The sequence below is a fragment of the Curtobacterium sp. NPDC092190 genome (genome assembly GCF_044755625.1).
GTDB lineage: Bacteria > Actinomycetota > Actinomycetes > Actinomycetales > Microbacteriaceae > Curtobacterium.
Map to the genome: position 1 here is coordinate 381,704 of NZ_JBIVRJ010000001.1, position 461,373 is coordinate 843,076.

410 protein-coding genes, 8 tRNA genes, 1 other RNA gene and 4 pseudogenes (2 of these 423 only partly in view) are annotated in these 461,373 nt (G+C 72.3%); 160 read left to right on the forward strand and 263 right to left on the reverse strand.

Annotated elements, in window-relative coordinates:
- A protein-coding gene (locus ACIQFY_RS01795; protein WP_209682743.1) for a carbohydrate ABC transporter permease crosses the window boundary here: on the forward strand, positions 1–872 show its 3' portion. It extends 85 nt beyond the left edge of the window; 872 of the gene's 957 nt are visible here — the last part of the coding sequence; the start codon falls outside the window, past its left edge; the stop codon is at positions 870–872.
- A complete protein-coding gene (locus ACIQFY_RS01800) occupies positions 872–1,744 on the forward strand; it encodes a carbohydrate ABC transporter permease (protein WP_400338050.1) in 873 nt (290 codons plus the stop codon). Before ACIQFY_RS01795 ends, ACIQFY_RS01800 begins: the two co-directional genes overlap by 1 nt.
- Positions 1,745–1,810: 66 nt before the next feature.
- Here ACIQFY_RS01800 and ACIQFY_RS01805 read toward each other — a convergent pair whose 3' ends face one another.
- Positions 1,811–3,376, reverse strand: a complete 1,566-nt coding sequence (locus ACIQFY_RS01805; protein WP_400338052.1) for a family 20 glycosylhydrolase — start codon at positions 3,374–3,376, stop codon at positions 1,811–1,813.
- Between the two features lie 514 nt (positions 3,377–3,890).
- Here ACIQFY_RS01805 and ACIQFY_RS01810 point away from each other — a divergent pair.
- The 4 genes from ACIQFY_RS01810 to ACIQFY_RS01825 all read left to right on the forward strand — a co-directional run bounded on the left by ACIQFY_RS01810 (position 3,891) and on the right by ACIQFY_RS01825 (position 9,826).
- Positions 3,891–5,249: a glycosyltransferase gene (locus tag ACIQFY_RS01810; RefSeq protein WP_209682738.1), complete on the forward strand. Its 1,359-nt coding sequence runs from the start codon at positions 3,891–3,893 to the stop codon at positions 5,247–5,249.
- Positions 5,246–7,159, forward strand: a complete 1,914-nt coding sequence (locus ACIQFY_RS01815) for a right-handed parallel beta-helix repeat-containing protein (RefSeq protein WP_066654144.1) — start codon at positions 5,246–5,248, stop codon at positions 7,157–7,159. Before ACIQFY_RS01810 ends, ACIQFY_RS01815 begins: the two co-directional genes overlap by 4 nt.
- 3 nt (positions 7,160–7,162) lie before the next feature.
- Positions 7,163–8,332, forward strand: a complete 1,170-nt coding sequence (locus ACIQFY_RS01820) for a right-handed parallel beta-helix repeat-containing protein (RefSeq protein WP_066654146.1) — start codon at positions 7,163–7,165, stop codon at positions 8,330–8,332.
- A 63-nt stretch (positions 8,333–8,395) separates the two neighbouring features.
- Entirely contained in the window at positions 8,396–9,826 is a 1,431-nt protein-coding gene (locus tag ACIQFY_RS01825) for a UDP-glucose/GDP-mannose dehydrogenase family protein (protein ID WP_209682735.1), read from the forward strand.
- Between the two features lie 117 nt (positions 9,827–9,943).
- Here ACIQFY_RS01825 and ACIQFY_RS01830 read toward each other — a convergent pair whose 3' ends face one another.
- A complete protein-coding gene (locus ACIQFY_RS01830; RefSeq protein ID WP_066654151.1) occupies positions 9,944–10,693 on the reverse strand; it encodes an inositol monophosphatase family protein in 750 nt (249 codons plus the stop codon).
- A gap of 140 nt (positions 10,694–10,833) precedes the next feature.
- Between ACIQFY_RS01830 and ACIQFY_RS01835 the strand changes: the two genes are divergently transcribed.
- Positions 10,834–11,403 (forward strand): DUF6611 family protein, encoded by a 570-nt coding sequence (locus tag ACIQFY_RS01835; RefSeq protein WP_066654152.1) that lies wholly within the window; start codon positions 10,834–10,836, stop codon positions 11,401–11,403.
- Positions 11,404–11,595: 192 nt separating this feature from the next.
- Here ACIQFY_RS01835 and ACIQFY_RS01840 read toward each other — a convergent pair whose 3' ends face one another.
- The 3 genes from ACIQFY_RS01840 to ACIQFY_RS01850 all read right to left on the reverse strand — a co-directional run bounded on the left by ACIQFY_RS01840 (position 11,596) and on the right by ACIQFY_RS01850 (position 15,041).
- Positions 11,596–12,528 carry an acetamidase/formamidase family protein gene (locus ACIQFY_RS01840; protein WP_400338055.1) on the reverse strand — a complete coding sequence of 311 codons (933 nt, stop codon included), beginning with the start codon at positions 12,526–12,528 and terminating at the stop codon, positions 11,596–11,598.
- Positions 12,525–13,973 carry an APC family permease gene (locus ACIQFY_RS01845; RefSeq protein WP_245171083.1) on the reverse strand — a complete coding sequence of 483 codons (1,449 nt, stop codon included), beginning with the start codon at positions 13,971–13,973 and terminating at the stop codon, positions 12,525–12,527. The genes ACIQFY_RS01840 and ACIQFY_RS01845 overlap by 4 nt, the downstream gene beginning before the upstream one ends.
- Before the next feature lie 153 nt (positions 13,974–14,126).
- A complete protein-coding gene (locus ACIQFY_RS01850; protein ID WP_400338058.1) occupies positions 14,127–15,041 on the reverse strand; it encodes a proline iminopeptidase-family hydrolase in 915 nt (304 codons plus the stop codon).
- Between the two features lie 84 nt (positions 15,042–15,125).
- Here ACIQFY_RS01850 and ACIQFY_RS01855 point away from each other — a divergent pair, with 84 nt between their 5' ends.
- Positions 15,126–15,857 (forward strand): FadR/GntR family transcriptional regulator, encoded by a 732-nt coding sequence (locus ACIQFY_RS01855; protein ID WP_400338059.1) that lies wholly within the window; start codon positions 15,126–15,128, stop codon positions 15,855–15,857.
- 205 nt (positions 15,858–16,062) lie between these two features.
- Positions 16,063–17,160 carry a type I restriction endonuclease gene (locus ACIQFY_RS01860; protein ID WP_400338061.1) on the forward strand — a complete coding sequence of 366 codons (1,098 nt, stop codon included), beginning with the start codon at positions 16,063–16,065 and terminating at the stop codon, positions 17,158–17,160.
- 45 nt (positions 17,161–17,205) lie between these two features.
- Here ACIQFY_RS01860 and ACIQFY_RS01865 read toward each other — a convergent pair whose 3' ends face one another.
- On the reverse strand, positions 17,206–18,786 hold the full coding sequence (locus ACIQFY_RS01865; RefSeq protein WP_251155448.1) for a Na+/H+ antiporter: 1,581 nt from the start codon (positions 18,784–18,786) through the stop codon (positions 17,206–17,208).
- Between the two features lie 296 nt (positions 18,787–19,082).
- On the opposite strand from ACIQFY_RS01865, the gene ACIQFY_RS01870 reads away from it, so the two are divergent.
- Together ACIQFY_RS01870 and ACIQFY_RS01875 are read left to right on the forward strand one after the other, a co-directional pair.
- Positions 19,083–20,846, forward strand: coding sequence for a hypothetical protein (locus tag ACIQFY_RS01870; RefSeq protein ID WP_400338063.1), 1,764 nt, complete (start codon positions 19,083–19,085; stop codon positions 20,844–20,846).
- Positions 20,837–21,571 carry a hypothetical protein gene (locus tag ACIQFY_RS01875; protein ID WP_066654178.1) on the forward strand — a complete coding sequence of 245 codons (735 nt, stop codon included), beginning with the start codon at positions 20,837–20,839 and terminating at the stop codon, positions 21,569–21,571. Before ACIQFY_RS01870 ends, ACIQFY_RS01875 begins: the two co-directional genes overlap by 10 nt.
- 31 nt (positions 21,572–21,602) lie before the next feature.
- Here ACIQFY_RS01875 and ACIQFY_RS01880 read toward each other — a convergent pair whose 3' ends face one another.
- The 3 genes from ACIQFY_RS01880 to ACIQFY_RS01890 form a co-directional block, all read right to left on the reverse strand.
- Positions 21,603–22,724: a DUF475 domain-containing protein gene (locus ACIQFY_RS01880; RefSeq protein ID WP_400338065.1), complete on the reverse strand. Its 1,122-nt coding sequence runs from the start codon at positions 22,722–22,724 to the stop codon at positions 21,603–21,605.
- Between the two features lie 163 nt (positions 22,725–22,887).
- Positions 22,888–24,465 (reverse strand): UDP-N-acetylglucosamine 1-carboxyvinyltransferase, encoded by a 1,578-nt coding sequence (locus ACIQFY_RS01885; RefSeq protein ID WP_235426588.1) that lies wholly within the window; start codon positions 24,463–24,465, stop codon positions 22,888–22,890.
- A 92-nt stretch (positions 24,466–24,557) separates the two neighbouring features.
- On the reverse strand, positions 24,558–25,772 hold the full coding sequence (locus ACIQFY_RS01890) for a hypothetical protein (protein WP_400338068.1): 1,215 nt from the start codon (positions 25,770–25,772) through the stop codon (positions 24,558–24,560).
- A gap of 115 nt (positions 25,773–25,887) precedes the next feature.
- Between ACIQFY_RS01890 and ACIQFY_RS01895 the strand changes: the two genes are divergently transcribed.
- The 13 genes from ACIQFY_RS01895 (at position 25,888) to csrA (ending at position 36,631) form a co-directional block, all read left to right on the forward strand.
- Positions 25,888–26,190 carry a flagellar FlbD family protein gene (locus tag ACIQFY_RS01895; protein WP_066654183.1) on the forward strand — a complete coding sequence of 101 codons (303 nt, stop codon included), beginning with the start codon at positions 25,888–25,890 and terminating at the stop codon, positions 26,188–26,190.
- Between the two features lie 2 nt (positions 26,191–26,192).
- Positions 26,193–27,008 (forward strand): motility protein A, encoded by an 816-nt coding sequence (locus ACIQFY_RS01900; RefSeq protein ID WP_066654185.1) that lies wholly within the window; start codon positions 26,193–26,195, stop codon positions 27,006–27,008.
- 2 nt (positions 27,009–27,010) lie between these two features.
- Positions 27,011–27,943, forward strand: a complete 933-nt coding sequence (locus tag ACIQFY_RS01905) for a flagellar motor protein MotB (RefSeq protein ID WP_400338070.1) — start codon at positions 27,011–27,013, stop codon at positions 27,941–27,943.
- Positions 27,944–28,096: 153 nt separating this feature from the next.
- Entirely contained in the window at positions 28,097–28,978 is an 882-nt protein-coding gene (locus ACIQFY_RS01910) for a flagellar motor switch protein FliM (protein ID WP_251155453.1), read from the forward strand.
- Positions 28,975–29,682: a flagellar motor switch protein FliN gene (gene fliN / locus ACIQFY_RS01915; RefSeq protein ID WP_066654190.1), complete on the forward strand. Its 708-nt coding sequence runs from the start codon at positions 28,975–28,977 to the stop codon at positions 29,680–29,682. The genes ACIQFY_RS01910 and fliN overlap by 4 nt, the downstream gene beginning before the upstream one ends.
- Positions 29,683–29,685: 3 nt before the next feature.
- The gene (locus ACIQFY_RS01920; protein ID WP_400338073.1) at positions 29,686–30,282 is read left to right on the forward strand and encodes a flagellar biosynthetic protein FliO; all 597 of its coding nucleotides are present in this window, start codon (positions 29,686–29,688) and stop codon (positions 30,280–30,282) included.
- Positions 30,279–31,103 (forward strand): flagellar type III secretion system pore protein FliP, encoded by an 825-nt coding sequence (fliP, locus tag ACIQFY_RS01925; RefSeq protein ID WP_326496579.1) that lies wholly within the window; start codon positions 30,279–30,281, stop codon positions 31,101–31,103. Before ACIQFY_RS01920 ends, fliP begins: the two co-directional genes overlap by 4 nt.
- A complete protein-coding gene (locus ACIQFY_RS01930; protein WP_066654192.1) occupies positions 31,103–31,375 on the forward strand; it encodes a flagellar biosynthetic protein FliQ in 273 nt (90 codons plus the stop codon). Before fliP ends, ACIQFY_RS01930 begins: the two co-directional genes overlap by 1 nt.
- Positions 31,376–31,377: 2 nt before the next feature.
- The gene (locus ACIQFY_RS01935; RefSeq protein WP_307810345.1) at positions 31,378–32,154 is read left to right on the forward strand and encodes a flagellar biosynthetic protein FliR; all 777 of its coding nucleotides are present in this window, start codon (positions 31,378–31,380) and stop codon (positions 32,152–32,154) included.
- Between the two features lie 6 nt (positions 32,155–32,160).
- On the forward strand, positions 32,161–33,351 hold the full coding sequence (locus tag ACIQFY_RS01940) for a flagellar biosynthesis protein FlhB (protein WP_066654196.1): 1,191 nt from the start codon (positions 32,161–32,163) through the stop codon (positions 33,349–33,351).
- Entirely contained in the window at positions 33,348–35,402 is a 2,055-nt protein-coding gene (locus ACIQFY_RS01945; RefSeq protein ID WP_209682704.1) for a flagellar biosynthesis protein FlhA, read from the forward strand. Before ACIQFY_RS01940 ends, ACIQFY_RS01945 begins: the two co-directional genes overlap by 4 nt.
- On the forward strand, positions 35,377–36,351 hold the full coding sequence (locus ACIQFY_RS01950; RefSeq protein WP_209682701.1) for a hypothetical protein: 975 nt from the start codon (positions 35,377–35,379) through the stop codon (positions 36,349–36,351). The genes ACIQFY_RS01945 and ACIQFY_RS01950 overlap by 26 nt, the downstream gene beginning before the upstream one ends.
- A gap of 4 nt (positions 36,352–36,355) precedes the next feature.
- A complete protein-coding gene (csrA, locus tag ACIQFY_RS01955; RefSeq protein WP_066654202.1) occupies positions 36,356–36,631 on the forward strand; it encodes a carbon storage regulator CsrA in 276 nt (91 codons plus the stop codon).
- Positions 36,632–36,762: 131 nt separating this feature from the next.
- Here csrA and ACIQFY_RS01960 read toward each other — a convergent pair whose 3' ends face one another.
- The 3 genes from ACIQFY_RS01960 to ACIQFY_RS01970 all read right to left on the reverse strand — a co-directional run bounded on the left by ACIQFY_RS01960 (position 36,763) and on the right by ACIQFY_RS01970 (position 40,085).
- Entirely contained in the window at positions 36,763–37,326 is a 564-nt protein-coding gene (locus tag ACIQFY_RS01960) for a hypothetical protein (RefSeq protein WP_066654204.1), read from the reverse strand.
- The gene (locus ACIQFY_RS01965) at positions 37,323–37,901 is read right to left on the reverse strand and encodes a DNA-binding protein (RefSeq protein ID WP_400338076.1); all 579 of its coding nucleotides are present in this window, start codon (positions 37,899–37,901) and stop codon (positions 37,323–37,325) included. The genes ACIQFY_RS01960 and ACIQFY_RS01965 overlap by 4 nt, the downstream gene beginning before the upstream one ends.
- 84 nt (positions 37,902–37,985) lie before the next feature.
- On the reverse strand, positions 37,986–40,085 hold the full coding sequence (locus ACIQFY_RS01970) for an acyl-CoA dehydrogenase (RefSeq protein ID WP_400338078.1): 2,100 nt from the start codon (positions 40,083–40,085) through the stop codon (positions 37,986–37,988).
- Between the two features lie 209 nt (positions 40,086–40,294).
- On the opposite strand from ACIQFY_RS01970, the gene ACIQFY_RS01975 reads away from it, so the two are divergent.
- Positions 40,295–41,758 (forward strand): peptide MFS transporter, encoded by a 1,464-nt coding sequence (locus ACIQFY_RS01975; RefSeq protein ID WP_209682692.1) that lies wholly within the window; start codon positions 40,295–40,297, stop codon positions 41,756–41,758.
- A gap of 182 nt (positions 41,759–41,940) precedes the next feature.
- Here the strand turns inward: ACIQFY_RS01975 and ACIQFY_RS01980 are convergent, their stop codons facing one another.
- The 5 genes from ACIQFY_RS01980 to ACIQFY_RS02000 form a co-directional block, all read right to left on the reverse strand.
- Entirely contained in the window at positions 41,941–42,249 is a 309-nt protein-coding gene (locus ACIQFY_RS01980; RefSeq protein ID WP_251155457.1) for a hypothetical protein, read from the reverse strand.
- Between the two features lie 589 nt (positions 42,250–42,838).
- Positions 42,839–46,204 carry an ATP-binding protein gene (locus ACIQFY_RS01985; RefSeq protein WP_400338080.1) on the reverse strand — a complete coding sequence of 1,122 codons (3,366 nt, stop codon included), beginning with the start codon at positions 46,202–46,204 and terminating at the stop codon, positions 42,839–42,841.
- A complete protein-coding gene (locus ACIQFY_RS01990) occupies positions 46,201–46,971 on the reverse strand; it encodes a DUF4194 domain-containing protein (RefSeq protein WP_400338082.1) in 771 nt (256 codons plus the stop codon). Before ACIQFY_RS01990 ends, ACIQFY_RS01985 begins: the two co-directional genes overlap by 4 nt.
- Positions 46,968–48,482, reverse strand: coding sequence for a DUF3375 family protein (locus tag ACIQFY_RS01995; protein WP_066654214.1), 1,515 nt, complete (start codon positions 48,480–48,482; stop codon positions 46,968–46,970). The genes ACIQFY_RS01990 and ACIQFY_RS01995 overlap by 4 nt, the downstream gene beginning before the upstream one ends.
- A gap of 110 nt (positions 48,483–48,592) precedes the next feature.
- A tRNA-Val gene (locus tag ACIQFY_RS02000) sits at positions 48,593–48,665 on the reverse strand.
- 449 nt (positions 48,666–49,114) lie between these two features.
- Here ACIQFY_RS02000 and ACIQFY_RS02005 point away from each other — a divergent pair.
- The 6 genes from ACIQFY_RS02005 (at position 49,115) to ACIQFY_RS02030 (ending at position 51,081) form a co-directional block, all read left to right on the forward strand.
- Positions 49,115–49,186: transfer RNA gene (locus ACIQFY_RS02005), tRNA-Gly, on the forward strand.
- 82 nt (positions 49,187–49,268) lie between these two features.
- Positions 49,269–49,342 (forward strand) — tRNA-Cys (locus ACIQFY_RS02010).
- Between the two features lie 45 nt (positions 49,343–49,387).
- Positions 49,388–49,462: transfer RNA gene (locus ACIQFY_RS02015), tRNA-Val, on the forward strand.
- A gap of 316 nt (positions 49,463–49,778) precedes the next feature.
- Positions 49,779–50,261 carry a hypothetical protein gene (locus ACIQFY_RS02020; RefSeq protein WP_400338083.1) on the forward strand — a complete coding sequence of 161 codons (483 nt, stop codon included), beginning with the start codon at positions 49,779–49,781 and terminating at the stop codon, positions 50,259–50,261.
- On the forward strand, positions 50,258–50,749 hold the full coding sequence (locus ACIQFY_RS02025; protein WP_400338085.1) for a hypothetical protein: 492 nt from the start codon (positions 50,258–50,260) through the stop codon (positions 50,747–50,749). Before ACIQFY_RS02020 ends, ACIQFY_RS02025 begins: the two co-directional genes overlap by 4 nt.
- A complete protein-coding gene (locus ACIQFY_RS02030; RefSeq protein WP_400338086.1) occupies positions 50,746–51,081 on the forward strand; it encodes a hypothetical protein in 336 nt (111 codons plus the stop codon). Before ACIQFY_RS02025 ends, ACIQFY_RS02030 begins: the two co-directional genes overlap by 4 nt.
- Positions 51,082–51,139: 58 nt before the next feature.
- On the opposite strand, the gene ACIQFY_RS02035 is transcribed toward ACIQFY_RS02030, so the two are convergent.
- Positions 51,140–51,346, reverse strand: a complete 207-nt coding sequence (locus ACIQFY_RS02035; protein ID WP_066654223.1) for a hypothetical protein — start codon at positions 51,344–51,346, stop codon at positions 51,140–51,142.
- Between the two features lie 290 nt (positions 51,347–51,636).
- Here ACIQFY_RS02035 and ACIQFY_RS02040 point away from each other — a divergent pair.
- Positions 51,637–51,708: transfer RNA gene (locus ACIQFY_RS02040), tRNA-Gly, on the forward strand.
- An 84-nt stretch (positions 51,709–51,792) separates the two neighbouring features.
- Here the strand turns inward: ACIQFY_RS02040 and ACIQFY_RS02045 are convergent.
- Positions 51,793–52,590 carry an FAD-binding oxidoreductase gene (locus ACIQFY_RS02045; RefSeq protein WP_271826142.1) on the reverse strand — a complete coding sequence of 266 codons (798 nt, stop codon included), beginning with the start codon at positions 52,588–52,590 and terminating at the stop codon, positions 51,793–51,795.
- Positions 52,587–53,180: a molybdopterin-dependent oxidoreductase gene (locus ACIQFY_RS02050; RefSeq protein WP_066654225.1), complete on the reverse strand. Its 594-nt coding sequence runs from the start codon at positions 53,178–53,180 to the stop codon at positions 52,587–52,589. Before ACIQFY_RS02050 ends, ACIQFY_RS02045 begins: the two co-directional genes overlap by 4 nt.
- 249 nt (positions 53,181–53,429) lie before the next feature.
- Here ACIQFY_RS02050 and ACIQFY_RS02055 point away from each other — a divergent pair, with 249 nt between their 5' ends.
- Genes ACIQFY_RS02055 through ACIQFY_RS02080 form a run of 6 tightly spaced genes read left to right on the forward strand, consistent with a single transcriptional unit; the run spans position 53,430 to position 61,428 of the window.
- Positions 53,430–55,031, forward strand: coding sequence for an ABC transporter substrate-binding protein (locus tag ACIQFY_RS02055; RefSeq protein WP_400338088.1), 1,602 nt, complete (start codon positions 53,430–53,432; stop codon positions 55,029–55,031).
- Entirely contained in the window at positions 55,028–56,029 is a 1,002-nt protein-coding gene (locus ACIQFY_RS02060; RefSeq protein WP_066654229.1) for an ABC transporter permease, read from the forward strand. The genes ACIQFY_RS02055 and ACIQFY_RS02060 overlap by 4 nt, the downstream gene beginning before the upstream one ends.
- Positions 56,026–56,904, forward strand: coding sequence for an ABC transporter permease (locus tag ACIQFY_RS02065; RefSeq protein ID WP_066654231.1), 879 nt, complete (start codon positions 56,026–56,028; stop codon positions 56,902–56,904). Before ACIQFY_RS02060 ends, ACIQFY_RS02065 begins: the two co-directional genes overlap by 4 nt.
- Complete coding sequence (locus ACIQFY_RS02070) at positions 56,901–58,733, forward strand: ABC transporter ATP-binding protein (protein WP_066654233.1); 1,833 nt, start codon at positions 56,901–56,903, stop codon at positions 58,731–58,733. The genes ACIQFY_RS02065 and ACIQFY_RS02070 overlap by 4 nt, the downstream gene beginning before the upstream one ends.
- On the forward strand, positions 58,730–60,775 hold the full coding sequence (locus tag ACIQFY_RS02075) for a CocE/NonD family hydrolase (protein ID WP_251160231.1): 2,046 nt from the start codon (positions 58,730–58,732) through the stop codon (positions 60,773–60,775). The genes ACIQFY_RS02070 and ACIQFY_RS02075 overlap by 4 nt, the downstream gene beginning before the upstream one ends.
- Positions 60,772–61,428: a TetR/AcrR family transcriptional regulator gene (locus ACIQFY_RS02080; protein ID WP_251160230.1), complete on the forward strand. Its 657-nt coding sequence runs from the start codon at positions 60,772–60,774 to the stop codon at positions 61,426–61,428. Before ACIQFY_RS02075 ends, ACIQFY_RS02080 begins: the two co-directional genes overlap by 4 nt.
- 46 nt (positions 61,429–61,474) lie before the next feature.
- Here the strand turns inward: ACIQFY_RS02080 and ACIQFY_RS02085 are convergent, their stop codons facing one another.
- From ACIQFY_RS02085 to ACIQFY_RS02095, 3 genes are read right to left on the reverse strand one after another with little or no spacing between them, the layout of a single operon-like run.
- Positions 61,475–62,365: a glycosyltransferase family 2 protein gene (locus ACIQFY_RS02085; protein ID WP_066654242.1), complete on the reverse strand. Its 891-nt coding sequence runs from the start codon at positions 62,363–62,365 to the stop codon at positions 61,475–61,477.
- On the reverse strand, positions 62,362–63,915 hold the full coding sequence (gene rfaE2, locus ACIQFY_RS02090) for a D-glycero-beta-D-manno-heptose 1-phosphate adenylyltransferase (protein WP_209682645.1): 1,554 nt from the start codon (positions 63,913–63,915) through the stop codon (positions 62,362–62,364). The genes ACIQFY_RS02085 and rfaE2 overlap by 4 nt, the downstream gene beginning before the upstream one ends.
- Positions 63,912–65,333, reverse strand: coding sequence for an aldehyde dehydrogenase (locus tag ACIQFY_RS02095; protein WP_209682643.1), 1,422 nt, complete (start codon positions 65,331–65,333; stop codon positions 63,912–63,914). The genes rfaE2 and ACIQFY_RS02095 overlap by 4 nt, the downstream gene beginning before the upstream one ends.
- A 156-nt stretch (positions 65,334–65,489) precedes the next feature.
- On the opposite strand from ACIQFY_RS02095, the gene ACIQFY_RS02100 reads away from it, so the two are divergent.
- The gene (locus ACIQFY_RS02100; protein WP_209682640.1) at positions 65,490–66,611 is read left to right on the forward strand and encodes a glycosyltransferase family 9 protein; all 1,122 of its coding nucleotides are present in this window, start codon (positions 65,490–65,492) and stop codon (positions 66,609–66,611) included.
- Between the two features lie 272 nt (positions 66,612–66,883).
- On the opposite strand, the gene ACIQFY_RS02105 is transcribed toward ACIQFY_RS02100, so the two are convergent.
- The 7 genes from ACIQFY_RS02105 to ACIQFY_RS02135 all read right to left on the reverse strand — a co-directional run bounded on the left by ACIQFY_RS02105 (position 66,884) and on the right by ACIQFY_RS02135 (position 74,024).
- The gene (locus ACIQFY_RS02105; protein ID WP_066654246.1) at positions 66,884–67,588 is read right to left on the reverse strand and encodes an SDR family oxidoreductase; all 705 of its coding nucleotides are present in this window, start codon (positions 67,586–67,588) and stop codon (positions 66,884–66,886) included.
- 137 nt (positions 67,589–67,725) lie between these two features.
- The gene (locus tag ACIQFY_RS02110; RefSeq protein ID WP_209682638.1) at positions 67,726–69,177 is read right to left on the reverse strand and encodes a PfkB family carbohydrate kinase; all 1,452 of its coding nucleotides are present in this window, start codon (positions 69,175–69,177) and stop codon (positions 67,726–67,728) included.
- Positions 69,174–69,800, reverse strand: coding sequence for an SIS domain-containing protein (locus ACIQFY_RS02115; RefSeq protein ID WP_066654250.1), 627 nt, complete (start codon positions 69,798–69,800; stop codon positions 69,174–69,176). Before ACIQFY_RS02115 ends, ACIQFY_RS02110 begins: the two co-directional genes overlap by 4 nt.
- Positions 69,797–71,203, reverse strand: a complete 1,407-nt coding sequence (locus ACIQFY_RS02120; RefSeq protein WP_400338093.1) for a glycosyltransferase — start codon at positions 71,201–71,203, stop codon at positions 69,797–69,799. The genes ACIQFY_RS02115 and ACIQFY_RS02120 overlap by 4 nt, the downstream gene beginning before the upstream one ends.
- The gene (locus tag ACIQFY_RS02125; protein WP_066654252.1) at positions 71,200–72,201 is read right to left on the reverse strand and encodes a glycosyltransferase; all 1,002 of its coding nucleotides are present in this window, start codon (positions 72,199–72,201) and stop codon (positions 71,200–71,202) included. Before ACIQFY_RS02125 ends, ACIQFY_RS02120 begins: the two co-directional genes overlap by 4 nt.
- Before the next feature lie 147 nt (positions 72,202–72,348).
- Complete coding sequence (locus ACIQFY_RS02130; RefSeq protein ID WP_400338391.1) at positions 72,349–73,401, reverse strand: glycosyltransferase family 9 protein; 1,053 nt, start codon at positions 73,399–73,401, stop codon at positions 72,349–72,351.
- Positions 73,402–73,472: 71 nt separating this feature from the next.
- Complete coding sequence (locus ACIQFY_RS02135; RefSeq protein WP_066654254.1) at positions 73,473–74,024, reverse strand: HAD-IIIA family hydrolase; 552 nt, start codon at positions 74,022–74,024, stop codon at positions 73,473–73,475.
- A 61-nt stretch (positions 74,025–74,085) separates the two neighbouring features.
- Between ACIQFY_RS02135 and ACIQFY_RS02140 the strand changes: the two genes are divergently transcribed.
- The 5 genes from ACIQFY_RS02140 to ACIQFY_RS02160 all read left to right on the forward strand — a co-directional run bounded on the left by ACIQFY_RS02140 (position 74,086) and on the right by ACIQFY_RS02160 (position 79,517).
- Positions 74,086–75,063: a glycosyltransferase family 9 protein gene (locus tag ACIQFY_RS02140; RefSeq protein ID WP_400338095.1), complete on the forward strand. Its 978-nt coding sequence runs from the start codon at positions 74,086–74,088 to the stop codon at positions 75,061–75,063.
- Between the two features lie 61 nt (positions 75,064–75,124).
- Entirely contained in the window at positions 75,125–75,481 is a 357-nt protein-coding gene (locus ACIQFY_RS02145) for a PRC-barrel domain-containing protein (protein ID WP_209682631.1), read from the forward strand.
- Positions 75,482–75,591: 110 nt separating this feature from the next.
- Positions 75,592–76,629, forward strand: coding sequence for an SGNH/GDSL hydrolase family protein (locus ACIQFY_RS02150; RefSeq protein ID WP_066654256.1), 1,038 nt, complete (start codon positions 75,592–75,594; stop codon positions 76,627–76,629).
- 33 nt (positions 76,630–76,662) lie between these two features.
- On the forward strand, positions 76,663–77,133 hold the full coding sequence (locus ACIQFY_RS02155; protein WP_066654258.1) for an NUDIX domain-containing protein: 471 nt from the start codon (positions 76,663–76,665) through the stop codon (positions 77,131–77,133).
- 95 nt (positions 77,134–77,228) lie between these two features.
- Positions 77,229–79,517: a carboxypeptidase-like regulatory domain-containing protein gene (locus ACIQFY_RS02160; RefSeq protein ID WP_311205392.1), complete on the forward strand. Its 2,289-nt coding sequence runs from the start codon at positions 77,229–77,231 to the stop codon at positions 79,515–79,517.
- Between the two features lie 133 nt (positions 79,518–79,650).
- Here ACIQFY_RS02160 and ACIQFY_RS02165 read toward each other — a convergent pair whose 3' ends face one another.
- A complete protein-coding gene (locus ACIQFY_RS02165; RefSeq protein WP_400338098.1) occupies positions 79,651–81,033 on the reverse strand; it encodes an MFS transporter in 1,383 nt (460 codons plus the stop codon).
- Between the two features lie 233 nt (positions 81,034–81,266).
- The gene (locus ACIQFY_RS02170) at positions 81,267–82,175 is read right to left on the reverse strand and encodes a hypothetical protein (RefSeq protein WP_251160226.1); all 909 of its coding nucleotides are present in this window, start codon (positions 82,173–82,175) and stop codon (positions 81,267–81,269) included.
- A gap of 111 nt (positions 82,176–82,286) precedes the next feature.
- On the opposite strand from ACIQFY_RS02170, the gene ACIQFY_RS02175 reads away from it, so the two are divergent.
- Positions 82,287–82,532 (forward strand): hypothetical protein, encoded by a 246-nt coding sequence (locus ACIQFY_RS02175; protein ID WP_251160225.1) that lies wholly within the window; start codon positions 82,287–82,289, stop codon positions 82,530–82,532.
- A 31-nt stretch (positions 82,533–82,563) separates the two neighbouring features.
- Here ACIQFY_RS02175 and ACIQFY_RS02180 read toward each other — a convergent pair whose 3' ends face one another.
- Together ACIQFY_RS02180 and ACIQFY_RS02185 are read right to left on the reverse strand one after the other, a co-directional pair.
- Positions 82,564–83,301: a membrane protein insertase YidC gene (locus ACIQFY_RS02180; protein ID WP_251160224.1), complete on the reverse strand. Its 738-nt coding sequence runs from the start codon at positions 83,299–83,301 to the stop codon at positions 82,564–82,566.
- A 57-nt stretch (positions 83,302–83,358) separates the two neighbouring features.
- Positions 83,359–83,661, reverse strand: coding sequence for a hypothetical protein (locus ACIQFY_RS02185; protein ID WP_400338100.1), 303 nt, complete (start codon positions 83,659–83,661; stop codon positions 83,359–83,361).
- A 67-nt stretch (positions 83,662–83,728) separates the two neighbouring features.
- Here ACIQFY_RS02185 and ybaK point away from each other — a divergent pair, with 67 nt between their 5' ends.
- From ybaK to ACIQFY_RS02200, 3 genes are all read left to right on the forward strand, one after another.
- On the forward strand, positions 83,729–84,214 hold the full coding sequence (ybaK, locus tag ACIQFY_RS02190) for a Cys-tRNA(Pro) deacylase (protein ID WP_066654277.1): 486 nt from the start codon (positions 83,729–83,731) through the stop codon (positions 84,212–84,214).
- A 95-nt stretch (positions 84,215–84,309) separates the two neighbouring features.
- Entirely contained in the window at positions 84,310–86,913 is a 2,604-nt protein-coding gene (locus ACIQFY_RS02195; RefSeq protein ID WP_400338102.1) for an ATP-dependent Clp protease ATP-binding subunit, read from the forward strand.
- Between the two features lie 697 nt (positions 86,914–87,610).
- Positions 87,611–87,844, forward strand: a complete 234-nt coding sequence (locus tag ACIQFY_RS02200) for a hypothetical protein (protein ID WP_209682613.1) — start codon at positions 87,611–87,613, stop codon at positions 87,842–87,844.
- Between the two features lie 250 nt (positions 87,845–88,094).
- Here ACIQFY_RS02200 and ACIQFY_RS02205 read toward each other — a convergent pair whose 3' ends face one another.
- Complete coding sequence (locus tag ACIQFY_RS02205; protein ID WP_209682611.1) at positions 88,095–89,105, reverse strand: glycoside hydrolase family 6 protein; 1,011 nt, start codon at positions 89,103–89,105, stop codon at positions 88,095–88,097.
- A gap of 166 nt (positions 89,106–89,271) precedes the next feature.
- On the opposite strand from ACIQFY_RS02205, the gene ACIQFY_RS02210 reads away from it, so the two are divergent.
- The 14 genes from ACIQFY_RS02210 to ACIQFY_RS02275 all read left to right on the forward strand — a co-directional run bounded on the left by ACIQFY_RS02210 (position 89,272) and on the right by ACIQFY_RS02275 (position 103,648).
- Entirely contained in the window at positions 89,272–89,814 is a 543-nt protein-coding gene (locus ACIQFY_RS02210; protein WP_066654284.1) for an adenine phosphoribosyltransferase, read from the forward strand.
- Positions 89,815–90,007: 193 nt separating this feature from the next.
- Positions 90,008–91,996: a threonine--tRNA ligase gene (gene thrS, locus ACIQFY_RS02215; protein WP_066658210.1), complete on the forward strand. Its 1,989-nt coding sequence runs from the start codon at positions 90,008–90,010 to the stop codon at positions 91,994–91,996.
- 176 nt (positions 91,997–92,172) lie between these two features.
- Positions 92,173–92,721: an HIT domain-containing protein gene (locus tag ACIQFY_RS02220; protein ID WP_251155514.1), complete on the forward strand. Its 549-nt coding sequence runs from the start codon at positions 92,173–92,175 to the stop codon at positions 92,719–92,721.
- Between the two features lie 12 nt (positions 92,722–92,733).
- The gene (gene pdxS, locus ACIQFY_RS02225) at positions 92,734–93,654 is read left to right on the forward strand and encodes a pyridoxal 5'-phosphate synthase lyase subunit PdxS (protein ID WP_066654286.1); all 921 of its coding nucleotides are present in this window, start codon (positions 92,734–92,736) and stop codon (positions 93,652–93,654) included.
- Positions 93,651–94,244, forward strand: coding sequence for a pyridoxal 5'-phosphate synthase glutaminase subunit PdxT (pdxT, locus tag ACIQFY_RS02230; RefSeq protein ID WP_311205397.1), 594 nt, complete (start codon positions 93,651–93,653; stop codon positions 94,242–94,244). The genes pdxS and pdxT overlap by 4 nt, the downstream gene beginning before the upstream one ends.
- A 163-nt stretch (positions 94,245–94,407) precedes the next feature.
- Positions 94,408–95,172 (forward strand): YebC/PmpR family DNA-binding transcriptional regulator, encoded by a 765-nt coding sequence (locus ACIQFY_RS02235; protein ID WP_066654289.1) that lies wholly within the window; start codon positions 94,408–94,410, stop codon positions 95,170–95,172.
- Positions 95,173–95,176: 4 nt separating this feature from the next.
- Positions 95,177–95,818, forward strand: coding sequence for a crossover junction endodeoxyribonuclease RuvC (gene ruvC, locus ACIQFY_RS02240; RefSeq protein WP_235426326.1), 642 nt, complete (start codon positions 95,177–95,179; stop codon positions 95,816–95,818).
- 10 nt (positions 95,819–95,828) lie between these two features.
- Positions 95,829–96,449 (forward strand): Holliday junction branch migration protein RuvA, encoded by a 621-nt coding sequence (gene ruvA / locus ACIQFY_RS02245; RefSeq protein ID WP_400338105.1) that lies wholly within the window; start codon positions 95,829–95,831, stop codon positions 96,447–96,449.
- The gene (gene ruvB / locus ACIQFY_RS02250; protein ID WP_066654292.1) at positions 96,446–97,474 is read left to right on the forward strand and encodes a Holliday junction branch migration DNA helicase RuvB; all 1,029 of its coding nucleotides are present in this window, start codon (positions 96,446–96,448) and stop codon (positions 97,472–97,474) included. Before ruvA ends, ruvB begins: the two co-directional genes overlap by 4 nt.
- 168 nt (positions 97,475–97,642) lie before the next feature.
- Entirely contained in the window at positions 97,643–98,038 is a 396-nt protein-coding gene (gene yajC, locus ACIQFY_RS02255) for a preprotein translocase subunit YajC (protein WP_271826993.1), read from the forward strand.
- Between the two features lie 92 nt (positions 98,039–98,130).
- Complete coding sequence (gene secD / locus ACIQFY_RS02260; RefSeq protein WP_066654296.1) at positions 98,131–99,882, forward strand: protein translocase subunit SecD; 1,752 nt, start codon at positions 98,131–98,133, stop codon at positions 99,880–99,882.
- Positions 99,882–100,886, forward strand: a complete 1,005-nt coding sequence (gene secF, locus ACIQFY_RS02265; RefSeq protein ID WP_066654302.1) for a protein translocase subunit SecF — start codon at positions 99,882–99,884, stop codon at positions 100,884–100,886. Before secD ends, secF begins: the two co-directional genes overlap by 1 nt.
- Entirely contained in the window at positions 100,886–101,248 is a 363-nt protein-coding gene (locus ACIQFY_RS02270; protein ID WP_400338108.1) for a rhodanese-like domain-containing protein, read from the forward strand. Before secF ends, ACIQFY_RS02270 begins: the two co-directional genes overlap by 1 nt.
- Before the next feature lie 57 nt (positions 101,249–101,305).
- On the forward strand, positions 101,306–103,648 hold the full coding sequence (locus ACIQFY_RS02275; protein WP_245171075.1) for a bifunctional (p)ppGpp synthetase/guanosine-3',5'-bis(diphosphate) 3'-pyrophosphohydrolase: 2,343 nt from the start codon (positions 101,306–101,308) through the stop codon (positions 103,646–103,648).
- Here ACIQFY_RS02275 and ACIQFY_RS02280 read toward each other — a convergent pair.
- The 3 genes from ACIQFY_RS02280 to deoC all read right to left on the reverse strand — a co-directional run bounded on the left by ACIQFY_RS02280 (position 103,635) and on the right by deoC (position 106,300).
- Positions 103,635–104,213 carry a type IV toxin-antitoxin system AbiEi family antitoxin gene (locus ACIQFY_RS02280; RefSeq protein WP_400338110.1) on the reverse strand — a complete coding sequence of 193 codons (579 nt, stop codon included), beginning with the start codon at positions 104,211–104,213 and terminating at the stop codon, positions 103,635–103,637. The genes ACIQFY_RS02275 and ACIQFY_RS02280 overlap by 14 nt on opposite strands.
- A gap of 166 nt (positions 104,214–104,379) precedes the next feature.
- Positions 104,380–105,339: an ROK family protein gene (locus tag ACIQFY_RS02285; RefSeq protein ID WP_066654306.1), complete on the reverse strand. Its 960-nt coding sequence runs from the start codon at positions 105,337–105,339 to the stop codon at positions 104,380–104,382.
- Positions 105,340–105,538: 199 nt separating this feature from the next.
- Entirely contained in the window at positions 105,539–106,300 is a 762-nt protein-coding gene (deoC, locus tag ACIQFY_RS02290) for a deoxyribose-phosphate aldolase (protein ID WP_400338111.1), read from the reverse strand.
- Between the two features lie 42 nt (positions 106,301–106,342).
- Between deoC and ACIQFY_RS02295 the strand changes: the two genes are divergently transcribed.
- From ACIQFY_RS02295 to ACIQFY_RS02310, 4 genes are all read left to right on the forward strand, one after another.
- Positions 106,343–107,875 carry an SDR family oxidoreductase gene (locus tag ACIQFY_RS02295; RefSeq protein WP_400338113.1) on the forward strand — a complete coding sequence of 511 codons (1,533 nt, stop codon included), beginning with the start codon at positions 106,343–106,345 and terminating at the stop codon, positions 107,873–107,875.
- Positions 107,872–108,456 (forward strand): GDSL-type esterase/lipase family protein, encoded by a 585-nt coding sequence (locus tag ACIQFY_RS02300; RefSeq protein WP_209682587.1) that lies wholly within the window; start codon positions 107,872–107,874, stop codon positions 108,454–108,456. The genes ACIQFY_RS02295 and ACIQFY_RS02300 overlap by 4 nt, the downstream gene beginning before the upstream one ends.
- A gap of 44 nt (positions 108,457–108,500) precedes the next feature.
- On the forward strand, positions 108,501–108,899 hold the full coding sequence (locus tag ACIQFY_RS02305) for a DUF6804 family protein (RefSeq protein ID WP_400338115.1): 399 nt from the start codon (positions 108,501–108,503) through the stop codon (positions 108,897–108,899).
- A gap of 86 nt (positions 108,900–108,985) precedes the next feature.
- On the forward strand, positions 108,986–110,539 hold the full coding sequence (locus ACIQFY_RS02310; RefSeq protein WP_081984855.1) for a stealth conserved region 3 domain-containing protein: 1,554 nt from the start codon (positions 108,986–108,988) through the stop codon (positions 110,537–110,539).
- Positions 110,540–110,931: 392 nt separating this feature from the next.
- On the opposite strand, the gene ACIQFY_RS02315 is transcribed toward ACIQFY_RS02310, so the two are convergent.
- From ACIQFY_RS02315 to ACIQFY_RS02335, 5 genes are all read right to left on the reverse strand, one after another.
- The gene (locus ACIQFY_RS02315; RefSeq protein WP_251155485.1) at positions 110,932–111,891 is read right to left on the reverse strand and encodes a phosphodiesterase; all 960 of its coding nucleotides are present in this window, start codon (positions 111,889–111,891) and stop codon (positions 110,932–110,934) included.
- 183 nt (positions 111,892–112,074) lie between these two features.
- On the reverse strand, positions 112,075–113,769 hold the full coding sequence (locus tag ACIQFY_RS02320; protein ID WP_066654312.1) for a ubiquinol-cytochrome c reductase cytochrome b subunit: 1,695 nt from the start codon (positions 113,767–113,769) through the stop codon (positions 112,075–112,077).
- On the reverse strand, positions 113,769–114,836 hold the full coding sequence (locus ACIQFY_RS02325; protein WP_066654314.1) for a ubiquinol-cytochrome c reductase iron-sulfur subunit: 1,068 nt from the start codon (positions 114,834–114,836) through the stop codon (positions 113,769–113,771). Before ACIQFY_RS02325 ends, ACIQFY_RS02320 begins: the two co-directional genes overlap by 1 nt.
- Before the next feature lie 33 nt (positions 114,837–114,869).
- On the reverse strand, positions 114,870–115,673 hold the full coding sequence (locus tag ACIQFY_RS02330; protein WP_251155487.1) for a cytochrome c: 804 nt from the start codon (positions 115,671–115,673) through the stop codon (positions 114,870–114,872).
- Positions 115,674–115,694: 21 nt separating this feature from the next.
- A complete protein-coding gene (locus ACIQFY_RS02335; protein ID WP_058727853.1) occupies positions 115,695–116,333 on the reverse strand; it encodes a heme-copper oxidase subunit III in 639 nt (212 codons plus the stop codon).
- Positions 116,334–116,403: 70 nt separating this feature from the next.
- On the opposite strand from ACIQFY_RS02335, the gene trpD reads away from it, so the two are divergent.
- On the forward strand, positions 116,404–117,459 hold the full coding sequence (trpD, locus tag ACIQFY_RS02340) for an anthranilate phosphoribosyltransferase (protein ID WP_209682579.1): 1,056 nt from the start codon (positions 116,404–116,406) through the stop codon (positions 117,457–117,459).
- A gap of 215 nt (positions 117,460–117,674) precedes the next feature.
- On the opposite strand, the gene glpK is transcribed toward trpD, so the two are convergent.
- Positions 117,675–119,186, reverse strand: coding sequence for a glycerol kinase GlpK (glpK, locus tag ACIQFY_RS02345; protein ID WP_400338118.1), 1,512 nt, complete (start codon positions 119,184–119,186; stop codon positions 117,675–117,677).
- 43 nt (positions 119,187–119,229) lie between these two features.
- Positions 119,230–119,955, reverse strand: coding sequence for an MIP/aquaporin family protein (locus ACIQFY_RS02350; RefSeq protein WP_251155489.1), 726 nt, complete (start codon positions 119,953–119,955; stop codon positions 119,230–119,232).
- A 312-nt stretch (positions 119,956–120,267) separates the two neighbouring features.
- Here ACIQFY_RS02350 and dhaK point away from each other — a divergent pair, with 312 nt between their 5' ends.
- From dhaK to dhaM, 3 genes are read left to right on the forward strand one after another with little or no spacing between them, the layout of a single operon-like run.
- Entirely contained in the window at positions 120,268–121,269 is a 1,002-nt protein-coding gene (gene dhaK, locus ACIQFY_RS02355; RefSeq protein ID WP_066654323.1) for a dihydroxyacetone kinase subunit DhaK, read from the forward strand.
- Positions 121,270–121,300: 31 nt separating this feature from the next.
- A complete protein-coding gene (gene dhaL / locus ACIQFY_RS02360) occupies positions 121,301–121,927 on the forward strand; it encodes a dihydroxyacetone kinase subunit DhaL (RefSeq protein ID WP_251160217.1) in 627 nt (208 codons plus the stop codon).
- Positions 121,924–122,643: a dihydroxyacetone kinase phosphoryl donor subunit DhaM gene (gene dhaM / locus ACIQFY_RS02365; RefSeq protein ID WP_251160216.1), complete on the forward strand. Its 720-nt coding sequence runs from the start codon at positions 121,924–121,926 to the stop codon at positions 122,641–122,643. Before dhaL ends, dhaM begins: the two co-directional genes overlap by 4 nt.
- Before the next feature lie 45 nt (positions 122,644–122,688).
- Here dhaM and ACIQFY_RS02370 read toward each other — a convergent pair whose 3' ends face one another.
- A complete protein-coding gene (locus tag ACIQFY_RS02370) occupies positions 122,689–123,528 on the reverse strand; it encodes a helix-turn-helix transcriptional regulator (RefSeq protein WP_251160215.1) in 840 nt (279 codons plus the stop codon).
- A 102-nt stretch (positions 123,529–123,630) separates the two neighbouring features.
- Between ACIQFY_RS02370 and ACIQFY_RS02375 the strand changes: the two genes are divergently transcribed.
- From ACIQFY_RS02375 to ACIQFY_RS02385, 3 genes are all read left to right on the forward strand, one after another.
- Positions 123,631–124,311: an SDR family NAD(P)-dependent oxidoreductase gene (locus ACIQFY_RS02375; protein ID WP_271827047.1), complete on the forward strand. Its 681-nt coding sequence runs from the start codon at positions 123,631–123,633 to the stop codon at positions 124,309–124,311.
- Between the two features lie 73 nt (positions 124,312–124,384).
- Positions 124,385–125,416 (forward strand): alcohol dehydrogenase catalytic domain-containing protein, encoded by a 1,032-nt coding sequence (locus ACIQFY_RS02380; protein ID WP_209682564.1) that lies wholly within the window; start codon positions 124,385–124,387, stop codon positions 125,414–125,416.
- Positions 125,417–125,481: 65 nt separating this feature from the next.
- Positions 125,482–125,850: a cupin domain-containing protein gene (locus ACIQFY_RS02385; RefSeq protein ID WP_400338121.1), complete on the forward strand. Its 369-nt coding sequence runs from the start codon at positions 125,482–125,484 to the stop codon at positions 125,848–125,850.
- Between the two features lie 314 nt (positions 125,851–126,164).
- Here ACIQFY_RS02385 and ACIQFY_RS02390 read toward each other — a convergent pair whose 3' ends face one another.
- The 4 genes from ACIQFY_RS02390 to ACIQFY_RS02405 all read right to left on the reverse strand — a co-directional run bounded on the left by ACIQFY_RS02390 (position 126,165) and on the right by ACIQFY_RS02405 (position 128,132).
- Positions 126,165–126,329, reverse strand: coding sequence for a hypothetical protein (locus ACIQFY_RS02390; protein WP_158407754.1), 165 nt, complete (start codon positions 126,327–126,329; stop codon positions 126,165–126,167).
- Positions 126,330–126,448: 119 nt separating this feature from the next.
- Positions 126,449–126,760, reverse strand: a complete 312-nt coding sequence (locus ACIQFY_RS02395) for a DUF4190 domain-containing protein (RefSeq protein ID WP_066654336.1) — start codon at positions 126,758–126,760, stop codon at positions 126,449–126,451.
- An 82-nt stretch (positions 126,761–126,842) separates the two neighbouring features.
- Entirely contained in the window at positions 126,843–127,331 is a 489-nt protein-coding gene (locus tag ACIQFY_RS02400; RefSeq protein ID WP_400338123.1) for an NUDIX hydrolase, read from the reverse strand.
- Positions 127,332–127,370: 39 nt separating this feature from the next.
- Positions 127,371–128,132: an SDR family oxidoreductase gene (locus tag ACIQFY_RS02405; protein WP_251155494.1), complete on the reverse strand. Its 762-nt coding sequence runs from the start codon at positions 128,130–128,132 to the stop codon at positions 127,371–127,373.
- A 188-nt stretch (positions 128,133–128,320) separates the two neighbouring features.
- On the opposite strand from ACIQFY_RS02405, the gene ACIQFY_RS02410 reads away from it, so the two are divergent.
- Together ACIQFY_RS02410 and ACIQFY_RS02415 are read left to right on the forward strand one after the other, a co-directional pair.
- Entirely contained in the window at positions 128,321–128,791 is a 471-nt protein-coding gene (locus ACIQFY_RS02410) for an NfeD family protein (protein ID WP_400338124.1), read from the forward strand.
- Positions 128,788–129,942 (forward strand): SPFH domain-containing protein, encoded by a 1,155-nt coding sequence (locus tag ACIQFY_RS02415; protein WP_400338126.1) that lies wholly within the window; start codon positions 128,788–128,790, stop codon positions 129,940–129,942. Before ACIQFY_RS02410 ends, ACIQFY_RS02415 begins: the two co-directional genes overlap by 4 nt.
- 68 nt (positions 129,943–130,010) lie before the next feature.
- Here the strand turns inward: ACIQFY_RS02415 and ACIQFY_RS02420 are convergent, their stop codons facing one another.
- The 9 genes from ACIQFY_RS02420 to ACIQFY_RS02460 form a co-directional block, all read right to left on the reverse strand.
- Positions 130,011–130,361: an RNA polymerase-binding protein RbpA gene (locus ACIQFY_RS02420; RefSeq protein ID WP_058727838.1), complete on the reverse strand. Its 351-nt coding sequence runs from the start codon at positions 130,359–130,361 to the stop codon at positions 130,011–130,013.
- A 104-nt stretch (positions 130,362–130,465) separates the two neighbouring features.
- Entirely contained in the window at positions 130,466–132,142 is a 1,677-nt protein-coding gene (gene lnt / locus ACIQFY_RS02425) for an apolipoprotein N-acyltransferase (protein ID WP_400338129.1), read from the reverse strand.
- An 11-nt stretch (positions 132,143–132,153) separates the two neighbouring features.
- A complete protein-coding gene (locus tag ACIQFY_RS02430) occupies positions 132,154–134,595 on the reverse strand; it encodes an RNA helicase (RefSeq protein WP_066654346.1) in 2,442 nt (813 codons plus the stop codon).
- Positions 134,595–135,347, reverse strand: a complete 753-nt coding sequence (gene tatC / locus ACIQFY_RS02435; protein ID WP_066654351.1) for a twin-arginine translocase subunit TatC — start codon at positions 135,345–135,347, stop codon at positions 134,595–134,597. Before tatC ends, ACIQFY_RS02430 begins: the two co-directional genes overlap by 1 nt.
- Before the next feature lie 208 nt (positions 135,348–135,555).
- The gene (locus ACIQFY_RS02440; RefSeq protein WP_066654356.1) at positions 135,556–136,527 is read right to left on the reverse strand and encodes a YafY family protein; all 972 of its coding nucleotides are present in this window, start codon (positions 136,525–136,527) and stop codon (positions 135,556–135,558) included.
- Entirely contained in the window at positions 136,520–137,608 is a 1,089-nt protein-coding gene (locus ACIQFY_RS02445; protein ID WP_066654358.1) for a YafY family protein, read from the reverse strand. The genes ACIQFY_RS02440 and ACIQFY_RS02445 overlap by 8 nt, the downstream gene beginning before the upstream one ends.
- 72 nt (positions 137,609–137,680) lie before the next feature.
- Positions 137,681–138,607 carry an FKBP-type peptidyl-prolyl cis-trans isomerase gene (locus ACIQFY_RS02450; protein WP_400338131.1) on the reverse strand — a complete coding sequence of 309 codons (927 nt, stop codon included), beginning with the start codon at positions 138,605–138,607 and terminating at the stop codon, positions 137,681–137,683.
- Between the two features lie 40 nt (positions 138,608–138,647).
- Positions 138,648–139,778 carry a tRNA (adenine-N1)-methyltransferase gene (locus tag ACIQFY_RS02455; protein WP_066654362.1) on the reverse strand — a complete coding sequence of 377 codons (1,131 nt, stop codon included), beginning with the start codon at positions 139,776–139,778 and terminating at the stop codon, positions 138,648–138,650.
- Entirely contained in the window at positions 139,775–140,485 is a 711-nt protein-coding gene (locus ACIQFY_RS02460; protein WP_271827136.1) for an HAD family phosphatase, read from the reverse strand. The genes ACIQFY_RS02455 and ACIQFY_RS02460 overlap by 4 nt, the downstream gene beginning before the upstream one ends.
- Before the next feature lie 159 nt (positions 140,486–140,644).
- On the opposite strand from ACIQFY_RS02460, the gene ACIQFY_RS02465 reads away from it, so the two are divergent.
- Positions 140,645–141,580 (forward strand): proteasome assembly chaperone family protein, encoded by a 936-nt coding sequence (locus ACIQFY_RS02465; RefSeq protein WP_066654364.1) that lies wholly within the window; start codon positions 140,645–140,647, stop codon positions 141,578–141,580.
- A gap of 190 nt (positions 141,581–141,770) precedes the next feature.
- Here the strand turns inward: ACIQFY_RS02465 and mshC are convergent, their stop codons facing one another.
- The 3 genes from mshC to ACIQFY_RS02480 all read right to left on the reverse strand — a co-directional run bounded on the left by mshC (position 141,771) and on the right by ACIQFY_RS02480 (position 145,220).
- Positions 141,771–143,015, reverse strand: coding sequence for a cysteine--1-D-myo-inosityl 2-amino-2-deoxy-alpha-D-glucopyranoside ligase (mshC, locus tag ACIQFY_RS02470; RefSeq protein WP_400338133.1), 1,245 nt, complete (start codon positions 143,013–143,015; stop codon positions 141,771–141,773).
- Complete coding sequence (locus ACIQFY_RS02475; RefSeq protein WP_066654368.1) at positions 143,012–143,842, reverse strand: undecaprenyl-diphosphate phosphatase; 831 nt, start codon at positions 143,840–143,842, stop codon at positions 143,012–143,014. The genes mshC and ACIQFY_RS02475 overlap by 4 nt, the downstream gene beginning before the upstream one ends.
- Before the next feature lie 61 nt (positions 143,843–143,903).
- Positions 143,904–145,220, reverse strand: a complete 1,317-nt coding sequence (locus tag ACIQFY_RS02480) for a M20/M25/M40 family metallo-hydrolase (protein ID WP_251160207.1) — start codon at positions 145,218–145,220, stop codon at positions 143,904–143,906.
- A 187-nt stretch (positions 145,221–145,407) separates the two neighbouring features.
- Between ACIQFY_RS02480 and ACIQFY_RS02485 the strand changes: the two genes are divergently transcribed.
- Positions 145,408–145,493 (forward strand) — tRNA-Leu (locus tag ACIQFY_RS02485).
- A 176-nt stretch (positions 145,494–145,669) separates the two neighbouring features.
- Here ACIQFY_RS02485 and ACIQFY_RS02490 read toward each other — a convergent pair.
- From ACIQFY_RS02490 to ACIQFY_RS02520, 7 genes and pseudogenes are all read right to left on the reverse strand, one after another.
- Positions 145,670–146,251 carry a hypothetical protein gene (locus tag ACIQFY_RS02490; RefSeq protein ID WP_326496294.1) on the reverse strand — a complete coding sequence of 194 codons (582 nt, stop codon included), beginning with the start codon at positions 146,249–146,251 and terminating at the stop codon, positions 145,670–145,672.
- A gap of 11 nt (positions 146,252–146,262) precedes the next feature.
- A pseudogene (locus ACIQFY_RS02495) lies at positions 146,263–147,402 on the reverse strand (zinc-dependent alcohol dehydrogenase).
- A gap of 182 nt (positions 147,403–147,584) precedes the next feature.
- Positions 147,585–148,913, reverse strand: a complete 1,329-nt coding sequence (locus ACIQFY_RS02500) for an NAD(P)/FAD-dependent oxidoreductase (RefSeq protein ID WP_400338135.1) — start codon at positions 148,911–148,913, stop codon at positions 147,585–147,587.
- An 87-nt stretch (positions 148,914–149,000) separates the two neighbouring features.
- Complete coding sequence (locus ACIQFY_RS02505) at positions 149,001–149,210, reverse strand: hypothetical protein (protein ID WP_066654373.1); 210 nt, start codon at positions 149,208–149,210, stop codon at positions 149,001–149,003.
- Positions 149,207–151,006, reverse strand: coding sequence for a DEAD/DEAH box helicase (locus tag ACIQFY_RS02510; protein ID WP_066658243.1), 1,800 nt, complete (start codon positions 151,004–151,006; stop codon positions 149,207–149,209). The genes ACIQFY_RS02505 and ACIQFY_RS02510 overlap by 4 nt, the downstream gene beginning before the upstream one ends.
- 164 nt (positions 151,007–151,170) lie before the next feature.
- A complete protein-coding gene (gene dinB, locus ACIQFY_RS02515; protein ID WP_066654375.1) occupies positions 151,171–152,421 on the reverse strand; it encodes a DNA polymerase IV in 1,251 nt (416 codons plus the stop codon).
- Positions 152,422–152,466: 45 nt separating this feature from the next.
- Positions 152,467–153,624, reverse strand: coding sequence for an acyl-CoA dehydrogenase family protein (locus ACIQFY_RS02520; RefSeq protein ID WP_400338137.1), 1,158 nt, complete (start codon positions 153,622–153,624; stop codon positions 152,467–152,469).
- 23 nt (positions 153,625–153,647) lie between these two features.
- On the opposite strand from ACIQFY_RS02520, the gene ACIQFY_RS02525 reads away from it, so the two are divergent.
- Positions 153,648–154,439, forward strand: coding sequence for an SGNH/GDSL hydrolase family protein (locus ACIQFY_RS02525; protein ID WP_066654378.1), 792 nt, complete (start codon positions 153,648–153,650; stop codon positions 154,437–154,439).
- A gap of 73 nt (positions 154,440–154,512) precedes the next feature.
- On the opposite strand, the gene ACIQFY_RS02530 is transcribed toward ACIQFY_RS02525, so the two are convergent.
- The gene (locus ACIQFY_RS02530) at positions 154,513–155,910 is read right to left on the reverse strand and encodes a serine hydrolase domain-containing protein (protein ID WP_400338139.1); all 1,398 of its coding nucleotides are present in this window, start codon (positions 155,908–155,910) and stop codon (positions 154,513–154,515) included.
- Between the two features lie 10 nt (positions 155,911–155,920).
- Complete coding sequence (locus ACIQFY_RS02535; RefSeq protein WP_209682524.1) at positions 155,921–157,252, reverse strand: D-alanyl-D-alanine carboxypeptidase family protein; 1,332 nt, start codon at positions 157,250–157,252, stop codon at positions 155,921–155,923.
- A 140-nt stretch (positions 157,253–157,392) separates the two neighbouring features.
- On the opposite strand from ACIQFY_RS02535, the gene ACIQFY_RS02540 reads away from it, so the two are divergent.
- Both ACIQFY_RS02540 and ACIQFY_RS02545 read left to right on the forward strand, forming a co-directional pair.
- The gene (locus tag ACIQFY_RS02540; RefSeq protein ID WP_400338142.1) at positions 157,393–158,649 is read left to right on the forward strand and encodes an acetamidase/formamidase family protein; all 1,257 of its coding nucleotides are present in this window, start codon (positions 157,393–157,395) and stop codon (positions 158,647–158,649) included.
- Positions 158,646–160,220: an AtzH-like domain-containing protein gene (locus ACIQFY_RS02545; protein WP_400338144.1), complete on the forward strand. Its 1,575-nt coding sequence runs from the start codon at positions 158,646–158,648 to the stop codon at positions 160,218–160,220. Before ACIQFY_RS02540 ends, ACIQFY_RS02545 begins: the two co-directional genes overlap by 4 nt.
- A gap of 36 nt (positions 160,221–160,256) precedes the next feature.
- Here the strand turns inward: ACIQFY_RS02545 and ACIQFY_RS02550 are convergent, their stop codons facing one another.
- On the reverse strand, positions 160,257–161,084 hold the full coding sequence (locus tag ACIQFY_RS02550; protein ID WP_066654382.1) for an RNA methyltransferase: 828 nt from the start codon (positions 161,082–161,084) through the stop codon (positions 160,257–160,259).
- A 74-nt stretch (positions 161,085–161,158) separates the two neighbouring features.
- Between ACIQFY_RS02550 and ACIQFY_RS02555 the strand changes: the two are divergent.
- The 3 genes and pseudogenes from ACIQFY_RS02555 to ACIQFY_RS02565 form a co-directional block, all read left to right on the forward strand.
- Positions 161,159–161,965 (forward strand): annotated as a pseudogene (locus ACIQFY_RS02555) (Sir2 family NAD-dependent protein deacetylase); the annotation flags it as partial.
- A 173-nt stretch (positions 161,966–162,138) separates the two neighbouring features.
- A complete protein-coding gene (locus ACIQFY_RS02560; protein WP_400338146.1) occupies positions 162,139–162,774 on the forward strand; it encodes a histidine phosphatase family protein in 636 nt (211 codons plus the stop codon).
- A 168-nt stretch (positions 162,775–162,942) separates the two neighbouring features.
- Entirely contained in the window at positions 162,943–163,668 is a 726-nt protein-coding gene (locus ACIQFY_RS02565) for a hypothetical protein (RefSeq protein WP_066654388.1), read from the forward strand.
- A gap of 47 nt (positions 163,669–163,715) precedes the next feature.
- Here ACIQFY_RS02565 and ACIQFY_RS02570 read toward each other — a convergent pair whose 3' ends face one another.
- The gene (locus ACIQFY_RS02570; RefSeq protein WP_066658246.1) at positions 163,716–164,789 is read right to left on the reverse strand and encodes a glycosyltransferase family 1 protein; all 1,074 of its coding nucleotides are present in this window, start codon (positions 164,787–164,789) and stop codon (positions 163,716–163,718) included.
- Positions 164,790–164,794: 5 nt separating this feature from the next.
- Positions 164,795–165,808 (reverse strand): alpha/beta fold hydrolase, encoded by a 1,014-nt coding sequence (locus ACIQFY_RS02575; RefSeq protein WP_209682516.1) that lies wholly within the window; start codon positions 165,806–165,808, stop codon positions 164,795–164,797.
- Between the two features lie 215 nt (positions 165,809–166,023).
- Between ACIQFY_RS02575 and treS the strand changes: the two genes are divergently transcribed.
- Together treS and ACIQFY_RS02585 are read left to right on the forward strand one after the other, a co-directional pair.
- Positions 166,024–167,736 carry a maltose alpha-D-glucosyltransferase gene (gene treS, locus ACIQFY_RS02580; protein ID WP_251155510.1) on the forward strand — a complete coding sequence of 571 codons (1,713 nt, stop codon included), beginning with the start codon at positions 166,024–166,026 and terminating at the stop codon, positions 167,734–167,736.
- Positions 167,737–168,118: 382 nt separating this feature from the next.
- Positions 168,119–168,817 carry a 3'-5' exonuclease gene (locus ACIQFY_RS02585; protein ID WP_066658248.1) on the forward strand — a complete coding sequence of 233 codons (699 nt, stop codon included), beginning with the start codon at positions 168,119–168,121 and terminating at the stop codon, positions 168,815–168,817.
- Between the two features lie 913 nt (positions 168,818–169,730).
- Here ACIQFY_RS02585 and ACIQFY_RS02590 read toward each other — a convergent pair.
- From ACIQFY_RS02590 to glgA, 3 genes are all read right to left on the reverse strand, one after another.
- Positions 169,731–169,979, reverse strand: a complete 249-nt coding sequence (locus tag ACIQFY_RS02590) for a type B 50S ribosomal protein L31 (RefSeq protein WP_022905175.1) — start codon at positions 169,977–169,979, stop codon at positions 169,731–169,733.
- A gap of 136 nt (positions 169,980–170,115) precedes the next feature.
- The gene (locus ACIQFY_RS02595; protein ID WP_066654391.1) at positions 170,116–170,898 is read right to left on the reverse strand and encodes an ABC transporter ATP-binding protein; all 783 of its coding nucleotides are present in this window, start codon (positions 170,896–170,898) and stop codon (positions 170,116–170,118) included.
- A 9-nt stretch (positions 170,899–170,907) separates the two neighbouring features.
- A complete protein-coding gene (gene glgA / locus ACIQFY_RS02600) occupies positions 170,908–172,107 on the reverse strand; it encodes a glycogen synthase (protein WP_066654393.1) in 1,200 nt (399 codons plus the stop codon).
- Between the two features lie 47 nt (positions 172,108–172,154).
- Between glgA and glgC the strand changes: the two genes are divergently transcribed.
- Positions 172,155–173,396 carry a glucose-1-phosphate adenylyltransferase gene (glgC, locus tag ACIQFY_RS02605; RefSeq protein ID WP_066654395.1) on the forward strand — a complete coding sequence of 414 codons (1,242 nt, stop codon included), beginning with the start codon at positions 172,155–172,157 and terminating at the stop codon, positions 173,394–173,396.
- Between the two features lie 145 nt (positions 173,397–173,541).
- Entirely contained in the window at positions 173,542–174,180 is a 639-nt protein-coding gene (serB, locus tag ACIQFY_RS02610) for a phosphoserine phosphatase SerB (protein WP_251155006.1), read from the forward strand.
- A 124-nt stretch (positions 174,181–174,304) separates the two neighbouring features.
- On the opposite strand, the gene fabG is transcribed toward serB, so the two are convergent.
- Positions 174,305–175,018: a 3-oxoacyl-ACP reductase FabG gene (gene fabG, locus ACIQFY_RS02615; RefSeq protein ID WP_066654398.1), complete on the reverse strand. Its 714-nt coding sequence runs from the start codon at positions 175,016–175,018 to the stop codon at positions 174,305–174,307.
- Positions 175,019–175,197: 179 nt separating this feature from the next.
- Between fabG and ACIQFY_RS02620 the strand changes: the two genes are divergently transcribed.
- Genes ACIQFY_RS02620 through ACIQFY_RS02630 form a run of 3 tightly spaced genes read left to right on the forward strand, consistent with a single transcriptional unit; the run spans position 175,198 to position 176,938 of the window.
- Positions 175,198–175,674 carry a DUF3099 domain-containing protein gene (locus tag ACIQFY_RS02620; RefSeq protein ID WP_251155007.1) on the forward strand — a complete coding sequence of 159 codons (477 nt, stop codon included), beginning with the start codon at positions 175,198–175,200 and terminating at the stop codon, positions 175,672–175,674.
- The gene (locus ACIQFY_RS02625; protein WP_081985298.1) at positions 175,674–175,982 is read left to right on the forward strand and encodes a hypothetical protein; all 309 of its coding nucleotides are present in this window, start codon (positions 175,674–175,676) and stop codon (positions 175,980–175,982) included. Before ACIQFY_RS02620 ends, ACIQFY_RS02625 begins: the two co-directional genes overlap by 1 nt.
- Positions 175,979–176,938, forward strand: coding sequence for an SURF1 family protein (locus ACIQFY_RS02630; RefSeq protein ID WP_400338150.1), 960 nt, complete (start codon positions 175,979–175,981; stop codon positions 176,936–176,938). Before ACIQFY_RS02625 ends, ACIQFY_RS02630 begins: the two co-directional genes overlap by 4 nt.
- Before the next feature lie 134 nt (positions 176,939–177,072).
- On the opposite strand, the gene ACIQFY_RS02635 is transcribed toward ACIQFY_RS02630, so the two are convergent.
- Positions 177,073–178,671: an ABC-F family ATP-binding cassette domain-containing protein gene (locus ACIQFY_RS02635; protein ID WP_066654400.1), complete on the reverse strand. Its 1,599-nt coding sequence runs from the start codon at positions 178,669–178,671 to the stop codon at positions 177,073–177,075.
- A 74-nt stretch (positions 178,672–178,745) separates the two neighbouring features.
- On the opposite strand from ACIQFY_RS02635, the gene ACIQFY_RS02640 reads away from it, so the two are divergent.
- Positions 178,746–179,387, forward strand: coding sequence for a biotin transporter BioY (locus ACIQFY_RS02640; RefSeq protein WP_400338152.1), 642 nt, complete (start codon positions 178,746–178,748; stop codon positions 179,385–179,387).
- Positions 179,388–179,639: 252 nt separating this feature from the next.
- Here ACIQFY_RS02640 and ACIQFY_RS02645 read toward each other — a convergent pair whose 3' ends face one another.
- From ACIQFY_RS02645 to sufB, 5 genes are all read right to left on the reverse strand, one after another.
- Entirely contained in the window at positions 179,640–179,969 is a 330-nt protein-coding gene (locus ACIQFY_RS02645) for a metal-sulfur cluster assembly factor (protein WP_022902786.1), read from the reverse strand.
- Positions 179,969–180,736: a Fe-S cluster assembly ATPase SufC gene (gene sufC / locus ACIQFY_RS02650; protein WP_066654406.1), complete on the reverse strand. Its 768-nt coding sequence runs from the start codon at positions 180,734–180,736 to the stop codon at positions 179,969–179,971. The genes ACIQFY_RS02645 and sufC overlap by 1 nt, the downstream gene beginning before the upstream one ends.
- Positions 180,737–180,798: 62 nt before the next feature.
- Positions 180,799–181,125: a non-heme iron oxygenase ferredoxin subunit gene (locus tag ACIQFY_RS02655; protein WP_081984870.1), complete on the reverse strand. Its 327-nt coding sequence runs from the start codon at positions 181,123–181,125 to the stop codon at positions 180,799–180,801.
- A complete protein-coding gene (gene sufD, locus ACIQFY_RS02660) occupies positions 181,125–182,459 on the reverse strand; it encodes a Fe-S cluster assembly protein SufD (RefSeq protein ID WP_081984872.1) in 1,335 nt (444 codons plus the stop codon). The genes ACIQFY_RS02655 and sufD overlap by 1 nt, the downstream gene beginning before the upstream one ends.
- Entirely contained in the window at positions 182,460–183,878 is a 1,419-nt protein-coding gene (gene sufB, locus ACIQFY_RS02665) for a Fe-S cluster assembly protein SufB (RefSeq protein ID WP_066654410.1), read from the reverse strand.
- A 250-nt stretch (positions 183,879–184,128) separates the two neighbouring features.
- On the opposite strand from sufB, the gene ACIQFY_RS02670 reads away from it, so the two are divergent.
- Positions 184,129–185,115: a heme A synthase gene (locus tag ACIQFY_RS02670; protein WP_400338156.1), complete on the forward strand. Its 987-nt coding sequence runs from the start codon at positions 184,129–184,131 to the stop codon at positions 185,113–185,115.
- A 611-nt stretch (positions 185,116–185,726) separates the two neighbouring features.
- Here ACIQFY_RS02670 and ACIQFY_RS02675 read toward each other — a convergent pair.
- The gene (locus ACIQFY_RS02675; RefSeq protein ID WP_066654411.1) at positions 185,727–186,671 is read right to left on the reverse strand and encodes a heme o synthase; all 945 of its coding nucleotides are present in this window, start codon (positions 186,669–186,671) and stop codon (positions 185,727–185,729) included.
- Between the two features lie 373 nt (positions 186,672–187,044).
- Here ACIQFY_RS02675 and tkt point away from each other — a divergent pair, with 373 nt between their 5' ends.
- The 5 genes from tkt to pgl all read left to right on the forward strand — a co-directional run bounded on the left by tkt (position 187,045) and on the right by pgl (position 193,955).
- Positions 187,045–189,138, forward strand: a complete 2,094-nt coding sequence (gene tkt / locus ACIQFY_RS02680) for a transketolase (protein WP_209682499.1) — start codon at positions 187,045–187,047, stop codon at positions 189,136–189,138.
- A 156-nt stretch (positions 189,139–189,294) separates the two neighbouring features.
- Positions 189,295–190,407, forward strand: coding sequence for a transaldolase (gene tal, locus ACIQFY_RS02685; RefSeq protein ID WP_066654417.1), 1,113 nt, complete (start codon positions 189,295–189,297; stop codon positions 190,405–190,407).
- A 191-nt stretch (positions 190,408–190,598) separates the two neighbouring features.
- Complete coding sequence (gene zwf / locus ACIQFY_RS02690; RefSeq protein ID WP_271825696.1) at positions 190,599–192,137, forward strand: glucose-6-phosphate dehydrogenase; 1,539 nt, start codon at positions 190,599–190,601, stop codon at positions 192,135–192,137.
- Positions 192,134–193,078, forward strand: coding sequence for a glucose-6-phosphate dehydrogenase assembly protein OpcA (locus ACIQFY_RS02695; RefSeq protein WP_066654421.1), 945 nt, complete (start codon positions 192,134–192,136; stop codon positions 193,076–193,078). Before zwf ends, ACIQFY_RS02695 begins: the two co-directional genes overlap by 4 nt.
- A 106-nt stretch (positions 193,079–193,184) precedes the next feature.
- On the forward strand, positions 193,185–193,955 hold the full coding sequence (gene pgl, locus ACIQFY_RS02700; protein WP_271825699.1) for a 6-phosphogluconolactonase: 771 nt from the start codon (positions 193,185–193,187) through the stop codon (positions 193,953–193,955).
- Between the two features lie 294 nt (positions 193,956–194,249).
- On the opposite strand, the gene ACIQFY_RS02705 is transcribed toward pgl, so the two are convergent.
- From ACIQFY_RS02705 to polA, 15 genes are all read right to left on the reverse strand, one after another.
- Positions 194,250–194,609: an RNA polymerase-binding protein RbpA gene (locus ACIQFY_RS02705; protein WP_066654425.1), complete on the reverse strand. Its 360-nt coding sequence runs from the start codon at positions 194,607–194,609 to the stop codon at positions 194,250–194,252.
- 3 nt (positions 194,610–194,612) lie between these two features.
- Complete coding sequence (secG, locus tag ACIQFY_RS02710; RefSeq protein ID WP_058727797.1) at positions 194,613–194,864, reverse strand: preprotein translocase subunit SecG; 252 nt, start codon at positions 194,862–194,864, stop codon at positions 194,613–194,615.
- 120 nt (positions 194,865–194,984) lie between these two features.
- The gene (tpiA, locus tag ACIQFY_RS02715) at positions 194,985–195,764 is read right to left on the reverse strand and encodes a triose-phosphate isomerase (RefSeq protein WP_251159781.1); all 780 of its coding nucleotides are present in this window, start codon (positions 195,762–195,764) and stop codon (positions 194,985–194,987) included.
- Positions 195,761–196,978 carry a phosphoglycerate kinase gene (locus ACIQFY_RS02720; protein WP_066654427.1) on the reverse strand — a complete coding sequence of 406 codons (1,218 nt, stop codon included), beginning with the start codon at positions 196,976–196,978 and terminating at the stop codon, positions 195,761–195,763. The genes tpiA and ACIQFY_RS02720 overlap by 4 nt, the downstream gene beginning before the upstream one ends.
- Positions 196,975–197,985: a type I glyceraldehyde-3-phosphate dehydrogenase gene (gene gap, locus ACIQFY_RS02725; RefSeq protein ID WP_058749583.1), complete on the reverse strand. Its 1,011-nt coding sequence runs from the start codon at positions 197,983–197,985 to the stop codon at positions 196,975–196,977. Before gap ends, ACIQFY_RS02720 begins: the two co-directional genes overlap by 4 nt.
- Positions 197,986–198,241: 256 nt before the next feature.
- Positions 198,242–199,222 carry a DNA-binding protein WhiA gene (whiA, locus tag ACIQFY_RS02730; protein WP_209682494.1) on the reverse strand — a complete coding sequence of 327 codons (981 nt, stop codon included), beginning with the start codon at positions 199,220–199,222 and terminating at the stop codon, positions 198,242–198,244.
- Positions 199,223–199,298: 76 nt separating this feature from the next.
- The gene (gene rapZ, locus ACIQFY_RS02735) at positions 199,299–200,210 is read right to left on the reverse strand and encodes an RNase adapter RapZ (protein WP_066654437.1); all 912 of its coding nucleotides are present in this window, start codon (positions 200,208–200,210) and stop codon (positions 199,299–199,301) included.
- A 108-nt stretch (positions 200,211–200,318) separates the two neighbouring features.
- Positions 200,319–202,487: an excinuclease ABC subunit UvrC gene (gene uvrC / locus ACIQFY_RS02740; protein ID WP_400338161.1), complete on the reverse strand. Its 2,169-nt coding sequence runs from the start codon at positions 202,485–202,487 to the stop codon at positions 200,319–200,321.
- On the reverse strand, positions 202,488–205,523 hold the full coding sequence (gene uvrA / locus ACIQFY_RS02745; protein WP_245171061.1) for an excinuclease ABC subunit UvrA: 3,036 nt from the start codon (positions 205,521–205,523) through the stop codon (positions 202,488–202,490).
- 49 nt (positions 205,524–205,572) lie between these two features.
- Complete coding sequence (locus ACIQFY_RS02750; RefSeq protein WP_400338163.1) at positions 205,573–206,496, reverse strand: SDR family NAD(P)-dependent oxidoreductase; 924 nt, start codon at positions 206,494–206,496, stop codon at positions 205,573–205,575.
- The gene (gene uvrB, locus ACIQFY_RS02755) at positions 206,486–208,558 is read right to left on the reverse strand and encodes an excinuclease ABC subunit UvrB (RefSeq protein ID WP_066658265.1); all 2,073 of its coding nucleotides are present in this window, start codon (positions 208,556–208,558) and stop codon (positions 206,486–206,488) included. Before uvrB ends, ACIQFY_RS02750 begins: the two co-directional genes overlap by 11 nt.
- Before the next feature lie 96 nt (positions 208,559–208,654).
- Positions 208,655–209,257 carry a dephospho-CoA kinase gene (gene coaE, locus ACIQFY_RS02760; protein ID WP_400338165.1) on the reverse strand — a complete coding sequence of 201 codons (603 nt, stop codon included), beginning with the start codon at positions 209,255–209,257 and terminating at the stop codon, positions 208,655–208,657.
- A gap of 89 nt (positions 209,258–209,346) precedes the next feature.
- Entirely contained in the window at positions 209,347–210,822 is a 1,476-nt protein-coding gene (rpsA, locus tag ACIQFY_RS02765) for a 30S ribosomal protein S1 (protein ID WP_066654468.1), read from the reverse strand.
- Between the two features lie 249 nt (positions 210,823–211,071).
- On the reverse strand, positions 211,072–212,751 hold the full coding sequence (locus ACIQFY_RS02770) for a DUF885 domain-containing protein (protein ID WP_400338167.1): 1,680 nt from the start codon (positions 212,749–212,751) through the stop codon (positions 211,072–211,074).
- Positions 212,752–212,998: 247 nt separating this feature from the next.
- Positions 212,999–215,671: a DNA polymerase I gene (gene polA, locus ACIQFY_RS02775; RefSeq protein ID WP_400338168.1), complete on the reverse strand. Its 2,673-nt coding sequence runs from the start codon at positions 215,669–215,671 to the stop codon at positions 212,999–213,001.
- A 43-nt stretch (positions 215,672–215,714) separates the two neighbouring features.
- On the opposite strand from polA, the gene ACIQFY_RS02780 reads away from it, so the two are divergent.
- Entirely contained in the window at positions 215,715–216,152 is a 438-nt protein-coding gene (locus tag ACIQFY_RS02780) for a hotdog fold thioesterase (protein ID WP_081984876.1), read from the forward strand.
- A 4-nt stretch (positions 216,153–216,156) separates the two neighbouring features.
- Here the strand turns inward: ACIQFY_RS02780 and ACIQFY_RS02785 are convergent, their stop codons facing one another.
- From ACIQFY_RS02785 to ACIQFY_RS02810, 6 genes are all read right to left on the reverse strand, one after another.
- Positions 216,157–216,627 carry a GNAT family N-acetyltransferase gene (locus ACIQFY_RS02785; protein WP_066654475.1) on the reverse strand — a complete coding sequence of 157 codons (471 nt, stop codon included), beginning with the start codon at positions 216,625–216,627 and terminating at the stop codon, positions 216,157–216,159.
- 298 nt (positions 216,628–216,925) lie between these two features.
- Positions 216,926–217,531, reverse strand: coding sequence for an ANTAR domain-containing response regulator (locus tag ACIQFY_RS02790; RefSeq protein ID WP_022903868.1), 606 nt, complete (start codon positions 217,529–217,531; stop codon positions 216,926–216,928).
- A gap of 285 nt (positions 217,532–217,816) precedes the next feature.
- Positions 217,817–217,897 (reverse strand) — tRNA-Leu (locus tag ACIQFY_RS02795).
- A 40-nt stretch (positions 217,898–217,937) separates the two neighbouring features.
- Positions 217,938–218,495 (reverse strand): MOSC domain-containing protein, encoded by a 558-nt coding sequence (locus ACIQFY_RS02800; protein ID WP_066654478.1) that lies wholly within the window; start codon positions 218,493–218,495, stop codon positions 217,938–217,940.
- Complete coding sequence (locus tag ACIQFY_RS02805; RefSeq protein ID WP_400338171.1) at positions 218,492–220,087, reverse strand: ATP-binding protein; 1,596 nt, start codon at positions 220,085–220,087, stop codon at positions 218,492–218,494. The genes ACIQFY_RS02800 and ACIQFY_RS02805 overlap by 4 nt, the downstream gene beginning before the upstream one ends.
- Complete coding sequence (locus ACIQFY_RS02810) at positions 220,084–220,767, reverse strand: response regulator transcription factor (RefSeq protein ID WP_235426333.1); 684 nt, start codon at positions 220,765–220,767, stop codon at positions 220,084–220,086. The genes ACIQFY_RS02805 and ACIQFY_RS02810 overlap by 4 nt, the downstream gene beginning before the upstream one ends.
- A 149-nt stretch (positions 220,768–220,916) precedes the next feature.
- On the opposite strand from ACIQFY_RS02810, the gene ACIQFY_RS02815 reads away from it, so the two are divergent.
- Positions 220,917–221,465 (forward strand): hypothetical protein, encoded by a 549-nt coding sequence (locus tag ACIQFY_RS02815; protein WP_400338173.1) that lies wholly within the window; start codon positions 220,917–220,919, stop codon positions 221,463–221,465.
- An 84-nt stretch (positions 221,466–221,549) separates the two neighbouring features.
- On the opposite strand, the gene ACIQFY_RS02820 is transcribed toward ACIQFY_RS02815, so the two are convergent.
- From ACIQFY_RS02820 to ACIQFY_RS02830, 3 genes are read right to left on the reverse strand one after another with little or no spacing between them, the layout of a single operon-like run.
- The gene (locus ACIQFY_RS02820; protein ID WP_251159772.1) at positions 221,550–222,758 is read right to left on the reverse strand and encodes a GAF domain-containing protein; all 1,209 of its coding nucleotides are present in this window, start codon (positions 222,756–222,758) and stop codon (positions 221,550–221,552) included.
- A gap of 54 nt (positions 222,759–222,812) precedes the next feature.
- Entirely contained in the window at positions 222,813–223,226 is a 414-nt protein-coding gene (locus ACIQFY_RS02825; protein WP_400338175.1) for a DUF779 domain-containing protein, read from the reverse strand.
- Positions 223,226–224,767 carry an aldehyde dehydrogenase family protein gene (locus ACIQFY_RS02830; protein WP_400338177.1) on the reverse strand — a complete coding sequence of 514 codons (1,542 nt, stop codon included), beginning with the start codon at positions 224,765–224,767 and terminating at the stop codon, positions 223,226–223,228. The genes ACIQFY_RS02825 and ACIQFY_RS02830 overlap by 1 nt, the downstream gene beginning before the upstream one ends.
- A gap of 223 nt (positions 224,768–224,990) precedes the next feature.
- Between ACIQFY_RS02830 and ACIQFY_RS02835 the strand changes: the two genes are divergently transcribed.
- The gene (locus tag ACIQFY_RS02835; protein WP_158407755.1) at positions 224,991–225,563 is read left to right on the forward strand and encodes an HdeD family acid-resistance protein; all 573 of its coding nucleotides are present in this window, start codon (positions 224,991–224,993) and stop codon (positions 225,561–225,563) included.
- An 88-nt stretch (positions 225,564–225,651) separates the two neighbouring features.
- Here ACIQFY_RS02835 and ACIQFY_RS02840 read toward each other — a convergent pair whose 3' ends face one another.
- The 19 genes from ACIQFY_RS02840 to ACIQFY_RS02930 form a co-directional block, all read right to left on the reverse strand.
- Positions 225,652–226,728, reverse strand: coding sequence for a VIT1/CCC1 transporter family protein (locus ACIQFY_RS02840; protein ID WP_251155024.1), 1,077 nt, complete (start codon positions 226,726–226,728; stop codon positions 225,652–225,654).
- Positions 226,729–227,034: 306 nt separating this feature from the next.
- Complete coding sequence (gene pyk / locus ACIQFY_RS02845; RefSeq protein ID WP_066654495.1) at positions 227,035–228,480, reverse strand: pyruvate kinase; 1,446 nt, start codon at positions 228,478–228,480, stop codon at positions 227,035–227,037.
- A 139-nt stretch (positions 228,481–228,619) separates the two neighbouring features.
- Positions 228,620–230,077: a glutamate synthase subunit beta gene (locus ACIQFY_RS02850; RefSeq protein WP_066654496.1), complete on the reverse strand. Its 1,458-nt coding sequence runs from the start codon at positions 230,075–230,077 to the stop codon at positions 228,620–228,622.
- A 95-nt stretch (positions 230,078–230,172) separates the two neighbouring features.
- The gene (gltB, locus tag ACIQFY_RS02855; protein ID WP_400338393.1) at positions 230,173–234,648 is read right to left on the reverse strand and encodes a glutamate synthase large subunit; all 4,476 of its coding nucleotides are present in this window, start codon (positions 234,646–234,648) and stop codon (positions 230,173–230,175) included.
- Between the two features lie 347 nt (positions 234,649–234,995).
- Positions 234,996–235,991 carry a prolipoprotein diacylglyceryl transferase gene (lgt, locus tag ACIQFY_RS02860; protein WP_400338180.1) on the reverse strand — a complete coding sequence of 332 codons (996 nt, stop codon included), beginning with the start codon at positions 235,989–235,991 and terminating at the stop codon, positions 234,996–234,998.
- Positions 235,992–236,193: 202 nt separating this feature from the next.
- Positions 236,194–236,997, reverse strand: coding sequence for a tryptophan synthase subunit alpha (trpA, locus tag ACIQFY_RS02865; RefSeq protein ID WP_066654497.1), 804 nt, complete (start codon positions 236,995–236,997; stop codon positions 236,194–236,196).
- A complete protein-coding gene (gene trpB / locus ACIQFY_RS02870) occupies positions 236,994–238,208 on the reverse strand; it encodes a tryptophan synthase subunit beta (protein ID WP_066654498.1) in 1,215 nt (404 codons plus the stop codon). Before trpB ends, trpA begins: the two co-directional genes overlap by 4 nt.
- A gap of 62 nt (positions 238,209–238,270) precedes the next feature.
- Complete coding sequence (trpC, locus tag ACIQFY_RS02875) at positions 238,271–239,071, reverse strand: indole-3-glycerol phosphate synthase TrpC (RefSeq protein WP_400338395.1); 801 nt, start codon at positions 239,069–239,071, stop codon at positions 238,271–238,273.
- A gap of 13 nt (positions 239,072–239,084) precedes the next feature.
- A complete protein-coding gene (locus ACIQFY_RS02880) occupies positions 239,085–239,324 on the reverse strand; it encodes a DUF6704 family protein (RefSeq protein ID WP_066654504.1) in 240 nt (79 codons plus the stop codon).
- Positions 239,321–240,025 (reverse strand): Trp biosynthesis-associated membrane protein, encoded by a 705-nt coding sequence (locus tag ACIQFY_RS02885; protein ID WP_271825735.1) that lies wholly within the window; start codon positions 240,023–240,025, stop codon positions 239,321–239,323. The genes ACIQFY_RS02880 and ACIQFY_RS02885 overlap by 4 nt, the downstream gene beginning before the upstream one ends.
- On the reverse strand, positions 240,022–241,566 hold the full coding sequence (locus ACIQFY_RS02890) for an anthranilate synthase component I (protein ID WP_251155025.1): 1,545 nt from the start codon (positions 241,564–241,566) through the stop codon (positions 240,022–240,024). Before ACIQFY_RS02890 ends, ACIQFY_RS02885 begins: the two co-directional genes overlap by 4 nt.
- On the reverse strand, positions 241,563–241,997 hold the full coding sequence (gene hisI, locus ACIQFY_RS02895) for a phosphoribosyl-AMP cyclohydrolase (protein WP_400338183.1): 435 nt from the start codon (positions 241,995–241,997) through the stop codon (positions 241,563–241,565). The genes ACIQFY_RS02890 and hisI overlap by 4 nt, the downstream gene beginning before the upstream one ends.
- A gap of 40 nt (positions 241,998–242,037) precedes the next feature.
- Positions 242,038–242,835: an imidazole glycerol phosphate synthase subunit HisF gene (hisF, locus tag ACIQFY_RS02900; RefSeq protein ID WP_251155027.1), complete on the reverse strand. Its 798-nt coding sequence runs from the start codon at positions 242,833–242,835 to the stop codon at positions 242,038–242,040.
- Between the two features lie 20 nt (positions 242,836–242,855).
- On the reverse strand, positions 242,856–243,695 hold the full coding sequence (hisG, locus tag ACIQFY_RS02905; RefSeq protein WP_251159793.1) for an ATP phosphoribosyltransferase: 840 nt from the start codon (positions 243,693–243,695) through the stop codon (positions 242,856–242,858).
- Positions 243,696–243,770: 75 nt separating this feature from the next.
- Positions 243,771–244,034 carry a phosphoribosyl-ATP diphosphatase gene (locus ACIQFY_RS02910; RefSeq protein ID WP_058726551.1) on the reverse strand — a complete coding sequence of 88 codons (264 nt, stop codon included), beginning with the start codon at positions 244,032–244,034 and terminating at the stop codon, positions 243,771–243,773.
- Positions 244,035–244,126: 92 nt separating this feature from the next.
- Positions 244,127–244,786, reverse strand: a complete 660-nt coding sequence (gene rpe, locus ACIQFY_RS02915; protein WP_400338186.1) for a ribulose-phosphate 3-epimerase — start codon at positions 244,784–244,786, stop codon at positions 244,127–244,129.
- Between the two features lie 9 nt (positions 244,787–244,795).
- Entirely contained in the window at positions 244,796–245,671 is an 876-nt protein-coding gene (locus tag ACIQFY_RS02920; RefSeq protein ID WP_307810340.1) for an Abi family protein, read from the reverse strand.
- A 183-nt stretch (positions 245,672–245,854) separates the two neighbouring features.
- On the reverse strand, positions 245,855–247,438 hold the full coding sequence (locus tag ACIQFY_RS02925) for an RsmB/NOP family class I SAM-dependent RNA methyltransferase (protein ID WP_400338188.1): 1,584 nt from the start codon (positions 247,436–247,438) through the stop codon (positions 245,855–245,857).
- Positions 247,435–248,370 (reverse strand): methionyl-tRNA formyltransferase, encoded by a 936-nt coding sequence (locus ACIQFY_RS02930; protein ID WP_400338190.1) that lies wholly within the window; start codon positions 248,368–248,370, stop codon positions 247,435–247,437. Before ACIQFY_RS02930 ends, ACIQFY_RS02925 begins: the two co-directional genes overlap by 4 nt.
- 93 nt (positions 248,371–248,463) lie before the next feature.
- Between ACIQFY_RS02930 and ACIQFY_RS02935 the strand changes: the two genes are divergently transcribed.
- Positions 248,464–248,919, forward strand: a complete 456-nt coding sequence (locus tag ACIQFY_RS02935; RefSeq protein WP_174234689.1) for a DUF4383 domain-containing protein — start codon at positions 248,464–248,466, stop codon at positions 248,917–248,919.
- Between the two features lie 94 nt (positions 248,920–249,013).
- Here the strand turns inward: ACIQFY_RS02935 and ACIQFY_RS02940 are convergent, their stop codons facing one another.
- The 16 genes from ACIQFY_RS02940 to ACIQFY_RS03015 all read right to left on the reverse strand — a co-directional run bounded on the left by ACIQFY_RS02940 (position 249,014) and on the right by ACIQFY_RS03015 (position 267,793).
- Entirely contained in the window at positions 249,014–250,195 is a 1,182-nt protein-coding gene (locus ACIQFY_RS02940; RefSeq protein WP_066654521.1) for a glycine C-acetyltransferase, read from the reverse strand.
- Complete coding sequence (gene tdh, locus ACIQFY_RS02945; RefSeq protein WP_400338192.1) at positions 250,195–251,247, reverse strand: L-threonine 3-dehydrogenase; 1,053 nt, start codon at positions 251,245–251,247, stop codon at positions 250,195–250,197. The genes ACIQFY_RS02940 and tdh overlap by 1 nt, the downstream gene beginning before the upstream one ends.
- 156 nt (positions 251,248–251,403) lie before the next feature.
- Positions 251,404–253,386, reverse strand: a complete 1,983-nt coding sequence (locus ACIQFY_RS02950) for a primosomal protein N' (protein ID WP_400338194.1) — start codon at positions 253,384–253,386, stop codon at positions 251,404–251,406.
- Between the two features lie 7 nt (positions 253,387–253,393).
- Complete coding sequence (gene metK, locus ACIQFY_RS02955) at positions 253,394–254,608, reverse strand: methionine adenosyltransferase (protein WP_400338196.1); 1,215 nt, start codon at positions 254,606–254,608, stop codon at positions 253,394–253,396.
- 5 nt (positions 254,609–254,613) lie between these two features.
- Positions 254,614–254,877, reverse strand: a complete 264-nt coding sequence (rpoZ, locus tag ACIQFY_RS02960; RefSeq protein ID WP_022906709.1) for a DNA-directed RNA polymerase subunit omega — start codon at positions 254,875–254,877, stop codon at positions 254,614–254,616.
- A 115-nt stretch (positions 254,878–254,992) separates the two neighbouring features.
- The gene (gene gmk / locus ACIQFY_RS02965) at positions 254,993–255,886 is read right to left on the reverse strand and encodes a guanylate kinase (protein ID WP_400338397.1); all 894 of its coding nucleotides are present in this window, start codon (positions 255,884–255,886) and stop codon (positions 254,993–254,995) included.
- 56 nt (positions 255,887–255,942) lie between these two features.
- On the reverse strand, positions 255,943–256,827 hold the full coding sequence (gene pyrF / locus ACIQFY_RS02970; RefSeq protein ID WP_400338198.1) for an orotidine-5'-phosphate decarboxylase: 885 nt from the start codon (positions 256,825–256,827) through the stop codon (positions 255,943–255,945).
- Positions 256,824–260,102 carry a carbamoyl-phosphate synthase large subunit gene (gene carB, locus ACIQFY_RS02975; RefSeq protein ID WP_311205454.1) on the reverse strand — a complete coding sequence of 1,093 codons (3,279 nt, stop codon included), beginning with the start codon at positions 260,100–260,102 and terminating at the stop codon, positions 256,824–256,826. Before carB ends, pyrF begins: the two co-directional genes overlap by 4 nt.
- Positions 260,102–261,331: a glutamine-hydrolyzing carbamoyl-phosphate synthase small subunit gene (gene carA / locus ACIQFY_RS02980; protein ID WP_400338200.1), complete on the reverse strand. Its 1,230-nt coding sequence runs from the start codon at positions 261,329–261,331 to the stop codon at positions 260,102–260,104. Before carA ends, carB begins: the two co-directional genes overlap by 1 nt.
- Positions 261,331–261,873, reverse strand: a complete 543-nt coding sequence (locus ACIQFY_RS02985) for a hypothetical protein (RefSeq protein WP_066654534.1) — start codon at positions 261,871–261,873, stop codon at positions 261,331–261,333. The genes carA and ACIQFY_RS02985 overlap by 1 nt, the downstream gene beginning before the upstream one ends.
- 16 nt (positions 261,874–261,889) lie before the next feature.
- The gene (locus tag ACIQFY_RS02990; RefSeq protein ID WP_311205456.1) at positions 261,890–263,263 is read right to left on the reverse strand and encodes a dihydroorotase; all 1,374 of its coding nucleotides are present in this window, start codon (positions 263,261–263,263) and stop codon (positions 261,890–261,892) included.
- Positions 263,260–264,222 carry an aspartate carbamoyltransferase catalytic subunit gene (locus ACIQFY_RS02995; RefSeq protein WP_066654539.1) on the reverse strand — a complete coding sequence of 321 codons (963 nt, stop codon included), beginning with the start codon at positions 264,220–264,222 and terminating at the stop codon, positions 263,260–263,262. Before ACIQFY_RS02995 ends, ACIQFY_RS02990 begins: the two co-directional genes overlap by 4 nt.
- Positions 264,219–264,815, reverse strand: coding sequence for a bifunctional pyr operon transcriptional regulator/uracil phosphoribosyltransferase PyrR (pyrR, locus tag ACIQFY_RS03000; RefSeq protein WP_209682451.1), 597 nt, complete (start codon positions 264,813–264,815; stop codon positions 264,219–264,221). The genes ACIQFY_RS02995 and pyrR overlap by 4 nt, the downstream gene beginning before the upstream one ends.
- A 57-nt stretch (positions 264,816–264,872) precedes the next feature.
- Positions 264,873–265,358, reverse strand: a complete 486-nt coding sequence (gene nusB, locus ACIQFY_RS03005; RefSeq protein ID WP_209682449.1) for a transcription antitermination factor NusB — start codon at positions 265,356–265,358, stop codon at positions 264,873–264,875.
- An 11-nt stretch (positions 265,359–265,369) separates the two neighbouring features.
- Positions 265,370–265,933 (reverse strand): elongation factor P, encoded by a 564-nt coding sequence (gene efp, locus ACIQFY_RS03010; protein ID WP_058729119.1) that lies wholly within the window; start codon positions 265,931–265,933, stop codon positions 265,370–265,372.
- A 171-nt stretch (positions 265,934–266,104) separates the two neighbouring features.
- Positions 266,105–267,793 carry an ABC1 kinase family protein gene (locus ACIQFY_RS03015; protein ID WP_400338203.1) on the reverse strand — a complete coding sequence of 563 codons (1,689 nt, stop codon included), beginning with the start codon at positions 267,791–267,793 and terminating at the stop codon, positions 266,105–266,107.
- A gap of 126 nt (positions 267,794–267,919) precedes the next feature.
- Between ACIQFY_RS03015 and ACIQFY_RS03020 the strand changes: the two genes are divergently transcribed.
- Positions 267,920–268,264, forward strand: coding sequence for a hypothetical protein (locus ACIQFY_RS03020; RefSeq protein WP_400338205.1), 345 nt, complete (start codon positions 267,920–267,922; stop codon positions 268,262–268,264).
- A gap of 177 nt (positions 268,265–268,441) precedes the next feature.
- Here the strand turns inward: ACIQFY_RS03020 and aroB are convergent, their stop codons facing one another.
- From aroB to ACIQFY_RS03065, 9 genes are all read right to left on the reverse strand, one after another.
- Entirely contained in the window at positions 268,442–269,539 is a 1,098-nt protein-coding gene (gene aroB, locus ACIQFY_RS03025; RefSeq protein ID WP_200884091.1) for a 3-dehydroquinate synthase, read from the reverse strand.
- Positions 269,536–270,180 (reverse strand): shikimate kinase, encoded by a 645-nt coding sequence (locus ACIQFY_RS03030; protein WP_400338207.1) that lies wholly within the window; start codon positions 270,178–270,180, stop codon positions 269,536–269,538. Before ACIQFY_RS03030 ends, aroB begins: the two co-directional genes overlap by 4 nt.
- Entirely contained in the window at positions 270,177–271,412 is a 1,236-nt protein-coding gene (gene aroC, locus ACIQFY_RS03035; protein ID WP_400338208.1) for a chorismate synthase, read from the reverse strand. Before aroC ends, ACIQFY_RS03030 begins: the two co-directional genes overlap by 4 nt.
- 55 nt (positions 271,413–271,467) lie before the next feature.
- Positions 271,468–273,057, reverse strand: a complete 1,590-nt coding sequence (mltG, locus tag ACIQFY_RS03040) for an endolytic transglycosylase MltG (RefSeq protein WP_400338210.1) — start codon at positions 273,055–273,057, stop codon at positions 271,468–271,470.
- 89 nt (positions 273,058–273,146) lie between these two features.
- Positions 273,147–273,590, reverse strand: coding sequence for a Holliday junction resolvase RuvX (gene ruvX / locus ACIQFY_RS03045; RefSeq protein ID WP_066658313.1), 444 nt, complete (start codon positions 273,588–273,590; stop codon positions 273,147–273,149).
- An 8-nt stretch (positions 273,591–273,598) separates the two neighbouring features.
- Complete coding sequence (gene alaS / locus ACIQFY_RS03050; RefSeq protein ID WP_209682437.1) at positions 273,599–276,256, reverse strand: alanine--tRNA ligase; 2,658 nt, start codon at positions 276,254–276,256, stop codon at positions 273,599–273,601.
- Positions 276,257–276,312: 56 nt separating this feature from the next.
- Entirely contained in the window at positions 276,313–276,495 is a 183-nt protein-coding gene (locus tag ACIQFY_RS03055) for a hypothetical protein (RefSeq protein ID WP_066654557.1), read from the reverse strand.
- A 136-nt stretch (positions 276,496–276,631) separates the two neighbouring features.
- Entirely contained in the window at positions 276,632–277,261 is a 630-nt protein-coding gene (gene rpsD / locus ACIQFY_RS03060; protein ID WP_066654559.1) for a 30S ribosomal protein S4, read from the reverse strand.
- 236 nt (positions 277,262–277,497) lie between these two features.
- Positions 277,498–278,910 (reverse strand): replication-associated recombination protein A, encoded by a 1,413-nt coding sequence (locus ACIQFY_RS03065; RefSeq protein WP_081984889.1) that lies wholly within the window; start codon positions 278,908–278,910, stop codon positions 277,498–277,500.
- 129 nt (positions 278,911–279,039) lie between these two features.
- On the opposite strand from ACIQFY_RS03065, the gene ACIQFY_RS03070 reads away from it, so the two are divergent.
- Both ACIQFY_RS03070 and ACIQFY_RS03075 read left to right on the forward strand, forming a co-directional pair.
- Positions 279,040–279,852, forward strand: coding sequence for a peptidylprolyl isomerase (locus tag ACIQFY_RS03070; protein ID WP_400338213.1), 813 nt, complete (start codon positions 279,040–279,042; stop codon positions 279,850–279,852).
- Between the two features lie 149 nt (positions 279,853–280,001).
- Positions 280,002–281,234, forward strand: a complete 1,233-nt coding sequence (locus ACIQFY_RS03075; protein ID WP_200884092.1) for a DUF349 domain-containing protein — start codon at positions 280,002–280,004, stop codon at positions 281,232–281,234.
- A 232-nt stretch (positions 281,235–281,466) separates the two neighbouring features.
- Here ACIQFY_RS03075 and ACIQFY_RS03080 read toward each other — a convergent pair whose 3' ends face one another.
- The 5 genes from ACIQFY_RS03080 to ACIQFY_RS03100 all read right to left on the reverse strand — a co-directional run bounded on the left by ACIQFY_RS03080 (position 281,467) and on the right by ACIQFY_RS03100 (position 284,763).
- Entirely contained in the window at positions 281,467–282,429 is a 963-nt protein-coding gene (locus ACIQFY_RS03080; RefSeq protein WP_066654563.1) for a bifunctional riboflavin kinase/FAD synthetase, read from the reverse strand.
- Between the two features lie 8 nt (positions 282,430–282,437).
- Entirely contained in the window at positions 282,438–282,878 is a 441-nt protein-coding gene (locus ACIQFY_RS03085; RefSeq protein ID WP_066654565.1) for a hypothetical protein, read from the reverse strand.
- A 65-nt stretch (positions 282,879–282,943) separates the two neighbouring features.
- Entirely contained in the window at positions 282,944–283,309 is a 366-nt protein-coding gene (locus ACIQFY_RS03090; RefSeq protein ID WP_209682430.1) for a hypothetical protein, read from the reverse strand.
- Positions 283,306–284,268 (reverse strand): tRNA pseudouridine(55) synthase TruB, encoded by a 963-nt coding sequence (gene truB, locus ACIQFY_RS03095; protein WP_400338216.1) that lies wholly within the window; start codon positions 284,266–284,268, stop codon positions 283,306–283,308. Before truB ends, ACIQFY_RS03090 begins: the two co-directional genes overlap by 4 nt.
- A 48-nt stretch (positions 284,269–284,316) precedes the next feature.
- Entirely contained in the window at positions 284,317–284,763 is a 447-nt protein-coding gene (locus tag ACIQFY_RS03100) for a hypothetical protein (protein ID WP_144411305.1), read from the reverse strand.
- Positions 284,764–284,815: 52 nt separating this feature from the next.
- Between ACIQFY_RS03100 and ACIQFY_RS03105 the strand changes: the two genes are divergently transcribed.
- Positions 284,816–285,715, forward strand: coding sequence for an A/G-specific adenine glycosylase (locus tag ACIQFY_RS03105; RefSeq protein WP_396137149.1), 900 nt, complete (start codon positions 284,816–284,818; stop codon positions 285,713–285,715).
- Positions 285,716–285,831: 116 nt separating this feature from the next.
- On the opposite strand, the gene rbfA is transcribed toward ACIQFY_RS03105, so the two are convergent.
- The 12 genes from rbfA to ACIQFY_RS03165 all read right to left on the reverse strand — a co-directional run bounded on the left by rbfA (position 285,832) and on the right by ACIQFY_RS03165 (position 299,932).
- Positions 285,832–286,281: a 30S ribosome-binding factor RbfA gene (gene rbfA / locus ACIQFY_RS03110; RefSeq protein ID WP_209682424.1), complete on the reverse strand. Its 450-nt coding sequence runs from the start codon at positions 286,279–286,281 to the stop codon at positions 285,832–285,834.
- A gap of 89 nt (positions 286,282–286,370) precedes the next feature.
- Complete coding sequence (infB, locus tag ACIQFY_RS03115; RefSeq protein WP_400338219.1) at positions 286,371–289,232, reverse strand: translation initiation factor IF-2; 2,862 nt, start codon at positions 289,230–289,232, stop codon at positions 286,371–286,373.
- 75 nt (positions 289,233–289,307) lie between these two features.
- A complete protein-coding gene (locus ACIQFY_RS03120; protein WP_082687788.1) occupies positions 289,308–289,625 on the reverse strand; it encodes a YlxR family protein in 318 nt (105 codons plus the stop codon).
- Between the two features lie 99 nt (positions 289,626–289,724).
- The gene (gene nusA, locus ACIQFY_RS03125) at positions 289,725–290,720 is read right to left on the reverse strand and encodes a transcription termination factor NusA (protein ID WP_066654582.1); all 996 of its coding nucleotides are present in this window, start codon (positions 290,718–290,720) and stop codon (positions 289,725–289,727) included.
- 143 nt (positions 290,721–290,863) lie between these two features.
- On the reverse strand, positions 290,864–292,618 hold the full coding sequence (locus ACIQFY_RS03130) for a proline--tRNA ligase (protein ID WP_400338221.1): 1,755 nt from the start codon (positions 292,616–292,618) through the stop codon (positions 290,864–290,866).
- A 38-nt stretch (positions 292,619–292,656) separates the two neighbouring features.
- Positions 292,657–293,790, reverse strand: coding sequence for a flavodoxin-dependent (E)-4-hydroxy-3-methylbut-2-enyl-diphosphate synthase (gene ispG, locus ACIQFY_RS03135; protein WP_066658317.1), 1,134 nt, complete (start codon positions 293,788–293,790; stop codon positions 292,657–292,659).
- Between the two features lie 50 nt (positions 293,791–293,840).
- A complete protein-coding gene (locus tag ACIQFY_RS03140; protein ID WP_209682417.1) occupies positions 293,841–294,416 on the reverse strand; it encodes a cysteine hydrolase family protein in 576 nt (191 codons plus the stop codon).
- Entirely contained in the window at positions 294,413–295,861 is a 1,449-nt protein-coding gene (locus tag ACIQFY_RS03145) for a purine-cytosine permease family protein (protein WP_400338223.1), read from the reverse strand. The genes ACIQFY_RS03140 and ACIQFY_RS03145 overlap by 4 nt, the downstream gene beginning before the upstream one ends.
- A 47-nt stretch (positions 295,862–295,908) precedes the next feature.
- Complete coding sequence (locus ACIQFY_RS03150) at positions 295,909–297,243, reverse strand: M50 family metallopeptidase (protein WP_400338224.1); 1,335 nt, start codon at positions 297,241–297,243, stop codon at positions 295,909–295,911.
- A gap of 145 nt (positions 297,244–297,388) precedes the next feature.
- Positions 297,389–298,474, reverse strand: coding sequence for a 1-deoxy-D-xylulose-5-phosphate reductoisomerase (gene dxr, locus ACIQFY_RS03155; RefSeq protein ID WP_400338226.1), 1,086 nt, complete (start codon positions 298,472–298,474; stop codon positions 297,389–297,391).
- 3 nt (positions 298,475–298,477) lie between these two features.
- Positions 298,478–299,449, reverse strand: a complete 972-nt coding sequence (locus tag ACIQFY_RS03160; RefSeq protein WP_400338227.1) for an FKBP-type peptidyl-prolyl cis-trans isomerase — start codon at positions 299,447–299,449, stop codon at positions 298,478–298,480.
- A gap of 6 nt (positions 299,450–299,455) precedes the next feature.
- Complete coding sequence (locus ACIQFY_RS03165; RefSeq protein WP_400338229.1) at positions 299,456–299,932, reverse strand: OsmC family protein; 477 nt, start codon at positions 299,930–299,932, stop codon at positions 299,456–299,458.
- Positions 299,933–300,002: 70 nt separating this feature from the next.
- Here ACIQFY_RS03165 and ACIQFY_RS03170 point away from each other — a divergent pair, with 70 nt between their 5' ends.
- On the forward strand, positions 300,003–300,995 hold the full coding sequence (locus ACIQFY_RS03170; RefSeq protein WP_400338231.1) for an asparaginase: 993 nt from the start codon (positions 300,003–300,005) through the stop codon (positions 300,993–300,995).
- 25 nt (positions 300,996–301,020) lie between these two features.
- Here the strand turns inward: ACIQFY_RS03170 and ACIQFY_RS03175 are convergent, their stop codons facing one another.
- The 22 genes from ACIQFY_RS03175 to ACIQFY_RS03280 all read right to left on the reverse strand — a co-directional run bounded on the left by ACIQFY_RS03175 (position 301,021) and on the right by ACIQFY_RS03280 (position 328,739).
- Positions 301,021–301,884, reverse strand: coding sequence for a hypothetical protein (locus tag ACIQFY_RS03175; RefSeq protein WP_400338233.1), 864 nt, complete (start codon positions 301,882–301,884; stop codon positions 301,021–301,023).
- A gap of 109 nt (positions 301,885–301,993) precedes the next feature.
- Positions 301,994–303,907, reverse strand: coding sequence for a zinc-ribbon domain-containing protein (locus tag ACIQFY_RS03180; RefSeq protein WP_400338234.1), 1,914 nt, complete (start codon positions 303,905–303,907; stop codon positions 301,994–301,996).
- Positions 303,904–306,417, reverse strand: a complete 2,514-nt coding sequence (locus ACIQFY_RS03185; RefSeq protein ID WP_400338235.1) for a transglutaminaseTgpA domain-containing protein — start codon at positions 306,415–306,417, stop codon at positions 303,904–303,906. Before ACIQFY_RS03185 ends, ACIQFY_RS03180 begins: the two co-directional genes overlap by 4 nt.
- Positions 306,414–307,826 (reverse strand): DUF58 domain-containing protein, encoded by a 1,413-nt coding sequence (locus tag ACIQFY_RS03190; protein ID WP_400338237.1) that lies wholly within the window; start codon positions 307,824–307,826, stop codon positions 306,414–306,416. Before ACIQFY_RS03190 ends, ACIQFY_RS03185 begins: the two co-directional genes overlap by 4 nt.
- Positions 307,823–308,794 carry a MoxR family ATPase gene (locus ACIQFY_RS03195; protein WP_066654604.1) on the reverse strand — a complete coding sequence of 324 codons (972 nt, stop codon included), beginning with the start codon at positions 308,792–308,794 and terminating at the stop codon, positions 307,823–307,825. The genes ACIQFY_RS03190 and ACIQFY_RS03195 overlap by 4 nt, the downstream gene beginning before the upstream one ends.
- A gap of 48 nt (positions 308,795–308,842) precedes the next feature.
- Positions 308,843–314,686: an Ig-like domain-containing protein gene (locus ACIQFY_RS03200; RefSeq protein ID WP_400338239.1), complete on the reverse strand. Its 5,844-nt coding sequence runs from the start codon at positions 314,684–314,686 to the stop codon at positions 308,843–308,845.
- Complete coding sequence (locus ACIQFY_RS03205) at positions 314,683–316,092, reverse strand: serine/threonine-protein kinase (protein WP_251155054.1); 1,410 nt, start codon at positions 316,090–316,092, stop codon at positions 314,683–314,685. The genes ACIQFY_RS03200 and ACIQFY_RS03205 overlap by 4 nt, the downstream gene beginning before the upstream one ends.
- A 152-nt stretch (positions 316,093–316,244) precedes the next feature.
- Positions 316,245–317,066 (reverse strand): protein phosphatase 2C domain-containing protein, encoded by an 822-nt coding sequence (locus tag ACIQFY_RS03210; RefSeq protein WP_251159746.1) that lies wholly within the window; start codon positions 317,064–317,066, stop codon positions 316,245–316,247.
- 52 nt (positions 317,067–317,118) lie between these two features.
- On the reverse strand, positions 317,119–317,850 hold the full coding sequence (locus ACIQFY_RS03215) for an FHA domain-containing protein (RefSeq protein WP_400338242.1): 732 nt from the start codon (positions 317,848–317,850) through the stop codon (positions 317,119–317,121).
- On the reverse strand, positions 317,847–318,458 hold the full coding sequence (locus ACIQFY_RS03220) for a hypothetical protein (RefSeq protein WP_400338244.1): 612 nt from the start codon (positions 318,456–318,458) through the stop codon (positions 317,847–317,849). Before ACIQFY_RS03220 ends, ACIQFY_RS03215 begins: the two co-directional genes overlap by 4 nt.
- Positions 318,459–318,566: 108 nt before the next feature.
- Complete coding sequence (locus ACIQFY_RS03225) at positions 318,567–319,337, reverse strand: YaaA family protein (protein WP_400338400.1); 771 nt, start codon at positions 319,335–319,337, stop codon at positions 318,567–318,569.
- Positions 319,334–319,597, reverse strand: coding sequence for a F0F1 ATP synthase subunit epsilon (locus ACIQFY_RS03230; RefSeq protein ID WP_058729238.1), 264 nt, complete (start codon positions 319,595–319,597; stop codon positions 319,334–319,336). Before ACIQFY_RS03230 ends, ACIQFY_RS03225 begins: the two co-directional genes overlap by 4 nt.
- 1 nt (position 319,598) lies before the next feature.
- The gene (atpD, locus tag ACIQFY_RS03235) at positions 319,599–321,053 is read right to left on the reverse strand and encodes a F0F1 ATP synthase subunit beta (protein WP_066654617.1); all 1,455 of its coding nucleotides are present in this window, start codon (positions 321,051–321,053) and stop codon (positions 319,599–319,601) included.
- Positions 321,054–321,099: 46 nt separating this feature from the next.
- A complete protein-coding gene (locus tag ACIQFY_RS03240) occupies positions 321,100–322,002 on the reverse strand; it encodes a F0F1 ATP synthase subunit gamma (RefSeq protein ID WP_066654619.1) in 903 nt (300 codons plus the stop codon).
- Complete coding sequence (gene atpA, locus ACIQFY_RS03245; protein WP_066654625.1) at positions 322,003–323,631, reverse strand: F0F1 ATP synthase subunit alpha; 1,629 nt, start codon at positions 323,629–323,631, stop codon at positions 322,003–322,005.
- 109 nt (positions 323,632–323,740) lie between these two features.
- A complete protein-coding gene (locus ACIQFY_RS03250; RefSeq protein ID WP_066654626.1) occupies positions 323,741–324,535 on the reverse strand; it encodes a F0F1 ATP synthase subunit delta in 795 nt (264 codons plus the stop codon).
- Between the two features lie 2 nt (positions 324,536–324,537).
- Positions 324,538–325,092 (reverse strand): F0F1 ATP synthase subunit B, encoded by a 555-nt coding sequence (locus ACIQFY_RS03255; RefSeq protein WP_066654628.1) that lies wholly within the window; start codon positions 325,090–325,092, stop codon positions 324,538–324,540.
- A 9-nt stretch (positions 325,093–325,101) separates the two neighbouring features.
- Positions 325,102–325,338: an ATP synthase F0 subunit C gene (atpE, locus tag ACIQFY_RS03260; protein WP_027465781.1), complete on the reverse strand. Its 237-nt coding sequence runs from the start codon at positions 325,336–325,338 to the stop codon at positions 325,102–325,104.
- A gap of 62 nt (positions 325,339–325,400) precedes the next feature.
- Positions 325,401–326,186: a F0F1 ATP synthase subunit A gene (atpB, locus tag ACIQFY_RS03265; RefSeq protein WP_144411309.1), complete on the reverse strand. Its 786-nt coding sequence runs from the start codon at positions 326,184–326,186 to the stop codon at positions 325,401–325,403.
- Between the two features lie 179 nt (positions 326,187–326,365).
- Positions 326,366–326,845: a hypothetical protein gene (locus ACIQFY_RS03270; protein ID WP_081984896.1), complete on the reverse strand. Its 480-nt coding sequence runs from the start codon at positions 326,843–326,845 to the stop codon at positions 326,366–326,368.
- A complete protein-coding gene (locus tag ACIQFY_RS03275; protein ID WP_066654629.1) occupies positions 326,842–328,068 on the reverse strand; it encodes an MraY family glycosyltransferase in 1,227 nt (408 codons plus the stop codon). The genes ACIQFY_RS03270 and ACIQFY_RS03275 overlap by 4 nt, the downstream gene beginning before the upstream one ends.
- Entirely contained in the window at positions 328,065–328,739 is a 675-nt protein-coding gene (locus ACIQFY_RS03280; RefSeq protein WP_066654631.1) for an L-threonylcarbamoyladenylate synthase, read from the reverse strand. The genes ACIQFY_RS03275 and ACIQFY_RS03280 overlap by 4 nt, the downstream gene beginning before the upstream one ends.
- Before the next feature lie 25 nt (positions 328,740–328,764).
- Between ACIQFY_RS03280 and ACIQFY_RS03285 the strand changes: the two genes are divergently transcribed.
- On the forward strand, positions 328,765–329,424 hold the full coding sequence (locus ACIQFY_RS03285) for an HAD family hydrolase (RefSeq protein WP_400338246.1): 660 nt from the start codon (positions 328,765–328,767) through the stop codon (positions 329,422–329,424).
- Positions 329,425–329,547: 123 nt separating this feature from the next.
- Here ACIQFY_RS03285 and prmC read toward each other — a convergent pair whose 3' ends face one another.
- The 9 genes from prmC to argS form a co-directional block, all read right to left on the reverse strand.
- Positions 329,548–330,423 carry a peptide chain release factor N(5)-glutamine methyltransferase gene (gene prmC, locus ACIQFY_RS03290; protein WP_400338402.1) on the reverse strand — a complete coding sequence of 292 codons (876 nt, stop codon included), beginning with the start codon at positions 330,421–330,423 and terminating at the stop codon, positions 329,548–329,550.
- Between the two features lie 19 nt (positions 330,424–330,442).
- Positions 330,443–331,525 carry a peptide chain release factor 1 gene (prfA, locus tag ACIQFY_RS03295; RefSeq protein WP_066654635.1) on the reverse strand — a complete coding sequence of 361 codons (1,083 nt, stop codon included), beginning with the start codon at positions 331,523–331,525 and terminating at the stop codon, positions 330,443–330,445.
- Positions 331,526–331,528: 3 nt separating this feature from the next.
- Complete coding sequence (gene rho / locus ACIQFY_RS03300; protein ID WP_400338251.1) at positions 331,529–333,739, reverse strand: transcription termination factor Rho; 2,211 nt, start codon at positions 333,737–333,739, stop codon at positions 331,529–331,531.
- Positions 333,740–333,916: 177 nt separating this feature from the next.
- Positions 333,917–334,873, reverse strand: a complete 957-nt coding sequence (gene thrB, locus ACIQFY_RS03305; RefSeq protein WP_251155148.1) for a homoserine kinase — start codon at positions 334,871–334,873, stop codon at positions 333,917–333,919.
- 32 nt (positions 334,874–334,905) lie between these two features.
- Positions 334,906–335,985 (reverse strand): threonine synthase, encoded by a 1,080-nt coding sequence (gene thrC / locus ACIQFY_RS03310; RefSeq protein WP_066654638.1) that lies wholly within the window; start codon positions 335,983–335,985, stop codon positions 334,906–334,908.
- 50 nt (positions 335,986–336,035) lie between these two features.
- Complete coding sequence (locus ACIQFY_RS03315; protein WP_209682380.1) at positions 336,036–337,355, reverse strand: homoserine dehydrogenase; 1,320 nt, start codon at positions 337,353–337,355, stop codon at positions 336,036–336,038.
- 56 nt (positions 337,356–337,411) lie between these two features.
- A complete protein-coding gene (gene lysA / locus ACIQFY_RS03320; RefSeq protein WP_400338253.1) occupies positions 337,412–338,812 on the reverse strand; it encodes a diaminopimelate decarboxylase in 1,401 nt (466 codons plus the stop codon).
- 87 nt (positions 338,813–338,899) lie between these two features.
- Positions 338,900–339,655, reverse strand: coding sequence for an LmeA family phospholipid-binding protein (locus ACIQFY_RS03325; protein ID WP_400338255.1), 756 nt, complete (start codon positions 339,653–339,655; stop codon positions 338,900–338,902).
- A gap of 310 nt (positions 339,656–339,965) precedes the next feature.
- Positions 339,966–341,636: an arginine--tRNA ligase gene (gene argS, locus ACIQFY_RS03330; RefSeq protein WP_400338257.1), complete on the reverse strand. Its 1,671-nt coding sequence runs from the start codon at positions 341,634–341,636 to the stop codon at positions 339,966–339,968.
- A gap of 72 nt (positions 341,637–341,708) precedes the next feature.
- Between argS and ACIQFY_RS03335 the strand changes: the two genes are divergently transcribed.
- Together ACIQFY_RS03335 and ACIQFY_RS03340 are read left to right on the forward strand one after the other, a co-directional pair.
- Positions 341,709–342,281, forward strand: a complete 573-nt coding sequence (locus tag ACIQFY_RS03335; RefSeq protein WP_400338259.1) for a hypothetical protein — start codon at positions 341,709–341,711, stop codon at positions 342,279–342,281.
- Between the two features lie 134 nt (positions 342,282–342,415).
- Positions 342,416–342,487, forward strand: a tRNA-Arg gene (locus ACIQFY_RS03340).
- A 16-nt stretch (positions 342,488–342,503) separates the two neighbouring features.
- On the opposite strand, the gene ACIQFY_RS03345 is transcribed toward ACIQFY_RS03340, so the two are convergent.
- Complete coding sequence (locus ACIQFY_RS03345) at positions 342,504–342,809, reverse strand: helix-turn-helix domain-containing protein (protein ID WP_209682366.1); 306 nt, start codon at positions 342,807–342,809, stop codon at positions 342,504–342,506.
- Positions 342,810–342,856: 47 nt separating this feature from the next.
- On the opposite strand from ACIQFY_RS03345, the gene map (ACIQFY_RS03350) reads away from it, so the two are divergent.
- On the forward strand, positions 342,857–343,627 hold the full coding sequence (gene map / locus ACIQFY_RS03350) for a type I methionyl aminopeptidase (RefSeq protein WP_400338262.1): 771 nt from the start codon (positions 342,857–342,859) through the stop codon (positions 343,625–343,627).
- 95 nt (positions 343,628–343,722) lie between these two features.
- On the opposite strand, the gene ACIQFY_RS03355 is transcribed toward map (ACIQFY_RS03350), so the two are convergent.
- On the reverse strand, positions 343,723–343,926 hold the full coding sequence (locus ACIQFY_RS03355; RefSeq protein ID WP_058729997.1) for a hypothetical protein: 204 nt from the start codon (positions 343,924–343,926) through the stop codon (positions 343,723–343,725).
- Positions 343,927–344,251: 325 nt separating this feature from the next.
- On the opposite strand from ACIQFY_RS03355, the gene ACIQFY_RS03360 reads away from it, so the two are divergent.
- The 5 genes from ACIQFY_RS03360 (at position 344,252) to ACIQFY_RS03380 (ending at position 349,714) form a co-directional block, all read left to right on the forward strand.
- Complete coding sequence (locus tag ACIQFY_RS03360; protein ID WP_400338264.1) at positions 344,252–346,201, forward strand: TPM domain-containing protein; 1,950 nt, start codon at positions 344,252–344,254, stop codon at positions 346,199–346,201.
- A 79-nt stretch (positions 346,202–346,280) separates the two neighbouring features.
- Complete coding sequence (locus ACIQFY_RS03365) at positions 346,281–347,006, forward strand: PspA/IM30 family protein (RefSeq protein WP_066654658.1); 726 nt, start codon at positions 346,281–346,283, stop codon at positions 347,004–347,006.
- Positions 347,007–347,051: 45 nt separating this feature from the next.
- Complete coding sequence (locus ACIQFY_RS03370; protein WP_400338267.1) at positions 347,052–347,873, forward strand: arginase family protein; 822 nt, start codon at positions 347,052–347,054, stop codon at positions 347,871–347,873.
- A 78-nt stretch (positions 347,874–347,951) separates the two neighbouring features.
- Positions 347,952–349,355 carry a dihydrolipoyl dehydrogenase family protein gene (locus ACIQFY_RS03375; protein WP_400338269.1) on the forward strand — a complete coding sequence of 468 codons (1,404 nt, stop codon included), beginning with the start codon at positions 347,952–347,954 and terminating at the stop codon, positions 349,353–349,355.
- Positions 349,316–349,714 carry a Fe-S oxidoreductase gene (locus tag ACIQFY_RS03380; protein ID WP_400338271.1) on the forward strand — a complete coding sequence of 133 codons (399 nt, stop codon included), beginning with the start codon at positions 349,316–349,318 and terminating at the stop codon, positions 349,712–349,714. The genes ACIQFY_RS03375 and ACIQFY_RS03380 overlap by 40 nt, the downstream gene beginning before the upstream one ends.
- 204 nt (positions 349,715–349,918) lie before the next feature.
- Here the strand turns inward: ACIQFY_RS03380 and ACIQFY_RS03385 are convergent, their stop codons facing one another.
- Positions 349,919–350,692, reverse strand: coding sequence for an ABC transporter ATP-binding protein (locus tag ACIQFY_RS03385; protein WP_326496426.1), 774 nt, complete (start codon positions 350,690–350,692; stop codon positions 349,919–349,921).
- Positions 350,693–350,754: 62 nt separating this feature from the next.
- On the reverse strand, positions 350,755–351,684 hold the full coding sequence (locus tag ACIQFY_RS03390) for a siderophore-interacting protein (RefSeq protein WP_400338273.1): 930 nt from the start codon (positions 351,682–351,684) through the stop codon (positions 350,755–350,757).
- Positions 351,685–351,744: 60 nt separating this feature from the next.
- On the opposite strand from ACIQFY_RS03390, the gene ACIQFY_RS03395 reads away from it, so the two are divergent.
- From ACIQFY_RS03395 to ACIQFY_RS03420, 6 genes are all read left to right on the forward strand, one after another.
- Entirely contained in the window at positions 351,745–352,689 is a 945-nt protein-coding gene (locus ACIQFY_RS03395; RefSeq protein WP_326496381.1) for an alpha/beta fold hydrolase, read from the forward strand.
- 60 nt (positions 352,690–352,749) lie between these two features.
- A complete protein-coding gene (locus ACIQFY_RS03400; RefSeq protein ID WP_326496382.1) occupies positions 352,750–354,270 on the forward strand; it encodes an ABC transporter substrate-binding protein in 1,521 nt (506 codons plus the stop codon).
- 79 nt (positions 354,271–354,349) lie between these two features.
- Complete coding sequence (locus tag ACIQFY_RS03405) at positions 354,350–355,303, forward strand: ABC transporter permease (RefSeq protein WP_326496383.1); 954 nt, start codon at positions 354,350–354,352, stop codon at positions 355,301–355,303.
- The gene (locus ACIQFY_RS03410) at positions 355,300–356,250 is read left to right on the forward strand and encodes an ABC transporter permease (RefSeq protein WP_326496384.1); all 951 of its coding nucleotides are present in this window, start codon (positions 355,300–355,302) and stop codon (positions 356,248–356,250) included. The genes ACIQFY_RS03405 and ACIQFY_RS03410 overlap by 4 nt, the downstream gene beginning before the upstream one ends.
- On the forward strand, positions 356,247–357,059 hold the full coding sequence (locus ACIQFY_RS03415) for an ABC transporter ATP-binding protein (protein WP_326496385.1): 813 nt from the start codon (positions 356,247–356,249) through the stop codon (positions 357,057–357,059). Before ACIQFY_RS03410 ends, ACIQFY_RS03415 begins: the two co-directional genes overlap by 4 nt.
- Positions 357,056–357,838, forward strand: a complete 783-nt coding sequence (locus tag ACIQFY_RS03420; protein ID WP_326496386.1) for an ABC transporter ATP-binding protein — start codon at positions 357,056–357,058, stop codon at positions 357,836–357,838. The genes ACIQFY_RS03415 and ACIQFY_RS03420 overlap by 4 nt, the downstream gene beginning before the upstream one ends.
- A gap of 301 nt (positions 357,839–358,139) precedes the next feature.
- On the opposite strand, the gene ACIQFY_RS03425 is transcribed toward ACIQFY_RS03420, so the two are convergent.
- Positions 358,140–359,579, reverse strand: coding sequence for an amidase (locus ACIQFY_RS03425; protein ID WP_251155070.1), 1,440 nt, complete (start codon positions 359,577–359,579; stop codon positions 358,140–358,142).
- 11 nt (positions 359,580–359,590) lie between these two features.
- Positions 359,591–360,505: an NmrA family NAD(P)-binding protein gene (locus ACIQFY_RS03430; protein ID WP_400338277.1), complete on the reverse strand. Its 915-nt coding sequence runs from the start codon at positions 360,503–360,505 to the stop codon at positions 359,591–359,593.
- Positions 360,506–360,626: 121 nt separating this feature from the next.
- On the opposite strand from ACIQFY_RS03430, the gene ACIQFY_RS03435 reads away from it, so the two are divergent.
- The 3 genes from ACIQFY_RS03435 to ACIQFY_RS03445 are packed head-to-tail and all read left to right on the forward strand — an operon-like array spanning position 360,627 to position 363,638.
- Positions 360,627–361,598 carry a type II CAAX prenyl endopeptidase Rce1 family protein gene (locus ACIQFY_RS03435; protein ID WP_400338279.1) on the forward strand — a complete coding sequence of 324 codons (972 nt, stop codon included), beginning with the start codon at positions 360,627–360,629 and terminating at the stop codon, positions 361,596–361,598.
- Positions 361,585–362,973, forward strand: coding sequence for a sensor histidine kinase (locus tag ACIQFY_RS03440; RefSeq protein WP_400338281.1), 1,389 nt, complete (start codon positions 361,585–361,587; stop codon positions 362,971–362,973). Before ACIQFY_RS03435 ends, ACIQFY_RS03440 begins: the two co-directional genes overlap by 14 nt.
- The gene (locus tag ACIQFY_RS03445) at positions 362,970–363,638 is read left to right on the forward strand and encodes a response regulator (RefSeq protein ID WP_251155074.1); all 669 of its coding nucleotides are present in this window, start codon (positions 362,970–362,972) and stop codon (positions 363,636–363,638) included. Before ACIQFY_RS03440 ends, ACIQFY_RS03445 begins: the two co-directional genes overlap by 4 nt.
- On the opposite strand, the gene ACIQFY_RS03450 is transcribed toward ACIQFY_RS03445, so the two are convergent.
- The 4 genes from ACIQFY_RS03450 to ACIQFY_RS03465 form a co-directional block, all read right to left on the reverse strand.
- Positions 363,635–364,456: an ornithine carbamoyltransferase gene (locus tag ACIQFY_RS03450; protein WP_326496390.1), complete on the reverse strand. Its 822-nt coding sequence runs from the start codon at positions 364,454–364,456 to the stop codon at positions 363,635–363,637. The genes ACIQFY_RS03445 and ACIQFY_RS03450 overlap by 4 nt on opposite strands.
- A gap of 9 nt (positions 364,457–364,465) precedes the next feature.
- Entirely contained in the window at positions 364,466–365,176 is a 711-nt protein-coding gene (locus ACIQFY_RS03455) for an HAD family hydrolase (RefSeq protein ID WP_400338284.1), read from the reverse strand.
- Entirely contained in the window at positions 365,173–365,769 is a 597-nt protein-coding gene (locus tag ACIQFY_RS03460) for an NAD(P)H-dependent oxidoreductase (RefSeq protein WP_400338286.1), read from the reverse strand. Before ACIQFY_RS03460 ends, ACIQFY_RS03455 begins: the two co-directional genes overlap by 4 nt.
- Positions 365,770–365,868: 99 nt before the next feature.
- Entirely contained in the window at positions 365,869–366,732 is an 864-nt protein-coding gene (locus ACIQFY_RS03465) for a 3-hydroxyacyl-CoA dehydrogenase family protein (RefSeq protein WP_326496393.1), read from the reverse strand.
- A gap of 76 nt (positions 366,733–366,808) precedes the next feature.
- On the opposite strand from ACIQFY_RS03465, the gene ACIQFY_RS03470 reads away from it, so the two are divergent.
- Genes ACIQFY_RS03470 through ACIQFY_RS03480 form a run of 3 tightly spaced genes read left to right on the forward strand, consistent with a single transcriptional unit; the run spans position 366,809 to position 369,877 of the window.
- Positions 366,809–367,561 carry an acetoacetate decarboxylase gene (locus ACIQFY_RS03470; RefSeq protein ID WP_400338288.1) on the forward strand — a complete coding sequence of 251 codons (753 nt, stop codon included), beginning with the start codon at positions 366,809–366,811 and terminating at the stop codon, positions 367,559–367,561.
- 9 nt (positions 367,562–367,570) lie between these two features.
- Complete coding sequence (locus tag ACIQFY_RS03475) at positions 367,571–368,182, forward strand: TetR/AcrR family transcriptional regulator (protein WP_326496395.1); 612 nt, start codon at positions 367,571–367,573, stop codon at positions 368,180–368,182.
- 30 nt (positions 368,183–368,212) lie between these two features.
- Positions 368,213–369,877: an ABC-F family ATP-binding cassette domain-containing protein gene (locus tag ACIQFY_RS03480; RefSeq protein WP_400338290.1), complete on the forward strand. Its 1,665-nt coding sequence runs from the start codon at positions 368,213–368,215 to the stop codon at positions 369,875–369,877.
- A gap of 83 nt (positions 369,878–369,960) precedes the next feature.
- Here the strand turns inward: ACIQFY_RS03480 and ACIQFY_RS03485 are convergent, their stop codons facing one another.
- A complete protein-coding gene (locus ACIQFY_RS03485; RefSeq protein ID WP_326496397.1) occupies positions 369,961–371,277 on the reverse strand; it encodes a cytochrome P450 in 1,317 nt (438 codons plus the stop codon).
- Positions 371,278–371,352: 75 nt separating this feature from the next.
- Here ACIQFY_RS03485 and ACIQFY_RS03490 point away from each other — a divergent pair, with 75 nt between their 5' ends.
- Entirely contained in the window at positions 371,353–372,276 is a 924-nt protein-coding gene (locus tag ACIQFY_RS03490) for a L,D-transpeptidase (protein WP_326496398.1), read from the forward strand.
- 6 nt (positions 372,277–372,282) lie between these two features.
- Here ACIQFY_RS03490 and ACIQFY_RS03495 read toward each other — a convergent pair whose 3' ends face one another.
- Both ACIQFY_RS03495 and ACIQFY_RS03500 read right to left on the reverse strand, forming a co-directional pair.
- Complete coding sequence (locus tag ACIQFY_RS03495) at positions 372,283–372,831, reverse strand: gluconokinase (protein WP_326496399.1); 549 nt, start codon at positions 372,829–372,831, stop codon at positions 372,283–372,285.
- Positions 372,831–374,396: a GntP family permease gene (locus ACIQFY_RS03500; RefSeq protein WP_400338292.1), complete on the reverse strand. Its 1,566-nt coding sequence runs from the start codon at positions 374,394–374,396 to the stop codon at positions 372,831–372,833. Before ACIQFY_RS03500 ends, ACIQFY_RS03495 begins: the two co-directional genes overlap by 1 nt.
- Before the next feature lie 255 nt (positions 374,397–374,651).
- Between ACIQFY_RS03500 and ACIQFY_RS03505 the strand changes: the two genes are divergently transcribed.
- Positions 374,652–375,428, forward strand: a complete 777-nt coding sequence (locus ACIQFY_RS03505; protein ID WP_326496401.1) for an FCD domain-containing protein — start codon at positions 374,652–374,654, stop codon at positions 375,426–375,428.
- Between the two features lie 371 nt (positions 375,429–375,799).
- Here ACIQFY_RS03505 and ACIQFY_RS03510 read toward each other — a convergent pair whose 3' ends face one another.
- From ACIQFY_RS03510 to ACIQFY_RS03530, 5 genes are all read right to left on the reverse strand, one after another.
- The gene (locus ACIQFY_RS03510; RefSeq protein WP_326496402.1) at positions 375,800–376,408 is read right to left on the reverse strand and encodes a GNAT family N-acetyltransferase; all 609 of its coding nucleotides are present in this window, start codon (positions 376,406–376,408) and stop codon (positions 375,800–375,802) included.
- Between the two features lie 51 nt (positions 376,409–376,459).
- Positions 376,460–377,140 carry a uracil-DNA glycosylase gene (locus ACIQFY_RS03515; protein WP_400338294.1) on the reverse strand — a complete coding sequence of 227 codons (681 nt, stop codon included), beginning with the start codon at positions 377,138–377,140 and terminating at the stop codon, positions 376,460–376,462.
- A 5-nt stretch (positions 377,141–377,145) separates the two neighbouring features.
- Complete coding sequence (locus ACIQFY_RS03520) at positions 377,146–377,865, reverse strand: Type 1 glutamine amidotransferase-like domain-containing protein (RefSeq protein ID WP_326496404.1); 720 nt, start codon at positions 377,863–377,865, stop codon at positions 377,146–377,148.
- Positions 377,862–378,395 (reverse strand): phosphoribosyltransferase, encoded by a 534-nt coding sequence (locus ACIQFY_RS03525; protein ID WP_235426338.1) that lies wholly within the window; start codon positions 378,393–378,395, stop codon positions 377,862–377,864. The genes ACIQFY_RS03520 and ACIQFY_RS03525 overlap by 4 nt, the downstream gene beginning before the upstream one ends.
- Positions 378,396–378,489: 94 nt before the next feature.
- Entirely contained in the window at positions 378,490–379,299 is an 810-nt protein-coding gene (locus ACIQFY_RS03530; RefSeq protein WP_209682304.1) for an SDR family oxidoreductase, read from the reverse strand.
- Between the two features lie 71 nt (positions 379,300–379,370).
- On the opposite strand from ACIQFY_RS03530, the gene ACIQFY_RS03535 reads away from it, so the two are divergent.
- Positions 379,371–380,468 carry an acyltransferase family protein gene (locus ACIQFY_RS03535; protein WP_400338297.1) on the forward strand — a complete coding sequence of 366 codons (1,098 nt, stop codon included), beginning with the start codon at positions 379,371–379,373 and terminating at the stop codon, positions 380,466–380,468.
- A gap of 13 nt (positions 380,469–380,481) precedes the next feature.
- Here the strand turns inward: ACIQFY_RS03535 and ACIQFY_RS03540 are convergent.
- Positions 380,482–380,625 (reverse strand): annotated as a pseudogene (locus ACIQFY_RS03540) (DivIVA domain-containing protein); the annotation flags it as partial.
- A 45-nt stretch (positions 380,626–380,670) separates the two neighbouring features.
- A pseudogene (locus ACIQFY_RS03545) lies at positions 380,671–381,006 on the reverse strand (DivIVA domain-containing protein); the annotation flags it as partial.
- Positions 381,007–381,033: 27 nt separating this feature from the next.
- On the opposite strand from ACIQFY_RS03545, the gene ACIQFY_RS03550 reads away from it, so the two are divergent.
- The 5 genes from ACIQFY_RS03550 (at position 381,034) to ACIQFY_RS03570 (ending at position 387,100) form a co-directional block, all read left to right on the forward strand.
- The gene (locus ACIQFY_RS03550; protein WP_066654715.1) at positions 381,034–382,365 is read left to right on the forward strand and encodes a bifunctional o-acetylhomoserine/o-acetylserine sulfhydrylase; all 1,332 of its coding nucleotides are present in this window, start codon (positions 381,034–381,036) and stop codon (positions 382,363–382,365) included.
- Positions 382,366–382,469: 104 nt separating this feature from the next.
- Positions 382,470–383,669, forward strand: coding sequence for a homoserine O-acetyltransferase (locus ACIQFY_RS03555; RefSeq protein ID WP_251159716.1), 1,200 nt, complete (start codon positions 382,470–382,472; stop codon positions 383,667–383,669).
- Between the two features lie 186 nt (positions 383,670–383,855).
- Positions 383,856–385,013 carry a sensor histidine kinase gene (locus ACIQFY_RS03560; RefSeq protein ID WP_066654721.1) on the forward strand — a complete coding sequence of 386 codons (1,158 nt, stop codon included), beginning with the start codon at positions 383,856–383,858 and terminating at the stop codon, positions 385,011–385,013.
- Positions 385,010–386,332 carry a hypothetical protein gene (locus ACIQFY_RS03565; protein WP_066654722.1) on the forward strand — a complete coding sequence of 441 codons (1,323 nt, stop codon included), beginning with the start codon at positions 385,010–385,012 and terminating at the stop codon, positions 386,330–386,332. The genes ACIQFY_RS03560 and ACIQFY_RS03565 overlap by 4 nt, the downstream gene beginning before the upstream one ends.
- A 96-nt stretch (positions 386,333–386,428) precedes the next feature.
- Positions 386,429–387,100 (forward strand): response regulator transcription factor, encoded by a 672-nt coding sequence (locus ACIQFY_RS03570; RefSeq protein ID WP_066654724.1) that lies wholly within the window; start codon positions 386,429–386,431, stop codon positions 387,098–387,100.
- Between the two features lie 80 nt (positions 387,101–387,180).
- On the opposite strand, the gene ACIQFY_RS03575 is transcribed toward ACIQFY_RS03570, so the two are convergent.
- Both ACIQFY_RS03575 and ACIQFY_RS03580 read right to left on the reverse strand, forming a co-directional pair.
- Positions 387,181–388,446 (reverse strand): MFS transporter, encoded by a 1,266-nt coding sequence (locus ACIQFY_RS03575; protein WP_066654725.1) that lies wholly within the window; start codon positions 388,444–388,446, stop codon positions 387,181–387,183.
- 360 nt (positions 388,447–388,806) lie between these two features.
- Positions 388,807–389,022 carry a hypothetical protein gene (locus ACIQFY_RS03580; protein WP_066654728.1) on the reverse strand — a complete coding sequence of 72 codons (216 nt, stop codon included), beginning with the start codon at positions 389,020–389,022 and terminating at the stop codon, positions 388,807–388,809.
- Between the two features lie 98 nt (positions 389,023–389,120).
- Here ACIQFY_RS03580 and ACIQFY_RS03585 point away from each other — a divergent pair, with 98 nt between their 5' ends.
- A complete protein-coding gene (locus ACIQFY_RS03585) occupies positions 389,121–389,300 on the forward strand; it encodes a hypothetical protein (protein WP_066654730.1) in 180 nt (59 codons plus the stop codon).
- 2 nt (positions 389,301–389,302) lie between these two features.
- On the forward strand, positions 389,303–389,743 hold the full coding sequence (locus tag ACIQFY_RS03590) for a hypothetical protein (RefSeq protein ID WP_271826030.1): 441 nt from the start codon (positions 389,303–389,305) through the stop codon (positions 389,741–389,743).
- 45 nt (positions 389,744–389,788) lie between these two features.
- On the opposite strand, the gene ACIQFY_RS03595 is transcribed toward ACIQFY_RS03590, so the two are convergent.
- Together ACIQFY_RS03595 and ACIQFY_RS03600 are read right to left on the reverse strand one after the other, a co-directional pair.
- Entirely contained in the window at positions 389,789–390,097 is a 309-nt protein-coding gene (locus ACIQFY_RS03595) for a thiamine-binding protein (RefSeq protein ID WP_066654734.1), read from the reverse strand.
- Complete coding sequence (locus ACIQFY_RS03600) at positions 390,094–391,374, reverse strand: hypothetical protein (RefSeq protein WP_400338302.1); 1,281 nt, start codon at positions 391,372–391,374, stop codon at positions 390,094–390,096. Before ACIQFY_RS03600 ends, ACIQFY_RS03595 begins: the two co-directional genes overlap by 4 nt.
- Positions 391,375–391,435: 61 nt before the next feature.
- Between ACIQFY_RS03600 and ACIQFY_RS03605 the strand changes: the two genes are divergently transcribed.
- Positions 391,436–392,152, forward strand: coding sequence for a YceI family protein (locus ACIQFY_RS03605; RefSeq protein ID WP_400338304.1), 717 nt, complete (start codon positions 391,436–391,438; stop codon positions 392,150–392,152).
- A 292-nt stretch (positions 392,153–392,444) separates the two neighbouring features.
- On the opposite strand, the gene ACIQFY_RS03610 is transcribed toward ACIQFY_RS03605, so the two are convergent.
- On the reverse strand, positions 392,445–393,305 hold the full coding sequence (locus ACIQFY_RS03610; protein ID WP_251155092.1) for an ADP/ATP-dependent (S)-NAD(P)H-hydrate dehydratase: 861 nt from the start codon (positions 393,303–393,305) through the stop codon (positions 392,445–392,447).
- 24 nt (positions 393,306–393,329) lie between these two features.
- Here ACIQFY_RS03610 and ACIQFY_RS03615 point away from each other — a divergent pair, with 24 nt between their 5' ends.
- The 4 genes from ACIQFY_RS03615 to ACIQFY_RS03630 all read left to right on the forward strand — a co-directional run bounded on the left by ACIQFY_RS03615 (position 393,330) and on the right by ACIQFY_RS03630 (position 397,765).
- A complete protein-coding gene (locus tag ACIQFY_RS03615) occupies positions 393,330–393,968 on the forward strand; it encodes an HAD family phosphatase (protein ID WP_066654754.1) in 639 nt (212 codons plus the stop codon).
- Complete coding sequence (locus ACIQFY_RS03620; RefSeq protein WP_311205506.1) at positions 393,965–395,047, forward strand: NADH:flavin oxidoreductase/NADH oxidase; 1,083 nt, start codon at positions 393,965–393,967, stop codon at positions 395,045–395,047. The genes ACIQFY_RS03615 and ACIQFY_RS03620 overlap by 4 nt, the downstream gene beginning before the upstream one ends.
- Positions 395,048–395,282: 235 nt before the next feature.
- Positions 395,283–396,671 (forward strand): hemolysin family protein, encoded by a 1,389-nt coding sequence (locus tag ACIQFY_RS03625; protein WP_066654758.1) that lies wholly within the window; start codon positions 395,283–395,285, stop codon positions 396,669–396,671.
- Between the two features lie 23 nt (positions 396,672–396,694).
- Positions 396,695–397,765: a hemolysin family protein gene (locus ACIQFY_RS03630; RefSeq protein ID WP_066658342.1), complete on the forward strand. Its 1,071-nt coding sequence runs from the start codon at positions 396,695–396,697 to the stop codon at positions 397,763–397,765.
- Between the two features lie 181 nt (positions 397,766–397,946).
- Here the strand turns inward: ACIQFY_RS03630 and ACIQFY_RS03635 are convergent, their stop codons facing one another.
- Entirely contained in the window at positions 397,947–399,386 is a 1,440-nt protein-coding gene (locus ACIQFY_RS03635) for a GuaB1 family IMP dehydrogenase-related protein (protein WP_251159708.1), read from the reverse strand.
- 288 nt (positions 399,387–399,674) lie between these two features.
- Between ACIQFY_RS03635 and ACIQFY_RS03640 the strand changes: the two genes are divergently transcribed.
- The gene (locus tag ACIQFY_RS03640) at positions 399,675–403,421 is read left to right on the forward strand and encodes a multifunctional oxoglutarate decarboxylase/oxoglutarate dehydrogenase thiamine pyrophosphate-binding subunit/dihydrolipoyllysine-residue succinyltransferase subunit (protein WP_326496722.1); all 3,747 of its coding nucleotides are present in this window, start codon (positions 399,675–399,677) and stop codon (positions 403,419–403,421) included.
- Positions 403,422–403,592: 171 nt separating this feature from the next.
- Here the strand turns inward: ACIQFY_RS03640 and ACIQFY_RS03645 are convergent, their stop codons facing one another.
- The 3 genes from ACIQFY_RS03645 to ACIQFY_RS03655 are packed head-to-tail and all read right to left on the reverse strand — an operon-like array spanning position 403,593 to position 405,101.
- Entirely contained in the window at positions 403,593–404,033 is a 441-nt protein-coding gene (locus tag ACIQFY_RS03645; RefSeq protein WP_326496723.1) for a GNAT family N-acetyltransferase, read from the reverse strand.
- A gap of 52 nt (positions 404,034–404,085) precedes the next feature.
- Positions 404,086–404,328: a zf-HC2 domain-containing protein gene (locus tag ACIQFY_RS03650; RefSeq protein ID WP_066654764.1), complete on the reverse strand. Its 243-nt coding sequence runs from the start codon at positions 404,326–404,328 to the stop codon at positions 404,086–404,088.
- Positions 404,325–405,101, reverse strand: a complete 777-nt coding sequence (locus ACIQFY_RS03655; protein ID WP_066658348.1) for a sigma-70 family RNA polymerase sigma factor — start codon at positions 405,099–405,101, stop codon at positions 404,325–404,327. The genes ACIQFY_RS03650 and ACIQFY_RS03655 overlap by 4 nt, the downstream gene beginning before the upstream one ends.
- A 135-nt stretch (positions 405,102–405,236) precedes the next feature.
- On the opposite strand from ACIQFY_RS03655, the gene aroA reads away from it, so the two are divergent.
- The 10 genes from aroA (at position 405,237) to ACIQFY_RS03705 (ending at position 419,674) form a co-directional block, all read left to right on the forward strand.
- Positions 405,237–406,625 (forward strand): 3-phosphoshikimate 1-carboxyvinyltransferase, encoded by a 1,389-nt coding sequence (gene aroA, locus ACIQFY_RS03660; RefSeq protein ID WP_400338309.1) that lies wholly within the window; start codon positions 405,237–405,239, stop codon positions 406,623–406,625.
- Positions 406,622–407,680, forward strand: a complete 1,059-nt coding sequence (rsgA, locus tag ACIQFY_RS03665; RefSeq protein WP_271826037.1) for a ribosome small subunit-dependent GTPase A — start codon at positions 406,622–406,624, stop codon at positions 407,678–407,680. Before aroA ends, rsgA begins: the two co-directional genes overlap by 4 nt.
- Positions 407,681–407,764: 84 nt before the next feature.
- The gene (locus ACIQFY_RS03670) at positions 407,765–408,907 is read left to right on the forward strand and encodes a hypothetical protein (RefSeq protein ID WP_209682273.1); all 1,143 of its coding nucleotides are present in this window, start codon (positions 407,765–407,767) and stop codon (positions 408,905–408,907) included.
- A gap of 18 nt (positions 408,908–408,925) precedes the next feature.
- Positions 408,926–409,711, forward strand: a complete 786-nt coding sequence (locus ACIQFY_RS03675) for an inositol monophosphatase family protein (RefSeq protein WP_209682271.1) — start codon at positions 408,926–408,928, stop codon at positions 409,709–409,711.
- A 526-nt stretch (positions 409,712–410,237) separates the two neighbouring features.
- Positions 410,238–412,958 (forward strand): AAA family ATPase, encoded by a 2,721-nt coding sequence (locus tag ACIQFY_RS03680; protein WP_400338312.1) that lies wholly within the window; start codon positions 410,238–410,240, stop codon positions 412,956–412,958.
- 418 nt (positions 412,959–413,376) lie between these two features.
- Positions 413,377–415,215, forward strand: coding sequence for a glutamine--fructose-6-phosphate transaminase (isomerizing) (gene glmS, locus ACIQFY_RS03685; RefSeq protein ID WP_066654776.1), 1,839 nt, complete (start codon positions 413,377–413,379; stop codon positions 415,213–415,215).
- A gap of 167 nt (positions 415,216–415,382) precedes the next feature.
- Complete coding sequence (locus ACIQFY_RS03690) at positions 415,383–416,096, forward strand: M50 family metallopeptidase (protein WP_209682263.1); 714 nt, start codon at positions 415,383–415,385, stop codon at positions 416,094–416,096.
- Between the two features lie 195 nt (positions 416,097–416,291).
- Entirely contained in the window at positions 416,292–416,888 is a 597-nt protein-coding gene (locus ACIQFY_RS03695) for an NUDIX hydrolase (protein WP_209682260.1), read from the forward strand.
- A 75-nt stretch (positions 416,889–416,963) separates the two neighbouring features.
- Positions 416,964–418,367: an O-acetylhomoserine aminocarboxypropyltransferase/cysteine synthase family protein gene (locus ACIQFY_RS03700; protein WP_400338315.1), complete on the forward strand. Its 1,404-nt coding sequence runs from the start codon at positions 416,964–416,966 to the stop codon at positions 418,365–418,367.
- Between the two features lie 2 nt (positions 418,368–418,369).
- Positions 418,370–419,674, forward strand: coding sequence for an LLM class flavin-dependent oxidoreductase (locus tag ACIQFY_RS03705; RefSeq protein ID WP_400338317.1), 1,305 nt, complete (start codon positions 418,370–418,372; stop codon positions 419,672–419,674).
- 20 nt (positions 419,675–419,694) lie between these two features.
- On the opposite strand, the gene ACIQFY_RS03710 is transcribed toward ACIQFY_RS03705, so the two are convergent.
- The 7 genes from ACIQFY_RS03710 to ACIQFY_RS03740 all read right to left on the reverse strand — a co-directional run bounded on the left by ACIQFY_RS03710 (position 419,695) and on the right by ACIQFY_RS03740 (position 425,981).
- Positions 419,695–420,483: a hypothetical protein gene (locus ACIQFY_RS03710; protein WP_400338319.1), complete on the reverse strand. Its 789-nt coding sequence runs from the start codon at positions 420,481–420,483 to the stop codon at positions 419,695–419,697.
- Between the two features lie 174 nt (positions 420,484–420,657).
- Positions 420,658–421,035: a transfer-messenger RNA gene (ssrA, locus tag ACIQFY_RS03715) on the reverse strand.
- Positions 421,036–421,167: 132 nt separating this feature from the next.
- The gene (smpB, locus tag ACIQFY_RS03720) at positions 421,168–421,644 is read right to left on the reverse strand and encodes an SsrA-binding protein SmpB (RefSeq protein WP_066654782.1); all 477 of its coding nucleotides are present in this window, start codon (positions 421,642–421,644) and stop codon (positions 421,168–421,170) included.
- Positions 421,645–421,857: 213 nt separating this feature from the next.
- On the reverse strand, positions 421,858–422,772 hold the full coding sequence (ftsX, locus tag ACIQFY_RS03725; protein WP_209682249.1) for a permease-like cell division protein FtsX: 915 nt from the start codon (positions 422,770–422,772) through the stop codon (positions 421,858–421,860).
- A complete protein-coding gene (ftsE, locus tag ACIQFY_RS03730; RefSeq protein ID WP_066654786.1) occupies positions 422,769–423,527 on the reverse strand; it encodes a cell division ATP-binding protein FtsE in 759 nt (252 codons plus the stop codon). The genes ftsX and ftsE overlap by 4 nt, the downstream gene beginning before the upstream one ends.
- A 72-nt stretch (positions 423,528–423,599) precedes the next feature.
- Entirely contained in the window at positions 423,600–424,709 is a 1,110-nt protein-coding gene (gene prfB / locus ACIQFY_RS03735; RefSeq protein WP_066654787.1) for a peptide chain release factor 2, read from the reverse strand.
- 108 nt (positions 424,710–424,817) lie between these two features.
- A complete protein-coding gene (locus ACIQFY_RS03740) occupies positions 424,818–425,981 on the reverse strand; it encodes a cysteine desulfurase family protein (RefSeq protein ID WP_400338323.1) in 1,164 nt (387 codons plus the stop codon).
- A gap of 60 nt (positions 425,982–426,041) precedes the next feature.
- Between ACIQFY_RS03740 and ACIQFY_RS03745 the strand changes: the two genes are divergently transcribed.
- The 3 genes from ACIQFY_RS03745 (at position 426,042) to glgB (ending at position 432,949) form a co-directional block, all read left to right on the forward strand.
- Complete coding sequence (locus tag ACIQFY_RS03745; RefSeq protein ID WP_400338324.1) at positions 426,042–428,096, forward strand: glycogen debranching protein; 2,055 nt, start codon at positions 426,042–426,044, stop codon at positions 428,094–428,096.
- A gap of 153 nt (positions 428,097–428,249) precedes the next feature.
- Positions 428,250–430,250 (forward strand): alpha-1,4-glucan--maltose-1-phosphate maltosyltransferase, encoded by a 2,001-nt coding sequence (locus ACIQFY_RS03750; RefSeq protein ID WP_200884097.1) that lies wholly within the window; start codon positions 428,250–428,252, stop codon positions 430,248–430,250.
- Complete coding sequence (gene glgB, locus ACIQFY_RS03755; protein WP_400338326.1) at positions 430,247–432,949, forward strand: 1,4-alpha-glucan branching protein GlgB; 2,703 nt, start codon at positions 430,247–430,249, stop codon at positions 432,947–432,949. Before ACIQFY_RS03750 ends, glgB begins: the two co-directional genes overlap by 4 nt.
- Before the next feature lie 238 nt (positions 432,950–433,187).
- Here glgB and ACIQFY_RS03760 read toward each other — a convergent pair whose 3' ends face one another.
- Together ACIQFY_RS03760 and ACIQFY_RS03765 are read right to left on the reverse strand one after the other, a co-directional pair.
- The gene (locus tag ACIQFY_RS03760) at positions 433,188–434,222 is read right to left on the reverse strand and encodes a tetratricopeptide repeat protein (protein ID WP_271826048.1); all 1,035 of its coding nucleotides are present in this window, start codon (positions 434,220–434,222) and stop codon (positions 433,188–433,190) included.
- Positions 434,219–435,958: a hypothetical protein gene (locus tag ACIQFY_RS03765; RefSeq protein WP_066654797.1), complete on the reverse strand. Its 1,740-nt coding sequence runs from the start codon at positions 435,956–435,958 to the stop codon at positions 434,219–434,221. The genes ACIQFY_RS03760 and ACIQFY_RS03765 overlap by 4 nt, the downstream gene beginning before the upstream one ends.
- A gap of 185 nt (positions 435,959–436,143) precedes the next feature.
- On the opposite strand from ACIQFY_RS03765, the gene ACIQFY_RS03770 reads away from it, so the two are divergent.
- Positions 436,144–437,991: a hypothetical protein gene (locus ACIQFY_RS03770; RefSeq protein ID WP_066654799.1), complete on the forward strand. Its 1,848-nt coding sequence runs from the start codon at positions 436,144–436,146 to the stop codon at positions 437,989–437,991.
- Between the two features lie 177 nt (positions 437,992–438,168).
- On the opposite strand, the gene ACIQFY_RS03775 is transcribed toward ACIQFY_RS03770, so the two are convergent.
- From ACIQFY_RS03775 to ACIQFY_RS03820, 10 genes are all read right to left on the reverse strand, one after another.
- On the reverse strand, positions 438,169–438,897 hold the full coding sequence (locus ACIQFY_RS03775) for an alpha/beta hydrolase (RefSeq protein WP_209682241.1): 729 nt from the start codon (positions 438,895–438,897) through the stop codon (positions 438,169–438,171).
- Complete coding sequence (locus ACIQFY_RS03780; RefSeq protein ID WP_251159688.1) at positions 438,894–439,199, reverse strand: hypothetical protein; 306 nt, start codon at positions 439,197–439,199, stop codon at positions 438,894–438,896. The genes ACIQFY_RS03775 and ACIQFY_RS03780 overlap by 4 nt, the downstream gene beginning before the upstream one ends.
- A gap of 14 nt (positions 439,200–439,213) precedes the next feature.
- Positions 439,214–440,194, reverse strand: coding sequence for a transglycosylase SLT domain-containing protein (locus tag ACIQFY_RS03785; protein ID WP_400338329.1), 981 nt, complete (start codon positions 440,192–440,194; stop codon positions 439,214–439,216).
- Positions 440,195–440,254: 60 nt separating this feature from the next.
- On the reverse strand, positions 440,255–440,803 hold the full coding sequence (locus tag ACIQFY_RS03790) for a DivIVA domain-containing protein (protein WP_200884098.1): 549 nt from the start codon (positions 440,801–440,803) through the stop codon (positions 440,255–440,257).
- A gap of 72 nt (positions 440,804–440,875) precedes the next feature.
- Positions 440,876–441,886: a phosphatidate cytidylyltransferase gene (locus ACIQFY_RS03795; RefSeq protein WP_209682237.1), complete on the reverse strand. Its 1,011-nt coding sequence runs from the start codon at positions 441,884–441,886 to the stop codon at positions 440,876–440,878.
- A complete protein-coding gene (frr, locus tag ACIQFY_RS03800) occupies positions 441,886–442,440 on the reverse strand; it encodes a ribosome recycling factor (RefSeq protein WP_066654807.1) in 555 nt (184 codons plus the stop codon). The genes ACIQFY_RS03795 and frr overlap by 1 nt, the downstream gene beginning before the upstream one ends.
- Positions 442,441–442,485: 45 nt before the next feature.
- Entirely contained in the window at positions 442,486–443,205 is a 720-nt protein-coding gene (pyrH, locus tag ACIQFY_RS03805) for a UMP kinase (protein WP_058729969.1), read from the reverse strand.
- A 155-nt stretch (positions 443,206–443,360) separates the two neighbouring features.
- The gene (gene tsf / locus ACIQFY_RS03810; RefSeq protein ID WP_066654809.1) at positions 443,361–444,188 is read right to left on the reverse strand and encodes a translation elongation factor Ts; all 828 of its coding nucleotides are present in this window, start codon (positions 444,186–444,188) and stop codon (positions 443,361–443,363) included.
- Positions 444,189–444,268: 80 nt separating this feature from the next.
- Positions 444,269–445,177: a 30S ribosomal protein S2 gene (gene rpsB, locus ACIQFY_RS03815; RefSeq protein WP_326496745.1), complete on the reverse strand. Its 909-nt coding sequence runs from the start codon at positions 445,175–445,177 to the stop codon at positions 444,269–444,271.
- A 423-nt stretch (positions 445,178–445,600) separates the two neighbouring features.
- Complete coding sequence (locus ACIQFY_RS03820; RefSeq protein WP_066654813.1) at positions 445,601–447,040, reverse strand: sugar porter family MFS transporter; 1,440 nt, start codon at positions 447,038–447,040, stop codon at positions 445,601–445,603.
- 388 nt (positions 447,041–447,428) lie between these two features.
- Here ACIQFY_RS03820 and ACIQFY_RS03825 point away from each other — a divergent pair, with 388 nt between their 5' ends.
- Positions 447,429–448,043: a M23 family metallopeptidase gene (locus tag ACIQFY_RS03825; RefSeq protein ID WP_400338332.1), complete on the forward strand. Its 615-nt coding sequence runs from the start codon at positions 447,429–447,431 to the stop codon at positions 448,041–448,043.
- A gap of 64 nt (positions 448,044–448,107) precedes the next feature.
- Here the strand turns inward: ACIQFY_RS03825 and ACIQFY_RS03830 are convergent, their stop codons facing one another.
- From ACIQFY_RS03830 to rplS, 9 genes are all read right to left on the reverse strand, one after another.
- Positions 448,108–449,112 (reverse strand): tyrosine recombinase XerC, encoded by a 1,005-nt coding sequence (locus ACIQFY_RS03830; protein ID WP_400338334.1) that lies wholly within the window; start codon positions 449,110–449,112, stop codon positions 448,108–448,110.
- Between the two features lie 27 nt (positions 449,113–449,139).
- Positions 449,140–450,390: a DNA-processing protein DprA gene (gene dprA, locus ACIQFY_RS03835; protein ID WP_400338335.1), complete on the reverse strand. Its 1,251-nt coding sequence runs from the start codon at positions 450,388–450,390 to the stop codon at positions 449,140–449,142.
- Positions 450,387–451,907 carry a YifB family Mg chelatase-like AAA ATPase gene (locus tag ACIQFY_RS03840; protein ID WP_326496749.1) on the reverse strand — a complete coding sequence of 507 codons (1,521 nt, stop codon included), beginning with the start codon at positions 451,905–451,907 and terminating at the stop codon, positions 450,387–450,389. The genes dprA and ACIQFY_RS03840 overlap by 4 nt, the downstream gene beginning before the upstream one ends.
- Positions 451,904–452,257: a YraN family protein gene (locus tag ACIQFY_RS03845; RefSeq protein ID WP_400338337.1), complete on the reverse strand. Its 354-nt coding sequence runs from the start codon at positions 452,255–452,257 to the stop codon at positions 451,904–451,906. The genes ACIQFY_RS03840 and ACIQFY_RS03845 overlap by 4 nt, the downstream gene beginning before the upstream one ends.
- A 153-nt stretch (positions 452,258–452,410) precedes the next feature.
- Positions 452,411–452,767, reverse strand: coding sequence for an Lsr2 family protein (locus ACIQFY_RS03850; RefSeq protein WP_066654821.1), 357 nt, complete (start codon positions 452,765–452,767; stop codon positions 452,411–452,413).
- A 135-nt stretch (positions 452,768–452,902) separates the two neighbouring features.
- Positions 452,903–453,226: a DUF2469 family protein gene (locus ACIQFY_RS03855; protein ID WP_058730091.1), complete on the reverse strand. Its 324-nt coding sequence runs from the start codon at positions 453,224–453,226 to the stop codon at positions 452,903–452,905.
- Between the two features lie 49 nt (positions 453,227–453,275).
- Complete coding sequence (locus ACIQFY_RS03860) at positions 453,276–453,980, reverse strand: ribonuclease HII (RefSeq protein WP_326496751.1); 705 nt, start codon at positions 453,978–453,980, stop codon at positions 453,276–453,278.
- Entirely contained in the window at positions 453,977–454,720 is a 744-nt protein-coding gene (gene lepB / locus ACIQFY_RS03865; protein WP_400338340.1) for a signal peptidase I, read from the reverse strand. Before lepB ends, ACIQFY_RS03860 begins: the two co-directional genes overlap by 4 nt.
- Before the next feature lie 183 nt (positions 454,721–454,903).
- Positions 454,904–455,257: a 50S ribosomal protein L19 gene (gene rplS, locus ACIQFY_RS03870; protein ID WP_058730094.1), complete on the reverse strand. Its 354-nt coding sequence runs from the start codon at positions 455,255–455,257 to the stop codon at positions 454,904–454,906.
- Positions 455,258–455,421: 164 nt separating this feature from the next.
- Between rplS and map (ACIQFY_RS03875) the strand changes: the two genes are divergently transcribed.
- Positions 455,422–456,213: a type I methionyl aminopeptidase gene (map, locus tag ACIQFY_RS03875; protein WP_066654828.1), complete on the forward strand. Its 792-nt coding sequence runs from the start codon at positions 455,422–455,424 to the stop codon at positions 456,211–456,213.
- A gap of 286 nt (positions 456,214–456,499) precedes the next feature.
- Here the strand turns inward: map (ACIQFY_RS03875) and trmD are convergent, their stop codons facing one another.
- From trmD to ACIQFY_RS03900, 5 genes are all read right to left on the reverse strand, one after another.
- The gene (gene trmD / locus ACIQFY_RS03880) at positions 456,500–457,192 is read right to left on the reverse strand and encodes a tRNA (guanosine(37)-N1)-methyltransferase TrmD (RefSeq protein ID WP_066654831.1); all 693 of its coding nucleotides are present in this window, start codon (positions 457,190–457,192) and stop codon (positions 456,500–456,502) included.
- Between the two features lie 2 nt (positions 457,193–457,194).
- Positions 457,195–457,755, reverse strand: coding sequence for a ribosome maturation factor RimM (gene rimM / locus ACIQFY_RS03885; protein ID WP_400338343.1), 561 nt, complete (start codon positions 457,753–457,755; stop codon positions 457,195–457,197).
- Between the two features lie 19 nt (positions 457,756–457,774).
- Positions 457,775–458,011: an RNA-binding protein gene (locus tag ACIQFY_RS03890; protein ID WP_058730104.1), complete on the reverse strand. Its 237-nt coding sequence runs from the start codon at positions 458,009–458,011 to the stop codon at positions 457,775–457,777.
- 4 nt (positions 458,012–458,015) lie between these two features.
- Positions 458,016–458,432 carry a 30S ribosomal protein S16 gene (gene rpsP, locus ACIQFY_RS03895; protein ID WP_400338345.1) on the reverse strand — a complete coding sequence of 139 codons (417 nt, stop codon included), beginning with the start codon at positions 458,430–458,432 and terminating at the stop codon, positions 458,016–458,018.
- Positions 458,433–458,615: 183 nt separating this feature from the next.
- Entirely contained in the window at positions 458,616–460,766 is a 2,151-nt protein-coding gene (locus ACIQFY_RS03900) for an FAD-dependent oxidoreductase (RefSeq protein WP_400338347.1), read from the reverse strand.
- Between the two features lie 79 nt (positions 460,767–460,845).
- Here ACIQFY_RS03900 and ACIQFY_RS03905 point away from each other — a divergent pair, with 79 nt between their 5' ends.
- On the forward strand, positions 460,846–461,373 hold the beginning of the coding sequence (locus ACIQFY_RS03905; protein ID WP_209682218.1) for a glutamate--cysteine ligase. 603 nt of this gene lie beyond the right edge of the window; 528 of the gene's 1,131 nt are visible here — the first part of the coding sequence; the start codon lies at positions 460,846–460,848; its stop codon lies off the right edge, out of view.

Here is a 461,373-nt window from a genome sequence, read left to right on the forward strand (position 1 = left end):
GGTCGCGACGGGGCCGCTTCGTCCCGTACGTCTTCGTCGGTCCCGCGGGACTGCTCTTCCTGGCGTTCTCGCTCGTCCCGATCGTCATCGCGGTCCTGCTGAGCCTGCGCGACAGCAGCACCTCGATCGGCGACGGGGAGTGGATCGGGGGCGGCAACTTCGTCTCCATGGGCTCGGACCCGTTGATCGTGACCGCGCTGCGGAACACGCTCGTGTTCACGATCGGGACCGTCCCGACGTCGATGGCGATCGGACTCGCGCTCGCCGTGGCGCTCAACCGACCGCTGCCCGGTCGCGGGGTCTTCCGTGCGCTGTTCTTCGTCCCGATGGTCGCAGCGGGCGTGGTCGTCGGCGTCGTCATGTCGTGGATCTTCAACGGTGACTACGGCGTGGTGAACAACCTGCTCGAAGCCCTCGGGCTGGGACGGTCGCCGTGGTTGACCGCTCCCGGGTGGGCGATGGCCACGCTGGTGATCGTCGTGGTGTGGACCCGCATCGGGTTCTGCATGGTGATCTACCTCGGGGCGCTGCAGTCCGTCCCCGCCGAGCTCAAGGAGGCCGCGGCGATCGACGGGGCGTCCCGCTGGGCCCGGTTCCGGACGATCACGTGGCCGCTCCTCCGACCGACCACGTCGATCCTCACGATCCTCAACGTGGTGTTCTCGCTGCAGGCGTTCGACGTCATCTACGTGATGACCGGCGGCGGTCCGGGCTTCTCCACCACCGTGCTCATCCAGTACGTGTTCCGGTCGGCGTTCATCGACGCCCGGATGGGCTACGCGGCAGCCCTCGGACTGGTGCTGGTCGCGATCCTGCTCGTGTTCACGCTGCTGCGGCAGCGGGCCGACCGCAAGGCGGAGGAGGTGCTCTGATGGCCGTCCTGGAGACCCGTGGTCGTTCGGCCACACCGCGCGCCCGGAGACGTCACCGCCCGCGTCGGTGGTTGCTCGTCGCCGTCCTGACCGCACTGGCGGTCGTGATGGTGTTCCCGCTGTACTGGATGGTGGTGTCTGCGCTCACGCCCGGAGGGCAGTCGCAGAGCGGCTCGTTCTACCTCTTCCCCGCAGAGCCCTCGTTCGACAACTACGCCCAGGTGTTCAGCACCCAGCCGGTGTGGCGGTGGCTCGGCAACTCGGCGCTCATCACGAGCCTGGGTACCGCGCTGAGCGTCGTCGTGTCACTCATGGCCGGGTACGCGCTCGCGAAGTTCCGGTTCCTCGGCCGCGGTCTGCTCTACGCCGCGTTCCTCGTCACGATCATGATCCCGATCCAGGTGACGATCGTGCCGAGTTTCCTCGTCGTCGCGAAGATGGGGCTCGTCGACTCCCCGTGGGCGGTGATCCTGCCGACGCTGTTCGACGTCGTCGGGATCTTCATCGCCCGGCAGTTCATGCTCGGCGTCCCGGACGCGCTGATGGAGGCCGCCCGGCTCGACGGTGCGGGGGAGTTCCAGACGTTCTTCCGCGTGGTGCTGCCGTCGTGCGGACCGCTGGTCGGTGTCCTCGTCATCCTCGGCTTCATGACCCGGTGGAACGACTTCCTCTGGCCGCTCGTCGTGCTGCAGGGCAACGAGAACCTCACCGTGCCGGTGGCGCTCTCGACCCTGACGAACAACCCGGCGTTCAGCTCCCCGTGGGGGGCCGTGATGGCGATCGCGACGGTGACCGTGCTCCCGTTGCTGGTGGTGTTCCTGGCCTTCCAGCGGCAGTTCGTGCAGGGCATCGCGTCGACCGGCATCAAGTAGGACCGGTGTCGGTGCCGCCCCCGGAGCGTGGCACCGACACCGTTCCGCCGCCCGGTCAGGCAGTCGTCAGGACCCCGCTGTCTCGAGCATCGCGAGCACGTGGGGCGCGCTCCACCGGAACAGCGCGTCCGACGGCGGTGACGCGAGGTCCTCGCCCCAGATCGCGACCGCCGCGCCCGACATCGGTGCGGCGAGCCGCGACCCGGAGTCACCGTCCCACGTCCGCAACGACCAGTGGGCCCGGAGGTCGGCCGCCGTGTACGCGCTGTCGGCGGGGTCGAGGTCGGTCGGCACCTCGTACAGGTAGTAGGAGTCGTAGTTCAGCAGGTTGGTCCCCACCGCCGCCAGGTCGTCCGCGCCGGCTCGGTGGGCTCGGCGGTCGCGGCGCTCCGCCGGGTCCTCGGTGTCGCCGTCGAAGCTCCAGTACGTGACGTGGATGCGCGGGTCCAGCCGTCCGACGACGGCCCGGTCGATGCCGTCGTTCCAGGCCCAGACCTCCCGGTCACCGACGGCGGCGGCCATCGTGTTCAACCACCCGACCCGCTGGGCCGCCGTGGCGTCGTCGCCCCACTCGTCGCCGCCGATGTGCACGGTGCGGCTGGCCGGGAAGGTCCGGGTCACCTCGCGCAGCAGGTCTGCGGCGAGGCGGGCACTCGCCGGCGCCGTCACGTCGAGTTCGCTCTCGTCGGCTCGGATCCGGTCGACCCAGCGCGCACCGTGCCGGGCCTCGAGCAGGGCGAACGCAGCCGCCATGTGCCCCGGTGTGTCGATCTCGGGCACGATCGTGATGCCGCGCCGTGCCGCGTGGTCGGCGATCTCGCGCGCCTGCGCGGCGCTGAGGAAGGGACGGCCCGTGACCCGGCTGGTCCACACGCCGTCCTCGAGGTCGGCGTTCGCCGTGGTCTGCCCGAGCACCGCACTCTCGATGCCGACGTTGTGGTCGTCGGTCAGGTGCAGGTGCAGGAAGCGCCCACCGTCGTCCGCGAGCAGGTCGACGTACTGCTCGATGAGCGGGACCGGGTAGTACGCGCGAGCGACGTCGAGCATCACCCCGGTGGCCGGTCGTGCGGGCGCGGACCGGCCGGTCCTGACCGAGGCGGCCGACGCCCGGCACCCGGCCGCCGCGTACGCACCGGTGCAGGCGCGAACGGCGTACGTCCCGGCCGGTGCGCGTGCCGGTGCCCGGTGCGACACCCGGACGGTCGTGCTCGCCCCGGCAGCGAGCGACGGGATCCCGACGTGCCCGAGCGTGTACTGCCGGCTGCCGGCGGTCAGCGAGAGCCAGGCGTCGCGGGCCGGCTTGCGGGTCGTCGAGTGGTTCGTGAAGCGCAGCGTCGTCCGGACGGTCGTCCGGGTCGCCGTGACGCTGCTGGTCGCGGTGAGCTTCGTCGCGGTGACGCTGGGGGCGCGCCCCGCGGTGCCGGCTCCGGCAGGGTCGCCGCTGGGCACGAGCGTGTCGACACCCACCAGGACCGCCGCGCACGTGACGATCGTCAGGGCGAGCGCAGCGGCGCGAGCTGCGCGGCGGCGACGCGGGGGTCCGCTCTCCGCGGGTGCCCGCGACCCCTGGCCTTCCTCGTCTGATCCTGCACGCGCCACGACGTCCCACCCCTCGGTCACCGCGCCGTGCACGGGGGTCGTGCTGTGCGGTCCTGCTCCGACCCGGGTCGAGCAGACAGGCCCGACTGTAGCGGAGCGCGGACGCGCTGCGGGCGCTGCAGCCCGCCGAGGGGACGCCGCCCGGTCCCCGCGCGGGGAGACGACCTGCCGGTGACGGACGGGAGGCGCGCGGCGGGACCGCCGCGTTCCTCCCGTCCGGTGCGGTGCGGCACCCCACCGGACCGCACCGCAACGGCGGAGCACCCCGCTACGGAATCCCGCAAGACCGCAATGCGGTTCCCTTGTGCTTGTGGTGCGACACACCCGAGAGTACGTTCAGCCCAACGCTCAGCGTCGGAGTGGGACCACGGTCCCCGATCCGGGCTGGCGACATGCAGCGACGGGGGGATCCGGCGCTGTCCCGACCCTCTCCGCACCGCTGACCCAGGCGGCTCCCGCGTCACCCTGCGCGGCGTGCCGTCGTGCGGTGCTGCCGAGTGTCGTGTTCCGTACCCGAAACCGAACACCGCACGAAGGACCCGACCTCATGCACCCGCTCGTCCTCTTCGCGTCGCAGACCTCGACCCAGGTCGTGCTCGACAACATCGCCGCCTTCGGTCACGAAGCGCTCAAGTACTTCCCGATCGGCATCGCCGGCATCATCGTCTGGGCACTGTGGCTCTACCGCGTCGTGCTCTCGGCGCGCGCTCGTCCGGTCGAGAACGGCTTCCGCACGACGACCTCGGTCGTGGTGCCGTCCTTCCACGAGGACCCGGACATCCTGCTCCGCTGCCTCGACTCCTGGCGGGAGCAGCACCCGGACGAGATCATCATCGTCCTCGACGTGGCGGACACCGAGGCGTACCGCCGGATCGTGGCGGTGGGCGACCCCACCGTCAAGCCGGTGCTGTTCCACCACGTCGGCAAGCGGAGCGCGCTCGGCGAGGGCATCCGTCGGGCGAAGTACGACGTCCTGGTCCTGGTGGACTCGGACACCTCGTGGGAGCCCGGTCTCCTCGAAGCCGTGCAGATGCCCTTCGTCGACGAGCGCGTCGGCGGTGTCGGCACGCAGCAGAACGTCTACCAGCGGAACTCGAGCATCTGGCGCATCATCGCCGACTGGCTGGTCAACCTGCGGTACTTCAACTACGTCCCGGCGATGGGCGCGGCGGGTGCGGTCCCGATCCTGTCCGGTCGGACCGCGGCCTACCGGCGCTCCGCCGTGCTGCCGGTGCTCGACAACCTCGAGAACGAGTTCTTCCTCGGCCGCCGGTGCATCGCCGGGGACGACGGCCGTCTGACGTGGCTCGTCATCGCGTCGGGCTACAAGACCGTGCACCAGTCGTCGGCGAAGGCGCTGTCGATGTTCCCGGCGAGCGGCAAGGCGTTCTTCAAGCAGCGCATCCGCTGGAGCCGCAACTCCTACCGCACGTACCTGACGGCGATCGCCAAGGGGTGGGTCTGGCGGGTGCCCTTCGTGACGAAGATCACGGTGCTGCAGATCATCCTGACCCCGGTGACGATGGGCATCACGATGTGGTACCTGCTGTTCAGCCGCCTGGAGCTCAGCACCGTCGGCGTCCTGTTCACCATCGGCTGGCTGCTCTTCGGCCGTGCGGTGCGCGGGGTCTCGAACCTCAAGCGCCACCCGCTCGACCTGCTCGTGCTGCCGATGCTCGCCCTCGTCGTGATCGCGGTCGCCCTGCCGATCAAGGTGTACTCGTTCGTCACCATGAACAAGCAGGGGTGGCTCACCCGGCACGCCGACCAGGTCGGTGGTGACGGGCAGCAGGCTCGGACCCTCCAGCCGGAGACGACGACCGGTCGCCGGGTGGCCTCACCCGGTGTCGTCCTGCCGCAGGGTGCCGTCGCGGCGACCTCCGACGACCAGGCGGTCGCGGCATGAGCGCGCTGACGAAGACGACGCCGCGGCTCGCCGCGGGGCTGCTCGTCGGTGCCGGGCTCCTGCTCACGGGTGTCCTCGGCGTGCCCACCGCCGCCGTCGCGGCGACGACGTCCGCGGCCGCGGCCCCGGTGACGGGACGACCCTACGGGGGCGACCCGGACAAGGAGGCCCGGCTGGTGACGGCCGAGAACGACCGCATCTACAACGTCCGTGCACTGGCCTCGGCGGCGCGGTGGAGCGGCCTCGCGGTCTCGCAGCCGTACCGGCTCGCCACGGGCTCGTCGTACACACTCGTCCTCGTCGCCCGTGGTGCGGCGTACACCGTCGACGACCTCGCACGGCTCGCACCGTCCACGTTCGTCAAGCAGCCGGACGGCTCCTGGTTGCTCAGCGAGAACATCGTCGTCGAGAACGGCGCGACCCTGCGACTCGCGAGCCCCGACGGCCTGCGCATCCACCTCGCGAGCAACCACGAGGGCTTCGTGTCGATCGTCACCCAGGCCGGCAGCCTGCAGGTCGTCGGTTCGGCGAAGGCTCCGGTCACGATCGACGCCTGGGACCCGCAGGCAGGGCGGGTCGACCAGCAGACCTCGGACGGACGGGCGTACGTCCGGGTGCAGGGCGGGACCGCGACCCTGCAGTACGCGGCGTTCTCGCACCTGGGGTTCTGGAGCGGAACGACCGGCGGGGTCTCCCTGACCGGGACGAACCTCTCCACCCTGGACCAGGCCTCCGGCGACCAGCAGGGCAAGACCGAACGGACCACGAAGGACGTCTTCGGCAACGCCATCCTGCCGACCGGCGAGCTGCCGAAGAGCGGCAGCGCCACGGCGAGCGCCGGCGGCTACAGCTACGTGTCCGCCCTCGTGCAGCACGTCACCTTCGCCGGGAACGCCTACGGCCTCTTCCTGACGAGCGCGGACGGCGTGACGATGTCGGACGCCACGGTGGAGCACTCGCTCATCGACGGCCTCGTGCTGCACCGCTACGTCACGAACTCGACGTTCACATCGGTCCGGTCGACGGACAACGCGGTGGACGGGGTGAAGATGACGCGGGCGTCGACCGGCATCGTCCTCAGCCAGGTGACCGCCTCGGACAACGGTCGCAACGGGATCACGCTGAACGGCAGCGGGCTCGCGGCGGGGCCGAACGCGGCCGGCATGCCGACGACGACCTACGGCAACAACGCGCTCTCGGACAGCAACAGCTCCGGCAACGGGCGCTACGGCATCGAGGTGATCGGCGGGAAGAACGTCCGGATCAGCGGGTCGACGGTCGCACGCAACGAGATGGGCATCGTCGTCCGGCACGACGCCGACGACGTGGTCGTCCGCAACAACGTGGTCAAGGACTCGTCGCAGAACGGCATCGCCGTCCTCGACGGGCCCAGTCGCACCGAGGTCTCCGAGAACTCGGTCGACGGCGCGGACATCGGCGTGTACGTCCGGGACAGCGCGACCTCGTCGGTGACGAACAACGCGATCGACGATGCCCGCGTGCACGGGGTCACGATGGTCGGGGCGGTGGGTGGCACGGCCGTCGAGAACAACACGGTGGACGGTCGCGGGCCGAGCGCGATCGACCTCGCCCGGTCCGACGGAGCCGCCCAGCAGGGCAACACGACCGTCGAGTGGCAGTCGACGAAACCGTTCCTCGTCACCCTGCGCGCGGTGTTCCAACCGTTGACGGTGCTGTGGCTCCTGCTACTGACGGTGGTGCTGGTCGCGGCGATCGGCGGGACACGACGTCGACGTCGGGGACAGCGCGAGCTGCCGTACGCGAAGCAGGCACCGCTGTCCAGCTACACCCGCGGCGCGGTGGACCCGGCCTCGCTCGGTCTCCCGCCCGTGGCGGGCCGCGGCACGCACGCTGCCGAGCCGGGTGCGGTCGCACCCTCGGGGAGCTGACCGGTGACGCGACGACCCCGTCGCCTGCGGTCACACCTCGTCGTCGGCGCAGCGGGCCTGGCGGTCGGAGCGCTGGTGGTCGGCGGTGTGTGGGCCGCCACGAGCGGTGCGGACCGGGGGGACGAGCAGGCCGCTCGCCCCCGGCCGACGCCGAGCGTCGAGCAGACCCCGGCCGCGACGCCGAACGGTGTCCCGGACACCCGTGCGACGCCCGACGCGACCGCGACTGGATCGCCCGACGCCGGGACGGGACAGGCCTCCCCGGTCGACACGGCCCGGTGCGACGCCGCCGCGACGACGACGGTCAGCACGGCGAAGGCCCTGGAGAAGGCACTCGACGACGCTCGAGCAGGGGCCGTGATCCGGCTCGCGTCCGGCACGTACACCGGCCGGTTCGAGGCCTCCGCGGCCGGGACGTCGGACGCACCCGTGACGCTGTGCGGCCCGCGTGACGCCGTGCTCGACGGCGGCGACGTGGAGGGCGGGTACGTCCTGCACCTCGACGGCGCGTCCTACTGGCGGCTCGAGGGGTTCACGGTCCGCAACGGGCAGAAGGGCGTCATGTTCGACGACGTCCAGCACTCGACGGTCGACGGCCTCACGGTCACCGACATCGGTGACGAGGGGATCCACCTGCGCGCCGACAGCAGCGACAACACCGTCCGCGGCAACAGCGTCAGCAGGACCGGTCTCCGGAAGCCGCAGTTCGGCGAGGGCATCTACATCGGCTCCTCGAAGAGCAACTGGTGCAAGGTCTCGGACTGCCGTGAGGACCGCAGCGACCGAAACGTCGTCACGGGCAACACCATCGCCGACACCGCTGCCGAGAACGTCGACATCAAGGAGGGGACGACCGGAGGCACCCTCTCCGACAACTCCTTCGACGGTGTCGGGATGCAGGGCGAGAACCACGCCGACTCGTGGGTGGACGTCAAGGGGAACGGGTGGACCGTCACCGGGAACCGGGGCGTCCGCTCACCGCTCGACGGCTTCCAGACCCACGAACTGCTGTCCGGCTGGGGGACCGACAACACCTTCACCGACAACCGCGTCGACCTCGGCAACACCGACGGCGTCGCGTTCGCCCTCCGACCCGTCGAGGGCAACACCGTCTCCTGCGACAACACCGTGGTCGGCTCGAACGAGTTCAGCACCACGGCCTGCACCGACTGACACCCGACGGCCACCGCGGTCCGTCACCACCCACCCTTCGCGACCCGAGAGCGAGCCCTTCCCATGTCTGCTTCCGTCACACCCATCCCCGACACCGCGATGCCGCCGGTCGCCCACCAGCCCCGCCTGACCGTCATCGGCACGGGGTACCTCGGCGCCACCCACGCCGTCTCGATGGCCGTCCTCGGGTACGAGGTCCTCGGCGTCGACGTCGACCCCGCCAAGGTCGAGGCGCTGATGTCCGGCCGGGTGCCCTTCCACGAGCCCGGCCTGCCCGAGCAGCTCGCGCAGGCCCTGGCGTCCGGTCGGCTGCGGTTCACCTCGTCACTGCGCGAGGCCGCCGAGTTCGGCGACGTCCACTTCGTCTGCGTGGGCACGCCCCAGCAGCGGGGGTCGCACGCCGCCGACATGACGTACGTCGACTCCGCCTTCCGCGAGCTCGCGATGCACATCGACCGCCGCGCGCTCGTCGTCGGGAAGTCGACCGTGCCGGTCGGGACCGCCGAACGGCTCGCCGCGCTCGTCGCGGAGGTCGCCCCCGCCGGGACCGAGGTCGAGGTCGCCTGGAACCCGGAGTTCCTCCGCGAGGGCTACGCCGTGCAGGACACGCTGCACCCCGACCGGCTCGTCTTCGGCGTGCAGACGGCGTGGGCCGAGGCGCAGCTGCGTGCAGCCTTCCGCCCGGTCCTCGACGAGGGGACGCCGCTGGTCGTGGCCGACCTGCCGACGGCGGAACTCGTCAAGGTGGCCGCCAACTCGTTCCTCGCGACGAAGATCTCCTTCATCAACGCGATGGCGGAGGTCTGCGAGGCGGCCGGTGCGGACGTCAGCGTCCTGGCGGGCGCCCTGTCCCACGACACCCGCATCGGCGGCCGCTTCCTCAAGCCCGGCCTCGGCTTCGGTGGCGGGTGCCTGCCGAAGGACATCCGCGCGTTCTCGGCCCGGGCGCAGGAGCTCGGTGTCGGCCAGGCGGTCCGCTTCCTCGACGAGGTCGACGCGATCAACCTGCGCCGCCGCCAGCGGACCGTCGACCTGGTCACGGAGATGGCGGAGGGGGACCTGGCGGGCAAGCGGATCGCGGCGCTCGGCGCGGCGTTCAAGCCGAACTCCGACGACATCCGCGATGCGCCGGCGCTCGACGTCGCACGGATGCTCGACGAGGCGGGTGCCGTCGTCACCGTGTACGACCCCGAGGCGATGGAGAACGCCGCGCGCGCCTACCCGACCCTGCGGTACGCGCCGTCGCTCACCGCGGCGGTGATCGATGCGGACGTGGTCGTGCTGCTGACCGAGTGGGAGCAGTTCCGCACGGTGGACCCGCACGACCTCGGCGCGCTCGTCCACCACCGACGCATCGTCGACGGCCGGCACGCGCTCGACGCGGACGCGTACCGCGCGGCCGGCTGGGAGCACCGTGCGCTCGGCCGACCGTCCGCGTCCGGCACGGTGGAGATCGCGGTCGACGAGCAGGACCGCCTGCAGGCCACGGCCTGACGGCCGGACGTCTCGGTGGGGGTACCACCGAGGACGCGCCCGGTGCACGACGACGTGCACCGGGCGGTGCGGAGGAGGCGGCTTCGGGCAGTGCCGCCCCTCCGCGCAGGGTGCTGCTCAGGCGCCGAGCAGCTCGGCGGCCTCGCGCACCGCGGTCGGGGCTCCGGCGAGGTGCCAGTCGTGCCCGTGGGCCCGGACGACGGTGGCCGCGCCACCGGCGCCCTCGACGAGCGCCCGCCCCGGGAGCCAGTCCCAGTCGGCGCAGTCGGTCTGCACCCAGAGGCCGATGCGGCCCGCTGCGACGTCCACCAGGTCGCAGGACCCCGACCCGCTGATCCGGACCGTTGCCGCCGCTGCCAGGAGCGCCGTCATGGGCGCCGCCTCGGCGGCGCGCAGGTGCGAGCTGTTGAGGAAGGTCGCCACGCTCGTCGCGGCGAGGGTCACGTCCTGCACCGGCGGCACGGCCTCGCCGTCACGGGTCGTCACCCCGTCCGACGCCACCCACGTCTCGTCGGCGAGCGGACGACGGACCGCACCGACCCGGAGCACGCCGTCGACCTCGAGCGACACCGCGCTGCACCACGCGGGCAGGCCGGCGACGTAGTTGAACGTCCCGTCGATCGGGTCGACGGTCCACCGGCGTCCGTGGGTCGCCTCGGACCGGGTGCCCTCCTCGCCGAGCACCCCGTCGTCCGGGCGGTGCTCGAGCAGCATCCGACGGACGAGGTCCTCGGCGGCGCGGTCGGCGGCGGTGACGAGGTCGGCGGCCGAGGTCTTCCGCTCCGCGTCGGTCCCGTCCCGACGCATGTCGGCCGCGAGCCGGGCGGCGTCGGTCACGAGGGCAGCGGCGAGGGCGTGGTCGTCCATCCGGCAACGGTAGCGGGCGGAGGACGGACGACGCAGGCCCGACGTCGCAGCGTCAGGACGTCGTACGGGATCCGGTCCGAGCCGTCAGGACGCCGTCAGGACCGGCTCGGCCCCGAACAGTCCGCCACAGGCTGGTCGTCGTGGACACGAACCGAGACCGACGACCGCTCCCGACACGGCGCACCGGGTGGCACCCGTGGGGCCGGTGCACCGTGCAGCCCGTCTCCCGCGCACTGTGGAGCGGGCGCACGCTCGAGGTGCACGCCCCGGGGACCACCGCGGGCGAGCTCCTGCTGCTCCGAGCGCTCCAGGTCTGGGGTGCGGCCGGCGCACTCGTAGCGGTCGCACTCGTCGTGGCGCTGCACCGCGTGCCGGCGGTCGGCCTCGTCGTCGCCGTCCTGCTCTACGCCGCCGGTCCCGTCCTGCTCGTCCGGGCGACACGGCGGTTGCGTCCCGGGGTCAGACGCTTGACGATCACGGTGTTCCACGGCAACGGTCAGCCGGAGGTGCACGGCGACGTCCGGCTCCTCGAGGCCTCGCTCGACCTGCTCTGCCTGGTCGAGGACGCCGTCCGTCGCGGGCAGGTGTCCCGCGTCGAGTACGAGCAGGTCTGGGGACAGGTGTGGCGGGCGATGCCCGAGCCCGCGGCGCGGGCCGCAGGCCGACCGCGGTCCGGCGAGGTCGCGCAGCGGCGTGGGACGCACCGGTGAGCGGCGTGCCCGAGCCGACGGCGTCGGTGCCGCCGGACGCCGAGGTCGACGATCCGTCGGTCGTGCTCGGTGACGACTGAGCACGCGGTCGGCCCGCGGGCCGGTCCGCACGACCGGGCACGCTGGTGCCGCGGGGACCGCCGGACGGGAGGCCCGTGGCGGCCCCGCCCCGCGCCTCCCGTCCGTCGTCCGCTACAGGACCGCCTTCGGCACCCGGTGCAGGGTCACCGCCCCGACCGCTGCGAACGGGTGCAGCGGGTCCGGGTCGCCGGAACCGGTCGGCCCGCCGAGCTTCGAGTCGCCGACCGCGCTGAGCACCGCGTAGGCGTCCTCGGCCGTCCACCCGTGGTCCTCGACGAGGAACGCGAACGCGTCCTCGTAGCCGCGTCGGACACTCTCCTGCACGGGGTCGCCGAGCCCGACGAAGAGCCACTCGTCGTCGGTCTCGATGCGCGGTGCACGGATCGGCCGACCGCCCTGCAGGAGGTCGACGGAGACGATCGCGGTGCCCTGCGCCTCGATCGCGACGAAGGACGACTCGCCCTCGGCCATGATCGCGTGGATGTCCCCGATCGACAGCAGGGCACCGGGCACCCGGACCGGCAGGTACACGGTCGAGCCGGGACGCGCCTCGGTGACGTCCATGTTCCCGCCCTCGGCGTACGCCGGCATGATCGTCGAGTTCGTCCCCGATGCCGGTGCGACGCCGATGCAGCCGATCATCGGTCGGACCGGGAAGGCGTGCCGGTCGGTGACGTGCACCACGCCGTCCTCGATCGGGCAGCGACGGGCGAAGACGCCCTCGGGCATGACGTGCTGGAGCGCGCCGGACCCCGGCAGCGACACCGACCACCCGTGGGTGGTGAGCTGGATGTCGTGGATGTGCACCGCGAGCACGTCACCGGGCTCGGCACCCTCGACCCAGACGGGGCCGGTGACCGGGTTGATCGGTGCCTGCAGCTGCGCCAGGTCGTGGTGCTCGTCGAGTTCGGCGTAGACGGCGTCCGTGGTCTCGAAGCCGATCGTCTCGCCGGTGCCCGGGGTGATCCGGAGCACGGGCTCCCGGTCGGCGGCGAACCCGGGCCGCCCCAGGGTGTTCGGCAGGAAGTGGTCGGGGGTGGTCATCGGTGGCCCTTCTCCGTGGTGGTGGTGTCGAGGCCGCCGACGGACCCCTCGCCCAGTGTGCCGGGCTCTTCCGACCCGACCTCGGTCGAGCGGCCGGTCCGGCGGTAGTAGAGGAACACCGCGGCGCCGACGACGAGCCAGACGATGCCGCCCACCTTCGCCTCGACGGCGGCGTTGAGCAGGACGTAGCCGATGATCAGGAAGCCGATGAGCGGCACGACGAGGTGCAGCAGCCAGTTGCGGGACCTCCCCTTCACGACGTGGTGCACGACGACCGACACGTGCAGGAGCATGAAGCCGAACAGCGCGCCGAAGTTCACGAGCGACGAGATGGTGTCGATCTGCCCGACGAAGAACAGCACGAGGATCGCGGAGAGCACCGAGACGACGATGATCGCGTTCTGCGGAACGAGCCTGCCGTTCAGCTTGTGCAGGAACGCGGGCAGCTGCCGGTCGCGGCTCATCGAGAAGAGCAGGCGACTCGTCGCGGCCTGGGCGGCCATGGCGTTCGCGATGCCGACGGCGAGCACGTTGACGGCGAAGAACGCGGTGGCCCACCCGCTCGAGGAGGCCTGCTCGACGATGGTGAAGAACGCGTTCCCTGCCTCGCCCTCCGGGAACGAGTCACGACCGCCCGCCAGCGCCGACGCGAGCCACGTCTGCAGCACGAACAGGAACGCCACGATGACGAGTGCCAGGACCATCGCGAGTCCGGCGCCACCGCGGCGGCCGGTGGACTCCTCGGACAGCGTCGAGATGCCGTCGAAGCCGAGGAAGCTCAGCACGGCGATCGACAGGGCGCTCGCGATGAGCGGTGCGGACACCTTCGACGGGTCCCACACCTGGTCGGTGCTGAACGAGGCGCCGGGCACGGTCCCGCCGGTCAACGCGACGATCGCGATGACGACGAAGATCGCCACGAAGACGAGCTCGATGAGCAGGAAGATGCGGTTCGCGAGCTTGAGGGACGAGACACCGAGCAGGTTGATCACGGTGTTGATCGCGACGAACACGAGTGCCCAGAGCCAGCGGGGGGTGCCGGGGAAGATGCCGACCATGCTCTCGGCCGCGAACACGTAGAGCAGCGTCGGGACGAGCAGGTAGTCGAGCAGGATCGCCCAGCCCGCGAAGAACCCGGCGGTGGGGTGGATGCCGCGGCCGACGTACGAGAACACGCTGCCGGCGAGGGGGATCGACTTCGCCATCTGCGCGTACGCGAGCGCGGTGAAGATCATCGCGACGAGGCCGACCAGGTAGACGAGCGGCACCATGCCGCTCGAGGCGTTGTAGACGGTGCCGAAGATCGCCCACGGGGCGATCGGCACCATGAAGACGAGCCCGTAGACGAGCAGGTCGGTGGTGGAGACGGAGCGCTTGAGCTCCTGCTTGTAGCCGTAGGCCTCGAGCTGCTGCTGTGCAGAGAGCTCGCTGTGCTGCTGCGACATCGTGGTTCCGTTCGGGGAGACGGTGCGTGGGAGGGGGATGACGGACGCCGGGCGTGTGGCTGGGTGGGCACGCCGGTCGGGTCCGGTGGAGTGTCGGCCGGGAGGCGCGTGGCGGGGTTGGGTGCGCGCCTCCCGGCCGGCTGGCTGGTCGCCTCAGCCGGTGGGCTGGTCGTCGTGCTCGGCGAGGAACGCCGCGACCACGCGGCGGAACTCCTCGGGCTGCTCCAGGTGCGAGCAGTGGCTCGCACCGGGGAAGACGTGCTGGCGGACGTCGGCGATGCGCTCGACGAAGGGCTGCCACGTGGCGGGCGTCGCCTCGTCGTGCTCGCCGGCGACGACGAGGGTCGGGACCGCCACGCGGTCGAGCCGGTCGACGACGGTCCAGTCGCGCATCGTGCCGACGACGTGGAACTCGTTCGGCCCGTTCATGGTGTGGTACACCGTCGGCTCCTGCTCCATCTGGGTCTCGGAGTCGACGAAGTCCTGGGGCATGGGGACGACGCGGCACACGTGGCGCTCGTAGAACACCTGCGTGGCGGCGAGGTACTCAGGGTCGTCGACGGTGCCGGCATGCTCGTGCCGCGTCAGGGCCGCCTGCACGTCCTCGGGCAGCTGCGCGCGGAGTTCGGCGGCGCCCTCGACCCAGCGCTGCATCGACGCGGGGGAGTTGCAGACGGCCAGGGAGCGGAGCCCCTCCGGCTGCCGGACCGCGATCTCGGATCCGAGCATGCCGCCCCACGACTGGCCGAGCACGTGGTGGTCGCCGAGACCGAGGTGGTCCACGAGGGCCGCGTACTCGTCCACGAAGAGCTGCGGGGTCCAGTACTCCGTCGGGGCGTCGGGTCGGTGGGAGCTGCGGCCGCAGCCGAACTGGTCGTGGTGCAGGACGGTGCGACCGGTCTCGTCGGCCAGCGCCCCGAGGTTCCGGAGGTAGTCGTGCGCCATGCCGGGGCCGCCGTGCAGGACCACGAGCGGGAGCGCACCGGGGGTCGGGGCGTCGGGTTCGGTGACGCGGTACCAGGTCTCGCCGTCCTGGAACGGCATCGTGCCTTCGGTGATGCGGGACATGACGCACAGCATGGACCGGGCAAAGGTTCTCTGCAATACCTTTTCTCGTCCTTTAACGTGGACGAAACGCAAGGAGGGGGCCGAGTGCCAGATCGCGCGACGGAGACCCGTGTCGACGAGGTCGAGGACCGGCTCGTCACCGCCGTGGCCGTCGGGGAGTACCTGCCCGCCTCCCGGCTGCCGCCCGAGCGTGAGCTCGCCGTGCTCCTCGGTGTCGGACGCGTGACCGTCCGCGCGGCCCTCGCGCGACTGGTCGACCGCGGCCTGCTCGAGACACGTCGAGGACGGGGCGGCGGGACCTTCGTCCGTTCGCAGTGGCCGGACTCGTCCTCCGACGCCGTCGCCCGGACCCTGCTCGCCCGCTGGGCAGGCATCCGCGACACCACCGACGCGATCGCCCTGCTGCACGGCGCACTCGCAACCGCAGCGGCCGAGCGGATCACCGACGACGGACGGACGACGCTGCGCACCCGGCTCGAGGACTTCCGCGCTGCCGGGTCCGGGCTCGAGAAGCAGCAGGCGGACGCGGTGCTGCACCGAGCGATCATCGACGCCGCCGGCAACGCCGTGCTCGCAGCGGCGCTCGCCGACCTCGAGTCGCAGGTGTCGATCGCGGCGCCCGCGCACCTCTGGGGCACCGCCGAGGGCATGGCCGAGATGGAGCACCGTGCCCTGCTCGAGCACGAGGGGCTCGTCGACGCCGTCTGCGCCGGGCGGTCGGTCGACGCGGGGGTGCTCGCACGTCGGCACGTCGGCATCGACCTCGAACTGCTCGAGCGGGCGATGCTCCGGGCCGGGCAGGTCCCGACCGGCTGACCGCCTGTCGCAGCGGATCCGCCACTGATCGTCATTGCAGCCGTCTGATTCGACAGGACGGCTTCGAGGTGTCGCCGGAAGCGTGGTTCTGATCCTCAGTCGACGGTCGTGATCCCTCCCCGTTGCTTGTCCCCAGGACAGGGGGACCGGCCGTCCACTTGAACGACCGTTGCTCAATTACGCTGAGATCGACTGAGGAGGAACAGTGGAGTTCGAAGAACGTCTTGCAGCGCTCGCGACCAAGGTGCAGAACCAGCGAGACGCCATCCAGACCGAGGAAGCGACGAAGAACGCGTTCGTGATGCCGTTCATCTCGACCATCCTCGGTTACGACGTGTTCAATCCGCTCGAGGTGGTACCCGAGTTCACGGCCGATGTCGGGGTCAAGCGTGGCGAGAAGGTCGACTACGCGATCATGCGCGACGGTGAGGTGCAGATCCTCATCGAGTGCAAGAAGTCGACTGAACCACTGAAGATCGAGCACGCCTCGCAGCTGTTCCGCTACTTCTCCGTCACGAATGCGCGCATCGCTGTTCTGACGAACGGAGAGGTCTACAACTTCTACACCGACCTCGACGCCCCCAACAAGATGGACGACCGCCCCTTCCTCGTCCTCGATCTCTCGGACATCGACGAAACGCTCCTTCCTGAGCTGAGCAAGCTGACGAAGGACGTCTTCGACCTCGATTCGGTCATCAGCGCGGCAGAGGAGTTGAAGTACGTCGGATCGATCAAACGAGCGATCGCCGGGCAGTTCAGGGAACCCGATGAGGACTTCGTTCGTCTGTTCACCTCCCGTGTGTACGAGGGGCGGTTCACACAAGAGACTCGAACTCAGTTCAAGACCCTCGTCTCGAAGGCATCGAAGCAGTTCCTCAACGAGCAAGTGAACGACCGATTGAAGACCGCTCTCGGCGCTTCCTACAGCGCGCCGATGCAACCTGAGACCCCGGCTGCTGAACTGACGAGTGCTGCCGTCGCCGAGGAAGACCTCGACCGTGAGACGGAGATCGAGACCACGCTCGAGGAGCTCGAGGGGTACCAGATCGTCAAGGCGATCGCGTGCAGTGAAGTGAAGCCGGACCGCATCGCGCACCGTGACCAGAAGTCGTACTTCGCAGTGCTCCTGGACGACAACAACCGCAAGCCCATCGCCCGCCTCTGGTTCAACGGCAAGAAGCAGAAGTACCTCGGCCTGTTCGACGAAGACAAGGTCGAGACCAAGCACCCGATCGACGGCATGGACAGCATCTACGAACACGCAGAGGTGATCCGAGCGACCGTGCGTCACTACGCGGGCTGACGCGGGCGGTTCGTCATCGCGGTCGGGACCCACTCTGAAGCGGGCTCAGGTCGGCGTCGATCCCTCGAGCCGCGCCTCCTCGGCGTCGTAGCCCGCGCGCACCTGCCGGAGCACCAGGTCGTCGATCTCGTCGTCGTCCCGCAGCCGCAGCAGGGTGGCGGCCTTGTGCCGGACCAGGGCGAGCTCGAGCGCGACCGTCGCGTCGTGCCTCTGCAGCGTCGGGTGGTCCTCGTCGTCCTCCTCCCGAGCCTGGATCACGTCGAGGTGGGCCTCCAGGTCGCGTCGGACGCGGTCGATCGTCGCCCGGTCGGCACCTGCCCTGCGCGCCAGGCGGGGGAGCGCGTCGAGCGCTTCCTCGACCGCCGTGCGCTCGGCGTAGCGGCGTTCCTCGCCGACGGACTCGTCCTCGGGGAGCGCCGCGCGCCGCAGGACGGCGGGGAGCACGAGTGCCTGGCCGACGATGGTCACGACGACGACGCCGGCGGTGACGAACACGATGAGGTCGCGGTCGGGGAAGGCGCCCCCGGACTCGAGCGTGCGCGGCACCGCCACCGCCATCGCCAGGGAGACCGCACCGCGGAACCCGGCGAAGCCGCTCACCAGTCGGTCGCGTCGACCCTCCCGCGGCTCGCCGCCGAACCGCCGGGTGACGAGCCAGACGGTTCCTCCGATCGTGCCCTCGAAGGCGAACCGCACGAGCACGAGCACGACGGAGACCGCGAGCACGAGACCGACGCCGCTCCACAGCTCACGGGCGGCGAGGGCACGGGCAGCGACCATCGCCTCGATGCCGACGAGCACGAACAGCGCACCGTTGAGCAGGTACGTGAGGAACGACCAGAAGGCGCGGACCTGCTGGCGGGTCTCCGCCCGGTCGAGCTTCGGAGCGACCTGGCTCACGACGATGCCCGCGGCGACGACGGCGAGCACCCCGGACGCGCCGACGGCCTCGGCGCCGAGGAACGCCGCGAACGGCACGAGCAGCGTGACGAGGTTCTCGAGCACGACCGTGTCGACCCGTCGGAGCACGAGCGAGCCGAGCCACGCGGCGAGGAGTCCGGCCGCGACCCCGCCGACGTACGACAGGACGAGCATGCCGGAGACGTTCCAGAACGTGAGCTCCTGCGTCCCGACGGTCACGGCGACCGCGATGCCGTACACGACCAGGGTGGTGCCGTCGTTCACCAGGCTCTCCGCGCGGAGGACCGTGACGTTCCGGCGGGGCAGCATCTTCGTGAGCACACCCACGGCCGTGGCGTCGGTCGGGGCAACCGCTGCGCCGAGCACCCAGGCCGGCCCCCAGGGCATGCCCAGCAGGTGCAGGAGCGTCGCCACGACGCCGGCGGTCACGACGACGAGCAGCGTGCCCATCAACACGATGCCGCGCAGGTTCTTGCGGATCTCCCGGAGCGACGTGGTGAGGCTCTCCCAGTAGAGCAGTGCGGGGAGGAACAGCAGCAGCACGGCCTCGGCGGGCAGTTCGACCCGACCGAAGGTGGGGACGAAGGCGAGCAGCGCGCCGATGACGAGCAGGAGCACGGGCGGCGCGATCCTGATGCGGTCCGCGACGGCAGCCGTCACGGCGATGGCGAGCCCGAGGGCCACCACCAGTTCTGGACCGAGCACGTGTCTCCTCAGGATTCGTTGCGACGCGTCAGTCAACGCCGAACGTGCTGCACGTCCTTCCCGATCGGTCCGGCACGGATGGTGGAGGGCGGCTATGCTCCACCTGTATGGGGGTACAGTTCGACGACGGCGCCGCGCAGGGACTCGTGACGGCAGCATCACACGCAGACCGGGTCCTCGCTGAGCAGGGGGCAGGGAGACGCAGCTCGGCAGAGTCGGCGTCGCAAGAGTTCCGGGGCGCGTACGCACGCCTCTTCCAACAGGCGTGCGCGACCGAGGCCCAGGATCGAGCCCGCTTGGCGTCGGTGCTCGACGACCTGGCGCGGCAGGTCCGGCTCGCCACGCAGCTGGCCGCCGAGGAGCGCGCTCGGCTCGCCGACGTCGCGGCCTGGGACGCGCGTGAGGCGGACCGCGCTGAACGACGGGACGACGACGCGGTGCAGTGGATCGCCTCGGGGGTGGAGGGGCTCTTCGACCCGCGGCCGACCGCGCCGCCCGTGCAGCCCCCGACGGTCGCCGTCGTGTTCTCGCCCACGCAGCGCATCAGGACCTCGACCGGCTCCGGATCCGCGACGAGCAGCGCCGACCCGACCGACCTCCGGAGCTTCGTGACGCACGCCCGAGCGGCCGACACCGCGCTCCGCGCCGAGGTGGACCGGGTCGGGACCGCGTGGTCGCGCTTCGTTGCCTCGTGTTCGTGGGTGCCGACCGGCGGCCCGGGGTTCGTCGACGGCGCTCGGCGCCTCGTGGACGAGAACGACGCGGACGCAGGATGGATCGAGCACGTCGCTGGCGCCTTCGAGCAGGCGGGCAACGGCACCCTCACCGACCGGGTCCTCGACCTCGTCGTCGCCGCCGCCCTCTCCGCCGAGGGTGTCGACCCCCTCGAGGTCCTGTCGCACATGGATCCGGAGGTCGGAGCGGCATGGCTGGCGGCGAACCCGGACGTCCTCGACCGGCTCGTCGCGGATCCACCCGCGTGGGGGACGTCGTCGACGGTGCTGTCGGCGATCGTCGGAGCGGCCCGCGCCGCCGACCTGCCGCCGACCCGGTACGCCGACGTGCTGCAACGCATGTACGTGACCCGTGCGGCCGAGAAGGTCGGCATCGACATGGCGACGTGGCAGCTGGACCGTGGAGCTCCGGCACTGATGCCGCAGGTCGCCGGCTCGTACGAGTACTACGCGAGCCTGTACCTCGACGATCCCGCCTTCACGTGGGCCGGCATGGCGAACATGGTCGGCCCGGACTTCGCGGCGGGCTTCCTCGACCTGCACTCGTTCCGCGACCACATCCAGACGGCACGTCCGCTGGCGCCTCCGTCGATCCGACCGCTCATCGACCAGCTGGCCGGGATGGGCGACGACGAGATCGCCTTCTACGAACGCACGTTCCTCGGCATGCAGAAGGACATCTTCCTGGACGCTTCGACGATGCACGAGGCCTACCTCGACGGCGGCATGACGAGCATCGACGAGCTCCGTGCCGCGGGGCTCCTCCGCGGTGCGAACGACGACCCGGTCGACGCCGCGCTGTCGGAGCGGCAGACGTACTCCGCCTGGCAGGACATCGACGCCGGCAGGCGCACGGGGGACCAGGACCGCATCGCACAGGGCAACGAGACCCTGCTGCTCCGCGAGCAGCGCGACACCATCCAGGGCGCCTACCAGCAGATGCACGACCGAGAGCCGACCGGTGAGGCCCTCACGACGATGTTGGGGATCGTCGGCGACGCGTCCATCCCCGGAACCAAGACGCTCGGCCAGTTCGAGGGCGGCATCGACGTACCGGTCGACGTGAACCCCTTCAGCCCCGGCACACAGGGCTGGGTGGACCACTGGTACATCCCCCAGGGGAACATCTCGGAGTTCGATACCCGGTGGGACTACATCGAGGGAGACACGCTGCCCGCGTGGCAGCAGCTCGTCCAGGACGACCCCGACCGTGCCCGCGAACTCGTGGGTGGGTCGGTCCCCGATCGGATCCAGCAACGTCGGCTCGACAACCGCATCCCGGAACTCCTCGACAACCTCCACGACTCGGAGCTCGCATGGCACTGAACGCTCGTCGCCCAGGGATCGCGGCAGCGGTCGTCGCCACCGCGGTCGTCGCCCTGCTGTCGGGCTGCGCCGGCCCGCCACCGGGGGCCCAGTCCGACCCCTCCACCCGTCCCGACCGAAGCGAGACCGACGTGCAGCACAACGGCCCCACCCCGACCGCCATGCGCCTCGAGGACGGCGTGGAGGTCTGGGACCTCACCGGCACGCCGAGCGTCGAGGCGTTCGGCGTCGACACCGACGGCGAGTCGCCGGTCCGGAACGCGGTCGCCGCCTACAGCTCCACCGATGATCGACCGGCACGCTTCGTCCTCCCGGGCGACCGGGTCGTCGACCTGCCGGTCGGCGAGGTGATCGTCACCGTCGACGACTACCCGGACGGGCTCACCGACTCCTCCGGCGAGGTCATCACCCCGGCAGGTCGGTCGTTCGTCCTGCAGGTCGAGGGACCGACGACCTCCGGTGCGGCCGCAGGGGTCGCGGCCTACCGGGACGCGCTCGAGTCGGCCGACCTCCCGACGAACGGAGCGGACGAGCTGCAGGAGAAGGTCGAGTCGGTCCCCTCGATCGACGGGACGGAGACGAGCGGGCGGCTGGGCGCGAGCACCGACGTGCCCGTGCCGGACGGGATGTCCGCGGCGCTCAGCTCGCGGTTCCGTCCGTCGGACACGACGCCGACGTTCCGGATGCAGCTCTTCGTCTCCTGGGAGCCGGTGCCGATCCCCTGAACGGCGAGGGGCGGCACGGACCGCGATCGCGTCAGCCCGCCAGGGTCCGCCGCCGGAACCGTCGCGCCCATGCCCGCCACGGCAGCGAGCTGGCCAGCGCGAGACCGATGACGACGGTGCCGAACCAGGCGACGACCACCCCGGGGACCGGCACGAGCAGGCTCGTCCAGAGCAGCACCGCGAGGACCCCGAGGACGTACGCGGCCCCGGCCTTCAGGTACCGGAGGCGCTTGAGCGTCGCCGCCTGGTCCAGGCGCGACGTCGTCCGGGCGAGGAACACCGCGCCGACGGCGATGGCTGCGACCGCGAGTGCGGCCTGCTCGAGCGCACCGAGTCCGTCCACGCCGAGCACGCCCGACCCCGACAGGCTGTACACGCCGTCGAGGATCTCGAACAGCATGAAGACGACGAGCCCGCGTTCGAAGACCACCGTCGAGGCGTAGGCGTGGACCCGCCACGCGCCGCTCGTCCCGACCGCTCCGGTGTCCGTGCCGTCCACGCCCCGCAGCGCCCACCGGGCGATCCGCTTCGACACGAGGTACGCGCCGACGCCGGCCGCGCCGCAGACGGCGACCGGCAGCACCGTGTCAGGGGCCCACGCGTCGTGGCGTCCGACCAGGACGGTCGTGACGAGCACGCAGGTCGCAGCGGTGACCACGGACCAGACGCGCGGCCGCGCGACCCGGGCGAGCCGTGCCTCCAGACCGCCCAGCCAGGACCGCCGTGACAGGCGGTCGGTGTTGAACAGGTACTCGGCGAAGACCAACCAGATGAAGGCCGCGCCGAAGGAAGCCAGTGCGGGACGGACCTCGGCGAGGTGCTCCGAGAAGGACCCGGGGGCGAAGACGGCCTCGTCGACGGCGGACGCGGGGTCCGCCGCTCCGCCGACGGCGACGGCCGCGGGTGGCAGGAGCAGGCGCATCGCGAGCACTCCGGCGACGATGCCGAGCGACAGGAAGAGCCGTCGTGCGGGGGAGTGCAGCCGACCGGCGATGCCCGCCATCGGGACCGACGAGTCCGCGGCCATCGCGATCTCGAGCAGGGCGAGTGCGGCGAAGGCCAGGGCGGCTGCCGGGCCGAGGGTGACCCACGCGGCGGCGGCGGCCGCCACGGTGAGGACGAGGGGGACGGTCAGGAGCGATCTCGTGGCCATGTCCCCATGCAGCACCTGTCGGCTGGATCGCGCATCCGTCCCGTCTGGCAGACGCGTCGGAGGCACCGGTGCGTTCTCCGGAACGGGTGACGGCCCGTCCCCACTTGCGGGGACGGGCCGTCGGGTGCGGTGACCGGAGAGGTCGCCCGGGCGGTGCTGAGGGTCAGTCGTGGAACGTCTCGATGGACGCGCCGAGCGAATTGAGGCGTTCCTGCAGCTGCTCGTAGCCGCGGGCGATGATGCCGACGTTGCGCAGGACGCTCTCGCCCTTCGCGGCGAGCATCGCCAGCAGGATGACGACCGCGGGCCGCAGGGCGGGCGGGCAGCTGACCTCGGCGCCGGAGAAGTGCGTCGGGCCGGTCACGTCGAGGCGGTGCGGGTCGCGCAGGGTGACGCTCGCGCCGAGGCGGGTGAGATCGAGCAGGTGAATCGCCCGGCCCTCGTACACCCAGTCGTGCACGAGCGTCGTGCCCTCGGCCATCGCCGCGATGACGACGAAGAACGGCAGGTTGTCGATGTTGAGGCCCGGGAACGGCATCGCGTGGATCTTGTCGATCGGCGCGTGCAGCTCGGACGGGTGCACCGTGATGTCGACCAGGCGCGTGCGACCGTTGGCGGCGGCGTACTCCTCGCTGACGTCGAACCGCAGGCCCATCTCGGCGAGGGTCGCGAGCTCGATCTCGAGGAACTCGATCGGCGCTCGGGTCACCGTGAGGGTGGACGCGGTGACGATCCCCGCGGTCAGGAGGCTCATCGCCTCGACCGGGTCCTCGCTCGGCCAGTAGTCCACGACCTCGTCGATACGGCTCTTCCCGGTGATGCGGAGCGTCGTCGAACCGATGCCCTCGACCTGCACGCCGAGCAGTTCGAGGAAGAAGCAGAGGTCCTGCACCATGTAGTTGGGGCTGGCGTTGCGGATCGTGGTGACGCCGTCGCGGGCGGCCGCGGCGAGGATCGCGTTCTCCGTGACGGTGTCACCGCGCTCGGTCAGCACGACCGACTTCGTCGGCACCTCGGTGTTCGCCACGTCGACCTCGTACCAGCCGGAGGTCGCCTCGACGTCGACGCCGAACGGCCGCAGGGCGATGAGGTGCGGTTCGACCGTGCGGGTGCCGAGGTCGCAGCCGCCGGCGTAGGGCAGACGGAACGAGCCGTAGCGACCGCTGAGCGGGCCGAGGAACATGAGCACGCTCCGGGTGCGCCGGGCGGCGTCGGCGTCGATCGCGTCCAGTCGCAGGTCCGACGGGGCGACGATCTCGAGGACCTCGCCGTCCTCCGACCACGTGACGGTGGCCCCGAGGCTGCGGAGCACGTCGATGATGCGGTCGACCTCGACGATGCGGGCCACCTTGTGCAGCCGGGTGACCCCGCGGTTGAGCAGCGACGCGCAGAGCAGTGCGACGGCGGCGTTCTTGCTCGAGTTCACGGCGATGGAGCCGCTGAGCTTCCGACCGCCCTGCACCCGGAGGTGGGCGCGCTGCGGGGCGCCGCCGATCGAGACGATCTGCTGGTCGAGCGCGTCGCTGATGCGCGTGAGCATCTCGAGCGACAGGTTCTGTCCGCCCTGCTCGATGCGGTTGATCGCGCTCTGGCTCGTGCCGACGCGTTCGGCGAGCTGGGTCTGGGTCATGCTGCGGCCCTTGCGGGCGCCCCGGATGAGGGCGCCGACCTCGCGCAGCGGAGCGGCGGGCGCGGTGCCGGTCGGCTCGGCGGGCGTGACGACGGTGGTGGTGTCGGACATGGTCGCCACGGTAACACGCTCATGAGATAAAACAGGGGACATCGCCCGGCGATCATCCAGGATCGGATCGGGAATAACTCGTCCATGAGAGTTCAGGCCGGCAACCAGCCGCGGTCTTCGCCGCTCCACCGCCACATCGTCGAGGGGCCGAGCGCGGGTCGGGGGTCGCGCAGCCAGACCGTCGTGTCGGGGGTCCACCCGGCGATGACGCTCGCCGGGGTGCCGTCAGCCGAGTGCAGGGTGCCCTCTGCCGAGTCCAGGGTGCCGTCGGCCGAGTCCGCGGTGCCGTCGGCCGAGTCCGCGTCGACCGGGATCGCGGTTCCGGAGGCGCGCAGCCACCCCCGCAGGGTCAGGTGCACCGCGTCGTACCGCTCGGCGATCGCGGCCCAGTCCGGCACCACCCAGGCGCCGTCGCGACCGGTCGCCCGGTACCAGTCGTGGCGACGGGTCGTGGCCGTGACGTCGATCGGTGCCGCACGGCAGAGCGCGGCCCAGTCCTCGGCGTCGTCGACCACCACGATGCGCGCGGACGGATCGACCGCAACGGGGGCGACCGCAGCGCGCTCCCACCCGGTGTGGTCCTCGACCGCCCACAACCCGAGTGGCCCGCGGCCGTCGCGTTCGGTGGTGGTGTCGAGGAGCCCGCTGGGAGGGGTCGTCCACCACGTCCCGCTGATCGGCGCGGTGACCGGGTCGCCCAGGCCGTGGGAGCGTTCGTCCAGCAGCTCGCGCCGCCACTCGGCGAGCACTGCTGCGGCAGGGCGAACGGCGCCGCCGTACCCGGACGTGTCCGGGATGACGGTCCACTGTCGCGAAGCCGAAGCCGGAGCCGGAGCCGGAGCCGGAGCCAGGGCCGGAGCAGGAGCCAGGGCCGGATCCTGGTCCGTGGCGAACAGTGCCTGCACGCCGGGGGCAGCCGCGACCGCCGTGGCGATCCGCTCGTGCAGCGACCGCGGGACGACGGTCTGGAGCAGGACGTCCTCGGCGTCCGGCTCCTGCCACCACATCGCCGACTCCGCCGCGCGTCCGAGGGCCGCGAGCACCTGGTCGAGCGTGGCCGACGCGGGGTCGGCAGCGTCGAACAGGGCCTCGACGGCGGTGACCACGTCGTCGTCCGACGGAGCCGGACGCGGCTCGGACGCTCCGGGTCCGAACAGCGAGACGCCGTCACCGCGGTGGGCGGAGGTCCAGTAGGACGCCCAGAAGAGCGTGTCGTCGTCCGGCTGGTCGCCGACGGTACCGAGCACGACCTCCCAGCAGAGGCGCCGCCCCCGCGGCCCGGCGAGCAGGTCCTCGACGATGGTCACCACGCCAGGCTAACGGGGGTGCCATCGTCGCCGATAACGACCGGTGCACACCCACGGACGGGTCTGCATCCCGCCCCACGGACGGCGGCGGGACGATCGAGAACCAGGACGGGCCATGATCGTCGTCACACGACTCAACGGCAGCGCTTTCGCTGTCAACCCCGACCTCGTGGAGCGCATCCAGGAGACGCCGGACACGACGCTCATCATGGTCGACGGCGCCAAGTACATCGTGCGCGAGTCCATGGCCGACGTCATCGGCCTCGTCGCCGCCTACCGCGCGCGGATCGTCGGCATGGCCTACGGCACGGACACCGCGGTGGACGCGACCGGACCGCAGCCGGTCCTCGCGCCCGTCGCGCCGCTCGTCACCAACGGACGACGCGACGCCGTCCGGAGCCAGGACGGGGGGCGCTGACCGTGGACATCGCAACGATCGTCGGCATCCTGCTCGCCTTCGGCGCCCTGTTCGGGATGGCGCAGATGGAGCACGTCGAGATGGCGGGACTCTTCCTGCCCGCGCCGATGCTCCTCGTCTTCGTCGCCACCATCGGCTGCGGCGTCGCGAGCACCACCATGAAGGACGCCCTCGCTGCGTTCAAGACGGTCCCGAAGGCGTTCACCGGCAAGGTCACCCCGCCGCAGACGGTCATCGACGACGTGGTCGGGCTGGCCGAGACGGCCCGCGCCAACGGCCTGCTCGCGCTCGAGCAGGAGGCCGACAAGCACGACGACCCGTTCATGAAGAAGGCCCTGCAGAACATCGCGGACGGCACCGACGGCGACGAGCTCCGGATCCTGCTCGAGGACGAGATCGAGTCGAACGCCGCACCGATGCGGAGCGCCAGTGCGTTCTTCATGGGCCTGGGCGGCTTCGCCCCGACCGTCGGCATCATCGGCACCGTCGTGTCCCTGACCCACGTGCTGGCGAACCTCGGCAAGCCCGACGAGCTCGGCCCGCTCATCGCGAGCGCGTTCGTCGCGACGCTCTGGGGGCTGCTCACCGCGAACTTCCTCTGGCTGCCCTTCGGCGGCAAGCTCCGGAAGCTCGCGCAGCTCGAGGCCGACCGGCAGACCCTGCTGATGGAGGGGCTGCTCGCCGTGCAGGCCGGCAGCCAACCCCGACTGCTCGGTGAGCGCCTCACCGCGATGGTCCCGCCCGCCGCGCGCGGTGCCGGCGGCAAGGACGGGAAGACCGCGAAGGCCACCGCCGACGACCAGCAGCTGGCGGCCTGACCGTGAGCGCGAACCCCCGCGGGCGCGGGCGCGGCCGGAGGAAGGGCGGCCACGACGAGGCCGAGCACCCGGACGAGCGCTGGATGGCGTCGTACATGGACATGATCACGGTGCTCATGTGCATGTTCCTCGTGCTCTTCGCCATGTCGTCGGTCGACCAGGAGAAGTACATCGCGCTGAAGAACTCGCTCGCGACGGGGTTCGGCGAGGTGAAGTCCGGCAAGGTCGACACCGCCTCGGGCACGATCGTGTCGAAGTCCCAGGTGACGAAGGACGGCAAGGGGTACGCGACGGACAAGTCCGACGCCGACCACTCGACCGCCGCGTCCGGCGCCGACGACACGAACGTCGACCCGGCGTCGACGGCGGTGCCGCCGGTCGCGTCGAAGGCCGACCTGGCGGCGGCCCAGCGGGAGCTCGACGACCTCAAGGCGATCGAGGCGGCCATCCAGGGCAACCTCGAGCAGGCGGGGGAGTCGTCGAAGGTGCAGTTCGCCGTCGACGACCGCGGCCTGACGGTCCGGCTCGTCGGGAGCGAGACCTACTTCGCGACGAACAGCGCCGACCTGTCCGACCAGGCCCGCCGCATCATGGACGCGATCGCGCCGGTCCTGAAGACCAGCGGACACGACGTCAGCGTCGAGGGCCACGCCGACCAGCGGAACTCGACCGCCCCGTACGCGACGAACTGGGAGCTCAGCGCCGCACGCGCGACCGGGGTGCTCCGCGACCTGGTCGAACGGGGCGGGATGCCGGCGGACCACGTGCAGAGCGTCGGCTTCGGGTCGAGCCGCCCGCTCGCCAAGGGCGCGAGCGACGCGGACAACACCCTCAACCGCCGGGTCGACATCGTCGTGCTCTCGAACCAGGACCAGGACGTCAGCGAGCTGATGCCCGCCCTCGCCACGGCGCAGGACGGAGCGCGACAGGGGTAGACCCCGGCGGGCAGGGCCCGCACCACAGCGCGGACCGGACCGCAGGACGAGCGCCGACGAGCGGCCACGGGTCGCCCCGACGCCGGGTCCGCCGCCGCCCCAGAACGGGGCACAGCGCTGACGCCTGCCCGTCGCCGGTCGACAGACGCACCCGTGACCGAGACCCTGCCCGCGCCCGAGGTGTACGACTTCGCGCGCCCGTCGACGCTCGCCCGCGAGCACGCACGGGTGCTCGAGCTCGCCTTCGAGACGTTCGCGCGGCAGTGGGGGACGCAGCTCACCGCGAAGGTGCGTGCCGTCAGCCAGGTGACCTGCGAGCAGGTCTCGATGACGACGTACGACGAGTACGCCGCGTCGCTGCCCGCCCTCACCGGCATGGTGCTGCTGCCGATCGCCGACACCGCGCCGAAGGGCGTGCTGCAGGTCCCGCTCGACGCGGCCCTGACGTGGGTGTCGCACGCGCTCGGCGCGTCGAAGCCGCTGCCGACACCGGAGCGCACCTTCACGCCGATCGAGCAGGCGCTGGTGCGGAAGATCGTCGAGGACGCCCTCGACGACCTCCGCTACTCGTTCGGCGGGCTCCTCGCGCACGAGGTCACCACCGGTGGCTTCCAGTTCAACAGCCAGTTCGCCCAGGCCGCGCAGAAGGGCGACCTGATGATCGTCGCCGCGTTCTCGATCCGGGTCGGCGACCGCGTCGCCCCCGGCACGCTCGCCCTGCCGGCGGAGGCCGTGCTGCCGCAGCTCGGCGAGGACACCACGAGCGTCTCGGCCGCCGACGCCCGCGCCCTGCTCGACGCCCAGCTCGCGAACGTCCCGGTCGGCGTCAGCCTGCACTTCGCGCCCGCCGCCGTGCTGCCCACGCAGGTGCTCCGGCTGGCCGTCGGCGACGTCCTGCCGCTGCCGCACCCGCAGCACCGCCCCCTGACCATCGCGGTCGACGGCGAACCCGTCGGCACCGCCGCCGTCGGCGCCAACGGCTCGCGCCTGGCCGGCATCGTCGTCACCACCACCGATCCGGAGCAGCACGCATGAGCGCCACCACCACCCTCCACGCCACCGCGGCCGAGTCGCTCGCGGCGCAGCTCCCGACGGCGGCACCCCTGACCGCCGTGCCCCTGCCGGGAGGCGCGACCCCGGTCGTCCTCGAGGCCGCCGTCGACGGTGTGGTCGCGTCCTTCGTCGGCGGGCTCTCCGCGGACCTCGCGCTGGTCCTCACCGACCTCGGCGCGGTCGTCGCCGCGGGCGGCGCCGACGCCGGCCTGGTCGACGTCACCGACGTGCTCCGCCCGTCGCTCGAGGCCGCTGCCTCCGTGCTCGGCGTCGGTGTGCTCGGTGACGCCCGTCGCGAGTCGGCAGCCTCGCTGTTCGCCGACCCGGAGACGGTCGTCTTCGAGCTCACCGCGGGCGGGGTCCCCGGCGGCTGGTTCGCGCTGCGCGTCCGTGAGAACGGCACGGTCTCGGCACCGCTCGCCGCCGGCGCCGTCCCCGCCGGGAACCTCGGTCGCATCAACAACGTCGAGATGACGCTGACCGTCGAGATCGGTCGGACCCGGATGTCGGTGCGCGACGTGCTCGGCATGGAGCCGGGCGCCGTGGTCGAGCTCGACCGCAGCGCCGGAGCACCCGCTGACGTGCTGCTCAACGGCCGGCTGATCGCCCACGGGGAGGTCGTCGTCGTCGACCAGGACTACGCCGTCCGCATCACCAGGATCCTCGACGTCGCCGAAGCGGTCTGACCCGTGGACACCCTCTGGATGGCGCTCCGGGTCGCCGTGTCGCTCAGCGTCGTGCTCGCGCTGATGTGGGTGCTGCACCGCCGTGCGACGAAGGGCGGTCTCGGAGCCGCGGTGAAGGCCCGGGGACGCCGGTCCGCCGCGGTCGAGGTCGTCGGTCGCCAGGGCATCGGCGGCAAGGCGAGCGTCGTCGTCGTCGACGTCGAGGGGGAGCGTCTCGTGCTCGGCGTGTCCGAGCAGAGCGTCTCGCTGCTCCGGAGTGGTCCGACCCCCGCGCCGGAGCTCACCGTCGTCGCCGGGCCGGTCGCACTGCCGACCGCCCCGCGCGCCGTCGCGTCAGCACCCGACCCCACGTCCGCCGGGCCGACCACGGTGGCGGCCCCGTCCGCCGACGCGTTCCGTGCGGAACTCGAGCGACAGGACCACGCCGCCACGGGCCTCCCGGCCGAGGCCGCGTCCGTGCTCCCGATGCGTCCCCGCGGTCCCGCGCGTCGTCCGGCCCGGACCGTCGTGCCGACCGCGCAGCAGCTCCAGGGCTCCGTGCTCTCCGCGGACACGTGGCGGCAGGCCGCCGCCGCGCTCCGAGGCCGGCGGGCCGGGTGACGGCCGCGCTCCGGACCGGCCGCACCGCCACCCTCGTCGTCCTGGGACTGGCGACGGTCGCCGGTCTCGTCCTCCTCACCACCACCGGCGCGCACGCCGTCGGCGTCACCGGGCCGACCGCGCCAGCGGCCCCGACGGCACCCGCGAGCGGTGACTTCAGCGTCAGCGTGAACGGGCCCGACGGCGCGCCGTCCTCGGCGATCGTCACGCTCCTCGGCATCACGCTGCTCAGCGTCGCGCCGGCCCTGCTGCTCATGATGACGTCGTTCACGAAGATCTTCGTGGTGCTCGCCATGACCCGGAACGCCCTCGGGCTGCAGGGGATCCCGCCGAACCAGGTCATCGCCGGGCTCGCGCTCTTCCTGTCCCTGTTCGTGATGGCCCCGGTGCTCGGGCACATCAACGACGACGCCCTGCAGCCCTACCTCGCCGGCCACATCGACTTCGCGAAGGCGGTCGAGGTGGGCACGAAGCCACTGCGGACGTTCATGCTGCACCAGACGCGCGAGGAGGACGTCGCGCTCATCACGCGCGCCGCCGGTCAGGCGAACCCGACGGACCTCGACGCCGTGCCCATGACGACCGTGATCCCGGCGTTCGTCATCTCGGAGCTCCGGAGCGCCTTCATCATCGGCTTCGTCATCTTCATCCCGTTCCTGGTCATCGACCTCGTCGTCTCCGCCGCGCTCATGTCGATGGGCATGATGATGCTGCCGCCGGTGATGATCTCGCTGCCCTTCAAGATCCTGCTGTTCGTCCTCGTCGACGGGTGGGGGCTCATCATCACGTCCCTCATCGAGAGCTACCAGGTGGTGCGCTGATGAACCAGCAGGCGGTCATCGACCTGACCCTCCAGGCACTCCTGGTGGCCGGCAAGCTCGCGGCCCCCGTGCTCGTGACGTCGCTCGTGGTCGGCTTCGCGATCTCGCTCTTCCAGTCGGTGACCCAGATCCAGGAGGTCACGCTCTCGTTCGTGCCGAAGGCGGTCGCCGTCGCGATCGCGCTGGTCGTCTGCGGCAACTGGATGATCGCCGAGATGGTCGCGTTCACCCACGTCGCGTTCGACATGATCCCGAAGCTGCTCGGGACGTAGCCGTGGACCTCGCCATCGACGCCGACCGGCTCGAAGCCACCATGCTCGCCGGGGTCCGGCTCGTCGCCTTCCTCGTGATCGCGCCGCCGTTCGCCTACAAGGCGTTCCCCGGCACGGTGAAGGTGATCCTCGGGCTCGGTCTGGCGATCGGTGTCGCACCGCGGGTCGGCCTCGGGTACACCGCACTCGACACCGGTGGGTTCCTGCTCGCCCTGCTCACCCAGCTGGTCGTCGGGCTCGGTCTCGGCTTCCTCGTGTACCTCGTGTTCGCCGCGGTGCAGTCCGCCGGCGGGCTGATCGACCTGTTCGGCGGCTTCACCCTCGCCCAGGCGTACGACCCGCAGTCCCAGGTCAACGGCGCGCAGTTCACCCGGCTGTTCCAGATGGCGTCGCTCGCGCTGCTCTTCGCCAGCGGTGGGTACCAGCTCATCGTCGCGGGGCTCGTGCGGTCGTTCGACGCGGTGCCGCTCGTCGCGGCCGACGGTTCGCCGGGCACCTTCGCCGTCGGCGGCTTCGCCTCGGTGCTCGTCGCGGCGGCCGGGCAGATGTTCCTCGCCGCACTGCAGATCGCGGGGCCGCTCGTCGTCGTCCTGTTCCTGGCCGACGTCGGCCTCGGGCTGCTCACCCGCGTCGCCCCGGCGCTCAACGCGTTCCAGATGGGCTTCCCGATCAAGATCGGGCTGACCGTCGTGTTCGCCGGTGCGCTCTTCATGGCGCTGCCGGCCGTCGTGTCGTCCCTGACCGGCGACGCCGTCGCCGCGATCACCGGGCGGGGGTGAGACGGCGTGTCCGACGGAGGGAGCGGCGAACGCTCCGAGAAGGCCACCCAGAAGCGGATGCAGGAGGTGCACCGCAAGGGGCAGCTCGGCCGCTCGCAGGACCTCGGCGCCTGGGTCGGCATCGCGACGGCCGCCCTGGTCATGCCCGCTGCGATCGGCAACGCCGCGGGTGCGGGGGAGCAGCAGCTCCACGCCGTGCAGCGCGTCATCGCGGACCCGACCGTCCCCGCGGTCCGGCAGGCACTGTCCGAGGCGCTCGGCTCCGTGGCCGGCACCGTCGGCCCGATGCTCGCCGTCGTCGCGGTCGCCGTCGCGGCGGTCTCCGTCGCGCAGGGCGGCGTGCACTTCCGGCGGATGGCCCCGCAGCCGGACCACTTCGACCCGGTCGCCGGGTTCAAGCGGGTCTTCGGCGTCCAGGCGCTCTGGAACGGCGTGAAGGCACTGCTGAAGACCGCCGTCGTCGGGCTCGTCCTGTGGTTCGCCGTGCAGTCGCTCGTCCCCGTCCTCATGACGAGCGGTTCGCTGCCGCTGTCGTCCGTGCTCGACGCGGCGGAGGAGGGCACCGGGACCCTGCTCCGTGCCGCCGTCGCCGCGGGTCTGGTGCTCGCCGCGGTCGACGTGCTGGTCGTCGTGCGCCGCAACCGCAAGCGCACGATGATGACCAAGCAGGAGGTCAAGGACGAGTCGAAGCGCACCGACGGCGACCCGCTCGTGAAGGGCCAGCGCCGGTCCCGACAGCTCGCGATGAGCCGGAACCGGATGATCGCAGCGGTCGGGGACGCCGACGTCGTCATGACCAACCCCACGCACTACGCGGTCGCGCTCCGCTACGAGCCCGGGAAGTCCGCACCCCGTGTCGTCGCGAAGGGTGCCGGGCCGGTCGCCGACGTCATCCGGTCGACCGCCGAGGAGTCGCGCGTGCCGATCGTCCGCGACGTCCCGCTCACCCGGGCGCTGCACGCGGCGTGCGAGCTCGGGCAGGAGGTCCCGGTCGACCTCTACACGCCGGTCGCCCGGGTGCTCTCGTTCGTCATGGCGCTGAAGGCCCGTGGCGCCGCCGCCGGGACGCACGCCGCGCCCACGCCGACCACGGCCGACGAGGTCGCGACCGTCCTCGACCCCACCACGCTCACCGGCGACGCCCGACCACGGCGCCTCCGCACCCGTCCGTCCACCACCGAAGGGGCACCCGCATGAACCGCAAGGACCTGCCCAAGCTCGCCGTCCCGGTCTTCATCGTCGGCATCGTCCTGCTGCTGATCCTGCCGGTGCCGTCGTTCCTGCTCGACGTGCTCATCATCCTGAACATCCTGCTGGCGCTGGTGATCCTGCTCACGACGCTGTTCGTGAAGAAGCCGCTCGACTTCTCGGTGTTCCCGTCGCTGCTCCTCGTCGCGACGCTGTTCCGCCTCGGCCTCAACGTCGCCTCGACGCGACTGGTGCTCGGCGAGGGCTTCGCGGGCGACGTCATCCAGGCCTTCGGGCACGTCGCGGTGTCCGGCTCGATCATCATCGGCGCCGTCGTCTTCCTCATCCTCGTCGTCATCCAGTTCGTCGTCGTGACGAAGGGTGCCGAGCGCGTCGCCGAGGTCGGCGCCCGCTTCACCCTCGACGCGATGCCCGGCAAGCAGATGGCGATCGACGCCGACCTGAACGCCGGACTCATCACCGATGCCGAGGCGAAGGAACGCCGTGCGGCGGTCTCCGCCGAGGCCGACTTCTACGGGGCGATGGACGGCGCGTCGAAGTTCGTCAAGGGCGACGCGATCGCCGGCATCCTGATCCTCGTCATCAACATGCTCGGTGGCGTCGCGATCGGCATGCTGCAGAACGGGCTCTCCGTCACCGACGCGCTGTCGAAGTACGGCATCCTGACCATCGGCGACGGCCTGGTCTCGCAGATCCCCGCACTGCTGATGGCCGTCTCGACCGGCATGATCGTGACCCGGTCGGGTGCGGAGACCGAGATCGGCGCGTCGGCGACGACGCAGCTGACGCAGTCGCGGAACGCGCTGGTGATCGCCGGGGTCGCCGCGATCGCGATGGGGTTCATCCCCGGCATGCCCGTCGTGCCGTTCCTGCTCATCGGCGCCGGGCTGCTGTTCGCCGGCTGGCGGCTCTCGCGGCAGGCGGCGCAGCAGGCGGCAGCGGCCGAGCAGCAGCAGGCGCTCGAGGCCGCGGCCCCCTCGGCGGACAGCCCGGAGGACCTGCTCGAGCAGATGCGTGTCCACGCCCTCGAGATCCTGCTCGCACCGGACCTGGTCGACATGGTGTCCGGGTCGTCCGACGACCTGCTCGGTCGCGTGCGTGCGCTCCGCCGGAAGATCGCCGTCGACATGGGCGTCGTCGTGCCGCCCGTCCGCACCCGGGACAGCATCGAGCTGCCCCCGTCGACCTACGCGATCCGCATCGCCGGGGTCGAGGCCGGTCGCGGGACCGCCCCGTCCCGCAGCGTGCTCGCGCTCGGCGACCAGCTCGACGGGCTCCCGGGCACCACGACGGTCGAGCCGGTGTTCGGTCTGGCCGGCAAGTGGGTCCCCGCCGAGCTCCGGCACGCGGCCGAGATGACCGGCGCGACCGTCATCGACCGGGTCTCCGTGCTCGTCACGCACCTGCAGGCCGTGATCGGCGACAACGCGGCCCGGCTGCTCACCCGCGAGGACGTCAAGGTGCTCACCGAGGGCGTCAAGCAGGTGAACCCCGCGGCGGTCGAGGAGCTCGTGCCCGGCATGCTGTCCCTGGCCGAGGTGCAGCGCGTGCTCCAGGGCCTGCTCGCCGAGCGCGTGCCGATCAACGACCTCGGCCGCATCTGCGAGGCGCTGACGCTCCGCGCGAAGGTGTCGACCGACCCCGAGGGCCTGGTCGAGGCCGCCCGCGCCGCCCTCGGCCCCGCCCTGCCCGCCCGCCACGCCGAGGCCGGCACGCTCCGCGTCATCATGATCGACCCGCTGCTCGAGCAGTCGATGCTCGAGGGTCTCCGCCCGTCCGAGCAGGGCACCCAGATCGTGCTCGACGCCCACCGCATCGAGCAGGTCCTCGGGTCCCTGCGCGACGCCGTGCGCAGCGTCGAGGAGCAGGGCCTGTCCGCCGTGCTCGTCTGCGCCCCGCAGCTCCGACCGGCCGTGCACCGCATGGTGTCCGCGCAGGCGAACGGCCTGCCCGTGCTGTCCTACCAGGAGGCCACCGCCGCGGGCTCCACCATCGAGACCGTGGGAGTGGTCCGTGCCGCCGACCCGATCGCTGCGTAGCGGCCCGACGCTCGAGGCGGTCCGCGACGCCCTCCGCACCGAGTTCGGTGCGGGAGCCCGGATCGTCTCGGCCGAACGCGTGTCCACGCCCGGCATCGGTGGGCTCTTCCGCCGCACCCACGTCGAGGCCGTCGTCGAGGTGCCGGACCCGCTCGACCCGCCGACCGCCCGGGTTGCGATCGCCGACGGCCCGGCCACCCGCATCGGGATCGCCGCGCTCCTCGCCGACGCCGAGGCTGCCGAGGCCCGCATCGCCGCAGGCGACGGCACCGCGTCGACACGGGCGGACGCGTTCGCCTCGGTGCTCGACGGCTTCGCGGCCGACGGGATCGCCGCGGCCGCCCCGCGCCCCGGCCGCCCCGGGACGGACGTGGGTCGGGTCGACCCGGCCGCGCCGCGCCTCCAGGACGGCCCGTCGCCGGCCGTGCCGGGCACGGACGAGGACCACGGTCGGCCGGGAGGCCCGCTGCCGGTCGCGGGACCGGCTCCCGTCGTCCCGCTGGTCACCGCGGTGTCCGCCCCGGCGTCCGTCCGTCCGGTGCTGCCGGTCCCGGCCGTGCGGTCGGCCGACGGCGACCTCGTGCTGCTCGTCGGGCGTGCCACCGACGTCGACGCGGCGGCGGGGGTGTTCGCCGGACGGTACGCACTGCGCCCGACCGACGCCGCCGACCGGCGGGCGGGGATCCTCGCGCGCGCCGAGGGCGTGCGGAACGGCCACGCGCTGCTGGGCGTCTCCGCGTGGGACGACGCGACGACGATCGAGGGACTCGCCGCCGACCAGGTGTGGGTCGTGGTCGACGTCGGTCGGAAGACCGAGGACGCCCGGGCCGTCGTGGCCGCGGTCGCCGGGCGGGTACCCGTCGCGGGTGTGGTGGCCATCGGTGCGGGGGAGACCGCCACGCCGGAGTCCGTCCACCAGCTGGGCCTGCCGGTGGTGTCGCTAGGCTGACGGGGTGCTGGTACTCACGCGGAAGGTCGGCGAGCGGATCCTCGTCGGTGACGACGTCGTCATCACGGTCCTCGACAGCCGCGGCGACGGCGTCCGGATCGGCATCGACGCACCGCGCGGGGTGAAGATCCAGCGCGAGGAGGTCGTGCGCGCCGTGATCGAGGCGAACGCGGAGGCCGCTGCGGCGGCCGCTGCGTCCGGTGCCGAGGGCGCCGACGACGCCGAGGCGCGACTGCGCGCTGCGCTCGGCGACCGGGGACGGGCGTCGGACCAGGGCTGAGCGCCGCGGTGGCGTCCGGGCGGGCGGTGTCCGCCGGCTCGTGCGCAACGCTCGTGCGGCTCTGTGGCTGGGCGTCTGTGCGGCGGTGCGTCTGTGCGGCGGTGCGTCTGTGCGGCCGTGTGGCTGTGCGATCAGCCCGGCAGGCCGATCGCGGTCCAGGCGGCGAGTCCGGCCCAGCACGTGCTCGTGAGCGTCCCGACGATGAACCGCTCTCGCGCCTCGGCGGAGTCGAGCTCCGAGAAGCGACCGAGGCCCTTCACCGCGACGACCGCCGCGACGATCTCGAGCCGGCCCACCAGCACCGCGCCGATCACCGCGAACCGTTCGAGGAACCCGATCGCCGCCCCGCCCCGGAGCACCTCCGGGCGTCGACGCTCGACGGCGGGTTCGTCGGCGCGCGAGACCAGGATGCCGCCGTGCCGACCCCGCTCGACGCCCTCGCGCATGGCGAAGCCGAGCACGGTCCCCGTGACGGCACTCCCGGCGAGGACGCCGACGGCGACGACCGCGGTGGTGCCGAGCACGCGGAGCGCGGTCGTCGGTGCGGCGGGTGCCAGGTCGAGGAGCTCGGCGGCGAGGACGACCGCGACGACCACGACCGCCGGCACCGCGCGGGCGAGTGGCGGGACGCGGTGCACGGCGCTGAGCGCGGCCACCGCGAGCAGCACGACCGCACCGACCAGCCAGACCGTCATGCCGGGGTGTCCGCTTCGGTGAGGAGCCGCGCGAGTGCCGCGTGCACGGCGTCGTCGGAGCGCAGGTCGGCCGCGAGCCAGCGCTTCGCCACCGCCTGCGGGGTCACGCCGAGCAGCTCGGCGGCCTCGGTGCGCGAGTGGCCGGCGCGGAGGAGGTCCGCGAGCTCCCAGCCCTCCCGCGACCGGCGGCGACGGGCCCGGACGGTCTGGGCGACGAGGGGCTCGACGTCCGCGGTACCGAGCCGGCGACCCGGGGCGACCTCGAGGGCGAGGTGCTCGGGGACGTCCTTCGCGCGGTCGACCGCGGCGCGTGCCTGCACGAAGGCGTCGCCGCGCGCGGCCCGGGTCGAGCTCGGCACCGGTTCCTCGACGTCACCGATGCCGATGCCGATGCTCCAGCCGTCCGTCCGGGCGAGGGCGAACACCACGTCGAGCAGGGTCTCCGCGTCGTCGAGCAGGAACTGGAACTCGTCGCCGGCGGTCCGCTCCGGTGGGAGCACCACGTGCCCCTCGGACGCGGTCCGGACGACGTCGATGGCCTGCTCGACCCGGTCGTCGTCCGAACGACTGCCCACCTGGTCCACCGTCACCGCGTACATCGCACCTCCGCTGTCAACCCTACAAGGTTGATTCTCCCGATATCAACCCTGCAGGGTTGATCACGGACGCGGCTTCTTCTCCTGCTCCGGCAGCCGTCCCGCAGCGGCCTCGGCGGCGAACCACGCTGCCGCCTCCTCCTGCCGCGCGCGCTCCTCGCCCAGGGCGATCGGCGCGCGGACGAGCTCGGGGTCGTAGCCGAACGACTCGACGAGCTGCGGGACCACCGGGCGGAGCCGGGCCACGAGCCGGTCGACGTACGCCGACACCGCCCGGGCACGCTGCGCCGACAGGCGTCCGTGCACCAGGTGCCAGTCGAGGTGCTGCTCGACGAGCCCGAGGGCGAAGAGGTCGCGGAGCCAGACGAGCACGCGGCGGGTGTCACCGGGCGCCACGGCCTCGATGGCATCGGTGAACGCGTCCCACTGCATGAGCTCGGCGTGCGCCTTCGCGGCCTCGATGAGCTCGTGCTGCGAGCGGTTGAGGAGCTTCGCGGCCCGCGCCCGGTCCTTGCCGGCCGAGGCGAGACGCACCCCGATCTCGGACACCATCGTGTCGACACGACCGGCCAGCAGCGCGCGCTGGGTGCGCGGGTCCTGCAGGTCCGTGACGCTCGCCGCGAGCGATCCCCGGTCGACGACCGTCTGCCCGAGTCGACGGATGCCGGACGCGTCGGCCAGCTTCGTCGCTGCCTGCGCAGCGACGAACCGGGCGGTCGAGGCGGCGTCGCGCGGCGCCTTCGCGCGGAAGTCGGTGAGCAGGCGCTTGCCCACGAGCTGCAGCAGGATCGTGTTGTCACCCTCGAAGGTGACGTAGACGTCGAGGTCCGCGCGGAGGCTCGTCAGCCGGTTCTCGGCGAGGAACCCGGCGCCGCCGCACGCCTCGCGGCACTCCTGCAGCGTGTCGAGCGCCGACCAGGTGGACATCGCCTTGAAGGCCGCCGCCTGCGTCTCGAGGTCCTCGCGGCGCTGCGGGGTGTCCTCGCGCCCGCTGAAGACGTCGTCGAAGGTCTGCAGCAGCTTCTCGTGCGCGAACGACTGGGCGAAGACCGTCGCGAGCCGGGGGATCAGTCGGCGCTGGTGACGGCCGTAGTCGAGCAGCACGCCCTCGTCGCCGCCGCCCGTCGGGAACTGCCGGCGTTCGGCGGCGTAGGTCAGCGCGATCTGCAGGCCGACCTTCTGCGCGACCACGGCGGCGCCGTCGAGCGAGACCCGGCCCTGCACGAGGGTGCCGAGCATGGTGAAGAACCGTCGGCCCGGCGACGCGATGGGGGAGGTGTACGTGCCGTCCTCGGCCACGTCGCCGTACCGGTTGAGCAGGTTCGTGCGGGGCACCCGGACGTGGTCGAACCAGAGGCGCCCGTTGTCGATGCCGTTCAGGCCGCCCTTGACGCCGTCGTCCTCGCCACCCACGCCGGGCAGGAACGCACCGTCGCCGTCGCGCAGCGGCACGTAGAACGCGTGCACACCGTGGTCGACGCCCTGCGTCACGAGCTTCGCGAACACCACGGCCGCCCGCCCGTGCAGCGCCGCGTTGCCGATGTAGTCCTTCCAGGCGCCCCGGAACGGCGTGTGCACGACGAACTCCTGCGTGTCCGGGTCGTAGGTCGCCGTCGTCGCGATGCTCTGCACGTCCGAGCCGTGCCCGGTCTCGGTCATCGCGAAGCAGCCGGGCACGTCGAAGCGGATGATCCCCGGCAGGAACTCGCGGTGGTTGCGCTCGGTGCCGAGGTGGTGCACCGCGGAGCCGAACAGGCCCCACTGCACGCCGGCCTTGATCTGCAGGGACGGGTCCGCCGTCGTGAGCTCCTCGAACGCCGCGAGGTTCCCGCCGTGGTTCTCCTGGCCGCCGAACTCGGTCGGGTACGGACGCTGGATCGCACCGGCGTCGACGAGCACCCGGAGCTGCTCGAGGACGCGGGCCCGGTGCTCCGCGATCGGCTGCCCCTCGATCTTGTGCAGCCCGGGGTCGCGGGACAGGCGCCGTGAGATGCGCCGGTCCTCGGCCCAGCGGCCGAGCAGGAGCTCCCCGAGCAGCGTGGTGTCGATGCGGACGTCGGTGTCCGTCCCGCCCGTCGGCGTGCCGGCCGCCGGGTCGCCCGTGGCGTCGGCGTTCGGGGCCTCGGTCGTCGAGGTGGGGCGTGCGGGGGCGGTGTCGACCATGGGGGAGCCTTCCTGAACTGCTCTGTCCGTGTTGCGCTCCACACGTTAGGCACCTCGGCCGAGTGTTGCTCGAACGCCGTGCGGGCGCACAACGGCAGACCGCGGGGCCGGACACGGGTGGTGGGAATCCTCCAAGGCCCGCCCGCGGAGGTTTGTACGCGCCCCGCTCCGATTCGGACGAGCGGGGTGCCCGGGGGCACAGTGGACGGATGTCTCGCACCACCCCACCCAGCGCTCCGGCGCAGCAACGCACCTTCTTCGGGCAGCCCTTCGAGCTGTCCACGCCCTTCGCGGTGGAGCTCTGGGAGCGGTTCTCGTTCTACGGCATGCAGGGCATCGTCCTGATCTACATGTACTACACCGTCACGCGCGGCGGCCTCGGCATCGACGAGGGCATCGCCAACGGGATCATGGGCGCGTACGGCGGCGCCGTCTACCTGTTCACGATCATCGGCGCCTGGGTGGCGGACCGGCTCATCGGCGCCGACCGCACCCTCTTCACCAGCGCGGTCGTCGTCATGCTCGGCCACATCGGGCTCGCGCTGATCCCGGGGGTCGCGGGCGTCGGGGTCGGCCTCGTGCTCATCGCCCTCGGCTCCGGCGGGCTCAAGGCCACCGCCACGACGATCGTCGGCGGGCTGTACAGCCGCGACGACCCTCGTCGCGACGCCGGGTTCTCGCTCTACTACCTCGGGGTGAACCTCGGGGCGTTCTTCGGTCCGCTGCTGACCGGGCTGCTGCAGTCCTCGCTCGGGTTCCACTACGGCTTCGGACTCGCCGCGGTCGGCATGGCCGCCGGGCTCGTGCAGTACGGCATCCGCCGACGGAAGCTCCCCGACTCGGTCCGGCACGTCACCAACCCGGTCGAGCGTCGCCGCCTGCCGCTCGTCGCCGTGCTCGTCGTCGTCGCGCTCGCGGTCGTCGTGGTCTCGGTGCTCACCGGACTGCTCACGGTGACGAACCTGCCGACGGTCGTCGTCGTGATCGTCATCGTGGCCACCATCGCGTACTTCGTGGTGATCCTGACCAGCGGGATCACCGCCGAGGAGCGGTCCCGGGTGTTCGCCTTCATCCCGCTCTTCATCGCGAGCGCCGTCTTCTGGTCGCTCTACCAGCAGCAGTTCACGGTCGTGACCCAGTACTCGGACCAGCGCCTCGACCGATCGCTCGGCGACTGGGTGATGCCCGTGTCGTGGGTCCAGTCGATCAACCCCGTGTTCATCATCGTGCTGTCCGGTGTCGCCGCCGCGATCTGGACGAAGCTCGGTGACCGCCAGCCCTCCACCCCGACGAAGTTCGCGCTCGGCACCGGGATCATGGGCATCGCGTTCCTGCTCTTCCTGCCGTTCTCGGGCACGGGCGAGAACGGCACGCCGCTGATCGCGCTCGTGGGCATCCTGCTCGTCTTCACGATCGCCGAGCTCCTGCTCTCCCCGGTCGGGCAGTCCGTCGCGACGAAGCTCGCGCCGCCGAAGTTCCAGACCCAGATGGTCGCGCTCTTCTTCCTCTCGGTGTCCCTCGGCACGGCGGCCACCGGGGTGCTCTCGCAGTACTACTCGCCGACGAACGAGGTCCCGTACTTCACCGTCCTCGGCCTGGTCGCCGTGGCGGTCGGGGTCGTGCTGCTCGTCTGCGCGAAGCCCGTCCTGCGCCTCATGCGCGGCATCCGCTAGCCCCGAGCCGCATCCGGTAGCCTGGACACGGCCACGACGGCCACCGCCACACCGGCCCCGCAACCCAAGGAGTCACCAATGCTCGAACTCATCGCAGGCGTCATCATAGGCATCGGCGTGCTCGGTGGCGTGGGCATGTGCATGGCCGTCGCCGCCATGCTGAAGAGCGGCAACGAGGAGTACTAGACCCCGTCCGCGGTGTCCGGCGTGACCGGCACCAACTGACGACCCAGGACGGTCGCGCGCTCGAACGGGCCGCGGCCGTCCTTCGTGTACGCGGGCTCGTCGAACGCGATGGTCCAGGTGCGCTGCGTCCCACCGAGCTGCACCCCTCCCGGAGCGACGATCACCCCGATCGGCTCGCCCTCCCACTCCTCGCCCCCGCGCTCGAGGTCGATCACCTGCACGAGGGCTCCGATGCCCAGGCCGCCGGGGTCGCCCGGGCGCGCTCCGTCGTCGGGGCGGGGGCTGCGAGCGCGACGTCCGAACATCCGCCCACCGTACCGCGCCCCGCACGGCGATCCACGGACGCCGGTCCCGCACCCCGCCCCCGCCTTCTGCCCTCCGCCATCCGCCCTCCGCTCGAGCGGGCAGGACACGCCGCCCGCAGGCCGCCGAGCGGGCGGTACCTGTCGGCCGTCGGCCCCGACCGTGGCGGATCTCGCCCGCTCGCGCCCGCTCGCACAGGCCGGCGGCGGGCCGGTGGCGGGCAGACGGCGGTGCGGCGGCGGTGCGGCGGGGTCGGCGCCGGCGGCGTCGGACGGGAGGCGCGTGGCGGCGCCGCGCCGCGCCTCCCGTCCGACGAGTGGGCAGGACACGCCGCGTGCAGGCCGCCGAGCGGGCTTGATCCGTCGTCCGCCGGATTCGACTGTGACAGATCTCGCCCGCTCGCGGATGGAGCCCTGGTCACCGCCCCGACCCGCACCCGTCGCCGGCGCCCACCGCGGTCGCACGACGTGCCGTCCGCTCCCGCTCCGGTGGCAGGACCTGCCGTCGCGTCGGGAGGTGAGCGGCAGGTCGTGCGACCAGGACCTGCCTCCGGAGCACCCGCCTGCAGCGCCGGGCGCAGCGCCGCGGCGCCTACGCCCGGGCGATCTCCGTGACGGACGAGTGGCCCGTGTCGGGGTGCTTCCGCATCGACAGCAGGCGCTCCATCGACGGCTCGAGTGCGGTGACCTTGTCGAGCGGAGCGCTCACCACGAGCTGGAACCCGAGCCGGAGCCACGCCGTCACGGCACGCCCGGCGAACTCCGAGTCCGCCTTGATGAACGCCTCGTCGAGGAACACCGGCGCGAACCGGGGCCGCGGCCGGGTCTCGTCGCCGAGCTGGTAGCGCAGCGCCGCACCGACGATGAACGCCACGAGCTCCTGCGTCTCGCCACCCGACTTGTCCCCGAGCGAGGAGTACACGCCGAGGTCGTTGCCCTCGGGGTCGTACCGCACGGCCGTGATCTCCATGTGCCGGCGGACGTCGAGCACGGCGTCGCGCTGGGTCGTCCGTCCACGTGCTGCGGCCGGGTCGGGGCGGATGACCGCCATGAACCGACGCAGGCGTCGGAAGCGGGTCTCGAGCACGTCGTCGGTCAGCTCGGTGTCGACCGACGCCGACAGCGCGCGGAGCTCCCGTCGGAAGGCGGTGACGTCCTCGCGGGTGACTCGGCGGATCTGGATCTTCAGGCGGTCCCTGTTCGCACCGAACGGCAGCTCGCGCAGGATCTCGTTGACCGGTTCGAGCCGTTCCTCGATCTCGACGACCGCGCGGTCGAAGGCACCGGCGAGCGGGACGAGGTCCTCGCCGCTCCACTGCGACAGCCGCCGACGCCACTCGCTGCGGCGCGCGTGCAACCCGGTCGCGAGGATCTGGTCGAGGATCGCGTGGTAGTCCGGGTACGACGCGACACCGGTGCCGAGGTTCGGGTCGGGCCAGGCGTCCTGGTACCGCTGGAACGTCAGCGTGAGCGCGGTCGAGGCGGCCGCGGCGCCGTCGAGCGCCTGCGCGAGCCGTTCCTCGAGCCGGCGTCGCAGTCGGCGCGCGGCGTCGTCGAACCCGTCGATGCCGTCCGGGGCGCCGATCTCCTCGAACGTCTCGGCGAGCAGCCGGGACTGCTCGTCGTCCGGCAGCGACTCCGGGGTGTCCTCGAAGCGGGCGAGGATCTCGGCCGCGGCGTCCTGGCCGTCGACGAGCACCGCGTGGCGTTCCTCGAGCCGCGAGACGGAGAGCCGTGCACCGGCTCGACGGTCGGCGGCTTCGTCCAGGGCACGACGGAGCCGGGCCACCGACTCGCGCAGGGTCCGGAGCCCGTCGTCGGCCGCGAGCAGCGCCTGCCGCTCGGCGTCGAGCCGCGCCAGGGACTCGTCGAGCCCGGCGACGTCGATGCCGTCCCAGGTGGTGTCGACGACCTGCTGGTGTGCGGCGCGCAGGGCGTCGAGGGTCGCGATGTCCTGCGCGACGTCGGTGCGTCGGGCCTCGAGCGTCGCGAGGTCCTGCGCGATCGCGGCGAGCTCCCGCTCGACGGAGGCCATCCGGGCCTCGTTCGTGAAGCCGATGACGTTCGACTGGCGTCGGTCGCCGTGCGCGCCGCGACGGCCGTCCCGGAGTTGACCGGACGGGGTCACGCGGCGTCCGCCACCGCCGAGCTCCGCGGCGGAGTCGACGCACCGCGCGTCGATCCGGTCGGACTCGATGCGTTCGCGGACCCAGGTGCTGAACGGGGAGTCCTTGATGGTCAGCTTGCCGGAGACCATCGCCGGGTCGCCGTCGAGGTCGAGGTGCGGGCCGGTGGGCACGCCCTCGAACTGCACGCGGACCGGGAGCTGGAGCGCGTCGATCGCCTCGCTGAAGGACGACAGGTGGTCCTCGTCGACGAGCAGCGTGCGCGCGACGGGTGCCAGCACGGACTCGATGGCCGTCCGCCAGTGCTCCTCGGCCGGGAGCACGTCGAGCAGCTCGGCGACGAACGGCAGCGCGTCGGGGGAGATGCCGGCGGCCCGGGCCATCGCCAACCGCGCCTCGTGCATCGGCAGCGGCATCGCGCCCTGCCGGTGCTCGAGTGAGCGGCGCTCCTGGCGCAGGGTCCGCTCGCGGTCGAGGAGCGGGTACTCCTCGCGCGTCAGGGCGTCCCGACGGTCGTCGAGCTCGGCGCGTGCCGTCGCGTACGACCCGAGGAACGCGTGCGACGCCGCCTGCGCCTCGGTGAACGTGCGCTCGGAGGTGAGCGTCAGCCCGAGCGCGGTGGTGCGCTCGTCGAAGGTCGCGCGCGCCCGGGCGACCGCGTCGCGCTCCCGGGTCCGGCGGTCGATGCGGTCCTCGAGCTGCGCGAGGGCGTTGCCGCCCTGGTCACGGAGGCGTCCCTCCGCCTCGCGGAGCTCGACCTCGACGGCGGCGTGCCGGGCCTCGGTCGCAGCGACGTCGGCCCGGGCTGCGGTGCGCTCGCGTGCGTTGCGTTCGACCTCGGCGTCGAGCAGGGCACGCTTCCGCGATGCCGTCCAGTGCGCGAGCGGCGAGACCTCGGCGCCGGTGGCGATGCCGTCCAGGGCGTCCGCCGCGGCTCTCGACCGGGCGATCTCGTCGTGCAGCTCGACGATGGGGGAGAGGATGCGGACCTTGCGCTCCTCGGTGTCCATCGCCTCGTACGCCTCGTCGAGCGCGGAGAAGTGCGCGAGGGCGCGGTCGGCCGCCTCGTACGTCCCCGGGGTCTCGAGCACGAGCGACTTGTAGAGCGCGTCGACCGTCGGCAGGTGCTGCCCGGCCTGGATCCGCGCGAGCAGGCGCATGGCCCGGTTGCCACCACCGGAGTCGCCGATCCCGAGCCGGGTCTGGAGCGTGTACGCGAGCTCCTGGTAGGTGTCCCGCACGACGAGCCCCGGCACACGTCCGGTCAGCTCGAGGTGGTGGAAGCGCGACGGCACGAAGTCCTCGAGCCGGCGGAGGTCGAACGTGTCGTCGACCGTCGCCATGGTCATCTGGATGTCGCCGACGCCCCGCGCCCGCTTCGGCACGAGGTACGCGCGCAGCACCGTGAAGCGCCGCTCGTCGTCGTTCCGGAAGGTCACGGCGACGGCGCCCCAGGTGGTCTGGTCGTCGCCGCGCAGGTTCACGTCGCGCAGGGCGCCCGTCTCCGGGTCGCGGCGGGTGTCCACCTTGCCGCGCAGGTACGTGAGCAGGTTCCGCTGGTCGGCGCTCCGCGCACGCCCGGTGGTCGCGTCGTTCGAGGCGCCGTTGAACGGCACGTCGGACGGCATCATGACGGCCAGGTAGGCGTCCATCAGGGTCGACTTGCCGGTGCCGGAGGCGCCCGAGATCAGCGTCGCGGTCCCGGACAGCTCGACCTGACGGTGGCCGTGGAAGCCGCCCCAGTTGACGACCTGCATCGACTCCGCCCGCCACTGCGCGACGGTGTCGAAGAGCGCCGGCAGGGCGCCGGTGTCGATCGCGGTGTCGGTCATGCGTCCGTCTCGCCTTCGTCGTCGGGGTCGGTCGGCTCGGCCGGGAGGCCCGTCACGGCTCCGTCCGTCGGCGCACCGCCGTCGGTGGTCGCGTCGCGGAGCCACCGGTCCAGTTCGCGGAGCTGCTCCAGGGGGAGCAGGACCTCGACGACACTGGCCACGCGGAAGCGGTCGGGGTCGGTCGTGCGGATGAGGATGCGTGCGGTCACGAGTCGCTCGACGGCCTTCGCGACGCGGGACTCGTCGCGGGTGCGGTCGGTGGTCGCAGGCAGGAAGCCGGACACGTGCCCGATGATCTCGGACCGGTCGACCACGACCTGGTCGAGGCCCGGCCGGGCGTCCGCGCGGAGGCGCATGCGCAGGTAGACGAGGACGATCGTCTCCTCACGCGTCCACGGCACGTCACGCAGCAGCGTCGGGAAGGCCCGGCGCTGGCTCTCGGACCGTGCCTGGCGCTTCCAGGCGACCTCGCGGTCGCGGTCGACGTGCAGTTCGAGGAAGAGGTCGTTCAGCCGCGACCGGAGCTGGTGCTCACCGTCGGTGATCGCGCGCCACTCGTCGGCGTGCGTCCGCGCGCTCACGTAGGTGTGGCGGAACAGCGCGACCAGGGCGCGGCGCTGCGGCTCGTCGAGCCGGCCCTCGTCGCCCTCGAAGAGGGCGAAGCTCGACTCGTCGCGTTCCTCGTCCTCGTCGTGACGCTCGTCGAGGACGGGGTCGGAGCCCTCGGGGTCCGTCTCGTCGACGGGAGCCGTCGTGGTGTCGCTCACCGTGCCTCCAGGCCGTTGTCGTCGTCGTGCTGGTCGTCCGCCCCTGCGCCGGTCAGGGACGCCGAGGGCATGTGGAAGGTGACCGTCTCGCCGTCCGGTCGCACCGTGCGGTGCGGGACCAGGTGGGTGGCGGTCTCGAAGTCGTCGTTGCCGGTGAGCAGGTGCGCGAGGCCGAAGAGCTCGACCGGGCGGCGCTGCTCGGGCGGCAGCGCGTGGAAGGCCGAGACGCTGTCCGGGGCGCTGCGGAGCGCTGCGCGGAGCTCGGCGAGCAGCGGTCCGCCGTGGCGGCGCAGCGACTCCACGTCGAGTTCCTCGAAGACGTCGTCGTCGGGCTCCTCGATCGGCGGTGGCACCGCCTCGTTGTCGGGGTCGTAGAAGCGCTCGCGCAGGGTGCCGACCTCGGCGGTCGCGGGGAGCAGTCCGAGCGGGACGCGGTCGCGGGCGGACCCCGAGTCGATCCACGCGGCAAGCCCGCGGTTCACCGAGCGGAGCACCGCGTCGAGCTCACGGTCGCGGACGACGTCGTGGGCGACGATCTGGTCGCGGAGCGTCGCGGTGAGCTGGCGTCGCTGGGCGAGCACGTCCTCGATGCCCTGGCGCAGGATGCTGACCGTGTTGCGGAACGCCCGGCGCTCGCCCGCTCCGAGGGACTCGGCGAAGGGGTGCGCGAGGATCGTCGCGATGTCGTCCCGGAGCCGGAGCAGCAGGGCGTCGTCGCGCAGCAGCTCGAACGCGCCCTCGAACGCCCGACCCTCGGGAGTCGCCTGCATGAGGTCGTCCGTCCGGGCCAGGTAGTCGTCGAGGATCTCGCCGATCGGACGGACCTCCTGCCGGAAGTCCTCGACGATCGAGCGGTGCATCGTCGCGACCGCCTCCTCGACGCGCTTGAAGTCGCTGGGCAGCTGCCGGATGAGGTCGGCCACGTTCGTGTAGCCGTCGTGCATCCGGGCGTCGTCGACCTCGGTGACCTCGCCGCGGGCGATCCGCTCGCGTTCGGCCTGCAGCTCCGCGATCTGGGCGTCGATGCGACGGACCTGCACGTCCGGGTCCGGCTCCGCGCTGGCCGCCCAGCGGTGCACGGCCTCGACGATCATCGCCAGGCGGCTCTCGCTGATGAGCGCCCGGTCGGCGCTCAGGGCGTCGACGAGGTTCAGCGCCTCGAGGGCGTGGCTCGTCAGCGAGTACTGCTCGTCGCCGTCGGGGGAGTTCGAGCGGACCAGCCACTGCGCCGCCACCCAGTCGCGACAGAGCGCGCGGCCGTTCGGGCGGGCGTCGGTCTCGTTCTCCCCGTGTTCGCTCGCGGGGACGCGGGCACCGGTGGACTGCAGACGGGCGACGTGTTCCTCGACCTGCAGGTGCATGCGGTCGGCCGGGACGTACTGCACGTCGCGGTCGAACACCGTGCGGAACACCGCGATGACGGCGGCGCTCGTCGGGCGGGACATCAGCCGGAGGGTCGGGCGGTCGAGCACCGCGCGCACGCGGGAGAACTCGAGGTCGACGTCGGTCATGGGTCCTTGCTCGCTGGTGTGTCGTGACGGTCCGGGCCGAGGAACGAGAAGAGCCCGACGCGTGTGCGCCGGGCTCTGCTCGGGTGTTCTTCAGGCCCTGAATGGGCACGTGGGCGATACCAGACTCGAACTGATGACCTCTTCGGTGTGAACGAAGCGCGCTACCAACTGCGCCAATCGCCCCCTGCACTTGCGTGCCAGTCGATAGTAGCGGACGTTCGGGCCTGCACCGAACACGGCGCGTCACCCGGGTGTGGCGCGGGTGCCCTCGGTGCCTGGTGCCTGGTGCGTCTCGCTCGTGCGTGGTGCGTGGTGCGTGGTGCGTGGTGCGTGGTGCGTGGTGCGAGTGTGTGGTGCTCGTGCTGATGCGTGCTGGCGCCGGGTGAGAACGGGCGTACCCGGTGAGAACAGGCGTACCTGGTGCTCCGCGACGACCAGGTACGCCCGTTTCCACAGAGCACCGCGGCCGTCATGGGAAAGAACGGGCACTCGAAAGCCCCGCGATCCGCATGAACGCGGGGGACACGCCCGGTGAACGAGGAGGATTTTGGCGGAAGGCGTCCGGTTCGTATAGAGTTCTTCTCGTCGCCGCGACAGCGGAGAGACAGGAGCGGCCCTCGGGTCGCCGAAATGCGGATGTGGCGCAGTGGTAGCGCATCACCTTGCCAAGGTGAGGGTCGCGAGTTCGAATCTCGTCATCCGCTCGAGTGTGGGAGTCCCCGGACGACCACGACTCACCAGAGGGTATCCCACCGTTCGGGTACTCACGGAGACGTGAACCTCGATGGTGGGGTGGCCGAGAGGCTAGGCAGCGGCCTGCAAAGCCGTCCACGCGGGTTCGAATCCCGTCCCCACCTCCAGCAACACCCTCCAAGATCCTGCACGACCCTGGTCAGCAGATCTCTGGGCGATTGGCGCAGCGGTAGCGCGCTTCCCTGACACGGAAGAGGTCACTGGTTCGATCCCAGTATCGCCCACCATCTGAGAACCCCCGCTCCGGCGGGGGTTTTCTCGTTCCTGCGGTCGGAACACGGGATCCGCGACGACGGCCGTCCATCTCCCGTGGCGATCGTCCATGTGGTGGCCGTCGCCGACCGGTAGCTGCGCGGCGACGGTGTACGACTGTCCGTCCGCGGACCGCCGGAGCGCGGCGAGTGCCTGACGGTCCTGCCTGCTCACTCCGCATCGACCTGCGTACAGTGGGCGCACGAGGGGGAGCACATGGGGGAGATCCGGCGCGACGAAGCTGCGGCCGGCACGACGAGGAGAGACGGGTCGAGGACACAGCGCACCGCCTTGCTCGGTTCGACCACGGCACTCGTCCTGCTCGTGCTCACCGGCTGCGTGAGCACGGCACCGCGCGGCTCCGAGGTGGATGCGGCGGCCGCGAAGCAGTCGATCGTCGATCTCGTCGAGCGGTCGACGTCCGCGGTCGGTGGCGACTGGACGGTCTACCGTGGCCCGGCGGTCGAACCGTGCGGACAGGACGTCGGGGATCGCGTCCGGTACGTCTACATCGTGGAACGAGCCGGCTCCACCACCGGGCGGCAGCGTGACGTCGAAGCCGTGCGTGCGGTCTGGGAGGACGCGGGCACGGACGTGGTCGACACGGACACGGGTGGTGCAGGCACGCGGGTCGGCATCCGCGGGACCAGCGGTTCGGTGACCTCCATCGGTCTCGATGCGGGGCCGGATCGGTACAGCATGTCCGGGGTCAGCGTGTGCGCGCCCGGGAACGCCTCGGAGCTGCGGGACGACGAGTTCGGGGACGAACGGTGAGTCGCGGGACGAGCTGGGTCGCCGTGCTGGTCGCGTCCGCAGCGGTCCTCACGGGGTGCAGCGCCGACCCCGGCGGATCCGGGACGGATGCGTCCCACGCGAAGCGGTCGATCGTCCGCGTGGTCGAGCAGACCACGGAGTCGATCGGCGGGGCCTGGAGCGTCTACAGCGGCCCGGCGGCGGAGCACTGCGAACGTGCCGGCGCTGCGCCCGGAGCTCGCTGGAGCTCCATCGTCGAGCGGACGGCACCGGGGGGAGTGGACCCGGCCGCTGACGTCGAACGGGTCGATCAGGCGTGGAACGAACTCGAGATCACCATCGAGCGCTTCGCGAGCGGATCGGCGGACCCCCTGCTCGGCGTCCGCGGTGCCGGAGGGCCCGTGACGTCGATCGGGTTCAACGCCTTCCCCCAGCGCTACAGCGTGACCGCGGAATCGACCTGCTTCGACGGGAGCGTCGCGGAACTCCGGGGAGCGGGGAGCTCGTGACCGATGACCGGCGGACCTACCGGATCGTCTCCCGCATCGGCTTCACCGCTGCTCCGGCGATGTTCTTCCTGCCGCTCCTCGTCCCGATGTTCTCCGGCGGCTACCGGTCGTGGCCGATCGTCTGCATGACGGCGGCGTTCGCGGTGCTCGTCTCCGCGTCCTCGTTCGCCGCCATGGCGAGCACGCCACCTGACGGGAACCCCGGGGCGCACCAGCTGTGGGCGATCCCGGTCGCCGTCGTCGCCCTGCTGCCCCGGGCGGTCCTCTCCTCCGGGCTGTACCTGACGGTGGTCGCCCTGCTGAGCCAGGCAGCTGCGACAGCGCCGGGCTGATGGAAGACGCCCGCCTGACAGGACACGCCAGCCCGACGACGGGCGCGGACGGTGCTCGTCAGACCGGCCGGTAGATCGCGATCGGGGGAGCGGACGGGTCGCCGTCGTCGTGCGCGTCGCCCGTGGCGAGCCAGGTGCGACCCTCGTGCTCGATGGTCGTCGGCAGGTTGCCGTGCACGAGGATGCGGACGGCCGGCGAGTCGCCGTCGATCAGGTCCACACCGTGTGCCTCGGTGCCACCGGGGTTGTCGTGCACGTAGCTCATGCCCCGAGTGAACCCGGTCGGCCTGGGAGTCCGGGACCGTCCGGCCGCTCGCAGGGTTCGGGTCGCCGCGATCGGCCGGACGAGGGGTGGGTGGCCCCGGCGCCCCGCCCGGACGGACTCGGGGCACCGAGGAAGCATCCGGAGCCGACGGCGGCTCGGATGGGTCGGCGTCCGAGGCTTGCGGTTTCCCGCAATCCCGCACCCGACGGCGATCGACGGTGCGTGCGACGCGCCCGGCTGCGCCGTGGATCACGGTCGCGGGAACGGTTCGGGGTAGAGTGTGCGTGTACGCGGATGTGGCGCAGTGGTAGCGCATCACCTTGCCAAGGTGAGGGTCGCGAGTTCGAATCTCGTCATCCGCTCGGAACACGAAGGCCCTGGTCACCGACCAGGGCCTTCGTCGTCTCAGGCCCGGTCTCCTCGGAGAACCGGGACGACCAGGACTGTCACGCGCCGCCGAAGCGCTCTGCTCGGACGTCGGACAGGTCGTGGCCGAGCTCGCCGAGCCACCGCAGCACCTGCTCGACGAACGGGGTCGACCCGCAGACGTAGACGAGCGCTCCGGACCCGGGCGGCAGGACGGCCCGATCGAGTCGCTCCCGTGTGAGACGCCCCACGGGTTCGTCGGACCCCTCCGGAGCGCGTCGGCTGTACACGTGCGTGACCTCGAGCGGCGCGGCCGCGCGCAGGGCGTCCGCGAGCTCCTCGCGGAAGAACACGTCCTCCGGCGTGCGGGTGGCGTACAGCAGCCGGAACGGCGTCCGGTCGGCGGCCTCGGCGTGCGCGGTGACCATCGGGAGCAGCGGGACGATGCCCGACCCGCCGGCGATCAGCTGCACGGGCCTCGTCGACGCACCGGGCCGCCACACGAACCACCCGCCGAGGGGCCCGTGCACGTCGAGGGCGTCGCCGACCTCGATCGCGTCGACCAGGAACGGGGAGACCTCGCCGCCCTCGACCCGGTCGACCGCGAGCGTCACCCGGGTGCCCGCACCGGACGAGGCGATCGAGTAGGAGCGCGACGCCTGGTAGCCGTCCTCGGCGGTGAGGCGCAGGTCGAGGTGCTGCCCCGGGTCGTTGCCCGGCCAGGTCGGGACGTCGAGGACGATGCGGCGCGCGACCGGGGTCTCCGGTGCGACGGAGGCGACCGTGGCGGCGTGCCAGGCCGGCCGTCTGCGGGCGGGGGCCGACGCGCTCGGGGCGGTCCGCGCCTCCAGGCCGTCGACGGGGGAGGGACCGCTCACCAGTACCGCTCCTCCTTCCAGGGGTCGCCGTGCATGTTGTAGCCGGCGTTCTCCCAGAAGCCCGGCTCGTCCTCGGCCTGCATGACGATGCCGCGCACCCACTTCGCGCTCTTCCAGAAGTACAGGTGGGGCACGAGCAGGCGGGCCGGGCCACCGTGCTCGGGGGTGAGGGGCGCGCCGTCGGCCTCGAAGGCGATCCACGACCGTCCACCGAGCAGCTCGGCGCGTGGCACGTTCGTCGTGTAGCCCCCGAAGCTGTGCACCGTGCAGAAGTCGAGCGAGGTCTCGACGTCCGCGAACAGGCGGTCGAGGGAGACGCCACGCCAGGGCATGTCGAGCTTCGTCCAGTGGGTGACGCAGTGGATGTCGACGGTGACGTCCTCGACGCCGAGGGCGTGCACCTCGTCCCAGGTCCAGGTGCGGAGCCCCGTCTCGGTGCGGATGGAGAAGCTCCAGTCGGCCGGCTCGATGTCGGGGGTGGCCCCGGCGGAGAGCACCGGCCAGTCGCGCACGAGGGTCTGTCCGGGCGGGATGCGCGGGTCGTCGCGGTCGTCGCGGCGGCCGCCGAAGCCCCGGGTGAACGTCGCCATGGAAGCTCCTCGTCTCGGTGCGGCGGCTCCCCGCCGTCCCGCTCGGTCCGGCGCTCCCGCGGACCCGCCGTGTAACGGATCGGTAAACACTGGAGCGCGTCGTCACCAGCGTACCGATGCCCTCGGATCGGTGCGCCCACGGGCATCGAGGGGGCGCCGAGCGGCCGTCGGGCCGAGCAGCGGGGCTCGCGCTCCGAGCTGACTCCCTCTATCGTTCACCGGAACGATTACCAGGAGGGGTCACCCCGAATGCAACCCATCGTCCACGACGACCGCGACGTCCGCGGTCCCAGCCGGCGCACACTGCTGACCGGTGCCGCCGGGCTGGCCGGGCTCGGCCTGCTCACGCTCACCGGGTGCAGCTCCGGCGCGGCAGCCGGCACCGCGGCGCTGCCCGAGGCCGCCGTGACCGGCGCGACCCGAGCGGGGGGACGGCTCCGGGTGGCACGCCCCGCTGCCTCCGCCGCGGAGACACTCGACTCGGCCAGCTCGCTGTCCGCCTACGAGTACCTCGGTGCCCTGTACAACCGGCTGGTCAGGCTCGACGAGCAGGGGACGACCGTACCCGACCTCGCCGAGGAGTGGTCCGCGAACGCCGACGGCACCGAGTGGACGTTCCGTCTCCGGCGTGGCGTGCGCTTCCACGACGGCGCACGGTTCACCGCGGACGACGCGATCGCGAGCATCCGGCACATCCTCGACGAGGCGACCGCGTCGCCGCAGGCCGGGGTCCTCGGTGAGGTCATGGACGCCTCGTCGATGACCGCGGTCGACCCGCACACGCTCCGCTTCGCGCTCACGAAGCCGAACGCCGAGTTCCCGTCGCTGCTCACCGCTTACCAGTGCTACATCGTGCCGGCGGGCGCCGTCGCGGACATCGGCCGGACGGGCATCGGCACCGGTCCCTTCCGCCTCTCCTCCTTCACGCCCGCCGGTGCCGGGAGCGTCGAGGCGTTCGAGGACCACTTCGCGGGCCGCCCGACGCTCGACGGCATCGACTTCTTCTCCGTCCAGGACACCACCGCGCGCGTCAACGCCCTGCTCGCGGGCCAGGTCGACCTCATCTCGCAGACGAACCTCGACTTCGCCACCGCCCGGGTCGTCGCGGCCTCGGACCGAGCGACGATCGCCCGCTCCACGAACGCGCAGTGGTACACGATCCCGATGCTCGCGACGAGCGACGAGTTCGCCGACCCGAGGGTCCGACAGGCGATGAAGCTCGCGTACGACCCGCGGACGATCGTCGACACGGCCCTGCAGGGCACGGGGGCGCCCGGCTGGGACAACCCGGTGCCGCCGCAGCTCGCCGCCTTCGTCGACGAGCACCGCGAACACGACCCGGACAAGGCGCGCGCACTGCTCCGGGCCGCCGGTGCCGAGGGGCTCCGCACGTCCATCTACACGTCGTCCTACGAGTCGGTCTTCACCCCGATGGCGGTGGCCTACCGCGACGCGGTCGCCGACGCGGGCATCCGGCTGACGATCCGGAACGCGAGCGCCGACTCCTACTACACCCAGATCTGGATGCAGAAGCCGCTCATGGTGAGCTACTGGTTCACCGGGCGACCGATCGACCAGCTGCTCAACCAGATCTTCCGCACCGGATCCTCCTACAACGAGAGCGCCTGGTCGAACCCGACCTTCGACACGCTCCTCGACGACGCCCGCGCCGAGATGGACGACGCGAAGCGCCGGACGCTCTACCAGGACGCCCAGCGGCTCGTCGTCGAGGACGGCGCCGACATGACCCCGATGTTCGGGGACCGCCTGGTCGGGCTGTCCCGCGACGTCGTCAACTACTCGGAGTACGGCTTCGAGTTCGACTGGCTCCGGATCGGACTGCGCCGATGAACGTCCTCGTCCCCGCCCTCCGTCGACTCGGCATCGCCGTGCTCACGGTGGTCCTCGCATCACTGTTCGTGTTCCTCGCGGTGCAGGCGCTGCCCGGCGACGTCGCGCAGCAGCTGCTCGGGCAGAACGCGACGCCCGAGGCGGTCCAGCAGCTCCGGGCGACCCTCGGACTCGACGAGAACGTCTGGCTCCGGTACCTGCAGTGGCTCGCCGGCGCCGCACACGGCGACTTCGGCACGTCGCTCGTCAGCGGCGAGCCGGTGGCGCCGACGCTCCTCACGGCGTTCCGGAACAGCATGCTCATCGCCCTCCCGGCGATGCTGGTCGGCGTGACGCTGTCGCTCGCGCTCGGCGTGCTCGCGGGTGTCCGCCGCGGTCGTGCGACCGACCGGATCGTCTCGACCGTCAGCCTCCTCGTGATGAGCGTCCCCGAGTTCATGGTCGCGACCGTCCTGGTGCTGCTGTTCGCGATCGGCCTGCCGGTGTTCCCGGCCGTCGTGCTCCGCGGGAGCGACGCCACCGTCGCGGAACTCCTGCCGACCGTCTGGCTGCCGATCGTCGTGCTGACGCTCGCGATGGCGGCGTACATCCTCCGCACCGCGCGCTCGTCGACCATCGACGTGATGGCGTCCGAGTTCGTGACCACCGCCGAGCTCAAGGGCCTGACGATGCGCAGGGTGGTGTGGAAGCACGCACTGCCGAGCGCGCTGCTGCCGACGCTCAACGTCATCGCGCTCAACGTCGCCTGGCTGCTCGGCGGGGTGGTGGTCGTGGAGAACGTCTTCAACTACCCGGGCATGGGCAAGCTCATGCTCGAGTCGGTCTCGAACCGCGACCTGCCGACCATCGAGGCGATCGCGCTGCTGAGCGCCCTCGTCTACGTCGTCTGCAACCTCGCGGCCGACCTCGTCGCCCTCGCACTCGACCCGAAGCTCCGCACGCGGCAGCGCCGCACCCGGACCCGCCCGGTCCGCAGCACACGGAAGGCCCACGCATGACCGCCGTCGCCCCACGCTCCCGCAGCGTCCTCGGCGCGGCCGTCGCGCCGTTCCGCAGCTCGACGGCACTCGGCGTCGGCCTCGCGTTCATCGCCGTGCACCTCGTGCTGGCGGTGCTCGCGCCCGTCATCGCCGGACACGACCCCGTCGCGACGGACGCCGCGGACGTGCTCGCCGGCCCGAGCTGGGCCCACTGGCTCGGCACGGACCAGTACGGACGCGACCTGCTGTCGCGCACGCTCAACGGCGGCCGGTACGCGCTGCTCGTGACCTTCCTCGCCACCACCATCGCCGTCGCCGTCGGTAGCGTCCTCGGCTGCGTCACGGCGTACGCGGACAACTGGTTCGACGAGGTCGTCATGCGCGTGGTCGACGCGCTGCTCAGCGTGCCCTCGATCCTCGCGCTCCTCGTCGTCGTGACCGTCTTCGACGCCGGACTCTGGGTCATCGTGCTCGCGGTGACCGTCGTCTACGCACCCGCCGTCACCCGCGTCGTCCGTGGTGCCGCGCGGACGGTGATCACGCAGGACTACGTCACCGCGGCCCGCGCCCGCGGCGAGCGCGCCGTGTCGATCGTGTTCCGTGAGATCCTGCCGAACGTGCTCGACGTCGTCCTCGTCGAGTTCGCCATGCGGGCGTCCTGGATCGTCCTGCTCGTCGCGTCGCTGTCCTTCCTCGGCTTCGGGGCGAACCCACCGACGCCCGACTGGGGGCTCATGGTGCAGGAGAACCGGACGGCGCTGACCGTGGTGCCGCTCGGCACCCTCGCGCCGATCGTGGCGCTGGCGACGCTCGTCGTCGGCCTCAACCTCGCCGCCGACGGGCTGGCCAAGTCGCTCGGCGTCGACCGCGCACAGCAGGGAGCGGGCGCATGACCGACCAGCAGACCGTCCACCGCCCGCAGGCGGGGGAGCCCGAGCAGCGGCCGCTCGTGCGCGTCGAGGACCTCGCCGTGTCCTACGCCGCCGGGCGTCGCACGGTGCCCGTCGTACGCGGCGTGTCCTTCAGCGTCGCCGCTGGTCGCACGCTCGGCCTCGTCGGTGAGTCGGGCAGCGGCAAGTCCACCGTGGCCCGCACCCTGCTCGCACACCTGCGCGCCGGGTCGCGCATCACCGACGGCCGCGTCCTCGTCGACGGTCAGGACGTCTTCGCCCTCTCGGCCGCGGGGCGTCGGGCGCTGCGGGGCGGGACGGCCTCGGTGGTGGCGCAGAACGCCGGGCAGGCGCTCACCCCGTCGATGCGCGTCGGGGAACAGGTCCGCGAGGCCCTGCGCGCACACGGCGAGCCCGACGGGCCCGACCGCGTCGTGGAGCTCCTGCGGCTCGTCCGGCTCCCCGACCCCGACACCATCGTCCGGCGCTTCCCGCACCAGCTCTCCGGTGGGCAGCAGCAGCGCGTCGCCATCGCCATGGCGGTCGCCGCGCGCCCGCGCGTCCTGGTGCTCGACGAACCGACGACCGCGCTGGACGTGGTCACGCAGGCGGCCGTCCTCGACCTCGTCGCCGATCTGGGCCGCGAGCTCGGCATGGCCGTGCTGCTCGTGAGCCACGACCTCGGGGTGGTGTCCGCGATGGCGGACGAGATCGCCGTCATGCGCGCCGGTGAGGTCGTCGAGCACGCCGCGACGGCGGCGCTCTTCGCCGCGCCGCAGCACGAGTACACCCGCGCGTTGCTCGCCGCGGTACCGGACGGCCGACGGCCGGAGCAGCGACGGCCGGAGCAGCGCCGGACGGGAGGCGCGGACCGCCCCCGGCGCGACGCGCGCGTCCCCGGGACGGTCGCCGACACCGCGACCGGCAGCGCGCCTCCCGGGTCGCCGGTCGAGCCGGCGGTCGAGCGCCCCGTCGTCGACGCCCAGGACCTGGTGGTCCGGTACCGACGCGGCCTGCCGGCCGCCGTCGACGGTGTCTCGTTCGCCATCGCGCCGCGCGAGACCCTCGCGGTCGTGGGGGAGTCGGGCAGCGGGAAGTCCACGCTCGCGACGACCCTCGCCGGCCTCGTGCCCGCCGAGTCGGGCTCGTTCACCTACGACGACGGCACGGTGCGCGGTGACCTCCGCGAACAGGTCGCGGCGCGGTCGCAGGAGCTCCGACGTGCCGTGCAGCTCGTGTTCCAGAACGCCGACACCTCGCTCAACCCCCGTCGCACCGTCGGTGCCGCCGTCGGTCGGCCGCTCCGGCTGTTCACCGGGAGCTCCTCGCGGGCGCGCGTCGGCGAACTCCTCACGCAGGTCGGACTCGGCCCGGAGTACGCCGACCGGCTGCCGGCGCAGCTGTCCGGCGGACAACGGCAGCGCGTGGGCATCGCCCGCGCTCTGGCAGCCGAGCCCCGGCTCGTGATCGCCGACGAGATCACCACGGCGCTGGACGTGCAGGTCCAGGCCGGCATCCTCGCGCTGCTCGACGACCTCCGCCGCGAGCGCGGGCTGAGCTGCCTGTTCATCAGCCACGACCTCGCCGTCGTGCGGGGCGTCGCCGACCGGGTGGCGGTGATGACCGGCGGGCGCATCGTCGAGGTCGGTCCGACCGAGCGCGTCTTCACCGGGACGAACCACCCGTACACGCGCACCCTGCTGCGGGCGACGCTCGAACCGGGGCAGACCGAGCTCCCCGACGTCGGCGACGGCGTGCAGCGCTGGCGGGACGCCCCGGGCTGGACGGACCACGGCGACGGACACCGCACGAGGAACTGGGAGGACGCATGAGCACCCCGCACCTGACCGCGATCGGTCCCGACCTGCGGCTGCCCGAGGGCGTCACGGTCCGGGACGAGTGGATCCCGATGCCCGACGGCGTCCGGCTGCACGCGCGCACCTGGGCTCCCGCCGACCCCGACGGACCGCTGCCGGTGCTCCTGGAGTACCTGCCGTACCGGCTCGACGACTGGACCGCCCCCCGCGACTCCGAACGGCACCCCTGGTACGCGCAGCACGGGTACGCGTCGGTCCGGGTCGACATCCGCGGCACGGGGTCGTCGGACGGCTTCTTCGACGACGAGTACAGCGAGCAGGAGCTCCGTGACGGCGAGGCGGTCATCGCGTGGCTCGCCGCGCAGCCGTGGTCCTCGGGTGCGGTCGGGATGTTCGGCATCTCGTGGGGTGGCTTCAACGCGCTGCAGCTCGCCGCACGGGCCCCGGCGGCCCTGCGGGCGATCGTCACGGTGTGCTCGACCGACGACCGGTACGACAACGACGTGCACTACGTCGGCGGTGCGGTCCTCGGCATCGACATGACGGCCTGGGGCGCCACCATGTTCGCCTTCAACTCGCGACCGCCGCGTCCCGAGGTCGTCGGGCCGGACTGGGTCGACCGGTGGCGGGCACGGCTGGACCGGAACCGGCCGATGACCCCCGTGTGGCTGTCGCACCAGGAGCGCGACGACTACTGGCGGCACGGCAGCGCGGGTGAGGACCACTCGGCGATCCGGGCAGCGGTGCTCGCGGTCGGCGGGTGGGCGGACCCCTACCGGGACGCCGTGCTCCGCCTGGTGGAGCACGTCGACGCACCGGTGAAGGGCATCGTCGGTCCGTGGTCGCACCAGTACCCGGACCGCGGTCTCGCGCCGGGGCCGTCCATCGGGTTCCTGCAGGAGACGCTCCGGTGGTGGGACCGGTGGTTGCAGGACGTCGACACCGGGGTCGAGGACGACCCGGCCCTCCGCGCCTGGATCAACGAGGGCGAGGCCCCCGCCACCCACTACGCCGAGCGCCGGGGCCGGTGGGTCGCCGCCGAGGCCTGGCCGTCGACCGCCTCCGCCGACCGCACGGTCCCCCTCGACCTGCTGCGCGGTGGTGGGGACGGCCCGGTGGTCGTGCGGTCGCCGCAGCACACCGGGGTCGACGCCGGTCGGTTCTTCCCGTTCGGCAACGCCACCGACCTGCCGCCGGACCAGCGCGCCGAGGACGGCCGCTCGGTGTGCTTCGACCTGCCCGTCGACGAGGCGTTCGACGTCCTCGGCAACGTCACGGTGCGCCTCACCGTGACGAGCGACCTCCCGCGGGCGACGCTCACGGTCCGGCTGTGCGACGTCGCGCCGGACGGGTCCTCCACACTCGTGACCCGCGGCGTGTGCAACGCCGCGAAGCGGGCCGGAGCCGACCGTGCCGACCCGCTCGAGCCCGGCGTGCCGACCGAGCTGGACGTCCGGCTCGTCTCGACCGGACACCGCTTCGCCGCGGGCCACCGGGTGCGGCTCGCGGTGTCCTCGTCGTACTGGCCATGGGTCTGGCCGCACGGTGCCGCGGCGACCGTGACGCTCGACCCGGCGACGTCGTCGGTCACCCTGCCCACGTGGACGAGGGCGACGGACGACGGTGTGCGGTTCGAGGAGCCGGTCCGGTCGACCCCCCTCGCGATCGAGCGGACCTCGCCCGTCGACCCGCTACCGCAGCGGACCGTCACGCACGACGTGGAGACCGGCGAGTGGACCCTCGACGTCGACCCGGGGTACGGCGGCGGCCGCGTCTACCCGGACGGGCTCGTCTTCACCGAGGACGCGCGCGAGACGTACCGGATCCGACAGGACGACCCGACGAGCGCTCGTGCCACCTCGCGCTGGGCGATCGGGCTCGACCAGCCGGATTGGGCGGCACGGGTCGAGACGACGTCGGACGTGACCGCGACGGCCGACGCCTTCCACCTGGTGAACACCGTGCGCGCCTGGGCCCGCGACGGCGCGACCGGAGCGCCCGAGGTGCTCGTCGCCGAGCACACCTTCACCGACGAGGTCCCGAGGACGTCGGCGTGACCGGGGCCTCCCGCGTCCGGCAGCGTCCGGAGGTGCGCCGGGCGATGATCGTCGACGCGGCGCGCGCGGTCATCGTGCAGCGCGGCGTCGGCGCGACGGGCCTCCGCGACATCGCGGCGGCGGCGGACGTGTCGGTCGGCACGGTGACCTACCACTTCGGCAGCGTCGCGGAGATCCTCAACGAGGTCGTCGTGCTCGAGACGGAGCGCTTCTACGGTGCGATCGTCGCCGCGGTGGACGCCGAGCCGGACCCCGTGGTCGGACTCCGCATGCTCGTCGGACCACTGTTCGGCGACACCGAGCAGGTCCGGCAGCACTGGCGCATCTGGTCGGACTACTGGACCGCCGTCGCCCGACGGCCGGAGGTCGCAGCGGAGTACGCCGAACGGATCCGCGTGTGGGAGGCGTGCCTCGTCCGTGTGGTCGAGCGCGGGCTCGCCGACGGCGTGTTCCACACCGACGACGGCCCGGAGGTCGTGGCGCTGCGACTCGCGGCCTACAGCGACGGTGTCGCGACGCAGATCGCGCAGGGCGTCCCGACCCTCACCAACGCGGTCGCGCTCGCGTGGATGTGGCGGTTCCTGTCCCAGGAGCTGGGGATCGACGCGGCAACGATCGCGGGCGCGGGGCAGGGGACCCCCGACGAGGGCTGACGTGCCCCGGTCCTGCTCCGCCGGAGCGGGGCAGCGCCGGAGCACGTCAGCGCCGGTGCGCGCTCGTCTCGTGGTCGTCGAACAGGACGTCGGGAGCGTCGACCCGGCGGTCGGTCACGGTGGTCGGGCTCTCGAGGTGCACGGCGCCGGACGGCAGGATGCCCGCGCCGCCGAAGCGCTCCATCACCCGCCACTGCGCGACGACGTCCTCGCCGGAGTGCTGCGGGGGCAGGGCGTCCCAGAACCGGAAGCCCCCCACCTGTTCGAGGGCGTCACGGTCGTAGACGACGCACGCGCCGACCCAGGCGACCCGGTAGGGCACCCACCCTCCGGTCTCGACGTCGAGCTCCGCTGCGACGTGTGCCAGGTTCGCGGCGTTGTGCAGCGACAGCCGGTCGAAGCCGGGCGTCCCGCGGCGAACGACCTCGGGCACGACCGGGCCGTCCCACGGTTCGAACACGGCGGTCTCGTGCGGTCGACGGTCCTCCAGGTACGACAGGCCCTGGACGGCGCTGCCGACGAAGCCGCACCCCAGGTCGCGGAGCGCGTCGAGCATCCGGCGGACGGTGCCCGGTTCGAGCCAGACGTCGTCGTCGAGGTAGAGCACCGCGGGAGCGGTCGCGTGGTCGAGGAGGTGCTGGCGGTGTTCCGCCAGACCACGCCGTTCCGGGTGGGCGAGGAGCGTGACGGGACGGCCCTGTGCCTCCAGGACGCGGAGCATCGCGGCCACCGCCGGTTCGGAGGCGGCGTCCTGGCCCGCTGACTGGTCGCTGAGGACCAGGCGCAGGTCGACGTCGGTCTGTGCCGCGAGCCCGGCGAGCGTCGTCGCGAGCTCGGCCGGCCGCCCGACGGTCGGCACCAGGACGTCGACCTCGGCCGGACCGCGGTCGTCCGTCCGGGGGCGTGCCCAGGCACCGGACCAGCGGGCGGCGGTCACGGTGCCGGGTCGGGCTCGACGGCGGGTGCCGTGGAGTCCGCGGTGTCGGTCGCCGGAGCCGTGCCGGCGGCTGCGGCCGCGGCGGCGGTGGCCTCGCGGATGCGCCGCACGACCGCGGTCGTCGAGTGCTCCGGCACGTAGTCGACCATCACGACCTCACCGCCGTACGCCCGGACGACCCCCGTCTCCTCGAGCATCTCGGGGGAGTAGTCGCCGCCCTTGACGTAGACCTCGGGGCGCAGGCGCTCGATGAGCGGGATCGGGGTGTCCGTCGCGAAGACGGTCACGAGGTCGACGCAGGCGAGGGCTGCGAGCACGCCCGCCCGGTCCTCGGCGGTGTTGATCGGACGCTCCGGACCCTTCAGCCGGCGGACCGAGTCGTCGTCGTTGAGGGCGACCACGAGCAGGTCGCCGAGCTCGCGGGCCTGCCGGAGGTAGGTGGTGTGCCCGCGGTGCACGACGTCGAAGCAGCCGTTCGTGAAGACCACGCGACGGCCGGCGGCACGGGCGGCGTCGACGGCCAGGGCGAGGTCGTCGTGGTCGACCACGGTCGCGGCGGGGGCCGTCACGGAGTCGATCAGGGCCGCGGCGGTGCAGACCGAGGTGCCCGCCTCGCGGACCACGACGTCGGCGGCGGCCTGCGCCACCGCGATCGCGTCACGGAGCGGAGCACGCACGGCCAGGGCGACCGTGGCGGCGGCACAGAACGTGTCGCCCGCGCCGGATGCCTGCTGCTCCGACGCCGGCGTCGCGCGGGTTCGGAAGGCCTGGTCCGCGCCGGGCTCGAGCAGGACGGTGCCGTCGCGGTCGAGGGTGACGACCGCCGCACGGGCGCCGCTGCGGGCGAGGACCTCCTGCCGGGCGTCTACGACGACCGGCACCCGGGCCGAGCCGGCTCCGAGGTCGCGACCGAGCAGGCCGGCGGTCTCGCCGGCGTTCGGGGTGACCAGGTCGGGGTGCAGGTCGGCCCACCGCGTCAGGTCGTGGGCATCGACGACGACGGTACCGGGGCGGTCGCGGTCGAGGACGGGCACGACGTCCTCGGGTTGCACACCGAGGCCGTAGTCGCACACCACGGCGGCGTCGGCGCCCCGGACGGCGCGGGCGACGGCCTCGCCGAGGCGGGTACCGGCGTGCGCGTCCGGCGTCGCCGCGATCTCGTCGACGCGGACGACCACGCGGTCGCCGCCGACCACCCGCGACTTCGTGGTGGTGCGGGCACCGGCGACCTCGACCAGGTGGGTCGTGTCGACGCCGGCGGTCTCGAGCCGGTCGCGGAGGACGCGTCCGGACTCGTCGTCACCGATGAGTCCGACCATGCGGACACGGGCGCCGAGGGCGCGGGCGTTCACCGCCGTGTTCGCGGCGCCGCCCGGGACGGCGACCGTCTCGGTCACACGGACCACGGGCGCCGGGGCCTCGCGGGAGACGCGCTCGGCCTCCCCGACGGTCCAGCGGTCGAGGATGCAGTCGCCGATGACGACGACGAGCGGTTCGCGGTCGTCGACCGAGGCGACCAGGTCGCGGACGAGACGGACGTCGGCGGTCATCGGGTTCCTCCGGTGGTGCGTGCGGGGGCGGACTCGAGGTGCACGACGGTGGTGGTCGTCATCTCGTCGAGCAGGTGCGGGCCGTAGCCGAAGCCGGCGCCCGAGGCCCCGCGCGGCTGGGCGCTGCCGCCCGGTGCGCCGCCGAACACCGCGTTCACCTTGACGGTGCCGACGGGGAGCTCGGCTGCGGCGCGGAGGGCGTGACCGGTGTCGCCGGTGAGCACCGTCGCGGCGAGGCCGTACCGGTCGGCCGCGGCGAGGCGCAGGCCCTCGTCGAACGACTCGACGACGCGGACCGGTGCGAGGGGACCGAAGGTCTCCTCGGTCATCACGACCATGTCGTCGGTGCAGTCGGTCAGGACGGTGGCCGGGTAGAACGTGCCGACACCGCCGGGCGTCGTCCCGCCAGTGCGCACGGTGGCGCCGCGCTGCACGGCGTCGTCGACGTGCGCCTGCACCGTGCCGCGGAGCCGGTCGTCGACGAGCGGACCGAACTCGGCGGCGGGCGATGCCGTCCGTCGCTCCGCCTCGGCGACGAGCGCCGCGGTGAACTCCTCGGCGACATCGCGGTGCACGTAGACGCGCTCGACGCTCGTGCAGATCTGACCCGTGTTCGCGAAGGCGCCGAGCGCGACCTGTGCGGCGGCCCACGCGGGGTCCACGTCGGCGTCCACGACGACCGCGTCGTTGCCGCCGTTCTCGCGGATGACGTGCGCGCGCGTGCTCGCGGCGACCTCGGAGAGGCGGTCGCCGGTGGCGGTGGAGCCGACGTGGGCGTACACGTCGATGCCGTCCTGCTCGAGCAGCGCCTCGCCGGTCGAGGCGTCACCGTCGACGCCCACCAGGACGCCCTCCGGCAGGACCTCGGCCAGCAGCGTGTTCAGCCGGGCGATCGTGCCGGGGCACCGCTCGCTGCCCTTGTGCACCACGGTGTTCCCGGTGACGAGCGCGGCACCGAGGATCCCGAGCGCCACGGCCACCGGGTCGTTCCACGGCGTCAGGGCGAGCACCACGCCGCGGGGGTGGGGGACCGACCAGTCGGCCGCACCGAACTGCCCGCGGAGCGCCTCGCCGCGGTGGACCGGGCCGAGCTCGGCGTACTGCACGAGCGTCCCGATGCCGGCCTGCACGCCGCCCATCGCGTCGCCGGGCACCTTCCCGGTCTCGCGGGTGTTCAGGTCGGCGAGCTCCTGGGCGTGGTCACGGAGGTGCGCTGCTGCTGCGTGCAGCAGGGCTCCGCGCTCCGCCGGTGCGGTGCGCGCCCACGCGGGTGCGGCCGCCCGTGCGCGCGCGACAGCGTTCGCGACGTCCTCGCTCGTGGAGCGCGGGGTCGTCGTGGCGATCGACCCGTCGACGGGGTCGGTGACGACCATGTGGTCGGTGTCGGTCGCGGTCGCTGACGGGGTGGCGAGGGTCATGGTGTCCTTCCGGAGACGGGCGTACGGTTCCACGCTGCTCCCGGGGACCTGTGCGGGGTGCCGGTTTCGGGTGCTCGGTCCGGAGAGCGCACCGGTCGGGTCCGGGACGGCGTCGGCCCGGCAGCGCTCTCGGCTCGGTTCCGGTAGACGGGTGTGGTGCAACTGATCGGCAACGGTGGAGAACGCTTCGACGACGTCCGGGAGATCGCGGTGCTCCGCGGCGGTGGCCTGGGGGACCTGCTCTTCGCGGTCCCCGCGATCGAGGCGCTGCACGCCGCGTACCCCGACGCCCGCATCACGCTGCTCGGGAGCCCGCTGGCCTCGGCGGTCCTGCGCGGACGGACCGACGCGGTGCACGCGTTCGAGGAACTCCCGGTGTCGCCCGGGGTGCGGGACGCCGGGGAGGGTGCGCCGGCGCTGCACGACTTCGAGTCGCGGCTCCGCGGCCGGTTCGACCTCGCCGTCCAGCTGCACGGCGGCGGTCGGAACTCGAACCCGTTCCTGCTGCGCCTCGCCGCACCGCACACCGTCGGCACCGCGACCGAGGACGCCGAGGTCCTGGAGCGGTGGGTCCGCTACGTCTACTACCAGCACGAGGTGCTCCGCGGGCTCGAAGTCGTCTCGCTCGCCGGTGCCGCCCCGGTCACCCTGGACCCGCGCGTGCACGTGAGCGCCGAGGAGCGCCGTGCCGTGCGCGACCGCCTCGGCGTCGCCGGCCACCTGGTGGCCGTGCACCCCGGCGCGACGGACCCGCGGCGCCGGTGGAGCCCCGAGCGGTTCGCAGCCGTGGTGTCCGCGCGGCTCGACGCCGGCGACGACGTCGTGCTCGTCGGCGACGCGACGGACGTGCCGGCGGCGCAGGCCATCCGCGGTGCCGTGCCGGTGGCCCTGCACGACCGTCTCCACGACCTGACCGACGCCCTGCCGCTCGCGGAGCTCCCCGCGGTGCTCGCGGCCGCTGACGTCATGGTCGGCGACGACTCCGGCCCGCGGCACCTCGCCGTCGCGGTCGGCACCCCCACGGTCGGCGTGTTCTGGTTCGGCAACGTGGTGAACGCGGGCCCGATCGACCGCGGACGGCACCGGGTGCACATGTCCTTCGTCACGCGCTGCCCGGTGTGCGGCATCGACGTGACCCAGGTCGGGTGGACCGCTGAGCGCTGCGAGCACGACCCGTCGTACGTCGACGAGGTCCAGCCCGAGGCCGTGCTCACCGACGTCGAGGACCTCCTCGCGACCGTGCGACCCCGGGAGCGAACGGCCGCACCGGTCGTCTGAGCCGGCGCAGGAGTGCACCCGGACGCCGGCTCCGACCCCGTCGGGAACCGAGCGATCGGGCGGGACGTGCCACGCGCACTGCGCCGAGCGGGCGCGATCCGTCGCCGGGCGGCGCCGAGCGTGACGGATCGGGCCCGCTCGGAGAACCGAGCGGGCAGACCCAGCGGGCAGACCCAGCGGGCAGACCGAGCGGACAGCCGGGCAGCTGGACCGAACGACGGGAGGCGCGGTACCGACCGGCACCGCGCCTCCCGTTGCGTCGTCAGCGGGGCCTACGGCCAGCTGGGCTCCGTCGCGGGCATGATCGACAGCTCGCGGATCTCGCAGCCGGCCGGCTGCGACAGCGCGAACAGGATCGAGTTCGCCACGTACTCCGGCTCGATGAGCTGCGCGTCCGGGCCCGGCTTGTACTGCTCGGTCCGGCCCTCGAAGAACGCGGTGCGCATGCCGGCGGGGATGATGTTCGTCACACCGATGCGCCCGGCGGTCTCGGCGGCCAGCGCCTGCGAGAAGCCGCGCACGCCGAACTTCGACGCCGAGTAGGCCGTGCCGTCGCCGACGCCCTTGAGCGCGAGCGACGACGAGATCGTCACGACTCGGCCGTGCGTCGCCTCGAGGGCGGGCAGCGCGGCGCGCACCACGGCGGCGGTGCCGAGCAGGTTGACCCCGACGATGCGCTCCCAGTCGCCCGAGGAGATCCCGCCGATCGGCGCGGGCTTGTCGATGCCAGCGGCGGTCACGACGGCGTCGAGTCCGCCGTGGCGCTCCGCGGCCTCGCGGACGGCGCGCTCGGTCGCCTCGGTGTCCGTGACGTCCACGGCGACGGCGTCGGTGCCCTCCGGGACGCCGTCGACGCGCAGGTCGAGGACGATGGGGGTGCCGCCGGCCTCGACGACCGCGGCGACGACGGCCGCGCCGAGACCGGAGGCGCCGCCGGTGACGAGGACGCGACCGATGGGGGTGGTGGGGACGGGCATGGACTTCCTTCCGGGAGTGGCGTGGTGCCGGTCCGTCGGCGGTGCCGACGGGACGTGTGTGGTGACCGGTGACGGACGGGAGGCCCGTGGCGGCGGTGCGCCGTGCCTCCCGTCCGACGTGTGGTCGGGGTGGGTCCTCAGCCGACCGCGGCGAGTGCCGCGGCGAGCCGCGTGGTGGACCGACCGGGGTGGAACGGGACGGTGACGACCCGACCGCCCCACTCGGCGAGCGTGGCTGCCTCGGGGAGCTCGCTCGCGGCGTAGTCGCCGCCCTTCGCCCAGACGTCCGGGCGGAAGCGGCGGAGGGCCTCGTCCGGGGTGTGCTCGTCGAAGACGACCACGGCGTCGACGCAGTCGAGCGCGAGCAGCAGCTCGACCCGGTCGTCCTGCGTCATGATCGGGCGCTCCGGCCCCTTGAGGGCGCGCACCGAGTCGTCCGAGTTGAGGCAGACCACCAGGCAGTCGCCGAGCGCCCGCGCTGCGGAGAGCGTGCGGGCGTGCCCGGCGTGGAGCAGGTCGAAGCAGCCGCCGGTGGCGACGACGGTCCCACCGGCGCTGCGGACGTCGTGCACGACGCGCAGCGCGTCGCGGTCCACGCCGGGGACGGGCACCGGAGCCGGGCCGTCGTCGGCGAACAGCGCGGTCACGCCGCCGGCTGCGAGGTACTCCGAGGCAGCGAGCACGCCCGCGGCGACGGCCTCCGCGACGTCGGCACCCTCGGCGAGGGCGATGGCGACGCCCGCGGCGAGGCGGTCACCGGCGCCGCACGGGTCGCCGGCGGTGACGGACGGGGCCGGGACGAACCGGCTGTCCAGCGCGGCCGGCCGGGTGCCGTCCCCGCTGCGACGCGAGGCGACGAGTGCGCCGCGGTCGCCCATCGTGACGGCGACGGCGTCGACGTCCCAGGTCCGGACGAGCTCGGCCGCGGCGTCCGTGGCGAAGGGCACGCCCTCGCCGGACAGGTCGGTGAAGCGCCGGGCCTCGCTGGTGTTCGGGGTCACGACCGCGGTGCCCGCGACGGGGGAGGCACCCTTCGGGTGCGGGTCCCAGACCACGGGCGTCGTGCGGGCCACGGCGGCGAGGGCGGTACGGAGCCCGTCGGCGGCCGCGACGCCACGGCCGTAGTCGGCGACGACGATCGCGTCGGCGCCCTCGAGCGCCGCGGTCATCTCGGCGGTCGTGCCGGGGACGGGCGGGGTGGCGCACCCCTCGTCGATGCGGACGAGCGCGTGGTCGACCACGCGGACGCGGGTCTTCACCGGGGTCGGCGCACCGGACGGACCGGCGACGACGTGCACGTCGGGCAGCAGGGCGCGGATCTCGTCGGCACGATCGTCGTCGCTCAGCACGGTGACGAGCGTCACGTCGTGGCCGTCGCGTACGAGCATCGAGGCGACCAGGCCGGCGCCACCGGCACGACGGTCGTCGGTCCGGACGTCGACGACCGGGACGGGGGCGTCCGGGCTGAGCCGTTCGCTCGTGCCCGAGACGTCGACGTCGAGCAGGGTGTCGCCGACGACGACGATGCGACGCCGGGTGCCGTCGCCGGAGCCCGGCGTCGCGCTGGCGGTGCGCTCCGTGCCGCTCACCGGCGGCCGCCGCGGCGGAGGGCCGGCTCCATCGCACGGCAGAGGGCGTGCACGAGGACGAGCTGCGCCTCCTGCACGTTGGCCGAGGGGCCCTCGATGCGGATCGCGTCGTCGACCGCGTCGGCGAGCGGGTTCGGCCCGGGGCCGGTCATCGCGATCGAGCGTGCACCGACGGCCCGAGCGGCCTCGGCCGCGCGGAGCAGGTTCGGGCTCTTGCCGCTCGTGCTGAGCAGCACGACGACGTCACCGGCGCGCGCGTGCGCCGTCACCTGGCGGGCGAAGACCTGGTCGTAGCCGTAGTCGTTCCCGATCGCGGTGACGGCGGAGCTCTCGGCGTGCAGGGAGATCGCCGAGTACGCCGGACGGTCCCCGTCGAAGCGGCCGGTCAGCTCGGAGGTGAGGTGCTGGGCCTCCGCCGCCGAGCCGCCGTTGCCCGCGGCGAGCAGCCGACGGCCCGCGACGAGCCGCGCGGCGATGTCGTCCGCCCACGCCGCGATGTGGTCCTTGTGGTCGACGAGCGAGGCGATCACGGGCACCGAGGCGGCGATGTGGTCGACGACGGTCCGGACGCTGGCGCTCTCGGTCTCCGGCTCACGCGTGCCGGTCTGCTGCTCGATGGTCATCGTGCGGTCCTCTCCGTCGGGTGCGGCAGCACCGCGGGCGTCGGGCGGGCGGTCCGTCCGGCGCGTCCGGGACGGGCGCCCGGGATGGTCGTGGCGGGGGTGATCCCGACGGGGTCGTTCGACACGGGTGCCGTGTCGGTCCCGGTGGCCGCGACGGCGGGCGTGGCGAGGCCGTTCGCGGCGCCGGCGACGAGGCGCTCGTACACGCGCTCGCTCTCGGCGGCGACCTTGTGCCAGGTGTACCGGGACTCGGCGCGCTCGCGACCCGCGCGTCCGTACGCGTCGCGCCGCTCGCGGTCGTCGAGCAGCGCGCCCACGGCGGCGGCCACGGCCTCCTCGTCGCGGGGCGGGACGTGCAGGCCGGTGGCGTCCTCCACGACGGTGTCGATGAGTCCGCCGACGCTCGACGCGACGACGGCACGACCGCACGCCATGGCCTCGAGCGGCACGATGCCGAAGGGCTCGTACCAGGGGGCGCACACCACGACGTCGGCGCTGCGGTAGACGGCGGGCATGTCGTGCTGCCCGAGCTGGCCGCGGAAGGTCACGTGCTCGCGCACCCCGAGCGAACGGGCCAGGGCGTCGAGGCGCTGGTACTCCGGGTCGTCGGCGAGGTCGGCTCCGGCCGTGCCGGCTCCGCCGACCACCACGAGCTCGGCCTCGCGGCCCTCGTCGAGCAGCTTCGCGAGCGCGGCGATGGTCGTGCCGACACCCTTCCGGCGCACCAGGCGCGACGCGGTGAGCACCCGGAAGGGGCGCCCACGCTCCTCGACGGGGCCGTCGGGCCGGAAGAGCTCGGTGTCCACACCGCACGGCACCACGGAGATGGCGTGCAGCGGCACGCCGAGGGTCTTGAGCTCGAAGGCCTCGTCGGAGCACGTCGCGACGACCTGGTCGACGCTCCGGCCCACGGCGGGCTCGATCCACTCGCGCTCCGCGGGGCTCGTGTCCGCGGTGCCCTGGTGGCGACGCTTCACGACGCCCAGCGCGTGGAAGGTCTGCACGACCGGGATCCGGACGCCACCGGTGCGGGCGTGGACCTGCTTGACGGCCTCGAGCGCGGCGTACCCGGACATCCAGAAGTGCCCGTGCACCACGTCGGGGCGGTCGACGAACCACTCCGCCGCGAGCACCGAGGCGAACGTGTCCATGAACGGGAACAGGTCGTCCTTCGGGACGTGGCGGGCGGGCCCGGCGTCGACCTGCACGACCTCGACGCCCGGGCGCAGCAGCACGCGGACGGGCTGGTCGGCGTCGTCGCGCCGCGTGTACACGGTCACCTGGTGGCCGCGGTCCGCGAGGGCCGCGGACAGCTCGGCGACGTGCACGTTCTGTCCACCGGCGTCGACTCCGCCGAGCACCGCGAGCGGGCTCGCGTGCTCGGACACCATCGCGATCTTCATCGGAGGCTCCCTTCCAGCGCGGCGTCCGCCGCGCGTCCGCGTCGCGCACCACGCGCGACGGCGTCGTCGAGGAGGTCGTCCCAGTCCGCCAGGTACCGGCCGAGCGCGTGCCGCTCGAGCGCGGCCTCTCGGGCGACGGCACCGCGGCGACGGGCCTCCTCGGGGTCCTCCAGGAGCGTCCTGGAGGCACGGACCAGCTCGTCGACGTCGGTCGCGATCGCGCCGGCCTCGGCGGGCACGGTCCGTGGTGCGTCGGTCGTCGCGAGCACGAGGACCGGCATCGCCATGTGCATCGACTCGATCAGCGACAGGCCGAGCGACGTCCAGCGGTTCGGGTGCACGTACGCGCGTCGTTGCGCGAGTGCGGCGTGCATGGGGTCTGCGGGGACGTCGCCGAGGGCGACGACGCGGTCGCCGAACCCGAGTTCGGGGAGCCGGTCGGTGCCCATGCCCCAGAGGTCGACGGGTGCGACCTCGGCGAAGCGGGGGAGCAGGTCCGTGCCGACCACGCGGCCCCGGCGGACCGGTTCGTTGATGACGACACCGAAGCGCTCGAGCGCGCCGGTGTAGAGCGGGCCCGGGTCGACGACGCCGTGCTCGACCACCGTCGTGCGGGTCGTGCCGCAGTCCCACATGAGGGCGTTCCAGTGCGTGACGTGCGCGATCACCAGGTCGTCGCGGTCGCGCATCGGGTGCAGGCTGCTCGGGACGTCGACGCGCGGGGCGTTGTGCTCGACGAAGACCACGGGGACCTCGCGGCCGCGGAGCAGGCGACGGGCCTCCTCGAGCTCCTCGGTGCGCTGCAGGACGACCACGTCGACCTCGGCGTCGGCGACGTCGGCCGGGTCGATCTCGATCGCGTTCGCCGGCCAGTCGCGGCCGCCCCGCCCGAGCCCCCAGCCGTCGCGGGCCGGTGTGGTGGGGATGAGGTACTCGTGGGGGCCGCGGACGAAGGCGTCCATCCAGCCGCCGTGCACGTGCCACACGAGGATCCGCATGCAGGGCCTTTCGACGGTTCGGTGCCCCTCCGGACAGCTGCCCCGCCGGCGCTCGCGCGCGCTGCGCGGGTGCCGGGAAGAGGAGCAGGAGGAGCAGTGGCGCACGCTACGGGAGCACTGCTGGTCCTCCTCGCAGCTTCTCCTGCTTCATCCGCTGAGCGCACTGCCGTCCGCGACGGCGCCGGACCCGGTGCCGCGCGCCAGCAGGCGTCCGTGTGCGTCGAGGACGTCCTGCACGCGCACTCCGGACAGGCACGGGTGGCCCGGGACCGAGCACTCCCGCGCACGGCTCAGGCGGCAGGCGGCGGTCTGGTCGCCGAGCAGTTCCACCTCAGGTGCGTACGGGGCCCACTTCACCGCCGGCACCACCGGCGAGAACAGGCTGACGATGCGCGCCCCCACCGCGGCGGCGAGGTGTGCCGGGCCGGTGTTGCCGACGACGACGACCTCGGCGCCGGCGAGGACCGCGGCGAGCTCGGCGGGCGACGTCCGACCGCCGAGGTCGACCGCGGTGTCGCCCGCGACGGCGGCCGTGAGCGCCCGCTCGCCGGGGCTGCCCGTGACGACCACGGGGACCCCGCGCTCGGCGTAGGCCGCGACGAGGGCACGGTGGTGCTCCTCCGGCCAGGAGCGCGCCGGGACGCTCGCGCCGGGGTGGACGACCACGTAGCGGTCCAGGGCGGCCACCTCGGGTGGTGCGACGGCGTCGATCCGCACCACGAGCCTCCCGTCGTCATCCGCCGGCAGGGCGAACCCGGCGGCCTCGGCGATGCGGAGGGCGCGCTCCGGCTCCGGGAGGTCCTCCGGCAGGTCCTCGCCCGGGCGGAGCCGCACGTCGAGCAGCGACCCGGGGTGGTCGACCGACGCACCGGAGACCCGGGGCACCCCGGCCAGGCGGAGCAGCAGGGCGACCGGCAGGGGCGACTGGTGGAACGAGGTGAGCACGACGGCCTCGTCGGGCTGTTCCTCGGTGACGAGCGCACGGAACTCGCCGAGCAGCGCGTCGTCGATCGGCCGCGCGGTCTCGGTCACCCAGGGCGCTGCCCAGACCCGCACCCGGTCGACCCCGGGCAGCAGGTCTGCGGCCGGGGAGCCCTGGGGGCCGCAGAGCATCGTGACGTGCGCGGCCCCCGCGGCGACGGCGCGCACGGCGGGGCCGGCCACCAGGACGTCGCCGAACGAGTCGAGCCGGACGACCAGGACGCGCGGACCGGTCCGCTCGTCGGCCGTGGTCGACTCCGCACCCTCGGGACCGCGCTGCTCGGCGCGGCTCACGCCCGGGCCGCCGGGACCCGGGCCAGCACGAGGGAGACGGCGTCGTCGAGGGAGCCGGCGACGGTCTCCGCCGCCTCGACCTCCTCGGCGCGCGTCCGCGGCGTCGGCACCAGCACGCCCTGCGCACCCGCCGCCGCCGCCGCACCGACGTCGGCGCCGATGTCCCCGACCACCACGATCTCGGACGGGTCGAGCCCGAGCCGTCGCGCGGCGTCGAGCACCATCCCCGGACGCGGCTTGCGGCACGCACACCCGTCGCCGGCGTCGTGCGGGCAGACGCACCAGACGTCGAACGGGCCGACCAGCTCGTCCACGCGGGCGTTCGTCGCGTCGACCTGCTCGCGGGTCGCCAGGCCCTTCGCGATCGCCGACTGGTTCGTCACGACCCCGACGCGCAGACCGGCGGTCCGGGCGCGCTCGACCGCGCGGTGGGCGCCGGGCACGGGGACGACCTTGTGGGGGTCGGCGTTGTACGGGACGTCGATGACGAGGGTGTCGTCACGGTCGAAGAGCAGACCGCGGACGGCGCGGTCCTTCGCGAGAGCCATGCTCCTTGGTACCGTCCGCCGGCCGGGAACCGGCCCAGGCGCGGCCGGATACCGTCGGACCGTGACCGCCGTCCCCGCCCTGCCCCCGTCCGACGGACGCCCCGACCTGCTCGTCCTGCGCGCCATCAAGCTCGGGGACGCGCTCGTCGCCGTCCCCGCACTGCACGCGCTCCGCCGGGCGTTCCCCGGCCACCGGATCACCCTGGCGACGACCGCGTGGCTCGCCCCGGTCGTCGAGCTGCTGCCCGTCGACGTGCACCTCGCGCAGCACGGGCTCGACCACCCGATCGCCGCCCCCGCCGGAGCGGTCGACGTCGCGGTCAACCTGCACGGTGCCGGGCCGGAGTCGTCCGACCTCGTCGCCGCACTCGGTGCCCGGCGCGTGATCGGCCACGCCGACCCGACCCACGGGTACGAGGGCCCGGAGTGGCCGGACGACGTCCACGAGCGGGAGCGCTGGGCGGACCTGCTCACCTGGCACGGCATCCCCGCCGACCCCGACGAGGTCGCCATCGCCCGCCCGGCCGCCCCGTCCGCCGCGCCGGGTGCCGCGGTCGTGCACATCGGCGCCTTCCACGGTGCGCGGCACTGGCCGACCGACCGCTTCGCAGCCGTGGTGCGAGGGCTCCGCGAGCGCGGCCTCGACGTGGTCCTGACGGGAGGCGCGGACGACGTCGAGCGCGCCACCGCCGTCGCGCAGTCGGCCGGCTTGCCGCCGGAGGCGGTCCTCGCGGGCGCGCTGGAGCTGCAGGCCTTCGCCGGCGTCATCGCATCGGCATCGCTCGTCGTGACCGTCGACACGGGGGCGGCCCACCTCGCCTCCGCCTACGGGGTCCCGTCCGTCGTGGTGTTCGGGCCGGCGCCGCCCGAGGCCTGGGGACCGCCCGCCTCCGGTCCGCACGTCGTGCTCACCGACGCGTCCGTGCGCCGCGGGGACGTGTTCGCGGAGGACCCGGACCCGGCGCTCCTGGCCGTCGGCGTGGACGACGTGCTCGCCGCCGTCGACTCGCTCCCGGTCGCCCCCGTCACTTCGCCGTGAACCCGCCGAGGGGTCGTCGGTAGCGTCGAGGCGTACCTGTCCTGCTCGAAGGGAGCGCCCCGTGTTCGAAGCCGCCAACATCCGTGACTGGATCGGCCTGCCCGTCGTCGACGAGACCGAGGACAAGATCGGCACGCTCGAGAGCATCTACTACGACACCGCGACGTCCGATCCCGCCTTCGGCGCCGTCACCACCGGGCTGCCCGGGTTCCAGAAGCTGCTCTTCGTCCCGCTCGTCGGTGCGACGGTGGCGCCGAAGCACCTGCTCGTGACGTTCCCGAAGAAGCTCGTCAAGGACGCCCCGACCATCCCGACCGACGGTGAGCTCGAGGCCTCGACCGAACCCGTGCTGTACGAGCACTACGGCCTGCAGTACCAGACCGGCAGCAACGGGGAACGGCGCCTGGGTCGTCGCTGACACCGGCACCCGGGACGGGCAGGTAGCCTTGCCCGTCCCGTCGTCGCGTCCACCCGGAGGACCCCCTGCAGCGCACCACCCGCTCGAAGCGGTCGACCGCCGTCGCCCTCGTGCTCGCGGTCCTCGCCGCGGTCGTCGTCGCGCCGTCGGGCCCGGTCGCGGTCGCACCGACCGACGGCGCCGTCGCGGCGCCGATGTGGCCGGTCCCGGAGCCGTACCCGGTGACGGACGACCCGGCCGAGACGCTCGCCGACCTGCCGCCGGGCAGCGAGTACGTCGCACTCGGCGACTCCTACTCGGCCGGCTACGGCCTGGGCGACCCGACCCGGCTGCCGACGAGCGCCTGCGCGCAGTCGGCGCGCGACTACCCCCACCGGCTCGCGGCGCGCTTCGGACTCGACCTGACCGACGTGACGTGCGCGGGGGCGACCAGTCGTGACGTCGTGTCGGGGTACCAGTTCCGCGGGGTGCCGCCCCAGGTCCGGGCACTGTCCGAGGACACCCGGCTGGTCACGCTGACGATCGGCGGCAACGACGCCGACCTGTTCGGCACCGCCGCATCCTGCCTGGCGCTGTCCTCCCGCGGCCCGGTGTTCTCCGGTCGGGACGCCCCGTCGTGCCGCAGCACCCTCGTGCACGACGGGGTGGACGACCTCGACGTGCGCATCCGGTCCCGGGTCGCGCTCGGGATCGCGGACACGCTCGCCGCGGTCCGCCGGGCCGCGCCGAACGCGGTCGTGGTCTTCCTCGGCTACCCGGCGATCTTCCCGGACGCGGCCCACACGCCGGCGCGGGGGTGCTTCCGCTCGGCGCTCGACCTCGGCTCGCTCGTGGGGTCCTTCCCGCGGGACACCTACCCGTTCACCGACGGCGACGTCCGGTACCTGCACGGGGTCCAGGAGTCGCTCGACGAGGTCTCGGCGTCCGCTGCCGAGGCGGCCGGCGTCCCGTTCGTCGACGTGTTCGCCCGGTCGCAGGCGCACTCGGCCTGCGCGACCGACGACCCGTACGTCGCGGGCGTCTCGCTCTCCGGGGCGGGCGACCTGAGCCGCATCGACATGGTGCCCGGGGCCCTGCACCCGAACGGGCGCGGGGTGGCGTGGTTGACCGGGCAGGTGGCCTCGGAGCTCCGCCGGCTCGCGGACTGAGCCGTGCACGGCCGCTCGTCGTAGGGTCGATCGGTGGTCACCAGCGCCGGACTCCTGCTGCACCGTCGGTCGCCCGTGGACGGCACCCCGGAGGTCTTCGTCGCGCACATGGGCGGACCGTTCTGGCGTCGACGCCCGCGCGCGTGGTCGATCCCGAAGGGGCTCGTCGAGGACGGTGAGGACGCACTCGACACCGCGCGCCGCGAGTTCGCCGAGGAGATCGGGGTCCCCGCACCGACGGGACCCGTGCTCGACCTCGGCGAGGTCCGCCAGGCCTCCGGGAAGCGCGTCCGGGTCTTCGCGGCACGGGCCGACGACTTCGAGGTCGACGAGGTGCGGAGCAACACGGTGCAGGTCGAGCTCCCGCGCGGTTCCGGTCGGTTCGTCGCGGTCCCCGAGGTCGACGACGCCCGCTGGTTCGGCATCGAGGAGGCGCGCGGGGTGCTCGTGTCCGGCCAGGTCGTCGCGCTCGACCGGCTGCTCGCGGCCCTGGAGGGCCGGTGATCCGCGACCCGCACCGGGGCTGTCCCTCGTCCGCGCTGCCCGGATAGCCTGAGCAAGCGTCGGGTATTCGTCGGCGCCGACACAGGGGAGCACACATGCGCAGATGGCGCACCGTCATCGCCGGCGGCATCGCCGTCGCACTCGGGGCAGGACTGGCGGTGAGCGGCGTCACGAGCGCGACGGCCGCGACCACGGGGAACTGGGCCACCGTCACGGTGGACGGCACGAGTCGTGCGTACACCGGCTCGATCGCGCTCCCGGGGTTCCCGGACACCACCTTCACGTCCACCTCCCGGCAGGCCACGGTCGTCTCCGGCGCATCGACGTGGCAGGGGGCGTCGACGCCGCCCGGCACGGTCTACGGCACCAGTCGCGGTGCGACGTACCTCAACCAGCGGCCGGCGGCGGACGACGCGCGGAGCCCTGCCGTCACGACCTGGACGTTCGACGGTGGGACGCCAGGGGCCGGCGGTTGGTCCTTCGTCCTGGGCGACGTCGACGCCGACCAGGCGACGATCTCGGCGACCCTCGCGGACGGCACCCCAGCCACCGTGGACCAGCTCGGCTACGCGGGTTCGTACAACTCGTGCTCGACCGTCTCGCCCGGCGGGTGGAGCTGCCCGCGCGATCCCGGAGGCGTGGCGGCGGGTCAGGACCTGCCGTCCTGGGACCCGGCCACGGGGGTGCTGCGGGGCAACGACGCCGCGAACGACACCGCCGGCGCGAGCGCATGGTTCACACCGACGGCGTCGCTCGCGACGCTGACCATCGCCTACCAGCAACGCAGTGGCCTCCCCGTCTACCAGACCTGGTTCGCGAACCGGACCTCGTCCCTGTCCGGCACTGCGGCACTCGACGGCGAACCACTGGTGGACACGCTCGTCACCGTGACCGCTCCGAACGGCACCGAGTACACGACGACCACCGGTGCCGACGGTGCGTACGCGTTCCCCGCGCTCACCCAGGCCGACGGGTACCGGGTGTCGATCGCGACCCCGGACAACGCGGCGGTCGACCGCGCTCCCGCGGTGGTCGACCTCCGGACCGACGTCACGGACGCCGACTTCGTCCTCAGCACGGTCCCGGGGACCGTCGACCTCGACGGCTCGGTGATCGACGCCGACGGCCGCCCCGTCGCCGACGCCGAGGTGACCGTCACGGACACCTCGGGGCTGCCCCTCGCCACCGTCGTCACGGACGCGGACGGGCGCTGGCGTGCCGTCGGCCTGCCGGCCGGCACTGCGGTCGTCGCGACGGTGAGCGGTGCCCCGCCGGTGTCGGGCTCGACCGGTGCCGACGGTGCCCCGGTGGCTGCGCTCGACCCGATCGTCCTGCCGATCAGCGTGGGCACGATCACGGGCCGCGTGACGCTCGACGGCGGCGCCCCCGCCGCACCCGCGCTCGTGGAGGTCCTGCAGGGCGGTGGCGTGGTGGCCACCGTCGAGACGGACGCCGACGGCACGTACGGTCTGGCGCTCCGGCCCGGCACCTACACCGTCCGTACCGAGGCCGCGGTCGCCGGTGCTCCGGAGCCGACCGAGCTGACGGTCGAGGTCACCGCCGACGGCACGGTCCGAGCGGACTTCCCGTTCACGACGCCGGTGGCGGTCACGGTCGGGCAGGCCGGTTCCGTCCGCTACGAGGACGGCACGCCCGTCGTGGACACGACCGTCACCGCACGGCCGGTCGAGGCCGGTTCGGGTGCCGTGGTCACGGTCGAGACGACCGCGGACGGCGGGTACTCGCTCGCCGGGTTGACGCCGTCGACGGAGTACGCCGTGAGCGTCGAGGGGGCCCCCGTCCGGACGGTCACGACGCCCGCCACGGGGACCGCCGCCGACGCCGTCGACTTCGTCCTGCCCCTGCCGACGGTCGACCAGCCGGGCACGGTCAGCGACGCGGACGGCGCCCCCGCCGCGGCCGTCCCGGTCGTGGCGACGCTGACCGGTGACGACGACGGCGAGCCGGTCAGCACGACCACCGGCGACGACGGCACCTTCGTGCTCGAGGGGCTCCGCCCGCTGACCGAGTACACGATCACGGCCGGGACCGGCTCCGAGCAGTCGGACCCGGTGGTGGTCACGACCGCCGCGGTCGGCGGCACGCCGGAGCCCGTGCGCCTCGTCCTCGCCGAGGTCGCCGTCACGCCGGAGCCCACCCCGACGGTGACGCCGCAGCCGACCGACGGCCCGACCCCGAGCGCGGCACCCGTCGCGGGCGGTACCGGCACGGGCGACGGTGGTGGCCCGACCGGTGGCGGACTGGCCTTCACCGGAGCCGACGTCACCCCCGCGGTCGCCGTCGCAGCGCTGCTGCTCCTGACCGGCGGCGGGTTGCTGTCGGTCCGCGCGGCACGTCGTCGACGGTCGGTCCCGCAGGACTGACCGCACACCCGGCCGTCGGGCTCGGGGCTCCGGGCTCCGGGCTCGGGGCTCCGGGCTCCGGGCTCCGGGCTCCGGGAGACGGGAGCGGGGCGGGTCGACATCGGTCGGCCCGCCCCGCTCCCGTGTCCCGGGCTCAGCGCCGCCGCTGCGTCCGCACGGATCCCGTCGCGGTCGACACCGTGCCGGTGGCGACGCCGATCGACCCGGTGATGGTGGCGATCGCACGGCTGACGACCGGCACCGAGCTGGTGACGACCGCGAGCGAGGACGTGATCGCCTCGACCGACGTCGTGGACAGGTGCTCCTGCGCGTGCGTGTGCACCGGGAAGCCGCGGCGCGCCGCGAGCACGACGCCGAGCGAGCCGATCAGCACGACGGCGCCGGCGAACGGCAGGTACTGCAGGCCGACCGCACCGAGCGCCTGCCCGCCGACGGCTGCCCCGCCCGCGATGCCGATGTTCGACGCGCCGTTGACGAGGGCGCCGGCGATGTCGGGGGAGACGCCGCCGGTGCGGATCGCCGCGGCCATGAAGAGGGTGCCGGTCGTGCCGTTCGCCGCCATCCAGACCCCGGCGACCACCATGGTGCCGAACAGCGAGCTGTGCACGAACGGCAGCACGGCGAAGGCGGCGGCCATCACGGCGACGGCGGCGATCAACGTCTGCCGCGGTGCCCGGTCGACGAAGGTGCCGGCGAGCCAGAGGCCGACGATGCCGGTCCCGCCGAGCACCAGGAGCGCACCGCTCACCATGCCGGCGTCGAGCCCGGCGTCGATCGCGTACGGGCCGATGTAGGTGTAGACGACGTAGTGCCCGGCGAAGAGCAGCAGGTCGGCGACGACGACGGAGAGCAGTCCGGTGCGGGCCCACGCGCGGGGTGAACCGATGTGCGGGGACGCGGTCCCGCTGACCGCCGGCAGGAACGCGACCGCGACCAGCGCGAGGAGGGCTGCGGCGAGCGCGACGGAGCCGACGGCGGGGCGCCACCCGATCGTCTGCGCGACCCAGGTGGCCAGCGGCACGCCGAGGACGAAGCCGAGCGAGCTGCCGGAGTAGACGAAGGCGATCGCGCGTCCGGCCAGCCGCGGGGGCACGATCCGCGTCGCGTAGGCCGACGCGACCGAGAAGAAGAGCGCGTGTGCGACGCCGCCGACGACGCGACCCGCGCAGACGACGGCGAAGCTCGGCGCGACCGCGACCAGCACGTTCGAGACGGCGTAGCCGACCAGGGTCGACACCAGGACCGCCTTGCGGGGCAGCCGCGCGGTGAGCGACGTCAGCGGGAGGGCGAGGATCGCCACGGCTGCCGCGTACACGGTGACGACGAAGCCCATCGTCGACTCGCTGACGCCGAGGTCGCGGCTCATCGTGCCGAGCAGCCCGACCGGCATGAGCTCCGTGGTGATCGCGAAGAAGGTGGCGAGCCCGAGCACGGCGATGCCGACGATCGACCGGTTGGTGACGGTGATCGGCCGCGTGCTCGTCGACACGGCCGAGGTGGTGGTGTTGGTGGACACGCTGCTGACCTCCTCCGGGGAACGCCGGAGCGCGCGTCGGACCGGCCGTCGTGACGGCGGTGCGCGGTGCGCGCTCGCGGTGGGTGTGGTCCGGGTCGAACGACCCGGTCGGGTTGTGACGACTCCACGGCGAGTGCGCACATCCAGTGTTGCACGGAGCATCCGGATCGCGCGAGGGGGTCGCCGAAGAATCTTGTAGCGCTCCAACGAGATGCTCGGACGAGCATTCCCGATCAGTTCTCGTTCGTCACCGTGCCCTGCACACCGCCGCCGCGCAGGGTGACGGTGAGCGTGCCGCTCATCGACTGGGCGGAGAGCGAGACGTTCCCGTGCAGGGCGTCCTCACGCGGGTAGCAGGCGGTGGTCGACTCGAGCCGGTTCGCGGTCGCCACCAGGCAGATGGTCTCGCGGTCGGTCCCGACCCCGGCCCACACGTTCCACGGGGTCTCGAAGGCGCTGCCGTCCAGGGCCCGGTTCGTGAACACGAGCCGGGTCGTGCGGAGGCTCACGGGCGCCTCGACCGGGCCCGGCAGCTGGTCCGCGGAGGTCTGCGGGATGTCCAGCAGCTCCTCGAGGGTGATCGCGCCGGGTGTCGGTGTCGTGCTGGGCGCGGCGGCCAGCTGCCCGTCGGTCGTGCCCACCAGCGTGCCCGCCGCGAACGCCAGTCCGACGACCGCCGCCGCGCCGAGCGCGATCCAGGCGCGCGGCCGCGCGGTCCAGAGCAGTCCGCTCACCCGTGTCCGCCACGCGGGCCTCCCGGCCTGGAGGTCCGCCCCGCCCCCGGCGCGGACGGCACCCGGTCCCATGGCCGGTTCCTGCTCGCCCTCCGGCCCGACCGGGTCGGCGGGCGCCGACGCACCGGCTGAGCCGGGCCCGGTCCGGATCGGCCCCGCCGCCGGTGTCGGTCGGTCAGCGGTCGACGCAGCGACGGACGACCGTCCGGCCGCGCTCGTCGTGCGGGCCGCCGGACGTGCGTCGTCGGTCGTCGTCCCGGCCGGCGGCGTCGCACCCGCGACGGTGCTGCCGTCCCGCAGCCCGCGGAGCTCGAGCCGGGCGCGCGCAGCGTCCTCGGCCGCGACCCCGGCTCCCCACGCGAGGGCCTCGAGTCGTGCCCGTTCCGCCGTGACGTCCTCGTCGGCCATGCGCACTCCCGGTCCGGACGCACCGGACACCCACATGCTCCCACCCGGACGACGGCACGTCCGCCCCCCCCGAGCGGGAGGTGTCCAGTCCCCGAGGCGTAGACGGGTGGCATGAGCACCGACGCAGGAACCGCGCACGACGCCTCCGGCCACGACCAGACCCGGCACGACGCCGATCCCGAGACGCTCGAGCCCCTGAGCCACGACACCCAGTCCGGCGAGGCCGACTACGTGGCGACGAGCCCCGGCGGGAGCGGGACCGAGCGGCACGTGCCCACCCCCGACGAGGAGCAGGGCCGTGGCACCGAGTACGACCCCGTCGACCAGGGGCCCCAGCAGGAGGGCCAGGGCGGCTGAGACCGGCCGCCCCGCGCGCCCCCTGCCCGGCTCAGCGGACGATCCGCCGCAGCACCGCGCGTTCCCCGAGGGTCCAGACGGCGCTCGTGACGACGTAGAGCGTCGCGGCGAGCGGGACGACCGCGGCGAGGACGACCGACGCGAAGGGCGCCCAGCGCGCCAGGGCAGCGGCCGGACCGGCCCCGGGCGTACCGGCGGCCGGCTCCGCCGTCGGGTTCCAGTGCACGGTGGCCCGGCGCGACGCCTCGACCACCACCGCCATCACGACGAGCAGCACGAGCACCACCCAGGCGTGGCTCCACAGCGGCGACGCGAGCGCCACCAGGAGCGTGTGCCCGAGCGGGATCCCGACCAGTGTCGCGTCGAGCAGGGCGTTCGCGGCGCCGGCGATCGACGCGTGCGTGAAGAGCGCGTACACGAGCGAGAGGACCGGAGCCTGCGCGAGCACCGGGAGGCACCCGGCCAGCGGGGAGACGCGCTCGGAGGTGTACAGGCGCTGCACGGCCTCCTGGAGGCGTCGCGTGTCCGCACCGTGGCGCCTGCGGAGGGCGGCGAGCTGCGGGGCGAGTCGACGCCGGTCGCGCTCGGCCCGCACCTGCAGGACGGCGAGCGGGACGAGCACGATGCGCACGCCCAGGGTGAGCGCCACGACGGCGAGGGCCGCTGCGGCGCCACCGGCGACGGGGGACAGGGCTGCGGTGAGCGCGGCGAGCAGGTCGACGCCGGCGCGCAGCAGGTCGCCGACGACGGGCAGGGTGGTGATGTCCATGACGTTCCGTTCGAGTGGAGGGGTCCGTGACGACGTGACCCGACCACCCGCGGGCGGTCAGGCCGGTGTCGGCGCTCCCGGTGCTCGCGACCGCACCTGGCCGTCGGCGTCGGGGTGGCTCCACGCGATGCGGGTCGCCCGCTCCACCGCTGCGCCCGTCCGCTCGGAGCCCTCGGCACCCGGATCGACACCGAGCGCCGTCGCGAGCAGCCGGACGACGAGCACCGTGACGGCGACGGCGGCGAGGCCGAGCGCGGCGACGGCAAGCAGGGGCGCCGGGGAACCCGACGGACCGAGCAGGCCGGCATCGCCGATCTGCAGCACCGCGAGGGCGCGCAGCAGGAGTTCGACGACGGTCATGGTCCGTTCAGCGTAACCCCCGCGTGCCGTCGAGGACCGGCAGTCCCGGACGGGCAGGATCGCAGGCATGACCGCAGGATCGCCGAGCACCCCAGCGACCCTCGCCCTGGAGCGGGCGGGGATCCCGTTCACGCCGCACGTCTACGAGCACCACGAGACCGCGACCAACTTCGGTGAGGAGGCCGCCGCGGCACTGGGGCTCCGTGAGGACCAGGTGTTCAAGACGCTCGTCGTCTCGGTGGACGGGCAGCTGGCCGTGGCGGTCGTGCCGGTCGCGAACCGCCTGGACCTCAAGGCCATCGCAGCTGCCCTCGGCGGCAAGAAGGCGACGCTCGCCCAACCTGCCCTCGCCGAGAAGCGGACCGGGTACGTGGTGGGCGGGATCAGTCCGGTCGGACAGAAGACCAGCCTGCGGACGGTCGTCGACGAGACCGCGCTCGAGCACCCGAGCATCTTCGTCTCCGGCGGGCGCCGCGGGTTCGACATCGAGGTCGCGCCGGCCGACCTGGTCCGCGTCACCGGCGCCTCCACGGCGGCCATCGCGAGGACCTGAGTCGGTCTGACGCAAGTTTCTTCACCCGCCGGGAATGGAGCGGGTCCTCCAGCGTTGCATTGAGTCGAAGGCACTCAAGTTCCCAGGAGGTCCCTTTGCCAGCAACGTTCGGCCCGACCGGTGGCGACGACGCGTTCGACGCGTTCATCGCGCGGCTCATCGCGGCCCAGCAGTCCGGTGCCCAGCGATCCGTCCCGCTGGGACGCCCGGTCGACATCACGCGGCTCCTCAGCCGACGTACCCACGAGGTGCTCCAGCACACCGCCGAGTACGCCGTCGCACAGGGCCAGCACGAGATCGACGCGCTGCACGTCCTGCACGTGCTCGTGCGCACCGAGCCCTTCACCGCGGTCCTGCGCACCGCCGGTGTCGACCCGGAGCAGTTCGCCGCCGAGGTCGAGCAACGCCTCCCCGCGCCGACGGACCCGCGTCCCGAGCGCACCGGGCAGCCCGCCCTGACCGGGACCGCACAGCGGATCCTGCTCGAGGCGACCCAGGCCGCCAAGGCCTTCGGCAGCACCTACACCGACCCCGAGCACGTCTTCTTCGCGCTCGTCACCGACCAGGACACCGTCACCGGGCAGCTGCTCGCGAGCGCCGGTGTCACCCCGCAGCACCTGCAGGAGCACGCCCAGCAGGCCGCGGCAGCAGCACGAGAGGGACGCCCGATGCCCGGAGCCACCGAGACCACCGCCGACCCCACGAACGGCACGACGAGCGACACCCCGACGCTCGACCGGTTCGGCACCGACCTCACCGAACGCGCCCGCGACGGACGCATCGACCCGGTGATCGGCCGCGCCGACGAGATCGAGCAGACCGTCGAGATCCTGCTCCGCCGCACGAAGAACAACCCGGTCCTCATCGGTGAGCCCGGGGTCGGCAAGACCGCGATCGTCGAGGGGCTCGCGCAGCGGATCACCGACGGCGACGTGCCCGCGCTGCTCCGGGGCAAGCGGGTGGTCGCGCTCGACCTCGCCGGCATGCTCTCCGGCACCCGGTACCGCGGCGACTTCGAGGAGCGCCTGACGACGGCGATGGACGAGATCGCGGCGCACGCGGACGAGCTGATCGTCTTCATCGACGAACTGCACACCGTCGTCGGCGCCGGGGGCGGTGGCGAGGGCGGCTCGATGGACGCCGGCAACATCCTCAAGCCCCGCCTGGCCCGCGGCGACCTGCACCTGGTCGGCGCGACGACGCTGCGCGAGTACCGCCGCATCGAGAAGGACGCCGCGCTCGAGCGGCGCTTCCAGCCGGTCCGGGTGGGGGAGCCGAGCATCGAGGACGCCGTCGCGATCCTCGGCGGCCTCGCCCCGCGCTACGCCGAGCACCACGACGTGACCTACACCGACGACGCCCTGCGCGCCGCGGTGGAGCTCTCGCACCGGTACGTGACCGACCGGCACCTGCCGGACAAGGCGATCGACCTCATCGACCAGGCCGGGGCACGACGCCGTCTCGCCCTGTCGGGCGACGTCGACGTCGAGGCGCTCCGTGACCAGGTCGCGGAGCTGCAGGCCGACAAGGACCGCGCGGTGGCCGAGGAGCTGTACGAGGAGGCGTCGCGCCTGCGCGACGAGATCGACGGACTGGAGGCGCAGATCACCGCCGCCTCGCGGGGGGACGCGAGCAGTGCCTCCCGGCCGTCGACCGCCGACCGCGTGATCACCGAGGCAGACGTCGCCGAGGTCGTGTCGCGTGCCACCGGCATCCCGGCGACCCGGATCTCGCAGGGTGACCGCTCGCGCCTCGCCGCGCTCGAGGACGAACTCCACGAGCGCGTCGTCGGCCAGGACGACGCCGTGCGCGCCATCGCGACCGCCGTCCGACGCAGCCGGACCGGCATGGGCGACCCGCGTCGTCCCGTGGGCAGCTTCCTGTTCCTCGGCCCGACGGGCGTCGGCAAGACCGAGCTCGCGAAGGCCCTGGCCGGATCGCTCTTCGGCGACGAGTCCGCCATGCTGCGGTTCGACATGAGCGAGTTCGGCGAACGGCACACCGTCTCCCGCCTGGTCGGTGCCCCTCCCGGGTACGTCGGTCACGAGGAGGCCGGGCAGCTCACCGAGCGCGTCCGTCGCAACCCGTACTCGGTGGTCCTGCTCGACGAGGTCGAGAAGGCGCACCCGGACGTCTTCAACCTGCTGCTGCAGGTGCTCGACGACGGCCGCCTCACCGACGGACAGGGACGGACGGTCGACTTCCGGAACACCGTCGTCATCATGACGTCGAACATCGGCTCGGAGTTCCTCGCATCGCGCTCCGGTGCGCTCGGGTTCTCGGCCTCGGCGGACGGCGGCTACTCCGAGGAGGACCTGCGCGCCCGTGTGATGGGCAGGCTGCGCGAGTCGATGCGGCCCGAGTTCATCAACCGCATCGACGAGATCGTGCTCTTCCGCAAGCTGTCGCAGGAGCAGCTGCGGTCGATCGTCGACCTGCTGCTGCAGGACACCGCGCTCCGGCTCCTCACCCAGGGGATGACCCTGGCGGTGTCCGAGGCGGCGACCGACTGGCTCGCCGAGCACGGGTACGAGCCCGAGTACGGCGCCCGTCCGCTCCGTCGACTCATCCAGCGCGAGGTCGACGACCGCATCGCGACCCTGGTGGTCGACGAGCAGGCGCACGCCGGCGACACCGTCCGGATCGACCTCGAGGACGGCCGGCTCGTCGCCCGGGCGTCAGCCCCGGCGACGGTCTGATCCGACCCGCTCACACGGAACGGCCCCGGCACCCCAGCGGTACCGGGGCCGTTCCGCGTCCTGCGACGTCCTCGTGTGTTCTCGGATGCAATTCCGGAAATGTTCGAGAAAGGGGTTGCGCTCGCATTCCCGACGCCGATAGTGTTCACGAGCATCACCGGCTGTACGAGACCGAGAGGGGGCCGACAATGATGATCGCCATGACGAACCCGTTCCGTGGAATCCGTGGGATCGGCGGCACCCCGCTCCGTTCGCACTGACGCGGGACGCCCCGCTCCAGCCGTTCTCCTCGATCGACCGAGGTCCCGCTCGTCGCTGCCCTGAGCACGCGGTGGTGCGGTCCCGATCGTCGTCGCACAGCCCCGCTGTGCCGCACCACACACGCCGTGCAGGCCACGGCTGCCCGTCCAGCTGACGGACGCCCGTCCGGGTGACGGACGCCCGTCCTGCGGACGGCGGCCGGGGGCGCGGCGTGGTGGATCGAGATCGGACCGCGAGCGGCGGACGTCTCTCCGACGATTCCACTCGGTGACCCGATCGGTCACCGACAATGCAGCCGCGCGCATTCCTGCGCGCCCTGCCGATCATTCTCGCCCGCATTCACCGGGCGTTCTTCGCGAACCCGTTCCCGACGCATCCACGCGGTCGGCGGTCGGGATCTCCGTCATGCCCTCGGGCACCCACGAAAGGCACCATCGTGTCGAACGACATCGACGTCCGTCCCCCCGACACCCGCGCGGTGCGCCGCCGGGTCACGCTCGCCGACCGCATCGCCCTCCGGATCGGCATGTCGCTGATCATCTGGAGTCGACGGACGCACCACGTGCGTCCGTCGGTCGACCACGCCACCCGTCAGCGGCTCGACCGGGAGCGGCGCGAGCGCGAGCTCGAGCTGCTCGTGCGGAGCGCCGCGATGCGCATGTGGCGCTGACGCGCCGCGCCGCGCCGCCGCTCCGGCTGCGCCGACGCGCCGCCGCTCCGGCTGCGCCGACGCGGCGGCGCGCAGCCGCAGCCGCAGCCGCGACAGCGCCGCGCGCACGGCCTCCGCACAACCAGAAGCACCTCGCGCCATGCGATCGCTTGGCGCGAGGTGCTTCCCGTTGTGCTCCGCGACGAACGCCACACTCGCCGCGCCCGCCGCACCTAGGGCACCCGCCCCGCGCGGGACCGCGACCCCGCGCCTACCGCTTCCGGTTGGCCACCAGTGCGACCGCGTACGACGGGAACCACGTCCCCGCCGCCGGCCCGCCGTTGCAGGTCCCGTCGCTCGCCCCCGGGGTCTTCACCCAGAGCAGGGCGTCGAGCCGGGTCGTGCCCGCTGCGACGTGGGGCTTCCCTCCGAGACCGGCCCCGGTCGGGTTGCACCAGGTGCCGAGCCACCCACGACCGTTCCTCGACACGTCGACGACGTACCGTGCTCCACCCGTCATCGCGCTGAGCCGCTCGGCGTAGGCCCGCTCACCGTCGACGCCGTAGAAGTTCGCGACGTTCGTGAAGAACCCCCGGGCCTGGGCGACACCGGCTTCCCGCAGGTACGTCGCCTGGAGCTCCGCGGGGTTCCAGTCCTCGTTCCCGCCGTCCAGGTAGGTGGGGACCCCCGCGGCGGCGTACACGCGCACGGCCGCCGCGATGAGGCCCGGCCGTCGGGCTCGCTCGGCGGTGCACGTGCTCAGGTGTGCCAGGGAGTCCGGCTCGACGATCACGACGGCCCGGTGCCCCTGGAGGTCGGCCGCGATGCGACGGTTCCACGCGGCGTACCGGGACGGGGAGAGGCCGCCCGCCGAGTACCCGCCGCAGTCGCGGTTCGGGACGGCGTACGTGACGAACACCGGCGTCGTGCCCGTCTTCTCCGCGGCGGCGAGGTTCCGCGCGATCACCCGGTCCAGCGCGTCGCCCGTGTACCACTCGCCGAGCCAGATCGCGATCGGCTGCTGCGCGATGGTGCGGGCCGCGGCGGCCTCGGTCGTCCTCCCCGCCGCGCTCAGCGCCGCCGCGGCCTGGGCGGGCTGGCTGTCCGGCTGCCGGTACAACCCACCGGCGAAGACCTGCCCGGGCGTCGCGGAGTGGAGGGCAGCGCGCGGCAGCGGCGCGGTGGACGCCGCCGTCGCAGCCGCGGGGAACGTCACGGTGCCCCCGACCACCGCCGTCGCCACGACGGCGAGCGCGACCATCGTCCTGATCCTCGAGTACATGGTCCCCGTCCTGTGTCCGTCCGCTGCCGGGACGTCCCTGCCGTCCCGCTCCACCTGCCGCAGACCATCAGAACCCGCGGGGCGGCGTCGGGGCGATCTCCAGAACGAGGGACAGGCAACGGGCGGCCGGGCGCGTGCGGCGCCTGCGGTCGCGTACCGTTGTGCGGTGACCGAAACCGCAGCTGCACTCGTCGAACGCCTGACCGCCATCGTCCCGGACTTCCCGAAGCCCGGCATCCTGTTCCGCGACGTGACGCCGGTGTTCTCCGACCCCGTGGCGTTCGGACGGGTCTGCGAGGCCCTCGCGGCGCCGTTCGCGATCGGTGCGGGGTTCCAGGCGGTCGCCGGCATCGAGGCCCGTGGCTTCGCCCTGGCCGGGGGCATCGCGGCCCAGCACCAGGTCGGCGTGCTGACGGTCCGCAAGGCCGGCAAGCTGCCCGGCGAGGTCCTGAGCGAGCAGTACGCGCTCGAGTACGGCGAGGCAGAGCTCGAGCTCCGGCCGGGCCAGCTCCCGCAGGGCACGCGCGTGCTCGTCGTCGACGACGTCCTCGCGACCGGGGGCACCGCTGCGGCGACGATCACGCTCCTCGAGCGTGCCGGGTACGAGGCGATCGGCTTCGCTTCGCTGCTCGAGCTCGACGGGCTCTCGGGTCGGGAGCGCCTCGAGCCGCGCCTGCCCGTCACGACGCTCGGCCGCGTCCCCGCCTGAACCGCTGCCGCCGGCCGAGACCGCCGCGGACGCGCCGGGACCGCCGCGGACGCGCCGGGACCGCCGCGGACGCGCCGGGACCGCCGCGGCCGCGCCTGGACCGCTGCGGCCGCGCACTAGTCTTGACCCACCCCTGAACCAACCGAGGAGCACCACGATCGTGACCGACGCAGTCGCACCAGAGCCCGCAGACCTGCCCCAGGCACCCGAGCCCCGCACCGCGACGACGGCCACGACGGGCACCGAGCTCTTCGACGGCGTCCGCGGTGTCGTCGCGATCCGCGTCGGTGGGGTGCTCAAGGACCTCGCGGCCGACGTGGAGGCGGGGGAGACCGTCGAACCGGTGACGCTCGACGAGCAGGACGGCCTCGACATCCTCCGGCACAGCGCCGCACACGTGCTCGCGCAGGCAGTGCAGCAGATCAACCCGGACGCGAAGCTCGGCATCGGCCCGCCCGTCACCGACGGCTTCTACTACGACTTCGACGTCGCCGAGCCCTTCACCCCCGAGGACCTCAAGGCCATCGAGAAGGGCATGGACCGCATCGTCAAGCAGGCCCAGCGCTTCCGGCGCAAGGTCGTCACCGACGACGAGGCCCGCGAACTGATGACGGGGGAGCCCTTCAAGCAGGAGCTCATCGGCCTCAAGGGCGCCGCGGCCGAGGGCGACTCCGGCGAGAGCGTCGAGGTCGGCGCCGGCGAGCTCACGGTCTACGAGAACGTCGACCCGAAGTCGGGCGAGGTCGTCTGGCAGGACCTCTGCCGTGGCCCGCACGTCCCGCACACCCGGTGGATCGGCAACGCGGCGAAGCTCATGCGCGTCGCGGCGGCGTACTGGCGCGGCTCGGAGAAGAACCCGCAGCTGCAGCGCATCTACGGCACCGCCTGGCCGGACAAGGACCAGCTCAAGGCGTACCTCGTCCGACTCGAGGAGGCCGCCAAGCGCGACCACCGCAAGCTCGGCGCGGAGCTGGACCTGTTCTCGTTCCCGGACGAGATCGGCTCGGGCCTGGCGATCTTCCACCCGAAGGGCGGCATCATCCGCCGCGAGATGGAGGACTACTCGCGCCGCCGGCACGAGCAGGAGGGGTACTCCTTCGTCTACACGCCGCACATCACGAAGGGCGACCTGTTCGAGCAGTCCGGCCACCTCGGGTGGTACAAGGACGGCATGTTCCCGGCCATGCACATGGACGAGGCCCGCGACGAGGACGGCAACGTCACCCGACAGGGTGCGGACTACTACCTCAAGCCGATGAACTGCCCGATGCACATCCTGGCGTACCGCTCGCAGGCCCGCTCCTACCGCGACCTGCCGCTCCGGATGTTCGAGTTCGGCACGGTCTACCGCAACGAGAAGTCCGGCGTCATCCACGGCCTGACCCGCGTGCGCGGCATGACCCAGGACGACGCCCACATCTTCACCACGCAGGAGAAGATGAAGGAGGAGCTGACCACGACGCTCGAGTTCGTGCTCTCGCTCCTCCGCGACTACGGACTCGACGACTTCTACCTCGAGCTCTCCACGAAGGACCCGGAGAAGTACGTCGGCGACGACGAGGTGTGGGAGATCGCCACGAACACCCTGCGCGAGGTCGCCGAGGAGTCCGGTCTCGAACTCGTCCCGGACCCCGCCGGTGCGGCGTTCTACGGGCCGAAGATCTCCGTCCAGGCCCGCGACGCGATCGGTCGCACGTGGCAGATGTCGACCGTGCAGCTCGACTTCAACCTGCCCGAGCGCTTCGAGCTCGAGTACACGGCCCCGGACGGCTCGCGGCAGCGTCCCGTGATGATCCACCGCGCCCTGTTCGGCTCGATCGAGCGCTTCTTCGGCGTCCTCACCGAGCACTACGCGGGTGCCTTCCCGGCGTGGCTGTCCCCGGTGCAGGTCGTCGCGATCCCGGTCGCCGCGGAGTACGGCGACTACCTCGACGAGGTCGTCGCGAAGCTCCGTGCGCACGGTGTCCGCGCCGAGGTCGACCACTCGGACGACCGGATGCAGAAGAAGATCCGCACGCACACCAAGGCGAAGGTGCCCTTCCAGCTGATCGCCGGTGGCGACGACCGCGACGCCGGGGCGGTCTCGTTCCGCTTCCGCGACGGTCGCCAGGACAACGGCGTGCCGGTCGACGAGGCGGTCGACCGCATCCTCACTGCGATCCGCGACCGCGCGCAGGTCTGATGGACCGCACGGGAGGCACGGAGTCCGTCCCCGGGACCGGCCACGTCGTCGACGTGGCCGGTCCCGGGGCCCCGGCCGACTCCGGGAGGCCGGCCGGCTCCGGGATCCCGGCCGACCCCGGTCCGCAGGTCGTCGACACGGGCGGTGCCGCGGGCACCGGCAGCGCGGACGACCCGCTGGTGATCCGCGACGCGGCCACGGGTGCGGCGGTGCCGGACGCCTTCCAGCGCCTGTGGAACCCGCACCGCATGGCCTACATCGACGCCGGGCGGGAAGGTCGGGGCCGCGGGCACGAGGACGACTGCCCGTTCTGCGAGGCGCCGCGGAAGTCCGACGAGGACGCCCTGATCGTCGCCCGCGGTGAGCACGCCTACGTGCTGCTCAACCTGTTCCCGTACAACAACGGGCACCTGCTCGTCTGCCCCTACCGCCACGTCCCGCTGTACGACGAGGCGACCGCGGAGGAGATCCGGGAGATCGCCGAGCTGACCCAGACCGCGATGCGCGTACTGCGTGCGGTGTCGCACTGCGACGGCTTCAACATCGGCATGAACCAGGGCGAGATCGCGGGCGCCGGTGTGGCCGCGCACCTGCACCAGCACATCGTGCCGCGGTGGGCGTCGGACTCGAACTTCTTCCCGATCATCGCCCGGACGAAGTCGATGTCCCAGATGCTCGGTGACACCCGCCGGCTCGTCGCCGACGGCTGGCCCGCTGCGGACTAGACTGTCGGCATCATGAGCGACAGCACCAGCACCTCGGGCACCAACGGCACCTCGATCACCGGCTCCGACCGCGTCAAGCGCGGCCTGGCCGAGATGCTCAAGGGCGGCGTGATCATGGACGTCATCGACGCCGAGCAGGCCCGCATCGCGGAAGAAGCCGGCGCGACCGCCGTCATGGCCCTCGAGCGCGTCCCCGCCGACATCCGCGCGCAGGGCGGCGTGGCCCGCATGTCCGACCCGTCGATGATCGAGGAGATCATCGCCGCCGTCTCGATCCCCGTCATGGCGAAGGCCCGCATCGGCCACTTCGTCGAGGCGCAGGTGCTGCAGGAGCTCGGCGTCGACTACATCGACGAGTCCGAGGTGCTGTCGCCCGCCGACTACGTCAACCACATCGACAAGTGGAAGTTCACGACGCCCTTCGTCTGCGGCGCCACGAACCTGGGCGAGGCACTCCGCCGCATCACCGAGGGCGCGGCGATGATCCGCTCCAAGGGCGAGGCCGGCACGGGTGACGTGTCCGAGGCCACGAAGCACATCCGCACCATCTCGAAGGAGATCGCTGCGCTCCGCCACCTCAAGGAGGACGAGCTCTACGTCGCCGCGAAGGAGCTCCAGGCCCCGTTCGACGTGGTGAAGGAGGTCGCGCAGACCGGCAAGCTCCCCGTCGTGCTCTTCACCGCCGGTGGTGTCGCCACCCCGGCCGACGCCGCGATGATGATGCAGCTCGGAGCGGACGGTGTGTTCGTCGGGTCCGGCATCTTCAAGTCGGGCGACCCGGCGAAGCGCGCCGCGGCGATCGTCAAGGCCGTGACCTTCCACGACGACCCGAAGGTCATCGCCGAGGTGTCCCGCGGTCTGGGCGAGGCCATGGTCGGCATCAACGTCGCCGACGTCCCCGCTCCGCACCGCCTCGCCGAGCGCGGCTGGTGAGCGCCCGACCCCGCATCGGGGTCCTCGCGCTGCAGGGTGACTTCCGCGAGCACATCGCCTCGCTGACGGAGCTCGGCGCCGACGTGGTGCCGCTCCGTCGGCCCGAGGAGATCGAGGCGCTCGACGGCGTCGTGATCCCCGGCGGTGAGTCGAGCGTCATGGACAAGCTGTCCCGGACGTTCGGCATCGCCGAGCCACTGAGCGCAGCGATCCGCGGGGGACTCCCCGCCTACGGCACCTGTGCTGGGATGATCATGCTGTCCTCCCGGATCGCCGCGGGCATCCCGGGGCAGCAGACGCTCGCCGTGCTCGACACGACCGTGCGCCGCAACGCCTTCGGCAGCCAGAACGACTCCTTCGAGACCGACATCCCGATGCCGGCACTCGGCGAGGCCCCCGTGCACGCGGTGTTCATCCGTGCCCCCGTGGTCGAGGAGCACGGCGCCGGCGTCCAGGTGCTCGGTGCCCTCGCCGACGGGCAGGTCGTCGCCGTGCAGCAGGACACCGTGCTCGCGAGCGCGTTCCACCCCGAGGTCGCCGGCGAGGACCGCTTCCACCGCCGCTTCCTCGACATCGTCCGCAGCGCCTAGGTCCTCCCGACCCGCAAGACGCAACGTCGGCGGTTCCTCGCAGCGGCATCGCACTGCGCGGTGTCGCCGACGTTGCGTTTCGCGCAAGGGGGCGGGGCGGCGGTGATCCGCGTCTCCCGGCCGGTAGACTGGTCCGGATCTTCCGCTAGACGCAAGGAGCACCGTGTCCGGGCATTCCAAGTGGGCAACGACGAAGCACAAGAAGGCGGTCATCGACCAGCGCCGTGCGAAGTCGTTCGCCAAGCTCATCAAGAACATCGAGGTCGCCGCGAAGATGGGCGGCGCGGACCTGTCGGGCAACCCGACCCTGGTCGACGCCGTCCAGAAGGCCAAGAAGACCTCGGTCCCGAACGACAACATCGACCGCGCGATCAAGCGCGGCGCCGGCCTGACCGGTGAGTCGATCGAGTACACGACGATCATGTACGAGGGCTACGGCCCGAACGGTGTCGCGATGCTCGTCGAGTGCCTCACCGACAACAAGAACCGCGCTGCGGCCGAGGTCCGGACGGCGATGTCCCGGAACGGCGGCACCATGGCCGACCCGGGCAGCGTCGCCTACAACTTCTCGCGCAAGGGCGTCATCTCGGTCACGAAGACCGACGGTCTCGACGAGGACACCGTGATGACGGCCGTGCTCGACGCGGGTGTCGAGGACGTGGTCGACCAGGGCGGCGGCTTCGAGGTCATCACCGAGGCGAGCGACCTCGTCGCGGCGCGCACGGCGCTGCAGGACGCCGGCATCGACTACGACTCGGCCGATGCCGAGTTCGTCCCCGGGGTGAAGGTCCCGGTCGACGCCGACACCGCCCGCAAGGTCTTCAAGCTGATCGACGCGCTCGAGGACAGCGACGACGTGCAGAACGTCTACGCCAACTTCGACATCCCCGCGGACGTCCAGGCCGAGCTCGACGAGGACGAGGACTAGTCCGGTGCTCCGTGTGCTCGGGGTGGACCCCGGGCTCACCCGGTGCGGCGTCGGCGTCGTCGAGGTCGCACCGAACCGGCGCGCACGACTCGTCCACGTGACGGTCGTGCGCACGCCCGCGGACATGGCGTTGGAGCAGCGGCTCCTGCGCATCGCCGACGGCATCGCGGCCGAGATCGACGACCACCGCCCCGACGCGGTGGCCGTCGAGCGCGTCTTCGCGCAGGCGAACGTCCGGACCGTCATGGGCACCGCGCAGGCGGCGGGGTTGGCGCTGCACGCCGCCGCCGCCCGTGGGCTGCCCGTCGGGCTGCACACGCCGTCGGAGGTCAAGGCGGCGGTCACCGGCTACGGGAACGCCGACAAGCGCCAGGTGCAGACGATGATCGCGCGGGTGCTCGGGCTCGACGAGGCCCCGAAGCCCGCCGACGCCGCGGACGCGCTCGCCCTGGCGGTCTGCCATGCCTGGAGGCTCGGATCACCCGACCGGGTCGGGCCCGGCCCGTCGACGCTCACCCCGGCGCAGCGTGCCTGGCGGGACGCGCAGGCCGGGGTCGCGGACACGCCGCTCGCGCGTGCCGCTGCCGCGGCATCGCGTCCGGGTGCCGCCGCGCGGCGGGCCGGCGCCGTCGGTGGGCGGCCCTAGGCTCGTGGGCATGATCGCGAGCCTCCGGGGAACCTGCATCGACGTCTCCGGATCGGCCGTCGTGGTCGAGGTCGGGGGAGTGGGGTACGCCGTCACGGTCACCCCGGCGCACGCACTGACGATGCGCCACGGGTCCGAGGTGTTCCTGCGCACGGCGATGATCGTGCGCGAGGACGAGCACCTGCTCTTCGGCTTCGAGTCGACCGACGCGCTCCAGGTGTTCGACCTGCTCCGCAGCGTCTCCGGCGTCGGGCCGAAGTCGGCGCTCGGCGTCCTCGCCCACATGGACCCGGCACAGGTCGCGAACGCCGTCGCGAGCGAGGACGACGCGGCGTTCCGCAAGGTGTCCGGCATCGGCCCGAAGACCGCGAAGCTCATCACGGTCGCCCTCTCCGGCAAGCTCGTGGCCTTCGAGCAGGCGCCTGCGTCCGCGACGGTCGCAGGTGGCACCGCGCACCCGGCCGCGCTCGACGTCGTGTCGGCGCTCGTCGGACTCGGCTGGCGCGAGGACGCGGCACAGGCCGCCGTCGACGCCGTCGTGGCGAGCGACCCAGGCGCCGCTGCGATGGGCACGCAGGCCCTGCTCCGCGCCGCGCTCGGCACCCTGCGTCCCGCGGGGGCCGGCCGGTGAGCGGGATCACCTCGGCGGGAGCCGAGTCGCAGGAGGAGCTCGCCTTCGAGGGCGCGCTCCGACCGAAGTCGCTCGACGAGTTCGTCGGGCAGCGCAAGGTCCGCGGCCAGCTCGACCTCCTGCTCAAGGCGGCGGCCATGCAGGAACGCACCCCAGACCACATCCTCATGGCCGGCCCGCCCGGGCTCGGCAAGACGACCCTCGCGATGATCGTCGCGCACGAGTCCGGTCGGCCGCTGCGGATGTCGAGCGGCCCCGCGATCCAGCACGCCGGCGACCTCGCCGCGGTGCTGTCCTCCCTCGTCCCCGGCGAAGTGCTCTTCATCGACGAGATCCACCGGATGGCGCGCTCGGCGGAGGAGATGCTCTACCTCGCGATGGAGGACTTCCGGATCGACGTGATGGTCGGCAAGGGAGCCGGCGCGACGAGCATCCCGCTCGACCTCGCGCCGTTCACCCTGGTCGGTGCGACCACGCGTGCCGGGCTGCTGCCGAACCCGCTCCGCGACCGCTTCGGCTTCACCGCGCACCTCGAGTTCTACGAGAAGGACGAACTCGAACAGGTGCTGATCCGCGCGGCGCACCTGCTGGACCTGCGCATCGACCGGTCCGCCCTGCGTGAGATCGCCGGTCGTTCCCGCGGCACCCCGCGCATCGCGAACCGCCTGCTGCGCCGGGTGCGCGACTACGCCCTCGTGCACGGCACCTCGGACGGGATGGCCGCCGTGCAGGGGGCGCTCGACCTGTACGACGTCGACGAGCTCGGGCTCGACCGGCTCGACCGCGCCGTCGTCGAGACGATGCTCACGCGGTTCGACGGTGGCCCCGTGGGACTGAACACCCTCGCCGTCTCCGTGGGCGAGGAGTCCGAGACGATCGAGTCGGTGGTCGAGCCCTTCCTGGTCCGCGTCGGACTCGTGACCCGGACGCCCCGCGGGCGGATCGCGACCCCGCAGGCCTGGCGTCACTTCGGGATGTCCCCCGGCGACGGAGTCGGCGCGCAGCCCGGCCTGTTCGACGACTGATCAGGTATACGATATTCTGATCCCGGTCGCCCGAGTGTCGTGGTCGGCCCGCACGGACTCAGGCGGTTGCCCGATCGCGGACACGCCCGTGCCCTAGACTGCTACGGCCCGAAGCCGAGCAGCGACCGCTCCGGCTGGATCCGAGCAACCAGAGAAGGCACCGCCCCCATGGACCAATCACTCTTCCTCATCGTCATCATCGTGGCGTTCGCCGCGTTCATGTTCTACAGCAGCCGCAAGCGCAAGAAGCAGCAGGCGGAGCTCCAGACGAAGATGGTCCCGGGCTCCCGTGTCATGCTCTCGTTCGGCCTCTACGGCACGCTCGTGTCCGTCGACGACGACAAGGTCACGGCGGACGTCGAGGTCGCCCCCGGCACCATCGTGACGGTGCACCGCCAGACCCTGTCGCGCGTGGTCGACGAGGACGCGTCCGACGTCGAGACCGCCGTCGTGGCCGACGACGAGACCACCGCCCCGAAGCCGGTCACCGAGCTCAACGGTGAGCCCGTCTACGGCGAGCGTGTCGACGAGACCGACCCGACGAAGCGCAAGACCGAAGACTGACGCCCTCGGCCGCCGGGTCCACCGACCCGGCGGCCACACCCCTGCCGCCGGCCGTGAGGTCGTCGGTCCTGAACAGAAAGACGAGACGACCGGTGGCACGATCGACACCCGTCAAGAAGGCGCTGCGCTCGCTCACCTGGTTGGTGATCATCATGGCTGCCCTGGCCGGCCTGAACACCGCCGCGTCGGTGCTCGCCGCCAACAGCAAGGACGACACCGACGAGTGGTTCGCCGGCGCGAGCTGGGTCCCCGAATTGGCGCTCGACCTGCAGGGCGGCACGCAGCTGACCCTCGCGGCGCAGAACACCGAGGGCGGTTCCGTCACCTCGCAGCAGCTGAACCAGGCGGTCAACATCATCCGCCAGCGCATCAACGCGACCGGCGTCTCCGAGTCCCAGATCAACACGCAGGGCACGAACAACATCGTCGTGTCGATCCCCGGCAAGCCCGACAAGGCGACGATCGACCGGATCGAGGCAGCGGCGAAGCTGACCTTCCGACCGGTGCTCTACACCGAGGCGGCCACGAACACGGCGGTCGGCGGCAGTGACGGCGGGACCGCCTCGCCGACGCCGTACTCGCCGCCGGCATCGCTCGACGCGACCCCGAGCGCGAAGCCGACCAACGGCAGCGACCTGTCCCAGGTCACTCCGGCGCTGCAGGACCTGTACACGAACTACAACTGCGCTGCCCCGGACGACGTCACGGCGGCGCCCGACGACGAGCCGCTCGTCACGTGCGACCAGGACGGCGCCGCGAAGTACATCCTCGGCCCCGTCGAGGTCTCCGGTTCCGGCATCAGCAACGCGACCTCGGGTCTCGCCACCGACTCCCAGGGCGCGACCACCGGGCAGTGGGCCGTCAACCTGACGTTCTCGGGCAAGAGCTCGGATGACTTCCGCGACGTCACGAGCCGCCTCGTCAAGCTCCCCGCGCCGCAGAACCAGTTCGCGATCGTGCTCGACGGCACCGTCATCACGGCGCCCGCCTCGAACGCGGCCATCACGAACGGCAAGGCGCAGATCACCGGCAACTTCACCGCCGAGTCGTCCAAGACCCTGGCCGACCAGCTGAAGTACGGCGCCCTGCCCATCAACTTCCAGGTGCAGTCGAACGAGAACATCTCGGCGACGCTCGGTACCGCACAGCTCGTCGGCGGTCTCGTCGCCGGCCTGATCGGTCTGATCCTGGTCGTGATCTACTCGATCATCCAGTACCGGGCGCTCGCGTTCGTCACCGTGCTCTCGCTCGGCGTCGCGGCGGTGCTGACCTACCTCGTGATCGCGATCATGTCGTGGCGTGTCGACTACCGACTGTCACTCGCCGGCGTGGCCGGTCTCATCGTGGCCATCGGCATCACGGCGGACTCGTTCATCGTGTACTTCGAGCGCATCCGTGACGAGCTCCGCGACGGCCGTGGTCTCGAGAGCGCCGTCGAGTCGGGCTGGAAGCGCGCGCTCCGCACGATCCTGGCATCGGACTCGATCAACTTCCTCGCGGCGGTCGTGCTCTACATCCTGGCCGTCAGCGACGTGAAGGGCTTCGCGTTCACGCTGCTCCTCACGACCCTGATCGACGTCGTCGTCGTGGTCCTCTTCACCCACCCGATGATGCAGCTCATCGCGCGCAGCCGCTTCTTCGGCGAGGGGCACAAGTTCAGCGGACTCGACCCGTCCGCCCTCGGCGCCGTCTACCGCGGTCGGGCGCAGTTCCGCGCCCCGGTCGTGGACGGCAAGCGCCAGCGCAGCGCGGGCGAGGCCCAGCGCCGCCAGACGATCGCAGAGCGGAAGGCCCAGCAGGCCTCCGGCGACAACGGCTCCACGCCGGACGGGAAGGACGACTGATGGCCAGCTTCAGCCAGTTCGGCAGCGACCTCTACACCGGGAAGCGTTCGTACGACATCGTCGGGCGCCGCAAGACCTGGTACCTGATCGCCCTCATCGCGATCGTCGTCTCGTTGGCGGTGCCGTGGCTCCGCGGCGGGTACCACCTCGGCATCGAGTTCACCGGCGGGTCCGAGTTCACGATCTCGAACGCGAAGGACCTCGACCAGTCGGTCGCCACCCGAACGGTCGAGTCGATCGTCCCCGAGGGCGTGCCGCGCGTCTCCCAGGTCGGCCAGGACGGTATCCGCGTCCAGACCGAGCAGTTGACGGACCGCGAGACCAGCGAGGTGCAGGACGCCCTGGCCGAGGCCTACGGCGTGTCGGACGACCAGGTCGCCTCGACGTACATCGGCGCGACCTGGGGAGCCGACGTGCTCGCGCAGGCGATCCGCGGTCTCGTCATCTTCCTCGCGCTGGCGGCCGTGGTGATGGCCGTCTACTTCCGCACGTGGAAGATGTCCGTGTCCGCCATGGTCGCGCTGCTGCACGACCTGCTCATCACCGCCGGCGTCTACGGCATCGTCGGGCTCGAGGTCACCCCCGCTGCCGTCATCGGCTTCCTGACCATCCTCGGGTACTCGCTGTACGACACCGTCGTGGTGTTCGACAAGGTGCGCGAGAACACGTCGCAGGAGTCGCACCGCACCTTCGTGCAGTCGGTGAACCTCGCCGTGAACCAGACGCTCGTCCGGTCGATCAACACCTCGGTCGTGGCGCTCCTGCCGGTCGCGGCGATCCTCTTCATCGGGTCGTACGTGCTCGGCGCCGGCACCCTGCGGGACATCTCGCTGGCACTGTTCATCGGCATCATCGTCGGCACCTACTCGACGATCTTCATCGCGTCGCCGATGTACGCCCACCTCCGCGAGAACGAGCCCAAGGTCAAGGAGGCCGACGCGAAGAAGACGCGGGCGGCCGAGAAGCGCCAGCGCGAGGTCGACGCCGCGGCCGAGGTCGCCTGATGGCGGTCGAGGTGCACGACGTCGACGTGGCCGACGCCCGACGTCGGCTCGACGGGGGCGCGCGGTTGTTCGACGTGCGCGAGCAGGGCGAGTGGGACGAGGTGCACGCCCCGGAGGCGACGCTCGTCCCGATGTCCGAGCTGGTGGCCCGCTGGCAGGAGATCGACGGCGGTGACCAGCCCGCCATCGTCGTCTGCCACTCCGGCGCCCGCTCCGCGCGGGTCGTCGCCGCCCTCGAGCAGTCCGGGGTGCCGGCGGTGAACCTGACCGGCGGCATGGTCGCCTGGGAGCAGGCGGGCGAGCCGGTCGTGCGCGCCGGATCGTTCGGCGACGCCCAGGGCGAACCGCGTCACGAGCACTGACCGGACGCGCGTAGGCTTGCCAGACCGTACCCGGACACCGGTCGCAGGAGGCGCATCATGACGGACACCCGTGAGTCCTCGTCGCAGGGTGCGCCCACGCCCGGCGCGAGCCGTCCCGGGTCCGCGCCGCGGCCCTCCAGTCCGCTGAACGCGACGACCACCGGCAACCTCGGTTCCCTGCGGTCGCTGCTGCCGCGCCTCTTCTCGCGGGCGCAGCCCGCAGGGGCGGTCGACACGCTCATCCGTACCGTCCGGTCGCACCACCCGAAGGCCGACGTCACGCTCATCGAGCGGGCGTACTCGGTGGCCGAACGCGCCCACGACGGCCAGAAGCGGAAGTCCGGCGAGCCGTACATCACCCACCCGGTCGCGGTCGCGCAGATCCTCGCCGACCTCGGGATCGGCACGATCACGATCGCCGCGGCGCTCCTGCACGACACGGTCGAGGACACCGACTACCAGCTCGACCAGCTCCGTGCCGACTTCGGCGACGAGATCGCGATGCTCGTCGACGGTGTCACCAAGCTCGACAAGGTCAAGTACGGCGACAGCGCGCAGGCCGAGACCGTGCGCAAGATGGTCATCGCGATGTCGAAGGACATCCGCGTCCTCGTCATCAAGCTCGCCGACCGCCTGCACAACGCGCGCACCTGGGGCTTCGTGGAATCCGCGTCCGCGTCGCGCAAGGCCAAGGAGACGCTCGAGATCTACGCGCCCCTGGCGCACCGGCTCGGCATCCAGATGATCAAGCTGGAGCTCGAGGACCTGTCGTTCGCGGTCCTGCACCCGAAGCTGTACGTCGAGATCGACAGCCTGGTCAAGGAACGGCAGCCGAAGCGCGAGCAGTTCGTGCAGAACGTGATCGGCACGCTCAAGAAGGACCTGAAGGCCGCGAAGGTCCGTGGCGAGGTCATGGGCAGGCCGAAGCAGTACTACTCGATCTACCAGAAGATGATCGTGCGCGGGCGCGAGTTCGACGAGATCTACGACCTGGTCGGCATCCGCGTGCTCGTGCCGACCGTCCGCGACTGCTACGCGATGCTCGGCTCCGTGCACGCTCGGTGGACCCCGCTGCCCGGTCGCTTCAAGGACTACATCGCGACGCCGAAGTTCAACCTGTACCAGTCCCTGCACACGACGGTGCTCGGACCGCAGGGCCGTGCCGTGGAGATCCAGATCCGCACGCACGAGATGCACCAGCGTGCCGAGTTCGGTGTCGCGGCGCACTGGAAGTACAAGCAGCGTGCCCAGGGACGGGACGTCGACGCCTCCTCGACCACCGACGACCAGGACATGGCGTGGCTCGCCCACATCACCGACTGGCAGGCCGAGACGAGTGATCCGGGCGAGTTCCTCGACTCGCTCCGCTACGAGATCGGCGCCAAGGAGACGTACGTCTTCACCCCGCAGGGCAAGGTCATCGGCCTGCCCGCCGGTGCGACCCCGGTCGACTTCGCCTACGCGGTCCACACCGAGATCGGGCACCGCACGATGGGTGCCAAGGTGAACGGGCGCCTCGTCCCGCTCGAGAGCACGCTGTCGAGCGGTGACGTCGTCGAGATCTTCACCTCGAAGAACCCGGACTCCGGCCCGAGCCAGGACTGGCTGACGTTCGTCCGCAGCCCCCGTGCCCGCAACAAGATCAAGCAGTGGTTCACCAAGGAACGCCGCGAAGAGGCCATCGAGCAGGGCCGTGACGCGATCGCCCGGGCGATGCGCAAGCAGAACCTCCCGCTGCAGCGCATCATGAGCCAGGACTCCATCGCCGAGGTCGCCTCGTCGATGCGGTACGACGACGTCTCCGCGCTCTACGCGGCGGTGGGCGAGGGCCACGTGTCCACGCAGTCCGTCATCGAGAAGGTGCTCGGAAACGTGCAGACCGAGGCCGAGACGGACGAGCCCGAGCTCGCCTTCCCGCGACAGGTCACGAGCCGCCAGCTCCGGAACAGCGACAGCGGTGTGCTCGTCCGCGGCGCGCCCGACATCCTGGTGAAGCTCGCGAAGTGCTGCACGCCGGTGCCCGGCGACCAGATCGTGGGCTTCATCACCCGCGGTCAGGGCGTCTCCGTGCACCAGGCGTCGTGCACGAACGTGAAGTCACTGATGAACGAGCCCGACCGGATGATCGAGGTCGAGTGGGCCCCGTCGTCGAAGTCGGTGTTCCTCGTGCAGATCCAGATCGAGGCGCTCGACCGCTCCGGGCTGCTCAGCGACGTCACGCGCGTCCTGACCGACCACCACGTGAACATCCTGTCCGCGACGGTGTCGACGTCCTCGGACCGCCTGGCGCTCAGCCGGTTCGTGTTCGAGATGGGCGACACGACGCACCTCGACCGGGTGCTGAACGCCGTGCGGCGGATCGACGCGGTCTACGACGTGTACCGGGTCAGCGCGGGCTGACCCCGGCCGGCGCCTGATCGGGTGTCGCGGCGATCGCCTGGTCGAGACGCCGGGCCGCCTGCCGCACCATGGGGATCGTCCCGAGCGCTGCCAGGCGGCGCCGGACCTCGCCGACCCGCACCACCCCGATCGCCACGAGGCCGCGCAGGGCATCGTGCGCGGACGCGTCGAACGCGCCGGGCGCGCGGAGCAGGTCGACCGCGGTGCGCTCCGGCGAGGTCACCCGGATCGGGCCCACCAGCACGGTGTCCTCGGCGGGGAGCCGGACCTCGCGCAGCCGCACGTCGGGATCGACACGGATGCGGACGGTCGGCGGGACACTCACCTCGACCGGCGAGGGTGGGCGCGACGTCGCACCCCAGATCCAGGCAGCGGACCGCCCGCTCGCCATCACACGCTCGTCGGGCACGCGCCACGCGTGCGCGGCGGCGCGGAGGGCGGGCGTCTGCGGTTCCGCGGGGGAGGCCCAGCACCACCCGACGGAGACGAGCTCGCCGGCGAGCACCGCAGCGCGGAGCTCCGTCTCCGGCCAGTCGTCGCTGGTCAGCAGGCGGGGCGTCGGCACCCGCTCATCCTGCCGGACGGACGACCAGCGCGGTCGGGCCTGTGGAGAGGACGCCGGCCTCGGCGCTGCGGGCGCAGCCGTGACCGCCACCCCACCCGCGCGCCCAGCACGAGTGCGCACCCGTGAACGCGCCCGCGTGCCTGAGCGCCTGTTCGCCCGCGTCGCGTCAGCGCAGCACGTCTGCGCGGTGGACGAGCGCTGCCGCCCCGATGAGCGGCCCGTCCTGGGACAGCGCGGTCGGCACGATCCGGACCTTCGTCACGAAGCCGAACTCGACCCGCTCGGCCACCGCCTCGCGGGCGTACTCGAACAGGTCCGGCGTCACGTGCGAGAAGCCCCCGCCGATCGCCACGACCTCGAGGTCCACCAGGCTCGTCGCCGCCGCGACGGCCTGTCCGAGCGCCCGCCCGCTCCGCCGGACCGCCGCCACCGCGATCTCGTCGCCGGCCGCGTACGCGGCGGAGAGCTCCTCGCCGGTGCTCCCGGCGAAGCCCTGTCGCTGGGCCCAGGCGACGGTCTTCGGCCCGCTGGCGACCGCCTCGAGGCAGCCGGTGCCGCCGCAGGCGCACGGGTCATCGAAGCCGCCGCACTCGACGTGGCCGATGTGTCCGGCGTTGCCGGTGGGTCCGCTCACGGTGCGCCCGTGCAGGATGAGGCCGCCGCCGACGCCCGTCGACACGATCATCCCCATGACGTGGTCCGAGCCCTGCGCCGCACCGACCCAGTGCTCGGCCAGGGTGATCGCGAGCCCGTCCATCCGGAGCGTCACCGGCACCCCCTCGGGGACCAGGGCCGCGACCCGGTCGCGGAGCGGCCACCCGCGCCACACCGGCATGTTCAGGGGCGAGACGAGGCCGTGCTCCTCGTCGACCGGACCGGCCGCGCCGACCCCCACGCCGACGAGCCGGGCGTCCGCCGGCAGCGTCGCGAGGGTCGCCGTCACGACCTGGTCGACCGCCGCCTGCAGCTCGTCCGCACTCCGCAACGGTCCGGTGGGCTGCCGGTGCCGGGTGCCGGGCAGGACGACGCCCTGGTCGGTGACGAGGGCCGCCTCGACCTTGGTGCCGCCGAGATCGACGGCCAGCGCGATCGCGGACGAGGGGGACAGGGGTGCGGTGCTGGACATGCGCGCTCCGATGCGGCGGTCTGGAGGCCCGGCTCACCGTGACGACGTGACCTCGCGTCGGTGCGAGCCGGCCCCGGCGGTGTGGTCGGGTCGGTCGTTGCTGGTCCGGACGTCCGGACGGACCGGGTCGGTCCGGAGGGACCGGGTCGGTCCGCTCGGGCCCGGGTGGGGCCGCTCGCGCGCGCGGGCGGCCGAGACGTCAGTAGGAGGAGGTGTCGTCGCCGAGTGCCGACGCGGTGCCGGTGGACGCACGGTGTGCGACCTCGTCGAGGATGCGTGCCGAGGCGCTCGTGCCGATGCGGTCGGCACCCGCCCGGACCATCTCGAGCAGCGTGTCGAGGCCGCGGACGCCGCCGGATGCCTTGACACCCGTGTCGGGACCGACGGTGTCCCGCATCAGGCGGATGTGCTCGGCCGTCGCGCCGCCGCCGGCGAACCCGGTCGACGTCTTCACGAAGGCCGCGCCGGCGCGCTGGGCCGCTCGCGATGCGGCGACGATCTCGTCGTCGGTCAGGAACGCGGTCTCGAGGATGACCTTCACCACGGTGTCCCCGGCGGCGTCGACGACCGCACGGACGTCCTGCTCGACCCGGTCCCAGTCACCGGAGCGCGCTGCGCCGACGTTCTGCACCATGTCGAGCTCGAAGGCGCCGTCGGCCAGGGCCTGCAGCGACTCGGCGACCTTCGCGGCGGTGGTCGTGGTGCCGTGCGGGAACCCGATCACGGTGCCGACGCCCACCCCGGTGCCCTGCAGGCGCTCCACGGCGTGCGCGACGTCGCTCGGACGGACGCAGACGCTGAAGACCCGGTGCGCCGCGGCCTCGTCGAGCTGCGCATCGACGTCGGCGCGGGTGAGCTCGGGCTTCAGGATCGCGTGGTCGATGAGGGCGCGCACGGCGTCGGCGCCGAGCTCGTGCTGGTCGGCCCGGTCCTGGTGTGCGGGGATCGCTGCGTTGTCCACCCGGAAAGCCTACCCGGAGGCGACGCGCGTACCGTGCCCTCCATGCAGGTCCTCGTCACCGGTGCGACCGGGTACATCGGCGGACGACTCGTGCCCCGCCTCCTCGAGGCCGGGCACGACGTCCGTGTCTTCGTCCGCACGCCGCGGAAGCTCCAGGACGTGCCCTGGCACGACGACGTCGAGGTCGCCGAGGGCGACCTGCAGGACGCCGAGGCAGTCCGGTCCGCCGTCCAGGGTGTCGGGGCCGTCTACTACCTCGCGCACGCGATGGGTGCCGACGGCGACTTCGAGCAGGCCGAGCGGGACGCCGTCGAGACGATGGCGCGCGAGGCCCACGACGCCGGTGTGCGCCGCTTCGTCTACCTGGGCGGACTGCACCCCGACGGCGAGCTGTCGAAGCACCTCCGGAGCCGGAAGGAGGTCGGGGACGTGCTCCTGGCCTCCGGCGTGCCGACGATCGCCTACCAGGCCGGTGTCGTGATCGGCTCGGGGAGCACCTCGTTCGAGATGATCCGCCACGTGACGGACGTCCTGCCCTGGATGCCGGCACCCCGCTGGGTCCGCAACCGCATCCAGCCGATCGCCGTCCGTGACGTCCTGTACTACCTCGTCGAGGCGCTCGGCATCCCCGCCGACGTCAACCGGACGTTCGACATCGGTGGTCCCGACGTCCTCAAGTACGGGCAGATGCTGAACGGCTACGCGGTCGAGGCGAAGCTGCCGCAGCGGCGCTTCACCGTGCTGCCCGTGCTGACCCCGGGTCTCTCCGCACACTGGTTCAACATCGTGACGCCGATCCCGCGGAAGCTCGCGACACCGATCATCGAGTCGCTCCAGTTCGAGTGCGTGCAACGCGAGCACGACATCGACCGGTACGTCCCGCGTCCGGAGGGCGGACTCACCTCCTACCGCCGTGCCGTCCGGCTGGCCCTGACGAAGATGCGGAAGGGCGAGGTGCAGACGAGCTGGCGCAGCGCCACGCTCTCCTCGACCCCGGCGGACCCGCTGCCGAGCGATCCGGAGTGGGCCGGGCACACCGTCTACGTCGACGACCGGAAGCGGCACTCGAGCGCGAGCGCGGACGACGTCTGGCGCGTCGTGGAGTCGATCGGCGGCGAGAACGGCTGGTACTCCTTCCCCCTGGCGTGGGTGGCACGCGGGTGGATGGACAAGGTCGCAGGCGGGGTCGGCCTGAACCGCGGTCGACGCGACCCCCACCGGCTGGAGCAGGGCGACGCGCTCGACTGGTGGCGGGTGGAGCGGCTCGAGCGCGGGCGCTACCTGCGGCTCCGCGCCGAGTTCAAGTCGCCGGGACGCGCCTGGCTCGAGATGCGGGTCACCCCGAGCGACGACGGCGGCAGCGACTACCACCAGCGGGCGATCTACTTCCCCCAGGGACTGCCCGGACGCCTGTACTGGTACGGCATCCTGCCCTTCCACGGCGTCATCTTCCCCGGCATGGTCGAACGCATCACGGCGGCGGCCGAGCGCGAGTCGCAGCACACGGAGTCGACGGGGCGGAACTGGACCCAGCAGAATGGGCCGCAGGAACCGGTACACGAGGAGGCAGCATGACCACCGAACACCCCACCGTCCTGTTCCTGGGCGACAGCATCACCGAGCAGGGTTCCTGGGACCAGTGGCTCCCGGGCGAGCGCACGAGCAACCAGGGCGTCGGCGGCGACACCACCGACGGGGTGCTCGCGCGACTCGACGCCGTGATCGCCGAGCAGCCCGAGGTGATCGTGCTGCTCATCGGGACGAACGACTTCGGGAACCACCGGTCGAGCGTCGAGCACGTCGTCCGCGGCGTCGAGTCGATCCTGGTGACGCTCCGCCGCGAGCTCCCCGGCGTCCGTCTGCTGCTCGTGTCGATCCTGCCCCGCCAGGCCGACTGGTGCGCCAAGATCGAGGAGGCGAACCGGCACCTCCGTCAGTTCGTCGCCACCTGCCACGCCCAGTACCTCGACCTCTGGCCGGCCCTCGCGGAGGACGACCACCTCGCCGACCGCTACACCGAGGACGGCCTGCACCTGACCGCCGACGGCTACCGTGCGGTCGTCGACGAGCTCGTCCCGGCGCTCGAGCGCGTCCGCGGGCTGCCGCCGATGTCCCGTCCGATCCAGGCGATCGACCTCGAGGAGGCCGGCGCCTGATGGCACGGAAGGGTCGGCCCCCCGCAGGCTCGTCGCTGCAGGGGGTGCCGACGCACCGCCCCGACGAGCGCCCGGCGACCACCGCGGCGTCGGCCGACGGGATGCCGCCCTTCACGCGCCCGGCACTCGCGCCGTCGCTGCTCGCCGCGGTCGTCCTCATCGCCTTCGTCGCGGTCCTCGACTCCTCGGGCTTCGTCTTCGTCCGGTGGGGCGTGACGGTGCTCGCGCTGATCGTGCTCGTCTTCGCCGTCCGGGGCCGCTCCTGGTGGGCCGTCGCGCTCACGGCCGCGATCGCGGTGTGCTGGAACCCCGTCGTGATCGTGCCGATCCCCGGCCAGGTCTGGGCGGGCCTCCAGCTCGTCGCTGCCGCGGCCTTCCTCCTGACCGGCATCGCCGTCAAGGTGCCGCGCGGGACGGACGCGGGGCGCGCCTCCCGACCGTGACCGCGCGGCGCTCGCGCGCGCCCGTCGGACGGTAGGATCGCAGGAGCCGGGCACAGGGCCCGGCTGACGCGATGCGAAGGGCATGGATGAGCCACGAGACCGAGCCGGCGACCGAGAGTCCTCTGCTGAACCCTCGACCGTCCTCCGGCGGTCTCGACCGACCTGACGTCGTCGTCCGCAAGGGACGCCTGACCCTGGTCAACGGGCACCTGACACCCCAGCAGTCGATGATCGAGGACCTGTTGTTCCTCGACGACGCGCTCACCGCCGGCGACGTCGACCACCTGCTCATCCGCGGCAACGACCGACGTCCGGTCGTCGCGGTCGACGAGCGCGACCGGCAGCGTGCCGAGAGCGCGATCATGGCCGCCGCGGTCAACGAGCCGTTCTACGCGAAGCCGCCGGGACAGCCCGCCGTGCTCGTGCTCGACGACGGTCTCGGATCGGTGGACGAGCCGGTGCTCCGGCTCTTCCGACCCCGGCTCGAGCCGATGGGTCGCCTCCGCTACGGCGCCGAGACGAGCGTGCAGCTCGAGTTCTGGCGCGTGACCGACACCGAGGTGCTCGCCCCCGTCGAGAACGCCCTGATGCGCCGCAGTCTCCCCGTCGAGGAGTTCGAGCTCGTCGACATCGAACGCTACGGCCGCACCTGGCGCACCGTCGAGCACATGTTCGACGACCACGTGTCGGACATCCGGTTCCCGATCGACATCGTCTTCTCGTGGGTCGACGGCAACGCGATCGAGTACCAGCGGGCACGTCAGGCCGCGCAGGCGAACGCCGTGCTGGGGGAGGGCGACGATGCTCCGGCGCGCTTCCGACAGATCGACGAGCTGAAGTACGCGCTGCGCTCCGTCCACACCTTCGCGCCGTGGATCCGCCAGATCTACATCGCCACGGACTCGCCGGCGCCCGCGTGGCTCGCCGACCACCCGAAGGTCCGGATCGTCCGGAGCGAGGAGTTCTTCGCAGACCCCTCGGTGCTCCCGACGCACAACTCGCAGGCCGTCGAGTCGCAGCTGCACCACATCCCGGGCATCAGCGAGCACTTCATCTACTCGAACGACGACATGTTCTTCGGACGGATGGTCGAGCCCTCGGTGTTCTTCAGCCCGGGGTCGGTGTCGAAGTTCATCCTCGCGACCACCCGCATCGGGCTCGGGACGAACAACCCGGCACGGAGCGGGTTCGAGAACTCCGCCCGCGTCAACCGTCGCCTGCTGCAGCAGCGCTTCGGCGCGGTGACCACACGGCACCTCGAGCACGCGCCCACACCGCTGCGCGCCTCGATCATGACCGAGATGGAGCACGAGTTCGCAGACGAGTTCCGCGCGACGATGGCATCGCGGTTCCGCGCGGCCGAGAACATCTCCGTGACGAACTCCCTGTACCACTACTACGCGCTGCTCACCGGTCGGGCGATCGTGCAGGAGAACGCTCCGGTGCGCTACGTCGACACGACCATGCAGTCCGGGCTGAAGGCGCTGGAGGACCTGCTCAAGAAGCGGAACGTCGACTTCTTCTGCCTGAACGACGGGAGCTTCCCGGAGGTCTCCGACGACGAGCGCACCCGGCGCGTGACGGACTTCCTGGAGAAGTACTTCCCGTTCCCGGCGCCGTGGGAGCAGGACGCGCAGTAGCCCCCAGCGGACCGTCCGGCCCGGTCTCCCTCGTCGCGGCGAACGGGCCGATGACGGCACTGTCGGTGCGGCGGGCGGGCCAGCCCTGGCGCCTCCGACCGAGCGGGCCATTCCTGTCGCGCTCAGCGCGCGGGCGCGACGAGTCGTACCCGGCGGACGACCGGCGCGCGGCATGTCGTGCTCGCTCGGCGGGCAGGAGTGGCCTCAGCGACGGACGGGAGGCTCGGCGCGCGTCTAACAGGGACGTCACCCGCATCGCGGTGTGCGGCCTGCAGCGTGCAACGGTGCAGCGTGCAGCGTGCAGCGTGCAGCGACGTCAGGCCGTCAGCGGCGGACGGCCGTCAAGGACGGACAGCCGTCAAGGACGGACAGCCGTCGAGGACGCACAGCCGTCAGCGGCGGACGGGGGAGGTGGGCACCGTGTCGAGGGTGAACACCGGGATGCTCGAGGTGACGGGCGCCGGCTCGACGGCCGGGGCGATGGTGATGCCGGCCGCCGCAAGACGTGCCTCCGTCTGCTCCGACGACACCGGCTCACCGACCGTGGAGTAGTGGCCGATCGGCACCACCGAGTGCACGACGTTGTTCCCGTACACGTGGACGAGGTTGAACGACTGCGCGCCGTCCTGCCCCCGGGTGCCGCCCTGGTACTCGGTGAGGTCCTGCGTGTAACAGGTGGCACTCGCAACGGACACGGGCACGCCCGCGAACACGGCGCTCGTCGAGTAGTGCAGGTGTCCGGCGATGATCGAGATGACGTCCGACCCCTCGATCACCTCCGCGAGGGCCGCCTGGTCGCGCAGTTCGACGAGGACGGCGAGGTCCTGCACGCTCGGCACGGGCGGGTGGTGCATGGCGAGGATCGTGCCGTGCGGCGCCGCCTCGGACAGCACCTCGGCGAGCCAGTCGAGCTGCGCGGGGGAGACCTCGCCGTGGTGTGCCCCCGGCACGCTCGTGTCGAGGGTGATCACGCGGAGGCCGTTCACGTCGTAGACGAAGTCGACCGGACGATCGGTCGGCTGCAGCCCGAAGAGCTCCTGGCGGAAGGCCCCGCGCTCGTCGTGGTTCCCCATGGCCCAGATGACCTGCGCGCCGATCCGGCGGGCAGCCGGCTCGACGATGTCGCGGATCCGGACGTAGGCACCGACCTCGCCCTTGTCGGCGACGTCGCCGGTGACGACGATGGCCTCCGGGTGGGTGCCGGAGGCCTCGATGTCGGCGACGATCGCCGAGAGCCGTGCTGCGGAGTCGACGTCGCCGTAGAGCGCGCCGTCACCCGCCACGAGGTGGGTGTCGCTGAGGTGGAGGAGGAAGTGGTTCGGCCTGGGGTGTTCGGCCGTCCGGCTGTCCATCGGTCTCTCGTTCCGTTGGCGGATGCGTGGTGCAACACGTTGCCACACCGTCGATGACGAGTCCAGCACGCCACTCTGAATGCACGGTGAACCGGGAGTGGCGAGTCTGCACCAGAACAGGCGAACGAACGAGCCCCCCGACCACGGTGTGGTCGAGGGGCTCGTTCGTTCTTGCCGAGGAACCTAGTGGTTGCCTGCGCCCAGCGCGGGAGCCTGGGCCTGGTGGTCGCCCTCCAGCTCCGGGCCGTGGTGCGCGGCGTGCGCTGCCTCGAGCTCGGCCTTCGTGACCGGCGCGATGCGGTCCTCGAAGAAGAAGCGGGACAGGTTCGCACGGACCTTCTGCACACCGGTGATCCGACCCTTGGCGTCCGGACGGACCATGAGCGGCTTGTACTCGTTGAACTGCAGGAGCTTCCAGCGCTCGTACTCGTCGAGCTGCTCGTGCACCTCGATGTACTCGCCGTGCGGGAGCCGGACGATGCGACCCGACTCGTAGCCGTGCAGGACGATCTCGCGGTCCTTCTTCTGCAGCGCCAGGCAGACCCGCTTCGTGATCCAGAAGGCGACGAACGGACCGAGGACCGTCGTGGCCTGGATGACGTGGATCACGTGCTCGATCGACACCATGAAGTGCGTCGCGATGATGTCCGACGAGGCAGCGGCCCAGAGCGACGCGTAGAGCGTGATGCCCGCGGCACCGAAGGCGGTACGGGTCGGAGCGTTGCGCGGACGGTCGGCCAGGTGGTGCTCACGCTTGTCGCCCGTGACCCACGCCTCGAGGAACGGGTAGGCGAACATCGCGATGATGAGCGCCATGAGGACGGCGATCGGGACGAGGATGTTGAACGACACCGTGTAGCCGAACCACACGACCTCCCAGTGCGGCGGCACCAGACGGAGCGCACCGTCCGCGAAGCCGATGTACCAGTCGGGCTGGGTACCGGCGGACACGGGGGAGGGGTCGTACGGGCCGTAGTTCCAGATCGGGTTGATCGTGAACAGCGACGCGATGAGGGCGAGGATGCCCGCGACGATGAAGAAGAAGCCACCGGCCTTCGCGGCGAACGCCGGGAGGATCGGGACGCCGACGACGTTCTCGTTGGTCTTGCCGGGGCCCGCGAACTGCGTGTGCTTGTTGATGACGACGAGCACGAGGTGGACACCGAGCACCGCGACGAGGATCGCCGGGAGCAGCAGGATGTGCAGCGTGTAGAGGCGGCCGACGATGTCCGTGCCCGGGAACTCGCCACCGAACAGCAGGTAGGCGATCCACACGCCGATCACCGGGACGCCCTCGATCATGCCGACGATGATGCGCAGGCCGTTGCCGGAGAGCAGGTCGTCGGGGAGCGAGTAGCCGGTGAAGCCCTCGGCCATGGCCAGGACCCAGAGCACGAAGCCGAAGACCCAGTTGAGCTCACGCGGCTTGCGGAATGCACCGGTGAAGAACACGCGGGCCATGTGCAGCATCACCGAGGCGACGAACAGCAGGGCGGCCCAGTGGTGGATCTGTCGGACGAACAGACCACCGCGGATGTCGAAGGAGATGTTCAGCGTGGACTGCAGCGCGGTCGACATCTCGACGCCCTTGAGCGGGACGTACGAGCCGTTGTAGACGACCTCGGTCATCGACGCCTGGAAGAAGAACGTCAGGAAGGTCCCCGACAGCAGGACGACGACGAAGCTGTACAGCGCGACCTCGCCGAGCATGAAGCTCCAGTGGTCGGGGAAGATCTTGCGCCCGACCTCCTTCACCAGGCCCGAGATGCTCGTGCGCTCGTCGATGTAGTTGGCGGTGGCCCCGATGAGTCGGGACCCGCGCGTCGGCTCGGGCCGTGTGGCCGTGGCCGGCGCGCTCGTGGTGGTGGTGCTGGTCATCAGCGTTCACGCTCCCAGAAGGACGGTCCGACCGGCTCGTGGAAGTCGCTCTGTGCGACCAGGTAGCCGTCGTCGTCGATCGCGATCGGAAGTTGGGGGAGGGGACGTGCAGCCGGGCCGAAGATGACCTCGCAGTTGTTCGAGACGTCGAACGTCGACTGGTGGCACGGGCACAGCAGGTGGTGCGTCTGCTGCTCGTAGAGCGCGACCGGGCACCCGACGTGGGTGCAGATCTTGGAGTAGGCGACGATGCCGTCGTAGCCCCAGTCCTCGTGCCCCGCGGAGGGGTTGAGGTCCTTCGGGTCGAGACGCATGAGGAGGACGGAGGCCTTGGCCTTCTCCTCGAGCATGTGCTCGGAGTCGAGCATGCCGTCCGGGATGACGTGGAAGACCGAACCGATGGTGACGTCCGACGCCTTGATCGGCAGACCCGTCGGGTCCTTCGTCAGGCGCATGCCGGACTTCCAGAAGGTGTGGCGCAGGAGCTCGTTCGGGTCCTCCGCCGGGGCGAAGTCACGGACGAGGACGACACCGGGCAGCGGGAAGGCCACCAGGGCACCGATCATCGAGTTGCGGATCAGCTTGCGACGGCTGAACCCGGACTCCTTGTCGGCGAGCTGGAACGCCTCGACCGCCTTGGCACGGGTCGCGTCGGTGCCACGGGTGCTGTGACGCAGTTCCGTGATCTCGCGGTCCACGACGAGCGACTTCGACCAGTAGACGGCGCCGAGGCCCAGCGCGAGCAGGGCCAGGGCGATCGCCAGACCGAGCCAGAGGTTGCCGGCACGGACCGTCCCGAAGTCCTCGGGGTCGATCGGGAAGGCGATGTACGCGGCGATCGCGAGGACGCTGCCCACGATGGACAGGTAGAAGAACGTGGCGACCTGACGCTCGGCCAGACGCTGCTTCTTCGGGTCGACATCGGTGCGGCGCGCGCGGTGCGGCGGCTCACCCGGGTTCTCGAACGGGTCCGCGGGGACGACCGCGATCCCGGCCGACGTGCTGGTCGCGCCGTGCTTCTCGACAGCCGAGGACGAGTTCACTGCCTCGTCGTCGTGCTCTGCCATGGTGTTCCCTTCAGTGTCGTTCGACACGGACGATCAGTTGGACTTCGCGGTCAGCCAGACGGTCATCGCGACGACCGCGCCGAGTCCGAAGATCCAGATGAACAGACCCTCTGCCACCGGGCCGAGGGAGCCGAGGGCGAACCCGCCCGGGGACTTGTTGTCCTGCACGTACTTGAGGTACGTGATGATGTCGGCCTTCTGCTCCGGCGTCAGGTTGAGGTCGTTGAAGACCGGCATGTTCTGCGGGCCCGTGACCATGGCCTCGTAGATGTGCTTGCCGGAGACCGACTGCAGGTTCGGGGCGTACTTGCCCTCGGTCAGCGCACCACCGGCGCCGGCCACGTTGTGGCACATCGCGCAGTTGATGCGGAAGAGCTCGGCACCCTCGGCAGCGTCACCGCCACCGTTCGTGAGGTCGGAGGAGGGGATCGACGGGCCGGGGCCGAGCGACGCGACGTAGGCGCCCATCGCGTCGATCTGCTCGTCCGTGAACTGGGCGGGCTTCTCCTCGGCCTGGGGGCCCTGCGCGGCCATCGGCATGCGACCGGTCCCGACCTGGAAGTCGACCGACGCGGCACCGACACCGATGAGGGACGGACCCTCGCCGGTGCCCTGCGCGTCGAGACCGTGGCAGGTGGCGCAGTTCGAGGCGAAGAGCTTCTCGCCCTCGTTGACCTTGGACTGGCTGGACACCGCGGAGGTGGTGCTGTCGTCGGCGTTGGCCGTCGAGCTGAACAGCGCGTACGCACCGCCGGTGGTCATGAGACCGACGACGATGAGCGAGACGGTCGCCATCGGGGAACGGCGGCCCTTCTTGGACTTGCTTCTGGTGAACATGCGGTGGGGGGTGTCCAGTTCCTACTTGAGAAGGTAGATGACAGCGAAGAGGCCGATCCAGACCACGTCGACGAAGTGCCAGTAGTACGACACGACGATCGCGGTGGTCGCCTCCTTGTGCCCGAAGTTCTTGGCGGCGAAGCCGCGGCCGAGGGTCAGGAGGAAGGCGATGAGACCACCCGTGACGTGCAGGCCGTGGAAGCCGGTGGTCATGTAGAACGCGGAGCCGTAGGCGCTCGACGAGAGCGTCACGCCCTCGTGCCAGAGGTTCGCGTACTCGAAGATCTGGCCGCAGACGAAGATCGCGCCCATGCAGTACGTGACGAAGAACCACTCCGTCATGCCCCAGTCCTTCGGGTTCCAGCTCGTGCGGTGCACCTGGAAGCGCTCCGCGGCGAACACCGCGAACTGGCAGGCGAAGCTGGACAGCACCAGGATGATCGTGTTCACCGAGGCGAACGGCACCTCGAGCTTGGCGGTCTCGGTCGCCCAGAGCTCGGGCGAGGTGCTGCGCAGGGTGAAGTAGATCGCGAACAGGCCGGCGAAGAACATGACCTCGCTGCCCAGCCACACGATCGTCCCCACGGCAACGGCGTTCGGCCTGTTCAGGACCGGACCGCTGGCGGATCTGGAGAGAGGGGTGCTAGTCACGTCCTCCATTATGGCCGAAACCACTGACAGTGTTTTCGCAGGACACTGGCGGGTCGTTCGAACTCAGTACGATCGAGCCATGTCCCACGCACTCTCCTGGCCTGCAGTGATCAGCGCGCTCATGGCGCACGAGGACCTCTCGATCAGGCAGTCCACGTGGGCCATGGAGGAGATCGTCCAGGGACGTGCGACCGCCGCACAGATCGCGGCCTTCGCGGTCGCGCTCCGCGCCAAGGGGGAGACCGTCGACGAGGTCGTGGGCTTCCGCGACGCCATCCTCGACGCCGCCGTCCCGCTGGACGTCGACCCGATGGCGCTCGACATCGTGGGCACCGGCGGCGACGTCGTCGGCACCGTCAACGTCTCGACGATGGCCGCGATCGTCATCGCGGCCGCGGGCGTGCCGGTCGTCAAGCACGGCAACCGCGCGAGCTCGTCGAAGTCCGGCTCGAGCGACGTGCTCGCCGCGCTCGGACTCGACCTCACGATGGACGCCGCGCGTGTCGCGGACACCTTCCGGCGTGTCGGTCTGACGTTCGCGTTCGCGAGCGCGTTCCACCCCGGCTTCGCGCACGCGGCACCGGTGCGGCGCGAGATCGGGGTGCCGACGGTCTTCAACTTCCTCGGCCCGCTGGTGAACCCGGCACGGTGCGAGGCGAACGCCGTGGGCGTCGCACAGCTCGAGCTCGTCCCGATCATCACGGGCGTCTTCCAGACCCGTGGCGCGACGGCGCTCGTGTTCCGCGGCGACGACGGCCTCGACGAGCTGACCACGACGGGCCACTCCCACATCTGGGAGGTCACGGGCGGCCGCGTCACCGAGCACGACCTCGACCCGCGCGACCTCGGGATCGCCCGCGCGCGAACCGAGGACCTGCTCGGCGGCGACCCGGAGCACAACGCCGCCGTCGTGCACCGCGTGTTGGCGGGGGAGACCGGTCCGGTCCGCGACATCGTGCTGCTCAACGCCGCCGCCGGCCTGGTGTCCTTCCGCCTCGCCGAGGACCCCGAGCAGGCGGACCGACCGATCCTGCAGCGCTTCCGCGAGCAGCTCGCCGTCGCAGCCGGGGCCGTCGACTCCGGCGCCGCCGCGCGGAAGCTCGCCGACTGGGTCGGCGCCGCGCCGGCGGCCTGAGCAGCCCCGCGCGGGACGCCGGCGTCGGCGCGAGCCGCACCGGAGACGACGAGACGCCCCCGGATCCGGGGGCGTCTCGTCGTACGGGCGGCGTCCCGTGGCGAGCAGACGGACACGAGGACGCCGCTCCGGACGCACCACCGCAACGGCCTGGAGGCGCGGCACCGGCCCGTGGGACCGGCACCGCGCCTCCGTGCGGTCACCTCGTCAGTGCGTCAGCGCACGTCCTCGTCGACCCAGTCGAAGGTCTTCGTGACGGCCTTCTTCCACAGGCGGAGCTGGCGGTCGCGCTCGGCGTCGTCGAGCTGCGGCTCCCAGCGCCGGTCCTCCTGCCAGTTGGCGCGGAGCTCGTCGAGGTTCGCCCAGAACCCGACGGCCAGACCGGCGGCGTACGCGGCTCCGAGGGCGGTGGTCTCCGCGACGACCGGACGGACGACCGGCACGTTGAGGATGTCCGCCTGGAACTGCATGAGCGCGTCGTTGGCCGTCATGCCACCGTCGACCTTGAGCTCGGTCAGGTCCACGCCGGAGTCCGCGTTCACGGCGTCGAGGACCTCGCGGGTCTGCAGCGCCGTCGCTTCGAGGGCGGCACGCGCGATGTGCCCCTTGTTGACGTAGCGGGTCAGGCCGACCAGGGCACCGCGGGCATCCGGTCGCCAGTACGGCGCGAACAGGCCCGAGAACGCCGGGACGAAGTACACGCCGCCGTTGTCCTCGACGGTCTTGGCGAGGGCCTCGACCTCCGGGGCGCTGCCGATGATGCCGAGGTTGTCGCGGAGCCACTGGATGAGCGAGCCCGTGACGGCGATCGACCCCTCGAGGGCGTAGTGCGTCTCCTGGTCGCCGAGCTTGTAGCCGACCGTGGTGAGCAGCCCGTTCTCCGACCGGACGATCTCCGTGCCCGTGTTGAAGATGAGGAAGTTGCCGGTGCCGTAGGTGTTCTTCGACTCGCCCTGGTCGAACGCGGCCTGACCGAAGGTCGCGGCCTGCTGGTCGCCGAGGATGCCGGCGATCGGGACCTCGCGGAGCAGGCTGGAGGACTCGACGTGGCCGTAGACCTCGGAGGAGCTGACGATCTCCGGGAGCATCGACTTCGGCACCCCGAAGTCGGCCAGGATGTCGTCGCGCCACTGGAGCGTCTCGAGGTCCATGAACAGCGTGCGGGACGCGTTCGTGACGTCGGTCTTGTGGACGCCGCCGTCGGTGCCACCCGTCAGGTTCCAGAGGACCCAGGTGTCGGTGGTGCCGAAGAGCAGGTCGCCCGCCTCGGCCTTCTCGCGCGCACCCTCGACGTTGTCGAGGATCCAGGCGATCTTGGTGCCGGCGAAGTACGTGGCGAGGGGCAGGCCGACGATCGCCTTGTAGCGGTCGGTGTCACCGTCGGCGAGCTTGTCGACGATCGACTGCGTGCGGGTGTCCTGCCAGACGATGGCGTTGTAGACGGCCTTGCCGGTGTTCTTGTCCCAGACCACGGCGGTCTCGCGCTGGTTGGTGATGCCGACCGCCGCGACGTCGTGGCGGGTGATGTCGGCGCGGGACAGGGCCTGGCCGATGACCTCGCGGACGTTGTCCCAGATCTCCGCCGGGTCGTGCTCGACCCAACCGGCACGCGGGAAGATCTGCTCGTGCTCCTTCTGGCCGACCGACTTGATCGAGCCGGAGTGGTCGAAGACGATGGCGCGCGTCGAGGTCGTGCCCTGGTCGATGGCGACGATGTAGTCGGCCATGGGTTCTCCTTGGGTTGCGTTCGGTGTGGTGGACGGGTGGTCGTCAGGAGACGACGGGGAGCAGGAAGGTCGAGGCACCGGCGGCGAGGGCACCACCGACGAGCGGGCCGACGACCGGGACCCAGGCGTAGGACCAGTCGCTGGAACCCTTGCCCTTGATCGGGAGGATCGCGTGGGCGATGCGCGGGCCGAGGTCACGCGCCGGGTTGATGGCGTAGCCGGTGGGGCCACCGAGCGAGACACCGATCGCGATCACGAGGAAGGCGACGGGGACGGCACCGAGCTCGGCCGGGGTCTTGCCGTTGGTGAAGGCGAGCACGACGAACACGAGCACGAAGGTGCCGATGACCTCGGTGACGACGTTCCAGCCGTAGCTGCGGATGGCCGGGCCGGTCGAGAAGACACCGAGCTTGGCGGCCGCGTCGGGCTCCTCGTCGAAGTGCTGCTTGTACGCCAGCCAGACGATGACGGCACCGATGATCGCGCCGATGAGCTGGGCGATCCAGTAGAGGAACATCTCGCCGACGGTGATCTTGCCCAGCAGGGCGAGGCCGAGGCTCACGGCGGGGTTGAGCTGACCACCGGAGCTGTACGACACGGTGACGCCGGCGAAGACCGCGAAGCCCCAACCGATCGTGACCATGAGGAAGCCGGCGCCGAAGCCCTTGGACTTCGTCAGCGAGACGGCGGCGACGACACCGCCACCGAGGATGATGAGCAACGCCGTACCGACGAGCTCTGACATGAAATTGACGCCGATGCCGTCCATCGGTGACCTCCAGTGCGAGTGGTGGGGGTCCGGTGGCTGCTGCGTCCGGCACTCCCCGTCGAGTGATTGGGGCCGAGCATAGTGAGGCGAATCGTCGCGACGCGATCACGCAACGAGTCGAGTCCGCGAAACTGCACGAACGTGCACGAGCGGTGTGCGGTCCGGCATCCCGCACCGGGGCCGCGGGAGCATGGCCCTGCACGAACGTGCACCCGAGGCGAACGGGCGGTCGCTGTAGGGTGAACGCACTCCGGTCGACGACGGCGGTGTGGATCCGCCCGCGGTCGACCCCCGTCCTCGTGGAGGTCCGTCATGAAGAAGCTCATCAACGATCCGCACGACGTCGTGACCGAGACCGTCCGTGGGTTCGCCCGGGCGCACGAGGGGCACGTCGTCCTGGTCGAGGACCCGATCCACCTGCACCGCGCCGACGCCCCCGTCCGCGGCAAGGTCGGCATCGTGAGCGGCGGCGGCAGCGGGCACGAGCCGCTCCACGCCGGGTTCATCGGCCACGGCATGCTCGACGCAGCCGTGCCGGGGCCGGTCTTCACCAGTCCGACCCCGGACCCCATCGTCGCCGCGACGAAGGCGGTGGACGGGGGAGCGGGCGTGCTCCACATCGTGAAGAACTACACCGGCGACGTCCTCAACTTCGAGACCGCGGCGGAGCTGGCCGAGCTGGAGGACATCCGCGTCGAGTCCGTCGTCGTCGACGACGACGTCGCCGTGCAGGACTCGCTCTACACGGCAGGACGCCGCGGCGTGGCCGGCACCGTCGTGGTCGAGAAGTGCGCCGGCGCCGCAGCCGAGCGCGGCGACGACCTCGACGCCGTCGCGGCGGTCGCCCGCCGCGTCAACGAGGTCACCCGGTCGATGGGCCTGGCCCTGGGCTCCGGCACCGTCCCGCACGCGGGGGAGCCGTCCTTCACGCTCGCCGACGACGAGGTCGAGCTCGGGATCGGCATCCACGGCGAGCCCGGCCGCGAGCGCATCCCGATGGCTCCGGCCGACCAACTCGTCGACCGCGTGCTCGAACCGGTGCTCGCCGACCTCGACGCGCCTGCGGGCTCGCAGCTGCTGCTCCTCGTGAACGGGATGGGCGGGACCCCGCTGTCCGAGCTCTACATCGTCTACCGGCGCGCCGCCGAGGTCCTCACGGACCGTGGCCACCACGTCGCGCGTAGCGTGGTCGGCGACTACGTCACGTCCCTCGAGATGCCGGGCTTCTCGATCACCGTCACGGTGCTCGACGAGGAGCTCACGGCACTCTGGGACGCCCCGGTGGAGACCCCGGCGCTGCGCTGGGGTCGCTGACCACCGTCCACCATCCAGGAAGGAACACGAATTGGCGCTCGACACCGCATGGGCCATCGACTGGGTGCGCCGCACCGCCGCGACGATCGACGACCACCGCGCCGAGCTCGTCACGCTCGACCGTGAGATCGGCGACGGCGACCACGGAGAGAACCTCGACCGGGGGTTCCGCGCCGTGCTCGAGACCGTCGACGGCGGCTCCTTCGACACCCCCGGCGCGGTCTTCAAGGCCGTCGCGACGAAGCTCATCTCGACGGTGGGCGGTGCCGCCGGTCCGCTCTTCGGGACCGCCTACCTGAAGGCCGCCCAGGCGGCCGGCGACGCGACCGAGCTCGACGCCGACACGGTCGTGGCCGTGCTCACCGCCGCACGCGACGGTGTCGTCTCCCGTGGCAAGGCCGAGGTCGGCGACAAGACGATGGTCGACGCGTGGTCCGCGGCCGTCGACGCCGCGACCGCCGCTGCGGCGGCCGGCGACGGGCCGGAGCGCGTGCTCGAGGCCGCCGCCGACGCCGCCGTGACCGGCGCCGAGTCGACCGACCCCCTCGTCGCCCGCAAGGGCCGCGCCAGCTACCTCGGGGAGCGGGCGATCGGACACCGCGACCCCGGGGCGCAGTCGACGGCGTACATCCTGCGCGCAGCGGTGGACGCCGCGTGACCGTCGGGATCCTGGTCGTCTCGCACAGCGCGGCGATCGCGACCGGCACCGTCGAGCTCGCCCGCCAGATGGCCGCGGACGTCCCGATGGTGGCCGCCGGCGGCACGGACGACGGCGGCATCGGGACGTCCTTCGAGGCGATCGCCGACGGCATCCAGGAGCTCGCGCCGGCGGACGCCGTCGTCGTGCTCTGCGACCTCGGCTCCGCCTACCTGACCACCGACACCGCACTGGACTTCCTCGACGAGGCCGACCGCGACCGGGTGCACGTCTCGCAGGCCCCGCTGGTCGAGGGCACGGTGGCCGCGGCGGTCGCCGCGCAGACCGGCGGCGACGTCGACGCCGTCCTGGCCGCTGCGTCATCGGCCGCACGGTCCGCGGACGACGACGAGAGCGCCTCCGACCCGACGGGGGACCAGCCGGGAGGCACGGCGCCCGCCGACGACGCGGATCCGACCGACGGGGCGGTCACCGAGACCGTCGAACTGGTCAACGAGAGCGGCCTGCACGCCCGGCCCGCGGCCGAGTTCGTGAAGGCCGCCGCGAAGCACGAGTCGCGCGTCCGCGTCAACGGCGTCGACGCGAAGAGCCTCCTCGCGATCATGGCGCTCGCCCTGCCGAAGGGCGCGAGCGTGACGATCGAGGCGGACGGACCCGACGCACGGGACGCCGTCGACACCCTCGTCGCGCTCGTCCGCTCCGGCTTCGGCGAGTGACGAGCGCCGCCGCGCGCGCCGAGGGGGCGGGCGCGGCGGAGGTGCTCAGCGTCCGGGTGTCACGAACTCCTGCAGCCCCGTGACCCGGAGCAGGTCCAGCTTCGCGGCGTCCTCGCTGCCGGGCACCGCCGTGTAGACCACGATCCGCAGGTCGCTGCCCGGCACGCTGAGCACGTCGCAGTCGATCTCCACCGGGCCGACCGGGGTGTGCACGACCTTGCGACTGGTCCGGTGCTCGGCGATGCGCCCGCCGTGCCAGCGCCGCTCGAACTCCGGGGACGCACGGCGCAGCCGTGCCACCAGCTCCGCGAGACGCCGATCCGCCGGGTACCGGCCCAGGGCGGAGCGGAGGTCGGCGACCAGGTCGCTCGAGAAGTCCTCCTGGTGGGTGTCGTCCCACTCGACGCCGTCGTGCCCCTGCGTGAAGTGCCGCCACACGAGGTTCGCCTCGAGGCCCGTCCAGCGCCCGGGGTCGCCGGAGACCGTGGCCCAGAGGTCGTTCCACAGCACGATGTCGTGCGCCGCCGTGAACACGGCCAGCGGGACGTCCCCGAGCCGGTCGAGCATGCGGTGCACGCCGGGCGGGACGTGGCGGGGGACCTCGCCCCGCGAGGGCACCGCGGCGCCCGCGACCCGGAACAGGTGGTCGCGTTCGGCCTCGGTGAGCCGGAGCGCGGTCGCGAGTGCGCCGAGCAGCTGCGGTGAGGGGTTCGTCGCCCTGCCCTGCTCCAGGCGCACCACGTAGTCGACGCTGACCCCGGCCAGGGTCGCCAGCTCCTCGCGTCGGAGCCCGGCGGTGCGCCGGCCCGGCCCCGCCGGCAGTCCGACCTCGGCCGGACGCACCCGGTCACGCCAGGCGCGCAACACCTCCGCGAACTCGCTCATGCGACCATCATCACCCGGTTCGGGCAGGCGGTCCTGGTACTGCCGGTCCCACCGTCGACCGGTGCCTGGGAACCCGACGGCGACGCGGGCATCGTGGACGGCATGACCACCACACTCATCACCGGGGCCAACCGTTCGCTCGGCCTCGAGACCGCACGCCGACTCGTCGAGGCCGGGCACACCGTGTACGCCGGCATGCGTGACCCCGCCTCCGGGGACGAGGCGCGCGCCCTCGGCGCGCACGTCGTGGCGCTCGACGTCACCCAGCAGGCGAGCGTCGACGCCGCGCTCGCGTCGCTGCCGCAACTCGACGTGCTCGTGAACAACGCGGGGGTGCTCGGGACCGCGTTCGGCGTCGACGACCTCGACGCGGACGCGATGGCCGACGTGCTCGACACGAACGTCGTCGGGGTCGTCCGGGTGACGCAGGCGGCCCTGCCGCTGCTGCGTCGCTCGTCGAACCCGGTGATCGTCAACGTCGCGTCCGGCGTCGGCTTCGCGCGCTGGCTCACCACGCCCGGTCGCGACGAGCACCCGGTCCCCGCGGTGCCGTACGCGGCGTCGAAGGCGGCGCTCATCGCCGCGACGGTGCAGTACGCGAAGAACCTGCCCGGGTTCCGCGTGAACGCGTCCGACCCCGGCTACACCGCGACCGCGTTCAACGGCTTCGGCGGGCACCAGACCGTCACGGAGGGCACGGACGCGACGGTGGCGCTCGCGCAGATCGGCCCGGACGGACCGACGGGGGAGTTCCACGACCGGACCGGCCGCATCGAGTACTGACCGGACGTCGGACGGGAGGCACGTGGCGGGTCCGCCACGCGCCTGCCGTCGGTCGGTCTGCCAGGATGACGGCATGCGCGCAGTCCGGTACGACCGCTTCGGTTCCATGCCCGTCATCGTCGAGCTCCCGACGCCGGAGGCACCCGTCGACGGCGTCGTCGTCACCGTCCGTGCGACCGGGGTGTGCCGGAGCGACTGGCACGCGTGGAAGGGCCACGACGACTCGGTGTCGTTGCCGCACGTGCCGGGCCACGAGTTCTCGGGGACCGTGTCGGCCGTCGGCGACGACGTCATCGGCTTCGCCGTCGGCGACCGGGTGACCGCGCCGTTCGTCTTCGCCTGCGGTACGTGCGAGCAGTGCCGCGACGGGGCCACGCAGGTGTGCACCCGGCAGCAGCAGCCCGGGTTCACGCTGCCGGGCTCGTACGCCGAGGCGGTGGTGGTGCCGCATGCCGACGTGAACCTCGTGGCGCTGCCCGACGAGGTCGGCTTCGCCGAGGCGGCGGGGCTCGGCTGCCGGTTCGGCACCGCGTACCACGCGCTGCACGCACGGGGGCGGGTCGCCGCAGGGGAGTGGGTCGCCGTGTTCGGCTGCGGCGGTGTCGGACTGTCCACCGTGCTGGTCGCCGTGGCAGCGGGCGCACGTGTGATCGCCGTCGACGTCTCGCCGGCAGCGCTCGAGCGGGCGGCGGCACTCGGCGCGACCACGCTACCGATGGGCGATGACGTGGCGGCGACGGTGCACGGTGTGACCGGAGGGGGCGCGCACGTGTCGGTGGACGCCTACGGCAGCCGGGCGACCTCGCTCGCCGCGGTGGGCTCGCTCCGTCCGCGCGGTCGGCACGTGCAGGTCGGCCTGTTGCTCGACGACGAGGCCGTGCCGGTCATCCCGATGGGCAGGGTCATCGCCGACGAGCTCGAGCTGCTCGGGAGTCACGGGATCGCAGTGGGGGAGTACGCCGCGATGCTCGACGACGTGGTCGCCGGTCGGCTCCGTCCCGCCGAGTCGATCGGACGGACGATCGGGTTCGGCGACCTGCCCGATGCGCTCGAGGCGATGGACCGGCCGGCGACCGGGTCGGGGATGACCGTCGCGGTGTTCTGAGACGCCGCCGTCCCGGTCGTCCGCGACCTGCGGACAGCCGGTGTGTCATCTGACATACTGCGGACATGACGTGGGGAAGCGGAGCGGGCGTCCAGCTCGCGGAGCTCGCAGTGATCGACGACTGTCGGCTGACGGTGCCACCGCGCGTCGACCGGGCGGACGGAGTCGTCCGCTCGTTCGTGGCGCGGATCCCACCGGGGGCGTCGACGGGGTGGCACCGGCACGACGCCTGGCAGACCGGGATCGTCGCCCGGGGGCGACTGCGACACCGGACGGCCGACGTCGTGCAGTACCACGAACCCGGTCAGGTGCTCGTCGAGGCACCCTTCGTCGACCACGAGGCAACGAACGTGTCCGACGAGGAACTGGTGCTCGTGTTCGTCGCGGCGCAGATCGACGACTGCCCGCTGGTCACGCCGAGACCCGCGCCCTGACGCAGGGCGGGGCGATCAGGGGGGCCGCACAGACGGGAGTCCGACCGTCACGAGTCACCTGAGTTGACATAATATGCATTATCGGCGCTCAGCGCTGAACAGCTAGACAGCCGGTGAACTCGCGTCCACGCACCGTTCTCGTCGCACGACGCGCCGCCGTTCGTCCGCCGTGGGTGCACGACATGCCGCTCACGATCGACGTGAACGGCATGTCGTGCGACCTGGGCGTCGTGACCGGCGGCGCATCGTGGCCGGCTCCGCGGTGGCGTTGCGGGTCCGACGGACCTGCGCGGTCGGCGGCGACGGCCGGGTCGTCAGTGCTCGGGCGTCTCGTCGCCGGTGGGCACGTCGTCGGCGTCGATCTCGAGGGCGGCCTGCTCGCTGCCGTCCTCCTCGACCTCGGAACGGTCGGTGTCCGGCTGCTCCGGCTGCTCGGCCTGGGTGGTCTCTTCTGCGGGGTCCGGCTGGCTGTACGTCATGGCGGGGACGCTACTCGGCGCGGCCTGTGTCGGTCCGGGCGGTGCGGTCGTCGACGGTGACCGGACAGACGGACGGGAGGCGCGTGGCGGTGCCGCCACGCGCCTCCCGTCCGGTGGTGCTACTGGTTCTGCAGCATCTGCGTCGCCAGCACGGCGCCGAAGATCATGAAGATGATCGCGATGACGATGCCGATGACGCTCAGGACGATGCCGGCGAGGACCATGCCGCGGTTCAGGCCCCGGCGACGCGCGACGAAGCCGAGGATCAGGCCGACGATGCCGGCGATCAGACCGATGATCGAGAACAGGAAGCCGAAGACGACGGCGACGATGCCGAGCACCAGCGACCCGATGGCGAGGCCGTTGCCGCCGTTCGTCGCGGGTGCCGCGCCGGGCGTGTTCGGTGCCGGCGGGAAACCGTTCGTGGACATGGGAGCTCCTCGTGTCAGGGCCGCTGGCACGGGTTGCGTGCGGCCGTCAGCGCACACGGTAGGCGCTTCCTGCGAAGTGCGTTCACATCAGCTGTACGCACCCGGTGCTGCCGGATCGGACGGCACGGTGCCGCCGGACCAGGTCCGGGAGCTCCGCCGGCTCGAAGGGCTCGTCGGTGGCGTCGAGCTCCTCGGCGGTCCACCACCGCGAAGCGAGGATGTCGACGCGCTCGTCGTCGGTCCACTCGGCGTCGGACAGCTCGAACCCTGGCGTCCGGACGACGTAGAACTCGCTGTGGCCGCGGTCGTGGTCGGCCAGGTCCCACTCGACCGTGAAGTCCCAGCTCCACACGGGGTCGCCCGGATCATCGACGACGACGCCGGTCTCCTCACGGAGCTCGCGGACGGCGGCGTCGCGGTGCGACTCCCCCGGGTCCACGCCGCCACCGGGGGTGATCCACCGGTGCGCGTGGTCGGACGACGGCGACCGCGTGTCCATGAGGAACACGCGGCCGTCCGGGTCGAGCAGGAGGATGCGGGAGGTCAGACGGAGGCCGGGCTTCGCTGTCATCCGCCCGAGGCTACCCGTCGCGCCGTCCCCCGCCCCGTGTCAGGCCGTGAAGCCGCTCGTGTCACCGACGAGCTTCGTGTGGTCGGCCGGGATCGGCTCGACGGCGGCCAGGGCGATCTCGGCCGCGAACTCGGACACGCTGTAGAGCTTCCCGACCTCCTGGCGCCGACCCTCGATCGCACCGGGGTTCAGGCGGTTGAGCAGCGTCGCCGTGATGGTGCCCTCGATCATGTCGCCGGAGACGGTCACGAACTCGATGCCGGCGGCCTCGAGCTGCGGGATGAGCTCGCGCAGCGCGAGTTCGCCGGCACGCTTGCTCTTGGCGACGGGGACGTACTCGTCCATCGTCTCGGCGGTCTCGACGAAGTGGGCCTGGTGGCTCGTCACGAAGACGACACGCGAGCCGGCCGGCATGTGCGGCACGGCGGTCTGCAGCATGTCGACCTGTGCGTCGCGGTTCAGGCGGAGTGCGTAGTCCTCCCCCAGGTCGGCCTCCATGCCGCCGGAGGCGTTGAGCACGAGCAGGTCGATCCCGCCCCACTCGGCCACGACGCGGTCGACCATCGCCTGGACGGAGTCGTGGTCGGTCAGGTCGGCAGCCACGGCGATCGCGGAACCGCCGGCAGCGACGACCTTCTCGACGATCTGCTCGGCGCGCCGGGCCTTGTTGCGGTAGTTCACGACGACCTTCGCGCCGGCCTCGGCCAGGTAGCCGACGGTGTCGGCGCCGATACCGCGCGACGACCCCGTGACGAGGGCGCGCTTGTCGGCGAGGGATCCGGGGGCGAGGGGGTTCGTCACAGGCGTGTTCTCCAGGTCGCTGCTGTGGCCGGTCGGCCGCCGACGAGCCTACCAACCGCGCGGCCCGCGCCGGGCGAGCATCGGCCGCACCCGCGCGGACCCGAGCGTGACTTGATATGTTGAACGGAGTTGGACCGGCCGTCGCGACGCTGCACGCCGGAGCGCGCGATGCAAGGGAGGGAGATCGCGTGAACATCGACTGGATCCAGACCGTCGTCTGGATCGGACTGACACTGCTGCTGGGCGTGGTCGAGATCTTCACGCTCGACTTCATCTTCCTGATGCTCGCCGCGGGCGCGGCCGGGGGTCTGATCGCAGCGCTGATCGGCGCGCCGTGGTGGCTCTCCGCGATCATCGCGGCCGTCGTCGCACTCGTGCTGCTCTCGCTCGTCCGCCCCCGGCTGCTCGTGGCGCTCGGCCGGAACGCCGACCCCCACCGCACCAACATCGAGGGGCTGATCGGCCTGCGCGGCACCGTCGCGGTGGCCTTCACGTCGTCGTCCCCCGGGCAGGTCCGTCTCGCGAACGGCGAGACCTGGAGCGCCCGGCTCGCCGCAGGCTCCCCCGACCGCACACCACCGCTCGGCACCCCCGTGGTCGTCGAGTCCATCGAGGGGTCGACCGCGGTCGTCCGCCTCGGAGAAAGGGCCACCTCGTGACCATCTCAGCCGGGACGATCGCCCTGATCGTCCTCGTCCTCGTCGTCGTGATCTTCGTGATCGTCGTCCTGTCCCGCGCGATCCGGATCGTGCCCCAGGCGACGGCCGGGATCGTCGAACGACTCGGCAAGTACCACAAGACGCTCAGCCCCGGACTCAACATCCTGGTGCCGTTCATCGACCGGCTCCGCCCGCTCATCGACATGCGCGAGCAGGTCGTGTCCTTCCCGCCGCAGCCGGTGATCACCGAGGACAACCTGGTGGTCTCGATCGACACCGTCGTCTACTTCCAGGTGACCGACGCACGCGCCGCCACCTACGAGATCGCGAACTACCTGGGTGCGGTCGAGCAGCTCACCACCACGACGCTCCGCAACGTCGTGGGTGGCCTCAACCTCGAAGAGGCGCTGACCAGCCGCGACAACATCAACGGCCAGCTCCGGGTCGTCCTCGACGAGGCGACCGGCAAGTGGGGCATCCGGGTCGGTCGTGTCGAGCTCAAGGCGATCGAGCCGCCCGTGTCGATCCAGGACGCCATGGAGCAGCAGCTCCGCGCCGAGCGGAGCCGTCGTGCCGCGATCCTGCAGGCCGAGGGCACCAAGCAGTCGGCGATCCTCGAGGCCGAGGGCCAACGGCAGGCCGCGATCCTCGCCGCCGAGGGTGACGCGAAGGCCCAGGTGCTCCGCGCCGAGGGTGAGGCGCAGGCCATCGCGACCGTCTTCGAGGCGATCCACACGGGCGACCCGGACGACAAGCTGTTGTCCTACCAGTACCTGCAGACCCTGCCGAAGATCGCCGAGGGCACGGCGAACAAGCTCTGGATGATCCCGAGCGAGTTCACGGAGGCGCTGTCCGGCATCGCCAAGGGCTTCACCGGAGGGCGGACCGGCAGCGGTCCGGTCGCGGGAGCCGGTGGCGGCACGGACTTCCTGTCGCGCATCTCGAAGCTCGCGAACGAGAGCCTGGCGAACACCGCGACCGCGGACGGCGCGGCGGCGGCGAACCCGCGACCGGACGCCACCGCGGCCGACATCGTCCCGGACGCGGCGCTCGACGAGCGGCTCGAGGAGTCGAACCGCAGTGTCGACGCGCGCCTCGCCGCGGCCGACGAGGCCTCGCAGACCGCGCTCGGGGACGACCGCCAGCCGTAGGTCCCCCGCACACGACGACGCCTGCCCCGGATTCCCCGGGGCGGGCGTCGTCGTGTCGGGGGTGGTGCTCAGGCGCCGCGACGTGCACGCAGGAACGCGAGACGCTCCTCCAGGAGCTCCTCGAGTTCCTCGCGCGAGCGACGCTCGAGCAGCATGTCCCAGTGCGTCCTCGGCGCCTTGACGTCCTCGGCAGCGACCTCGACGGGGATCCCGTCGTCGCCGAGCAACCGTCCTTCGCGCCCCGTCCGGGGTTCCGACCACGTCTGCGGTACGTCCGCCTCGGCGGAGAAGACGACGTCGAACGTCTCCCCCGACTCGGTCTGGTAGACCGCGCGCTTCCGGTCGGAGAGCTCGACGCCCTCCTCGCTCTGGAGACTCTGGCTCCCGAGCCGCATCCCGCGGAGACTCCGATCAGCCATGTGTGTGCTCCTCTCGCTCGTCTGCCCTCTTCAACACTGTCCCACGCGGGATGCATCCCGACTGGGCGCATTCACAGAGCGTTCCCAGTGGGAGGCGGCGGTGTTCAGGAATCGCGGCGGAGCGACCGTGTCGATCGACGGCCCCACGGTGCGCACGCGAGCAGGGCGAGGAGGGCCCCGAGCGACACCAGGAGGGTGACCGACCCGGAGACGATCGTGGCGGGGGTCGTCCCGGTGCCGAGCGGCACGTCCGTGACCATCGAGGTCGCCGTGTACGCGGGGACGCGGTCGATGGTCCGCCCCGACGGGTCGATGACCTGGGACGCACCGACCGTCGAGATGTTGACGAGCGAGCGACCGGTCTCGACCGCCCGGAGCCGGGCGATCTCGAGCTGCTGCAGGTTCTCGTCGGTCCCGGAGAAGTCGGCGTTGTTCGTCTGCGCGAGGATGACCTGCGCTCCCCCGCGAGCCATGTCGGACGTGAGTCCGTCGTCGACGATGTCGAAGCAGACCGCGATCCCCGCCCTGATGCCGGCGACGTCGAGCACGTTCGGCCTGGTGCCCGGCGTGTAGTCGCGCTGCAGCAGCCCGATGAGCGACGGCGCGAGCTTCGAGAAGAACCAGCGGTCGGGCACGTACTCGCCGAAGGGGACCGGACGCTTCTTGTCGTAGGACGACTGCCAGCCGTCGGCGGTCCACACGAACGACGTGTTGTGCAGGACGCCGGACGGTGTCTGCGTGATCGCCCCGGCGACCAGCGGCGCCCCGACCGTGTCGACCACGGAGTCGAGGGCGCCTGCGACGGCCGGGAAGCGCCGCGGGTCGGCCTCGGCGGCAGCCTCGGGCCAGACGACCAGGTCGACGCCGCGCGCCTCGACGTCGGTCGCGGCGACCTGCGCGGCCAGGACCTCGCCCGGCTGGGCGCGGTCGAAGTACCCGGCCGGACCGTTGCCCTGCACGGCCTCGACGCGGATGCTGCCGTCGACGCGGGTGGGCCAGGCGGGCACGGCCAGGACCACGGCGACCAGGAGCCCGGCGGTGGCGACGCGCGTGGACGCGGCGACGCCCGAGCCGGGTGTGCGAGGCACGACGAGCGCGAGCGACAGCACGACCGCGACGCAGTAGACGACGACGAACGTCACGCCGAGCACGCCCACGTACGCCGCGAGGTGCGTGAAGGGTCCCTGCGACTGGGACAGCCCGACGCGTCCCCACGCGAAGCCCTCGTACGGCCAGCTGCCGGAGAACCACTCGCGTCCGGTCCAGAGTCCGGCGACGACGGCCGGGAGGCCCCACACCCGCCAGGCGGTCGACGGCAGGACGCGCGCGACCCAGCGGTACGCGAGGGCGATCGCCACGCTGCCGAGGGCGAAGTACGCGGCCTCGAACAGCGCGAGCGCCAGCCACGGGACCGGCCCGAGGTACCGCCCGGCCCAGGAGATCGCGGGCAGCCAGAAGGCCGCGCCGGCCACGTACCCGAGCCAGGCTGCACGTCGGGCGCGCTGCCCCATCGCGGCGAGCAGCATGCAGGCCATCGCCGGGTAGGCGAGGAACCACCAGCCCGGGGACGGGAACGACAGGGCGAAGAGCAGGCCGCCGACGACCGCGAGCGGGAACGCGAGGCGCAGCGGCAGCGCGGCGAACTCGTCGCGCCGCCCGTCCTGCAGGACCCCGGACCTGACACGGGACACCGTCGACGCCCGCGAGTCGGCGCGGACGACGCGGCGTCCCGCGGTGGAACCGCCGGGTTGCGGGCGCGTGGCCGCGTCGGGGACGTGCACCGGGCCTCCCGTCAGACCGTCGCGTAGGCGACGATGCCGCGGCGCACCGCGTCCGTCGCCCGTCGCGCGGTCTGGGCGAGCTCCTCGTCGCCGGCGTTCCGGACCTGGTCCAGCAGGTCGATGACCTGCTTCGACCAGCGCACGAAGTCGCCAGCGGGCATGTCCAGGGTCCGGAGCACGTCGTCGAGCGCGGAGCCGGACGCCCAGCGGAACATGCCGACCGACATCGCCGGGGTCGGCGGCTGCGAACCGGCGAGCCGCGCATCGCGCTCGATGTCGTCGAGCCGCGCCCAGATGGTCAGCGTCTCGTCGAGCGCCGGCCGGAAGGCTCCGCGGGGCAGGGCGTGCTCGGTCCCCGGGGCGTCCTCGCGCCGGGGCTGGTACACGATGGTGGCGGCCATGGCGGCGAGCTGCGCCGGGGTCAGTTCCTTCCAGACGCCGGCCTCGAGGCACTCGGCCACGAGCAGGTCGCGCTCACCGTAGATCCGCTGCAGGCGACGTCCGCCAGCGGCGACGGTCGCTTCGTCGTCCCCGGTGGCGACCAGGTAGCCGAGCTGCAGGAGCACGTCGGTGACCCGGTCGAACGTCGTCGCGACGGCGCCCGTGCGGGAGCGGATCTGCTGGACGAGCTTGTCGTTGGCGCGCTTGAGCTTGTACCAGCGCTCGGCCCAGCGGGCGTGCGCCTCGCGGTCCGGGCACGCGTGGCAGGGGTGGCGCTGCATCTGCCGACGGACCTCGGTGATCGCCGCCTGGCGCTCCTGCCGGGCGCCGTGCGAGGCCTCGCGACCGCCGGGGACGTTCGTGCGCTCGAGGTCCGACAGGCGACGGCGGAGCGCGGCGTACTCGGTGAAGTCGCCGAGGTGGCACTGCATCGCGCGCTGGTAGCCGTCGAGGGACTCCTGCTGCGACCGGACCTTGCGTGCGAGGTCGACGACGGAACGGTCCGCCTGGAACTGCGCGAACGAGGTCTCGAGGACCTCGCGCGTCCGCTGCCGACCGAACTGCTCGATGAGGTTCACGGCCATGTTGTACGTGGGCTTGAACGACGAGTTGAGCGGGTACGTGCGACGGCTCGCCAGCGACGCGACGGCCTGCGGGTCGAGGCCGTCCGACCACTGGATGACCGAGTGGCCCTCGACGTCGATGCCACGGCGTCCGGCGCGACCGGTGAGCTGCGTGTACTCCCCCGGCGTGATCGGCACCCGGGCCTCGCCGTTGAACTTCTCGAGCTTCTCGAGCACGACCGTCCGGGCCGGCATGTTCACGCCGAGCGCCAGGGTCTCGGTCGCGAACACGACCTTGAGGAGCTTGCGCTGGAAGAGGTCCTCGACGACCTCCTTGAACGCGGGCAGCAGGCCGGCGTGGTGTGCGGCCACACCGCGCTCGAGGCCCTCGAGCCACTCCCAGTAGCCGAGCACCGCGAGGTCCTCGTCGAGCAGGGTCCGGCAGTGGTACTCGGCCGTCTCGCGGATCTCGTTGCGCTCGTCGGCGGTCGTCAGCGAGATGCCGGACCGGAGGACCTGACGGACGCCCTGGTCGCAGCCGTTGCGGCTGAACACGAAGAAGATCGCCGGCAGGAGCATCCGCTCGTCGAGCACCTTCGCGATCTGCTCGCGGTACATCTTCTCGGTACGAGGGCCCCGGCGCTCGGGGTAGCCGCCGCGTCCGCGACGACCACGGTGGCCGCCGCCGTGCCGCTCGCTGCGCGAGGCCCCGCCGACGAGTCGGAGCAGCTCCGGGTTCACCCGGTTCGTGGCCGCCGCACCGCTCGAGTCGAACAGGTCGACCATCTTCGAGCCGACGAGCACGTGCTGCTCGAGCGGGACCGGCCGGTCCTCGGACACGATGACGTCGGTGTCGCCGCGGACGGTCTGCAGCCAGTCGCCGAACTCCTCGGCGTTGGACACCGTCGCGCTGAGGGAGACGAGCCGGACCTCGGTCGGCAGGTGCAGGATCACCTCTTCCCACACCGCTCCCCGGAACCGGTCCGCCAGGTAGTGGACCTCGTCGAGGACGACCCACGCCAGGTCGTCGAGCAGGTCGGAGTCCGCGTAGATCATGTTGCGGAGCACCTCGGTCGTCATCACGACGACACGGGCCCGCGGGTTGACGTTCGTGTCGCCGGTGAGGAGCCCGACCTCGGACTCGCCGTAGTCGGCCACGAGCTCGTTGTACTTCTGGTTGCTCAGCGCCTTCATCGGCGTCGTGTAGAAGACCTTCGCGGTCGGCTGCCGCATGGCGAGCCAGATCGCGAACTCGGCGACGATCGTCTTGCCGGCACCGGTCGGTGCGGCGACGAGGACGCTCCGGCCCTGGTCGAGTGCGTCGCAGCCGGCGACCTGGAACGGGTCGAGGTCGAAGCGCAGGTCGGAACGGAACAGCTCGAGGTTGCGCGAGCGGTTCCGGACCTTCGCCGCCTGGTAGCGCTCGGCGGCAGTGGGTCCGGCGGTCATCAGCGTGCGTACTCCTCGTCGAGCTTCGCCTGCTGCTTCGCCAGCCTGCGGTCGTGGAGCCAGGTCACGAGACACGCTGCTGCGTAGAGCACCGTCATCGGGATCGCCAGCAGGAACATCGAGATGACGTCGGCCGACGGGGTCACGATCGCGCAGAACACCAGGATGCACACGATCGCGACGCGCCACGACCTGATGATCGAGCTGGCCGACAGCACCCCGACGAAGTTCAGCAGCACGAGGAACACCGGCAGCACGAACGCGATGCCGACGGCGACGATGAGCTTGATGACGAAGTCGTAGTACGCCTTGGCGTCGACGATCGACGTGTCCTGCGCCGACACGAAGCTGCCCAGGATCCCGACGATGTGCGGCAGGACGTACCAGCCGAACCAGCAGCCCGCGAAGAACAGCGGGATCGCGGTGCCCAGGAACCCGAACACGTACTGCTTCTCGCGCCGCACCAGCGCCGGGACGATGAACGCCCAGACCTGGTAGAGCCAGACGGGGCTCGAGATCACGACACCGATCGTGATCGCGATCTGCAGCCGCAGGTCGAACGCGCCGGTGATCTGCGGGAAGTTCAGCTCGGCCGTGTGGCCGCCGACCTCGGCCAGCTGGGTGACCGGCTGCCGCAGGGCATCGAGCACGAACGGGGTGAGGAACCACCCGCCGACCGCGCAGAGCGCGACCGCGACGACGGCCTTGAAGAGACGGTTCCGCAGCTCGATCAGGTGCTGCCCGAGCGACATGCGACCCTCGGTGTCCTTCTCCGGACGGCCTGGTCGCCTCGCTCGCCCGCTCGCGGTCGTCGAAGCCATGGCCCGATCCTACGGGACCGGGGCCGACAGTCGGGCCGTCGGCGGCGGACCCACAGGCGGACGACCGGCCGGGAGGCGCACGGCGGGCCCGCCCCGTGCCTCCCGTCCGTCAGGGTGCGCGGCGGGCGCGGTGCGCGCGCTACTCGGCGGCCAGGGCCGCCTCGGCGAACGCGCGGACGGCGGCACGGGCCGCCGGCGGGTCGAGGACGACCGCGCGGCCCGGCAGGCCGGCCACCAGCCGGACGACCCCGTCGAAGCCGTTCGATGCCGCGAGCCGGATGCGGACGCGGCCGTCTGCGTCCTCGGCGTCGGCGGTGTCCGCCAGGAAGTCCGCGACGAGGGGCAGCGCCGAGCAGTCGAGCTCCACCGTGACGATGACGTCGCCGCCGGACTGCTGGAAGAGCGTGTCCGGGATCACGACGTCGCCGATGGTCTTCTCGGCCGGGCGGTCGTCCACGCGCACGCTCGTCATCCGGTCGAGCCGGAAGGTCCGGAGCGCCTGCCGGTCGAGGTCCCAGGCACGCAGGTACCAGTCGGTGTCGATCGACTCGACGCGGAGCGGGTCGACACGGCGGGTCCCGCCTCGGGTGCGCGGCCCGGCGTACTCGAACGCCAGACCACGACCGTCGGCGACGGCACGGCGGATGGTGGCGAGCGCCGCGTCGTGCAGGTCCTGACCGACCGCGACGTTCGACGCCGCTCCCCCGGCACCGCGGGAGAGCTTCGCCATGAGGGACCGGATCGCGTCCCGATCGGCGGCCTCGGGCAGCGCGGACAGGTACTGCAGGCCGGCGATCAGGGCCGAGGCCTCACGCGCCGACAGCCGGGGCGAGTCGTCGATCGCCACGAGGTTCGTCAGCACGATCATGTCGTTCTGCTCGAAGTCGTCCCAGGCGATGTCGAACAGGTCACCGTGCTGGTACTGCATCGTCTCGCCGGGCACCCCGGACACCGCGATGAGCTCGACCGCACGGCGGATGCGCTGCTCGGGGACGCCGAAGTGCCGTGCGGCCTCGGCCACGGACACGCGCTCGTGGTCGATGAGGTACGGCACGAGGACGAGCAGGAACGCGAGCTTGTCCTGTGCCTGGAGCGGTTGCTGGTCAGGCACGGGTACCTCCGGCGTCGGCGGTCTGGTCGGCGTCGGTGGTCTGGTCTGCGTCGGCTCGGCCGGCCTCCGCGTGGTCGGCGACGAGGGCGCGCAGGCGGGCGACCACGAGCTCGCGGACCGCGGCGGGCTCGAGCACCCGGACCTCGGGACCGAAGGCCGCCAGTTCCTCGGCGAGGATCTGCGGGTCGACGTGGTGCACGACGAGCACGCCGTCGTCGTCGACCTCGGTGCCGCGTCGACGCTGGAGCCGGCGCTCGGCATCGGAACCGGGCACGACCGCGATCCGCGCCGTCCGTTCGGCCCACACCCGGTCCAGCTCGGTCAGGGCACGTTCGGCGGCGCCGGCGGGAGCGGGGTGCTGCCCGACCTGGTGCACGCTCACCGGCCCGACGATCCGCGAGAGCAGGTAGTTCTTCGTGCCGCCGGTGGAGAACTCGTGCGCTGCGAGCATCCAGCGACCGCCGTGCTGCACGAGCGCGAGCGGTGCGAGGTCACGCCGGCGGGGCGCGTGCTCGCCCGGCGTGATGTAGTCGAAGCGCACGGCGGCGCCACGGTCGAGCGCTGAACGCAGGGGTTCGAACGCGGTATCACGGGCGCGGAGCCGGGGCGAGTAGGCGGCCATGCCGGCGACGCCCTGCGCCGTGGCCGTCCCTCCGTCGTCGGCACCGGCGGACCGGACCTTCAGCAGCGCCCGTCGTGAGTCGGTGGACAGTGCGCCCTCGCGCCAGGCCATCGCCGCGAGCGACAGCAGCGCGGACTCGTCCGGGGTGAAGCGGACGTCGAGCGGCAGGTCGTACTCGCCCTTCGGGATGCGGTACCGGAGCGTCTGGTTGTTGCCGGCGGCACCGGGCGTCTCGATCGTCTCGAGCGGGATGCCGAGGTCGCGGACGTCGTCCTTGTCGCGCTCGAACTGCCGCTCGAGCGACGCGTTGTCCCCACCGGACGTGTACCGCTGCCGGTAGCCCTGCACGTTGGCCAGGATCTCCGCCTTGGTCAGCCCGGCCTCGGTCGAGAGCAGCGCGAGCACCAGGCTGAAGAGCCGCTCCTCGGCGGGGACGCGGGGGGCTCGGGTGGCTGGCACGAGCCCGATCCTACGGCAGCGCGGGTGCACCGGAGTGCACCCGCGCTCGGTCGGTGGACGGACCGTCGAGGGTCAGGCGGGCATCTTCCCGAGCACGTCGATGACGTACGCGGTGGTGCGGTCCTGCTGGTGCACGATCGCCAGGACCTGGTCGCCGACACGGTGGCCGAGGACGGCGTTCCGCACGCCGTCGATGACCTGGCCCTTCGCGAGCGGGATCGCCTGTGCGCCCGATCCGTCGGTCCAGCTCGAGCCGACGACGGACGAGTCGCCGTTGTTGCCGGCCCACGAGACGGCCGTGTACTTGATGACCGCGGTGTCCTTCGCGGTGAGCTCCGCCCCGGACCCCTTGCGGAGCAGGTGCAGCGCGTCGTCCTTCGGGGCGCTCCACGACGGGATCGTGATGCCGGGCGCACCCGACGGCGCGAGGACGACGGCGGGCATGCCGTCGCCGGCGAGCTGCGGCGTGCCGGTCGCCCGGGCGTCGAAGGCCTGCTTGACGTCCATGACTGCGATCACGGCGTCCTCGGCCTTGCGCGACGTGCCGGATCCGGCGGTCGCGCTCCCGCTCAGCTCGCTCTTCGGCAGGGCGACGGCGAGCCGGTCGCCCACGTGGGCGCACTCGAGCGCGGTGCCCAGGGGGCCGTAGTTCGCAGCGCCCGCGGTGATCGGGGCGGTCTGCCCGGAGTACCCGCTGGTCTGCGCGACCTGACCGGTGCTGCCGTCGACGAGGGTGTACTCGACGAGGACCGGCGTCCCCTCCTCGATCTGGCGGCCGTCGCCGGAGCGCAGGACCGACACCTGCGTGTCCGTCGTGGTCAGCCCGGACGGCACCGACACCTTCGGCTCCTTGCCGAACGCACCGGACGCCGTCACCGCTGCCGACGCGGCACCGGGAGCCGGGCAGGAGGACGCGGTCGTACCGGCCCCGCTGGCGGCGCACCCCGTCAGGGACGCGGCGAGGCCGATGGTGACCAGGAGTGCGGGGATGGTGCGCACGGACCCTCTTTCCGTTCGGTGCTGGACGGGCATGCGTAGCCTAGCGGTCGCCGTCGGCGGCATCGTGCGAGGCATCCGGGGTGCCTTCGGCGCCGCCGTGCGCGATCCCCTGCGCGTCCGTCCCGGCCTCGGCAGCGGCGACCCTGCGCGCCTGGGCCGCTGCCTGACGGGCGACCTTCCGGAGCTTCTTGTCGCTGGCGGACCGCTCGCCGACGGCGCCGGGGGTCCAGGCCTCGACGTCCTCGTCCGAGAACTCGGCCTTGCCTGCACGACGCTTCAGGTTCGGCAGCACGACGCCGTCGGCGAGGCGTCGGGCGGTCACGAGGAACCCGGTGTGGCCGACCATCCGGTGGTCCGGACGGACGGCGAGACCCTCCACGTGCCAGGTGCGCACGAGGGTCTCGCTCGACTGCGGGTCCGTGAAGCGCCCCGTGTCCCGCAGCGCCTCGGCCGTGCGGGACAGCTGCGTGACCGTCGCCACGTAGCAGACGACGAGCCCGCCGGGGACGAGCGCGTCCGCCGCGGCGTCGACGCACTCCCACGGCGCGAGCATGTCGAGGACCACGCGGTCGATGCTCTGCGGTCCGGTGGCGCCGGGGAGCTCCTCGACGAGGTCGCCGACGGTCACCGACCAGTTGTCCGGCACGGCGCCGAGGAACGTGCCGACGTTGCCGCGCGCGATGGCGGCGAACTCCTCGCGGCGCTCGAACGACTGCAGCCGGCCGGTCGGGCCGATCGCCCGGAGCAGGAAGAGCGAGAGCGCTCCCGAGCCGACGCCGGCCTCGACGACCCGTGCGCCCGGGAAGACGTCCGCGAAGGCGACGATCTGGGCGGCGTCCTTCGGGTAGACGATGGCCGCGCCGCGGGGCATCGACATCACGTAGTCGTTGAGGAGCGGCCGGAGCGCGAGGTACTCGTCGCCGGTGCTCGCCCGGATCACGGAGCCGTCGGGCTGCCCGATCACGTCGTCGTGCCGGAGCACGCCGCGGTGGGTGTGGTACTCGCCGGCGGTCTCGAGCGAGAGCGTCGTGAGCTTGCCCTTCGGGCCGGTGAGCTGCACGCGGTCACCGGCGCGGAACGGACCGCGCGGCGGGGTGTGCGGGGCGCCACCGGCGGTGTGCGGCAGGGCGACGACGTCGTCCTGCGAGGGCTGCTGGGTCTGCTCGGTCATCGGCTCGCCGTCTCGGTACGGGCCGCGAGGGCCGGGCTGGTCAGTTCGACGAGGCGGTCGACGTCCACGTCCGCCAGCGTCGTCAGGTGCACGTCGCCACCGGCGATCTCGGACAGCGGCACGATGTGCTCGACCGCGACGGTGACGGCACCGGAGGCCACGGCCGAGGCGACCCCGGTGGCCGAGTCCTCGATCGCGATGCACGCGGTGGGGTCGACCCCGAGCTGCGCCGCCGCGGCCAGGTAGGCGTCCGGGTGGGGCTTCGGACGGTCGACGTCGTCGCCGGCGACGACCACGCGGAAGCCACGGGCCCCGAGGGCGTCGGCGGTGACGAGCGCCATCGTGCGGCGGGACATCGTCACCAGCGCGGTCGGGATGCCGCGGTCGTGCAGCTCCTCGACGAGTTCGCGGGCGCCGGGACGCCAGGGGAGCTCACCGCCCTGCAGGCGCTGCGTCACGTAGTCGGTCATCCACAGGACGATCTCCTCGACGTCCATGTCGACGCCCCGGTCGCGGAGGATCTCACCCGACCGCTCGAGCCCGCTCCCGACCAGGGAGAGGCCGTCCTCGTGGGTCCACTCGGCGCCGTACCGGTCGGTCAGCTCGACCTGGGACTGCTGCCAGATCGGTTCGGTGTCGATGATCGTGCCGTCCATGTCCCACAGCACGGCTGCGGGGAGGACGCGTTCGGGGTGCTGGGCGGTCACGGGCGACGAGTCTACCGGGGCACCGACCGGCGCCGCGGTTCCGCTCGGGGCGGACGGAGGGGTGCCTGCGGGCGGCTCCGGCATATCCTGGGTGATCGACCGTGTCCGGCCGCGCGCGATCACCGTGCGCGCCCCGCTCCACCACCAGGAGGCCCCTCCGTGCCACAGCACTCCCCCTTCAGCGACGGCCGACTGCTCGTCGTCGCCTTCGAGGGCTGGAACGACGCCGGCGAGGCTGCGAGCGGCCTCGCCCGCCGGATCGTCGACGCGCTGGAACTCGACGAGCTGCGTGAGATCGACGGCGAGCGGTACGTCGACTACCAGTTCAACCGGCCGGAGGTCGGCACCGCGGAGGACGGTTCCCGAGCCATCCGCTGGCCCCGCATCGTCCTGCACGGGCCCGGCGCCGAGGGGCGTCCGGTCATCGGCGCGGCCGGTTCCGAGACCGAACGCGACGTGTTCGTCCTGGTCGGGCCGGAGCCGTCTCGGACCTGGCGGGGGTTCTGTGCGGAGGTCATCGACCTCGCCGACGTGTACTCGATCGACGCGGTGGTGTTCGTCGGCGCGATGCTGGCGGACGTCCCGCACACCCGACCGATCTCGGTGTTCGTGTCGAGCGAGAACGCCGGTGTCCGTGCGGCGTTCGACGTCGACCGGTCGACGTACGAGGGACCGACCGGCATCCTCGGCGTGCTCTCCGACGCGATGGACACCGCGGGGCTCACCACGCTCTCCCTGTGGGCCTCGGTTCCCCACTACGTGCACAACTCGCCGTCGCCGAAGGCCACCCTGTCCCTCCTCGACAAGATCGAGGAGCTCGCCGACGTCACGGTCCCGCGGGGCAGCCTGCTCGACGAGGCCACCGAGTGGGAGGAGGGCATCGACGCCCTCGCCGCCGACGACGAGGACATGGCGAGCTACATCGGCCAGCTCGAGCAGGCCCGCGACACGGTCGACTCCCCCGAGGCGTCGGGGGACGCGATCGCGCAGGAGTTCGAGCAGTACCTCCGCCGACGCGAGCGCAAGGACGGCAAGGACGGCGGCACCGCCGGCGGCGAGGGTCCGTGGCGGCCCCCGCAGCCGCCGCAGCAGTAGTCGCGACCACGGGACGGACGGGAGGCGCGGTGCCGGCTGGCACCGCGCCTCCCGTCCGTCCCGTGGTCGGCACGCGCTCCGGTCGCACGACGTGCCGCTCACCTCTGGGGTGAGCGGCACGTCGTGCGACCGCGACGGCCACCGGCGGCACGTCGCGCGACCGGGAGAGCGCCTGCCCGAGCCCCCGGTCTCAGGCCAGGCGGATGCCGAGCAGGGCGTCGACGAGGTCGACGAGCTCCGGTGTCGCGCGGGTCCCCGCGGCGATCGCGGTGTCGACCGCGGCGACCGCACTTGGCGTGTCGAGGTCGTCGGCGACACGCGCGCGGATGCGGGCGATCGCGTCGGCGGCGTCGTCCTCGTGACCGGGAGCGTCGCCGGACGCCCAGGCGTCCCACGTCGCGAGCCGGGTGGTCGCGCTCGTCAGTTCGCCGTCGAACCACTCCCAGTCGTCCGAGTACCGGTGCGACAGCAGTGCGAGCCGGACGGCCCGCGGGTCGGCGCCGTCGTCGAGCAGGCCGCGCACGGTGACGAGGTTGCCGAGCGACTTCGAGATCTTCGACCCCTGGTAGGCGATCATGCCGGTGTGGACGAAGGCGTTGGCGAGCGGCTGGTGCGCGAGCGCGGCGGCGTGCCCGGCGCTCATCTCGTGGTGCGGGAAGACGAGGTCGCTGCCGCCGCCCTGCACGCTGATCGGCAGGCCGAGCTTGTCGCCCGCGATCACGCTGCACTCGATGTGCCAGCCGGGTCGTCCCGGGCCGAGCTCGGTGTCCCAGCTCGGCTCCCCGGCGCGCTCGGCACGCCAGAGCAGCGGGTCGAGCGGGTCGCGCTTGCCGGCGCGGTCCGGGTCCCCGCCCCGCTCGGCCGACAGCACGAGCATCGTCTCGCGGTCCAGGCGGCTCTCGTCGCCGAGCGCCCACGCCTCGGTGGGGCGGTTCACGTCGAAGTAGACGTCGTCGCCCTCGGAGTCGTCGGTCGGCACGTCGTAGGCGTACCCGGTCTCCTGCAGGTACCCGACGGCCTCGGCGATGCGCTCGACCTCGTCGGTCACCGCGACGAAGTGGTCCGGCGGCAGGACGCGGAGTGCCTCCATGTCGCGGCGGAACAGGTCGATCTGCGACGCGGCGAGCTCGCGCCAGTCGACGCCGTCCCGCTCGGCGCGCTCGAGCAGCGGGTCGTCGACGTCGGTGGTGTTCTGCGCGTACTCGACCTCGAGCCCCGCGTCCCGCCAGGCGCGACCGAGCGTGTCGAACGCCAGGTAGGTCGCCGCGTGGCCGAGGTGGGTGGCGTCGTACGGCGTGATGCCGCACACGTAGAGCGTCGCGCCCTCCGCGCCGTGGGTCGGGTCCACGGGCCGCCCGGCCGCGGTGTCGTGCACCACGGGTCGGGGCGCGTCACCGGGGACGGACGGGACGGACGGGACCTGCCAGGCCCTCACGGCTGGATCACTCCGAGCGACAGCAACACGATGAGCACGATACCGAGTGCGATCCGGTAGACCACGAAGGGCATGAAGCTGCGCTTCGAGATGTAGTTCATGAACGCGGCGATGACGACGAACCCGACGACGAACGCGACGACGGTCGCCACCAGCGTGTCGACGAGACCGAAGGGCGCGCCGTGGTCGCCGAGGCTCGTCGCGGCCTCGTAGAAGCCGGACAGGAAGACCGCGGGGACGGCGAGCAGGAACGCGAAGCGCGCCGCGGCCGGTCGGGTGTAGCCGAGGGCGAGTCCCATCGACACCGTGGCGCCGGAGCGCGAGACGCCCGGGACGAGCGCCAGCATCTGGGCGACGCCGATGAGCAGGCCGTTCCGGAACGTCATCTGCTCGATCGGACGGACCTTGCGCCCGACGACGTCGAGCACGCCGAGCACGACGCCGAAGACGATGAGCACGATCGCCACGATCCAGAGCGACCGGAACGTGGTCTCGATGGAGTCCTTGAGCAGGAGTCCGGCGACCCCGATCGGGATCGTGCCGAGGATGACCAGCCAGCCGAGGCGGACGTCCGGGTCGCCCTGCGGCACGTCGCGCCGGAACACCGAGCGGAACCACCGCCCGACGATCCGGGTGATGTCCTTCCAGAAGTAGATCAGTACGGCCGTCTCGGTGCCGAGCTGCGTCACCGCGGTGAACGCGGCACCCGGGTCCTTCGCATCGGGCAGGAAGAGCCCGACGATGCGCAGGTGCGCGCTGGAGGACACGGGCAGGAACTCGGTGAGTCCCTGCACGAAGCCGAGGAAGATCGCCTCGAGGATGTGCATCGAGCGGGGCCTTTCGTGCCGGTCGTCGCGGGTCGCCGCCGAGGGGCGACCCGGCAATGTATCAGTACGTGGCGAGCAGGTCGCCGAGGACGCGCCGCCCGAAGGCGAGGGCGTCGAGGGGCACGCGCTCGTCGACGCCGTGGAACATCGCCGGGAAGTCGACGTCCTCCGGCAGCTGCAGCGGGACGAACCCGTACCCGGCGATCCCGAGCCGCGACATCGCCTTGTTGTCGGTGCCGCCGGACAGCAGGTAGGGCAGCACGGGCGCCCCGGGGTCGTGGCGCTCGAGCGTCCCGCGCACGGCGTCGACGAGGGGTCCGCCGAAGTCCTGCTCGAGGCCGACGTCCCGGTGCGTCATCACGACCTCGACGTCGTCGCCCGCGAGTTCCCGGACCCGCTCGAGCACGGTCTCCTCGTCGCCCGGCAGGCAGCGGAGGTCGACGAGGGCCTCGGCAGCGTCCGGGATCACGTTGTGCTTGTACCCGGCGCGGAGGACCGTCGGGTTGGTCGTCGTGTGCAGCGCCGCGTGGATGAAGCGCGAGGCGGACCCGGTCGCGAGGGCGACCTCGTCCGGCCCGGTCGTCACGGGGTCGACGCCGAGGAGCCGCGCGATCTCGCGGACCATCGCCTCGGTGGTGCCGGAGAGCCGGACCGGCCACTCCTCCGCTCCGATGCGCGCCACCGCGGCGGCCACCTTGGTCACCGCGTTGTCCCGCATCACGTGCGAGCCGTGCGCCGCGGTGCCCCGCGCGACGAGCTTGATCCACATCAGGGCCTTCTCGCCGGTCTGCAGCAGGTAGGCCCGCCGCCCGCCGAGGGTCACCGAGTACCCGCCGACCTCGCTGATCGCCTCGGTCGCGCCGGCGAAGACCTCCGGGTGCGTGTCGACGACGTGGTGGGCGCCGAGCACCCCGCCCGCCTCCTCGTCCGCGAAGAACCCGATGACGAGGTCACGCTCGGGTGCGCCCTGACCTTCGACCACGTCGCGCAACGCCGTCAGCATCATCGCGTCCATGTTCTTCATGTCGACCGCGCCGCGGCCCCAGAGCATGCCGTCGCGCACCTCGCCGCCGAACGGGTCCACCGTCCAGTTCGCGGGGTCGGCCGGCACCACGTCGAGGTGCCCGTGCACGACGAGACCCGGCTTGTCGGCGTTCCGCCCCGCCACACGGGCGACGACGCTCACCCGGCCCGGCTCCGACTCGAAGAGCTGCGGCGCGAAGCCCAGGTCGCGCAGCTCCGCCTCCACGTACTGCGCCGCCTCGGTCTCGCCGACCGACCTGCCCTCGCCCCAGTTCGTGGTGTCGATGCGGATGAGGTCCCGCGCGATGGCGGCGGTGGCCTCGAGGTCCGGCTCGGTCGGCTGGGCGTCGCTCATGCCACCAACGCTACCGGCAGCCCGCGACGCACCCGCGTACGCCCCCTGCTCGCCCGTCGTTCCGGGGGACTCGCCCGGGATGCGCGCCCGTGTTCATCGTGCGTTCAGAGCCGTGCTAGTGTCTTCTCTCGGCAGGAACGCCGGGAAAACAGCCCGGAGCGACAGCCGAACAAGTGCAGAACACCCTGTCCGGGTGGCGGAATTGGTAGACGCGCTAGCTTGAGGTGCTAGTGCCCGTATTAGGGCGTGGGGGTTCAAGTCCCCCCTCGGACACAAGAAGAGAAGAGCCCCCTGGCCTGTCGGCCAGGGGGCTCTTCTCGTCCGTGCTCGCCCGGCGAGCATCGCGGGCCCGATGACCCGATGCACGCGCATCGTGCGACATCACCGCTGTCGAACGACGAGCGCGGTGTCGCAGGAGGCGCGCGGCGCGAGGGCCTCCGCCCCGCGTCTCAGTGACGCCGCAGGCGACGCACGACCAGCACCAGGCCGCCGAGGGCGGCGAGCCAGCCCCAGTTCGCCACGACCGGGTCGAGCAGCTGGTGGCGCCCGTCCCGTCGCGAGGAGCCCAGACGCGTCGAGACGGGCCGGTTGCCGAGCTCGGCGCGCCACCCGGTCTCGTGCACGACCCGGTCCGGTCGGCCGCGGAGCGCGTCCGTCACCCGGTGGGTGGCCACGTCGATCCGGTCGCCCAGCACGAGGAGCAGCCAGTGCGCCAGCCGTCCCTCGCTGTACCGGGCGTAGGCGAACCGCTTCACGACCCCGGCGAGCCCGGACAGCGGTTGCGCCGTCCCGAACACGGGCGTGACGTGGGCGTGCTCGATCGACCGCTCGCGGCCCTCCCCGCCGGGCTGTGGCTCGGGGACGTCCCAGTGGGCACCCGAGGCGAGTCCGACCTCGCGGGAGAGCTTCGGCACCGACGGACGGTCGGCCGGGTCGAGGTCGCTCCCCCACCCGGGGATGCGCTCACGGAGCTCCGCCGACGAGGGCACACGTCGGGGCGGGTCGGCGATGTAGGGCGTGTGGTCGGTCACGGGTGTCTCCTTCACGGCACGATCACCGTCTTGATGCAGTCGTCGAGCTTCGACGAGAACAGGTGGTAGGCCTCGTCGATGTGCTCGAGCGGGACCCGGTGCGTGATGATGTCGCTCGGACGGAAGTGTCCGGCCTGGATGTGCTCGAGCAGCCGGGGCCACTGGCGCTTGACCGGCGCCTGGTTCGTGTGGATCGTCAGGCCCTTGTTCATGGCGTCGCCGAACTTCACCGCGCTCGGGATCGGTCCGTACGCGCCGACGGCGGAGATCGTCCCGCCCTTGCGCACACCGTCGATCGCCCAGTTGAGCGCCGTCGGTGACCCGCCCTGCAGCTTGAGCTTCGACGCCGTGACCTGCTGGGTGAAGTTGCCGTCCGCCTCGGCACCGACGGCGTCGATCACGCTGTCCGCGCCGAGGAAGTCGGTCTACTGCTTCATCTCGAGCACGACGTCGTCGACCTCGGCGAAGTTGATGGTCTCGGCGTGGGCGAAGGTGCGCGCCTTCTCGAGCCGGTACTCCAGCTGGTCGATGACGATCACGCGGCCGGCACCCATGAACCACGCCGACCGGGCAGCGAACAGCCCGACCGGGCCGGCGCCCAGCACCACCACGGTGTCGCCCTCGCGGATCGAGGCGAGCTGTGCGCCGAAGTAGCCCGTGCTCAGGGCATCGGTCATCAGGAGGGCGTCCTCGGCGTCCAGCCACTCCGGGATGACGGACGGGCCGACGTCGGCGAACGGTACGCGGACGCGCTCCGCCTGCCCGCCGTCGTAGCCGCCCGTGGTGTGCGAGTACCCGTAGATGCCGCCGACGGCCGTCGCGTTCGGGTTCACGTTGTGGCAGTTCGAGAACAGCCCCCTCGCGCAGAACCAGCAGGAGCCGCAGTAGACGTTGAAGGGCACCATCACGCGGTCGCCGACGGCGAGTGACGCCACCGACGAACCGACCTCCTCGACCACGCCGATGAACTCGTGGCCGAAGGTGTGCCCGACGCGGGTGTCGGGCATCATGCCGTGGTACAGGTGCAGGTCGGAACCGCAGATCGCGGCCCGTTCGACCCGGACGACGGCGTCGTTCGGGTGCTCGATCCGGGGATCGGGCTTCTCCTCGACACGGACCCGGTACGGTCCGCGGTAGGTCATGGCACGCATGGGCGCTCCTCTCGTTCGTGGAGCCCACGCTCGCCTCGGTGCCGTGCGAGGCGATCCAGGACCGCGCGATCTGAGCAGAACGACCGGGACCGTCGACGACGGACCGGCGAACGGACGGGAGGCGCGGTGCCCACCGGCACCGCGCCTCCCGTCCGTCCGTCACGAGGTGACGTCGACCTGTGTCAGCTCTTCGAGGCCTCGACGAAGTTGCGTCGCGGGTCGGTCTCCTTGATGAGGCTGGTCGCGTCGCGACCGGACACCGCGCCGGTGATCCAACCGATGACGATGCGGACCTTCCGGTTCAGCGTCGGCATCGCGTACACGTGGTACGAGCGGTGCGCGAGCCAGGCGAGCAGGTTCGTCATCTTGACGCCCTTGATGTTGCCGGCGCCCTTGCCGACGCCGTACGAGGCGACGGTGCCGATCGACGGGTGGCGGTACTCCTCGAGCGGCTTGCCCGTGATCGTGGCGACCACGTTGTCCGCGGCGACGACGGCCTGACGGACGGCGTTCTGCGCGTTCGGCGGGTAGAAGGCCGGCTGCTTCTCGGCGGTCAGGTCGGGGACCTGCGCGACGTCGCCGAGGCCCCAGACACCCGGGACGACCTCGTGCGTGTCCTCGGCCTCGACCTGGAGCTTCGCGTTCGCAGCGAGGTGGCCCTTCGGACCACGCGGCAGGTCCGTGGCGTCGAGGAGCGGGTTCGGCTTGACGCCGGCGGTCCAGACGAGCAGCCCGGTGGCGAACTCGTCGCCGTCGGAGAGCTTGATGACCCCGCCCTCGGCGCTCGGCATGGTGGTCTTCAGCCGGACGTCGATGCCGCGGGCACGGAGCGACTCGAGGGTCCACTTCGACAGCTCCGGGCCCACCTCGGGCGCGACGCGGTCGAGCGCGTCGATGAGCACCCAACGGGGCTGCTCACCGGCGAGCGACGGGTAGGTCTTGATGGCGGCCTGCGAGACGTCGAAGAGCTCACCGATCGCCTCGACGCCGGTGTAGCCACCGCCGACGAAGATGCTCGTCAGCAGACGGCGACGCTCGTCCTCGTCACGGGTGGCAGCGGCCTTCGCGATGTTGTCGAGGAGCTTCGCGCGGACGTAGGCGGCCTCCTCCACGGTCTTGAAGCCGACGCCGTACTCCTCGAGCCCGGGGGTCGGGAACGTACGGGTCACCGAGCCGAGCGCGACGACGAGCTGGTCGTAGCCGAGCGTGCGGTCGTCGCCGCCGGCCGTGGCGATGGACACGGTCTTGTCCTTCGACGAGATGCCGGTGACCTTGCCCTGGATGACGCGGGTCTTCTTCAACGCGCGACGGAGCTCGAAGGTGACGTCCTTCGGGGCGATGTGCCCGCCCGCGACCTCCGGCAGGAACGGCAGGTACGTGTAGTACGTGTTCTGGTCCACCAGCGTGATCCGCATCGGCACGGTCGCGGCGTGCTTCTGGAGCTGCTTGACCGTGGTGTAGCCGGCGGAGCCGCCGCCGAGGACGAGGACGTGAGGGATGGAGTCTGCCATGCACCCGGTCTACCGGAAGAACCCCTGTGACGTCACCAAGCCGCGCCGCCCGGTCCGTGCACCGCAGCCGGATCGGTCGCCGGGCGCTCACCGTCCGGGCGGACGGTCCTGCAGGCGCCACCAAGCGGTCTCGGCCAGCTCGGGGCCGGTGTGGACGCCGTGCTGGGTGCGACGGGACTCGGTGAGCGAGAACCGGCGCAGGCGGTACCCGCCGCCGAAGCGGTCGATGATCGCCTCGGGCGAGGACTCCGGCGTGCGCTTCACCAGCCACGTGCGGTCGTCGACGGGCTCGATCACCGTCGGTTGCCGATCCGCGAGCGCAGCACGTCGATCCGCTTCTGGATCTGTTCGATGCTCGCCTGCGCCACGGCCGGCCCACCGCTGATCCGACGGAGCTCGGCGTGGATGGCCCCGTGCGGTTCGTTCGCGTGCCGGGACCAGATCGAGACGAGCCGTGCGAGCTCGGTCCGCTGCTCCTTGATGGTCTGGTACATCGGGCGCGACTCGTCGGGCTTGGGCTTGGGGAGGCCGTCCTTCGCCGCGCGTCCCTTCGACCGCTTCGCCTGGGATGCCTGACGGGCCCGCAGGAGATCACGCACCTGGTCGGGTTCGAGGAGCCCCGGGATGCCGATGAAGTCGAGTTCCTCGAGCGAGCCGACCTCTCCCCCGGTGCCGAACTCGCCGCCGTCGTAGAGCACCCGGTCGAACGACGCCTGCGAGTCGAGCGCCTCGAACGGCTGCACCTCGAGCAGGCTCTCCGACGCCCGGTCCTCCTTGTTGGCCTCGGCGACCATGGCGTCCTCGGGGTTGTACATCCCGTCGTCGCTGTCCTTCGGCCGGTCGAGGGCGTGGTCGCGCTCGAGCTCGAGCGACGCCGCGAGGGCCATCAGCCCGGGCACGCTCGGCAGGAACACGCTCGCGGTCTCGCCGCGGCGGCGGGCCCGGACGAAGCGCCCGATCACCTGCGCGAAGAACAGCGGCGTGCTCGCGCTCGTGGCGTACACGCCGACGCAGAGCCGGGGTACGTCGACGCCCTCGGACACCATGCGGACGGCGACCATCCAGCGCGAGGTGTCCTCGGCGTACGCCTGGATCCGGCTCGACCCGGCGGCCTCGTCGGAGAGCACCACGGTCGGCCGCTCGCCGGTGATCTGCTGCAGGATGCGGGCGTAGGCGCGCGCGGTCGTGGTGTCGGTCGCGATCACCAGGCCGCCGGCGTCCGGCACGCCGCGACGGACCTCGGTCAGCCGCTTGTCGGCGGCCGACAGCACGGCGGGCATCCACTCGCCCTCCGGCGAGAGCGCGGTCCGCCACGCCTGTGCGGTGATGTCCTTCGTGACCTGCTCGCCGAGGGACGCCGACATCTCGTCGCCCATGCGCGTCTTCCAGCGCATCTGCCCGGCGTAGGCCATGAACAGCACCGGGCGGACGACGCCGTCCTTGAGCGCGCGGCCGTACCCGTAGTTGTAGTCGGAGATCGAGGTCCGGATGCCCTGCTCGTCGGGGGCGTACTGCACGAACGGGATCGGGGCCGTGTCCGACCGGAACGGGGTGCCGGAGAGGGACAGCCGACGGGTCGCCTTCGTGAAGGCCTCGCGGATGCCGTCGCCCCAGGTGAGTGCGTCGCCGCCGTGGTGGACCTCGTCGAGGATCACCAGCGTGCGACCGCCCTCGGTGATCTTCTGGTGGACCTCGGGGTTCATGCCGACCTGCGCGTAGGTGATCGCCACGCCCTGGTAGTGCCGCCCGAACATCCCGTCGCCGTTCTTGAACATCGGGTCGATCCGGATGCCCACGCGGTCGGCAGAGTCCGCCCACTGCCGCTTGAGGTGCTCCGTCGGGGCCACGACGACGATGCGGTCGACGGTGCCGCGGGCGAGGAGCTCCGTGGCGAGGCGGAGCGCGAACGTGGTCTTGCCGGCGCCGGGGGTCGCGGCGGCGAGGAAGTCGCGCGGCTCGGTCTCGAAGTACTTCGTGAGCGCCTCGACCTGCCACGCACGGAGCTTCGACGCGGTTCCCCACGCAGCCCGCTCCGGGAAGGCCGGTGACAGGTGCTCGGCGGCCGCGTTGCCGGCGTTCTCCGCCTGGACCACGGCCTCGTCGTGGGGTCGGGCAGCGCCCGGCGCGGCCGGTTCACCACCGACCGCGGACTGCTCCCGCGTCGCCCGGTCGTCGCCGTCCGGGGCGTCGCCCCACAGCGTCGCGGGCTGCTGCTGGTCGTCGTACTCCGCTGCGCTCACTTCACGCGATCCTACCGTCAGGCCGGGTCCTGCCGGGCGTGCGGCGGACGCTGCTCGGGCGTGCCGCGCACGAGCGAGGCGGGCCGGAGCACGCCGGCACCGAAGCGTGCGGCGACCGCGTCGACCGTCGTCTCGGTCTCCCGCCACGGCGCGTCGTCGTCCCACAGCGCGTTGCTCGCCGCTGCCGGGACGAGGTTCTCGCCGCGCACGCCGATCAGGCGGATCCGGTTGCCGGGCCGGTGCAGGACGTCGTAGAGCTCGACCGCCTCGTGGTGGAGCCGCTTCGCCACGTCGGTCGGTTCGGCGAGCGTCCGGGACCGGGTGAGGGTGCTGAAGTCGGTGTACCGCACCTTGAGCGCGACCGTGCGGGCCTGCACGTCGGCGCGGCGCAGGCGCACGGCGACCTTGTCGGCCAGGCGCAGGAGCTCGCGGGCGACGTCGTCACGCTCGGTCAGGTCACGTCCGAAGGTGACCTCGTGCCCGATCGACTTCTCGCTGACGCCGGTGTCGACCACGCGCGGGTCGCGGCCCCAGGACAGGTCGTGCAGGCGCTGTCCGCCGGCGGGTCCGAGTGCGGCGACGAGCGACGGCAGCGGCGTGTGGGCGAGGTCCCCGACCGTGCGGATGCCACGGCGCTCGAGCTTCTCCTGCGTCGTGCCGCCGACGCCCCAGAGCGCCGCGACCGGTTGGGGGTGCAGGAAGGCCACGGTGTGCGCGGCCGGCACGACGAGGAGCCCGTCCGGCTTGGACCGGCTCGACGCGAGCTTGGCGACGAACTTGGTGGAGGCCGCGCCCACCGAGCAGTGGAGACCCGTCTCGGCGAGGACCGCGGCGCGGATGGCGGTGCCGATCTGCCACGGGGTGCCGTAGAGCCGGAGCGCACCGGCGACGTCGAGGAACGCCTCGTCGATCCCGAGCTTCTCGACCTTCGGGGTGAACTGCCCGAAGACGCGCATCACCGCGGCCGACTTCGCCGCGTACTTCTCGAAGTGCGGCTCGACGATGACGGCGTTCGGGCACCGGCGCTTCGCCACGGCCATCGGCATCGCCGAGTTCACGCCGTAGCGACGGGCCTCGTACGTGGCGGCGGTGACGACGGAGCGGTCCGAGTCGTGTCCGACGATGACGGGGAGCCCGCGCAGGTCGGGACGATCCAGCAGTTCGACGGAGGCGAAGAAGGCGTCCATGTCGACGTGCAGGACCGTCGCCGTCACGTCGTCGACCGGACGCTCGGAGACGAGCCGGTTGCGTCCGTCCTGCTTGCTCACCCGGCGATGATGCCACGCACCACCGACACCCGGCCGGGCTCCGGCTCAGGCGAGCGGCCCGAGCTCCGCTGCGGCGATCGTCCGCGCCGCCGAGTCCCGCGTCGACGGGTGGTACTGCCCCGCACGGACGTCCCGCGCGAGCCGGGCGAGTTCCGACGACGCCCGGAACGCCGAGCCGCCGGCGAGCCGCAGCGCCTCGTCCACGACGTGCTGCGCCGCGTCCACCGTCCGCGCCTTGGTTCCGACGAGCAGCGGGAACCAGCGGGGGCCGAGGTCGTCCAGCTCGTCGACCGACCGGGCCAGGGCGGACACCTGCAGGGCGACCGCGTCGACCGCGCCGCGCAGGTCGGCGACCGCACGGCGGACGTCGGGGTCCTGCGACCGCGGGACACCGTCGCGCCCGCGTCGACCGGACACCGCTGCGACGGCCAGTCCGAGCGCCCGTTCGGCGATCCCGACGTACACCGACGCCACGAGCAACTCGAACGCCGCGAACACCCCGAGGACGAGCGGGTCCTGCGTCGGGCCGACGGGGAGCACCCGGACGATCCGCGACGCCGGCACGTGCACGCCGTGCAGCAGCGTCGTCCGGCTCTGGGTCGCGCGCATCCCGAGCGTGTCCCAGTCGTCGAGGTGCTCGACGTCGCCGTCGGACCGCAGCACGAAGCCGTGCACGAGCCGTGGCTCCGGACCACTGGTGTCCTTGCCGAACACGCTGAGGACGTCCCACGCCGGGGCGAGCGAGGTGGACACCTTCGTGCCGGTGAAGCGGTAGCCGCCGTCGCCGTCCGGCTCCGCCGTCGTCGACGAGTCGAACAGTACGGCGTCGTTGCCCGGTTCGCTCACCCCGAAGGCGAGCAGGTGGTCGACCGCCGCGTGGTCGGTGACGGCCTGGAGGAACGACCCGCCCCGCGCCGTGACCGCGCGCGCCGCCTGCACCCACACCTGGTGCATCCCGAGCCCGAGCGCGGTCGCCGGCGCGGCCTGCGCGAGCCGCCGCTGCAGGGTGCTCGTCGCGGCGAGGCCGAGCCCAGCGCCGCCCTGCCCGACCGGGACGCCGATGCGCAGCCAGCCGGCCGCGCGCAGCTCCTCGAGGTCCTCGGCGCAGAACGCGTTCTCGGCGTCGTACCGCGGCGCGCGGGCGGCGATCCGCTCCAGCAGGTCCTGCGACAGCGTCCACCCGGGTTCGTCGGTCAACGTCATGCCACGAGACTACGGTCGGAGGCGTGTCAGCTCGTCATGCGTGGTCCAGGTACGTCGCGATCGGTGACTCGTTCACCGAGGGGATCGGTGACCCGGACCCCACCGTCCCCGGCGGCAACCGTGGGTGGGCCGACCGCGTGGCCGAGGTCCTCGCCGGCCGGGCGGACGGGTTCGCGTACGCCAACCTGGCGATCCGCGGGCGCCTGCTCGGGCAGATCGTCGACGAGCAGGTCGAGCCGGCCCTCGCGCTCCGCCCCGACCTCGTGACGGTGTCCGCCGGCGGCAACGACATCATCCGCCCCGGCTCGGACCCCGACGAGCTCGCCGAACGGTTCGACGGCATGGTCGGGCGGCTGCGGAGCGACGGCGCCACCGTCGTGCTCTTCACCGGCCCCGACGTCGGCATGACGCCGGTGCTCGGCATGGTCCGCGGCAAGACGGCGATCTACAACGAGAACCTGCACGCGATCGCGCTCAAGCACGGTGCCCTCGTCGCCGACATGTGGGCGCTCCGGGTCCTCCGCGACCCCCGGATGTGGGCGCCGGACCGCCTGCACCACTCCCCGACCGGCCACGCGACCGTCGCCGCGGCCGTGCTGGACGCCCTCGGGGTCGAGCACGGGCTCGACCCGGTGACGCCGGAGCCGCTCGAGGCCAGGCCGTGGCGCGAGGCCCGCGTCGAGGACCTCGGGTGGGCGCGCGAGTACCTCGTCCCCTGGGTCGTGCGGCGCATCCGGCACACGTCGTCCGGCGACGGCATCAGCGCGAAGCGGCCCGACCTGCAGCCCGTTGACGTGACGTCCGACACGCCCTGACCCGGAGTGCACCCTCGGTCGGAGGCCGCACCCCCGTGTGCGCGGCGCGGTGTCCGCCAGGGGGCGCGATCGGTCAGTCGACCGGGCGGCGCAGTGTGAGCGGCCCGTCGTGCAGCGGCTGCGTGGTCCACTCCCCCGTCGCCGTCCCCGCGGTCGGGTCGAGCCGGAGCCGGGCGGCGTGCGGGGTCTCGACGAAGCGGACGACGACCTCGACGGTGCCGTCGGGTCCGGTCGCACCGCTCGTGGCGAGCGGCCCCTCGACCGACCACGCGCCCTGACCGACCGGGACCGACAGCAGCCCGCCGTCGACGTCGACCGTGAGTCGCCAGCCCTCGGCGTCGGACTCCAACCGGAGCCCCTCGAGCACGCCGTCGGACTCGTAGGACCCGGCCACGGCGTCGGCCAGGCGACCGCCCTGCACCGGGGGCAGCCCGAGGGAGGCGAGCCGTGCCTCCAGACCGGGGTCCGCGTCGACACCGGCGGCCGTGCCCGCAGCGCCCCCGTCGCCGTCCTGCGGCGCGATCGCCGGCAGCAGGTGCTGCCAGGCCGCGTCGAGCACCGCCTGCATGTCGAGCGACTGCCCGGTCAGGGCGAGCACGACGTCCTGCTCCGGCAGCACGACGCAGAACTGGCCGTACGCGCCGTCGCCGCGGAAGCCGTGGCGGGCCATCCAGAACTGGAAGCCGTAGCCCTGCCGCCAGTCAGCGTTCTCCTCGTGGGGGTTGTCGACCTGCGTGCTCGTGGCGGCGTCGACCCAGTCCTCGTCGAGGATGCGCTGCCCGTCCCACACGCCCCGCTGCAGGTACAGCTGGCCGAGCGCTGCGACGGCGGCCGTCGGCGCGTACGCACCGCTGAACCCGAGCTCGGCGCCCGTGTCGTCGCGCTTCCACGCGAGGTCGTCGATGCCGAGCGGGTCGAGCAGGCGCGGGCGCAGGTAGTCGACGAGGGACTCGCCGCTCGCCCGGCGGACGATCGCGGCGAGCGTGTACGTGCACGGCTGGTTGTAAGCGAAGACCGTGCCGGGTTCCTCGTCCGGCGGGGTGAGGAGGAACCCGCGGACCAGGTCCTCCGGGTCGGTGGCCTCGGCCCGCTGCAGGGTCTCCTCGCGGTGCCCGGACGCCATCGCGAGCAGGTGGCGGACCCGGATCCGGCGACTGCGCTCGTCGGTGACGTCCGCGTCGAGCTCCGGGAAGCACGACAGCACCGTGGCGTCGAGGTCGACGAGCCCCTCACGGACGGCGATGCCGACGGCAGCGGCGGTGAAGCTCTTGCTGAGCGAGTAGAGGAGGTGGACGCGGTCCGCGGCGTAGGGGGCCCACCAGCCCTCGGCGGCCACCCGGCCGTGTCGCAGCAGCACGATGCTGTGCGGCTCGACGTCCGGTGTCGACTCGAGGGCGTCGAGGAACGCGGTGATCCCGCGGGCGTCGATGCCGAGGGCGGACGGGGTGCTGCGCGGGAACGTCGTCGTCACGCTCGAGAGCCTACGCGGCGAGCCCCCAGCGCTGCGGTGGCGACGCGGGGTCGAGCGACGTGGAGGCCGCGCGCGGGGCTGCGCCGGCGACGGCTGCCGACGGGCTCGTCTCGACGCCGCGGAACGGGTTCGTCCAGCGCCACCAGAGCCCCGGGTCCTCGATGGAGCGCTGGAGCTCGAGCGGCACGGTCACGGGGTCGTGGTGCTCGATCGAGAACCGTACGGAGCCGACCCGCTCGCCCCGCTCGCCGAGCGTGACGCTGTCGAGCCGGGTGCGTGCGGTGACCGTCGTGTCGCCCCAGACCAGGACCTCGGCGGCATCGGCGGCCACGGCGTCGGCGTCGTCCCGCCAGGGCGTCGAGTAGGTGCCGAAGGTCTGGCCGGCGTGCGTGAGCGTGACCGTCTGGAAGTTGTCGGCCACCGAGCGGAGCAGGCGGCGGACGTCGACGTCGAGTGACGGGTGGTCCCTGCCGCCGAGCATGACACCGACGACGGTGACCTGCCGGCCCCCGCGCTGGTACGTGGCGGCGAACAGCAGGCAGGCCCCCGCCTCGTCGAGCGTGCCGGTCTTGATGCCCTCGATGCCGTCCATGCCGAGGAGCTTGTTCGAGTTCTCGATCTCGCCCGCCCCGGGCACGGTCACCTGCTCCGTCCCGACGATCTCCTTCACGACGGGGTCAGCCAGTGCGAGCTGTCCGAGCCGCACCAGGTCGGTCGCCGTCGAGCGGTTCGCGGGGTCGAGGCCGGTCGGCTCGTGGATCGTCGTGTCGTCCAGCCCGTGCTCGTCCAGCCAGGCCGAGGCGGCGCGCTCGTAGCCGTCCATCGACCCGAAGGCCCAGAGCGCGAGTGCACCGGCGTAGTTGTTCGCCGACTTCATCAGCATGACCTGCATGGTCTGGTGCTCGGACAGCCGCAGGCCGTCCGGCATCGGCGCCACCTCGCCGTTCTGCGCCAGGTACTCGGCGTAGAGCGCCTGCATCTGCGCGTCGAAGCGGATCGTCGGGCCGGACTCCCCGCGGTCGAGCGGTCTCGCATCGAGCACGACCAGGGCCGTCACGACCTTGGTGATGCTCGCGATCGAGCGGGCCTTGGTGTCCCCGCTGGTGCGCAGGCTCTCCGGGAACCCGGTGGCCTGGACCGCGGTCGCCCCGTAGCCCGGGAACCGCAGGTCCGGCAGGGTCGAGGTCGGGGCGGAGTACTTCGTCGTGGTGGCGCTCGCCGGCGCGAACGGCACGACGGCGACGGCCACCAGGTACCCGACGGCGAGCAGGAGCACCGCGACGACGCCGATCGTCACGGGCCTCCTGACGGCGGAGCGGGGGCTGCGGACGACACGGGGCACGGGAACCGAGGGTACCGGGCAGTCCCGGGGTGCCGGCCGACAGCGAGCCGCCGGTCGTCCCCCGACCGTCGTGTGACGAACACGTAAAACATCGCGCTCCGGGATCCGTGCGTCGCCCGGCAGCCCCTAGCGTGCTGGACATGCACCACGGAACCACCCCGGGCGCCACGCGTGGCGGCCGCACCACCGCCCCGTCCACCGGCCCGGCCACCGACCCGGCCGAGGGCAAGAAGACCGCACCGGGCCCGGCTCCGGCCCCCGCTCCGGCTCCGGCTCCGGCTCCGGCTCCGGTCACGGTGCTCCAGCCCGACACCGGCCCGGTCCGGTCGTCGCGGTACCTGCCGGCCGAGGCCGATCGGGTGCTCTGGGGACGGCTCCCGAACGGCGACGACCGCCCGGTCGTGACGCTCACTCCCGGTGACGACCTGACGATCGACACCGTGAGCCACGAGGGGCTCCTGCCGGACCAGGGCAGCGACCCCGTCGCCTTCTTCGGCCGCCACGGCGTCGCGCCGGAGCACGTGCTCGCCGACGCGGTCGCGATCGCCCGGACCGGTCGCCGCGACCCGGAGCGGGACGGCCCGCACGTGGTCACCGGGCCGATCGCCGTCGACGGTGCCGAGCCGGGCGACGTCCTGACCATGACCGTGCTCGAGACGCTCCCCCGCGTGCCGTACGGCGTGGTGTCGAACCGGCACGGCCGCGGAGCCCTGCACGGCGAGTACCCGGTCGACGGGCGCACCGTCAGCGTCTTCGCCGACGTGGTGCCCGCCGACGACGGGCCCGGCGACGACGGACCCGGCGACGACCGGCTCCTCGGACGCATCCCGCTCACCGAGCGCGGCGACCGGTACGCCCGGTTCCCGCTCGCGCCCTTCCTCGGCATCATGGGCGTCGCGACCCCCGGCGAGCGGCTGCACTCGGTCCCGCCCGGACGTCACGGCGGCAACATCGACGTCAACCTGCTGCAGGCCGGTGCGCAGCTCCACCTGCCGGTCCTCGTGCCGGGTGCCCTGGCCTACGTCGGCGACCCGCACTTCGCGCAGGGGGACGGCGAGGTCGCGCTCACCGCCATGGAGGCCTCCCTCCGTGCAACGGTGCGCTTCGACGTCACGCCGGCCGCCGAGGCAGCGCAGCAGTTCGGGGAGCTCGTCTGGCCGCTCGTCGAGACGCGGGACCACCTGGTGCCGACCGGACTCGACCCCGACCTCGACGAGGCCGTCCGGGCCTGCGTCCGGCACGCGATCGCGATCCTGGGCGCGCGGTACGGCATGGAACCGCACCTGGCGTACGCCTACCTCAGCGCGGCGACGGACTTCGACGTGTCGCAGGTGGTCGACCTGGTGACCGGGGCGCACGCCCGCATCCGCAAGGCCGACTTCGCGGACGTCCGGTGACGGCCGCGGCACGGCCGACCGACGGTCCGTCGGCACCGACCGGCCTGCTCGACGCCCTCGACGCCTACGAACGGGCACTCGCCGACGACGACCTCGCGGCGCTCGACGACGCGTTCGTCCGCTCCGCCGACACCCTGCGCGGCGACGACCGCGGCCTGCTCGTCGGGCACGACGCGATCAGCACCTTCCGCGGTGCGCGGGGTGGAGTAGCACCGCGCCACCTGTCCCGCACCGAGGTCCGGCTGCTCGCCGAGGACCTCGCGCTCGTCGTCTCCGTCGCCGCGTTCCGCGACGGCGGCTCGGGTCTGCAGACCCAGCTCTGGCGCCGTCAGGCCGACAGGTGGCGCATCGAGGCGGCGCACGTCACCGGCCGATCCCGACCCCTCGACACCACCGTGTGGCGCGTCGTCGGCGACCCGCTCCTGCCGCCGACCGGCCGCGGCCGTCTCGACGGCGCCACGGTGGCGGTCAAGGACCTGTACGCCGTCGCCGGCCACCGCGTCGGGGCCGGCAACCCGACGTACCTGCAGGAGTCCGTGCCCGTCCCCGCCTCCGCAGCGGCGGTCGCCGCCCTCCTCGACGCCGGCGCGTCGGTCCGCGGCATCGCGCGGACGGACGAGTTCGCCTACGCCCTGACCGGACGCAACGAGCACCACGGCACCCCGCCGAACGGCGCCGACCCGTCGCGTGTGCCGGGAGGCTCGTCCAGCGGATCAGCGTCGGCCGTCCGTTCCGGGGTGGCGGACGTCGGACTCGGCACGGACACCGCGGGATCGCTGCGGATCCCCGCCTCGTACCAGGGGCTCTGGGGCCTGCGGACGACCCACGGCGTCGTCGACCGCGCCGGACTGCTGCCGCTCGCGCCGTCGTTCGACACCGTCGGGTGGCTGACCAGGGACGCCGACACCATGGTCCGTGCCCTCGACGCCTCGGTGCCGCACGGGTCGCACCCCGTGTCGGAGGCCGGGGCGCCGGTCGTGCTCGCGGAGCTCCTCGCCGCCGCGGACCCGGCGACGCAGGACGCCGTCCACGCCGTCGTCGGTGACCTGCCGGTCGTGACGCTCGACGACCTCGGGCTCCCCGCGCTCGAGGACCTCCGCGAGCTCCTGCGGCTCGTGCAGGGTGCCGAGGCGACGGCGGCGCACGGGAAGTGGATCGCGGCCCACCCCGGCGCCCTCGGGGCCGTCGTCGGGCAGCGGTTCGCCGCGGCCGCCGCGAACCCGCCGGACCTCGTCGCGGAGGCCCTCCGGCGCTTCCCCGGGGTCCGAGAAGCGATCCGAGCGGCCCTGGTCGACCGGGTGCTCGTCACGCCGACCGCTCCGGGCCCGGCCCCGTCGCTCGGCGCCGGCGCGGAGGAGCTCGAGCGCGTCCGCACCGCGACGACCACCATGACCGCGCTCGCGAGCGCGGGCGGGGTGCCCTCCCTGAGCGTGCCGGCGCTCACCGTCGACGACGCACCCGTCGGCCTGTGCCTGACCGGCGGGACCGGCACCGACCGAGCACTGGTGACCACGGCGGACCGCTGGCTGCGCGACGGGGTCGGCACGGGCCTCCCGGCCGGCGCTGCCTGAAGCGGTACGCCGGGCCGTCGACGAGCGGTCAGCTGGTCAGGTGGTCGGACGTGCAGCGCGCTGCGCGTGCGTGACCGCCCAGAGCCCCACCGCGCTCGCCGCCGCCACGTTGAGCGAGTCGACGCCGTGCGCCATCGGGATGCGGACCGTCGTGTCGGCGGAGGCGATCGCGGCGTCGGTCAGGCCCTGCCCCTCCGTGCCCATCACGAGCGCGACCCGCTCGGGGACGTCGGCGACGAACGCGTCCAGGTCGACCGAGCGGTCGGTGAGCGCCATCGCGGCGAGGTGGAAGCCCTGCGCGCGGAGTTCCTCGCCGGCGGCCGGCCACTCCCCGATGCGGGTCCACGGCACCTGGAGCACCGTGCCCATGCTCACCCGGACGCTCCGGCGGTACAGGGGGTCCGCGCAGCGCGGGCTCACCAGGACCGCGTCCGCCCCGAGGCCGGCGACGCTGCGGAACACCGCGCCGACGTTGGTGTGGTCGACGACGTCCTCGAGCACCACGACGACCTTCGCGTCCCGGACCACGTCGGCCACCGACGGCAGCTCCGGTCGGTGCATCGCGGCGAGGGCACCCCGGTGCATCCGGAAGCCGGTGAGGTCCTCGAGCAGCGCATCCGGTCCGACGAAGACCGGGCCGTCGTGGTCCGCCACCAGGGGCAGCACGCTGTCGAGCCACTTCTCCTGCACGATGACGCTCCGCGGGACGTGCCCGGCGCGGACCGCGCGCTCGATGACCGTGTTCGACTCGGCGATGTACAGCCCGCCCTCGGGCTCCGTGACCCGCCGCAGCGCCACGTCGGTGAGCCGGGCGAAGTCGTCGAGTCGGGGGTCGTCGAGAGAGTCGATGCGGACGGGGTGCACGGGGCTCGTTTCGTGGGAAGGCGGCTGGGCGTTCGGCTGTTGAGGGTACCGTGGACGACGTGCTGACCGACCCGATGACGGACGAGCTCGACCGCGTCGTGGAGCTGCTGACGGGCAAGCGCGTCGCCGTGCTCTCCGGCGCCGGGCTGAGCACCGACTCCGGCATCCCCGACTACCGCGGCGCGGGCCGGGTGGTGCGGAAGCCGATGACCTTCCAGGAGTTCCGCTCCGACCCGGCGAAGCGCCAGCGCTACTGGGCCGGTTCGCACCTGGGGTGGCGCACCTTCGCCGCCGCCCGGCCGAACACCGGTCACCGCGCGCTCGCCGCCCTCGAGGACGCCGGCATCGTCACCGGGGTCGTCACGCAGAACGTCGACGGCCTGCACCTCCGCGCCGGGTCCCGGCGGGTCGTGGAGATCCACGGCTCGATGGACCGCGCGGTCTGCCTGACGTGCGGGCAGGTGTTCTCGCGTGCCGACCTCGCCGGTGTGCTCGACCGCGAGAACCCCTGGATCGACGAGCCGGGCACGGTGCAGCTGCAGCCGGACGGCGACGTCGAGATCACCGACGTGGAGCGCTTCCGGGTGCCCGACTGCTCGGTGTGCGGCGGGGTGCTGAAGCCGGACGTCGTGTTCTTCGGCGAGTTCGTGCCCGCCGAGAAGTTCCGCGAGGCCGTCTCGATCGTCGCGGACGCCGACGCGCTGCTCGTCGTGGGCTCGTCGCTCACCGTGAACTCCGGCGTCCGACTGGTCGACCACGCCACCCGGCGGAAGCTCCCGGTCGTCATCGTGAACCGGGGAGCCACCCGCAGCGACCGGCGCGCGGTGGCGAAGCTCGACGCCGGCACCACGGAGACGCTCGAGGCACTGGCTGCGCGGCTCGTCCCGTCCGCCGCGGCGTCGGCTGCACCGGCGCCGCCCGCTGCGGAGTCGTCCGCTGCGGTGTCGGCTGCTGCGGAGTCGTCCGCTCCGGTGTCGGCTGCTGCGGAGTCGTCCGCTCCGGTGTCGGCTGCTGCGGAGTCGTCCGCTCCGGAGCGCTCTGGCAGGATCGACGGGTGACGACGCTCCTCACCCTGGTCCGGCACGGCGAGACCGACTGGAACGCGCAGCGGCGCATCCAGGGATCGACCGACATCCCCCTCAACGACACCGGACGTTCCCAGGCCGCGGCCACCGCGCTGCTCCTCGGTCGCCGACGGTTCGACGCGGTCGTCGCGTCACCGCTGTCACGCGCGTTCGAGACCGGCGCGATCCTCGCCCGCCACCTCGGGCTGCCGGAGCCAGCCACCCACCCGGGTCTCGCGGAGCGCTCGTACGGCGAGGCCGAGGGGCTCACCGACACCGAGGTCGCCCAGCGCTACCCGCACGACGACGTCCCCGGACGGGAGTCCCGCTCCGCGCTGCTCGCACGGGCGACCGAGACGCTGGCCGAGATCGCCGTCCGCTTCGACGCGGGGTCGGTCGTGGTCGCCACGCACGGTGCCGTCATCCGGGCCGTCGTCAACGCCGCGGCTCCCGGCACGGCGGACCGGTACACGACGCCGATCCGCAACGGGTCCGTGCACTCCTTCCGCTGGGACCCCGAGCGGTTCCGTGCCGAGCTCGTCCGCTTCGACGACCCGCTCGACGAGGTCTCGGAGCAGACGGACGATGAGTCCTTCGCCGAGCAGAACCCGCTCGAGCGCCGGTAGCGCGGGCGGCGGCCCGTCGCGCACGGTGGACCGGTACCGGACGGTGGACCGGTACCGGACCGTTACCTGCGGCTCCGCGAGCGCGGGGGCCCGCTCGGACTAGGCTCCGGTCCACGGGCGGCCCGACCACCGTCCGGTGGTGCTCGCACCCGTGCGCGAGGAGGGGCCGTGACGAACCAGGGACCGGTGGACGACCGAGTCGACTCGTCCGACGACCTCGACCGGGCGTTCGGCCCGGACACGGCCTCCGTCACCCGGCCGTCCACCGGCCAACGACTCCGACGCGGCACCGTCATCACGCTGTCCTTCGTCGCGGTCGGCGTCGTCATCGCCGTCGTCCTGTCGACGATCGTCGGCAGCATCCAGACCGGGGTCGGCGGGGTGTTCCCGCGACCCCAGGCAGCGCTCGACCGGTTCCGGACCGCGGCGGCCGACGTACCGGGTGTGCTCGCCGTCCGTGACGAGGAGACCACGCGCGACTCCCTCGCGGCCTACCGGGTGTCCGCCGTCGTCGAGGCGTCACCGGACCTGTCGCCCGGTCAGCAGGTCGACCTCGTCCGCGCCCTGAGCGCCGCGGCGGCCGACGCGGACGGCAGCGGAGTCGTCGTGTCGGCGGAGGCCCGCTTCGACACCCTGGTGGTCGGGGTCACGACGGACGCCGAGGTCACGCGACAGCGGCTCGAGGTCGCTCGCTCGGTCGCGGCGATCGGCGGGGTCGTCGCGGTGCGCAGCGACTGGGGTCCGGGGGCACCGTCGGACGAGCCGGACGCGCAGCGCGTCGAGCTCGCCACGGTCGGCACCGGTGTGGCCCTCGCCGCGATCATGGACGTCGCACAACGTGAGACGCACGGGGTCTTCCCCGGCGCCGAGGTGACCTCGCGTCAGCCGTCCTGACGACACCGCTGCTGTCGGCGCCGCCACCACTCGTGCGCCGGTCCCGGTCAGCGCTGCTCTCGGTCCTGCACCGCGCGCTCGACGGCCCGGGTCACCTGTTCCGCCGAGTCCTGCCACCGGAACCGGGCCGCCCGCTCGAGCGAGGCCCGCGATGCCTCGTCCCAGCGGTCCTCGAGTCGCCGCACCGCCGCTGCCACCGCGGACGGCGACGACGGGTCGAAGTACTCGGCCGCGTCCCCGCCGATCTCGCGGAAGATCGGGACGTCGCTGACGACCACCGGGGTCCCCACACCCATCGCCTCGACCAGGGGGATGCCGAAGCCCTCGTCGAACGAGGCCGTCGCCAGCGCCGTCGCCCCGCGCAGGGTCGCCAGGTACTCGTCGTCGGAGGCACCGTCGTGGAAGACGATCGCCCCGGTCGGCGCCAGGGCCTCGAGCCGTCGTCGGTCCGCGTCGGACACCCGCGACATGCAGTGCAGCGTCCAGTCGGCTCCGAGCAGGGGCAGTGCGGCCGCAAGCGTCTCGACGTTCTTGTACGGCATGAACGACCCCATGTAGACGAGCGTCCGCGCACGGCTCCCGTCGGGCTCGCGGGGCACGGCCGGGTCGGCCGCGTTGTACGCCACCGTGACGGGGCGCTTCGTCAGACGGTGTCGCTCGATGAGCCCCGCGGTGGTCTCGGACACCGTCACGACGCCGTCCGCGCCGTTCAGCAGCAGGCGTTGCGGCGCCCAGCTCAGGTGGAAGAGCCGCCAACCGAGCCGGATCGGCCACGAGAACTCCCGCGGAGGCGTGCGGTTCCGGTAGTAGATGAGGTCGTGCAGCGTGAGCACGAGGGCGTAGCGGCGGCCGCGGGACCCCATGGTCTGCATCGGTGAGAAGACCGCGTCGAGACCGAGCCGGTTCACCGTCCGGGCCACGAGCGGCTCCCCCGCGTCCGTCGGGGCCGGGATGCGTTCCCACGGGATGCCGTCGGGCAGCGACGCGAGCTGCCGTTCGTCGTGCACGAGCAGGACGTGGTCGTGCCGGTCGGGCAGGTGCGCGACGACGCCGGCGGTGAAGCGGCTGATGCCGTCGTGCCGACCGATCCGGACGTACCGGCAGTCGATGCCGATCCGCAGGCGCCTCACGACGCGGACTCCCCCGGGGTGCCGCCGGCCGACGGTGACGCCGCCGACGTGTCGGGAGCCTGCTGCGGTGCGGTGGACCTCGTCCTGCGCGGGTTCCCACGTCCGGCACGACGGCGGGCCGTCGGCTCGGCCATGCGACGGAGCACCGCGTCGGCGGCGGCTCCGGGCGTCTCGTAGTGCACGAGGTGTCCCACGTCGGGCACCACGACGAGCTCGGCGTCGCGGAGTCGGGAAGCGAGTGCACGCTGCTCGGGCAAGGCCGTGATGTCGTCGTGCTCCGCGGCGACCAGCAGCACGGGGACGTCGATGCGGTCGGCGTACTCGGACACGTCGTGCGTGACCGAGGTGCGGAACGCCTCGAGCACGCTCGTGCGGTCCGCGAACGCCGAGAAGTACCGGTCGTGCTGGTCGTGCACCCATCGCCGCAGGTCGCGGTCGCGTGACTTCAGCATGGCGAGGCTCATCGCCCGCACGATCGCGCGGTTCCGGAGCAGCCCGAGTCCGAGCGGCCTGGGGAGCACCGCGCCGGCCCGGTAGTAGCCGATCGCGATGCCGGTGCCGACGGCCCGGGGCCCCTGCAGCGCGGGTGCCGCGATCGGGTTCACCAGCACGAGCAGCCGGGTGTCGAGGCCGGCCGCGACGGTGGCCGCCGTGACGATCGACCCGAAGGAGTGTCCGAGCACCACGGTCTCGGGACCCAGGGCGAGCGCGCGGTGGAACCCGGTGAGCCACCCGACGTAGGCGTCGACGTCGGAGACCGGCAGCGGGTCGGAGATCCCGAAGCCGGGCAGGTCGGGGACGACCACGCGGACGCCCCGGAGGTGGGCGGCGATCGTCTCGAGTCCGTGGTGGTCGCCGCGGAACCCGTGCACGGCGAGGACCGTCTCGGTGGCGTCGGCCGGCCCGTACTCCCAGTAGTGCGTGGTGCGGCCGTCGAGGGTCACGGCCCGGTGCACGACCGGCGTCGCGGCGACGAGCGACTGGTACGGGGAGATCACGGGTGGTTGCATCGCGGCCAGTCTACGAAGCGGCGACCGGGCGGGGTGCGCCCCGCGCCCCGCTGTGGAGGACGACGGACGGGAGGGACGCTGTGGAGGGGTGTCGCGCCTCCCGTCCGGCCACGTGACGCGGTCGTCACGGCGACCCGCGGACAGCAGCAGGAGCACGCGCCTACTGTGGCCGTGGTCGGGCCACGCCGCCGGCCCGCCGACGACGAGGAGCACGCTTGACGTTCACGGCCCCGATCCAGCTGCCCGGCCTGACCCTGGACCCGCAGTGGTACAAGCGCTCGGTCTTCTACGAGTGCATGATCCGCTCGTTCGTCGACTCGAACGGCGACGGCATCGGGGACATCCAGGGCGTCATCGGCAAGCTCGACTACCTGCAGTGGCTCGGCGTCGACGCCATCTGGCTGCCGCCGTTCTTCCAGTCGCCGATGCGCGACGGCGGGTACGACATCTCCGACTACCGGGCGATCCTGCCCGAGTTCGGCACGCTCGACGACTTCCGCGAGCTCGTCACGAAGTCGCACGAGCGGAACATGCGCATCGTCATCGACATGGTGATCAACCACACCTCCGACCAGCACGAGTGGTTCCAGCAGTCCCGCGAGGACCCGGACGGCCCCTACGGCGACTTCTACGTGTGGCGTGACACCGACGAGCACTACGAGAACATCCGCATCATCTTCGTGGACACCGAGGAGTCGAACTGGACCTTCGACCCGGTCCGCCGGCAGTTCTTCTTCCACCGGTTCTTCTCGCACCAGCCCGACCTCAACTTCGAGAACCCGGCCGTGGTCGAGGCCGTCTACGACGTCGTGCGGCACTGGCTCGACCTCGGTGTGGACGGGCTGCGGCTCGACGCCATCCCCTACCTCTTCGAGTCCGAGGAGGGCAACGGCGAGGGCGAGCCGGAGACCCACGAGTTCATCAAGAAGCTCCGGGCCATGGTCGACGACGAGTACCCCGGGCGTGTCCTGCTCGCCGAGGCGAACCAGTGGCCGCGTGAGACCGCCGCGTTCTTCGGCACCGACGAGGAGCCGGAGTGCCACATGGCGTTCGACTTCCCGGTGATGCCGCGCATCTTCTACTCGCTCCGCGCGCAGCACGCCGCCGAGCTCAAGGCGATCCTGTCCGAGACCCTCGACGTCCCCGAGAAGGCCGCGTGGGGGGTGTTCCTCCGCAACCACGACGAGCTCACGCTCGAGATGGTCAGCGAGGAGTACCGCCAGGCGATGTACGGCTGGTACGGCTACGACCCGCGCATGCGGTCGAACATCGGCATCCGTCGTCGCCTCGCTCCCCTGCTCGACAACTCACGGGCCGAGCTCGAGCTCATCCACGCCCTGCTGTTCTCGCTGCCCGGGTCGCCGTTCCTGTACTACGGGGACGAGATCGGCATGGGCGACAACATCTGGCTGCCGGACCGCGACTCCTCGCGCACGCCGATGCAGTGGACCCCGGACCGCAACGCGGGCTTCTCGACCGCCGACCCGGGCAAGCTGTACCTGCCGGTCGTGCAGTCGCTCGTCTACAACTACGCGCAGGTCAACGTCGAGGCGCAGCTCGCCCAGTCCCGCTCCCTGCTGCACTGGGTCCGCAACGTCATCCACGTCCGCAAGGCGCACCCGGTCTTCGGCCTGGGCTCGCTGCACGTGCAGGACACCACCAACGACTCGGTGCTCGCGTTCGTCCGGTCGTGGGAGGGGTCCGGGCAGCAGTTCGGCCCGTCCGCCGAGGACGTCCTCTGCGTGTTCTCCTTCGCCACCAACCCGACGTCGGTGACGATCTCGGCGCCGGAGTTCGCCGGACGGCCGCTGTACGACCTGTTCGGCGGCGGGTCGTTCCCCGCGTTCGACGAGGACGGCAACGTCACCCTCACCATGGGGACGCAGTCGTTCTACTGGCTGCACGTGGGCGCGCCGGTCGGCGTGTAGCGAGCGTCGGCGGGCGGCCGCCGGTCGGGGGCGACCGTCCGTCGGAGGGCGACCGTCCGTCGGAGGGCGGCCGTCCGTCGGAGAGCGACCGTCCGTCGGAGGGCAACCGTCCGTCGGAGGGCGACCGTCCGTCGGGGAGGCGCTGCCGGCCTGGAGGCTCGACTCGCCCCCGCCGGGTGGCTCACCACCCGCTCGTCGCCGCGTCCGGCGCATCGACCGGGGCGCACCGGCCGCGCTCGTCGACCAGGACGCGGGCGGGTCGCGGCGTGCCCGCCAGGCGGGTCGCGTGGAGCGTGTCGGACCGTCCCGTTAGCCTCGTGCCGTGACGTACTCCCCAGCAGCGCTCGACACGCCCGCACCCGCCGCCCCGGCCGTGCAGGACCTGAGCGGTCGTCCCTGGTGGCACGCGCTCGGCGTGTTCGACCTCGAGACCACCGGCGTCGACGTCGAGACCGCCCGCATCGTCACGGCGCACGTCGGCCTGATCGACATGACCGGACGCTCCATCGCGGAGGGTGCCTGGATCGCCGATCCCGGGATCGCGATCCCCGAGGGCGCTGCCGCCGTGCACGGCTACACGACCGAGCGCGCCCAGGCCGAGGGGCGCCCGGCCGGCGAGGTCGTCGCCGAGATCGTGGCAGCGGTCGAGGCCGTGTTCGCGCGCGGCATCCCGCTCGTGATCTACAACGCTCCGTACGACCTGACGGTGCTCGACCGCGAGGCCCGACGGCACGGCATCGCCTCCCCCGTCATCGGCAACGTCGTCGACCCGCTCGTGATGGACAAGGCGCTCGACACCTACCGCAAGGGCAAGCGCACGCTCGAGGCAGCGTCCGAGCTCTACGGCGTGACGTTGTCCGACGCCCACGACGCCGCCGCGGACGCGATCGCTGCCGGGCGTGTCGCGCAGGCCATCGCGGCGAAGTACCCGGAGGAGCTCGGTGTCTCCGCCGAGGAGCTGCACCGCAAGCAGGTCGGCTGGTGTGCCGAGCAGGCCACCTCGTTCCAGGACTACATGCGGAAGAAGCGCGACCCCTCGTTCACCGCCGACGGTCGCTGGCCGCACCGCAACGGCTCGTAGCGTCGCGGTCGCCGCGGCGCCGTCTCCGCGCCGCCACTGAGCCGCTGTCGCCGCGCCGCCACTGGGCCGCTGAGCCGGTGTTGCCGCGCCGGCGCTGAGCGGCCGCTGTCGCCGCGCGCCGCAGCTGGGCCGCCCTGCGAGCGGTGCCGCGCATCGGAGCTCCCGGCCAGCGCCGGGCGCCGGCGTCCGGCACCCGCTGCGGTCCCGCAGAACCGGGAGCACGTCGCGCCGTGGAATCACGTGGTGCGACGTGCTCTCCGTGGTGCGCGAGCATCGCGCACCACGGCCCGCGCACCGCGGCCTGCGCACCACGGTCTGCGCACCTCGCAGCCCGCGCACCACGGCCCGTGCACCGCGGACCGCGCACCGCGGCTGCGTCGCACGGTGCGCTGCCGGCCGTCGGGCGGAGCGACGCTGCCACCTCGACCGGCGAGCGTTCCCGGCGGTCCCACACCGAGCCTCCCGGCCGTGACCGCGGTTCGCGCCCGCAGTACGCGCACAGCCAGACGCACCTCGAACCATGTGAACGCCTGGCGCGACGTGCTTCGTGTTGCGCGCGAGCGCCACGCGCCACGGCGCGACAGACGACGCCGCCGTGCGCGCATGCTGGACGCCGCGCCCGCGCCCTACCCGTGCCGTCGCGCTGTGGCACCGTGGCACCGTGGCACCGTGGCACCGTGGCACCGTGGCACCGTGGCACCGTGGCACCGTGCCCGCACTGTCGTGCCCCGTCTCGGATGCTGCGCCCCGGTGTGCCGGGGCACAGCATCCGCAGCAGGGCGCGTCTCGCGTTCTCACCGACCACAGCGCGCCGTACCCGGACCCGGCGCCCCACCCCGGCACCACCACCCGGGCAACGCAGAACGGGCGGCCCTCCCGAAGGAGGGCCGCCCGTCCGAGCGCGAACGCGGACTTACTTGCTGAAGCCCTTGAAGCGCTGGTTGAACTTCTCGACGCGACCGGCCGAGTCGAGGATGCGCTGCTTGCCCGTGTAGAACGGGTGCGACGCCGACGAGATCTCGACGTCGATGACCGGGTAGGTCGCACCGTCGAGCTCGATGGTCTTGTCGCTGGTCGCGGTCGAACGCGTCAGGAACGTCTCACCGGAGGCCAGGTCGCGGAAGACGATGGCGTTGTACTCGGGGTGGGTGTCGGTCTTCATGGAGATTCCTCGGTTGGAGATTGTGGGAGATGCGCGGACGGCCGGTTCGAGCGGACTCGATCGGGACCCCCGCGCGGGAAGTCTGCGGCGTGCGCCAGCCGTCCACGTTACCAGACGACGGGCAGGATCGGGAGCGTCAGGCCGCGCGCGCCGTGTACCGACCGGCGTCCTTCGAGACGGTCAGCTCCACGCCGAAGGCCTGGGACAGCGTGGGAGCCGTCAGGACCTCGTCGATGGGGCCGGCGGCCTGGATCCCACCGTCGGCGAGCACGAGGGCGTGCGTGAAGCCCTCGGGGATCTCCTCCACGTGGTGGGTGACGATGACGATCGCCGGCGAGTCGCTGCTCTGCGCGTAGCCGCCGAGCGTGCGCACCAAGCTCTCGCGCGCACCGAGGTCGAGCGAGGCAGCCGGCTCGTCGAGGAACAGCACCTCGGGATCGGTCATCACGGCGCGCGCGATCTGCACGCGCTTCTGCTCGCCGTCGCTCAGCTCACCGAACGTGCGGTCGGTGAAGTCACCGAGGCCCCACTCGTCGAGCACCCGCTGGGCGCGGCGGACGTCGAGCTCCTCGTACTCCTCGTTCCAGCGACCGGTGACCGAGTACGCGGCGGTGAGCACGACGTCGACGACCTTCTCGGTGACCGGGATCCGGCGGGCGAGGGCGGTCGACGCGAAGCCGATGCGCGGACGCAGCTCGAACAGGTCCGCGCCGCCGAGCTCGGTGCCGAGCACCTCGACACTGCCCGACGTCGGGAACGTCTGGGCACCGGCCACCTGCAGCAGCGTGGTCTTGCCGGCGCCGTTGGCACCGAGCACCACCCAGCGTTCGTCGTCCTGCACCTCCCACGAGATCCCGTCGAGGATGGTGGCCCCGTTGCGGACCACGGAGACGTCTGACAAGCGCACGACCGAGGGCATGGCTCCAGCCTACGGCTTCCGGGCGAGCACCTCGTCGTAGACCTGCCGCGTGCGGTGCGCGATCGCGTCCCACGTGAACTCGCTCTCGACGCGGAGGCGTCCTGCGCGTCCCATGAGCTTGGCGAGCCCCTCGTCGGCCAGGACCTCGTCCAGCGTCCGGGCGAGGTCGGCCACGAAGCGGTCCGGGTCGTTCGGCGTGCCGGTGCCGTCCTGTGCCTGGTCGATCGGGACGATGCGCCCGGTCAGCCCGTCGGCGACGACCTCGGGGATGCCGCCCGTGCGCGTGCCGACCACGGGGATGCCACAGGCCATGGCCTCGAGGTTGACGATGCCGAGCGGCTCGTAGATCGACGGGCAGACGAACACGGTCCCCGACGACAGGACGTTCACGACCTCCTGGTGGGAGAGCATCCGGTCGATCCAGACCACACCGTCGCGCTCCGCGCGCAGGGACTCGACGAGTCCGGTCACCTCGGCCATGATCTCCGGCGTGTCCGGAGCGCCCGCGCACAGCACGATCTGCACGTCCGACGGCAGCGACGCCACCGCGCGGAGCAGGTACGGCAGGCCCTTCTGCCGGGTGATCCGGCCGACGAACACGACCGAGCGGCGCGACGGGTCGATGCCGAGCGCGCGCACGGCGTCCTCGTCGACGGTCGGCTTCCACTCGTCGATGTCGATGCCGTTGTAGACGACGTGGACCTTCGCCGGGTCGATGGACGGGTAGGAGCGCAGGATGTCCGCCCGCATGGCCTTCGAGACCGCGATCACGCCGTCGGCCTGCTCGAACGCCTCACGTTCCATCCAGCTCGACAGGCGGTAGCCGCCCCCGAGCTGCTCGGCCTTCCACGGGCGCAGTGGCTCGAGGCTGTGGGCCGTGACCACGTGCGGGATGCCGTGGGTGAGCTGCGCGATGCGCCCCGCGGCGTTGGCGTACCAGGTGTGGGAGTGCACCAGGTCGGCGCCCGCGACGTCGGCGGCGATGCGGACGTCGGTACCGAGCGCCTGGAGCGCGCCGTTCGCGTCCTCGAGGCCCTCGGGCGTGCGGTACGCCCACACGCCCTCCTCGTCACGGAACGCCCCGAAGGCGCGCACCCGGACGTCCGTGTCCGTCCCCGACCGCAGCGCAGCCGTGAGCTCGGCCACGTGGACACCCGCTCCGCCGTAGACCTCCGGCGGATACTCCCTGGTCAGTAGATCGACTCGCACGGACTCAACGTAACGGGTTCGCCGTCCGGACGCCTACTGTGAACCACATGGCACCAAAGAAGGTATTCGGCATCGTCCTCGCCGGCGGCGAGGGCAAGCGGCTCATGCCGCTCACGGCCGATCGCGCGAAGCCCGCCGTCCCGTTCGGCGGCAACTTCCGTCTCATCGACTTCGCGCTCTCCAACCTCGTGAACTCCGGGTTGCAGAAGATCGTCGTCCTGACCCAGTACAAGTCGCACAGCCTCGACCGTCACGTGGCCGAGACCTGGCGCATGGAGGGGCTCCTCGGGTCCTACGTCGCGTCGGTGCCGGCGCAGCAGCGACTCGGCAAGCGGTGGTTCGCCGGTTCGGCGGACGCGATCCTGCAGTCCCTCAACCTGCTCCGCGACGAGCGCCCGGACATCGTGGTCGTGGTCGGTGCGGACCACGTCTACCGCATGGACTTCCACCAGATGATCGAGGCGCACATCGCCTCCGGCCGCAGTGCCACGGTCGCGGCGATCCGGCAGCCGATCGGCCTCGCGGACCAGTTCGGCGTCATCCAGGTGGACCAGGACGACCCGACCAAGATCGACGCGTTCCTCGAGAAGCCGAAGGACGCCGTCGGCCTGGCCGACTCGCCCGACGAGATCCTCGCGTCGATGGGCAACTACGTGTTCAACGCCGACGCCCTCGTCGACGCGGTGCTCCGCGACGGCCAGATCGAGTCGAGCAAGCACGACATGGGCGGCGACATCGTCCCCGACTTCGTGGCCCGCGGCGACGCCGGCGTCTACGACCTGCAGCGCAACGACGTGCCCGGCTCGAACGACCGCGACCGGTACTACTGGCGCGACGTGGGGACGATCGACTCGTTCTTCGACGCCCACATGGACCTCATCGCGCCGGTCCCGGTCTTCAACCTGTACAACCAGGACTGGCCGATCTTCAACCAGCAGACGAACCTGCCGCCGGCGAAGTTCGTCCGCGACGCGAACGGCAACACCGGCTCGACGGTCGACTCGATCGTGGCGCTCGGGTGCCTGCTCTCCGGCGCCCAGGTGGAGCGCAGCGTCATCGGTCCGTGGTGCGGGATCGACTCGGGCGCGAAGGTCCTCGACTCCATCGTGTTCGAACGGGCGTCCATCGGCGCCGGTTCGGTCGTGAACCGCGCGATCCTCGACAAGGACGTGGTCATCGCGCCCGGTGCGCAGGTCGGCGTCGACCGCGAGACCGACGAGGCCCGCGGCTTCACCGTCACGGAGTCCGGCATCACGGTCGTCGGCAAGGGCGTCCGCGTCGAGGCCTAGTCCGGGACGGTCGCCGAGTCCGGGCTGCACCTACCGACGTCGGCAAGGGCGTCCGCGTCGAGGCCCGACCCCGCCGCACCGGCCTGGAGGCGCGGCTGACGTCACAGACGTCGGCCGCGCCTCCTGCTGTCGGTACCGTTGGTCCGTGCCACGCTTCCTCGTCGTCCTCGATGCCGACTCCACGCTGCTCGAGGACGAGGTCATCGAACTGCTCGCCGACCACGCCGGGACCCGGCCACAGGTGCAGGCGGTGACGGAGCGCGCCATGCGCGGCGAGATCGACTTCGCCGAGAGCCTCCGGGAGCGGGTCGCGACCCTGGCGGGCCTCCAGGCCGGCGTCTGCACGCGCGCACAGCAGGCGGTCCGCGTCACGCGCGGAGCCGAGGAGCTCGTCCGGGGCGTCCACGCCGCAGGTGGCACGGTCGGCGTCGTGTCCGGCGGCTTCCACGAGGTGCTCGACCCCTTCGCCGCGCGGCTCGGCCTCGACCACTGCCGGGCGAACCGTCTCGAGGTGGTCGACGGCGTGCTCTCCGGACGGGTGCTCGGTGACGTCGTCGACGCCGAGGCGAAGGCCGAGACCCTGCGTGCGTGGGCCGGGGCGGACGACGTCCCGCTGTCGCGCACGGTCGCGGTCGGCGACGGCGCCAACGACCTGGTCATGATGGGTGTCGCCGCCCTGGGCGTGGCCTTCGACGCGAAGCCGCTGGTGCGCGAGCGGGCGGACGTGGCGGTCGTCGACCGCGACCTGTCCGCGGTGCTCGCGACGCTGGGCCTGCGGGGCTGAGCCGCACGCGCCGCGGAGCCGAGTCTCGCCTCCGCGGACGCGTTCGCGGACTCCACGTCGCGAACGTGTCCGCCCAGCCGAGCCTCGAGGACGGTCCGAGCGGGCCGCCGGTCGGTGTCCGGGGCTAGTGACCCATCCCGAGACCGCCGTCGACCGGGATCACCGCACCCGAGACGTACCCGGCACCGTCGCTCGCCAGGAAGAGCGTGGCGTCGGCGACGTCGTCGACCGTGCCGTAGCGCGCCGCCGGGATCTGCTTCTTGAACTCGGCCTGCAGCTCCTCGGGCAGGGCTGCGGTCATGTCGGTCTGGATGAACCCCGGCGCGACGACGTTGGCCGTGATGCCGCGCGACCCGAGCTCGCGCGTGATCGAGCGCGCCATGCCGACCAGGGCAGCCTTGGACGAGGCGTAGTTGACCTGACCGACCTGGCCGTAGGCGCCCACGACGCTCGACATGAGCACGATGCGGCCGAACTTCGCCTTCATCATCCCCTTGGTCGCGCGCTTGACGACCCGGAACGTGCCGGTCAGGTTCGTGTCGACGACGCTCGTGAAGTCCTCCTCGGACATGCGGAGCAGGAGCTGGTCGTTCGTGATGCCCGCGTTGGCGACGAGGACCTCGATCGGCCCGAGCTCGGCCTCGACCTGCGTGAAGGCCGCGTCGACCGAGGCGGAGTCGGTGATGTCCGCGGCGACGGTGAGCGCCCCCTCGGGTCCGCCCTGGCCGCTGCGGGAGGTCACGGCGACCCGGTGCCCGGCGGCGACGAAACGCGCTGCGAGGGCGTGCCCGATGCCGCGGTTGCCGCCGGTGATGAGGACGGTACGGGGGGTGGTCATGATCGCTCCGTTCGAGTGGTGGTGACGCGGTGTCCGCCGACCTGACGGCCGAGCCGTGGGCCGCTGGACACGCCCGGACGAGCGTACCGGAGCCGTTCCCCGCAGCTGTCCCCCGCGCGGCGGGGCAACTGTCGGTGGTCCGGGCTTAGGCTTGACCCTGGCGAATGGAAGAACACCGTATGAAGTCGACGCAGCGCCGGTTCCACGCGACGCACACCCACTCCGGGTCCACGCAGAGCATCACGTCCCTGCCGGACTCCCCCGAGCTGGACCGGGCGCACCGCCTGTCCAAGTACGTCTGGCAGATGGCCGTGCGCGTGGTGTGCTTCATCGGCGCCGTCCTCGTGTGGACGACCTGGCACACCTGGCTCGCGGTCATCCCGATCGTCCTCGCCGCGGTCATCCCGTGGGTCGCGGTCATCCTCGCCAACGCCGGCAACCACGCCGAGAGCGACATCGTCGCCCCGGCCGGAGCCATCGAGCTCTACGACGCCGTCGACCCCCGCCTCCGCGAGCAGCAGGAGGACGCCCGGGCCGAGGCCTACCGTGCCGAGCAGGAACGCCTCCGCGAGCAGGCCCAGCACGCGCAGGAGGAGTGGCAGCGGAACGGCGACCGCTCCCGTGTGTGGTCCGCGAAGTCCCGGACGCGCCGCTGATGGGGGCGACGTTCGACCTCTTCACGGAGCCCGGCGCGACACCGGTCTGCTCCCGGGCCGGCTGCACGAACACCGCCGAGTGGCGGATCAACTGGCGGAACCCGCGCATCCACGCCGTCGACCGCGTGAAGATCTGGGCGGCCTGCGAGGAGCACTGCGACTTCCTCGCCGACTACCTGCGCTCCCGCTCCTTCCCGGTCCGGGTGACCGGGATGCACGAGGACGTCGACAGCCTCGACGACGTCCGTGCGCGGGAGGACGCCCCGAAGAACGACGTCGGGGTGCGCTCCAGCGGCACCGGACGATGACGGACGAGTTCGACCCCAGCGCCCGCTACGGCCGGAAGCACGCCGCGAAGCTCCAGCGCGACGCCGCTCCCGGGTCCGTCCACGCGGACACCACCGACGGCCCGACGGTCGGCTGGCGGTTCGTCCGGAGCCGCCGCTGGCTCGGGTACTTCGCGATCGCCGTGGCCTTCGCGATCATCTGCACGCTCTTCGGGATGTGGCAGTGGGACCGGCGCAACGAGGCCGTCCGGCAGAACGAGCAGATCGCGCAGAACTACGACCACACGCCCGTGCCGCTCGACCAGGCGCTCCCCCGGGCCTCGTCCTGGACCGACGACCAGCAGTGGCTCCGGGTCGAGGTCACCGGTCGGTACGACGTCGACGACCAGCTCCTCGTCCGCAACCGCGTGCACAACGGCCAGCCCGGGTTCGAGGTCCTCACGCCGCTCGTCACCGCCGACGGTCGCGCGTTCGTCGTCGACCGCGGGTGGGTGCCGACCGGCAACCGGCAGGACGCGCCGGACGGCGTCCCCGCTCCGCCGAGCGGACAGGTGACGGTGATCGCACGCCTGCAGCAGAGCGAGCCGCGCATCCCCGGCCGCACCGACCCCTCGCACACCGACCAGGTGCAGTCGGTGACGCTCGCCGACGTCGCGGGCAAGGTCGACGCCCCGATCTGGACGGGCGCGTACGGCCAGCTCGCCTCCGAGTCCCCCGCTCCTGCGGAGGCCCGGCCCCTCGGGTGGGACCGTCCGTCCGCGGACACCGGTCTGCACCTCAGCTACTTCATCCAGTGGTTCCTCTTCGCCGCCGGAGGATTCGGCTTCCTGGCCTACGTGATGGTGCAGGAGTACCGGAACCTCAACCAGGACGACCCCGAGGAGCGCGAGCGTGCCCTCGAACGGCAGCGGCGGAAGGACGCCAAGCCGAGGTCCGACGACGAGGTCGAGGACGAGCTGCTCGGCGCGCACCGCTGACGGGTCGCGACCCCGGGACGGACGGGAGGCGCGGTGCCGGCCGGCACCGTCCTCCCTCGCAGGCTCGGTCGGCGCGCCCCGCGCAACGCTCCGCGTTGCCGTCGAGCGGTGCGCGCCCGTCCGTCAGGGGGTCGCTACGCCAGCTCGATGAGCTCCGCGTAGTCCTTGTTCCAGTGGTCCTCGGTACCGTCCGGCAGCAGCAGCACCCGCTCGGGGTTGAGCGCGTCGACCGCACCGGCGTCGTGGGACACGAGCACCACGGCGCCCTCGAAGCCGGCCAGCGCGTTGAGGATCTCCTCGCGCGACGCCGGGTCGAGGTTGTTCGTGGGCTCGTCGAGCAGCAGCACGTTCGCGCCCGACACGACGATCATCGCGAGCGACAGCCGGGTCTTCTCACCACCGGACAGGACGCCGGCCTTCTTGTAGCCGTCGTCGCCGGTGAACAGGAACGAACCGAGCACACGACGGGCCTCGGTCTCGTTGAGGTCCGTCGACGCCGACACCATGTTCTCGATCACCGTGCGGTTCACGTCGATGTTCTCGTGCTCCTGCGCGTAGTACCCGATCCGCAGGCCGTGCCCGGGCAGGATCTCGCCCGTGTCCGGTCGGTCCGCACCGGCCAGGATCCGGAGCAGCGTCGTCTTGCCCGCACCGTTGAAACCGAGGATCACCACGCGCGACCCTCGGTCGATCGCCAGGTCCACCCCGGCGAAGATCTCGAGCGAGCCGTACGACTTCGACAGCCCCTCGGCCATCAGCGGAGTGCGACCGCACGGTGCCGGCGTGGGGAAGCGGATCTTCGCGACGCGGTCGGCGACGCGCTCGTCCTCCAGTCCGGCGAGCAGCTTGTCCGCGCGCGCGACCATCTGGTGCGCAGCGGCAGCCTTCGACGCCTTCGCGCCGAAGCGGGCGGCCTGGTCCTTCAGGGTCGCCGCCTTCTTCTCGGCGCCGGCGCGCTCCTTGCGGCGGCGCTCCTCGTCGGCCACGCGCTGCCGCTGGTAGAGCTTCCACCCCATGTTGTAGACGTCGATGGTCTGACGGTTCGCGTCCAGGTAGAAGACGCGGTTGACGACCTCGTCCACCAGCTCCACGTCGTGGGAGATGATGATGACGCCGCCGGGGTAGGTCTTCAGGTGCTCGCGGAGCCACACCACGGAGTCGGCGTCGAGGTGGTTCGTCGGCTCGTCGAGGATCATCGTCTCGGCGTCCGAGAACAGGATGCGGGCGAGTTCGATGCGCCGGCGCTGGCCACCCGACAGGGTCTTCAGCTGCTGGTCGAGGATGCGGTCCGGCAGCTTGAGGTTCGATGCGATCGACGCCGCTTCCGCCTCGGCGGCGTACCCGCCGAGCGCGTTGAACTGGTCGTCGAGTCGGCTGTACCGCCGCATGGCCTTCTCGGCCACGTCGGCGTCGTCGCTCGCCATGTCGAGCGTCGCCTGACGGATGCCCTCGACGAGCTCGCCGAGACCACGGGCGTCGAGGATGCGCTTGCGCGCGGTGTCCTCGGGGTTGCCCGAGCGCGGGTCCTGCGGCAGGTAGCCGATCTCCCCCGAGCGCTCGATCTTGCCGTCGGTCGGCTGCGACTCGCCGGCGAGGGCCTTCGTCATCGTGGTCTTGCCGGCGCCGTTGCGCCCGACGAGCCCGATCTTGTCACCCTTCTCGACGCGGAAGGACACGTGCTCCATGAGGAGGCGAGCGCCTACGCGGATCTCGAGGTCGTGCACGGCAAGCACAGGAGGACGTCCAATCAGTTGGTGATGTGCACAACGACGTGTGCGGGAGGTGCACCGCTACGCTGACGGGACCGATGGTCCTCGAACGGGACCAGCAGTCCATTCTAGGAGAATCCATGACGAACGCCACCGGGTTCGCTCGCCGCGCAGTCCTCGCCGACCGTCTTCGCACCTCGGGGCTCGCCACCGACGCCGCCCTGGTCGCCGGCGGCGCGCTGTTCACCGCCGCGATGGCACAGCTCCAGGTGCCGATGTGGCCGGTCCCGATCACCGGGCAGACCCTGGCCGTCGTGCTCGTCGGCGCCACGCTCGGCGCCCGACGCGGCATCCTGTCGCTGCTCGTCTACGCCGTCGCGGGCCTCGCGGGCGCACCGTTCTTCGCCGAGTTCTCCGGTGGCCTCGCGGCCCTGGCATCGCCGAGCTTCGGCTACGTCATCGGATTCGTGCCGGCCGCCGGCCTGGTCGGCTGGCTCGCCCGCCGGAACTGGGACCGGAAGGTCGGGCGTGCCACGGTCGCGATGCTCCTGGCGACCGCCGTCCCCTTCGTCACGGGCCTGCCCTGGCTCGCGGTGGTGCTCGGTCAGCTCGGCGCGCCGAACGACGTCCAGTCGGTGCTCGCCGCCGGCCTCTACCCGTTCATCGTCGGTGGCGTCGCCAAGGCCCTCATCGCCGCCGGTGTCCTGCCCCTGGCGTGGAAGCTGGTCGGCCGCCGCTGACGCACCCGCACGACGACGGGCCCCGCACCTGCTGGTGCGGGGCCCGTCGCTGTTCCGACCCGGGCTGCTGTCTCCCGCCGCGAGCGAGCACGACACGCCGCGCGACGATCGCCGGGCGGGCGATGGGCGTCGCGGGGACCGGTAGAACGTGACGGATCGTGCGCACTCGGCGTGGCGGGCGCACCGCACCGACGACGGACGGGAGGCGCGGTGCCAGCTGGCACCGCGCCTCCCGTCCGTGTGTCGTGGCGGCTAGATCGAGAAGCCGAGCGCGCGCATCATCTCGCGTCCGTCGTCGGTGATCCGCTCCGGACCCCACGGCGGCATCCACACCCAGTTGATGCGGAACGCGTCGACGATGCCGTCGAGCGCGTTGGCGGTGTCGCCCTCGATGACGTCGGTCAGCGGGCAGCCCGCGCTCGTCAGCGTCATGCTGATCACGAGGGCGTTCGCCTCGTCGTCCATCGCGAGGTCGTAGATGAGGCCGAGGTCGACGATGTTGACGCCGAGCTCCGGGTCCTGGACCTCCTTGAGGCCCTCGACGACCTCGTCGAACTTCTCCGGGGAGAGTGCGGTGATCATCAGTTGCCCGCCGCTGCAGCCTGCACGTAGCGGTCGTAGCCCTCGTTCTCGAGGCGCTCGGCCAGCTCCGGACCACCCTGCTCGGCGACCTTGCCCGCGACGAACACGTGGACGAAGTCCGGCTTGATGTAGCGGAGGATGCGCGTGTAGTGCGTGATCAGCAGGACGCCCAGGCCGGTCGCTGCCTTCGCGCGGTTGACGCCCTCGGACACGATCTTCAGCGCGTCGACGTCGAGGCCGGAGTCGGTCTCGTCGAGCACGGCGAACTTCGGCTTGAGGAGCTCGAGCTGCATGATCTCGTGGCGCTTCTTCTCGCCGCCGGAGAAGCCCTCGTTGACGTTGCGCTCGGCGAACGACGAGTCCATCTTGAGGTCGGCCATCGACTGGCGCAGGTCCTTGACCCACCCGCGGAGTGCGGGGGCCTCGCCGTCGATCGCGGTCTTCGCGGTACGGAGGAAGTTCGACACCGTGACGCCGGGGATCTCGACCGGGTACTGCATCGCGAGGAACATGCCGGCGCGGGCGCGCTCGTCGACGCTCATCGCGAGGACGTCCTCGCCGTCGAGCGTGATCGAGCCGCCGGTGACGTTGTAGCGCGGGTGACCGGCGATCGTGTAGGCCAGGGTGGACTTGCCGGAGCCGTTCGGCCCCATGATCGCGTGGATCTCGCCCTCGTTGATGGTGAGGTCGACGCCCTTCAGGATCTCCTTGGTGCCCTGGTCGGTGTCGATCGAGACCTGCAGGTCACGGATTTCGAGAGTGGACATTGCGTTCCTTCGGTTACAGCTGCTGTGCGGCGTCAGCCGCGCGGGAAGAGTGGTGGTGTCGCTCAGTCGACGGGGACCGGGTCGTGCACGTCGACGTAGACGTCGCCGTCACGGACCTCGACCCGGAAGACCGGCACCGGCTCGTACGCCGGGAAGTTCTGCGGCTTGCCGGTGGCCAGCGAGAAGCGGGACCCGTGGGCCCAGCACTCGAGCGTGTCGCCCTCGACGAAGCCCTCGGCCAGGGAGATGTCCCCGTGCGTGCAGGTGTCACCGATCGCGTGCACGGCCCCGGCCGAGTCCTTCACGATCGCCACGGCAGTGCCGTCCACGACGACGCGCATCGGGCTGTCGACGGCGATCTCCGACTCGGCGCAGACCTTCTCGGCCATCAGGCGTCCGCCTGCTCGGCCTCGGGCTCCGCAGCGGCGACCGCGGTCCGGCCGTCGGCGAGCTCCTGCTCGACCGCGGCGATCAGGCGCTCCTCGAGCTCGGGCGCGCCGATCTTCTGGATGACCTCGACCAGGAAGCCGAGCACGACGAGGCGACGTGCTTCCTCCTCGGGGATGCCACGGGCCTGCAGGTAGAAGAGCTGCTCGTCGTCGAAGCGACCGGTCGCACTGGCGTGCCCGGCTCCCTCGATGTTGCCCGTCTCGATCTCGAGGTTCGGGATGCTGTCCGCGCGCGTGCCGTCGGTGAGCACCAGGTTGCGGTTCTGCTCGTACGAGTCGGTGCCGTCACCGGCGCGCCCGATCAGCACGTCGCCGATCCAGACCGTGTGCGCACCCTCGCCCTGCAGTGCGCCCTTGTAGTTGACGCGGCCACGGGTGTTCGGGGCGTCGTGGTTCACGTACACCTGCTGCTCGATGTACTGCCCGGCGTCGGCGAAGTACACGCCGTACATCTCGGTGTCCGCACCCTGCGCCCCGAGGTGCGTCGAGGGGTTCACGCGGACGACGTCGCCGCCGAGCGAGACCACGACGTGCTTGAGGAAGGCGTCGCGACCGACCTCGGCGAACTGCGTCGACACGTGCACCGCGTCGTCGTCCCAGTCCTGCAGGCTGACGACCGTGAGCCGTGCGCCGTCACGGACGACGATCTCGACGTTCTCGCTGAGGAGCGCCGACCCGCGGTTGTCGATGACGACGATGCCCTGGGCGTGCTGCTCGGCCGTGATGACCGTGTGCGCCGCGCGGGCCTGCGTGCCGAAGTCCGAGCGGGTGATCGAGATCGACTCGTGCGCCTCGGTCGCCTTGACGGTGACCTTCAGCACCGCGTCGCGGGCGGTCCAGGCCGCCGCGGCCGCGCGGTCCTCGGGCAGGCCGGCGGTGCCGACGACCGGGTCGTCGCTGCGACCCCACTCGACGTCGGCCCCCTCGGTCTGGCGCGCCAGGAACGGGTAGGCGGAGCCGTCGAGGCCACCCTCGAGCAACGGCTGGAGCTTCGCGAGCGGCGCGAACTTCCAGTTGACCTCGCGGCCGGTCACCGGCGGGAACGCGTCGAGGTCACCGGACTGCGGCCGCTCGGACCGGGTCTGGACCGGGACCTTCGCGTCCCAGCCGCCGTCGGAGTGCGCGCGGGCACCGTGCTGGTCGGTGCCCTGCGTGCTGCGTGCGGACGGAGCCTGCTGGCCCTGTGCGACGGCCGAGGGCTCGACCGGCTGGTCGATGCGCGGTGCGGGGGTGGCCCCGTCGGTGGGTGTCGGGTTGGTGCTGGTGTTCGACATCTAGCCGACGGATCCTTCCATGCTCATCTCGATGAGCTTGTTGAGTTCGAGCGCGTACTCCATCGGGAGCTCGCGGGCGATGGGCTCGATGAACCCGCGGACGATCATGGCCATGGCCTCGTCCTCCGGCATGCCGCGCGACATGAGGTAGAACAGCTGCTCCTCGCTCACGCGGGAGACCGTGGCCTCGTGGCCGAGCTGGACGTCGTCGACGCGGATGTCGATCGCCGGGTACGTGTCGCTGCGGCTCACCGTGTCGACGAGCAGCGCGTCACAGCGGACCGTGTTCGCGGCGTGGTGCGCGGCCGGGTCGACGCGGACCTCACCGCGGTAGCCGGCGCGGCCGCCGCCACGGGCGATCGACTTCGAGACGATCGACGACGTCGTGTACGGCGCCATGTGGATCATCTTCGCGCCGGCGTCCTGGTGCTGGCCCGGACCGGCGAACGCGACGGACAGGGTCTCGCCCTTGGCGTGCTCACCGGCGAGGTAGATCGACGGGTACTTCATCGTGACCTTCGACCCGATGTTCCCGTCGATCCACTCCATCGTCGCGCCCTCGTGCGCGATCGCGCGCTTGGTGACGAGGTTGTAGACGTTGCTCGACCAGTTCTGGATCGTCGTGTAGCGCACGCGGGCGTTCTTCTTCACGATGATCTCGACCACGGCGGAGTGCAGCGAGTCCGACTTGTAGATCGGGGCCGTGCAGCCCTCGATGTAGTGGACGTAGGAGTCCTCGTCCGCGATGATCAGCGTCCGCTCGAACTGGCCCATGTTCTCGGTGTTGATCCGGAAGTAGGCCTGCAGCGGGATCTCGACGTGCACGCCCTTCGGGACGTAGACGAACGAGCCACCGGACCACACGGCGGTGTTCAGCGCGGCGAACTTGTTGTCGCCGGCCGGGATCACCGAGCCGAAGTACTCCTCGAAGAACTCCGGGTGCTCGCGGAGCGCCGTGTCGGTGTCCATGAAGATGACGCCCTGCTGCTCCAGGTCCTCGCGGATCTGGTGGTAGACGACCTCGGACTCGTACTGGGCGGCGACACCGGCGACGAGGCGCTGGCGCTCCGCCTCGGGGATGCCGAGGCGCTCGTAGGTGTTGCGGATGTCCTCCGGCAGCTCTTCCCAGGTCTGGGCCTGCTTCTCGGTGGACTTCACGAAGTACTTGATGTTGTCGAAGTCGATGTCCGACAGGTCGGCACCCCACGACGGCATGGGCTTGCGGTCGAACAGCGTCAGCGCCTTGAGGCGGAGCTTGTGCATCCACTCGGGCTCGTTCTTCCGGGCGGAGATGTCGCTGACCACCTCGTCCGACAGACCACGGCGCGCGGACGCGCCGGCCGTGTCGGAGTCGGACCAGCCGAACTCGTACTGGCCGAGCCCTTCGAGTTCTGGACGGTCGATGAGCACGTCGGACATGGTCTCCTCGTTTCCTTCTCGCGGCAGCGTCTGTCGGGACAACCCGTGACGTCCGGACGCCATTCCACCGCGGACCTCCGACAGGAGTCCCACGGCGTTGCTGCCTCGCAACGTCGATGGTCCCACGCAGTCGTCCGACCGATCGGCGATCACGGCCCATTCGGAGCCGGCGCCTGCCTAGACTTGACTGCTGCTGAACCCTCGAATCCTACAGGTTCACCGCACGGAACAACAGGAAGGCACCACCCTCGTGACTCGCGTCGGACCCACCGTCGAGCAGGGCGTCCGCCCCGGCACCCGCACGCCGCGGTGGTGGTCCCTCCCCCGCGCCGTCGACCCCCGCGTGATCTGGCTCGCCTGGGCGTCCTTCGTCGTCGAGGTGGTGCTGATCGGCACCGGCGGCCTCGTCCGCCTGACAGCGTCCGGCCTCGGCTGCCCGACGTGGCCGAAGTGCACCGCCGAGTCGCTCGTGTCGACCCCGGAGATGGGGATCCACGGCGTGATCGAGTTCGGGAACCGTCTGCTCACCTTCGTGCTGGTGGTGGTCGCGGTCGCGATGTTCCTCGCCGTCGTCCGCATGCGCCGCACGCGCCCCGAGCTCTTCTGGCTCGCCTTCGCCCAGGGCATCGCGATCCCGGTGCAGGCGGTGATCGGCGGCCTCAGCGTCCTCACGAACCTCAACCCGTTCGTCGTCGGACTGCACTTCGTGGTGTCGACGACGCTCGTCGCGGTGACGGCGACGCTCGTGTACCGCTCGATGAACGGTCCGCGCACCGCGGTGCGGCTCGTCCCGGGCTGGTACACCGGCCTCGTCCGCGGCACCGTCGTCGCGGTGGTCGTCACCGTCCTGGTCGGCATCCTGACCACGGGCTCCGGGCCGCACGCGGGTGCGAGCGAGGCGGTCGACGGTGGCCGTCTGCACCGCACCGGGTTCGACCCGCAGCTGATGGAGCACCTGCACGCCATCCCGGCCTACGCGCTGTTCGCGCTGACGCTGGCGCTCGTCGTCGGCGCGGTCGTCCTCCGGCTGTCGAGCCGCTGGGCCCTCGTCCTGCTCGTCGTCGAGTTCGTGCAGATCGCCGTCGGCCTGACCCAGGCGCGCACGGGCCTGCCGGTCGGCCTGGTGGGGACCCACATGGTGCTCGCCGGACTCCTCGTCGGTGCGGTCACCGTCGTCGTGCTCAGCACGCGCGGCAGCGCCGGTCGCCAGGCCGCGCGGGAGCGCACCACCGCCTGACGCGGTCGTCCGCCACCCTCCGACGTCCCACGCGTCGCCTCCGTCCCGAGCGCCGAAGCGTGGGACGTCGTCGTCCGCACGGCTCCGGTCCCGCGACCACGCACAGGACGCCGGCGTCGGCGCAGGACGCCTCCGACCGCGCGGTACGCCTCCGGATCCGGCACCGTCTCGCGCAGGCGCGACCGTCTCGTGCGGACGCCGCCGTCCCGCACCTCGGCACCAGGCCGGCCACGATGCGGACGGGAGGCGCAGCACCGCCCGCCCCGCGCCTCCCGTCCGACGCCCGGTCGCGGTCGAGCGTCTGCTGCGACGTCCCCGTCGTCCTACGACAGCGGCATCGTCGCTGGGCGCACGCGCCCCGCGCAGCCCGCGTCCCCCGCGGACCGCCGCGTCGTCCCCGTCGTCGTACGACAGCGGATCTGTCGCGTCGGCCCGCGCCACCCGGGTCGACGCGCGGGCACGCACCCCGCGCGCCCGTCCGAGCCGCGCCCACCCGACCCGCGAACGCCCGACCCGGGACCGCCCGACCCGGGACCGCCCGCGCTGCGCCCCGACGCACGGAGCGCCGCCGGCAGACCGGCGGCGCTCCGTGCGCGGGCGACGAACCCTGGCTAGATCGTGAAGGTGAAGACCTGCGGCAGCAGCGGGTCGATGCCCACCGCGATGAACAGCAGCGTCAGGTACGTGATCGAACTGTGGAACACCCGCATCGGCTGGACCTGCTCCACGTGCTGGATCGCCCGCGAGTACAGCCGGTGCGACTCGACGACGAACCAGATGCCCCCGGCCAGGGCGACGACGGTGTACAGCGGCCCCATGTGCGCGACCGGGATGAGCAGCAGCGAGCAGACGAGCGTCGCCCAGGCGTAGAGCACGACCTGCAGCCCGACGACGGTGCGCCCGCGCACGACCGCGAGCATCGGCACGTCGGCGGCGTCGTAGTCGTCGCGGTACTTCATCGACAGCGGCCAGTAGTGCGGCGGCGTCCAGAGGAAGATCACCATGAAGAGGATGATCGGCGCCCAGGTCAGCGACCCGGTGACACCGGCCCAGCCGATGAGCACCGGCATGCACCCGGCGGATCCGCCCCAGACGATGTTCTGCGGGGTGCGGCGCTTGAGCCAGAGCGTGTAGACGCAGACGTAGATCAGGATCGCGACGACGCTGAGCGCGGCGGCCAGCCAGTTCACCAGGAAGCCGAGGACGGCGGTCGACAGGACGGCGAGCGTCCACGAGAACACCAGTGCCTCCTTGTCGGAGAGCTCACCGGTGACCAGGGGGCGCTGGCTGGTGCGCTTCATCAGCCGGTCGATGTCGCGGTCGATGTAGCAGTTGAACGCCGAGGCCGACCCTGCCGACATCGCGCCGCCGAGCATCGTCCAGAACACGAGCCAGAGGTCCGGGACCCCGCGCTCCGCCAGGAACATCGTCGGAGCGGTCGTGACGAGGAGCAGCTCCATGACCCGGGGCTTCGTCAGCGAGACGTACGCGCGGACCTTGCGGGACAGCGTCGAGCGGGGTCGATCGGTGTCGGGCCGGGTCGCGGTGGCAGTCAACAGGGGAACCTCAGTCCGTTCGCGTCAGCTCGCACGCTCGGTGGGCGGCTCCGTCACCGTCGGGGCGTGCGTCGACCCGGAATGCACACGGGTCGACACCAGTTTAGGCCATCGAGGCGCCGCGAGGATGCCCCGCCTCGCCGACCGGGCCGGCTGCCCGACACGGCACCGTCGTCACCTGGACACCTTCTGAGTGCGTGGTCACTATGCTGGACACGCCCTCCCGCATCGTGTGCCCCGAAGACGTCGGCCGCGAAGAGCCGGTCGGCCGCCGCTCGACGGCGACACGACACACGGCCCCGGGACGGCGATCATGTCCGTGCGATGGCACGAGCCCTCGCACATGTCGCAACAACGAAGGGTCAACATCCAAGTGGCTGAATTCACCTGGGACGCCATCGACCGGAAGGCCGTCGACACGGCACGCGTCCTCGCCGCCGACGCGGTCGAGGCCGCCGGCAACGGTCACCCCGGCACCGCGATGAGCCTCGCGCCGGTCGCCCACCTGCTCTTCCAGAAGGTGATGCGTCGCGACCCCAGCGACTCCACCTGGATCGGTCGCGACCGCTTCATCCTCTCCGCCGGTCACGCCTCGATCCTGCAGTACGTGCAGTTCTACCTGCACGGCTACGGCCTCGAGCTCGAGGACCTGCAGCACCTGCGCAAGTGGGGCTCGAAGACCCCGGGTCACCCGGAGTACGGCCACACCGACGGTGTCGAGATCACCACCGGCCCGCTCGGCCAGGGCCTCGCCTCGGCGGTCGGCTTCGGCTACGCGCAGCGCTTCGAGCGCGGCCTGTTCGACCCGGAGACCGCCGACGGCGAGTCGCCCTTCGACCACTTCACCTACGTGATCGCCGGTGACGGTGACATGCAGGAGGGCGTCACCAACGAGGCCGCGAGCCTCGCGGGCCGTCAGCAGCTCGGTCGCCTGGTCGTCTTCTACGACTCGAACCAGATCTCGATCGAGGACGACACCGACATCGCGTTCTCCGAGGACGTCGCGGCCCGCTACGAGGCCCTCGGCTGGCACGTCCAGCACGTCGACTGGAAGAAGACCGGCGAGTACTCCGAGGACGTCGAGGAGCTCCACCGCGCCGTCGAGGCCGCCAAGGCCGAGACGACCAAGCCGTCGCTCATCGTCCTCAAGACGATCATCGGTTGGCCGTCGCCGACCAAGCAGAACTCCGGCAAGATCCACGGTTCGGCGCTCGGTGCCGACGAGCTCAAGGGCCTCAAGGAGGTCCTCGGCTTCGACGCGGACAAGACCTTCCACGTCGACCCGGAGGTGCTCGAGTACACCCGCGGTGCGATCACCAAGGGCCAGGCCGAGCACGCCGAGTGGACGAAGACCTTCGACGCGTGGGCTGCGGCCAACCCGGAGAAGAAGGCGATGCTCGACCGCATCAACGCGGGCGAGCTCCCCGAGGGCCTCGAGGAGGCGCTGCCGGTCTTCTCCACCGAGAAGGCCGTCTCGACCCGCGCCGCCTCCGGCAAGGTCATCAACGCCATCGCGCCGCTCATGCCCGAGTTCTGGGGCGGTTCGGCGGACCTCGCCGAGTCGAACCTGACCACGATCGAGGGCGCGAAGTCCTTCGGTCCGGCCGAGGCGTCGACGAAGACCTGGAGCACCGACCCGTACGGCCGCGTGCTGCACTTCGGCATCCGCGAGCACGCGATGGGCTCGATCCTGTCCGGCATCGTCCTGCACGGGAACACCCGCCCCTTCGGCGGCACGTTCCTCATCTTCAGCGACTACATGCGTCCGGCGGTCCGTCTCGCCGCGCTCATGAAGGCGCCGGCGATCTACGTCTGGACCCACGACTCCATCGCCCTGGGCGAGGACGGCCCGACGCACCAGCCGATCGAGCAGATCACCGCGCTCCGTGCGATCCCGGGTCTCGACGTCGTCCGTCCGGCCGACGCCAACGAGGTGTCGTACGCGTGGCTCGAGATGCTCAAGCACAAGGACCGTCCGGCCGGCATCGCGCTGAGCCGTCAGAACCTCCCCGTCTTCGAGCGTGGCGAGGGCGACGCCTCCGGCGAGACGCTCGCCTCGGCGAAGAACGTCGCCAAGGGCGCGTACGTCCTGGCCGAGGCGCCGAACGGCACCCCGGACGTGATCCTCATCGCGACCGGTTCCGAGGTCCAGATCGCGGTCGACGCCCGTGAGCAGCTCAAGGGCGAGGGCATCAACGCCCGCGTCGTGAGCGCCCCCTCGCTCGAGTGGTTCTTCGAGCAGTCGGAGTCCTACCGCGAGCAGGTCCTGCCGAAGGCCGTCACGGCGCGCGTCTCGGTCGAGGCCGGCATCGCGATGAGCTGGCGCGACATCGTCGGCGACAAGGGCCGCAGCGTGTCGATCGAGCACTTCGGTGCATCGGCCGACTACCAGCGCCTGTTCGCCGAGTTCGGGTTCACCACCGAGCACGTCGTCGCCGCCGCCAAGGAATCGATCGCAGCGTCCTGACCCACGAGGGGCCGGATCCGGTACGCCGGGTCCGGCCCCTCTGCCGGGAGGCACACGGCGGCCCCGCCACCGCGCCTCCCGGCCCACAGACCACGACACACACGGCCCTGGTCGCCTCCGCGCACCGGGCCGGTCGACGAAAGAAGAAGAGAAACCATGGCTGAGAACACCCCCACCGCCGCCCTCTCCGAGGTCGGCGTCAGCATCTGGCTCGACGACCTGTCGCGCGAGCTGCTCGAGACCGGCAAGCTGACCGAGCTGATCGAGCAGAAGAACGTCGTCGGCGTCACCACGAACCCGACGATCTTCGCGTCGGCCCTCGCCAAGGGCGAGCGCTACGACTCGCAGGTCAAGGAGCTCGCGGCGAAGGGCACCGACGTCACCGAGGCGATCTTCGAGATCACCACGCAGGACGTCGCGAACGCGTCCGACGTCTTCAAGCCGATCTACGACGAGACCAAGGGCTTCGACGGCCGTGTCTCGATCGAGGTCGAGCCGGGCCTCGCCCACGACACCCAGAAGACCATCGAGCAGGCCAAGTTCCTGTTCGAGAAGGTCGGTCGCGAGAACGTCCTCATCAAGATCCCCGCGACGCTCGAGGGCCTCGAGGCCATCACCGAGGTCATCGGTGCCGGCATCTCGGTCAACGTCACCCTGATCTTCTCGCTCGAGCGCTACCGCGCCGTCATCGACGCCTACCTCGGTGGCCTCGAGAAGGCCAAGGCCGCGGGCCACGACCTCTCGAAGATCCACTCGGTCGCCTCGTTCTTCGTGTCGCGTGTCGACTCCGAGATCGACAAGCGCCTCGACGCCGCGGGCACCGACGAGGCGAAGGCCCTCAAGTCGAAGGCCGGTATCGCCAACGCGCAGCTCGCCTACCAGGTCTGGACCGAGCAGTTCGCCACCGAGCGTGCCCTCGGCCTGCTCGAGTCCGGTGCCAACACGCAGCGTCCGCTGTGGGCCTCGACCGGTGTCAAGGACCCGTCGCTGCCCGACACGCTCTACGTGACCGAGCTCGCCGCGCCGAACACGGTCAACACCATGCCGGGCAAGACGCTCGACGCGACGTTCGACCACGGCGAGATCCACGGTGACGCCATCGCCGGCTCGTTCGACGACGCGCAGCAGGTCATGGACCAGATCGCTGCCGCCGGTGTCGACTACGACGACGTCGTCGCGCTGCTCGAGAAGGAGGGCGTCGACAAGTTCAACGTCTCCTGGGGCGAGCTCGTCGACACGGTGAAGACCGCGCTCGAGAACAGCAAGTAAGCACGACCGGAGCCTGCGTCCGGAGGACGGGACCGCCGTCCCCCGGACGCAGGCACCCCCGGTCAGGACCCGACCGCCGGCGCCGCGACGCGCCTCCCGGCCGGACCTGACCACCACGACGGCGGAGTCGCCGCTGCCCCCGCAGCGCAGCGCTCCGCCGTCTCCGTTCGACCCACAAGGAGTCCACACTCATGTCACCGGTGGCGATCACCCCGGAGCACAACCCGCTCCGGTTGCCGACCGACCGACGTCTGAACCGGATCGCGGGGCCCAGCACCCTCATCATCTTCGGCGTGACGGGCGACCTGTCCCGCAAGAAGCTGATGCCCGCGGTCTACGACCTGGCGAACCGAGGGCTCCTGCCCCCGGGATTCGCACTCGTCGGGTTCGCCCGGCGCGACTGGGAGGACCAGGACTTCTCCCAGCTCGTGCACGACGCGGTCCGGGACCACTCCCGCACCCCCTTCGACGAGGCCGTCTGGAAGCAGCTCGAGCAGGGCATCCGCTTCGTGCAGGGCTCGTTCGACGACCCCGAGGCCTTCCTCGAGCTGAAGCGCACCGTCGACGAGCTCGACGCGGAGCGCGGCACGCTCGGCAACCACGCCTTCTACCTCTCCATCCCGCCGAAGATGTTCCCGGTGGTGACCGAGCAGCTCAAGGTCTCCGGACTGACCGAGAAGCGCGAGGGCTCCTGGAGCCGCGTGGTCGTCGAGAAGCCGTTCGGCTCCGACCTCCGCACCGCGCGCGAGCTGAACGCGATCGTCGAGAGCGTCTTCGCGCCCGACGACGTGTTCCGCATCGACCACTACCTCGGCAAGGAGACCGTCCAGAACCTGCTGACGCTCCGGTTCGCGAACCAGATGTACGAACCCATCTGGAACTCGAACTACGTCGACCACGTGCAGATCACGATGGCCGAGGACATCGGCGTCGCCGGTCGGGCCGCGTACTACGACGGCATCGGCGCAGCGCGCGACGTCATCCAGAACCACCTGCTGCAGCTCCTCGCGCTCACCGCGATGGAGGAACCCGTCTCGTTCAAGGCCGCTGACCTGCGCGCCGAGAAGGAGAAGGTGCTCTCCGCCGTGCGCCTGCCCGAGGACCTCGCCACGGCGACGGCCCGCGGGCAGTACGACGGTGGCTGGCAGGGCGGCGAGAAGGTCCTGGGCTTCCTCGAGGAAGCGGGGATGGACCCCGAGTCCACGACCGAGACCTACGCGGCGATCAAGCTCGACATCGCGACCCGCCGCTGGCAGGGCGTCCCGTTCTACCTGCGGGCAGGCAAGCGCCTCGGCCGTCGCGTGACCGAGATCGCGATCGTCTTCAAGCGCGTCCCCGAGGACGTCTACGGCAACACGCAGGCACCCCTCGGGCAGAACGCGCTCGTCATCCGTGTCCAGCCGGACGAGGGCGTCACGCTCCGCTTCGGCTCGAAGGTCCCGGGCGTCGGCACGCAGGTGCGCGACGTGACGATGGACTTCGGCTACGGACACGCGTTCACCGAGGCATCGCCGGAGGCGTACGAGCGACTCATCCTCGACGTGCTCCTCGGCGACCCGCCCCTGTTCCCCCGTCACCAAGAGGTGGAACTGTCGTGGAAGATCCTCGACCCGATCGAGGCGTTCTGGGCCACGCAGGGCCAGCCCGAGCAGTACCGTCCCGGCACGTGGGGTCCGGCGTCCGCCGATGCCCTGCTCGCCCGTGACGGCCGGACCTGGAGGCGTCCATGAAGATCGACCTGCCGAACACCACGGTCTCGAAGATCCAGAAGAAGCTCGTCCACATCCGCGAGGAGGGTGGCGCCGTCGCCCTCGGCCGCGTGCTGACGCTCATCATCTCGACCGCCCTCGGGCACGAGGAGGAGGCGATCTCGGCCGCGAACCAGGCGTCGCGCGAGCACCCGATGCGGGTGATCATCGTGTCGAAGAACGACGGCGACACGAAGTCCCCCGGTCGGCTCGACGCCCAGATCCGCGTCGGCAGCGATGCGGGCGCGAGCGAGGTCATCGTCCTCCGTGCGTACGGCGAGACCGCGACGGACGAGGAGAGCCTGGTCACCGGCCTCCTCCTGTCCGACGCCCCCGTCGTCGCATGGTGGCCGCAGGCCGCTCCGGAGCAGCCGGCAGCGTCCGCGCTGGGCCGGATCGCGCAGCGTCGCATCACCGATGCCGCCGCGCAGAAGGACCCGAACAGCGCGATCGAGGCGCTCGGGAAGTCCTACGTGCCGGGTGACACCGACTTCGCGTGGACCCGCCTGACGCTCTGGCGGAACCAGCTCGCCGCGGCGCTCGACCAGCCGCCGTACGAGCCCGTCACCGGCGTCGAGGTGTCCGGTGCGAGCGACAGCCCGTCCACGATCCTGCTCGCCGCGTGGCTCCAGCTGCAGCTGCAGGTGCCGGTGTCCGTCGTCACCTCGCCGCGGGCCACCGGGTCGAGCGGCATCCACGGGGTCAAGCTCGAGCGTGCCTCGGGCACGATCGACCTCGAGCGCTCGCTCGTCGACGTCGCGACCCTGTCGATGCCCGGGCAGCCGACGCACGACCTGTCGCTGCCCCGACGGAACCTGCGCGACTGCCTCGCAGAGGAACTCCGTAGACTCGACGCGGACGTCCTCTTCGGAGACGTCGTCAAGCACGGGGTGCCCCAGCTGCGCGAGTCCATCGCCGGCTGAGCACCGCACACGGCCGGGGTCCGGGCGGCGGTCGACACGACCGCCGCCCGCCCCGGTCGGACCGAAGGCGGTCGCACCGGTCGGCCGCCACGAACACGGGAGACACGTGACCAACGAACGACGGGTGCTGGTGCACCCGGACAAGCAGTCCCTCGGCGCGTCGGTCGCCGCTCGCTTCCTCACGAAGATCATCGACGTGCTGGACGAGCAGGAGCGCGCGGACATCGCGATCAGCGGCGGCTCGGTGTCGACCCTGGTCCTCGCGGCGATCGGGCAGTCGCCCGCGCGTGAGAGCGTGGACTGGTCGAAGGTGCACGTGTGGTGGGTCGACGAGCGCTGGGTCGCCGAGGGCGATGCGGACCGCAACGTCACCGGCACGCAGACGGACTTCTTCGAGCACGTGGACATCCCGCAGGCGAACATCCACCCGATGGCACCGTCCGACGCCGGGCTGTCCATCGACGAGGCCGCCGCTCAGTACGAGCGCGAGCTCCAGGAGGCAGCACCCGAGGGCGCGGTCGCGCCCCGCTTCGACATCACGCTGCTCGGGGTCGGCCCCGACGGCCACACGGCGTCGCTCTTCCCCGAGTTCCCGCAGCTCGCGGTGACCGACCGTGCCGTGCTGACGGTCGACGACTCCCCCAAGCCGCCGGCGCAGCGCCTGACGCTGTCCTTCCCGGTGATCAACGCCTCGCAGCGCGTGTGGGTCATCCTGTCCGGCGCCGAGAAGGCGTCGGTGCTCGGCCTCGCGCTGGCCGGTGCCGCGGTGGACGAGGTCCCCGTCGGCGGCGTCCAGGGCCGCAAGCGCACCGTGTTCTTCGTGGACCAGGACGCCGCGCGCGAGGTCCCCGAGAACCTCATCGCGTCGACCTACTAGACGCGACCCCCTGACGGACGGGAGGCGCGGTGCCGGCTGGCACCGCGCCTCCCGTCCGTCGTCGGTGCCGGCCCGCGCGACTGCCGTGCGGACGTCGCCGGCCCGCTTCCGGTCGCACGACTTGCCACTCACCTCCGACCCCGACGGCATGTCGTGCGACCCGAACGACCGCGCGCGGCACGTCCTGCGACCGGAACAGCCAGGACCGGAGGACCGAGGGGCACCGACGACACGTCCGGCGGACGACCAAGGCCCCCGCACCGGAGCGGTGCGGGGGCCTTCTGACGTCGGGTGCTACTTCGCGGTACCGCGGCGCTGCCGGAGCTGCTGCAGCGCGTCCTCGAGGAGCTGCGCTGCCTCTTCCTCGGTGCGGCGCTCCTTCACGTACGCGAGGTGCGTCTTGTAGGGCTCGGTCTTCGCGACGACGGGAGGGTTCTCCTTGTCGCGGCCGGCCGGCAGACCCGTCGACGGCGAGTCCACCGTCTCCGGGATCTCGTCGTCCGGCAGGGTCGCCGAGAAGTACCGCACGACCTCGTTGCCGAGGGCGTCCCAGTACGAGACGGCCACGCGCTCGGCCTGGACGCCGCGGTCCTGCTCCCCCATCGGACCCGCGCCGACGCGGGACCCTCGGATTGCACTGCCTCCGGTTGCCATGGCTCAGCTCCCTGCCGTGAACTTGTTGATGAGACCGAGCACGATGATCGAGACGATCCAGACCAGACCGAGGATCACCGTGATGCGGTTGAGGTTGCGCTCGGCGACGCCGGACGCCCCGAGGTTGCTCGTCACGCCGCCGCCGAACATGTCGGAGAGACCGCCACCGCGGCCCTTGTGCAGGAGGATGAGGAGCGTGAGCAGGAGGCTCGTGATCGCGAGCAGGACCTGCAGCACGACGGAGAGTATCGCCACGACGTACCTTTCGTGTGAAGTCAGCCCTGCAAGTGTAGCGGGCCGCGTGAGCAGCCCCGACACCGGCACGGGCGTGGCTCAGGCCGGCCACGCGGACGTGGCCGGCCTGAGCAGGATGGATCAGAGTCCGACGTGCTGCCGGAAGCGCGCGATCGCCGCGAACTCCTGCACGTCGAGCGAGGCCCCACCGACGAGCGCGCCGTCGATGTCGGGCTCGCGCAGGAAGCCGGCGATGTTGCCCGACTTCACCGAACCGCCGTAGAGCACGCGCGTGCTGGCGGCGAGGTCGTCGCCCCAGGCCTCGGCGATCCCGCGACGCAGCGCGGCGCAGTCCTCCTGGGCCTGTTCCGCAGTCGCGGCCTGACCGGAACCGATCGCCCAGACCGGTTCGTACGCGACGACGATCTCGGACGGCTTCACGGCCTCGAGGACGACCTTGAGCTGTTCGACCGGGACGACACCGGCGCCGCGCTGCTCGCGCTCCTCGCCGGTCTCACCGACACAGACCACCGGCACGAGGCCGTGCTTGACTGCAGCGGCGGTCTTCGCGGCGACGACCTCGTCGGTCTCCCCGTGCAGCGTGCGCCGCTCGGAGTGTCCGACGATGACGTACTGCGCATCGAGCGCTGCGAGGAACGCCCCGGACACGTCACCGGTGTGGGCACCGGAGTCGTACTGGGACAGGTCCTGGGCGCCGAACCGGATCTCGAGCTTGTCGGCCGAGATGAGCGTCTGCACGCTGCGGAGGTCCGTGAAGGGCGGGAACACCGCGACCTCGACGTCGTCGTGGTCGTGGCGGGCATCCTTCAGGGTCCACGCGAGCTTCTGCACGGTGGCGATGGCCTGGAGGTGGTCCAGGTTCATCTTCCAGTTACCGGCGATGAACGGCGTGCGGGTCATCGGGACCACCCCAGTGCTTCGAGACCGGGCAGTGACTTGCCCTCGAGGAACTCGAGGCTCGCACCACCACCGGTCGAGATGTGCCCGAACCGGTCGTCCGAGAACCCGAGCGACCGGACGGCCGCCGCGGAGTCGCCACCGCCGACGACACCGAGGCCGTCGACCTCGGTCAACGCCTGCGCGACGGTCTTCGTGCCTGCTGCGAACGCCGGGAACTCGAACACGCCCATCGGGCCGTTCCAGAACACGGTCTTCGAGCCGGACACCGCCGACGCGAAGCGCGCCGCGGTCTCCGGGCCGATGTCGAGGCCGATGCCGTCCGTGCCGAACGACGAGGACTCGATCGCGTCGGCCGCGACGGTCTCGTGGTCGGCGTCCGCAGCGAACCCGGAGGCCACCACGACGTCGGTCGGCAGGTCGATCGTCACGCCGAGCTCGTCCGCCTTGGCGAGGTACGCCCGGACGGTGTCGAGCTGATCCTGCTCGAGGAGCGACTTCGCGACCCCGTGACCCTGGGCCGCGAGGAACGTGAAGAGCATGCCGCCGCCGATGCACAGCGTGTCGACCTGCGGGAGCAGGTGCTCGATGACACCGAGCTTGTCGCTGACCTTCGATCCGCCGAGCACGACCGTGTACGGCCGCTGCGGGTCCTTGGTCAACCGCTCGAGCACCGTCAGCTCGGACTCGATGAGCGAGCCGGCCGCGCTGGGCAGCGCTGCCGCGAGCTCGTACACGGAGGCCTGCTTGCGGTGCACGACGCCGAAGCCGTCCGACACGAACGCGTCACCGAGGGCGGCGATCCGCTCGGCGAACGCCGTGCGCGCCGACGCGTCCTTCGAGGTCTCCTCCGGGTTGAAGCGGAGGTTCTCGAGCAGCAGGACGTCGCCGTCCCCGAGGGCCTCGGCGGCCGCGGTCGCCTCGTCGCCGACGGTCTCGCCGACGAAGGTGACCTCCTTGCCGAGCAGTTCGGAGAGCCGCTGCGCCACGGGGGCGAGCGAGTACTCCTGCGCAGGCGTGCCGTCGGGACGACCGAGGTGCGAGATCACGATGACCCGCGCACCGGCGTTGACGAGCGTGTTGAGCGTGCCCAGCGACGCGCGCACGCGGCCGTCGTCGGTGATCGTGCCGTCCTTGAGCGGGACGTTCAGGTCACACCGGACGACGACGCGCTTGCCGGCGAGGTCGCCGAGGTCCTCGAGGGTGCGGAGGCTCATGCCGAGAGTCGCTCGCCCACGTACTCGGTCAGGTCGACGAGGCGGTTCGAGTAGCCCCACTCGTTGTCGTACCACGAGGTGATCTTGACGAGCTTGCCGATGACCTTGGTCAGGCCGGAGTCGTAGATCGACGAGTGCGGGTCCGTCGTGATGTCGGTCGACACCAGCGGGTCCTCGCTGTAGAGCAGGATGCCCTTGAGCGGGCCCTCGGCGGCCTCCTTGTAGGCGGCGTTGATCTCGTCGACGGTGACCTCGGACGACGTCTCGAGGGTGAGGTCGGTGATCGAACCGGTCGGCACCGGCACGCGGAGGGCGTAGCCGTCGAGCTTGCCGGCGAGCTCGGGCATGACGAGGCCGATGGCCTTCGCCGCACCGGTCGAGGTCGGGACGATGTTGAGCGCCGCGGCGCGGGCACGACGCGGGTCCTTGTGCGGGCCGTCCTGCAGGTTCTGGTCGGCGGTGTACGCGTGCACCGTCGTCATGAGGCCACGCTCGATGCCGAACTTGTCGTGGAAGACCTTGGCGAGCGGCGCGAGGCTGTTCGTGGTGCACGACGCGTTCGAGATGATGTTGTGGTTCTCGGGGTCGTACTGGTCCTCGTTGACGCCGAGGACGATGGTGACGTCGTCGCCGGTCGCCGGGGCCGAGATGATGACCTTCTTGGCGCCCGCGTCGATGTGCTTCTGCGCGTCGGCTGCCTTGGTGAAGAAGCCGGTCGACTCGATGACGATGTCGACGCCCAGCTCGCCCCAGGGGAGGTTCGCGGGGTCGCGCTCCGCGAGGACCTTGATCGGCTTGCCGTCGACGACGATGCTGTCGCCGTCGAGCTCGACGGAGACGCCGAGACGACCCGTGATGGAGTCGAACTTCAGCAGGTTCGCGAGGGCCGCGTTGTCGGTGAGGTCGTTCACCGCCACGATCTCGAGGTCGGAGCCCTTGGCGAGGGCGGCCCGGAAGAAGTTACGGCCGATGCGGCCGAAGCCGTTGATGCCGATCTTGACGGTCAATGGATCTCCTGGTGGGTGTGGAGCGCCCCGGGGGCGCTGCTTTTCGGAGTCGTGCGGCCCTGCGGACCCACGTGTGGTGGACGATACGCCCCGTAACGTCGCCGTAACGACCCTAGCAGTCGGACACTGCGCGCCCGCGCCGGATGACGGTCCGTCCGGACGGTCCCGCCGACAGTGGTGGACGCTCCCCCGGACGGACGGGAGGCGCGGTGCCAGCCGGCACCGCGCCTCCCGTCCGTCGTGGGGCCGGTCGGGGCTACGCCCCCTCGAGCTCCTCCGGCACGCTGGCCTCGGTCCCCGGCACGCCGGTGTCGACGGCCTTCTTGTCGGCCATCGCGAGCAGGCGGCGGATCCGGCCGGCGATCGCGTCCTTGGTCATCGGCGGCTCGGCGTGCTGACCGAGCTCGTCGAGCGAGGCGTCACGGTGCTGCAGCCGGAGCGACCCGGCGTACTTGAGGTGGTCCGGGACGTCGTCACCGAGGATCTCGAGCGCGCGCTCGACGCGGGCGCACGCGGCGACGGCGGCCTGCGCCGAGCGGCGGAGGTTGGCGTCGTCGAAGTTCACCAGACGGTTGGCGGTGGCGCGGACCTCGCGGCGCTGGCGCATCTCCTCCCACTCGGCGGTGGTGCGGGCGGCGCCCATGACGGTGAGCATCTGGCCGATCGCCTCGCCGTCGCGGATGACGACGCGGTGGACGCCGCGGACCTCGCGGCCCTTCGCGGCGATCCCGAGGCGCGAGGCGGCACCGACCAGTGCCATCGCCGCCTCGTTGCCCGGGCAGGTGACCTCGAGCGCGGCGGCGCGACCGGGGTCGGTCAGCGTGCCGGAGGCGAGGAACGCACCGCGCCAGATGGCCGCGAGGTCCTCGCGGTTGCCGGTCGTCAGACGGTTGGGCAGGCCACGCACCGGGCGACGGCGCGCGTCCATGAGCCCGGTCTGGCGGGCGAGCGTCTCCCCCGCCTCGAGCACGCGGACCAGGTAGCGGGTGCCGCGGCGGGAGGACGCGGACGACCCCACCGACGCCTCGCTCCGCACGCCGTACAGCTCCGCCAGGTCCTTACGCACGCGGTGGACGATGATCCGGGTGTCGAGCTCGACCTCGACCGCGATCCTGCCCGAGATGACGTGCAGGCCGCCCGCGAACCGCAGGATGGTCGCGAGTTCGGCGGCGCGGACCGTGTTGCGGTTCACGACGACCCTGGCCAGTTCGTCCTTGACCTCGGCAGTCAACGGCACAGCATCATTCCTAACGTTTTCTCTGGTGGGGTCCGCGGGTCCGGCGCACGTGGGTGTGGAGCGGCCGGAGGAACGGTCACTCCCGGCCGAGATCTCGGTTCTTCACACGCACGGCGACGTCGGACATCCCGCGGAGGAGGTTCGCCAACTCGGCGACGACGGCGACCGAGCGGTGCTTGCCGCCGGTACAGCCGATGGCGATCGTAGCGTGTCTTTTGTTCTCGCGTTGGTATCCCGCCAGCACGGGCTCGAGCACGGCAGCGTACCGCTCGACGAACGAGCGGGCGCCCGGCTGCGACAGGACGTACTCCGAGACGGGGGCGTCGAGGCCGGTGTGCGGGCGGAGTTCCGGCACCCAGTAGGGGTTCGGGATGAACCGCACGTCCGCGACCATGTCGGCGTCGGCGGGCAGCCCGTACTTGAACCCGAAGCTCATGAGCGTGACCTGGACCCCGACGAAGTGGTCGTCGGCGAAGCGCTCCGTGACGGCGTTGGCGAGCTGGTGGATGTTCAGGTCCGAGGTGTCGATGACGACGTCGGAGGCCTCGCGCAGCCCGGACAGCCGCGAACGCTCGAGGCCGATGCCGTCGAGCAGCGTCCCGTCGCCCTGCAACGGGTGCGGCCGGCGGACCTGCTCGAAGCGGCGCACGAGCACGGCGTCCGTCGCCTCGAGGAAGAGCACCCGGACCCGGGCGGAGGTGCTGGCACGGACCTGCTCGACCGCCTGCTCCGGGTCGGTGAAGAACCGTCCGCCGCGGACGTCGACGACGGTCGCGATCTTCGGGATCTTCTCCCCGGCACGGTCCGCGAGCTCGGTGAGCGGGCCGAGCATCTGCGTCGGGAGGTTGTCGACCACGTACCAGCCGAGGTCCTCGAGCGCCTTGCCGACCGTGGAACGGCCGGCGCCGGACATGCCGGTGACGATGAGGATGTCGTGTTGCTGCGACGCGGACGTCGGGGTTGTTCGGTCGTCGCTCGTGTCGCTCATGTGTGGGAGGGCTCCGTCGTGGCGGCCCGGGCCACGGCCCGGGGAGGTCTCGGCTTCGGGTCTCGGCTGCGCGTCCAGGCTACCGTCCCGCGCTCGGAGCGGGGCCGGTCACCGTGGACGCGACGGGCCGTCGGCGGAGACGTCCGGGACGCGGACGGGGCCGACCGGCAGGGAGGCGCGGCTCGGCTCCTCCGCGGCGGCTGCGGGCGCGTCCGGGTCCGTCGTCCGCTCCGGACCGGGGGTGCTGGCTGCGCGCCCGGCAGGGTCGGCGTCGCTCGCCTCCGGCACGCTTCCTCCGGGCGAGCCCGCGTCCGGGGCGCTCGCACCGGACGGGCCCGCCTCCGGGGCGCTCGCTCCGGGCGGGCTCCCCTCCGGCGCGCTGCGGGGCGTCTGCGCGAGCTTCGTGACGACCGCCGCCGCGGTCGCCGGCCCGACGCCGTTCACCTCGGCGATCTGATCCTCCGTCGCCTCACGCAGGCGCGCGACCGACCCGAAGTGCTTCAGCAGGGCGTTCACCCGGGTCGGGCCGAGCCCGGGGATCTCCGACAGCTGCGACCGGACGTCGCGCTTCCGGCGGGTCCGCTGGTGCGTGATCGCGAACCGGTGCGCCTCGTCACGGATCCGCTGGATCAGGAAGAGCGCCTCGGAGTTGCGCGGCATGATCACCGGGAAGTCGTCGTCGGGCAACCACAGTTCCTCGAGGCGCTTCGCGATGCCCACCAGGGCGATGTCGTGCACGCCGGCCTCGTCCATCGCCCGCTTGGCCGCCTGGACCTGGGGCTGGCCGCCGTCGACGATGAGCAGCTGCGGACGGTACGCGAACCGCTTCGTCGGCTTCGTGCCCTCGACGACGTCCTCGCTCGTGGCGTCCGGGACGTCCGGCACCGCGGCGTCCTCGTCGAGGCGCGCCAGCCGTCGCGACAGCACCTGGTACATGCTGTCGGTGTCGTCGGTCGTCTCGGCGATCGTGTAGCGGCGGTACTGGTCCTTGCGCGGGAGCCCGTCCTCGAACACCACCATCGACGCCACCACGTTCGTGCCCTGCAGGTGGGAGATGTCGTAGCACTCCATCCGCAGGGGGGCCTCGGTCATCCCCAGGGCGTCCTGGATGTCGGCGAGGGCAGCCGACCGGGTCGTGTAGTCGGCGCTGCGCTTCGTCTTGTAGAGCATGAGCGCCTGCGCGGCGTTCTGGGCGGCCGTGCGCGCGAGGCCCGCCCGGTCGCCCCGCTGGGCCGTGCTGAGCTTCGTGCCGCGCCCGCCGCGTCGCTCGCTGAGCCACTGCTGCAGGGCCTCGGCGTCCTCGGGGAGTTCCGGCACGACGACCTCGCGCGGGACGTCGTCGCTCGTCGCGTACTGGCCCTGGACGATCTGTTCGACCAGGTCACCGGTGCTGATGTCGAGCTCCTTGTCGACCACCCACCCCCGGACACCGCGGATGCGCCCGCCGCGCACGGAGAACAGCTGCACGGCGGCGGCGAGCTCGTCCTCGGCCACACCGAACAGGTCGAGGTCGACCGAGTCCCGGAGGACCACCGCCGACTTCTCGAGCACCGCTTCGAGGGCACCGACCTGGTCGCGGTACCGCGCCGCCTGCTCGTAGTCCATGGCATCGGCGGCCGCGGCCATGCGCTGCCGCAGGGTCGTGATCACCCTGCGGTCGTAGCTGCCCATGAACCGGACGAACTCCTCGACGACCGCCCGGTGCTCGGCGATGGTGACCTTCTGCGAGCAGGGTCCACCGCACTTGCCGATCTGGCCCGGGAAGCACGGCTTGCCCGTCTGCATCGCCTTCTTGTAGGACGAGTCCGAGCAGGTGCGGATCGGGAACACCTTGATCATCAGGTCGATGGTGTCGTGCACCGCCCAGATCTTCGGGTAGGGCCCGAAGTACTTCGCGCCCTTGATCTTCCGGTTCCGCGTCACCATCACCCGCGGCGACTCCTCGCCCAGGGTGATCGCCATGTACGGGTACGACTTGTCGTCCCGGAACTTGACGTTGAACGGCGGGTCGAACTCCTTGATCCAGGTGTACTCGAGCTGCAGTGCCTCGATCTCGGAGCCGACGGTGGTCCACTCGACGCTCCGGGCCGTGAGCACCATGCGTCGGGTGCGCTCGTGGAGGGTCGGCAGCGGTGCGAAGTAGTTGCTCAGGCGGGCACGGAGGTTCTTCGCCTTGCCGACGTAGAGCACCCGACCGGCCTCGTCACGCCACCGGTAGACGCCTGGGTCGGTCGGGATCTCCCCCGCCTTCGGTCGCCAGGAGACGGTGTCCGCCACCTACCGAGCACCCGCCTTCTGCTTGCTCTGCTGCCCGCCCTGGTGCTTCTGGGTGGCCTGACGCGCACCGACCGCCTGCTCCTTGCCGACACGGGCGTCCTGCGCATCGAAGATCTCGCGCAGGAAGACACCGGTGTGGCTCTCGGGGACGTCGGCCACGTGTTCCGGGGTGCCGACGGCCAGGACCGTACCGCCACCAGCACCGCCCTCCGGTCCCATGTCGACCAGCCAGTCGGCGGACTTGATCACGTCGAGGTTGTGCTCGATCGTGATCACGGTGTTGCCCTTGTCGACCAGGCTCTGCAGCACGAGCAGCAGCTTCCGGACGTCCTCGAAGTGCAGGCCGGTCGTCGGCTCGTCGAGCACGTAGACCGTGCGGCCGTTCGAGCGGCGCTGGAGCTCCGTCGCGAGCTTGACGCGCTGGGCCTCGCCACCGGAGAGGGTCGTCGCGCTCTGCCCGAGGCGCACGTAGCCCAGGCCCACGTCGACGAGCGTCGCCATGTAGCGGTGGATCGCCGAGATCGGCTCGAAGAACTCGGCCGCCTCGCTGATCGGCATGTCGAGGACCTCGGAGATGTCCTTGCCCTTGTAGTGCACCTGCAGCGTCTCGCGGTTGTACCGCGCACCGCCGCAGACCTCGCACGCCACGTAGACGTCGGGCAGGAAGTTCATCTCGATCTTGATCGTGCCGTCACCCGAGCAGTTCTCGCAGCGGCCGCCCTTGACGTTGAAGCTGAAGCGACCGGGCTGGTAGCCGCGCGCCTTCGCCTCGGGCGTCTCGGCGAAGAGCTGCCGGATGCGGTCGAACACGCCGGTGTAGGTCGCCGGGTTGGACCGCGGGGTGCGGCCGATCGGCGCCTGGTCGACGTGCACGACCTTGTCGAGCTGGTCGAGGCCCTTCACGCGGGTGTGCTTGCCGGCGATGTGCCGTGCGCCGTTGAGCTGGTTCGCGAGCACCTTGTACAGGATGTCGTTGACCAGGGTCGACTTGCCGGAGCCGCTGACGCCGGTCACCGCGGTGAAGACACCGAGCGGGAAGTCGACGTCGACCTGCTTGAGGTTGTTCGCCCGGGCGCCCTGCACGCTGATGACGCGCTTCGGGTTGATCTTCCGTCGCTCGGCGGGCACCTCGATCGCGCGCCGACCTGCCAGGTAGTCACCGGTCACCGACTCGCGGTTCGCGATGATGCCCTCGTAGGAGCCGGAGTGCACGACCTTGCCGCCGTTCACGCCCGCGCCCGGTCCGATGTCGACGACCCAGTCCGCCGTGCGGATGGTGTCCTCGTCGTGCTCGACGACGATGAGGGTGTTGCCGAGGTCCTTGAGCTTGACGAGCGTGTCGATGAGCCGACGGTTGTCGCGCTGGTGCAGGCCGATGCTCGGCTCGTCGAGCACGTAGAGCACGCCCGTCAGGCCCGATCCGATCTGCGTCGCGAGCCGGATGCGCTGTGCCTCGCCGCCGGAGAGCCCGCCGGCTCCGCGTGCGAGGGTCAGGTAGTTCAGGCCGACCTCGAGCAGGAACTCGAGCCGCGCGCGGATCTCGCGGAGGACGGCGGCCGCGATGTGCGCCTCACGCTCGGTGAGCGTCAGCTCCTCCATGAAGCCGTACGCCTGGTCGAGCGACATGTCGGTCACGTCGGCGATGCTGCGACCGTCGACCGTCACGGCGAGGACCTCGGGCTTCAGGCGCGTGCCGTCGCAGACCGGGCAGGGGACCTCGCGCAGGTAGCCCTGGAAGCGCTGCCGCTGCGAGTCCGACTCGGCCTCGGCGAACTTGCGCTCGATGTAGGGCATGACGCCCTCGAACCCGCTCGTGTACCGCATCTCGCGGCCGAAGCGGTTCTTCCACGACACGGAGACCTGGAAGTCCTTGCCGGTCAGGATCGCGGCCTGCACCGACGGGTCGAGCTGGTTCCACGGGGTGTCGAGGCCGAACCCGAGGTCCTTGCCGAGACCCGCGAGGAGCTTCTCGAAGTACGAGTACAGCCCGCTCGTGCCCGTCCAGGGCAGCAGGACGCCGTCACGCAGCGAGGCCTCGGGGTCGCCGAGCACCAGGTCGGGGTCGACCGACATGCGGGTACCGAGGCCCGAGCACTCGGGGCAGGCACCGAACGGTGCGTTGAACGAGAAGGTCCGCGGCTCGATCTCGGTGAGCGCGAGCGGGTGGTTGTTCGGGCAGGACAGGTTCTCGGAGTAGGTCCGGACCGCGCCGGGCCCCTCGTGGTCGACGAGGTCGATCGCCACGGTGCCGTTCGTCAACCGCAGGGCGGTCTCGAGCGAGTCGGTGAGGCGGCCGAGGATGTCGTCGCTCGCCACGAGACGGTCGACGATCACCGAGATGTCGTGCTTGACCTGCTTCTTGAGCTTGGGCGGGTCGCTCAGCTGGATGCGCTCACCGTCGACGATCGCACGGGCGTACCCCGAGGCCGCGAGCTCCTGGAAGAGGTCGACGAACTCGCCCTTCTTCTTGGAGACGACCGGCGCGAGGACCTGGAAGCGCGTGCCGGTCTCGAACTCCATGAGCTGGTCCGCGATCTGCTGCACGCTCTGCTTGCTGATCACCTCGCCGCAGACGGGGCAGTGCGGGACACCGATGCGCGCCCAGAGCAGACGCATGTAGTCGTAGACCTCGGTGATGGTGCCCACGGTCGACCGCGGGTTCCGGTTCGTCGACTTCTGGTCGATCGAGACCGCCGGCGACAGGCCCTCGATGAAGTCGACGTCGGGCCGGTCCACCTGGCCGAGGAACTGCCGGGCGTAGGCCGACAGCGACTCCACGTAGCGCCGTTGGCCCTCGGCGAAGATCGTGTCGAACGCGAGCGAGGACTTGCCCGACCCGGACAGCCCGGTGAACACGACGAGCGAGTCCCGAGGGATCTCGAGGTCGACGTCGCGGAGGTTGTGCACGCGAGCGCCCCGGACGCTGAGCGTCGAGGTGCTGTGCGGCGCCGTCCCGCCGGGGATGTGGAGGTCTGCAGGCTCGCCGAAGGCGTTCCGGCCCGGGGTCGCGGTTCCGCGGTCAGAGGTGATGGTCATCGCAGACGATTCTACGAAGCAGGACCGACATCCGTCCGGGCGTGGCGGTCTAGCCGAGTGCGTCGAGAGCGAACGCGACGCCGGTCGCCTGTTCGCTCGCCGTCCAGAGGCGCGCAGCGACGGTGCGGTCGTGGGCACGCGGGCGCGCCGGGACGAGGGCCGGACGACCGGCGAACTGGAGCGGGCCGGCCGGCCCCCAGTACTCCCCCGAGCGGACGTCCTCACCGACGGCGGCGTGCACGAGCGGCCACGCCCCGGCATCCTTGCCCTGCGCCACCCAGCCCGAGCCCGCTCGCATCCACGCCGGTTCGGACCGCGTCGGTGCGACGTCCGGTCGGGGCGGGGCGGCGGCGTCGAGTGCCAGCCCGGGGTGCGCGACGACGCTGCGCACCCGCGAGCCGGCGTCGCCGAGCCGCTGCGCGAGCTCGAAGCCGAACAGCATCACCGCGAGCTTGCTCCTGGCGTACTGGCGGTGGCCCTCGTAGCGGCCGACCGCGAGCGGATCCGCCCGGTCGAGCGTCGTGAAGCGATGCGCGATGGAGCCGAGGTGCACCACACGCCCCGCTTCCTGGTCGAGGGCCGGCAGCGCCAGCGCCGTCCAGGCGAAGTGTCCGAGGTGGTTCGTGCCGACCTGCAGTTCGAAGCCCTGCGCGGTGCGCTGCGGGCGAGCCGATCCGACCACGCCGGCGTTGTTGAGCAGGGCGTGCACGGGGCCGAGCTCCCGGAGCCGCACGGCCGCGGCACGCACGCTGTCGAGGTCGGCCAGGTCGACGTGCAGGTGCACGAGTGCGGCGTCGTCGACGTGCTTCCGGATGCTCCGCTCGGCGGCGGCGGCACGCTCGGGGTTCCGCGTGGCGAGCACCACCCGGTGGCCCTGTGCCGCGAGCTGCTCGGCTGCGTGGTAGCCCAGGCCGGCGCTGGCACCCGTGACGACGACTGTCCGCCGCGCGGTCCCGGAGGTGTCAGCGGACATGCCCGGCGGACTCCATCTGTCGCAGCGCCTTCTTCAGGTCCTGCACCTCGTCGCGGAGCCGTGCCGCCAGCTCGAACTTCAGCTCGGCCGCGGCCTGCAGCATCTGGTCGTTGAGGTCGGCGATCGTCGCCTCGAGCTGGGTCGCGCCCTCTCCCGCGATGCCCTCGCGACGCAGGTTCGGCGTGGGCGACCGGCGGCCGTCGGAACCCGGGCGACCCTCGAGCAGCGCCTTGGTGTCGTCGCTCTCGCGCTGCAGCACCTCGGTGATGTCGGCGATCTTCTTGCGGAGGGGCTGCGGGTCGATGCCGTGCTCGAGGTTGTAGGCGACCTGCTTCTCGCGGCGCCGATCGGTCTCGTCGATCGCCTGGCGCATGGAGTCGGTGATCTTGTCGGCGTACATGAGCACCTGGCCCGACACGTTGCGGGCGGCACGGCCGATCGTCTGGATGAGGGATGTCGACGACCGCAGGAACCCTTCCTTGTCGGCGTCGAGGATCGCCACGAGGGACACCTCGGGCAGGTCGAGGCCCTCGCGCAGCAGGTTGATGCCGACGAGCACGTCGTACACGCCCTGGCGCAGCTCCGTCAGCAGTTCGACACGCTTCAGGGTGTCGACGTCGGAGTGCAGGTACCGCACGCGGACGCCGGCGTTGCCGAGGAAGTCCGTGAGTTCCTCGGCCATCCGCTTGGTCAGGGTCGTGACGAGCACGCGCTCGTCACGCTCGACGCGCAGCTTGATCTCCTCGAGCAGGTCGTCGATCTGGCCGTCGCTCGGCTTCACGACGATCTCGGGGTCGACCAGACCCGTCGGACGGATGATCTGCTCGACGACGCTGTCGGTGACGCCGAGTTCGTACTTGCCCGGGGTCGCCGACAGGTAGACCTTCTGCCCGACGCGCTCGAGGAACTCCTCCCACGTCAACGGTCGGTTGTCGAGCGCGCTCGGCAGACGGAAGCCGTGCTCGACGAGCGTGCGCTTGCGGGAGGCGTCACCCTCGTACATCGCACCGATCTGCGGCACGGTCACGTGCGACTCGTCGATCACGATGAGGAAGTCGTCCGGGAAGTAGTCGATGAGGCAGTGCGGCGCCTCGCCCGCATCGCGCCCGTCCATGTGGCGCGAGTAGTTCTCGATGCCGGAGCAGAAGCCGATCTGCTCCATCATCTCGATGTCGAAGGTCGTGCGCATGCGGAGCCGCTGGGCCTCGAGCAGCTTGCCCTGGCCCTCGAGCTCGGCGAGTCGGTCGGCCAGCTCGTCCTTGATCCGCTCGATCGCCCGGTGCATGACGTCGGTGTCGGCGACGTAGTGCGACGCCGGGAAGATCGAGACACCGGGCAGGTCCGCGATGACGTTGCCGGTCAGCGGGTGCAGCGAGGTGAGCGCCTCGATCTCGTCACCGAACATCTCGATGCGGATCGCGTGCTCTTCGTACATCGGGATGATCTCGATGGTGTCGCCGCGGACGCGGAAGGTGCCGCGGGCGAAGTCGACGTCGTTGCGCTGGTACTGCATGCCGACGAACTTGCGCACGAGCTGGTCGCGGGAGATCGTCTGGCCGACGTGGAGCGCGATCGACGCGTTCATGTACTGCTCGGGCGTGCCGAGGCCGTAGATGCAGGACACGGTGGACACGACCACGACGTCGCGCCGGCTGAGCAGCGAGTTCGTCGTCGAGTGCCGGAGCCGCTCGACCTCCGCGTTGACCGACGAGTCCTTCTCGATGAAGGTGTCCGTCTGCGGGACGTACGCCTCGGGCTGGTAGTAGTCGTAGTACGAGACGAAGTACTCGACCGCGTTGTTCGGCAGGAGCCCGCGGAACTCGTTCGCCAGCTGCGCGGCCAGGGTCTTGTTGTGCGCGAGCACGAGCGTCGGCCGCTGGACCTGCTCGATCAGCCAGGCGGTGGTCGCCGACTTGCCGGTACCGGTCGCGCCGAGCAGCACGACGTCGGTCTCACCCGCGTTGATCCGACCGGCGAGCTCGGCGATCGCCGCCGGCTGGTCACCGCTCGGCGAGTACTCGCTGATCACCTCGAAGGGACGGATCGCCCGGGTGGGCTGGATCGACACTGCCATGGGGACAACGGTAGTCGCGCCCCCTGACACCCGACGGCCCTGATCGCCCACAGCTGAGCGGGTACCAGGGCCTGCGGGGCCCGTTCAGGACGCGATGCGGTCCCACACCGCGTCGGCGGACCGCAGGGTGTCCTCGAGCGATCCGGTCGCGTCGACGACGTGGTCGGCGAGGGCGAGCCGCTCGGCGTCCGACGCCTGGGCCGCCACACGTCGCTCGGCCTCGTCACGCGGCATGCCCCGGTGCTCGACGAGTCGTCCGACCCGCTGCGCCGCAGGGGCGTCCACGACGACGACCGCGTGGAACCGGATCGGCCGACTCCCCCGGGCCTCGGCGAGGAGCGGGACGTCGTAGACGACGACGGCTTCCGGATCAGCGGCCTCGGCAGCGTCGAACGCTCCCCGTGCGAGCCGCCACACCTCCGGGTGGGTGATCCCCTCGAGGTCCTTCCGCGCCGAGGCGTCGGAGAAGACGATGCTGCCCAGGGCGGCCCGGTCGAGCGCGCCGTCGGGGGCGAGCACGCCCGTCCCGAACCGTTCCACGACACGGGCGAGCCCGGGGCTGCCCGGAGCGACCGCCTGCCGCGCGAGCCGGTCGGCGTCGACGACGACCGCGCCGTGCTCCGCCCAGCGACGGGAGACGGTGGACTTGCCCGCGGCGATGCCGCCTGTCAGACCGATGATGCGCACCGGTCCAGGCTACCGAGGACGTCGTGGAACGCCGGAAGCCCGGCACCCCCTCAGGGGTACCGGGCTTCCGGGACGTGCGACCCGCTCGATCAGTTGTTCGAGCTGAGCTTCTCGCGGAGCGCCGCGAGCGAGGCGTCGTCGGCCAGGGTGCCCTGACCGTTCGACTCGCTCGAGAAGGTCGACGAGGACGAGGACGAGCTCGAGGCCGAGGCGGGGAGGTCGAAGCCACCCTTCTCCTCGTCCGCGATGGTCTTCGCGACCTGCGCCTTGTGGGCCTCCCAGCGCGACTGGGCGGCCGCGTACTGGCCCTCCCACTCGGTGCGCTGGGTGTCGTAGCCCTCGAGCCACTCGTTGGTCTCCGGGTCGAAGCCCTCGGGGTACTTGTAGTTGCCCTGGTCGTCGTACTCGGTCGGCATGCCGTAGAGCGCCGGGTCGAACTCGGTGCCCTCCGGGTCCACGCCCTCGTTCGCCTGCTTGAGGCTGAGCGAGATGCGACGACGGTCGAGGTCGATGTCGATGATCTTGACGAAGACCTCGTCACCGACGGAGACGACCTGCTCGGCGAGCTCGACGTGCTTGTTCGAGAGCTCCGAGATGTGGACGAGACCCTCGATGCCGTCGGCGACGCGGACGAAGGCACCGAACGGCACGAGCTTCGTGACCTTGCCCGGTGCGATCTGACCGATCGCGTGGGTGCGGGCGAAGACCTGCCACGGGTCCTCCTGCGTGGCCTTGAGCGAGAGCGACACGCGCTCGCGGTCCAGGTCCACCTCGAGGATCTCGACGGTGACTTCCTGACCGACCTCGACGACCTCGCTGGCGTGCTCGATGTGCTTCCAGGAGAGCTCGGAGACGTGGACGAGACCGTCGACGCCGCCCAGGTCGACGAACGCACCGAAGTTGACGATCGACGACACGATGCCCTTGCGGACCTGGCCCTTGTGGAGGTTGTTGAGGAAGGTGGTGCGCGACTCGGACTGCGTCTGCTCGAGCAGGGCGCGGCGCGAGAGGACCACGTTGTTGCGGTTCTTGTCGAGCTCCAGGATCTTCGCCTCGAGCTCCTGGCCCAGGTACGGGGTCAGGTCGCGGACGCGACGCAGCTCGATGAGCGAGGCCGGGAGGAAGCCACGGAGGCCGATGTCGACGATGAGACCGCCCTTGACGACCTCGATGACCGTGCCGGTCACGACGCCGTCGGACTCCTTGATCTTCTCGACGTCGCCCCAAGCACGCTCGTACTGCGCACGCTTCTTCGACAGGATGAGGCGGCCTTCCTTGTCCTCCTTCTGGAGGACCAGGGCCTCGACCTCGTCGCCGACCTCGACGACCTCGTTGGGGTCGACGTCGTGCTTGATCGAGAGCTCGCGCGAGGGGATGACACCCTCGGTCTTGTAGCCGACGTCGAGGAGGACCTCGTCGCGGTCGATCTTCACGACGGTTCCGGAGATCAGATCGCCGTCGTTGAAGAACTTGAGGGTCTTCTCGACCTCGGCCAGGAAGTCATCAGCCGAGCCGATGTCGTTGATGGCGACCTGCTTGGGAGCCTTGGTCGTGGTGGTTGTCATGTAGAGATTGCTCCGAACGGACATGAGTCGGGCCGTGACGGCGAGGGAGCGACCCCCTGGTCCGCACCGAACGTCGGTGCGAGCCGTCATGGCAGTGGTTGGTTGGCGCTGATTGCGCCGATTGAGTCTAGCCGCAGGGCCGCGGGCCCCACAACCGGGCGTGTCGCGTGTCGCGGGGTGACCGGAGGACGGACGGGAGGCACGCGGCGACCCCGCCACGCGCCTCCCGTCCGTCGACCCGTCACGCCGTCAGTCGAGCAGCGCGCTCCGGAGCGTGTCCAGGCCGACCCCGCCGAGTGCGAGCGCCCGGTGGTGGAAGGCCTTCAGGTCGAACGCAGCGCCCTCGCGTGCGGCGAGCTCGTCGCGGATCGACTCCCAGACGCGCTGCCCGACCTTGTAGGACGGCGCCTGCCCCGGCCACCCGAAGTACCGGGCGACCTCGAACTGCACGAACTCCGGCGCCATGTTGACGTTCCGGCCCATGAAGTCGAGCGCGTACTCCCACGTCCAGCCACCGCCGTCGGGGTTGGTCTTCTGCAGGTGCACACCGATGTCGAGCACCACGCGGGCCGCCCGCATCCGCTGGCCGTCGAGCATGCCGAGGCGGTCCCCGTCGTCGTCGAGGAACCCGAGCTGCTCCATGAGCCGCTCGGCGTAGAGGGCCCAGCCCTCGACGTGCCCGGACGGTCCGGCCAGCTGCCGACGCCACGTGTTGAGCTCCCCGCGGTTGTAGACCGCCTGGCTGATCTGCAGGTGGTGACCGGGCACGCCCTCGTGGTAGACCGTCGTCTTCTCACGCCACGTGCCGAACTCCGTGACGCCCTGCGGCACCGACCACCACATCCTGCCCGCACGCGAGAAGTCGTCGGAGGGGCCGGTGTAGTAGATCCCACCCTCCTGCGTCGGGGCGATCCGGCACTCCAGGCGCTTGATCGGGTCGGCGATGTCGAAGTACTCCCCGTCCATCGCGCGGATCGACGCGTCACTGGTCTCCTGCATCCACCGCTGCAGGGCGTCGGTGCCGTGCAGGATGCGGGCGGGGTCGGCGTCGAGGACCTCGATCGCGCGCGCCACCGAGGCGCCGGACTCGATGCGGTCCGCGATGCGCTCCTGCTCGTCGCGCATCCGGGCGAGCTCCTCGATGCCCCACTCGTACGTCTCGTCGAGGTCGACGACGGCACCCAGGAAGCGTCGGGAGTGCAGCTCGTAGTCCTCGCGACCGACCGCGTCGACCGGGGTCGCCAGGGGCAGCAGCTCGTGCTCGAGGAAGCCGCCGAACGACCGGTACGCGGCCGCCGCGACCTCGGCGCCGCGCACCAGCTCGCCGCGGAGCGACTCGGGCAGCGGTGCGCCGCCCTCGAGCGCGGCGCCGTCGACGAGCTGGCGGAAGAACCCGTCCTCGGCACCGTTGCGCGCGGCCTGCTCGGCGATGAGTGCGACCTGGCGCGCGGCGGGCGTGACCTGCTCGCGCGTGCCCTGCAGCAGGGTCTCGCGGTAGCCCTCCAGGGCGTCCGGCAGCGCGTGCAGGCGCCCCGCGACGTCCTGCCAGTCGTCGGTGGTCGCGGTCGGCATCAGGTCGAGGACGTCGCGGAACTCCTGCGCGGGGCTCGCGATCACGTTGAGGTCCCGCAGGTGCAGCTTCCGCTCGTGCGACTCCACGACCAGGTCGAGCTCCGCTCCGAGGTCGGTCTTCGTCACCCGGTCGACGTCGTCCGTCGACTCGGCGGCGTCGAGGGCCCGGCGCGCGGAACGTGCGGCGTCGGCGAGGGCGTCGGCGCCGGCGGGCGAGGTGTCGCCGTAGCCGTCGGTGCGCCCGGCGACCCCGATGTACGTGGCGACGGTCGGGTCGAGGTCGACGAGGGTGGACACCCAGTCCTCGGCGACGCGGTCGACGGCGGACGGCTGGCGGACGGGTCGGTCTTCGCTCATGCCCCGACCCTACCGAGCGGCTCGGCGCGCGCCGGGTGCCGATCCGCGCACGGGAGGTCGATCCGCGCGTGGGACGCCGTTCCTTCCGGCCTCCGACGCGCGGTTCGGCATCCCAGGTCACGTGTGATGGGCAGGAACGCTCACCACGCTGGCTGCACGGCACCACGAACGGACGGGAGGCACGGTGCCAGCTGGCACCGCGCCTCCCGTCCGTGACGTGGCCGCGTCGCAACGCGACCCGCGCGCGTCAGTGCGCCGCGGACTCCCAGTTCGGGCCGACGCCGACCGACACGTCGAGCGGGACGCTCAGCTCGGCAGCCGCGCCCATCCGGGTGCGCAGGATCTCCTCGACGCGCTCCTGCTCGCCGGGAGCGACCTCGAGGATGAGCTCGTCGTGCACCTGGAGCAGCAGGTGCGACTCGAGCGATCCCTCGCGGAGGTCCTCGTCGACGCCGAGCATCGCGATCTTCATGATGTCGGCGGCCGACCCCTGGATCGGCGCGTTCAGCGCGGCGCGCTCGGCGTTCTCGCGGAGGACGCGGTTCGGGCTCTTCAGGTCCGGGAACGGACGCCGGCGACCGAAGATCGTCTCGGTGTAGCCGTCCTCACGGGCCTGCTCGACGACGCCCCGGAGGTAGTCGCGCACCGCACCGAAGCGGGCGAAGTACTCGTTCATGAGCGTACGCGCCTCGGACTGCTCGATGCGGAGCTGCTTCGACAGGCCGAACGGGCTGAGGCCGTAGGCCAGGCCGTACGACATCGCCTTCACCTTCGTGCGCATCTCGGGGGTGACGTCCGCCGGCTCGACCGAGAACACCCGGGCACCGACGAAGCGGTGCAGGTCCTCGCCCTCGTTGAACGCCTGGATGAGCCCCGGGTCGCCGGACAGGTGCGCCATGATGCGCATCTCGATCTGCGAGTAGTCGGCGGTCACGAGCGTCGTGTACGGCTCGGCGACCGCGAAGGCCGACCGGATGCGGCGACCCACGGCGGTCTTGACCGGGATGTTCTGCAGGTTGGGGTCCGTCGACGAGACCCGGCCGGTGCTCGTGCCGGTCTGCTCGTAGCGGGTGTGGATGCGTCCGTCGACGACCGCGGCGTCGAGCGTGTCGACGATCTGCCGGAGCTTCGTGGCGTCGCGGTGCTGCAGCAGCAGTCCGAGGAACGGGTGCGGGTGCTGCTCCTGCAGGTCGGCGAGGCTCGCCGCGTCGGTCGAGAAGCCGGTCTTCGTCTTGCGGGTCTTCGGCATCGCGAGCTCGGTGAACAGGACCTCCTGCAGCTGCTTCGGCGAGCCGAGGTTCACCTCGTGGCCGATCTCGGCGAAGGCCTGCTGCGCGAGCTCGGCGGCACGCTCCCCCAGGTCGTGCGACAGCCCGGTCAGGACCGGGCGGTCGATGCCGACACCGATGGTCTCCATGCCCGCCAGCACCGGCACGAGCGGCAGCTCGATCGTGTCGAGCACCCGCAGCGAGGACTCGTCCACGCGGGAGCGCAGCGCGGTGTCGACCCGCAGGACGTACCAGGCGTGCACGCCGACGTTGACCGGTTCGGTCTCGGGCACGAGCTGGTTCGGGTCGGCGGTCGGCAGCTCCTCGCCGAGTTCCTGGTACACGAGGTCGGCGAGGGGCTGCCCCTGCTTGCCCGGCTGCGCGAGCCACCCGGTGATGCGGGCGTCCCCGGCGATGCCCCGCACCGTGATGCCGACCGTGCCGAGCGCCTTGATGGCGGCCTTGGCGTCGTGGAAGTGCTTCGGGGCGTCGGAGGCGAACCACGCGGCGAGCTGCTCGTAGTCCTTCGCGCCGCTGCCGCCGGGCACCAGGACGGCGTCGTCGTGGGTCGCGATGCCGATCGCGCTGAGCCGGCCGTCGATGACCTCGACCGCGACGCCGAACCCGTTCTCGGCGTCGTTCGCACCCTTGCGCTCGAGCCAGTACCCGAGCTCTTCGTCGATGACCGTGGTGACCTTCGGCGGGGTCGGCGCGCCGCTGTCGACCGAGCCGGGAGCCTCGCTCGCCTCGCTCGGCTCACCGGTACCGGCGACCTTGAAGACCCGGTCGAGCAGCGTGCGGAACTGCAGCTTCGCGAAGAGGTCGCGGACGGCCTGCTCGTCCAGCGGGCGGAGGGCGACGTCGGCCGGTCCGACGGGCAGCTCGACGTCGTTCACGAGCCGGTTCAGCCTGCGGTTCCGGATCGCCCGGTCCTTCTGCTCGCGGAGGTTGTTCCCGACGACGCCCTTGATCTCGTCGGCGTGCTCGAGGACACCGTCGAGGGAGCCGTACGCGGTCACCCACTTGACCGCGGTCTTCTCGCCGACCTTGTCGATGCCGATCAGGTTGTCGCTGGTCTCCCCCACGAGCGCCGCGATGTCCGGGTACTGGTGCGGCTCGATGCCGTACCGCTCGTACACCTTGTCGCGGTCGTAGCGCGTGAGCTCGGAGACGCCGCGGACCGACGGGTACAGCAGCGTGACGTCGTCGTTGACGAGCTGGATCGAGTCGCGGTCACCCGAGACCACGTACACCTGGTACCCCTGCTCGGCACCCTGTCGCGCGAAGGTGGCGAGGATGTCGTCGGCCTCGTAGTCCTCCTTCGTCACCGTCGTGATGCCCATCGCCTCGAGCGCCTGCTGCAGGAGCGGGATCTGGCCCTTGAACTCGGGCGGGGTCTCCGAGCGGGTGCCCTTGTAGTCCTCGTACTCGCGGGTGCGGAAGGAGAAGCGGGAGATGTCGAACGCGACCGCCAGGTGGGTCGGCTTCTCGCGCTGCAGGAGCATGAGCAGCATCGAGATGAAGCCGTGGATGGCGTTCGTGTGCTGCCCCTCGCGGTTCACGAAGCTGTCGACCGGCAGTGCGTAGAAGGCCCGGAAGGCGAGCGAGTGGCCGTCGATGACCATGAGGGTAGGCTTTGCGGAGTCCGACACCCGGACAGCCTACCGACGCCATCCGACACGGGAGTCCGCGAGCGTGACCGACGACGTGACCCACGAACCGACCGCCTCCGGAGCCGTCGACGAGCGACTCTCCGACCGCGGCACGGGCGAGCTCGCCACGAAGATGGGCATGGAGATCACCGAGCTGAGCGCGGAGCGTGCCGTCGGGTCGATCCCGGTCGAGGGCAACCGCCAGCCGGTCGGGCTGCTGCACGGCGGAGCGTACGTCGTGCTCGCCGAGAGCCTCGGGTCGATGGCTGCGAACGTGCACGCCGGGCCCGGCCGCTACGCGGTCGGCATCGAGCTCAGTGCGTCGCACTCCCGCAGTGCGACGAGCGGCCGGGTCACGGGGACCTGCACGGCGATCCACCTCGGCGGCACGCTCACCACGCACGAGATCGTGCTCACCGACGACGAGGGCCGACGCTGCTCCACCGTGCGGATCACGAACATGATCCGCGAGCGGCGCTAGCGGTTCAGTCCTCGGGCGGTCGCTGCAGCAGCAGGCGGGCATCGCCGAACCCGAGCCGACGGTAGAGCGTCTCACCGGCGACGCTGGAGTGCACCGCGGTGCGCTCCGCGCCGAGTTCGTCGGCGATGTCGAGCAGGGCCGTGACCAGGCGTGCGGCGACGCCCCCGCCGCGCAGGTCGGGGTGCACGTACACGGTCTGCAACTCGGCGGTCACGCGTCCGCGCGGCCGGTGCGGCGCCGGCGGCCGCGGGTGCACGGCGAGCCACGCCATCCCCAGCACCTCCCCGACGCGCTCCGCGACCACGCACCGGTGCGAGTCGGCGTGCTCGGCGGCGAAGGCCGACATTGCCTCGCGGTACTCGTCGGGCGTCACCGTGGGCACGGCGCCGTCCTCCTCGACGCTCCACCGCCAACGCAGATCGGCCACCGTCGGCATGTCCTCCGGCCGGGAGGCACGGATCACCACGTCGTCCATGCCCCCACCCTGCCACGTGGCGCGGCTGCGGCGGGTCCGACCCGCGCCTCCCGTCCGGCGCTCTGCCGCGGCCCTGCCGCTGCACGCGGTCTCCGACACGAAACGCGTCGTTCGACAGGTGCGGTGTCGCACGATGCGCGCGCACCCGGTGCAGGCGCATCGTCCGACGTTGCACGTGACGATCGACCGGCGCGATGTCAGCCCGTACCCGTGCACCGACGTCCGCGGGATCCGGAACGCGGAGAGCGCCGCCGGACGGTGTCCGGCGGCGCTCTCCGCGTGAGCGAGCGGGTGCTCGTTACTTCTTGGCGCTGAGCTGCTCGATGATCGCCTTCGCGACGTCGTGCATCGTCAGACGACGATCCATCGACGCCTTCTGGATCCAGCGGAACGCCTCGGGCTCGGTGAGGCCCATCTTCTCGTTGAGCAGGCCCTTGGCGCGGTCGACGAGCTTGCGGGTCTCGAACCGCTCGACGAGGTCGGCGACCTCGGCCTCGAGCGTGATGATCTGCTGGTGCCGCGAGAGGGCGATCTCGATCGCGGGGAGCAGGTCGTTCGGGGTGAAGGGCTTCACGACGTAGGCCAGGGCACCGGCTTCGGTCGCGCGCTCGACGAGGTCCTTCTGGCTGAACGCCGTGAGGAGGACCACCGGAGCGATGTGGTTCTTGGAGAGCTTCTCGGCAGCGGAGATGCCGTCGAGCTGGGGCATCTTGACGTCCATGACGACGAGGTCCGGGCGCAGGTCGGTCGCGAGCTGGACGGCGGTCTCACCGTCGCCGGCTTCCCCGACCACGTCGAACCCGTTGTCGCGGAGGATCTCGACGATGTCGAGACGGATGAGCGACTCGTCCTCGGCGACGACGACGCGACGCGGTGCTGCGGGGGTTGCTTCTGTGTCACTCACGACCGAGAGCCTACTAGACGGAGCGCGTGGCTTCCGTCAGCTGTGGATGCGCGGTTCGACGAACTTCTGTACGAGTGGCGGGACGCTCGGTGCGCCCAGCCCCGCACGCCGTGAGCGACCTTGTACGAGTGGCGGGACGCTCGGTGCGCCCAGCCCCGCACGCCGTGAGCGACCTCGTACGAGTGGCGGGACGCTCGGTGCGCCCGGCCCCGCACGCCGTGAGCGACCTCGTACGAGTGGCGGGACGCTCGGTGCGCCCGGCCCCGCACGCCGTGAGCGACCTTGTACGAGTGGCGGGACTCGAACCCGCACGCCGTGAGGCAGAGCATTTTGAGTGCCCCGTGTCTACCGTTCCACCACACTCGCGAGGGCTCCAGGCTAGCAGGGCCGGCCCCGCCCCCGGTCCTCACACCGGGGCGAGCGGTTGCAGCGCTCCCTCGGGCAGCTCGACCCGGACGGCGTCGCCCGCGCGGACGATGCCCCCCGTCACGACGACGCCCATCACGCCGCCCTTGCGCTCCACGGTGCCGTCCTCCGCTCGGCCGAGGACCGCGCGCAGCAGCCCCGGGTCGAAGTCGTTGATCTGCTGGCACGGGTTCCGGAGCCCGGTCACGCGCACACAGGCCGCGTCACCGAGGTGGAGCAGGGCCCCGGTCGGCAGTCCGAGCAGGTCGACGCCGCGGGTCGTGACGTTCTCCCCCATGTCCCCCGGCACGACGGTGTGCCCGGAGGCGGCGACCTCGTCGAACACCTCGGCGTGGAGCAGGTGGACCTGCCGCAGGTTCGGCTGTGACGGGTCCCTGGCGACGCGGGAGCGGTGCTGCACGGTCGTCCCGGCGTGCGCGTCGCCGTCGACGCCCCACCCCGCGACGAGGGTGATCTCCTCGACGACGGGCTTGCTGAAGCGGTGCTCGGCGTCGCGGCTCACCGCGACGATCCGTCCGTTCTCCTGATGAGCGCTCACGTCCCCATCGTGGCAGACACCGGGGCCGGAGCGACACCCCGGTCCGCGCCCGACCCGGGGTCGACGGCGCGGGTCGCGCGGGGCAGGCGGAGCACGAACCGCGCGCCGCCGAGCGTCCCGTCGTCGTCGTGGACGAGCGTGCCACCGTGGGCGACCGCGATGCCGCGGGCGATCGGCAGGCCGAGTCCGGCACCACCCGACCGGACGTCCCGCGACTCCCCCAGTCGGACGAGCCGGTCGAACACGCGCTCGCGGTCGCCGACGGGGATGCCGGGCCCGTCGTCCTCGACCACGAGCGTCGCCTCGTCGGCGTCCGTGCCGAGGGTCAGCCGCACCGTCCCCGTCCCGCCCGTGGCCCGCGCCGCGTTGTCGACGAGGTTGCCGAGCACCTGCGCGAGTCGGTCGGCGTCGACCTCGACCGGGACAGGCTCGGTCGGGAGTCCGGGGTGCAGGGTGATCCCCGGCAGCCGGAGCTCGAGCCGGTCGACCTCGGCGCGCAGCCACGGGACGAGGTCGGTCGGCCGCCGGTCGAGCGCGATCCCCCGGTCGAGTCGCGCCATCGTGAGCATGTCGTCGACGAGGCGCGCCGCGCGGTCGGCCTGGCGGACGACGTGCACCGCGAGCACCTCGGTCGTCGCCGGGTCGTCGCCACCGCTCCGGACCAGCGTGTCCGCCGCCGCGCGGACGCCGGCGACGGGCGTGCGGAGCTCGTGTGCGGCGTCCGACAGGAAGCCCCGGACCCGTTCCTCAGCGGCCACGGCCTGCGCCTCGGCACCCTCGACGGCGTCGAGCATCTCGTCGAACGCGGCGGCGACGCGGCCGATCTCGGTGTCCGTCCTGGCAGGGCGCAACCGCCGACCACGGTCACCGTCGGCGATCGATCGGGCCGTCGCGGTGACCTCGTCGAGCGGACGCAGCGCGCGACGCACGACCAGGACCACTCCGACGACGGCGACACCCAGGAACACCGCGGACGCACCGCCCATCACCCAGCCGAGCTGCGTCAGGGTCTCCTGCACGTCGCGGGTGCCGGCGGTCAGCGTGATGCGTGTGCCGTCGTCGAGGACGGACCGGAGTGTGAGCACGCCGTCGTCCTCACTGGCACGCGACGACACCACCGTCACACCGGAGGACGCCGACGCACCGGAGGACGCCGACGCACCCGACGACGCCGTCGCACCGGACGACGCCGGTGCACCGGCGTCGGCAGCCCCGGTCGAGCCGCTGGAGGACGACCGGTCGCGAGGCGCCGGACCCGGGAGCTGCCCGGGGTCGGGCGGTCCGGAGCGCAGCTGGTCGGGTGTCGGCCCGGCCTCGACCGCGGCGCCGTCGGGCTGCACGATCCGCACCGAGAGGCCCTGCGCCGACAAGCGGTCGGCGAGGTCGTCCGCGTCGAGCACCCCCACGAGTGCGGCAGCGGCGGCAGCCCGGTCCCGCAGTCGGTCCTCGACCTGTGCACGCAGTCGCGCGCCGAGCACCGCCTCGACCGCGACGACGAGCCCGGCCAGCAGCACCGCGAGCAGCACGAGCACCGCGACCACGGTCCGCAGTCGCAGCGAGGACGTGCGCAGCCGTCGGTCGACCGCGGTCACGCCGCGCCCCGGTCGACGGAGAGCCGGTACCCGAGCCCGCGGACCGTGTGCACGAGCCGGGGACCGTGCACCTCCATCTTGCGGCGGAGTGCGCTGAGGTGGACCTCGACCAGGTTCGGCGCGATGTCCTCGTAGCCCCACACCTGCGTCGTGATCTGCCCCTTGGAGACGGTCCGGCCACGGCTCTCGGCGAGGAACCGCAGCAGCCGGAACTCGGTGGCCGTCAGGTCGAGCAGGACGCCGGCGCGTCGCACGGTCGCGCCCTCCGGGTCGAGCACGAGGTCGCCGACCTCGATCACCGACGGGACCCGACCGCGGCGGCGGAGCACGGCCGTGACGCGTGCCACGAGCTCGGCCATCGCAAACGGCTTCACCACGTAGTCGTCGGCCCCCTCGGCGAAGCCGCGCAGCCGGTCGTCGAGCTCGTCGCGGGCGGTCATCATCACGACGGCGGCGTCCGACCGCGTCCGGATCCGAGCCGCGAGCAGGATGCCGCTCGGTCCGGGCAGCATCCAGTCCAGCAGGACGAGGTCGGGAGCGGCGCGGTCGAGGTCCTCGGCGATCGCCCGGCCGTCGGTGGCCTCGGTCACGACGAACCCCTCGGCGCGCAGGGTCGCGGCCACGGCGGTGCGGAGGGAGTCGTCGTCCTCGACCACCAGGACACGTGCGGGTGCGTTCACGGCGGACACGGTAGGTGGGCACTGCCCGCAAGCAGCATGGAGGACGCTGGACGAAGCCTGTGCTTCAGTCCTGCTTCAGGTTCGAGCTCGACCGTCGTCCTCGTCGCCGGACCGCCCCGGTCCGCCGACACCGACACGGAAGGCACACCATGCAGGACGAACGACACGACCAGCCCGTCACCGCGCCCGACCGCCGTCGGCGCACCCTGCGTCGCGTGGGGATCGGTTCCGCGGCCGCCGCGGCGCTGCTCCTCGGCGGGCTCGGCGTCACCGCTGCCGTCGCGGACGGCTCCGGCGCACCGAGTGCCACGAGCGCACCGACGGGAGCGCCGAGCGGCGCACCGAGTGGTGCACCCTCCGGTGCTCCCACTCCGGGCACGAAGGGTGCCCCCGGTCCCGGCGCGAAGGGCGCGGAGCGCGCCGCTCCGGCTCCGGGCTGCGTGGCAGCTCCGCCCGCGGCCGGCGACGCCCCGAAGCCGAAGGACGGCGCCGTCCCCGCCCCGCCGGAGGGCGCGGACGCCCCGAAGCCGCCCACGGGCTCCGACGCGCCGAAGCCGAAGGACGGGAACGCGCCGAAGCCGGAGGAGAGCGACGCACCCACGCCGCCGAAGGGCACGGACGCCCCGGAGCCGCCGCAGCCGGACCGGGACGGCGGCACGGACGGCTCTGCCACCCCGGCACCGGCCTCCGGGTCCTGAGCGGGACGACCCGGTGCGGGAGGCGCGCGTCGTCGGCCGGACGGTCGACGCGTGGCGCGCCTCCCGGCCGGGCCGGGTCGCCCGTCACGATCCGTCGAGCGCCTCGATCGCCGCCACCAGGGCCGACCGACGCGGCGACCGCGGCGGCAGGACCGCGAGCAGCGCGCGCAGCACCTGCGCGTCGGCGGCGCCGTCCGCCGTCCGCGCCCACGCCTGGAGCGCCTCGACGCCGCCGTCGGCGACGAGCGCCTCACGGAACCGCGTCCTGACCCGGTCGCGCAGGTCGTCGACGCCCGGCGAGACGGAACCGGGCAGGACCGGGCCGACGTACCGGTCGACGGCCTGGAGGCGCGCCCCGCGGTCGAGCGCGGACAGGACGGAGTCGACGTCCGTCCGCAGCCCCTGGAGTCGGTACGGTCGCGAGGTCACCGTCGCACCGGGGGCGTGCGCCGCGAGCACGCGACGCAGGCGCACCACCTCGGCACGGAGCGTGGTGACGGCACCGCGGTCGCCGTACACGGCGACCGCCAGGTCCGCCGCCGCGAGGCCGCCGGGCGTCGATGCGAGCACCGCGAGGATCTCCGAGTGCCGTTCCGACAGCCGGACCGTGCGCCCGTCGGAGGTCAGTGTCGCGGTGTCCGAGCCGAGGAGGGCCAGTCCGACGGCCGGACACGGCGCACCGCGGCCGCGTCCACGGGGCACGTCCCCGGTCGGTCCGGGGGTGCGGAGGCCCTGCACCGCCCGGAGTGCCAGTTCCGCCTCGGCCACCGCGGCCGTGGCGACGAGGAGCGGCAGGGTGTGGCGTTCGACCGCGCGCGCGTCGCCGGTGATGTCGAGCGCCCCGACGACGGCGCCGGTCGGGTCGTGGAGCGGCACCGCCGTGCACGAGAAGGCCTTGACGGCGGTCGCCCAGTGCTCGTCCGCGTGGATCTGCACCGCCCGGTCGAGCCGCAGGGCCGTACCGGGCGCGCTCGTGCCCGCGCGCTCCTCCGCCCAGTCCGCACCCGGCAGGAAGCCCATGTCCTCGGCTGCGCTGCGGGCGGGACGCGCGCCGTCGACCCAGACGAGACGCCCGGCGGCGTCGGTGACGGCGACGACGCACCCCGCGGACCGCACGTCGTCGAGCAGCAGCCGCCGCACCACGGGCAGTGCCGTCCCGAGCGGCCCGTGGCGGCGGAGCGCGTCGAGCTCGTCGGGCCCCAGCGCCAGCGACGGCCGGTCGTCCGGGTCGACCCGGGCACAACGACGCCAGGACGCGGCGACGAGCGGACGGAGCCCCGCGGGTGCGCGCATCGGGCCTCCTCGTGACGAGACGTCCGCCGCGTCGTCGCGGTCGACGGGGTCAGCCTACGTCCGGTGGTCCGCGGGGACCAGACCGAGGTCGTCGAGCTCGTCGTCGGTGAGCATGCGCGACCGCGTGAGGAACCGCTTGCCCTCCGGCACCTCGAGCGAGAAGCCCGCGCCCCGACCGTCGACCACGTCGATCGTCAGGTGCGTGTACTTCCAGTACCCGAACTGCGCGCGTGACATCCAGACCTCGACGGGGCCGGTGCCGTCGACGTCGAGCGCGCCGAGGAGCACGTCGGCCGGCCCCGTCCGGAACATCCCGACCGGGTAGCACATCGGGCTCGACCCGTCGCAGCAGCCGCCGGACTGGTGGAACATGAGCGGCCCGTGCCGGGCGGCGAGGGAGCGCAGGAGCTCCCCCGCCGCCGGCGTCACCGCGACGCGCGCCGCGGCCGGGCGGTCCGGGTCGGGCATCAGAAGAAGCCCATCGGACCGTCGGCGTACGACACGAGCAGGTTCTTCGTCTGCTGGTAGTGCTCGAGCATCATCTTGTGGTTCTCGCGCCCGATGCCGGACTGCTTGTACCCGCCGAAGGCCGCTCCGGCCGGGTACTGGTGGTAGGTGTTCGACCACACGCGACCGGCCTGGATGTCACGCCCGGCGCGGTAGAGCGTCGTCGCCTCGCGGCTCCAGACCCCGGCACCCAGTCCGTAGAGGGAGTCGTTGGCGATCCGGATGGCGTCGTCGTAGCCGTCGAAGCTGGTGAGCGCGAGCACGGGGCCGAAGATCTCCTCCTGGAAGATGCGCATGGCGTTGTCGCCCTCGAAGACGGTGGGCTGCACGTAGTAGCCGCCGGACAGGTCACCGCCGAGGTCCGCCCGCTCGCCGCCCGTCAGCAGCTTCGCCCCCTCCTGCTTCCCGATGTCGATGTAGCTCAGGATCTTCTCGAGCTGGTCGTTCGACGCCTGCGCACCGATCATCGTCGCCGGGTCCAGCGGGTGTCCCTGCTTGACCGCGCGCACCCGGTCGAGCCCGTCCGCGACGAACCCGTCGTAGATCTCGCGCGCCACCAACGCCCGGGACGGGCACGTGCAGACCTCGCCCTGGTTGAGGTTGAAGAACGCGAACCCCTCGAGGGCCTTGTCGTAGAAGGAGTCCCGCTCCTGCGCGACGTCGGCGAAGAACACGTTCGGGCTCTTCCCGCCGAGCTCGAGCGTCACCGGGATCAGGTTCTGCGAGGCGTACTGCATGATGAGCCGGCCGGTGGTGGTCTCCCCCGTGAAGGCGACCTTGCGGATGTCCGGGTGCTGGGCGAGCGGCGCGCCGACCTCGATGCCGAACCCGTTCACGACGTTGAGGACCCCGGCGGGCACGAGGTCGCGGATCAGTTCCACCAGCACGTGGATCGATGCCGGCGTCTGCTCCGCGGGCTTGAGCACGACGCAGTTGCCGGCGGCGAGGGCGGGCGCGAGCTTCCACACCGCCATGAGGATCGGGAAGTTCCACGGGATGATCTGCCCGACGACGCCGAGCGGTTCGTGGAAGTGGTAGGCGACGGTGTCGTGGTCGATCTCCCCCGTCGAGCCCTCCTGCGCGCGGATCGCCCCGGCGAAGTAGCGGAAGTGGTCGACGGCGAGCGGGATGTCCGCGCCGAGGGTCTCGCGGATCGGCTTGCCGTTCTCCCAGGTCTCGGCGACCGCGAGCTCCTCGAGGTGCGCCTCCATCCGGTCGGCGATCCGGTTGAGGATGCCGGCGCGCTCGGCGACGCTCGTGCGCGACCAGACGGGGAAGGCCCTCCAGGCGGCCTCCACCGCCCGGTCGACGTCGGTCGAGTCCCCCCGGGCGACCTCGGCGAAGACCCTGCCCGTCACCGGCGTGGGGTTCTCGAAGTACCGGCCGCCGGCGGGCGGGACGTACTCGCCGCCGATGAAGTGGTCGTACCGGGAACGGTAGGAGACGAGCGCCCCGTCCTCGCCGGGTGCGGCGTAGGTCGATGGCGATGCTGCGATGGTCATGGTGGACACCTTTCGACGACGCTGTCGGTGGCGCTGGTCCAGCACCTGCGGCGACGGTACGACGCCGGGGGTTGCAAGCGGTTGCGCCGGGTGGCGACCCCGGGCGCCGGCGACCGCCCCGGGCGCCCGTGACCTCCCCAGAGCGCCCGCGGCCTCCCCCGGACACCGGCGACCGCCCCCGGGTACCGTCGGTGTCCTCGCGGACCGAGCGGAAGGGGCACCCGTGGACTCTCGCGCCGTGCGGTCCTTCCGTGCGTTCGTCGTCGCCACGGCCGTCGTCGCGATCGTGCTCGGCATCGTGGCCGTCGTCTGGCCCGCGCCGTCGATCGTGCTCGTCGCCCTCGTCTTCGGCGTCTACCTCGTGGTCGCCGGCACGATGCGCGTGGTCGCCGCGGTCCGCGGGCACGGGACGTCCGCGGTGTGGCGGTGGACGGCGGGTGCCGTCGGCGGGCTCGTCGGGGTGGCGGGACTCGTCGCGCTCCTCGCTCCCGCCGTCCCGCTCCTCGTCTACGCGGTGCTGGCCGGGGTGGGGTTCCTCGTGGAGGGCGTCGCCGCGCTCGTCGGTGCCGTCGTGGGCCACCCCGGTTCCTCGCGATCGCCGACCGTGGTGAGCGGCCTGCTGTCGTGCATCGGCGGCGTGGTCGTGCTCGTCGCGCCGGCGCTCGCGCTGTCGGTCTTCACGGTGTTCTCCGGCATCGCGCTGATCGGCGTCGGCGCGGCCGCGCTCCTCCTGCTGCCGCCGCGCGCTGCGGTCCGCCGTGAGGCGGTCGGCACCGGTCGCACCGACCGGCGGTGAGGGTCGCCAGCCCCGACGACCGGTGACCGCCGACCGGGTGCAGACTCCGCGCTGCCGGTCCCGAACAGCAGGCCTGGCCGGGTGACGGCTACGCGCTGCCCGTCCCGAACAGCAGGCCGAGGCCGTACGTCACGACGGCGGCGCCGAAGCCGATCGCGAGCTGGCGCAGCGCCCGCCGCAGCGGCGACGCGCCGCTGAGCACGCCGACGACCGCGCCGGTGCCGAGGAGCGCGATGCCGACCAGCACGGCCGCGAGCACGATCGCCGGCCAGCCCTCGAGCCCGAACAGGTACGGCAGCACGGGGATGATCGCGCCCGAGGCGAAGAAGCAGAAGCTCGACACCGCCGCACTCGTGCCGCTCCCCACCGCCTCGTGGTCGTCGGTCGCGGCGGCTGCCGTGACCGTTCGACCGCCGAGGACCTCGGCCGCGTGCTCCTGCGCCGCGGCCTCGTCCATGCCCCGGGCCCGGTAGACCAACGCGAGCTCGTTCGCGTCGACGTCGAGGTCGGCCACCGCGCGCCCGGCCTCGGGGTGGGGTGCGGAGGCGTCGAGCAGCTCGCGTTGGGACCGCACCGAGACGTACTCCCCCGCCCCCATGGACAGCGCGCCGGCGAGCAGCCCGGCGATGCCGCTGAGCAGCACGAAGTGCCGATCGGCGCCCGAGGCACTGATGCCGATGATCAGCGCGAGGTTCGAGACGAGTCCGTCGTTGGCGCCGAACACCGCTGCGCGGAAGGTGCCGGACAACCGCATGCGCCCGCGGTTCGCGAGGCCGCGGACGACCTCGCCGTGGATCCGCTCGTCGGCCGCCATGCGCGCGGTCGCGTCGTCGTCGTCGGCGTAGGGCGAACGGTCCTCGGCGCGCTGCATGAGCGCCAGGACGAACACGGAACCGAACCGCTTCGCGAGCGCGGCGAGGACCCGGGTGCGGAGGCTGCCGCGGAGCGGGCGCCCGACGTCGTCACCGAGCAGGTCGAGCCAGTGCTGCTCGTGCCGGCCCTCGGCGTCGGCGAGTGCGGCGAGGATCTCGCGTTCCTCACCGGTCCTGCGGGTCGACAGGTTCCGGTAGACCGCGGCCTCCGCCCGCTCGTCCGCCAGGTAGCGGCGCCAGCGGCGGACGTCCGCTGCGGTGGGTGCGGTGGGGCGGTCGTCCTGGAGGCTCACAGCACCGATCCTGCCCGCTCGGCCCGACACGTGGTCGCGCCGCACCGCGGGTGGCCGGTTCCTGCGTGTCGAGACCACCGAGGACCGGGCGAGACGCCGCCGTCCCCACGAGACGCCGCCGGATCCGACGGCGTCTCGCTCGCTCCGGTCCGTCTCACAGCGACGCCGGCGTGTCGGCACGCCGGTGACTCGACGCGACGCACGGGCGGACACGCGACAGGGCGCGGACCGGAGGCCGTGCGCGGTGTCGCGCCGTGCCTCCCGTCCGCGCCCTGTCGGCGTGGTGACCGGGTGCGGTGACCGGGGTCAGTCCCGCACGTAGGCGGGAGCCGCCTCGGCGTGCGCGTCGCCGACGCGGTGCACGCGCAGGTCGTTCGTCGAACCCTCGAGTCCGGGGGGCGAGCCGGCCGTCACGATGACCCGGTCGCCGGGGGCGGCGAGGCCGTTCGCGAGCAGCACGTCGTCGACCTGCGAGAACAGCTCGTCGGTGTGCGTCTTGCGCTCCACGAGGAACGAGCGGACGCCCCAGGTGAGCGCCATGCGGCGACGCGTGGCCTCGTTCGGGGTGAAGGCGATGATGGGCAGGCCGTGGCGCAGTCGGGACATGCGGCGGGCCGAGTCGCCGGACTCGGTGAAGACGCAGAGGTACGACGCCTCGGTGAACTCGGCGATCTCGACCGCGGCGAGCGTGATCGCGCCACCGAGCGTGCGCGGCTTCGTGCCGAGCGGCGCGATGCGCTCGAGGCCGTGGTCCTCGGTCGACTCGACGATGCGGGCCATGGTGCGGACCGTCTGCACCGGGTACTCGCCGACGCTGGTCTCGCCCGAGAGCATGACGGCGTCCGCGCCGTCGAGGACGGCGTTCGCGACGTCGGAGGTCTCGGCGCGGGTCGGGATCGGCGACGAGATCATCGACTCGAGCATCTGCGTCGCGACGATGACCGGCTTCGCCATGCGGCGGGACAGCTCGACGGCGCGCTTCTGCACGATCGGGACGGCCTCGAGCGGGAGCTCCACGCCGAGGTCACCACGGGCGACCATGATGCTGTCGAAGGCGTCGATGATCTCCTCGAGGGCGTCGACGGCCTGCGGCTTCTCGACCTTGGCGATGATCGGGAGGCGCTTGCCCTCCTCGTCCATGATCTCGTGGGCGCGGACGACGTCCGAGGCGTTGCGGACGAACGACAGCGCGATGAGGTCGGCGCCCTGACGGATCGCCCAGCGGAGGTCCGCCTCGTCCTTCTCGCTCAGCGCGGGGACGTTGACGGCGACGCCGGGCAGGTTGATGCCCTTGTTGTTCGAGACCGTACCGGCGACGACGACCTCGGTGCGGACACGCACGCCGTCGGTGTCGAGCACGCGCAGGCGCACACGGCCGTCGTCGATGAGCAGCGGGTCACCGGGCTTGACGTCCTGCGGCAGGCCCTTGAACGTCGTGCCGCAGATCTCCTTCGAGCCGGGGACGTCCTCGGTCGTGATCGTGAAGACGTCACCGACCGCGAGCTCGTGCGGACCGTCGGCGAACTTCGCCAGACGGATCTTCGGACCCTGCAGGTCGACGAGGATCGCGACCGGCTTGCCGAGGTCCTCCGCGGCGCGACGGACGTTCTCGTAGTTGGCCTCGTGGACGCTGTAGTCACCGTGGCTGAGGTTGAGGCGGGCGACGTCGACGCCCGCTTCGATGATCTCCTTGACGGTCTCGTAGTCCGACGTAGCCGGACCGAGCGTCGAAACGATCTTTGCGCGTCTCAATGGATTCCTTCGTGTGGTGGGTGGTGCCGGTTTCCGCGCTGTGGGGCCGCGCGGAACGAGAGCAGGCCACCAGCACCCTATCGAGTGCCGGTGGCCTGCTGCTCATCGGTGGACCGGTGTTCCGGGGGCGTTCACGGCGTCAGACCGTGAGCGCGCGGTCGGTGGCCTTGACGGGCGCCGGCAGGATCGTCGAGCCCTCGAGGTACTCGTCGACCTTGGACGCAGCCGCGCGTCCCTCGGCGATGGCCCAGACGATGAGCGACTGGCCACGGCCGGCGTCGCCCGCCACGAACACGCCCGGCTCGTTCGTCGAGTAGTCGGCCTGGCGGGCGACCGCGCCCGACACCGTGGCGGGGAGCCCGAGCTGCGGCTCGATCGTGTCGGTCTCCGGACCGGTGAAGCCCATCGCGATGAGCACCAGGTCGGCGGGTATCTCGCGCTCCGTGCCCGCCTTCGGCACGCGCCGGCCGTCGAGGTACTCGGTCTCCGCGACCCGGAGCGCGCGGACCTCGCCGGCGGCGTTGCCGAGGAACTCGACGGTCGACGCCAGGAAGTGCCGCTCGCCGCCCTCCTCGTGGGCGCTCGTCACCTCGAACACCGTCGGGAACATCGGCCACGGCTGCTCGGACGGACGTTCGAGCGGCGGCTGCTTGCCGATCGCCAGGTTCGTCACGCTCAGGGCGCCCTGACGGTGGGCCGTGCCGATGCAGTCGGCGCCGGTGTCGCCACCGCCGATGACGACGACGTGCTTGCCCTCGGCGGTGAGCTGGTTGTCGACGGTGGTCCCCGCGTTCGCCTTGTTCTGCTGGACGAGGTAGTCCATCGCGTAGTGGACGCCCTCGAGGTCGCGCCCCGGGATCGGCAGGTCGCGCGGCACCGTGGCGCCCGTCGCGACGACGACCGCGTCGTAGCGGGACTTCAGGTCGTCCCAGGTGATGTCGACGCCGATCTCCACACCGGCGCGGAAGCGGGTGCCCTCGGCCTGCATCTGGGCGAGGCGCGCGTCGATCTGGCGCTTCTCCATCTTGAAGTCCGGGATGCCGTAGCGCAGCAGGCCGCCGATGCGGTCGTCGCGCTCGTACACGGCGACCGTGTGCCCGGCGCGCGTGAGCTGCTGGGCGGCCGCGAGACCGGCGGGGCCGGACCCGACCACCGCGACGGTCTTGCCGGTCAGGCGCTCCGGCGGGTGCGGGGTGACCCAGCCGTTCTTGTACGCCTCGTCGATGATCGAGACCTCGACCTGCTTGATCGTGACCGGCGGCTGGTTGATGCCGAGCACGCAGGACGCCTCGCACGGGGCCGGGCAGAGCTTCCCGGTGAACTCCGGGAAGTTGTTGGTCGCGTGCAGACGCTCGATCGCCTGTCGACCCTCACCGCGCCAGGTCAGGTCGTTCCACTCCGGGATGAGGTTCCCGAGCGGGCAGCCCTGGTGGCAGAAGGGCACGCCGCAGTCCATGCAGCGACCGGCCTGTCGCTTCAGGGCACCGGACTCCTGCTGCTCGTAGACCTCCTTCCAGTCCATGAGGCGCACGGGCACGGGACGGCGGGGCGGGAGCTCGCGCTCCTGCACCTTGAGGAAGCCCTTCGGGTCAGCCATGGTTCGCCTCCTGCTCGGTCTGGGTCTGGACGGGGGTGTGGGTCTGCGTGTCCGCGTCGGTCGGGATCCGCGTCCGCACGGCGGCCCGGGTCGTGTCAGCCACCGGTGACCTCCAGGATGCGGTTCCAGACGATGGTGCCGTCGGGGTCGAGGCCCTCGTCGACCGCCTGCTGGCGGGTCGCGAGCACGGCGGCGTAGTCCCGCGGGAGCACCTTGACGAAGTCGCCGAGGTCGCCGGAGTCGAGCAGGTCGCCGGCCACGGTCGACCCGGTCTCGGCGAGGTGCTGCCGGAGCAGGTCGGTGACGATCTCGACGTCGGCGCTGTCCAGTTCCTCGAGCCGCAGCTCACCGGTCGCCAGCGCGTCGGCGTTCACGTGTTCCCGACGGAGGCCGCGCACGTACGCGGTGCCGCCGGACATGCCGGCGCCGAGGTTGCGTCCGGTCTCGCCCAGGATCAGTGCGAGCCCGCCGGTCATGTACTCGAGTGCGTGGTCGCCGACGCCCTCGACGACCGCGGTCGCGCCGGAGTTGCGGACGAGGAAGCGCTCGCCCACGATGCCGCGGATGAACATGCTGCCCTGGGTCGCGCCGTAGCCGATGACGTTGCCGGCGATGACGTTCTCCGACGGTTCGAACGCCGACTCGGTGTCCGGACGGACGACGATGGCGCCGCCGGACAGGCCCTTGCCGACGTAGTCGTTGCTGTCCCCGACCAGGCGGAGCGTGATGCCGGCCGGCAGGAACGCACCGAGGGACTGCCCGGCCGAGCCGCGCAGCGTGATGTCGATCGACCCGGCGGGCAGGCCGTGCTCGCCGTGCCGCAGCGTGACCTCGTGGCCGAGCATGGTGCCGACCGCGCGCTCCGTGTTGCGGATCGGCAGGTCGAGCGCGACGGAACCACCGTGCTCCAGCACGTCCGCCGTCTGCTGGACGAGCTGCACGTCGAAGTGCTCGTCGAGCTCGTGGTCCTGCTCACGCAGGTGGCGTCGGGGCTCGTCGCGGCCGAACTCCGGTCCGTGCAGCACCGGCGCGAGGTCGAGACCGGAGGCCTTCCAGTGCTCGACGGCACGGTCGGTGTCGAGCGCGTCGACCTGCCCGATCGCCTCGTCCAGCGTGCGGAAGCCGAGCTCGGCGAGGAGCTCCCGGACCTCCTGCGCGATGAACTCGAAGAAGTTGACGACGAACTCCGGCTTGCCCGTGAAGCGCTTCCGGAGCTCCGGGTTCTGCGTCGCGACGCCGACCGGGCACGTGTCCAGGTGGCAGACGCGCATGAGGATGCAGCCCTCGACGACGAGCGGAGCCGTCGCGAAGCCGTACTCCTCGGCGCCGAGCAGCGCCGCCACGACGACGTCACGGCCGGTCTTCATCTGCCCGTCCACCTGGACGACCACCCGGTCGCGCATGCCGTTCAGCATCAGGGTCTGCTGGGTCTCGGCGAGACCGATCTCCCACGGGGTGCCCGCGTGCTTCAGCGAGTTGAGCGGGGACGCGCCGGTGCCACCGTCGTGGCCCGACACGAGCACGACGTCGGCCAGCGCCTTCGTCACGCCCGCTGCGACCGCGCCGATGCCGGACTGGCTCACGAGCTTCACGTGGACGCGCGCGGCCGGGTTCGCCCGCTTGACGTCGAAGATCAGCTGCTTGAGGTCCTCGATCGAGTAGATGTCGTGGTGCGGCGGCGGCGAGATGAGTCCGACGCCGGCGGTCGCGTGCCGCGTGCGGGCGACCCACGGGTACACCTTCGTCGGGGGCAGCTGCCCGCCCTCGCCCGGCTTCGCGCCCTGCGCCATCTTCAGCTGGATGTCGGTCGCGTGCGTCAGGTACATGCTCGTGACGCCGAACCGACCGGAGGCGACCTGCTTGATCGCACTGCGACGCTCGGGGTCGAGCAGACGCTCGACGTCCTCGCCGCCCTCGCCCGTGTTCGAGCGCGCACCGAGGCGGTTCATCGCGATCGCGAGGGTCTCGTGGGCCTCTTGTGAGATCGACCCGTAGGACATCGCGCCGGTGTTGAACCGCTGCACGATCGACTCGATCGGCTCGACCTCGTCCAACGCGATCGGCTTCCGGACGCCGTGACGGAACCGGAACAGACCGCGGAGCGTCATGAGCTCCTCGGACTGGTCGTCGACCGCCTGCGAGTACTCGCGGAAGATGTCGTACCGGCGGGCACGGGTGGCGTGCTGGAGCCGGAACACCGTGTCCGGGTTGAACAGGTGCGGCGGACCCTCACGGCGCCACTGGTACTCGCCGCCGGTCTGCAGCCGCTCGTGCGACAGCACGGCGCCGTCCTGCGGGTACGCCTGGGCGTGCCGCTCGGCGTTCTCCTTGGCGATGACCTCGATCCCGACGCCACCGAGGATGGACGACGTCCCGGTGAAGTACCGGTCGACGAACTCCTGGCTGAGCCCGACCGCCTCGAACGCCTGGGCGCCGGCGTAGCTGGACACCGTCGAGATGCCCATCTTCGACATGATCTTGAGCACGCCCTTGCCGAGCGCCTTGATGACGTTCCGGACGGCCTGCTCCGGGGTGATCCCGGTGATCATCCCCGAGCGCACGAGGTTCTCGCAGGTCTCCATGGCCAGGTACGGGTTGATCGCCGAGGCGCCGTAGCCGATCAGGGTCGCGACGTGGTGGACCTCGCGCACGTCGCCGGCCTCGACGATGAGTCCGACCTTCATGCGCTGCTCGGTGCGGATGAGGTGGTGGTGCACCGCAGCGAGCAGCAGCAGGCTCGGCACGGGTGCCTGCTCGGCGTTGCCGTCACGGTCGGACAGCACGATGAACTGCTTGCCCGACTCGATCGCCTGGTCGACCTCGTCGCAGACCGCGGCGATGCGCTTCTGCATCGCCTTCTTGCCCGCGTCGACGCGGTACAGGCCCTTGATCGTCACCGTCAGGTGCCGACCGGACTCCGTCTCGAAGTGCTGGATCTTCGCGAGCTCGTCGTTGTCGATCACCGGGAAGTCGAGCACGATCTGCTTCGCGTGCTCGGGGCCGGCGCTCAGCAGGTTGCGCTCCGGCCCGAGGCCCATGCCCATCGAGGTGATGACCTGCTCGCGGATCGAGTCCAGCGGCGGGTTCGTCACCTGCGCGAACTGCTGCGTGAAGTAGTCGAACAGCAGGCGCGGGCGCTCGGAGAGCACGGCGATCGGCGTGTCCGAGCCCATCGCGCCGAGGGGCTCCGCACCCGTCTGCGCCATCGGGCGGAGGAGGATGCGGACCTCTTCCTCCGTGTAGCCGAACGCGCGCTGTCGCCGGGTCACCGACGCCGGGGTGTGGACGATGTGCTCGCGCTCCGGCAGGTCGCTCAGGTTGATCCGGCCCTCGTCGAGCCACTGCGCCCACGGGCCCGAGGTCGCCAGCTCGCGCTTGACCTCGTCGTCCTCGATGATCCGCCCGGCCTCGGTGTCGACGACGAACATCCGACCGGGACGCAGGCGGCCCTTGCGGACGACCTTGCCCGGCGGCACGTCGATGACGCCCGTCTCCGAGCCCATCACGATGAGGCCGTCGTCGGTCACCAGGAATCGCCCGGGACGCAGGCCGTTGCGGTCGAGCGTCGCGCCGACGACCGCGCCGTCGGTGAACGTGATGGCCGCCGGGCCGTCCCACGGCTCCATGAGCATCGAGTGGTACTCGTAGAACGCCCGCAGGTCTGGGTCCATCCCGACCTGGTTCTCCCAGGCCTCCGGCACCATCATCGACACCGCGTGCGGCAGGCTGCGGCCGGTCAGCGTGAGCAGCTCGAGGGTCTCGTCGAACGACGCCGAGTCGCTCGCGCCCGGGCTGACGATCGGCAGCAGCGGTGCGAGGTCGCCGAGCAGCTCGCTCTCGAGCTGCGACTGGCGCGCCCGCATCCAGTTCCGGTTGCCGCGGACGGTGTTGATCTCGCCGTTGTGGGCGAGCGTTCGGAACGGTTGCGCCAGCGGCCACGACGGGAAGGTGTTCGTCGAGTACCGCGAGTGCACGATCGCGAGCTTCGAGGCGAAGCGCTCGTCGCTGAGGTCCGGGTAGAACGGCTCGAGCTGGAGCGTCGTGACCATGCCCTTGTAGACCGTGGTGCGGCTCGACAGCGACATGAAGTAGACCTCGACGCCGTGCTCCGCGCGCTTGCGCAGTCGGAAGGCCTGCCGGTCGAGGGCGATACCGCTCCAGGCGGCGCCGTGCACGTCGTGTCGGGTGGAGGCGACGAACAGCTGCTCGAACGCCGGCATCGCGGCGCGCGCGAGCGTCCCGAGGACCTCCGGCCGAACCGGGACCGCACGCCACCCGAGGACCTTCAGGCCCTCCTCGCGGGCCAGGCGCTCGACCGCACCCTTCACCGCGTGGCGCTCGTCCTCGTCGACGGGCAGGTAGGCCGTCCCGACGGCGTACTCCCCCGCGGCGGGCAGGTCGAACGGCACCTCGTCGCGCAGGAACGCGTCCGGCACCTGGCACAGGATGCCCGCGCCGTCACCGGTGCCCGCGTCGGAACCGACGGCACCGCGGTGCTCGAGGTTCCGGAGTGCACCCAGCGCGGCGTCGACGATGTCGTGCCCCGCGGTACCGCGGAGCGTCGCGACCATCGCGAGGCCGCAGGCGTCCTTCTCGTTCGCCGGGTCGTACGCACCGGTCGCCTCGGGCACGGCCGAGAATCGTCGGTGCGCCGGCTGCAGGGAGCGCGTCGAACGGGGGGCAGGGTCTGGCTGGAGCGCCATGGGGAACCGTCCTCACGAGGGAGTGGAACAGGGACGTCGGTGGCCCGGTGGTGCGTTCCGCCCGAGCGGGCGGACCTGGTGCCCGTGCGCGTCGCCGTGGAGGGTGCGCAGACGACGCGCGAGGTGGCGGGGCCGCTCGTGGCGACCCGACCGATCGGATGGTGCCCCGCGGCCGGCGGGTGCCGTCCGAGGAGCCGGTGCTGCCGATCGCGGAGTTACCGCGTGCGGCCTGCTGCTGGGACCGGATCGGCGTCGTCGGCGACCGCCGGAGCGTCGACGTCGTGTTCCGACCAGGTGTCGTCCGAGTCTACATCGGAGGACCGACGCGGCTCGCGACCCGGCAGGTACGGGCTGGGCTCGTTGCCGGTGTGCCGACGGGTCTGCACGAGGAAGATCACGATGCCGAGCAGGATCGCGGCGAAGGACATCCAGACGTTCGTGCGGATCCCGGCGAAGGTCTCGCTCGTGTCGACGCGGATGGACTCGAGGACCGAGCGACCGGTGCCGTACCAGATCAGGTAGAGCGCCATGACCTTGCCCCACTGCAGCCGGAACCGCTTGTCGAGCAGCAGGATCACGACGACGCCCACGACGTTCCAGATGATCTCGTAGAGGAAGGTCGGGTGGAACAGGGTGCCCTCGGGCAGCCCCTTCGGGAACGCCGCGTTCGACGACTCGATCTCGAGCCCCCACGGCAGGCTCGTCGGCATGCCGAAGAGCTCGTGGTTGAAGTAGTTGCCGAGGCGACCGAACGCCTGGGCGAGCAGGACGCCGGGAGCGATCGCGTCGATCAGGGTCGAGAAGCGCAGGCCCACCTGACGGCACCCGATGTACGCACCGACCGACCCGAGGATGAGCGCGCCGAAGATGGCCAGCCCGCCCTCCCAGATGTAGAGGAATGAGAGCGGGTCACGCCCCGGCCCGAAGTAGTCGCTGACGTGGCTGAACACGTGGAACAACCGACCGCCGATGATGCCGGCGGGCACCGCCCAGATCGCGATGTCGATGATGATCCAGCGCTCGACCCCGCGGGCGTTGAGCCGCCGGTTCGCGAGCACGACGGCCGCGACGATGCCCAGCAGGATGCAGATCGCGTACGCGTGGATGCGGAAGTCGAGCGGGAGCGACCACCCGAAGACGTCGCGCAGCCAGGCGGTCAGGTCGAAGTACTGCCACGCGGTGCTCGGGCTCGGGATGCTCAGGAGGGGCATGGAGGTGCTGTCGCCTTTCGGTGCTGGACGGCCGCGGTGCCGCTGGAGGGTCGGCCCCGCTCACTGTAGCGCGGGAACCGCGCCGACCAGGAACGGGGTGGGTCGACCTGTGGGAACTGGGAGCACGGCGCACGGGAGGCGCGGTGCCGGTGGGCCGGTCGGCCCACCGACACCGCGCCTCCCGTCCGGACCGGTGCTCGCCTCAGCTGCGCGCGGCGCCGCTGGTCAGGTCGGCCGCGCGGTCCGCGACCCCCTGCACGCCGAGGTCGGCGAGGGCGCGCACGAAGGCGGACCCGACGATCGCCCCGTCGGCGTACTCGAGGACCTCGCGCACCTGGTCTGCCGTCGAGATGCCGAGGCCGACGCACGTGCGCTCCACACCGGCGTCGCGCAGTCGCGACACGACGGTGCGGGCGGCGGTGTCGACGCCGACGCGGGCGCCGGTGACGCCCATCGTCGACACGGCGTAGACGAAGCCGCGGCTGGAGCGGACCGCCTGCTCCATGCGGGTGTCCGTCGAGGACGGCGCCGCGAGGAAGACCCGGTCGAGCCCGGTGCGCTCGGAGGCGTCGATCCAGGCGCGACCCTCGTCCGGGATGAGGTCCGGGGTGATGAGCCCGGACGCCCCGGCCGCGACGAGGTCGTCGGCGAACCGGTCGACCCCGTACCGGAGCACCGGGTTCCAGTAGGTCATGACGAGCACGGGCACGTCGACACGGCTCGTGATCTGGTCGACGGCGTCGAAGACCTGCGCGACACGGAAGCCGTTCGCCAGGCTCTCCTCCGCGGCGCGCTGGATCACCGGACCGTCCATCACCGGGTCGGAGTACGGCAGGCCGAGCTCGATGACGTCGACGCCGTTCTCGGCGAGGGCGACCGCCGCGTCCACGCTCGTCTGCAGGTCGGGGAAGCCGGCGGGCAGGTACCCGACGACGGCTCCGGCGCGCTCGGCGTTGGCGGTGTCGATCGTCGTCGCGACCGAGGTGGAGGGACCGGGGTTCGTCACAGCTGCACCGCGTTCTCGTCGAGGATGCCGAAGTAGCGACTGGCGGACGCGACGTCCTTGTCACCACGTCCGGACAGGGACACCAGCACGACGCCGTCGGGGCCGAGCTCCTTGCCCAGCTTGATCGCCCCTGCGAGCGCGTGCGCCGACTCGATGGCCGGCAGGATGCCCTCGGTCCGGCCGAGCAGGCGGAAGGCCTCCATCGCCTCGGCGTCGGTGATCGGCGAGTACTGCGCGCGGCCGATCGAGGCCAGGTAGGCGTGCTCGGGACCGACGCTCGGGTAGTCGAGGCCCGCCGAGATGCTGTGGCTCTCGATGGTCTGGCCGTCCTCGTCCTGCATGAGGTACGACATCGTGCCCTGGAGGACACCGGTGCGCCCGAGCGAGATGCTCGCGGCGTGCCGCCCCGTCTCGATGCCGTCGCCGCCGGCCTCGAAGCCGTGCAACCGGACCGACTCGTCGTCGAGGAAGGCCTCGAAGATGCCCATCGCGTTCGAGCCGCCGCCGACGCACGCGGCGACGGCGTCCGGCAGGCGACCGATGCGGTCGAGGACCTGCTGTCGGGCCTCTTCGCCGATCACCTTGTGGAACTCGCGGACCATCTCCGGGAACGGGTGCGGCCCCGCGACGGTGCCGAGCAGGTAGTGCGTCGAGTCGACGTTCGCCACCCAGTCGCGCAGCGCGTCGTTGATGGCGTCCTTCAGCGTGCGCGAACCCGTCTCGACCGGGATCACCTCGGCGCCGAGCAGCCGCATCCGCGCCACGTTCAGTGCCTGGCGCTCGGTGTCGACGGCGCCCATGTACACGACGCAGTCCATCCCGAAGAGCGCAGCGGCGGTGGCCGTCGCGACACCGTGCTGCCCGGCTCCCGTCTCGGCGATGAGCCGGGTCTTGCCGAGCCGCTTCGCGACGAGGGCCTGACCGAGCACGTTGTTGATCTTGTGCGAACCGGTGTGGTTGAGGTCCTCGCGCTTGAGGATGATCCGGGCACCACCGGCGTGCTTCGCGAACCGCGGCGCCTCGGTGATGATCGACGGGCGGCCGGTGTACTCGCGCTGGAGCGTGTCGAGCTCCTCGCGGAACGCCGGGTCCGCCCAGGCCGCGCGGAAGGCGGTCTCGAGCTCGTCGAGCGCGAGCACGAGCGACTCGGGGACGAAGCGTCCGCCGAAGTCGCCGAAGTACGGGCCCTGCAGGTCACGGAGTGAGGTCACGGTGGGTCTCCCGGGGTGTTCGGACGCCCCGGTGTGCGGGGCGACCGGTGGGACGGTGTCGGTCAGGCGCGCGGGCGGCCGGAGCCGTCCGCGGCGGCGATGAACGACGCGAGGGTGGTGGCGGGGTCCGCGCCCGTGACGAGCGCCTCCCCCACCAGGACGACGTCGGCACCCGCTGCGCGGTAGTGGGCGACGTCGGCGGGCCCGGCGACGGCCGACTCGGCGACGCGCACGACCCCGTCGGGGATGCGGTCGGCGAGGGAGCCGAAGAGGTCGCGGTCCAGCGAGAAGTCGGTGAGGTCGCGGGCGTTGACGCCGAGGATCCGCGCGCCGGCGTCGAGGCCACGGGAGACCTCGTCACCGGAGTGCGCCTCGACGAGCACGCGCATGCCGAGCTGCTCGGCGAGCTCGTGCAGCTCCACGAGCTGTCGCTGCTCCAGCGCCGCCACGATCAGCAGCACCAGGTCGGCACCGGCCGCACGGGCCTCGAACACCTGGTACGGGTCGGCGATGAAGTCCTTGCGGAGCACCGGCAGCGACACGCGCGCCTTCACCGCCTCGAGGTCGGCGAGGCTGCCGAGGAACTTCCGCCCCTCGGTGAGCACGCTGATCGTCGACGCTCCGCCACGCTCGTAGTCGGCGGCGAGGGCGGCCGGGTCCTCGATGGGCGCCATGGAGCCGCGCGACGGGCTCGCGCGCTTGACCTCGGCGAGGATCTTCACGCGGTCGCCGGGCGACAGGAAGTCGAGGGCGTCGAGCGGCGACGCCACCCGGTCCAGGTCGCGCTCGACGTCCGAGAGCGGACGGTCGACACGACGGGCGGCGGCGTCCTCGAGCGCGCCCGCGACGAGGGTCTCGAGCACGTTCGGCACGGGACTACTCCGCGTGGTGCTTGGCGACGTACTTCGGACCGTTGACGCCGTAGCCGGCCTTCGCCATCACGGCGCCGACGACGAGGCCGATCACCACGACGACGGCGGACGCCCAGACGCCCCACGCCAGGTCGAACCAGAAGAACAGCGTGCCTGCCGCGAAGCCGATCAGCATGATCACGACGGCGGTCCAGGCGGCGGGCGAGTGGCCTTCGCCGAGTTCTGCGGGCTCAGTGTTGCTCACGGTGCTCCTCGTTCTGCTCCGGCGCCGTCGTCCGATCGGCGCCGATCCGATCCTACCGTGTCGGTCGTGGGCGGTTCCCCCACCGCACCGTCCCCGGCGGTCGGGTCGTCACCCGCGCTGAGGTCGTCCCAGTCGCTGATCGCGTCGCGCTGGGTCGGGGCGGCCGCACGGGCGTCGGCGGCGGCCCCGGCGGTCGCCGCGGCGTACTTCCGGGTCGGCCCGGGCCACTGCCGCTGCACCACGAACACGACGATCCCGAGCACCACGGCGAGCACGCCACCCGCGATGCCGACGGCGGGCCACGCGGTGACGTCGACCCGGTCGACGACCTGGCGCACCGCGCCGGTGTCGCTGACGCCCGCGACCTCGCCCACCGCGCCCTTCGACGCCGCGACGGGGTCCGCCAGGGCGCCGATCCCGGTCGCCACGACGGCGATGCCGAGCAGCACCTCGACGGCCGCGAGCACGACGCGCAGCACACGGCCGGCGATCGTCAGCGCGAGGAACAGCGCCAGGCTCGCGATCGCGAGCGCCGTGTACTGCGGGACGACCGCGGCACCGTCCGCCACCACGCGCGGCACCACCGCGGTGCCGGCGTGCAGGTGCACCGTGAACCACGTCTGGGTCCACGACAGCATCACGATGCCGGCGACCGCGAGGCCGGCGACGACGACGAGCGGGCGGGAGCGCCGGGCCGTCACGCGCGCACCTCGCGCATCCGGTTCGCGGTCGCGACCGCGCGCAGCGGGGCGGCCGCCTTGTTCACGGCCTCCTCGTGCTCGGTGCGCGGGTCGGAGTCGGCGACCAGGCCGGCACCGGCCTGCACGCGTGCGACCCCGTCCTTGATGAGCGCCGTACGGATGGCGATCGCCAGGTCGGCGTCACCGGCGAAGTCGAAGTAGCCGACCACGCCCGCGTACGCCCCGCGCTTCGCCGGTTCCAGCTCGTCGATGATCTCGAGCGCACGCGGCTTCGGTGCCCCCGACAGGGTGCCGGCCGGGAAGGTCGCACGGAAGACGTCGATCGCCGAGGCTCCCGGTCGGACCGATCCCTCGACGCTCGACACCAGGTGCATGATGTGGCTGAAGCGCTCGACGGTCATGAACTCGGTCACCGCGACGGTCCCCGGCTCGCACACCTTCTGCAGGTCGTTCCGGGCGAGGTCGACCAGCATGAGGTGCTCGGCGCGCTCCTTCGGGTCGGCGAGCAGCTCGTCACCCAGGCGGACGTCCTCGACCGGGCTCGCGCCGCGTGGGCGCGAGCCGGCGATCGGGTGGGTGATCGCCCGCCCGTCCTGCACCTTGACCAGGGCCTCGGGCGAGGCGCCGACGATCCAGAAGCGCTCGTCGGCGCTGTCCGCCAGCGCGAGGAAGTACATGTACGGGCTCGGGTTCAGTGTCCGGAGCACCCGGTAGACGTCGAGCGGGTCGGCGGTGACGTCGTGGTCGAACCGCTGCGAGACGACGACCTGGAAGACGTCACCGTCGCGGATGAAGTCCTTGGACCGCTCGACCGCGGCCATGTAGTCCTCCGGCGACGTCCGGTGGCGCGGGGTCGGCTCGGCGATCTCGAACGCCTCGGCGACCGTCGCCGCGCTCGGCTGCACCAGGTCCGCCTGCATCCGGTCGAGCCGGGACTGCGCGTCGGACCACATCGTGTCCGGGTCGTCGGTGCCGTCGTTGAGGACGCTCGCGACGAGGAGCACGAGGCCGGTGCGGTGGTCGAGCGCCGCGAGCTCGGACACGAAGGCGAGGGCCTGCCCGGGCACCTCGAAGTCGGCCGCGGGCACGTTCGGCAGGTGCTCGAGCTGCCGCACGGCCTCCCACCCGATGAACCCGACCGTGCCGCCGACCAGGGGCGGGGTGCCGGGAACGCGGGGCGTCGCCCACCGGTCGTGCAGGCGGGCGAGGACGTCGAGGGGGGCGCCGTCGAGCGAGCCGACGGCCCGCGACGCCGGGATGCCGGTGTCGATCCAGGACGCCCGGTCGCCGTCCTGGGTCAGGACGCCGAAGCTCCGGACGCCGACGAAGGACCAGCGCGACCACAGGCCGCCCTGGCCGGCGGACTCGAGCAGGAACGAACCGGGGCGACCGTCCGCCAGCTTGCGGTACACACCGACCGGCGTCTCGCTGTCGGCGTAGAGCGCGCGGACGACGGGGACGACGCGGTGGCCGTCGAGCAGGTCGTCGAAGGCCTGCCGGGAGGTCGTGCGCGGCTCCTCCGCGCGGCTCGCGCCGGTCATCGGATCGCCTCCGCGGTCGTGGTCGCCGACGTCTTGCCAGTCGCGTCCGTCTCGGCCTGCACCGGCGCGGTCGCGGTCACGGGCTCGAGCGGGTCGACCTCGAAGCAGCTGTGCGCACCGGTGTGGCAGGCGGCCCCGACCTGCTGCACGGTGACGAGCAGCGTGTCGTCGTCGCAGTCGAGTGCGGCAGCCCGGACGTACTGCGCGTGCCCGGACGTGTCGCCCTTGCGCCAGTACTCCTGTCGGGAGCGCGACCAGAAGGTCACGCGCCCCTCGGTCAGGGTGCGGCGGAGGGCTTCGCGGTCCATCCAGCCGAGCATGAGGACGTCCTTCGAGGACTCCTCCTGCACGACTGCGGGGAGCAGGCCGTCCGCACCGAACCGTGCGCGGTCGAGGACCGCTTCCGTGCTGGTGCTGGTGCTGTCGGTCATGAGACTCCTAGCCTACGGCGGGGTGTCGGCGGACGGGGTGTCAGCGGACGGGCTGGCCGGCGGCGCGCAGCGCCGCCTTGACGTCCCCGATGGTCATCTCGCCCCGGTGGAAGACGCTGGCAGCGAGCACGGCGTCCGCGCCCGCCTCGACGGCCGGGGCGAAGTGCTCGAGGCGACCGGCGCCTCCCGAGCCGATGACCGGGACCGACGACACCGCACGCACCGCGGCGATGAGCTCGAGGTCGAAGCCGTGCTTCGTGCCGTCCGCGTCGATCGAGTTGACGAGCAGCTCGCCCGCGCCGCGCTCGACGCCCTCGCGTGCCCACGCGATCGCGTCGAGGTCGGACTCGGTCCGTCCGCCGTGGGTCGTGACGACGAAACCGGAGGGCATCCGGTCCGAGCGCTTGACGTCGAGCGACAGCACCACCGCCTGCGCGCCGAAGCGGTCGGCGATCTCGCTCACGAGCTCCGGCCGCGCGATCGCCGCGCTGTTGACGCCGATCTTGTCCGCGCCGCACTGCTGCAGGCGGGAGACGTCGTCGACGCTCCGGACGCCACCGCCGACGGTGAGCGGGATGAAGACCTGCTCCGCCGTGCGCGTCACCGTCTCGTACATGGTCGCGCGGTTCTCGACCGTGGCACCGACGTCGAGGAAGGTCAGCTCGTCGGCACCCTGCTCGTAGTAGCGGGCCGCGAGCTCGACCGGGTCGCCGGCGTCCTGCAGGTCGAGGAAGTTGACGCCCTTGACGACGCGACCGCCGGACACGTCGAGGCACGGGATGACCCGGACCGAGACGCCACCGGCGACACCGGCCGCGCCGCTGTCGGGTCCGGTCACGTCGGCTCGCACCGCGTCGTTCACAGGCGTGCGGCGTGGATCGGGCTGACCAGGATGGCGCGCGCACCGAGGTCGTACAGCGCGTCCATGATGAGGTTCGCGTCCTCGCGCGGGATCATCACGCGGACGGCCGACCAGTCGCGGTCGTGCAGCGGGGAGACCGTCGGCGACTCGATGCCCGACGCCACCGCGGTGGCCTGCTCCAGCAGGTCGGTCGGGATGTCGTAGTCGAGCATGACGTAGCCGCGGGCGACGAGCACGCCCTGCAGGCGGCGACGCAGGACGTCGATGCCCGGGATGCGCTCGTCGGTCGAGATGAGCAGCGCGGTCGACTCGAGGATCACCGGACCGAAGATCTCGAGCCCGGCGGCACGGAGCGTGCTGCCGGTCGAGACGACGTCGGCCACGGCGTCCGCGACACCGAGGCGCACGGCGCTCTCGACGGCGCCGTCGAGCTTCACGAGGGTCGCGGTCACCCCGTGCCGGGCGAGGAACTCGCCCACGAGTCCCGGGTAGCTCGTCGCGACGCGGACGCCGTCGAGGTCCTGCAGTTCGGTGAACCGGCCGGGCGTCCCGGCGAACCGGAAGGTCGAGTCGGCGAACCCGAGCGCGTCGACCTCGTGCGCCGCCGACCCGGAGTCGAGCAACAGGTCGCGGCCGGTGATGCCGACGTCGAGTGCGCCGGAGCCGACGTACGTGGCGATGTCGCGCGGGCGGAGGAAGAAGAACTCGACGCCGTTGCGCTCGTCGAGCAGGTGGAGCGCCTTCGGGTCGCGGCGACCGGCGTACCCGGCCTCCTTGAGCATCTCGGAGGCGGTCTCGGACAGCGAACCCTTGTTGGGCACGGCGATGCGGAGCATCAGGTGGTCTGCTTTCTGCTGGAGGTCGGGACGGCTGCGGGTCGCGGTGGCGCTCGGTGAGCGCGACACGCGTTCCTACAGATGTCGCCAGACGTCCGCCGGGGTGAGCCCCTTCGCGACCATGAGCACCTGGAGGTGGTAGATCAGCTGCGAGATCTCCTCCGAGGTGCGCTCGTCGCCCTCGTACTCGGCCGCCATCCAGACCTCGGCGGCCTCTTCCACGATCTTCTTGCCGATCTGGTGCACGCCGGCGTCCAGTTCGGCGACGGTGCCGGAGCCCTCGGGGCGCGTGCGCGCCTTCTCGGTCAGCTCCGCGAACAGGTCGTCGAACGTCTTCACGGGGACCAGGCTACCGTCATGCACGGCTGCGCCGGACGCACCGTCCGGACGGGAGGCGCCGGTCACCCCCGACGCGCCGCCCACCTGGGCGGTCACGCGCGTGCCGCCGCAGCCGCCTCGCGCAGGTCGGCGATGCGCTGCGCGGGCTCACCGCCGTAGACGGCGGATCCGGCGACGAGCGTGTCGGCGCCGCTGCGGACCGCCTCGGGCACGGTGTCGACCGCGATGCCGCCGTCGACCTCGAGCCAGACGTCGAGCCCCGAGGCGTCGACCGCGGCACGGGCGTCGGCGAGCTTCGGCATGACCGAGGGCATGAACGACTGCCCGCCGAACCCGGGCTCGACGGTCATGAGCAGGATCATGTCGTACGCGTCGAGGTGGTGGAGCACCTGCGTGATCGGGGTGCCGGGCTTCACGGCGACGGCGGCGCGGGCACCGTTCGACCGGATCGCCGCGGCGGTCGCCACCGGGTCGTCGGCGGCCTCGAGGTGGAACGTGACGCTCGAGGCGCCGGTCTCGGCGTACTTCGGCGCCTGGGTGTCGGCGTCGGTGATCATGAGGTGCACGTCGAGCGGCACCGGCGAGACGTCCTGCAGGCGCTGCACGATCGGCAGGCCCAGGGTGAGGTTCGGCACGAAGTGGTTGTCCATCACGTCGACGTGCACCATGTCGGCGCTCCCGATGCGGTGCAGCTCCCGCTCGAGGTTGGCGAAGTCGGCGGACAGGATGCTCGGCGAGATGCGGATCGTCACCCGGCAACCCTACCGAGCGCCGCTGCCCGTCCAGACGGCAGTCTCCCACTCCAGCGGGGCTCCCGTGTCGGAGAACGGGACGAGCGGCACGGTCGGGAACTCGCGCAGGACACCGGTGAGCTGCGTCGCGGTCCCCAGTCCGCTCCGGACACGGAGGTACTGCACCAGGGTGAGCTGCCCGTACGTGCGGTTCATCGATGCGCGTGCGGTGTCCAACGAAGGGTCGGCGCCGACCGGGGGCAGCTTCGGTCGGATGGCGTACGCGCGGTTGAACAGGCGTCCGTGGTGGGCACATGCGTTGCGCACCACGTTGAGCGCGCGCAACCACGAGGTCAGCTGCGGTGCTCGGAGACCGAACCGTCCGCTCACCTCGGTCTGGACGCTCGGCGGCGCGAAGCCGAGCAGCCTCGAGACCGTCCCCCAGTCCATCACCTCGACCGCGGCCCACACCGGCAGGACTCCCCCGTACCCGGACCGGTGGTGCTCGACGAACTCCTCCCGGCTCCTGGCGACCTCACCGCGGTGCCGCTCCAGCCAGTTGCGGTGGCCGTCGCCGGCGCGTGCCAGCGGACCGAGCAGATCGGGACGCAGATGGGCGCTCGGGTGGAGCCGCCCGAGTGCGTGCCCCAGCGCGGCTCTCAGTGCGAGCTCGACCGGAGCGAGGGCGTCGAACACCGTCGTCCGCAGACGCTCGTCGAAACGGTGGAGCGCGAGGACGTCCTCGAGGTGGGTCCCCGGGCGGAAGCGATCACCCCGCGCACCGCCCGTGGTCTCGCGGAACGCGTACCAGTAGCCACTCAGCCGGTAGTAGTTGACGAGGCGCAGTTCGCGGACGGCGGCGTCCTCGTCGGGCACGTGCATCCCACGTCCTCGCAGGAGTGCCACCTGCTCTCGGTACGGCCGGAACGGCTTGGGTTCCACAGCAGGCCTCCCCCGGGCCGAGAACGAAGAGGACCGGCCCTGGACCTGCTCTCGCAGGCGGAACCGGTCGTGTTCCTCCAACATATCAGATCGTTCCTGGGCCGACAACCCGCGAGCAGACGCCGAGGTTGCGTGTTGCGGAAGGGGTCAGGGGCGACGGCGGAAGAGCGCGACGAACATCGCGTCGGTTCCGGTCCGGTGCGGCCAGAGCTGCGCCGTCGGACCGTCGGCGACCTGCGGGTCCCGAGCCGCCACCGACCGGACCACGCCGGCGGTGTCGAGCTGCTCGAGCACGGCGCCGTGCCGCTCGAGCAGTGCGTCGACCTGCCCGCGCGTCTCGGCCAGGTGCGGCGAGCACGTGACGTACGCGAGCGTGCCACCCGGTGCGAGTGCACGGACCGCCGCATCGAGCAGCTCGGCCTGCAGCGCCGCGAGCTCGGGGACGTCCTCGGGCTGCTTGCGCCACCGCGCCTCGGGACGCCGACGGAGCGCGCCGAGGCCCGTGCACGGAGCATCGAGCAGGATCCGGTCGAACAGCTCGTCGCCCGGCTTGCCGAAGCGCCGTCCGTCGCCCTCGACGACCGTGACGGTGTCGTCACCCGCCACGGTGGACAGGGCCTTGCGCACGAGTCCGGCGCGGGCGGGCACGAGCTCGTTGGCGACCAGGGACGCTCCGCCCTGGGCGGCCTCGGCGGCGAGGAGCGCGGCCTTGCCCCCGGGCCCGGCGCACATGTCGAGCCACCGCTCCCCCGGACGGACGGCGGACGACCGCGTGAGGGCGAGGGCCGCGAGCTGCGACCCCTCGTCCTGCACCCGGAGCCGACCGGCGGCGACACCGGGGACCCGTGCGGGGTCGCCGGTCGTCCCGCGGATGCCGACCGGGGACACCGGGCCGGCGTCGGCCCCGGCGACCCGGCCGGGAGGCGCGGTGCCGGTCTCGTCGTCGGCTCCGGCTCCGTCGTCGGTGCGGGGCTGCTCGTCGGCTCCGGCCCCGCCGTCGGCTCCGTCCCCGCCGTCGGCTTCGGGCCCGCCGTCCGCTCCGGATCCGTCCTCGGCAGCGGTCGCCGTCGCGGTGCGGACGTCCTCGTCGGTGGCGAGCCCGGGCAGCGCGACGAGCTGCACGCGGGGCGCGACGTTGTCGGCCGCGAGCAGGGCAGCGAGCTCGTCCCGCGACCGCTCGGCCGCCAGGGCGTCACGGAGTGCGGCGACCACCCACGACGGGTGCGACCAGCGGGTGGCCAGCAGCGCGTCGCCGCTCCGACCCTCGGTGACCAGGGCGTCCCACTCGTCGTCGGTCTTCGCGGCGACCTTGCGCAGGACCGCGTTGACGAAGCCGGTGGCCCGGCGGGCGCCGACCTCGCGTGCGAGCTCCACGGTCGCCGAGACCGCCGCGTGCGTTGGTGTGCGCATGCCGAGCAGCTGGTGCACGCCGAGGCGCATCACGTCGAGCACGTCGGACTCGATGTTGTCGACCCGGCGACCGGATGCGACCCCGACGATCGCGTCGTAGCGGCCGAGCATGCGGATCGACCCGTAGGTGAGCTCGGTGGCGAAGGCGGCGTCGCGGGCGGACAGACCGGCGCGACGGATGCGCGTGGGCAGGAGCAGGTTGGCGTAGGCGTCGTCGACCTGCACCGCGCGGAGCACGTCGAACGCGACCCGCCTGGCGCTGGTCGGACGGGGGCGTCGGTCGCCGCGCGACTGCCGGGAGGACTGCTGCGCCGCGCTCACGAGAGCACCACGCCCTCGAGCGAGCCGAGGCCGCGTGCCCACGCGGCGCCGTCCATCGCCTTCTTGCCGGCGGGCTGGACCTCGGTGAGCACGAGCGGGACGTCGGCCGTGCCGACGAGGAGTCGTCCGTCGACCAGTGCGAGCGCACCGGGCGCGAGGTGCGGGGCGGAGGAGGCCGCGCCTCCCGGCAGGAGCGCGCTGCGGAGCAGCTTCACCCGCGTCTCGCCGAGGTGGGCGAACGCGCCGGGCTCGGGCGTCACACCGCGGACGCGGGCACGGACGGCCACGGCCGGCTCCGTGAAGGCGACGTGCGCGTCGTCGGCGGTCGGCTTCGGGGCGAGGGTCACCGTCCCGGACTGCTCGCTGGCGACCGCGCTGCCGTCGGCCAGGGCGTCGACGACCCGCAGGACGGTGTCCGCTCCGGTCTCGGCCATCGCGGCGAGGACCTCGCCGCTGGTGGCGTCCGGGTCGATCGTGAACGGGTCGGCGGCGTACACGGGACCGGCGTCGAGCGCCTCGACGAGCTGGAAGACGGTCGCGGCGGTCCGGGTGTCGCCCGCCATCACGGCACGCTGGACGGGTGCGGCGCCGCGGTACGCCGGCAGCTCGGAGAAGTGCAGGTTGACCCAGCCGAGACGTGGAGCGTCCAGGGCGGGACGACGGAGGAGCGCACCGTACGCGACGATGACGCCGAGGTCGGCCTGCAGTTCGACCAGCTGCGCGGTGACGGCGTCGTCCACCCGGGTGGCCTCGATGACGGGCAGTCCGAGCTCCTCGGCGACCTGCGCCACCGGGGTCGGCGTGAGGACACGCTTCCGACCCTGGGGTGTCGGGGGTCGGGTGAGGACGGCCGCGATCTCGTGGTCGGAGGCGGCGAGACGTCGGAGGGTGGGGACGGCCGCAGCGGGGCTGCCGGCGACGACGAGACGCATGGGGTCCATCGTCCCACGGCCGACGGTGTCCGACGCGCGCGGGACGCTGCCGGCCGGGAACGGACTGCGAGCGGGCTGGGTAACGTCCGGACCATGAGTGACGTCACCACCTCCACCAACCGCTACGCCGGCTCGTCGATCCAGAAGGTCGCGCTCGTCGTCGGCATCGTGTTCCTGCTCGTCGGGATCGCCGGGTTCGTGCCGGGGCTGACCTCCGGCGACCTCGGCGGTGCCGGGCACCACTCGATGGCGATGCTGCTCGGGATCTTCCAGGTGTCGGTCCTGCACAACATCGTGCACCTGCTGTTCGGCGTCGTCGGCCTCCTCGCGGCGAACCGGGCGACGGGGTCGCGGATGTACCTCGTGATCGGCGGCGTCGTCTACTTCGTGCTGTGGGTCTACGGCCTGTTCACGGCGGGCACGATGTCCGGCGCGAACTTCGTCCCGCTCAACTGGGCGGACAACTGGCTGCACCTGGTGCTCGCGATCGGCATGGTCGCGCTCGGCGTCGTCTTCCCGCGGGAGCGCCGCCGTCCGGTCGGCGCCTGACCCGGGCTCGCACCCGCAACACGCAACGTCGGCGGCTCCGCGCAGCGGTACTCCCCTGCGAGCGGCCGCCGTCGTTGCGTTCCGCGGGAGGTCGTCAGGCGTCGACGGCGGCGCGGGCCCCGACGAAGGCGTCCACGCAGCGGCGCACCTGCTCCTCGGTGTGCGCCGCGGAGAGCTGCACCCGGATCCGGGCTCTCCCCTGCGGCACCACCGGGTAGCTGAACGCCGTCACGTAGACGCCCCGCGCCTGCATCTCGTCCGCGATCCGCGCGGTGCGGCCGGCCTCGTGGAACATCACGGGCACGATCGGGTGCTCCCCCGGCAGCAGCTCGAAGCCCGCGTCCGACATGAGCGTCCGGAACGTCCTGGCGTTGGCTGCGAGCCGGGCGCGGGCGTCGTCCGACCGTTCGACGAGGTCGAGCGCCGCGACGGTCCCCGCCGCGATCACCGGCGCGAGCGAGTTCGAGAACAGGTACGGGCGTGAGCGCTGCCGCAGCAGGTCGACGATCTCCCGGCGCGAGGCCACGTACCCGCCGGACGCCCCGCCGAGCGCCTTGCCGAACGTGCCGGTGTAGACGTCGACGCGGTCCGCGACGCCGCACAGCTCGGGGGTGCCCCGCCCGTGCTCGCCGACGAACCCGACGGCGTGCGAGTCGTCGACGATGACGAGTGCGTCGTACCGCTCGGCGAGGTCGCAGATCTCGGCGAGCGGCGCGATCGAGCCGTCCATGGAGAAGACGCCGTCGGTGACCACCGCGCGGAACCGGGCCGACGATGCGGCGGCGAGCTGCGCCTCCAGGTCGGCCGTGTCGCGGTTGCGGTACCGGAACCGCTGCGCCTTCGAGAGCCGGATGCCGTCGATGATCGACGCGTGGTTGAGCTCGTCGGAGATGATCGCGTCCTCCGGGCCGAGCAGCACCTCGAACAGCCCACCGTTCGCGTCGAAGCACGACGAGTACAGGATCGCGGCCTCGGTGCCGAGGAAGCCGGCGACCCGACGCTCGAGGTCGAGGTGCAGGTCCTGCGTGCCACAGATGAACCGCACGCTCGCCACCCCGTAGCCCCAGCGGTCGAGGGCGTCCTTCGCCGCGTCGACGAGGTCGGTCGAGTCCGCGAGCCCGAGGTAGTTGTTCGCACAGAAGTTGAGCAGGTCGGTGCCGTCCGCCGCGATCGCCGCCCGCTGCGGACCGGCGATGCCACGCTCGCGCTTCGTCAGCCCCGCGGCCTCGATCCCGGCGAGCTCCGTCGCCAGGTGGTCCTTGATCGCGCCGTACATCAGGTCTCCGTCCAGTCGATGACGACCTTGCCGCCGTCCGCGCTCGCCGCCGCGGCGAACGCTGCCTCCCAGTCGCGCGCCGGGTGGCACGCCGACACGATCGAGCCGATGCGCTCGCGCAGGAGCGCACTCGTGGCGAGCATCGAGCTCATCGCCTGCCACGTCTCGTACATCTCACGGCCGTAGATGCCCTTCACCGTGAGCATGTGCGTGACGACCTTGGCCCAGTCCACCGCGATCGGGCCGCTCGGCAGCCCGAGCATCGCGATCCGCCCCCCGTGGTTCATGTTCTCGACCATCGCGGGCAGTGCGGTCGGGGCGCCGGACATCTCGAAGCCGACGTCGAAGCCCTCGCGCATGCCGAGCCGCTCCTGAGCCGCACGGACCGTGGCCGCCCCGTCGTGACGCACGTCCACCCCGAGGTCGGCGCCCATGCCCTCCGCGAGGCGCAGCCGCTCCGTGCTGACGTCCGTCCCGACGACGAACCGCGCACCGGCGTGTCGGGCCACCGCGATCGCCATGAGGCCGATCGGTCCGCACCCGGTGACCAGCACGTCCTCGCCGACCAGGGGGAACGCGAGCGCGGTGTGCACCGCGTTGCCGAGCGGGTCGAAGAGTGCGCCCACCTCGGGTTCGACGGGACCGTGGTGGACCCACACGTTCGTGCCCGGCAGCGTCAGGTACTCCGCGAACGCGCCGTCGCGCTGCACGCCGAGGCCCTTCGTGCGGATGCACATCTGCCGACGCCCGGCGCGACAGTTCCGGCAGGTGCCGCAGACGACGTGCCCCTCGCCGGACACGAGGTCGCCGACGGCGACGTCGCGCACGGCGGCGCCGACCTCGACGACCTCGCCGGAGAACTCGTGGCCGGGCACGAGCGGCGCGGTCACGGCCGATGCGGCCCAGTCGTCCCACCGCTCGATGTGCAGGTCGGTCCCGCAGATCCCGGTCCGCAGCACGCGGACGAGGACCTCGTCCTCGGTCGGGACCGGCACCGGCCGGTCGGTCATGATCAGTCCCGGACCGGCGTCCGGCTTCCAGAGCGCCCGCATCGGCGTCACCTCGTCACTCCGTCGTGCGTGTGGTGTGGTCGTCGGCGGCTCGTGGCCACCACCGACCAGCCTGGCACACCGTCCGGACGGACGGGAGGCTCGGTGCGCGCCCGGCGCGTCGTGGCACCTCGTCCGCGTGAGCGCGTCCGCGGCGGGTCAGACCTCGGTGAACGGCTCGGCGTCGTCGAGTCGCACGCGCAGGGTCGGCGCCGCGCGACGTCGGTTGCCGCCCGGGAGCACCCGGCGCGTCGACGAACGGCGGATGACCTCGGCCTTGAGCGTCGCCGCGACCTCGGCCCCGTGCGCGTAGGCGAAGCGCACGATCGCACGGACCGTCCCGGGCACCGGGTCGTCGGGTACCGGAACCGGCCCGAGCACCGCCCCGACCACCGCGTCACCGAGGGCCTCGACCGCCTCGGTCACCGCCTCGTCCGTACCGGTGAGCGTCGCCACCCGGACGGCCGGCGGGAAGTGCAGGGCCCGTCGGTCGACGAGCTCGTCGTGCGCCGGCCCGTCGAGCCGCCAGAGGGCCATCGCCGTGGCGAGCTTGCCGCCGATGCCGACGAGGTACACCTCGGCGCCGGGTGCGCCCTTGGCAGCGGCGTTCGTCCAGAAGCGGAGCACGTCCTCCTGCACCCGGAGGCCCTCGCGGGCCAGGAGCCGTTCGCCGTCGAGCAGCAGTACGCACGCGTACCCGCCCGGCGCGCTCGGCTCCGCGCCGCGTGTGGCGACGACGACCGCGGGGCGGGCGGGGACCTCGTCGAGCGGTCGGGAACCGTCCGCCACCACGATCCGGGTGCCGGGGAACGCCCGGCCGAGCTCGTCGGCGGTCCGCTGGGCCCCCTGCCCGACGGGCTTGAGCCGCCCGCCGCCGCACGTCGGGCACCGGAACCCCACGGCGAGGGCACCGCAGAACCGGCACTGCGGGGTCGCGTTCCGGTGCGGGCTCCCCAGGGGGCCGCCGCACACCCGGCAGTGCGCGCGTTCCCCGCAGTCGGCGCAGACCAGCCCGGTGCCGAAGCCCGGGTTGGCGACCTGCACGAGGACGGGCCCGTGCTGGCTGGCCTCCCGCGCGGCGCGCCACGCCGTGCTGGGGATGCGGGCCTGGGCCGCGAAGCCCTCGGCACCCGCCTGCTGCGCGGTCGGGATCACCTTCGGCGTCGGTACCCGGTACGGCGCGAGCTCCTGGAGCCAGTGCAGCTCGACGAGCCGCTGGACGTCGGTCGACCTGGCGTGCGCGACGAAGAGGAGTGCGGCGCCGGACTGCGCGGTCCGCACGAGGGCGACGTCGCGCGTGTGCACGTACGGGGCCCGGGGCTCGACGAAGGACGCGTCGCCGTCGTCCCACATCGCCACGAGCCCGAGCTCGGACGCCGGTGCGAACGCCGCGGTCCGGTTGCCGATCGCCACGACGGCGTGCGTCCGCGCCTGCAGCAGCGCCTTCGCACGCTGCCCGTTCGTCTGCTTGGCGTCGAACCGGACGACGCGCTCCGGCGGGAGCACCGCGAGGAGCGCGCGTTCGAGGTCCGTGACGTCGCGGAAGTCCGGGACCGCGAGCACGGCCGACTGCTCGCGGGCGACGACGTGCGACGCCGCCTGTGCGAGCGTCGCGGCCCAGCCGGGCACCCACACGGGGTCATCGGCGGTCCCGAGGTCGACGGGGTGGGGCACGGCGTCGACCGCAGCCCGTCCGTGGTCGGCGAGCAGGGCCTCCAGGACGCCCTCGGCGTAGCCCGTCACCGGGGTCGGCTCGACTGTCGGCGGTGACCACGAGGTGTCGCGGGCGAGCCAGGCCTTCTCGGCACGGACCTGACGGGTCGGCACGGCGAGCCGGAGCACGTCGGAGGCGACACCGGCGGCGCGGTCGGCGACGGCACGCGCGAGCGTCCAGATCTCCGGGGCCAGCACGGGCACCGGTGACACGACCTGTTCGACGGGACTGAGCGCCCCCGGCCAGTCTCCCTCGGAGACGACCTCGACGACGTACGCGTCGGACATCCGGGCGCCGGTGCGCAGCGGCACCTTGACCCGGACCCCCGGCACGCAGTCGTCCTCGAGCTCGGCCGGCACCCGGTAGTCGAACAGACGGTCCAACTGCGGGAGCGGCGAGTCGAGGACGACGCGCGCGACGGTGGTCACACGGCGCCTAGACGGCGGCGGTGACGAGTCCTGCTGCGGCGCGGAGCTCCTCGACGCGGTCGAGCTGCTCCCAGGTGAAGCCCGGCAGCTCGCGGCCGAAGTGGCCGTACGCCGCGGTCTGGGCGTACCGGGGCTTGAGCAGGTCGAGGTCGCGGATGATCGCGGCGGGACGCAGGTCGAACACCTCGGTGATGGCGGCCTCGATCGTGGCGTCGTCGACGTGTCCGGTGCCGAACGACTCGACGTACAGACCGACGGGCTTCGCGCGGCCGATCGCGTAGGCGACCTGGACCTCGAGCCGGTCCGCGAGCCCCGCGGCGACGGCGTTCTTCGCGACCCAGCGGAGCGCGTAGGCGGCCGAGCGGTCGACCTTCGACGGGTCCTTGCCGCTGAACGCGCCGCCACCGTGGCGGGAGGCCCCGCCGTACGTGTCGACGATGACCTTGCGTCCGGTGAGTCCGGCGTCGCCCTGCGGGCCGCCGATCTCGAAGCGACCGGTCGGGTTCACGATCACGTCGACGTGCGACGAGTCGAGGTCGACCAGGTCGAGCACCGGACGGATGACGTGCTCCGTGATCTGCGCGGTGAGCTCGTCGAGCGTGACCGCGGGCGAGTGCTGCGTGGAGAGCACCACCGTCTCGACGGTCTTCGGCACGACGCCGTCGTAGCCGACGGTGACCTGGGTCTTGCCGTCCGGGCGGAGGTAGTCGAGCTGCCCGCTCTTGCGGACCTCGGCCAGCCGCTCCGCCAGGCGGTGCGCGAGCCAGATCGCGACGGGCATGTACTCGGGCGTCTCGTTCGTCGCGAAGCCGAACATGATGCCCTGGTCGCCGGCGCCCTGGCGGTCGAGCTCGTCGATGCCCGCACCGGACCGGCTGTCGAGCGACTCGTCGACGCCCTGGGCGATGTCCGGCGACTGCGCACCGATCGACACCTCGACACCGCAGGTGCGGCCGTCGAAGGAGACCTCGGACGAGTTGTACCCGATGCCCGTGATGACGTCGCGGACCAGCTTCGGGATCTCGACGTAGCCGGACGTGGTGACCTCGCCCGCGACGTGCACGAGCCCGGTGGTGACCATCGTCTCCACGGCGACGCGCGCGTGCGGGTCGACCGCGAGCAGCGCGTCGAGGATCGTGTCCGAGATCTGGTCGCAGATCTTGTCGGGGTGCCCCTCCGTCACCGACTCGGACGTGAAGAGGCGCAGGTTGGTGCCGCTCACCGGGGTCAGTCGGTGGGCTGCTGCTGCTTGGTGACGGTCAGCTTGTCCTCGTTGATCTCGTGCAGAGCAACGGACAGCGGCTTGTCGTCGATCGTGGAGTCGACGAGCGGACCGACGTTGTCGAACAGCGACCCCTCGTGCAGGTCGGCGTAGTAGTCGTTGATCTGACGGGCGCGCTTCGAGGCGAAGATGACGAGCGCGTACTTCGACTCCACCTTGGCGAGCAGGTCGTCGATGGGCGGGTCGATGATGCCCTGGGGGTTGGCCATGGTGTCTCCTGTCGGCTGCGGGTGCGTGGGGCGCGGGTCCGACCGGATCGGACCGCCCGACCGCGGTCGGGCTGCGCGGGCGCGACGCCGAGGAGGCGCGCGCGGGTGCGCCGTGTCAGGGCGCAGAGAACAAGTCTACGACCTCGCGTGCCGCGGTGCCGACATCCGAGTTCACGATGCGCACGTCGAACTCGTCCTGCGCGGCCAGTTCGACCTTCGCGGTCTCGAGTCGGCGTGCCTGTTCCTCGGCGGACTCGGTCCCGCGACCGATGAGCCGCCGGACGAGTTCCTCCCACGTCGGCGGCAGCAGGAACACGAGCACGGCCTCGGGCATGGCGTCGCGGACCTGCCGAGCACCCTGCAGGTCGATCTCGAGCAGCACCTTGTCGCCGGCGTCGAGCGCGCGGTCGATCGGCGGCCGTGGCGTGCCGTACCGGTAGGAGTTGTGCACCACGGCCCACTCGAGCAGCTCGCGGTCCCGGATCATCCGGTCGAACTCGGCGTCGTCCACGAAGTAGTAGTGCACGCCGTCGACCTCGCCCGGGCGGGGCTTCCGGGTCGTCGCCGACACGCTGAGGTCCACGTCGGGGAAGTGCTCGCGGATGTGCGCGCTCACGGTGCCCTTGCCGACGGCGGTCGGTCCGGCCAGCACGACGAGCTTCGACGCACCGCGCTTCCGGCCGCGGGCGGCGAGCCAGTCGGCCAGGGCCGTGCGCTGCCGGGTGCCGAGCCCGCCGAGCCGCTTCGACGGGGCGATGCGGAGCTCCCCCATCACGGCCTCGGCACGCGCCGGGCCGATCCCGGACATGCTCGTGAGCAGGTCGCGCACGCGCAGCGACTTCTCGGCGGGCAGGTCCGCGTCGGACCACGCGGCGCGAGCGACCTCGAGGGCGCTGCGCTCCCCCGACGCCACCTGCGCCTTGACGGCAGCACGGGCGCGCCGAGCGGCGACTGCCGCGCGGGCGGCGGCGACGCGGTCGACCTCCGGCGGGTTGCGGTGCGCGGGCAGGTCGCTGCGGTCCGGGGTCCCGGAGCCGGGCGTCTGGTCCGTGGGCGTCTGGTCCGTCACGCGGCGGCCCCGAGTGCGGCGTGGATGCGGTCCACGCGGTCCTGCACCAGCGCGGCGACCCCGTCCGGGCCGTCGGTCAGCAACCCGCGCGACTCGTTCACCAGGACCTGCTCGGCCCGCGCACCGTACCGGGCGCGCAGGTCCTCGATCCGGGCACCCTGGGCACCGAAGCCCGGGGCGAGCACCGGCGCGTTGCCGATGGCGCCCGCGTCGATGCCGAAGTCGTCGAGGTCGAGGGTGGCGCCGAGCACGAGCCCGACGTCCCCGAGCGGCTGCTCGCCGCCGGTCCGGTTGTCGTCTGCCACAGCAAGGACGATACCGGCAGCGACGGACCGTCCGGCACGCGGCCCCTCGGTGAGCACGGCCGTCTGGAGCACGCGCGCCTCCGGGTTGCTCGTCGCCGCGAGCACGAAGACGCCCGCACCGTTCCGTCGGGCGACGTCGACCGTGCCGGCGAGGGACCCGTACCCGAGGTACGGCGAGACCGTCATCGCGTCCGCCCGGAACGGCCCGTCGCGGTCGAGCCACGCGAGCGCGTAGTCGTCGCCGGTCGAGCCGATGTCGCCCCGCTTCACGTCGGCGACGACCAGGAGGCCCGCATCGCGTGCCCGACGCAGGGTCGCGTCGAGCGCGCGGTAGCCGGGGACCCCGGCCGCCTCGAAGAAGGCGATCTGCGGCTTCACGATCGCGGCGCGGCCGGCGGCCGCGTCGACCAGGGTCGCGCCGAAGGCGGTGAGGCCCTGCTCGTCGCGGCCGAGCCCCCACGCCGCCAGGGTGGCGGCGTGGGGGTCGATGCCGACGCACAGGGGGGAACGCTCCCCCACGGCGGCGGCGAGGCGGACACCGAAGGAGGCCGGGCCTCCCGTCCGTCCGTCGCTCACCAGGTCGCGCGCTCGAGCGCGTAGTCCTGCAGGCTGCGGGCGCTGAGCGGGGTGCCGATCGTCTCGATCGCGGCGACGGCCGCACCGAGCTGCGCGATCGTCGTGAAGAGCGGCTTGTCCGCGGCGACCGTGGCCGCACGGATCTCGTAGCCGTCCGCACGACCGGCGGCGCCGGAGGGCGTGTTGATGACGATGTCGACCGCGTCGCGGGCGAGCAGGTCGACCACGCTCTCACCGCCCTCGCTGTACTTGCCGACCAGGGTGACCTCGATGCCGTTGCGGCGCAGGACCTCGGCGGTCCCCTCGGTCGCGGTGATCGTGAAGCCGAGCTGCTGCAGGCGGTGCACGGGCAGGACGACCTGGCGCTTGTCGGTGTCCGCGACGCTCACGAAGACCGTGCCGCTCGTCGGCAGGCCGCCGTACGCGGCGTCCTGCGACTTGAGGAACGCCCGCGGGAAGTCGCGGTCGATGCCCATCACCTCGCCCGTGGAGCGCATCTCGGGGCTGAGCACCGAGTCGACGACCTGGCCGTCGTGAGTGCGGAAGCGGCGGAAGGGCAGCACGGCCTCCTTGACGGCGACCGGTGCCTGCGGCGGCACCGAGGAGCCGTCCCGCTCCGGCAGCATCCCCTCGGCGACGAGCGCGTCGATCGAGGTGCCGGTCATCACGCGGGAGGCCGCCTTGGCGAGCGGGATGCCGAGTGCCTTCGACACGAACGGGACCGTGCGGCTGGCGCGCGGGTTCGCCTCGAGGACGTAGAGCACGCCCGCACCGATCGCGAACTGCACGTTGAGCAGGCCCTGCACGCCGATGCCGCGGGCGATCTTCTCGGTGGCCTCGACCACGCCGCGGATCTCCGCCTTGCCGAGTCCGACCGGCGGCAGGGTGCAGGCCGAGTCGCCGGAGTGGATGCCGGCCTCCTCGATGTGCTCCATGATGCCGCCGACGTAGAGCCGCTCGCCGTCGAAGAGCGCGTCGACGTCGATCTCCACCGCGTCGTCGAGGAACCGGTCGACCAGCAGCGGCAGGTCCGGACCGATGATCGCCTGGTCGGCCATCCGGTCGAAGTAGTCCGCCAGGGCAGCCGGGTCGTAGACGATCTCCATGCCGCGTCCGCCGAGCACGAAGGACGGGCGGACGAGGACCGGGTACCCGATCTCCTCGGCGACCGCGGTCGCGCTCGCGAGGTCGTGGGCCGTGCCGTTCCGCGGTGCGAGCAGCCCGGCCTGCTCGAGGATCGCGGCGAACTGGCCACGCTCCTCGGCGGAGTCGATCGCGCTCGGGGTCGTGCCGAGGATCGGGATGCCGGCGGCCTCGAGGGGCTTCGCCAGGCCGAGGGCGGTCTGCCCGCCGAGCTGGACGACGACGCCGACGAGCTCACCGGAGGCCGCCTCGGCCTCGATGACCTCGAGGACGTCCTCGGTGGTGAGCGGCTCGAAGTAGAGCCGGTCCGAGGTGTCGTAGTCGGTGGAGACCGTCTCGGGGTTGCAGTTGATCATGATCGTCTCGTAGCCGGCGTCGCTCAGTGCGAACGAGGCGTGCACGCACGAGTAGTCGAACTCGACGCCCTGACCGATGCGGTTCGGGCCGGAGCCGAGGATGACGACCTTCTTCCGGTCGCTCGGGGCGACCTCGGTCTCCGCGTCGTACGACGAGTAGTGGTACGGCGTGAGGGCCGGGAACTCACCGGCGCAGGTGTCCACCGTCTTGAAGACCGGGCGGATTCCGAGCGCGTGACGGGCGTCGCGTGCCTCCTGCTCGGAGATGCCGCGCAGGGACGCGATCTGGGCGTCGCTGAAGCCGTGCTCCTTCGCCCAGCGCAGGGTGTCCGCGTCGAGCGTCTCCGCCGCACGCACCTCGTCGGCGACCTCGTTGATGAGGACGATCTGGTCGATGAACCACGGGTCGATCTTCGTGGCCTCGAACACCTCGTCCGCGGTGGCGCCGGCGACCAGGGCCTGCTGCACCGTGACGATGCGACCGTCGGTCGGCACCTGGGCCTTCGACAGCAGCGCGTCCTTGTCGAGCTCGGCCGCCGGGGTGTCCCAGTGGAAGCTCGACCCGCGCTTCTCGAGGCTCCGCAGGGACTTCTGCAGCGCCGTTGCGTAGTTGCGGCCGATGGCCATCGCCTCGCCGACGCTCTTCATGGTCGTGGTGAGCGTGGCGTCGGCCGCCGGGAACTTCTCGAACGCGAACCGCGGGGTCTTCACGACGACGTAGTCGAGCGTCGGCTCGAAGCTCGCCGGCGTCACACGGGTGATGTCGTTCTCGATCTCGTCGAGACGGTACCCGATCGCGAGCTTCGCGGCGATCTTCGCGATCGGGAAGCCGGTCGCCTTCGACGCGAGCGCGGACGAGCGGGAGACACGCGGGTTCATCTCGATGACGATCAGGCGCCCGTTCGACGGGTCGACCGCGAACTGGATGTTGCAGCCACCGGTGTCGACACCGACGCGACGGATGATGTCGATGCCGATGTTCCGCATGTTCTGGTACTCGCGGTCGGTCAGCGTCAGCGCGGGGGCGACGGTGATCGAGTCGCCCGTGTGCACGCCCACCGGGTCGACGTTCTCGATCGAGCAGATCACGACCGTGTTGTCGAAGTTGTCCCGCATGAGCTCGAGCTCGTACTCCTTCCAACCGAGGATGGACTCCTCGAGGAGCACCTCGGTGGTCGGGCTGGACTGCAGGCCGTCGCCGACGAAGCGGACGAGCTCCTCCTCGTTGTACGCGAAGCCGGAGCCGAGACCGCCCATGGTGAAGGACGGCCGGACGACGAGCGGGTAGCCGAGGTCCTGCGCGAACGCCTTCGCCTCGTCCAGGGTGTGCGCGATGTGGCTGCGGGCCACGTCGGCACCGGACTCGAGCACGAGCTCCTTGAAGAGCTGCCGGTCCTCACCGCGCTGGATCGCGTCGACCTTGGCACCGATGAGCTCGACGTCGTACTTCGCGAGGATGCCCTCGGCGTCGAGCTTGATCGCGGCGTTGAGCGCCGTCTGGCCGCCGAGCGTCGGCAGGACCGCGTCCGGACGCTCGATCTTGATGATCTCCTCGAGCGAGGCGCTGGTGATCGGCTCGATGTACGTCGCGTCGGCGAAGTCCGGGTCGGTCATGATCGTCGCCGGGTTCGGGTTGACGAGGATGACCCGGACGCCCTCGGCGCGGAGCACGCGGCACGCCTGGGTGCCGGAGTAGTCGAACTCGGCGGCCTGACCGATGACGATCGGGCCCGAGCCGATGACGAGGACGGAGTTGATGTCTGCGCGCTTCGGCATCAGTTGCTGCTTTCGTTCTGCGCGGCCGACGCGCCGGCGTCGGTCGTCGGGTCGGCTGCGGGGGTCGTGGCGGTGGCGGTCGCCGCGTCGAGCGGCTCCCCGTCGCGTCGCGCACGGACCAGGTCCGCGAACCGGTCGAACAGGTACATGGAGTCGTGCGGGCCGGCCGCCGCCTCGGGGTGGTACTGCACGCTGAACGCGGGCACGTCGAGCGCGCGGAGGCCCTCGACCACGTCGTCGTTCAGGGAGTAGTGCGAGACCTCGACCCGCCCGAACCCGGCCGGCGACTCGAGGACCTCGCCCAGGGGCGCGTCGACCGCGAAGCCGTGGTTCTGGCTCGTGATCTCGACCTTGCCGGTGGCGGTGTCGAGCACGGGCTGGTTGATGCCGCGGTGGCCGAACGGCAGCTTGTACGTGCCGAAGCCGAGCGCGCGACCGAGGAGCTGGTTGCCGAAGCAGATGCCGAAGAACGGGCGGCCGGTCCGCAGGGACTCCTGCAGCAGGGACACCTGCGCGTCGCTCGCGGCGGGGTCACCCGGGCCGTTCGAGTAGAACAGCGCGTCCGGGTCGAGCTCCTGCAGCGCCTCGGACGTGATGTCCTGCGGCACGACGTGCACCTCGAACCCGCGCTCGGCGAGGTAGCGGGTGGTCGAGGCCTTCACGCCGAGGTCGAGCACGGCGAGCCGGCCGATCTGCTCGCCGACGGCGGGGACCACGTAGGTCTCCGGGGTCGACACGATCGACGAGAAGCTCGCGCCGGTCATCGCGGCCTGCTCGCGCACGGCCCGGAGCTGCTCCTCGGCGGACAGGTCCGCGTCGGCGCCGCTGAACACGCCGCCCTTCATGGCGCCGGCGTCGCGGATCCGGCGGGTGAGCGCGCGCGTGTCGATCCCGGAGATGCCGACGATGCCGTCGCGCACCAGGTGGTCGTCCAGCGTCGCGTTCGCGCGGTGGTTCGACACGACGCGGCTGGGGTCGCGCACCACGTACCCGGCGACCCAGATGCGACGGGACTCGGGGTCCTCGTCGTTGACACCGGTGTTGCCGATGTGCGGCGCGGTCTGCACCACGATCTGTCCGGCGTAGGACGGGTCGGTCAGCGTCTCCTGGTAGCCGGTCATGCCGGTGGCGAAGACGACCTCTCCCAGGGATCGGCCTCGGGCGCCGTACGCCCGTCCGTCGTAGCGGGTGCCGTCCTCGAGGACCAGTACGGCCCGTTCGCGTGTCATCAGTTCGTCCCTTCGCCCGCGGTGTGCGGGTGTTCGTGCGTCGTCGTCAGTCCCTGCAGGGCGGCGAGTGCTGCTGCGCCGCCCTCCGGGAACCGGAAGTAGGTGTCGAGGTCCGTCGCTGCTGCGGCGCCGGTCGCCGTCCATCGCAGACGGACCAGTCCTCCGGGTTCGACCACCCGGTCGATGGCCGCGGTGGCCCGGTCGGCGCCGCGGACGGCGGTCGCGGCGATCCACCGGTCCTCGGCTCCGGCGTGGTGCAGGACCACGCCGGTGTCGTGCACGGTCACGCCGCCGCGGCCCCGGAACCCGAGACCGCCTGCCGTGATCCGCTCGAGCGGCTCGTCAGCGCGGGTCGTCGCGACCGTGAACCCGTCCCACGACCCGACCGCCGGTCCCAGCCCGGTCGGGACCGGGACGGGAGGCACGGCTGCCGTCTGCGCGCGGGTCCGGGTCCGCCAGGTGCGCGCCATCGCGACGAACAGCGCGGCCACCAGGAGCAGGATCGCCGCTCCGGTCAGCCAGCGCAGTGCGTCGCCGCTCATCGTGTCACCGCCCGGCTCACGCGGACGCCGCCTTCGTCGACCGCGCCGACGGGGTCGCGGCTGCGGCCGCGGCGACGGTCTCGGCGTCGACGAGCACGCCGTCGAGCAGCGTCGGGTAGCCGTGGTGGAAGGTCGCGACCACCCGGCCGGGCAGCCGCATGCCGAGGTACGGCGAGTTCTGCGACTGGCCGTGCAGGTCGTCGACCGAGAACTCCCGCACCGCCGCGGGGTCGTACAGCGTCAGCTCGGCGGGGGCACCCTCGGCGATGCGCTGACCGTGCCCCTCGACCTGGCCGATGCGCGCCGGTGCCTCGGACAGCACGCGGGCGACGTCGGCCCAGTCGAGCCGGCCGTCCTCGACCACGGCGGCGTGCACGACGCTCAGCGCCGACTCGAGCCCGACCATGCCGTTCGCCGCGGCCGGCCACTCGCAGCACTTCGCCTCGGCGGTGTGCGGTGCGTGGTCGGTCGCGACGATGTCGATCGTGCCGTCGGCCAGTGCTCCGCGCAGCGCGTCGACGTCCTCGCGGGAGCGCAACGGTGGGTTCACCTTGTACCGGGCGTCGTACCCGGGTGCGCCGTCGATCCCCGCGATGAGGTCCTCGGTCAGGATCAGGTGGTGCGGTGTGACCTCGGCGGTGACGTCGATGCCGCGGGACTTCGCCCAGCGGATCACCTCGACGCTGCCGGCGGTCGAGACGTGGCAGACGTGCAGCCGTGCGCCGACGTGGTCGGCGAGCAGGACGTCGCGGGCGATGATCGCCTCCTCGGCGACGGCCGGCCACCCGGCGAGCCCGAGCTCCGAGGACAGCCGACCCTCGTTCATCTGCGCACCGATGGTCAGCCGGGGCTCCTGCGCGTGCTGCGCGAGCACACCGCCGAAGCCCTTGACGTACTCGAGCGCCCGGCGCATGAGGAGCGGGTCCGACACGCAGGAGCCGTCGTCCGAGAACACCCGGACCCGGGCGCGCGAGGTCGCCATCGCGCCGATCTCGGACAGGTGCGTGCCCTGCAGCCCCTGGGACACCGCGCCGATCGGGCGGACCGTCACGTACCCGGCGTCGTCGCCGAGCGCCTGCACCTGCTCGACCACTCCAGCGGTGTCGGCGACCGGCGACGAGTTCGCCATCGCGTTCACCGCGGTGAAACCGCCGGCTGCCGCGGCCCGCGAGCCGGTGAGGACGGTCTCCGACTCCTCGGAGCCGGGCTCACGGAGGTGCGTGTGGAGGTCGACGAGCCCGGGGAGGGCGAGCAGACCGTCCGCGTCGACCACCGTCGCGCCGACCGTGTCGAGACCGGAGCCGACCGCGGTGATGCGTCGTCCCTCCAGGCGGATGTCGGCACGCGAGCCGTCGACCAGCTGCGCGCCGCGGATGAGGTGGGCGGTCATGCGACGGGCTCCTTCGGTTCGTGCTCGCCGGTCAGGGCGAGGTACAGGACGGCCATGCGGACGGAGACGCCGTTGGCGACCTGCTCGACGACGGTCGAGCGCGGGTCGTCGGCGGCGACGCCGGCGATCTCCAGGCCGCGGTTCATCGGGCCCGGGTGCATGATCAGCGTGCGCTCCGAGAGGGCCGCCGCCCGTGCCGCCGTCAGACCGAAGTGCCGCGTGTACTCCCGCGGGTTCGGGAAGAACGCGTCGTTCATCCGCTCCTGCTGGATGCGGAGCAGCATCACGACGTCCGGGTCCTCCCCGAGGGCGGCGTCGAGGTCGTGGTGCACGGCGGCGCCGAACGGACGGTCGACCGCGGGCAGCAGCGTGGGCGGCGCGGCGAAGGTCACCTCGGCACCGAGCGTGCGCAGCAGCCAGGCGTTGCTCCGGGCGACACGGCTGTGCAGGACGTCGCCGACGATCGCCACGCGGACGCCGTCGAGCGCCCGGCCGCGGCTGTCGGTGCCGTGGATCCGTCGGCGCATCGTGAAGGCGTCGAGCAGGGCCTGCGTCGGGTGCTCGTGCGTCCCGTCACCGGCGTTCACGACCGGGACGTCGATCCAGTCGGCCTCGGCGAGGACCCGCGGGGCTCCCGACGCCGGGTGGCGCATGACGATGCCGTCGATGCCCATCGCACCGAGGGTCTGCACGGTGTCCTTCAACGACTCGCCCTTCGAGACGCTGGAGCCCTTCGCCGCGAAGTTGATGACGTCGGCGGAGAGCCGCTTGGCGGCTGCCTCGAACGAGATGCGGGTCCGGGTCGAGTCCTCGAAGAACAGGTTCACGACGGTCTTGCCGCGGAGGGCTGGGAGCTTCCGGACCTCGCGGGTGTTGACCTCGGCCATCTCCTCGGCGACGTCGAGGATCCGGACGGCCTCGGCGCGCGACAGGTCGGCGGTGGAGAGGAGGTGCTTCACGGGGCGACCCCCTGCTCGTGCCGCGTCGTCTCGTGCTGCGTCGGCTCGTGCTGCTCGATGACGACCTCGTCGGTGCCGTCCGTCTCGGTCAGGCGCAGCGTGACCCGCTCGTCGGCGGCCGTCGGCAGGTTCTTGCCGACGTGGTCCGCCCGGATGGGCAGTTCGCGGTGGCCGCGGTCGACGAGCACCGCGAGCCGCACCGCCCGGGGCCGGCCGATGCCCTGCAGGGCGTCGAGCGCTGCCCGCACGGTGCGACCCGAGTAGAGCACGTCGTCGACCAGCACGACGACCTTGCCGTCGATGCCGCTCGTCGGGATCGTCGTGCGGTGCGGCGCACGACCGATGCCGTGGCCGAGGTCGTCCCGGTGCATCGTGACGTCGAGCGTGCCGAGCCGCTGGTCGCGGTCCGCTGCCCACTCGGGTTCGATGTCGGCAAGGACGCGGTCGAGCCGCTCGGCCAGGACGGCACCCCGTGTCGGGATGCCCAGGAGCACGAGGTCCGAGGCGCCGTGGTTGGCCTCGAGGATCTCGTGCGCGATGCGTGTCAGAGCACGCGTGATGTCGGGGTGTTGCAGGACCGTTCTGGTGCCCACGCCGACCTCCTTCCCCGCCTCACCGGACGGACTTAAAGGATGCTGACGTGGACAACCCTACTCGGACTCCTGGTCCCCCGCGACAGTCCGACCGGACGGTACGGCGGCCTCGTCGGCGCTCCGACCGGACGGTGCACGGCCGCCCGCGACGGCGCCGAGGACGCCGTTCACGAAGCCGGCCGAGTCCTCCGTCGAGAGCGACTGCGCGAGCTCGACCGCCTCGGCGATCGCGACCGCGTCCGGGACCTCCGGGTTGTACCGGAGCTCCCAGACGCCCATCCGGAGGATGCAGCGGTCGAGGACGGGCATGCGGGCGACGGACCACCCCTGCGCGTGCTCGACGATCACCTTGTCGATCGCAGCGCGGTCGTCGTCGATGCCGGTGACGATCTGCCGGGCGTAGTCCCAGCTCGAGGCGCGCTCGGGCTGGTCGAGGTGCCGGACCGTCTCGGTCGCCAGGACGTCCGCGATCGGGAGCTCACGCACCTCGGCGACGTAGAGCATGTCGAGGGCGCGCTTGCGGGCCTTCGAACGAGCACTCATGTGGTCGGCGCCTAGTTGTTGACGCGGCCGAGGAAGCTGCCGTCGCGCGTGTCGATCTTCACGGTGGTGCCGTTCTCGAGGTACAGCGGCACCTGGATGCGGTGACCGGTCGCGATGATGGTCGCGTCCTTCGTGCCACCGGAGGAACGGTCGCCCTGCAGGCCCGGCTCGGTCTCGACCTCGGTGACGATCGACGTCGGGAGCTCGATGTACAGCGGGTTGCCCTCGTTCATCGCGATGGTGACCATGGCGGACTCGAGCAGGTAGTTCTTGGCGTCGCCGACGACGGTCTCCGACACGGGGACCTGGTCGTACGTGTCGGTGTCCATGAAGACGTAGGACTCGCCGTCCTGGTACAGGTACTGGTAGTCGCGGCGGTCCACGGTCGCGGTGTCGATCTTCGCGCCGGCGTTGAACGTGCGGTCGACGACCTTGCCCGAGACGACGTTCTTGAGCTTGGTGCGGACGAAGGCGCCGCCCTTGCCCGGCTTCACGTGCTGGAACTCGACGACCGACCAGAGCTGCCCGTCGATGATGAGAACGGCGCCGTTCTTGATGTCAGTGGTACTCGCCATGGGTCTTCCGTTCGATGGTGTTGTGAAGGTCTCCCGGACGTGCGTCCGGTCCCGGCGACGGCGGGGTGTGCCCGCGCCGACGCCCCGTCGAGTGTAGCGGACGGGCACGGACCGGCCGGGGCGGGGCGCAGTGCGGGCGGCGGCGCGGCTGCCCGGCCGACCACCCGTGGGTCACCGCCGGCGTCGAGCCCGCCACGCGTCGATCGCGGCCCACACCAGCAGCACCACGGCGGTACCGCCCAGGATCCCGCCCGCGGCACCGGTGGAGAGCACCGCCGTCGGCCGCGCCGGCGAGGCGAGGTACACGATCGCCAGCACGCCGGCACCCGCTCCGAGCAGGACGAGCAGGACGCGCCGGACCAGACCGGAGACCACCTCGCGGTCCCGCCGGTCCGAGAACAGCCGGATGTTCACCGCGAACCTGCCGGTCTCGAGCGCCTCGGTGATCCGGTCGACCCGTCGGGGCAGCTTGCGCGCGGCCGACACCACGCCGAAGAGCTCACGGACCGCGAGGTCCCGGACCGCTCGCGGTCGGAGCTGGTCGCGGATCTGCCGCCTCGCCAGGTCGCGGGACTCCTCGAGCAGGTCGAACGACGGCGCGAGGCTGCGCAGGGTCCCCTCGAAGATCGCCAGCGCGCGGGCCGCGGCGACGAAGTCCGGCGGCGGCTTGAGCCGGTAGCGCCCGAACACGGCGACGGCGTCGTCCACCGTCTCGACGCCGATCCGCGCACCGGGCCCGAGCTCGTCCGCGACGAACGCGGCGATGTCCCGGCGGAAGTCCGGCTCGTCCTCGACGTCACGCACCGGGGCCATGCGCATCACCGCGTCCGCGATCCGCTCGGTGTCGTCCTGGATGTACCCGGCGAGCAGGTCCTGCACGGTGCTCCGCAGGCCCGGGTCGAGCCGGCCGACGGACCCGAAGTCGATCAGGGCCGGGCGGCCGTCGGGCAGCAGCACGACGTTGCCCGGGTGCAGGTCAGCGTGGTAGATCCCGTCGAAGACGATCTGCCGGAGGAAGGCGTCGAGGACGGCCCGCATCGGGGCGTCGAGGTCCTGACCACCCCCGGCGGCCCGGACCGCGCTGAGCGTCTCGCCCTCGAGGAACTCCATCACCATCACCCGACGCCCGGAGAGGTCGCGGTACGGCTCGGGGTAGGCGACCGCGTCCGGTCGGGCGCTCCGCGCCTGCGCCGCACGCAGTGCGGTGAGGTTCCGCATCTCCGACGTGAAGTCCACCTGCCGCACGAGGTCGTCGGCGTACTGCTGCGCGACGTCCGCGACGCCGACCTGTCGGGCCTCGGTGCTCGTCCGGGCCAGGAACCTGACGACCCGCAGCGCGATGTCGACGTCGCGCCGGACCGCGGCGTCGATCCCGGGTCGCTGGACCTTCACGGCGACGACGCTGCCGTCACGGAGGGTGGCCCGGTGCACCTGCGCGATGGACGCAGCGGCGACCGGTTCGGTGTCGAAGGACGCGAACACCTCGTCGACGGGCGCGCCCAGCTCCTCCGCGAGGAGCGCCGCGACCTCGACCGCGTCGGCGGGGCGGACGCTGCGCTGCAGGTGCGCGAGCCCCTCGGTCCACTCGTCCGGCAGCAGGTCGTCGCGCGTCGACAGGAGCTGTCCCATCTTCACGAACCCGCCGCCCGCCTCCTCGAGGGCGCGACGCAGGTGCTCGGCCTGCCGCCGCCGCAGGTCCGACGTCCCCGGGTCGCGTGAGAAGTCGAGCCGTCGGAACGGCACCAGTTCGTGGCGCCGGGCGATCGACAGGAGTTCGGCGAAGCGTCGGGCACGGGTACGCATGCTGCCGACGGCGGCGTCCTGCTGGCCGAGGTCGCTCAGGCGGGGCGGGGTGGGCACCGCACCAGTCTGCTCCCCGGGCCTGCGGGCCTGCCCCGTTCCTGCACAGCCGGGAGGCACGGTTCACCGCCCACAGGTCGGCTGACCGGACGCGTCAGGTCAGGTCTACTGCACGACCCTCGTGGCATGGACACTGCACGCACCACCGCCGCGATCGCTGCGACGGCGTCGATCGCCGCTGCCGTCGTCAGCTGGTTCGGCGCGTTCCAGGCGCGACGGTCCGCAGACCGCGACCATGCCTGGACACGGTTCGTCTGGGCGCTCGCTCGTCGACGGGACAGCCCGGAGTACGACATCTCGAAACGTGTGCTCGTGGCACTCGAAGACGTAGCGTGGTGGTCCGAACCGGACCGGCGGCTCGCCACCCAGGCGCTGCGTCGCATCATCGCCGCCGAAGCCCAGCCCGACCCCACCACGACGACCACCGACGGAAGGACCGGATCAGATGCCCCTCCGGAGACCACTCCCTGACGCACCGGATCTCGACGTCGACGGGCGCGAGCAGTACTACGCGTGGGTGAACGGAGCCACCGTCGACGAGTTCCGCGAATGGAAGCGGACCGACGTCCTCACTGTGTCGCTCCGCGTCAAGTGGTGGTGGCGTCGCACACGCCGCAAGCTCCGCTGACCGGACCGGTCGCCGGTGGGCTAGACGCCGACCTCCTGGTACGCGGTGAACAGCAGGTGGTCCTCCGGACCCTCGAGGGTGGCGGGCTTGCCGACCCCGTCGAGGATGATGAAGCGCAGCATGCCCGCTCGTGCCTTCTTGTCGCGCCGCATCGTCGCGAGCAGGCCCTCCCAGCGACCGAGGCCGTAGGTCGTCGGCAGCTCCAGCGACTCGAGGATCGAGCGGTGCCGGTCGACGGTGGCGTCGTCCAGGTGGCCCGTCAACCGGGCGAGCTCCGCGGCGAACACCATGCCGACGGACACCGCCGCCCCGTGTCGCCACTGGTAGCGCTCGGCGTGCTCGATCGCGTGCCCGAGGGTGTGCCCGTAGTTGAGGATCTCCCGTCGACCCTGCTCGGTGAAGTCCTCCGACACCACCTCGGCCTTCAGCGCGATCGCGAGCTCGACCACGCGGCGGAACTCGGGCGTCGTCGGGTCGGTGACGCGGGCGACGTCGGCCTCGATGACGTCCAGGATCTCGGGGACGGCGATGAAGCCGGCCTTCACGATCTCGGCGAACCCGGTGAGCACGTCGTTCCTCGGCAGCGTCCGGACGAGGTCGAGGTCGGCGACCACCGCGCGCGGGTGGTGGAACGCCCCGACCAGGTTCTTGCCCTCGTTGGTGTTGATGCCGGTCTTGCCGCCGACGCTCGCGTCGACCAGCCCGAGCACGCTCGTCGGCATCGCCAGGAACGGCACCCCGCGGAGCCACGTCGCCGCGACGAACCCGGCGAGGTCGGTGACGGCTCCCCCGCCGAGCCCGATGACGGCGTCGGTCCGGGTGAAGTCCGCCTGTCCCATGACCTGCCAGCAGAACGCGGCGACCTCGACGCGCTTGGCGGCCTCGGCGTCCGGGACCTCGGCGATCAGTGCGTCGAGACCGGCCTCGACGAGGACGGCACGCAGCTCGTTCGCCCGCGCTCCCAGGGTCGGTGCGTGCACGATGAGCACCTTCGCCACGCGGGGTCCGAGCAGCGACGGGACCGAGCCGGACAGGTCGTTGCCGACCACGACGAGGGACCCGCCCTCGCCGCCGACCCGGATCTCGGTGGTGCCCTCGGGCAGGTTCGACGCGGTCACGGTGTCCCTCCGGTGGTGTGCTCCTGGTCGGAGCCGATGTGCTCCTCAGCGGAGTCGGTGCGCTCCTCGGCGGAGCCGGTGCGCTCCTCGCCGGAGCCGGTCTGCTGCTCGGTCACCCACGCGACGACGTCCCCGACGACGTGCGACATCGGGCGGCGCGACGTGTCGAACGTCGCGTGTGCGAGCTCGGCGTAGGTCGCCGCCCGCTCGTCGGCGATGGTCTGCCACGCGTCGATCCCGCCCTGCGCGAGGAGCGGCCGGTCGGTCCCCGCGATCCGGGCTGCGACGGCCTCGGGTGACACGGTGAGCAGCACGACCCGAGCGCCACGCAACGCAGCACGGGTGTCCGGGTGCGTCACGGCTCCCCCACCGACGGAGACCACACCGCCGGTCGCGACGGCTGCGCGCACGGCCTCGGCCTCGAGCGCGCGGAACGCCGGCTCACCGCGGTCGGCGAAGATCCCCGGGATCGGGCCGTGCTCCCGCGCGATCACGCGATCGGTGTCCGTGAACGGCACGCCCAGGGCCTTGGCGACGCGCTTGCCGACGCTCGACTTGCCGGCCCCCATCGGCCCGATCACGACGACCGGCGCACCGGTGCCCGCGGGACCGCCGGTGGTCGACGCGTCGGCGCCGCTCACCGGACGGTCGTGGGCTCGGCCGCGCGCGACTCGGCCCCGTCCGTCCGGCGGGTGCGCAGGGTCTCCGGCAGGGCCGCCAGGTACGCGTCGAGGTTGCGCTTCGTCTCGGTCAGGCTGTCGCCGCCGAACTTCTCGAGCACGGCATCGGCGAGCACGAGCGCGACCATGGCCTCGGCGACGACGCCCGAGGCCGGCACCGCGCAGACGTCGCTGCGCTGGTGGTGGGCGGCCGCGTCCTCGCCGGTGGCGACGTCGATGGTGTGCAGGGCGTGCGGCACGGTCGCGATGGGCTTCATGCCCGCGCGGACGCGGAGCACCGTCCCGGTGGACATGCCACCCTCGGTCCCGCCGGCGCGGTCGCTCGTCCGGACGATCTCGCCGTCCTCGCGGTACAGCTCGTCGTGCGCCTCGGACCCACGGCGTCCCGCGGTGGCGAACCCGTCGCCGACCTCGACGCCCTTGATCGCCTGGATGCCCATGATCGCCGCGGCGAGTCGTGCGTCGAGACGACGGTCCCAGTGCACGTGGGAGCCGAGCCCCGGCGGGACGCCGTAGAACAGGACCTCGACGACCCCGCCGAGGGTGTCGCCGTCCTTCTTCGCCGCCTCGACCTCGGTGACCATCCGCGCGGAGGTCTCCGGGTCGGCACAGCGGAGCTGGTCCTCGTCCAGGCGGTCGACGTCGTCGGGCAGGGGCAGCGGCGTGCCGTCGGGCACGCGGACGGTGCCGACCTGCAGGGTGTGCGCGATCGAGCGGATGCCGAGCTCGGCCAGGAAGGACTTCGCGACCGCGCCGAGGGCGACCCGCGCCGCCGTCTCGCGAGCGGACGCGCGTTCGAGGATCGGTCGGGCCTCGTCGAACCCGTACTTCTGCATGCCGACCAGGTCGGCGTGTCCGGGACGCGGTCGGGTCAGGGGCGCGCTGCGACCACGGGACATCTCGGTCGACTCGGCCGGCTCGGGGCTCATGACCTCGACCCACTTGGGCCACTCGGTGTTGCCGATGCGGATGGCGATCGGGCTGCCGAGCGAGTACCCGTGGCGGACCCCGCCCGAGACGTGGAGCTCGTCCTGCTCGAACTTCATCCGCGACCCGCGCCCGTAGCCGAGCTTCCGACGCGCGAGGTCGGCGCGGATGGACTCGAACGACACCGGGACGCCCGCGGGCAGGCCCTCGAGCATCGCGATGAGTTCGGGTCCGTGGGACTCACCAGCGGTCAACCAACGAAGCATGTCGACCATCCTCCCACAGGGTCCGGTCGTGCGACGCGACCGGACCGCCGCGGGCCTACTGGTACTCGGGGTGTGCGCGGAGCCAGGCCTGGAACTGCTTCACGGCCACCTGGTGCTCCGCGTACGTGTCCGAGAAGACGGTCTCACCCGTGTCGAGGTCGACCGTCACGAAGTAGAGCCACTTCCCGTCGGCCATGTTCGTGACGGCCTTGATGGCCAGGTCGCCGGGGTTCGAGATCGGTGCCGGGGGCAGACCCTTGTGCACGTAGGTGTTGTACGCGTTGCCCGCGTCCGCTCGCTCCTCGTCGGTCGTGGTCACCTTGTGCGTGTTGCCCGTCCCGTAGGCGACGGTCGCGTCCGACTGCAGCGCCATGTCGATGTCGAGCCGGTTCTGGAACACCCGCGCGACCTTCGGGTAGTCGGCAGCCAGGCCGGCCTCCTTCTGCACGAGCGAGGCGAAGACGACGACCCGCTCCTGGTCACCCTCGGCCACGCCGGCGGCGGCCAGGTGCTCCTTCATCGTATCGACCATCGACTGGAAGTACTGCTTCGCGGTCCACCCGGGGTTGATCGGGTACGTCGCCGGGAAGAGCCATCCCTCGAGCGTCGTCACGCCGGACGGGAGCCCGTACGCCTGCACGTCCTTCGCCGCTGCACTGACCTCGGCCTCGGTCAGCCCCGCCTTCGAGACCATCCCCGCCTCTATGTCCTGCAGCGCGGTCCCCTCGGGGATCACGATCGAGGCCTGGACGCGGTTGTCGGAGTCCTTGAGTGCGTCGAGCGCGGCCTTCGAGCTCATCTCCTTCTTGAGCTCGTACGAGCCCGGCTGGAACGAGACGTCCGGTGAGGTCAACAGCAGCTTGTAGAACACCTTCGAGCTCTTCACGACACCGCTGCGCTGCAGGGTCTTCGCGACGTCCTCGCCGATGTCGCCCTGCTTGATGGTCACGGTGACCTTGCTCGTCCCGTCGCCGGTGTAGTCGTCAGGCTCGCTGGACCCGCCGATCGCACTGAGCACCTGCTGCACCTTGGGTGCGGCGAAGGCGTACGCGCCGACGCCGCCGCCCAGGACGAGGGCGACGATCACGATGCCCGCCACGAGCGGGCCACGTCGCCGCTTCGGCCGCGGTTCGCGTGGCGGCCGGGAGGCTCCCCCGCCTCCGGCACCACGCCCACGTCCGCCTCCGGTACCGCCGGTTCCCCGGTCGGCTCCGGCAGGCCCGCCCGCGGCGGCAGCGGAACCGTCGACGACGCCCGCGTCACGCCCGGCCCGGTCCGGCCCGGCCTCGGCCCGCGCCGCACGCACCGCCTGCGCATCGGGCGCCCGGAGCTCCCCCGTCAGGAGTGCCCGGACGTCCGGGTGGAGCTCGTCGTCCGACCGCGCGACCGGGGCGTCCGCCGGCGATGCCGGTCGCGTCGCCGCCGTCGAGGGCTGCGACGCCGGGTCCTGGTCCGCCGGACGACGACCGTCGGTGTCCTCCGCCGGCGCCCGCCGCGCCCGCTCGGACTCGGCTGCCTCGGCAGCACGCGCCTCACGACGGGACATCGGTCGGTCGGGCTCGGCGTCGGGGTCGGTGGGGCGACGTCGCCGCCCTGCGTCGTCACCGGGCGCGATGATCGCGTCCCAGTCCAGGTCGTCTGCCAAGGGATCCTCGGTCTCTCGGGTCGGGGGCTCCACCTGGGCCCCGTCGGTCCGGGAACGACGGTCTCCCGACCCGTCCCGGGGCCGGTCGGTCAGGGGAGCGTTGCGCCGGGAGCGGCGCTGGACGCACGCTCGTGGTCGAGCGCGTGTTGCAGGATGATAACAGCGGCCGCTTGGTCGATCACGGCGCGGGACTTCTTGGTGTTCTTCCCGGCCTGGTGCAGACCGCGCTGCGCCGTCACCGTCGAGAGCCGTTCGTCGACCAGCCGTACGGTCCGGTGCTCGGCCAGCCGCTCCGCGAAGCCCCTGGCATCGGCGGTCGACGGGGTGTCGTCACCCGACATCGAGAGCGGCAGCCCCACGACGATCTCGAGCACGTCGTACTCGTCGGCCAGTTCGACGATCCGGCGCACGTCGGTCGCCTGGGCCCGGGGCACCGTCTCGACCGGGGTGGCCAGCAGGCCGTCGCGGTCGCAGACCGCGACGCCGATGCGGGCCTTGCCGACGTCGACGCCGAGCCGGCGGCCCGGACGCACCGGCACGATCAGCCCGCCAGTCGTGCGGTCACGGCGCGCAGCGCCGCGGGCAGCGCCGCCGCATCGGTGCCACCGCCCTGGGCGAGGTCGGGCTTGCCGCCGCCACCGCCGCCGAGGACACCGGCTGCCTCCTTGGCGAGGGGACCCGCCTGCATGCCGGCCGACCGCGCCGCGTCGTTCGTCGCGACGATCACCACGGGCTTGCCGCTGATCACGGCACCGAGCACCACGACCGCGGCACCGTCCCCGAGCTGACCGCGCACGCCCGTCGCGAGGGCACGCAGGTCGTCCCCGGACTGCAGGCCGTCGACCGTCTCGGCGACCACGGTGACCGCGCCGACCGTCTCGGCCCGGCGTGCGATCGACGGCACCCGCTGCTGCAGGTTGGCGGACTCGAACTCGGCGATCCGCTTCTGGGCGGTGCGCAGGTCCTCCATCAGGCCCTGCACGCGGGTCGGCAGGTCCTCACGGGGAGCCTTCAGCGCACTCGAGAGCTGCGACACGATCGTCCGCTCGACGGCCAGGTCGCGGAAGCCCTCGAGTCCGACGAGGGCCTCGACGCGACGGTTGGTCGAGCCGACGCTCGACTCGCCGACCAGGTTGACGAGGCCGACCTGCGCGCTGGAGGCGACGTGGGTGCCACCGCAGAGCTCGCGCGACCACGGACCACCGATGTCGACCATGCGGACCTCGGCGCCGTACTTCTCGCCGAACAGCGCCTGCGCACCGAGCGCCTTGGCCTCGTCGAGCGGCAGCACGCGCGTCTGCACCGCGAGGTCCGAGCGGATCGCCGCGTTCACGACCTCCTCGATCTCCGAGCGGGTGGCACCGGAGACCGGCTGCGACCAGGAGAAGTCGAGGCGCATGTAGCCCGACTTGTTGTACGAGCCGGCCTGCAGGGCCTCCGGTCCGAGCACGTCGCGCAGCGCCGCGTTGACCAGGTGCGTCGCCGAGTGCGCCTGGGTCGCGCCGCGGCGGTACTCGCCGTCGACGACCGTCGTGGCGGCGTCACCGACGCCGACCTCGCCGGAGCGGACCTGCACGGTGTGGCTCCAGAGCCCGGCGACCGGGCGCTGCACGTCGAGCACCTCGAGGTCGAAGCCGTTGCCGACGATCGACCCCTGGTCGGCGTCCTGACCGCCGGACTCGGCGTACAGGGACGTCTCACCGAGGATCACCTCGGCGATGTCACCGGCGACGGCGCGGTCGACGCTGACGCCGCCCACGATGATGCCGAGCACGGCGGACTCGGCCTCGAGCGCGTCGTAGCCCAGGAAGACCGTCTCGCCCTTCGCGCGGAAGGCGCTGTAGACACTGAGGTCGGCGAGGGCGGTCTTCTTGCTCTTCGCGTCGGCCTTGGCGCGGGCACGCTGCTCCGACATCAGGGTCTCGAACGCCCCGCGGTCGACCCGGACGCCGGCCTCGTCCGCCATCTCCATCGTCAGGTCGATCGGGAAGCCGAACGTGTCGTGGAGGAGGAATGCGGTGTCGCCGCCGATCGAGGGGGCACCGTCCTGCTTCGCGCGCTCGACCGCGACGTCGAGGATCGTGGTGCCCTGCGCCAGCGTGCGGAGGAACGTCTCCTCCTCCGCGTAGGCGATCCGAGCGATCCGGTCGTAGTCACCGGCGACCTCCGGGTAGGCCTCGCGCATGGCGTCGCGCGACGCCGGGAAGAGCTGCGGGAAGGTCGCACCCTCGACGCCGAGCAGGCGCATGGCGCGCACCGTGCGGCGGAGCAGACGGCGGAGGATGTACCCGCGGCCCTCGTTCGACGGGGTGACGCCGTCCGCGATGAGCATGAGCGACGATCGGACGTGGTCGGCGATGACCCGCATCCGGACGTCGTCCTCGTGCACGGCGCCGTACTGACGGCCCGAGATCGCTGCGGCGCGGTCCAGCACCGGACGCACCTGGTCGATCTCGTACATGTTGTCGACGCCCTGCTTGATGAAGGCGACGCGCTCGAGCCCCATGCCCGTGTCGATGTTCTTGTTCGGCAGTTCGCCGGTGATCGTGAAGTCGTACTTCGACCGGACGTCGGCGATCTGGTACTGCATGAACACCAGGTTCCAGATCTCGACGTAGCGGTCGTCGTCGGTCGCCGGGCCTCCGTCGATGCCGTACTCCGGGCCGCGGTCGAAGAAGATCTCGGAGCACGGGCCGGCGGGTCCGGGCTGCCCGGTCGACCAGTAGTTGGTGTCCTTGCCGAGGCGCTGGATCCGGTCGTCCGGCAGCGACGAGTGCTGCTTCCAGAAGGCGATCGCCTCGTCGTCGTCCTCGTAGACCGTGACCCACAGGTCGTCGGCCGAGAACCCGAGGCCGCCGTCCGACTCCGGCGTCGTCAGGAACTGCCAGGCGTACTGGATCGCCTGCTCCTTGAAGTAGTCCCCGAAGGAGAAGTTGCCGTTCATCTGGAAGAACGTGCCGTGCCGAGGGGTCTTGCCGACCTCCTCGATGTCGTTGGTCCGGATGCACTTCTGCACGCTCGTCGCGCGCGGGTACGGTGCGGGGACCAACCCGGTCAGGTACGGGATGAACGGGACCATGCCGGCGACCGTGAAGAGCAGCGACGGGTCGTCCGAGACGAGCGACGCGGACGGGACGACGGTGTGTCCGCGGTCGCCGAAGAACTGGAGCCAACGGCGGCGGATCTCTGCGGTCTGCATGGTGCTTCCTGATTCAGGTCGGCGGAGGGTGCGTGGGAGCTGAGGCGCGGTGACGCTCAGGCGTCGGTGCGGAGTTCGGCCTCGCGGGAGCGGTACCCGTCGGCGACGGCGTCGGTGAACGCCTTCGTCCTGGCGTTCACGTCCGCGAAGAGGCGGGCGCCGCCGGGTGTGTTCGCGATCCGGTGCGCGGCGGCGAAGCCGATGACGACGCCGACGGCGACGAAGAACAGCTGCTTCACGGTGCCTCTCCTTCTCCCTCTCGCGCACGCGAGCGGTGCGTGCCCGAACGAGTGTAGTGGCGTGGGACGGCCGGGACGCCGAACGGCGGGCCGTCCTCCTGAGAGGACGACCCGCCGTTCGGGCGTGATCCGTGGATCAGCGAGCTGCGTAGTACTCGACGACGAGCTGCACTTCACAGGTCACGGGGACCTCGGCGCGCTTCGGGCGACGGACCAGGCGGGCCTGGAGCTTCTCGATCTCGACCTCGAGGTAGCCCGGGACCTTCGGCAGGACCTCGAGGTGACCACCGGCAGCGGCGACCTGGAGGGGCTCGAGGGACTCGGAGCGCTGCTTGACGTGGATCATCTGGCCCTCCTTCACGCGGAAGGAGGGACGGTCGACGAGCTTGCCGTCGACCAGGATGTGACGGTGCACGATCAGCTGGCGCGCCTGCGCGGTGGTGCGGGCGAAGCCGGCACGCAGCACGAGGGCGTCGAGGCGCTGCTCGAGGAGCTCGACCAGGTTCTCACCGGTCAGGCCCTTCGTCTTGCGGGCCTCTTCGAAGACGATGCGGAGCTGCTTCTCGCGGATGCCGTACTGGGCGCGCAGACGCTGCTTCTCACGGAGGCGGACGGCGTAGTCGCTGTCCGCACGACGGCGGGTACGGCCGTGCTCACCGGGGCCGTAGGGGCGCTTCTCGAGGTAGCGGGCCGCCTTCGGCGTCAGCGGGATGCCGAGCGCGCGCGAGAGGCGGGTCTTGCTGCGGGTGCGTGACTTGGTAGACACAGGGTCCTTTTCTCTGTCTGAACTGAATGACTCGCCGGACACGGCACGCACTCGTGCGCGCGGTCCCGGCGACGGGATCCAGAGGGATGAGCCTGTGGGATCGGACGGCTACAGTCCGAACCTCTGTCCCCGTCCCGCCGGAGCGGGACTCTGTCCTCGGCGCAGCCGCACGCGAGGACCAGGACGTAGGCCCGTCAACGATAGCAGCATCGAGAGGCCCGGAGAAGCACCGGGCGTCACTCGCCGCGGGTGATCTTCCGGAGTCGCTCGAGCCGGGGCCCGACCTCACGCTCGTACCCGTTGCCGGTCGGCGTGTAGTACTCCGTGCCCTCGAGGGCGTCGGGCAGGTACTGCTGCCGGGCGACCCCGTGCTCGGCGTCGTGCGAGTAGACGTAGCCCTTGCCGTGCCCGAGCCGCTTCGCGCCGGGGTAGTGCGCGTCGCGCAGGTGCGCCGGGACGACGCCCATCCGCCCGGCCTTGACGTCCGCCACCGCCGCGTTCACGCCGTTGTAGGACGCGTTCGACTTCGGGGCCGTCGCCAGGTAGACCACGGCCTCGGCCAGCGGGATGCGCCCCTCGGGCATCCCGATGAGCTGCACCGCCTGCGCGGCCGCGACGGCGATCGGCAGGGCCTGCGGGTCCGCCATGCCGATGTCCTCGGACGCCGAGATGATGATGCGCCGTGCGATGAACCGCGGATCCTCGCCGGCCTCGATCATCCGTGCGAGGTAGTGCAGCGCGGCGTCGACGTCGCTCCCCCGTACCGACTTGATGAAGGCGCTGATGACGTCGTAGTGCTCGTCGCCCTGTCGGTCGTACCGCAGCAGGGCACGGTCCACCGCGGCGGCCACCGTGTCGGCGTCGACCAGCGGCACCGTCTCGACGTCGTCGAGGGCGACGTCGAGGGCGACGTCGTCGCGCGGTTCGTCCTCGTCGTCGTCCGCATCGCCGGTGCGCGCCGCGATCGCGGAGGACGCGGCGGCCTCGAGCGCGGTGAGGGCCCGACGCGCGTCGCCGGAGGACAGCCGGACGATCGCCGAACGAGCGTCGTCCCCGAGGACGACCGAGCCGCCCAGGCCCCTCGGGTCCTCGACCGCCCGGTCCACGAGCATGCCGAGGTCCTCGTCCGTGAGCGGCTTGAGGGTGAGCAACAGGGAACGGGAGAGCAGCGGGGAGATCACGGAGAACGAGGGGTTCTCGGTCGTCGCGGCGATGAGGATGACCCACCCGTTCTCGACACCGGGCAGCAGCGCGTCCTGCTGGGCCTTGCTGAAGCGGTGGATCTCGTCGAGGAACAGCACGGTGGTCGAGCCGTACAGGTCGCGGTGCGTGAGGGCCTTCTCCATGACCTCGCGCACGTCCTTCACGCCGGCCGTCACGGCCGAGAGCTCCACGAACTCGCGACCGGACTGCCGCGCGATCGCCTGTGCCAGGGTCGTCTTGCCGGTGCCGGGCGGACCCCAGAGGATCACCGACACCCCGCCGGGGTTCTCACGCGTCCCGGTGGCGAGCTGCACCAGCGGACTGCCCCGCCCGAGCAGGTGCTGCTGCCCCGCGACCTCGTCCAGGCTCGTCGGACGCATCCGCACCGCCAGCGGGACGGACCCCTGAGCCAACCCGGCGCGACCACCCGTCGTGGGCGCGCGCATGCCCGATCGATCCGCTGCCATGCTCCGATGGTAGGCCGGACCGCCGACGTGCTGCGTGCCTCCAGGCCGGGCGTCCCCCTCGGTCCGCTACGCTCGTCGGCACAGTCGACGAGAGGTCCGATCAGCACCGTGGCACCGAAGAACCAGGCGCGCGACAACCGCGAGGCGCGTGAGCGGCTCCGTCTGTACCAGGCCCGACAGGGCCTGCACGACCGGCAGCGACGCCGGAGGGTGCGGGACAACGTCGTCGGCGCGGGTGTGCTCGTGCTCGTGGCGGCGCTCGCCACCGGGTCGCAGCTCGCCTTCGCGGGATCGCGGGCCGGCGATGCACCGGACGCGAGCGCGAGTGCCACGTCCACCCCGACCCCGTCGGCGAGTGCGACGGCCGGCAACACCGGGAAGGTGCCGAGCAAGGGCATCGCTGACGGGGCGACCTGGACCGGCACGCTGACGCTGAACAAGGACGTCGAGCTCGGCATCGAGCTCGACGGCGCGGCCGCTCCGCAGGCGGCGAGCGTGGAGATCGACCTCATCCGGAAGCAGTTCTACGAGGGCACCACCTGCCACCGCTTGGCCGACAGCGCCGACTTCCGGTTCCTGCAGTGCGGCTCGGCGAACGGCGACGGCACGGGTGACGCCGGGTTCCAGTACGGCCCGCTCGAGAACGTCCCGAGCGACGGCCGCTACGCCGAGGGCACGCTGGCGATCGCGCGCGGCGCGTCGCCGTACTCGCAGTCCACGCAGTTCTTCATCGTCTACGGCGACACGACGCTCGACGGCTCGACGGGCGGCTACACCGTGGTGGGCGAGGTCACGAGCGGGCTCGGCGACCTGGAGCGCGAGATCACCTCGAAGGGCATCGCGTCGACGGGGTCCGACGGCACCGGCGAGCCGGAGGTCGCCACGACGATCACCGGCGCGACCATCCGGAAGGACGGCTGACCGGACCGGGTCGCCACGGACCCGGGTCCGCGGTCGTCCACAGCCCGCACGTCCCACTGGCCCCCGCGCCCCTCCGGTGCAATAGGCTGACGACCTGACCGTGCCGACGGGGACGTCGGTGATGCACGACCACGATCGAGGCGAGACCTGTGGGACCTGACGAAGCAACGACCTGGGGCCGGGTCGACGAGAACGGGACGGTGTACGTCCGGTACGACGACAGCGAGAAGGCTGTCGGCGAGTACCCGGACGCCACCCCGGACGAGGCCCTCGCGTACTTCGCGCGCAAGTACGCCGACCTCGAGGGGCAGGTGAAGATCGCCGAGCAGCGCGTCCAGCGTGGCGCCTCGGCGAACGACGTCGCCCGGACCGTCGAGCACCTGCGCACGCAGGTCGCCGAGGCCAGGGTCGTCGGCGACCTGAAGTCGCTCGAGAACCGTGTCGCGAGCCTGTCGGAGCAGGTGGGGTCGCTCACCAAGGAGCAGCAGGCACAGGCGCAGCAGGCGCTCACGGACGCGCTCGCGTACCGCGCGTCCCTGGTCGAGGAGGCCGAGTCGCTCGCCGCCGTCGACCCGGCCCGCGCGCAGTGGAAGCAGATCACCGCGCAGCTCGACGACGTGTTCGCCCGCTGGCAGCAGCACCAGCACGACGGTCCGCGCCTGCCGAAGAACGACGCGAACGACCTCTGGAAGCGCTTCCGTGCCGCCCGCTCGACGGTCGACCAGCACCGCCGTGCCTTCTACTCGGAGCTCGACGCGCAGCACCGCGACGCGCGGAACCGCAAGCAGGAGCTCGTGCAGCAGGCCGAGGCGCTCGCGACCCGCGGGACGGACGGCATCCCGGCCTACCGCGAGCTGCTCGACGACTGGAAGCGGGCCGGGCGCGCCGGCAAGCGCCACGACGACGCACTCTGGGCACGGTTCAAGGCAGCCGGCGACGTGCTGTTCGAGCAGCGCCACGCCGAGGCCGCCGTCGAGAACGAGGAGTTCAGCGCGAACCTCGTCGCGAAGCAGGCCCTGCTGACCGAGGCCGAGCCGCTGCTGCAGCAGACCGACCGCGTCGCCGCACGCCGGACCCTGACGGACATCCAGCGCCGGTGGGACGAGATCGGCAAGGTCCCCCGCGGCGACGTCCGCCGGATCGAGGACCGCCTGCGCGCGGTCGAGGACCACGTCCGGAGCCTCGAGGACGAGCACTGGAAGGCCTCGGACCCGGAGCGCAAGGCGCGACAGTCCGGCCTCGCCAGTCAGCTCGAGGACGCCATCGGCAAGCTCCAGGCCGAGCTCGAGGCCGCACAGGCCTCCGGGGACGCACGCAAGATCACGGCGGCGCAAGAGGCCCTCGACGCCCGCAAGATCTGGCTCGACGCCCTCGGGAGCTGATCAGCACCGCGCAGGACGCCCCGTGACCGTTGATCGGTCGCGGGGCGTCGCTGCGAGCTGCGAGCTGCGAGCTGCGAGCCGAGTCTCGGGCTGAGCGACGGTGCTCGTGCTCGGACGCGCGAGACGTGTCGCTCAGGCCGAGACTCGCCCTCGGTTGGCCGAGACTCGCCCCTGGCCGGCCGAGACTCGCGCGGGGCAGGCCGAGACCCGCGCGGGCGCGCCGAGCCCGGCGTCAGACCGGCGCGGGCAGTCCGAGCAACAGCCGGATGTCGAGGTCGTCCTGCCGCATCTGGGCCGCGAGCTCGTCCATCGACGAGAACGCGACCATGCCGCGGACGAACGACACGAACAGCACCGAGATGGTGTCCCCGTACAGGTCGATGTCGACGTCGAGCAGGTGCGCCTCGATCTGCTTCGCCGGGACGCCCTGGAACGTCGGGTTGTTGCCGACGGACACCGCCGCCGGGTACACCGTGCCCTCGTGCAGCACGCGGGCCGCGTAGACGCCGTCGGCCGGGACGAAGCCCTCGCACGCAGGATCGAGGTTCGCCGTCGGGTACCCCATGGCCCGACCACGCTGGTTCCCGTGCACCACCGTGCTCCGGACCGCGTGCTCCCGCCCGAGCAGACGGGCAGCCTCGGCCACACGTCCGTCACCGAGCAGCTCGCGGATCCAGGTGGACGAGACGCGTCGCTCGTCAGCGGGGCGCACGTCGTCGCGCAGGTCGACGTCGTCGATGAGCTCGACGCGGAAGCCGTGCTGCTCCCCCAGTCGACGCAGGAGCGCGACGTCGCCGGCACCGCGGGCGCCGAACCGGAAGTCGCTGCCGACGAACACGAGCTCGGCGTGCAGGGTGCCGACGAGGATCTCGGAGACGAACGCCTCGGGTGCCTGCGACTGCAGGTCCTGGTCGAAGCGCAGCAGGAGCATGGCGTCGACCCCGATGCCCTCGAGGAGCTCGCGGCGCTGCGGGGTGCTCGTCAGCGCCGGCGGAACCCGGTCGGGGTCGATGACGCTGAGCGGGTGGCGGTCGAAGGTCACCACGGTGGACACCAGCCCGCGCTCACGGGCGGCGCGCTCGAGGTGCGCGATCACCGCCCGGTGTCCGACGTGGACGCCGTCGAACTTGCCGATGGTGACCGCACTCGGTCCGAAGCCCTGCGCCACGTCGGCGACGTCGTCGTAGTACTGCACGTCGATCCCTACTCGCCGACCGTCGCCGACGCGGCAGCGGGTCCGGCGACGGCGGTGCGGTGGTGCTTGCGGAGCCACCAGAGCCCGGCGATCGGGAGCACGAGCGGTGCGAAGAGGTAGCCGAGGCCGTAGTACGACCACACGGTGTCGTCCGGGAAGAGCTGACGGTCGAGGAGCGACAGGGTGCCGACGACCAGCACGCCGGCCATCTCGAACCCGATGGTCACGCAGGCGACGCGGTACCAGGCACGGCCGGGGGCGATGAGCGCGATCATCGCCACGATGTAGACGACGGCGGCGACGGCGCTCAGCGTGTAGGCGAACGGCGCGAAGGAGAACTTCTCTATGATCTGGACGACGCTGCGCCCGGTCGCCGCGAGGGCGAGGATGCCGTACACGGCGATGAGGACGCGGCCGATGCCGGTCGCGAGGGAGGATCTGTTCGCCACGGCGACGAGTCTACCGACGACGGGTGACGCGCGCGGACGAGCGGGCACCGGCGACGACGGCGGGCTCAGTTCAGCGCGAACCAGATCTGGTACATGCGGTAGACCATCACCGCGACGGTGAACGCCCCGGCTCCGAGCACGACCGTGCTCCACTTCGTCCGGTCGATCAGGGCCCACAGGATCGCTGCCGGCGGCACGAGCAGCACCGACACGGCGTACACCCCGAACTCGAGCGCGTTGCCCTGCGGCGGACTGCCGACGGCGGGGAGGACGAGCGAGACCACGCCCTGCGCCAGGAGCAGCAGCTCGATGAGGGCGAGGGAGCCGACGGTGTAGTCGTTGGGCTTCCAGCCGAGGAACCCGACGACCACGGCGAACAGCCCGGCGACCACGGCCACCGCCAGCTGCACCCACATGAACCACTCGATCACGCGCGCGCTCCGTCCGTCGTCGTCCCGACGGTCGCCGGGGCCGGGAAGTTGGTGATGACCCGCAACCGACCGCGCCGCACCGAGACGAGGCCGACCAGCCGGTCGTCGTCCTGCGCGACCGCAGCGACCGGCCCGTCGTGGTCGGGGTGCTCGACCGCGACCCGCTTGCCGTCCGTGAGGTCCTTCGCCGCGACCGCGTCGAGCGTGACGACGTCGAACAGTCGACGCGCGACGTCCGCCGGGCGTGCCAGGGCCGCCGCGACGTCGACCGATTCGTCCTCGAGGTCCACCGCGTCCGCGACGGCGAAGGGGCCGACGGCGGTGCGGCGGAGCGCCGTGAGGTGGGCGCCGGTGCCGAGGGCCGCCCCGACGTCACGCGCGAGCGCCCGGACGTAGGTGCCCGAGGAGCAGTCGACCACGACGTCGAGGTCCACGACGGGGACCGCTGCACCGTCGACGGTGACGGTGTGGTCGTCGCGGCCGGTGACCTCGAAGCGGGACACCGTGACGGTGCGGGAGCGCAGCACGACCTCCTCGCCCTTCCGGGCGAGGTCGTAGGCCCGTCGCCCGTCGACCTTGATCGCACTGACCGTCGAGGGCACCTGGTCGATCACCCCGCGCTGCGCGGCGATCGCACGCTCGATGGCATCGTCGGACACGTCGACGTCCGCGACCCCGACGGCTGACGTCGGCGTGCCGTCCGCGTCGTCCGAGTCCGTCCCGACGCCCAGTCGGATCGTCGCCGTGTAGGTCTTCCCGAGTCCGACCAGGTGCGTGAGGAGCCGGGTGGACGGTCCGGCGCCGAGCAGCAGCAGACCGGTCGCCATCGGGTCGAGGGTGCCCGCGTGGCCGATCTTTTTCAGGCCGAGGCGCCGGCGTGCGATCGACACCACCCGGTGACTGGAGATGCCCTGCGGCTTGTCGACGAGGAGGATGCCGTCAGGCGGGGTAGCGAGCACCGGACGAGGGTACCAGCGACGTGCGTCAGCCCGACCTGCCCGGTGTGGTCAGCAGGCGTCGTTCCACTCGCGACGGGGGTGGTCCGGGTCCGTCACGTCGAGCACGGCCGAGGCGGCGATCTTCACGTCCGCGCGACGCTCGAGGCGGCCGTCCTCCTGCTCCACCCACAGCGACCAGCGCCAGAGCCCCCGCGGACCCGGTGCGAGCAGTCCCTGCCCGTGCACGACGAGCACGCCCTCCCCCGCCCCGGTCGTGCGGAACGGCGTCACGACGTCGGCGCGGAGGACGTCGAGGTCGGCGGACGGCGCAGCGGCAGCCATCGCGGACACCCCCTGCTGCTGGAAGGCCCCGACGAGCGCCGCGGCGACCCGTTCGAGGTCGGTGCCGTCCTGCCCGTCGATGCCGACGACGGTCCGGTTCGTCCCGACCTGCGCGATCACCTCGCTCGCGATCGCGGCCATCGTGTCGGTCTCCTGCGGTGCCCAGCGTGCCATGCACCCACCGTAGGCTGTCGTGGTGAACGCGAGCGGAGCCTCCCGACCGGCTGTGGAGAACCCGACGGACCGGAGCCGTCCCGACATCGCGTCCCCGCTGGTGGCCTGGTTCCGCGCCGAGGCCCGCGACCTGCCGTGGCGGCGGCCAGGGTTCCCCGCCTGGGGCACGCTGGTCAGCGAGATCATGCTGCAGCAGACGCAGGTCGCGCGGGTCGTCCCCCGTCTGGAGGCGTGGCTCACCCGGTGGCCGACGCCTGCGGACCTCGCGGCGTCACCCCCCGGCGACGCGGTCCGCGCGTGGGACCGGCTCGGCTACCCGAGACGGGCGCTCGCACTGCACGCGGCGGCGACCGTGATCGCCGAGCAGCACGACAACGTGGTCCCGCGCGACGTCGACGCGCTCCTCGCCCTGCCCGGCATCGGTGACTACACCGCCCGCGCCGTGGCGGTGTTCGCGTACGGCGACCGGCACCCCGTGGTCGACGTGAACGTCCGCCGTGTGCTCGCGCGTGCGGTCCTCGGCGAGGGCGAGCCCGGACCGGCGAACGCGAAGCGGGACCTGCCGCTCATGGACTCGGTGCTCCCCGAGGACCGCGACACCGCAGCGGCCACGAACGCCGCGGTGATGGAGCTCGGCGCGCTCGTCTGCACCGCCCGTTCCCCCGCGTGCGACGCGTGCCCGATCGCCGACCGGTGTGCCTGGCGGGCTGCCGGGTACCCGGAGCACGACGGGCCACGGGCGCCGAAGCAGGCGCGCTTCGCCGGCAGCGACCGCCAGGTGCGCGGTCTGGTGATGGCCGAGCTGCGGGCCAGCGACGTGCCCGTCACGCGCGACGAGGTCGACCTGGTGTGGCCGGACGCCGAGCAGCGAGCCCGGGCGCTCGCGTCCCTGCTGCGCGACGGACTCGTGGTCGGCGACGACGCGTCCGGGTACCGCCTGCCCGACGCTTGACGGCCGTCGGGCCCGCCGCCTGACGGCCCCGCCTGCCCCGTGGCCGATCGGCCGCCCGTCGCACGACGACGGCCGCCGGACGGGGTGTCCGGCGGCCGTCGTGGTGCTGCGGCAGGTCAGGCGCGCTCGTCGCGCTCCTCGTCCTCGTCCTCGTCGTGCTTGTACGGGTCGGCATCACCGGCGTACTGTGCTCCGGCCGACGCGGCGCGCACCTGCGCGTCACGCTGCTGCGCCTGGACGAGCAGGTCCTCCATGTGGGCCGACGTCTCGGGCAGGGCGTCCGCGATGAACTCCAGCGACGGGGTGAGCCGCGCCGTGATGTTCTTGCCGACCTCGCTGCGGAGCATCCCGGTCGCGGCCTTGAGCGCGGCGGCCGAGTCGGCACGCTCCTCGTCGGTGCCGTAGACCGTGTAGAACACCGACGCGTGCTGCAGGTCGCCCGTCACGCGGACGTCGGTGATCGTGACGAAGCCGAGGCGCGGGTCGCGCAGCCCCTTGTCGAGCCGCCGTGCGACGACTTCCTTGATGCGGTCCGCCATCTTGCGAGCGCGCTGCGGATCGGCCATGGGTGCCTCCTGGGGCAGGGAATCTACTGGTGGAACGGGACGGACCCCGCCCCTCCCGAGGGAGGAGCGGGGTCCAGGATAGCCAGGCGTCAGTCGCGCGGCTTCTCGACGAGCTCGGTGGTCTCGATCTCGTCGCCGATCTGGATGTCGTTGTACTTGCCCAGACCGATACCGGCCTCGAAGTCCGTGCGGACCTCGGTGACGTCGTCCTTGAAGCGACGCAGCGACTCGATGGCCAGGCCGTCGGCGAGCACCACACCGTCACGGATGACGCGCGCCTTGGCGTTGCGCGTGATCGTGCCGGAGCGGACGATGACACCGGCGATGTTGCCGAACTTCGAGGAGCGGAACACCTCGCGGATCTCGGCGACACCCGACTGGACCTCTTCGTACTCGGGCTTGAGCATGCCCTTGAGGGACTGCTCGATGTCCTCGAGTGCGTTGTAGATGACCGAGTAGAAGCGCACGTCGATGCCTTCGCGCGCCGCACGCTCGCGGGCCTTGACGTCCGGGCGGACGTTGAAGCCGACGACGATCGCGTTGTCGATCGTGGCCAGGTCGATGTCCGACTCCGTGATCGCACCCACACCGCGGTGCAGGATGCGGAGCTGGACGCTGTCGTCGACCTCGATGTCCAGGAGCGACTGCTCGAGTGCCTCGACGGCACCGGAGACGTCACCCTTGATGATGAGGTTGAGCGAGTCGACCTTGCCCTCCTCGAGAGCACGGGTGAAGTCCTCGAGCGAGATGCGCTTGCGGGCCTTGGCCAGCTGGGCGTTGCGCTCGGCCGCTTCACGCTTCTCGGCGATCTGGCGGGCCGTGCGGTCCTCCTCCGTGACCAGGAAGGTGTCACCGGCGCGCGGCACCGACGACAGACCCTGCACCTGGACCGGACGGCTCGGCGTCGCGGCCTTGACCGCCACACCGTTCTCGTCCGTCATGGCACGGACGCGACCGTAGGCCGTGCCCGCCACGATGGCGTCGCCGACGTGCAGCGTGCCGGACTGGATGAGCACCGTCGCGACGGAACCGCGACCCTTGTCGAGGCGGGCCTCGATCGCGACACCGCGGGCGTCCTTGTCGGGGTTCGCACGCAGGTCGAGACCGGCGTCCGCCGTGAGCAGCACCGCGTCGAGCAGGTCCTGGATGCCGACGTTGTTGCGCGCCGACACGTCGACGAACATGACGTCGCCGCCGTACTCCTCGGCCACCAGGTTGTACTCGGTGAGCTGCTGCCGGACCTTCGCCGGGTTCGCGCCCTCCTTGTCGATCTTGTTCACCGCGACCACGATCGGCACGTTGGCCGACTGCGCGTGGTTCAGCGCCTCGATCGTCTGGGGCATGATGCCGTCGTCCGCCGCGACCACGAGGATCGCGATGTCCGTCACCTGCGCACCACGGGCACGCATGGCGGTGAAGGCCTCGTGACCCGGGGTGTCGATGAACGTGATCGGACGCTCGATGCCCTCGTGCTCGGTGACGATCTGGTACGCACCGATGTGCTGCGTGATGCCGCCGGCCTCGCCCTCGACCACCTTCGAGTTGCGGATGGCGTCGAGGAGTCGGGTCTTGCCGTGGTCGACGTGACCCATGACGGTGACGACCGGGGGACGCTGCTGCAGGACGGAGTCGTCCTCGTCGGCGTACTCGGCGTCGATGTCGATGTCGAAGCCCTCGAGGAGCTCGCGGTCCTCGTCCTCCGGCGACACGATCTGGATCTTGTAGCCGAGCTCCTCGCCGAGGACCTCGAACGTGGCCTCGTCCAGCGACTCGGTCGCCGTGGCCATCTCACCGAGGTGGAACAGCACGGTCACCAGGTTGCCGGGCATGGCGTCGATCTTGTCCGCGAAGTCCGAGATGCTCGCACCGCGACGGAGTCGCACGACCGTGTTGCCGTCGCCACGAGGGACCTGCACACCGCCGAGCGACGGCGCCTGCCGCATCTCGTACTCGGCGCGCTTCGTCCGCTTCGACTTGCGGGCACGGCTCTTGCCGCCACCGCGACCGAACGCACCGGCGGTACCACCACCGGGGCCACGACCGCGGCCACCGCCACCGGCGGGACGCGGACCGCTGAACGCCGGGCGCGGGAAGCCGCCACCGGCACCACCGGCACCACCCGGACGACCACCGGGGCCGCCACGACCGCCGCCCTGGCCCGGGCGCTGCCCGAAGCCGGGGGCACGGTTCGCCTGACCGGGGCCACCCGGTCGCGGTGCGCCCGGACGGGGCACGCCGGGACGCGGCGGGGCCGGACGCGGGATGCCGTTGCCGCCACCGGCACCGCCGGCAGGACGCTGACCCATGCCCTGGTTGGACGAGTACGGGTTGTTGCCGGGACGCGGCGGGCGCGAGCCCATGCCCTGGCTGGACGCGTAGGGGTTGTTGCCAGGGCGTGCGCCGGGCTTCGGACCGCCGGGCTTGGGGCCGGCTGCGGAGCCGGGCTTCGGCGCGCCGCCCGGCTTGACGGCGTCGCTCTTCGGAGCGCTCGCGTCGTCGCCGGACTGCTCACCCGACGCTGCCTGCTCGGCAGCGGCGGCCTTCTCGGCAGCCGCGGCCTTCTGTGCAGCCTCGGCCTCGGCCTGGCGCTGCGCGACCGACTTCGGCACGGCGGGCGTCGGGGTCTCGGCGACGGGCGCCTCGACCTCGGGCTCGGCCTTCGGCGCGGGAGCCGGACGCGCCGGACCCGGACGGGGACCGCCGGGCTTCGGGGCGCCGGACCGCGGGGCAGCGGCCTTCGCGGGAGCGCTCGGGCTCGCCGAGGCCGCGGGCTTCGACGCCGTCGAGGCGCCGTCCGCCTGCAGCGCAGCACGGAGCTTGCGCGCGACGGGGGGTTCCACACTGGAGCTCGGGCCCTTGACGAACTCGCCGAGTTCCTTGAGCTTCTCCATTGCGGTCTTGCTGTCGACACCGAGTTCGGATGCGATCTCGTGTACGCGTGGTTTTGCCACTGTTCTCCTTCACGGGTCCCACCCCGCGAAGGGGGCAGGACTCACTGGATGACGGGTCTCACTTCGAGCCGCTCATCAGTTGTCCATAAGCCGTTCAGCCTGTTCTGTCGTGTCCCGGTGACGCGCCTGCTCTTCGGCGCTGAGCGCCTCGAGGTAGTCACGTACCGCTGACGTGTCCGGTTCACGGTCGAGCCGGAGCGCGCGGCGGTAGGCCCTGCGCTTGACGGCCTGATCGTGTGCTTCGACGGTCGGGGTGAGCCAGGCTCCCCGCCCCGGCATGACTGCCTTCGGGTCCGCCACGACGCGACCGTCGCTCAGGGCGACGACACGGAGGAGGGAGGACCGGGGAGCACGACGACGACTGCCGATGCATGTTCTGACGGGAACCACCATACTCCTTGCCTCCGACCACCGCGATCCGGCGCGCCCGGACGGGCCACGCCACCAGCGAAACGGTGCCGGGCGACGAGCGTCGCCCGACACGGTCGTGTCCTACTCGTCGCCGTCCAGTATGGAGTCCGGCTGGATGTCGATGCGCGCACCGGTCAGCTTCGCGGCGAGACGGGCGTTCTGCCCTTCCTTCCCGATCGCGAGCGACAGCTGGTAGTCCGGCACCAGGGCACGGACCGCCTTCGTCGACGCATCGAGCACGAACGCGCTCGTGACCTTCGCGGGCGACAGTGCGCTCGCGACGAACGAGGCCAGGTCGGACGAGTAGTCGACGATGTCGATCTTCTCCGCACCGAGCTCGGTCGTCACGGCGCGGACGCGCGCACCGAGCTCGCCGATGCAGGCGCCCTTCGCGTTGACGCCCGGCTCGTTCGCCTTCACCGCGAGCTTGGTGCGGTGCCCGGACTCACGCGCGATCGACGTGATCTCGACCACGCCCGACGCGATCTCGGGGACCTCGAGCGCGAAGAGCTTCCGGACCAGGCCCGGGTGGGTGCGCGAGACCGTGATCTGCGGGCCCTTGGCACCGCGCCCGACGCTCGTGACGTAGACGCGGATGCGGTTGCCGTGCTTGTACTCCTCGCCCGGCACCTGCTCCTCGGGCGGCAGGATCGCCTCGACCGTGCCGAGGTCGACGTGCACCATCTTCGGGTTCGGACCCTGCTGGATCACGCCCGCGACGATGTCGCCCTCCTTGCCACGGAACTGGCCGAGGATCTTGTCGTCGCCGATGTCGCGCAGACGCTGGTTGATGACCTGCTTCGCGGCGAAGGCGGCGATGCGGCCGAAGTCACTCGGCTGGTCGACGGCCTCGCCGACGACGGTGCCGTCCTCGTCGCGCTCCGGCACGTAGACGGAGACCTCGCCGGACTTGCGGTCGAGCTCGACACGGGTCTGGGCGTCGACGGGCTCGTCGTTCTCCGCGCGGTGCTTCTGGTACGCCGTCAGGATGGCGGATTCGATGATGCGGACGAGTTCGTCGAACGGGATCTCCCGCTCGCGCTCCATGAGTCGCAGGACTGCGAGGTCGATCTTCACCGAGGTGCCTCCGTGTTCAGCTGAGTCGCTCCTGCGGGTGGAACTGCGCAGAAGTCGGCTACAAGCGTACCCCAGAACCACGAGACGGACCGGAGGCGCGGTGCCGGTCGACACCGCGCCTCCGGTCCGTGGAGGGGTTGCGATCAGATCGCGCGGACCGCCTCGAGCAGCTCGGCCACCGGGACGTCCCGACGCTCGCCCGAGCGGCGGTCCCAGAGCTCGACCACACCGTCGGCGGCGTTCCGCCCGGCGACGACGACGACGGGGACGCCGAGCAGCTCGGCGTCGCGGAGCTTCACGCCCGGGGACACCTTCGGACGGTCGTCGTACACGACGTCGTACCGCTCGCCCTCGAGGCTGTAGATGAGCGACGCAGCGAGGTCGTACGCGACCTGGTCCTTGCCCGTCGCCACGACGTGGACGTCGAACGGCGCGACCTCCCTCGGCCAGGCCAGGCCCTTCTCGTCGTTGTGCGCCTCGGCCAGGATCGCCATGATGCGCGTCACGCCGATGCCGTACGACCCCATGGTGACCGTCGCGAGCTTGCCGTTCTCGTCCTGCACCTTGAGGTCGAGCGCCTCGGCGTACTTGCGGCCGAGCTGGAAGACGTGACCGATCTCCATGCCGCGGGCGGTCTCGAGCGGGCCGGAGCCGTCCGGAGCGGGGTCGCCCGCACGGACGTCGGACACCTCGGCGACGCCGTCCGCGGCGAAGTCGCGACCCATCACGAGGCCGGAGACGTGGACGCCGCGCTCGTTCGCGCCGGTGATCCAGCTCGTCCCCTCGACCACGCGCGGGTCGACGAGGTAGCGGATGCCCGACGGGCTCGCGGAGCCGAGCACCTGCGGGCCGATGTAGCCCTTCACGAAGACGCCCGGGTGCTTCCGGAAGTCGTCGTCGCCGGCGGCCTCGACCTCGGCCGGTGCGAAGGCGACCTCGGCGCGCTTCAGGTCGACCTCGCGGTCACCGGGCAGTCCGACCACGACGACCTCGCGGGTGCCGTCGAGGTGGGTCAGCGCCAGCACGACGTTCTTCAGCGTGTCAGCAGCGGTCCACGGTGCGCCGTCACGCGGGGCGACCTCGTTCGCGTGGGCGACGAGCGTGTCGATCGTCGGCGTGTCGGCAGCGGGCAGGAGCACGGGCTCGGGCTGCCCCGCGATCGGCAGGGCGTCGGGGACGGGCGTGTTGTACGCCTCGACGTTCGCCGCGTAGCCGCCGGCGCTGCGGACGAAGGTGTCCTCGCCGACGCCGATCGGGTGCAGGAACTCCTCGGACTTCGAGCCGCCCATCGCGCCGGCATCGGCCGCGACGATGACGTACTCGAGGCCCAGGCGGGCGAAGATCTTCTCGTAGGCGTCGCGCATCACCTGGTAGCTGCGGTCGAGCCCCTCGTCGGTGAGGTCGAACGAGTACGCGTCCTTCATCGTGAACTCGCGGCCGCGGAGCAGACCGGCGCGCGGGCGGGCCTCGTCGCGGTACTTGTCCTGGATCTGGAACAGCGTGACGGGCAGGTCCTTGTACGAGCCGTACAGGTCCTTCACGAGGAGCGCGAACATCTCCTCGTGCGTCGGCGCGAGCAGGTAGTCGGAGCCCTTGCGGTCCTGCAGGCGGAACATGCCGTCGCCGTACTCGGTCCAGCGGTCCGTCGCCTCGTAGGGCTCGCGGGGCAGCAGCGCCGGCAGCAGGACCTCCTGCGCACCGGCGGCCACCATCTCCTCGCGGATGATGTCCTCGATCTTGCGCCGCACCCGCAGGCCGAGCGGGAGCCACGCGAAGATGCCCGGGGACTGACGACGGACGTACCCGGCGCGGACGAGCAGCTTGTGGCTCGTCACCTCGGCGTCGGAGGGGTCGTCGCGGAGCGTGCGGAGGAAGAGATGGGAGAGCCGTGTGACCACGGACGCAAGCCTAGCGGCGCGCGTCCGACGACGGCGGCTCAGGTCGTCGTGACGACCTGCGGGGTCCCGGTGGCGGCGTCCGGACCCATCTCGTCGGCGATGCGGTTCGCCTCCGCGATCAGCGTCTGCACGATCTCCCGCTCCGGGACGGTCCTGACGACCTGCCCCTTCACGAAGATCTGTCCCTTGCCGTTGCCGGAGGCCACGCCGAGGTCCGCCTCGCGCGCCTCGCCCGGGCCGTTCACGACGCAGCCCATGACGGCGACGCGCAGGGGCACGGTCATGCCCTCGAGGCCCTTCGTCACGTCGTTGGCCAGCTGGTAGACGTCGACCTGTGCACGGCCGCAGCTCGGGCAGGAGACGATCTCGAGCTTGCGCTCACGCAGGTTGAGCGACTGCAGGATCTGCAGGCCGACCTTGACCTCCTGTGCAGGGGGCGCGGACAGCGAGACGCGGATGGTGTCGCCGATGCCCTCGGCGAGCAGGATGCCGAACGCGGTGGCGCTCTTGATCGTGCCCTGGAACTCCGGCCCGGCCTCGGTGACACCCAGGTGCAGCGGCCAGTCCCCCGCGGCGGCGAGCTGGCGGTAGGCCTTCACCATGACGATCGGGTCGTTGTGCTTGACCGAGATCTTGAAGTCGTGGAAGTCGTGCTCCTCGAAGAGCGATGCCTCCCACACGGCGGACTCGACGAGCGCCTCGGGCGTGGCCTTGCCGTACTTCTGCAGCAGGCTCGGTTCGAGCGACCCGGCGTTGACACCGATGCGCAGCGACACCCCGGCGTCCTTCGCGGCCCGGGCGATCGCACCGACCTGGTCGTCGAACTTCCGGATGTTGCCCGGGTTCACGCGGACGGCGGCGCACCCGGCGTCGATGGCCTGGAAGACGTACTTCGGCTGGAAGTGGATGTCGGCGATGACCGGGATCTGCGACTTCTTGGCGATGATCGGCAGTGCGTCGGCGTCGTCCTGGCTCGGGACCGCGACGCGGACGATGTCGCAGCCGGACGCCGTGAGCTCGGCGATCTGCTGCAGCGTCGCGTTGATGTTCGTCGTCGGCGTCGTCGTCATCGACTGCACGGAGACCGGGGCGTCACCGCCCACGAGGACCTTCCCCACCCGGATCTGCCGCGACTTCCGACGCGGGCTCAGGGTTTCGGGGACTTTCGGCAGACCGAGGTTCACTGCTGGCACGGGTGTGACTCTACGCGCTCCCGGTGACGTCACACCTGGTCGGTGACCAGGTCCGCCCCGCGGTCCACGACCGTGATGAGCGGCCCGTACAGCCGCATGAGCGCGAGGGCACGCTCGTGGTCCTCGTCGCTCGCGCCGGCGCACGCGTCGGCGACGACCGTGACGGTCGCTCCCGCGTCCGCCGCAGCCAGCGCGGTGGACACGACGCAGCAGTCGGTGGACACCCCGGTGAGCACGAGGTGCGGGTGCTCGCCGACGACGGCCCGGAGGCCCGCTCCCCACTTGCCGAACGTCGGCTCGGTGACGACGGGGTCACCGTGGGCCGTCGCCGCAGCCGAGAAGGGGGCGGTCAGGTCGTACAGGGGGTCGGTGTCGGGCACGAGCGCGAACGACCACTCGCGGTAGTAGGGCACCCACGCGCCCTGCGGGCGCTCGGGCGCGACGAACCGGGTGAACACGGTGCGCCCGGCGAACCGCGGGAGCAGCCGTCGCGTCCCGGCAGCGGCGTCGTCGTACCGCGGTGTCGCCCACGGGCTGTCGCCGGTGAAGACCTCCTGCAGGTCGATCGCGACGAGCCAGGCATCGGTCGGGACCGTGACGCTCATGCGTCGTGCTCCTGGCGGCGGATCGTCCCGCGCGCCGTGAGCAGCGTGCCGGCGAAGCCGACGACCAGGGCGACGAGGACCCCGAGGTTCGCGTACGCCCAGGCGCCCTCGCGGCCGCCGAGGCCGAACGGTCCCAGCAGGTACCCCTGCCAGTTGAGCCACGCGGGCACACCGTACGTGTTCGTGACGAGTCCCCAGCCGAGCACCGTCCCGAGCAGGACGAGCCCGATCGCGGCCCAGCGCACGTCCCCGTAGCGACCGCGCACGTCGTCGAGCTCGCCGTCGGCGTAGGCCCGACGCCGCAACACCACGTCGGCGACGAACACCCCGGCCCACGCGGCGATCGGGACGCCGAGCGTGACGAGGAACGCCTGGAACGGCGAGATGAAGTCCTTCGCGAAGAAGACGACGTACACGGCGCCGGCGACCATGAACACGCCGTCGACGCCCGCCGCGACCGGCCGCGGGATCCGCACGCCGGCGCTGAGCAGCGCCAGGCCCGACGAGTAGATGTCGAGCACGGCACCGCCGACGAGTCCGAGGATCGCCACGAGGGCGAACGGCACGAGGAACCAGACCGGCAGGATCGTCGTCAGCGCGCCGATCGGGTCCGCGCCGATCGCGGCGTTCAGGTCCTTCGACGAGCCGGCGAGCAGGACGCCGACGACGACGAGGACCGCGGGCGCCAGGGCGCCGCCGAACGTCGTCCACCAGACCACGCCGCCCGTCGAGGACGTCCGCGGGAGGTACCGCGAGTAGTCCGCCGCCGCGTTGACCCAGCCGAGGCCGAAGCCCGTCATCACGAGCACCAGCGCGCCGATGACGTTCTGCGCGCTGCCCGCCGGCAGGGCGCCGAGGGTGCCGAGGTCGATCGAGGGCACCGCGAGGACGACGTACACGACGGTGAGCACGGCGGTCACGACGGTGATGACGGTCTGCAGGCGCATGATCACGTCGAAGCCCGCGATCCCGGCCCCGACCACCAGGGCCGCCACGACGACGAGGGCGACGAGCTTCGTCACCACACCGTCGTCCCAGCCGAGCTCGCGGAACACCGTCGAGGTGGCGAGCACCGCGAGCGACGCCAGTGCGGTCTCCCACCCGACCGTCAGGACCCAGCTGAGGAACGACGGCAGCCGGTTCCCCCGCACGCCGAAGGCCGCGCGGCTCAGCACCATCGTCGGAGCCGACCCGCGCTTGCCCGCGATCGCCACGATGCCGCACAGCAGGAACGAGAAGGCCACCCCGACGACGGACACGATCGTGGCCTGCGCCAGGGAGATGCCGAAGCCGAGGACGAACGAGCCGTAGCTCAGCCCGAGCACCGACACGTTGGCGGCGAACCACGGCCAGAACAGCCCGCGCGGGCGCCCCTTCCGGTCGGACTCGGCGATGACGTCGATGCCCTGGCGCTCGACGGCGCGGACCTCTGGCGCGGTGCTCATGCGCCGAGCGTAGTGGGCAGCGCGACCCGCGTGCGCGAGCGGTCGCGCTACCCGAACAGGTTCACGGGACGCACGATGTCGGCGTAGATGAGCAGCGCGCTCATCCCGGCCAGCAGCACCACGACGACCATCGTCAGCGGCATCGACTTCGCCAGGTCGATCGCGCCCGGGTCCGGCTTGCCGACGAGCACGTACGCACGGCGCTTCACGGCCTCCCACAGCGCACCGGCGATGTGCCCGCCGTCGAGCGGCAGGAGCGGCACCATGTTCAGCACGAACAGGCCGATGTTGAGCGAGGCGAGCAGCCCGAGGATCGTGTACGCCTTGTCGACCACCGGCACGCCGCTCATCGACGAGACCTCGCCGATCGCCCGACCGACGCCGACGACCGACACCGGGCTGTCCTGCGACCGCTCCTGCGCGCCGAAGGCCGCGTTCCAGACGGCGATCAGACGCTGCGGGAGGTCGATGATGAGGTGCGCCGACGCGGCGATCTGCGCCCCGGTCGCGGGCAGCACCGCCGCCGGCGACTGCCGGACCAGCGACTGCCCGATGCTGACACCGACCACGCCCACGCGCTGGGTCTTCGTCGAGCCGTCCGCGTTCTTCGCGACCGTGCCCTGCTCGGTGACGACGTCACGGGTCGCGAGCTGCGGCGTGACCTCGAGCGTCCGCCGCTGGCCGTCACGCTCCACGACGACGCTGACGCTCTCCCCTGCCGACCGCTGGAACACACGGGACACCTCGGCGATCGTCGGGTCCTGCTGCCCGTCCACCGCGAGCACGACGTCGCCGTCGCGGATGCCCGCCTGCTTCGCGGGCGATTCGGCATCCCCGGCGGTGCAGGTCGTCGCGCTGCTCGTCGGCAGCACGCAGTCGACGCTCGACGTGAAGGTGGTGGTCGGCGCGCCGAACCCGCACAGCAGCACGCCGAACAGCACGATGCCGATCACCAGGTTCATGGCGGGCCCCGCGACCATGACGATGATCCGCTTCCACGGCGTCAGCCGGTAGAACGCGCGGGAGTCGTCGCCGCCGGAGTCGGCGATCTGCTCCGCGCTGGCCTGGCGGGCGTCCTGCACGAACGCGCCGTACATGCCGGTGTTCGTGATCGCGTTCGGCCGGCCCGATGCACGCGGCTTGAGCATGCCGACCATGGAGATGTACCCGCCGAGCAGGATCGGTCGGATGCCGTACTCGGTCTCCCCCCGTCGGAAGGACCAGATCGCCTTGCCGAAGCCGAGGGAGTACTGCGTGACCTTCACCCCGAAGAGCTTCGCGAACGACAGGTGTCCGAGTTCGTGGAGTCCGATCGAGACCAGCAGGCCGACGATGAAGACGACCACGCCGAGGACGAAGAGGAGCACGGATTCGACGGTCACCGTCAGAGGGTACGGGACCCTTCCCATGACGGAGCCGAACGCGCCCTGAGAGGTCTGCCGTGCCTCCCGGCCGGCCTGGAGGCACGGATCACCGTGGGCGCACGCGTCGCGCGACCGCGCGGCGGGCTCGCGACGCCCCGGTGCGTCAGCGGGCCAGCAGGCGGTCCGCCGTCACGCGCGCCCAGCGCTCCGCCGCCAGGACGCCGTCGAGGGAGGACTCCCCCGCGGTGTGCTCGTCGACGACGCGACGGACGGTGTCGACGATGTCGAGGAAGCCGATCGCACCCGCGTGGAACGCGGCGACCGCCTGCTCGTTCGCCGCGTTGAAGACCGCCGGGAAGGTCCCACCCAGCACGCCCACGTGCTTGGCCAGGTCGACGGCGCCGAACGCCTCGGCGTCGAGCGGTTCGAACGTCCAGGTGCTCGCGGTCGTCCAGTCCAGCGGGACCCCGACGCCGGGCACCCGGTCCGGCCAGGCGAGGCCGAGCGCGATGGGCAGCCGCATGTCCGGCGGTGAGGCCTGGGCGATCGTCGACCCGTCGACGAACTCGACCATCGAGTGCACGATCGACTGGGCGTGCACGGTGACGTCGATGCGGTCGTAGGGCACGCCGAACAGCAGGTGCGCCTCGATGACCTCGAGCCCCTTGTTCACCAGCGTGGCGGAGTTCGTCGTCACCACCAGGCCCATGTCCCACGTCGGATGCGCGAGGGCCTCGGCCGGGGTGACGTCGCGCAGGCTCTCCCGTGAGCGTCCGCGGAACGGTCCGCCGCTGGCCGTGAGCACCAGGCGGCGGACCTCCGCGTCGGAACCGGAGCGCAGCGCCTGCGCGATCGCGGAGTGCTCGCTGTCGACGGGCACGATCTGCCCGGCACGGGCGGCGGCCTGCACGAGCGCACCGCCGACGATCAGGCTCTCCTTGTTCGCCAGGGCGAGCGTCGCACCGGACTCCAGCGCGGCGAGCGTCGGACCCAGGCCGACGGAACCCGTGATGCCGTTGAGCACGACGTCCGCCTCGACGCTCCGGACGAGGCGTTCGGCGTCGGCCGCGCCGAAGGCGGTGTCACGGACGTGGAACCGTTCGGCCTGTTCGGCGACGAGGGCACGGTTCGTGCCGGCGGTCAGGCCGACGACCTCGAAGCGGTCGGGGTTCCGGGCGACGACGTCGAGGGCCTGGGTGCCGATCGAGCCCGTGCTGCCGAGGACGACGATGCGACGCCTGGTCGGCACGGGTCAGCCCTTGGCGAGGACGTCGACGACGAAGACGAGGGAAGCGTCCTTCGGGATGCCCGAGCCCTCGGGCGGGTTCGAGCCGTAGGCGTCCTCGGGCGTGGTCACGATGAGGACCTGGGACCCGACCTTCTGCCCGACGAGCCCGGTGACGAAGCCCTTGATGAGCGAGCCCTCGGAGACGGTGAAGGTGGTCGGAGCACCCTTCGACCACGAGGAGTCGAACTCCTTGCCGTCCGCCAGGGTCACGCCCTTGTACTGCACGAGGGCGGTGTCACCGTTCTCGATCGTCGCGCCGTCGCCCTGCTTGAGGACCTCGACCTCGGTCTTCGACGGGGCCGTCGCACCGGACGGGATCGTGATCTCCGGCTCGCCGCTCGCCTTGTCCTCGACCGTGGGCAGCGACGGGTCCTGCGTCTGCGGCGTGCCGGTCGCCTTCGTCGGGGTCTGCGCGACGACGTCCGCCACGACGACGATCTCCCCGCCGGTGTTGAAGCCGAGCGCCGACGACTCGCCGACCACCGCGACCCGGTCCCCGACCTTCGTGCAGGCGAGCAGCGCGCCGAAGCCGGTCCCGCCGACGGAGAGCACCTGCGGGTTCCCCTGGTCGAACCCGACCGCGCCGAGCTTCGAGGCGTCCGAGGCCTTGTAGACGGCGTACGACACCTGGGCGAACTCGCCGCTCTTGAGCGCCTTGCCCGAGCCCTGCACCACCGTCGTGGCCTGCGGGGTCTCCGCGCTGAGGCCCTTGTCGAAGGTGACCTTCGGCGCCTCCGACCCGGCGACCGCGCCGGTGACCGCGATGCTCTTCGACGCCGAGCCCGACTCCGGGCACGACGAGATGGGCGTCGCCGTGGCGCTGGCGGACGCGCTGGGCGAGGCCGAGGCGTCACCCGAGCCGTTCCCGGAGCAGGCGGCGAGTCCGAGCACGACGGCTGGGACGATGGCGATCGGGAGCAGGCGGAGACGCTTCACGGGACCCTATCCTGCCGCACGCACCTTGGTGGCGGGCGTGTGGTGGACGGGGAACGCCACCGAGCGGGCGATGAAGCACAGGCGGTTCGCCTCGGCGTGGGCGGCCTCGGCGTCCGCGACGCGGTCGGCCTCGAGCACGGTGACGACGGGGCGGAGGGTGACCTCGGTGACCTCGCCGGTGCCGTCGCGGTGCACGTCGAGCGAGGCCGTCGCCGTGTCCTCGTAGTCGACCACGGTGAAGCCCCGCTGCACGGCGACGTAGAGGTAGCTCATCATGTGGCACTGGGCGAGGGCGCCGAGCAGCATCTCCTCGGGGTTCCACCGGTCGCGGTCGCCGCGGAACGCGGGGTCCGCCGAACCGGCGATGGCGTGCTTGCCGGGCGCCGTGACCTCGTGGTCGCGGCCGTAGTCGCGGTAGCCGCTCGTCCCGGTGCCGCGGTCACCCGTCCAGCGGACGGAGACCTCGTACGTGTGGTCGGTCACGGTGCGCTCCTTCGTGCGTGCTGCTGGGTGCTGGACGTGGCGCCTGCCGGCCCCTCGCTACGATGACGGCATGACGGTGAGCCACGACGTCCGCACAGACCGCCATCCTCTCACCGCCGAGGGCTCCGTCGAGCTCGCGGTGCTGGACCGGAACGGCTTCGACGAGAGCCGGCACGTCGGTGCCGGCGTCGTCGTCGCGGCCGACGGGACCGTGCTCGACGCCGTCGGCGACGTGACGGCGAGCGTGTACCCCCGCTCCACGATGAAGCCCTTCCAGGCCCTGGCCATCCGTCGCGCCGGCGCGGTCTTCAGCGACGACGAGCTCGTGCTCACGACGGCGAGTCACGCCGGCACCGCTGCGCACCAGGCCCTCGCGCTGCACATGCTCGAGTCCTTCGACCACGTCGAGTCCGACCTGGGCTGCCCGCCCGACCTGCCGTTCGACCGGGCCACCGCCCGCACCATGGACGGCCCGCGGCGCCTGGCGATGAACTGCTCGGGCAAGCACGCCGGGATGCTCGCCGCGTGCCGGGTGAACGGCTGGGACGAGGCGACCTACCTCGACGTGGCGCACCCGCTGCAGCAGCGGGTCCGGGAGACCGTGGAGGCGTACACCGGCGAGACCGTCGACGTCGTCGGCACGGACGGCTGCGGCGCGCCCGTGTTCCCGCTCACCCTGCACGGGCTCGCCCGTGGGTTCGCGGGTGTCGTCGCCCGTTCGGACTCGGACACCGCGGCACTCGTGGACGCCGTGCTCGACCACCCGTGGGCGATCGACGGTGTGGGTCGGGCGAACACGGTGACGATCGAACGACTCCGGGTGCTCGCGAAGTTCGGTGCCGAGGGCGTGATGGTGATGGGGCTCCCCGGTGGAGCGGCGGTCGCGGTCAAGACGCTCGACGGGTCGCAGCGTGCCGGGACGCTCGCGGCGCTCACGTTGCTCGAGCGGAACGGCATGGTGGACGCCGCGGGCGTCGCCGACGTGCTGGCCGCCACCGGCGAGCAGGTGCTCGGTGGCGGCGTGCCGGTCGGTGCCGTGCGCGCGGGGGCCGGACTGCGCTGACCGCCGGCTGCCCGACACGGCACGGTCACCCTGCGACGAGCTCGTCGACGGGATCCCCGGCCAGCAGCGGGAGCACGGGCTCGAAGGACGGCGCCACGCCGTCCCCGTCGCCGTCGCCGTCGTTCCACAGCCGGCACCCGTGCCGCGTGACCTCGATGACGCGGTCCCGTCGACGCGGGAGGAGGTGGACGCCGGGGACGAGCACCACGGTCGCCTGCACCCTGCCGAGACCGTCGTGGCGCACGGCGACCGCGGTCCCCGTCGGTGTCGGACGCACGCCGGGCGGCGCTCCGGACTGCGGACCCGCATCGGAGACGATCCGCACGCCGGCGTCCGCGCTCCCCGCCGCACCGGCTGTCCCGTCGATGGCGGACGCGGCGAGCTGGGCGCCGAGCGCATCGAACACCGCCCGCGCGAACGCCCCGGTGCCGAGGACGACGACGTGGGACGGCGACCCGGGGTCGGCGCGGATCCGCTCGGCTCGACCGTCGGGTCCTCGTCCGAGCACCAGCCCCTCGACGACGGCGCCGCCGACGCCGACGCCGACGCCGACGCCGGAAGCGTGCGGGTCCGGGGTCCACGACGACGCCCCGACGGCGTCGCTCAGCGCGTCGTCTCCGCACACTTCTGGTGCGGCGACTGCTGGTCCGGCGACTGCTGATCCGGAGACTGCTGGTCCGGAGACGGCATCCGTCGGCATGGTCACGACGACCGCGGGCGGTGGATCGGCACCGGTGCCCCTGACCGTCAGGGCGTCGAGCACCGCGCAGCTCGCTGCGGCGACGAGCAGCACCGTCCTGGCGACCACCGGGAGGTCGCCGACGACCCCGACGAGCAGCAGCACCACGGCCGGACCGACCAGGCAGCAGCGGGCGACGAGCGGGGACACGGACCGAGACTGACAGCCCCGCGCGTCCGGGTTCGGGCGCACGGGGCTGCTGGTGGAGACCGGGTCGCGGTCGCTGCCCTGTGGAGGAACGGCCGGCTGGCGGTCAGGGCTACTGCACGAGGAAGAACTGCTCCCCGATGTCGACCCGTGCACCGCGCTCCACGCGGTAGCGACGCCCGGCTTCACAGCGGCGGATGCTCCCGTCGATGTGCCGGATCACCGTGCCGTTGCCCGAGTGCCGGTCGGACACCCAGAGGTCGTCGCCGTCACGCCCGAGCTCGAGGTGCGTCTTGGACACCGACTTGCCGGGGTCGTGCACCGTGAGCAGGTCGTCGAACCGCTCGCCCGGCTGCGGTCGGGGCAGCCGGCCCAGCAGGCCCGTACCGTGCACCGCCGTGCGCTCCCCGGTGCTGAAGTGCAGCACGAACGGCGCGTCCGAGGTGGTCTTGACGACGATCCGCGTCTCCTCGACGTCCTCGTCGGGGTCGAGGTCGCCGCTCGACGGCACCGTCGTGGACCCGACGGGCGGGAGGACCGGGCCGGTCGCCCCCGGGATCGGGGGCAGCGGCGCGGCGCGCGGGACCGGCGGCAGGTCGGGACCGCCGGCGCCCTGCGCCGAGGACGGCAGGGTCGGCGAAGCGGGAGCAGGCGGGACCGGTCCTCCGTCGTGTGCGCTCCGGTGCCCGCCGGGCGCGGCACCCTCGTCGTCGGCGAGGTGGCGGCCCGGCCCCGCAGCGGGCTCGTCCGACCGGTCCTCGTGCACCTGGTCCGCGTCGGGCTGTCCGGCGTCGGGCTGTCCAGCGTCGGGCTGTCCGGCGTCGGGCTGTCCGGCGTCGGGCTGTCGGGTGTCGGACTGTCCGGCATCGTGCTGTCCGGCGTCGGACGCCGCACCGCCGAGGTGCTCGGTGCCGGACCCGGCGTCCTCGGGGACATCCGCTTGCGACGCGTGGTCCGTGGAGCCCCGCTCGGCGCCGCCGTCGGCGGAACCGGGGTCCGAAGGCTCGTCGTCCACACGGATCTCGTCGTCGGCCGCCCAGTCCGGCCGCGCCAGGGGCAGCGGCACGACGGGCCCGGTGAAGGCAGCCGTCACGGTCGGACGGACGGCGCCGCACTCCGCGCAGAAGATGTCATCGGGTTCGAGGGCGTGGCCGCACACCGGGCAGGTGGCCGGACCGTTCCCCGGAGCGATCAGGGGCGTCGGTGCCGGACGACGGTCGACCAGTGGCTCCACGACGGCGGTGTCGCCGGCACGGGGACGTTCGTCGGCGGACGGGTCCTCGACCTGGTCCTCGACCGGCGGCTCGGCTGCCGCGCCTCCGCGGCCCACCCACCACGACGGTCGCGACGGAGCTGCCGTCGGCTGCTGTGCGACGGGCGGCGCCCACACCGGGGCCGTCGGCGGCGCCTCGGGCGCAGCGGACGGTGCCTCTGGCACGGGGGACGGCGTCCCGGAGCCGGACAGGTCCCCCGGGGCCGGCGCGAGACGGGTTCGTTCGGTGTCGGCCTCGTCGTCGGCAGCGGACCCGGTCGGGGACGACGGGTACGCGTCGGGATCGAGGGGCGGCTCCGGCTCCGGCTCCGACGCCCCGGACCGCTCGTCCGTGCGGTGCTGCTCGTGCGTCCACCGGTCGTCCCCGACGCGGTCCGACCGACCCGGGTCGACGCCTTCGGGGCGCAGCCACGACGGATCGTCAGCCGGAGCTGCGGGAACGGCCGGGACCACAGGAGCGGACGGTGCGGTGGGGCGAGCGTCCCCGGTCGCGCCGGAGCGCTGCCGGTCCTCGCCGATGAGCCACGCACGGGTCGCGGGGTCGAGCGTCGCCTCGGGCAGCCAGGCCTCGGCGGCGGGATCGGGTCGGCGGCCGTGCTGGTCGGGTTGCCGGAGCGGTGGCGGCGGGGTGTCGTCGACGGGCGCAGCCGGCGCGGGCCGACGGTTCGCCGAGACGTTCACCGACCGCCCGCACTCACCGCAGAAGATCGCCCCGTCGGGCAGCATCGAGCCGCAGTGTTCGCATCTGATCACGGTTCGCCTCTGTCCTCACTCGGCCGTCCACGACGCTCGCCGGCCTCCGGCCCATCGTAGTCACCGGCCCCGGGACGCCCCTGGTCGTGGCGATCGGTGCCGGACGGACGCACAGCACCGCTCGGCCTCCGCCGGGTCGCCGGACGGCGTCGACCCCACCCGGCGGAGCGGAGGGACCGCAGCGACACGGCCGCCCGCCAGCGCTGGCGCCGCGTGCGGTCATCGGCCAGGCTCGCGATGGCCTCGTCCGTCGCTGACCACATCCGGTCCGCGGTCGCCGCGTCGACCGCCCCGGGTCCGAACACACTGCGGTCCGCCAGCGCGGCGAGTCCGCTCCCGCCGCGCCCGGGCGCGCCGGCGACCACCTCGCGCCGCGTCGCTGCGCCCGGCACCTCGTGCCCGCGGTCGACCAGCGCGTCCCGGTACTCCTCCCAGGCTCCGGTGACCCGGGCACGCGGTGTCGGGGCGCGGCGTCGTCGACGTCGGCGCAGCCGTTTGCGCAGCAGCACCACCGCGAAGGGCAGGAGGACGAGCGCGAGGAACCCGAGGGTCGCGAGCACCCACGGCAGGGCTGCGAGCAGCACCTGCAGCCACAGCGGCGGGACGGGCGGTGTCTCGCGGTCGCTCTGCGGCGGGGCCTGCTGGTCCTGGTCCTGCTGCTCGACGGGCGGCGGTGGGACGACGGTCTCCGGGCGCGTGACGGGTTGCGGCGTCTGGTCCTGCTCGTCCGGGATCTCGCGGAGGACGGGGTTCGGGTCGAGGGTGACCCACCCCCACTGCGCGGTGTCCACCTCGACCCGCGCGGTCACGTCCGACCCGCGCAGGGTCGTGGCCCCGCCCGACGGACCGGCTGCCGCCGAACCCGGTTCCGACGAGGACCTCCGGACGTCCCCGCCCGGGGTGAACCCCATCACCACCCGCGACGGGAACCCGATCTGCCGGGCCATCAGCGCGGCGGCGACCGCGTACTGCTCCTGGTCCCCGATCATGACCGGCGCGGTGAGGAGCTCCTGGATCCGGTCAGCGCCGTGCCCGGACCGGCTGGCCCGGTCGTCGCCGACGCCGTGGCTGACGTACCCGGTGCTGGTGAGCCACCGGACGGCCGCGACGAGCTCCTCGCCGGGCGTCCGTGCGTCCGCGGTCGTCGACTCGACCCGCTCCCGCACCGCGTCCGGCACCCCGGTCGGCGACGGCACGTCGGCGGTCCCGGGACGCGCCGACGCGAGCTGCTCGTCGTCCGGCTGGTCGGGCAGCACGGCCTCGAGGTCGTAGCGCGTGTCCGTCCCCACCCCGCCGACCACCGCACCGGTCGACGTCGCGCGGTCGTAGAAGAAGGACCGGCGATCCTGCTCGGCGTCGGCCCCGCGGAACGTCACCGACTCCAGGTCGCCGACGGTGGGCAACCACACGCCACGGTAGGCGGCGACGTCCACCCCGACGCGCACGTCGCTGCCGCGCACGTTGCTCACGTCCACGGTCGTGGGGACCCGTTCGAAGGTGCCGGAGGCCGAGGACCCGTCGTCGCCACCCACACGGAAGACGACACCGTCGTACGTGTCGAGGGTCGCGATGCGCACGAACCCGCCCTGCGGCAGCCCGGTGACGCGCAGCTGCGGTGCGTCGGCAGCACCTGGTTCCTCGTACGACCGGAACGCGCTGAGCGGGCTCACCTCGTCCCGCGGGTCGAACGGTCGCACGACGTCGGTGCGCGCGACGCTCCGGCCGACCGTCGGCGGGGCGACCGATCCGAGACCGGTCGCGACGACCGCAGCGGCCAGGACCGTCCCGGTGCCGACGAGCGCCGGACGCGCGACGGACCGCCACACCGGCACACGGGCGCCGACGGTCGTCGCCACGGCGACGGCCCGGCGCGCGTGCCGGACCGTGAGCGCCCACACGAGCGCGATCCCGCCGAGGCCGACGGCGGTCGCGACCGACAGGTCGAGACGGCTCGGACCGACCACGACGCCCGCCGCGAAGAGGACGAGCGCCGGGATGCTCGCGGTCTCCGGCCGGGAGGCACGGACCGCCACGGTCACGGCCGTCACCGTGGCGACGAGGGTCGTCACGAAGTACGGGACGAGCAGCGACTCGTAGGACCCGACCGGCAGGCTGACGGTGACCAGCCGCTTCCAGTCGAGCGCGACGCCGGCGAAGAGGTCGACGAGTCCGGGTCCGGTCGGCAGCAGCCCCGCTGACTCCCCCGGGACCGCGGCGGGCACCCCGGTCACGGTGAAGACGGCCACGGTGAGGACGCCGACGACCGCTGCCGGCAGCCGACCCAGTGCACCGGTCAGCGCGACCGCGGTGCCCGCGACCACGGCGGTGACGCCGGCGGTCACCATCGACCCGTCCCGGTGGACCGGCCACCAGGCGGTGCTCGCCACGGCGAGCAGGAGCCAGACGACCAGGGTGCCGCCGACCGAGCGGACCGGGGCGCGCCGGCGAGCCGCTCGGCGCGTGGCGCGGCGGCCCCTGGTCGGGCGGTCGAGCGGGGGTGCGGCACTCACGCGGCGGCCGCCGTCCGGTGCAACGCCTGGCGGAGGTCCTCGAGGTAGCCGATGGTCAGGACGGTGAGCCCTGCCACCCGGAGCACCCGGGGCTGGGCCTCCGGTTCGCAGGTGACGGCGACGACCTCGACCCCGACGGGGAGGCGCGTGGCGGCGAGCCGGAGCGCGGGGAGCCCGACCGTCGACCCGACGACCAGGAACGCGACGGAGATGCCGGCCGTGTCGTTCCCGACGATCCGGGCGACCTCCGCGACGGGCAGGCACGCGTCGGACAGCCCGACGGTCGCGAACTCGTCGAGCAGACGGGTCGGCGTGACGGTGGCGAGCCGGTGCACCGCGTAGGACGGCCGCTTCGCGTACTCCGACGTGCGCTCGGACACCACGACCGAGACGTCCCGTCCGTCGCGGACCGCACGAGCCCCGAGTGACGCGGCAGCGCTCACCGCCAGCTCGAACTCGTCGTCGTCCGCGAACTCGGCCCGACGGCTCGCGAGGGCGACGACCAGGTGCGAGCGTCGGGTGTCCTCGAACTGCCGGACCATGAGCGCGCCGGACTTCGCGGTCGACTTCCAGTGGACGGTGCGCGGGTCGTCGCCCGGGACGTACTCGCGGACGGCGTGGAAGGCGATGTCCGCCGGGGAGAGGTCGGTCGTGGCCTGCCCCTCGAGGTCGCGGACGAGTCCCGTGCTCGTCGACGGGATCGCGATCGTCCGCGGGTGCACGATGACCTGTTCGCGGGCGGTCCACACGACCTCGCGCCGCACCAGCCCCACCGGGTCGGCCCGGACGCCGGTGACCGGTCCGACGTCGAGCACCCCGCGTCGGACCGTCGGCACGGGTACCTGTTCCTCGAACACGCCTCCCGGGGCGACGGTCGGCACGGCGACGTCCACGAGTCCGTCCCCGACCGGCAGCTCCACCGTGGCCGGGACCGACGGCAACCGGGCCGGGTTCTCCGCGGTGACCACGACGCCGGCGTCGTCGCCGACCGCCACACGGTGCTGCGGCAGGCGCATCCGGACCACGAGCCGGGTCCGCCCGACGAGGGCGACCGCGGCCACGACGGCGAGCACCGCCCCGGCGAAGCCCACCACGACGACCTCGCGCAGACCGAAGCGGTACCCCACGGCGAAGGCGACGACCGTGACGACGGCGACCGTCCAGCCCAGGCCGGTGACCACCGCGGCGACCTCGCCCCACAGACGCCGCACGGTCCTCCAGGCCGTCGCCCACGCCTTCGCGATCCCGACGACGGCGTCGGCGACGACGCCCTCGCGGTCACCGACGAGTCGGGTGCGCACGTTCGTGAGCCCGGCGACCGTCGTCGTCCGCTCGGCGGCGACGGAGCCGCGACGGGACCTCGTGCTGCCGCGTCGCGTCCTGGTGCTGCCGGGACGGCGGTCGGTCACGACGCCGCTCGGTCGGCGGGCGGCGGGGTCTCGACGAGGAGCTGCGCCACGACGCTGGTGGCGCTGACCCCGTCGAACTCCGCCTCGGCGTCGAGCACCAGGCGGTGTGCCAGCACCGGGACGGCCAGGGCCTTGACGTCGTCCGGCGTGACGTAGTGGCGGCCCTGCACGGCGGCGTACACGCGTGCGGCACGGATCAGCCCCATGGCACCGCGGACGCTGACGCCGAGTCGGACCTCGCTCGCGGCGCGGGTCGCGTCGACCAGGCGTGCCACGTAGTCGGCGATCGTCGGGTCGACGTGGACCGTGCGGGCGAGGGCGGCCATCTCGGTCACGGTCGCGGCGGGGACGACGCTCGGCAGCGGCACCGAGGCGGACGGCGCCGAGGACGTCTCGAGGATCCGCACGGTGGCGGCGTGGTCCGGGTAGCCGATCGAGGTGCGCACGAGGAACCGGTCCAGCTGGGCCTCGGGCAGGCGGTACGTGCCGGCCTGCTCGATCGGGTTCTGCGTGGCGATGACCATGAACGGGGCAGCCAGGCGGTGGTTCACACCGTCGACGGTCACCGTCGACTCCTCCATCGCCTCGAGCAGCGCGGACTGCGTCTTCGGGCTGGCCCGGTTGATCTCGTCGGCGAGGACGACGTTGGCGAACACCGGCCCGCGGTGGAAGTCGAACTCCTGCGTGCGCTGGTCGTAGACGCTGATGCCGGTGATGTCGCCGGGCAGCAGGTCGGGGGTGAACTGGATCCGGTTGGTCGACCCCTGCACGCTCTGTGCCATCGCACGGGCGAGGCTCGTCTTGCCGGTGCCGGGGACGTCCTCGAGGAGCAGGTGTCCCTCGCTGAGCATGGTCGTCACGGCGAGGCGGATGACGAACGTCTTCCCGAGGAGCACCTGCTCGACGTTGGTCACGATCCGTCCGGCGACGTCGGCGAACCAGGCGGCCTGCTCGGGGGTCATGCTCATGCGGTGGGGTCCTCGTTCTGGTGGTGGGATCGCTGCCGGGTCGTGACCCTAGCCTGCGGAGGAGGTACTCGGGTCGGTGCCGGACGGCGGGTCGGCCGTGCCGGCGTCCGGGGTGGTGACGGCGCCGCGAGCACCGGTCGGGTCCTGCTGCCCGTTCACGGTTGCCTGCACCACGATCGCGCTGGAGCCTGCCGGGACGGCATCTCCCGTGGTCCACGCCTTGCCGGTCTCCGGGTTCGTGTCGGAGCAGCTCTCGCTCCCGAGCAGCCCGGGTCGGCAGTACGAGATCCGGTAGCCGTCCGGTGCGATGCGCCCGTTGTTGTCCGGCGGGTTGATCACCGGCGCCTGCCCGACGACCGCGCTGACCACGGTCGCCCGCGTGGTGAACGCGGTGGCGGTCGCCGGGGCGCTCGACGCGCAGTACTGTCCGTCGGTCGCGCACGCGGTGAACACCACGCTCGTCTCGAGCCCGTAGCCTGCCCCCGCCCCGAGCGACGCCGACCCGCTGAAGCGCACGCGGGGACCGCCGCCCACCGAGTAGTAGAGGTAGGGCGTGGACGCCTGCGCGGTGGCGCGGAGGCCGACCGCCCCGTCGGCGTCGGCCCCACCGGCCGGTTCGACCGTGCCCGTCGGGGCGTCGGGCGTCTGGTAGCCCTGCACGCTGGCCGGCTGCGACGCCGTGCAGAAGAGCCCGTTGTCGGCGAGGGCGACGTAGCGGTACTGACTCGTGATGCGGTCGTTCGCGGACGAACCGTTCCAGACCTTCTCGGCTCCGGCGGTCGAGCACCCGGACGGGATCGGGGTGGACGCCGCGTACTTCGCGATGCGCCAACCGGGGGTCCCGCCGGCCCAGTCGGCCTCGGACGCGCTGAGGGCGACCGCGGTCGTCGATCCGTCCGGCTGTCCCGTGGCCGACAGCTCCGGCGTGCCGGGGGCACCGACGGCCGAGCCGGTGGCCGACGCGTCGTTCCACTGCACCGGGCTGCCGTCGCGGTCGGCGGCGTTCCGGGCGGAGACCCGCACCGTGTACTCGGCGCCGCTCTGCGCGCCCGGGAAGGAGGTGCTCGTCGCGGTCCCGACGTTCTTCGTCGCGGACAGTCCCGGCCCCTGGACGGACACGACGTAGTTCGAGACGGACGACCCGCCGTTCGGCGTCGCGACACGGTCCCACGCGACGTCGAGCTGGTCCGGCGTCGCGCTGCTCGGCGTGACGCGCACGCCCTTCGGCGCTGCCGGGACGAAGTCGGCGCTCATCGGCGCGGACTGCGGCGAGGGCTCCGAGTCGCCGACGGCGTTCCGAGCGACGACGGAGAAGCGGTACGACGCGGACGGGTCGATGCCCGTCAGGGTGCAGACCGTCGCGGTGCCGCAGTCCTTCGCGACGCCGTTCGTCCCCTGGACCCGGTAGCCGGTGATCGGTGCGTTGTTCGCCTGCGGGGTTGCCCACGTCAGCGTCAGCTGGCCACCCTGGAACGTGCCGGTCCGGGTGGGCGCGCCCGGCGCGTCGGGAGCGTCCTGGACGGCGATGGTCACGTCGCCCCAGACGTACCGGGACGGGTCGTCCGTCGCGTCGGCGACCTGGTACTGCAGGTGCGCGTCGACGGGTTGGGCACGGTCGCCGACGGTGACCTGGAGCCGCGACCGGTCGGCGCTGGGCGTCACGCTCACGCCGGCGGGGAGACCGCCCGAGAGTCCGCGGATGGCGACGACCCGCAGCCGCTGGTCGGGGAACGGGTTCGTCGCCTGGTCGTTCGACAGGACGTCGATGGTCGCGGTCGTGCCACGCTCGACGACCGCCCGGTCCGCCCCGGGCTGCACGAGCGGCCTGGTCGAACCGACGATGCCGACCCGAACCACCCCGGCGCGACCGGCGTTCGCGTCGTCCGACACCCCGATGCCGATCGAGGCGGTCGTGTCCTTCCGGGCGTCCTCCGCCACCGAGATCCGGAGCTGCTGGCCCTGCACGGTCGCGGTGGTGCCGGCGCCCGGGCGGCTGACCACCGAGTACCGGAGCTCCCGGAGGTCGTCCGGGTACGGGTAGTCCGTCAGCTTCGTCAGGTCGAGGGTGCGGGAGTCACCGGGCTGCAGGTCGATCGACGACCCGGTGAACGCCGGCGGCTGGTTCGACCGGGGTGTCACCTTGATCGGGAGCACGAGCGTCGCGACGCGGCCCTTGCCGCCGTTCGCGCTCGACCCGTCGGTGACCTCGAACGAGATCGACGCGTTGCCGTAGTACAGCTTCGAGGACGTGAACTGCAACGTGGACCGGTCGACGACGAGGTCCTGCCCGTTCGCGTGCGTCGCCTTGACGGTCCCGCGATCGGTGATCTGCGCGGTCCGTCCGTTGGCCGTGACCACGTAGCGGTCGAGCGGGATGCGCACGGTGGCCTCGCTCTTCACGGTCACCGCGCCCACGCTGCGGTCCACCTGCGGCAGGGCGTCGTCGAACCCGGGCACGTGGACGAACCCGTAGGCGACGACGTCGGGGTGGTCGCTCCGGGTGACGGAGAACGGCACGACCTGTGACGCGTCCGTCAACCGGATCTCGATCCGACGGTCGCTCGTGACCCGGGCGGTGTCGCCGTACCCGTCGACCACCCCGACCTCGAGGCGGGAGGTCGACCCCTCGGCGAAGAAGACGTTCTGCAGGACGTCGACGGTGACGCTCTCGCGACGCAGGATGTCCTGCAGGTCGAGCGTGGTGTCCTCGACCTCGGGACGGAGCGGCGGGGCGTCGCGGTCGACCGTCACCGTCAGGAACGCGGTGCTGGAACCGCCGCTCTCGTTCGTGACGGTGTAGAGCACCGCGAAGTCGCCCTCGGTCACCGAACGCGGTGGCGTGACCCGGACCTGGCTGCGGTGGAGCACCTCGGCGGTGACCCCCGGGGCGGTCGGCTCGGCCGCGGTGACGGACAGCTGCCCGCCCTCCGGGTCGGAGTCGTTCTGCAGCACGCGCACGGTCACGGACCCACCGGGGCGGATGGTGACGTGGTCGGCCTGGGCGACCGGGTTCGATGCCTGCTCCGCACGGGGGCTGATGCCGACCCGGACCGTGCCGGTCGCGCGGGCACCCAGCGCGTCGACCACCGTGTAGGTGAACTCGTCGGTCCCGGCGGAGTAGTCCCCGGCGTCGTAGGTCAGCGCATCGGCGGCGACGTCGCTGACCGAGCCCTTCTCGGGGTTGTCGCCGACCCCGACGAGCTGCACCGAGTCGCCGTCCGGATCGGTGCCGTTCAACGGCACGGTGATGCGCACCGCCTGCCCCGCGACCGCGCGCGCCGTCACGGTCTTCGGCACTGGCGGGTTGTTCGTCGCGGCGTCACGCTCGCGCACCGAGATCGAGACGGACGCGTCCGCGTACTGCCCGTCCGGACCGTGGACGCGGTAGACCGCGGTGTGGTTGCCGGGTGTGTCCGGGGCGAGGTACCGGAGCCGGTCGCCGGACACGAAGAGCAGCCCGCCGTCACCGGGCACGTTCTGCACGAGCTGCGGGTCGAGCGTCAGCGGCTCGCCCTCCGGCTGGGTGTCGTTCGCCAGCACGTCGATCTCGGCGACGTCGCCGACCCGCACCGTGGCGGAGTCGGACTGCGCGACCGGCGGCTGGATGCGGTCCGGTTTCGGGATCTCGACGACGGTGATCGTCCCGGTGGCGCTGGCCAGACCGTTCGACTCCGTGTACGCGAAGGTCACCGGTGCGTCGAGCGGCGCGGTCAGGGTGACCCGTACGACGTGCTGGTCGAGGATGCTCGCCTCGACCCCGCTGCCGCGGCCGGGGCCGTCGAGCGCCGTGACCATGAGCACACCGCCGGCCGGGTCGGTGTCCGTCGCGGTGACGTCGGTGTCCTTCGTCGAGAGTGTGGTCACGAACACCGTCTTCGGCGTCGTGATCGGTGGCGTCGAGGCGTCGGGCGGAGCGAGCACGGAGACGCGCACGACGCCGCTCGCGGTCTTCGTGCCGTCCGTGACGGTGTACTCGAGCTGGTGGTCCCCCGCTCCGGCCCCCTGGACGCGGAACGTGCCCGCGTCGTAGGACGGGGTGACCGTCAGGCCGCTCGACGAGGAGACGCTGGTGAGCGTGACGGCCCCGTTGCCCCCGCGGACGTGGTCGAGCGGCGTCACCGTGAACGCCTTGCCCGCGTAGCCCTGCACGGCGAACGCGTCGGCGCGCAGCGGCACGCTCCCCTGGGCGGCGACACGCACGGTCATCGATCCGCGGCCGGGGTCGCGGCCGTCGCTCACGACGAGCTGGACGCTGCGGTCACCGGTGCGACCGCTCGCGTTGCGGAAGTCGAGCAGCCCGTCCGGTGTCGTGGAGACGCGGTCGCCGTCCGCCGAGGCGGACTCCAGGTAGACCGGGTCGCCGTCGGGATCGACCCAGTCCGACAGCACGTCGGTGACGACGTGCCCGTTCTGCACGACGTCCGCCGAGGTGCTCCGGACCTGCCGCGGTGGCTCGTTCTCGGACTCGGGGCGGACGGTCACCCGGACGGTTGCGCTGGCCGACCCGCCGTTGCCGTCGGTGATCGTGTACGGGAACGAGAGCGTGCCGCTGGCCTCCGCCGTGAGCGAGACCTGGAGCCGTTGGCCGTCACCGACGACGGCGACGCTGCCCTGGCCGTCGGGGACGTCGCCGACCTCGCTGATGACGAGTGGGTCGCCGTTGGGGTCGTAGTCGTTGAGGAGCACCGGCAGGCTGGTCGTGCGACCCGGTCGTGCGCCGAGGTCGTCGTCCACCGCCACGGGCGGCTTCTGCTCCTTGTCCACCTGCGGGTCGTCGTCCGACACCCGTTCCTGCTGCCGCTCGTCGTCCTGGTCGACCAGGTCCGCCCAGTTGTCGATGAGCTGTCCACTGCGGCCGATGGCCCACGACCGCCCACTGCGCGGGTCGTTCGCCACGACGGTGTCGCCGTTGTGCACGATCTGCAGGTCGTCGGCGTCGGCGGTCTGCGCGAGCCGCTGGAGGCCGGTGCCCCGACACGAGTCCATCGCCTGTCCGCCCGCCCACGCGGCGTAGGTGCAGGAGCCGACGACGGTCGGTCGTGCCGCTCGACCCGACACCCGGAGCGCGGTCCGGTCCACCTGACCGGAGGCGGAGACGCGCACCAGCCCGGCCGTACCGGCGACGAGGACCGTGGACGAGGAGTCCGAGGACCGCTGCAGCGCGGGCGATCCACCGACGCGGTCGCCGAGGTCGACGCTGTCCCCGTCGACCGAGAGCTGCCCCGAGGTGCGGTCGAGCACGGCGACGTGGTCCCCGAAGGACGCCACCTGGAACTCGTGGCTGCGGTCGAACCGGACCTCCCACCGCCGCTCGACGGTCAGCTCGGTGCCGACGTCGACGAGGGAGGCGCGGCCGGTGCGCGGCGAGTACACCGCGACCCGCTCGTCGGAGGCGTCGAGGACGGCGTCGGCGCCGAGGCTCAGGTCGGCCTTCGTGGACGCGTCGAAGTCGGACAGCTCGGCCGCCGGGGTCGCCCAGAGCTCGCCCGTGTCGCCGTTCCCGACCACCGCGGTGTCCCCCGCGAAGAAGACCTGCGGCGAGCCCGCCGGCAGCGTCACGGCATCGCCCACGGTGGCGTCGGCGACGTCGACCTTCGCGACGGTGCCCTTCGTGCCGTCCACGCTGTACACCTCGGAGTCGCGCTGCACGACCGAGAGGTCGTCGCTCGGGGTGTCGACGGCGGTGTTGAGCTCGAGCACGCCGGTGTTCGCGCGCCCGACGGCGCCGTACTCCGCCGACGGCACCCAGACGGTGCCGTCCCCCAGGTCGACCCGTTGGGTGTGGTACCCCGTGGACACCACCGCGGCGGTCGCGACGACGGCGCCGACGAGGATCGACGCGCAGGCCGTCACCGCCGCGGAACGGTGCTCGGCGAGGAACGCCCGGATCACCCGGCGCTCCCGATCGTGCCGCACTGTTCGGGACTCGCGGCCCCCGTCCTGCCGTCCCGGTTCACCGCGACCGTGATGCACTGCTCGGTACCGGGGTCCCCGGACACGACGAAGGTGGTGCCGGTCTGCTGGCTCGTCGCGCCGGCCGACGTGATGACGTAGGTGTCCCCGGCACGGAGCCCGGGATCGTCCCAGCTGAAGGACACCGAGTCGCCTCCCCCGCGTGCGGTCACGTCGCGCACCGTCGGGACGGACCCCGTGCCGGCGCGCGTCACGAGCAGGACGCTCACCACGGCGAGGGCCGCGACCACGACGACACCGGCCGCGCCGGCGACCACGAGGGTCGAGCGCTTCCGGCGACGCGCGATCGTCGCCGACCCGGTGCGGTGCACGGTGCCGACGCTCTGGACGCCGACCGACGTCCCGCCCTGCACCGCCCGCCGTGTCCGTCGGCGGGCCGCCACACGCGAGGGTGCCTGCAGTTCCCGCACGACGGTCCGGTCGCCCTCCGACGACGGGGTGGCCACCGCCCACGACTCGACCGCCACGTCGGCCGGGGTCTGCGGGATCCCGAGCTCCGCCTCGACCTGTTGGAGCCCGCGGACGAACTCCATCACGGTGGCGGGACGAGCAGCCGCACGACGGGCCATCGCCGTCGCGAGCAGCCGTTCGAGCGACGGGGGCACGTCGGTCCGGCCGGTCGACCCCACGCCGCCCTTGTCGATCCGGTCCATCAGGTCTGCCGCCGAGTTCCTGCCGCCCGGGACCTCGAACGGAGAGCGCCCCGCGAGCAGCGAGTACACGGTCGCTGCGAGCGAGTAGACCTCGGACTGGACGGTGCCGCGGGACTCGTCCCCCAGCACCTCGGGCGCGGACCACGGGATGGACATGCCCACCGGCTCGTCGGGGTCGGCGCTGCCGATGGTCGCGGCGATGCCGAAGTCGGAGAGGACGGGGCTGCCGTACGCGGTGCGCAGGATGTTCGAGGGCTTCACGTCTCGGTGCAGCACGCCCTCGCGGTGGGCCGTCTCGAGCGCGGAGCCGATGCGGACACCGACGGCCAGGACCTCGGACACAGGGAGCGGCTCGCGTCGGTAGCGCTGGCTGAGCGACGACGAGCACAGCTCCATGACGAGGTAGGGACGGCCGTCGGCCGCGATGCTCGCCTGGAACACCGTGAGGATCGCGGGGTGCGTGCTGAGCCGCGCCATCAGGTTCGCCTCGGCCTGGAACATCTGCCGCACGCGCTCGTCCACGACCTCGTCGAGGAGCACCTTCACCGCCACCTGCCGGCGTGGCATGTCCTGCTCGTAGAGGAAGACGTCGGCGAAGCCCCCGGAGCCCAGGACGTGGACGGGGGTGAACCCGGCGATCACCGGCGGGTCGGACGGCAGGCGTCGAGCCATCAGCGTCGTTCCCTTCCCCGGCCCGCGGCCGGCCCTTCCGTTCGTCGCGGCCAGGCCATTCTACGAAGGGCGATCCGACGGCCGGCGGCCGCGGGCGTCCCTGTGGAGGACGGCCATCCCCCACTTCGGGGGTGGTCGTACGGGTGCGACGCTCAGTGGCGCGGCAGGGTGTCCTCGACGTCGGAGTCCTCCGGTGCGGTGTCGACCTGCACGACCACCACGGTGACGTTGTCACGACCGCCGGCGACCACCGCGTCCCCGACCAGACGTTCCGCCAGTGCCTGTGCCGCGGGCACCCGGGCCGCGATCCGGGCGATGCCGACGTCGCCGAGCTCCTTGGTGAGGCCGTCGGAGCAGACGATGTAACGGTCCCCCGCGCGGAGCGGCAGCGTCCACCAGTCGGGCTCCGGGGGCTCGCCGAAGCCGACTGCCCGCGTGATGACGTTGCTGTCGGGGTGCTGCTCGGCGTCCTCGGCCCGGAGCAGCCCGGCGTCGACCATCTCCTGCACGACCGAGTGGTCGATCGTCACCCGACGGAGCGCGCCGGACTCGATCCGGTAGGTGCGGGAGTCGCCGACGTTGAAGACCAGCGCTGCCGGCTGCCCGTGGGACGCGACGAGTGCGACCCCGGTCACGGTCGTGCCGGCGCCGAGGGCGTTGCCACCGGCAGCGCGCTCGATGTCGGCGGTCGCGAGCAGCAGCGCGCGCTGGATGTCCTGACGGCTGGTGAAGGCACCGGTGGTGACCTGGTCGAGACGACGGACGACCGCGTCGCTCGCCCGGTCACCCGCGAGGTGTCCGCCCATGCCGTCGGCGACCACGAAGAAGGGTGCGCCGACGAGGTAGCTGTCCTCGTTGTGGTCGCGACGGCGACCGACGTCGGTCGCCGCTCCCCACGAGAGCGTCAGGGGTGTGCCGGCAGCGCCGGGGACGTCGATGGCGTGCTCGGTGGCAGCTCGGCCGAGTTCGGTCACGGTTTCAGGGTCGCTCTCTGGGAGTGGAGGGGCGTGCCGGACGATGGGTCCGTCACGGGGTCGGCGGGAACGGTGGGAGGCCGTCGTCCGGTCCGGCCCGGAGGTGCGGCGACAGGACCTCGATGACGTTGCCGTCACCGATCTCGACGAGCGTACCCGTCAGGACGACGATCGATGCACCCGCCGTCATCCGGAACGGCGCGGCGCCGGGAGGGCGGACGACGGTCCCGTTCGTCGACCGCAGGTCCGCGACGACGGCGGCCTCGCCCTCGGCGTGCAGGAGCACGTGCGACGACGACACCTGGCCGCTCGGCGACGGGACGGTCACCAGGACCGGCCCGCCGTCGACGACGACGCGCGGCGCGGCGGGCCGACGACCCACCACCAGGGGCCGGTCGAGGCGGACCACCCGGCCGCCGACGCGGACCGACGGGGTCCGTCGGACGAGCGGCCGGTCCCCGGCACGTGGTGCTGCCGCTCCGGGCGGCGCCACCGGCAGTGGATCACCGGGTCGAGCACGCAGGACCGTGTCCTCGTCGGACGGCCCGGCCCCCGGTCGCGCAACGCGCCCGGGCCGGACGACCGTGTCGCCGTAGGGGTCGCCGTACGGATCGTCGTCGAGGGCACCGTCGGCGGCCGCAGCGGCGGCGCCGAGGGCACGGAGGCCGGCGCTCCCCGTGCGGGACGGGTCACGACCTGCGTCGGTCGGCGACGGTCGGGCACCGGGGCGCGCACGGATGACCGTGTCGTCGTCCTCGCGCACCGGTTCCCGCACCATGGTCATCCCACCGTAGACGATCCGGTCGACCCCGTGGGGGTGCCCCACGCCGGTCCGTGGCCGGACCGGACCGCGCGCAGGACCAACCACCCGAAGGGGTCGTCCGGTCGGGAGTCGAGGGCGTGCCGGGCACGGACCTCCGCACGGGCGGACGACCCGAGCGCCCAGGCACACCAGGCGCCCAACGCCAGCGCACCGGCCGCCCCCACCGCGACGTCGCCGCCCGGGGCTCCGTCCGCACGCCAGGTCCGCCATGCCGAGGCACACCGGTCGCCGGCCAGCCGGAGTCGCGCGCGGTCCGGCTCCGGACCCGACCCGCCGAGCGCGGGCGGCGTCGGATCGCGGAACGGGTCGAACGGCACGACCGTCCGGGGGTCCGGCCGGTCACGCGCGGCCAGGAAGCCGACCAGCGCGAAGCGGGTCGCGAGGGCGCCGCACGCCGTCGCGACCGCGACCGCCTGCGGTCGGGCGAGCGCTTCCGCGCCGGTGCCTCCACCGGTCGCCGCCGGCGGCGCCACGAGGGCGACGCAGGCGGCACGCAGCGTGACCGCGGCGGCGATCTCGCGCGGGTAGCGCACCAGGGTGGGTGGGAGTCCGTGTCTCGTCGAGGTCATGCACGAGATCGTGACGGGAGGAGCGCCTCCAGACCGGTGAGCCCCGACCCGTCTGTGGACGGCCGCGGCTGTCCGGGCGGTTGTGCAGGAGCGAGCGCTGCTCCGCCGTCAGACCCGCGCGGGCTCGAGGCTCTCCGCGACCAGGTCCCAGCCGTCGTCGGTCCGCTCCACCACGACGCCGTGCTCGCCCGCCCACCGCAGGAGCGAGGCCGGGTCGCCGACGTCCGCACCGGTCCGTGCGAGCAGCGCGGTCAGTCGACCCTTCGCCGTCTTGTTCCAGTGGTTGAGCGCTCGACGTCGTCCGCCGCCGTCGACACTGACCACCCGCAGGACGACCGCGTCGTCCAGGGGTCCGAGCGATCGGTAGCCCTCGGAGCGCAGGTCGAGCACGAGACCGCCGGTCCGAGCGCCGAGCACGTCGCTGGACGGTCCCGGCCAGTGCTTCGCGAGCCGGAGCGCACCGAGCCTCGAGTCGTGCGAGAGCCGGTACGCCGGGATGTGGTCGCCCGCACCGATCGGTCCGAACATCGCGGACTGGACCAGCACGTGGTCCGTCCACCAGCGACGTGTGTCGTCGTCCGCGCCCGTGGCGTCGAGCGGGTCGTAGAGCACGCCCGTGTAGCGCTCGACCGCCGGCAGAGTCGGCGCGGTGTCGAGCTCGAGGTTGCGGAGGCGCTCGGCGACCGACTTCGGTCCGAGCTTGAGGGCCGTCCGTGCCGTGGACTCCTCGGAACTGACGGAGCGGGCCGCGGTGATCACCGCGGCCCGCTCGTCGGCCAGTTCCGGGAAGGACAGCGCACCCAGGTCGAGGGTGCGTGCCGTGTCCCCGCCCTCCCGCTTCGTCTCGGACGGCGGGAGGAGGACGGTCAGTCCGGTCAGGACGCCAGCGCGGCCTGCCGCGCCACGATCGTGACCGTGTCGTGCTCGACCGACAGGAAGCCGTCCTCGGCGTCCGCCGTCACCGTCGAGCCGTCGGCCCGGGTGATGCGGACCTGGCCCTGCGCGAGGGTGGCGAGCAGCGGCTCGTGCCCCGCGAGGATGCCGATCTGGCCCTCCGTCGTGCGTGCCACGACCATGGTGGCGTCGCCCGTCCAGACCTCACGGTCCGCCGAGACGACGCTCACGGTGAGTGCCGCCATGTCAGCGGTTCTCCTTCTGGATCTGCGCCCACTTCTCTTCGACGTCGTTGATGCCACCGACGTTGAAGAAGGCCTGCGTCGCCACGTGGTCGAACTCGCCGTCGGCGATCGCGCGGAAGGACTCGATCGTGTCCTTGAGCGGGACCGTCGAACCCTCGACACCCGTGAACTTCTTGGCCATGTAGGTGTTCTGCGAGAGGAACTGCTGGATGCGACGAGCGCGCTCCACCGTGATCTTGTCCTCTTCGGAGAGCTCGTCGACACCGAGGATCGCGATGATCTCCTGCAGCTCCTTGTTCTTCTGCAGGATCTGCTTGACGCGCGTCGCCGTCTCGTAGTGGTCGGCACCCAGGTACCGGGGGTCCATGATCCGCGACGTGGAGGTCAGCGGGTCGATGGCTGGGTACAGACCCTGCGACGCGATCTCACGCGAGAGCTCGGTCGTGGCGTCGAGGTGCGCGAACGTGGTCGCCGGAGCCGGGTCGGTGTAGTCGTCGGCCGGCACGTAGATCGCCTGCAGCGAGGTGATCGAGTGACCACGCGTCGAGGTGATGCGCTCCTGGAGCACACCCATCTCGTCGGCGAGGTTCGGCTGGTAGCCCACCGCGGACGGCATGCGACCGAGCAGCGTCGAGACCTCGGAGCCGGCCTGCGTGAACCGGAAGATGTTGTCGATGAAGAGGAGCACGTCCTGCTTCTGGACGTCGCGGAAGTACTCCGCCATCGTCAGCGCCGACAGGGCCACGCGCAGACGCGTTCCCGGCGGCTCGTCCATCTGGCCGAACACGAGGGCGGTCTTGTCGAAGACACCCGCCTCTTCCATCTCGCCGATGAGGTCGTTGCCCTCACGGGTGCGCTCGCCGACACCGGCGAACACCGACACACCACCGTGGTCCTGCGCGACGCGCTGGATCATCTCCTGGATGAGGACCGTCTTGCCGACGCCCGCACCACCGAAGAGGCCGATCTTGCCACCCTGCACGTACGGCGTGAGGAGGTCGATCGACTTGATACCGGTCTCGAACATGGTGGTCTTCGACTCGAGCTGGTCGAAGGCCGGGGCCTTGCGGTGGATCGGCCAGCGCTCGGTGATCTCGAGCTTCTCGTCGGTGTTGAGCACGTTGCCCAGCACGTCGAAGACCTTGCCCTTGGTGACGTCGCCGACGGGGACCGAGATCGGGGCGCCCGAGTCACGGACCTCCTGACCACGGACCAGGCCGTCGGTCGGCTTCAGCGAGATGGCGCGGATCAGGTCGTCGCCGAGGTGCTGCGCGACCTCGAGGCCGATCTCCTGCGACGAGTCACCGATGGTGATGGTCGTGTACAGGAGGTTGTACATCTCCGGGATCGCGTCGTGCGGGAACTCGATGTCGACGACGGGACCCGTGACACGGGCGATCCGGCCGACACCGGGCGCCGACGACGTCTCGACCGCGGTGGTGGCGGTGTCGGTCATGGCTGGTGCCTTCCTGAGGGGTTCTGTCCGCGAGCTTCGCGGACCACTACTTCTTCTTCGACGAGAGGGCGTCGGCGCCGCCGACGATCTCGGAGATCTGCTGGGTGATCTCGGCCTGACGCGCGTTGTTCGCGAGACGGGTGAACTCGCTGATGAGCGAGTCGGCGTTGTCACTGGCGGACTTCATGGCCTTCTGCCGGGCGGCGTGCTCGGAAGCGGCCGACTGCAGCATGGCGTTGAAGATGCGGCTCTCGATGTAGACCGGGAGCAGCGCGTCGAGGACGGCGTCCGCATCGGGCTCGAACTCGTAGAGCGGCAGGGGCTCACCGTTCGACGGCTCCTCCACACCATCGACGACCTCGAGCGGGAGCAGGCGCACGACCTGCGGCTCCTGGGTCGCGAGGCTGATGAACCGGTTGAAGACGATGTGGATCTCGTCCACGCCGCCCTCCGCCGTGTCCTGGAGGAACTTCGACACGACCGCGTCGCCGATCTCCTTCGCCGTCGAGAACTCCGGCTGGTCCGTCCCGCCGATCCACTGCCGCTCGGACGGGCGCTCGCGGAACGCGAAGTACCCGACCGACTTGCGACCGACGAGGTAGAACACCACGTCCTTGCCCTCGCTGCGGAGCAGGGAGGCGAGCTCCTCGCCCTGCTTGAGGACGTTCGAGCTGAACGCGCCGTTCAGGCCGCGGTCCGAGGTGAACAGCACCACGGCTGCGCGGGTCGACGACTCGGGCTCGGTGGTCAGCACGTGGTCGACGTTCGAGAACGTCGCCACGGCGGACACGGCCCGCGTCACGGCCCGCGAGTACGGACCGGACGCGGCCATGCGCGCCTGTGCCTTCTGGATCCGCGACGCCGAGATCAGCTCCATCGCGCGGGTGACCTTCTTCGTGGTCTTCGCCGACTTGATGCGCTGGCGGTAGACCCGGACCTGTGCCGCCATCTAGCGACGACCCTTGACGATCTGCTCCTGGTCGACGTCCTCGGCCTGGGCCGCGTCGAACGACTCCGAGCCGAGCGTCTTGCCGTCGCTCGTCTGGAAGCCCTTCGTGAAGGCGTCGATCTCGCGGTCCATCGCGGCGACGGTCTCGTCGCTGAGCTGGTTCGTCTCACGCAGGGTGGTCAGGACGTCGGAGTTGCGACGCAGGTGCTCGAGCAGCTCGGCCTCGAAGCGGAGCACGTCGGGGACGGGCACCTCGTCGAGCTTGCCGTTCGTGCCGGCCCAGATCGAGACGACCTGCTCCTCGACCGGGTACGGCGAGTACTGCGGCTGCTTGAGGAGCTCCGTCAGGCGCGCACCACGGTCCAGCTGGCGACGCGACGCCTGGTCGAGGTCGGACGCGAACATCGCGAAAGCCTCGAGCGAGCGGTACTGCGCGAGCTCGAGCTTGAGCGTGCCGGAGACCTTCTTGATCGACTTGACCTGGGCGTCACCACCCACGCGGGACACCGAGATGCCCACGTCGACGGCCGGACGCTGGTTCGCGTTGAACAGGTCCGACTGCAGGAAGATCTGGCCGTCGGTGATCGAGATCACGTTGGTCGGGATGTAGGCCGAGACGTCGTTCGCCTTGGTCTCGATGATCGGGAGACCCGTCATCGAACCGGCACCGAGGTCGTCGGACAGCTTCGCGCAACGCTCCAGCAGGCGGGAGTGCAGGTAGAAGACGTCACCCGGGTAGGCCTCACGGCCCGGCGGACGACGCAGGAGGAGCGACACCGCACGGTAGGCCTCGGCCTGCTTCGACAGGTCGTCGAAGATGATCAGGACGTGCTTGCCGCCGTACATCCAGTGCTGGCCGATGGCCGAACCGGTGTAGGGGGCGAGGTACTTGAAGCCGGCCGGGTCGGAGGCCGGGGCGGCGACGATGGTGGTGTACTCCATCGCACCGGCGTCCTCGAGCGCACCCTTGACGGAGGCGATCGTGGAGCCCTTCTGGCCGATGGCGACGTAGATGCAGCGGACCTGCTTGTCCTCGTCGCCCGACTCCCAGTTGGCCTTCTGGTTGATGATCGTGTCGATCGCGATGGCCGTCTTGCCGGTCTGGCGGTCGCCGATGATCAGCTGACGCTGGCCGCGGCCGACGGGGATCATCGCGTCGATGGCCTTGATGCCGGTCTGCAGCGGCTCGTGGACGGACTTGCGGGACATGACGCCCGGGGCCTGGAGCTCGAGGGCACGGCGACCCTCGGCCTGGATCTCGCCGAGACCGTCGATCGGGTTGCCGAGCGGGTCGACCACGCGACCGAGGAAGCCGTCGCCGACGGGAGCCGAGAGGACCTCGCCGGTGCGGGTGACCTCCTGGCCCTCCTCGATGCCGCCGAACTCGCCGAGCACGATGGCGCCGATCTCGTCCTCGTCGAGGTTCTGCGCGAGACCGAGGGTCCCGTCCTCGAAGCGGATGAGCTCGTTCGCCATGACGCCGGGCAGGCCCTCGACGTGCGCGATGCCGTCGCCCGCGTCGGTGACGTGCCCGACCTCGGCCGTGGAGGCCTTCGTCGGCTCGTAGTTCGAGACGAAGTCCTTCAGGGCATCACGGATCTCATCGGGGCTGATGGTGATGTCTGCCATGGGATTTTCCTTGTTGGTTTCCGGGGCCCTGCGGCTCCGAGAGGGTGATGCTGCCCGGTGAGGGACAGTTCCCGTTGTGGACTTGGAGGGGTCGGCTTCGACGGTACGCTCAGCCGGCCAGCTGGAGCCGGAGCTCCGACAGGCGCGTGGACACCGTGCCGTCGATGACGTCGCCACCGACCTGCACGCGCATCCCGCCGACGACCGCGGGGTCGACGACCTGGTTGACGCTGATGTCCTTGCCGTACCGCTCGCTGATGCCGCGGGCGACGCGAGCCGCCTGACCGTCCGAGAGCGGGGCCGCGGTGGTCACCGTGGCGACGAGCTTGCCGGCCTGGTCGGCCACGATGCGCGAGGCATCGCGGACGATCTCACCGATGCGGCGGCCGCGCGGCTGCTGCACGAGGTGCTCCAGGATCGCGGTGGTCTGCGCCGAGACCTTCGAACCGACGAGCCGCTGGACGAGCGCAGCCTTCTCCGACGGGCTGCCGAGCTTCGTGCCCAGTGCCAGCTCGAGCGCCGCGTCCGAGCGGACGGCGGTCTCGAAGGAGAACAGCTCGGCCTCGATCGACGTCTCCGACGATGCGGTTCCGGCGACGGCGCGGATGCCCGCGTCCTCGACACCCGCGAGCAGGTCAGACGGCGAGGACCAGCGCGAGCCGGCCACCGCGGTCAGCACCGCACGCGTCGCCTCGGACTGACCGGCGAAGACGCGGTCGATGAGGACCTTCTTGCCGACGACGTCCGCGGTCGGGTCCGCCAGCAGTCCGAGCAGCTGGGACGAACCGGCGATCGCACGCCCGGTGGAGAGGATCTCGATGCCCGTGGCGAGGTCGACCGACCCGCCGAGGTCAGCGAGGACCGCCCGCGTGGACGAGAGTGCGGACCGCGTGGCGCTCCGCATGCTCAGCGCTCCCCGGCCGGCTGGCCCTGGGACGCCTCGAGGTCGGCGATGAAGCGGTCGACGACCGCAGCCGACTTCGCGTCGTCCCGGAGGGACTCACCGATCACACCGGAGGCGAGGTCGAGGGCGAGGGTGCCCACCTCGCTCCGCAGCGACTGGAGCGCGCTCTGCCGCTCGGCCTCGATCTGCGCCTGGGCGTTGGCGGTGATGCGTGCTGCATCTGCCTGCGCCTGCTCGCGGACCTCGTTGCCGATCGCGGTCGCGTCGGCACGGGCCTGCTCACGGATGCGCGAGGCCTCGGCACGCGCGTCGGCGAGCTGCTTGTTGTACTCGTCGAGTGCAGCGGCGGCCTGCTCCTGAGCGGCCTCCGCCTTCTTGATGCCACCCTCGATGGCCTCGGTGCGCTCATCGAGCATCTTCGTGATGCGCGGCGTCACGACGCGCCACATCACGAGGAAGATGATGACGAAGGCCACCGCGGACCACACGATGTCGTACACCGGTGGGATCAGCGGATTGTGGGTCTCCTCCGCCGCGATGATGAGTGCAGTCTGCATCGAGAAGCCTTAGTTGGTGAAGATGAAGTACGTCGCGATACCGATGAAGGCCAGGGCCTCCGTGAAGGCGATACCGATGTACATGAGGGTCGTCAGACGGCCCTGGAGCTCGGGCTGGCGAGCGACGGACTCGATCGTCTTGCCGACGACGATGCCGACGCCGATGGCCGGACCGATCGCAGCGAGGCCGTAGCCAACCGTCGCGATGTTGCCGTTGATCTCCGCGAGAACGGTCGTTGCGTCCACGTGTTTTCCTTTCGAGTGCGGCCCGACGGATGTCGTGCCGTATGGGGGTCAGAAGGGGTCGGTCAGTGCTCGTCAGCCAGCGCGAGCTGGATGTACACAGCGGTCAGCAGCATGAAGACGTACGCCTGCAGCAGCGCGACGAGGATCTCGAAGAAGCTGAACGCGATGCCGAACGCCAGGGTCCCGATGCCGAAGAGCTTGAAGAGGCTCTCGGCGTCGAAGAAGAAGAACCAGGTGGCCGAGAAGAAGAGCACCAGGAGGAGGTGACCCACGACCATGTTCATGAGCAGTCGCAGCGTCAGCGTCACCGGACGGAGCACGAAGGTCGAGACGAGCTCGATCGGCGTCACGATGATGTAGAGCGGCCACGGGACACCGGGCGGGAAGAGCGCGTTGCGGAGGAACGTGCCCGGGTGCTTGCGGAGGCCCGCGTAGATGAACGCGACGTACGCGACGATCGCCAGGATCATCGGCATCGCGATGCGGCTCGTACCGGCGATGTTCATGAACGGGATGAGACCCGTCAGGTTCATGAACAGGACACCGAAGAACACCGTGGCCAGGAGCGGCAGGAAGCGCTTGCCGTCCTTCTCACCGAGGTTGTCGAAGGTGTTGCGGCGGACGACGTCGAACGCGTACTCGATGAAGGCCTGTCCGCGGTTCGGGACGAGCTTCAGGGCACGGGTCCCGACGAACGCGAAGACGAGCAGCACGGCCACCGCGAACAAGCGGATGAGGACGATGCGGTCCATCTCGATCGGGGTCCCGGCGAAGAAGATCGGGTCCGGGAAGAACTCGTTGATCGACGGACCATGGAATTCGGCGGCCTTGCTGCTCCCCGCCGCCACGGTGTTGGCCGCGGCGGTGAGGGACAGGGGAAGAGCGTGGGATAGCAGCGCTGTCTCCTGTGTCGGCGCGCGCACACACGGCACGCGATGGTGGACTTTGTGGAGGCTCGTCCGCTCCGAGCGAGGCTCCGGACGCGGACTTCGAGAAGCCTATCAGGTGCGAGAGGCTTCTCGGGCTCTCAGGGCCGTGGGGTGTCGTTCCCAGGATCGACCGCGTCGCCGGGCAGGTGCACCCCGATCGGGATGCGGGCCTTGGCGACCGCCACCACGTCGATCACGAGCGACCCGACGACGCCCGCGATGATCACCACGGCGAGCACCGGGAAGTCCACCCAGGCGCGGTCGCGCAGTGCGAGCAGGACCACCAGGAAGAGCACGAACTTCAGGATCCACGTCCCCATCACGATCCCGAAGAAGGCGCCCGAGATCATCTGCCCCTTCGACACCCGGAGGGCGACGAGCACCGAGACCGCGGTGAGCCCGAGGAACACCACGCTCAGCACCGCGCCGAGCAGGCCACCGGCGAGTCCCGGCGTCCCGGCGACGACGAGCCCGACGACTCCCCCGACGACGGCCAGGCCGACGGCGAGGAGGGCCGCCCAGAGGAGGATCCGGCGGAACACCGGCCGGACGTGGTCGAGGGCGTTCGGTGCGGTCACGAGGGGTCTCCAGGGATCGTTCGGTCGTTGGCGGCGCGGTCGAGCGGGTCGAGGCTGGCGTCGACGACGGTGTTCGAGCGTGTGGCGGCCTGCGCGGCGAACTCCGCGCGCTTCCGGCCGAGCGGGGCGAAGGTGGCGATCGCGCACACGGTGAAGCCGATCGCGACGACGGTGACCACCCAGTACCACTCGACGAAGAGGAACAGCAGGCACCCGACGGCGACGGTGGCCGTCCACGCGTAGAAGATCAGCACGGCGTGGAAGTGGGAGTGCCCCATGTCGAGCAGACGGTGGTGCAGGTGCTTCCGGTCGGCCGAGAACGGCGACTTGCCCGCGCTGAGCCGACGGGTGACGGCGAGCCCGAAGTCGAGGATCGGCACGATCAGGATCGCGAAGGGCAGCAGGATCGGGATGAACGCCGGCAGCAGGGCCTGGCGTGTCGAGATGACCGCGGGGTCGATGTTGCCCGTCACGGACACGGCGCTCGTGGCCATCAGGAACCCGACGAGCAGCGCGCCGGCGTCGCCCATGAAGAGCTTTGCCGGGTGCCAGTTGAGGACGAGGAACCCCGTGCAGGCACCGACGAGCACCGCCGTGAGCAACGAGGGCAGGTTGAAGAAGAACTCCGTCTGCACGACCACGCGGTTGATGAAGAACGTGTAGAGGAAGAACACGCCGCCGGCGATGATCGCGACCCCGGCGACGAGGCCGTCCAGACCGTCGATGAAGTTGACGGCGTTCATCACGAGCACGACGGCGAGCACGGTGAAGATCAGGCTCATGTAGGACGACCCGACCCCGAGCGTGTTGCCGATCGGCAGCGACACGATCGCCACGCCCTGCCAGGCCAGGATCCCCGCGGCGATGATCTGCCCGGCGAGCTTCGTCATCCAGTCGAGGTCCCAGATGTCGTCGGCGACACCGAGCACCACGATGATCGTCGCACCCGCGAGCACCGCGATCACGCGCCCGGGTTCCGAGAACACGAGCCGGAAGTAGTCGGTCCCCGCGATGGAGGGGAAGAGGAACCAGGCCGCCAGCAGCGACACGATCACGCCGAGGTACATCGCGATCCCGCCGAGCCGCGGTGTGGGCGTGCGGTGCACGTCGCGCTCGCGGACCTTCGGGTACCAGCCGTAGCGCAGGCCGAGCTTCCACACGGCCCAGCTGCAGACGAAGCTCACCACGGCCGCGATGGCCCCGGCGAGCAGGTAGTACTTCACGTGACGAGGTCGGCTCCGACGACCCGGACGATGTCCTCGTCGGCGATCACCCCGTGTCGGACGATCGTCAGCTTCCCGCCGGTCGAGAGGCCGGTCGCGTCGACGATGGTCGACCCGGTCGAGGCGGCGAAGCCGTCGTGCACCGCGAGCGGTCCCCCGTCGAGGTAGACCGACACGCTGTCGCCGAGCATCGACTCGGCCCGGTCCACGTCCATCGCGGCAGGGTCTCCGGTCGAGTTCGCGGAGGAGACCGCGAGCGGTCCGACCTCCTGCAGCAGCTCGAGGGCGATGCGCGAGTCCGGCATGCGGAGCGCGACGGTCCCCCGGGTCTCCCCCAGGTCCCAGTCCAGCGACGGTTGCGCGCGCAGGATGACGGTGAGCCCGCCGGGCCAGAACTCGTCGACGAGGTCGCGGACCTGCTGCGGGATCTCGGTCGCCAACGCCTCGAGCGTCGGCGGTCCGGGGATCAGCACCGGGGGCGGCGACTGGCGGGTGCGGCCCTTGGCGTCGAGCAGGCGCTGGACGGCGGTCGCGCTGAAGGCGTCCGCCGCGACGCCGTAGACGGTGTCGGTCGGGACGACGACGAGTTCTCCCCGGCCGAGGGCGGCACGTGCGAGCCGCATCCCGGTCAGGAGCCCGTCGGGGTCGGTGCAGTCGTATCGGGAGGCCATGACTCGACGATGATAGTGCGACACAATGGACGGCATCGTGAACGAGACGCCCGCGCCCCGACTCCTGTTCCTCTTCGACATGGACGACGTGCTCGTCCGGTACGACTGGCGGGTCCGGATGGCGGCCCTCGGCGAGTACACCGGACACTCCTTCGAGGAGCTCCGCCGACGCTGGTGGGACTGCGGCCACGAGTCCCGTGCCGAGGCCGGGCACTTCCCCGACGGGGACGCCTACCTCGCCGCCTTCGCCGAGGCGATGGGGTGTGCGGTGCCCGAGGCGGACTGGGCGCGCATCCGCGGCGCGGCGATGACCGAGCTGCCCGAGCGCATCGAGGCCGTCCGGATCGCGTCCGAGCACGGCCGTGTCGGCCTGCTCACGAACAACGGTCCGCTCGCGGGCCGGTGGATCGGGACGTGGGCACCCTCGTTGCCGCCGCTCTTCGGCGAGCACCTGGACACGACGAGCAACTTCGGCGCGCGCAAGCCCGAGCCCGAGGTCTTCGAGCGGGCGCTCGCGCACCACGGCGTACCCGCCGAGCGCGCGTTCTTCGCCGACGACATGCCGGTCAACGTCGAGGCGGCCCGCGACGTCGGCATCCACGCGGTCCTGGTCGAGGAGCACACCGACCTGCGCAGAGCGGTCCGCGCCTTCGTCGCAGCGCAGCAGCGGGTCGCCACCGCCTGACCCGTCACGTCCGCGACACGCAACGAGCGCGGTTCCTCGCAGCGCTGTACCGCTGCGCAGCTCCGCCGAGGTCGCGTCGTGCGCGCACCGGGACGACGGCCGGGAGGCCCGGAGCGACCCCGCCTAGCGGGTGGCGGTGGTCGTGCGGTCGCGCCCCGTCAGGTCGACGTGCGTCTCCGGCGACCGGAACCCCCGCCGTGCGAGCACGTCGCGCACGCCGGCGCCCTGCTGCTCGGCGTGCTCGATGACGAGGAGCCCTCCCGGGACGAGGAGCCGCCAGGCGGTGTCGGTGAGAGCCCGGACGGCGTCGAGCCCGTCGGGTCCCCCGTACAGCGCGAGCGCCGGGTCGTGGTCGCGGACCTCGGGGTCGACGGGCACCATGTCGTCGGGGACGTACGGCGGGTTCGAGACGACGACCGAGACCGTGCCGTCGAGCTCCGGGAGCGCGTCGGCGAGGTCGCCCTCGACCAGTCGCACGGTGCCGCCGTGCCGATCGATGTTGCGCCGGGTCCAGGGCAGTGCCTCGGGTGACCGCTCGACCGCGTAGACGACGGCGTTCGGCACCTCGGTGTCCATCGCGACGGCGATCGCTCCGCTGCCGGAGCCGAGGTCGACCGCCACCGGCTCGGGCACCGCGGTCGCACGCAGTGCGTCGATGCCGAACTGCACGACGCCCTCGGTCTCCGGGCGCGGGACGAAGACGCCCGGCCCGACGGACAGCGTCAGCGCCCGGAAGTGCGCCTCGCCCGTGATGTGCTGCAGCGGCTCGCGGGTGGTGCGACGTGCGACGGCGTGCCGGAAGCGCTCGACGTGCTCCGCCGCGATGGCGCCGCCCGTCAGGGCACGGGCCTGCACGGCACCCCGCGACGTGTCGGTCGCCCAGGCGAGCAGGAGTTCGGCGTCGACGCGCGGGGTCGGGACACCGTGCGCGACGAGCGCAGCGGTCGCCTCGTCGAGGAGGCGATCCGCTGCGGACGTGGGTCGGCTGTCGGAGGTGATCCGTGCCTCCAGACCGGGCCTAGGCGTCCTGGTCGCCGATGGCGGCCAGGCGTGCCTCTTCGTCCGCCTGGATGGCGGACCGGACGACGGGCTCGAGCGCACCGTTCATCACGCGGTCCAGGTCGTACGCCTTGTACCCGGTGCGGTGGTCCGCGATGCGGTTCTCCGGGAAGTTGTACGTGCGGATGCGCTCCGAACGGTCCATGCCGCGGATCTGCGACTTGCGTGCGTCCGAGGCGATGGCGTCGAGCTCCTCCTGCTGTCGCGCGAGGATGCGGGCGCGCAGGACGCGCATGCCGGCCTCACGGTTCTGCAGCTGGGACTTCTCGTTCTGCATCGCCACCGTGATGCCCGTGGGCAGGTGGGTGATGCGGACTGCGGAGTCGGTCGTGTTGACCGACTGCCCGCCGGGGCCGGACGACCGGTAGACGTCGATCTTGAGGTCGTTCTGGTTGATCTGGACCTCCTCGGGCTCGTCCACCTCGGGGAACACCAGCACGCCGGTGGTCGAGGTGTGGATGCGGCCCTGCGACTCGGTCGCCGGCACGCGCTGCACCCGGTGCACACCGCCCTCGTACTTCAGGTGCGCCCAGACGCCCTGGGACGGGTCGGTCGCGTTCGACTTGATCGCGACCTGCACGTCCTTGTAGCCGCCGAGGTCGCTCTCGGTCCGCTCGAGGAGCTCGACCTTCCAGCCCTTCGTCTCGGCGTAGTGCGAGTACATGCGGAGGAGGTCGGCCGCGAAGAGCGCCGACTCCTCACCGCCCTCACCGCCCTTGATCTCCATGATGACGTCGCGGCCGTCGTCCGGGTCCCGCGGGATGAGCAGCCGGCGGAGTCGCTCCTGGCGCTCCGACAGCTGCTCCTGGAGCGCCGGGACCTCGTCCGCGAACGCCTCGTCCTCGCGGGCGAGCTCCTGGGCGGCGGCGAGGTCGTCCCCCGCCGCCTGCCAGGCCTCGTACGCGGCCTTGATCTGGTTGAGCTCGGCGTACCGCCGGTTCACCTTCTTCGCGCGGGCCGCATCGGCGTGGAGCGCGGGGTCCGACAGCTGCTGCGTCAGGTCCTCGTGTTCCGCCAGCAGCCCGGCCACCGACTCGAACACGCGTTACTCCTGGTGGCCGTCGTGGCGACCGCCGGTCGTGGGGACCGACTTCTGCACCTGGACCAGGAACTCGACGTTCGACTGCGTCTCCTTGAGGTTGCGGAGGACGACGTCGAGCGCCTGCTGCGGGTCGAGCCCGGCGAGGGCACGGCGCAGGCGCCACGTGATCTTGACCTCGTCGGCGGAGAGGAGCTGCTCCTCGCGCCGGGTGCCGGAGGCGTTGATGTCGACGGCCGGGAAGATCCGCTTGTCGGCGAGGTGCCGGTTGAGGCGGAGCTCCATGTTGCCGGTGCCCTTGAACTCCTCGAAGATGACCTCGTCCATCTTGGAGCCGGTCTCGACGAGCGCGGTGGCGAGGATGGTCAGCGAGCCGCCGTCCTCGATGTTGCGCGCAGCGCCGAAGAAGCGCTTCGGCGGGTACAGGGCCGCCGAGTCCACGCCACCGGAGAGCACGCGGCCGGAGGCCGGCGTCGCCAGGTTGTAGGCGCGGCCGAGACGGGTGATCGAGTCGAGGAGCACGACGACGTCGTGGCCCAGCTCGACCAGGCGCTTCGCACGCTCGATGGCGAGCTCGGCGACCGTGGTGTGGTCCTCCGCCGGACGGTCGAAGGTCGAGGCGATGACCTCGCCCTTCACCGAGCGCTGCATGTCGGTGACCTCTTCGGGCCGCTCGTCCACGAGCACGACCATGAGGTGCGCCTCGGGGTTGTTCTTGGCGATCGCGTTGGCGATGGCCTGCAGCACGACGGTCTTGCCGGCCTTGGGCGGCGAGACGATGAGGCCGCGCTGACCCTTGCCGATCGGTGCGACCAGGTCGATGATGCGCGTGCTGAGCTTCGCCGGCTCGGTCTCGAGGCGGAGACGCTCGTTCGGGTACAGCGGGGTCAGGTCGTGGAACTCGACACGGGCCGCTGCCTCGTCCGCGGTCTGGCCGTTGACCGAGTCCACCTTGACGAGCGCGTTGTACTTCTGGCGCGCCTGCTGCTCGTTGTCGCGCGGCTGCTTGATCGCACCGACGATCGCGTCGCCCTTGCGCAGGTGGTACTTCTTCACCTGGCCGAGGGACACGTAGACGTCGCTCGGTCCCGGCAGGTAGCCGGTCGTGCGGACGAACGCGTAGTTGTCGAGGACGTCGAGGATGCCCGCGATCGGGATGAGGACGTCGTCCTCGGTGATCTCCGGCTCGAACTCGTCGTTCTGACCGCCGCGGCCGCGCTTGCGGTCACGCTGACGACGACCGCGGCCGGCCTCGGCCTCGTCGGCGTGCTGCTGCTGCTGGGCGTTCTGCTGCTGGCCGTTCTGCTTCTGCTGGCCGTTCTGCTTCGGCTGACGGTCGTCCTGCTTCGCGTCGCCGGACTTCTGCTCGTCCTGCTTGCCGTTCTGCTTCTGCTGCTGACCGTTCTGCTGGCCGGCGTTCGCCTGGCCACCGTTCTGCTGGCCACCGTTCTGCTGGCCGCCCTGCTGGTCACCGCTCTGCTGTTCGGTGCCCTCGGCGTTCTGCCCGCGGCCACGACCGCGACCACGGCTGCGACGTCCGCGGCGCGAACCGCCCTCGCCCTGCTGGTCGGCCTGGTCGCCCTGGTCCGTCGCCGAGGTCGGCTGCGCGCCGGTCGCCTCGTCGGTCTCGGGGGCAGCGGCCTGCTCGGCGCCGTCCCGCTGCTGGCCGCCGTCCTGCTGGCCGGCGTCCTGGTTCCCGCGGCGGCCGCGGCGGCGACCGGACTGCGCGGCCTCCTCCGCGTCCTTCTCGGCACGGACCTGGTCGAGCCCCGCGAGCAGGTCCTCGGTGCCGGTGTGCCCGTGGTTCGTGTGCTCCGCGGCCGAGGTCTGCGCGGTGTTCACCGTGCCGGCCGAGGAGGCGCGGCGCGAGCGGCGACCGCGGGGCTCCGGAGCCGACTCCGTCTGGTCGGCTGCGGCGTCGTCGGCGGCCGGCGAGGTCGCCGGTGCGGCCAGCGTCGGCTGCTCGGCGGGGGTCTCCTGCGCCGCGGGTGCGGCCTCCGCGGCGGCGGATGCCTCGTCGGCCGGCGTCTCGGCAGCGGGGGCGGCGTCGTCGGTCGCGGGGCGCTTGTCCTCGATCGACGCGATGAGGTCGCCCTTGCGGAGCTTCGAGAGCCCCGTGATGCCGAGCGAGGAGGCGATGCGCTGGAGCTCCGGGAGACGGAGCGCGCGCAGGTCGCTGGGGATCTCCACCGGGGTGGAGTCGTTGACGTTCGTCAAGGTCGGTGTTTCCTTTCGAACCGCAGAACGCGGAGAGTTTCCACCGTCCCGGCGCATGGGTGCGCTGCGACCGCCGTTCAGACGACGGACCGGGATTCGGTGATCTGAAAGAGAGTGCCCCCGCGCACCGGACCCTGCGCCAGCGCCGACGGATCCCGTTCGGATCGGTCTGTGCGCCTACGCTGGATCGGCTTCGAGCGCCGAGTGCGGCACCACTGTAGCACCACCGAGGTCCACGGCCAGCATGAGCGCCCGCCAGTCGGACTGCGCGTGTCGCGCCACCAGGTCGGCCGCGGTGAGGCGCTGTGCCGGGTCGCTGCCCAGCACGAGCAGGCTCGGCCCGGCGCCGGAGACCACCGCGGCGAGCCCGTGCTGCCGCAGCAGACCGATCAGTGCATCGGTCTCCGGCATGGCGCTCGCACGGTACGACTGGTGCAGCCGGTCCTCGGTCGCGGCGAGCAGCAGCTCCGGGCTCTGGATGAGGGCGGCGACGAGCAGCGCCGAGCGCGACACGTTGAACGCGGCGTCCTCGTGCGGCACGCTCGCGGGCTGCAGGGACCGCGCGAGCTTCGTCGAGAGCGTCGACGTCGGCACGAAGACCACCGGCGAGACGCCTCGGTGCACCAGTAGGCGCTTGACCGCGGGACCCTCGGCGGTCATCCACGCGATCGTCAGACCACCGAAGAGCGCCGGAGCGACGTTGTCGGGGTGGCCCTCCATCTCGGTGGCCAGGGTGAGCAGGGTCGACGCGTCGAGGTCGACGACCCCTTCGAGCAGGCCGCGGGCCGCCATCAGCCCGGCGACGATGGCGGCGGCCGACGAGCCCATGCCGCGGCCGTGCGCGATCGCGTTCACGGCGTGCAGCTCGAGTCCGGGCTGCTCCACACCGGCGTGCTCGAGGCCACGACGGACGGCCTGCACCACGAGGTTCGACTCGTCGGTGGCGACCTCACCGGCACCGACGCCCTCGACGATCACGGTCGCGCCGGGCTCCGGGCGGACGCGGACGACCACCTCGTCGTAGACCGACAGCGCCAGCCCGAGCGAGTCGAAGCCCGGGCCGAGGTTCGCGGAGGTCGCCGGGACCCGCACACGGACCGCCCGTCCGGCCGGTACAGCGCTGCGGGCGGTCACGCCCTCCCCCGGTCCGGACGAGCGGTCGACGCTCACGCGGAGCCGACCAGTCCGAGCACCTCGGCGACCGACTTCGTGTCGACCGGGACGCTCGTCGGTGCGACCTCGCCGCCGTCCTCCGTGCGGAGGGCCCACTGCGGGTCCTTCAGGCCGTGGCCGGTCACCGTGATGACGACCTTCGCGCCCTGCGGCACGACACCGGCGTCCGCACGCTCGAGCAGCCCGGCGACGCCGATGGCCGACGCGGGCTCGACGAAGACCCCGACCTCAGCGGACAGGATGCGGTGCGCGGCGAGGATGCCCTCGTCGGTGATGGCACCGAAGTAGCCGTCGGTCTCGTCACGCGCCTCGAGCGCGTACTGCCACGACGCCGGGTTGCCGATGCGGATGGCGGAGGCGATGGTGTCCGGGTGGCGGACGACCTCGCCGGAGACGATCGGGGCGGAGCCGGCGGCCTGGAAGCCGAACATGCGCGGCATCCGCGTCGAGCGGCCCGCGGCGACGTCCTCGCGGTAGCCGCGGGAGTACGCGGTGTAGTTGCCCGCGTTGCCGACCGGCAGGAAGTGGAAGTCCGGGGCGTCGCCCAGCACGTCGACGACCTCGAACGCGGCGGTCTTCTGCCCCTCGATGCGGTCGTTGTTCACCGAGTTGACCAGGTGCACCGGGTAGTTGGCGGCGAGGTCGCGCGCGATGTCGAGGCAGTCGTCGAAGTTGCCCTGCACCTGCAGCAGCTGGGCGTCGTGCGCGACGGCCTGGCTGAGCTTGCCCATCGCGATCTTGCCCTCGGGCACGAGCACCGCGGCGGTGATGCCCGCGTGCGTCGCGTAGGCGGCCGCCGAGGCACTGGTGTTGCCGGTCGACGCGCAGATGACGGCCTTCGCGCCGTGCTCGACGGCCTTCGAGATCGCCATCGTCATGCCGCGGTCCTTGAACGACCCGGTCGGGTTCATGCCCTCGAACTTGACGTACACGTCCGCGCCGGTGCGCTCCGACAGGCGTCGGGCCGGGATGAGCGGCGTGCCGCCCTCGCCGAGGGTGACGACGGGCGTCGCCTCGGTGACGTCGAGACGGTCGGCGTACTCGCGCAGGACTCCCTGCCACTGGTGGGCCATCAGGCTCTCCTTGTTCGGTGTTGTGCAGTCGGGTTGCTGACGGTGCGGGGCTAGGCCCCGACCACCCGCAGGACGCTGGTGATCTCGACGACGACGTCCTCGCCCCGGAGCGCGACGACCGTGGCGGCCAGGTCGGACTCGCGGGCGAGGTGCGTGCCGATGACGAGGTTCGCGGTGCCGGCCGTGCCGTCGCCCGGGTCGGTCGCGGCGGACTGCTCGACGGTCTCGACGCTCACGCCGTGCTTCGCCAGGACGCCGGCGACGGTGGACAGCACGCCGGGGGCGTCGGCCACGTGCAGCGTGATCTGGTAGCGGGTGCGGACCGTCCCGATCGGGAAGACCGGCAGCGCCGACTGGGTCGACTCCGCGATGCCGGGGCCGCCGATGACGTGACGACGGGCGGCGGACACCAGGTCGCCGAGCACGGCCGACGCGGTCTCGACGCCACCGGCACCGGCGCCGTAGAACATCAGGTCGCCGGCGGCCTCGGCCTCGACGAACACGGCGTTCTTCGCCCCGTGCACACTGGCGAGCGGGTGCGACTCCGGCACGAGCGCCGGGTAGACACGGGCGCTGACGCCCTCGACGCCGTCCTCGTCGGTCAGGCGCTCGGCGGTCGCCAGGATCTTCACGACGTAGCCGGCCTTCCGCGCGGCGCGGACCTGCTCGATCGTGACGGCGGTGATGCCCTCGCGGTGCACGGCGGCCAGGGGCACGGAGGTGTGGAACGCGAGCGAGGCCAGGATGGCGGCCTTCTGCGCGGCGTCGTAGCCCTCGACGTCGGCGGTCGGGTCGGCCTCGGCGTACCCGAGCTCCGTGGCGGTCGCGAGGGCCGCCTCGAAGGTCGAGCCCTCGCGGTCCATCAGGTCGAGGATGAAGTTCGTCGTGCCGTTGACGATGCCCATGATCCGCTCGATGCGGTCGCCCGCGAGCGAGTCGTGCAGCGGCCGGATGATCGGGATCGCGCCGGCGACCGCGGCCTCGTAGTAGAGCTGTGCGCCGACCTGCTCCGCCGCGGCGAAGAGCTCGGGGCCGTGCGTGGCGAGGAGCGCCTTGTTGCCGGTGACGACGTCCGCACCGGACTGCAGCGCCTGGAGCACCAGCGTGCGCGCGGGCTCGATGCCGCCGATCAGCTCGACGACGATGTCCGCGCCGAGGATGAGCGACTGCGCGTCCGTCGTGAAGAGCTCCTTCGGCAGGTCCACGTCGCGCGGAGCGTCGAGGTCCCGCACCGCGATGCCGACGAGCTCGAGTCCGGCACCCGCGCGCGAGGCCAGCTCGTCGCCGTGCTCGAGGAGCAGGCGCGCCACCTGGGAACCGACGGAGCCGGCTCCGAGCAGCGCGACGCGGACGTTGCGGTATTCGATCATGTGGTGCGCATTCCTGTGGGGCGGGCGGCAGCCCGGTCGGGTCGGGGTCAGCGGCGTCAGCCGGCGACGACCCCCGTGTCGCGGGCGAGCAGGTCGTCGATCGACTCGCCACGGACGAGGATACGGGCTGCGCCGTCCGCGACCGCGACGACCGGCGGACGGCCCACGTGGTTGTAGTTGCTGGCGAGGGACCAGCAGTAGGCACCGGTCGCCGCGACGGCGAGCAGGTCACCGCGGTGCACGTCGCCCGGCAGGTACTCGTCGTTCACGACGATGTCGCCCGACTCGCAGTGCTTGCCGACGACCCGGGTCAGCACCGCCGGGGCGTCCGAGCTGCGGGCGAGCCGCGCCGTGTAGTCGGCGCCGTACAGCGCCGGACGAGCGTTGTCGCTCATGCCGCCGTCGACCGACACGTAGGTGCGGGTCGCCGAGGAGCCGTCCTCGGTCTCCAGCGAGACGGGCTTGACGGTGCCGACGCGGTACAGCGTGGTGCCGGCCGGGCCGACGATGTAGCGCCCGGGCTCGACGGCGATCTCCGGGACGGGGATGCCCCGCTCGGTGCAGGCGTCGGCGACGATCGTGGCGAGGGCCTCCGCGACGTCCTCGGGCGCGAACGCCTCGTCGGCCTCGGTGTAGTCGATGCCCCACCCGCCGCCGAGGTTCAGCTCCGGGACCGGACCCGTCGCCACGAGTTCGGCGTGCACGTCCATCAGTCGCCGAGCTGCCTCACGGAACCCGGACTCGTCGAAGATCTGGGACCCGATGTGCGAGTGGAGCCCGACGAAGGCGAGCGACGGCTCTGCCCGGACCGCCGCCGCGGCGGCGACGGCCTCGCTCAGGGGGATGCCGAACTTCTGGTCCTCACGCGCCGTGGCGAGGTACTCGTGCGTCGAGGCGTGCACGCCGCTGTTGATCCGGATGCGCACGCGCTGGACCGTGCCGGCGTCGGCGGCGGCACGCGCGACGCGGCCGATCTCCTCGTGGCTGTCGAGGACGATCGTGCCGAGGCCGACCTCGACCGCGCGGGCGATCTCGGCGTCCGACTTGTCGTTGCCGTGGAAGCCGAGCAGCGCGGGGTCCGCTCCCCCGGCCAGCGCGACGGCGAGCTCACCGGCGGTGCACACGTCCAACCGCAGTCCGGCCTCGGTCATCCACGCGGCGACCTGGGTCGTGAAGAACGCCTTGGCGGCGTAGTACACGTGGGCCCGCGTGCCGATGCGGGCGAACGCCTCGGTGAAGGCCGTGCGGACCCGCGCCGCGCGTGCCTGGACGTCCCGCTCGTCGACGACGTAGAGCGGGGAACCGAACCGGGCGACCAGGTCCGACGCCGTGATGCCGCCGACGGCGAGCTCACCGTCGTCCGTCCGCGTGGCCGAGGCCGGCCAGATGCGCGCGGTCAGCGCGGAGGCATCGGCGGGGAACCGCAGCCGCGGCGGGGCAAGGGGGTTGGCGCTCACGGGACCCGATCCTACCGAGCCACCACGGGCCTCCAGGCCGGTGTTACGCCCGTCGACCGCGGTGGTGACGCGCCGGGATCGACGGCGTCAGCCGCAGGCGCCGACCGTGCGCAGGCCCTGCTCGGTCAGCGGCAGCGAGTCGGCGGTGACCCGGACGGTGGCCTCGGCGGAGGTCACGTCGACGGACCGGACCCGGAGCTGCTCGGGCAGGAACTGCGCCGTGCAGACCTGCACCGGGACGCCCGTGACGCCGGGGATGCGGTCGACCTTCAGGCCGAGGTCCGAGTTCGTGATGCGGACGCTCTGCGGGGTGATCGTGACGCCACGGCCGTCCTGCTGCGCCACCACGTCGCCGGTGGCCGCGTAGCCGATGTCGTACCCGAGCACCGCGGTCGAACCGGACAGCTCGACGCCGCCGTCGACGAGCCGGAGCCGCTCGAACAGCGGGCTGTACTTGGCCAGGTCCTGCACGCTCGTCGCGGCGAGGGTGACGTGGCCGTCGACGTCGTGCACGTCGCCCTTGCCGTCCACCGGGACGTCGCGAGCGGTGACGTCGGCGGCCAGCGGGACCCCGTCGAAGGTCAGCCGGTCCGAGGTGATGTCGACCCGGTCGAGCGTGCCGGCGAGCAGCTGCGGGACGACGATGCCCTCGGCGTGCGCGGTGACCTCGCCGGTGGCGCCCTCCGGGAGGGACTGCTCGACCTGGTCGGCGATGATCCGGTCGACGACGCCCCGGAGCACGAACTCCGCGACGACGACGAGCGCGGCGAGCACGAGCACCAGGACGACGAGGACGACGGGCCAGCGACGGCGCTTCCGGGTGGGCTCGGTGGCGACGGACATGCGTCCCACCCTGCCAGGTGCTCCCCGCAGCCGGCCTGGAGGCGCGGTGTGCGCCCGGTGTGCGCGCTGCGGCGGCGGGGCGCGCCGCAGCGCGACGTGCTCGCGCACGAGCGGAAGCACGTCGCGCCACGAGATCACCTGGCGCGACGTGCTTCCGGTTGTGCGGACGCGTGCAGGGCGCGCCGGCGACGAACCATTGAAACGACATCGAACCAGGCGGATCGCCTGGTTCGTTGTCGAGAACGTGGTTCGACGCGACGCGACGCGACGCCGCGCAAGCGCGCGACGCGACGCGACGCCGCGCGCCGCGCTACATGCGCTCGGGCGCACTCACCCCGAGGAGGCCGAGGCCGTTGCGGACGACCTGCCCGGTCGCGTCGTTCAGCCACAGGCGCGTGCGGTGCAGGTCCGACACGGCCTCGTCGCCGAGCGGCGTCACCCGGCAGGAGTCGTACCAGCGGTGGTACAGCCCGGCGAGCTGCTCGATGTACCGCGCGATGCGGTGCGGCTCGCGGAGCTCCGCGGCCTGGCGCACCACGCGCGGGTACTCGGCGAGGGCTCCGAGGAGGGCGCTCTCCGTCTCGTGCGTGAGCAGGGACGCGTCGAACGCGGAGCGGTCCACGCCCGAGGCCGCAGCGTTGCGGGCGACCGACTGCGTGCGGGCGTGGGCGTACTGCACGTAGAAGACCGGGTTGTCGTTGGTGCGCTTGGTGAGCAGGTCGAGGTCGATGTCGATCGACGTGTCGCTCGCGAACCGCACGAGGGCGTAGCGACCGGCGTCGACACCCACGGCGTCGACGAGGTCCTCCATCGACACGATCGTGCCGTTGCGCTTCGACATGCGGAAGGGCTGGCCGTCCTTGAGCAGGTTCACCATCTGGCCGATGAGGATCTCGAGGTTCTTGCCGGGCTCGTCACCGAACGCCGCGCACATCGCCATCATGCGACCGACGTAGCCGTGGTGATCCGCGCCGAGCATGATGAGGTTGCGCTCGAACCCGCGCTCGCGCTTGTCGAGGTAGTACGCCAGGTCGCCCGCGATGTACGCCGGCTGCCCGTCGGACTTGATCACGACGCGGTCGCGGTCGTCGCCGAAGTCGGTCGTGCGGAGCCAGAGCGCACCCTCGGCCTCGTACATCTTGCCGAGGGACTGCAGCCGCTCGATGGCCCGCTCGACGGCCTTCGACTCGTGCAGCGAGTTCTCGTGGAAGTAGACGTCGAAGTCCACGCCGAAGTCGTGCAGCGAGGACTTGATGTCGGCGAACATGAACTCGACGCCCTCGCGGCGGAACAGCTCCTGCGCCTCGTCGCGCGGCAGGTCGCGCACGTCGGTGCCGGCGGGCAGCGTCGCGATGACCCGCGCGGCGATCTCGCCGATGTAGGCACCGCCGTAGCCGTCCTCCGGCGTGGGCTCCCCCAGCGCCGAGGCGACGAGCGACCGGGCGAAGCGGTCGATCTGTGCGCCGTGGTCGTTGAAGTAGTACTCACGGGTGACGAGGCCGCCCTGCGCCTCGAACACGCGGGCGAGCGAGTCACCGACGGCGGCCCAGCGCACACCGCCCATGTGGATCGGACCGGTCGGGTTCGCGGACACGAACTCGAGGTCGATGGACACGCCCTCGTACAGGTCGCCGTGTCCGAACGCGTCGGCCTGGTCGACGATCGTGCGGGCGATCTCACCGGCGGCGGCGGCCTCGAGCGTGATGTTGATGAAGCCGGGGCCGGCGACGTCGACGGACGCGACACCGTCGAGCTCGGTCAGCTCGCCGGCGATCTCGGTCGCGAGCTCGCGCGGGTTCGTACCGAGGCGCTTCGCGAGCTGCATCGCCGCGTTCGAGGCCCAGTCGCCGTGCGCACGGTTCTTCGGCCGCTCGAGGGCCACGTGGGACTCCCCGATCGTCACGGTGTCGGACGCGCCTCGTCGCTCGACGATCCCGGTCAGGATCGACAGGTACGAGGCGGAGAGTTCGGCAGGAGTCACGAGGGTCGAGTCTACCGGGACGCCCAGGTGCCTCGCGGGCCGGTGCCGGACGGCGTGCAGCATCATGGCTGGATGACCTCCCGCAGCCGTGTCCGGGCGATCACCGTCGCCCTGCTCTCCGTGTCCGCCGCCGTCGCCCTGTCCGGCTGCACGGCCGGGTCCGACGACGCGGCCCCGAGCGCGAGCGCCACCCCGATCGGCACCGCCGTGCGGCAGACGTGCGCCGAGCTGCTGCCCACGAGCGTCCTCGCCGTCTACGGCAAGACCTTCGAGCAGGACACGACCTGGACGCCCGCGAAGGGCACGCCGGCCGCGACGATCGCCCGCCAGCGCGGCCGGGTCTGCCACCTCGTCGCCACCGACGACCCGTCGACGACGATCACGCTCGCCGTGGCGCACCTGCCTGAGAAGTCGCTCACGACGCTCAAGGACGCCCTCTACGAGCGCGGTGGGTCCGTCCCGACCTACCGCGTCGAGGGCTACTACGCGCTGGACGACGGCGTCGGACGCGCGGACGCCTTCCCGGATCCGTACTGGGTCACCACCGAGTCGACGCTGTACACCGAGCCCGGAGGGGCGCAGCCCGTCGTGGACGCGGTGCGCTCCGTGCTGCTGCCGTCCGCGTCGGCCGGCCCGGCGGGCTGACGGCACCGCCGTCGGACGGGAGGCACGGTGCGGGCCCGTGCCGCGCCTCCCGTCCGACGGCGGTCGCGACACGGACGCGACACGCGCTGTCGGGACCGGCTCGCGTTACCTGCTACGGTTGATCTCACCCACGAGCCCCCATAGCTCAGGGGATAGAGCACTGCCCTCCGGAGGCAGGGGCGGAGGTTCGAATCCTCCTGGGGGCACATCGAGCCCCCGGCGTCATCGCCGGGGGCTCTCCTCGTGCACGGGGTGCGTCGCCCGGTCCGGGGCCACCCGTTCCGCCTCGGGGTGCACCTCGTCCCAGAGCGCGTCGAGCGACAGTCGGACGACGCTCGCGACCGCGGCGATCGTGGCGAACGACGGCGTCGCGATGCGACCGGTCTCGATCTTCCGCAGGGTCTCGGGCGACACGCCCGCATCGAGGGCGACGTCGAGGATCGAGCGCTCACCCCGAGCGCGACGGAGCAGTGCGCCGAGCCGGCGACCGCGTTCCAGCTCGGCGGGGCTCAGCGGGAGTCGGACCATGGCGCCGATACTAGTACCGGCCAGACAATACCGGTACGATCATCGGCATGATCGAGATCCTCTCCCCCGCCGAGGTCGACCGGGCCCGTCGCACCGGCGCCCTCGTCGGCACGATCCTGCAGACCCTCCGGGAGCGGACGACGGTCGGCACGAACCTGCTCGAGGTGGACGGGTGGACCCGGACGATGATCGAGGACGCCGGCGCGGTCTCCTGCTACGTCGACTACGCCCCCTCGTTCGGTCGCGGCCCCTTCGGCCACCACGTCTGCACCGCGGTGAACGACGCGGTGCTGCACGGCCTGCCGCACGACCGCGAGCTCGCCGACGGCGACCTGCTCACCCTGGACCTCGCGGTGACCCTGGACGGGATCGCCGCCGACGCGGCGATCAGCTTCGTCGTCGGGCGCGCCGACCCGGCGGACACCGCCCTGATCGACGCCACCGAACGGGCGCTGGCCGCCGGCATCGCCGCCGCGGGCCCCGGCGTCCGGACCGGGGACGTGTCGCACGCCATCGGCGAGGTCCTCACCGCCGCGGGCTACCCCGTGAACACCGAGTTCGGCGGGCACGGCATCGGCTCGACGATGCACCAGGACCCGCACGTGGCGAACACGGGTCGGCCGGGGCGCGGCTACACCCTGCGACCGGGGCTGCTCCTCGCGCTCGAGCCCTGGGTGATGGCGGACACGGACGAGCTCGTCACCGATCCCGACGGGTGGACGCTGCGGAGCGCGACGGGGGCGAGGACCGCGCACACCGAGCACACCGTCGCGATCACCGAGGACGGCGTCGAGGTGCTCACCCGTCCCGGCAGCTGACGCGGTCGAGGTCGGCCACTGCGCCTCCACGTCAGCGTCTCCGCGCCTCCACGTCAGCGCGAGGCTGGAGCGGTCGCCGCGGACCCGGCGCGGGCTCAGGCGTGCGTGAGCGCGATGAGCGCGACGTTCATGGTGCTGTAGGCGCCCTCGGAGCGCGTGGCCTGTCGGACCCGGCCCCGGAGGACCTCGTAGCGGCCGTCCTGCTCACGGACGAAGCCGATGACACCGCTCGCCGGTGTCGAGACGCGGTGGTAGCCGTCCTCCAGTGGGACGACCTCGGTGCTCGTCGTACGCTCCATCGCTTTCCCCTTCCGCTCGTCGTCGAACGATGGCCTCCACCATACCCCGGTCCGGGGTACAAGTCCTCCAGATGACGGACGTCGCCGGGGGTCGTCCGAGGATCCACCCGCTGTGTGCGTGCCCTGGATAGCATCGGGGCGACGGCGCCCGTGCGGGGGCCGTCGGGGGCGCAACGTGGGCTCCCGGACGACGGATGGAGGACGGATGCGAGCGGCTCACCACGGATCGCGCACCGACGATGGATCGGCCCCTCGGGCGCTCGGTCGGCATCGCGAAGGCCCCCACGCGGCCGTCCGCGGCGCCCGCTCGGCGATCACACGCTCCGTGGGTCGGATCGGCGCCGTGCTCCTCGCCGCCGGACTCGTGATCACGCCCGCCGCAGCAGCCCACGCGACGGACCCGGTCGACCTCGGCGGTGCCTACGTGGTCGACGAGGCCGGTGCCCTCAGCAGCGGTCAGCGGACCCAGGTCGAACGGGCGGTCCAGGACCTCTACGACCGGACGCAGACGCAGCTCTACGTGGTCTACGTGCCGACCTTCACGAACCCGACCGACCACGCCGCCTGGGGTGACGCCCTGATGGAGCGCAACCAGATCGACTCCGACGCGATCGTGCTCTCCGTGGCGGTCGACGACCGGATCGCCGACATCCAGCAGACGAACGCGACCGCACTGTCGAGCAGCGACGTCGAGTCCGCCTACCAGCAGGACGCCGTCCCGCAGCTGCGGGACGGCGACTGGGCGGGCGCCGCCGTCGCCCTCGCGGACGGACTCGTCTCCTCGCAGGCCCCGCCGGACCTCACCTGGCTGTGGGTCCTGCTGCTCGTGGTCGTCGTCGGTGCGGTCGTCGCCGTCCTGGTGATCCGCACCCGCAACAAGCGACGCACCGCCGAGGCCGCACGAGCGCAGGAGGCGTCCCTCGCCGGGCTCGAGCGCAAGGCGGGCGCGGCGCTGGTCACCATCGACGACGAGCTCCGGACGGCCGAGCAGGAGGTCGGCTTCGCCACGGCACAGTTCGGCGAGGACGCGGCGAAGCCCTTCGCCGAGGCCGTCGCGACCGCGAAGCGGAACGTGCGGCAGGCGTTCTCCTACCAGCAGCAGCTCGACGACGAGGTACCGGACTCCCCGCAGCAGCGCGCGCAGTGGGCGAACCAGATCGTCGCCATCTGCGAGCAGGCCCACGCGTCCATCGACGAGCAGACCGAGGCCTTCGACCACCTGCGGTCTCTCGAGGACGGGGTCGAGGACGCCGCGACCGCCCTCGCCTCCGCGGTCGCGGCAGCCCCGGTCGAGCTCGACGCCGCCCGCCGCGCGCTCGACCGGGTGCGCGGCTCGTACGGCGGCCGGACCCTGGCGACGGTCTCCGACAATGTCGACCAGGCCGAGCAGGTCCTCGGCTACGCGACGGAGCGGTCGCAGGCGGCGACCGCGGCCATAGCGTCCGGGGACAAGGGCGAGGCGGTCATCGCCGTGCGCGACGCCCAGCACGCGCTCGCACAGGTGCAGCAGCTGACCGCGAGTGCGACCGGCGCCGAGCGCACCTTCGCCGAGGCGACCGCCCGGGTCCAGGCGATGCGCGCGGACATCGAGGGAGACGTCGCCGCAGCCCGTTCGATGCGGTCCGGCGACCCGGCCCTCGCGGCCGCGGTGACCCGTGCCGACACCGTCCTCCGCCAGGGCTCCGACCCGCGCGACCCGATCGCCGCCGTCGACGCGCTGACGAAGGCGAACACCGAGATCGACGCCGCACTGGCCGCCGCGCGCGGCGCACAGGAACAGCAGCAGCGCGCACGCCGCGCCCTCGACGACGCCCTGCGCGACGCCCGGGCCCGGATCAGCCAGGCGCGCGACTTCATCTCGCTCCGCCGGGGAGCCGTCGGCACGACGGCCCGGACGCGCCTGTCCGAGGCCGAGCGCGCGCTCGACGACGCGGTCGACCTCGCCACGAGCGACCCCGCCCGCGCCCTCGGGGCTGCACGCGCCGCCGAGCAGTACGCCGCCGCGGCGATGGACGCGGCGAACGACGACATGGGCGGATGGCCCGGGCAGGGCGGCGGCGGCAACGGCGCACAGCTCGGGGGCCTCGTGACCGGGATCGTGCTCGGCGGCCTCCTCGGCGGACGCGGCGGCAGCTACGGGGGCGGCTCCTTCGGCGGTGGGGGCTTCGGCGGCGGCGGGGGCTTCAGCGGCGGCGGGGGCTTCGGCGGAGGCGGGGGCTTCGGCGGAGGCGGCGGCGGGGGCGGCGGGGGCTTCTCCGGCGGCGGCCGCTTCTGACAGCCGACACCACCCCCTCGGGACACACGACCACCAGGACCAGCAGCACCACGAGAGACCTTCCACGAAAGGGAACACAATGGCAAAGCAGACGATTCTCGGCCGGATCTCCTCGCTCATCCGGGCGAACGTGAACCAGCTCATCGACGACGCCGAGGACCCGCAGAAGATGCTGGACCAGCTCGTCCGCGACTACACGAACAACATCGCCGACGCGAAGACGGCGATCGCGCAGACGATCGGTAACCTCCGCCTGCTCGAGCAGGACCACGAGGAGGACAAGCGCGCGGCGACCGAGTGGGGTCAGAAGGCCGCCAACGCCTCGGCCGCCGCCGACAAGTACCGCGCCGAGGGCAAGACAGCGGACGCGGACAAGTTCGACAACCTCGCGAAGATCGCGATCGGCAAGCAGATCGCGGCCGAGCAGGAGGTCAAGGACAACGAGGGCCCGCTCGCCACGCAGAACGAGCAGGTCGAGAAGCTCAAGTCCGGGCTGGCCGGCATGGAGCAGAAGCTCGAACAGCTCAAGGCCAAGCGCGACTCGCTCGTCGCCCGTCAGAAGACCGCCGAGGCGCAGTCCAAGGTCAACGACGCCATCGGCAACATCGACATCACCGATCCGACGAGCGACCTCAACCGCTTCGAGGAGAAGGTCCGCCGCGAGGAGGCGAAGGTCCTCGGGCAGCAGGAACTGCAGTCGTCGAGCCTGGACGCGCAGTTCGAGAGCCTGGAGGACGTGGGTCGCGACGCCGAGGTCGAGGCACGTCTCGCCGCGCTGAAGAACGGCGGGTCCGCGGGTATCTGACGCGGAACTGCGGACGGCGCCGGACCCTGCTGCCAGACTGAGACGATGCAGTTCCTCGTCGTCGGTCAGTGGCAGGGTTCGGCGTCGTCGCGCGCGATGCGCCTCGGCGACGGAGCACAGGCCATCGCAGCCGATCTCCCCCGCGCCGCCACGACCGTCGTCGACGTGCCGGCCGGCGCGGGCGACCGGCTCGAGACCGCCGTCGCCCGCTACACGTCGGTCCGTGCCGTGGCCGACCGCGTCGCCGAGGAGACCGGCGTCGCGAGCGAACCCGTCCTGGTGATCGGTGGTGACGGGTCGAGCGTGCTCGGCGCCTCCGTGCTCGTGCGTCCGGACACCGCGTTCGTGCGCATCGCCGGATCGAGCGGCTACCGGTCGCTGAACCGCGCACAACCCGTCGCAGCCGAGACCGCCGTCCTGCGCCTGCTCGTCGACCGCCCGGAGGACCTCTTCCCCGACCTGCCGGTCCTGGACCCGGCCAGGGTCGTGCTCGCCGGGATCCGCGGAGTCGAGGACGCCGAGATCGCCGCCCTCGACCGGGTCGGGATCACCCACCTCGACGTGGACGCGGCGACGCCGGACGCGATCGCGGCCGCGGTCGGGTCCACCGGTGCCGAGCGCGTCTTCGTCCACGTCGACCTCGACGTGCTCGACCCGGCCGAGGTGGACGGACTGCTCGAGCCGGTGCCCTTCGGGCTCGACGCCTCCGGTCTGGTCGAGCGCATCCAGGCCGCGACGCGGGGACGGCGACTCGTCGGGGCCGCGCTGACCGGCTTCGCACCGGTGGATCCCGACCGAGCGGTCGACGACCTGGGCGTGATCCTGCGTGCGGTCGGTGCCCTGACGACCGCGTCCCGCACCGCCTGACCAAGGCTGACCGGTCCTCCGGATCCGCGCCGCGCCGCACACGGCCGACGCCCCGCCGCTCCGCGTAGGTTCGGGAGCATGACGGACTACGACCTCATCGTGATCGGCGCCGGCGCAGTCGGCGAGAACGTGGCGGACTACGCCCACAAGCGCGGCCTGTCGGTCGCCGTGGTCGAGGCCGAACTGGTCGGCGGTGAGTGCTCCTACTGGGCGTGCATGCCGTCGAAGGCGCTCCTCCGCAGCGGCCACGCGGTCGCGGCTGCGAAGCGCGTCGACGGTGCCGCGCAGGCGGTCACCGGGCACGTGGACGCCGCGAAGGTGCTCGCGCGCCGCAACTCCTTCACCTCCGACTACCAGGACGACAGCCAGGTGGCCTGGCTCGAGTCCGCCGACATCGCCCTGATCCGCGGCCACGCCCGCATCACCGGCGAGAAGACCATCGAGGTCGGCGGCGAGACGCACGCCGCACGCGCGGCCGTCGCCGTCGTGACCGGTTCGCTGCACCAGCTGCCGGACGTCCCCGGTCTCGCGGACGCGCAGCCTTGGGGAACCCGCGAGGGCACCAGCGCCCAGCAGGTCCCGGAGAGCCTGCTCGTCATCGGTGGCGGAGTCGCCGGCTCCGAGCTCGCGACCGCGTGGGCATCCCTCGGGTCGAAGGTCACCCTGGTCGCCCGGCACGGGCTGCTCGGCGGCATGGAGCCGTTCGCCGGTGAGCTCGTCGCCGACGCGATGCGGGAACTCGGCATCGACGTCCGTACCGGTGTCAGCCCGACGCGGGTCGACCGCGACGAGCACGGCCTGGTCACCACGACGCTCGACGACGGCACCACGGTCGTGACGAGCGAGGTCCTCGCGGCGACGGGTCGGAAGGCGCACACCGCCGACCTCGGCCTCGAGTCCGTGGGGCTCACCCCGGGCGACTGGCTGCAGGTCGACGACACGATGCTCGTGCAGGGCACCGACTGGCTCTACGCCGTCGGCGACGTCAACCACCGCGCACTCCTCACCCACCAGGGCAAGTACCAGGCACGCGCCGCCGGCGAGGCCATCGCCGCACGGGCGCAGGGCCGCCCAGTGCACGCCGAGCCCTGGGGCGCCCACGTCGCGACCGCCGACCACGCAGCCGTCCCGCAGGTCACGTTCACCGACCCCGAGGTGGCGAGCATCGGCCTGACCGAGGCCGCGGCACGCGAGCAGGGCATCGACGTCCGCGCGGTCGAGTACGACCTCGGTGCGATCGCCGGCTCGGCGCTGCAGGCCGACGGCTACACCGGCCGGGCGAAGATGGTCGTCGACGAGTCCCGCGGCGTCGTCGTCGGCGTGACCTTCGTCGGACAGGACGTCGCCGAGATGCTCCACGCGGCGACGGTCGCGGTCGTCGGCGAGGTCCCCGTCGACCGGCTCTGGCACGCGGTCCCGGCGTACCCGACGATGAACGAGGTATGGCTCCGCCTGCTCGAGACCTACGGCCGACCGGAGTAGGGGTGCGCAACCCGCTCCTCGACTCCCCGATCTCGCGCGCCGGTTGGGTGTTCGCCACCGCGGTCGGACTGGCCGTCGGGGTGCCCTTCTCGACCGGGCGGATCCGGGTCGAGGACGGGTTGATCGTGTGCACGGGGCTGCCGCGCTGGGCGTTCCGGCGCGGCGGTACGTGCGTCGGGTCGGTGTACCTGACGCGGGACAACGACGGCCCGCGCGTGCTGCGGCACGAGCGGGTGCACGTGACGCAGTGGCGTCGCTACGGCATGCTCATGCCGCTGCTCTACGCCCTCGCGGGGCGCGACGCCGCCCGCAACCGCTTCGAGGTGGAGGCCGGTCTCGAGGACGGCGGCTACCGCTGACCCGGTGACCCACGACCGGACGGGAGGCGCACGGCGGGTCCGCCCCGTGCCTCCCGTCCGTCAGGCGGCCCGTTCCGAGCCACCGAGCGGGCCGGATCCGTCACACTCGCCACTCCGGACCGACGGATCGCGCCCGCTCGACGAACGCGAGCGGCACGTCCTGCCCGCTCGGTGCAGGCAGCACCCGCGCCGAGCCGTCGGCGGTCAGGCGACGCGCCGGCGCGGCACCACCAGGGGTGTCCCGGTCTCCGGGTCGGGCACGACCACGCAGGGCAGTCCGAAGACGTCCTCCACCAGCTCCGAGGTCAGCACCGCGGCCGGCGTGCCCTGTGCCACGATCGCCCCGTCGCGCATCGCCACGAGGTGCGTCGCGTACCGGGCGGCCTGGTTCAGGTCGTGGAGCACCGCCACGACGGTGCGGCCCGCCGCGTGCAGTGCCGAGGCGAGCTCGAGCACGTCGTACTGGTGCGCGATGTCGAGGAACGTCGTCGGCTCGTCGAGCAGGACGATGTCGGTCTCCTGCGCCAGCACCATCGCGATCCACACGCGCTGCCGCTGCCCACCCGAGAGCTCACCGACGCTCCGGTCGGCGAGCGACACGGTGTCGGTCTGCTCCAGCGCGGCCTGCACGGCGGTGCGGTCGGAGCCGGACGACGGGTGCAGCAGGTCCTGGTGCGGGAAGCGGCCGCGGGACACGAGGTCCCGGACGGTGATGCCCTCGGGTGCGACGGGCGTCTGGGGCAGCATGCCGACCCGACGGGCGACGGCCTTCGGGCGGAGCGAGTCGATCGGGGCGCCGTCGAGGAACACCGTGCCGGCGCTCGGCCGGAGGGTGCGGGCGAACGCCTTCAACAGGGTGGACTTGCCGCAGGCGTTCGGACCGACGATCACGGTGAGCTCCCCGTCGGGCACGTCGACGTCGAGCGACGACACCACGGTCCGGTCGTCGTACGCCAGGGTCAGCCCGCGCGCCCCCAGGGCCGTCGTCGGGACGGGACCACCGGCTCGCCCGGACGGCGCCGGGGCGGACGCTGCCGTGTTCAGTGCTCGGCCTTGCCGTGCCGCCAGTACCCCATGAACGCGACCTGCCGACGGTCGAGTCCGACGCCGCGCACGAGGTGTCGGCGGAGCTCCTTCACGCAACCGGCCTCGCCCGCGATCCAGGCGTACACCGGTCGCTCGTCGAGCGCGGCCGGCACGTCCCAGAGCACCTGCTCGTCGACGTCCACGTCGGCCAGGTCCACGGCGCCGCGCACCGGCTCCGCCACCGAGGCGGCCCCGGTCGTGACCTCGGCGGCCCAGGCGTGCACCTGGTCCGTCATCCGGACCCCGTGCGAGGCACCGTTGCGGGCGATCCACCGCACCTCGACACCGGCGGGTGCGGAGACCGGCAGCCGGTCGGCGTCGGTCGGGACCTCGATGAAGACGTGTCCGACGGTCGCCACGTCGAGTGCCTCGAGGATGGCGCAGATCGCGGGAGCGGCGGTCTCGTCCCCGGCGAGCAGGATCCGGGTCGCGCTCCCCGGCGCGAACTCGGCGGCGCCGCTCGGCAGCTCGGCGGGCGAGGACGGCACGGCGGGACCGACGATGCGGAGTTCGTCCCCGACCCGACACGACGACACCCACCGCGAGGCCGGTCCGGTGTCCCCGTGCGCCACGAAGTCGATGTCGAGCTCGCGGGCGTCCGGACGGAATGACCGGACGGTGTAGGTGCGGAGGGGGTTCCGCTGGGCGTCGGGCAGTGCGCGCCACGCGCCGTACCAGTCGTCACTGTCGGGCAGGTCGCTGAACCCGTGTCCGGGGATCGGCAGGACGACCTTGATCCGCTGGTCGAGCCCGACCGCGGAGAAGTCCGCGAGCGCGTCACCGGTGAGCGTCACCCGGACGAACGACGGGGTGAGCGCCGACACGGCCGCGACGCGGACGGAGAAGACTCGGTACCGGGCTGCCACGAGGTACGAGTATGGCATGCCTTACCTAAGGCTTCCAGGGTGCAACGGGGTACCCGACGGGGTGCGAGGATCGGACCCGTGCACGAACCCGACGACGAATTCTCGGACCTGGCCGCGCTGGCGGCTGCGAGCGGCGTGACGGAGCCGCTCCGCGCCTCCCGGCAGGTGGTCCGGACCGACGACGGACGCGAGACCGCGGCGATCCGCTGGGACACGGCGGACGTCCGGGAGGCACGGATCACCTACCTGCACGGGCTCGGCATCGACGCGCACAGCTTCGACCAGACCGCGATCGCGGTCGGGCAACCGGCGGTCGCCCTCGACCTGCCCGGGCACGGCCGGTCGTCCTGGCGGGACGACGCCGACTACGGCGCGAGCGCGACGGCGCCGCAGGTGCTGGCCGCACTCGACGCCCTCGGGGTCCCGCCGGGCGTGGTCGTCGGCCACTCGCTCGGTGCCATCCTCGCCGCCCGCCTGGCCGCGACCTCCCCCGAGCGCGTCACCGGCCTGGTGCTCGTCGACATGTCCCCGGACTTCGCGCAGCGCGCCGTCGACCGCATCGCCCGGGCACTGGAGGACGAGACGCCCTTCGCATCGCTCGACGAGGTCGTCGACCGCGCCGTCGAGGCCCGCGTCGGGGACGACCGCGCGGTGCTCCTCCGCGAGGCCCGGCACACCACCCGACTCGGCGAGGACGGCCGGCTCGTCCGCCGGCACCACTTCCCGCACCTGCCCTCGGGTCGGACGGCGTCGGTGGGGCGGTTCGCCGACGCGTGGCCGGACCTCGAGGCCCTCGCCGTGCCGGTGCTGCTCGTCCGGGGTGACCGCGGGTACGTCTCGCCGAAGCTGCACGCCGGCTTCACCGAGCGGCTCCCGGACGCCGAGGTCGTGACGGTGACGGCACGGCACGCGGTGCAGAACCAGGCCCCCCTCGAACTGGCGTCGGCGATCCGGGCATGGGGAGCACGGCACCGGTTGTTGCACGAGGTCCAACAACCGTCATCCGGCTCCGAACGCCGGTAACCTCGTGCGAGCGCGAAGCGACGACCGTCGCCCCACGCGCCCGGAAGGAACCCACAACCCATGAGTCCGCTCCTCCCCCGCCGCGGTGGCCGTGCAGCACGCGTCGCCCTGGCCGCCACCGCGGTCGCCGTCGCCTCGGCCCTGACGCTCACCGCCTGCTCGGGCTCCGACAGCAGCAGCGGTGGCGACGACGCCACCGTGCGCGTCGGCCTCGTGCTCGAGCCCACGAGCCTCGACATCCGCACGCAGTCCGGTGCCGCGCTCGACCAGGTGCTCATCGACAACGTGTACCAGGGCCTGGTGGGCCGGACGGCGGACGGGGAGATCCGCGACGTGCTGGCGTCGAAGCACGAGGTCTCGTCGGACGGGAAGACGTACACGTTCACGCTCCGCGACGGCACGACCTTCCAGGACGGCAAGCCCGTCACGGCCGCCGACGTCGTCTGGTCGCTGCAGCAGGCGAAGGACAACGCGTCCTACGTGGACTCCGCCAAGCTCGCGGGCGTCTCGTCGATCAGTTCCCCGTCGGACGGGATCGTCGAGCTGCAGCTCGAGGCGCCGGACTCCGATCTGCTCTTCAACCTGACCGGCCGCGCCGGGCTCGTGCTCGAGCAGGCCGCGACGAACGACCTCTCCGACAGCGCCAACGGCACCGGACCGTACGCGGTGTCGGCGTGGAAGCAGGGCGACTCGCTCACCTTCAGCCGGAACGACGACTACTGGGGCACCGAGCCGAAGGTCGCGAAGATCGTGTTCCGGTACATCACCGACCCGTCGACCGCCGTCAACGCGATGGCGAACGGCGACCTCGACGTGCTGAACCCCGTCGACGGCACCCTGCAGGGCCAGCTGCAGGGCAACCCGGACATCGAGCTGCACCGCGGCAAGACGACCGACAAGTACACGCTCGCCTTCAACGACGCCCAGGCGCCCTTCACCGACGAGCGGGTGCGCCGGGCGATCCGGCAGGCGATCGACCCGAAGGCGCTCATCAAGGCCATCGGCGGCACGGGCGTCGAGCAGGGCGGACCGATCCCCGAGCTCGACCCCGGTTACGAGGACCTGACCGACATCGACGCGTACGACCCCGACAACGCGAAGAAGCTGCTGGCCGAGGCCGGGAAGACCGACCTGGACCTGACCCTCACCTACGCCAACGTCTACCCGGCGACGATCGGTGACGTGCTGAAGTCGCAGCTCGCCGACGTGGGCATCACCCTGAAGGTGGAGCGGGTCGACTTCGCGACGTGGCTCGACCAGGTCTTCACGAAGAAGGACTTCCAGCTCTCGGTCGTCGACCACGTCGAGGCCCGCGACTTCGGCAACTGGGCGAACCCGGACTACTACTTCGGGTACGACAACCGCGAGGTGCAGCGGCTCTACGCGGAGTCGATCGCCGCGACCTCGCAGACCGAGAAGGAACAGGCGCTCCGCAAGGCTGCGCGCATCGTCAGCGAGGACGCCGCGGGCGAGTGGCTGTACACCGCGACGGAGATCACGGCCGTCCGCAAGGGCGTGACCGGGTTCCCCGTCGACGGCGGCAACTCGCGGCTCGACCTGGCCGGACTGGCCGTCCGGTGACCGCTGCCCCGCCGGTCGCCGGGCGCTCGTCCGGCGCTGCGCTCCGGGCTCGCGCCGCCGCCCCCGTAGCATCGGACGCGTGACCCGGTTCCTCGTCGGGCGACTGCTGCTGCTCGTCGTCGGCCTGCTCGTGGCGAGCATCATCGTGTTCGCCACGCTGCGCGTGCTGCCCGGCGACGTCGCACAGATCGTCGCCGGCACCCAGTCGACGCCGGCCCAGGTCGAGCAGCTCCGGCAGCAGCTCGGCCTCGACCGGCCGGTCGTCGTGCAGTACCTCGACTGGATCGGCGGTGTGCTCCGCGGTGACCTCGGCCGCTCACTCGTGACGAACGGCGCCGTCGGTCCGGAGATCGCGCAGAAGCTCGCCGTCACGCTGCCGCTCGCGGGGATGTCGCTGGTGGCCGCCCTCGTGCTCGGGGTGCCGCTCGGGGTGCTCGCTGCGGTGCTGCGCCGTCGGGCCGGCGGTGCGGTGATCGGCTTCGTCGCGCAGGCGGTGGCAGCGGTCCCCGTGGTCTGGGCCGGCATGCTCCTCATCGCGCTGTTCGCCGTCACGCTGCACCTGCTGCCGACGCAGGGCTTCCCGCTCGACGGGTGGGACGAACCCGGTCGCGCGTTCTCGTCGCTCGTGCTCCCCGCGCTCACCATCGGCGCCGTCGAGGGCGCCGTGATCCTGCGCTTCACCCGCTCCGCCACGCTCACGGTCCTGGACGCCGACCACGTCCGGACCGCGGCGGCGATCGGCCTGACGCGGACACGGGCGCTCCTGCGGCACGGCCTGCCGTCGGTGGCGCTCACCGTGCTGGCCGTCCTCGGCGTGCAGATCGCCGGCCTGCTGGTGGGGGCCGTCGTCGTCGAGCAGCTCTTCTCGCTCCCGGGGGTCGGACGGATGCTCGTGACCGACGTCGGGCGACGCGACGTCACGAAGGTGCAGTCGGAGCTCCTCGTGCTCACGAGCCTGGTGCTGGTCGTCGGCTTCGCGGTCGACGTCGTGCACCGTGCGCTCGACCCCCGGCAGCGGGAGGTGGGCGAGTGATCCGCCGTCTGCTCGCCCGACCCACGGGGTGCTTCGCCGTCGTCGTGCTGACGCTCCTCGTCGTGCTCGCCGCGGTGTCCCTCGTGTGGACGCCCCAGGACCCGTTCCGCGCCGACCCCTTCCAGCAGTGGGCGGCACCGAGCCTCGCGCACTGGTTCGGCACCGACGCCGCAGGGCGGGACATCGCGAGCTACCTGCTCGCCGGTACCCGGACGACCGTGCTCGTCGCGGTCGGCTCCGGCATCGTCGCGAGCGTGGTCGGCATCGTCCTGACGGCGATCGGCTCGCTGACCACGAGGTGGGTCCGAGAGGGCACCGCCGTCCTCCTCGACATCCTCGTCGCGTTCCCCACGCTGCTGACCGCCATGCTCCTGACGGCGGTGTTCGGCGGGTCGCTCGGCGTCGTGGTGGTGAGCGTCGGGCTGTCGTTCGGCGTGACGATCGCCCGCGTCGCGCGTGGTGAGATCCGCCGCATCGCCCGGAGCGACTACGTCGTCGCCGCACGGGCTTCCGGCGTCGGGCCCCTCGGCGTGCTCACCCGCCACCTGGTGCCGAACGCGGCGCCGCTGTTCACCGTGCAGCTCTCGCTCGCGATGGCGACGGCGGTCCTCGCCGAGGCCGGCCTCTCCTACCTCGGCTACGGCGCGGGGTCGGACACGGCGTCGTGGGGCAACCTGCTCGCCGACCTGCAGACGTACATCGGCGTGCACCCGTGGAGCGCGACCTGGCCGGGTGCCGCGATCGCCCTCGTCGTCGCCGCGCTCTCGCTGCTCGGTGACGCGGTGCGCGACGCGACCGACCCGCGCCTGACCACCGGCGACCGAGCGGCCACCGGCACGCCGGCTGCAACGGGCACCCCGGCCGGCGACGACCCGGCCACCGGCGCCCCGGGCGCAGACCGACGCGCACCGGACGGCACCACGACGACCCCGGGGGTGACGGCGTGAGCGATCACCGGACCGGACGCGACGGTCTCGAGGTGACCGGACTGACGGTCCGCATCGCGGGGCGGACGGTGCTCGACGACGTGACGTTCACCGTGCCTCCCGGCCGACGCGTCGGCGTGATCGGCGCGTCCGGATCCGGCAAGTCGATGACCTCGCTCGCCCTGATGGGCCTCGAACCGACGGGGGCCGAGGTGACCGGGAGCATCCGCCTCGACGGCACCGAGCTCGTGGGGATGCGCGATCGGGACCGGGCGCGCCACCGCGGTTCCGGCATCGGCATGGTGTTCCAGGAGCCCGCGACCGCCCTCGACCCGCTCCGCCGTGTCGGTGCGCAGGTGGCGGAACCGCTCCGACTGCACCGCGGGCTGGACCGCCGTGCGGCCGCCACCGCCGCGGTCGCACTCGCCGACGCCGTCGGACTGCCCGACCCAGCCGCGCTGCTCCGCCAGTACCCGCACCAGCTGTCCGGTGGACAGCGACAGCGCATCTGCATCGCGATGGCGATGGCCGGCGCCCCCGCGTACCTGGTCGCCGACGAGCCGACGACCGCGCTCGACGTCACCACCGAGGCCCGGATCCTCGAGCTCTTCGAACGCCTCTCGACCGAGCGCGGGACCGGCATGCTCTTCGTGACGCACGACCTCGCGGTGCTCGCCCGGATCGCCGACACCGCCGTCGTCCTCGACCACGGCCGCGTGGTCGAGCAGGCGTCGGTGCGGTCGCTGCTCGACGCCCCGCAGCACCCGACGACGGCGGCCCTCGTCGACGCCGCCCGCGCCACCGCCCGCCGCACCGGAGGCCCCGCATGACCGACGCGCTGCACGCCAGCGGCCTCCACCGCACGTACCGCCTGCCACGCCGTGGCCCCTTCGAACCCGGCCCGGTGCGGACCGCCGTCGACGGGGTCGACCTGACGGTCGCCTCCGGAGCACGGCTCGGCATCGTCGGTGAGTCCGGGTCCGGCAAGTCGACGCTGGTGCGGCTGCTCGCCGGCCTGGAGGCACCCACCGCTGGCTCCGTGTCGGCCGGCGGTCGTCCCGTGGTCGCGTCGGCCTCCGCGGCCGCGATGCGCTGGTTCCGTCGCGAGACCGGGGTGGTGTTCCAGGACCCGTACGCGTCCCTCGACCCGCGGATGCGCGTCGGCGCGATCGTCGCCGAGCCGCTCCGTGCGCTGCAGCTGCCGGGTGATCACCGCGCGCTCGTGGCCTCGGTCCTGGAGCGCGTCGACCTGCCCGCCGACGCCGCCGACCGGTACCCGCACGAGTTCTCCGGCGGGCAGCGGCAGCGCATCGCGATCGCCCGTGCGGTGGTGCACTCCCCGCGGATCCTGTTCGGGGACGAGCCGATGAGCGCCCTCGACGTGGTCGTCCGCGCCAGGGTGATCGACCTGTTCCGCTCGCTCGCCGACGACCTCGGGCTGACGCTCGTGCTCGTGTCGCACGACATCGGCGTGGTGCAGCGGCTGTGCGACACCGTGGCGGTGCTCTCCGAGGGGCGGATCGTGGAGCAGGGGCCGGTGTCGCTGCTCGACGACCCGCGGCACCCGGTGACGCGGGCGCTGGTGGCGGCGGCCCCGACGCTGCCGTAGGGGCGCGGGGCGGCGGTCGGCGGGGACGGTCGGCGGGGGTCGGCGTCGGCGGGGGTCGGTCGGCGGGCTTCGCGCGGGCGGAGTAGGCGACGCGACACTTCCGCTGTCGTACGACGACCACGGTGTCACTCGGCCCGGCAGCCGCGACCGGGCTCCGGTCAGGACGACAGATGCGCTGTCGTACGACGACCACGATGTCGCGCCATCCTCCCGAGCCGCGGCATCGCACGCGTCGATCGACGTGCGCATCGTCGCAGTCGCGACGCGCCAACGACGACGCCCGATCCGCGTCAGCCCGGCGTCACCACGTCGCCGGGTGCCGCCGCTGCCACCGCAGCCGCCGCTCGAGCTGCGCCCCGATCGCGAGCAGCACGCGCTCCCCGCCCGGCCGTCCGATGAGCTGCACACCCATCGGCAGGCCTGCCCCGTCCGGGTGGTCGTCGTCCGTCACCCCGACCGGCAGCGTGATCGCGGGCAACCCCGACACGTTCGCCATCGAGGTCCAGGGCGAGTAGGCGCACTGCCGCCGGAAGTCCTCCTCGGGGTCGTCCCCGTACCAGCCGAGCGGACGCGGGGTCAGCGCCAGCGTCGGGGTGAGCACGGCGTCGTACGGCGCGAACGTCCGGATGAGCCCGGCCGAGAAGGCGTCGAGCGTCGTCATCGCGTCGAGCACCTGCGTCGCGGTCAACGCACGTCCGCGCTCCACCAGCCACGACACCAGCGGGGTGAGCGCGGACAGGTCGATGCCGGGCACGCGGGGCAGCCCCGCAGCGCCGGACTCCCACGCCACCCGGAACGCCTCGGCGTACGGCAGCCGGGGCATCGCGACGTCCTCGACCCCGTGCCCGACCTCGCCGAGCACCCGCACGGCGGTGTCGACCGCTGCCCGGGCGGCAGGGTCGACCACGACGTCGACGGTGTCGTCCCACGGCGAACCGTCGAGCACGCCGACCACGAACCGCCCCTCGCCGCGCACCGCAGCGGCGGTGAAGGGCCCGTCCCCGACGTCGGGCGTGACCAGCGCGTACGGCGAGGGCTCGGGCAGCCCGGTCGGTGCGACCAGGGCGTCGAGGAGCATCCCGGCGTCGGCGACGTTCCGCGTGATCGGCCCGGCGACGCTCAGCCCGCCGAGGCCGGACCGACCGGGCATCGACGGCACCCGGCCGCGGCTCGGCTTCAGTCCGACGAGACCGGTCGCTGCGGCGGGGATGCGCACCGATCCCCCGCCGTCCGTCCCCACGGCCGCGGGCACGAGTCCGGCGGCGACGGCCACGGCGGTGCCGCTCGACGATCCTCCGGGCGCCCGCGTGGTGTCGTACGGGTTCCGGGTGGTACCGATCCGGGTCTCCGACGACGACGACATGCCGAACTCCGGCGAGGTCGTCTTGCCGAGGCTCACCGTCCCCGCTGCGGCGAGCGCCGCCACCAGGGGGTGGTCGGCGGTCGCGGGTGTCACCGGCAGCGCGGCGGAGCCGTGCCGGGTGGGCACACCGGCGCGGTCGTACAGGTCCTTGTCGGCGGTGGGCAGGCCCCAGAGCGGCCGGGAGGTCGGGAGGAGCGTCCCCAGTCGCGCCGCGTGCTCGCGTGCCGTGTCGGCGGTGACGGCGACGAACGCCCCGAGCGACGGGTCGAGCCGCTCGATGCGGGCGAGGTAGTGCTCGGTCACCTCGAGCGCGGTCGCGTCCCCCCGACGGATCCAGTCCCAGAGTTCCTGCGCCGAGAGGTGGTGGAGTTCGAACACGGTCCCCGAGCCTAGGCCTGCAGGTGCACGGCGAGCACGTCCCGCACCGTCGTCCAGTCGTGCGGCCCGTAGCGGTCGTTCGCGACGTGGTGGAGCTCGGCCTCGCCGCTGAACATGCTGACGAAGTACTGCATCCCCTGCCAGGCGGGGAACGGCTCCGCGTCGTCGGCCCGCGAGAGCCGTCGTCCGACGCGTGCCATCGCGGAGAGCGTCCCGGAGGTCCCGGCCCACTGCGTGCGGAACCGGGTGCCGGTGAGCCGCGAGAGGGTGTCGGCGACGCTCCGGGCGGTGACCCGGTCGCCGGCGACCTCGACGACCCGCGGCGCGTCGGGGTCGAGGGCGACGCGCGCGGTGACCCAGGCGGTGTCGTCCTTCGTGGTGAAGTCGAGCACCTGGTCCGGGGACGACCAGTACAGGACCGTGTGGCGGTCGAAGAGGATCATCGGAGCCTGTCCGGTGAGCATGTCGGTGAACGCGCCGTTCAGCACGGAGGTCGCCCGGATCGGTGCGGCGTCCAGCGTCGCGGCGAACTCGCGGCGCAGCTCGAAGTTCCGGTTCGTCCCGGGGGTGATCGCGCGGTAGTCGGCCGAGTAGTCCGACGGGACGAACCGCGGGACGCCGGCGTCGACCGCCGCGGCGAGCAGCGCGGTCTGTGCGTCGACGACCACGGAGCGGGTGCCGCTCACCGCCGAGACGACGACGTCGACCCCGGCGAGCGCCGTCACGAGTCCGTGGTGGTCGTCGTAGGCGGCGCTGACGACGGAGACACGGTCGGACCGTGCGGTGAGCCGGTCGGCCGCGGGCCCGGTGGCCGAGCGGCTCAGTGCTCGGATCCGGACGTCGGGGTCGGCCGCGAGGAGCGCGTCGACGATGCGGGAACCGAGGTCCCCGGTGGCGCCGGCGACGAGGACGGTGGTGCTGGTCATGCACCCGACGCTACGCACGGGCGTCCGGCCCCGTCCGTCACTTGCATCCTTCGGTGGAACTCCCGGTGGTGCATCCCTCCGCCGGTCGTCCCGACGAACGGTCCTCCCTAGCGTCGGTGTCATGACGAACACGACCGAAGTCCGGCCCGGAGCCGGCACCGCTGCACCCCGTGCGACGGGGGTCCGGGGTGTGGTGTCCCGGCACCCGCTCGCCTCCTTCGCCACCCTGGCGCTCGGCCTCAGCTGGCTCGCGTGGGTGCCCTACATCCTGAGTCCGCACGGTCTGGGCGTGTGGGACCTGCACTTCCCGGAGTTCCTCGGCACGGCCCAGTTCACCGGGATCCTGCCCGGCGCGCTCCTCGGTCCGCTCGGCGGTGCGTTCGTGGTGACCGCCCTCGCCGACGGCCGTCCGGGGCTGCGGCGCTGGGTCGGTCGGCTCTGGCGGTGGCGGGTCTCCTGGTACTGGTACGCACTGGCACTGGTCGGCGTCCCGGCGCTCATCGTCCTGACGGGTCTGCCGTTCTCCGGCGGGAACGTCCAGGCACCGACCGCTCTCGCCCTGCTCGCCCTCGTGCCGGGTCTCGTGGTGCAGTTGTTCACCACCGGCCTGTCGGAGGAGCCCGGCTGGCGCGACTTCGCCCTCCCCCGACTGCAGGACCGCTTCGGACCGCTCGGCGCCGCCGCGGTGCTCGGTCCGCTGTGGGCGCTGTGGCACATGCCGCTGTACCTGTCGGACTGGGGCGGGTGGCCGGACGCGCACTGGTCGGAGCCGGTCGTCTTCGCCCTCTTCACGATCACGTTCAACGTCGTGATGACGTGGGTGTTCAACCGCACCGGCGAGAGCCTGCCGATCGCACTGCTGCTGCACGTCGGCGTGAACAACACCATCTCCACCCTGTGGGCGGACATGTACCCGGGGATGACCGCGGGCACGATGATGCACGGGCTCACGATCGTCTCGACGGTGGCCGCCGCCGTCCTGCTGGTCGCCACCCGGGGCCGGCTCGGGTACGACCGCCGGCTGGGAGGCACGGACCACCTCCCCGCGTCGGCCTCCGCCCGCCTCGTAGGATCGAACAATGGCACCCGCTGAAGCGAGTGCGGCTCGCGTCGCCGCCGACTCCCGCACCGCGCGGGTCGGCGGCGACCGTCGCCTCCGTCGGACCGACGTCCTCGTCGCGGTCGCCACCGCGGTCGTCTCGCTCGCGCTGCTGCTCGGGCTGCCGTACCTCGACACCGTCGACCCGGACACGTCCGGACATCCACTCTCGGCTCCCGAGTTCGGCGACGCCGACTGGACCGCGGTCGCACTCGGACTCCTGGTCCAGTCCGCGGTCCTGCTGGCTGCTCGTCGAGTCCCCCGAGCGGTCCTCCTCGCGGTCGCCGCCGTCCCCGTCCTCGTGGTCGCCGTCACCTCCGGCGGAGACCTGTTCGGCCTCACCGCGCTCCCCGTCGTCGTGGCGGTGGTGCTCGCTGCCCTCCGGGTGCCGCTCACCCGGCTCTGGCCGTCGGTCGTCGGGACGGCGGCACTCGTGTCCGCCGGCACCGCGGGCAACTGGATCGAGCTGAACGGCGCGCTGTCCGGCCGTTCCCTCGCCGACGCACTCGGCGACGCACTCCCTCAGGGCGTCACGCAGGCCATCGGGGCCGTCGGGCTCCCGCTCGTCGTGGCGCTCGTGGTGCGGTCCCGGCGCGAGGTCCGGGCCGCGAGGGACGCCGAGGTCGCCGCCCGGACCGCCGAGGCCTCCGCAGCGGTCCGCGAGCAGGACGCCCGGGTCGACGCAGCCGTGTCCCGCGAACGCGCGGCCATGGCGCGGGAGCTGCACGACATCGCGGCCCACCACCTGTCCGGGATCGCCCTCATGTCGGCCGTCATCGACCGGCAGATCGACACCGACCCGACCGCGGCGCACGAGGGCGTCCGTCAGGTGCGGGAGCAGAGCACCGCGGTGCTCGAGGACCTCCGTCGCCTGGTCGGCCTGCTGCGGGACGACGCCCCCGCGGAACGTGCCGTCGAGACCGTCGCGGGCATCGTGGACCTGGTCGAACGTGCCCGGTACCGGTCCGACGTGCGGCTCGAGGTCCTCCGCGGTGCGCACGAGGTCGCCGAGGGCGTCGGGCCCCTGGCGCAGCTCGCGGCCTACCGCACCGCACAGGAGGCACTGGCGAACGCCGCCCTGCACGCCCCCGGCGCCGTCGTCACGGTCACGCTGGACGACCGTGCAGCCGGGCACCTGGGGCTGACGATCGAGAACGCCGCACCCGCGGTGTCCGCGGCGAGCGCGGACACCCCCGCAGGACCGGGTGAGCCGACCCCGGAGCGTCCGGGAGCAGGCGGCAATGGGCTGCGCGGGATGCGTGAGCGGGCGGACCTGGTGGGGGCGCGCCTCCAGGCCGGGACCACACCGGACGGCGGCTGGGTCGTGACGCTGCGACTCGGACGCGAGACGCCCGAGGTGGCCCGGTGATCCGGGTCCTGGTGGCGGACGACCAGCCGCTCGTCCGGGCGGGGGTGTCGGCGCTCCTGGCGGCCGAACCGGACGTCGAGGTGGTCGGGGTGGCGGCCGACGGCGGCGAGGCCCTGACGCTCGCACGGAGCACGCGGCCGGACGTGGCGGTGCTCGACATCCGGATGCCGGTCCGGAACGGCATCGAGGTGGCGCGGGAGCTCTGCGCCCCTGACGCCGACCCGGCGGTGCCGGTGCTGATGCTGACGACCTTCGACCTCGACGACCTGGTGTTCGGGGCGCTCGAGGCGGGGGCGTCCGGGTTCCTGCTCAAGGACGCGGAGCCGGACGTCATCGTCGGTGCCGTGCGCCAGGTCGCCGCCGGGAACGGCACGATCGACCAGAGCCTGACGCGGCGGGTGCTGCGGGAGTTCGTGTCGCGGCGGAGCCTGCAGCCGGTGACGGGCGACCGGGCCTCGGAGCTGCTGACCGCGCGGGAGCGGGACGTGCTGCTGCTCCTCGCACAGGGGATGTCGAACGAGGAGATCGCCGAGGCACTCGTCGTCGAGGTCTCCACGGTGAAGTCGCACCTCGCTCGGATGCTGCCGAAGCTCGGGGTGCGCTCGCGCCTGCAGGCGGTGGTCTGGGCGTACCAGAACCGCGTCGTGGCCGTCCCCGAGGGCTAGGCGACCGCGAGGCAGTGCGCCAGGACCGCCTGCTGCACCGGCAGGAGCGCACGCTTCGCCCCGTGCCCCACGAAGGCCGGGCTCGCGATCGCGTCCGCGCTGACCTCGCGCCCACGGACGAACGGCGGGCACGGGGCGAAGCGCACCCCGTCGGGCGCGAGCGCCAGGACGTCCGCGGTGACCCGGTAGGGCTCGAGCGCAGCGGCGTGGCGACCGGGTCCGTCGGTCACGACGACGTCCGCGTCGGCCATCGCCCCGGCGAGGTCCTCCGTCCACGCCACGTCGGGCGCTCCCATTCCCTCGGGGCAGCACTGGAGCAGGTCGAAGCCGAACAGTCGCGACGCCTCGGCCCAGGCGCGCGCGATGTTGCCGTCGGCGCCGACGAACCGCACCCGGAGCGACCCGACGTCGCGCCCGCGGGTGAGTGCCCACGGGTCCGCGAGCACCTCGCACGGGTGGTTGACGCTCGTCATGGCGTTCACGACGGGCACCGCGTCGGCAGCGGCGAGCGCCTCGAGGACGGACAGGTCCCGGTGCCGGACGACGAGCACGTCGACGAAGTCCGCGAGGTACCGGGCGACGTCGTCGTGCGCCTCGTCCTTGTCGAGCGACTCCGGCGGGAACACGATCGGCTGGAGTCCGGCGAGCGCCGCACCCCGCTCGAAGGACGCCCTCGTGCGCAGGCTCGTCGGCGGGAAGAACACCGCCGCAGCCCCGTCCAGCACCGGACCGGTGCCCTGCTCGTACCCGCGGGCGAGGGCGAACACCGCGTCGGTGTCGTCGGTGGTCCAGTCGTCGAGTCGCAGGAGGTGGCGCACGTCGCCACGCTAGGGGCGGTCACCGCCGTTCGGTGCCCGACGCCCCGCGCAGGCCGACAGCACGGAGGACCGGACCGCGGCGTCGCCGTCGCGGGCCGGGTCGACCAGGACCGCGCGCATCCCCGCGGCACGTGCCCCGGCGACGTCACGCTGCGGGTCGTCGCCGACGAACAGGCACGCGGCGGCCGGGACGCCGAGCTCGTCGGCGATCCGCTCGAACGCGCGTCGGTCCGGCTTGGCCACCCCGATCCGCTCCGACGTGCACACGACGTCGACGAGGTCCGACAGCCCCGTGGCGGCGAGCTTGTCGCGCTGCTGCTCCTCGGTCCCGTTCGTCAGGACACCGACGGCCCGGTCGGCGTCGCGGACCGCGCGCAGGAGCGGAGCACTCCCGGGGAACGGACGCCAGGCGGCCCGGTACGCGGCGAGGTAGCGGCCGAACAGGAGGTCGAGCTCGTGCGGGTCCTGCGGTGGCCGGAGCCCGGCGAGGGGCAGGACCTCGACGAGCCGGGCTCGACGCTGCTCGGCGAAGTCGACCTCCCCGCGTCGCCACCGTTCGAAGTGCCGCTCCTCCGCCTCGGCCCACGCGGCCCGCAGGCGGTCGGTCGCCGCGACACCGAGCGCGCCGAGGAGGTCGTCGACGGCTCGCGCTGCTGCTCCCGCGTGGTCGAACAGGGTGCCGTCGAGGTCGAACACCACGGCACGGACGTCGAGGATCATCCCCGCACCGCTGCGACGACCCGCTCGACCGCGGCCACGACGGCCCGCTCGCGCACGGTGGGGTCCTCGTGCTCGGACTCGTGGACGAACGCCGTCGCCCCGCGGACCGCGCCGCAGAAGTCCACGACGCCGTGCTCGAGCTGCGTCCGCAGCGCCTGCTCGTACCCGTGCCGCTCGTACACACCGGCGTCGTCCCCGGCGATCGGCAGCAGGTGCACCGTCAGTCGGCCGAGCCGACGGTCGATGCGCCCGTCCTCGCCGACGCCGAAGGCCCACCCGTTCACGAACACCCGGTCGAGCCAGCCCTTGAGCAGCGCGGGCACCGACCACCACCACACCGGGAACACGAGCACGAGGTGGTCGGTCCCGTCGAGGCGCGCCTGTTCGGCCGCGACGTCGGGCGCCGGGTCGGTCCCCGTCCGGTACGTGTGCCGGTCGGCGGCGGTGAACCGGGGGTCGAATCCCTCGGCGGCGAGGTCGGCGACCGTGACGGGGCCCGCGCCGGCGGCGTCGAGCGCCGCCTCGAGGCGGTGGGCGACGGCGAGCGTCAGCGAGTCGGGGTCCGGGTGGGCGGTCACGATGAGCGTCGACACGGCTCGATCCTGCCAGCAGCGGGTGCACGGACGCCCCACAGGACGGGAGGCGCGGTGCGGGCCGGCACCGCGCCTCCCGTCCGGCGGGTGGGGACGACGTCAGTCGTCGTAGCGGTAGAAGCCCTGTCCGGTCTTCACGCCGAGACGGCCGGCGTCGACGTGCTCGCGGAGCAGCCGACGGGGACCCTCCGGCAGGTGCGGGTCCTCGGCCGCGTAGTGCTCCTCGATGTCGAGGACCACGTCGAGGCCGACCTGGTCCATCATCCGGAAGGGCCCGGCCGGTGCGCCGCTGTTCACCTGCCACATGGCGTCGACGTCCTCGGGCGTCGAGACGCCGTCGGCGACGACCGCGAGCGCCTCGCGCTTGATGGCGGCCCAGATGCGGTTGAAGATGAACCCGGTCGACTCGCGGCGGGCCAGGAACGGGTGGACGCCGTAGCGGGGCAGCACCTCGAGCAGCAGGTCGATGACCGCGGGGTCGGTCTGGCCGTCGCTCATCAGGTCGACGGCGTTCTGCTGCGGTGGCATGTAGAAGTGCACGTTGAGGACGCGCTCGGGGTGCGCGACCTCGTCGATCACCAGGCGGCTGGCGTACGAGGACGAGTTCGTCGCCAGGATCGTGTCCGCGGCGACCAGTGCGTCGAGCCGTCCGAACAGCGGGGTCTTCAGGTCGAGGCGCTCGGGCACGGCCTCGACGACGAGCCACGCGTCGACCACCGCGGCCTCGAGGTCTGCCTCGCCGCGGACCGTCCCCGCCGTCGCACCGTCGCGCGCGGCCACGACCCCGGGCAGGGTCTCCTCGACGTACGCGACGGCGGCGGCACGGACCTCCTCGGACAGGTCGTGGATCCGGACCTCGGCACCGCCGCTGGCGAACATCAGGGCGATCCGGCGTCCGAGGGTGCCACCGCCGATCACGGTCACGGGGCGGTCGGCGGTGTCGCGGGGCGGCTGGTAGGGCACGGGTTCCTGCTCTCGGTCGAATTCGGTACAGTTCGTATTCGATACAGATCGTATCCGAGTTCCGAAGGAGATGCGCATGCGCGCCGACGACGTCCTCCAGCACCTGACCACCCCGCTCGCCGCCCCGGTCTACCCGCTCCGGCCGACCCGGTTCACCGACCGCGAGTACTTCAACGTCGTCTACCGCACCGACCTCGACGCGCTGCGCGCCGTGGTCCCGGAGCCGCTCGAGGTCACCGAACCGCTCGTCCGGTTCGAGGTCATGAAGATGGGCGAGGTCGACGGGTACGGCCCGTACGTCGAGTCCGGGCAGGCGATCCAGGTCGAGCACGAGGGCGAACGCGGCGAGTACCTGCACGCGATGTACCTCGACAACGCGGCCGCGACCCTCGCCGGCCGCGAGCTCAGCGCCTACCCGAAGGTCCTCGGCACACCGGCGCTCCGCGTCGACCAGGGCGCGCTCGTCGGCACCCTCGACCGCGGGACCGAGCGGGTGGCCACCGCGACCATGGCGTACGAGTGGGAGCCGCTCGACCACGACGCCGCCCTGGCGGAGATCACCGTGCCGACCTTCATGGTGAAGCTGGTCCCGGACCTGCGGACCCAGCGCCACCTGGTGGCCGACCTCGTCCGCACCGAGATCACCGACGTGACCGTCAAGCAGGCCTGGACCGGACCCGCCCGACTCCAGCTGTTCGCACACGCCCTCGCGCCGATGGCGGACCTGCCGGTGCTCGAGGTCGTCCGCGCTTCGCACATCCTGACGGACCTGACCCTCGCCCCGGTGCGCACCGTGCACGACTACCTGGCCGACCGGCACTCGGCCTAGCCTGGAGCCGTGACCGAACCAGCCGCACCGCGCGCCGTCCGCCGGCGGAGCAGCACCCGGGCGACGCTCATCGCGGCCGCGGAGGCGATCTTCCAGGAGACCGGGTCGACCTCGGTCAGCGTCGAGGCGGTCGTCGCCCGCGCCGGGTTCACGCGCGGGGCGTTCTACTCGAACTTCCGGACGGTCGACGAGCTGTTCTTCGCGGTCTACGAGCAGCAGGCCGAAGCCGTCTTCGCCGTGCTCGAACACGAGCTCGGCGCCGCACTCGACGGGCACCCGACGGTCGACGGGGTCGTGCAGGGCGTCGTGCACGGCCTGCCGCCCGAGGACCGCTGGTACGCGATCCGCTCGGTGCTCACCACGCGCGCCCGGCACGACCCCGAGGTGAACGCCCTGCTCCGCGCGCACACCGACCGGTTCCACGCGACGCTCCAGCCACTCCTCGTCGCAGCGTTGGAACGAGCCGGCCGGGTCCCCATAGTCGACCCGGCGCTCTACACGCGTGCGGTGGTGGCAGCACACGTCGGGGCGGTCAGCCAGAGCGTGCTGTTCGACGGGACGGACGCGGTGCGGGTCGCGGCGGTCGAGGGGTGCATCCTCGGGCTCACGCGCCCGGCCTGAGCGCCCTCCCGGCCGTGGGACGATTGCCGGATGACCGCCACGCTCGTCACCAAGGACCTCGCCGGCGGGTACGCCGCCCGCACGCTCTTCGAGGGCCTCGACCTCACCGTCGCGCCGGGTGACGTGATCGGCCTGGTCGGTGTGAACGGGGCGGGCAAGTCCACGCTCCTCCGCCTCCTCGCGGGCGTCGACGAGCCACTCGCCGGCAGGGTGTCGACGAACCCGCCGGACGCCTTCGTCGGCTGGCTCCCCCAGGAGCACGAGCGCGTCGCCGGGGAGACGGTCGCGGCGTACGTCGCCCGACGCACGGGCTGCGCCGACGCCACGGCCGACATGGACCGTGCTGCCGAGGCCCTGGGCGACCCGGACGGCGGCGACGCAGCGGCCGACCGGTACTCCGCCGCACTGGAACGCTGGCTGGCGTCCGGCGCCGCCGACCTCGAGGAGCGGCTGCCCGTCGTGCTCGCCGAGCTCGGCCTCGAGGCGACCCCGGACGGCTCCGGCGTCGGCCCGGACTCGCTGATGACCGCGCTGTCCGGCGGCCAGACCGCCCGGGTCGGCCTGGCCGCCCTGCTGCTCTCCCGCTTCGACGTCGTGCTGCTCGACGAGCCGACGAACGACCTCGACCTGGACGGGCTCGACCGGCTCGAGCAATTCGTCCGGGGGCTGCGCGGCGGTGCCGTCCTGGTCAGCCACGACCGCGAGTTCCTCGCCCGCTCGGTGACGGCCGTGCTCGAGCTCGACCTGGCGCAGTCGTCGCACCGGCTGTTCGGCGGCGGGTACGAGGCGTACCTCGAGGAACGTGAGATCGCCCGCCAGCACAAGCGTGACGCGTACGACGAGTACGCCGCGACGAAGGCCGACCTCGTCTCGCGCGCCCGGACCCAGCGCGAGTGGTCGAGCCAGGGCGTGCGGAACGCGATGAAGAAGAACCCCGACAACGACAAGATCCGTCGCCGGGCCGCGAGCGAGTCGAGCGAGAAGCAGGCGCAGAAGGTCCGGCAGATGGAGTCGCGCATCGCCCGGCTCGACGAGGTCGAGGAGCCCCGCAAGGAGTGGCAGCTCGCCTTCACCATCGGCAGTGCGCCGCGGTCCTCGGCCGTCGTCGCCACGCTGTCCGACGCCGTCTACGAGCAGGGCGACTTCACGCTCGGCCCGGTGTCGCTGCAGGTCGCCGGCGGCGACCGGATCGGCATCACCGGCCCGAACGGCGCCGGCAAGTCGACCCTGCTCCGCGCCCTGCTCGGCCGGACGGAGCCGACGAGCGGTTCGGCGTCGCTGGGCTCCAGCGTCGCGATCGGCGAGGTCGACCAGGCCCGCGCGGCGTTCACGGGCGAGCAGCCCCTCGCCGCGGCGTTCGAGGAGCTCGTCCCCGAGATGACCACCGCCGACGTGCGGACCCTGCTCGCGAAGTTCGGGCTGAAGGCGGAGCACGTCGGTCGCCCGTCCGCCGCGCTCTCACCCGGTGAGCGGACTCGTGCCGGCCTCGCGCTGCTGCAGGCCCGCGGCGTGAACGTGCTCGTGCTCGACGAGCCGACGAACCACCTCGACCTGGCGGCGATCGAACAGCTCGAGCAGGCCCTGGAGTCCTACGACGGCACCCTGCTGCTCGTCACCCACGACCGGCGGATGCTCGACACCGTCCGACTGGACCGGCGCTGGCGGGTCGAGGCGGGTCGCGTCACCGAGGTGTGACGGGACGGACGGGAGGCCCGTGGCGGGCGCGCCACGGGCCTCCCGTCCGTCTCGTGGCCGGGTCGGCTCGGCGGACGGACCCGTCAGTGGGCGGTCCGGTGGAACGGGCACCCGCCGGACCGCGCGGTGCCCGCGCCACGGCGTGTCACACGCCCGCCCGATGCGGGCTTCGTCGGCATCCTCCGACGGTCGACGGCGAGCCCCTCGTCGAGCACCTCGACCCGCGGGTCGCTGAGCACGGCGACGGCGGTGGCGAGGGCTGCGACGGCGACCTTCTCCCCCGGACACCGGTGCCCGTTCGCGACGTCCGCTCCGCCGTGCGGCACGAAGGTCGCCACGGCCTCGACGTCGTCCCAGCTCGTGACGTCGAGCCAGCGGGCGGGGTCGAACCGGTCGGCGTCGGGCCAGGAGCGGTCGTCCGTGTCCGTGCCGAGGACGTCGAGCACCACCCGGCCGCCCGCACGGAGGTGCTCGCCGTCGAGTTCGACGTCCTCGGTTGCCCATGCCGGCAGCACCGGGACGAAGGGCGCGGTGCGACGGATCTCCTGCGCGAACGCGACCGCGACGGGCCCGTCGACGAGGGAGCCGCGGGACAGGGTCTCCTCGGCGACCCGACCGCGCCACTCCGGCCGGTCGTGGAGCTCCTTCGCGGCGAACGCGACGAACCGTGCGACGGCGATCGCCGGGCGGATCGAGTTCTGCAGCTCGATGCCGGCCGTCCGCGGTGGGAGCAGGGCGCCAGCCTGGTCGCGGTGCCAGGCCCACTCGTGCAGTGCCGTGCCCTCGGCGGGGTGCAGCCGTCCGCCGCGGACCGCCTCGACGAGCCGCGCAGCGTGCCGGTCCGACCGGTGGCGGTGCAGCACGGCGAGCAGGTACTCCGGCGAGTACGGCACGCCGAAGCCGTCGACGACCTGCGCGAGCTCCGCCGCCCACCGGGTCTTCGCGGCCGGGGTGCCCGGGAGTCCCGCCCAGCGCATGACCGCCCGTCCGATCGCGCCGACCGCCGCGTCGTACGCGGTGCGCCGACCACCGGCGAGCCAGGCGTCGAGCTCGCGTGCCCACTCCTCGGCCAGGAACGGGGTGAGCCGACGCACCTGCTCGTCCTCGTACGCGACGTCGACGAAGGTCGCCTTGCGGTGCCGGTGCTCCGCGCCGTCGAGCGAGTGCACCGAGCCGACGCCGAACAGGGTCCGCTGCACGAGCGCGGGCATGGCGCCGTGCCGGGCGGTGCGGTCGCCGTCGTAGAACAGGTCGACACCCTCCTTCCCCCGGACGAGCAGCGCCGGCCGTCCGAGCAGCCGGAAGGGCACCGCGCGGGCGCCGGGAGCGGTGCGTCGCCACAGGTGGGCGCCGAAGCCGTAGCCGCGGGTCAGGAGTCCGAGGGAGTCGTCGATCGCCATGCTCGCCATGGTGCCAGCGCCTCCCGAGGTACGCTCACGGCCGCCATCTGGTGAACTGGGTGCGGGAGGGGACACATGCGACGCAGGACCTGGGGCATCACGATCGCCGCGGTGGCGGCAGCGACGCTGGCCGCGGTGGGGATCGGCGCGGCCGTGCAGCAGCCGGGACCGGCGGCCACGACCGCCGCGCGGCCGACGTCGGTGCCGAGCCGGACGGCCACCCCGACGCCGACACCGAGGCCGACGCTGCCCGCGATCCCGGCTGCCGCGTCCGAAGCCGAGCTCGCGGCACTCCCCCTGGCGTTCCACGACGCGGTCGTCCCGGAACTCCTCGACGGCAGCACCGTCCGACCCGACAACCAGTGGCAGATCGCCACCCCGAAGCAGCGCCTCGTCGCGCTCTACGCCGCCCCCTCGGCGGACGCGCGCCCGGTCGCCACACTCGCCTCGACGGTCTCCACGATCGAGACGCCCGCAGCGACCGCCGTCTGGGGCCGGTCGGACGGGAAGGACGGCGGCATGGTCCTCGTGTCGACCCCCGCCCGGAACCGCACGCCCGGCGACGGCGGCGACCCGACCGCGCCGAGCGCCACCTTCGCGTGGGCGCGTGCGTCGGACTTCTCGATCGCGTCGGTCGACCGTATGGTCCGCGTGGACGTCGCCGCGTCGACGGTGTCCGTCGTGCACCAGGACGACTCGGTGTCGGCGTCGGAGCCCGCCCGCCTGGGGACCCCGGACGACCCCACACCCACCGCGACCGCGACGTACGTCGAAGCCGCCTACGTCGATGCGCGCGTGACGTACACGCAGGGCAACCCGATCATCCTGACCGGGGCGCACTCGTCACGCATCCCGCAGTACGGCGGCAACGCGGCCCTCACCGCCCTGCACTACTACCCGGACCCGAACGGCAGCTCGCACGGGTGCGTCCGGATCTCCGCCGCGATGACGAAGACGCTGTCCGAGCTGCCGGTCGGGACCGCGATCTGGTTCACCTGACGTCGGTCACCGGCCGGTGGCGAGCCCCAGCCGCGTCACCACGTCGGCGCTCTCCTCGTCGGGCGAGCGCTCGGCAGCCACGGTCAGGTGCGCCTCGTCCGGCTGCGGCGGCTCGAGCGTCGCGAGCTGCGAGGCGAGCAACGACGTCGGCATGAAGTGACCGGCCCGCGCGGACATCCGCTGCTCGACGAGGGCGGGGTCACCGGCGACGTGCACGAACACCACGCCGGGCGCCCGGAGCACGTCGCGGTAGGAGCGCTTCAGCGCCGAGCAGGTGACGACCCCGGGGGCGTCGTCGGCCAGGTGCGACCGGATCCACTCCGCGATCGTCCCGAGCCACGGCCAGCGGTCCTCGTCCGTGAGCGGTGTGCCCGCCTCCATCTTCGCGACGTTGGTGGGCGGGTGCATGTCGTCGCCCTCGGCGAACTCCCACCCGAGCCGCTCTGCGACCGTCGCGGCGAGCGTCGACTTGCCGGAGCCGGAGACCCCCATCACCACGAGGACGCGCGGCTCGGTGCCGTCGGTGCCGACCGGAGCGTCGTGGGTCGCCGCCATCAGAAGAACACCCCCGCGATGAGCACGCCGACCAGACCGATGACGGAGATGAGGCACTCGAGCACCGTCCACGTCTTGAACGTCTGTCCGACCGTGGTGCCGAGGTAGCCCTTGACGAGCCAGAAACCCGCGTCGTTGACGTGCGACAGGAACACCGACCCGGCGCCGATCGCCAGCACGAGCAGCGAGGTCTCCGGCGTGGACAGGTCGGCTGCGATCGGTGCCATGATGCCGGCCGCGGTGACGGTCGCGACGGTGGCGGAACCGGTGGCGACGCGGACGAGGGCAGACACCACCCACGCGACCAGTAGGACCGAGATGCCGGACTCCTGCACCGCGTCGGCGATCACCCCGCCGATGCCGGTGTCGATGAGCACCTGCTTGAAGCCGCCGCCCGCGCCGACGATGAGCAGCACGCCGGCGACCGGGGGCAGCGCGTCCTCGAGGGACTTCGCCACGGCGCTCCGGTCCATGCCGCCGCCGATCGCGAAGAAGACCATGGCGAAGACGGTGGCGATCCCGATGGCGATCATCGGGGTACCGAGGAAGTCGAGCAGCGACACCCAGCCGCCCGCGGCGTCGGGGGTGACCGCCTCGCGGACCGCCTGGGCGAGCATGAGCACGACCGGCAGCAGGATGCCGACGAGCGCGACGGCGAACGACGGGCTGCGCGGTTCGCTGATGACGCGGGTGAAGTCGCTCTTGCCGTTCGGCAGGGACGCGGTGTCCTGCGTGGCGGGGCCGCGACGTGCCTCCCGGCCGGCGTGCGCGGGGTCCGACGGCCCCGAGCCACCGCTGCCGGACGTGCCGGAACCGCGCGAGCCGAACATGTCCGGTGCGGGGATGTCGACCCAGCGGGCTGCGAAGCGCGCGAACACGGGACCGGCCAGCACGATCACCGGGATCGCCAGGACGATGCCGAACGCGAGCGTCGTGCCGAGGTTCGCGCCGACCGTCGAGACCGCGACGAGCGGGCCGGGGTGCGGCGGCACGAAGGCGTGCATGGTGGAGAGGCCGACCAGGGCGGGCACCGCGATCTTCATGATCGGGACACCGCTGCGCTTCGCGACCAGCACGATGATCGGGATGAGGAGCACCAGGCCGACCTCGAAGAACATCGGCAGACCGATCAGCGCGCCGATGAGCGCCATCGTCCACGGCAGCGCGGCCTTCGACGAGCGACGGACGAGGGTGTCGACCACGCGGTCGGCGGCCCCGGAGTCGACGAGCATCCGACCGAACATCGACCCGAGGCCCACCAGGATGCCGACGCTCGTCATCGTCGACCCGAAGCCGGTGCCGAAGCTCGTGACCGTCTTGTCGGGCGCCAGACCCGCACCGATCCCGACCCCGAGCGCGCCGATCGTCAGCGCGACGAACGGGTGCACCTTGAGCCAGGTGATCAGCACGATGATGACGACGATGCCGAGCAGCGCCGCGACGATGAGCTGACCGATCGGGCCGGACGGGTCGACGGTCTGCGTGCCGCCGCCCTCGGCGGCCAGGACCGTGAGGCCGTGCACCGCGTCGGCCGCCGCGGTTCCTCCGGTGGGTGCGTGAGGCATCTGTGCCCCTTCCTGGAGCCGCTGCCTCGCGGCTCCGTCGCCTTCGTGTGCGTGTCGTACGCTCCGGGCGGCCGCTCGGCGCGGCCGCCTCCGGGTGTCCGATCGGGCACCCCAATAATCTGATAAATAAGACTGTACAACGATCTGCCGCGCGGCACCCGCCGTTCGGCGCAGTCTGCCGCTTCGATGGAGTCCGCGTCACAGGGACGGGTCCGTCACGCGCTGTCCGTCCCGCAGAGCACGACCGGAGGAACGATGACCACCGCCCGCGGCCTCCATGCCCACGTGCTCGAGACCCTCGGTCAGCGCATCGTCGACGGGGTGCTGCCCGCCGGCACCGTCGTCCGGCCGGAGCTCGTCGCGTCCGAGTCCGGCGTCTCCCGCTCCGTCGTGCGCGAGGCCCTGCGCGTCCTGCAGTCCCTCGGCCTGGTCGAGCCCCGGCAGCGGGTCGGCACGCAGGTGCTCCCCGTGTCGTCGTGGGAGCTCCTGGCGCCGACCGTCATCCGGTGGCGCGGCGCCTCGCCCGCGTACTTCGTGCAGCAGCGGGAGCTGCTCGAGCTCCGCCTCGGGGTCGAACCCGTCGCGGCGGCCCTCGTCGCGGGGAACGCCGCAGCGTCCGACGACTCCGGCTCGTCCGGCGACACCGGGCCGTCCGGCGACGCCGGGCCGTCCGGCGACACCGGCTCGCCCGGTCGGGCGGTCCTGCTCGCGGCGCGGGACATGCTCGACGCCTGGGGCCGGGAGGACAGTCGCGCCTACCTCGAGGCCGACGTCCGCTTCCACCGCGCACTCCTGACCGGGTCGGGCAACGCCGTGTTCACGCACTTCGCCGGCACCGTCGAGGCACTCCTGCGGACCCGGACGTCGGAGTCGCGGGACACCATTTCCCGCTGGACCCGCGACGCCGCGGTCCGTCACGAGGCGGTGGCGCTCGCCGTGGTCGCCGGGGACGCCGCCGCTGCCGGCGAGGCGGCCACGGCGCTGCTGCGCGTGACCCGGGACGAGTTCATCGCCGAGGCGCCTGACGCCTGACGCCGGGCGGAGGGCGCGCCTGGCGGCCGACCTACCGGGCGCGATCGGGCGCACCCGGCGGAACCGGGCGTACCTGACGTTCCCAGCGCACCAGGGACGCCCGGAACGACCAGCCATCGCACACGCCATGGGAAGGAACGGGCAGCCGGGAGGCTCACGGCGACCCCGCCACGCGCCTCCCGCCCGGCGCCGACCCGACACCCACACGCCTCGCCCGTGCAGCACCCCGCAGGATGCTCGAGACGCCGCCCGGGTGGCGAGACGCCGCGATCCGGGCGGCGTCTCGCGCAGGTCGAGGGCGCTCCGCGCTGACGCCGGCGTCTCGTGCACGTCGGACGCCGCCGCGACGGCGCAGCCTCGGAGCGCTCGCGTCAGCGCCCGGCGCGCGCGAACAACCGCGGGCCGCGCAGGCGCAGCCGCATCGTGACGGTGCCGAGCCAGCGGTCGTACTTGTAGCCGACCTTGCCCATGCGGCCGACCTCCTCGAAGCCGAGTCGCTCGTGCAGCCGGATCGAGGCCTCGGCCTGCCGGTCGGCGATCACGGCGATGACCTCGCGGACGCCGGCGGCACGGCACTCCGCGAGCAGAGCCTCCATCAGCGCCCGTCCGAGACCCTTCCCGCCCGACGCGGCACCGAGGTAGATCGAGTCCTCTACCACGTGGTTCGACCGGTCGCGCGGGTTCCAGGGGTCGACCAGGGCGTAGCCGAGGATCTGCCCCGAGGGGTTCTCGGCGACGAGGAACGGCAGCCCGCGCCGGCGCACCTCGTCGTAGCGCTGCTTCCAGCGGGCGAAGGCGAACGCCGCCGGGTCGAAGGTCACCGACGAGTTCCGGACGTAGTGCGTGTGGATCTCGCGCACGTCCGGCAGGTCCCGCGGTTCGGCGGCCCGGATCGTGTACGAGAACGTCGCCTCGGCGGGCACGGGCGCACGCAGGTGTCGCGGCAGGACACGACGGCGCTGGTATTCCTCCTCGAGCACGGTCCGAGCCTACGGGCAGCGACGCGCCCTGGGCCATCGCACCGCGGAGGGTCAGGCGGGGAGCGTCCAGTCGACCGGGTCGGCGCCCTGCTCGCGGAGCAGCGCGCCGACCTGCGAGAACGGCCGGCTGCCGAAGAACCCGCGGGAGGCGCTGAGCGGGGACGGGTGCGCCGACGCCACGACCGGGGTGTCGCCGAGCAACGGGCGGACCGACGCGGCTTGGGCGCCCCACAGGACGGCGACGAGGGGCTTCCCCCGCTCGACGAGCGCACGGACGGCCTGGTCGGTGACGGCCTCCCAGCCCTTGCCGCGGTGGCTGCCGGCGGCACCGGCCTCGACGGTCAGCACCCGGTTGAGCAGGAGCACGCCCTGCTCCGACCACGCCCGCAGGTCGCCGTGCGGCGGGGGCGTCACCCCGAGGTCGTCGTGCAGTTCGCGGTAGATGTTCGCCAGGCTGCGCGGGACCGGTCGCACGTGCGGGTCGACGGCGAAGGACAGCCCGATCGGGTGTCCGGGTGTCGGGTACGGGTCCTGGCCGACGACGAGCACCTTCACGTCGTCGAACGGCTGCGTGAAGGCACGCAGCACGACGTCACCGGCCGGCAGGTAGTGCCGACCCGCGGCGACCTCGTCGCGGAGCCAGTCGCCCATCCGGTGCACGTCGGCCTCGACCGGCGCGAGGGCCTCGGCCCACCCGTGGTCGACGAGGTCGCGCAGCGGGTGCGGGCGCACGGGGGTCAGGCGCCCATGGTGGCGACGGAGACGGACTCGTCGCCGGCGACCACACGCCAGACGCTGCCCGTCCCGCGGACCTCGAGCGCACCCTCGCCGACGACCAGCGCGGTGTCCTCGTCGATCGCGAGCCCGGCCGTGACGAACTCCGCCTCGGCCGCCGCGATCAGTCGGGCCAGCGTGCCGGCCTGCACGGCGTGCACGTCGATCGTCAGGTCGACCAGCCCGAGCCCCTCGCGGAGCTCGACCTCGTCGAGACCCTCGGACGACCCCTGCGGGCAGACCTCGACGCCGCCGATGCGCCACCCGCCCACGAGCGCCCGGTCCGCGGCGACCATCGCGCCGGCGGAGTAGCCGAGGTACGGCAGCCCGTCGGAGACGAGGAGCCGGATCTGGTCGACGAGGGGCTGGATCGCGTCGAGGTACGCCGGGGTGACCCCGCCGCCGATCACGAGCGCGTCCACGTCGCTCAGGACCGTCGTGGCGAAGACCTCACCCGCGGCGACCTCGGTCACCAGGACCTCGGCCTGTCGGGCGCCACCGAGGACCTCGGCGATGTCGGCGGTGGACGATGGGGCGGCACCGGACGGGCCGGTCACGGAGAGCAGGGCGATCCGGGGCACGCTCCGGCCGACGGCGGCGGAACGCGCGGAGGCCTCGGCCAGGAACGGTGCGGCGACGTCGGCCGCGACGAGGGGGCCCCCGCCGACGAGGTGGATGCTCACGACTCGGCCGTCACCGGGGCGAGGGCGCTCCACGGGAAGGTGATCCACCCGTCGACACGACGCCACACGTGGTCGGGCTCGAGCACGGTGCCGGGCTTCGAGTAGAGGCAGGCGCTCCGCACGTCGGCGCCGGCGTTCCGGATGATGTCGACCACCAGGCGCAGGGTGCGGCCGGAGTCGGAGACGTCGTCGACCACGAGGACGCGCTTGCCCGCCAGGCTCGGCGCGTCGAGGGCGGGCGAGAGGATGACCGGCTCGTCGAGACGCTGCTCGACGTCGGTGTAGAACTCGACGTTGATCGAGCCGCACTCCTTGGTGCCGAGCGCGTACGCCACGGCGCCGGCGATGATGAGCCCGCCGCGCGCGACCGCCACGACGACCTCGGGCTCGAAGCCGGACGACAGGACGTCCTTGGCGAGCAGCCGCGCCGCGTCGCCGAACTCCAGCCAACCGAGCACCTCGGGCCCGCTCGTCACGGTCACGGTCGAGGGAGCCTGCGCGGCTTGCCCGGGTTCGCTGCTGATCGGCATCCGCCCACGGTACCGGCAGGGAGCCACCCGCCGCGACCCGCGCCCGGACACCGCGCGCGCCGGGACCGGCGCACGGGCCCGGACGGGCCCGGTGTCAGCTCCGGGGCGTCAGCGGCCCGCGGGCGAGCTTGTGCTGTGCCGACTGCGCGACCGGTCGGACCGTCACCAGGTCGAGGTTGACGTGCGCCGGCAGCTCGACCGCGTGCACGACGGCCTCGGCGACGTCCTCGGCGACGAGCGGCCCCGGCACGTCGGTGTACACCGCCTCGGCCTTCTCGCGGTCGCCCCGGAAGCGCGTCAGGGCGAACTCGTCGGTCTTGACGAGCCCGGGCGCGATCTCGACCACGCGCAGCGGCTCGCCGTTCAGCTCGAGCCGCAGGGCGCCGACCAGGGCGTGCTCGGCGAACTTGGCGGCGTTGTACCCGCCGCCGTTCTCGTAGGCCACGTGCCCCGCGGTGCTCGTCACGGTCACGATGTCCGCGACCCCGGCCGTGGCCGCACGGCGCCGGAGCTGCGGCAGCAGGGCGGCGGTGACCCGCTTCGTGCCGATGACGTTCACCTCGAACATCGCGCGCCAGTCCTCCACGTCGGACTCCTCGACGCTCGCCGAACCGAGTGCTCCGCCGGCGTTGTTCACGAGCACGTCCGCGCCGCCGGCCTCGTCCACCCGGGCGGCGAGCGCCGCGACGGCGTCGGCGTCGGTGACGTCGGCGACCAGGAACGACGCCCCGGTCTCCGCGGCGAGCGCCTCGAGCCGGTCCTGGCGACGGGCGACGGCGAGCACCTGCCAGCCGCGCTCGCGGAACAGCCGGACGGTGGCGGCACCGATGCCGGAGCTCGCCCCCGTGACGACGGCGAGCCGCTCGGTGGTGTCGGGTCGACCGGTGTCGGGACGTGCTGCCATGGCTTCCTCCAGGGGGTGTCGGCACCACCGTACCGACCGGTCGAGGTCACGATCCGGTAACGTGACCGGCCATGACGACGGACGCCGCTCCCCCCGCGCCCTCGGCTCCGGCGACACCGCTCGAGCCGGGCCGGCCGCCGCGACGCATCCCGATGTGGGACACGGCTCGGTTCGTCGCCGTCACGCTCGTCGTGATCGGTCACGCGATCCAGCGGCAGACGGCCGGCAGCGAGCACGCCCTCGCGCTCTACACCTTCATCTACGCGTTCCACATGCCCGCGTTCGGCGTCATCAGCGGGTACTTCTCGTCGGCGGCGACCCCCACCGCGGAGCGGATGCGGCGGACCTTCACGGACATCGTGGTGCCGTACATCGTCATGCAGACGATCTGGACGGTGGTGCAGGCGATCGTCGAGGGCGGCAAGGAGTTCAACCCGACGAAGCCGACCTGGACGCTGTGGTTCCTGCTCGCGCTGGGGATCTTCCGGCTGATCCTGCCCTACCTGGCGATCCTGCGGTGGCCGCTCGTCTGGGCCGTGGTGCTCAGTGTCGGCGTCGGGTACCTCGACAACGTCGACTCGACGTTCTCCCTGGGACGCGCGATCAGCCTGCTGCCGTTCTTCCTGCTCGGGTGGCAGGTCAAGCAGTGGGGGGTGTTCGACCGCTGGTACGAGGCTCCCCGCCGGGTCGTGGTCCGTCTCCGCGCGGCCGCGGTCGTCGTCTTCGCGGTGTGGGCGGCCGCGTGCGTGCTGTTCATCCCGCAGTTCAAGGGCTTCGACCTGCACCACTGGTTCTTCTACGACGACTCGTACTCCGGGCTCGGCGAGGACGCCTGGTGGGCCGGCAGTGTCCGCCTCGGCCTGGTGCTGCTCGCCACCGTGCTGACGGCGTCGTTCCTGCTGCTCGTGCCCCGCAGGACGGTCTGGCTCACCCGGTTCGGCGCCGCGACCATGTACGTCTACCTGCTGCACACGTTCGTGCTCTACCCGATCCGCGAGTCCGGCGTCCTGGCCGGGGAGCACTCGGCGTGGCCGTACGTGCTGCTCATGGTCGCCGTGGCGTGCGCGGTGAGCCTGTTCCTCGCGCAACCGTTCGTGCGGCGCGGCATGCGCTGGCTGCTCGAGCCGAACGTCGACTGGCTGTTCCGCCGGGAGCCCGTCGAGCGCTGACCGCTCAGCGGGCGAGTGCCCGGAGCGCGACCACGACCTCGACGAGGAAGTCGTCGACCTCGTCGCAGTCGTACCCGGACTTCATCCGGGTCCGACGGAAGCGCGACGACGCGACGTCCTCCGGGGTCACCGTCCGTGCGCCGGCCAGCCGTCCCATCGCCGGACGGCCGCCCTGCTCGGCGGCGGCGAACGTCGCCTGCACCCGGTCGAGCAGGTCGTCCACGTCGTCCTGCGAGTACCCGTTCCGGAACACCGTCGGCTGGAACTTCTTGTCCGCCACGTCCTGAGCGCGCACGACGCCCCCCTCTCGTCCCGTCCGATCCTGCCAGGCGGGGGCCGACGCGTCCGGCCGGGAGGCACGGCGCACCGCACCGCGCCGCTCCCGTCCCTCGGCTGGTCGCGTCGACTCCACGGACGCGCGCCGCGCACGCGCGTTACGTCGCGAGGCGGCCCCGCTGGTGCCCGCCCCGCCACCTGCGTAGCGTGACGGACGTCGCGACGACGCCCCGGGCCTCCCGGTCGTCCGCGGCGACGCCATGACGGACCGGACCCGACAGGAGCCCCGATGAGCACGAACGACGCAGCCGCCTGGCGGTTCGAGACGACGCAGGTCCACGCCGGCGCGCAGCCGGACCCGACCACCGGCGCACGGGCCACGCCGATCTACAGGACGACGTCGTACGTGTTCGAGAACTCGGACCACGCCCGCGACCTGTTCGCGCTGGCGCAACCGGGCAACATCTACTCGCGGATCATGAACCCGACGAACGACGTCGTCGAGCAGCGCATCGCCGCGCTCGAGGGCGGTACGGGCGCGCTGCTGGTGTCGAGCGGTCAGGCGGCCGAGACGTACGCCGTGCTGAACATCGCGGGGGCCGGTGACCACATCGTCTCGTCGTCGTCGATCTACGGCGGCACGTACAACCTGTTCAAGTACACGCTGGCGAAGCTCGGCATCGAGACGACGTTCGTCGAGGACCAGGACGACCTCGAGGAGTGGCGTCGTGCCGTCCGCCCCAACACGAAGCTCTTCTTCGCCGAGACGATCGGCAACCCGCGGATCAACGTGCTCGACATCGCAGGCGTCAGCAGCGTCGCGCACGAGTCCGGCCTGCCGCTCATCGTCGACAACACGATCGCGACGCCGTTCCTCATCCGGCCGTTCGAGCACGGTGCCGACATCGTGGTGCACTCGGCGACCAAGTTCCTCGGCGGCCACGGCACCGTCATCGGCGGCGTGATCGTCGACGGCGGACGGTTCGCCTGGTCGGAGCACGCCGACCGCTTCCCGGAGTTCAACTCCCCCGACCCCTCGTACCACGGCGCGGTGTTCGCGCAGGCGGTCGGCAACGAGCTCGCCTACGTCGTGAAGGCCCGGGTGCAGCTGCTCCGCGACCTCGGCGCGTCGAACTCGGCGGACACGGCGTTCGCGCTGCTCCAGGGCATCGAGACGCTGTCGCTGCGCATGGAGCGGCACGTGGCGAACGCCCAGGAGATCGCGGAGTGGCTCGACCGGCACCCGGAGGTGGCCTCCGTGTCGTACGCCGGGCTGCCGACGTCGCCCTGGTACGCGGCGGCGAACCGGTACGCGCCGCGCGGTGTCGGTGCCGTGCTGTCGTTCGAGCTCAAGGGCGGGGTGCCGGCCGGCAAGGCGTTCGTCGACGAGCTGCGGCTGTTCTCGCACCTGGCGAACATCGGCGACGTGCGCTCCCTCGTCATCCACCCGGCGTCGACGACGCACTCGCAGCTCACGCCCGAGCAGCAGCTCACCACCGGGGTCACCCCGGGCCTGGTGCGGCTCTCGGTCGGCATCGAGAACGTCGAGGACCTCCGTGCGGACCTCGAGGCGGGGCTCGCGGCGGCGCGGGCCGTCTCGCAGGAGGGCCAGCGGGCGTAGCGCCCCGGCCCGTCCCGTCCCCCTCGCGGAGCACGCGCCGGTGACGCGCCGGGCATGACGTAACACGGCGGAGGTGGGGCGTGCCTCCCGGCAGACTGGACACGATGGACTGGCAGACGATCCCCGAGGACTCGGTCCCGTCCACCCTCGTGCCCGGGACCGAGCTCGGGACGCTCGGCAAGCCGCCCGTGACCGGCGCCTGGCGTCCCGGCGACCACCCCGGCTCCCGGCGGTTCGCCGCGCTCGGCGAGCAGTGGGTGCGCGGCGGACGGATCCCGTCGGTGCGGGTGGCCTACGAGACGTGGGGCGAGCTGGACGCCGCGCGCAGCAACGCGGTGCTGCTCCTGCACGCCATGACCGGCGACTCGCACGTCACCGGTCCGGCCGGACCCGGGCACCGCACGGCGGGCTGGTGGGGCGACGTCGTCGGACCGGGCCTGGCCATCGACACCGACCGGTGGTTCGTCGTCGCCCCGAACATGCTGGGCGGGTGCCAGGGGACGACCGGCCCGTCCTCGGTCGCGCCGGACGGCGTCGAGTGGGGGTCGCGCTTCCCGTTCGTGACCGTGCGCGACCAGGTCGCGGTCCAGGTCCAGCTCGCCGACGCGCTCGGCATCGACGTCTTCGCCGCCGTCGTCGGCGGCTCGATGGGCGGCATGCACGCGCTCGAGTTCGCGGTGGCGCACCCCTCCCGGGTCGCCCGGCTCGCGGTCCTGGCGTCGACCGCCCAGACCACGGCCGACCAGATCGCCGCGAACTCGCTGCAGCGTGCCGCGATCCAGACCGACCCCGCGTACGCCGGCGGCGACTATTACGAGGCGGCGGTCGGCGAGGGACCGCACCGCGGGCTGTCGCTCGCGCGGCGGATGGCACTGATGACCTACCGCGCGCCGGACGAGCTCAACGGGCGGTTCGCGCGGTCGTGGCAGAGCGACGTCTCCCCGCTCGGCGACGACGGCCGGTTCTCGGTCGAGAGCTACCTCGACTTCCACGGCAACCGGTTCACCCGGCGGTTCGACGCCTCGTCGTACGTCGCGCTCACGCACGCGATGGACTCGCACGACGTCGGGGCCGGGCGCGGCGGGGTGACGGCGGCGCTCGCGGCGGTGACCGCCAGGACGCTGGTCGTCGGGGTGTCGAGCGACCGTCTGTTCCCGCTCGAGGACCAGCACCGGATCGCGGCGGGGATCCCCGACACGCTGGACGGGGACCGGGCCGCGGTGCTCGACAGCGAGTTCGGACACGACGGCTTCCTCATCGAGCACGAGGCGGTCGGGGCGCACCTGCGACGGCTGCTCGACTGAACGGCCCGGTACGGCCGCGGCACGGGCGCGGCGCGCCCGGCGCACCCGCGGACCGATCTGTCCACGTCCGCGTGCCGAACACCCCACAACGGGTGGGCCGCGTGGAATGATGGCGACGGGTACCCCGCCCGCGGGGTCCGGCGAACCACCGGACCCGACCGAACCGACGTCACCACCAGGACACCGATGGACTTCATCGCACAGGAACGCGACCGCTTGCTGCGGTCGACGACCCGTGTCGTCGGCATCACCTGCGCCCTGGTCTCCGTCGTCGGCATCGTCAGCTCGCTCGCGGTCCCCCTGGTCCCCCTGCTCGGCGCACTCGCCTGCATCGCGGTGCTCATCGCGGCGCTGCTCGTCTTCGGCACCAACGGGTCGGTGTGGTGGACCGCCCTCGCACTCGCCTCGGGCCTCGGGGCCCTCGCGCTCCTGCTGCTCGGTGCCGACCCCGACGTGCGGTCCGTCGTCGCCAGCGCCGTCGTGCCGCTGGCGGCCGGGTCGTTGTCCGCCCCGCTGATGGCGCAGCGCGGCGCGCCGGTCGGGCTCGCGATGACGATCGTCGCCGGAGTCGCGGCCGTGGGCGCCGTCGTCTGGGCATCGGGCGGTCCGCTCTCCGGCCCGACCGCCGGTGTGGTGCTCGGCTGGGTGCTCGTCGCCGTGGTCTCGGTGTGGATCGCGCGCAGCATCCCCCGCGTCGCCCGGCGCATCCAGAGCATCGGCACGGCGCACCGTGCGGAACGGCAGGCGAGCGAGACCGAGGCGCAGCGACGCCAGGGCGCCCGACTGTTGCACGACACCGTGCTCGCCACCCTCACGCTCCTGGCCCACTCCGGGGTCGGCGTGTCCGAGCAGGCGATGCGCGAGCAGGCCGCCGAGGACGCCAGGCTCCTCCGTCACCTCCGACTCGGCGCGACCCCGCAGCCCCAGCAGTCCGGCGACTACTCGCTCACCCGCGTCGAGGAGTCGCCGCTCGGCCAGACCCTCGAGTCCGTCAAGCAGCGCTTCGGCCGGATGGGGCTCGAGGTCAGCTGGCACGGCACCGGTCAGGTCCTGCTGCCGTCGAACGTGCTCGACGCGTTCCTGCTGGCCCTCGGCGAGTGCCTCGAGAACGTCCGGCGCCACGCCGGCGTCGGTGAAGCGCACGTCACGATCGTCCACGACCAGGAGACCGTCCGCGCGATGGTGACCGACGCCGGTGTCGGCTTCGACCTCGACGCGGTGAGCGCGGAGCGCCTCGGCTACAAGGAGAGCGTCGTCAACCGCCTCCGCGAGGTCGGTGGCGACGCCAAGCTCTTCTCCGCCCCGGGATCGGGCACCACCGTCGTCCTGGAGGCTCCCCGATGACCCGCGTCCCCGAGGACACCATCAACCGCGGGCTCCCGGGCGAGACCGTGCAGCCGGCACCGCGCACCCGTCGCGAAGCGCGCGAGCGCTACCGGGGCAGCGAGCGACGGCAGGCCCGCGGGCTCCCCTCGACCTCGACGGGTGCCCGTTCGCTCCGGCAGGCCGCCAAGCCCGGTGCGTCGCTCGGAGCCGGCTACCTCGGCCTCGGCGCCGCGGTCCTCACCGCGATCGAGGCCGTCGCCGGCATCGTCTTCTTCCTGGTCCGGCTGCCGGACTACGCGAACCCGTGGCTGCCCGCCGGCGCCTGGGCGCTGTACCTGGTCGCGGCGATCGGCGTCGGCCTCAGCCTGATGACCTACGGCGAGCGGCTCACCGGCACCGCGTTCGCGCTGATCTGCGCCGTCCTGGCGTGCGTCGTGACACTCGACTTCGTCGGGATCCTCCCCGAGCACGACATCGCGCACACCGCCAGCGCCTCGGTCGCCGCCGGCTTCGCCCTGCTCCCGGTGGCGACGCTCCGGCCCGCGCGCGAGGTCGCCGCCGCCATCGCGGTGCTCGGTCTCGGGTTCGCCGTGATGGCGGCCGTGTCGACGCCGATCACCCCGGCGACCCTGCCGGGCATCGTCTCGCTGCTGGCGCTCGTGGTGGTCCCGCCGTCGATCGCACTGTTCGTGGTGCACCGCTTCCGCCAGCTCGTGCAGCGCGAGCTGGACCGGGTGCTCGTGCAGAGCAACGTCCAGGCGCCGCAGTTCGCCGTCGGGATGCTCGCGTCGGACGAGCTCGCCCGGCTCGACCTGGCCGCCGAGAAGCTCCTCGACGCCGTCGCGAACGGCTCGGACCCGCTGCCGCTCTCGGACGCCTCGGCCTCCGTCGCCGCGTCGCTGGCGACGGAGCTGCGCCTGCACCTCATCGAGGGACGCCGCGAGACGTGGCTCTACCACGCGATCACGGAGTCCGACCACCTCGGGCGCGCCGTCAGCGTGGCCGATCCGCAGTCCCTCGCCGGGCACCTCGGCCCCGCCCAGCGGGACGGCCTGCTGCAGGCCCTGTGGCAGATGGTCGGCGACGGTCGCCCCGCACAGCCGGGTGCCCCCGTCGTCTCGGTCACGCTCGGTCCGATCGGCTCCGACGGGCACCCGGTGTCCGACGAGCGCATGGACGTCCCGATCGTGTTCGAGTCGCGCGGGACCCCGCGCCGACGCCTCGGCCCGACCGCATGGAGCGCCCTGCAGCGCATCGGCCCGTACACCGAGTCGTTCCGCGACGGCGTGCTCCGCGTCGTCTCGCACTGCGTCGTCGACCGACACCCGTCGATGTAGACGGGCGCGAACTGCCGGACACCCGGCCGACATCCCCAGCCCGGACGGTCCCGACACCTAGGATCGGCGTGCACCGCCTTCGAGAAAGGACGCCTGATGGCGACTCCAGAGCAACCGATCCGACTCGCACTGGTCGACGACCACCGGATGCTGCTCGGCGCGCTCACGGAGTGGATCCGCAGCGCCGCCGACGACATCACGCTCGTCGCCGCCGTCACGACCTGGCCGGAGCTCCTGACGAGCCCGGCGTTCCCGGTCGACGTGGTGCTGCTCGACCTCGACCTCAAGGACTCGATCCCGGTCTCGCTGAAGATCTCGACGCTCAAGACCGCCGGCGTGAAGACCGTCGTGATGAGCACGTACTCGGAGCCGAACGTCGTCCGCGAGGCCCTCGGCTCCGGCGCTCTCGGCTACCTCGTGAAGAGCGAGGACGCCGACATGATCGTCGAGGCGATCCGTGCCGCGCAGCGCGGCGAGCAGTACGTCTCCGCCGAGCTCGACCTGGCGATCAACAGCGGCGACGTCGGCGGCGTGCCGAAGCTCAGCGCGCAGGAGCGCCGCGTGATGGCGCTGTACGGCGGTGGCGAGCCCGTCAAGAGCGTCGCCTACCAGCTCGGCATCTCCGAGGAGACCGCGAAGAGCTACCTCAAGCGCATCCGCGAGAAGTACCGCGTCGCGGGCTTCGACGTCGGCACGAAGGTCGCGCTGCGGAAGCGCGCGATCACCGACGGCATCATCGTGCAGGACGGCAGCCCGGTCGGGCTGTAGCCGCTCCACACGACGGACGGGAGGCCTGTGGCGACATCGCCACGGGCCTCCCGTCCGTCGTGTGGGTGCGTCGGCTCCGGTCAGACCGTCGGCACCGGCGCGGTGATCGGCCCGGTCGACGGCGACGACGACCGCAGGGCGGAGCGGCGGTCCGTCCGCCGTTCGACGCCGTAGCTGACCATCGTCACGAGCAGACCGAGCAGCGCGAGGACGATACCGAGCCACGCAGGGGCCAGGAACCCGAACCCGGCTGCGATGACCGCTCCACCGAGCGCCGCGCCGAGCGAGTTGCCGATGTTGAACGCCGAGTGGTTCAGCGCCGCCGCGATGGTCCGCGCGTCGCCGGCGACGTCCATCAGGCGAGACTGCACCGCCGGCGGGATCGCCGACGAGGTCGCTCCGAGCAGGAACGCGCCGAGGAACACCCCCCAGACCCACTGGGCGGTGAAGACGGTCACGAGCAGGGCGCCGATGAGCGCGAGCATGCCGATGTAGATCGTCCGCTTGACGCTGTGGTCCGCCAGGTGCCCACCGAGGACCCCGCCGACGACCATGCCGAGGCCGACCACGACGAGCACGAGCGGCACCGCGGACTCGGGCAGCCCGGTGACGTTCTGCACGAGCGGCGAGATGTACGAGTAGACGGCGAAGAACCCGCCGAAGCCCACCGCACCGAGCCCCATCACGATCCAGAGCTGCGGCGACCGGAAGGCCCGGAGCTCCCGTCCGACGGTCGCGTGCTCGTCGGCGGCGCTCCGCGGGACGAAGGCCGCGACGGCCAGGAACGTCAGGGCGAAGAGCAGCGAGACGACGCCGTACGCGATGCGCCAGCCGGCGTTCTGCCCGATCCAGGTGATGGCGGGCACGCCGACGACGTTCGCGATCGACAGGCCGAGCATCACCATCGCGATGCCCTTGCCGCGCTTGCCCGGCCCCATGATCTCGCCCGCGACGATCGACGCGATGCCGAAGTACGCACCGTGCGGCAGACCGGCGACGAAGCGTGCGACGAGCACGAGCCCGAAGTTCGGCAGGACCGCACTCGCGACCGTGGCGACCACGAAACCGACGAGGAGCACGAGGATCAGGCCCTTGCGCGGGAACGTGGCGGAGATCGCCGCGATCGTCGGCGCACCCACCACGACCCCCAGCGCGTAGGCGCTGACGAGCCAGCCGGCGTGCGCGACCCCGGCGGCGGGGTCGGCCGCGTACTGCGCGGGGAGCAGGGCTTCGGCGATGTTCGGCAGCAGGCCCATCGCGACGAACTCGGTCGACCCGATGGCGAAGCCACCGAGGGCGAGGGCGATGAGGGCGAACGCGCGCTGCGTCGGCGTGGTGAGCGTCATGCGACCTGTCTGGATCGGGGGGGGAACGGGGGGCGGGAGGACGGAGCTGCGTTCCGGCTCGCTCGCCGGGACATCGGCCGGATCGCCACGCCGCACGGCATGCACACGGTCCCGTTCCCGCCGGCACGCGCACGACGGCGGTACGGCGATCAGACGGCGACGGGGTCGGTCCGTGTTCGGCGTCGAACGGTCCGAGCACACGTGCAGCGGCCCGGTCCCAGCAGTGTAGACCGCTCCAAACAGCCGACGGAAGACGACGGGCCGAATCGATTCGACATCAGCCGGACACGCCACCGCGGAGCACGACCGGCTCCCGCCGGACGAGCCGGCGAGACAGGCGCCGTCGCTGCTCGACGGACCTCAGGCCGCGCGGCGCTCCTCGCGCGCCCCGGCCGACGCCAGCTCGGGCAGTTCGTCGCGGTGCACCCACCCGGACCCGCACTCGGTGCAGCTCGCCCAGGCGTCGCCGGTCTGCTCGTCACCGTCGATGACGACCGTCTGCAGGTCGCAGTCGGGGCACCAGCCGTCGTGCATCATCACGCGCTCCTCGTCGTCGTCCGGGTCGTCCCGAGCCACCGGTGCGGCTCGATGGAGACCATGAGACACCCGACCGCCGACACCGCGGGGAGGCGATCGGCGTGTCCTGCTCCTCCCAGCTGGCGTACCATCGGGTCATGGGGTGGTGGATCGTGACCGGTGTCGTCCTGCTCGTCGCGGTGGGGCTGTGGCTGTGGATGCACCACCTGACGGACCTCGGCGCACGCTCGCGGCAGTACGACGGCAGTGACCCCGAGATCGCCGAGGCGCTCCGCCAGGCCGAGCGCGACAGCAACACCGGCCGCATGTACTTCTGACCGTGGCGACAGGACTCCGGACGGGCCTGGCAGCCCTGGTCACCGCGCTGTGCCTGGTGCTGACGAGCTGCGCCGGGTCGATGGCATCCGGACCTCCCGACTACACCGGGACGTGGCAGCTCGCCGGGCAGGACGGCTCCGAGCCCGCCCGGTTCGTCGTGTCGGCGGACGGCACCTACACCGCTCGCGGGATCCCGGACGCCCTGGCGTGCCGGACCAGGAACGCCGACACGAGCCCTCCCGGTTGCTCCGAGGGCCGTTCCTCGTCGGACTTCTCCGGGCAGTGGACACTCGCGGACGGCAGCGCACCGGGGATCCGGTTCCGGTTCGCGGACCGCTTCGTCCGCCAGGGGTACCCGACCGATGCCGGACTCGCCTTCTTCACCGGATCGCTCGACGTCCCCCGTCCCGACTTCGTGTTCGTCCGCACACCTGCGCGGTGACCGCGCGGGGCCGATCCACGGTGGTGCGGGCGGCCCGGGACCGGCTCAGTCGCCGAGCGCCGCCTCGAGCCGCTCGAGCTTCCCGTCGATCTCCCCCGTGTGCCCGGGGCGGACGTCGGCCTTGAGCACGAGGGACACCCGGGTGCCGTACGCACCGACGGCCTCGGTGGCGCGCTTGACGACGTCCATGACCTCGTCCCACTCCCCCTCGACCTCGGTGAACATCGACGAGGTGCGGTTCGGCAGACCGGACTCGCGGACGACGCGCACCGCTGCGGCGACCGCGTCGTGCACGGACCCGTCCGACGATGCCGAGGGACCACCGGACGGAGCAACGGAGAACGCGACGATCATGCGTCCATCCTGCCCCGGTCGACTCCCCCGCGCACCGGCGGCTCGGACACCCGCACCGACGAACGCTCCGGCGAGCGCCGCGCGAGCCGCACCAGCACGACCACCGCCCACACCAGCACGGCGACCTCGAGGACGTTCCGCACGGTGAGCACGAACACCATCCAGGTGTGCACCGCGAGGAGCTCGTCGTAGAACCCCGGGTAGATCACCTGCGTCAGCAGCGCCAGGGGCAGCACCCCGATCGCGACCGGAAGGAAGCGCCGCGCGCTCGGGTACCCGGCGACGAGCCCCCAGACGACGGGCACGGCGTACCACCCGACGTACTGCGGCGACCCGACCTTGTTCACCGCGATCAGCACCGCGACGAACAGCAGCGCGAGGACCGGTGCCACCTCGGTGCGACGGGCGCCCCGCCGGACCGCGAGCAGCGCGAGGACCACGCCGCCGATGACGAGCACGGCCATCAGCGGCGTCGACAGCGCGGCCGCTGCGTGGGTGCCCCCTCCGGACACCTCGAACGTCAGGATCTCGCGGTCGTAGTAGACGGCCGCTCCGGGGACCCCGAGCGCTGCCGCCCACATGAAGGGTGTCGCGAGCGGCGCCTCGATCTGCAGCGCCCGGTCGCTCTGCTCGGTCACGAAGGACAGCAGGTACGGCGCTCCGCCGTAGAGCACGTCGACGAGCACGATCAGCCCGGTCACGACGAGTGCCCCGGTCACGACGGCACTCCGGTGTCCCCGACGCAGCAGCACCAGCACGCCCACCAGCGCAGCCGGCCACACCTTCGTCCAGGCCGCTGCGGTGAAGAGCGCCGACGCGACCACCGGACGGGTCACGACGAAGGCGACGCCGACGAGGGCGATCGCGGTGGCCACGGTGTCGATCCGGCCGAGTGCGATGGGTCCGAGCGCGAGCAGGAACACGAGCCACCACCAGACGACCCGCACGCCGAACGCACGGAACCGCCAGAGGAAGGCACAGGCGACGGCGTCGAGCAGCACCATGAGCGCGAGCCAGCCGGTCGCGATCGCCGCGGTGCCGCCGAGGGCCGCAGCGGCCATCGGCACGAGCGCGAAGACCGGGTACACCCAGTCGGAGTCGACCCCGACCCACGAGTGGTCGATCCGCCCGACCTCGATCCACCGTCGGTAGGTGATGGTGACGTCACCCAGCGGCAGGTTCGGCGCGGTCGTGGCGAGCCACCAGAGCACAGCGTGCACCAGGACGACGACCACGGCGAGCGAGACGCCCTCGACCCACCGGAACCGCTGCTGCACCGTGCGAGCGTAGCGAACCGCTCCACAGGCTCCCCTGAGGAGGACGTGTCACCGTTCCCGGGTGAGCACCGACCCGCGCCAGCGCCCCACCAGCCGCAAGCCCCTCGTCTGGGCGGGGATCGTCCTGCTCGTCGCGGTGCTCGCCGTCGTCGGCGTCGCCGTCGGCACGAACGTGTACACGTCGAGCGAGAACGCGAAGGCATCGGCGGCGCCCTCGGTTGCCGCGAGCCGCGCCCCGTCGACGCTCGACACGGCCGACCTGTCCGGCGACTGGACCGTGGGCGGCGACTCCGAGGCCGGGTACCGCGTGCACGAGGTCCTCAACGGCTCCGACGTCACCGTGACCGGGCGCACGGACAGCGTCACCGGTTCGGCGCGGGTCGACGGCACGACGATCACCGAGGCGACCGTCACGGTGCAGGTCGCCGACATCGCCACGGACTCCGCGCAGCGCGACTCGTACTTCCGCGACTCCGCCCTCGACGTCTCGGCCTTCCCGCAGGCGACCTTCACGCTCACCGGACCGATCACCGACGCCGTCCCGAGCGGCTCGGGCACGACCGAGGTCCGGGCCGACGGGGAACTCACGCTGCACGGCGTGACGAAGCCGGTCCGCGCCGACCTGCAGATCGGGCTCGACGGCGACGGTGTCGCGGTGTCCGGCACGGTCCCGATCACCTTCTCGGACTTCGGCGTGCAGGCCCCCGACCTCGGCTTCGTGACGGTCGACGACGCGGGCGCCGTCGAGTTCCTCGTGCACGCCACGCCCGCGTCCTGACGCGTCGGTCGGACGCGACCCGGCCCGGTCACGCGACCCCACGTCCCGACGCGCCCCACCACCGGCCGGGAGGCACGCCGGCAGCCCGCCCCGCGCCTCCCGGCCGGCAGTGGGTCACGTCGCCGTCACCGCACGCGTCGATCGACACGTGTCAGGTCGGACCGTGCGCCCGCATCGGATGCGGACGCATCCTGCGACACCGCGCGCGTCGATCGACGAGCGCGATGTCGCACGCCGGCCCGCCCGCGCCCGGCACCCGCGCCCGGCACCCGCGCCTGCCCGGCCGCGCGCCCTACCCCCGCGCGTCGCCGTCGACGACCAGGTCCCGGACCACGCCGCTCAGCTGCTCGATCAGCGCCGTCATCGTGAACGGACCACCCCGGGACGCACGACGGGCGGCGATCCCGTGCACGACCGCGGCGGTCGCGGCCAGGTGCGCGAGGTCCGACGGGGACAGCGACGCACCGGACGCCTCCGCAGCGCCCTGCCGCGCGGCGACGAGCGCCCCGAGCACCCCGCCGAGCACGTCCCCCGCGCCGGCCGCCGCGAGCCACGGCGTGGCCGACGACGCCACGAGCCGGACCGACCCGTCCGGTGTCGCCACGTGCGTGTCCGAGCCCTTGAGGAGGACGACGCTGCCGGTCCGTTCCGCCGCGCGCACCGCAGCCGTCGCCGGATCACGCTCGACGGCCTCGCGTGAGGTCTCGAGCACCGGGGCGAGCTCCCCCGCGTGCGGCGTCAGCACCGCCAGCGGTCCGAGGTCGACCAGCGGGATCGCCCCGGCGTCGACGACCACCGGCACGCCGTCGTCTGAGGCGTGCCGGAACGCGTCAGCGGTGGACGGGTCGAGCTCGTCGAGCGAGTCCGCGGAGATCCCGGAGCCGACGAGCCACGCCTGCACGCGACCGACACCCGAGACGACCTCCGGACGGCGGGCGAGCACGTGGTCGGTGGCACGGTCCGGTCCGACGTAGCGGACCATCCCGACGCCGGTGTGCACCGCTGCGTCGACGCCCATCACCGCCGCCCCCGGGTACCGGTCGGAGCCGGTCGCGACGCCGAGCACACCCCGGCGGTACTTGGTCGACTCGCCGTGCGGAGCGGTGGTCCAGGCAGCGGCGTCGGTCGGGGCGAAGGGGGCGAAGTCGTTCACGACCGCCACGTTACGGTGGAGCGCATGAGCCTGTTCCTGCCCGGTCGCGTGGTGGTCTTCGACTACGGCGAGGTGATCAGCCGGACACCGCACGGCGCGTGGGACGCCCTCGTCGCGATGACCGGCGTACCCGCGGACGAGCTGCTGCCGGTGTACCAGGAGCTGCGACACGACCTCGACCGGGGCGACCTCACGGTGCTCGAGTACTGGCGCGCGATCGCGGCGCGGACCGGCCGGCGGTGGAGCCTCACCGAGATCCACCGCTTCTGGGCGGTCGACTTCACGGGCTGGTTCGAGGTGGACCCCGAGGCGCTGGCGATCGTCGAGGAGCTGCACGCCGCCGGGACCCGGCTCGCCCTGCTGTCCAACGCCGGGCGCGACTTCGGCGACCCGTACCGCTGGTCACCGATGGGCTCGGTGTTCGAGACGGTCGTGGTCAGTGCCGAGGAGCACGTCCTCAAGCCGGACGCATCCGTCTACCGCACGACGTGCGAGCGCCTGGGAATCACGCCCGAGCAGATGGTGTTCGTCGACAACAGGGCCGAGAACGCCGCCGGTGCAGACGCGATCGGGGCGGTCGGCCACCACTTCACGTCGCCGGCCGGACTGCGGACCTTCCTGCAGGACCTGGCGGCACGGACCGATGAAGGAGCACCCGCGTGACGCACGCCCTGTTCGAACCGATCACCATCCGCGACCTGACCGTCCGCAACCGGCTCTGGGTCTCCCCGATGTGCCAGTACTCGGTCGAGCAGCAGGACGGTGTCCCGACCCCGTGGCACCTCGTGCACCTCGGCGGGTTCGCCAAGGGCGGCGCGGGCGCCGTCGTCGTCGAGGCCGCCGGCGTCGTGCCCGAGGGTCGGATCAGCCCGCAGGACGTCGGCCTGTGGAACGACGAGCAGCGCGACGCCTTCCGGCCGATCGTCGACTTCCTGCACGCGCAGGGCGCCGCCGCCGGCATCCAGCTCGCACACGCCGGGCGCAAGGCATCGACCCACCGCCCCTGGTCCGAGGCCTCGGGCAGCGTGCCGGAGGCCGAGGGCGGCTGGGCGACGGTCGCTCCGTCGGCCGTGGCCTTCGACGGCTACGCGGTGCCGCGCGAGCTCGAGACCGAGGACATCCGCGTCGTGGCGCTCGCGTTCGCCGCGGCCGCCCGCCGCGCGGTCGAGGCCGGCTTCGACCTGGTCGAGCTGCACGCGGCGCACGGGTACCTCCTCCACCAGTTCCTCTCGCCGCTGAGCAACCACCGCACGGACGCCTACGGCGGCTCGCTCGAGAACCGCGCCCGCGCCCTGCTCGAGACGATCGACGCCGTCCGCGCCGAGGTCGGCGAGGGCTTCCCCGTGGTGGTCCGCTTCTCGGCCACCGACTGGGTCGACGGCGGACTCACGGTGGAGGACACCGTGCAGGTCGCCCGCTGGGCTGCCGAGCACGGCGCCGACCTGGCCGACGTCTCCACCGGCGGCAACGTCGCGAAGGCCCCGATCCCGGTCGGGCCCGGCTACCAGGTGCCCTTCGCGGAGACGGTCAAGCGCGAGGCCGGCATCGGCACCATCGCCGTCGGCATGATCTCCACCGCCTTCCAGGCCGAGCAGGTCGTCGCCACCGGCCAGGCCGACGTCGTCATGGTCGGCCGCGAGTTCCTCCGCGACCCGTCCTTCGCCCTGCGCGCCGCCGCCGAGCTCGGCGTGGCGATCGACTACGAGCCGCAGCAGTACCACCGCGCGCGCGTCACGGCGTAGGCCGGCGCACCCAGCGCACCGTGCGCCTCCCGACCGGTCACCGACACCGGCCGGGGGCGCGCGGCTCCGGCCGGGAGGCACGGCGCGCTCCCTGTACGTGTTCTCGGCTCCGACGCAGCGCACCCACTACGATGTTGCTCACTGTGGACGATCCTCCGAATTCCGTTTCGCCTTCCCACTCATCCGGCGCTCACTCGGTGAGCAGCCCCGCTTCCCGTGCGTCGGGAGGTGGAGAATGAGTCCCCTCGACATCGTCATGCTGGTCGGCGGCATCCTGCTGACCCTCGGTACCGGTGTCTTCGTCGCCTCGGAGTTCGCGCTCGTGAACCTCGACCGCGCCGAGGTCGAGGCCCGGCGCGACCGCGGCGAGTCCGGCCTGGCGCCCGTCATCGCAGCGCTGAAGGTCACGTCGACGCACCTGTCGAGCGCGCAGCTCGGCATCACGCTGACGACCCTGCTGACCGGCTACCTGCTCGAACCCTCGATCGCGACGCTGCTCGAGGCGCCGTTCCTCGCGATGCAGCTGCCCGAGGCACTCGTCGAGACCGTCGGCTCGATCGTGGCGCTCGTCATCGCGACGCTGCTGTCGATGATCCTCGGCGAGCTCGTGCCGAAGAACTTCGCGCTCGCGCTGCCGCTCCAGACCGCGCGGCTCGTCGTGCCGCTGCAGGTCGCCTTCACCACCGTGTTCAAGCCCGCGGTCGCCCTGCTCAACGGCACCGCGAACGCCGTCCTCCGGTCGATGGGCATCGAGCCCCAGGAGGAGCTGTCCGGAGCCCGCAGCGCCGAGGAGCTCAGCTCGCTCCTCCGCCGCTCGGCGTCGGAGGGCTCGCTCGAGCAGGACACCGCGACGCTGCTCCAGCGCACCATCGCCTTCTCCGAGCTCGACGCGAGCGACGTGATGACCCCGCGCCCGCGGCTGTCGACCATCCGGGTCTCGGAGTCGGCGGACGACGTCATCGCGCTCGCGCGCCGCACCGGCTTCAGCCGCTTCCCCGTGATCGAGGAGGACGCGGACGACGTCGTCGGCATCGTGCACGTGAAGCAGGCCGTCGCCGTCCCGCGCGAGAAGCGCCCCGAGGTGCCGGTCGGCGCCCTGATGACCGAGGCCGAGCGCGTGCCCGAGACCATGCCCGGCGACACCCTGCTCGCCGAGGTCCGGAGCCGCGGCTACCAGATGGTGATCGTCGTCGACGAGTACGGCGGCACCGCCGGTGTCGTCACGCTCGAGGACCTCGTCGAGGAGATCGTCGGCGAGGTGTCCGACGAGCACGACCGCGCACGCATCGACGTCGTGCGCTCCCGGAACTGGTTGACCTTCCCCGGACTCCTGCGTCCCGACGAGCTCGAGGACCGCGCCGGCGTGACGGTCCCCGAGGACGGTCCGTACGAGACCGTGGGCGGGTTCATCATGTCCTCCCTCGGACGCCTGCCCGCCGTCGGTGACGAGGTCGCGCTCGACGACGGCGTCTTCCGCGTCGAGCGGTTGGACGGTCGTCGTGTCGACCGCGTCCGCTGGACCCCGACGCACCCCGATCCCGTCCCGACCACCGGCAGCACCGCGACCGCGCAGCGCCCGGCCACCGGGATCATCATCCCCGCCACGAAGGAGGGCTCCCGATGAGCGCCGCGTCCGTCCACGACGGCATGGTCGTCCTCGCCGCCGGTGAGTCCGCGTCGAGCGGCTCCGACTGGTGGGGCATCTTCTGGCTCGTCGTCCTGCTGCTCGGCAACGCGTACTTCGTCGCCGCCGAGTTCGCCGTGATCTCCGCCCGCCGCTCGCAGATCGAGCCGCGCGCCGAGGCCGGATCGAAGGCCGCCCAGACGACGCTCGCCGCGATGGAGCACGCCACGCGCATGCTCGCCACCACGCAGCTCGGAATCACGGTCTGCTCGCTCCTCATCCTCAACGTGTCCGAGCCGGCCATCCACCACCTGCTCGAGGTCCCGCTCGGACTGACCGGCTGGAGCGTCGAGGTGATCGGCACCGTGGCGTTCGTCTTCACGCTGCTGCTCGTGTCCTTCCTGCACGTCGTGTTCGGCGAGATGGTGCCGAAGAACATCTCGTTCTCGATGCCCGACCGGGCCGCACTGCTGCTCGTCCCGACGCTCTGGTACATCGGCCACGCCCTGCACTGGGTGATCGTCGGCCTGAACGAGACCGCGAACGCCGTGCTCCGTCTGTTCAAGGTCGAGCCGAAGGACGAGGCCGTCAGCGCGTTCACCGTGGAGGAGGTCCAGACGATCGTCGAGCAGTCCCGCCGCGAGGGCACCCTGACGGACGACGGCAAGCTCGCGATGGCGTTCGAGTTCACGGAGAAGAAGGTCAAGGACGTCGCGGTGCCGATGTCCGACCTGGTCACCCTCCCCGAGGACGCCACGCCCGAGGACGTCGAGCGCGCGGTCGCCCAGCGTGGCTTCTCGCGGTACGTGCTCGTCGGCGACGACGGCGACCCGACGGGCTACGTGCACGTCAAGGACGTCATCGACCTGCGTCCGGACGAGTTCGACGTGCCGGTGCCCCCGAAGCGGATCCGGCAGCTCATCTCCCTGTACACGGACATGGACCTCGAGGACGCCCTCGCGACCATGCGTGCGGCGGGCCGTCACGTGGCGCGGGCGTTCGACGCCGAGGGGCGCACGATCGGTGTGCTGTTCCTCGAGGACATCCTCGAGGAACTGGTGGGCACCGTCGAGGACGCGACCCGGCGGCGCTGACCGCGACCGGACGACGGACGGGAGGCGCGGTGCCAGCTGGCACCGCGCCTCCCGTCCGCCTGTCGGTCCTGGTCGAGACTCGGCCAGGCGGACACGTTCGGGGCGGTAGAACCGCGAAACTGTCCGTGGAACCGAGACTCGGGCGCCGACGGCGGCCCGCCGACGGCCGCGCCCCGCGCCGCTACCAGCTCACGGGGAGCGGCTTGCCCTCCTCGTAGCCGGCGGCCGACTGGATGCCGACGAGCGCCCGCTCGGCGAACTCGGTCAGCGAGGACGCCCCCGCGTACGTCGCCGAGCTGCGGATGCCGGTGGTGATCATGTCGAGCAGGTCCTCGACGCTCGGCCGCTCCGGGTCGAGGTAGATCGTCGACGACGAGATGCCCTCGGCGAAGAGCGCCTTGCGGGCCCGCTCGTACGGGTCGAGGCGCTCGAAGCGCTCCCGCACGGCCTTCGCCGACGCCATGCCCCAGCTCTCCTTGTAGGCCTTGCCCGCGGCGTCGCGACGGAGCACGCCCGGCGCCTCGAGCGTGCCGGCGAACCACGAACCGATCATGACGGCGGAGGCCCCGGCGGCCAGCGCGAGTGCCACGTCGCGCGGGTAGCGGACGCCGCCGTCGGCCCAGACGTGTGCGCCGAGCGACCGGGCGGCCGCGGCGGTCTCGAGCACGGCGGAGAACTGCGGGCGACCGACGGCCGTCATCATGCGCGTCGTGCACATCGCGCCCGGTCCGACGCCGACCTTGATGATCGTCGCACCGGCGTCGACGAGGTGCGCGACGGCGTCGGCGGTGACGACGTTGCCGGCGACGATCGGCAGGCCGAGACCCAGCGCCGAGACCGTGCGGAGCGCGCGGAGCATGCCCTCCTGGTGGCCGTGCGCGGTGTCGAGCACGAGCACGTCGACCCCGGCGGCGGCGAGGGCCTTCGCCTTCGCGGCGACGTCGCCGTTGATGCCGACCGCGGCGGCGACCCGCAGGCGACCGTCCCCGTCGACGGCGGGCGTGTAGATGTCGGAGCGGATCGCGCTGGTCTGGCTCGTGGTGCCGACGACCCTGCCGTGCCGGACCACGGGCGCGAAGTCGACCTCGGCGGCGGAGAGCACGTCGTACACGTGCCGCGGGGTACCGGCGTCGTCGGCGTCGATTGCCGTCGAGGGTCCGTGCAGCAGGTCACCGATCGTCGCGTCCGCACCCGCGGTGCCGAGCCGGGCGGCGGGCACGCAGCCGAGGTACTCCCCCGCCCCGTCGCGGACCACGACCCCGCGACCTGCCACCGGCAGCAGCTGCTCGAGCGCCTCGGCGACGGTGGTGTCGGCGCGCATGTCGTAGGCGGTGTCGAAGTCGACCGGCTGCTCCTTGACCCAGCGGATCGCGGCGTCGAGGTCCTGCAGGTGCATGTCCTGCGGCAGCACACCGAGCCCACCGCGGCGGGCGAGGGTCGCGGCGAGCCGCGGGCCGGTCACCGAGTTCATGTTCGCGCTGACGATCGGGATCGTGGCGCCCGTGCCGTCGTTCGTGGCGAGGTCCACGTCGAAGCGGCTCGTCACCCCGGACCGACTCGGCACGAGGAAGACGTCGGAGTAGGTCAGGTCGTGCGTCGGCCGCGTCTCGTAGAACCTCATGGGTGCCACTGTACGGCTCCGCAGCCGCGCGGACACGCGTGCGGGAGGTCTCCCCGGCGCACCGTCGACGCCGGAGCGGGACCCCTGCTGCGCGACACCCGTCGTCGGGTCCACCGGTCCGGTGGGCGGCCCCTTCCCGACACGCGCGAGCACGGCCGGGAGGCGCGGCGCGCGTCCGACGGTCACCGAACGGTCGGCGCGGAACGGCTAGGCTGGCCGCCAGTGCGGAGCAGGGTTGCCCCGCACGACACACACGAGCATCTATCGACGGAGAGTGGGCGATCGGCTGTGTCGAGCCATCTGACGGGTACGGACGAGACCGCGGGCGAATTCGGGGCGAACGAGTGGCTGGTCGACGAGCTCTACGAGCAGTTCGTCGCCGACAAGGAGTCCGTCGACAAGTCGTGGTGGCCCGTGCTCGAGAGCTACCACCGCTCGCAGACCGGGGGCGACTCCGCCGCCGGCTCGGCGCCGAGCGCACCCGCCCCCGCGCAGTCCTCGTCGCAGTCGACCACGCAGCAGCCCGCCACGGGTGACGCCCCGGGCGAGGCGAAGCCCGCCGGTCCGATCCAGGCGAAGACGACCTCGCGCCAGCCCACCCCGCAGCCGATCCCGGCCGAGGCCAACGACGAGGCCGACGACCACGAGGAGACCCACGAGGACGTGGCGACCCCGCTCCGGGGCATGGCGAAGACGCTGGCCTCGAACATGGACGCCTCGCTCACGGTCCCGACCGCGACCAGCGTCCGGACGATCCCGGCGAAGCTGATGATCGACAACCGCATCGTCGTCAACAACCACCTGCGCCGGGCCCGGGGCGGCAAGATCTCCTTCACCCACCTGATCGGGTGGGCGATGGTGCAGGCGCTCAAGGACTTCCCGAGCCAGAACGTGTTCTACGAGGAGCGCGACGGCAAGCCCTTCGTGGTGGAGCCCGCGCACGTGAACCTCGGCATCGCGATCGACGTCCCGAAGAAGGACGGCACCCGCTCACTCCTCGTCCCGAGCATCAAGCGCGCCGAGACCCTCACCTTCGGCCAGTTCCTCGCCGCGTACGAGGACCTCGTCAAGCGCGCTCGCGACAACAAGCTCACGCCGGCCGACTTCCAGGGCACGACGATCTCGCTCACCAACCCGGGCGGCATCGGCACCGTGCACTCGGTCCCGCGCCTGACGAAGGGCCAGGGCTCGATCATCGGCGCCGGTGCGCTCGAGTACCCGGCGCAGTTCCAGGGCTCCGCGACGAAGACCCTGGTCGAGCTCGGCGTCGGCAAGACGATCACGCTGACGAGCACCTACGACCACCGGGTCATCCAGGGCGCCGGCTCGGGCGAGTACCTCAAGAAGGTGCACGAGCGACTCATCGGCGAGCACGGGTTCTACGAGGGCATCTTCTCGGCGCTGCGCATCCCCTACAAGCCCATCCAGTGGGCGAACGACATCAACGTCGACCTGGCCCACCGCGTCAACAAGACGTCGCGCGTGCAGGAGCTCATCAACAGCTTCCGCGTGCGCGGGCACCTGATGGCCGACATCGACCCGCTCGAGTACCGGCAGCGCACCCACCCCGACCTCGAGCTCGAGAACCACGGGCTGACGTTCTGGGACCTCGACCGCGAGTTCGTCACGGGCGGCCTCGCCGGCACCACGACGGCACCCCTGCGCGACGTGCTCGGCATCCTGCGCGACGCCTACTGCCGCACCGTCGGTGTCGAGTACATGCACATCCAGGACCCGGAACAGCGCCGTTGGGTGCAGGGCCACATCGAGGTGCCGTACTCGAAGCCGTCGAAGGACGAGCAGCTCCGCGTCCTCGGCAAGCTCAACGAGGCCGAGGCGTTCGAGACCTTCCTGCAGACGAAGTACGTCGGCCAGAAGCGCTTCTCGCTCGAGGGCGGCGAGTCGACCATCGCGTTCCTCGACACCCTCATCCAGCACGCGGCGGGCGCCGGCCTCGACGAGGTCGCCATCGGCATGGCCCACCGCGGCCGCCTCAACGTGCTGACGAACATCGCCGGCAAGACCTACGGGCAGATCTTCCGCGAGTTCGAGGGGTCGTCGCTCCCGGGTTCCGTGTCCGGTCAGGGCTCCGGCGACGTGAAGTACCACGTCGGCACCGAGGGCGTCTTCCGCGCGTCGGACGGCTCGAGCATCCCCGTCACGATCGCCGCGAACCCGTCACACCTCGAGGCCGTCGACGGCGTGCTCGAGGGCATCGTGCGCGCCAAGCAGGACCGCACCCCGCCCGGCACCTTCGGCGTGCTGCCGGTGCTCGTGCACGGCGACGCGGCCATGGCCGGCCAGGGCGTCGTCGTCGAGACGCTGCAGATGTCGCAGCTCCGCGGCTACCGCACGGGTGGCACGGTGCACCTCGTCATCAACAACCAGGTCGGGTTCACCACGCCCCCGGAGTCCGCGCGCAGCTCGGTGTACTCCACCGACGTGGCGAAGACGATCCAGGCGCCGATCTTCCACGTCAACGGGGACGACCCCGAGGCCGTGGCCCGCGTCGCCGAGCTCGCCTTCGCGTACCGCGAGGAGTTCCACCGTGATGTCGTGATCGACCTCGTCTGCTACCGCCGCCGCGGCCACAACGAGGGCGACGACCCCTCGATGACCCAGCCGCTCATGTACAACCTCATCGAGGCGAAGCGCTCCGTCCGCACCCTGTACACCGAGGCCCTCGTCGGTCGCGGCGACATCACGCAGGAGGAGTACGACGAGGCGCACCGCGACTTCCAGGACCGCCTCGAGCGCGCCTTCGCCGAGACCCACGAGGCGCAGACCGGCACGATGCCCGTCATCACGACGGACGACGACGGCGCCGTGGACGGTCTCGAGCGTCCGACGGCCCAGCGTGACGACGCCGAGGTCGAGGTGCACGAGACGGCGATCTCCGAGGAACTCGTCCGGGCCATCGGCGACGCGCACAGCAACCCGCCCGCCGGCTTCTCGATCCACCCGAAGCTGCAGCAGCTCCTCACCAAGCGCACCGAGATGACCCGCTCCGGCGGCATCGACTGGGCGATGGCGGAGCTCATGGCGATCGGCTCGGTGCTGGTCGAGGGCAAGCCCGTCCGGCTGGCCGGCCAGGACGCCCGACGCGGCACCTTCGTGCAGCGCCAGGCGGTCTTCCACGACCGGGTGAACGGGCAGGAGTGGCTGCCGCTCGCCAACGTCGCCGAGGACCAGGCCCGCCTGTACATCTACGACTCGCTGCTCAGCGAGTACGCGGCGATGGCGTTCGAGTACGGCTACTCGGTCGAACGGCCCGAGGCCCTCGTGCTGTGGGAGGCGCAGTTCGGCGACTTCGCGAACGGCGCGCAGACCGTCATCGACGAGTTCATCTCGTCCGCCGAGCAGAAGTGGGGACAGCGCTCCGGTCTGGTGCTCCTGCTCCCCCACGGCTACGAGGGCCAGGGGCCGGACCACTCCTCGGCGCGCATCGAGCGGTACCTGCAGCTCTGCGCCGAGGACAACATGATCGTCGCGCGTCCCTCGACGCCGGCGTCGTGGTTCCACCTGCTCCGTCGCCAGGCGTGGGAACGCCCGCAGAAGCCGCTCGTCGTCTTCACGCCGAAGGCCATGCTCCGCCTCCGCCAGGCGACGAGCCCGGTCGAGGCCTTCACGAACGGCTCCTTCCACGAGGTGCTCGACGACGACCGCGTGACCGACAAGGCCACGGTGCGCCGCGTCGTGCTGCACTCGGGCAAGGTGCACCACGACCTCCGCGCCGAGCTCGACAAGTCCGGCGCGACCGACGTCGCCCTCGTCCGGTTGGAGCAGCTCGCGCCGCTCCCCCTCGACGAGCTGCTCAGGGTGCTCGCGGGCTACCCGCAGGCCGAGGTCGTCTGGGCCCAGGAGGAGCCGGAGAACCAGGGCGCCTGGCCGTTCGTGTGCATGAACCTGTCGCCGCACCTCGACGGCCGTCCGCTCTCCGTTGCCTCGCGCCCGGCGAGTGCCGCACCGGCGACGGGGTCGTCGAAGCGCTCCGCGGGTGAGGCCGCCGACGTCGTCCGGAAGGCGCTCGGCTGATCCGACCCGCCCCCTGACGAACGATGCGCCCCGTGGAGACGGGGCGCATCGTCCGTCAGGGGCGCATCTCCTGGGCACGCAGCGGTAGCAGCAGAGGCAGCGGCAGCACGCGACACGCAGCAGGGGCAGCACGCAGCAGCACCGGACCGTAGCGTCCGGCGCTGCCCGACGCTACTTGAGCTTCGTGTAGCGGACCCCGGCCTCGTGGTACCCGCGCTTCTGGTAGAACCGGTGCGCACTGTCCGTCGCGGCGGCGGACACGGCGCTCAGCCGGTGCGCTCCCTGCTCACCCGCCCACGTCTCGAACGTGTCGATGAGCGCGGAACCGGTCCCGAGCCTCCGGGCCGACGGGTCGACCACCAGCAGCAGGAGCTGCGCGGTGGGCTCGTCGCTCGCGTACGACCACGTGACCTGCGCACCCGCCACGGCGACCGCTCGGCCGTCGTCGCCACGGACCAGCCACGTGCGGTGTCCGGCCTCGGGCACGAGCCGTTCCAGCCGTGCGCGCATCGCGGACTCGTCGACGACGTGCCCGAGCAGACGGACGAGGGCGGTGACGTCGGCGACGTCCGTGTCGGACCAGGTGGTGATCGACTCGGCGGTGAGGGTCATGGGGCGACCCTACCCAGCGCCGGCGACGTGTGACGACCGCGGACGGTCGCGCCTAGTGCGTCGCCTGCTCCACGCGGATGCGCGCGAGGATCTCGGTCCGGAGCTGGTCCGGCGCGGTCTCGGCGCACGCGCGCTTCACCGTCTCCATGAGGACGACGCCCACGCGGTGCTCGCTCGTGCAGTCCTCGCAGGACTCCATGTGCTCGCGGATGTCCGCGGCGTCCTCGCGGCAGAGCTCGTCGTGCAGGAACTCCTCGAGCTCGGCCTTGGCCTTCGAGCAGTCGCAGCCGCTCATCGTGCGTCCTTCCCGTCGGTGCGACCAGCGGCCGCAGTCGTCTTCCGGCCCCGCCCGCGCATCGTCGCCGTCGACGCTGCGTCCGGGACGATGCCGGTCTCGCGTGCGTGGTCCGCCAGGAGCCCGCGGAGGAGCCGGCGTCCACGGTGGAGACGGCTCATGACCGTCCCCACGGGGGTCTTCATGATGTCGGCGATCTCCTGGTAGGAGAAGCCCTCGACGTCCGCGAAGTACACGGCCATCCGGAAGTCCTCGGGGATCGACTGGAGCGCGTCCTTCACGGCGGAGGACGGCAGGTGGTCGATCGCGTCGGCCTCGGCGGAACGCGCCGAGACGGACTGCGTGACGCTCTCGGCGCCGCCGAGCTGCCAGTCCTCGAGCTCGTCGATCGTGCCCTGGTACGGGTTCCGCTGGTTCTTGCGGTACGTGTTGATGAACGTGTTCGTGAGGATCCGGTAGAGCCACGCCTTGAGGTTCGTGCCCTGACGGAACTGCCGGAACGCCGCGTACGCCTTGACGAAGGTCTCCTGCACCAGGTCCGACGCGTCGGCCGGGTTGCGGGTCATCCGCATCGCGGCGCCGTAGAGCTGGTCCATGAACGGGAGCGCCTGGTCCTCGAACAGGGAGCGCAGTTCGGCCTCGGACACGGTCTTCTCGTCCGCCGGTTCGGCCTCGGGCTCGAGGGCGTCCGCTTCCTCGGACACCGCGTCGAGCTGCGCCTCGGTCTCCTCGACCAGGTCGTGCGGTGCTGCCTGCGGTTCGTCGGTCGTCATCACGGACGAGTCTAGGCCGAGCCCGCCGAGCGAGCCGTCGATCGTCGTCCGCACGGTCGGCAGTGCCGTCCGTGACCGTTCGAGTGTCGCTGTCGCCAATGGTCCTCCCGCGGTGTTCAGTACCCTGGTGAACCGATGGCCCAGTCGACGCATTCCCAGCAGCCCGATCCCTGGATCGCACCCCTCGCCCGCGGACCCCTGCGCGGCGACGTCGCCCTGCCCGGCTCGAAGTCGCTGACGAACCGGGAGCTGGTCCTCGCGGCGCTGGCCGACGGCCCCTCGACCATCCGGCTCCCCCTGCACTCGCGCGACTCCGCCCTGATGGTCGCCGCGCTCCGGCAGCTCGGCGTCGGGATCGACGAGGTCGTCCCCGCGGACGGCACGGCTCCGAACCCGTACGGGCCGGACCTCCGGATCACACCCGCGCCGATGCACGGCGACGTCGCCGTCGACTGCGGGCTGGCCGGCACCGTGATGCGCTTCCTGCCGCCGCTCGCCGCGCTGGCGACCGGCCCCGTGACGGTCGACGGCGACCCGTACGCGCGGAAGCGACCGATGGGCGCGATCATCCGCGCCCTCGCCGACCTCGGGGTCGACGTGACGGACGACGGCGACGGCGCGATGCCGTTCTCGTTCACCGGCACCGGATCGGTCCGCGGGGGCCGTCTCGAGATCGACGCGTCGGCGTCGTCGCAGTTCGTGTCCGGGCTGCTGCTGTCGGCGCCCCGCTTCGACGAGGGCCTGCACCTCACCCACGTCGGCGAGCGGCTGCCGAGCCTGCCGCACATCGACATGACCGTCGCGGCGCTCCGCGCTCGCGGTGTCCGCGTGGACCAGCCGACCGTCGGCGAGTGGGTGGTGCACCCGGGCCCGATCGCGGCGCGCGACGTCGTCATCGAGCCCGACCTGTCGAACGCCGCGCCGTTCGCGGCGGCTGCGCTCGTCGCGGGCGGCACCGTCCGGATCCGCACCTGGCCGACCGACACCACGCAGGTCGGTGCCGACCTCGAGACGCTCCTGCCCCTGTGGGGCGCGACCGTCACGCGGGACGGCGACGACCTCGTCTTCGACGGCGGCGTCGGGGTGGCGGGTGGAGCCTCCCTGCCGGGTGTGACGCTCGACCTGTCCCGCGGCGGCGAACTCGCACCGGCGCTCGTCGCGCTGTCGGCCCTGGCCGACGGGCCGAGCGAGATCACCGGGATCGGCCACCTGCGTGGCCACGAGACGGACCGCCTCGCCGCGCTCGCGGCGGACGTGAACCGGTCGGGAGGCTCGGTGCAGGAACTCGACGACGGCCTGCGGATCACGCCCGCCCGCCTCCACGGGGGTGGCTGGGCCGCGTACGACGACCACCGGATGGCGACCGCGGGCGCCCTCGTCGGTCTCGTCGTCGACGGCGTCGCCGTCGACGACGTCGGCTGCACGGCGAAGACGCTGCCGCAGTTCCCCGAGCTCTGGGCGGACCTGGTGGCGACCGGTGCGGACCAGGCTGCGGGCCACCGGGACGGGAGCGTGACGCCGTGAGCTGGTGGGACGACGTCGACGGGGACGACACCGACGAGGACGAGCCGTACGGACAGTACGAGTCGAAGGTGCGGATCCGGCCGAACCCGAAGGGCAACCGGCCCCGCACGAAGACCCGTCCGAACTACGACGACGCCCCGACCGGCTGGGTGACGAACGTCGACCGCGGGCGCTTCGGCGTGCTGGTGTCGGCCGGCCAGGACGACGAGCGGGTGATCACGGCGACGAAGGCCCGGGAGCTCGGCAAGAAGTCGGTCGTGACCGGCGACCACGTGTCGCTCGCCGGGGACGTCTCGGGCGACGCCGGTTCGCTCGCGCGGATCGTCAAGGTCGCCGAGCGGTCGACCCTGCTCCGACGGAGCGCGGACGACAGCGACGAGGTCGAGCGCGTGATCGTCGCGAACGCCGACCAGATGCTGATCGTCGTCGCGGCGGCGGACCCCGAGCCGCGCCCGCGACTCATCGACCGGTACCTCGTCGCGGCGTTCGACGCCGGCCTGGACCCGGTGCTCTGCATCACGAAGACCGACCTGGCCGACCCGGCACCGTTCCTGGCGCACTTCGCCTGCCTGGACCTCCGGATCGTCACGAGCCGGTCGGACGACGTGCCGTTCGACGCCCTGCACGAGGTGCTCGACGACACGGTGACCGTCACGGTCGGGCACTCCGGCGTCGGCAAGTCGACGCTCGTGAACGCCATCACCGGCTCGACCCGCGCGACCGGCGTGGTCAACGCGGTCACCGGTCGCGGGCGGCACACCTCGTCGTCCTCGATCGCGCTGCGCGTCCGTGACGGTGGGTGGATCATCGACACCCCCGGCGTCCGGTCGTTCGGGCTCGGGCACGTGCAGCCAGAGAACGTCTTCCGGGCCTTCGCGGCGCACGCCGTCCCGGTGCGCGAGCCCGCCGACGGCATCCCGCTCGCACAGGCGCACGACTGGGAGATCGTCGACCGCGTGCACGACGGGGAGCTCGGGGCGACCGGCGTCGAGCGGCTCGACTCCTTCCGCGCCCTGCTCACCGGCATGGGTGCGGACGACCCCGGCGCGGACTGACCCGAGGCGGGGGTCGTCCCGCGCGTGGGGACCGTCGCGTGCGTGGGGACCGTCGCGTGCGGCGCGGGTGTACCGTTGCCCCTCGTGCCCGAAGTTGCAGAACACAACACAGCCAGACCCGAACCGGTCCACCACGGTGACCACGCGGCGGAGCACCCGTCGCGAGCCGACCGCCCCACGGCGGCGATGGCGGCGGTCCTGCACCCCGAACACCTCGGACGGTCGCTGCGGTCCTTCGGGTCGCACATCCTCGTGCCGCTGTTCCTGGCGGTCGGGATGAGCCTCGCCTACCTCGGCGCGTTCCACGCCCCGACCCCGCACGAGCTCCCGGTCGGGATCGTCGGCCAGGGCCCGGAGGCCCAGGTGTTCGCCCAGACCGTCACCGACGGCTCCGACGGCCGGCTGGTCGCGCACGTCGTCGACTCGCCGGCCGAGGCCGAACGGCAGGTCCGGGACCGCGACCTCGCCGCCGTGTACGCCCCGGGGACGGACGGCGCCGTGCTCTACGTCTCCACGGCCGCGAGCGAGACCACCGCGACCGCAGCCCAGAAGGTCTTCCTGCCGATCGCGTACGAGCAGCACCTGCCGTTCACCGTGCACGACGTCGTGCCCACCGGTGACGAGGACCCGACCGGCCAGGGACTCTTCTTCCTGCTCGTCGGCCTGAGCGTCGGCGGGTACGCCTCGGCGATCGCCGTCGCCGCGGCGGCCGCGAAGCTCCGCGCGCTCTGGACGGTCGTCGTCGGCGCCGTCACCGCCGGGGTCGTCGCCGGCATCGGTGTCCTGGTCGCCGGACCGCTGTACGGCGTCATCCCGGACCACCGCTGGCAGGTCTTCCTGTTCGCGTGGCTCTACGACGCCGTCATCGTCGCCCTCGGCGTCGGGATGCACCCGCTGCTCGGGCGGTGGACCACCCCGATCCTGACGATGCTCTTCGTGATGCTCAACTTCACGAGCTCCGGCGGGATCTTCCAGCCGTCGTTCCAGCCCGGCTTCTTCGCGGCGCTCAACACGTTCTGGAGCGGCGCGGCCTGGCTCGGCGCCGCGCAGGACCTCGTGTACTTCCCCGGAGCGTCGCTGACCCGGTCGGTGGTCGTGCTCGTGCTGTGGCTGGTCGTCGCGGTGCTGCTCGGTGTCCTCGTGCACGGGCTCGCCGCACACCGGACCCGCATCGCCCGCGAGCGCGCGGTGTCGCGCTACGAGGAGGAGCAGGTCGTCGCGGCCTAGGGCGCTAGCCTGACCTCCGTGGACCTCAGCGCCGACCTGGACTTCGCCCGCTCCCTCGCCGACACCGCCGACGCGATCAGCCTCGAGCGGTTCCGCGCCGCCGACCTGCACGTCACGACGAAGGCCGACAGCACGCACGTCACCGACGCCGACCAGGCGGTCGAGCGTGCCCTGCGCGAGCGGCTGGCGGCCGAGCGCCCGGACGACGCGTTCCTGGGCGAGGAGACGACGGCGGACACCGGCGCCGATGCCCTGAGCGAGGGGCACCGGCAGTGGGTGGTCGACCCGATCGACGGCACCGCGAACTACCTGCGGGGCGTGCCGGTCTGGGCGACCCTCATCGCCCTCGCCGTCGACGGCCGCCCGGTGCTCGGCGTCGTCAGCGCCCCGGCGCTCGGCAAGCGCTGGTGGGCCGCGGAGGGGCTCGGCGCGCACTCGACCGACGGACCCCTGCGGGTCTCCGGCGTCACGGCGCTGTCCGAGGCGAGCCTCAGCTACAACAGCATCCAGCAGTGGGACGAGGACGACCGGCTCGACGCCCTCGTCACCCTGTCCCGCAAGGTCTGGCGCACCCGGGCGTACGGCGACATGTGGTCGTACATGCTCGTCGCCGAGGGGGTCCTCGACGTCGCGGGCGAACCCGACCTCAAGCCGTGGGACATCGCGGCCCTCGTGCCGATCGTCGAGGAGGCGGGCGGCCGCTTCACCTCTCTCGACGGCGACCCGGGCCCGTGGCACGGCAGCGCCCTCGCCACGAACGGGCACGTGCACGACGCCGTCGTGGACGTCATCCGGCGTCCGTAGCCCCTGGTCGTCCCGACAGGGGCGGCACCGGGGCAGGGCGGGCGCTGCGCCGCGGTGTACCCCGCTTGTCCCCTGCGCGCGGCCCCGCCGACGGTGCCGGACCCCCGGACGGGGGCAGGGACCCCCCGGACTGGGGCCAGGCGAGTCGGACACTCTGCTGACGAGCACTTCGGTGGCGTCCGATGGGCGGGTTATCGTGCTCACGACTGATCGGACGCACCGGGTTCCCTAGACCCGGACCGTGTCGGGTCCGTCGTCCATTACTCGTCCGAAAACCCTGACCCGAGGGGTGGTCCAGACGATGACTTCATCGTTCCCAGGCGGAACCGAGTGCACCCTCACTCGTCGTCCGCGTTATCTCACCGACAGCCCTGGTGTGCGCTCCGTCGCCGCCTCGCGTCCGTCCGTCGCCACGGTCCCTGCCCGTGACGCCGACCGGATCCCGTCCGTCGCCGTGGTCTCCCGCCGCGCTGCCGACCGGACGCCCACCGCAGTCTCCGTCCCCGGACCCGGAGGCCGGTGAGTCATGGCACTCACCGGTCGCCGTCTCGAGGTCGACCGGATCGCGACCCTCGCTGTACTCCCTCGTGAGTCCGCGATGGTCGTCGTCGGCGACCCTGGTTCCGGGCGCAGCAGCGTCCTCGACGCGGTCGCTGACCGCGTCTCCCTCCCCGTCGTGCGGGTCGGTGTCAACGGGAGCGAGTCCCGCTGGCCCCTGGCCGGCGTGACCTCCCTGTTCACCGCACTCGACGATCCGCGGGCGACCGCCCACATCGCGCACCTGCTGCAGGCCGGTGGCGCGACGAGCGGGCTCGCCGCCGCGCACGACTTCCTCGAGGCCGTGCAGACCCTGACCCTGCCGCCGACGGTCGTCCTGATCGACGACCTCGACCGGATGGACCGCGAGAGCCAGGAGCTCATCGCGTTCCTGGCGGGTCGGCTCGCCGGCACGGCACTGCGCCTGGTCGCAACGGTCCGGACCGTGCCGTCGGACGGGCCGCTCACGGCCCTCCCCGTGCTGCGGCTCGAGCCGCTGGCCGCCGACGTGTCCCTCGCGCTGGCCCGGTCGATGGCACCGGAGGGCGCGAACGACGGCGTCCTCGCGATCCTCGCCGATGCGACGGGCGGCAACCCCGGTGCGCTCCGCGAGCAGTTCGACATGCTCTCGACCGCCCAGCTGACCGGCACCGAGCCGCTCGTGCTGCCGTTGCGCCCGACCGCCACGACCGAGGCCATCGCGGCGCTGACCCTCGACGTGGTCGAGGGTGCCGCCGACACCGACACCGACACCGACGACGCGGGACGTGGTCTGGACGTCCTCGCCCGGCTGTCCCTCGTGCCGGTCGCCAGGACGACCGGATGGGACCGCGACGCCGTCGACGACCTCGCCGACGCCGGGCTCGTCGTCGTGCGCGGCCAGACCGTCACGGTCCGCGACCCGCTGCTGCGGTCGGCGCTGTACTGGCGGATGTCCGCACGCACCCGGCGCACGCTGCACCGTGAGCTCGCCGCGGCGAGCGCCGAGGCGGACGAGCGCGCCGCCGCGTGGCACCGGAGCTTCGTCGACGACGTCCCCGACGTGGTCGCGCTGCTCGACGCCGCCGCGGGCTACGTCGCCGACGGGGCACCGCACGCCGCGGTCGCCCTGGCCGAGCGTGCCCTGCACGTCGGCTCGGGCGGTGAGGACGAGCGGACGGCACTGCTCGCCGTCACCGAGGCGCTGTTCGCACAGCGTCAGCTCGGGCTCGCCGCGCGCTACCTCACCGCGATGCGCCCGTTCCGGCGCGGGTCGGACGAGGTCCGGCGCCTGCGGGTCCTGTACTCCGTGCAGTACCTGCGCGGCGAGACCGTGCACGCGGACGAGCTCCTCGTGCCCGTGGACGCGGAGGCACCCGAAGCCCCCGCGACCGCCGGGCTCCTGGCGATGGTCGCGAGCTTCCGGGCGGAGACGTGGGACCTCGAGCAGGCCCGCGACCTGCTCGCCCGGGTCGAGCAGCTCGGTCCGGTGATCACCCCGCACACCGCGGAGATCGCCGGCGCCGTGCAGTGCCTCGTCGCTGCGCTCGACGGTTCGCTGCCCGCCGACACGGAGCTCTACGACGGACTCTCGACGGCGCGGCTGATGGCGATGTCCGAACCGGCACTCCTGCTCGTGGCACACGCGCTGAGCCTCGCCGAGCGGTACCGGAGCGCACGTCGCGTCTTCGCGCTCGTCGTCGCCCGCGGGCAGGACACCGAGGCCGTGTGGGTCGAGGGAGCCCGCTACCTGTCCGCCGAGAACGAGCTGCGCTCCGGCAACTTCCGGCAGGCCCTCCGCGCGATCGACGCCTGGGAGGCCGGGAGCGCCCTGTCCGCGCAACGGCTCCGCGAGCCGTCGCGGGCGGTCGCGGTCGCGTGGCGCCACTTCGCCGAGGGTCGTTCGCTCGAGGCGCTCGAGGTGGTGGACCGGTGCCTGGCGCTCCGCTCCACGGTGCTGCTCTGGGGCACCACGGCCCGGCTGCACGCACTCCGCGGGCGTGTGCTGCTGCTCGACGGTCGTGTCGACGAGGCGGTGACCGCCCTCGAGGCGGCGGACGCCGTCGGCCGGTCGCTGCGCAACCCGACCGTGCTGCGGCACCTCGGCGACCTGGTCGAGGGCTACGTGCGCCTCGGCCGGATCGACGACGCCCGGAACGCGACGGCCCGGCTCGCGGCCGACCACCACGCCCGGCCGTCCCGCTGGGGCGCGCTCGTGCTGGCCCGCAGCCTGGCGCTCGTCGCCGACGACGCCACCCGTGAGTCGGCGCGTCGTCGAGCCCTCGAGCTGTTCCAGCCGCACGACTCGCAGTACGAGCGCGCTCGCACCTTCGCCGCCCTGACGGCGGTGGGCACGGACGCCGAGCGGCCCCGCCTCGGCGCCGCCGCCGCGGCCGCGTACGAGGCGGCCGGTCTGCGACGACCGCTGGCGACGCCCGCGCCGACGGCGGTCATGCCGGCCTTCGGCGTGCCGACGTCGCTGCGGTCCGGACCGGTGCTGTCCGCCCCGGTCCCCGGGTCACCGCGGAGCGCCCCGGACGCGTCGGTGGTGCTCACCCAGCTGACCGCGGAGGAGCGCGCCGTGGTGCAGAAGGTGACCGAGGGCTACCGCAACCGCGAGATCGCCTCGTCGCTGTTCATGTCCCAGCGCACCGTGGAGCTGCGCCTGACGCAGATCTACCGGAAGGTCGGTGCGCGCTCGCGCTCGCACCTCGTCGCGCTGCTCACCTGATCGCGCGACCCGCGGACGCAGGGCGACCGCTCGACGGACGGGAGGCCCGGTACCAGCTGGTACCGGGCCTCCCGTCCGTCACGCCCGACGTCGGACCGCGAGCCGGCTTGCGGGAGTCCGCACCGACGACACGTCGGGTCGCACCGCTCGCGCGGTGAACCGCAAGAGCCGCTGCGCGGTGTTGTCCCGGCGGACCCGCCGGGCGAGGCTCGTGGTGCACCGACCGTCGTGCCCTTCCCGGAAGGGCCCGTCCGCGGATCACGACCGTCCGGTACCCGAACCGCCGACCCTCCCGGTCCGCCCCCGCCTGATCCGCGGGTGGATCGGCCGGGCGACGGACCCGGACCCGCGGCAGACCCGGCGGCGGTCGGTGCCGCTCCCCGGCACCGGGCCGGTCCACCACCCGAACGGACACCGTATGTGCGGCATCATCGCGGCGCGCGTCAGCGACGACGTGACCCCCTTCCTGCTCGACGGTCTCGAACGGCTGGAGTACCGGGGGTACGACTCCGTCGGCGTCGCGGTGCGGACCGCCGCCGGTCGGATCGCCACGGTCCGGTCAGTGTCCCGCGTCGCGGACCTGCGGGCGGACCTCGCTGCACGGGCGGCCGCAGTACCGGCAGAGGACGCCTCGACCGGGCTCGGCATCGGGCACACCCGCTGGGCGACCTGCGGGACGGTGCGCGAGGAGAACGCGCACCCGCACGCCGACTGCTCCGGCCGGATCAGCGTCGTGCACAACGGGACCGTCGAGAACGCGGGACGGTTGCGGGCGACGCTCGAGCAGCAGGGGCACGTGTTCCGGTCCGAGGTCGACTCCGAGGTCATCGGGCACCTGGTCGAGCGTGCACTCCGCGTCGATCCCGACCTCGTGCTCGCGGTGCAGATCGCGACCGCGCAACTGCGGGGCTCCTGGGCGATCGTCGTGCTCGACGCCCGGGACGGCCGCATGGTCGCCGCCGCGAACCGGTCGCCCCTCGTCGTCGCACGCTCGGCACGGGGTGACTTCGTCGCGAGCGACGTCGGCACCATCGCCCGGTGGTGCGAGACCTTCGTGCCGCTCCGGGACGGCGACGTCGTCGAGCTCGGCGAGGCGTGGAGCTGGTCGTCGGAGGGCATCGCCGTGCCCGTGCCCTTCCCCACCCCGTCCCCGTTCGCCACGACCGCGCTCGACGTCGACCTCGGCGACCACCCGGACCACACGGCCAAGGAGATCGCCGAACAGCCCCGGGTCGTCGCCGACCTGCTCGAGCGCGTCCGGCAGCGCACGGCGGACGGCAGCACCTGGACGGGGCTCGGGCTGCCGGCGTTCGATCGGCTCGCCGTGGTGGCCTGCGGGACGTCGCTGCACGCCGGCCAGGTCGTCGCCGGCACCGCGCGCACCCTCGGCGGCGTGCCCACCGACATCGTCGTCGCGAGCGAGGTGGACCACGCCGTCCTCGGTCGCGGCACCCTCGTCGTCGCCATCAGCCAGTCCGGGGAGACCGCGGACGTCCTCCGGGCGCTCGACCGGCTCGACGACCGGTACCCGGTCCTGGCGCTGACGGACGACGTGCACTCGTCCCTCGCCCGCCGAGCCGACGCGGTGCTCGCCTGCCACACCGGCCCCGAGGTCGGGCTCGCCGCGACGAAGACCTTCACGGCGCAGGTGGTCGTCGGCGTGACCGCGGTCCTGTCGGCACTGGTCGCCTCGGGCCGGCTCGAGCCGACCCGCGCCGCAGCCCTGGTCGACGAGCTCTCCGGACTGCCCGAGCGGATGGCGGCCGCCGCCGCGGTCGCAGCCGAGCGCATCCCGCTCCTGGCCGCGACGGTCCGGGACGCGCCCGGGTTCCTGTTCGTCGGCCGCGGGCCCGGGCTGCCCTACGCAGCCGAGGGTGCGCTGAAGGTGGAGGAGCTCGCCTACCGGTGGGCACGGTCCTGCCCCGTCGGTGAGCTCAAGCACGGTCCGCTCGCGCTCGTCGACGACGGCACCCCGGTCGTGGTGGTCGACCACGGGGACCCGCGCATCGCCTCCGCCGTCGCCGAGGTCCGGGCCCGCGGCGGCCTCGTCGTCACGATCGGCGGTGCGGGCTCCGACGTACCGGCGATCGCCGACCGCGCGGAGGCCACCGACCTGGCCTGGGGACGGTCGCTCGCACCCTGGGGTCCGGTCGAGGCGGTCGTGCCCCTGCAGATGCTGGCGCGTGAACTCGCGCTGCAGCTCGGTTGCGCGGTGGACAAGCCCCGCGCCGCCGCGAGGTCGGTGACGGTCGAGTAGCCAGGCACGTGCAGCGCAACCGGGTGACGGTGTTCCTCGTCGTCCTGACCGGCCTCGCGGTCGTCGCGACGGTCGTCGTGGTGGTGCTCGTCGTCGTGGACGCCGTCCACTGACCCGACGGCCCGCGCGGTCAGCGTCCTCTGGGTGGGTGCTGCCATCCTGGCGTCTTGACCGCAGCAGCCCCGCCCCTCGTGTTCGTCGCCGTCCTGGTCGGCGCCGTCCTGCCCGTCGTGCCCCTGGTCGGCCGGGTCGCCCGGATCGCGGCCACCATCGTGCACGAGGTCGGCCACTGCGTCGTCGTGGTGCCGTTCGGCGGACGCATCGACCGGATCGACCTGCACGCCGACGGCTCCGGCGAGGCCTGGGTCCGACTCGGGCGCGTGCCGGCGGCGATCCGCTGGCTGGTCCGGGTCCTCAACCTCTTCGCCGGGTACAGCGCGCCGCTCTGGGCCGGGGTGCTGCTCGTCTCCGGGGTGCTCCAGGGGTCGCGGTGGCTCCCCGTGGTGGTGCTCGCCGTCGTCGGCCTGGTGGCCCTGGCGTTCGTGCGGAACTGGTTCGGCCTGCTCGTCGTGCTCGGCTTCGACGCGCTCGCGCTGTGGGTGGCGGTCCGGCCGTCGGAGGCCACCGTGCTCGTCGTCGCCGCGGTCGGCACCGCGTTCGTGGTGGACGGTCTGCGGTCCCTCGTGCACGTCGCCCGCTGGCTGCTGACCGGCGCCCGGGTGCAGACGGACTTCCACATCGCCGCCGCCGAGATGCGGGTGCCGGCCGTGCTGTGGTTCGTGTTCTTCGTGGCGGTGAACGGTGTGGCGGTGTGGCTCGCCCGGGAGCCGCTCCTCGCCACGTGGGACACCGTCGCCGCCGGGGTGCGCGCACTGTTCTGACCCGGGCCCGAGGTGTCGGCGGGCCGGCGTCGGCAGCCCGGCCGCGCTCCTGCGACATCGCACGCGTCGATCGACCGGTGCGATGTCGAACGATGCACACGCACACGATGCCGGCGCACGAACCGACGTCCCACGCGTCGATCGACACGCGTCTCGTCGCGTACACGTACCCGTCCGCCGTGCCACGATCGTCGGATGCGCCCCGCCGATGCCCTCGCCGCGCTCACCGACGCGCCGTCGCCCGACCGCGAGCGGTTCGTCGGGTTCGTCCGCAGCACCGGGGACGCTGCACTCGACCGTTCCCTCGGCACGGAGCACCTGACGGCGTCGTGCTTCGTGTTCTCGCCCGACCGGTCCCGCGTCCTGCTCTGCCTGCACCGCAAGGGCCGGTTCTGGGTGCAGTTCGGCGGACACCTCGAGCCGCAGGACGCCGACCTGGCCGGGGCGGCTCGGCGCGAGGCCCGCGAGGAGTCCGGCATCGTCGGTCTCGAGCTCGACGACGGCGTCGTGGCCGACCTGGACCGCCACGACCTGCACGGCGGCTTCTCCTGCGCGGCGCACTGGGACGTCGGCTTCGTCGCCACGGCGGACCCATCCACCCGGACGACGGTGAGCCACGAGAGCGAGGACGTCCGGTGGTTCCCGGTCGACAGGCTCCCGGATCCGACCGCCCCGGGACTCCCCCGACGCCTCGCCGCACTGCTCGCCGGAGCAGACACAGACACAGACACAGACACAGACGCAGACGTGAGCACGGCCGCTCCCGCTCGGGGTGGCACCGCCGGCCCGTAACCCGACGCCGCAATGCCCCACCGGCCCGTCCGGCCTGCGAGAGTACCCGCACGACGGACACGCCAGGAGGACCCCATGTCGAACGACGGCCACGGCTTCGCCACCGAGCAGGTGCACGGCGGGTTCCTGCCCGACACCGCACACGGAGCGCGGGTCCCCGCGATCCACATGACCTCGGGCTTCCTCTTCGACGACTTCGAGCAGGCCCGCGAGCGCTTCGCCGGTGCCGACGACGGGTACACCTACACACGGCTGGGCAACCCGACGAACGCCGACGTCGAGCGCCGCGTCGCACTGCTCGAACGGAGCGCCGAGGCGATCCTCGTCGGCAGCGGCCAGGCGGCGGTGACGGTGGCGCTCCTCGGGCTCCTGCAGGCGGGCGACCACGTCGTGAGCGCCCGGAGCATCTACGAGGGCACGAAGGGCCTGCTCCTGCAGAACCTGGCGCGCCTCGGCATCGAGGTCGACTTCGTCGCGGACCAGCGCGACCTCGACGCGTGGGCCCGCGCGGTCCGACCGAACACGAAGCTCTTCTTCGCCGAGACGATCCCCAACCCGAAGAACGACGTCCTCGACATCGCCGGGGTCGCCGACACCGCACACCGGGCGGGTGTACCGCTCGTCGTGGACAACACCCTGGCGACGCCGTACCTGGTGCGCCCGGTCGAGCACGGCGCCGACGTCGTGGTGCACTCCGCGTCGAAGTTCCTCTCCGGGCACGGTGCCGGCCTCGGCGGGCTCGTCGTCGACGGCGGGACCTTCGACTGGGGCCGTACGCCGGGACGCTTCGCCCACCTCACGACGCCGGACCGCGCCCTCGGGGGGCAGAGCTACGTCGAGCGCCACGGCAGCCGGGCCTTCGCGGTGTACGCGCGTGACGTCGTCGCGTCGCGGATCGGTCCGACGCCGTCGCCCTTCAACGCCTTCTTGCTGCGTCAGGGCATCGAGACGCTGTCGCTCCGCGTCGAGCGCCACGTCGCGAACGCGCTGGCCGTCGCGTCCTTCCTGGAGCGCCAGCCGGAGGTGACGAGCGTCGACCACGCGGGGCTCGCCTCCAGTCCGTACCACGACCTCGCCCAGCGCTACCTGCCCCGTGGGGCCGGCTCGGTCTTCGCCTTCACGCTCGCCGGTGGCGAGCCGGCCGCCCGCGCCTTCATCGACGCGGTGCAGCTGATCAGTCGGATGACCCACCTGGGTGACGTGCGCTCGCTCGTGCTGCACCCCGCGACCACCACGCACGCCGGCCGCACCGCGGCCGAGCGGGCCGAGCTCGGCATCGGCGACGGCCTGGTCCGGCTGTCCGTCGGCATCGAGGACGTCACCGACCTGCTCGCCGACGTGGAGCGCGGCCTCGCAGCGGTCCGTGCGGCCACCGGACGGGACGGCGACGGCCGGGAGGCCCGCCCCGCCCCCGCCACGGAGGTCGCGGCCCTCGCACGCGCCGTCCCGCAGGGCCACCTCGTCGAGCAGGAGGTCTGACGGTGGGCGACCTGCAGCACTTCGGGTACTTCTTCTCGCGGGGGTTCGGCCCGCAGGCCTGGGGACGGTCCGACTGGGACTGGGGCCACGACTGGACGAAGCCCGACCTGTACCAGCAGTCCGTCCGGGCGCTCGAGCAGGCGGGGATGGACCTGGTCATCGCCGAGGACGCGATCTCCCTCGGCAGTCCGGCGACCCTCGACCTGCGGATCCGGCAGGCGTACGGCGGCCCGAAGCACGACCCGCTGCTGCTCGCGCCGTACCTGTTCGCGGTGACGCAGCACATCGGCATCGCACCGACGGTGAACGCCGGCATCACACCGCCGTACCTCGCCGCGCGGCAGGCCGCGACACTCGCGCACCTGTCCTCGGACCGCTTCGGGCTGAACGTCGTGACCGACACCGGCAGCGCCCGGCACGTCGGTGCGGCACCGCTCCCGCACGACGCCGCGTACGACCGCGCCGAGGAGTGGATCACGCTGCTCCGACGGCTCTGGCACTCGTGGGGCGACGGCTACGTCGGGGACCCGACGGACTGGCACTTCGCCGACGGCGACGCACTCGACGCGTTCCACCACGAGGGCGCGTACTTCACCGCCGACGGCCCGCTCAACGCGCTCCCGCTCGACGCTGACCCGGTCGTGGTCTCCCCCGGCGGATCCGGACGCGGGCTCGGGTTCGCCGGGACGCACTCGGACGTGCAGCTCGCACTCGCACCGTTGACGGCCGAGGCGGTCCGTGCGTACCGGTCCCGGGTGCTGACCGCCGCGGCCGACGCCGGGCGCAGCGCAGACGACCTGCGGGTGCTGTTCGTGCTCAAGCCGGTCCTGGTGCCCTCGGTCGAGGAGGCCGAGCGCGTCGTCGCGGCATCGCGCCACCCGTCCGACGCGGACCTCCGCGCCGCGGCGGTCGCGTGGTCGAGCGACTCCGAGACGGACCTGCTCGCCCTCGACCTGGACGCACCGATCCCGGACGGGACCTTCGGCGACCACGTGTCCGCGGGCACGGTCCGTGGGCTGGTCGGGGACACGCCGGACGCGCCCCTCCGGGAACTCCTGACCCGGAAGGCCCGGCTCGGGCGGATCAGCGCGCGCGCGGGGTTCGTCGGGACGGCCGAGGAGTTCGCGGACTTCGTGGAGGAGCTCGGGGCGGACGCGGACAACGACGGGTTCATCCTGTCCGGCGACCTGCACCCGGCGCAGGTGTACCGGCTGACGGGCGACCTCGTGCCCGCACTGCGCCGCCGGGGGCTGCTGCGCCGGGAGTACGGCGACGGCGGCCTGCGGGCGAACCTGTTCGACTTCTGACCCGGCCCTACCGCGTGGTCCTACTGCTTCTTGTCGGACTTCTGCTTGTCCTTCTTCTTGCCGGACTTCTTCTTCTTGTCCTTCTTCTTCTTGTCGGACTGCTTCTCGTCCTTGTCCTTGGTCTTCTTGCCCTCGTCCTGCTCGCCGGGCTGTTCCGCCGGGAAGTCGTCGTCGACCACCGTGCGCGAGGCGCGGACACCGGAGGGCGCGATCCCGTCGACCGGCTCGACCACGACGGACGTGCCGGTGTCCGAGAGCACGTCGACCTGCTGCTCCTCGACCACGGGTGCCAGGGCGTCCTCGACCCGCTCCACCACGAGCTCCGCCCCGTCCTCGGCGAGCCGCAGGAGCGCCTGGGCAGCACGGACCCGCGTGGTGGTCCTCCGTGCGAGCACGTCGGCCCGGGCTCCCTCGAGGAACCCACGCAGCGCCCGCTCCACCGCCGAGCGACCACGCGGCGCCCACCGATCGAGGCGGTCGAGCTCGCCGGCGATGCCCGCGACGTCGTCCTCGACGTGCTCGTCGCGCACCGACGTCACCAGCGCGGCCACCGCCGACGCTGCCCGTTCGACCGCGGCCGAGCGCTGGTCGAGCACGACGAGCATCTCGAACACGGTGCCGTACGACACCGTCTCGAGGCGCACCGGCTCGGCACCACGACCGCGGACGACGAGCCGTGACCCGGGCGTGGGCAACCAGGCGACGACGGCGGCGACGGTCGCGACGGACCCCACGATCCGCTCGTACTCCGCCAGTCCCAGACGGTCCTGCTCGCGCAGACGGACTCGGATCGCGATCTCCTGCACCACGTGCTGCCCTCCCGGTCGGGTCGACGCAGGACCAGCCCCGCGCTCGCTCCGGACAGTAGTCCGGGACCCCGGGGGAACGACGAACGCCCCGCCGCCGTCCTGGGGGACGACGACGGGGCGTTCGGGTGGCGATCTCGGTTCGATCAGCGCGACAGCGGCTCGACGGCACGGCGTTGGTGGAGATGGGGGGAATCGAACCCCCGTCCATCGCTGCGGTTCGACGTCTTCTACGGGCGTATCCGGATGAGTCGTTCTGCTCGGCCCCGTCCTTTGCTACCGGCTTCTAGGACGACGGGCCCAGTCTCAGTGCAAGTCCCGCACGGCCCTGAGGCGCAACCGTGCAGCAAGTCCTCTGGATGACGCCGGAACTCAGGTTAGAAGACGATCACCTGGCCGACGGACTTCATGTGCTGGGCTGCTTACGCAGCGAGAGCGAAGTCAGTGCGCTTGGAATTGGCACTTGTTGTTTTCCACGGATCGTTCACGAGATGACCGTGGGTCCTCGGCCCGCTTCCCGTCGGCACACAGGCAATGTCGAAACCGATCATCCCCGTACGGGCCGTGACGTGCGAGCCGCTGTCACGCTGTTGAGTTGCCAATGCTCCCCGTGAGGAGCGGACCCCAGCCTAGCGGGGTGTGCTGGACGACGCCACCGACGTTCGCCGAGGGCTCACCCCGCCGCGCTCACTCGCCGAGGCGGTTGCGCGAGCGCATGGCGCGCTCGGCCTCGCGCTTGTCGGTCTTCTCGCGCAGGGCCTGACGCTTGTCGAACTCGCGCTTGCCCTTGGCGACCGCGATCTCGACCTTCGCCCGGCCGTCGTGGAAGTAGATCTTCATCGGCACGAGCGTGTACCCGCCCTGCGCGGTCTTGTGCGAGATCTTCACGATCTGCTGCTTGTGCAGGAGCAGCTTGCGCTTCCGCCGCGGCGCGTGGTTGTTCCACGTCCCCTCGGTGTACTCCGGGATGTGCACGGAGTCGAGCCAGGCCTCGCCACCGTCGATGAACGCGTAGCCGTCGACGAGCGACGCCCGCCCCTCGCGGAGGGACTTCACCTCGGTACCCGAGAGCACCATGCCCGCCTCGTACGTGTCCTCGATCAGGTAGTCGTGGCGCGCGCGACGGTTGGTCGCCACGATCTTCTCGCCGCGTTCCTTCGCCATGGTGACTCCCTTCGTGACCGGGCACGAACCCCGGTGCTGCTGCGCAGCCCTACAGCCTAGTGAACACGACGACCGCGGCGCACCTTCCCGGCGCGCCGCGGTGCGCCGGCGACCCGAGGCTCGCGCAGGCGGACACGTTCTTGGCAGGACCACCGCGAAGATGTCCGCCACGGCGAGCCTCGCGCCGGACGATCGACCGCCGCTCGGGCCGGGTCAGACGCGCAGGTACCGGCGGATCGCGATGAGCGCCGAGACCCCGGCCAGGAGCACGCCGATCACGATCACCGCGGGCACGACGACGGCCGCGTCGCTCATGCCGATGAAGGCGGTGCCGGAGAACCGCTGCGCCAGGTAGTTCCGGACGAAGAACCAGACCACCGCGGTGATCGCGCCACCGGCGAGCACCGCTCCGATCGCGGCGGCGATCACCCCCTCGAGCACGAAGGGTGTCTGGATGAACCGGTTCGACGCCCCGACCAGGCGCATGATGCCGAGCTCACGTCGCCTGCTGAACGCCGAGAGTCGGATGGTGGTCGCGATGAGCAGCACGGCCGCCACGAGCATCAGCGACGCGATGCCGATCGCCGTGTACGACGATGCGTTGAGCAGGTTGAAGATCGGCTGCAGGTACCCGCGCTGGTCGACGACGCTCTGCACGCCGGCGACCTTCGACAGGCTCTCGACGAGCACGTCCGCCTGCGACGGGTTCTTCAGGTTCACCCAGAAGGTCTCGTTGAGGTACTCCGGCTTCACGAACTCGGTCGCGGGCGAGTCCTTGAACTGCTCCTTGAACCGCGTGAACGCCTGGTCCTGGTCCTCGTAGTACGTCTTCTCGATGTACGGCTTCAGGGTGGACGAGTCGAGCTGCGCCTGGACCTGCTCGCGCTGGTCCTCGGTCGCCTTGGCGCCGGTGCAGTTGCCGGTGGTGTCGGTGTCGGTGCACAGGTACACCGCGACCTGCGCCCGGTCGTACCAGTACCCCTTCATCTGGTTGATCTGCATCTGCAGCAGGATCGCCGTGCCCACGAAGGTGAGCGAGATGAAGGTCACCAGGACGACCGAGACCACCATCGACGCGTTGCGCCGCAGGCCCGAGCCGACCTCGGACATGACGAGCCCGAGCCTCATCGGATGAGCCCCGGGATCGTCTGGATGCCGGTTGTGTTCGAGACGCCGGAGCCGCGCTGGATCGGCAGCGCCTGCGTCTGGTACCCGCCGGACTGCTCGTCGCGCAGGACGGTGCCGTTCGAGAGCTCGATGACCCGGCGCTGCATCTGGTTCACGATGCTGGCGTCGTGCGTCGCCATGAGCACGGTGGTGCCTCCCTGGTTGATGCGTTCGAGGAGCGCCATGATGCCCGCCGAGGTGGTCGGGTCGAGGTTGCCGGTGGGCTCGTCGGCCAGCAGGATCGCCGGCTTGTTGACGACCGCACGGGCGATCGCGACGCGCTGCTGCTCACCACCGGAGAGCTCGTGCGGCATCCGGGTGGCCTTACCGGCCAGGCCGACGAGCTTGAGCACGTCGGTGACGGCCTCGCTGATGAAGCCCTTGCTCTTGCCGATCACCTGGAGCGAGAACGCGACGTTGTCGAAGACGTTCTTGTTCGGCAGGAGCCGGAAGTCCTGGAAGACCACACCGAGGTTGCGGCGGAAGTACGGGACCTTGCGCGACGACAGCGCGCCGAGGCGCTGGCCGAGCACGTGGATCTGCCCGCGGGTCGGCTTCTCCTCCTTGAGCACGAGGCGGAGGAAGCTCGACTTGCCGGAGCCGGACGCGCCGACGAGGAAGACGAACTCACCCTTGAGGATCTCGAGGGAGAGGTCGTCGAGCGCGGGACTCGGGTTGCCCGAGTACACCTTGGTGACCTGGTCGAATTTGATCATGACCGGATCAGGCTAGGTCGGGTGGGCCGGAAGTCAACCGAGGCGCGCGGCTCGACTCCCCCGCGAGCTCGCTCAGGAATCGTCGCCCTGCTTGCGCCAGCGGATGCCCGCGTTGATGAAGCCGTCCAGGTCCCCGTCGAACACCGACGACGGGTTGTTGACCTCGTGTTCGCTCCGGAGGTCCTTGACCATCTGGTACGGCGCGAGGACGTACGAGCGGATCTGGTCGCCCCAGCTCGCCGTGATGTTGCCGGCGAGCTCCTTCTTCTTCGCGTTCTCCTCCTCCTTCTTCAGGAGCAGCAGGCGCGACTGCAGCACGCGCATGGCGGCTGCGCGGTTCTGGATCTGCGACTTCTCGTTCTGCATGGACACGACGGTGCCGGTCGGCAGGTGGGTCAGGCGGACGGCGGAGTCGGTGGTGTTGACCGACTGGCCACCGGGGCCGGAGGACCGGAACACGTCGACCCGGATGTCGTTCTCCGGGATGTCGATGACCGCGGTCTCCGGCATGAGCGGGATGACCTCGACCGCGGCGAACGAGGTCTGGCGCTTGCCCGCGGCACCGAACGGCGACATGCGGACGAGGCGGTGCGTGCCGGCCTCGACCGAGAGCGTGCCGAAGGCGTACGGCGCGTCGACCTCGAACGTCGCGGACTTGATGCCCGCTTCCTCCGCGTAGGAGGTGTCCATGACGGTGGTCTTGAAGCCGTGCTGCTCGGCGTAGCGCAGGTACATGCGGAGGAGCATCTCGGCGAAGTCCGCCGCATCGACACCGCCGGCACCGGCGCGGATCGTGATCACCGCGGGGCGCTCGTCGTACTCGCCGTCGAGGAGGGTCTGCACCTCGAGGTCACCCATGGTCTTCTGGATGGCCTTGAGCTCGTCCTGCGCCTCGGCCGCAGAGTCGGCGTCGTCGGCCTCGTTCGCCATCTCGACGAGGACCTCGAGGTCGTCGATGCGCTGCTCGGTGTCGGTCATCTTCCGGAGCTCGGCCTGCTTGTGCGAGAGCGCGCTCGTCACCTGCTGCGCGTGCTCGACGTCGTCCCACAGGTCCTGGGCACCCGCCTGCTCGCTCAGTTCGGCGATCTCGCGCTGGAGCCGGTCGACGTCGACGACCGAGCGGATGTTGCCGAAGGTCTCGCGGAGGGCGGACAGCTGCTCGGTGAAGTCAAGTTCGACCATGGTCACCGATCCTACCGGTGCCCACCGGCCGGGAGGCTCGCCGCACTCCGCCGTGTGGGCTCGCGTCCGGCAGGTGGCCGCTGTGGAGGACCGTGGGGACCTGGTCGCTCAGCGTCCGAGCAGAGGCGTCCGGGACGCCAGGCCGGCTGCGCCGGCCCGGGCGACCGCGTCGGGCAGCGCGGCGAGGAAGGCGTCGACGTCGGCGTCGGTCGAGGTGTGCCCGAGCGTGATGCGCAGGGCGCCGCGGGCCTCGTCCTCGGACAGGCCCATGCCGAGCAGCACGTGCGACGCCTCGGGGACGCCGGCCTGGCAGGCGGACCCGGTCGACACGGCGACCCCGGCCGCGTCGAGCAGGAACAGCAGCGAGTCGCCCTCGCACCCGGGGAAGGTGAAGTGGGCGTTGCCGGGGAGCCGGTCGACCGGGTCGCCCATGAGCACGGCGCTCGGGACGCGTTCCAGGACCCCCGCGACGAGCCGGTCGCGCAGGGCCGACGCGTCGTGCAGCCCGGCCTCCGCGGCGACACCGAAGGCCGCCGCCGCCGGGGCGTCCTGCGTCCCGCTGCGGACCTGTCGCTGCTGGCCACCGCCGTGGATGAGCGGCTCGACCGTCGCACGGCGCCCGAGGACCAGCGCGCCGATCCCGACCGGCCCACCGATCTTGTGCGCCGACACGCTGAGCGCGTCGAGGCCGGAGGCCGCGAACGACACCGGGACCTGCCCGTACGCCGCGACGGCGTCGCTGTGCACCGGCACACCGGCGGCGTGCGCCAGCTCGACGATGCGGTCGACCGGCTGCAGGGTCCCGACCTCGTTGTTCGCCCACAGGAACGTGACCAGGGCGACGTCCGAGGCGTCGGCGAGCCGTGCCTCCAGGCCGACGAGGTCGACGCGACCCTGCGCGTCCAGCGGGACCACGTCGACGACGGCGCCCTCGTGGCGCTCGAGCCACTCGACCGTGTCGACGGTGGCGTGGTGCTCGCCCGCCGGCACGACGATGCGCGGCCGCGGACGGTCCTGCTGCCGCGCCCAGTACAGCCCCTTGACCGCGAGGTTGATGCTCTCGGTGCCGCCGGAGGTGAAGACGACCTCGACCGGCTCCGCGTCGAGCGACCGGGCGACCGCGGCGCGACCGTCCTCGAGCAGCATCTTCGCGCGCTGGCCGGCGCTGTGGATCGACGACGGGTTGCCCACCGTGGCCAGGGCCCGGGTGAACGCGGCGAGCGCCGCGGGCAGGATGGGCGTCGTCGCCGCGTGGTCGAGGTAGGCCGGCATGACTGCGCCCCTTCCGTGTGCGTTCACAGGATACCTCCGGCCCCTCGTACCCTGGTCGTCATGCACCGCACCGCGATCGACGAGACCCCCGGCTTCCGCCTCGGTGACGGCGTGCCCCGCTTCTCGGTGCGTTCCGCCTCCGCGACCGCGGTGACCCTCGTGGTCGTCGACGCCGACGGTGTCGAGACCCGCCACGTCCTGTCGCGGACCGACGGCACCGACCAGTGGGCGGCGGAGACGCCGGACGTGCGGCCGGGCGATCGGTACCACCTGCTCGTCGACGGTCCGGACGGACCCCGCCACGCGTTCGACCCCGCGCGACCGCTGCTCGACCCGTACGCGCGTGGCATCGTCCCCGCGGCGACGGCCGCTGGGAGCGGCGGCCCACGGTGGACGAGCGTCGTGGTCGACGATGCCTTCGACTGGGGCGGTGTGCCGAAGCCCGACGTCCCCCTGGACCGGACCGTCGTGTACGAGGCGAACGTCCGCACGCTCACCGCTGCGAACCCCGACGTCCCCGAGCACCTGCGCGGGACGTACGCCGGCGTCGCGCACCCGAGCACCATCGCCCACCTGCGCCGCATCGGCGTGACGACCCTCGAGCTGCTGCCCGTGCACGCGTTCGACACCGAGGCGTGGCTCCGGGACGCCGGTCGCGAGAACGCGTGGGGCTACAACACCCTCGGGTTCTTCGCACCGCACGCGGCCCACGCCTCGTCGGACGCCCGTGCAGCGGGTGCCTCCGCGGTGCTCCGCGAGTTCAAGGGCATGGTGCGACTCCTGCACGAGGCGGGCATCCAGGTGCTGCTCGACGTCGTCTACAACCACACCGCCGAGGAGGGCACCGGCGGACCCACCACCTCGCTGCGCGGCATCGAAGGGGCGGGGCGGTACCGCTGGACCGAGGACGGTGCGTCGTACTACGACACCACCGGCTGCGGGAACACGCTCGACACCTCGGTCGAGGCCATCGCGGACATGGTCGTCGACAGCCTGCGCTACTGGGCGCGCGAGGTGCAGGTCGACGGGTTCCGGTTCGACCTGATGGCGGCGCTCGCCCGCGACGAGCACCACGTGTTCGACCCGGCGCACCCGTTGCTCGAGCGCATCCGGCAGCACCCGGACCTGCAGGACGTGCTCGTCGTCGCCGAGCCGTGGGACGTCGGTCCCGACGGGTGGCGCACGGGGGCGTTCGGCCCCGGCACGAGCGAGTGGAACGACGGGTTCCGGAACACCGTCCGCCAGTTCTGGCTGACCGACGTCGCCGAGGAACGCCGGAACGGCACCCCGCAGGCGGGCATCGGTCGGCTCGCCGAGGCGCTCACCGGGTCCCGCGGCACCTTCGGCCAGGAGCGCGGCCCCCTCGCGAGCGTCAACTTCGTCACGGCCCACGACGGCTTCACGCTGCTCGACCTCGTCTCGCACGACCGCAAGCACAACGAGGCGAACGGCGAGGACGGGCGGGACGGGTCCGACGACAACCGCTCGTTCAACCACGGGATCGAGGGCGACACGGCCGACCGCGGGGTGCGTGCCGCCCGGGGCCGGTCGATGCGGAACCTCGTCGGCACCCTGATGCTCTCGGCGGGCATCCCGATGCTGACCGCCGGCGACGAGCGCAGCAGGACGCAGCACGGCAACAACAACGCCTACGTCGTGTCCGACGACCTGACCGCCGTCGACTGGTCGGACGACGAGGACGCCGAGGCGATGACCGAGGCGGTCGCGGCGCTCACGCGGCTGCGCGCAGCGCACCCGGCGCTCCGGCCGACGCGCTTCGGGGTCGAGGGGCGGGAGACGCCCGGAGCGTCGCGCATGGCGTGGTACGGACCGGACGGGCAGCCGATGACCCCCGAGGGGTGGGACCAACCCATCCACCGGGTCGTGCAGTACTTCGCCGAGTCGACCCCGGAGCACGAGCCGTTCGACCGGGTGCTCGTGGTCGTGCACGGCAGCGGGCGGACGCGGGACCTGACGCTGCCGGCGCGCCAGGACGTGCTCGGGTACCGGTTGGCCTGGTCGAGCGAGAAGCACCGCGACCACGAGCGGCTCCGGCCGGGCGGGCAGGTCTTCACCGCGTACGGCCCCGGCATCCACGTCTTCGAGGTGGCGTAGGGCGGTCGTGGCCCTCCGCGCGCCTGTCCGGGGAAGGAACGGGCGACGGAGCCCGCACGTGCGCGTCCTGCACAGGCCGTGTGACGCGCCCGACACTGCACAGGGAACGCGTTCCGGGGAACGCGAGCGCTCCGGCCGGGTAGCGTCGCCTCCGTGGCCACCGCAGATCGACCCCGCCGACCGAAGATCGGACGCATCCCGATCACCCAGCTCGCGCCGACGACCCCGAACGGGTTCCCGGGCAAGGCGTTCGACGGCGAGGTGATCACGTTCGGCGCGACCGTCTTCCGCGAGGGCCACGGGATCATCGGCGCCGACCTCGTGCTCGAACGCCCGGACGGCGGCACACGCACCGTGCCGATGCTGCTCGGCGCCCCCGGCACGGACCGCTACGAGGCCACCGTGCAGGTCGACCACGTCGGCGTCTGGACGTGGCACGTCGAGTCGTTCTCCGACGACTGGGCGACGTGGCTGCACGCCGCCCGGCTCAAGATCGCCGCCGGTGTCGACACCGAGGCGACGCTCCTCGACGGCGCCGTCCTGCTCGACCGACTCGCCGCCGAGACCGACTCCAGCGCCGCCGTCCGCGCGGCCGAGCAGCTGCGGGACACCGACCTCGAGCCGACCGAGCGCCTCACGGCCGTCGACGACCCGCGCATCACGGGTGAGGTCGAGGACTCCCCGCTGACCTCGCTCCGGACGCACTCCCCCACGCAGCTCCTCGACGTCGAGCGGCAGCGCGCGGGCGTCGGCGCCTGGTACGAGTTCTTCCCCCGCAGCGAAGGGGCGAAGAAGAACGCCGACGGCTCGTGGAGGAGCGGCGACTTCCGCACCGCGGCCCGCCGGCTCCCGGCCGTCGCGCGCATGGGCTTCGACGTGGTCTACCTCCCGCCGATCCACCCGATCGGCACCACGGCGCGCAAGGGCCCGAACAACACGCTCACCCCGGGACCGCACGACCCGGGCAGCCCGTGGGCGATCGGTGGTCCCGAGGGCGGGCACGACGCGATCCACCCCGACCTCGGCACCGAGGACGACTTCCGCGTCTTCGTCGAGACGGCGAAGAACAGCGGGATGGAGGTCGCGCTCGACTTCGCACTCCAGTGCTCCCCCGACCACCCGTGGGTGGACCAGCACCCCGAGTGGTTCACGGTCCGGGCGGACGGGTCGATCGCCACGGCGGAGAACCCGCCGAAGCGGTACCAGGACATCTACCCGATCCAGTTCGACAGCGACCCCGAGGGCATCGTCACCGAGGTCCTGCGGGTCCTCGAGCACTGGATCGCGTTCGGGATCCGCATCTTCCGCGTCGACAACCCGCACACCAAGCCGCTCTGGTTCTGGGAACGCGTCATCCGCGAGGTCCGCGACCAGCACCCGGACACGGTGTTCCTCGCCGAGGCCTTCACCCGCCCGGCGATGATGCGCGCCCTGGCCGAGGCCGGGTTCCAGCAGTCGTACACGTACTTCACGTGGCGGAACACGAAGGAGGAGATCGAGGACTACTTCGCCGAGCTCAGCCACGAGACGAGCGCCTACCTGCGCCCGAACCTCTTCGTGAACACCCCCGACATCCTCACCGAGTACCTGCAGTTCGGCGGTCGCGCCGGTTACAAGGTGCGCGCCGCGCTCGCCGCGACCGGGGCGCCGACCTGGGGCATGTACGCCGGGTACGAGCTCTTCGAGGACGTCGCACGCCCGGGGTCCGAGGAGAACATCGACAACGAGAAGTACGAGTACAAGCCGCGCGACTTCGCCCTGGCCGAGGCCGAGGGCGCGAGCCTCGCGCCCTACGTCACGATGCTCAACCGCTTCCGTCAGGCCCACCCCGCGCTGCGTCAGCTCCGGAACCTGCACGTCCACGACGCCGAGGACCCGGCGATCGTCGTCTACTCGAAGCACCTGCCCGCCGAGTTCATCCGGTCGGGCCGCGCGGACACGGTGATCGTCGTCGCGAACGTCGACCCGCACTCGGCGCGCGAGACCACCGTGCACCTCGACCTCGCCGCGCTCGGGCTGCCGAACGAGCAGCCGTTCGTCGTCCGCGACGTCGTCACCGGGCAGCGCTGGGAGTGGGGTTCGTCCAACTACGTCCGCCTCGACGCCTTCCAGGAGCCCGTGCACCTGCTCGTCGTGGAGGGACCCGTCCGATGACCGACAGCGACCCGAAGGGGACCCCGCCGATGGGCTCCGACCGTCCCACCCCCGCCACCCCGGACCGAGGCCAGGGGCCGAGCGTCCCGCCGGTGCCGCCCCCGCCGCCGCCCGTGACCCGCTCCCGTGCCCCGGGCGTGGTCCCGCCGGCCGACCAACCGGCCCCCCGGTACGAGCCACGGGTCTCGGCACCGCACGAGGACCTCCCCGGCGCCGCGCCCGTGGCGAAGGAGACGCCGGACCGCGGGGTCCCGGAGTCGGCGACCCTCGCCGGCGCAGCTCGTGACGGCTCCCCGGCACCGACCGGCCCGGAGCCCACGGACCCGACCGGTCTGTCGGCGGACGGCGCGGACGCACCGCTCTCCGAGGGTGGACGCTCGGCGGCACCGGGAGCGACGGCGACCGCGGCGGACCTCGTCCCAGCACCCGAGTCCGCAGCACCACAGCCCGCGGCACCGCAGCACGCAGCACCGCAGCACGCAGCGCCCGCCGGCGGCTCCGACGTCGCCCCGACCTCGGGAGCGGCTCCCCGGCCGGCGCCGGTCGAGGACTGGCTCCGCCAGCAGGTGGCCGAGGGCCGTTGGTCCCAGCCGCACGACGTGCTCGGTCCGCACCCGGTGGACGGGGGCACGAGCGTGCGCGTCGTCCGGCACCTCGCGACGGCCGTCCGCATCGTGCGCCCCGACGGCGACGACGTCGAACTGACCCACGAGGGCGACGGTCTCTGGGCGGGCGCCACGACCGGCACGCTCGGTCGGTACCGCGTCGAGGCCGACTACGACCTCGACGAGTCCACCGACGCCGACGACGCGACGTGGACCACCGACGACGCCTACCGCTTCGCGCCGACCATCGGCGAGCTCGACCTCCACCTGTTCGGCGAGGGCCGTGACGAGCAGCTCTGGCAGCACCTAGGCGCGCACGTCCGCACCGTCGACGGCGTCGACGGCGTCGCTTTCACCGTGTGGGCACCCCGCGCCACCGCCGTCCGCGTGATCGGGGACTTCGAGGGGTGGGAGGGCCGCACCACCGCGATGCGTCGCCTGAACGACCTCGGCGTGTGGGAGCTCTTCTGGCCCGGCGCCCTCGTCGGGCAGCGGTACAAGTTCCAGATCCTCACCGACTCCGGCTGGGTCGAGCGAGCGGACCCGTTCGCCCGACGCACCGAGGTCCCACCGCTGACCGCCTCGGTCGTCACCGCCTCCGACCACACGTGGTCCGACGGCGACACCGCCTGGATGGAGCGTCGGGCGCAGACGACGACCCACGATGCGCCGATGAGCGTCTACGAGGTGCACCTCGGATCGTGGCGCCCCGGGCTCTCCTACCGCGAGGCCGCCGATGCGCTCATCGGCCACGTGCAGCACCTCGGGTTCACCCACGTCGAGTTCCTGCCGCTCGCCGAGCACCCGTTCGGTGGCTCGTGGGGCTACCAGGTCACCGGGTACTACGCTCCGACCGCGCGCTTCGGCACGCCGGACGACCTGCGCTACCTGATCGACCGCCTGCACAGCGCCGGCATCGGCGTGATCATGGACTGGGTACCGGGACACTTCCCGAAGGACGAGTGGGCACTCGCGAAGTTCGACGGCTACGCGCTGTTCGAGCACCCGGATCCGCGTCGCGGTGAGCAGCTCGACTGGGGCACCTTCGTGTTCGACTTCGGGCACCCGCAGGTCCGCAACTTCCTGGTGGCGAACGCGCTCTACTGGTTCGAGGAGTTCCACATCGACGGCCTGCGGGTCGACGCCGTGGCCTCGATGCTGTACCTCGACTACTCCCGCACCGAGTGGCTGCCGAACATCCACGGCGGTCGCGAGAACCTCGAGGCGATCTCGTTCCTGCAGGAGACGAACGCCACGGCCTACAAGCGCTACCCCGGCATCGTGATGATCGCCGAGGAGAGCACCTCGTGGCCCGGTGTCACCCAGCCGACGAGCGCCGGCGGGCTCGGCTTCGGCCAGAAGTGGAACATGGGCTGGATGCACGACTCGCTGCAGTACATCGAGCGTGACCCGGCGTACCGCGCGTACCACCACGACGAGATCACGTTCTCGCTGGTCTACGCCTTCAGTGAGCAGTTCACCCTGCCGATCAGCCACGACGAGGTCGTGCACGGGAAGGGCTCGCTCTACGGGAAGATGCCCGGCGACGAGTGGCAGAAGCTCGCGAACGTCCGGGCGTACCTCGCGTTCATGTGGGCGCACCCCGGCAAGCAACTGCTCTTCATGGGCCAGGAGTTCGCCCAGCCGTCGGAGTGGTCCGAGGCCCGGGGGCTGGACTGGTGGCTCCTCGACGATCCGGGACACCTCGGCGTGCAGGACCTCGTGGCGTCGCTGAACCGCGTCTACAAGGAGACCCCGGCGCTGTGGACGCACGACTCCTCGCCCGAGGGCTTCGAGTGGATCGAGGGCGGCGACGCGCCGCACTCGACGCTCGGGTTCCTCCGCAAGGACGGCGACGACCGCCTCGCGGTCTTCGTGAACTTCTCCGGGGTACCCGTCGAGCGCCGGTTCGGGCTGCCCGCTGCGGGCACCTGGCACGAGGTGCTCAACACCGACGCCACGGAGTACGGCGGGTCCGGTGTCGGCAACATGGGTTCGGTCACGGCCGACGAGACGCCGTGGGCCGGCCGCCCGGCCTCGGCACACCTGGTGGTCCCGCCGCTGGGTGCGGTCTGGCTGCGACTGGCCGACTGACCCCGCCGCCGCGCGGACGCGACCACGGGACGGACGGGAGGCCCGGTGCCAGCTGGCACCGGGCCTCCCGTCCGTCGTCCGCCCGTGTCGTCCGCGGTGCACGCCGCGCGAGACGCCCCCGAACACAGGAGACGCCCCCGTTCCCGGGGGCGTCTCGTGGTTCCTGCGGCGTCTCGCACTGACGCCGGCGTCTCGCACCGGCGCCGGCGTCTCGTACCGGCCGACGGTGGTGCGTCGATCAGTACAGTGCGCTCGCCAGACGGCGCCGTGCCGCGGCCACACGCGGGTCGTCCACCCCGATCAGCTCGAAGTACTCGACGAGCCGGACGCGCAGCGTCTCACGGTCCGCACCGAACACCGTCGGGACCAGGTCGAGCAGCCGCCCGAAGGCGTCCTCGACGTGCCCTCCGCTGACGTCCAGGTCGGCGACGGCCATCTGCGCCTCGACGTCCTGCGGCGCCGCGGCCGCGGCGCTGCGGAGCTCGTCGGCCGTGCGACCGTTCAACCGGTCGAGCAACGAGACCTGCGCGAGCCCGGCGACGGCCATCTGGTCGTTCGGGTCCTGCGCGATCGCGGTCTTGTACTCCTGCACGGCGGCGGCGTAGTCGCCCCGCTCGATGGCGTCGTACGCTGCCTGGTGGTGCGGCGGCAGCGGCTCGGGAGCGGGCTCGCCCTGGGGCTCCGTCTCGGCAGCGCCGTCGACGGTGACCCGACCGGTCACGCCGTTCTGCTCGGCAGCGGCGACGACCTGCTCGAAGACGTCGCGCACCTGTGCCTCGGGCAGCGCGCCGACGAAGAGTCCGAGCGGCCGACCACCGATCACGGCGGCGACGGTCGGGATCGACTGCGCCTGGAACGCCTGCACGAGCTGCGGGTTGGTGTCCGCGTCGACCTTGGCGAGCACCACGCGACCGTCGTACTCCGCGGTCAGCTGCTCGAGGATCGGCGAGAGCTGCTTGCACGGCCCGCACCACTCCGCCCAGATGTCGACGATCACCGGGACGACGGACGAGAGCTGCAGGACGTCCTGGAAGCTCTGGTCGGTGACGTCGATGACGAGCGACGGGACGGTCAGGTCGGCATCGGGACCGGCACCGGTCGCCGGGACGCCGCCCGGCACGGCAGCGGCGCCGGCGCCGCCGGTGCCCGCGGCTGCGCCCGGGCCTCCGGCGGGAGCACCCGCTTGCTGCGTCGGCCGCTGAGCGCGGTCGACGAGGGACGACAGGTCGACGGCTCCGCGGAGACCGGACGGGGTCGGGGGGACGTTGGTCATTGCACCTCACTCGCTGCGGTCAGGCCCTGCGTGAACCCGAGCAGGACCACCTTCTCATCACTGCCGACCGGCGGCACGGAGAACAGCAGCTGGACGCTGTACGTCGCGCTGATCCCCTTCGTGCTCGAGTCGACGCCGGAGAGGGCCTTGACCGCCCCCTCGGTGTTGACCTCGGCGCCGGCCGCGGTCGGGGTCACCTTCTCGACCTCGTCGAGCGAGGCCGACACGAGCGCACCCGCGCCGTCCGTGGCGATCGCCACGGCGCCGTCGTCGGGCACCTCGGACGAGTACTCGATCTTCGCGGTGTCCGGCAGCGACTCGGCCTTCTTGTCCTTGTACGCCTTGCCGATCGTCGAGCGCAGACCGTCGCCGTCGGAGGCGAAGAGCGAGGCGGAGTCGCTGTCCGAGTCCTTCGCCAGCACGTCGCCGTACGCGGCTGCGATGTCGTCGGGCGCGATGCGCAGGAGCTTCGTGTCCCCGGCGAGCCGTGCCGCACCGATCGACGTCGGCGCCAGGCTCGGGATCTCCGCAGCGGCCTCGAGCGACACGTCGTAGGCGACCTTGTAGTCGTCGCGCGCGCTGTCCTGCACCAGGGTGAGGGCCTGCGGAGCGGTCTTCGCGGAGCAGTCCTCGGCGACGACCGTGAAGATCGTGCGCGGCCAGCTGTCGGTCTGCTGCGGGAGCGCCACGCAGACCTGACCGGCCGAGATCGCGGGCGGCGTCTCGACGTCGGTGTCCTTCTCGCGGATCGCGTAGTTCGCCTTGCGGAAGTCGAGGGCGGCCCCGGTGAAGCGGGTCTCGAGCAGCGTCGCGTCACGGTCGGCATCGGCCTTCGACGCGACCTCGGCGACCCGCTCGACGATCCGGCGGATCTGCTGCTCGGTCGCAGCGGTCGGTTCGGTCGAGTCCGCGGCGCCGGTGGCCGAGGCGGTCGGAGTCGGGGTGGCCCCGGAGCCACCGCCCTGCGGCCAGTAGTCCGACGAGCAGCCCGCGAGACCGAGCGCCCCCACGAGCACGATCGGCACGGCCACCAGGGAACGACGGCCACGGCGACCGCGGACCGGCACCTGTGCCCCCGCGGCGGCTGCGCGACGCGACGCCCGCACGCGCGGCGGACGAGACCCGCCGCTGCGGCGACGCGGACCACGACCACGACGCTGGTGCAGGAACGCCCAGACCAGCAGCGCGACGCCACCGACCAGGAAGAGTCCGCCCGCGACGAGGAGCGGACCGACGGAGGGCGTCGCGGTGTCCCGCGGCCAGGTCACCGACACGTCGGTCGGCGCGGCGTCGGACCCGTCGGCGAGCACCACGACCGAGACGTCGGCGGGCAACCGGACGGTGAACCGCCCCGCACCGTCCCACTCCTGGTACCAGAGGTCGCTGCCCTTCGGGTCCGGCACGGAGTCGGCCGATCCCGTCGTGCGGCCGACCAGGCGGTCCTGCTCGGCGTCGAAGCGCAGGGTGGTGTGCTTCGCGTCACCGATCCACGCGTCGACGTCGGCGGTCCTGCCGTAGGCCGCGAACACCGTCCCGGAACCCGAGACGTCGATGCGCTGGTACCCGGGGTTCGCGTTGAGCGTCGACCCCGGGATCACGGTCACCGGGGCCGAGGCCGTGCTCGAGGACTCTGCGACGAGCGACGAGGGTGGCGCGAACACGGTTCGCTGCCCGACCGCGAGACCGACGAGCAGCAGACCGATGACGAAACTGACGATCGCCAGGACGAATCGCACGGATCTTCTCCCTACCGCGCCGGGGGTGGGGGGATCGGCGCGCGAATCAGCGCTCCAGGATAGCGAGGCACCCTGGACATCGCATCCCCCACCGCTGTCCACGGGCTCAGTCGGCGCCGGTGGGCCGCCACTAGACTCGTCCGCGGGCCAAGGGCTGGCCCTCCGCCGACCCCCAGGAGCAACACGTGGCGAACGACGAGGCCGAGTTCGGGACCGAGCTGCGCGGGTACCGCCGCGACGAGGTGGACCGCTCGGTGAACGAGCTCCGCCGCGAACTCATCAAGTCGAACACCGACCGCGCCGAGGCCGCCAAGGAGATCCGTCTCCTGCAGGCGCGTGTCGCGGACCTGCAGGGCGAGCTCGACGAGGCCGGCACCCCGACCTACAGCGGGCTCGGCACCCGCCTCGAGTCCACCCTGCGCGTGGCCGAGGAGCAGTCGACACGGCTCATCAGCCAGGCGGACATCGACGCCCAGCGGCTCCGCGCATCGAGTCGGCACGAGGCCGAGCGTCTGCTCCGCGAAGCCCGGCAGGAGGCGTCGGAGACCCTCGAGGACGCCCGCTCCCGTGCGACCGACGAGCTCACCCGCGCCCGGGCCGAGTCGTCCGACACGATCGAGCGTGCCCGTGCCGAGGCCGGCCTGCTGACCCAGGACGCCCGCAACGAGGCCGCCGCCGTCCGGGGTGCAGCCGTCACCGAGGCCGCCGAGGTCCGCTCGGTCGCCATCCGCGAGACCGATGCCCTGCGTGCCCGTGTCGAGCGCGAGGTCGCCGAGCTGCGCGAGGACGCGCAGCGCGCGGCCGAGGACGCCCGTCGCGCCGCTGCCGACCTCGACCGTGAGACCGAGCACCGACGCAGTGTGTTCGAGGCCGACCACGCCCGGCGCACCGCGGACCTCGACCGCGAGGAGACCACGCGGCGCGCCGCCCTCGAGCGCGAGGTCGCCGAGGGCCGCGCTGCCTGGCAGCGCGAGCGCGACGAGCAGCGCCGAGCGCACGAGCTCGCGCTCGAGACCGGCCGGGCCGAGCTCGAGTCCGAGGTCGAGCGCGGCCGGGCCGCACTCGAGGCGGAGACCAGCGACCGTCGTCGTGAGCTCGACGCCGAACTCGGTGCCGCCCGCGCACGCTGGGAGCGCGAGGCAGCCGAGGCCCGCACCGCCCTCGACCAGGAGCTCGAGGCCGCCCGTGCGCAGCTCCGTGTCGACGAGGAGCAGACCCGGGCCGAGAACGCACGCCTGGTGGAGGAGACCGCTGCCCGCATCGCCGCGGAACTCGAGGAGCACCGCGCCCGCCTCGAACGCGAGCGCGCCGAGGCCGACGCCGCCGCCGAGCGCGCCGCTCGCGAGCACGCCGACGAGCTCGCTGCGCGCCGCGAGCGGGAGCACGCCGAGGTCGACACCGAGATCGCCGACCGCCGCACGGCCGAGCTCTCCGACCTCGAGGCCGAGCGCACGGCGCTGCAGCAGGAGGTCGACACGGTGCGCGCCGACCTGCAGCAGGAACGCGACGAGGTCCGCACGGCGATCGCCCGGGAACGCGACGAGGCCCGCGCGGCGCTCGAGTCCGAGCTCGCCGCCCGCCGTGACGACGCCGAGCAGGACTACCTGCAGAAGCACCAGGAGACGGTGGCCGAGACGCAGAAGTACCTCGACGAGGCCAACCTGCAGCTCGCCGAGGCGACCCGCCGCGCGTCCGAGGCGCGGGAGCGCGCCGAGCGGCTGCAGCAGGAGGCCGACGACCTCGAGCGCACGAGCACCGCGCAGGCACAGGAACGTGCACGCACCATCGTCAGCGACGCCCAGGAGCGAGTCCACCGGATGATCGCGGAGGCCGAGGAACGGTCGGCCGCGGCGATCGCCGAGTCCGAGGACCGGCTCGCCGCCATCCGCACCGAGCGCGACGCGGTCGCCGGGTACCTGGAGAACCTGCGCGGCGTGCTCACGCACGCCACCGGGCTCCTCGACGAGTCCCCCGTGGCGGCCGGCCGGCCGGCGGACGACGAGGCCCTCGACGAGGACGCCACCGCCCGCTGAGGACGGCATCCGCGACCCGGCCCGGAGGCGCACCGCGCGCCTCCGGGCCGGGTCGCGTCCCCCCGCGCCAGCCGTAACGCTCCCCGCTCACCCGGGACGGTCGGCTCGCGGGGCACGGTCGCCGTCCGGCCCTGACCGGTCGGGGGCGTCAGCCCGGTCGCGACGCCGACCGTGTGGTCAGTCGTCGAGGTGCGTCGGCAGCGGCGCGCTGCCCGGGACCACGAGGTCCGCGACGGCGTCGAGGACCGTGCGGACGTACCGTTCCCCGACCCACAGGTGCTTCGCGCCCGCGACGGGGACGACCCGCACGTTCGGCGCGACGGCGAAGCGGCGGACCGCGTCCTCCGGCTGCAGGAAGTCGTCGTGCTCCGGGACCAGCGCGACGACCGGGACGTCCACGTCCGCCCAGCGTCGGAGCTCGTCGTCCGAGGTCCGGTGCAGCGGGGGCGACAGCAGCACCACGCCGGCGACGTTCCCCGCGGCGACGTGTTCGAGGCCGTGCTTGAGGACGACCTCGGTGCCGAACGACCAGCCGAGGAGCCACGGGGTCGGCAGTCCGCGTGCGACGGTCTCCTGCACGGCGGCGCGGAGGTCGAAGCCCTCCGACTCACCGTCACCGAAGACGCCCTCGGACGTGCCCCGTGGCGAGGTCACCGACCGGAAGTTGAACCGCAGCACCGCGATGTCGGCCAGCGCGGGCAGGCGCGAGGCAGCCTTCTTCAGCACGTGGCTGTCCATGAACCCGTGCGCGGTCGGCAGCGGGTGGAGCGTCACGAGCGTGCCCCGCGCAGGCCGGTCGAGCGGCTCGGCGAGCTCGCCGACGAGGGTGAGGTGGTCGTCCGTCACCAGTTCGATGTCGGTACGTCGGGCGGGGAGCTCGGTGTTCGAGCGGATCTCGGTGCTCATGCGATGCTCCAGCAGTGGTTGTGCCAGTGTCGGCGGGACGCCAGGTCGGCGTCGTCCCCGAGCACACCGTCCGCGCGCCAGACCACCACGTGCGCGACACCCGGCAGCACGGCCAGGCCGCAGCCCGGACAGACGTACTCCTTCTGTGCGGACGCCGCGGACACCGGTTGCACGGTGAAGGTACGACCGCGACGGACCTCGGTCCGCCTCCACGAACTCATGAGGCGGTCGAGACCGGTCTCGTCCTCGGTCGGCTCGGGACCACGACCACGGGGTCGCCGCGGTCGGTTGCTGCGCGGCACCCCGGAACTGCCGATCAGTACCAGTTGTAGGACTGGCTGTGGCCCCACGCGCCGCAGGGGGTGCCGTAGACGCCGGAGATGTAGTTGAGACCCCAGGCGATCTGCGTCGCGGGGTTCGTCTGCCAGTCCGCACCGGCCGTGGCCATCTTGCTACCGGGCAGCGCCTGCGGGATGCCGTAGGCACCGCTCGGGTTGTACGCGTTGACGCGCCAACCCGACTCCTTGTTCCACAGCGACACGAGGCAGTTGAACTGCTCGCTCCCCCAGCCGCGTGCGGCGACCATCTGCTGGGCGATCTCCTGCGCGCTGCCCGGGTTCGGCGTCGCGGCCGTCGCCGCGAGCGTGTTCGACGGCGTGACGGCCGTGCTCTTCGCTGCCGGGTCGGCCTGGTCGTCGGTGGCTTCGGCCGGCTTCTCCTCGACCTTGGGCTTCGGCAGCGTGACGCCGTAGCCGTCGCGCGTCACGTCGAACGCGGCGTACGTGCCGTGTGCCGTGAACTGCTGCGGCTCCACGGGCGCCTTGACGAGCACCGGAGCGACGACGGCGGCCTGGGCGACGTCGGGCTGCATCGGGTTGAACAGCGAGCCGCCGACGAAGCCGAAGACGGCGAAGAACGACAGCGTCGGGATGGTCGCGCGTCCGCGCATGAACGAGTTGAGGGTCCGGGCGGCCTTCGGCTTCGCCGGTGCGGCGACCGCGCGTCGCTGCTGGACGATGCGCGGGTCGGCAGCACCGGTCGGTGCGATCGGTCCGCGGACGAGGACCGGAGCGGTCGCCGGTGCGGCGGACGTCGCGACCGGGGTCGGCGCCGTCACGGGTGCGCCCAGCGGTGTCGACGGCAGCGCTGCCGTCTCGACCCGCGGGGTCTCGTGGAGGACCGAGTGCCCCGTCGTGCGGAGTCGGTCGCGTGCCGCGCGGCGCTCACCGACGACCGGACGGTCGAGGTGCTCGCGGGTACCGCGGTCGGAGCTGAGGTCTGCCGTGTGCCTGCCCATGAGTGGGTCCAGGATAACGGAACGGTCACGGGAAGAGAAGCACCGGTGTCCCGCGCGTCGTCAGCGGACGGCGAGCATGACCTCGACGACCGCGTCGAGCAGCGCGTCCACCTGCGCCTCGCGGTAGCCGCCGTGCTTCGGGCGGAACACCACCGACCGGACCTCGGTCAGGCTGAGCGGCTTGCCGTCGCGGAAGTAGCCCGCCAGCCGCTCCGCGAAGACGTCGACGTCCTTCGGGTGGTAGCCGGTGCCGAGCGGGCTGGTGCGTGCGAACCGCTGCCCGGTGGGACGCTCGAGTCGCGCGACGACGTCCGACGCCTTGGCGCGGGCCTCGGCGTACCAGGCCTTCTGACCCGTCTCGGCGATCTCACGCTCCCGCTCGCGAGCGGCGAAGGCGTCCTCGAGGCGCTCGAGCGCGGCGTCGACGTGTGCCGTGGAGTAGCCGCCCTTGCGCATGGAGAAGGCGGTCCTGCGGATCTTCGCCGCCTCGATGCCGGGAGCGGTGTCGCCCGCGGTGTACGCACGACGGGCGTCCTCGAGGAACCGCTCGACCTCGTCGACGTCGTACCCGAGGGACTTGCGGTCTGCGGAGGGAAAGGTCGTGGCCACGGCGACATTCTGCCAGCACCGGACCATGGCGCCACCTGGACGCGCGGTCCGACAGGGCGTCGGGCGCTCAGGTCAGTGGACGACCACCAGGAACAACACGTAGGCTACGGCCGCCGACGGCAGGATGCTGTCGATGCGGTCGAGCAGCCCACCGTGCCCGGGCAGGAACGACGAGATGTCCTTGATGCCGAGGTCGCGCTTGATCATCGACTCGGTCAGGTCGCCGAGCGTGGCGGAGCCCGAGATGAGGACACCGAGGACGATGCCGGTCCACCAGGGCAGACCGAGCATGAGCCAGGTCACCACGATGCCGACCAGGATGCTCGCGGCGACCGATCCCGCGAAGCCCTCCCAGGTCTTCTTCGGGCTGATCCGCGGCGCCATCGGGTGCTTGCCGAGGTTGAGCCCGGTGGCGTACGCACCCGTGTCGACGGCGACGACCACCAGGATGAAGGCGATCACCCACAGCTCACCGCGGGGCTGGGCCGAGAGCAGCACGATGCACGCACCGAGCAGGGTGATGTAGGCCTGCACGAACAGGCCGTTCGTCAGGTCGCGGGCGACGTGACCGGCCGGCGGCTTCTCCCGCGCGATCGCGACCTCGACGAGCCGCCAGACCGCGATGAGGACGATGCCGCCGAGGATCGCGAACAGCGCCGCGACCTGCCCTCCGAGGAACGCTGCCGGGACCATGACGACGGCCGCGGCCACGCTCGGGATGCGCGGCACGTCGCGCCCGGCGAACCGCATCGCGCTCGCGAGCTCGTAGACGGCCACCCCGAGCAGGAAGGCCGCGACGACCATGAACGCCGGCTTCCAGATGAGGAGCGACCCCAGCATGACGACCGCGAACGCCAGGGCGATGGCGATCGCGGCCGGCAGGTTGCGGCCGGTGCGGGCGGTCAGTGCCTCGTTGCGCGCGCCGAAGTCCGCCTTGCGCTGCTTGAGCTGCGCCTCGAAGTCGGCGCGCGCCGCACGGGCACGGGCATCGAAGTCCTGCCGGAGCCCCTTCTTCGTGGTCGGGGCTGCTCCGGTCGGGCGCGGTTCTGTGGGGCGGTCGCCGCCCGGCTCGGGGAGACGCATCAGACCTCGAGGAGTTCGGCTTCCTTCTTCTTCAGCGCGTCGTCGATCTGGTCGACGTGCTTCTTCGTCAGCGCCTCGAGGTCCTTGTCGCCGCGGGCGATCTCGTCGTCGGAGATCTCACCCTTCAGCGCGTCGAGGTCGTCCTTCGCGCGGCGACGGATGTTCCGGATGACGACCTTGTGGTCCTCACCCTTGCCGCGCACGAGCTTCACGAACTCCTTGCGGCGGTCCTGCGTGAGCTCCGGGATCGTCACGCGGACGATCTCGCCGTCGTTCGACGGGCTGGCGCCGAGGTTCGGGAACGTCGCGATCGCGCGTTCGATCTCCTTGAGGGCCGACTTGTCGTACGGCGTGACGATGAGCGTGCGTGCCTCGGGCGTCTGGAGCGACGCGAGCTGCGCGAGCGGCGTCGGGGTGCCGTAGTAGTCGACCGGGATCTTCTGGAAGAGGGCGGCGTTGATGCGTCCGGTACGCACGGTCGCGAAGTCGTCCTTGGCGACGTCGACGGCCTTCGCCATCTTCTCGGTGGCTTCGGTCAGGACATCACTGATCACGGTGGTTCTCCTTCGGTACTGCGTCGAGTCTAGTCAGCGTGCGGGTCAGTTGCTGACGACCGTGCCGATGCGCTCCCCGCGGATGGCGGCCGCGACGTTGCCCTCGCCCTCCATGCCGAAGACGTGCATCGGCATGCCGTTGTCCATGCAGAGCGAGAACGCCGTCGCGTCGACGACCTTCAGGCCCTGCAGCAGGGCGTCCTGGTACGTGACGTGGTGCAGCTTCTCGGCGGTGGCGTCCTTCTTCGGGTCGGCGGTGTACACACCGTCCACGCCGTTCTTGGCCACGAGGACCTCGTGCGCGTCGATCTCGAGCGCACGCTGGGCGGCGACCGTGTCGGTCGAGAAGTACGGCAGGCCCGCACCGGCGCCGAAGATCACGATGCGCCCCTTCTCGAGGTGCCGCTCGGCGCGCCGCGGGATGTACGGCTCGGCGACCTGGGTCATGCTGATCGCGGACTGCACCCGGGTCGCCGCTCCGGCCTGCTCCAGGAAGTCCTGGAGCGCGAGCGCGTTCATCACGGTGCCGAGCATGCCCATGTAGTCGGCACGACCGCGGTCCATGCCGCGCTGCGAGAGCTCGGCACCGCGGAAGAAGTTGCCGCCGCCGACCACGATGGCCACCTCGACGTCCTGCGCGGCCTGCGCGATCTCCTTGGCGATGGTGCTGATGACGTCCGGGTTCACCCCGAGGGACCCGGCCCCGAACGCCTCCCCCGACAGCTTCAGCAGGACCCGGCGGCGTCCGGTCTTCTCGTTCGTCATGTGGCGCACCCTTCGTCGAATGTCTCGTGGGAATCTACCCGGCCGCAGCCGGTCCGGCGGAGGAGGTCGTGCCTCCCGGCCGGCTCCGCGCGCGTCGCAGCGCGCAGAAAACGGGGCCCGGAACCGATGTGGTTCCGAGCCCCGTCACGGGTTCGTTACGCGCCGACCTTGACGCGGGCGAAGCCCTGGATCGTCAGACCGGCGTTCTCGGCGGCCTTCGCGACGGACAGCTTGTTGTCCTTCGCGTAGTCCTGCTCGAGGAGCGCGACCTGCTTGCGGTACGCGTTGAGGCGACCCTCGACGATCTTCGGCAGGGCGGCCTCCGGCTTGCCCTCCTCGCGCGTGATCGCCTCGACGGTCGCGCGCTCCTTCTCGATGGCCTCGGCCGGGATCTCGTCGCGGGTCAGGTACGTCGGGTTCGCGAACGCGACGTGCTGGGCGATCGACCGCGCCTCGGCGGCGTCGGAGCCCGCGTAGGCGATGACGACGGCGATCTGCGGCGGCAGGTCCTGGCTGGTCTTGTGCAGGTAGACCTCGAAGGCGTCGCCCTCGACACGGACGACGGTGCGCAGCGCGAGCTTCTCACCCAGCGCGGCGGCGGCCTCGTCGATCGTCTCGGCGACGGTCTTGCCGTCGAGCGGCGCGGCGTTGCCGGCCTCGACGTCGGACGCACCGGCGGCGGCGACCGCGGCCACGACCTTGTCGGCGAGGGTGGTGAACTTCTCGTTCTTCGCGACGAAGTCGGTCTCGCTCGCGAGCTCGACGACGGTGGCGGCGCCACCCTCGGTCGTCGCGACGACGACACCCTCGGAGGTCGCACGGTCGTCGCGCTTGGCGACGGCCTTCGCGCCCTTGATGCGGAGCAGCTCGACGGCCTTGTCGTAGTCGCCGTCGGCCTCGACGAGCGCGTTCTTCGCGTCCATCATGCCGGCCCCGAGGTCCTCACGGAGCTTCTTCACGTCAGCAAGGCTGTAGTTGGCCATTGACTGGAGTCCTTTCTGGACTGGTGTTGTGGAGAGAGAGGGAAGGGGCGCCGAGCCGACCGGCCCGACGCCCCCGGTGACTACTCGGCCGAGGTGGCTTCGGCGTTCTTGGCCTCGTCGGCGATCGGCTCGCCGATCTCCTTCGCGGCGACCTGCGCGTCGGCGTCGTTCTCCTCGACGGGAGCCTCGGCTGCGGGAGCGGTCTCGGCTGCCGGAGCGCCCTGCGCGCCACCCTGCTCACCGGAGAGGAGCTCCTGCTCCCACTCGGCCAGCGGCTCGGCCGTCTCCTCGTCGCCGCCGTTGTGGCGGGTCTTCAGGCCCTCGGCCGCGGCGTCGGCGACGATGCGAGTCAGGAGACCGACGGAGCGGATCGCGTCGTCGTTGCCCGGGATCGGGTAGGTGATCTCGTCGGGGTCGCAGTTGGTGTCGAGGATGCCGATGACCGGGATCCCGAGCTTCTGCGCCTCGTCGATCGCGAGGTGCTCCTTCTTGGTGTCGACGACCCAGAGCGCGCTCGGGGTCCGCGTGAGGTTGCGGATACCACCGAGGGTCTTGTGGAGCTTGTCCAGCTCGCGCTTCTTGATGAGGAGCTCCTTCTTGGTGAAGCCCTTCGTCGTGTCGTCGAAGTCGATCTCCTCGAGCTCCTTCATGCGCGCGAGGCGCTTGGAGACCGTCTGGAAGTTCGTGAGCAGACCGCCGAGCCAACGCTGGTTGACGTACGGCTGGCCGACGCGGGTCGCCTGCTCGGCGATGGAGCCCTGCGCCTGCTTCTTGGTGCCCACGAAGAGGATCGTGCCACCGTGCGCGACCGTCTCCTTGACGAAGTCGTACGCGCGGTCGATGTAGGCCAGCGACTGCTGCAGGTCGATGATGTGGATGCCCGAGCGCTCGGCGAGGATGAAGCGCTTCACCTTCGGGTTCCACCGACGGGTCTGGTGTCCGAAGTGGACGCCGCTGTCGAGCAGCTGGCGGATGGTGACGACGGCCATGCCGTCCCTCCTTGTTCTCGGCACACGACTGTTCGGCCGTGCGCACGGTTGCGGTTGTGTCGGTCGCGACCGGTGGCCGTGACCCCTGGCGCCCTGTCCGCGCGGCCGCCCGCTCGTGAGAGCAGGACCGGTGGCCGCGGAACGTGTCGTGGCGAGAGCACTGCTGTTGGACGAGCACTGCTGTTGCACGAGCACTGTGGACGCGCGAAGTCAGCGCGCCGGAGCGCGCTGCGGTCGCAATGCTAGCAGGTCCGGACGCCCATGCCGTCGCCGGACACGACGGAGCCCGGACACGACCGCGCCCGGTACGACGGCGCCCGGACACGACCGTGCCCGGGACACGACGGAGCCGGGACGCACGGGAGGCGCGGTGCGGGTCCGACCCGCACCGCGCCTCCCGTCGGGTGGTGACGCCGGTGGACGCTACTTCGCCGACACCGTGTCGCCCTCTGCCGTGATGCCCATCTCCTCGAGGGAGCGGCCCTTCGTCTCCGGGATCTTCGCGATGACGAAGAACAGCGAGAGCAGGGCGAACAGGGCGTAGATGCCGTAGGTCACCGTCAGGTTGAAGCCGGAGAGCACCGGGAACGAGATCGTGACCACGAAGTTCGCGATCCAGTTGGCGGCCGAGCCGACACCGAGCGCGGTCGCGCGGATGCGGTTCGGGAACATCTCGCCGAGCAGGACCCACATGAGCGGACCCCAGGTGGCGCCGAAGGAGACCACGAACAGGTTCGCGAAGATCAGCGCGATGATGCCCCAGGAGCCGGGCAGGCTCGGCGCGCCGTCCACGATCGTGGCCTGCGAGAACGCGATCGCGACCATCGTGAGCGAGACGAACATGCCCGACGAGCCCGCCACGAGCAGCGGCTTCCGGCCGAGCTTGTCCACGGTGAAGATCGCGATGAACGTGACGGCGACGTTGACGATCGACGTGATCGTCGAGATGAGGAACGAGTCGCTCTCCTTGAACCCGACCGCCTGCCAGAGGGTCGTCGAGTAGTAGAAGATCACGTTGATGCCGACGAACTGCTGCAGCACGGCGAGGATGATGCCGACCCAGACGATGGGCTGCAGGCCGAAGCGGTTGCCCCGGATGGAGCCCTTCTTCTCGTTGGCCTCCTTCTTGATGCCGTCCTGGATCTCCTCCAGGCTCGTGTTCACGGTGTCACGCGGGACGATCTTGCCCATGACCTCACGGGCGTCGTCGGCACGGCCCTTCGAGAGCAGGAAGCGCGGGGACTCCGGCAGGGTGATCGCGAGCACGCCGTAGACGACGGACGGCACGACACCGACGAGGAACATCCATCGCCAGGCGGCGAGGCCGAGGACCTGCTCCGAGGCGCCACCGGCGGTCACCGCGAAGAGCTGGTCGGAGAGCAGGGCGGCGAAGATGCCGAGCGTGATGGCGAGCTGCTGGAAGGACGCCAGTCGACCGCGGATCGCCTTCGGGGAGACCTCGGAGATGTACGCGGGGGCGATCACCGACGCGGTACCGATGCCGAGGCCACCGACGAGACGCCAGATGACGAGGTCCCAGGTCGCGAACGCGAAGGCGGAGCCGATCGAGCTGACGAAGAACAGCACCGCTGCCCAGAACATGACGCGCGTCCGGCCCCAGCGGTCGGCCAGGCGACCGGCGAAGTAGGCACCGAAGGCACAGCCGATGAGCGCGGAGGCGACCGCGAAGCCGCTGGCGGCCTCGGACAGGCCGAACTCGCCCTTGATCGCGTCGACGGCTCCGTTGATGACGGAGGAGTCGAATCCGAAGAGGAAGCCGCCGACTGCCGCCGCGATGGCGAACAGGGTGACCTTTCCCTTGAACGCACGGTCCTCGCCGTGCTGGGTGGACGTGTTCGACACGGTGCTCCAGGTTCTTGCCGCCGTGCTGGGTGGCGCACGGTGCCCCGGCGGTCGGCTGGTTCGCCGTCCGAGCGGCGTTGCGTGTTCCGGAGCGGCCCCGACTGTACTCGCTGGCGGCTCGCGGGGCACATCGGGGCGCGGCGGCGCGGCGGCGCGGCGAGGCATGCGGGGTTGGACGCGTTCTGGGGTCGCCGTGGATCGCACGGGTTCGCCGACGTTGCACGCGTCGATCGACGCGTGTCGTGTCGCAGCCGGCACCGCGAGGGGACGTGGTGCGGCGCGGCGCCGTCCGACAGCCGTCCCTGCACAGCCCTGGAGGCAGCGGGCACCGTCCCCAGATCGGCCTGCCGCCGCCCGTGCCCGGGTGCGTCTCGACGACCCTCGTCACATGAGACGGTCACCGCTCCTCCCTCGGCCCGGGCGGCCGGGTGGGCTCCTCGTCCTCGCGGTCGCACTCCTGGTCGCACTCGCGGGTCCGCTCGTGGTCGCGCTCGCGAGTGCGCTCCTGTCGGGGCACCCGACGACGTCCGACGAGGCTGGCCGCTCGGCCGGAACGATCGTGGCGAGCGAGGACGTCGCTCCAGCGCCGTGGGTCTGGCCGACGGGCACGCGCGAGGTGGTCCGACCGTTCGAGGCACCCGCGGACGACTACGCGCCCGGTCACCGCGGCATCGACCTGGCCACGTCCGTCGGTACCCCTGCGGTCGTGGTGGCGGACGGCACGGTGTCGTTCGCCGGGCAGGTCGCCGGCAGGGGCGTCGTGACCATCGACCACGGGGAGGGCCTCGTGAGCACGCTGGACTCCGTCGAACCCTCGGTGGCGACGGGCGACGCCGTCCAGCAGGGGATGGTGGTCGGTGTCGTCACGGTCGGACACTGTCCCGCCGCCGATCCGTGCCTGCACCTCGGCGCACGGGTCGAGGGTCGCTACGTCGATCCGCTGCGGTTCCTGTCGCCGGCTGCCTGGCCGGTCCTGCTCCCGGAGTCGGCGTGGCCGGGGTGACGCGCCGGAGGCCGCGAGGCCGTGCGGCGGAACGGCGTCGGGACTCCCGCCCGGCCGTTCGCCGTCAAGCGCGGGGGTGCGCCGTTCGGTAGACCTCCCGGAGCCGGGCGGACGAGACGTGCGTGTAGATCTGCGTCGTCCCGAGGCTCGCGTGCCCGAGGAGCTCCTGCACGGCCCGGAGGTCCGCTCCCCCGTCGAGCAGGTGCGTCGCCGCGGTGTGCCGGAAGGTGTGCGGCCCGCTCGGACCGGCGCCCGGCAGGTCTCCGAGCGCTCGAGCGACGACCCGGTACACGCTGCGGACCCCGAGTCGGCCACCCCGGTCACCGAGGAAGAGCGCGGGCCCACCAGAGCGCTGCACCTGCTGCTCGGAGGGGTCCGGCTGCGGGGAGGTGTCCGACTGCCGGGCGGGGGCCGGCGACCGCTCGGCAGCGCGCGCAGCGAGGACCGGGCGACCCCGTTCGAGCCAGGCCTCGAGCGCGTCCCTTGCGGGCACGCCGAACGGCACCACCCGTTCCTTGCCGCCCTTGCCGAGCACTCGCACGGTCAGGCGGTCTCGGTCGACGTCCTCGACGTCGATGCCGACGAGCTCGCTCACCCGGATCGCCGCGGCGTAGAGCAGTTCGACGACCGCCAGGTCGCGGAGCGCAGCAGGGTCGTCCGTGTCCGCCCGAGCCGCGAGTCCGTCGAGCACCGTCCGGACCTGGTCGGTCGACACGACGCGCGGCAGGTGCCCCGCCCCCTTCGGCGCGCGCAGCCGGGCGCCGGGGTCGGTGTCGAGCAGACCGGTCTCGCTGGCCCAGCGGGTGAACGCCCGCACCGACGACGACCGGCGCGCGATCGTGGACCGGGCGAGCCCGCGTCGGTCCGCTTCCCACAGCCAGTCGCGGAGCACCTCGAGACCGAGGTCCGCGGTGGCGGCGATCCGCCGCTCGTCGGCGAACTGCACCAGCTGGTCGAGGTCGTTCGCGTAGGCACGGACGGTCTGGTCACTCAGGCCCCGGGCGCCACGGACGTGGTCGAGGAACGACTCCACCGCCGCCACGAGTCGCCCGTCCGCCTGCTCCGCCACGGACCCCAGGGTAAGCGTCCGGCGCCGTCACGACCTGGTCCACCCGCCGACGGTGTGCGTGACGAGCCCCTGCAGTTCGGCCAGCGCGAGCGCGTCCGCCACCGCACCCGCCGACATGCCCGAGCGCACGGCGATCTCCTGCTCGCCGAGCGCCCGTCGACCGAGTGCGTCCAGGACCCGGACCACCTCGGGGTCCTGCCGCCCGCCGATCGGCTCGTCGGCGTGCGTCGGCCCACCGTCCCTCGACGGGTGTCCGCGCCCGGATCCGCGTCGTCCGACGACGGCGTCGACGGGGTCGCCCGGACCGACGACGATCTGAGCACGCCCCTGCGCGACGAGACGGTGGCACCCGACCGACGCCGACGACGAGAACGCCCCCGGGACGGCGAACACGGGGCGGCCGAGCTGCGCAGCGTGGTGCGCCGTGTTCAACGCGCCCGAGCGGGCCCCGGCCTCGACCACCACGGTCGCCGCACCCAGCGCCGCGATCAGTCGGTTCCGTGCGAGGAACCGCCACCGTGTCGGCCGGGTACCCGGCGGGGACTCGGCCAGCAGGCTGCCCTGCCGTGCGACGTTCCGCAGCAGTTCGACGTTGCCCGTCGGGTAGAGCTGGTCGATCCCGCCGGCCAGGACCGCCACCGTCGGCGTGCCCGCCGCGACCGCGACCCGGTGCGCGATCGCGTCGATGCCGTAGGCACCACCACTCACCACCGTGCACCCGGCGTCGGCGGCGGCCGAGGCGATCTCCGCGGTCGCCTCGGCCCCTGCGACGGTGTTCGCCCGTGAACCGACGACGGCCAGGGCAGGACCGGAGGGCCGACGCCCCGACCGCGTCCAGAGCACGACGGGCGCGTGCGGCCCGAGGTCGTCGACGCCGGTGGGCCACCCGGCCGCGCCCGGCACGACGAGCCGCGCACCGACCGCGCGCGCGGCCTCGAGCGTCGTCAGGACGTCGACCCGGGCGAGCCGTGGGCGCCAGCGCTCGAGGGCGACCCGCAGCGTGCGGGCGAAGGGTGCCGGGGACTCAGCCCCCGGGACACCCCGGTCGATGCAGGAGTCGAGCAGGCCCACGGGTCCGTCGTCGCACGCCGACCGGACGAGCGCGAACGAGCGCTCGGCCCCAAGCCCCTGGACGAGCATCCCCGCCACCAAGTCCCCCGGCTCCACGACGGCCGACCACGCCACGCGCGCCGCTGCCTCGACCGGGTCCACCGCGTCGGCCACAGCCCGACCGAGGAGCACCGCGACCGTCTCGAGCAGGTCGGGCGCCCCGGTCACAGCGCACTCCGGAGGGCGAGGGCCTCGCGCACGTGCCGTTCACCCGGCCGGTCGTCCCCCTGCAGGTCCGCGAGCGTCCAGGCGAGGCGCATCGTCCGGTCCCAGCCGCGCATCGTCAGCGTGCCGAGGTCGAGCGCCTGGTCGAGCGCCGTCGTCGCCCGCCGGTCCACCCGCCCGGGGCCGCGGAGCCACGCCCCCGACACCTCGGCGTTCCGGGTCCACCCCGTACCGACGAGCCTGGTGCGCATCGCGTGGCGTGCCGCCTCGACGGTCGCTCGAGCCTGGGCCGTGCTGGGGGTCGTGCCGTCCTCACCGCGGATCAGGCCGGTGGTCACCCGCGGCACCCGCACCCGGATGTCGATGCGGTCGAGCAACGGCCCGGACATGCGGCCGAGGTACCGGCGGACGGTGGCCGGCGCGCACTCGCACGGTTGCCGCGTCGAACCGGCGTTGCCGCACGGACACGGGTTCGCCGCGAGCACGACCTGACAGCGTGCGGGGAACTCGGCGGCCCCGGCGGCCCGGTGCACCGTGATCCGTCCGGACTCCAGGGGCTGTCGCAGCGCGTCGAGCACCGCGCGCGGGAACTCCGGGGCCTCGTCGAGGAACAGCACGCCCTGTGTCGCGCGCGAGACGGCGCCCGGTCGGACCGTGCCGGAGCCGCCACCGATGAGGGACGCCGCGGACGCCGAGTGGTGCGGGGCCTCCCACGGAGGTCTCGTGGTCCACGATGCGACCCCGTGCCCGGCGACAGACCGGACCGCCGCGACCTCGAGCGCCGCGTCGTCGTCGAGGTCCGGCAGCAGACCCGGCAGCCGTTCCGCGAGCATCGTCTTGCCGGCGCCCGGCGGTCCCACGAGCAGGGCGTGGTGTCCGCCGGCGGCCGCCGCGACGAGGGCACGGACGCCGGTGGGGTTGCCCACGACCTCGGCCAGCTCGGCGACGGGTGAACGCTCGGGGAGCACCGGCGGTGCGGCGACCGGGTCGACCTCGACCGGCGGGAGGAGCGCCCCGGCGTCGATCGCGGCGGCACGGAGCGAGTCCACGGCGCGGACGTCCACGCCGCGCACGAACCGGGCCTCCTCGGCGTTCCCCGTGGGGAGCACCACCCGCTCGGCTCCGGCGTCCCGTGCCGCGAGCAGCATCGGCACGACCCCGGGTACGGGCCGGAGTCGCCCGTCGAGCCCGAGCTCCCCGATGTACACGACCCGTTCGCTCACGCAGGGCGCGACGTCCGCGCCGGCGAGTACCGCCATGGCGATCGCCAGGTCGAAGCCCGATCCGCGCTTCGGGATCGCCGCCGGCGTCAGGTTGACCGTGATCCGCCGGGCCGGCAGGGGCGCCCCGGCGTTCGCCGCTGCGGCCCGGACCCGCTCTCGGGCCTCGCCCAACGAGGTGTCCGGCAGTCCGATGATGCTGAAGGCGGGCAGCTGGCTCGTCAGGTGCGCCTCGACCTCGATCCGCCGTCCGGTCACGCCGAGCAGGGCGACCGCGGCGGACCGACCGATGCCGGTCACAGGATCCCCGTCAGGTGCTCGATGCCGTGCCGGTCACCGGCCACGTGCACCGCCAGCGCATCGAGACGGACCGCCGGGGCGTGCGTGTCGGGATGCGCCGCGAACCACAGCGGCACCAGCCGTCGGAGGCGCGCGGTCTTCGCCGTGGTGATCGCCTCGAACGGGTGCCCGGTCGCCGTGCCCGCTCGCGTCTTGACCTCGATGAACACGAGTGTCCGCCCGTGCCAGGCGACCACGTCGACCTCGCCGCGTGCGCACCGCCAGTTCCGTTCCACCAATCGGTACCCGCGCGCCGTGAGCCATTCCACCGCGCGGTCCTCGCCGTACTGCCCCAGTGTTCGTCGTTCCATGTCGTTGCCTCCACCGACGACGATGCGGCAATGCAACCGGCGCCGTCGGCCGGATGACGGAACTGTGGATGAGCACTCTTGATGGGAATGTTGTGCAGGAATGACGAGACCCCGGATGTCGTCAGGACATCCGGGGCCTCGTGAGGTCGTGCGTCAGTGCGCGGCTGCGTACGCTTCCTGCACCTGGGTCGAGATACGGCCGCGGCTCGAGACCTCGTACCCGTTCTCCTTCGCCCAGTCGCGGATCTTCGCGAGTTCCTCGGAGTTCCCGCGCTTGGGCGCGGACTTCGGCGCAGAACCGCTGCTGCCACCGGAACGACGACCGGAGACCTTCCGTGCCGCTGCGACGTAGTCCGAGATCGCTTCGCGGAACTTGTCCACGTTGTCGTCGGACAGGTCGATCTCGTAGTTCGAACCGTCGAACGCGAATTCCACGGTGCGGCCTTCGCCGGCGGCGATGGGCGAATCGTCGAGGTCGTCGACGAGCTGGACGGTGACCTTCTGTGCCATGTCGTGCTCCTGGGTCGAGGGGTGGTGATCCCCGTGACGGTGGGTCACGGGAAAAGCTTCACCACCACCGTAGCGCGACAATTGCGGGAATGTCGTCGGAAGAAGCCCGAGTCGCAATTCCAGTAAAGCTGTGGATCACTCGTCGAGTGCGAGTTCCTTGGGCAGTTCGAGTTCCCGCGACGTGAGTTCCTCGACGTTCACGTCCTTGAACGTGAGGACACGCACGGACTTCACGAACCGGTCGGAACGGTAGACGTCCCACACCCACACGTCGTTCATCGTGAGCTCGAAGTAGAAGTCGTGCTCGGTGTCACGGCGGACGAGGTCGACCTCGTTCGCCAGGTAGAACCGCCGCTCGGTCTCGACCACGTACCGGAACTGCGACACGACGTCGCGGTACTCGCGGTACAGGGCAAGTTCGACCTCGCGGTCGTAGTCGTCGAATTCGTCGTCATCCATCGCCCGCACAGTCTACGGCGAGCCGACCGACGATGGACGACGGGGTGGGTCAGCCGGTGACGGCCAGCTCGTCGAAGCCGTCCAGGGCGACGCTCGACGCCTGGTGCAGCCAGCTCTTCCGGTGCAGCGCGTGCGCCCCGACGGACCGGATCCCGTCGTAGTGCGCCGTGGACCCGTACCCCTTGTTGGACGCCCACCCGTAGTGCGGAGCCTCCTCGTGCGCAGCGACCATCAGGGCGTCGCGCTCGACCTTCGCCACCACGGACGCTGCGGCGACCGAGGCGCAGTCCCGGTCCGCCTTCACGCGCACCACGACGTCGAGCGGCCGGGCGGACGGGACCAGCGCTGTGGGGACGGCACGGGACAACCAGTCGAACGAGCCGTCCAGCACCACGACGGCGTCGTCGAGGCACAGCCCGTCGTCGACGAGCGCGCCGAGCGCCGCCGCACCGGCCTGGCCGAGCGCAGGGACGATGCCCTGCTGGTCGACCACGTCCGCCGTCGCCATGCCCACGGCGGTCCGTGCCCACCGTCGGACGACGGGCTCGAGCTCGGTGCGCCGAGCGGCGGACAGCAGCTTCGAGTCGGCGAGCCCCTGGGGCACGCGTCCGATGTCGATCGTGACCGCCGCGACCCCGACGGCCACCGGACCGGCGATCGCCCCGCGGCCGACCTCGTCCATGCCGATCACGGTCACCCGACCGGAGCCGAGCAGCTTCTTCTCGACCCGCAGCGAGGGCCGGACCGGGGTCACCGGTCCTTCTCCTCCACACCCGCGAACACGTCGGGGTAGTCGTCGAGCCACGTCCAGCGGCTCGTGGGCCACGAGATGACGAACGCCCTGCCGGTGACGTCCGACAGCGGCACGAAGCCCTTCGACGGGGTGTCGCGGTTGTAGCGGGAGTCCTTCGAGTCGTTGCGGTTGTCGCCCATCACCCAGATCGTGCCCTCGGGGACGGTCACCGAGAACGGGTCGGCCGACGCCGGGGCGCCGCTCGGCAGCAGCGTGTACGGCTCCTTGATGGGCACGCCGTTCACGGACATCTGCCCGAGGTCGTTGCAGCACGTGACCTTGTCCCCCGGCAGGCCGATGACCCGCTTGATGAGGTGGTCGTCGCTGTCACCGGTCCCGAGACCGACCTGGGTGAGGAGCCAGTCGATCGCCTTCGCCGGCTGCGTGGTCGGCGCGACGCCCGGCACGTTCGTGCCGGTCAACCAGCCGCCCGGGTCCTTGAAGACCACGACGTCACCGCGCTTGAGCGACACCACGTCCGGCACGAGCTCGTTGACGATCACCCGGTCGTTCACCTGCAGGGTGTTCTCCATCGACTCCGACGGGATGTAGAACGACCGGATCAGGAACGTCTTGACGAGGAACGAGACGAGCAGTGCCGCGAGGAAGATGATGACGAGGTCCCGCAGGAACGTCAGGACGCCGTTGCCCTTGCGCTCAGCCCGTGGGCGGCGTCCCGATCCTTCGGTGGTGTCCGTCATGTCCGCTCTCGTTCACATGCACGCTCGACCAGCGTGCCGACCCACACCCGCACTCGTCGGACGTGGAAGACCCTGCGCTCCGTGGAGCGCGCACAACGGGAAAGCCCCCCGTCGATGCACAACCGTACATCGGCGGGGGGCGTCCAGTGGAACCCGGCTCGCGGGCCCTCACTGTGAAGGCGATCAGGCGTCGCGCTTCTCCTTGATCTTGCGGCGGGCCGCCTTGCCGCGGAGCTCGCGCAGGTAGTAGAGCTTCGCGCGACGGACGTCACCGCGGGTGACGACCTCGATGTGGTCGATGATCGGCGAGTGCACCGGGAACCAGCGCTCGACGCCGACCTGGAAGCTCACCTTGCGGACCTTGAAGGTCTCGCCGAGGCCGTGGCCCTGGCGGGCGATGACGACGCCCTGGAACACCTGGACACGCGAGCGCGTGCCTTCGATGATGTTGACGTGCACCTTGATGGTGTCGCCGGGGCGGAAGTCCGGGACGTCGGTGCGCAGGGACGCTGCGTCGACGTGGTCGAGGAGCTGCATGTTCGTTCACTCTCTGCGGACGCGCACGGGTCGCCGCGGATCGGTGTGTGGAAAGAAGTGTGCGTGCCCGGAATCGGCGACTCCCCCGTGGCAGAGTCCAGCCAGGGCACAGCGGCCCATCATGCCACAGGGAAGCCCGCTCGCAAAACGACCAGGATGGACGCATGATCGAACTCCGCACCCCCGCCGAGCTGGAGGGCCTGCGCGCCGCCGGACGGTTCGTCGCCGACGTCCTCGACGAGCTGCTCGAGACCGTCGACGTGGGCGTGAACCTGCTCGACCTCGACCGCGTGGCCGCTCGGATGATCGCCGACCGTGGCGCCGTGAGCTGCTACGTCGACTACCACCCCTCGTTCGGCAACTCCCCCTTCGGCCGGAACCTGTGCACGTCGGTGAACGACGCGGCCCTGCACGGCCTGCCGTACGACCGCGTGCTCGTCGACGGCGACCTCGTCAGCCTGGACTTCGCCGCGAGCGTCGACGGCTGGGTGGCGGACTCCGCCGTCACGGTGCAGGTGGGCACGGCCCGCGACGAGGACCAGCGACTCGTCGGGACGGTCGAGCGCGCGCTGCTGGCCGGCATCGAGCAGTTCCGACCGGGCAACAAGCTCGGCGACGTCTCCTACGCCATCGGCAGGGTGGCGAAGGACGCCGGCTACAGCGTCAACACGCAGTTCGGTGGGCACGGCGTCGGCCGCACGATGCACGGTGACCCGCACGTGCCGAACGACGGCCGCCCCGGCCGCGGCCTGAAGCTCCGCACGGGCCTCGTGGTCGCGATCGAGCCGTGGCTCATGCAGGGCACCGACGAACTCGTGCAGGACGAGGACGGCTGGACGCTGAAGAGCGTCGACGGATCCCGTGCCGCGCACGTCGAGCACACCGTGGCGGTCACCGACGACGGTCCCGAGGTGCTCACCCTGCGACGCGCCCAGCGCACCGAGGCGACCGCCTGACTGCCGGGAGGCGCGGCGCGACCCCGCCCCGCGCCTCCCGTCCGTTCGTCCATCCATCCGTCGGGACGCGGGCGCCCTCGTCGCGCGACCTGCCGCTCACGATCCAGCCCGGCGGCACGTCGCGCGACCGGAACGTGCGCCGGCGGCACGTCGCGCGACCGGAACGTGCGCCGGCGGCACGTCGTGCGACCGCAACGCGCAGGAACGGCACATCGTGCGACCGGAACGTGCACGGAGCACCGCTGCCGGACCAGCCGGCGCAGAGCGCGCGGCGACGCGGCCGGCGCTACGCGTCGGGCAGCAGATCCGGGCGGACGCGACGGGTCCGCTCCACCTGCTGCTCGTGCCGCCAGGCGGCGACGCGCGCGTGGTGCCCGCTGAGCAGGACGTCCGGCACCTCGAGGTCCCGCCAGAGGGCCGGCTTCGTGTACGACGGGTACTCGAGCAGGCCGTCCTCGTGGGACTCCTCGACGAGCGACTCCGGGTTGCCGACGACCCCGGGGACGAGACGGCCGACCGCCTCGATCATCGCCATGGCCGCGACCTCGCCGCCGTTCAGCACGTAGTCACCGAGCGAGAGCTCGACGACCGAGCACCGCTCGGCCGCCCACGCGAACACGCGGGCGTCGATGCCCTCGTACCGCCCGCAGGCGAACACGAGGTGGTCGTGCTCGGACGCGAGCGACCGGGCGATCGACTGACGGAAGGGGGTGCCCGCCGGCGTGGGGACGACGAGCGTCGACGAGCCGTCCTCGCGCAGGATCGACGACAGCGCCTGCGCCCACGGCTCGGGCTTCATGACCATGCCCGCGCCACCGCCGTACGGGGTGTCGTCGACCGTGCGGTGCCGGTCGGTCGTCCAGTGCCGCAGGTCGTGCACGTGCACGTCGAGCAGCCCGTCCGAGCGGGCCTTGCCGAGCAGCGAGACGTCGAGGACGGAGAAGAACTCCGGGAAGATCGTGACGATGTCGATCCGCACGATCAGCCCTCGCGGTCGGTCGGCGTGACCGTCTCGGGCCGCGAGGTGTCCTCGGGGTCCTCGAACAGTCCCGTCGGGGGCGTCACCGTGACGGTCCCGGCCGTGATGTCGACCGTCGGCACGATGGCCGAGACGAACGGCACCAGGACCTCGCCGCGCGACCGGGTGTCGATCGCGAGCAGGTCCTGCGCGGGCAGGTGGTCGACGCGGGCGACCGTACCGACCTCGACGCCGTCGCGGAGCACGCGCAAGCCGACCAGCTGGTGGTCGTACCAGGCGTCGTCCTCACCGGTCTCGGCGTCGGCGTCCTGCTCGACCCAGAGGATCGCCCGCGCGAGGGACTCAGCGGCGGTGCGGTCCGCGACGCCCTCGAAGAAGGCGACCGGGTGGCCGTTGTACCAGCGGAGCTCGTCGATGGTCAGGGTCTTGCCCGACCACGGCGAGTCCGAGGGGACCTGGAGCGTGAACTCCGCCCCCGGCGTGAACCGACGATCCGGGTCGTCGGTGTAGAGCTCGAGCTTGATGCCGCCCTTGAGCCCGTGCGCCTTCGTGATGCGACCCACCCGGAGTTGGGTCGTCTCCCTAGGAATCGGTGTCGACCACGTCGACCCGCACCCGCTTGCCGTCGGCGAGAGCCGAGACGAGGGTGCGGAGCGCCTTTGCGGTCCGTCCGGCGCGACCGATCACGCGACCGAGGTCCTCGGGGTGCACACGCACCTCGAGGACCTCGCCACGCGCAGAGGTGGAACTGGCGACGCGGACGTCGTCCGGGTGATCGACGATCCCCTTGACGAGGTGCGTCAGCGCAGAGTCGAGCAAGGAATCAGGCCTCGGTCGTCTCGGCGGCGTCGTCGGCCGACTCGGTCGGAGCGGCGGCGGGGGCCGTCTTCTCCGACTTCGGCTTCAGGACGGCCTTCTTGGCGGTGTCCGCGACGAAGGCCTGCTTCGGCTCGGCGACCTTGACGGTGGACTCGGTGTTGCCCTCGCCCTTGAACTTGCCCCAGTCGCCGGTGAGCTTGAGGAGCGCCGCGACCTGCTCGGTCGGCTGCGCGCCGACGCCGAGCCAGTAGAGCGCACGCTCGGACTCGATCTTGATGACCGAGGGCTCCTCGGTCGGGTGGTACTGACCGATCTCCTCGATCACACGACCGTCGCGCTTGGTGCGCGAGTCGGCGACGACGATGCGGTAGTAGGGCGCACGGATCTTGCCGAGACGCTTGAGACGGATCTTGACAGCCACAATTACTCCTGTTGCGTGTTGTTGTGGTTGAACCGGAACCGCGGGCGTGGGGGCACGCGCGGTGGAAGCTCGAAGGAAGTCGCGACCTGCTGGATAGAGGGTCGAGCAGACGCGATTCGACCGTTCATTCTTGCAGGTTTCCGCCGGAGAAGCGAGCCGGGACGCGCCGTGGCCGCCGTGTCGTCACGATGCGAGGGCGCGCACGGCCTCGATCGCCTCGCTCGTGGCACGGACCGCGTCGACGCTCCTGGCGTCCCGGGCACCGCCGACGACGGCGTACGGCACCCCCGCGGCAGCCAGGCCCGGTGCGAGCCCTCCCCCTGCGACGGCGACCCCCGACGTGTCCTCGGCCTCGTCGCCCTCGACCGCGGGTGCGCGTTCCTGCCCGGCGCACACGACGACGTGGTCGGCCGGTACCGCGGTCTCCCGACCGTCCTCGTCCCGGATCCACAGCGTCCCGGGTTCGATGCGCAGGTACTCCTGCACCCCGCCGACCATCCGCACCCCGGCGTCGCGCAGTCGTCCGACCGCCACCCAGCGCGAGGTGATGCCGATCCCCTGGCCGAACTTCCCGGACCGACGGAGCACCGTGACGTCGGCTCCGGGGCGGAGCGTCCGTGCCACCGCGGGAAGCCGTTGCGGGACGTCGCCGACCAGGTCGTCAGCGACGGTGACGTCCCAGCGCGCCGCGAACTCCGCCGCGCGCACCGCCTCGTCGGGCGACTCGACCAGGAAGGCCGCCGTGTCGACCCCGATGCCCCCGCCGCCGACCACCGCGACGGTGCCGGGCGGGACCCCGTCGCGCAGGGCGTCCTCGTAGGACACCACGTGGGGCAGCTCGGCGCCCGGGACGTCCAGCACGCGGGGCACGACCCCCGCCGCGAGCACCACGGCGTCGCTGTCGAGCAGGTCGGCGACGGTGGCCGCACGGCCGGTGTGCACGGTCGCCCCGCGGTCGTCGAGCTCGGCGCGCGCCGCCCGGACGGTCGCGGCGTAGTCCTCCTTGCCGGGGATCGCCGCGGCCAGGGCGAACTGCCCGCCGAGGGCGTCGGTCGCCTCCCACAGCGTCACGGCGTGCCCGCGCCGTGCGGCGTCCACCGCGGCGGCCAGCCCGGCCGGGCCACCGCCGACCACGTCGACGCGCTTCGGCTCGACGGTCGGCCGGAGCGGCATGGTCAGCTCGCGGCCGGCACGGGGGTTCACGAGGCAGGACACGGGCCGTCCGACGATGGAGTGGTCGAGGCACGCCTGGTTGCAGCCGATGCAGGTGTTCACCAGGTCGAAGCGGCCGTCGAGCGATCGGCGGACGATCTCCGGGTCCGCGAGGAACGGACGGGCGAGCGCGACGGCGTCGACCTGCCCGCCGCGGAGCACCGCCTCGCCGTCACGCAGGTCGGTCATCCGGTTCGAGGCGATGACCCGGACCCCGGGGTGCCCCGACGCCCGGACCACCCCCGCGACCCGCTCGGCGTACGCCAGCCACGCGCCGTGCGGCACCGCGGCCTGCACGGTCGGCGTGCGCGACTCGTGCCAGCCGATGCCGACCGAGATCCCGTCGAGTCCCAGCGGCAGCAGGTCGTGCACGAGCGCGTCGACCTCGGCGTCCGTCGTCGACCCGGGCATGAGGTCGGCGCCGGACAACCGGATCGTGACGGCCAGGTCGGGCACGGCGGTGCGGACGGCCCGGACGACCTCGATCGCGAAGCGACGGCGTCGGACCGCGTCCCCGCCCCACTCGTCGTCGCGGAGGTTCGTCAGCGGCGACTGGAACTGGTTGACCAGGTAGCCCTCGGACGCCATGATCTCGACACCGTCGAAGCCGATCGCCGCGGCAGACCGGGCGGCGGCGGCGAAGTCGTCGATCGTCCGGCGGACCTCGGCGTCGGTGAGCGCGACCGGCTGGACCCCGCGCGCCGCCGCCCACGGCAGCGCCGACGGAGCCACCACGCGCTGGGGTCGGCCGTGCCGGTCGACCAGGCCGTTCGCGAGGGCGTACCGGCCGGCGTGGAAGAGCTGGGCGAGCACGGCTCCGCCCTCGTCGTGCACGGCCGCGACGGCGACCCGGAACCGTTCGTCCGCGCCCCCGGTGCCGAACACCGCGAAGTCCGGACCACCACGGGCCTCGTCGCTGATCGCGATCCCGCCGGTGACGATGCAGCCGACGCCGCCCGCCGCGCGCTCGCGGTAGAACGCGGCCATCGCGGCACCGCCGTCGTCGAGGACCTCGAGCCCGGTGTGCATCGACCCCATCACCACCCGGTTCCGCAGGTGGAGCGGTCCGAGGTTCCAGGACGAGGAGAGGACTGCGAGGTCGGGCACGGCAACGCTGCTCATGGCGACCACTCTGCCGGACGACGTGCCCGGGACCGAACTCCTTGTGCCGACCCTCCAAGCCGACGGGCAGGATGGCCCCATGGACATCCGCTTCACCGAGTCCCGCCCGTCGACCCTCGGCGTCGAGTGGGAGCTCCCGCTGGTCGACCGCGGCACCGGCGACCTCGCGCCCCGTGCCCCCGCCGTGCTCTCCGCCGTACAGGAGCGCCTCGGCGATCCCGACCGGGTGACCGAGGAACTCCTCACGAACACCGTCGAGGTGGTCACGGGGGTGCACGACACCGTCGGTGGGGCGACGAGCGAGCTCGCGGGCATCATCGGCGAGGTGATCGACGCCGCCGAACCGCTCGACGCGCAGGTGATGTGCTCCGGCACCCACCCGTTCGCGCAGTGGGACCAGCAGGAGATCACGGCGGACAGCGAGCACTACACCACGCTGATCGACCGCACGCGCTGGTGGGGTCGGCAGATGCTCATCTGGGGCGTGCACGTGCACGTGGGGATCGACGACCGCGACAAGGCGGTCCCGATCATGAACGCGATGCTCGCGTACGTCCCGCACCTGCAGGCGTTCACCGCGTCGAGCCCGTTCTGGGGCGGGACCGAC

Excerpts from the sequence above, each read along its gene's own strand:
- ACIQFY_RS03740 (WP_400338323.1), bottom strand. The coding sequence starts at position 425,981 with ATGCCGGCCTACCTCGACCACGCGGCGACGACGCCCATCCTGCCCGCG.
- ACIQFY_RS02395 (WP_066654336.1), bottom strand. The coding sequence starts at position 126,760 with ATGTCCACGAACGGTTTCCCGCCGGCACCGAACACGCCCGGCGCGGCA.
- ACIQFY_RS02385 (WP_400338121.1), top strand. The coding sequence starts at position 125,482 with ATGACGTGGGGAAGCGGAGCGGGCGTCCAGCTCGCGGAGCTCGCAGTG.
- ACIQFY_RS01850 (WP_400338058.1), bottom strand. The coding sequence starts at position 15,041 with ATGTCCCGCATCACCGAAGGCACGATGCCGTTCCAGGACGGCGAGACC.
- ACIQFY_RS02655 (WP_081984870.1), bottom strand. The coding sequence starts at position 181,125 with ATGGCCGAGAAGGTCTGCGCCGAGTCGGAGATCGCCGTCGACAGCCCG.
- ACIQFY_RS02160 (WP_311205392.1), top strand. The coding sequence starts at position 77,229 with ATGCGCAGATGGCGCACCGTCATCGCCGGCGGCATCGCCGTCGCACTC.
- ACIQFY_RS03655 (WP_066658348.1), bottom strand. The coding sequence starts at position 405,101 with ATGACGACCGACGAACCGCAGGCAGCACCGCACGACCTGGTCGAGGAG.
- ACIQFY_RS02330 (WP_251155487.1), bottom strand. The coding sequence starts at position 115,673 with ATGTTCACCAGAAGCAAGTCCAAGAAGGGCCGCCGTTCCCCGATGGCG.
- thrC (WP_066654638.1), bottom strand. The coding sequence starts at position 335,985 with ATGGCCCACCAGTGGCAGGGAGTCCTGCGCGAGTACGCCGACCGTCTC.
- ACIQFY_RS02815 (WP_400338173.1), top strand. The coding sequence starts at position 220,917 with ATGCAGGACGAACGACACGACCAGCCCGTCACCGCGCCCGACCGCCGT.
- ACIQFY_RS03595 (WP_066654734.1), bottom strand. The coding sequence starts at position 390,097 with ATGATCGTCGCGTTCTCCGTTGCTCCGTCCGGTGGTCCCTCGGCATCG.
- ACIQFY_RS03365 (WP_066654658.1), top strand. The coding sequence starts at position 346,281 with ATGGCAAAGCAGACGATTCTCGGCCGGATCTCCTCGCTCATCCGGGCG.
- ACIQFY_RS01930 (WP_066654192.1), top strand. The coding sequence starts at position 31,103 with ATGAACCAGCAGGCGGTCATCGACCTGACCCTCCAGGCACTCCTGGTG.
- ruvA (WP_400338105.1), top strand. The coding sequence starts at position 95,829 with ATGATCGCGAGCCTCCGGGGAACCTGCATCGACGTCTCCGGATCGGCC.
- map (WP_400338262.1), top strand. The coding sequence starts at position 342,857 with ATGATCGAGATCCTCTCCCCCGCCGAGGTCGACCGGGCCCGTCGCACC.
- gltB (WP_400338393.1), bottom strand. The coding sequence starts at position 234,648 with ATGGTCGCGACGCTCCGCGGTACCGCGGGGCACGACATCGTCGACGCC.
- ACIQFY_RS02935 (WP_174234689.1), top strand. The coding sequence starts at position 248,464 with ATGAGTGACGTCACCACCTCCACCAACCGCTACGCCGGCTCGTCGATC.
- sufD (WP_081984872.1), bottom strand. The coding sequence starts at position 182,459 with ATGTCGAACACCAGCACCAACCCGACACCCACCGACGGGGCCACCCCC.
- ACIQFY_RS02990 (WP_311205456.1), bottom strand. The coding sequence starts at position 263,263 with ATGACCGCCCACCTCATCCGCGGCGCGCAGCTGGTCGACGGCTCGCGT.
- ACIQFY_RS02500 (WP_400338135.1), bottom strand. The coding sequence starts at position 148,913 with ATGGCAGACTCCATCCCTCACGTCCTCGTCCTCGGCGGCGGCTCCGCC.
- ACIQFY_RS03215 (WP_400338242.1), bottom strand. The coding sequence starts at position 317,850 with ATGACCATGGTGCGGGAACCGGTGCGCGAGGACGACGACACGGTCATC.
- rplS (WP_058730094.1), bottom strand. The coding sequence starts at position 455,257 with ATGCAGCTCCTCGACCACGTCGACGCAGCGTCCCTGCGCACCGACGTC.
- alaS (WP_209682437.1), bottom strand. The coding sequence starts at position 276,256 with ATGCAGACCGCAGAGATCCGCCGCCGTTGGCTCCAGTTCTTCGGCGAC.
- ACIQFY_RS02695 (WP_066654421.1), top strand. The coding sequence starts at position 192,134 with ATGAAGATCGACCTGCCGAACACCACGGTCTCGAAGATCCAGAAGAAG.
- uvrA (WP_245171061.1), bottom strand. The coding sequence starts at position 205,523 with ATGACCATCACCTCTGACCGCGGAACCGCGACCCCGGGCCGGAACGCC.
- lepB (WP_400338340.1), bottom strand. The coding sequence starts at position 454,720 with ATGACGGACACCACCGAAGGATCGGGACGCCGCCCACGGGCTGAGCGC.
- ACIQFY_RS03020 (WP_400338205.1), top strand. The coding sequence starts at position 267,920 with ATGGACACTGCACGCACCACCGCCGCGATCGCTGCGACGGCGTCGATC.
- ACIQFY_RS03255 (WP_066654628.1), bottom strand. The coding sequence starts at position 325,092 with ATGCAGACTGCACTCATCATCGCGGCGGAGGAGACCCACAATCCGCTG.
- ACIQFY_RS03455 (WP_400338284.1), bottom strand. The coding sequence starts at position 365,176 with ATGATCCTCGACGTCCGTGCCGTGGTGTTCGACCTCGACGGCACCCTG.
- efp (WP_058729119.1), bottom strand. The coding sequence starts at position 265,933 with ATGGCGAGTACCACTGACATCAAGAACGGCGCCGTTCTCATCATCGAC.
- ACIQFY_RS03500 (WP_400338292.1), bottom strand. The coding sequence starts at position 374,396 with ATGCCTCACGCACCCACCGGAGGAACCGCGGCGGCCGACGCGGTGCAC.
- ACIQFY_RS03525 (WP_235426338.1), bottom strand. The coding sequence starts at position 378,395 with ATGCCGATCAGCAGCGAACCCGGGCAAGCCGCGCAGGCTCCCTCGACC.
- ACIQFY_RS02105 (WP_066654246.1), bottom strand. The coding sequence starts at position 67,588 with ATGCCCGTCCCCACCACCCCCATCGGTCGCGTCCTCGTCACCGGCGGC.
- ACIQFY_RS03120 (WP_082687788.1), bottom strand. The coding sequence starts at position 289,625 with ATGGTGGTTCCCGTCAGAACATGCATCGGCAGTCGTCGTCGTGCTCCC.
- rpoZ (WP_022906709.1), bottom strand. The coding sequence starts at position 254,877 with ATGGCCAACCCCCAGGGCATCATCGACCCGCCCATCGACGACCTGCTC.
- ACIQFY_RS02095 (WP_209682643.1), bottom strand. The coding sequence starts at position 65,333 with ATGACCCTCGCCACCCCGTCAGCGACCGCGACCGACACCGACCACATG.
- ACIQFY_RS02300 (WP_209682587.1), top strand. The coding sequence starts at position 107,872 with ATGACCACCGAACACCCCACCGTCCTGTTCCTGGGCGACAGCATCACC.
- ACIQFY_RS03240 (WP_066654619.1), bottom strand. The coding sequence starts at position 322,002 with ATGGCGGCACAGGTCCGGGTCTACCGCCAGCGCATCAAGTCGGCGAAG.
- atpA (WP_066654625.1), bottom strand. The coding sequence starts at position 323,631 with ATGGCAGACATCACCATCAGCCCCGATGAGATCCGTGATGCCCTGAAG.
- ACIQFY_RS03745 (WP_400338324.1), top strand. The coding sequence starts at position 426,042 with ATGCACCGCACCGCGATCGACGAGACCCCCGGCTTCCGCCTCGGTGAC.
- ACIQFY_RS01800 (WP_400338050.1), top strand. The coding sequence starts at position 872 with ATGGCCGTCCTGGAGACCCGTGGTCGTTCGGCCACACCGCGCGCCCGG.
- ACIQFY_RS02070 (WP_066654233.1), top strand. The coding sequence starts at position 56,901 with ATGACCGACCAGCAGACCGTCCACCGCCCGCAGGCGGGGGAGCCCGAG.
- ACIQFY_RS03315 (WP_209682380.1), bottom strand. The coding sequence starts at position 337,355 with ATGATCGAATACCGCAACGTCCGCGTCGCGCTGCTCGGAGCCGGCTCC.
- fliN (WP_066654190.1), top strand. The coding sequence starts at position 28,975 with ATGAGCGCCACCACCACCCTCCACGCCACCGCGGCCGAGTCGCTCGCG.
- ACIQFY_RS02645 (WP_022902786.1), bottom strand. The coding sequence starts at position 179,969 with ATGATCACCGCACTCTCCCCGGAGAAGTTCGACGAGGTCGTCGAGGGC.
- ACIQFY_RS03645 (WP_326496723.1), bottom strand. The coding sequence starts at position 404,033 with ATGACCCTCACCGCCGAGTCGATCACCACCTGGTCCGACACGGACGTC.
- map (WP_066654828.1), top strand. The coding sequence starts at position 455,422 with ATGATCGAACTCCGCACCCCCGCCGAGCTGGAGGGCCTGCGCGCCGCC.
- ACIQFY_RS02060 (WP_066654229.1), top strand. The coding sequence starts at position 55,028 with ATGAACGTCCTCGTCCCCGCCCTCCGTCGACTCGGCATCGCCGTGCTC.
- ACIQFY_RS01980 (WP_251155457.1), bottom strand. The coding sequence starts at position 42,249 with ATGTTCGGACGTCGCGCTCGCAGCCCCCGCCCCGACGACGGAGCGCGC.
- ACIQFY_RS03170 (WP_400338231.1), top strand. The coding sequence starts at position 300,003 with ATGACGGTGAGCCACGACGTCCGCACAGACCGCCATCCTCTCACCGCC.
- ACIQFY_RS02125 (WP_066654252.1), bottom strand. The coding sequence starts at position 72,201 with ATGCGGATCCTCGTGTGGCACGTGCACGGCGGCTGGATGGACGCCTTC.
- aroA (WP_400338309.1), top strand. The coding sequence starts at position 405,237 with ATGGCCCAGTCGACGCATTCCCAGCAGCCCGATCCCTGGATCGCACCC.
- ACIQFY_RS03380 (WP_400338271.1), top strand. The coding sequence starts at position 349,316 with ATGGCTCCGCCTGCTCGAGACCTACGGCCGACCGGAGTAGGGGTGCGC.
- ACIQFY_RS03505 (WP_326496401.1), top strand. The coding sequence starts at position 374,652 with ATGACCACCGCCCGCGGCCTCCATGCCCACGTGCTCGAGACCCTCGGT.
- ACIQFY_RS01845 (WP_245171083.1), bottom strand. The coding sequence starts at position 13,973 with ATGTCGCAGCAGCACAGCGAGCTCTCTGCACAGCAGCAGCTCGAGGCC.
- ACIQFY_RS03695 (WP_209682260.1), top strand. The coding sequence starts at position 416,292 with ATGCGCCCCGCCGATGCCCTCGCCGCGCTCACCGACGCGCCGTCGCCC.
- ACIQFY_RS03285 (WP_400338246.1), top strand. The coding sequence starts at position 328,765 with ATGGACGGCATCGTGAACGAGACGCCCGCGCCCCGACTCCTGTTCCTC.
- ACIQFY_RS02720 (WP_066654427.1), bottom strand. The coding sequence starts at position 196,978 with ATGAGCCTCCGCACCCTCGAGGACCTCGGCGACCTCGCCGGCAAGCGC.
- ACIQFY_RS01830 (WP_066654151.1), bottom strand. The coding sequence starts at position 10,693 with ATGGACGACCACGCCCTCGCCGCTGCCCTCGTGACCGACGCCGCCCGG.
- ACIQFY_RS03100 (WP_144411305.1), bottom strand. The coding sequence starts at position 284,763 with ATGGCACGCTGGGCACCGCAGGAGACCGACACGATGGCCGCGATCGCG.
- ACIQFY_RS03535 (WP_400338297.1), top strand. The coding sequence starts at position 379,371 with ATGACGACGGACGCCGCTCCCCCCGCGCCCTCGGCTCCGGCGACACCG.
- ACIQFY_RS01810 (WP_209682738.1), top strand. The coding sequence starts at position 3,891 with ATGCACCCGCTCGTCCTCTTCGCGTCGCAGACCTCGACCCAGGTCGTG.
- rpsB (WP_326496745.1), bottom strand. The coding sequence starts at position 445,177 with ATGGCCGTCGTCACCATCCGCCAGCTGCTCGACAGCGGCGTCCACTTC.
- ACIQFY_RS02890 (WP_251155025.1), bottom strand. The coding sequence starts at position 241,566 with ATGACCGGCGCGAGCCGCGCGGAGGAGCCGCGCACGACCTCCCGGCAG.
- ACIQFY_RS03400 (WP_326496382.1), top strand. The coding sequence starts at position 352,750 with ATGAGTCCGCTCCTCCCCCGCCGCGGTGGCCGTGCAGCACGCGTCGCC.
- ACIQFY_RS02275 (WP_245171075.1), top strand. The coding sequence starts at position 101,306 with ATGACGGACACCCGTGAGTCCTCGTCGCAGGGTGCGCCCACGCCCGGC.
- ACIQFY_RS02175 (WP_251160225.1), top strand. The coding sequence starts at position 82,287 with ATGAGCACCGACGCAGGAACCGCGCACGACGCCTCCGGCCACGACCAG.
- ACIQFY_RS03370 (WP_400338267.1), top strand. The coding sequence starts at position 347,052 with ATGCAGTTCCTCGTCGTCGGTCAGTGGCAGGGTTCGGCGTCGTCGCGC.
- glmS (WP_066654776.1), top strand. The coding sequence starts at position 413,377 with ATGTGCGGCATCATCGCGGCGCGCGTCAGCGACGACGTGACCCCCTTC.
- ACIQFY_RS03325 (WP_400338255.1), bottom strand. The coding sequence starts at position 339,655 with ATGTCCGTCGCCACCGAGCCCACCCGGAAGCGCCGTCGCTGGCCCGTC.
- ACIQFY_RS03650 (WP_066654764.1), bottom strand. The coding sequence starts at position 404,328 with ATGAGCGGCTGCGACTGCTCGAAGGCCAAGGCCGAGCTCGAGGAGTTC.
- ACIQFY_RS02180 (WP_251160224.1), bottom strand. The coding sequence starts at position 83,301 with ATGGACATCACCACCCTGCCCGTCGTCGGCGACCTGCTGCGCGCCGGC.
- ACIQFY_RS02310 (WP_081984855.1), top strand. The coding sequence starts at position 108,986 with ATGAGCCACGAGACCGAGCCGGCGACCGAGAGTCCTCTGCTGAACCCT.
- ACIQFY_RS03480 (WP_400338290.1), top strand. The coding sequence starts at position 368,213 with ATGACCGCCACGCTCGTCACCAAGGACCTCGCCGGCGGGTACGCCGCC.
- ACIQFY_RS01815 (WP_066654144.1), top strand. The coding sequence starts at position 5,246 with ATGAGCGCGCTGACGAAGACGACGCCGCGGCTCGCCGCGGGGCTGCTC.
- ACIQFY_RS01840 (WP_400338055.1), bottom strand. The coding sequence starts at position 12,528 with ATGACCACCCCCGACCACTTCCTGCCGAACACCCTGGGGCGGCCCGGG.
- ACIQFY_RS03345 (WP_209682366.1), bottom strand. The coding sequence starts at position 342,809 with ATGGTCCGACTCCCGCTGAGCCCCGCCGAGCTGGAACGCGGTCGCCGG.
- ACIQFY_RS02325 (WP_066654314.1), bottom strand. The coding sequence starts at position 114,836 with ATGGCAGAGCACGACGACGAGGCAGTGAACTCGTCCTCGGCTGTCGAG.
- ACIQFY_RS03900 (WP_400338347.1), bottom strand. The coding sequence starts at position 460,766 with ATGAGCAGCGTTGCCGTGCCCGACCTCGCAGTCCTCTCCTCGTCCTGG.
- ACIQFY_RS03585 (WP_066654730.1), top strand. The coding sequence starts at position 389,121 with ATGGGGTGGTGGATCGTGACCGGTGTCGTCCTGCTCGTCGCGGTGGGG.
- ACIQFY_RS02420 (WP_058727838.1), bottom strand. The coding sequence starts at position 130,361 with ATGGCTGATCGGAGTCTCCGCGGGATGCGGCTCGGGAGCCAGAGTCTC.
- ACIQFY_RS03555 (WP_251159716.1), top strand. The coding sequence starts at position 382,470 with ATGGACTGGCAGACGATCCCCGAGGACTCGGTCCCGTCCACCCTCGTG.
- zwf (WP_271825696.1), top strand. The coding sequence starts at position 190,599 with ATGTCACCGGTGGCGATCACCCCGGAGCACAACCCGCTCCGGTTGCCG.
- ACIQFY_RS03470 (WP_400338288.1), top strand. The coding sequence starts at position 366,809 with ATGCGCGCCGACGACGTCCTCCAGCACCTGACCACCCCGCTCGCCGCC.
- ACIQFY_RS02930 (WP_400338190.1), bottom strand. The coding sequence starts at position 248,370 with ATGCGTCTCGTCGTCGCCGGCAGCCCCGCTGCGGCCGTCCCCACCCTC.
- ACIQFY_RS03845 (WP_400338337.1), bottom strand. The coding sequence starts at position 452,257 with ATGGAACGACGAACACTGGGGCAGTACGGCGAGGACCGCGCGGTGGAA.
- ACIQFY_RS03825 (WP_400338332.1), top strand. The coding sequence starts at position 447,429 with ATGAGACGGTCACCGCTCCTCCCTCGGCCCGGGCGGCCGGGTGGGCTC.
- ACIQFY_RS02350 (WP_251155489.1), bottom strand. The coding sequence starts at position 119,955 with ATGGACGGCATCGGCGTCAATTTCATGTCAGAGCTCGTCGGTACGGCG.
- sufB (WP_066654410.1), bottom strand. The coding sequence starts at position 183,878 with ATGTCCGACGTGCTCATCGACCGTCCAGAACTCGAAGGGCTCGGCCAG.
- ACIQFY_RS02850 (WP_066654496.1), bottom strand. The coding sequence starts at position 230,077 with ATGGCTGACCCGAAGGGCTTCCTCAAGGTGCAGGAGCGCGAGCTCCCG.
- atpD (WP_066654617.1), bottom strand. The coding sequence starts at position 321,053 with ATGACCGACACCGCCACCACCGCGGTCGAGACGTCGTCGGCGCCCGGT.
- ACIQFY_RS02480 (WP_251160207.1), bottom strand. The coding sequence starts at position 145,220 with ATGAGCGACGCCCAGCCGACCGAGCCGGACCTCGAGGCCACCGCCGCC.
- ACIQFY_RS02120 (WP_400338093.1), bottom strand. The coding sequence starts at position 71,203 with ATGAAGATCGCGATGGTGTCCGAGCACGCGAGCCCGCTCGCGGTGCTC.
- ACIQFY_RS02630 (WP_400338150.1), top strand. The coding sequence starts at position 175,979 with ATGACGGACGAGTTCGACCCCAGCGCCCGCTACGGCCGGAAGCACGCC.
- ACIQFY_RS02335 (WP_058727853.1), bottom strand. The coding sequence starts at position 116,333 with ATGGAGGACGTGACTAGCACCCCTCTCTCCAGATCCGCCAGCGGTCCG.
- ACIQFY_RS03530 (WP_209682304.1), bottom strand. The coding sequence starts at position 379,299 with ATGGCAGCACGTCCCGACACCGGTCGACCCGACACCACCGAGCGGCTC.
- ACIQFY_RS02285 (WP_066654306.1), bottom strand. The coding sequence starts at position 105,339 with ATGTCCAGCACCGCACCCCTGTCCCCCTCGTCCGCGATCGCGCTGGCC.
- ACIQFY_RS02705 (WP_066654425.1), bottom strand. The coding sequence starts at position 194,609 with ATGGCAACCGGAGGCAGTGCAATCCGAGGGTCCCGCGTCGGCGCGGGT.
- ACIQFY_RS03435 (WP_400338279.1), top strand. The coding sequence starts at position 360,627 with ATGACGAACACGACCGAAGTCCGGCCCGGAGCCGGCACCGCTGCACCC.
- secF (WP_066654302.1), top strand. The coding sequence starts at position 99,882 with ATGGCCAGCTTCAGCCAGTTCGGCAGCGACCTCTACACCGGGAAGCGT.
- ACIQFY_RS03250 (WP_066654626.1), bottom strand. The coding sequence starts at position 324,535 with ATGCGGAGCGCCACGCGGTCCGCACTCTCGTCCACGCGGGCGGTCCTC.
- ACIQFY_RS02115 (WP_066654250.1), bottom strand. The coding sequence starts at position 69,800 with ATGACCATCGAGCAGCAGACCGGCACGCGTGAGCCGGAGACCGAGAGC.
- ACIQFY_RS03630 (WP_066658342.1), top strand. The coding sequence starts at position 396,695 with ATGGTCGTCCTCGCCGCCGGTGAGTCCGCGTCGAGCGGCTCCGACTGG.
- ACIQFY_RS03280 (WP_066654631.1), bottom strand. The coding sequence starts at position 328,739 with ATGGCCTCCCGATACGACTGCACCGACCCCGACGGGCTCCTGACCGGG.
- ftsE (WP_066654786.1), bottom strand. The coding sequence starts at position 423,527 with ATGATCAAATTCGACCAGGTCACCAAGGTGTACTCGGGCAACCCGAGT.
- ACIQFY_RS03850 (WP_066654821.1), bottom strand. The coding sequence starts at position 452,767 with ATGGCACAGAAGGTCACCGTCCAGCTCGTCGACGACCTCGACGATTCG.
- ACIQFY_RS03550 (WP_066654715.1), top strand. The coding sequence starts at position 381,034 with ATGAGCACGAACGACGCAGCCGCCTGGCGGTTCGAGACGACGCAGGTC.
- ACIQFY_RS02320 (WP_066654312.1), bottom strand. The coding sequence starts at position 113,769 with ATGACCAGCACCACCACCACGAGCGCGCCGGCCACGGCCACACGGCCC.
- ACIQFY_RS01880 (WP_400338065.1), bottom strand. The coding sequence starts at position 22,724 with ATGGCCACGAGATCGCTCCTGACCGTCCCCCTCGTCCTCACCGTGGCG.
- ACIQFY_RS03855 (WP_058730091.1), bottom strand. The coding sequence starts at position 453,226 with ATGGATGACGACGAATTCGACGACTACGACCGCGAGGTCGAACTTGCC.
- ACIQFY_RS03205 (WP_251155054.1), bottom strand. The coding sequence starts at position 316,092 with ATGGCTCGACGCCTGCCGTCCGACCCGCCGGTGATCGCCGGGTTCACC.
- ACIQFY_RS02940 (WP_066654521.1), bottom strand. The coding sequence starts at position 250,195 with ATGTACGGCGCGATCAAGGACCACCTGGCGACGGAGCTCGCCGGGATC.
- ACIQFY_RS01945 (WP_209682704.1), top strand. The coding sequence starts at position 33,348 with ATGAACCGCAAGGACCTGCCCAAGCTCGCCGTCCCGGTCTTCATCGTC.
- ACIQFY_RS03785 (WP_400338329.1), bottom strand. The coding sequence starts at position 440,194 with ATGGGCAGGCACACGGCAGACCTCAGCTCCGACCGCGGTACCCGCGAG.
- rapZ (WP_066654437.1), bottom strand. The coding sequence starts at position 200,210 with ATGAGCGACACGAGCGACGACCGAACAACCCCGACGTCCGCGTCGCAG.
- ACIQFY_RS03495 (WP_326496399.1), bottom strand. The coding sequence starts at position 372,831 with ATGGCGGCGACCCACGACGCTCCGGTCGGCACCGACGGCACCGAGCCG.
- hisG (WP_251159793.1), bottom strand. The coding sequence starts at position 243,695 with ATGCTCCGCATCGCCGTGCCCAACAAGGGTTCGCTGTCCGAGACCGCC.
- ACIQFY_RS02035 (WP_066654223.1), bottom strand. The coding sequence starts at position 51,346 with ATGAGCTACGTGCACGACAACCCCGGTGGCACCGAGGCACACGGTGTG.
- ACIQFY_RS02315 (WP_251155485.1), bottom strand. The coding sequence starts at position 111,891 with ATGGACAGCCGGACGGCCGAACACCCCAGGCCGAACCACTTCCTCCTC.
- ACIQFY_RS03420 (WP_326496386.1), top strand. The coding sequence starts at position 357,056 with ATGACCGACGCGCTGCACGCCAGCGGCCTCCACCGCACGTACCGCCTG.
- ACIQFY_RS03700 (WP_400338315.1), top strand. The coding sequence starts at position 416,964 with ATGTCGAACGACGGCCACGGCTTCGCCACCGAGCAGGTGCACGGCGGG.
- ACIQFY_RS02620 (WP_251155007.1), top strand. The coding sequence starts at position 175,198 with ATGAAGTCGACGCAGCGCCGGTTCCACGCGACGCACACCCACTCCGGG.
- nusB (WP_209682449.1), bottom strand. The coding sequence starts at position 265,358 with ATGAGTGCTCGTTCGAAGGCCCGCAAGCGCGCCCTCGACATGCTCTAC.
- ACIQFY_RS01970 (WP_400338078.1), bottom strand. The coding sequence starts at position 40,085 with ATGGTCGACACCGCCCCCGCACGCCCCACCTCGACGACCGAGGCCCCG.
- ACIQFY_RS03430 (WP_400338277.1), bottom strand. The coding sequence starts at position 360,505 with ATGACCAGCACCACCGTCCTCGTCGCCGGCGCCACCGGGGACCTCGGT.
- tsf (WP_066654809.1), bottom strand. The coding sequence starts at position 444,188 with ATGGCCAACTACAGCCTTGCTGACGTGAAGAAGCTCCGTGAGGACCTC.
- tdh (WP_400338192.1), bottom strand. The coding sequence starts at position 251,247 with ATGCGGGCGCTCTGGAAGCCGGACGCCGGTCCGGGACTGATCATGACC.
- ACIQFY_RS03355 (WP_058729997.1), bottom strand. The coding sequence starts at position 343,926 with ATGGAGCGTACGACGAGCACCGAGGTCGTCCCACTGGAGGACGGCTAC.
- ACIQFY_RS02770 (WP_400338167.1), bottom strand. The coding sequence starts at position 212,751 with ATGAGCGAAGACCGACCCGTCCGCCAGCCGTCCGCCGTCGACCGCGTC.
- ACIQFY_RS03230 (WP_058729238.1), bottom strand. The coding sequence starts at position 319,597 with ATGGCGGCACTCACCGTGAGCGTCGTCTCGGCGGACCGTGAGGTCTGG.
- ACIQFY_RS02575 (WP_209682516.1), bottom strand. The coding sequence starts at position 165,808 with ATGCAACCACCCGTGATCTCCCCGTACCAGTCGCTCGTCGCCGCGACG.
- ACIQFY_RS01875 (WP_066654178.1), top strand. The coding sequence starts at position 20,837 with ATGGCACTGAACGCTCGTCGCCCAGGGATCGCGGCAGCGGTCGTCGCC.
- ACIQFY_RS03390 (WP_400338273.1), bottom strand. The coding sequence starts at position 351,684 with ATGCCATACTCGTACCTCGTGGCAGCCCGGTACCGAGTCTTCTCCGTC.
- ACIQFY_RS01825 (WP_209682735.1), top strand. The coding sequence starts at position 8,396 with ATGTCTGCTTCCGTCACACCCATCCCCGACACCGCGATGCCGCCGGTC.
- ACIQFY_RS02050 (WP_066654225.1), bottom strand. The coding sequence starts at position 53,180 with ATGGCGACGTTCACCCGGGGCTTCGGCGGCCGCCGCGACGACCGCGAC.
- ACIQFY_RS02375 (WP_271827047.1), top strand. The coding sequence starts at position 123,631 with ATGACCACCACACTCATCACCGGGGCCAACCGTTCGCTCGGCCTCGAG.
- ACIQFY_RS01975 (WP_209682692.1), top strand. The coding sequence starts at position 40,295 with ATGTCTCGCACCACCCCACCCAGCGCTCCGGCGCAGCAACGCACCTTC.
- ACIQFY_RS03775 (WP_209682241.1), bottom strand. The coding sequence starts at position 438,897 with ATGAGCACCGAGATCCGCTCGAACACCGAGCTCCCCGCCCGACGTACC.
- ACIQFY_RS02380 (WP_209682564.1), top strand. The coding sequence starts at position 124,385 with ATGCGCGCAGTCCGGTACGACCGCTTCGGTTCCATGCCCGTCATCGTC.
- glpK (WP_400338118.1), bottom strand. The coding sequence starts at position 119,186 with ATGGCCGACTACATCGTCGCCATCGACCAGGGCACGACCTCGACGCGC.
- ACIQFY_RS03485 (WP_326496397.1), bottom strand. The coding sequence starts at position 371,277 with ATGGCGATCGACGACTCCCTCGGACTCCTGACCCGCGGCTACGGCTTC.
- ACIQFY_RS02640 (WP_400338152.1), top strand. The coding sequence starts at position 178,746 with ATGGTCCTCGAACGGGACCAGCAGTCCATTCTAGGAGAATCCATGACG.
- ACIQFY_RS03440 (WP_400338281.1), top strand. The coding sequence starts at position 361,585 with ATGGCACCCGCTGAAGCGAGTGCGGCTCGCGTCGCCGCCGACTCCCGC.
- yajC (WP_271826993.1), top strand. The coding sequence starts at position 97,643 with ATGGACCAATCACTCTTCCTCATCGTCATCATCGTGGCGTTCGCCGCG.
- ACIQFY_RS02540 (WP_400338142.1), top strand. The coding sequence starts at position 157,393 with ATGCACCACGGAACCACCCCGGGCGCCACGCGTGGCGGCCGCACCACC.
- ACIQFY_RS03335 (WP_400338259.1), top strand. The coding sequence starts at position 341,709 with ATGACCTCCCGCAGCCGTGTCCGGGCGATCACCGTCGCCCTGCTCTCC.
- tal (WP_066654417.1), top strand. The coding sequence starts at position 189,295 with ATGGCTGAGAACACCCCCACCGCCGCCCTCTCCGAGGTCGGCGTCAGC.
- dhaK (WP_066654323.1), top strand. The coding sequence starts at position 120,268 with ATGAAGAAGCTCATCAACGATCCGCACGACGTCGTGACCGAGACCGTC.
- ACIQFY_RS02475 (WP_066654368.1), bottom strand. The coding sequence starts at position 143,842 with ATGCACATCCTCGAGGCGATCTTCCTCGGCTTCGTGCAGGGACTCACC.
- ACIQFY_RS01995 (WP_066654214.1), bottom strand. The coding sequence starts at position 48,482 with ATGACCGACGTCGACCTCGAGTTCTCCCGCGTGCGCGCGGTGCTCGAC.
- ACIQFY_RS03625 (WP_066654758.1), top strand. The coding sequence starts at position 395,283 with ATGAGTCCCCTCGACATCGTCATGCTGGTCGGCGGCATCCTGCTGACC.
- ACIQFY_RS01960 (WP_066654204.1), bottom strand. The coding sequence starts at position 37,326 with ATGACGGTCTGGCTGGTCGGTGCGGTCGTGCTGCTCGCGGTGGCCGCG.
- trpD (WP_209682579.1), top strand. The coding sequence starts at position 116,404 with ATGTCCCACGCACTCTCCTGGCCTGCAGTGATCAGCGCGCTCATGGCG.
- sufC (WP_066654406.1), bottom strand. The coding sequence starts at position 180,736 with ATGTCCACTCTCGAAATCCGTGACCTGCAGGTCTCGATCGACACCGAC.
- tpiA (WP_251159781.1), bottom strand. The coding sequence starts at position 195,764 with ATGACCCGCACGCCGTTCATCGCCGGTAACTGGAAGATGAACCTGGAC.
- ACIQFY_RS02590 (WP_022905175.1), bottom strand. The coding sequence starts at position 169,979 with ATGAAGACCGACACCCACCCCGAGTACAACGCCATCGTCTTCCGCGAC.
- ACIQFY_RS02430 (WP_066654346.1), bottom strand. The coding sequence starts at position 134,595 with ATGACCGCCGGACCCACTGCCGCCGAGCGCTACCAGGCGGCGAAGGTC.
- aroC (WP_400338208.1), bottom strand. The coding sequence starts at position 271,412 with ATGCTTCGTTGGTTGACCGCTGGTGAGTCCCACGGACCCGAACTCATC.
- smpB (WP_066654782.1), bottom strand. The coding sequence starts at position 421,644 with ATGGCGAAGGAACGCGGCGAGAAGATCGTGGCGACCAACCGTCGCGCG.
- carB (WP_311205454.1), bottom strand. The coding sequence starts at position 260,102 with ATGCCGAAGCGCGCAGACATCAACTCCGTCCTCGTCATCGGCTCGGGC.
- lgt (WP_400338180.1), bottom strand. The coding sequence starts at position 235,991 with ATGCCCCTCCTGAGCATCCCGAGCCCGAGCACCGCGTGGCAGTACTTC.
- ACIQFY_RS02750 (WP_400338163.1), bottom strand. The coding sequence starts at position 206,496 with ATGTCCGCTGACACCTCCGGGACCGCGCGGCGGACAGTCGTCGTCACG.
- ACIQFY_RS02820 (WP_251159772.1), bottom strand. The coding sequence starts at position 222,758 with ATGCGCGCACCCGCGGGGCTCCGTCCGCTCGTCGCCGCGTCCTGGCGT.
- tatC (WP_066654351.1), bottom strand. The coding sequence starts at position 135,347 with ATGTCGCTCGGGCAGCACCTGATCGAGCTGCGGAACCGTCTCTTCAAG.
- ACIQFY_RS01895 (WP_066654183.1), top strand. The coding sequence starts at position 25,888 with ATGATCGTCGTCACACGACTCAACGGCAGCGCTTTCGCTGTCAACCCC.
- ftsX (WP_209682249.1), bottom strand. The coding sequence starts at position 422,772 with ATGAGGCTCGGGCTCGTCATGTCCGAGGTCGGCTCGGGCCTGCGGCGC.
- glgC (WP_066654395.1), top strand. The coding sequence starts at position 172,155 with ATGGCACCAAAGAAGGTATTCGGCATCGTCCTCGCCGGCGGCGAGGGC.
- pdxS (WP_066654286.1), top strand. The coding sequence starts at position 92,734 with ATGAGCGACAGCACCAGCACCTCGGGCACCAACGGCACCTCGATCACC.
- ACIQFY_RS03570 (WP_066654724.1), top strand. The coding sequence starts at position 386,429 with ATGGCGACTCCAGAGCAACCGATCCGACTCGCACTGGTCGACGACCAC.
- prfB (WP_066654787.1), bottom strand. The coding sequence starts at position 424,709 with ATGGTCGAACTTGACTTCACCGAGCAGCTGTCCGCCCTCCGCGAGACC.
- carA (WP_400338200.1), bottom strand. The coding sequence starts at position 261,331 with ATGACACGCGAACGGGCCGTACTGGTCCTCGAGGACGGCACCCGCTAC.
- ACIQFY_RS02065 (WP_066654231.1), top strand. The coding sequence starts at position 56,026 with ATGACCGCCGTCGCCCCACGCTCCCGCAGCGTCCTCGGCGCGGCCGTC.
- ACIQFY_RS03795 (WP_209682237.1), bottom strand. The coding sequence starts at position 441,886 with ATGCGTCTCCCCGAGCCGGGCGGCGACCGCCCCACAGAACCGCGCCCG.
- ACIQFY_RS03565 (WP_066654722.1), top strand. The coding sequence starts at position 385,010 with ATGACCCGCGTCCCCGAGGACACCATCAACCGCGGGCTCCCGGGCGAG.
- fabG (WP_066654398.1), bottom strand. The coding sequence starts at position 175,018 with ATGACCACCCCCCGTACCGTCCTCATCACCGGCGGCAACCGCGGCATC.
- ACIQFY_RS02400 (WP_400338123.1), bottom strand. The coding sequence starts at position 127,331 with ATGACAGCGAAGCCCGGCCTCCGTCTGACCTCCCGCATCCTCCTGCTC.
- ACIQFY_RS02205 (WP_209682611.1), bottom strand. The coding sequence starts at position 89,105 with ATGTACTCGAGGATCAGGACGATGGTCGCGCTCGCCGTCGTGGCGACG.
- ACIQFY_RS02170 (WP_251160226.1), bottom strand. The coding sequence starts at position 82,175 with ATGGCCGACGAGGACGTCACGGCGGAACGGGCACGACTCGAGGCCCTC.
- ACIQFY_RS03490 (WP_326496398.1), top strand. The coding sequence starts at position 371,353 with ATGCGACGCAGGACCTGGGGCATCACGATCGCCGCGGTGGCGGCAGCG.
- ACIQFY_RS03615 (WP_066654754.1), top strand. The coding sequence starts at position 393,330 with ATGAGCCTGTTCCTGCCCGGTCGCGTGGTGGTCTTCGACTACGGCGAG.
- ACIQFY_RS02595 (WP_066654391.1), bottom strand. The coding sequence starts at position 170,898 with ATGCCCTCGGTCGTGCGCTTGTCAGACGTCTCCGTGGTCCGCAACGGG.
- ACIQFY_RS03560 (WP_066654721.1), top strand. The coding sequence starts at position 383,856 with ATGGACTTCATCGCACAGGAACGCGACCGCTTGCTGCGGTCGACGACC.
- ACIQFY_RS02135 (WP_066654254.1), bottom strand. The coding sequence starts at position 74,024 with ATGGCTCTCGCGAAGGACCGCGCCGTCCGCGGTCTGCTCTTCGACCGT.
- ACIQFY_RS02270 (WP_400338108.1), top strand. The coding sequence starts at position 100,886 with ATGGCGGTCGAGGTGCACGACGTCGACGTGGCCGACGCCCGACGTCGG.
- rbfA (WP_209682424.1), bottom strand. The coding sequence starts at position 286,281 with ATGGCCGATCCGCAGCGCGCTCGCAAGATGGCGGACCGCATCAAGGAA.
- ACIQFY_RS02185 (WP_400338100.1), bottom strand. The coding sequence starts at position 83,661 with ATGACCGTCGTCGAACTCCTGCTGCGCGCCCTCGCGGTGCTGCAGATC.
- ACIQFY_RS02830 (WP_400338177.1), bottom strand. The coding sequence starts at position 224,767 with ATGACCATCGCAGCATCGCCATCGACCTACGCCGCACCCGGCGAGGAC.
- ACIQFY_RS02825 (WP_400338175.1), bottom strand. The coding sequence starts at position 223,226 with ATGCCCGACCCGGACCGCCCGGCCGCGGCGCGCGTCGCGGTGACGCCG.
- ACIQFY_RS02390 (WP_158407754.1), bottom strand. The coding sequence starts at position 126,329 with ATGACGTACAGCCAGCCGGACCCCGCAGAAGAGACCACCCAGGCCGAG.
- ACIQFY_RS01885 (WP_235426588.1), bottom strand. The coding sequence starts at position 24,465 with ATGTCCGACACCACCACCGTCGTCACGCCCGCCGAGCCGACCGGCACC.
- ACIQFY_RS03220 (WP_400338244.1), bottom strand. The coding sequence starts at position 318,458 with ATGACCTCGACGAGACACGGACTCCCACCCACCCTGGTGCGCTACCCG.
- ACIQFY_RS03065 (WP_081984889.1), bottom strand. The coding sequence starts at position 278,910 with ATGCGCGCGCCCACGACGGGTGGTCGCGCCGGGTTGGCTCAGGGGTCC.
- hisI (WP_400338183.1), bottom strand. The coding sequence starts at position 241,997 with ATGACCGACAGCACCAGCACCAGCACGGAAGCGGTCCTCGACCGCGCA.
- ACIQFY_RS03575 (WP_066654725.1), bottom strand. The coding sequence starts at position 388,446 with ATGACGCTCACCACGCCGACGCAGCGCGCGTTCGCCCTCATCGCCCTC.
- ACIQFY_RS03760 (WP_271826048.1), bottom strand. The coding sequence starts at position 434,222 with ATGACCAACGTCCCCCCGACCCCGTCCGGTCTCCGCGGAGCCGTCGAC.
- glgB (WP_400338326.1), top strand. The coding sequence starts at position 430,247 with ATGACCGACAGCGACCCGAAGGGGACCCCGCCGATGGGCTCCGACCGT.
- pyrH (WP_058729969.1), bottom strand. The coding sequence starts at position 443,205 with ATGACGAACGAGAAGACCGGACGCCGCCGGGTCCTGCTGAAGCTGTCG.
- ACIQFY_RS02295 (WP_400338113.1), top strand. The coding sequence starts at position 106,343 with ATGCAGGTCCTCGTCACCGGTGCGACCGGGTACATCGGCGGACGACTC.
- ACIQFY_RS03375 (WP_400338269.1), top strand. The coding sequence starts at position 347,952 with ATGACGGACTACGACCTCATCGTGATCGGCGCCGGCGCAGTCGGCGAG.
- ACIQFY_RS01985 (WP_400338080.1), bottom strand. The coding sequence starts at position 46,204 with ATGACCGACACCGCGATCGACACCGGCGCCCTGCCGGCGCTCTTCGAC.
- ACIQFY_RS02370 (WP_251160215.1), bottom strand. The coding sequence starts at position 123,528 with ATGAGCGAGTTCGCGGAGGTGTTGCGCGCCTGGCGTGACCGGGTGCGT.
- ACIQFY_RS02520 (WP_400338137.1), bottom strand. The coding sequence starts at position 153,624 with ATGACGTTGACCGACGAACCCGGGTGGACGCTGTCGCAGGACCTGCTG.
- ACIQFY_RS02985 (WP_066654534.1), bottom strand. The coding sequence starts at position 261,873 with ATGAGCGGCGACGCACTGCGCTGGCTGACCGGAGCGGCGATCCTGCTC.
- ACIQFY_RS02455 (WP_066654362.1), bottom strand. The coding sequence starts at position 139,778 with ATGACCGAGCAGACCCAGCAGCCCTCGCAGGACGACGTCGTCGCCCTG.
- ACIQFY_RS02075 (WP_251160231.1), top strand. The coding sequence starts at position 58,730 with ATGAGCACCCCGCACCTGACCGCGATCGGTCCCGACCTGCGGCTGCCC.
- ACIQFY_RS03145 (WP_400338223.1), bottom strand. The coding sequence starts at position 295,861 with ATGAGCACCGCGCCAGAGGTCCGCGCCGTCGAGCGCCAGGGCATCGAC.
- ACIQFY_RS03140 (WP_209682417.1), bottom strand. The coding sequence starts at position 294,416 with ATGAGCGTCACGGTCCCGACCGATGCCTGGCTCGTCGCGATCGACCTG.
- rpsA (WP_066654468.1), bottom strand. The coding sequence starts at position 210,822 with ATGACAACCACCACGACCAAGGCTCCCAAGCAGGTCGCCATCAACGAC.
- ybaK (WP_066654277.1), top strand. The coding sequence starts at position 83,729 with ATGACCGCAGGATCGCCGAGCACCCCAGCGACCCTCGCCCTGGAGCGG.
- rfaE2 (WP_209682645.1), bottom strand. The coding sequence starts at position 63,915 with ATGACCGCCGACGTCCGTCTCGTCCGCGACCTGGTCGCCTCGGTCGAC.
- ACIQFY_RS03680 (WP_400338312.1), top strand. The coding sequence starts at position 410,238 with ATGGCACTCACCGGTCGCCGTCTCGAGGTCGACCGGATCGCGACCCTC.
- ACIQFY_RS02785 (WP_066654475.1), bottom strand. The coding sequence starts at position 216,627 with ATGGACGACGTGGTGATCCGTGCCTCCCGGCCGGAGGACATGCCGACG.
- ACIQFY_RS02625 (WP_081985298.1), top strand. The coding sequence starts at position 175,674 with ATGGGGGCGACGTTCGACCTCTTCACGGAGCCCGGCGCGACACCGGTC.
- ACIQFY_RS02055 (WP_400338088.1), top strand. The coding sequence starts at position 53,430 with ATGCAACCCATCGTCCACGACGACCGCGACGTCCGCGGTCCCAGCCGG.
- ACIQFY_RS03195 (WP_066654604.1), bottom strand. The coding sequence starts at position 308,794 with ATGAGCATGACCCCCGAGCAGGCCGCCTGGTTCGCCGACGTCGCCGGA.
- ACIQFY_RS03635 (WP_251159708.1), bottom strand. The coding sequence starts at position 399,386 with ATGAGGTTCTACGAGACGCGGCCGACGCACGACCTGACCTACTCCGAC.